Here is a 461,373-nt window from a genome sequence, read left to right on the forward strand (position 1 = left end):
CCAAAAAGCAGACAGAACGTAATCTGGAAGGTACGCCTCTGGGATGAAAAAGAAGAAGCCGGAGAGTGGAGCGAACCGGCAGTGTTTGAGATGGGACTGCTGGAGGAATCGGATTTTCATGCAAAATGGATAAACCCGGAACTGGAATGTGACCCGGCAGTGCACAAACCGGCAAGTTATTTAAGAACATCTTTTGAGGCGGATCAAGTGTCGGATGCAAGACTTTATATTACCTGTCATGGCCTTTATGAGGCATATTTAAATGGAGAAAGAGTGGGCAGTTTTGTTCTGGCGCCAGGGACAAGCTCCTACGATAAATCCCTGGCTTATCAAACATATGATGTGACACCACTTATAAAAAAGGGAAAGAATGAGGTCATGGTTATCCTGGGGGATGGCTGGTACCGAAGCTGTTCCGGTGTGGATGGAGACCGTAATTTATACGGGGAAGATGTGGCGCTGTATTTCCAACTGGAGGCAGAGGGTCAGGTGATCTGTATCTCAAATGAGAACTGGACAGCCTCCCAGAATGGCCCCCTCCGGGAAAATGATATGCAGCAGGGCGAGACTTATGATGCGATGCTGGAAGAAATAACGGAGTTTCATCCGGTTAAGACGGAAGCGTTTGGCCTGAAAAATCTTGTGTGCTCCAACAGTCTTCCAATTGCAGAACGAGAACGGTTTGAAGGGAAAATCATACAGACGCCAAATGGTGAAACCGTAATTGATTATGGACAAAATCTGGCCGGATATGTGGAATTTACGGTTTGGGCCCACGAAGGAGACAAGATTGTCCTGACCCATGGGGAAACGCTGGATGAAAACGGCAATTTTACAGCAGAAAATTTCCAGGACCGCAAGCGTCACAAAGAGGGCGGAACAGAGCAGAGGGTGACATATATCTGCAAAGAGGGAGAAAATCATTATAAATCCCGCTTTACTATCTGGGGATTCCGGTATGCAAAAGTTGAGACAGAGATAGATCTGGCAGAGGCCAGATTTACTTCCATCGCAGTTTATTCGGATATGGAGCAGACGGGGACATTTGAATGCTCTGATATCTATGTGAATCAATTGGTGCAGAACAGCATCTGGAGCCAAAAATCCAATTTCTGTGATGTGCCCACAGACTGCCCTACAAGAGAACGTGCAGCGTGGACAGGAGATATGGGAGTATTTGCGGAAACCGGCTTATTTCTGGAAGACTGTTATCCGGTGATTCGCAAATGGCTTGGGGAATGCCGTCTGAATCAGTATGAGGACGGAAAAGTCGCCAATATTGCGCCGAAAAACAATAAACCAAGTTTCTTTTCCGGAATGCTTGCAGGTTCTGTTGGCTGGGGAGATGCTTCTATTATCGTTCCTTATGTGATGTATAAGTGGACGGGTGATATCCGCATACTGGAAGAAAATTATGAGATGATGCAGAAATGGTATCAGTTCCTGGAAAACAGAGCAAAACAAAAACCGTTGAATCCTATTAAACGATTAAAAAAGAATCCATATAGAAATTATACCATCGAGACGGGTGTAGACTATGGGGAATGGTGCGAGCCGGATGTGGAGAGTACCATGGCCATGCGTACACCTCAGGAAAAAGTTTCAACTGCCTATTTTGCATATTCAGGAAAACTTCTTTCTGAAATCGCCGGGATACTGGGGAAAAATGTGGATGAAGAGAATTACCGCCAAATTGCTGAAAATGCAAAGAAAGCGTTCCGCTACATTGCCACAGAAGACGGAAAAATCAACTCCGTCAGACAGGCAGAATATGTACGCGCTATCGCATTTGATTTATTGAACCAGGAAGAAAAGGCTCAGGCGGCAGCAGAGCTTGATCAATTGGTTATCAATGATGGTTATCATCTGAACACAGGATTCTTATCCACACCTTCTCTCTGCCCCATTTTGGCGGAGTATGGATATCTGGAGACTGCATATAAGCTTCTGCTGCAGGACACCATGCCCAGCTGGCTGTATGCGGTCAAAAAGGGCGCAACAACAATCTGGGAGACCTGGGATGGAATTGATGAAAACGGGAAACCAAAAGCTTCTTTGAATCATTATTCCTATGGAGCAGTCTGCGGCTGGCTGTTCCAGGGGGTGTGCGGGATTCATTTGGAAGGAAACAAAATCACAATCAGACCAATGCCCTATAGACTGCTACAATATGCAAAAGCCTCATACCGATCACCGGTGGGAGAGATTGCAAGCGGATGGAAATATGAGGGGGACAAGCTGATCTTTGATGTAGAGATTCCTCCAAATACAGAGGCAGAGGTGATCTTGCCGGATGAAAGCACACGGATACTGGAACCAGGAAAACATAAGTTCAGTGTGAAGGCGTGAAAGATTTTACAGCCAGTGAAATAATGTTTGGATAGTTAGCGGTGTGAAAATTATGCCGGGGATTTCTGCTGGGAATAACTCAGTTATCGGTTCTGGTAGCATTGTGACAAAAAGTATTCCGGATAATAATAGAAAACGAAAAGGAGGGGCTGTCGGGAAATAGATAGCCTAAAACAGGGGAGGATGTGACCGTCATCGGTCACATCCTCCCCTTGAACTATACCATCTTGCAGGTTCTGAGAACTGGAGCTATTGACTATCACTCCATTGTAATGTCTGCTTCAGCAGATATGTCAGTTTAGGAAGCATATTCCCTCGGTGAAACCCCGTAATACTCCCGGAACGTTTTATAAAAATTACTGCTGTTACTGTATCCCAGCATCAGTGCAATTTCGCTGATTGTTAAATCCGTCCCACGTAAAAGAATCACCGCCCGTTCCATGCGCTGTGAAAGTAATATTTCAGAGAAAGACTTTCCCACCTCCCGGCGCAACAGGGTGGAAATGTAATTTGGATGATAGGAAAACTGCGCCGCGATGTCTTTCAGAGTTACCCTGTCCGAATGTTCACTCATGTACTGAACAATCCGGTCGGACAGATTGTCGGTGACTGGTTTTTGGCTGGCAGCGGCATACTGCCGGCATGGACAATGAGCGGACCGATGGACCGTGACCTGATCTTTAATGAGCAGTTGGAGCGCTGCGGAGTCAGCTATTTTGATTTCTATCTGCTGCATAGCCTGGAAGATGGAAATAATTATGATACATATGTAAAATATGACTGCTTTCGTTGGGGAATGCAAAAAAAGGAAGAGGGGAAGATCAGGCATTTTGGTTTTTCCTTTCATGGCACTCCGGAATTGCTGGAACAGGTGCTGAATGAGCACCTTGAGATTGATTTTGTGCAGATTCAGTTAAATTATGCAGATTGGAATAATCAGGTGGTACATTCGGGGAGACTATATGAAATACTGCATCAGCGTAACATCCCGATCATTGTAATGGAGCCGGTAAAGGGCGGAATGCTGGCAAATCTGCAGCCGGAACTGGAAGAGATGTTAAAAGCCGTTCATCCAGATGCTTCTACGGCTTCCTGGGCGCTGCGTTTTGTGGGGTCGCTGGAGGGCGTGGTGACGATCTTAAGCGGAATGTCCACAGAAGAACAGATGCGGGATAATCTGCAGACTTTCGGTGATTTTCAGCCACTTACAAAAGAGGAGTATCAGGTGATAGAGAAGGTGGTAAAAAAGATGCAGGATATGTCTTTGGTTCCATGTACTTCCTGCCGCTACTGCTGTGACGGATGTCCTTCTAAAATTCTGATTCCGGATATATTTCATGCTTTAAATACTGCAAGATTATATCCAACGGATAACAGGCCAAGAATGTTTTATAATAACCTGACAAGTAATTCATCCGTTAAAGCCAGCGACTGTATTGCATGTGGGCAATGTGAGAGTGTATGCCCGCAGCACCTGCCGATCATTGAGCTGCTGCAGGAGGCGGTATCAAGATTAGAATAAATCAAATGACTCTGCCTGCAAATAAAAAGCCAATAGGCTGGCCATGAGCGATTCTGGGATTTTACCCCATCGGGACACAGGTGACTATGTTCCGATGGGGTAAAATTTTGTAAAGGAGTTTGATTCTGGTCACATAATTGCTATAATAAAAACAGGGAAAAATGCGGGACTGTCTGTATTTACTCGGTAACATACCAAAATGTTGTTTAAACAACTGATTAAACTGCCCCCAATTAGAAAAATGAAGGATCTCCATCTAATTCATCCAGTTTTTCTCAGTGATCACCGCTTCATATCCATGGATTTGGATATGGTCCCCTACATGCAGCTTTCCTTTTTGGGCAAGAATATATCCGATATTGACGTCTTTCATGTAGGAATATACGAGTTTTGAAACCCGTCCTATTTCCTCCCCGCTCAGGTATACCGGTTCCCCGGGGCCGCCGTACTGTTTGGAACGGATATAGATGTCCGGTTCAGGAACCTCAAAGCCAAGCATCTCCCGTGTTGGCCCTTCCTCCCGTATTTCGAGAAGCGCTTCTTTGCCGATAAATTCCTTTTTCCAGTTGATATTTTTATCAAGCCCTGTCTCAAAAGGATTCGTGTGCGCCAGATCCCTCATATAATAATAATTTGCTTCTGTAGGCAGTGTCCATGCCATTACCTGGAATTCTGTCACTTCTTTGCCGCCCAGTTTTTCTGCTGCGGGTTTTATCAGTGCCTCCAGTGCATCGCGATTTTCCGGATGGATATAAATTTCATAGCCGAATTTTTCCCCGCTGAAACCACTTCGGTTAATCAGACAGGGCATTTGGTCTATTTCTGTATCCATATGGGCAAAAAATTTCAGATTGCTGACAGAATCCCTGACAAGACTTTCTACCAGATCCCTGGATTTAGGCCCCTGTACAGCATACATTTCCCATTCATCTGTAATCTCTCTCCACTCTACATTAAAATTTCCCTGGTGAAAATACCACCAGTCATCTGTTTTCGTTGCATAAAGTGTAGATACCCAATACCGTTCTTTATCCATTCTCATGATCACAACATCATCAATGATCTCGCCCTGTTCGTCCAGCATGGTTGTATAGCGGTCCCTTCCGACTGCGAGGGATGTGATATCATTCGGGTACATATAATCCAGAAAAGCAGTCACATCCGGACCTGAAATCTCCAGAAGCTGATGTGTCCAGAAGTACCAGCCAACTGTAGTTCTGACAGCCATATGCTCCGAACGTTTCATATCATCATATTTAAATATATTTTTGTACATCTTTGCTTCCCCCTTTCTACATGAATTTGTCAATTTTTTTTGCGATTTTAATGCGCATCTTTCTCTCCGGAGATTTTTCTTCCCATAAAGACCACTGTGCATTGACCAGGGTTTTCACCATCCCCTGCCACATCCACAGGTGGATTTCCGGCATGTCTTTTGTAGCGGTGATCTCCAGTCCGCTTCTCTCTATGATAAGGACCACTTCGTCTTTATTAAAAGATTCTACATCATATTCACATACCAGAGACTGCAGCAGCATTTCAATCAGGGCGCCCATCACACGGGCGTCTTCACCGAAAGAAGAAGGGACACCGAGCCAGTCCCTGCAGGCTTTGATGGCATAACGCTCGCCAAACATAGCTTTGCCGGCAGCTTCAAGTACGCACTTCAGGATATGATCCGCCTGATGCCTTGTCACATAACCGCGTTTAACGGTCTCAGCAATGGCCGGAAGGATATAAAGGGATGCCCCGGTACTCATATTGATCATTTGATTACTGGAATCCGTCTCATTATTTGTACCGTTTACAAAATGGTAATTGCATTCTTCCCGAAACATCATGGACTCATCTATACAATCCTTCTCCTCCGTATACTTTTTCATGTCATCTGTCACGGCAGGACCAAAACTTTCCCACAGCTTGTGCGGCAAAGCCGGATATTTTTCTCTTGATTCTGCTATGATACGGCAGTGCCGGTCTCCGCAGCCTTTTGCCTCCACCATCATATAATCTATTTCGGGTCCTTTTCTCCTACGTTCTGCAGATGCCTTTGCCTGTCCCTGTAAAGACATGGTAGTAGTCCTGCATAATTCAGAACCGCAGATATCCCAATCACAGACATCGAGTTCCTTCTCCGCACGATATGTACCAAAATCCTGGCATCTGCCGCACATCAGAAGAGCATCGTCACCCTTATCTCCGATCAGTGCCCCCGCATACTGCCCGCACATAAATGGATGGATTCCAAAACCGTCATCATCACCATAATATTTACCTGTTGTGTAAAGTCTTTCAAATGCCTCTTCACACATCATCTGGGCACGCTCTTCATAGTCCGGGACAATGATCCTGAGTGCCTGTATCGTAGCTGCACTCAGTACAGATTCAAACCTACTCGCATAATGAAGCGCCTCCTGATAGGAATAAATCTTATTCCATGGGGAGCGGATTCCATAATAATTCTTAAAATTTGCACCTTCACCGCTGTTTTGCGGAATTCTTTCATCTATTTTTTTACCCATAGCCATTTCCTTTCTGTAAATGTCAGTCAGTCACTTCCGGATATTGTTCAATAGCTGCCTGATATTTTACAATATTGTGGGACATACCGGCATCAGCTACCACGATTTCACCAGTCATGCCGTCAGACATGGGCGTGCTCATGGCATAAGCAACGATGGCAACTGTGTCAACCGGCTGAGTCCCGTCATTTTGCCATACCATCAGTTCATCATAAAACTCGTCCTGTTTTTCTTCGGAAAGTCCGTCCGCACACATGTTTGCAGATGCCCCTGAAGTCACCATACCACCCGGTGCTACTGCATTTACCATGATACCAAACCGCTTTAGTTCTTTGGCAGCCTCGATCGCCAGGGAATTCACACCGCCTTTTGATGCGGTATAATGTGGATATCCTCCGAATACCGGGTATGGAAGCCATGCCGCATTCGAGGAGATCAATGTAATCTTACCCTGAATTTTATGGCTGATCATATATTTGCTCACATGCTTGATCCCAAGGAAGGCGCCGCTGATATTCGTATCCACGACACGGCGGAACTCTTCTGCCGGAAGGTCGTAAATATGTGCATAGCTCCATACAGCTGCACTATTTACATAAATATCAATTGATCCAAATGTTTCGTCTGCTGTCCGGACCAGATTCTCCATATCTTCTTCAGCCGCTACGTTTGTCCTGCAGAATATCACACGGTCTGCATCGTATCCTGCCTCTGCCAGAATAGGAATGGTGTAATCTCCTTTTGTTTGAGAACTGCCGGCGATCACTACATTTGCTCCTCCCTGCAGAAGTCTCAAAGCAATATTAAAACCAAGACCTGAAGTTGCACCTGTCACTATAGCTACTTTTCCTTTTACGGAGAACATTTCTTCAAGCGGCCTTGCAATCTGAACATAATTTTTCAACATTTCGATATTCGCAGCATTCATATCAAAATCCATTGTAAAAACCCTACCTTTCTGTATGAGATTTTATCTTGCCATAGTTCCCGGGACAGGATTCTATAGAATTCATTATGGTAGATGGAGCCTATTTTTTAAATCCTGTCATTTGACCGTTTTTTTGATGCTATACCCATCATAAATAAGGGTGTCCTGTTGCTTCTTATATTTTTTAATGTATAATAAAAACAGAGAAAGAGGTGATATCTGTGAGGCTGAACGTTAATATGATCTATGAACGTTTGAAAAGAAAATATCCCGTTACCATGTATGGAGGTGAAGGGACGGAGATGGTATTGCAGTATCCGGAGCTTTTTATCGACAATACCATGCACCTTTATTCCGGCCACGTCTATCTGGCCACGGTGGAGCATCTCCCTCAAAGGCCGGTGATCGAAAAAGATGTTATTTTGATCTGCATTGGTGAAAATGTACGACTGTCCTATTATAAGGAACATGCTTCTGTACTTCTGATCAAAAAAAAGGTGGATTTTTTCCAGGTATATAAGTCTGTTCAGAATATTTATGAGTTGTTTTATGAATGGGAAAGTCGTTTGCTGGCACTTTTTATGGGATCATCAGATATTCAGGATGTTCTGGAGTGTTCTTACCCTGTCTTTGAATGCCCTATGTATGTCCTGGACGATTCTTTTCAATTTGCAGCATCCGTCTGTCCGACTAAGAACAGCAGACAAAACCTGGAAAATCAGACCAAAGAAACGTTGGAGTTTCAATTGTTTCTTGATTTTCTGAAAGAGAATGAGCCGGATATGGACAGCCATGGTGCCTTTCTGCTCAAATTCGATGCCGGAAATTTTCTTTGTGTCAATCTTTTTAACGCGAATGACCATTACATAGGCTGTCTTTATATTGACCAGAGTGATCACACTTATATAAATGGAGAAGACTGGCTTGCGGAATATCTTGCAAACATTATTCAGCGCGTAGCGGAAGCTGCGCCATCCCTTCTGCAGAATGAACACAGTTCGCTCAGAGAAATCCTGCAGCTTATAATGAATGAAATGCCCCTCAGTCAAAATCAGCGGATCCTTCTGAAATACTTCAATCATAAACGGAAGTATGTCAGTATTTCTATCCACAGTCTGAAGCATTTTTCGTCCCTTCCGGTGCGTTATATCTGTTCGGCGCTGGAGTCGGAACTTCCTGAAAGTATCTTGTTCGAGCAGGACAATACTATCTTTGGACTGATTCCTTTGGATATCTTTTCCATAGAAGATTCTGCCTCAAAAGAGCTGGATAGGATCATATCTCCTCTCATTTTGGAGATGCATCTGTGTGCAGGACAGAGCAATCCCTTCACGGATCTGTATATGTTGCGCACCTACTATTTACAGGCTGAGGCGGCCATTGAAAATGGAAGGCTTTATAAACCGGAACAAAATCTGTACTGTTTTTCTGAATTTACACTGCATGAGATGATTGCAAATTCGCTTGGCGGATTTCCAATCGAAGTATATTTTCCTCAGGGATTTGACAGTCTGCTGACACATGATTCCAACGGAGGCGTTTCTTATCTGGAGACACTGTCCGCCTTCCTGGAAGAGAACATGTCCTACGCAGCCACCGCTCGGAGGCTGTATATCCATCGTAGTACGCTGATCGAAAGGATTGGACGTATCGAAAGTGAGCTTTCTCTGAATTTGAACAACTCGGATCACAGGCTTCTGCTGCAGATCCTCTTAAAAGCACTCTGTCTTGAAAAATGGCTGGAAAAACAGCCTGTGTAATGACGTGAAAAGGGCATTTATTTCGTACCTTGCACAAAATAAATGCCCTTTTTTGCTGATCTACCTCGAACAGGCTTTCAGATCTGCATCAATTTCATCAGAATGCTTGGCTGTTTCCGCAGACTCCGGATAGCTGAGCAGTTTACGGTAGGTAAGCGCACCGACAAGTTTCATGCGGGGGTCCTTTGATGAACCCGGCGCCCATTTTTCCATTACTGCCTTTCCCTCTTCTGATCTCATAATATCCCTGATTTTTGAATCCAATGAAAGTGCCATAATATACCTCCTGAATAATATTTTTAAATTCTGTCCCAAGAACTTATTGGTATTATTATATCTGGAAACAGCTTCCGTTGAAACCCGACGAAAAACAGTTTTTTACTGCCTTAAAGCATCTCTTTTGTAGGGGAAAACGCCCAATATGACCATCACCCTGACAGCAGGCGGCCTGGCCGGATATGGTACTGTGTGGGGACTGCAAAAATTTGCGGGGCTGCGTATAGCACTTTCAGTTCCCGGCTATGGAGTACGGGTGATAAGAATGGATTTAATGAAGCAGAAATCCCCAATCAAAGCTACGGCTTCATTGGGGATTCTTTTATCGTTTTATCTTTGCACGCGGCCGCTTGCGTTGCCGCCTGCCAGAGAAGTGACTTCATCCACAGTGACCAGGTTAAAGTCATGCTCGATGGTATGTTTCATACAAGAGGCAGCCACCGCGTATTCTACGGCATCCTGAGAGGAGTACCCGGAGATCAGAGCGTAGATCAGCCCTCCGCCAAAGCTGTCACCGCCGCCGACGCGGTCTACGATATGGATAAATATTATACAGACGCTTCCACCCACTGTACTAACAGAGAAGTTGGGGCAAGATGCGGTTTTGTAGTGACCATGCGAGTAGGAGTTCCGGTTCCGGAATTTGAGGCACCCGACCGTTTTGAACTGCTTCGTTTGATTGATGCCAGCCCTAAGCCGGTCACACTGGTCATCCAGGTAGATGAACCGGAAGCAATGCACCTTTCAGACAGTAATTTTGGCGGACAGTATGGCCGTGTATGCAACATATGCGGAGTACAAAACGTTATCTGTGATGGGGCAGTCCGTGACGTGGAAGAATTGGAAGGATATGGAATTTAGCTTATGATCCCAGGGACCGTAGCATCAACTGCTCCCTCTATGATCTATGAATTGAATGGAAAAGTGGAAGTGGCCGGAATGGAAGTTGAGCCGGGTGAGTTGGTACATATGGACCGGGATGGCGCGGTAAAATTCAAAGCAGAAATGCTGGAAGAGCTTCTGGAAATTTGCAGAGCTGAGAAGTGGGCGGAAGACGAGACAAACAAAGTGATCGAAATGGCAGAGACAGTAGACGAATGTATCCATGCGTATGAGATTTGCCATTTAAGATGTAATCCTCAGAAAGAGGAAGATTAAAGAGAGGTTTTTCCTATGAAGCATGAGCCATATGCCTATACAAAAAAGAGCGATTTCCTGGCAGATGCAGCGCGGCTGAGACGGGGCCTGCTTTTTCTGGAAGATCGTTCCGTATTAAACAGGACGCTTGAGGTAAATGGAAAAACAATCCCTAACCGTCTGCTGGCACAGCCCATTGAGGGCGGGGATGCTCTGGTATCAGGAGCTCCCAGTGAGCGTACCGTAAAACGTTACTGTGAGCTTGCTGCAGGCGGAAGCGGTGTGATCTGGATGGAATCCATATCTGTCAATCAGGAAGGCAAATCCGTACCGCGTCAGATGTAGATGCGTCAGGAAACTGAAGATGCATTTTCCAAACTGGTCTCCAAAATCCATGAAACAAAGAAAGATACCTTTGTTATAGCCCAGCTGACGCATTCCGGGAGAAACAGTATCCGGATGGAAAAAAACTGCAGATCTGGATGAGCTGCTGGCAGAATCCGATGTCATTGCTCTTCACTGTCCCCTGTTTCCCACAACAGAGGGAATCATCAATCAGGTTAATATTGCGAAAATGAAGGACGGTGTGATCATCCTGAATAATTCCAGAGGACCGCTTGTTGTGGAGCAGGATCTGGCAGACGCGCTGAATTCCGGGAAGGTTGCGGCGGCAGGGCTGGATGTAGTATCCACAGAGCCGATCAAAGGGGATAATCCATTATTAAAAGCAAAGAACTGCTTTATCACGCCGCACATTTCATGGGCGCCAAAAGAATCAAGAAAACGTCTTTTAGACATTGCTGTTCATAATCTGAAAGCATTTGCAGAGGGAAATACTGTAAATGTGGTTAATAAGTAAATAGATATTCATCCGATAAAAGTGTTGGAGGGCTGCGTAATGATTGCTGCGCAGCCTTTCTTTTGCTTTGGGGTGTTGAATAGCGGATACATTATCATAATTTGTTTTTAAGGTGTTACGGCAATATAATCCGTGAAGGCACAGGGGAATATGCAAATCTCTGCTATAGATGTGTATTATTTATGAGTATCATTCCTGTAGTTATGTAGAAACTCTGATTCTTGAAATGGTAGGTATTGGTGCTGATGATATAAACACATCGTAAGGCGCCTGCAACCATCATTTGCGTAAATTCAAATGAAAAGCAGATTACTTTTTGTGACGGATTTTATAATACGACTGTGGTGGTTATATTGCAACTAAAGGTTTGGTTTTTACATATTTGATCTTTATGAAGATAAACGATAACAGATAATTATATTTTAGGTATGATATCCTAATAAAATGAGAGGTAGATATCCCGATTTTAGTGAAAAATGTTATACTATATTTGGTTTGTGGTAGTTTTTGGCACCCTATAGTTTATGAAATTTTGTAATATGCAGTTTTTAAGGCAAAAGATATGTTTGAAAATAGGGATTGGTTTCAAATATTGTATTGTTTGTTTTGCGATTACAGGTATTTCGTAAATATATGTTGGAAGGACTTCTTTGATGATCAGCTAAAAAAAGCTTTGTATTATTAGTAGATAAGTTCGGGCTTCAAGATGTAGAATTTTGTCGTAATTTATCCCCTGGGCTTTATGTAAGAAAAGTACAGCAGATTGTAAAAATCTGTCTGTGCTTTTTTTATTGGCAGAAAAGTTTTTATGATTCCAGAGCCCCTCCCTCTGATTTGAATTTCAAAAAAATTCAGATCGGAGGAAAGGGTTTTGGAAGATACGTTAAGAATATATTCATTTTATGAAAAACAACAGGATGGAGAAACGAAATACTATGTTTCTTTTAAGGACGGCCAGGGCATATACCAGGAAGCTGAGGTCACTGCAGAGGTTTTTGAAGAGATGCAGAATCTTATGCGGAAAGAACGGAATTACATACGTTCTGATGAGCGGCATCTGGAACAGTTAGAATTATCAGAAGAAATGAAGCACAGACGGGCGGTACATTCTGAGATCAGCATGGAAGAGCAGATATTGTCTAAGCTGCGGATGGAGGAACTTAAGGATGCCATAGATGGACTGCCGTCCATACAGAGAAGAAGATTTCTGCTTCGGTACGAGATGGATATGACGTATGAGCAGATCGCCAGGGTGGAAGGCTGTACAAGCCGTGCCGTACAGCACAGCGTGGACACTGCCAGAAAGAAAATACAAAAAAAATTAAAAAAGTTTGAAAAGTAGGCTTCGTTTTTGGCCTCTCAGTGTGGAAATAGGTAAGAGAGGGAAATCTCTTGCCTATTTTCCTTCAAGTAAAGGGATATTTTAAAGTGTCAGGTTTATAGAAGTGAAAAAATAGGATGTACCTTGAAAATTTAATATTCGTCCATCAATCACATTTCCATTGTCAATCTGTTAAATGTGAGCCGTTCTGAGACCACGCCAGGACTTGCCATTATATTTTAGTGAGAAGCTGTATTTCACTAAATATAGGTAAAGAGCGATAACCGGTATTCGGATATGATCAGGTGCAACCTGATAAGGCCATGACCAGCAATGGTGATAATGATACTCCTGTCCAGTCATAGTCCGAGCGTTAAGAGCGTCCCCGGCAATGAGGACGGCAGCCAGAGAACCTGGCTGGGGCCGAAAGACCCGTGGAGCTGATTCGCAGTCAGCCGATTGATGGATTATATTGAAAGTATGCATTGATAGCTTTAAAGTCAAGAAAAACAAAGCTGTTTCTTCATATTTACATACATATCAAAGGGGGAGATGACAATGGGGCAGATTAGGCGTGGTGATATTTTTTATGCCAATCTGGAGCCTGTAGTTGGTTCGGAACAAGGCGGCGTGAGACCGGTGGTTGTGATCCAAAATAATACAGGGAACCAATTCAGTTCTACAGTTATTGTGGCTGCCATTACAGCCAGAAAAAAAGTGAGAATGCCTACCCATGTGCAGGTTTATGGAATCGCATTGTTAAAACAAGATTCTGTTGTCCTTCTGGAACAAATCCGTACTTTAGATAGAAAACGGTTTTTAAAATATATTGGCAGGATTACACCAATGACACAGAGGAAAATAGACAAAGCACTTGCGATAAGTGTGGGAATTGGCTGCGCATGATGTAAATGTCAAGTATAGAATATTTTAAGCGGTAGATTTTACAAAAGAGGGGTTAAGGGATAAAGTGATGCTAAGCCCCTTAAAGGAGGGGGGATTTCCATGGAAAATTCAATATTTGTGACAGCAGATCAAGTTGCATCTGATTTGGGAGTTTCCAAGCCATATGCATACAAACTGATCAAACAGATGAATGATGAGCTAAGTAAAAAGGGATATCTCACAGTTGCTGGCAGGGTAAGCAGGAAATATTATGAAGAACGATTTTATGGTTTGAAATTGGGATGTTAGGAGGTACTTATGGCAGCCTATAAAGACACAGAAAGAAATACCTGGTATGTTGCATTTTATTATAGGGATTGGAAAGGAGTCAATAGAAAAAAGAAAAAGCGTGGGTTCAGGACAAAGAAAGAGGCACTTGAATGGGAACAAAAATTCAAACAACGACAGGCCCCTTCATTAGATATGCTTTTTTCTGACTTTATAGAGGTGTATGGTGAGGATATGAAACCCAGACTCAAATACAATACCTGGTTAACAAAAGAACATATCATCAAAACAAAATTGATACCTTATTTTGGACAGAAAAAAATGAATGAAATCAAAGCCACGGATATTATCAGATGGCAGAATACACTTATGGAATTTCGTGATGAAAATGGAATAGGATATTCAAAGCCTTATTTGAGAACGATACAGGCACAATTGAGTGCAATATTTAATCATGCTATCCGGTTATATGAATTACAGTCCAATCCTGTTCATAAAGCGGGAGGTATGGGAGGAGAGCGTCAGAAAAAAATCACTGTTTGGACGAAAGAAGAATATATGAAATTTTCTGAAGCAGTATGGGACAAGCCACAATCATTCTATGCATTTGAGATTCTGTATTGGGCAGGCCTGCGTGTAGGTGAATTATTAGCGCTGACGGCCAATGATATTGACTTTGAGCATAAAAGAATCAGTGTCAGCAAGTCATATCAACGTTTGCAGGGTGAAGACTATCTTACAGGACCAAAAACAGTAAGGGGTAATAGAATTGTTGATATCCCGGATTTTTTATGTGAGGAGTTACGTGAATATCTGGGGATGCTTTATGGTTATATGCCGGATCAGAGGATTTTCCAAATTACGAAAAGTTATCTTCATCATGAATTGGAACGTGGTGCGAAGTCGGCGGGGGTAAAGCGTATCAGAGTCCATGATCTGAGACATTCACATGTGTCAATGTTGATTGACATGGGTTTTACACCTGTTGCAATTGCAGAGAGAATGGGACATGAGAATATTGATATTACTATGCATTACGCTCATATGTTCCCAACAGCTCAGAAGGAAATGGCTGCAAAATTAAATCAGGAGAAGGTTGGATAAAATGTATAAGATACAGAAGAAAAAAGCAGTTAAGAAAAAGAAGAATGAACATAACCGCAAACGGGATATAATAGTCAACTTTCGGATGTCTCCAATGGAAAGGGCAGAGCTGGACGAAAGAGTGAGATTAAGCGGCAGAAAAAAACAGGATTATATGATACAAAGCAGTCTGTATCAGAAACTGGTAGTGGTCGGTGATCAACGAATGTTTCTAAGCCTTCAGGAGAGTTTGACAGAAATTGAAAAAGAGTTAAAAAGGGTAGTTTCTGCAGATTCCGTGGATATGGAAAAGATTGCTGCACTTAGGACGGTGGCTGAGATTATTCATGGGCTTTGTGTGTAGGTTGATTAGTAAGTGGATGAATAGATATTATTTGGATATTGATAATCATGAAGTGGCTTTATTGTTATAAGTGAATATGAGGTTTGGATTGGCAATTTTAAAAAGAAAACATAGCAGATACAGCCCTCTGTAAAATGCTTGTAAACTGCAAAAATGAGGAAAATTCGGGGGAATTTGATGGTATTTCATTGACTTTTTGCATATAATATTTTATACTAAAGACAAGAAAAGAATCACTAATTTTTGTGATAAAACGTAATATACAGGCTCACTAGCTGAGGGAATCGTAATGGCCGATCCGGGCACTCCCCTGTTAAAAAAATAATCGTGAACGATAGCCATTAGCAAAAGCTCCTGTTAAGGGGCTTTTGTTCATTACAGGAGAAAAAATGAATATAACTGACATACAAAGGTGTGCCCGCTATTATCAGAAGAACTATTTGGAGACATTTTACATAGTAAGCACATATCATGGAAAAAGTTTCATTTTAATCGGAGAGAAAGAAAATTTTCCACATTTAATGGGAATCTCGAAGTCAACGTATCGTTCTAATGGATACCGCTCACCTAATACTTTATATCGCGATATTATAGGAGGGCATGCTATTTCAACAAGAATTATTCCAAACAATATTTCCAGTACTTCAAAAATGTATCGGAAAGTAGAAAATTTTGAACATTCAACAGACATATTTTGGAATAACAGAGGCCCTTTAGCCATTAATTATAATGATACATTGAGTAGTAAGAGATTGAGTAATGTCGATATTTTGCTGTCGGATTTTAATTCAGGGTATATGCTTGGGTGGATATGCAATAAGAGCATACCTGTTAATGCAGAAATTCATCTGACAAAATATTGTATATCAAGTTGGATGGATGAGAGTACAGGTACTCAGCAGAAAAAGGAAAAATATATGCCCTCTCAGGATATAGATTTGATTAGACATGTTTTTGCATTTGATAAAAACTCAGATTTGATTAGGCAGAAAGAATATAAATATTCTACCAAAGATAAAAAAGAAATATTGAAAATTATTGAACGTAATAATAGTAATCTACTGGTAGACAAAAATAATGAGCGTTTTTACAAAAGTATTGCACAGGATGAAGGTATTCATTGCAAAATCAATGGAGTTCAATATTAAAAAATATAGTGCTTATATAAATTGTTTCTGTCGAAGAAGAAAAAATGGATAATAGGTGCATGGTACTATTTTGGTACTAAACCGGTTTAAGAAGTAATATAACATAGAAAAATCATATAATATGAATATCAAAACAAAAGGAAAATTGCTGAAATACCTCGATTGCAGATTTCCTTTGAGGAGTTTGAATAGTAAACAGAAAGCCGTGAGGCCGCATAAACAGCGGGTTTCACGGCTTTAACTATAGGTCGTGGTACTATTTTGGTACTATTATAATAATCAGAATATTTAGTGCTTTATTTTGTGAATAAAGAAATCATTTTTTATTGTATCATTTGATCGTGTCAATTATTTTTCGCAAATTAATTTTTGCCGTCTGGTTGCCGGTAGTTATCCGGCTATGATATCAGACCCTTCCTGGATATCCATTTCATACAGATGATCCATATTCATATAGCGTTTTACACCCCACTGGGTGCTTGCTACATGACGGAGTCTGGCACATACGAGCATTAAAGCACTCTGCCCATCCGGGAAGGCACCGATCGCTTTTGTTCGTCTCTTGATTTCACGGTTGAGACGCTCAATTGTATTATTGGTACGGATTCGACTCCAGTGCTGGCTGGGGAAATCCATATATGTAAGTGTTTCATCAATACCGTCTTCCAGTTTCTTGGCAGCGGCGGAAAGCTTCCTTTCACTGAGTTTTTGGGCTGTCTGAGCAGCTTTTTCACGGGCAGCTGATTTACATTCCTGTGAATGAATTGCCTTTAACATCATGGCTGCTTCCTTCATACATTTGCGTGGTGTTGCAGAGAAGATGTTGCGGTAGAAATGTACAGTACAACGCTGGTATTTTGCATCAGGAAACACTTCGGGTATTGTTTCAAGCATACCAAGGCATTTATCACCTATGATGAGGCGTACACCATTTAAACCACGCTCTTTGAGCCAGATAAAGAAGGAACGCCAACTCTTTTTATCTTCCTTCATGCCCTCGGCTGCGCCAATAATTTCACGGCAACCGTCCTGATTAACGCCGATTGCAACAAGGATGGAGACGTTTTGAACCTCACCGCCCCAGCTGCGTTTCAGGTATACACCATCCACATAAACATAGGGATATTCCCCTGTCAGTGGTCTTGTACGCCAAGTATCAATGTGTTCATAGGCCGTTTTGTCAAGGTTACTGATGGTTCCGGGAGACACTTTGGTTCCCCACAGAGCTTTTGTGATATCCTCAACATGGCGAACAGAAACACCGGCAAGGTACATCTCGCTAAGGGCTTCTTCAACAGAGCATTCTCTGCGGCGATACCGTTCGATAATAGCAGTTTCAAACTGAACACCTTTTAGTTTAGGAACATTTAGGGTGACATCCCCAGCAGTGGTCTGGAAGTTACGGTTGTAATGGCCGGAACGGTACCCCTTACGATTACCAGGACGCTCATACTTTTCAGCATTTACTAATTCTTCTGTTTCATGATCAGGCAGGGCATTGAGAGTTTCCTCAACACTGGAGCGGACTAAATCTCGTAAATCGTGCTTTATTAAATCCTCGTTGAGTTGTATAATGTTATCAGACATGTTTTATAGCCTCCTTTGTGAGATTTTTGTGTGGTAACTTAATTCTACCAAACGGCTATAGAACATGTCTATTTTTATAAAGAGGTTCTTCTTAGCGTTGCAACATATTTCCTTGCTAAATGTTTATTGTGTATGTCTTTGAAGGTCTCAGTTATTTCCCCGGCTTTGACAACCGCATTTAGATTTTGATGTACCCCTATTGCGGTGCTTAATAGGGCGATGGGGGTTAGATTGTCGCCGGCAATTTGGTGTATACCAAAGGCAGTTAGGTAAATTGAGCCAAGCATATTAAAACTCTGGTGACAAAAACGTACAAAGTCTTTTTGATAACTTAGTAAGTTTTCTAACGAATAGCCATAGTTCTTCTGTTCTTTAGCTTCAATTAGATTTTTAATTTCATTTGTATATGCAGTACGTAATTGGTTGAACCCCCTAGAAGATCTCAGTTTGATAAACTTATCAATAGAGATTTTACTAATATCACATGGAAGATTTAGTTCTATATTATTTATAGCATATTTCAGTTCTTTGCCAATAGTTTTACTTAATATTTTATTATTATTTAAAATTATTTTGTTATATTTAGAAATATCGGTTATTGTTTCCATTTCGTTTGCTTCAGAAATGACTTCAGCTAAAAAGCTCATATATACAAAAGCTAAGTCTTCATGGATTTTTATTCCCTCATCACAGGGATGGGCTATTCCTTCATCAATACAATAATAATAAAAATCAGTTGAGAATTTGCCAGTATATAAAATATAATTTTGTTGTGCTTTATTTCTCCATTTGTCAGGCAGATAGTTTGCGTGTCCATAAGAAGAATTAAATTGATTAGCATATATTTTAGGATTTTTTAAATAGTTATCAAAATATTCCATTGCTTTTAATGAAGCAATATTGCCCTCCTTATAATCAGGGCAATATTCTCTTATTAAATCAGTTGAATCCATTATCTTGAGAGTTAGAGAATCAAGATAATTCTCTCTGGTATATGGTATTTGGGGGATAATAGGACGCAGATCATCTAAGTACAAGAGGGCAAATTTCAACCAGTTTATATCTTTTACTTCAAATCCGGGATAATATAACATATAAATCTCCTTATCGTTCTCTTTAACTTCTGTACATGCCTTACGCCATTATTTGTAGGGCAAAGTTTTCCGCAATCATCACATGTAAAACACCAATTCAATTTCCGCTTTAAGACCTATAAAAGGTAAATTTTTAGCCTTCAATTCTTCTTTTCTTTTTAACCATTCTCTCATAAAAACATTAACGATTCCATAATTAAAATATATCCTAACTGGTGCATGAGCAGGCCGATTATCATTAACATTACAGCGAACCGCACTATCATCAGAAGCATTAGCCTTTCACGGATTGCTTACCAACTGAAAAAATTAATCATCTCCTGTTTTCTTCAGCCATCCAGAAAAAGTAAATATAATATCTTCCGAAAAATCCGGAGTTAATCCAGTAAAGTTTATCACATTCACTTCTAAAACCTCTGCAATCTGTACAAGCATGTCCTTTTTAGGAACTCTGTAATTCGTTTCATATTGAGCCATTCTATTATCGACCTGCTTTTTTGCCCATTATATATCATGAAATAAATATAGTAAATAAAGACTTTAATAAATTTGCAAATAAAACATTTGATATTATCAAATAGGTTATTTTATAATGCGAATGCAACTATAGATAGGCATAACCGTAAATGAAAAATGGAATTGAGTATTGTTTAAGTTTTTAATTCCTTCAAAAATAAGACCTTTTTCAGTACCCCGATTTTTTCATTAAGCAACCCTGTCAACAACAGAGGAGTGGAATGATAAAGAATACCAGATACTCCTCAGAAGAAATGTTGTTAAAGAAAACTATATATCAGTAATATACTGTAGAGTGCAAAAGTACTTCGTATTTTTTTCAAAATAATAGTAAAATAAGACATAGTATGATAAGATTTATTATAACAAGCAGCAAATCAGAGTTCTGCCATCTCAAGATATTGAATTAAAAGCAATGTAGTTTAGGCTGCCCCAATTGGTCGCAGCGGTAGATAAGAAGGGAATTATAATGGAAATAAATAATAGAAAAAATCATATATCCTGTATTATAGTCTCTTTCGTTACGATTCTTTTTGCCATATGTTTTACTATGAATGTATTCTTTGGTGGTGCTGATAACCTATGTAAATTATTGGATAAAACAACTGCAATTGAGACATGGGCAATTTCAAAAGATATCGCTGCCAATGAAGATGGTGATAATACTACATATCTTAACGCTTCATATTTGAACGAAAATAATTCTTTTAATGAAACTATAACGAAGCATATATGTACAATACCCACGATTGCAGTTATTCCCAAAGGGTTCAGCCTGCATCTGGTTCTTGTTATAGCTTTTCTCTTTTTCTTTTTAACCTTATTTAAGGCGTTATCGGATGAATGGACATTAGTTGATCAGAAGGTACGTTTGGACAATTGAATCAATTTCTTTCCCCTCGAACAAAGTATATATACTATCACAAGAATCCTTTACTGCAAGTGTGATAGTGTTCATAAGTCATTTTAAGATTCAAGGAATGGCTTTCTTTTTGTATGCAAACAGATGACCAATATAAATCGAATATTTATTGTGAGATTAAAGGAAAGCAGAGATTGAATTGGAGGAATGTAATTGAAAGAAAAATTATATAAATTATTTCTTGCCATAATGGTAAGCCTGTCCTTAACTTCAGGTCCCATAGCCCAAAATGAGATAGCTAAGATGCTTGAAGCTCTTTCGGGAACGAGCGATGCACAGGTCCGGGAATTGGATGAAGTAGGAAAAGAGTCCGAAGAAATAAAAAGAAGAAAATTCCAATACAAAATAATCTTCCGGTTTTTCCGTGGAAGATAAAGGAGAATCAGGTGAAGTCCAGGAACCAGGAAATTTTGGGTTCCCGGACTTTTTTATACACCATGACATTGGTATGCGATAAGCTTTTTTCATAAAGAGGTATATGATCATATGGGACGGTTCATCAGACAATCACATAAGTTGATAAAAAATGATAGAAATTTGATACAAAAGATATGTTTTATAAAGGCCTGAATTGTTATACTTAAAACATGATGCAGGAGACAAAAAGTGTTATGATTTTTTTATAAGTATAAAAGCAAACATTTTAACTCAGGCATAAAATAATTTAAAGGAGAAGGCAGCCATGAAAATTAAATATTTAGGTACCGCAGCAGCAGAGGGAATCCCGGCCTTATTTTGCAATTGTCCGATATGTACATATGCAAGAGAACACCGGAAGAGAGAAGTGAGAACGAGATCCCAGGCATTGATTGATGATAAGCTGCTCATTGATTTTCCGGCAGACAGTTATAAACATGCATTGGAAAATGAAATAGATTTGTCGGCAATTTCACATCTTTTGATAACCCATTCACATGATGATCATTTTTATCCTATGGATTTATTCATGCGTCATCCGGAATATGGAAAGAAATGGGGAGCTGAGCAGCTTCATATTTATGGAAACAGTGCGGTGATCTGTCTTTTAAAGGAGATGGCAGAAAGATTTTCCGTTGAAGATATATGGGAATATATTGTTCCCTACGAAATTAAACCATTTGACGTTCTGGAAATAGAAAATTACAGGATCACAGTATTGCCTGCCAGGCATATGCAGACAGAAGAGGCGTTATTGTTTTTAATTGAAAAAGAAGATACAGCCTTTTTATATGGCAATGATACCGGAATTCCGGGCGAGGAATTTTGGAAGGGATTAAAAGGCAAAAAGTTAAATGGTGCCAGTATGGATTGCACGATGGGGAAGGAAAAATCAAAATACCATGGACATATGGGTTTTGGGGATATACTGGAAGTAAAGGAAAGAATGGAAAAAGAAGGGGCTGCCGATCAGGAGACTGCATGGATAGTGACACATTTTTCACATAATGGCGGCTGGACATATGAAAGGATGACAGAAGACCTGAAAGATACTGTATTTCAGGCGGCTTTTGATGGTATGTGTATAGAAATAGGTAAGTAAAGCCAGGGTATTTCAGACAGGAAGTCTCAGATTTTATTCTGAGGCTTTCTGTCTGTAATGAATCAGGAATTATTACGAAAATGATTCGGAGAAACGCCGTACTGGGATTTGAATGCTCTTGAAAAATTAAACGCGTTTTCATACCCTACATTTGCTGCGATTTGCTGAATGGAGAGATTGGGATTCTTCAAAAACTCCAGTGCATGTTCCATACGGACCATACGCAGATATTCCTGAAACGGCATATGGAATGTCTTATGAAAAGACTTGCTCAAATAGGAATAACTCATAAAGAAACGGTCAGCTAAAGCGGAAAGCGTCAGTTCTTCCATGTAATGCGTATCCACATAATTCTTAACCATATCCAAAGAATTGGAAGACTCAGGATGCTGGGAAATTTGCTGTGAATACCTGATCAGTTTATTATGAAGGTAGTTTTCCAGACTCTCATAATCCGCAAAAGAAGAGAGAGGAGGACAGCGCTGGCTCAGTTCAAAATAGTTTAGTGTGGATAAGGCTGCACCCAGTACCTCGTTAAAGTAATGATAAAAAATGTTCAAATCTGGTATAGTGAGCTCTTCGATCTTTTTAAAAAAAGTAATGCGCTGTGCACTGTTGGCAATCAGGGAAGGTGTTTGGATAAACTGATTCATCATATGTTTAAGCTTTTGAGGAATACCCTGTTTTGCCATTGGCGTCATATCTGTAAAGAGATGTCCGTATCCCAGGGGAAGACGCAGACAAATATATTCCTGTGCCCTCTGAAAGTGCCGGGCAATACCGGAAATGTCGGAAGGAGACATCAGACACCCCACGCAGGAATCTTTGTTTGCATCAATAGTACCCAGAAGAAAATTTCTGAGGGATTCATAACTTTCGGCAGCGCAGATCATAACAATTTCAAACTGTGATAACGCATTGCATAAAACATGACCGATGGTATCATAAACCGCATTGATCTTATGATTCATTGCATCATAGGTCTGAGGGGAACAAAAAGCCAATATGGCAATACAGCAGTTATCTTCAATTCCTTCATTGGCAAGACCGTCAAGAAAAGATGCGGGAGGAGTGCCGTTAGCGGGAAGCTGTGTCAGCTTTTGCAAAAGGTTTTCCGAAAGATGAAAAAGATTTTCACGGAATTTGTGAGGTACATGAGGATAGCTTTGAAAAGCGGAGAAAGCTTTTGTGAGAACTTTGCACAGACTATCATTGAGAATCGGTTTTAGGAGATAGTCCATAGCCCCGTTTTGAAAAGCGCCTCTTACATAATCAAAATCATCATACCCACTGAGCACAATAAACTGAACGGGATGAAGTTTTTTGCTCAAAGCATGAATCAGACTGATACCATCCATGCCGTTCATTTTGATATCAGTAAATACAATCTGAGGTTTGTAAGTCCGGCAAATTTCCAGGGCATCTTCTCCGCTCAGGCAGGTTCGGATTTCGCCGGCTTCCGGAAAATTGAGCAGGCGAATCTTGTTATGCAGGCCCTCGCAGATATAATATTCGTCATCGACAATCAGGATATTGTACATAGTTCATTACTCCTCCTTTATTACGTCAGCCGGAATATGAATCATTATAGTAGTCCCATGGTGTTCCCGGCTTTCAATTGTAAGCTGAGCACGTTGGCTGTAAAAAAGTTTCAGTCGTCTATAGATGTTCTGCAGGCCGATAAAAGTACCGTTGGAAGAATCCAGTAAAGTTTCAGAAGGATGTTCCAGGCTGTATAATACCTCTGATAATCGGTCCGGTGACATGCCGTCTCCATCATCGCAAACCTTTATTTCCATAAAATCAGCCATTGGTTTAATGGAAATATGTATATGCAGCGAAGTGTTAGGCGATACCAATCCGTGCAGAATGGAATTTTCCAAAAGAGGCTGCAGTAAAAATTTAATAATCTGTATCTTTTGAACGGATTCAGGAACGTCCGTAGTCAAACGTAATTGATTAAAATAGCGGATATTGTACACGTTGATCAAAGAGACAGCGGTGCGAAGTTCAGATTCAATCGTCGCGTACAATCCATCATTTTTTATGTTGTATCGGAGGATCTGTCCAAAAGATGCAATGGATTCTGCAAGTATTTCCTGGCCATGCTGGGAAGCGTATCCGGAAAAAATACTCAGTGTGTTATAGATAAAATGCGGATTGATCTGATATTGCAGAGCTTTTAGCTGAGCCTGAGTCTGAGTGGTTTCTTTCTCTACGGTTTCCTGTATCAGGGAATTTATCTTATCCAGTAAAATATTGTATCTGTGGGCAATCATACCGATTTCATCAGAACGCGTTTCCGGTATCTTTTCTTTAAACCCATGGGCAATGATTGCATCCATCAGATTCAGATCAGTGTGAAGCTGATGAAAAGATTTTCGGATAAAAATTGTTAACAGTATAAACTGAAGTACAGCAAATGAAGCCAGTACCAGGGAAAGACTGAACACAGGGCGGTTACTGGAATAAAAAGTAAGCGGCTGCGTGTTCATGATCATAATGTCAAAATGCTCCATCATACAGCAGATGTATTGTTCTTTGCCGGAGTTTATGAAAAACGGAGCGGAATTTGCATCATCATTAAGAAGCTCCTCCAGGTTTTGGGGTGGTTCTGCCCCGTAACCTTTTTGCGAGTCCTGAAACCAGGCAAAATAATTTCCGTTTTGCGAAGGACGAAACAGAGTCGGAAATATTTTGGACGGGGAGCATTCAAAAACAATATATCCCATACAGGAACCCTGGTATTCTGTATTGATTTTTTGTATGACCAGGATGATATTTTTGTCTGCAGAACTTGTGGAGTATCCGCAGGTATCATGAAAAACTTCAGTTTGTTTCGTATCGAGATAAAAAAGGCCAAATTCGCTTTCTGCTTCCTGAAACTGTTGAAAAAAATCCAGATTTACAAGCCGGTCTGCAGACCAGAAATAGCTGCCTTCCTCCTCCAGAGGAGTTGTTGTAAAAATGTTGGCTGTGTTGACACCCAGATTTCTGTATTTTAAAGAATATTTGATGGAAGCAATGATTTCGCCCAGATATTTTTCAGACCATACAGGAAATTTATTCAGCCCCATACGATAATGTTTTCCGAGATAATTATTCAGGGGTTGTGAGTAGGCAATATCTCTTGAAAGGTCTGAAATAGAAGTAAGAATATTATCCAGTGTTTTCGTTGTCTGTTCGATCGCTATGCCCTGTTCATGAATCAACTGTGTGTGTAATTCCCGTGTTTGTTTTTTATACAGATAGAAGGAAAAAAACAGTGTGGGAATCGTCAAAAAGAGCAGGGATAATATACATATTTTTTGAACCAGTGTTCGTTTGGTGAAAAGGCTCATAGGCACCTCCAATATATTGGAATAATGTAATAAATGATATAATTACTTCTAATATGTGGACATTATAACATAAGGCTTTTAATTTGTATGCATATCTATACCAAATGAACAAAAGAAGATATTCAATAGCAAAAGATGATATGTAGATTAAGAAAGAGAGATGCTATACTTCAAATATAAACTTTAGAATATAAACAATTGCAGTTGGATGCGCAAAAGCTAAGTCCAATTGCACAAAAAAGGCGCAGGCCAAAACAGCAGCTGGGGGAAAGATATATGTTGGAAACATCGGTTAATACAGACTATAACAATGACTTGCATGATTGGGCAAGTATGGAACATCAGATATGTTGTCTGGCGGAGGCGGGTTTTACGCATACACAGTGGATCCATGACTGGTCGGATGAATATATGTACAGTAAAAGTGAAATGCTTCAGGCAGGAGCAGTTCTGAAACATTACGGAGTAAAGGGACATTCTGTTCATGCAACGGAGGGGGGAAGCCGAAAAGATTACACAAACGCAAATGAGTATTTGCGGCTGGCGGGAGCAGACCTTTTAAAAAACAGGATTGATCTGTGTACGCATATTGGAGCAAATGTAATGGTTTTACATATGCAGCTTCCATTTCGGGAATTTGAGAAAAATGAAAGTAATATGAAAGATTATTACCGGCAGGTGTACCGTTCCTTCGATGAGATACAGGGCTATGCGAAAGCGGCGGGGGTAAAAATTGCTCTGGAGAACCTTCTGCTGACGCCTATGAAGTACCAGATTGATAAGTATGAGAGAATATTTGACAGGTATGATGATGATTTTATAGGATTGTGTTATGACTCCGGTCATGCCAGTATTATGAGCCAGGATAACTATTATGTATTCCTGGAAAAATATTATGACCGTCTCTATGCGACACACCTTCAGGATACAGATTCCATTGCACCCGAAAAGTTGAATGACGAGCGGGCGGTGGTGATGGCAGATGCTCACAGAGTACCATTTACCGGAGTGCTGGATTGGAATCAGATTGCCCGCTGGGTGGCAAAAGCTCCAATAGATCTTCCTGCGGATTTTGAGGTAGGGCTGAAATATGGAGAAGCATTTGAGTCCCATGAGGAAGAGATAAGTCTGCTGAAAGACTGTCATGAGAGAGCTCTCAGATTTCATCAAATGGTACTGGATGCAAAAGCTTCGGAAAGTGTTTGTGATTGATAAGAGAATTTGAAGGGACGGCGGGAACTGTATTAAAAAAGCAGTTTCTGCCGCCCTTTTGTTTTGTGTCAATCGGATATGAATTGTATAAAAATGCCATATGGTATGGAGCGGGTCCCACATATGCCTGTACGAGATGAACAAAAGAAGACATTCATTGGCAAATAAAGATATGTAAATTGAATAATGCGGATGCTACAATTCAGATATGAATTTGAGTATGAACAGAAAAGGGAAAGGAAAGTGAAAATATGCAGAAAGAGGGAAAAAGAAAAGTAAAAGTGCATTATTCACGGAAAGAGAATCTCACTGGGGTTATGTTTGTGGTGCCGGCGTTGATTCCGCTGCTTATCTTTTGGGTAATACCGGTAGTATGGTCCGGTGGGCTCAGCTTTACGGACTGGGATATGATGTCCGAAAATATCAACTTCATGGGTCTTAAGAATTTTGCCAGTCTGTTGAGGGACCCTAAATTTGGGGACGTACTGTGGAATACACTGGTTTTTGCAGTGGGGAGCACCGTTCCGACGATTGTCTTAGGTTTATTGGTAGCATTGCTGATGAATGGTGCAAGAAAAGGAACCGGGGTGTATCGTACCGTGATCTTCGCACCATATATCACACCCATGGTTGCAGTCAGTGTTGTATGGTCCTGGATCTTTGAACCACGTGTGGGAATTTTGAACTATATTCTGGGTCTCTTTGGACTTCCCGGCAGTCAGTGGACACAAAGCAGCAGTACAGCGATGCTCAGTGTTTTGATCGTGACTGTATGGAAGGGTATCGGTTGGACCATGATTTTTTATATGGAAGCGCTTCGGAAGGTTCCGCAGAGTCTGAAGGAGGCAGCAGCCATTGATGGCGCCAATGGATTTCAGCAGTTTTGGAAAGTTACGCTTCCAATGATATCTCCTACAACATTTTTCCTGGTTATCATGTCCAGTATCAGTTCGCTTCAGGCGTATGACCAGATTCAGGTACTGACACAGGGAGGTCCGGCAGGTTCCACCCGTACACTGCTGTATTATTACTATCAGGAAGCGTTCAGAAATTTTGAAACCGGAAAAGCCTCAGCGGTGGCAGTGGTGCTGGTGCTTATAACTGTGGTTCTTTCCTGGGCTGAGACTGAAATTTCCAAGAAAACCGTATTCTATAACTAGGAGGTGACAACAGTGACGAGAAAAAAAGGAATAAAGAATAGTCTGGTTCATGTGATTCTGGTTTTGACAAGTTTTTTAATAGCATTTCCATTTCTATGGATGTTCACCAATTCCATAAAGACGAAAAATGAAATCTGGGAAGTCCCGCCAAAGGTTTTTCCTTCAGTGGCTCAGTGGATCAACTACGGAGATGCGCTGGCAGACGGAACATTTTTTAAATATATGTGGAATAGTGCTTACACAGCGGTTATTATTACAGCAGTGATCTTAATTAATTCAGCAATGTTTGCATATGCGCTGGTTCATATCCATTTTCGCGGGAAAAATATTTTGATCGCATTGATCATGATTACATACATTATGCCGGCCAGTACAACTTATGTGCCATCATATGTGATTTTATCAAAATTAGGATTGATGAATACCCATGCCGGCTATATTTTTTCCAGTTGTGCAAGTATTTTTAATATCTTTTTCTTAAGAACGGTATTTGCACAGATCAGTCCGGGTATTGTGGAAGCGGCACGTATTGACGGGGCAGGACATTGGAAGATTCTATGGAAGGTAGTTGCCCCCATGTCAGTTTCATCATTTGTTACCCTGGGATTACTTTCCTTCCTGGGAAGTTATAACAGTTTTATGTGGCCTTCCTTATTGATTCACGATAAAGAAAAATACCTGGTAAGCATGGGCCTGCAGGCATTCTTCACATCGGAGGGTGCTTATGGATTGAAGTGGGGAACTATTATGGCAGCATGTTGTGTGATCGTATTTCCATTGTTGTTACTGTTCTTTTTCGGACAACGTTGGATTTTAAACGGAATTACCAGTGATGCTGCGGTAAAAGAATAAAAAAGTTAAGGAGAAAACGAAAATGAAAAAACGAACAATTGCACTGACACTGGCAATGCTGACAATGGTATCAGCAGTCGGATGCGGAAAGAATGATTCCGGAAGTACAGCAAAGGGCGGAAACCAAAGCGCTTCAGGCCCGGTGGAAATTGAATTCTGGTACGGACTGGGGGGAACTCTGGGTGAGACTATGGAAGAGATGATTGTAGCCTTTAATGAGTCACAGGATGAAGTTGTTGTGAAAGGTGTGGTTCAGTCAAGCTATGAGGAGACCAGTAAGATGCTGCAGGCGGCGATTGCATCCGGAGAGGTTCCGGCCTGTTATTTGGGAAGCCACATAGATTCCACTACGTTTGCGGAAAAAGGGGTATTGGAATATATGGATGATTATATTGCTGCAGATCCTGAGTTTGACAAAGATGACATTATAGAAGCCTTCATGGATTATTGCCGTGACAGTGAAGGCCATGTGTACAGCCTTCCGGTATGGGGAACTACACAGGTAGTTTACTACAGAAAAGATATGTTTGAAGAAGTGGGCCTGGATCCGGATGAAGTATTTGCTACCTGGCAGAATGTTGCTGATGCAGCACGTACGCTGCAGGAACATTATAAAACAGAGGAACCCAATTTCTTCGGATTTGAGCCAATGTCCGGACCTGACTGTCTGGTTGACATTGCATGCAGTAATGCAGGAACCATTGTAAGTGAGGACGAGAAAACCGTTACCTTTAACAGTGACGCATTTGTGGAAGCAATGGAATCTGCCCGCAAATGGATCAATGAAGAGAAAATCATGGGAATCCACTTTGGCGGAGACGGCTGGGAATATTGGTATAAGACCATTGATGATGTAATGCAGGGAAGGGCCGGAGGATATATAGGTTCCAGCGGTGACCAGGGAGATCTGGATTTTAATATTATTGCGGCACATGTGCAGCCCGGATTTAACGACAACCCGCCAAAACCTTATGTAGACCCCATTACAGCGGCTATTGTGAAGAAAGCACCGGATGTTGAAAAACAGGCAGCTTTCAAATTCCTCACCTACCTTAATAAAGTGGGAACAAAAAACTTCTCTATGAGTGCAGGATATGTACCGGTACGCAGCTCAGTTAAAGAAGATGAAGAATATAAAGCATATTTGGAAAAGAATCCACAGGCACTTGTGCCGATCGAACAGGCTGAACTTGGACGCAGAAAGTGGCATGATATTACCGGTGGTGATGTAATGACCGCATTGTCAGATGCATGTGACCTGATCGAGATTGAAAATGTACCGGCAAAAGAAGCGCTGGATGACGCGGCAGTCATTGCACAGCAGGCATTGGATGAATACTGGGCAAATCAGGAATAAATTAAAATTATGAAAAATGCAGGAAAAAACAGTGCAGCAGCATTGGGTATGGTATGTTGGATCGTATATTTTTCTATCTATCTTGGACGTTTGAATTTTTCTGCAAGTATGGGTGATATGACTCAGACAGGATTGTGGGGGAAAACAGAGCTGGGAAGTGTTGCGGCGGCATTTTATCTGGCATACGGACTGGCTCAGATTCCCTGCGGCATTCTGGGAGACAAAATCTCGCCTAAGAAACTGGTTTCCATTGGTCTGATTGGGACTACAGCGGCCAATTTATTATTTCCGTTTGTTGACAGTGTTACAGGAATGCAGATTCTGTGGTTTCTAAATGGTGTATCTCAGGCCATGATCTGGCCGCCGGTGGTAAAGATGGTGATAAATCTGACTTACGGACAGCAGTCGGTAAATATTATCTTAATGTTGTCATTTACAGCTCCGGCGGGAATGCTGGCGGCATATCTTCTGGATGCAGTTATGCTAAAGGCAGCAAACTGGAGATACTGTTTCTGGAGTGCCGGGATCTGGCTTGCTGCAGTTGTTTTGTTGTGGCAGATTGCAATTCCGATCATTGAGAAAAAAATTGAAAAAGTTCAGAAGCCAATTCAGAATACACAGCCCGGCAAAAGGCAGGTAAATAAAAAGAAAATATCTCTGGCAGCTTCCGGGGTTTTGTGGATGCTTGCTGCTACGTTTATCCATGGCGTATTAAAAGATGGACTGACAACCTGGATACCTACTTATCTGATAGAAAGATTTACCATCAGTTCGTCATTATCGGTTATTATTTCTATGGTGATTCCCATAGTGAATCTGTCCGGTGTCTATATGGCAGGATATGGGAACCGGACGCTTTTTAAGAATGAAACCAAGACCGGAGCAGTTTTCTTTGGGGTTTCTGTTGTATGTATTGTTTTGATGATGACAGGACTTTCCCTTCCGGGAAGTATGGTGGTATTTGCAGTGGTTACCAGTATGATGACAGGAGTAAATACATTGTTTGTCAGTTTACTGCCCATGCATTTCCGTGGTGAAGGTAAAGTATCTACCGCAACCGGGGTTTTAAATGCCATTACCCACCTGGGAAGTGCAGCTGCCAGTATCCTGTTCGGCGTGCTGACAGAAAAGTTTGGTTGGGGCGGAACAGAATTTGCCTGGTGTCTGTGTGGAATTGCCGGGATGTTCTGCTGTATAATCCCTATAAAACGCTGGGGGATAAACAGAAAGAATATTTATACGGAATACTGATAACAGCCCGATTAAAATTATGAGGATTCAGGAATAAAAAATTAAGGTGTACAGATCTGTGATAAAAATCTGTACACCTTTTTATCGGTGCAAGAGAGGAATGGAAAAAGCCACATAATACGGAGATAAATATTAAAATTTACACATAAAATTCACAGAAACACAAGACAAAAAGGAAGTTTTTGTTTAAAGTATAAATAAAAGAGTTGAGATAAACGAAATTCTATAAGGAGGAACAACAGATGTTTTTGACACTGGACAAGTTTGAAAGAAGAGTAAGCGAACTGGGCCGGCGCAGATACTTTAGCCATCAGTGCATCGCGCCGTTCATATCTATGGAGGGAAATCTTCCAAAAGACGAGAGCTATTGCGGGCTGCCGGAGAAAATAGAGGGGCCGGAGTTCGGAATCAACGATTCCTTTGTGGGAAGAGACCGTTATCTGTGGATCGAAAAAGAAGTGAAATTGCCGGAAGAAAAAGAAGGCTGTGAAGTAGTTGGTTTATTTGACTTTGGTGAGACCGGAGGCGGATACAACAGCGGATTTGAGTCCCTGCTGTATGTGGATGGACATCCTTATCAGGGTGTGGACACCAACCACAATGAAGTTATTTTCCGGGGGGAAGAGGGAAAAGCGGTACGTCTCACATTCCTTCTCTGGACCGGATTGGAAGGGGGCGGCGCGCACCGCACCTTTTTCCATCAGTGTAAACAGGCGGATGTGGCGTATCTGCATAAGACCACAGATGAGCTGTATTATTTTGCAAAAGCCATCACCGGTACACTGCGGCTGATGCCGGAGGACAACGAGCAGTATGTGAAGCTGAAAGCCGCTCTGGACCGGGTGCTTCAGTTTATCAATTGGGATGAGGAATATTTCTATGAGACAGTGGAGACAGCCTATGAGGTTCTGATGACTGAGCTTGACCAGATGGAGAAACATACCGATGTGACAGTCAGCGTAGTAGGACATACCCATATTGACGTGGCATGGCTGTGGCGGCTGAAGCACACCAGAGAGAAAGCACAGCGATCTTTTTCTACTGTGCTCCGCCTGATGGAACTGTATGATGAGTTTATTTTCCTTCAGACCCAGCCTCAGCTTTACAAATATATCAAAGAGGACTGCCCGGAACTGTATGCCAAGATCAAAGAAAAAGTGGCGGAAGGCAAATGGGAACCCGACGGCGGCATGTGGGTGGAAGCTGACTGTAACATTTCCTCCGGTGAAGCACTGGTGCGCCAGTTCCTCCACGGGACCCGCTTTATGGAAAAGGAGTTTGGAAAAAAATGTGAGTATCTGTGGCTGCCTGACGTATTCGGTTACAGCTGGGCGCTGCCTCAGATTCTGAAACAGTGTGAGATAGATACATTTATGACTACCAAGATCAGTTGGAACCAGTTTAACAGCATTCCTGATGACTTGTTCCGATGGAGGGGGATTGACGGCAGCGAGGTGCTGACTTACTTTGTAAATACTCCCAGTGAGGGACAGGACTCAGACACCAGATATGCCACATATAACGGAATGGTGACACCTCATGCAGTGATTGGAAGCTGGAAGAAATTTAAGAACAAGGAACTGAGCAGCGAGACGCTGATCTCCTATGGTTACGGCGACGGAGGCGGCGGTGTTACCAGGGATATGCTGGAACTGAGAAGAGCCATGGACGTGATTCCTGGTCTGCCGAAAGTAAAGGCTGTACAGGCGAAAGATTTCTTCCGCAGGATGCATGAGAATGTGGACAAAACGGATCGCTACGTCCACACCTGGGATGGCGAACTGTATCTGGAATACCACAGAGGAACGTATACATCCCAGGCATACAATAAGAAAACAAACCGCCGTCTGGAAAACAAACTGGCCCGGACAGAATGGCTGTCCTCTCTGTCTTACATCCTGGGCGGAAATTACGCACAGCAGGAACTGAATAAAAGCTGGGAGTGCGTGCTGCTTCACCAGTTCCATGATATTATCCCGGGCTCTTCCATCCATGAAGTTTATGAGGACTCCCATGTCAACTATGGTATCGCGGAAGAGAGGGCAGACCGGATAACAGATGATGTGCTTAAAATTGTTACAAAACCGGAAGCGCATATGTACAGCGTATATACCACCAATAGCTTTGGCGGAAAAGAGCTGGTTCTGATTCCGGAAGAAGGGACAGGAAGATTTGTGGATGAAAAGGGACAAAAGCTGGAAGCCCAGAAGACTGCGGGCGGATACGAAGTTCTGGTAGAAGCGGAACCTTTTGGGGCGGCTGCCGTGAAGTTTGAGCCTGCCGAAGATGTGCATTTTGAAGCGGAAGATACTTCCGGCGACAGCTTTTCATTTGACGGAAATACACTGGAAACCCCAATCTACACCATTTCCTGGAATGAGGACGGACAGTTGACCGAGATTTTCGATAAAGAGGCGGACAGGTCTGTGCTGAAAGAGGGACAGCCCGGAAATGTACTGGAAATCTATGAGGATAAGCCCATTAATTACGATGCCTGGGATATTGATATTTTCTATACTCAGAAAAAAGAAACCGCAAAGCTGGCAGAAGCTGTAGAACTGGTGGAAAAGGGAGAGTTAAAAGCAGTGGTACGCTTTGTATTTAAGTACCACAAGTCCACCATCCGGCAGGATATGACAGTGTATAAAGATTCCCGAAGAATTGATTTTGTCACTCAGGCAGACTGGCAGGAGACCCAGAGACTGCTGAAAACTGCATTTTACACCAATATCCGTTCCACAAAGGCAGTCTATGATATCCAGTTCGGACATGCGGAGCGCCCCACCCACTGGAACACCAGCTGGGACTGGGCAAGATACGAAGTCTGCGGACATAAATGGGCAGACCTTTCAGAAAACGGATATGGTGTCAGCCTGTTGAATGATTGTAAATATGGATACAGCATCAAAGACAATGCTGTAAAGCTAAGCCTGTTGAAGAGCGCAGTTTATCCGGACACCACGGCGGATAAGGGGGTGCATGAATTTATTTATTCTCTGTATCCCCATATTGGAAATGTGACAGAAGGCGGGACCATCGAAGCTGCCAATCAGCTGAACCTGCCTGCACAGGTTGTTTCCGGTGTATTTACGGATTGGAGAAAGCTTGTGGAAGTGTCTTCGGACTGTGTGCAGATTGATGCAGTGAAGAAGGCGGAGGAGGAAGACTGCCTGATCGTAAGGCTGCATGAGTGCAGGGGCGGAAGAAGAAAAGTGACCCTTACTTCCCAGTTTGATGTAAAACGTATCGTGCCCTGTAATTTACTGGAGCATGACACCGGAGAGTCAGTGGAAGGCTCCAAAGTATCCTTTGAGGTTACGCCGTTTATGATCAAGACCTTTAAACTGTATCTGTAAAAGTGGAGAAAAAGGATTGTGAAAAACAATATATCTAACTATGAAAAGATGAAAAACCGTATGGCAGGCGTATTTTTGCAGTATGAACAGGAGAGAAGAAAAGGCAGATTATAATGAAGTCATGACCATATATGATGTGCTTTGTTATTCCAAGGAGAACTGTCATCTTGCGGATGAATGGGCAACAGTATTTTGACGGAAAAATAAATAAACTGGCCCGTGCCTGTGAGAAACTTGGGGGAAGAAAAATAAAAAAGGAAATGTAGGTTATGAACTTGCATTGTTTCCTTTTCTTCCCCTGTCCTTGTGTTTCTGGGAATCTGATGAGGACTTTCCCGTCAGTCTGCAGATTCTGACAGATAAGAATATCCTTGATTATATGCATTACGAAATGCTGATGTTTGCGATTACACATATGCTCAATTGCTGGAAAGAAGAATGTGAGCAGCATTTAATATAACAAAACATATAAAACTCTTGACAAAAATTGTAAACGCGTTTACAATCTAAATAAAAGTAAACACGTTCGCATTTTAAAAGAAAAACAATATTCCTTGACGCCCACCCCAAAGTAAGTTACTATTCATTATGAGTTAATGCGTTCACAATTTTAACTACAATGATATATCTGCAATTACAGAAAAATACATACGATATGGCTGTTTATGAAAAAGGTTATGAAACAAAGAGACGTTTGATCATGTCAATGTACAACAAATTAAAGGTACAGGATGCATCAGAAATTACTGTACGTGAGATCGCGAAGGAGAATCAATGTTCCCCGGCTGCGTTGTACCGGCATTTTGAAAGTCTGGAATATTTGATCATCCTTGGCTCCATGAGATTTTTTATCGACTACATGGTTGAATACGGTCATCTGATGGATTCCAACAATAATCTGATGGATTCCTACATTAAAGGATGGAAATTATTCAACAAGTATGCATTTGAGAGGCCCGATCTGTATTACCGTCTATTGTGGGGGCAGTATAACGCCATGTTTTCCGATGCGTTGGTGGAATACTTTGAGTTGTTTCCGGTGTCAGGTTCGGAACGGTATCCTGCGTATTTTTATACGCTGCTTTTTACTGAGGATATCATAGAGCGTGATTTTCTGATGCTGAGGCGGGCCGTGAATTATAATTTGTTATCTTATGAAGATGCTGTTTATTTCAGTAAATCCAATACACTGATCGTCAAGGGAATGCTTGAGATGTATATGGGGCGTGATTTGGAAAGCAGAAGGCAGGGAGAGCAGGAGTGCAATGAACTCCTTCTGAAAAATCTTGAAAAGGTTTATGTTCCATCTGAACATGGACTTTAAATGCAGGGAGGGATAAGAGTATTGATTTTAATTGCAGGCAGGTGAACGCATTGGCTATTTTTTTGAAATAAAAAGTGAACACATTTACAATTTGCGGCGAACTGAGAATATCCTGTATAAATATTCGGTTGAAATGTAATGGGGAATACAGGCTTTAGGGAAAAAGGAGGAGGTTTCTATGGTAATTACAGGTAAGAAACGATGGTTTGTGCTGGTGATAGTATCTCTGATGGCGGGTGTTATGGTGTACGTGCCGTTTTTGCGCTACAGTTATTATGATCAGATGGTTATGCTGTTTTCTGAATATAAATCGGTTGCGTCTGCAGCCAACGTAAATGAATTTATCGGTGATTTTAGTTTCTGGTTTGGCCTTGTCTGTACGATCGGATATCCGATAGGAGGGATTCTGGTAGATAAGTTTGGTGAAAAATGGCTGCTGATCATCGGTTCCGTCATGATGGGGGCATGTTCTTTCTGGTTTGGTCTGGTCCCGGATAAACTGTCTATTATAATTATCCATGTGTTATATGGTGTGGGCACCAGCTTCTTCATCTGGAATGCTTATCTGAAGACCACACGTAAGATGGGAAATGCGTCCGAGCAGGGGTCCATGTTCTCGACTTCTGAATTTGTCAGAGCGATCATGGGCATGCTCCTCGGTTTTCTGGGTGTTGCCCTGTTAAACCGAGCGATTATGCCGGGCAATGCAACAGACCTTCAGGTGCTGGGGGCACAGTGGAGAAATATGCTGTTTTTCAACGGCGCTCTGTTTTTAGTATTGGCTGTCATCGTATTTTTTGTGGTTCCCAATAACATTATTGGAGCAGAGGACGCGGAACTTGCCGCCTCCGGAAAAGCTGCGCTGACACAGGAGAAACTGACTGCGGCGTCTGTTCTCAAAGTGCTGAAAATGCCCGGTACATGGCTGTTGTCGCTGCTGATCTTTTTCTGCTTTTCTTTTACCTCAGCGGCAAACGGATACCTTGGTTCCTATACGGTAAATGTCCTCGGTATATCCCAGACACAGGCGAGTACATTTGCAGTTGTCCGAAACTACATCATCGCAGGTCTTGCAACTCTTGCCATCGGATTTATTGCGGATAAGATTGGGTCAAAAGTTAAAACACTGGGGTATTATCTTGCCATTGCGACTGTACTGACTGTGGCGGTTCTCGTTACCAAAAACACTGCATTTCTATGCATTGGAGTTACCTTTGTATTCGCCGTTGTTTATACGGGCATGCGCGGTATCTATTTTGCGACTCTTGGCGAAGTTGGAATACCGCTGTCTCTTACAGGGGTTGCAACCGGGGTAATCTCGCTGATCTGTTATCTGCCGGATGTGTACTTTGCTAAACTGGCCGGTATCTGGCTGGATAAATACGGGAAGTTTGGCTATGACCTGATTTGGTATTGGGTGATTGGCTGTGGAATCCTGGGTATTCTGGTTGCGTTTATTTCGGTTCGTTATTCTAAGAAGCTGAAAGCAGAAGGAAAGGTTCAGTAATTTGGAAAGCGTATATCAGGAAATCAATAAAGTAAACTCATGAAAGGACGATACTTATGAGTACGACGCAAATGATTTTAGCGGGAGCTTTGATCGTCATTGACCTTCTGGTCTGTATGACAATCGGTATAAAAACGAGGGGCAAGGCGAAAAACGCTGAGGATTACTTTATTGGCGGGAAGAGGACAGGTACTTTTTTGCTTTTTCTTACTGCATGGGCAAGTTTCAGCGGTGCCGGTAATTTTATAGGTCAGGCCGGAAGGGGAGCATTGGAGGGAATCAGCGCTTACTGGCTTTGGCTTGGCGAGGGGCTGATGGGCGGAATCATCATGGGGTATATTCTGGCGCCTTATCTGGCCAGATTTAAATATCTGTCCATGCCTCATTTTGTGTCCGGCTATCTCTTTGGCGGGGACCACTATATCCGCAGGGTGGGCGGCCTGGCGGCTCTGATGCCCAATGTGGTCTGGCCCGGCGCACAGATTATGGGAGTGTCCTATGTTCTGGAGCAGGTGTTTGGGATAGATTACCGGATCGCGGTTATCGTGTGCGGAATTGTCTTTATCTTTTACACGGTAAGCGGCGGTCTGGAAGCTGTTATTTATGCGGATGCACTCCATGGGACCATTCAGATGATCTTTGCTGTGGTCGTGATCTTCTTTGGTTTAAAGCTGTTTCATTTTGATTTCGGATATCTGCAGGATCAGATCATGCAGGTTGATCCTGCAAAATGGGATCTGTTCGCAGAGAAACCCACTGTTATTGTGACAGGATTTCTGACGGGTCTTGTGGGGGCTGTTTCCAATCCTATTTTCTGGAACCGTGCATTTGCTGCAAAAGATGTGCAGACGGCAAAACGCTCCTATGGGATTACTTTTTTTATGAATATCATTATGGTCTTTATTATGATCACCATTGGAATCGCTTCTCTCATGTATACCAATGCCGGAGACCAGGCACTTGTCTGGGTGATTTTAAATAAAATGCCGCCTGTCTGCGGTATCATTCTGGCGGAGAGTGTTCTGGCTGCCTGTATGTCCTGCGCAGATACACATTTGAACTGCGCGGCAGCAAATGTGGTCTCTGATATCATAGATCCGGACTCGAAACTGGACGGGGAAAAGAGTATTAAATATGCGAAGGCAGCCACATTGGCAGCGGGAATTGTGGCCATTTTATCGGGACTGTATGCACCGTTTATTTACGCTTTGGGTACCTACGGATACACAGTCTGCGGCGGGGTTTTGATTCCCCTGTTTGTGATGGGATTAATATTCCGGGACCGTAAATCAGAAGAATTCAGTTCCGGACTCAGCATTAAGGCTGCCAGGATCGGTGTCACTCTGGGGATTGCCGCGGCAGTTGCATTTGAGGTGATACCTCCTCTTGCTGCAGTATTCGGAGGCGGTGTGATACCTGCTATTGCAGCAACGGTACTGGGTACTTTGATACCCAATGCTTTTATAAAAGAATGAAGTGTATGATGATTTATGCAGAAACGGAGGTGTATGTCAAAAAAAGTGAACTTGTTTGCAATAATGTGGTTTAATAAGAAAATGTTTTGACAGATTCAGAACAAAGAATAAAAGGAGAGTGGAAATATGACTGACAGGAACAGACCTTTAAGACTGGGAATGCATACCTATACGCTTCATTTCTTCGGTCTGGGAGAAAGCTGGGGATTTGGAAAGGATTATTATTTTGAGCAGACAATGTCTCTGTATGAACTGATGGATAAAGCAGTGAAATGGGAACTGGACGGGCTTCAGATCACAAAAGTGGACCTTTTAACAACTGCTGAAAAAGACCCATTTGGAACTGAGAATCTGAAAAAGGTGGCGCAGGCAGCCAAAGAGCACGGGCTGTTTTTGGAATTTAATTCATCCTTTCAGGCAGGGAGTGATTCCCGAGTGAACTGTACGGCAGAGGAAGCTCTTCGGATAGGGCATGATCTTGACGCAGAGCTGGTAAAATTCAGTCTTGATATTATACGGCCAAGAGAACTTTACGGCTCCTGTATGCACCCGGATGTTATGCGCCAGATGACTGACCGGTACGATGAATTTAAAAGGACTATTCCCTTGATCGAAGAGTTCGGTATGCAGATCGCAATTGAAAATCATACGGATACCTTTGCAGACGAGATTCTATGGATCGTGGATAAGCTGAACCATCCGCTTATAGGTACCTGTGTAGATACCATGAATCCGCTCCAGGTTATAGAAAACCCGTATTATGCCATGGAACGTATGCTGCCCAAGGCATACTGCTGCCATTTCAGTGATGATATTATTGTCGTGGACCCATTGGGTGTACATGATATCGGGGCTGCGCACGGACAGGGCTCCATGGATTGTCCGAAGATGGTTTCCCAGATACGGGAGAAGTCACCAATGGATAAGATTATCTTTGAAAATGAGATTGCATTCAGGAGTATGGAGGAACCCATCGAGGAGGCCAGGGCAAGGGAACTGCAGGCCTGTGAGGAAAGCGTTCGGTACCTTCGGGATGTATTAAAACTGGGCGTAAGAAACAGATAAACATTCAATATAAAATATGGCGGGACAGAAGTTGTCCGTCAAAATTCAGGAGGAAATTATATGTCAAGAGAGCAGATGATACATGATGCGGCTATGGAAATTATGCGTGATGTGGGTGTGAGGATTCACAATCCGAAGGCAGTTGAAATCTTCAGGGAAAACGGAATCAGGGTGGAAGATAATACCGTATATTTTACAGAAGAACAGGTTATGCACTGGGTTAAAATGGCTCCGGAATCATTCACTCTTTATGCAAGAAATCCCAAATTCAACATGACAGTAGGCGGGAATCATATCAATCCGGCTCCCACATACGGATGTGCATTTATTGATGACTGGAGCGGCCAGCGCCGCAGAGGAACCATGGAGGACTATATCAAATGCTTAAAACTTGTCCAGGCAGAGGAGAGTTATTCCATTAACGGCGGTATTATGATTCAGCCCAGTGATGTGCAGGAGGAGACTGCAGCAATAGAAATGTTTTATGCAACGCTTATGTATTCTGACAAAGCGATCATGCTGCCCACTGGTTTTAAAAACGAGATGGAGCTCATATTTGAGGCAGCCTGTGAACTCTTTGGAAGCAAAGAAAACATGGTTGAAAAACCGGGAATGATCGCGCTGATCAACACCGTATCTCCTCTGTCTCTGGATGAGAGAATGCTGGACTGCCTGATGCTGTTGGCGGAGTACGGACAGCCTGCCATTCTCTGCCCTGCCACAATGCTGGGCGCAACAGGATCACTCTCCATGGCGGGGACTCTTGCCAGCGGAACAGCGGAAAATCTTGCCGGCATTGCCCTTGCGCAGATGATTCGTCCCGGCACACCGGTGGTCTTTGGAATCCAGTCGACAGCCGCGGACATGAGAGGCGGTATTACCTTTGCCTGTGCAGCTCCGGAGGGAACTCTTATGCAGGGATTCGGAGCAAATATGGCCAGATTTTACGGGCTGCCGTCCAGAGGCGGCGGATGCCAGACCGATGCCCCGGTTATCAACTGTCAGGCCGGATATGAATCCATGCTGACGTTTGTTTCCGCTTATCGCCACGGTATCAATCTGGTTATGGAGGCAGGTGGTGTTATGGACAGTGTCAACGCCACTTCCTTTGAAAAAATGGTGATTGATTTTGAGATAATCCGCCAGGTCAAAGCCTCCTTTGCACCTATTGAGGTGAATGAGGAGACGCTGAATCTCGAAGAGATCAAGGAGATCGGGCATGACGGCAGCTTTGTGACTTCAGATTATACGCTGGAAAACTACAGGGATCTGTACTCCCCCCGCATCGGAGAGCGCAATGCCAAGAACGCGGATTACTTTAAGGAGAGCATTGACAAAGAGATTGCCAGACTGCTGAAAACTTATGACGACAGCCGTCCGGAGGCAGACGCGGAGACTATGGATAGAGTGAGAGCAGTGCTGGAGAAGTCGGGGACAGATATGAGTTATTTTAAGAAATGACACCAGGCTGTACTGGACTTAAAAGTTTCAGTATGCTTAATTTAAGAGAATGGAATATATAGGAAAAGTGGCATAAACACTGGGTTTATGTCATTTTTCTTTTTACCATGGAAACTATATTAAATATCTTGCCCTTCTCGGCATAAATGTCTATAATATTCATCAAAGCCCCCCAAAACACTACAAAATACAAAGGAAATCAACAAAATGCCCATACAAAAAAAGTTCCATAAAATATCCTGGACAAGACGTATGATCATAGCCCTGATCGTTGCCACCGTCATGCCTGCAGTCATTATTTCCTCTATAATTTTTAATGTGGCGGCAAAGAATCTTGAAAAACAGGCCTACGAGCTGACTGATTATAAGATCACCCAGCGTGTCCGTTTTCTTGAACTGGACCTGCGGCAGGTGTTTGATCTGATTTACCAGACAGTAGTGGACCCTGCGGTGGCAGGAGCCATGGACAGCCTCAACCGTGGCAGAGAGCCGGTGGAGAGCAAAACAACCTTGCGCAGTAAGTTCATATCCTATGGCCAGATGCTGGAGGCAGTCCAGAGTATGACATACATAGATAACCAGGGAGAAAACTACTATACCTACGAGAAATTCAACAGTGTCTATGACAATAATATGTGGTCTGACAAAAAGCGGCGTCTGGGACTGTGCAGTCAGACAAAAGAATCGGAATCAGCCGTATTTTTGCCCACAATCCAGGAAGAACTTGCCGGGGGCAGGCAGATCGATCTGTTTTATATAGCCATACCTGTTCAGGATTATGTTGCTGACAGTAATGTGGGAGTGCTTGTCATGGGAATCGGCATGGAATTTTTTCAGAACCTGGATACCGGCGATGATGAAGAGTCCCAGTGGAACGATATGGTGGAAGTTATAGACCCCCGGGGAAGAATCATATATTCCCAGGAGAAAGACAGAATAGGAAAAATATCGGAAGGCATTGATAAATCGGACAAGAACCAGTTGATAAAGGAAAATCAGATTGAAAAATCAAACTGGACACTGCGGTCTTATGTAAACCTTAAAGAAATAAAACAAAATCTATACGGTTTCCGGCAGGTGACTATATTGATTGGTATTATTTTCATTGTACCGTTTGTCGCAGTGGTCTGGGCACTGAGCAAATACTTTACAAGGAATCTCAGCATGCTCTCCATGAACCTGAAGAAAATAGGGGAAGGGCAGGTGGGTATGCAGCTTGATGCCACCATTGAAGATGAGTTTTATCCCGTCATACAGCAATTTAACCAGATGTCAAAAAGTATTGAACGCCTGATAAAGCGGCTGAAACGGGAGCGCGCCCAGACAGAGGAGGCGGTGACGAGGCAGAAACAGGCAGAACTTCGCGCCCTGGAATCCCAGATCAACCCACATTTTCTCTATAATACTCTGGACAGTATTAACTGGAGGGCTATTGAAAATGAGGAATATGAAATCAGTGAGATGATTTCCTGCCTTGCGGATCTGCTCAGATACAGTATTACGGATATAGACGGGATGGTGCAGGTGAGAGAAGAAAAACAATGGCTGAACAAGTATCTTTTTCTGCAGCAGAAACGTTTTTCGGATAAATTCACCTTTATCATCCGTATACCCGAGGAGGCGGAAGATATCCTGATACATAAAATGCTGCTGCAGCCTATTATTGAAAATTGTGTGGTGCATGGCATTAATGAAATGAAAAAAGATGGAAAGATCACAGTTGAAGCAACCATGGAGGAGGGGAATCGGCTGCGGTTTGTTATTAAGGATAATGGAAAGGGAATAGGGGAAACGACGCTGGCAAGGCTTAACCGTAAGGACAGCAAAGGGGATATCGGCACGGATAATGTACGGGCAAGACTGGAGAGCTATTACGGGGGAGATGCGTTCATACGTTACTATAGTTCAGAGACGTCAGGAACAGTGGTAACTGTGGAAATACCTTATGGAGATGAAGTATATGCTAAAAGTAGTGATTGTGGAGGATGAATATATGGCCCAGACAGGACTGGGGCATCTGATTGAGAAGATCAATCCGGAATATCATATTGCAGGTTATGCAGATAACGGCTGTGACGGAATGGTCTTGGTTAAAGAGGTGAAACCTGACATCGTTATCACGGATATTAAGATGCCCAGGATGAATGGACTGGAAATGATTGAAAGCCTGAGGAAGATTCATATGGACTGTCTGTTCGTGATCCTGAGCGGTTATGCAGAATTTTCCTATGCGCAGCAGGGCATTTCTCTGGGTGTGACGGATTATCTGTTGAAGCCGGTGACTGTGCAGAAGATCAAAGATTTGATGGAGCGGCTGGAGAAAAAACTGAAGCCTGCCTGCCAGGAGACAAAAAAGGAGGAGGCGATTTATTCTCTTCTTGTCACAAAGGTGATCGGATATATACATGAACACTATCAGGATAAACTGACACTGGATGATCTGGCAGAGAAGTATAAGGTAACGCCTGAATATTTGAGCCGTATGTTTTCCAGGGAGGTTGGCCGTCCTTTTGTCAATTATCTGAAAGAGTACAGGATTGGCAAGGCCAAGGAAATGCTGCAGAAGGGAAACAGGAAAATTTATGAGATTGCTTTTGAAGCGGGATATTCGGATGTGAAATATTTCTGCAGGGTATTTAAAGAGGTTACGGGCGTATCCCCGAAAAAATATCTTCAGTATGGTGAAAACGGAGACAAAACAGAATGATTTGAAATTGGATAAAATGACCGGATATACATGGCGGGACGTGTATATTTGGTCATTTTTTTGTGCAAAAGAATCCACTTTTGTTAAAATCGTATAATTTTGCCTGAAAATGAAAACTGATATAATAAAATCATCTTAAAGAGAGCAGTAAAAATACCGGTATTTCAAAAAGTCAACAAGTTGTAACAAAAATACAGATTATTGGAGGAAAGAAATGAAAAAAAGATTTTTGGCGATGGCACTGACAGGAATAATGACAGCAGGTCTGCTGGCAGGCTGCGGAAGTTCAGGTGGTACCCAGGCGGACACAGCAAAAGACGCAAAGGATGAAAAAACAGCAGATACAGGAAAAGATTCTGACGGCGGGGGAAAAACGGAGGTTGTACTGTGGCATAGTATGGTATCTCCTGAGGTAGAGCCGTTCCAGGAGATGATAGATAATTTTAATGCACAGAGCGAAAAGGCAACTGTTGTGACAGAATGGGTTGCCAGGGATGAGCAGACAAAGCAGCTCACGATCGGCAATATGGCAGGTGAACTGCCGGATATGGTATTTGTGGATAACCCGGAAGTGATCAATTATGGAGAGATGGGGGTATTCCAGGATATCAAGAAACAGTTTGACGGATGGGATGAAAACCAGTTCCTGGACAGTATCACAAACTCCTGTGTATATGAAGGCAAAATGTACGGTGTTCCTTATATCGGCAACAATCTTGCCTTGTTTTATGATAAGGATATGCTGGCTGCCGCAGGCGTGGAAGCGCCGACTACCTGGGATGAACTGGTGGATGCAGCCCAAAAGACTACAAAAGATGGTGTCTACGGCCTGGGATTTTCAGCGATCAAAAATGCGGAGTGTACATTCCAGTTTATGCCGTTCCTCTGGTCAGCAGAGGGGGACTGGACGGATATGGGATCGGATGACAGCATAAAGGCCATGACTTATTACTCTGATTTCGTGAAAAACGGATTGGCCAATAAAGAAGTTTTAAACTGGTCACAGGCTGACGTGTGCAAACAATTTGCCTCCGGCAACTGTGCAATGATGGTAAACGGATCCTGGAACGTGGGGACACTCAGAAATGATGCGCCGGATAAGAACTGGGGAGTTGTACCCATTCCGCAGGACAAAGTACCTGCATCCTGTCTGGGAGGTGAAGCTCTTTGTATCACAAAAAATGCCGATGCTGACGCCTGCTTTGAGTTTATTGAATATCTTTGCGGAAAGGAAATTTCTGCTCCGTACGCAAAGAGTGTAGCAAAATTCTCTCCCCGTTCTGATGTGGATATTGATAAAGAGTTTGCAGATGATCCGGAGATGAAGGTATTTGCTGAACAGATGGAAAATACAAAACCACGCGGGCCATATCCAAAATGGACAGAGGTGGACAATGTTATCATTGAAGCCTGCCAGAGTGCGCTGACAGAGGCAAAGACGCCGGAACAGGCATGCAAGGATGCCGCCGCATCGATTGCGGATATTGAGGAATCGTTAAAAAAATAAAATGTTGCATTTGCCGGTAACAGGCAACTGACATTACCAGGAGTCTGCCGGGTTTTTCGGTCTTAAGAAATCCCGGCAGACTTTTTGACTCTAAATACCCTGAAAAGGAGCGGACATTATGGGCAGTAAATATTCCAGAAACAGCAGGCGGGAAATACGAAACGGATATGCATATATTATGCCGGCACTGATTTTCATGGTCGCCATGATCGGATTTCCCATTCTGTATAATTTTTATATCAGTTTTTTTGACATGACAGCACAAAGCGTAGGTATGGGCCATGCGGAATTCATCGGACTTAAGAACTATGAAGCGATTTTCAGTGACCCGACCATGTGGAAGGCTATTAAAAATACATTTTTCTATACGATTTTTTGTATTGTATTTCAGTTTATAATCGGATTTGCTTTTGCAATGTTTTTCAGCAAAAAATTTAAGGCCGCAAGGTATCTGAAGGGCCTTATGGTAATCAGCTATATGCTTCCCATGACAGTGGTAGGACTTATGTTTAAGTTCATGCTGAGCCCTACAAACGGTGTTATCAATGATATTCTTATGAATCTGCATCTTGTGAAAGCGCCCGTGGAATGGCTGCTGAACGAGAAAACAGTTATTTGGGGGCTTATCATAGCCAATACCTGGGTGGGAATTCCTTTTAATATGCTTCTGTTATCAACCGGTCTTGACAATGTCCCCCAGGACGTCTACGAGAGTGCATCTATTGACGGGGCAAATTCCGTACAGAGGTTTTTCTATATTACTGTGCCCATGATCAAGCAGTCTATTCTTTCTGTTTTGATATTGGGATTTGTATATACGTTTAAAGTCTTTGATTTGGTCTATGTAACTACAGGAGGTGGGCCGGTGGATGCCTCAGAGGTTCTTTCCACTTACTCGTACCGTCTTTCCTTTAAGACTTATTATTTCGGACAGGGGGCGGCTGTGGCAAATGTACTGTTCCTCTGTCTGTTTGTGGTGGCATTGGTATATTTGAAATTGATCGGAAAAGATGAGGTGAGTTGACTATGATGAAGCAGCGGACAAAAAATATAATCGATACCATAATAGCAGTTGTAATAGCGGCAATATTTCTTTTTCCCATGTATTGGATCATTATCAGTTCCCTGAAATCCGATACTGAGATTTTTGCGCAGGTGCAGACATGGTTTCCAAGGGAGATCCATTGGGAGAATTACATAGACCAGTTCCAGAATAAATCCAATACAGCTAACATTTTCGTCCAGTTTAAGAATAGCTGGATCATAGCCATAGGTTCCATGGTTCTCTCACTTGTCCTGTCTATTCCCGCCGGATATGGACTGTCAAGATTTAAGATTCCGGGGAAGAAACCGATTCTGATGATTTTTCTGACAACACAGATGCTTCCCTGTTCCCTGGTGCTGACGCCTCTGTTCCTGATCTATAACAAAGCGGGACTTTTGAATACATATCTTGCGCCTATCCTGGCTACAGCTACAATATCCATTCCATTTGTGATCATGGTGCTCAGGCCTATTTTCATGGAATGCCCCAAGGAGATAGAGGAGGCGGCAAGAATTGACGGGTGTAATTACTTTACGGCATTTCTCAGAGTTACACTGCCGATATGTAAGAGCGGTATCATAACGGCTGCGGCATTTTCTTTTATTTTTGCATGGAATGATTTGGTGTATTCCATAACCTTTAACAACAAAGGCGATCTGCTTCCCATGACATCCGGGATCTATCAGTTTCTCGATGCATACGGAACAAAATGGAATATGATCATGGCATATGGTGTGATCATTGTGCTGCCAATCGTGGTGTTGTTTGTATGCCTGCAGAAGTATATTGTGGGCGGACTCGTGGGCGGTGCCGTGAAGGGCTGATCGTTCAGGTGATTTTTGGAAAGGAGAGACACATCGGATGAAAGGTATTGTAAAAGGTGAACAGGAGCGCTTAAGCTGGCGGTATGATGATGAACTGCTGTACATTGAGGCATGGGGCAGGGACAGCCTGCGGGTCAGAAGTACACATTTGGAGAAAATGCCGGAAAAGGACTGGGCTTTGGAACCACAGGGTGAAGTGAAGCCCATCATTAAAATCTCAGAGGATTCTGCCAGTATAACAAATGGTAAAATATGCGCAAAAATCAATACATACGGTTATATTACTTTCTATAATGAGAAGAACGAGGAAATTCTGAAGGAACGCTGGGAAACCAGGGAGGTTCCGGTGGATATGATGGCTACGGAGAATTATGCACGCGTCCTGAAAGAGTGGGGCGGCACCGTACCGAAGGCGGTTATGACTTTTGAGTCAAATAAGAACGAAAAAATTTACGGCATGGGCCAATATCAGATGGAATATCTGGACTTAAAGGGATGTGAGCTTGAACTCTGCCATAAAAATTCTCAGACAAGCATTCCTTTTTACATTTCAAATAAAGGGTATGGCTTTTTATGGAACAATCCGGCAGTGGGAACTGTTAATTTCGCGAAGAACCTGACCCGATGGACAGCAGAGGCGTCCTGCGTAATTGATTATTGGATTACGGCAGGGGAGACACCAGCCGTAATTTTGGAAAATTATACGGCAGTTTCAGGGCGGCCGGGGGAATTTCCGAAGTGGGCGTCCGGCTTCTGGCAGAGTAAGCTGCGGTATCACAACCAGGAGGAGGTACTTGAAACTGCCAGGGAATATAAGAGAAGAGGACTTCCCTTATCTGTGATAGTTATAGATTTTTTTCACTGGAAACATCAGGGGGACTGGTCATTTGACCCGGAATATTTTCCTGATCCACAAGCAATGGTGGATGAGCTGAAAGAGATGGGCGTTGAACTCATGGTATCTGTATGGCCTACAGTGGAGCCGTACAGTGAGAATTATGCCAGGCTGAAGCAATTGGGATTTTTGACCAGGGCGGACCGGGGGGTGAGGACACAGTATCATTGTCTGGGCGCTCAGGTATTTTTTGATCCAACAACACAGGGAGCAAGGGAGTTTTTATATGAAAAGCTGAAAGAGAACTATGGGAAATACGGTATCCGCATTTTCTGGCTGGATGAGGCAGAACCCGAATATCAGCAGTTTGATTATGATATTTACCGTTACCAGGCTGGCTCTGCCAGAGAAATCGGCGGCATATATCCGCTTTGTTACGGTCAGGCCATCTATGACGGAATGAAAAAAGACGGGATTGAAGACCCCATGAATCTTACCCGAAGTGCATGGGCAGGCAGTCAGAAATTCGGGACACTTTTGTGGTCCGGTGATATATATTCCAGTTTCCGTTCCTTCCGTATGCAGATTCGGGCGGGGTTAAATGCCGGTATGGCCGGAATTGCATGGTGGACAAGTGATATCGGCGGTTTCTGGGGCGGAGATCCGGAGAGTGAAGAATTCCGTGAACTTCTTGTCAGATGGTTCCAGTTTGGCGTGTTCAGTCCAATATGCCGGCTTCACGGTCATCGCCGCCCCTCAGGAACCCTGCCGGAAGTTGTGGACAGCGGGATGTTCGACTTTAATACCTGCGGACCAAATGAGGTATGGAGTTACGGAGAGAAAAATTATGGGATTCTAAAAGAGCTGTTGATGCTGCGGGAGAGAATGCGTCCCTATGTGGAGGAAACAGCAGCCGAGGCCTCCGAAACAGGACTGCCCATGCTCAGAACCCTGTTCTTTAACTATCCGGAAGATGAAAACTGCTGGGAGACTGAAGATGAAATTATGTTGGGAAGGGATCTTCTGGCAGCACCGGTCACGTATCCGGGGATGACTTCCAGAGAGGTATATCTGCCAAAAGGAGACAGATGGATCGATTACTATAATGGGAAAGTGTATGAAGGCGGGCAGACATTGATGTACCCTACACCTCTGGAAGTGATACCGTTTTTTATCAGAGAGGGATCCGGGCAGTATGAGAAAATCAGGGGACAGGCAGAGGGAGGCTTATGCGGATGGGAAAATTAGATTCGCCAAAGCTGTCAGATGTGAAGATAGAGGACAGATTTTGGAGCAGATATATTAAACTGGTGCGGGAGAAGATGCTGCCGTATCAATGGGAAGTATTGAATGACAGGGTAAACGATGCGGCGAAAAGCCACTGTATTGAGAACTTTAAAATTGCAGCAAAGGAGAGTACAGGAAAGTATTACGGAATGGTTTTCCAGGATACGGATGTGGCAAAATGGCTGGAAGCCCTGGCCTACAGCCTGGAAGGGGAGAAGAACGGCGAACTGGAAAAAGAGGCTGATGAAGTTATAGATTTGATCGGAAGGGCCCAGCAGCAGGACGGATATCTGGACACATATTATACCATTCAGGAGCCTTTGGGAAGATGGAGCAATTTAAGGGAAGGACATGAATTATATACTGCCGGGCATATGATCGAGGCTGCAGCGGCATATTATCAGGCTACGGGGAAGGACAGTTTTTTAAAGATCGTATGCAGACTGGCAGACTGTATCTGTGATACCTTTGGCCCGGATGAAGGAAAGATCCACGGATGTCCCGGGCATCCTGAGATCGAGCTGGCACTTGTTAAGCTTTACCGTCTGACAAAAGATGAAAAGTATCTGAATATGGCAAAGTATTTCCTGGATATCAGGGGCAGTCAGAGTCCCAGCCACTTTGAGGAAGAGCAGAAGATGGACGGGTTCCACCACATTTTTCCTGAGTTTGAGCATCTGGGATATAATAATATACAGGCGCATAAGCCGATACGGAAGCAGAAGAAGGCGGACGGACATGCGGTCAGGGCTTTATATTTGTATTCAGCTATGGCTGATGTGGGATACGAATGCAGAGATGAGTCTTTATTGGATGCCTGCAGAATACTATTTGATAATATTACCGGCGCGCAGATGTTTATCACCGGCAGTGTAGGGGCAGCGGCTGACGGGGAATGTTTTACCTGTGATTATGACCTTCCTAACAATTATAACTATTCGGAGACGTGTGCTTCTGTAGCGCTTGCCATGTTCTCACTGAGAATGTTCCAGGTAGAGAGAGACGGAAAATACATGGATATCGCCGAGAGGGCGCTTTATAATACAGTTCTTGGCGGTATGTCGTTAAACGGGACAGAATTTTTTTACGTGAATCCTCTGGAAGTGGTACCGGAACAGTTAAAGGCAAACAGAACCCTTCATCATGTACTTCCCTCCCGGAGAAAGTGGCTTGGTGTTGCCTGCTGCCCTCCGAATATTGCCCGTACACTTACCGGCCTTGGGAATTATATTTATTCTGAAAATGAGGATACTCTGTTTGTCAATCTTTTTATCGCCGGAAAGTGCTCAGTAAAATTAAAGGAAGGCACCATATCTGTGTCTGTCCAGACAGATTATCCCTATGACGGCAAGGTGAAAATAACAGTGGAAAACCATGAAGGAATTCCGTTTTCCCTGGCAGTACGCGAGCCTGGATGGACAAAAGTAGAGCAGATGATCAGTAAGAGCGGAAAAGAAGTTTCAGTCAGACGGGAGAAGGGATATCTGTATACTGAAAAAACAGTTTGGGAGAGCCAAGCAGAGTTTATTTTTGAGATACCTTTAAAACCTGTCCTGATGTGTGCCCATCCCCGTGTTGCTTCGGATGCAGGGAAGGCAGCAATCGTACGGGGACCTTTGGTGTATTGTCTGGAGGAAGCCGATAACGGAAAAAATCTGGGAGCTGTCGTACTGGATGCCGGCGGCAGTATAGAACCGGTATTTCAGGAGGATTTACTGGGAGGGACTACCGCTGTTTTAGCGGATGCCTGGCGTGTTAGTGAAAAGGGATGGGAAGGGAAATTATATCAGCCTGTGACGGAGCGATTGGAGAAATGCAGGGTTAAGGCTGTGCCGTACTGTATGTGGAATAACAGGGGGGAGGGGGAAATGCGTGTGTGGCTGCGGGTACGTGAGTGACAAACCTGAAAGCCGGATGTGAGTATGTGCATTGAAAAAAGGATGGCGGACACCTATAGGGTATCTGTCATCTTTTTGTTACTGTTCACGGCCAATGTTCCGGGAGGTGTTTTCCCCAAGGGGATGCTGCGCGATGCGAAGCAAAATCCCGAGGCAGCCAGCGCGATATGGAGCGGAATGCTCCATATCTGTGCATCGCGAAGCGTGTTGCTGGGCACGCAGTGAACAGTAACATCCTTTTTACATCCATGAATAATAAGAAAAGGATATTATTGAAAGTTGAAAATTCAACTGATAAAATGTTATACTAATTGATACATGATAATCGTTATGACTTTTCAACATCAAAAAGGATAAGGTGATAAAAAAATGTACATCGCAGATTTACACATCCATTCCCGCTATTCCCGCGCCACCAGCAGGGACTGCACACCGGAATATCTGGATCTCTGGGCGCGCAGAAAGGGGATTCAGATAGTCGGCACAGGTGACTTCACACATCCTGCCTGGAGGGAGGAACTTCAGGAAAAGCTGGAACCGGCGGAGGATGGGCTGTATGTGCTGAAGGAAGAATACAGAATACAGGATTCCACAGCGGCCGCAGCTATGCAGCCGCGTTTTGTCATTACAGGGGAAATCAGCTCCATTTATAAGAAAAAGGATAAAGTCCGTAAAGTACACAGTCTGATTCTCCTGCCGGGACTGGAGGAGGCGGAAATTATATCCAAAAAGCTGGAAAGCATCGGCAATATCCATTCCGACGGACGTCCCATATTGGGATTAGACTGCAGGGACCTGCTGGAAATACTGTTGGAGCTGTGTCCAAATGCCGTCTATGTGCCGGCGCATATCTGGACACCTCATTTTTCTTTATTCGGGGCTTTTTCCGGTTTCGATACAGTGGAGGAATGCTTTGATGATTTATCACCATACATTCGGGCCATGGAGACAGGACTTTCCTCAGATCCGCCTATGAACTGGAGAATATCTGCCCTTGATAAATACCAGCTTATATCAAATTCCGACGCGCATTCTCCTGCAAAGCTGGGCAGGGAGGCCAATCTGCTGGACATAGAACTTTCCTATGAGGGGTTAAAAAATGCCATTCAGGAAGGAATCGGATTGGCAGGAACCATAGAGTTTTTCCCGGAAGAAGGAAAATATCACTTTGACGGACACAGAAAATGCCATCTCTGTTTAAGTCCGGCGGAGGCTGAGAAATACAATGGTAAATGCCCTGTCTGTGGAAGGAAACTCACGATCGGAGTGTCTCACAGAGTGGAACAGTTAGCTGACCGCCCGGAAGGATTTCTAAGAGCCGATGCGAAAGCCTTTGAAAGCCTTGTACCGCTGCCGGAAGTTATCGGCGCTTCTGTGGGCTATTCCTCGGCAAGCAGAAAAGTTGTAAGACAGTATGAGGAAATGCTCCGGAAACTGGGACCTGAATTTGAAATACTGCGGGTAATGCCGCTGGAAGAAATCAGAAACGTTTCCGGGCATTTGATCACTGAGGGAATCCAGAGGCTGCGGGAAGGAAAAGTGGAGAGAGTCCCCGGTTTTGACGGAGAGTATGGCACCATAAAATTATTTGAGCAGACAGAAATAGAAAACCTGGATGGACAGTTGAGCCTTTTTGACAACACGGGCAGCATCCAGAATACGAATAAAATATCAGGCAATACAGGAACTGTACAGAGAAATAGACAGCCAGATGATGTACAGGAAAACCCCCTTCCCCCTCTACCTGCCCCGCAGGCTCTGAACCCCAGGCAGCAGCAGGCCGTCCAGTCCATAGACCGGGCAGTGGCAGTCATAGCAGGTCCGGGTACCGGGAAGACTAAGACACTCATATCCCGTATCCTCTATCTTCTGGAAACCAGAAAGGTAAAGCCCTCGGAGATAACCGCAGTAACGTTCACGAATAAAGCTGCCGCCGAGATGCAGGAGCGACTGAAGCAGCAGCTGGGAAAAGGCAGATCAGCCAGGCTGATCCAGGTAGGAACCTTCCACTCCATCTGCCTTGATCTGCTGAAAAAACAAGGTATGCAGTTTACCCTTGCCGACGAGACGGAAACCCTGGATATCGCTGCAGATATAGTAAAGAGCAGGAATCTGGGAATAAAGCCCAGACAGTTCCTCCAGAAAGTATCCCGGATCAAAACAAACAGTGATGTGTTCTCAGACCTTTCAGACGACAGGAGTGAAGAGAAAGCTCCGTCAGACCATACACCGTTCATCGCCCTTGGCATAACAGAATCCGAATATGCCGCGTACATTGAATATTGTCAGATATTAAGATCCCTGCATATCCTTGACTTTGACGACCTGCTTACGGAAACTCTGAACCTCATAAAATCTGATCCAACCATTCCGGCACAGTGTTTCAGTTATCTACACGTGGACGAATTTCAGGATATCAGCCCAATCCAGTACCGGCTGATCATGGAGTGGACAAAGCAGGGCAGAGAGCTTTTTGTCATCGGTGACCCGGACCAGTCCATTTACGGCTTCCGCGGCTCGGATGACAAATGTTTTGAACATTTAAAAAATGATTTCACAGACCTGAGCATCATCCGCCTGACCGAAAATTACCGCTCAACACCTCAGGTGATATCCGGCGCGGTCAAGGTTATTTCCCAAAATCCCGGCATGGAGAGGGTTATCCATCCCAACCGGCCGGACAGCACACCTATCCGCCTCGTTACAGCCGGAAGTGAGATGGGGGAGGCTGTCTTTACCGCCAAAGAGATCAACCGCCTGATCGGCGGGATTGATATGCTGGATGTGCAGCAAACACAGGAAACGCAGAAAACGCATACAGAGCATAAGATAAGAAGCTTTGCCGATATTGCAGTCTTGTACCGAACACACCGCCAGGCTGAACTTTTAGAAAAATGTCTGCAGAGGGAAGGCATTCCATATGTGATCGCCGGACGCGAGGATTTTCTTGCGGAAAAGACCGTCCGGGGATGTCTCTGTTTTTTCCGCTGTCTGACAGATCAGACAGACACAGTGAACAGAGATATTTGCCTGAAATTACTGTGGGACCTGGAACCCAACCAGATAAGCGGCAGTATTTTTGAAACCATGCAGGAAAAATATATTCCATTCCTGAAAAAAGGAAAACCTCAGAAAATCCTGGCACAATGGATAGAAGATATGAATCTTACAGATGATATAGCTGTAAATAAGCTTCTCGGAATGGCCGTATTCTATAAATCCATGCAGGAATTCATGGATGCCGTCAGTCTTGGCGTGGAAAGTGATCTGAAACGCTGCGGCGGCAGGCAGTATACAGCCGACTGTGTCACACTTATGACACTCCACGGCTCAAAAGGCCTGGAATTTCCGGTGACGATCATCTATGGCGTCAGAAAAGGCGCTATACCCTTTGAGAGGGAATCCCATCCAAAGAAAGAAAACAGCTCTGGTATCGGGGAGACTTTCATCACGGACATAGAGGAAGAACGCCGGCTCTTCTACGTGGGAATGACCAGAGCAAAAGAGGAACTGATACTCACCACGTCCGGTGATCCCTCTGTCTTTCTGGAGGATCTGCCGGAGGAATCGCTGCTCAGGGAAAGCGCTGATAAAAGAAAGCAAAACGATGGGGGAGAGCAGTTAAACCTTTTCGACTTCCTGTAAAAGAAGCAGACTGAGAGGAAAAAGAATGGCACAAAAGAATTTAAAACATCTTACGCTCCTGCATTCCAATGACATGCACGGCGATTTTCTGGCAGAAGAAATTGATAATGAGCTGGTGGGAGGTGTCTCCCTGCTTTCGGGTTATGTAAACCAGGTCAGGAGAGATACCCCCAATACCCTTTACATGATCGCAGGGGACATGTTCAGAGGCTCTCTTATAGATACGGAATTCAAGGGAATCTCCACCATAGAGATCATGAATGTCCTGGGGCCTGATATTGTCTCCCTGGGAAACCACGAACTGGATTACGGCATTGCACATCTGCTCTTTTTGGAGCGCTGCTGCAAATTCCCCATTGTAAACGCCAATATCTACATCAGACCCACAGGCATGCGTCTGTTTCAGTCCCACAGGATTCTTCACGTGGACGGCATGAAGATCCTCGTCATGGGACTTTTGACGGAAGATATCATGAGCAAGGCAAAATCAGACATGCTTCTGGGGACTTTCGTGGATCTGTCCGACGCAGCCAGGGAAGTGGGGATTATCTGCAACAGCTATAAAAATGTGGACATTGACTTTACCATTCTTCTGACACACATCGGATTTGCAGAGGATTTAAAGCTTGCCGAACAGCTTGACCCCAAATGGGGGGTGGATGTTATCATCGGCGGCCACAGCCACACCTATTTGGATGAACCGGCAGAGGTGAACAATATCCTCATTGTACAGGCCGGAATCGGAACAGACCAGATTGGCCGCTTCGAGATAGAGGTGAACACAGATACCAATTCTGTGGACAGCTATACCTGGGAGACAGTCCCCATCGATGACGCACACTGTGAGAAAAATGAAGAACTGGAACACCTCATCTATGATTTTAAGAGAGTGACAGATGAAAAATACGGGGCGATCCTCACCAGCATGGTGAGAAAGGCGACACATCCCAGCCGCTATCAGTCAACAAGCGCAGGCAATCTGTTCTGCGATGCATTGAAAATGCAGTTCGAACTGGATATTGTCATGCTTGGCTCAGGAAGCCTGCGTGCGGAGGAAATCGGGCCGATCATCACCGTAGGGGATCTGCTCAACATGTATCCCTATGACGAGACCCTGGTACGCATTGAACTGACGGGAAAAGAACTGAAAAAGGGAATTCTCCACGCTATGAAAAAAAGTGTCAGCGTGGATGGCAGTGATTCGGAATATTACCAGTTCAGCAAAGGCGTCCGCATGGTCTATTCCACAGGCCGGCAGGTGCTGGCGGATGCAGTGTTTAACGGAGAGGAGATTCGGGACCAGGACGTATTTGCAGTGGGCCTGGAATTGTTCCATTACAATAACATTGACAGCTTTCTGGGGCTTGACCGGGAGATCATCGAACAGCGGAAACCATCCCGGACCGTAACGGGAAATATCCGCACAGCCATTGAGGAATACTTCAGGGAACACAACGCGCTGCGCCCTGTATATGAAAAAAGAACCATAACAACAGATTGAGAAAGGGAGACTATAAAATGCAGATAATCATAAGAAACGCACGGCCGGGGGAGGGAGAAACCCTGGCTCTCATTGAGGCGGCCTGCTTTCCGGCAGCGGAAGCAGCCAGCGCGGAGGCCATAAAAGAGCGCCTGAACGCATTTCCGGAGAAGTTTTTTGTAGCGGAAACAGAGGGAAAAGCAGTGGGATTTGTAAACGGAGGCGTGACAGACGAACCTCATCTGCCGGATGAAATGTATCACGATATAAGTTTACATAATCCAGACGGAGCCTACCAGACCGTATTCGGACTGAATGTTCTGCCTCAGTACAGAAGACAGGGAATCGCGGAAATGCTCATGAAAGCCCTGATCCAGTCTGCCCGGCAGGAGGGGAAAAAGGGAATGATCCTTACCTGTAAGGACCATATGATCCATTATTACGAAAAGTTTGGCTTTGTCTGCCACGGCAGAGCGGATTCCTGCCATGGCAATGCAGTCTGGAATGATATGCGGCTGATTTTTTGACAAGACTAAGCACGCTCAAACCCATGTATCCAGTCTGCTTTCTTATAATACAGCACAAATACCACGGAGCTTAAAAACCACGTCAGAGGATAAGCCCAGAAGATCACATTGATGGACGGTATGTATTTAACGATCACAGATATGTATGACACACGCACAATGCACCAGAACACCAGCATGACCAGCATAGGCACAGAGGCCCGTCCGGAACCGCGCAGGATAGCCGCAATGCAGTGGGAGAGCGCCAGAAGGAAGTAAAACAAAGTGACAGTCCGCGCCTGGGCGGTTCCGAACCGGATCACATGGGCTTCATTGTTGAAGGCGGCAATGAGAACCGGGGCAAAGGTATAGATGAGTACCCCGATGGCCTCGGCGATCAGCATGGAGCATAGCAGGCCGAACCTGGCCCCCTTTTTTGCCCTGTCATATTCCTTTGCCCCGAGATTCTGGCTGACAAATGTGGTCAGCGCCAGGGTAAAGCAGTTGATAGGCAGGAAGACAAACCCCTCAATCTTGGAGTAAGCGCCGCACCCGGCCACTGCCATTTTCCCGAAGGCATTGATGTTAGTCTGGACGATCACGTTGGCGAAGGCAATGATAGAATTTTGAAATCCGGCCGGAAGCCCGTTTTTGATAATACGGCTGAACATGGTTCTGTCGAATCGTATCTTATTTATGTAAACCCGATAGTCCTCCGGGCAGCGTCTGAGCTTTCCGAAACACAGCACAGCGCTTAAAAACTGGGAGATGATCGTGGCAAGAGCAGCGGAGCCTACCCCCATGTGCAGGATAAGGATAAAAAATAAATCCAGCACGACATTTACCACAGAGGAGATGATCAGGTAAACCAGCGGGTGCCTGCTGTCTCCCACAGACTGCAGGATTCCCACGAACACATTGTACATAACAAACCCCAGGGAACCGGCAAAATAGATGCGGAAATATGTGGTGGACTGGGGAAGTACATCCGCGGGTGTTCCCATCCAGATCAGGATCTGAGGGGCCAGCACAACTCCCGCAAGAGTGAGCACAGCGCTTGCGGCAAGGCCGAGGGCTATGGTGGTGTGGATAGCTTTTTGAAGGCTTTCAATATTTCTGGCGCCGTAATATCTGGCAATCACCACGCCGGCGCCCATGGCAATGCCGTTGAAGAAGCCCACCATGAGGAAAATGAGATTCCCCGAGGAGCTTACCGCGGCCAGTGCATTGCTGTCCAGAAAATTTCCCACGATCAGGGAGTCTGCAGTGTTGTAGAGCTGCTGAAAGAGATTCCCCAGAAAAAGCGGGAGAGCGAACAGTATGATTTTTTTCCATATGGGACCTGAGGTCATCAGGGTTTTGGATTCTGCTGTATTCATGATAAGATAACTCCATTTATATTCAGTAAGAAAGTAAGGCCCGATAAACGGCCCTTTCATTATTTTACTCCTCATGTGGAAAAAAGCAACCGGAAAAGCTATTGACAAACATACCGTTGGTATGTTAACGTAAAGATAATCCAATGAAAATATGGAGGTATATTATGGCACGGAATAAATATCCGGAAGAGACAGTGAATCTGATCCTGGAGACTGCAGGCCGTCTTTTTGTGGAGAAGGGATATGAGCGGACATCTATCCAGGATATCGTGGATAATCTGGGAGGACTCAGCAAAGGCGCTATTTACCACCACTTTAAGTCAAAGGAGGAAATTCTCTCGGCTGTGACAGACCGTATGACAGAGCATTCAGAGGTTCTGTTAAGTCGGATAAGAGATGATGAGACGCTCACGGGGAAGGAAAAGCTCAGGAAACTTTTCTATGAATCCCTCAACCGTCCGGAACAGAAGGATATGTTCCGTTCTGCACCGCGTCTCGGAGAGAATCCGCAGTTATTGGCCATGGTAATGCGGGAAACCATTGATATCACGGCACCTATTTATCTGACTCCGATCATGGAGCAGGGGATAAAGGACGGCACTATCCATACCAAGTATCCGAAAGAGTTGGGCGAAGTCCTGCTTCTGCTTGGAAATGTATGGCTGAATCCCATGACAATGGATTCCACACCGGAAGAGACATACAGGAAATGCCTGTGTTTTAAGGAAATCCTGGATGCCATGGGGCTTGATATTGTGGGAGAGGAAACTGTTGAGAAACTGCAGGAACTGACAGAGATTTATAATGACCATAAATGATTTTCGGCTGCCCGGCAGCATAGTCTGAACCGGCAGCCCATTTTTTTATCATTATACATACCTACGGTCGGTATTAAAAAGGAGAAAGATAATGTACGCAGTAATAGAAATCAGAGAAGTGTCAAAAAGCTTCCAGGGGCAGAGTGTGCTGGAGCGCTGTTCCCTGAATCTGCAAAAAGGAGAGATTTACGGTCTTCTGGGTGTCAATGGAGCAGGCAAGACCACACTGATGAAGATAACCGGAGGCTTTCAGCAGCCGGATGAAGGAGAGGCCCGGATAGACGGCAGGGACAGTTGGGAGCACAGGGAAAAGATCCAGAGCAGAATAGGTTCTCTGATCGAGACACCCATATTTTATGAACACTTGTCAGCCCGTGAGAATCTGGAGATCCATATGGCATATATGGGGCAGAACAGGGATATCACAGGCGCACTGGAACAGGTAGGGCTTTCCCGGACGGGCAGAAAGCCCGTGGCGAAATTCTCCATGGGAATGAAGCAGAGGCTGGGGATTGCAAGGGCCATGCTCCATAACCCGGACTGTCTGCTGCTGGATGAACCCATTAACGGCCTGGACCCTGTGGGGATACAGGAGGTGAGGGATATCCTGCTGGCCCTGGCAGAGAGAGGCACTGCAATCCTGATATCCAGCCATATTTTAAGCGAGATGGAACAGCTTGCACACAGAGTGGGAATCCTGGCACAGGGGAAAATCGTGGAAGAGTTCTCTCCCTCCATGATGAGAGCACAGTACGGAGAAGACTTTGAAAAGTATGTCATTGACATTATGAGGAGGAAACAGGTATGAAGCTGATCAAACTGGAATTAAAAAGAACGGATTTTAAGGGCTACCTTCTGGCAGCCGCGGGCATATCGGCCTTTTGTCTGATCATGGCCTTTGCCTTTCCCCTGATTCCCAAGATAGAAGAGAGAAGTGTGACCGGCGATGACGCGCTGCTGTTTGCCACGTGGAGAGGGCTGCTTCTTCCTGTCTCCGGTCTCATCATGTCCTGTTTTGCAGTCATGGGCGGAGCCATGGCAGCCAGAGTGGTGGTGACAGAATATACCGGAAAGAACGCACTTCTGCTGTTCTCCTATCCGGTGAAAAGAAAAGCTATTTTGAAGGCGAAATGTATTCTTATGTGGGGATTTGTCTTCACAGCGACCTTCTTATGTGAGACGGTCTCCTTCCTAGTGGTGGGAGTCGCTGCCAATCTGTTTCATTTCGTTCCCGAGACCTTTGGTATGGCGGAAATGGGAAGAGTGCTGGCAGCCGGCGCGGTTCTGGGAGTGATGGCAGCATCCATCGGGCAGATCTCCATGCGGGTCGGATTCTGGAAGAAATCACTGGTGGCGTCCGTGGTGGCTGCTGTCATTTTAATCTGCCCTGTGACGAACCTTTTTATGCTGGGGGCCGAAAGCGGGATGTGGGTCATGGTGGGAATCATGGTCATCACTCTGGCAGGCGGCATCGGATGTTACACGGGACTTGCAAATAAAATAGAAAATATGGAGGTATAAATAATGAAGAAAAACGGGTTTTCCAGAGATTTTACACTGGTAGTCATCGGGCAGATCATCTCTCTGTTCGGCAATGCGGTAGTCAGATTTGCCCTGCCGCTCCATCTGCTGAATATTTCCCAGTCCCCTGCTTTATACGGTCTGGTGTCAGCGCTGGCGTTTCTGCCGCTGCTTATCATGTCGCCGCTGGGCGGTGTGATCGCGGACCGGGTGAATAAGAGGAACATAATGGTGGTTCTGGATTTTACCACGGCGGGTATCATTCTCCTGTTTCTTCTGCTTTCCCGGCAGGTGAACCTTGTGGCTCTCATTCTTGTGACCCTGATTCTGCTGTTCAGTATATCCGGCCTCTATCAGCCGTCTGTACAGGCAAGTATGCCGTTCCTGGTGCCGGAGGAGAAGCTGGTGCAGGCAAATGCCATGATCAATACCGTGTCTTCCCTGGCCGGTCTGCTGGGACCTGTGCTGGGCGGCATTTTCTACAGTATGAAGGGGATTCATGTGGTGCTTGCGATCAGCATGGTCTGTTTTTTCCTCTCCGCTGTGATGGAGATCTTCATCAGAATCCCCTTTGTGAAAAGGGAGACAGACAGGGGCGCATTCCGCATTATCTTCGGAGACCTGAAGGAGAGTGTGCGTTTTATTGCCAAGAGCCAGAAAGTGATAGGCAAAGTTACGGTCATTATTGCGTTTGTAAACCTATTCATCTCGTCCCTGCTGATCATCGGGCTTCCGGTTCTCTGTACACAGGTGCTGGAATTTCGGGGGGCTGACCCGAATCAGATGTATGGATATCTGTCGGGGATCATGGCCTTCGGCGGCATAGCAGGGGGAATTTCTGCCGGTGTCCTTGGCAGCAGGATCAAGATCGGGGATACCTGGAAGCTCATTCTGGGGGTGGCCCTGCTCATGTTCCCTATGGGCGGAATCCTGTCTTCCGCGGTACCGGATATGGGTAAATATATGGTATTGGCAGCAGGCGCATTTCTGATGATGCTGTGTGCGACTCTGTTCACGGTGCAGACCATGTCCTTCATCCAGATAAAAACACCGGGACATTTGATCGGAAAGGTGATCTCCTGGGTCATGGCCATTGCTACCTGTTCTCAGCCTCTGGGCCAGGCCGTATACGGTGTGGTCTTTGAACAGGCCAGGGGACAGGAATGGGCGATTTTCGCAGCAGCCGGTATCGCCAGTATAATCGTCAGTCTGTATCTGAGAAAAGTATGGATTGCGGAAGAAATGCTGGACGGGGGAACAGAGGTCGTGTCCGGTGCATATAAATAAAGAAAAAAGCAGATTTCTCTATGTTCTATGTAAGATCCAATGACGGCACCAGAATTGCTGTCTATGAATGCAACAAGGGCTGTCCGAAAACCGTGTTTCTGGTTCACGGATGGCCCCTTTCACACAAGATTTATGAATATCAGATCGAACTGCTTACAAGGTGCGGGTATCATGTGGTGGCAGTTGATCTGAGAGGATTCGGCGAGTCTGACACACCGGCCTGTGGTTATGGGTATGACCAGATGGCAGCGGATATTTACCATGTGGTAAAATCCATGGGACTGAAAAAATTTATTCTCACAGGATTTTCCATGGGAGGGGCCATTGTGCTGCGCTATATGCGGCTGTTCTGCGGCTATGGCGTGGAGAAGCTGATTCTTCTGGCAGCGGCTGCACCGTCCTGGACACAGCGGGAGGGATATCCCTATGGTCTTACCAGGAAATATGTGGATAGCTTGATCTGTCTGGCTGAGACGGACAGACCGCAGCTTGCCTGTAACTTCAGCTATGAACAGCTCTTCGCTGCGCCTCACAGAGAACCGGTGAAACAATGGTTTCGGGATATAGCTCTCTCGGCATCCGGATTAGGTACTGTCAGAAGCGCAATGGCACTCAGGGATGAGGATGGGCGCTGTGACCTTCCCTGTGTCCATGTTCCCACATGGATCATCCACGGGGGAAAGGATGTGGTGGTATCCAATGACCTGGCCCGTATCCAGAAGGAGGGAATCCCCTGTTCCTGTCTGGTAACCCTTGAAAACAGCGGACACGGTATCATGTATGATGAGCTGGCCCTGTTTAACAGGATATTTTTGCGGGCAGTCAGAACCAATCCCCAGGAACGATAGAGAAACGTTCGCATGGTTTTTAACCGCATGTCAGAAATGGCATGCGGTTTGTGCGTTTATATGCTATAATAGCTAAAAAAGCGTGAGGCCGCTTCCGAGGGCGGCGTACAGTTGAGGAAAGGGGAAATTTTGTGCAGAAAATTTTTACCAGGTACATCAGCTATGTTGTCGCTGTGGCTCTTCTGGCTATTTTAGTATTGAACTGGGGGCTGCAGGGGCGAAATGCCAGGAGCCAGATGGTACAGAACTCTACGCTCAAACTGGGACAGATATCGCAGACCATTGACAATAATGAGGTGGAGCTGCTGAACCTGAAGGAGAGCCTCAGTGAGGATTATTTGACAAGAGCCTATGCTTTCGCCTATATTATAGAACAGAATCCCAGTGTACTGGACAGCCAGCAGGAACTGGAGCGGATCGCGGAGCTGCTCAATGTGGATGAGCTTCATGTGATCGATGAAAACGGGATTCTCTTTGCAGGCAGTATTCCGAAATATTTCGGCATGGACTTCCATACCACGGACCAGACAGAAGAATTTCTCAGTATTTTAGATGATCCGAGTTCCTATCTGGTGCAGGATATAAGACCGAACGGCTACGAACAGAAGGTGTTCCAGTATATCGGTGTGGCGCGCCAGGATAAGAAGGGGATCGTACAGGTGGGAATGGCGCCGACCAGGATGCTGGAGGCCCAGAAGAGAAACCAGCTCGACTACATATTCTCCAGAGTTCCTGTGGATGCAGGGGGTGTGCTTTTTGCCATAGATAAGGAGAGTGGTGAAGTGCTGGCCCATTCTGATGAGAGTATGGCCGGCAGCAGTATGAAGAATCTGGGATTGACGGAGGAAGAAATCGCAGACTGCAGAGACGGCGGATTTATCCATCAGGAGGGGAAAAAGATATTTTGTGTCAGCCTGGAGAAGGATAACCTGATACTGGTTTCAGGTGAAAATGAGAAGGAGCTTTATGAGGAACGGAATACGCAGACGATCCTTACTTTTTGTTATCTGGTTCTGGTGTATCTGGTGACCATTCTGGTCATTAACCGTCTTCTGAAGCATCAGATCGTGGACGGGATACATACCATCATGGATGATCTGCATGATATTACAGACGGTGATCTGGATACTGTGGTGAAGGTGGACAGCAATCCGGAATTCAGGCAGCTCAGCCAGGGAATCAATAAAATGGTGCAGGGAATTCTGGATGCCACGGTCAAGATCTCAAAGGTCATTGACACGCTGGACCTGCCCATAGGTGTGTTTGAATTCAATGAGGACAGCGAAAAGGTAATGGCCACAGAACGTTTCCGGCTTGTGCTTGACTGGACAGAGGAGGAGATGAACCGGGCCTGCCGGGACAGGAATATCTTCCGGGTCATGCTGGAGAAGACTCTGAGGGCAGCTTTTGACAAGAGAGGCAGTGATTTTAAGATCAGGGAAAATCCCGAGAAGTGGGTCCGTATCTTTACCACCACGGAAAACGGAAGCACTTTTGGAATCATCTCAGATGTGACGGGAGAGGTACAGGAAAAGAAACGGCTGGAGCACGAGAGGGACTACGACTCCCTTACCGGGCTATGCAATCTGGATACCTTCAGAAAAGAAGTGGAGAATATCCTTACGGGCCGTGACATTGGTGAGTGTGCCATGGTCATGATGGATCTTGACAGCTTCAAGGGGATCAATGACCATTTTGGACATGACTGGGGCGATGAATATCTGCGCGTCTGTGCAGGATTTTTGACAGAGTTCAACGGAGAAAAGGGAATCGCGGCCAGGCGTTCCGGGGATGAGTTCTGCCTCTTTCTGCATCACTATAAGACAAAGCAGGAGATTGCCAATGATATGGAGGAATTTTACAGCAGGCTGCAGCAGAACCCTGTGGTATTTCCGGATAAGAGCAGCAGAATGCTGGAGATATCTTCAGGTCTTGCCTGGTACGGCGGCGGTCTGAAGGAGTTCCAGACACTTTTAAAAGCAGCGGATTATGCCCTGTATGATGCAAAGAACAGCGGAAAGGGAATCATGAAACAGTATTCCCTGAACTGACACTAATCATAAAGAGAAAGAGAGGAGACAGACAACATGGATAAAGATACAACTGTGGCGGACTTAAAAAGCAGAGTATTCGATTTTTGCGAGGAGAGGCATTGGAACAAATCCCATAATCCTAAGGATTTGTCCATCGGTATTTCCACAGAGGCCAATGAACTGATGGATTTGTTCCGTTTCAAGTCAAATGACCAGATGAAAGAAATGATGAAAGATAAGAAGAAGAGGGAGCGCATAGGGGAGGAGCTGGCAGATACCCTGATTTTTTCCTTGCGTTTTGCCCAGATGTATGCGTTTGACATTGACGATATCATCCGTGATAAGATGGTGAAAAATGCGGTGAAATATCCTAAGCCTGAGAAATAACGGCGGGAAGGAGTACGGATGGAGATCAGATGTATTGCCCTTGATCTGGACAGGACGACCCTGGACGGGGACGGATATCTGCCGGAGGAAAACAGAAAGGCCCTGGAGGAAGTTATGGAAAAGGGCGTGCAGGTAGTGGTGGCCAGCGGAAGGGCCCTTTCCACGCTGCCGGCGGCGATCAGGGAGATGGAAGGGATACGGTATGCCATTACATCAAACGGAGCCGCAGTATATGAACTCCACACAGGAAAATGCCTGAAACAATATAAGATGACAGAGGAGTCAGTGCGCCGCATTTTGACGCTCACAAGGAATTTTCCTGTGACCTATGAAGCATTTGTGGATGGCGAGGCTTATGCACCCAGGGCTTATGTGGAAAGACCTGTGCAATTCGGCGCCAGTGTCCGGGCCATTCCTTATATCCAGGGAACCAGAAGGCCGGTGGAGGATATTCGGGCATTTATCTGTGACCATGCCTCTGTACTGGACGGCATGGACGTCATAACAGGGGACCGGGAGCTGAAGACCAGGCTGTGGCAGCTTCTGAACGCGGAGGTCCGGGATGTGTATATCACTTCTTCGGTGGCACAGCTTTTGGAAATTTCTTATAAAGATGCAGGGAAACATACAGGGGCAGCCTTTCTTCTGGACTATCTCGGACTGTGCAGGGAGGAGCTTGCGGCTTTCGGGGATGGAGATAACGATGCGGAACTTCTGGCGTTTGCGGGAATTGGGATCGCGATGGAGAATGCATCCGTAAAATGTAAGGAATCTGCAGACTGTATCACCCTGTCCAATGAGGCGTGCGGGGTTGCCCACGGCATCAGGAACATACTGAAATTATAAGAGAGGCAAAAAATATGATTCAAAATTGGAAACACAAGTTCAGATATATTGGCGGCATTCTGATACTGCTGCTCTGCCTGCTCACCGGATGCACCGGAACTGCGGACGGCACGGCAGGCCGGACAGAACAGGATTCTGCCCGGACAGTGCAGCAGGAGGAACAGGATGCAGAGGCATCGGCGCTGGAGGAATCGGGAACTTATACCTCGAAAGAGGATGTGGCGGCTTATATCCACCGGTTTGGCCATCTTCCGGATAATTTTATTACCAAGAAGGAAGCCAAGAACGCCGGATGGGTCAGCAGTAAGGGGAACCTGTCTGAAGCCGCCCCGGGCAAGAGCATCGGCGGAGACAGATTCGGCAACTATGAGGGAATCCTGCCGGAAAAAGAGGGACGGCAGTATTATGAATGTGACATTGACAGCGATGGAGGCTATCGAGGGGCAAAGCGGATCGTCTATTCCGATGACGGTCTTGTGTATTACACGGAGGACCACTACGAAACCTTTGAGCTTTTGTATGGAGAGGAGAATCCATGAGGATAGTCCTGGACGCGTTATGTATGGAAGAGAAGGAGACAGCACATACATATCTGAAAGAAAAACTGCGGCTGCCGGATTATTATGGGGGCAATCTGGACGCGTTGTACGACTGTCTTACAGATGAGGAAGAGATGGAGATAGAGGTGAAGAACAGAGAGCAGGCGGGGAAATATTTTCTGCGGATATGGAACGTTCTGCTGGAAGCCGCCGAAGAAAATGAAGGTCTTCAGTTGATTGGCTAGTAAAAACACAGGAGAAAGAGTATGGGTAAAATGCAGAAAGACAGCAAAAAAGCATCTAAGAAATGGATATGGATTCTTCTGGCAGTTATAGCCGTAATATTGGCAGCAGCAGTTGTGATCTTCATGAAGGGCAGAACAGAGAAAGAAGTATTTTCCGTTGACGGACAGCCGGTCTACAGGGAAGAAGTGGCATGTATCGTCAATAAGATCAAATTATACCAGAGAGAAAAAACAGCAGAGAAGGCCGGAATTGATGTGTCAGAATTTACCTGGGAGACAGAGGCCGATGGAAAGACGGGATATGAATACCTGGCTGATGCAGTGGTGGAGGAGCTTAAAGAAATTAAGACCATGCAGAAAGAGGCCATGGACAACGGCCTTGCAGATGCGATTGATTATCCGTCCCTGATGAAGGCAATGGAAAAAGAAAACAAGGACAGGGGAGAGAAAAAGGGGAACAATGAAACCGTATTCGGAGTGACCCGGTACACGGCGGACCAGTTCTATGATTACTTCAACGAAAATCTGTCCCTTCAGAATAAACGGGAGCTGACCAATAAAGATGTACTTACCGCATCCGATGAGGAGGCAAGGGCTGTTTATGATGCAGACCCGGAATACTTTGACAATGAGGATTATGAGAATGTAAAGACATCTGCCCAAAATCTTGTGTTAGAGAACAAGTATCAGGAGCATTTAAAAGAAATGGCGGAAGGGGCCAAAGTAGAGATACCGGATGAACAGGCACTGTTACAGGCTGTGAAGGACGCACTGGAAGGAAAATCGTAAAACAAAGGTGATCAATCACTGTGCATATACTGCGCTGACCGTAAGAAAACATTTAGCAGATAGATAAAAAGAGAGCTGTTTACACAGAAAGCTGGAAGTGTGAACAGCTCTTTTTTACCGGGAAAATGCCCCTAGTTTGTTTTATCTGTCATTTTTTTTGTATTATTAGTTTGCGATAAAATATAAATGGTCGAAAATGACGAAAAATAAGTAGAAATCGTAAAAATTTATGTATATATGTGGACTATAATAGAAGACACGGCAATGCAACACCTGTCAAAATGACGGAAGCGGATCAGCGCAGCGTGTTGAAGCTCATTGCGTAAATATTCTTTTGGAAGGAGAGCAATGTATGAAATCATGGAAGCGATGGAACAGGGCGTTTGGTGTTACTCTGGCGACGGCTCTTGTCTGTACTTCAGTTAATTTCCCGGTTTATGTGCAGGCAGCCACAGATAACCAGGGAAGTATACCTGAAGCAGCCACGGAGAGTATCCCGGAAGTATCCGGCACGGTCTACCATGTGGACAGCGAGAACGGCAGTGATGAGAATGGGGATGGATCGATCAGTAATCCGTTCAAAACCTTGGATAAGGTGAACACCATTGAATTACAGCCGGGAGACGGCATCAGCCTGAAGAAAGGCAGCATTTTTGACAACCAGCAGCTTGCACCGAAAGGCACCGGAACGGAGGAGAAACCCATTGTAATTGATACATATGGTGAGGGAAACATGCCTGTGATCAACGCAGGAGGATTCAGAAGAACCGGTGAAAAAAATGACGACGGCACACCTGAATATGCAGGCTACAAAGAAGCAGTCCTGATTCAGAACATGGAGTATACCTATGTGACTGGTCTGGAAGTTACAAATGACGACGCATTTAACGAGACAAGTGAAGCAAATGACCAGAACAACCTGAACTCCGGAAGTGATGATGTGATCCCGAGACGTCTCGGTATCCATGTTACCATTGACGAGAGAGAGACGGTTAACAAAACTCTGGAGGGTGACAGAGAATACAACACAGTTGTCATCGACGGCTGTTATGTACATGATGTGGACGGAAATGAGAACCGCGGTGTGAACAAAGTAGACGGCGGTATCGGCGTTGAGGTTATCTTCAGCTCAAAAGCAGGGGTATATCCTTACTTCAACGGCGTGACCATCCAGAACAACAGAATTGACCAGTGTGACCGTACAGGAATCAAGGCAATCCGCCTTTCTGACCTGGACAACTTCAGAAACAACACACCGGGTACTGACAATTATGACCCGAATAATGATGCGGATTATAATGGGGCCAATGATGGTGTGCGCCATGACAATATCCGTTATAAAGACCAGGCACAGAGAGGCCTTCATATTGTAGGAAACTATCTGAGCGATATCGGCGGTGACGGTATCCTTGTCTGCGAATCACAGGGCGCTTTGGTAGAGCACAATGTGGTGAACGGACAGGCCATGCGTGCGAAAGGCGCCAATGCAGGTATCTGGGCATGGAACTCTTTTGATACCTTATTCCGCTATAATGAGAGCTTTGACGGTCCTGCTTATAACCAGGATGGCTGCTCTTACGACAGTGATTACTGGTGTGCAGGTACTACCTTTGAGTACAACTACAGCCACGATACACCTATGGGCTTTATGCTTATGATGGGCAATAACAATACAGATATTATCCGTTATAATGTGAGCCAGAATGACGGCCTTGCATGGCGCCACGGGGCAGGAAATACCAGTTCAGAGAGCTACATTTATAATAATGTATTTTATTATGATGGTGCGGACTGGGTATTCAACCACAGCAACGGCGGCGGTTCTGCATTAGGTGATGCATACAACTGGTGTATGTATAACAACATTTACTATAACTACAATACAGAAGTTCCCAGTAAATGGGGCAGCGCTGAGACAACGGCTGAGAGCTGGAACAACTCTTACCTGAAACAGGCAGGAAACCTGGTATATGAAGCCAGCGGCATCCATGACCCGGGTGAGATTCCCAATGCCATCCAGGCAGATCCGCTCTTTGAAAATCCGGGCGGCGGCGAGAGTGCCACGATCAGTGAAGACGGAATGACAGCCACCTCCAACTGGGAATCTTTGAAGGCTTACGCCCTGAAAGAAGGTTCTGCAGCAATCGGTAATGGTGTGTATGTCAATGTCGTTCCTGCATCCAGTCCGGAAAATAAAGGACTCTGGGACTACACTTCAGACAGAAATGCCAAGACAGATTTCTTCGGCAATGCTCTTTACGACGGAGCACCTGATATCGGTATTATGGAGATGACAGGTGTGAAAGGTGCAGAATTTGCACTGGAGAGCAACGCGGCTTATAAAGTATACGATCCGGAATGCGGAGAATATCTTGCAAGCGGAGAAAACAGTCTGGAAGTAAATGCATCCGGAAGCCAGTTCGTAATGGAGAATGCAGGCGACGGATACAAAGTGAAAATCTGGGATACAGAGAACAATGCTTATCTGTACCTGAATGACGACGGCGACAGCGCGGTTCTGTCAGAGAAAGACACAACTGTATGGTCAGCCGTTGATATGAAGAACGGACTTCATCAGCTCAAATCAGGAGACAAATTCCTTGTCTGCAATAATGACGGAACGCTTTCTCTTGGCACAGCAGGTACTGACTGGCAGTTTGTCCTTCAGGAGCACTCCAAGTCCTATAATGTGGGCGGAGATGTCATCGACGGATTCAGCGCAGACCAAGCTTATGATGAAAATAAGAAATTATCCGGCTATGTTGGTGAGTACAGCAAGCTGACAGGAAGCGGCAGCGGTGTATACGCAACAGGTGTTACTGCCGACACGATTGAGTACAAGATTTATGCATCAGACGCTGCCCACAATCTGAAACTCTATGTTTCTGAGATGGAAAACGCTGCCGGACGTACATTTGACGTTCTGGTAAACGGTGAGGTGGCAAAAGAGAGATATACCTTAACAGGTGATACAGATGTGATTGAAATCGGTTCTGTATATCCGGCAGGTGGTGTCATTACTGTAAAACTGCAGAGTGCATACAGTGAGGAAGCCGGAACAATGACCAATCCGATTCTGAATGGTATTGCAGCAGACATGGCTGTTATGTCAGAAGTGAATATGAGACTGGATGCCGGTAATTCCGACACATCCAATATGGGCAACCATGACGGCCTGTTCGAGGATGCGGAATTTGAAGTTACAGGAAGCGGATGGTACGCAAACGGTGATACAGCCACTGAGGAGATCAACAGTTCTCTCGGCGGACAGAAACCGGTGCCGGATGCAGGCCTGGGAACCGCGCTGAAGAGCGGACGCGCAGGTGAGGACTTTGGCTATAAGTTCAAAGTTGCACCGGGACTTTACAGAGTGAAACTGTACTTCAATGACACAAGCGCAGATGATTTTACACCGGGAACATTTGATGTGAGTGTAAACGGTTCTGTAGTGGAAGAAGGATTTGCCATTCCGGAACAGAACAAAGCTTACGATATCACAGTTACCGCAGAGGCAAAAGACGGTCTGATCGATATCGGACTGAAAGCCACAGAGGGCAAAGCGATTGTCAATGCAGTTCTTGTTGAGCCTTATCAGGAGATCACAGGTGAGAATCTAGCACTGAATAAGACAACAGATACAAGCGGACAGGAAGCAGAGTCCATGGCAGCAAAATACGCAGTTGACGGCAGCCAGTCCACACGTTACAGCAGCGGTATGGGACAGAACCAGTGGATATCCGTAGATCTGGATAAGAAATACATGGTAGACACTGTAGCAGTTGACTGGACACCGGGTGCCTACGCTGCAGATTATGAAGTGCAGGTATCTGCAGACGGAGAGACATGGAATACTGTTAAAACGGTTAACAGTGCATATCCGGGACTTAACCTGGTTAAATTCGAGCCAGCCGAGGCACAGTTCGTAGCAATTGTTTCTATTAACAATGCAAACGAATGGGGAATGTCCATGACAGAACTGGGCGTATACGGTGAGGAGATCACAGGCAGCCCGGCAGCAACTGTCAATACTGAGGATAAAGGAAACCATAATTATCAGGTAAATGTAGGTCTTGAGAATATCTACAACAAGTACAGAAACACAGTTGTGGAGTATACCTATGACCCGTCTCAGATCACCTTGAACACAGACAGCGCAGCAGCAAATGAAGACGCACTTCTGAAGACTGTAGAGCCGACTGTGACAGATAATGAAGACGGAACACAGACCGTGCGTTTCACCTATGGAATCAAGAAACAGGATGCATTCAAGAAGACTGCGGAACTTATGAATGTAACCTTTACGGCAGAAGAGGGAGCAACAAGGAAACCGGTAACTGTCAATGTATCCTTCAGCAACGCAGAGGGACATGTGACGAATCTGGAAAAAGTGATCACCTATGTACCGAATAACTTTACATATGAAGATTTAGGCGCTTTGATTCAGGATGCAGAAGCACAGATGAATGCAGCAGTGGTAGGACCGAAACCGGGCGAATACACCCAGGAAGCAGTCGATACCTTCAAAGCTGCTGTTGACGAAGCAAAAGCAGTTCCGGAAGGAAAAGACGCGGCAGAATACGAAGCCGCATATGTAAAACTGGAAGCAGCGATGAAGGCCTTCACCGAGGCAGTCAATGTGGCCCAGTACAACACTTATTATGAAGATTTTGCAGCAGCAGAGGAGATGAACTTTGATCTCAGCAATGCGTCCGGACAGCTTACGCAGGACGGCCTGTTATTATCTGTAAATGCAGGCGGAATCGCTAAGGACATGAACGCTGCAGCAATCAGCCAGGGTGTTTTCCGCATCCGCTTCAGCACAGACAGCGTGGAAGATCAGACACTGTTTACCGTTGGTAACGGAATCATGTTCGGATATGATGCAGGCGGCGGAAACTGGTTCTACGATAAGACGGCAGACGGAGGCTGGGGCAACTTTACTTACGGCTATGAGCTGACAGCTAACGAAGAGCATGAGATTATCTTTAAGTTTATGCCGAGTGCCGGCAGGGCAGCAGGGGCATATGACCTGACCTTATGGTATGACGGAACAGAACTCGGTCATGCAGAGGGTGTTCCTTACAGTACAGAACCGGGCCAGTATACACTGCAGACCAGAAGGACCGCTCACAATATTACAGTAAAAGAAGTATACTACGGTGATGAGGTTCCGACACACACCGTAACAGTAACCGCCGGCGAAAACGGAACTGTCAGCCAGACAGGCGACGTATCTGTTTACAGCGAGACGAACAAAACATTTGTAATCAAACCGGATAAAGGCTATACTGTAGATACCGTAATGCTTGACGGTGCACCGGCAGTAGTCGAGAACAACAGAGTAACTCTTGAATATGTGATCGAAGACCATACACTGGACGTTACCTTCAAGAAGATCGAGACCTCCAGTCTGGAAGCACTCATCAATGAGATGAAGGAAATAACGGCTGACGGTTATACACCGGAAAGCTATCAGAAATTCCAGGATGCAATCGCGGCAGCGGAAGCTGTTATGGAAAATGCAACATCCCAGAAGGAGATCACCGATGCGATCGTAGCCCTGGGCAATGCAAAAGATGTTCTGGTTAAGATCCAGTTGGAAAGCATCACAGTCGATACAGAGAATGCCAAGAAGGAATATCTGTTAGGCGAAGAATTCAGCGCAGAAGGAATTCAGGTATTTGCTGTATACAATGACGGCAGCACCACAGAGCTGAGCACAGACGATTACACAATTACCGGATTTGATTCCAGTGTGATCGGACCAAAGGAGATCACAGTTACCTATACCGAAGGTGAGCTTGAGAAGACAGCAGTATTTACCGTACAGGTTAAGCTGACTGTAGATACTACAAGTCTGGAATTGGCCATCACAATGGCTGAAAAACTGGCAGACGGAAGCCAGTCCTTCTCACCGGAGAGCTGGGCAGCCGTGGAAGAGGCTCTGAACGAAGCAAACGCGCTTCTGACAACTCTTGAAACAACACAGGGACAGGTAGACGATGCGTTTACAAAACTCATCAATGCCATTGTTGACCTGAAACCGGGCGTACAGAAATACGGTCTGGAAGCGGCAATCGCGGGAGCAGAGGCAATCCTCGCAGATCCTGTGACAGAAGAACGCTATACGGAAGGCAGTGTGCAGGCAGTCAAAGATGCATTAGAGGCAGCCAAGACTGTATATGATACCGTGTACGGCGAAGATGAAGTAGAAGAAGGACAGAAAGCTGTCAATGAGGCAACCACAAACCTGCTTACTGCAGTATCCCAGATGTTAGATAAGGATTTTGCCCGTCTGCACGCGATCATTGCACAGGCAGAAGCAATCCTTCAGGATGCCGACAAGTACACAAGTGAGTCCGTGGAGAACCTTAAGACTGTACTAAGTGCAGCCAAAGAGACAGCAGCCAACACGGAACTGACAGGCCAGGAAGCAAGAGACGCCTATGCAGCTCTGGCAGAAGCCATTACAGGCCTTACATTCAAGGGAAATAAGGCGGAACTGGAATCTGTTATGGCAAAAGCACAGGAGATCCTGGATAATTCGGGCAGATATCTGGCAGCCAGCATTGACGGTCTGAAGGAAGCTCTTGACAGCGCAAAGGTAATTTACGACAAACCGGATGCAGTTCAGGATGAGATCAATGCAGCGATTGCTGCACTTGTGAAAGAATGTGAAGAAGTAAGGCTTCTGGGTGATGTGGACCTGAACGGCGTTGTGAATGCAGCCGACAGTGCACTGCTGCTGAAATACAGTGTAGGTCTCACAGAGCTGACAGAGGAGCAGATCCTGATCGGTGATGTGAATGTTGACAACCAGACCAACACAACTGACGCAACCAAGATCCTGCAGATGGCAGCAGAGAAGATCACCACATTTTAAATATCAGAGGAAAATCTAGGAGAACAGGCAGGTAACCTATATGAAAAAGAGAACCGGAAAAATTGCAATGTTATGTATGAGTGCACTTCTGTTTGTACAGGCAATGCCTGTCTGGGCCGCAGGTGAAACAGAAATAGCATTAAACCCAGGTAAGGCCCAGGAGGGCGGTCAGGTTCAGGTGGCCTGTGAGATCACGGACGGCCGGGAAGTGACCAATGGAAAGATCCGTATCCATTACGATGCATCTAAACTTACCCTCACTGCGGACAGCGCCGGAGGGGCGCTGTCCGGGGCCCTGTGTGAAGTCAACGACTGTCTGACAGGCAACAGGGAGGAAGGCGAGATTGTAGCGGCCTTTGCCTCATCATCACCACTTACGGAGGATGGCAGCCTGCTCGATATGACGTTCCAGCTTGCAGACGGTGTAAAAGCCGGCGATACAGCGGACATTCAGGTGGATATTGAGGAACTGGCAGGTGACAGCGGCGACATCGGTCACAATGAGACCCATTCAGCAGCTATCACAGTGGAAGCAAAGGGTGAGAATCCTAATCCGGGCGGAGACGACAAGGATCCGAACGGGGATGACAACAAAAAACCAGACGGAGATGACAATAAGACTCCGGGCGGCGACAAAAATGATGGCACGGATGGCGATGGTAATAAAGGAACCACACCAACCCCGACACCGGCCAAGAACAAGAAGTCCGGAACCACCACAACTTCAAAATCAGCAAAGACAGGCGATGATACGAATATGGTATTCCCGCTTCTCGGCGCCGGCGCAGCAGTGGCAGTGATCGCTGCAGTCACAGCTGCGAAAAAGAAAAAAGAATCATAACTGTAAGGGTAATGCCGGTCTGTATGAGAAATCATGCAGACCGGTTTTTTTGGTTATAATTAAAAATATGAAATCATTTTCCATATCCCGATACGTTATATAGAGTAGGGGACGCCCTGTAGGAGGAGTATCTTGACGCGTGAAGACAAACTGATAGAAAAACTGGAAAATGGAGATATGAGCGCCCTGGATGAGCTGATATCCCTGTATTACACAGACATTCTGCGGTACTGTATCTGCCACACAGCGGACAGGCAGACCGCGGAGGATGCCGTGCAGGAGACATTTCTGAAGACCGTGCGGTATCTGGACAGGTATATACACAAGGGGAAATTCCGCGCTTTTTTATACCAGGTGGCAGCGAATACGTGTGTGGACATGTGGAGAAAGAAACATCAGGAGGAGCAGATACCGGACACTCTGGAATGCCTGGAGCGGGGATTTCAAAGGGCTGAGACGGAGACAGACTTCATGCTGCTGGTCAGGGAACTTCCGGCAGAACAAAGGGAGATCATCTACCTGCGGTTTGCCCATGACCTGACGTTAAGGGAAATCGGGCAGATTTTGAACCAGCCGCTGAGGACAGTCCAGTCCAGGCTGCGGGCAGCACTGAAAACCATAAAAAAGGATTTGGAGAGAGGGGGGATTTCATCATATGAAGAAATCTGAGATAGAAAGCGGCCTCAGGAAGTGTTTTTCGGAGAATACCGTGCCGGATGCGGTCAGGGGAGGAAGAGAGAACCTGATTCTGGCAGCCAGGCAGACATACCGCACCGCTGTAAGAGAAAAAAGGATTTCCTTTTGGCAGTTTGTGTTATATCAGATCAAATTTACAGGCCGGAGTATATGGGGAACGCAGATCGCTGTGCTGGCAGCTATCTATCTGACACTCTATATTACTGTCAATGGGGATTTTGCTTACCTGTGGAACAGACGCCTTCCCGTGCTTTTATGTTTCAGCAGTGTGTTTCTTCTGTTGCCGGCCCTGCCCGCAATTGCAAGGTCTCTGCGTTATGGAATGGCAGAGCTGGAGCAGGCGTCCAGGTTTTCCTCGATCCATCTGCTGACTGCCCGGCTGGTGATCATCAGTGCCGGGGATATCCTGATGCTGGCTGTGCTGACTGCAGGCATTGTACTGGGAATGGGCCAGAGCCTGGGGGCCGTAGTCTTATACCTGCTGGTGCCCTTTTTTTTACTGGGCAGTATCTATATTACCATAGCTCTGCACGTGGATGTACAGCATGTACTTAAAATCTGTCTGGCTGTGGGAATGGGGGCAGCAGAAGTGCTGTTGTGAGGAGGAGTAAAATGGAGCTTATAATAGACGATTTATCAAAAAAATTTAAAGACAAGGAAGCCGTCAGCCATGTGAGCCTGAAACTGACACCGGGGGTCTGGGGACTTCTGGGAGCCAACGGTGCCGGCAAGACCACTCTTATGCGAATGCTGGGCGGAACACTGAAACCTACGGGAGGCAGGGTTCTGTACGACGGCATCTCTATCCAGGTACTGGGGGAGAAGTACAGGGATATCTTTGGATATCTGCCTCAGGAGTTTGGATTTTATCCTGAATTTACGGTCCGGGATTACCTGGAATATATGGCAGTGCTGAAAGGCCTGCCGAAAAGGAGAAGTAAGGAGAAGATAGAAGAACTTCTGGAGAGAATGACCCTTTCGGATGTGAGAAAGAAAAAGATTGCGAAGCTCTCAGGCGGAATGAAGCGCAGGGTGGGAATCGCCCAGGCCCTTCTCAATGAGCCGGAGGTGCTGATTCTGGATGAGCCTACCAGCGGTCTTGACCCGGGGGAGCGCGTCAGATTCCGTAATCTGCTCTCAGAGTTTGCATCACACGACAGGATCGTGCTCATATCCACCCATATTGTCTCAGATGTGGAGTACATTGCAACCTGCAATGCGGTGATGAAGGGCGGTAAGATCCAGGCTGTGGGGACAACGGAAGAGCTGGTCACCCTGGTGAATGGGAAAGTCTGGAGCGGTACGATTCCTGCCGGGCAGCTTGCTGAGTATGAGAACAGACTGCAGATCGTGAACCTGAGAAATGAGGCGGACGGCCGCATCTCTGTGCGGTATCTCGCCGAGAAACCCGGGATCGAGGATTCTGTACCTGCTGTGCCGAGACTGGAAGACCTTTATCTCTGGATGTTCCCGGAGAGCCGGTTTGATAAGGAGGCGGATTAAATGAGACTTTTAAAACTGGAATTTAAGAGAATCCTGAAAACAAGATCTACCTGGGTTTTTCTGGGGGCAGCACTGTTTTTATCTGTTCTCATGGCCTGTATTCCCAGGACATTTGTACAATATTCCTACATGGATGACAGCGGTAAACAGATCACCATAAGCGGCAGTAAGGCCATGGAGATCATAAATGAGAAACAGGCGCCCTATGCCGGAGAGGTGACACCGGATAAAGTGCAGACCGCTTTGGAGACATATCAGGCATGCATCGCGGAATACGGGCCGACCAACAGCGAGGATTTCCCTCTGAATGTATATAATGAAAAGATTCTGCCTATTCAGCCTTATATCCACCTTTTACGTGAAGTGTATGCGGACAGCAGAACAGGTACTGCGGCTGACCTCATGAAGCTTGGTCCTGAAGATGCCGGCCGTATCTATGAACAGTGCAGAGAGCATCTGGACAGCCTCATGAAAATGGAGCAGAAGGACTACCCGGATGCGCAGAATAAAGCGGCTGCTTACTTTGCAAAAGTGGAGCAGCCATATGAGTATTATCCCGGCTATAATAAGGACGCAACCGATTATCTGGTCCTTTATCTGCTTCTTCTGGAGTTCATCTGCGTGCTTCTGGCTGCTCCGGTCTTTTCCTCTGACTACCAGACAAAGGCGGATGATATTCAGCGCTGTACCAGGCATGGAAGAATCAGGCTGGCGGCTGTCAGGACAGCAGTTATGCTGATTCTGGCCTCTGTTATAGTGGCAGCGGGTTCCGGCATTTTTCTGCTTCTGACAAGGGCTTTGTTCGGGGAAGAGTGTATGGGAAGTTCCATGCAGATGCTCTATTCGGCAGTGAGCTTATCTGATCTGGATTTGTGGCACCTGCTTTTAGCCGGGGCGGGTACCGGGTTTCTGACCATAACCGCTGCGGTTCTGTGTACACTTATGATATCGTCCCGATGCAGAAGTGTCACTGTGACAGCGATTTTTGGCATGGTGCTGTGTCTGCTGCCTGTCATCATCGGACAGGTGGGCAGCGGGAATCTTGCCGGCTGGATTCGCTGTATCCTGCCGACAGGAGGGCTGGGGCTTGGAAACTGCTTCCTGTACGAACTGTTTGATTTTAAATTCCTTCATCTGGGAGGACGATCCTTTTGGGTGCCCCATGCGATGCTTGCGGCGCTGGCCGTGGAGATTCCTCTCTTTTGGGGACTGACGGTTTGTTTCTATAATAGACATATGGCAAAATAACAGATTGCGGAGAGTGTATGAATCAGGCGCTCTCTGCAGTTGTCTTATAGGTAAAATGCACAAGAAGTAAGAAAATTATAGAAGGAGAACACTTTTTTTTATAGGTATTTCCCACAGAGAATGCTACTATTAATCCATAATCTTAGTTCATATTAAATAACATAAGGAGGAAAGAATATGAAAAAAAGAATGATGAAACTGGCGGCAATCTCTATGTCTGTGCTTATGGCGGCTTCCCTTGGTGCGTGCGGCTCCGGCGGCGGGGATGACAAAAGCAGCGGAAGTGATGACAGCAAAAAAGAAGAGAGCACAGCATCCGCAGATGAGAGCAAAGGCGGGGATAAGGAAATTGTAATGTGGGCCAACGGTACAGAGGACCCTGACAAAAGTATCTGGAATTATGCCATTGACAAGTATAATGAAGGTAAGGGAAAAGAGACCGGCTATCAGGTAAGCTATGTTCCCACACAGAATGATACTTACAAAGAGAAGCTGGTGGTTGCTGTCAGCTCAGGGGAATGCCCGGATATCTATCAGACCTGGTCCGGAGGTCCTATGATCGAATACGTGGAGGCAGGATTCGGCCAGCCTCTTGACGAATATATTGATAAGTACAATCTGAAGGATGTGCTCATGGACGCGGCCCTGGAACAGGGTACCTACAACGGCAAGGTGTACGGCCTTCCCGTGCTGAATGTGGCAATCTCAGGTATTTACTATAACAAAGAGATGTTTGAACAGTATAATCTGGAAGTTCCCACGACCATAAGCGATCTGGAGAAAGTCTGCGATACATTAGTGGAGAACGGCATCACTCCGTTTGCGCTTGCCAATGCCTCCAAATGGACAGGTTCCATGTATTTCATGAACCTGGCTACCCGTTACGGCGGACTGGAGCCTTTCCAGAAGGCAGTTTCCGGGGAGGGTACTTTTGAGGATGAGAGCTTTGTCTATGCCGGAGAAAAGATTCAGGAATGGGTGAAAAAGGGCTATTTCCCGGAGGGCGTGAACTCTCTGAGTGAGGATGACGGACAGGGCAAACAGCTTCTGTACCAGGATAAGGCAGCCATGACCTGTATCGGCTCCTGGTATACAGGCACGATCAAACAGGACAGTGAAGAATTCTACAACAAATTAGGCTGGTTCCCATTCCCGGCAGTTGACGGTTCCTCCGCAGATGCTTCCATTATCATCGGAACCATCGGTGACGGATTCCTGACCTTCAATTGTACAGGCGAAAAGCTGGATGCTGCATTTGAGATGGCAAGCTACTATTTCGATGATGAAGAGCTGGATTTCATGGTAGAAAACGGCAAGATTCCTCCTGTTAAAAAAGCAAAAGAGATGATCACTGATCCGGTAAGCCAGCAGATTCTGGAAGCTGCAACGAATGCGTCCTCTGTACAGCTCTGGTACGATCAGTATCTGCCGCCGGTAGTATCTGAGGCACATAAAGATACCTGCCAGGAATTATTTGGCCTTACCATGACACCGGAGGAGGCAAATAAAGAACTGCAGAAGGCAATGGATGAATACAACAGCAGCCACAATGAAGAATGATCATTTTATCTCCAGGTAAGAAAATTATATCATGTGGACACTTTATTTTATGGTTATCAGACAGAAAAAAATATATGATATCAGGGATAAAGTAAAAGCATGTATATAATTTCAGGAGGAAAAGTATGAAAAAAAGGATGGCAAAACTGGTCGCTCTTTCCATGACAGCTCTCATGGCAGCGTCACTGGCCGCATGTGGCGGTGACAGCGGAAACGCAAGTTCAAGTGAAACCTCAGGAGAAGACAAATCAGCAAAAAAAGAAGCCGGTGATGATGGAAGCAAGGAAATTGTTTACTGGAACATCGGTACAGAAAGCCCGGACAAGGATGTTATTGCAAAGGCTGTTGACAAATTCAATTCCGAGACAGAATCAGGCTATACCGTTACGGTTGTGCCTACACAGAATGATACGTACAAAGAGAAACTGGTAGTTGCCATGAGTTCAGGCGAATGCCCGGATATGTATTCCAACTGGTCCGGCGGTCCTATGTACGAGTACATAGATTCCGGATTCGGCCAGCCCATTGATGATCTGTTCAATGCGTCTGAGATCAAGGACAAACTTATGGATGCAGCCGTTGCACAGGCTACATACAACGACCATGTATATGCGGTTCCTTATCAGAACGTTTCTCTTGCAGGTATATTCTACAACAAGGAAATGTTTGAGAAATACGGTCTCTCAGAGCCGAAGACACTTGCGGATCTGGAGAATATCTGTAAGACATTAAAGGACAACGGCATTACACCATTTGCCCTGGCAAACGGTTCCAAATGGACAGGTTCCATGTATTTCATGAGCCTTGCGGCACGCTACGGCGGACTGGAGCCATTCCAGAAAGCAGTTGCAGGCGAAGGCAAATTTACAGATGACTGCTTCATCAAAGCCGGTGAAAAAATCCAGGAATGGGTGAATGCAGGTTACTTCCCGGAGGGTGTAAACTCTCTGAGTGAGGATGACGGACAGGCAAAACAGCTCATGTATCAGGAGTCAGCAGGTATGCTTCTGTGTGGATCCTGGTATACAGGTACTTTCTCCTCTGACAGTGAAGAATTTTATCAGAAGATAGACTGGTTCCCATTCCCGGCTATCGAAGGTTCTGACGCAGATGCTTCTATCCAGATCGGTACCGTAGGTGACCAGTTCATCACATTCAACTGTGAAGGCGACAAGCTGGCAGCAGCGTTTGAGTGTGCAGAGGCACATCTCTCTGATGAAGTTATAGATTTTGAGATTGAAAAAGGCAAGATTCCGCCAGTCAAGGGAATCGAAGAGAAGATCACAGACCCGGTTGCCAAGAAGATCGTGGAGACCGCCAACAGTGCTCCGGAAATCCAGCTTTGGTATGACCAGTATCTGCCGCCGGCAGTTGCAACTGCTCACCTTGACGGATTACAGGAAGTGTTCGGTCTGACCATGACTCCTCAGGAGGCACAGGATTCCATGCAGGCAGCAATGGATGACTATTTAAGCACAAAGGCCGAGTAAGGATCACAGATGAAAATACGCTCTGTCCCCTGGGACAGGGCGTTTTTTTCTATATTTTTCTGCGCTTTAAAAGACAAATATTTATAGATAATGCGTAGATTGTTCTATGTCCTTTCAGAAGTCTGTTTGTTAGTATATATAATAAGAAAAGAAAGGATTCAGAAACAAAAAGGAGGGCTTCTATTATGAAGGAAAATGGTATTTCTCTTGCCCAGATGAGGCAGAGGAACACACGGAAAGTTGCGGCGCTTTTCCTGGCACCGGTCACTGTTTTAATGGTGATATTTATTTTCTATCCCATTGTGGATACATTTATCACAAGCGGCTATCAGTGGAACGGAATTTCCGCAGCTAAGAAATTTATCGGAATCGGCAACTGGAAAAAACTGATTGCTGACACCAATTTTTGGATCGCGTTTAAGAACAATGTTCTCATTATGATTCTGTCTATCTGTATTCAGATTCCCATCGGTCTTGCACTGGCAACATTCCTGGATTTCGGAGGAAAGAAACTGACACCTTTTAAGGTGGTCTGGTTTATTCCCCTGCTGATGTCATCTGTTGCGATTGGCTTCCTTTTTACATATGCGCTGGCAACAAACGGCGGCCTGGTCAGCACCATCTCAGGCTGGTTCGGAGGCGGCAACATCGACCTTCTGGGTAATCCGAAAACTGCCCTATTGACGGTTATCATGGTTATCTGCTGGCAGTTCACCCCGTTCTACATGGTGTACTTCATGGCGGCATTTACCAATATTCCTTACGATGTATTTGAAGCGGCGAGGATAGACGGTGCCACCAGAGGCCAGTATTTCTGGAGAATAGCACTTCCCCTTCTGGTTCCTTCCATGAAAAGCGCGGCAATCCTCTCCATGGTTGGTTCTCTGAAATACTTTGACTTGATCTATGTTATGACCGGCGGCGGTCCCGGAACATCTACGGAATTGATGGCAACCTACATGTACAAACAGTCCTTTAAGACATTCAACATGGGATATGGTTCTGCAGTGGCCGGCGGTATGTTTATCCTCATCAGTATGGTATCCCTGATCACCATGAAGCTGTTAAATGGAAAGAAGGAGGACTGAAATAATGGATAATTATAAGAAGAGTAAAGCAAAAAGCATCACAGCCTGGACCGTTGCCTTTATCCTGGCAATCTTCTGGCTGGTAGTATCCTTTATGCCTTTCGTATTTATGGTTCTGAACTCCTTTAAAGAGAAGTTTGAGATGCTGACAAAAGGCGTGTTCCAGCTTCCGGACAGTCTGAACTGGAACAACTACACAGAAGTGTTAAAAGGCGGATTCGGCACTTACTTCAAGAACAGTGTGATCGTTCTTGGCATCTCCCTGATACTTCTGCTGTTTATCGCTGCCTGCGCGTCTTATCCGCTGGCAAGATTTAAGTTTAAACTGGCGAACCCCATCTATGCGCTGATCGTGGCATGTATGTCCATACCGGTTCATATCACCTTGATCCCGGTGTTCAAGATGGCAAAAAGCACAGGTCTGTATGACAGTATCTGGGCATTGATTGGTCCTTATATTGCCTTTGCGGTACCGATTTCCGTGTTCATTCTGACCAGCTTCATGAAAGAGATTCCGCGGGAGATTGAAGAGTCTGCCGAGATAGATGGCTGCGGCAAGATTCAGATGTTTTTCTCCATGATCCTTCCTCTGGCAAAACCCGGCCTGGCCACACTGGCGATCTACAACGGTGTAAATATGTGGAATGAGTTCTCCTTTGCCTACACACTGACACAGTCATCCGCAAACCGTACCCTGCCTCTGGCAATCTGGGAATTCCAGGGCCAGTATTCCATGAATACGCCCATGATCATGGCAGTCCTGACGCTGACACTTCTTCCCATGATCATTATGTTCATTATCTTCCAGGATAAACTGGTAAAAGGTATGACAGCCGGAGCCGTAAAAGGCTGAGTTTGCGTCACCGTACAGCTTGTCTGAACAGTAACGGGGTTACTGTGATTTTAGAGCTGCTGCCGGATTTATATCCAGGCGGCAGCTTTTTCCAACTGATAAAAATTGCCGCACTGCTGCATGGCATGGTATGATAGAGAGCAGAAAACAGAAGAAGGGCGGGAACATTTATGAGAAAGTGGATGGAGAAAGTAAGCCGATGGAAGTTTGACAAAAAAATGCAGCTCCTTGTGACAGTGTCCATTATAGCCACCACCCTTATTGTGCTGGTGGTATCCACCATATCCTCTGTCACATCCATGAAGCAGCAGTCCATAGAGCTTCTGCAGGCACAGAACAGCACAACTGCGGAAAACTTTAAAAGCTCCCTGGACAATTACAAAACCCTTGCCATTGCTACGGTCATGGATACTTCCATACAACAGTACCTGAAGGCAGTCAATTATAACAAAGAGGCAGGCGGGCTGAAGAGCAGTGCCTTCAACATTCTGGCAAGCATATCCAACATGCATTCGGATATGAATTTCATCGCTGTTGTGGGAAAATCCCCGGATGACTACATATACAAGGGGCAGATCGCCATCTCAGCCGCACAGTTCTCCCAGGTATATACTTTTGATGCCCAGCAGTGCAAGACCGTGCAGGACAGCTCCATTAAGATGTGTTTTAACAATGCGTATTTCAACGGCAGCAAATACACCCTGAACATCTATTTCCCCATCTACGACACCAACCGTGTACTGGGGGAACTGGGGCTTCTCTGCATGAACTTTACGGACCCGAGCCTGCTGCAGATCCTGGAATACGACAGCTCCAATAAGCTGGAATCCATGGTAGTTGACACAGACGGCATGATGATTTCTGCCAGGGATAAGGATAAGATCGGAACCAATGTGGACTTTATTCCCAAGATGAAAGAAAAATCAGGCACCTTCAGCATGGGCGGCAGGCTGTACATTTACCAGAAGGTTTCTGACTGGCGGTTCTATGTGGTGAGCAGTGTGCCTATGATGGAGCTTTACAAATCCAGCATCCGGACGATCTTCCTCATGGCATTTATCCTGCTGTTTCTGCTCACCATCAGCCTTCTGGTGGTCAAGCGCATCATCAGCAAAGTCTACCGCCCTCTGGACAAGGTGGTGCGGAAGATGGATGATGTGGCTTCAGGTTCCCTGAAAACCCGCATCAACGTGGAACACATGGGAGAGGATTTCACAAAACTGGCAGTCGGTTTCAACTCCATGATGGAGGAGATCCTGGTGCTCATGGAGCAGGTGAAAATGGAACAGCATCAGATTGAGCAGATCCGTTTCAATGCCCTGCAGTCCCAGATACAGCCCCATTTTCTGTATAATACCCTGGAGTGTATCCACTGGCAGGCCATGGTGGACGGCAACGGGGAGATATCCACGCTTGTGAAGGCACTGGCCAAGTATTACCGCATCTGCCTCAGCGGCGGCCATGATGTGATTCCGCTGAAAATGGAGCTGGAACATGTGCGGAATTATCTGATCATCCAGAATATGCGGTACGATGACATTATCGGAAGTGAGTTTGACGTGGAGGAGGCAGCATCAGATGTAATGATTCCGAAGCTGACCCTGCAGCCCTTGGTGGAGAATTCCATCTACCACGGAATCAAGGTGAAGGAGGGTAAGACGGGAAGTCTGTTCCTGAAGGTGAGAAAGCGCAGCAGTGATGTTCTGATCACTCTGGCAGATACGGGAACCGGTATGAGCCAGCAGCAGATTGATGAGATGAACCAGCATCTCTCAGAGTACGACGATTCTTTTGGCTACGGTGTGAGGAATGTAAATAAGAGAATAGAGCTTCTCTACGGTGAGGAGTTCGGGCTTTATTACCTGAGAAATGAATCAGGCGGCGTAACCGTGGAGATACGCCTGCCTTACGTGACACAAGTGGAAGACGGTATCATACGGGGAGAGATGATTCATGTATAAAATATTGATTGTAGATGACGAGAAAATGATCCGCCTGGGCATGAAAAAAGTTCTGCCCTGGGAGAGTCTTGGAATCAGTGAAGTTTACGACGCGGCTTCAGGCAGGGAGGCGCTTGGGATCATCCGGGAGAAAAAGCCGGAGATCATGATCTCTGATATTCAGATGACAGAGATGACAGGCCTTGAACTCATTGAGGCGGCCCGGAAGATTGTGCCGGAACTCAGAGTCATTGTGCTGACCGGATACGATAATTTTGAGTATGCAAGGCAGAGCCTCCGTCTGCAGGTGCAGGACTTTTTTCTGAAGCCCATCGAGGAGGAGGAGCTTGCCCGGGCTGTGAGCAAGCAGGTGAATTACCTGGAGGAGCTGAAAGCGGAGGAAAAGAATCTGAGGCTTCTCCAGAGGACCCAGGGAACCGCGGAACAGACAGAGCTGGAGCATTATATGAGAAATCTGGTGCACAAGCGGGAGGACAAGGGACAGCTTTTGAGCAATCTGAAGGAGTATTACCACTTTGATATAGAGCGTGACTTAAAGCTCATGCTGATCGTGCCCACCCTGTACATGAACCAGCAGCCCACAGAGGAGAATTTTCAGGCCATGTCCGTGAAGAATGTGTGTATGAGCATGGTGGACGCCCAGGAGAGGGGGATCACCTTCTCCGATGATGACGGAACCATTGCCATTACCTGGTTCGAGGCAGAGACCGGGGATGTGGTGCTGGATGCCATTGAGGAGCTGTCTGATATTCTGAAAGATGAATTTGACGCAAAGCCCAAGATGGTGGTGGGAAGTACCGTGCACGGATTTTCCAATCTGTTTATCTCCTACAATGATGCCCGTTACCTGCTGGACAATGAAAAAGAGGGAATACGCGATATTGTACAGACCTTTGGTGCCCAGAACAAGGCGGATATTTTCCGCGACATCTATGCGGAGTTAAAGGGCATCATGTGTGCCAATGTGGGGAATACAGACTATGTCATGAAGGCGTTCAATACATTTTCAAAAGCTACGCAGTCCTATAATCTGTCCCCGGCCATGGTGCGCAGAAACTGCTTTGAGATCGCTTCAGCTCTCTATTTTTCCTATCTGGGAGATTCCGGGGAGGTGGAGTCCGGACGTCTTGATTCCCTTTCCAAAAGTCTGATCTGTGCGGACAGGGAGGAAGCGTGTGATGTAACACGCATGTTTATCTCTCAGCTTTTGGGCAGCGAGGAGGAGAATGTCCACGAGATCATTACAAAGGCGAAGCATTACATCGACGAACATCTGACGGAGGAGCTGTCTGTATCCAATATTGCGGCAAGCCTGTACATTACGCCAAACTACTTTTCCAGGCTTTTCAAGCGCGTGACAAAGGAAGGGTGCAACGAGTACATTGTGAGAAAGCGCATTGAGAAGGCGAAATCCCTGCTGGAGACCACCAGCATGAAGACCGGTAAGATCGCCATGATGGTGGGATATCGGGACACCAATTATTTCTCGCTGGCATTTAAGAAACATACAGGGAAATCCCCCACAAAATACAGGGAGGAGATACAGCATTCCGTATAAACAGCATTCCGGCATGCGGCTGTCACGGGATTTCCCTGTAATTGCATGGCACACCCCGCGGGACAGCAGAAAGCGGAATCGCAGCGTGACATTTACAAAAGGAAGAATTTTATAGAAGGAAGTAACTTTTTTTTATTACGGTTGGAATGCAGGTATGGTACACTATGCTTAAAGGTATAAGTACCATACCTTTTTGCTGTGGATCCGCAGGTAAAAACGCAAAAATTGAGGAGGAAACAGCAAGGAAATACATGCGCATCAGGCAGGTATGGTGTAAGATAAAAGCAGAAAACGGGAAACTGTGAAAACAGTTCCGGAAAATAGAAAATAAAAGGAGAAAAACGGATGAGAGACCACAAAAAAGAGAGGGCGGCAGCCAGAGAAAAAGCAAAAGAGCTGGTATCCAAAATGACACTGATGGAAAAGGCATCCCAGTTAAAATACGATGCATCTCCGGTAGAACGCCTGGATGTGCCGACTTATAATTACTGGAATGAAGCCCTGCACGGCGTGGCAAGGGCCGGTGTGGCTACCATGTTCCCCCAGGCTATCGGTATGGCTGCGGCTTTCGACGATGAGGAAATGAAAAAGGTGGGCGATATCATAGCCACAGAAGGCCGCGCAAAGTACAATGAGTATTCCAAACATGGAGACAGGGATATTTACAAAGGACTGACTTTCTGGTCTCCCAATGTGAATATTTTCCGTGACCCCCGCTGGGGAAGAGGCCATGAGACTTACGGTGAGGACCCGTATCTGACCTCCAGACTCGGTGTGAAATTCGTGGAGGGCATACAGGGTGACGGGGAAGTGATGAAAGCAGCGGCCTGCGCCAAACACTATGCTGTGCACAGCGGCCCGGAATCTATCCGTCACGAGTTCGACGCTGAGGTGACCATGAAGGATATGTGGGAGACATATCTGCCGGCTTTTGAGGCTTTGGTCACAGAGGCTGATGTGGAATCCGTCATGGGTGCCTACAACAGAACAAACGGAGAGCCATGCTGCGGCCATACCTATCTGATGGAGGAGGTCCTCAGAGGAAAATGGAACTTTGAAGGGCATTTTACCTCTGACTGCTGGGCAATCAAGGATTTCCATGAAAACCACAGGGTTACGAAAAATGCCAGGGAGTCCGCTGCCCTTGCCCTGAAAAAGGGATGTGACGTAAACTGCGGCAATACTTATCTGCACCTGCTGGGAGCCATTGAGGACGGCCTGATCACAGAGGAAGACATTACACTGGCGGCTGAGAGGCTGTTCACCACCCGTTTCCTGCTGGGCCTTTTTGACGGAAGCGAGTACGACAGCATTCCATACGAAGTGGTTGAGTGCAGGGAGCATGTGGAGAAAGCCCTGGATATGGCCAGAAAAGGCTGTGTCCTTTTAAAGAACGACGGTGTTCTGCCGCTTGACAAATCCAAATTGAAGACCATCGGTGTCATCGGACCCAACGCAGACAGCCGTGCTGCCCTGATCGGAAACTACCACGGAACCTCTTCCAGATATATTACGGTTCTGGAAGGCATCCAGGATGAGGTGGGAGAGGATGTGCGTGTGCTCTATTCCGAGGGCTGCCATCTGTATAAAGATAAAGTGGAAAGTCTGGCCTGGAACCAGGACAGAATCTCCGAAGCTGTCATCACGGCAGAGCACAGCGATGTGGTAGTTCTCTGCGTGGGCCTTGACGAGACGCTGGAAGGCGAAGAGGGAGATACGGGAAATAGTGACGCATCCGGTGATAAACACGACCTTCATCTGCCAAAAGCACAGGAAGAGCTCATTGAGAAGGTAGCTGCTGTGGGCAAACCCACCGTTGTGGTCCTCATGGCAGGCAGTGCCATTGACATGAACTATGCAGATGAAAACTGCAATGGAATCCTGCTCGCATGGTATCCGGGAGCAAGGGGAGGAAAAGCAGTGGCAGACCTGCTGTTCGGAAAGGTTTCACCTTCAGGAAAGCTTCCCATCACATTCTACAGGGATTTGGAGGGAATGCCTGCGTTTACAGATTACAGCATGAAGAACCGTACATACCGTTATATGGAAAAAGAGGCACTCTATCCCTTCGGCTACGGACTGACATACGGTGACGTGAAGGTCACAGATGCAGAGCTTACAGGCAAAGCAGATGCCCAGTCAGATTTGGAAGTGAAGGTCACAGTCAAAAATGAGGGCAGCGCAGCCACAGAGGATGTGGTAGAAATCTACATCAAGGACATGGAATCATCTCTGGCAGTGCGTAACTACAGCCTGTGTGCATTCAAACGTGTCTTCCTGGAAGCAGGGGAGAGTAAAACCATAACTATGACAGTCTCAAACGCAGCAATGTGTGTGGTGGACGAGGCAGGTGAGCGCCATATTGACAGCAGACATTTCAAACTGTTTGCAGGAACCTCCCAGCCGGATAGCAGAAGTGAGAAGCTGACAGGTGCAAAACCGGTGGAGCTGGATGTGATCTTATAAGACAGGAGAGATGAATATGAGGAAAATTTTACGGAAACTGATGCTTTTGGGTATTGTCACGTCCCTGACGGCCGGGGGGCTCTCCGGCTGCGGCCAGGAGACGAAAGCGGAGGCCGAATCCCAAGAAAAGATGGAAAAAGCAGAGACGGAAAAGGGAAAAAGTGAAGCAGAACCGGCGGAAGATAAACCGACAGCAGCAGTGACGGAACATCCTCAGTTCATCCCGGACGGTGTCCGCAGGCTTGTGCTGACAGAGGACGGCAGCGAGATCTTCGACCTGTCCAAAGAGCCTGCTGACTACAAGATGGATTTTGATTATTGGGAGATCTTAAACCCCTATGATGAGATCGTTACAGTCAATACAGAGACCATGTATACGCTGTTTGATATGCTGAAAGAAATGGATCTCACCACTCCGGCGGCAGTGGAGGACGGTGTTGATACAGGAGTGGCGGACACCACCACCACAATGACCATTGATTTTGTAAACACCCAGGATGCGGATACCGCAAAACAGACAAAGTATGCGGACAGTACGGCAACTCTTTTGATCGGCAGCGCCGACGGGCAGGGCAGCCGTTACGTGGCAGTCAAGGGATATGAGGATGCTGTGTACAAAATTCCCTCCGCTTTGCTGGACGCTGTTTACGGGCTGAATCCCTTTGACTATATTCTGAAAATCCCTGCTCTTATCAACATTGATACGGTTAAGAGCGTGGAGATCCAATCCGGTGGGAAGACATACACCATGGAGCCGGATGAGGACCGGTATAAAATGAATGGAAAGAAGGCGGAAAAAGAGGATTTCACCGCTGTCTACCAGGCGCTTTTAAATGTAATGCTGGATTCTGAGATAGAGGAAGGCAGCCTTCCGGAAGGTGACAGGGAGGAGAAACTGCGCGTTGTCTATAAGAGAAACACGGACGATGCCCCTGAGGTAGAGCTGGTATATTATCCTTATGACGATACCTATGACAGTGTTTCCATAAACGGCAGGGAGCGTTTCCTGGTGAAAGCAGCGGATGTGGATGCATTGACAGAACAGATACAGAAGGCATTTTAACAGAGAGGAAGGATCATACTGCAGACAGATGCGGTGTGGTCCTTTTTTGGTTACTGTTCACACACCCTTGTCCCGCGAAGCGTGTTACTGGGCACGCAGTGAACAGTAACCTTTTTGAACGGTCAAAGAAAAATAAACTTCGGATTTAAATTCTGTATAATAAAAGTAATCAGTATTTTCTAATATTAACAGGAGGGAGAAGGAGAATATGACGAAAGAACAGATGAGCCGGAAGCTATCCTATCTGCTTCGGCATGATGAACAGATGATCAATGAGTATGGATGGGCTGACGTATCAGAGATTATCAGGAAAATGCAGGAAGATGTTCCTGCGTTTGACCAAACGCTTCTTTCGGAGATTATAGCGGAAGACAAAAAAAAGAGATACAGTTACGGGGCCGATAAACGGACTATACGGGCAAATCAAGGGCATTCCGTGCCAGTGAAAGTGGAAATGAGGGAAGCCGCTCCGCCGGACTTTCTTTACCATGGAACCGCGCAGGGATTTCTGCCTCGGATTTTTACGGAAGGACTCACACCGCAGAAGCGCAACTTTGTACATTTATCAAAAGATATAAAAACTGCCGGGAGTGTAGGTGCACGTCATAAAAAAGAAGGGGATACAGTGATACTTCGGGTAGAAACAGGAAGTATGTACCGGGACGGGTTTAAATTCTGGATTTCTGAAAATGAAATCTGGCAGGTAAAACACGTGCCTCGTGAATATCTTTCCGTGGCATCCTGGCTTCTTTGACAAAGTATTTTCCTGTAATAACCCTGCAGCATGGGAAACTAAAAAATCCTGCTAAAAGTTAAATTTTTATTGTATAATAAATCTGACATACTCTAGACTTAAAAAAGAGGTGAACCGGAATGTGGGAAGAAAATATCTGCAGCAGTGAAACGGGTGAATTAAAACCCGGGACTATTTTAAATTTCAAATATATCATTAAAAAAACCATAGGCAGCGGAGGCTTTGGCATCACATACCAGGGGTGGGATACCATTCTCAACATGCCGGTGGCTGTAAAAGAATATAGATGTCAGATGTATACTTCAGAAAAAGAAAAACAAAATTTTTGGAATGAAGCCAGAACCATGGCTAAATTTTCAGGCAACGAAGGCATCGTAAATGTAAGGGATTTTTTTGAAGAAAATAAGACGGTGTATATCGTTATGGAATATCTGGAGGGTATTACCCTGAATCAATACATTGAAGCAAACGGAAAGCTGTCCCCATATGAAACATTTACCTATATGAAACCGGTTATGGAGGTATTGAGCAAAATACATAAAGAAGGATTCATACACCGGGATATCAGCCCTGACAATATTATGATGGTGAAAGAGGGGAAAATAAAGCTGCTGGATTTTGGAGCAGCGAGAGATGTCAAAAATACTGACGGGACGATTACCGTTATCTTAAAACAAGGATATGCGCCCGAAGAACAATATTGCAGGGAAAATAACCAGGGACCATGGACAGATGTCTATGCCGTCTGCGCCACTATATATAAATGCATAACAGGAAAAACGCCGGATATCAGTCTGCACCGCCTGAGCGTTGACAACCTCAAAAAGCCATCGGAAATGGGAATCCCCGTTTCGCAGGAGTTTGAGCAGGTATTGACGGCCGGACTGGAGGTGCACAGACAAAACCGTATTCAATCTATTGACGAACTCATAAGAAGAATGGAGTTTGCATTAGAATGGGGGAATGACGGATACCGGAGAACAGATAGCAGACATATAGTAAAAGAAGCTTTATTTCTCCGGGGCAGAAGTAAAGGAGTGACACCTCTGATTGGGAGAGATGAAGTGCTGCCGGCAGTGAAGAGGAAAGTTTTTACCACTACCGCCGATAATCAGAATTTTCTGGAATTCTGTGTGGTAAAAGAGACCGCTCCTTTTGCGTCGGAGTATCTTATGGTCAGAAAATTTCGAGTGTATGGAATAAGACCAAAGAAACGGGAAGTTCCCAGAATAGAAGTGACATTTTATATAGATGAGCAAAAACATCTCGAAGTAAAAGCCATGGATCTGGAAACCAACAGGCGTCTGTATATTCAGGATTTATTCCGCCGTGACAGGCCTCAAAATACAGGAAAGCATGCAAGCCGTACATTGTCCCTGGAGACAAGCGGTGGAATGGCTACACCTGTTATCAGAAAAGGAGAAGTGCTGCCTGCCGTTAAAAAGCAGATTTTTTCCACTGCAGTGGATAATCAAACAGCAGTTGATTTATGTATTTACCTGGGGGAAGGGGCTTATGTAAAAGAGAATGAACTTGCCGGACAATTCAGGCTGGATAAGATTTCGCCGGCAAAGGCAGGGGAGCCACAGATAGAGGTTCTGTTTGAAATGGACAGGGATGAAAAAATAAAAGTAAGCGCCAAAAACCTGGATAGCGGAGAGATGCAGAGTATAACTATAATAAAGTAATCAGCATTTTATAATATTGATGTGGGATACGGTGATGATTCGGACAGAAACAGAAAGATTTAACAAAAAATTTTCCTGTAATAACTCTGCAACATGGGGAGCTTATGCTGTAGCTGTAAAAGAGAAACGGCTGGCAGCTATTTGTGCCGGCAGCTTTCAGGAAGAGGAGGAACAGTTATGATGCGGAAAAAGTTAAAACAGCATAAGGCAGCAGCAGTGGCTGCTGCAGTTACTCTGTGTATCACCGCGGCAGCGGGAACCATGGCGGTTTACGGACAGAACGCAGCGGAGAAGCAGGTGAAGGAGGCAGCAGAGGAGAAGCTGTCCCGGGATGAGACGGTGTCCTACATGCCCTGGGATGAAGACACACTGTACAAAGAGGTGGTGGAAAATCAGGATATTGTAAAGCAGGTATGCGAAAAATACGGCCTGGATTACGACAGCGCTGCCATGAAAGATGTGACCCGGGAGATGAGAAATTATGAGGAGGCACTCTGGCTCCTTGACGAGATGGGGGATAAACCGCTTCTGTCTGCAAAGGGAGAGGGAATGGATTCTCTGGAAACGTATATCTGTGATATTTACGCCTTTGAAGGCGGTAAGCAGGTGATTGAGTCCTATTGCCGGGAACACGGAGTGGACGCGGGCAGTGCCAGCATAAAGGATTTGACAGCGGAGGATCTGACAGCTATAGGAGAGAATGCCTATCAAACCTCAGACCATCCGAAAAACTGACAGAAAGGCAGATACAAATGGCAGATATTTTGATAGTGGAAGATGAGCCGTCCATAAATGAATTGATGAAGAGAACCCTCACCATGACAGGTCACAGATGCTGTCAGGCATATACCGGCCGGGAGGCCCTGAGAGCGGCAAAGCAGGAAAGGCCCGACATCGTCCTTCTGGACATTAACCTTCCGGATATGGACGGATTTCAGGTGATGGCACAGATCGGTACGATACCGGTCATCTACGTGACAGCCAGGGATGAAGTGACTGACCGGGTAAGAGGCCTGAACAGCGGGGCAGAGGATTATATTGTGAAGCCCTTTGCCATGGAGGAGCTGGTTGCCAGGGTTCAGGTGGTGCTCAGAAGATTTCACAGGGAAGAGAAGATATTTGTCATTGACGACGTGAGAGTGGATGTGGAGAGACACCGGGTCACCAGAGCAGGGGAGGACGTGGAGCTTACCAACCGGGAGTTTGAGCTTCTGCGTGTGCTGCTGGTCAACCGGAATATAGCCCTTTCCAGAACCCAGCTTCTGGACCTGGCCTGGGGGATGGACTTCTTCGGGGATGACAGGACTGTGGATGTCCATATTCAGAGAATACGGAAGAAGCTGGGCCTGGAGAATTATATCAGAACCGTTTTCAAATACGGATACAGACTGGAGATATAGTATGCAGCTTTGGAAGAAAAATTATCTGGCAGCGTATATTCTGTTTCTGGTGATTCTCAACCTGTCTCTGCTTCTCTTGTCCACCATGGGATTTAAGAACGACCTGGAAACCCGTATGGATGAAGTGATAAAGAGGCAGCAGCAGTTAGCCTATACGGTGGAAGGCCTAAACGGCACAGAGGACGGGGAAGACAAGCTGCGTTATCTGGGACAGGGATATTACAGGAGCAGAATTTTCATCAATGTGAGCCATGGCGGCAAAACCATTGTGAATCACCTTCCGACAGGAGTGGGGATTTCCGGAAACGCGGATATCGTGAAGTATAAAGGGGAACGTTATGCTGCCGTTATCGGCCGGGCGGGGAACGGGGACGAGATATGCGAAGTGGTGTATATGGAGAATATCCAGGATCTGTACCGGGCACAGAACAGAAGACTTTTCTCCTTCTTGGCTACGGGCCTGCTCCTGGAGGCTGTGATCGGCACCATGCTTTATATGACCATGAAGAAGATATACATGCCGGTCAATAACATTGCCCATGAGCTGCGGAATCCTCTGACGGTACTGCAGGGATACGGCCAGTATATCCAGATGGGAAATATTACGGAGGAGGACCGTTTCTTCGCAGGGGAACAGATTGTAAAGGAAGCCGGGAGCCTGAGGGAGACTGTGGACAGGCTGCTGGTCATGGGAAATCTGAGAGAAGGAAATGTGAAATACCAGCGGTTAGATGTGCAGGAACTGTTTGCGGAGATGAAAAAATTATATCCCGGCATTCATGTGGAAAATCATATGGATGCCATAGAGGGAGATTTGTCTCTGGTCAGGTGCCTGTTTAAGAACCTGCTTGGCAATGCGGTGAAGGCAGGAAGCCATGTGACAGTGACAGCCTCTGACAACTGCGTGAGCATTTGGAATGACGGGAAATACATAGAGAAACAGAAACTGAACTATCTGAACCGGAACCATGAATTTCCCAGGGCGAAAGCAGAGCGGAACGGCTACGGGATTGGCCTCTGCTATGAGATCGTAAAGCTTCACGGATGGAAAATGGACTATGCGTCCTCTGAGGAGAAGGGTACAACCGTTAAAATAAGAATATGACAGGGTATTTTCATAAAAGGAACCGATCCGGCGTCTGTACAGGGCCGGATAGGTTCCTTTTTGTATGGTATAAACTATTCGTGCAGTTCCAGCGGAAGGCCGTCCGGGTCGAAGAAGAAGGTCATTTTCTTTCCGGTAAAATCATCGGTGCGTACAGGCTCCGTCTCGATTCCTTTTGCGCTCAGCCACGCAACAGCCTCTTCCATATTTTCAACTGTAAAGGCCAGATGGCGGAGTCCGCAGGCTTCCGGGCGGTTTACACGGGCCGGCGGGTTCTTTACTCCGAATATCTCCAGCTCACAGTCACCCAGCCGCAGGTCCAGCTTCCAGTCATCCCGCTCAGCCCGGTAATTTTCGCGGATGATCTCAAATCCCAATTGGTTTACATAAAAATCCTTGGATTTTTCATAGTCAGATACAATAACGGCTACGTGATGTATTTTATTAAGCTTCATGCAAAGGCTCCTCCTCAATGTTAAAGTGAAATACAGTCCGGTCCGGACTGATTTTCGCCGGACCTGATGCTGGAATTATACCATAGATGCAGAAACATTTGGAATTTTTAAATAATATCTTTATAATTTCTTTCGGAATTTTACAATTGCTTCTTATTTTTTCGTTGGTAAGATAAAGCCATAATAAAGAAGAGGAAAGAAAGAAGGAGGGGAAAGATATGGCTAGAGACATGGTGGTAAGGATTTCAGAAGGTGTGAGAAGACAGTTTGCGCAGGAAAGATACCTGGAAGCAGAATATGACAGGGCCTATTCCCTGACCAGTTTGATCTTATTTTTCTTTTCTGCATCAACCGTCGGATGGCTTTGGGAAGTATTTCTTCATATTTTTATGGACGGAGCACTCATCAACAGAGGTACCACATGGGGACCGTGGCTTCCCATTTACGGTGTGGGCGGTGTGATGACACTGGTTCTGCTCAGAAAGTTTGCCGACAAGCCGGCTCATGTGTTTGCATTTGCATATCTGGGAAGCGGTATCCTGGAATATACGACAGGCTGGGCACTGGAACAGTTCAGAGGTGTAAAATACTGGGATTACAGCGAAAGCCTGTTTAACATAAACGGCCGTGTATGTCTGGAAGTTCTGGCACTGTTTGCTGTGGGCGCATGCTTTATCCTTTACATAGCGGCACCTGCCATGGATAACCTGTACAGAAAAATCCCGCAGACAGCGAAAGTGGTTTTGTGTGTTGTATTGATCACTTTGTTTGCAGCGGATCTTGTTTTCTCTGCTTTATATCCTAAGATGGGGCCTGGTATTACCATGGATGTTTCGGAAACTACAAAATGGATATTTTAACGCCGGGGGCGTAGACTAATAGATTTGACAAAAGGAGAGGGCTTTCACCCTTGCGAAAATTCGGCATAGTTGGATAAATTCCGGCTGTGCCGATTTTTCTGTATATGTCCTGTCATGCCGTGTGTTGTGTGATTGTAAGTGCAATTAAAATCGTTTATAGTATGATACATAGGATGCGCAGCTTGCGGCGAAAACAGTCTGGATGAGCTGCGCTGTACAAATAAGTGCGGACTGTAAGGAGGAAATTATGTTTCATACGATCGATTACGAAAAGTGGGAGAGAAAAGAAATATTCGAACGTTTTGCAGGATATACCTATAATCTCACCGCAGAAGTTGATGTTACACAGTTTTTGGAAAGGATTCATGGAAATGGATATAAATTTTACCCGTCTGTCTGCTGGTGTATTGCCGATACGGTAAACAGTGATAGGGATTTCCGCTATGCAAAAGTGGACGGAGCCATAGGATATTATGAGAAGCTGAACCCCTGCTATACACTTATGCGGAAAGGGGAAGGGAATCTGTTCACTCATATGGTCACAGATTTCAGCAAAGATTTTGACTGCTTCTATAAGACTTTTCTGGAAGATAAGGAGAAAGCGGAAAACGGCAGCTCTCTGTATTATTACGGAAACCCTGTTCCGGGGTGTGTGGACATTACCATCCTGCCGAACACTGCATACCAGTCCATATGTTACGTGCGTCCGGCTTCTTTTGTAAATCCGGAATCGGGCAGCGAGAGCTACATACCCTTCATCACTGTGGGAAAATACCGGGAGATTGATGGAAGAATGAAAATGGCGGTGACAGGAAACTTTAACCATGCGGCAAATGACGGATATCATGCGGAAAAATTCTTCCGCCTGCTTCAGGAGAAGCTGGATGCATTTTCCGCATAATGACAGGAAAGGACTGTAAAAATAAAGAAATCAGGCCGGGGTGCAGATCAATGCGCCCCGGCCTGTGTCTTTGATAATATAAAACTATTCTCCCTGATACTGGAACCAGTCAAAGTCAGCGCAGCCGCTGCCTGCCTGGTGGTTGGAGCTGGCATACATTCCTATGTAGACGCCGGTAAAGCCGTTGTTTATAACAGAGCTTAGAAGTGAGGCATCCACACCGGACAGGAAAGGTATCATCTCAGATTCCCTGTATCCATAGTAAAAATCATAGTCCGTGGTATTCCCCTGAACACTTAAATAAAGGCGTCTGCAGTCCTTTATCTCTGTTTCCTTTACCAGAGTGCGGCATCCGTTCTCTGTTTTGTAGAACTGCAGGTAAGGTGTGCTGCCCTTTTTCCTCATGACCATCAGATAATGGAAGCGGTCATCTTGTACCAGCGCGATTCCGGCCTCCTCATAGTCTGCGGCCGGACAGAATTCCATGGCCGTTTTAGCCAGAAAACTCTTATGGCGCTGTCTGCGGCCCACGAAAGAAGGGGTACAAATCTCCTCCATGACCTGCGGCCTTGTCATAAGGCGCAGATATCCGGGACGCTCCGTGAGGGAATAGAAAGGCTCAACCGGCGGATGAATGGTGTTCCACTGCATCTGAAGCGTGTCATCCTCAAAGTTGTCCCATTCCGGCATGAGCGGATATATGGTGCGGGGCAGGTTCGGAAGGCGTTCTTCCTCCTGTACAAGCCCGGTCTCATTGTCGATCATCGGCCAGCCGTCCTCTGCCCATACAAATGGTACCATGAAGGTCTCACGGCCCAGGTTGTAGTGTCCCCCTTTATAAGGGCGCACTGCCAGCAGTACCATCCACCATTCTCCGTTCTGTGTCTCCACAATATCGGCGTGTCCGGTAACTGAAATGGGATTGAGAAGAGGCATATGCCTGTGCGTCACAATGGGATTTCTGGGGCATATCTCGTAATCCCCGTCAATGGTACGGCAGCGGGCCATCTGTACACTGTGGGTGACAAAGGTACCGCCCTCTGCCACTAACAGATAGTAATAACCGTCCTTTTTGTAAATGTGGGGTGCTTCGATCCACTTACTTCTTGTCTTCTTTCCGTCCCAGATGACAGTTCTGGGGCCTTTGAACTGCAGTGTTTCAGGGTCCAGCTCATTTAAGTAAATGCCATGGTGTCCTTCGTAGAGCTTCTCCTCACTGATAAAGTTACCCACGTACCATACAGAACCGTCGTCATCGAAAAACAGACTGGAGTCAATGCCGTCAGCGCCCTCCACAACTACAGGGTCACTCCACGGGCCGGCAGGATTTTTGGCTGTAATGATATAATTATCGCGTTTTGCTTCACGTCCTTCGGATACGAACGTATTAATAATATAAAAGGTCCCTTCATGGTAACGGATGCTGGGTGCCCACAGCCCCTCGCTGGTTTCGCAGTTTTTGTAGTTAAGCTGTCCGGGTCTGTGGATGCCGTGGCCAATCTGCTCCCAGTGAACCAGATCTCTGCTGTGGAACACGGGCAGTCCGGGATAATATACAAAAGATGAGGTTACCATGTAATAGTCATCTCCCACACGGCAGATAGATGGGTCCGGATAAAAACCGGGAAGAAGCGGATTGTGAAAAGTGTCTTTTGTCATATCATATTCTCCTTTACAAAATTTCTCCATTTTCTCCATTATAGGCAGAGGATCCGTATTGGTAAATAGAAAAAAACGCCTTTTCCCTGGAAAAAAACATGATAAAAACATTTTTACAAAACCTGCTCCGTATAGTATAATGGGCAATGCAATGAAAAGCACAACACAATACATAGGAACAGGAGAAAACTATGGATTTATTTACATTATTTACACTGGCGGTTGGCCTGTCCATGGATGCGTTTGCTGTCTCCATCTGCAAAGGGCTTTCCATGGAGAAGCTGAGTATAAAGAACATGGCAGTGGTAGGTCTCTGGTTTGGGGGATTCCAGGCTCTGATGCCGGTCATCGGCTATCTGCTGGGAGTACAGTTCAAGGATAAAATAACTGCAATTGACCACTGGATCGCATTCATCCTGCTGGGATTTATCGGTGTCAATATGATTCGGGAATCCCTGGATAAAGAGGAATCCTGCCCCGTGGCAGGAGTGGATGCAAAGACCATGTTTCCTCTGGCTGTGGCAACCAGCATTGATGCACTGGCGGTGGGGATCACCTTCGCCTTTTTGGATGTGGCGATTGTGCCGGCGGCCAGCTTCATCGGTATTGTCACATTTGTCTGTTCCGTCTTTGGGGTAAAGGCAGGAAATGTCTTCGGCATGAAGTACAAATCCAAAGCGGAACTTGCCGGTGGTATTATCCTGGTACTTCTGGGGCTCAAAATACTGCTGGAGCATCTGGGAATACTAGGGTAAACAAAAAAGGAAAAAGAGAGAGGAGAAATGAGATGAAAAAATTATTCAAAAGCCTTCCTGTGCGTCTGCTGATCGGAGTAGTCCTGGGTATGGTCATCGGCCTTATTGCCAATGAGGCTGTCATGAATGTGGTGGTAACTGTCAAATACATTCTGGGGCAGGTCATCACCTTCTGTGTACCGCTGATCATCATCGGATTTATTGCGCCTTCCATTACCAAGATGGGAAACAATGCCTCCAAAATGCTGGGGGTGGCACTGGCAATCGCCTATATTTCCTCCATCGGAGCCGCGTTTATGGCTATGGGAGCGGGATACGGGCTGATTCCCCATCTGTCCATACAGTCTGAGGTGGAAGGACTGAAGGATCTGCCCGGCGTGGTGTTTCAGCTTGATATCCCGCAGATCATGCCGGTTATGAGCGCGCTGGTGTTCTCCATTATGCTGGGACTGGCGGCAGCGTGGACGAAAGCCCGCTACACAACGGCCATTCTGGATGAATTCCAGAAGATCGTGCTGAAGATTGTAACCAAATTTATTATCCCCATTCTGCCGTTCTTCATCGCTTCAACCTTCTGCGGACTGGCATATGAAGGGACGATCACAAAACAGCTCCCTGTTTTCCTGAAGGTCATAGTCATCGTTATGGCAGGACATTACATCTGGCTTACACTGCTGTACGTCATAGCCGGTGCATATTCGGGAAAAAATCCGCTGGAAGTGCTGAAATATTACGGCCCCGCGTATCTGACTGCCGTAGGTACCATGTCAAGCGCAGCTACTCTTGCAGTAGCGCTTGAGGGTGCCAGAAAATCAAAGGTTCTCAGAAAAGATATGGTGAACTTCGGTATTCCGCTATTTGCCAATATCCATCTGTGCGGCTCTGTCCTGACCGAGGTGTTCTTTGTCATGACAGTGTCAAAAATACTCTACGGCGAGTTGCCGTCTGTGGGTATGATGGTTCTGTTCTGTATGCTTCTGGGCGTATTCGCCATCGGAGCACCGGGTGTGCCGGGCGGTACGGTTATGGCGTCCCTGGGACTGATCACAGGTGTCCTTCTCTTTGACGAGACAGGTACCGCGCTGATGCTCACCATCTTTGCTCTGCAGGACAGCTTCGGAACCGCCTGCAATGTAACAGGCGACGGTGCCCTGACCCTGTTTTTGACAGGATACGCTGAGAAACACCATGTGGAGGAGCAGGAGCTGAATATAGAATTCTGATAAGTATCTCCCCGGAAAAAATCCGGTTCTGCGCGCGGGCTGTATATCATGCAGTCCGGCGCATGAAACCCCGGAGAAAGCAGAAAGGACTGCAGTCGCCGCATAGTACATGCAGTTCAGGTACTGTACTGAAAAAAACACATAGAAACGGATGTCTTTTCAGAAAAAACACTTGTGTTTGCAGGGCGAATATGATAAAGTATAAAACGTTGTGAAAGCAACGGCTCTGGAGAGTCTCAGTAAGAGCGCCGAAGGTGTACAGCAGTTTCATCAGCTGCCAATCTCTCAGGCAAAAGGACAGAGTATACACAGATAATATCTTGTATATGTTTTGTCGTACTCTTATGGAGACTGTGGGAAGCCACAGTCTTTTTTTGTTTCGTTATAAACGGAAGAAAACAGAAAAAAAGAGAGGACGGAAGAAAAAATGTTACAGGTAATTTTGCAGGAATTGAATCGCTTTATCACTTGGTTTGATCAGGTAGTGTGGGGACCGCCACTGATCATTTTGATCCTCAGCACAGGTATCTATCTGTCTGTGAGGATGGGCTTTTTACAGATTCGCCATCTGGGAAAAGCACTGAAATTCATGGTTAAGAATGAGAATGGCGGAAACGGCGAGGTGACCAGTTTTGGTGCCCTCTGTACAGCCATGTCAGCCACTATCGGCACAGGAAATATTGTAGGAGTGGCAACAGCTCTTGCGGCAGGCGGGCCGGGGGCACTTTTCTGGATGGTACTGGCAGCCTTTTTCGGAATGGCAACCAAATACGCGGAGGGTGTGCTTGCCATCAAATACCGCACCATTGACGGGGACGGCCATGTGCTGGGCGGACCATTTTATTATATAGAAAACGGCATGGGAGTCAAATGGAGGTGGCTGGCCAAAATCTTCGCGTTCTTCGGAGCCGGCGTGGGCCTTCTGGGGATTGGTACCTTTACCCAGGTAAACGGTATATCCTCTGCTGTGTGCAACTTTTTTGACCCGGAGAAAACAAACACCATATCTGTATTCGGCGGCAGTTATTCCATAGCAACCGTCATTGCAGGGCTGATCCTGACCGTGTGCGTTGGTCTGGTGATCATCGGCGGGCTGAAAAGGATCGCGCAGGTTTCGCAGATTGTAGTGCCTTTTATGGCTGTATTGTATTTTGGATTTGCATTCATTATCCTTGTGACACATCTGGGAGCAATCCCGGCGGCGGTTGTGTCCATTGTGAAAAGCGCCTTTTCCGGCAGTGCGCTGGCAGGCGGAGCCATGGGTACCATGATCGTTGCCATGCAGAAGGGAATCGCCAGGGGTATCTTCTCCAACGAGGCAGGCCTCGGAAGCGCGCCTATAGCTGCAGCGGCAGCACAGACAAAATCACCGGTGCGCCAGGGTCTTGTATCCATGACAGGTACCTTTATTGACACCATTGTAATATGCACCATGACAGGTCTTTCCATCGTTGTGACCGGAACCTGGAACACCGGACTGGAAGGGGTGGCGATCACAACAGCGGCATTCCAGAAGGGGCTGCCGTTTCCGCCGGTTGTGGCGTCAGTGGTCCTCATGGTATGTCTGGTATTCTTTGCGTTTACCACCATCCTGGGCTGGAATTATTATGGGGAACGCTGTATTGAGTATCTCTTTAACAGAAACAGAAAAGTAGTCCGGGGATACCGCTGGCTGTATATCCTGGCAATCTTTATCGGGCCTTACATGACGGTGCAGGCTGTGTGGAATATTGCGGATATATTCAATGCCCTCATGGCCTTCCCGAATCTGATTGCGCTGGCGGCTCTGAGCCGTGTGGTGTTCGCGGAGACAAAGGCTTATTTCGGAAATGCAGATGATGTAAAAGAAGATTTGACGCCGGAGGTGCCGGCAGAATCATAACATAATCCGGAGGAAAAAACAGGTGCCCGCTGCTCAGGCAGGCATGATTTTTTTCCTCCGGACTTTTTATACAAAATAATTGGATAAAAATAGTAAAGATTAGGCTATGCAAACTCACAGAAATGTATTATAATAAGAACAAGATGATTTATCCGGTTTAAGGAAAATTAAGAGATTTGCTGTTGCAACTTGTCGAGAAAAAAGGTATCATGAAATGGAATATCTAGTGTAAGTGGAGATGGGAGTATAATGATGGAAGACGAAAGAGATCTGGAGTACGAGCGGCGGAGACAGGAACGCATGCGCAGACGAAGACTCGAAAAGAAACGGCAGATGCGCAGAAGAAGGATCATGCGCCTGGTAGCCATGGCAGCAGTGCTGGTGTTGGTGATCGGACTTGTGGGAACGGGCATACATAAGCTGATTTCGGGCAAGACAGGGGTACCGAAAGAGGGAACAGTGGAGGTGAAAGCCCAGACTACCACCCAGGAAGACACATCAGCGGCAACGAAACAGCCGGTCATGAGCGCGGCAGATTTGTCGAAGATGACATCCTCCGGTGTGATGGGCTGGCAGCAGGATGACAAGGGCTGGTGGTACCGCGACACGGACGGAACCTTTTTCAAGAACGGCTGGAAGGAGATTGACGGTTCCAAGTATTATTTTGATGAAAACGGCTACATGAAGACCGGATGGCTGGAACTTGACGGGGAAGACTACTTTTTTGATGACAGCGGAAAATACGACGAGACTAAGAAGCGTCCCATGGTGGCTCTGACTTTTGATGACGGTCCGGGGGAATATACGGAAGCCCTGCTGGATTGTCTCACAAAAAACAATGCGAAAGCTACCTTTTTCATGCTGGGGCCTCAGGCGCAGGCATATCCTGAGATTGTGAAGGATTTAAAGGATGCCGGAATGGAGCTGGGCAACCACACATGGAGCCATGAGAATCTGACTACCTTAGGCGCCAGCGGGGTAACAGAGGAAGTGACAAAGACCAATGAGGCAATCAAAAACGCAGCAGGAGAATCTGCAACGGTTATGCGTCCGCCGGGAGGCGCGTATAATGAGGAAGTCCAGGCTGCCATCGGAATGCCTCTTATCATGTGGAGCATAGATACAAAAGACTGGGCAACCAAGAGCGAGGACCAGACGTATCAGGTGACTGTGGACAATGTAAAGGACGGCTCTGTAGTCCTGATGCATGATATCCATGAATGGTCTGTGAACGCGGCAATCCGCGCGATTCCTGAACTGGTGGAACAGGGCTACAAGCTGGTGACCGTAAGCGAACTGGCAGAGGCCAAAGGCGTGAAACTGGAAAACGGTGCGGCTCATTACTTCTTTGGGGAAGGCGAGCAGCAGGTAGAGTGATACATAACCTCTCAGGCAGTAATGTCTGGGAGGTATTTTTTTCTCTTTTGACAAAACTGGTATGGTTAAAAATATTAAAACTGGCATTTGTAAAAAGGACAGATGGCGGCTATAATTCATAACAACATAAATTTACAAAAGGTTTTCCCGAAAAGCAGCATAAAAGGCTGTCAGGATACTCTGTGGGAAGACGGAAAGGGAGTTAAAAATGGAAGACAGATACCAGTTAAATAAGGAGCTTGCACAGATGCTGAAGGGCGGTGTCATCATGGATGTGACCACACCGGAGCAGGCAGAGATTGCGGAGAAGGCAGGGGCCTGTGCTGTCATGGCGCTGGAAAAGATACCTGCGGATATCAGAGCAGCAGGCGGTGTGGCAAGGATGAGTGATCCCAAGATGATCCGGGGAATCCAGGCCGCTGTATCCATACCGGTTATGGCAAAATGCAGAATCGGACATTTTGCGGAGGCACAGATCCTGGAGGCTATAGAGATTGACTACATAGATGAGAGTGAAGTCCTCTCCCCGGCAGATGATGTGTATCACATAGACAAGAGAAAGTTTAAGGTGCCTTTTGTGTGCGGGGCCAAGGATCTGGGTGAGGCACTGCGCAGAATCAATGAGGGCGCATCCATGATCCGCACCAAAGGAGAACCTGGCACAGGCGATATTATCCAGGCTGTGCGCCATATGCGCATGATGCAGTCGGAAATGCGCCGGATCACTTCCATGGAGGAGGATGAACTGTACGATAAGGCAAAGGAGCTGGCGGTTCCCTATGATCTGCTGATGTATGTGAGGGAGCATGGAAAACTGCCGGTAGTGAACTTCGCGGCAGGCGGCGTGGCAACTCCCGCGGATGCCGCACTGATGATGCAGCTCGGCGCAGAGGGGGTATTCGTAGGCTCCGGTATCTTCAAGTCCGGCAATCCCGAGAAAAGGGCAGCAGCCATTGTAAAGGCCGTCACAAATTATAAAGACGCAAAAATGATCGCAGAACTCTCCATGGATTTGGGTGAAGCCATGGTGGGAATCAATGAGCAGGAGATTGCGCTTCTCATGGCGGAGAGAGGCAAATGATGCGGGCAGGTATTCTGGCACTTCAGGGTGCCTTTGCAGAACATAGAAATATGCTGGAACGTCTCGGAGCAGACTGTGTGGAGATTCGGCAGCGGACTGACTTCCGTGAAAATCTGGATGCGCTGGTCCTTCCGGGAGGAGAGAGTACAGTCATGAAGAAACTGCTCACAGAGCTGGAGCTTCTGGAACCGATCAGGAAAAGCATAGAGGCTGGCATGCCTGTCATGGGGACCTGTGCCGGGCTGATTCTGTTGGCAGAAAACGTGGTGGGAGGGGAGCCCTGCTTCGGAACCATGCCGGTCACTGTCAGGCGGAACGCCTATGGCAGACAGTTGGGAAGCTTTCAGACAGTGGAGGAGATGAAGGGTGCAGGACAATTTCCCATGACCTTTATACGGGCGCCTTATATTGAAGAAGTCCGTAATGGTGTGGAGGTCCTTGCAGTCACAGGAGGTAAGATTGTGGCAGCCCGTTATGGCAGACAGTTAGGTCTGGCCTTTCATCCGGAACTTACCGACAACCCGGATATACACAGGTATTTTATAGAAGAGATCTGCAGAAAATAACATGCCTGCAGGGGAGTTTAGGAAGGGGAGGTCCGTTTGCGGACCTCCCTTGTAGATTCAGGATTTCTTATTCTCCGTAATAAGCCTTGAGATAGAGTTCTTTCATCTCAGACATCAGCGGATATCTGGGGTTGGCACCGGTACACTGGTCATTGAAGGCATCCTCTACCATCGCGTCCAGAGTAGCCAGGAAAGCTTTTTCTTCCACGCCGTATTCCCGGATCGTCCGTTTGATCCCGACTCTTTCTTTCAGCCGGGCAATAGCTTCGATGAAATTTTCAAACACTTCATCATCGTTTTTGCCCTTGATGCCGATGAAGCGGGCAACCTCGCAGTATCTCTCCTTTGCGTGAGGATAAGGATACTGGGAGAAGGTTCCCATCTTAACGGGAGCCGGGTCCGCGTTGTAGCGCATGACAAGCTCGATCAGCAGGGAGTTGGCGATGCCGTGCTGGATATGGTGGTAGGCACCAAGTTTATGCGCCATGGAGTGGCAGATGCCGAGAAACGCATTGGCAAAGGCCATACCTGCCAGGGTGGAGGCATTAGCCATCTTCTCCCTGGCCACCGGGTCGGCAGCGCCGTTCTCGTAAGCGGACGGCAGATAGTCAAATATGAGCTGGACAGCTTTCAGTGCAATACCGTCCGTATAATCTGTAGCCATGATGGACGCGTATGCTTCCAGGGCATGGGTCAGCGCGTCAATACCGGAGGAACTGGTCAGTCCCTTTGGCTGGCTCATCATGAAATCCACGTCTATGATCGCCATGTTGGGAAGAAGCTCATAGTCCGCGATGGGCCATTTGGTTCCGGTGGTCTTGTCTGTGATGATGGCAAAGGGGGTTACCTCTGAACCCGTACCTGAAGAGGTGGGGACAGACACCATCATTGCCTTTTCTCCCATTTTCGGGAATTCGTAGACTCTCTTGCGGATATCCATGAAATCCATAGCCAGATCCTCAAAGCTGCATTCCGGGTGTTCATACATAAGCCACATGATCTTGGCTGCGTCCATGGCAGAACCGCCGCCCAGGGCAATGATCACGTCAGGGCCGAAGGCATTTAACTGTTCCAGGCCTTTCTGGGCGCACTGCAGGGTGGGGTCAGGTGTTACATCGAAGAAGCAGCTGTAAGGAATGCCCATCTCATCCAGTTTGTCCGTAATGGGTTTTGTGTGGCCGTTCTGGTAGAGGAATGTATCAGTTACCAGGAAGGCTTTCTTTTTGCCGTATACATTCTTCAGCTCATCGAGAGCCACCGGCAGACAGCCTTTCTTGAAATATACCTTTTCCGGGACTCTGAACCAAAGCATGTTCTCTCTCCTTTCGGCAACGGTTTTGGTATTCAGCAGGTGCTTCACACCCACGTTTTCGGATACAGAGTTGCCGCCGTAGGAACCGCAGCCCAGGGTCAGGGACGGAGCCAGCTTGAAGTTGTAAAGGTCACCGATTCCTCCGTGTGAGGACGGGGTGTTGACCAGGATGCGGCAGGCCTTCATGCGGTCTGCGTGCTGTGCCATCTTCTCCGTCTGGGACGGATGGATGTACAGGGATGCAGTATGTCCATAGCCGCCGTCTTTGATCAGCTGGTCAGCCATGTCAAGTGCAGTATCAAAATCCTTTGCCTTATAGAGGGCAAGGACAGGTGATAATTTCTCATGTGCAAAAGGTTCTGAGACATCCACAGAAGTCACTTCGCCGATCAGGATCTTTGTCTCTTTCGGTACTGTGACACCTGCCATCTCAGCAATGACTGCCGCGGGCTGGCCCACAATCTTGGGGTTTACAGTCCCGGCTTCTGTCAGGATGATCTTGCGTACCTTGTCAAGGTCTGTCTTATTCAGTACATGGCAGCCTCTTTTAACAAATTCCTTCTTAACATCATCGTAAATGTCGGCAATCGCAGTGACAGACTGTTCGGATGCACAGATCATACCGTTGTCAAAGGTCTTGGAATGGATGACAGAATATACGGCAGTGGGGATGTCACAGGAGCTGTCCATGATGACAGGTACATTGCCCGGGCCTACGCCGATTGCCGGTTTCCCTGAGGAATAGGCAGCTTTCACCATTCCGGGTCCGCCTGTGGCCAGAATAACATCCACGGATTTCATCAGTTCATTGGAGAGTTCAATGGTAGGTTCTTCAACCCAGCCGATAATGCCTTCCGGTGCCCCTGCTTTTACAGCGGCATCCAGCACGATCCTGGCGGCTTCAATGGTACACTTTTTGGCTCTCGGGTGGGGACTGATGATGATGGCATTTCTGGTTTTCAGACAGATCAGACATTTGAAGATAGCTGTGGATGTGGGGTTCGTGGTGGGGATGACCGCGCCTACGATACCGACAGGTTCAGCAATCTTTTTAATGCCGTATGAGGTGTCCTGTTCCACCACGCCGCATGTCTTTACCCGCTTATAGGTGTTGTAGGTATACTCCGCTGCGTAATGGTTTTTGATGACTTTGTCCTCCACAATGCCCATTCCGGTCTCGGCAACAGCCAGCTTTGCCAGCGGGATACGCTGTTTGTTCGCTGCCATGGCTGCCTCAAAAAAGATTCTGTCAACCTGCTCTTGTGTGAAGGCGGAAAACTTTTTCTGTGCTTCTTTCATGGAAGCGATTCGCTGCTGCAGTGCTTCCACGCTGTTGATGGGTTCCGGGGCTTTGTTCTCTGGTTTTTTTGCCATAGAAATCCTCCTTAAAATATTTGGTTTTTGGTTTGAGCCCTTACTCATTTTGAAGTACGTGAAGTTTTATGTTCCGTCTTGTCGGTTTGTGTAGATTATTTTACCATGAAATGGAAGATAAGACAACAAAAAAGAATTAGTATTTTGCATAAATTAATAAAAGTCTGAATATTACAGAATATTCTGAATAATAAAGACAAAAAAACACCGCCAAAGCCCGTAAGGGAGATGGCGGTGTCTTCTGTTTTTATTTTTTATATCCTTCGCGTTTGCGCAGGCGGGAATCCAGGGTTTTCTTGCGGATTCTGAGGGACTTGGGCGTTACCTCAAGCAGTTCGTCTGTGTCAATGAACTCCAGAGCCTGCTCCAGACTCAGAACTTTGGGGGGAGTCAGCTTCAGGGCTTCGTCGGCGGAGGAGGAACGCGTGTTGGTCAGATGTTTCGTCTTACATACGTTCAGTTCGATATCCTCCGGTTTGGCGCTCTCACCGATTACCATACCGCTGTATACCTTCTCGCCGGCACCCACAAAAAGTGTACCTCTGTCCTGGGCGGAGAAGAGGCCGTAAGTAACGGTCTCGCCTGCCTCAAAGGCAATGAGGGAACCCAGCTTGCGGTAGAACATGTCGCCCTTATAAGGGGCATAGCCGTCGAAGGCAGTGTTCATGATTCCGGTGCCTTTTGTGGAGGTGAGGAAATCACCGCGGAAGCCGATCAGTCCTCTGGACGGGATATGGTATTCCAGACGGACGGTTCCGTCACTTGAGGGGCTCATGCCCTGCAGTTCACCTTTCCGTTCGTTTAATTTATTGATGATGGTTCCGGAGAATTCTTCGGGTACATCAATGTAGGCAATCTCGATAGGCTCCATCTTTTTGCCGCGCTCATCTTCATGGTAGATGACCTCTGCTTTGCTGACTGCGAATTCATAGCCCTCACGGCGCATGTTTTCAATCAGGACGGAGAGATGAAGCTCGCCTCGACCTGATACTTTAAAGCAGTCAGTGCTGTCGGTATCCTCCACACGAAGGCTCACGTCAGTGTTCAGCTCGCGCATCAGGCGCTCCCTTAAATGGCGGGAGGTGATGAATTTACCTTCCTGACCTGCCAGGGGGCTGTCATTTACCAGGAAGTTCATGGAGATGGTCGGCTCGGAAATCTTCTGGAACGGAATGGCCTCAGGGTTTTCCGGTGAGCAGAGCGTATCGCCGATATGGATATCCGCAATACCGGAAATGGCTACAATGGAACCGATACCGGCTTCTTTTACCTCTACCTTTCCGAGTCCGTCAAATTCATAGAGCTTGCTGATCTTTACTTTTTTCTTCTTGTCCGGGTCGTGGTGGTTTAAAAGGAGTACCTCCTGGTTCACGGAGATGGTACCGTTCTCCACCTTGCCCACGCCGATACGACCTACATATTCATTGTAATCAATGGTACTGATGAGTACCTGTGTGCCTGCGTCCGGGTCTCCGGTGGGAGCGGGGATGTATTTGAGAATCGTCTCAAATAACGGCTCCATATTCTCCGGTGAGTCGGATAAGTCCAGAACTGCATGGCCGGCTTTTGCGGAGGCATACAGGAACGGACAGTCGAGCTGGTCGTCTGAGGCATCCAAATCCATGAGAAGTTCCAGGACTTCATCAATGACTTCGTCAGGGCGTGCCTCCGGGCGGTCGATCTTATTGATACATACAATGACGTGCAGATCGAGCTCCAGAGCTTTTTTCAGTACGAATTTTGTCTGGGGCATGGCACCCTCGAAGGCATCCACCAGCAGGATAACGCCGTCCACCATTTTCAGGACACGCTCCACTTCGCCGCCGAAATCAGCATGGCCCGGTGTATCTATGATATTGATTTTTGTATCCTTATAGTAAATTGCTGTATTTTTAGAAAGTATCGTGATACCGCGCTCGCGTTCAATATCATTGGAGTCCATGACGCGATCCTGGACCTCCTGGTTTTCGCGGAAGACACCGCTCTGTTTCAGAAGCTGATCCACCAGCGTTGTTTTGCCGTGGTCAACATGGGCAATAATTGCTACATTTCTGATGTTTTCTCTTTTCGTTTTCATAAATAACCTCTTTTCTAAAGGAAAAACCGCTGATTTACGGCTAAATCCAGTCACATTTTATCACACTTATGAGTAAATACAAAGCAGAAATAAATATTTTTTCAAAAAAAATAAAAAAAGTTGTTCTAAAAAAAGTATAGCCAGAATAAATATGATATAGACAAAATACAAGTCAGAGGAAGGGGTAAATAATTCAATGGCAGATAAAATAATTGAAAACAATCAGGTATCCATCATGGGAGCCATCGCATCGGAGTTCGAGAAAAGTCACGAGGTATATGGGGAAGGATTTTACATGGTGGATGTGCTGGTCAAGCGTTTGAGCGGTTCCGAGGACAAAATACCGCTTATGGTTTCCGAGAGACTGGTGGATGTGACACAGAGCTATATCGGCGAGTACATACAGGTGCAGGGTCAGTTCCGCTCCTACAACAGGCATGAGGAGAAGAAAAACCGGCTGGTTCTCTCTGTGTTCGTGCGGGAACTGACCTTTGTGGAGGAAGAGGACGAATCCATAGAGACCAATCTCATCGAACTCAACGGATATATCTGTAAGCCTCCGGTCCACCGCATGACTCCGCTGGGTAGGGAAATTGCAGACATCCTGCTGGCTGTCAACCGGCCTTACGGAAAATCCGACTACATACCGTGTATCTGCTGGGGCAGAAACGCCAATTTCGCCAAATCCTTCGAGGTGGGCGGACGCCTGCATATCTGGGGCAGGATCCAGAGCAGGGAATATATTAAGAAGCTGAGTGAGACAGACACAGAAAAGCGGATTGCCTACGAGGTGTCCGTAAGCAAGCTGGAGTATGGGGAGACATACAGCTAAAACGGCAGAATGACTGCCTCCGAAATAAAAGAAGCCTGAGATTCCAATATTGCATTATTTGGCCATGTGTAGTAATATATACACAACTCTTAAATAAAGCGTCATAGAATCCGCAAGAGGTGTAATGTATGGAAAATGAAGGATTAGTGCAGATATACTGTGGACCCGGCAAGGGCAAAACCAGTGTGGCCATCGGGCAGGCAATACGCGCTGTCGGCCACGGGAAGACTGCCATTGTCATTCAGTGCCTGAAAGGAAGAGCAACTTCCGAACTGGATTACCTTTCTGTTCTGGAACCGAACGTAAGACTGTTCCGGTTTGAGAAGAAGGATAAGTATTACGAAGACCTGACCGACGAAGAGAAGCAGGAAGAGAACTGCAATATCAGGAATGGCCTTAACTATGCCAGAAAGGTATTGGTTACGCAGGAATGCGACATGCTGATTCTGGACGAAATTCTGGGAGCAGTGGAATTCGGTATTATAACCGAGGAAGAGGTGGAGGAACTGATCCGGACCAAGGATGAGGAGACAGAGCTGATCCTGACCGGAAATGTAGTTCCGGACCGTCTGAGGGAGGCAGCCGACAGGGTGGTTTCTCTGGAGGTTATAAAATAAAGGCTGCGCAGGCAGCCCAAAAGTTGCAGTTGACACAGGAAGAAAAAGCAGGAATGCAGACATAAGGAGGAGAAAAATGGCTATTTTTACAGGTGCAGGTGTGGCGATCGTTACACCTATGAAAGAAAATGGTGATGTAAATTTTGAAAAACTGGGAGAAATCCTGGAGGAACAGATTCAAGAGGGAACGGATTCCATTGTAATCTGCGGAACTACAGGAGAGTCATCCACACTCACCCATGAAGAACATCTGGAGACCATTAAATACACAATCGACAAAGTGAATAAGAGGATCCCGGTAATCGCAGGAACCGGCTCCAACTGTACGGAGACAGCGATCTACTTATCCACAGAAGCTGAAAAGTATGGTGCAGACGGAGTTCTTCTTGTAACTCCTTACTATAATAAGGCTACTCAGAAGGGCCTCATTGAACATTACACGAAAATTGCCAATTCTATCAAGATTCCGGTGATCCTCTACAATGTGCCGAGCCGTACCGGCATTAATATCCAGCCTAAGACGGTTGCATATCTGGTGGAACATGTGGAGAATATTGTAGGTATCAAGGAAGCTTCCGGTGACATCGCGCAGGTTGCTGAGATGGCTGCCCTGACAAGAGGAAAGCTTGATATCTATTCCGGAAACGACAACCAGATCGTACCGCTTCTTTCCCTGGGCGGAAAAGGTGTTATCTCTGTGCTTTCCAACGTTGCACCGAGATTCACACATGATATGGTAGCAAAATATTTGAACGGAGACATAAAGGAGAGCTGTGATATGCAGCTTGATGCCATGCCTTTGATCAACGCTCTGTTCTCGGAAGTTAACCCGATCCCTGTAAAAGCCGCCATGAATCTTATGGGCATGGAGGTAGGTCCGCTTCGCTCACCGCTGACTGAGATGGAGGAGGCCAACAAGGAAAAACTGAAAGAGGAAATGGTAAAGTTTGGTCTGAAGCTGGCATAAACCAAACCATATCCGATTCGTAAAAAGACGGTAACTGTGAAGACCTGTGAAATCATTACGAAAGAGGAATAAAAGATGATCAGAATAATTATGAGCGGCTGCAACGGCCATATGGGTCAGGTCATATCCGGACTTGTGAAGGATGACCCGGAGGCAGAGATTGTGGCAGGCATTGACCTTGTAGATAACCGTGACAACGGATATCCGGTGTTCACGAATATAAATGACTGTGATGTGCAGGCGGATGCCATGATCGATTTTTCTTCCGCCAAAGCCACGGAAGCTGTCCTGGCCTACTGTACGGCTAAGAAGCTGCCTCTGGTTCTGTGCACCACAGGGCTTAGCGAAGAGCAGCTTGCACAGGTGGCGAAGGCTTCCGAGAGCACAGCAGTGCTTCGCTCTGCCAATATGTCCCTGGGTATCAATACGCTTCTGAAGCTGGTGCAGGAGGCCGCAAAGGTTCTGGCCGGCGCCGGCTTTGATATGGAGATTGTAGAGAAGCATCACAACCAGAAGGTAGACGCGCCCAGCGGGACAGCGCTGGCACTGGCAGACAGCCTGAATGAGGCAATGGACAACCAGTACCACTATGTATATGACAGGAGCCAGACGCGCGAGAAGCGTGACGCTAAGGAAATCGGCCTGTCTGCTGTCCGCGGAGGCAGCATCGTGGGAGAACACGAGGTGATCTTCGCAGGTCCGGACGAGGTGATCGAATTCAAGCACACAGCCTATTCAAAAGCCGTATTCGGCAAAGGCGCTGTGGAGGCTGCCAAGTTCCTGAAGGGAAAAGGCCCGGGCATGTACAACATGAGCAATGTGATCAATGGATGATTTATAACGGCAGGTGTATACTGCCGCTGTTGTGGACGCATTTTTAAAATTAAATTTTGAACCGCCGTAAGACTGTACAGATGCAGTGTTGTTTTACGGCGGTTTTTCCATTTTCTCCGGTATATGCGCGCATACATAAATTCTCACGGAAACGCACATATTAATCGTGACAGTAAAAGGTGCGAGGTGCCTTTTATCGTTAAGTACAAAGAGGAAAAGGAGAAACAACCATGCGTAAGATGAAGAAACTTTTATTAAGTGTCCTTCTGGCAGGTGTACTGTGCATGACAGCCGGCTGCGGTGCCACAGACAATGGCGGCAGCAACGCAGCCACAGAGGACAGCAAAGCCGGTGACAACAAAGCCGGTGACAATAACGCCGGTGACAACAAAGCCGGTGACAACAAGGCAGGCGACAACAAGGCAGACGACAACAAGAACGGAAACAAGGACGCCAATACCAATGATAACGGCGCAGCCAATGACACAGGTACAGGAAGCGGAGAGGCCGGCACAGGCGACGGCATGGTAGGCGACCTGGGAGAAGACATCAAAGACGGTGTGGAAGACCTGGGCGATGATGTGAGAAACGGAGCAGAGGATGTAGGCGATGCAGTGGAAAATAACGCTGGCAATGCCACAGACAACAATACCGGAAATAATACCAACAATACGACCACAAACACTCCGTAATCTTTGTATGCGGCAGATACACCGGGAAACCGGGTATCTGCCACTACATATAGTATATGGAAAAGTAAGGAAACAATACTCTATACAAAAAACTTATAAAGGTTAAAATTTTCTAAAAACTGTTGAACAAACGCGGGAATATTGATATAATAAGAATACATTACAGGAGTAAAGGTCCTGTAAAATACACGTTAAAGGGGTTGGACATCATGAAGTTTATTATAAGCGGAAGAAACATCGATATTACGGACGGATTAAGAAGTGCGGTAGAGGACAAGCTTGGAAAGCTGGAAAAATTCTTCACAGATGACACCGAGATTCATGTAACACTGAGCGTAGAAAAAGAACGTCAGAAAATTGAGGTGACTATTCCAGTAAAAGGTAATATCATCCGCTCTGAACAGGTGAGCAACGATATGTATGTCTCCATCGACCTGGTAGAAGAAATCATCGAAAGACAGTTACGTAAATATAGGAAAAAAATCATCGACAAAAAACAAAACGCAGGAACCTTCCAGCAGGCATTTATCGAGAAGGATTTTGAAGATGAGAACACCAATGAGATTAAGATCATCCGTACCAAGAAATTCGGATTCAAACCCATGTATCCGGAAGACGCATGTGTACAGATGGAACTTCTGGGACACAACTTCTTCGTATTTTTGAATGCTGAGACGGAAGAAGTGAATGTTGTCTATAAGAGAAAAGGAAATACTTACGGACTGATCGAGCCGGATTTTAGTGAATGATCAGTAAGTAATAAAAAGGCTTCGGAGAAATCCGAAGCCTTTTTTGACGGAAACATTGGTAAGATTATTTTGAAATATTAAATTCAGCCGTCTCCTGAGCGGTCTTAAGTTCATCATCCAATGAAGCGTTCTCCTGTATGACATTTGAAAGAGCAGTGCACATGGCATCCCTGGCATCGTAGTAGAAGGGGCTGGTTACACTGGATGGGATCTCAGAGGAATATTCAACAATTTTTTTGTAAATAGCATCATTGCCAAAAAAGTCAACAGGCTGTTCATAAATTGATGATTCCCCGGCAGGCAGCCATGTAGACAGAGCGCCTTTGGACAGGATGTCATCGTAAAGTTCCTGACTTCCTGCAAAAGTAGATTTAAAGAAATCCTGAGCCAGTTTTTTGTTTTGACATTGGGAGGTGATCGCCCATGTTGAACCGCCGTTGCTGGAATAATTAGTTGCGTTTGGTGCGCTGTCAAGGCGCGGAAGGTTGGTTACAGCCCATTTTCCTGACTGGTCTTCTTTGGCTTCAACGGAAGCTATGATCCAGCAGCCATTCATGGCGCTTGCAACAGTGCCGTTGTTGATGGAGGCAATATACTGGTCCCAGCCGGGCATTTCTTCCAGGGTTTTGTCCTTTACCATCTGTACATAGATTGACATACATTCTTTTAGGACATCATTTTGATCCAGATTCGGGCTTCCATCTTCCAGGAAGAGCGAGGCTCCGCAGGACTGCAGCATCATCATAATGATATCAGGAGTTGCGGATTTTGCCGTAAGCATAGGCTGTCCTGTCTTCTCTTTTACTATTTTAGCTTTTTCCATATAATCAGACCATGTAATATCTGTAAAATCTTCCACTGTGAATCCGGCCTGTTCCAGATAATCCGTGCGTATGCAGTTAACAGCAGTTCCGCTGTCAAAAGGGATTCCCATATTTTTTCCGTTTACTATGGAGTAAGAGGTCTTGGCTGCGGAAAACTGGGAGAAATCAATATCTGAGTCTGTTAAATCGGTAAAAATTTCGGGATAATTCTGTGCGAATTTCTGAAAAGAGGCATCCTGAATCAGGAATATGTCCGGCAGAGCGTCCAGCTCCCCTGCGTTAGCAATAGTGGTAAGTTTTGTCTCAATATCCTGGGACTCAATTTCTGTAATATCCACATGAAAACCCTCGTGTCCGTCTGCTGCGTATAATTCGGCGGCTTTATTGATGGCGTAAATGTTAAAGTTGGGGTCCCATGTCCAGACTGTCAATGTATTGTCAGCAGAAATATCGGAAGACGTGTCTTCCGGGGTATCACTATTTGAAGTGTTTTCTTCCGGGGCGGATGACGGAGCCGGTTTTTTGCCGCAGGATGATGCTGAAAAAACCATAAGACCGGTGAGTATGACTGCGATTATTTTTCTTTTCATTGTAAAAACCTCCTATCTCTACAACAAATATTCGTTTTTAGTTATTCTGCCTCCATAACCTCTTCTAGGATCATGCACTGGCGGGGAGACATGGAAACCAGGCCTGACTTTCTGCATTCGCTTATGATGTCATAATAGAATCTATCCAGATTTACATTTACGGCTTCATTATTGTGATTCATGAGGAATGTATACTTTTTTCCTTCTTTGGCGCGGAAGGCTATTTCCACATTTTCAGGCAGGCTGTATTTTGGAATGTTCAGACTGCAGCAGATGTCTGTCAGCAGTTTCCGGATAAATGCATGCTCCGGACTTGTACCAATGTAATAGGCATGACCGTCACCATAAGCGTTGACGGTCACACATGGTGTGTCACGGTAAAAATCATCTCCGTAAAGACCAATAACGCTTGCCGTTTCCAGGCGGATGAGGTCACAGATTTCTCCGCATTCGTATCTGGAACCATCATTTAAAATGATACTGTTTTTCATATCAGGGTACATACCGTCTATCTCTTCAACCCAAAGACCAAGAATATCGCGGAAAGCACCCGGGTAGCCGCCCAGTATTACATTGTCCGTTCTGTCTGTAATACCGCTCAGGAAAGTGGTGATGAAGGTACCGCCTGTGTTTACATAGTCTTTTACTTTTTCGGAAAATGCAGGGGAACACATATAAAAACACGGTGCGGCGATCAGATCATATTTCTTGTCCATGCAGGTAGATTCACAGACGATATCTACGGATATACCCATTTCGTAAAACGCGCGGTAATATTTCAAAACCTGGTCATAATATTTCAGATGGCAGTTATGGATCGCTGACCCCTCGATGGCCCACCAGTTTTCCCAGTCAAACAGGATTGCAGCTCTGGCATCCGGCATAGCGCCCTCCACAGTATCTTTCAACCGTTCAAATTGTTCACCAAGACGAATCAGTTCGGCTCCCATTCTGGTGTCCAGTCTTCCGCTGTGGGGAACCATGGCGCCGTGAAACTTTTCTACACCACCTCTTGATTGTCTCCACTGGAAGAATAGGTTGCTGTCAGCGCCGTGGGCCGTACTCTGCCAGCAGATATCGGCAACTTCTCCGGGACGCTTCACAGGGCCGTAATCTTCCCAGGAGATATTACCCGGATTTTGTTCCATCATATAAAAGGGCTGTGATTTCATGGAGCGCATCAGGTCGTGGATAAAGGCTGGTTTATACATGGGAGTATGGATCGTGGGATAGTTATCCCAGGAAATTACATCAATCGCTTTGGAAACTTCCCAGTAATCATAAGTCTTTACCAAATCAGAAAAATTGTTGGTGACGGGGAGGCTGGAGTACTTCCGTATCTCTTTTTTCTCATTTTCAATACAGGAACGGACACTGCTGCTCATAAAACGCATGTAATCAATGTACTGTCCCTGGAAACAGGCCACATCCCGCCCTGCCAGCTGGTTCTTTTTAATATCTGTGAGATAGCTGGGGGGAAGTATTTGGGAAAAATCAGTATATGTATGTCCCCAAAATGCAGTATTCCATGCAGTGTTGACAGCATCAATGTCCTCATATTTCCTTTTAAGCCAGTTACGGAATTCCTCTGCGCAGGCCGGACAGTAGCAGTAAAAATGGTATTCGTTATTGATGTGCCACAGTTTTACGGCAGGGTGATGCCCATAACGTTTTGCTAATTCACCGGCGATCCTGGCAGAATATTTTCTGTATACGCTGCTGTTGGGACAGATCTTTTCACGGGATCCACCCTGGACTCTGCGTCCTTCAATATCCACATGCATAATATCAGGATATTTTTGTTCCAGCCAGTAAGGCATTGCTGTTGTGGGGGTTGCAAGAATAACATCAATATGTTCCTGGTATAATCTGTCAAGAATTCGATCCATCCATTCAAATTGAAATACACCGTCTTCCGGTTCCAGCTTCGGCCATGCAAAGACACCTAATGTAACGCAGTTTACATGCATTTCTTTCATGAAACGGATATCTTCCTCTATCGTTTCGGGTTCCCATTGTTCTGGATTATAGTCTCCTCCATACCACATAATTTTCTCCTCCTTTTTACGATTTAATATGATTCTTTGATGTACCATTTATTAATTGGTATACTAAAATGATAATACCAATGAGGATAAAAATCAACCAAATATTTATAAAATATGTACCAATAGTGTGGGCAAAAAATTGTTTAATTGTAACATATAACAGTCAAAACAGAATGTGCTGTTGCTTAATATGGTACATTATTGGTATAATACTAAATAAATGACCATGTTTTGGAAATGATAGATGGAAAATGAATAAGGAGACCTTAGATGATCGATAAAGATAAAAACAAACCAATTTATAAACAATTAGTGGATGAGATTCTGGAAGATATTAAACAGGGAAGATTAAATCCTGAGGATAAACTGCCTACAGAAAGGGAATTGGCCGAACGACTGGGGATTTCCAGGGGAACAGTTAAAAAAGCATATAAGGAACTGGCTGATAACGGAGTGATCGAAGTAATACAGGGAAGCGGCTCGTATATCCATAATAATACAATAATAACTGGGAATGAGAAAAGGATGGCCGCAATTGAGCTGCTGGATGACCTTCTTGATACACTGGAAGACTGGAATTTTTCAATTTCGGAAATCCTCAATCTGATGAATATAAGCCTAGCAAAGAGGGAGGGAGGAAACGGAGGACTGCGGGTGGCAGTGATTGACTGTAATGCGGAGTCACTGGAAATCTTCAAAAAGCAGCTTCTTTACATACCGGATATCAGCATATCGGCTTTTTTAGTGGAGACAATTCTGCTGGATGATAACCCGCAGGCACTGCTGTCCAGTTATGATTTGATTCTAACGACAACCACACATTATGAACAGGTGGCGGAGCACATTGGAGAACAGAAAAATATTCTGGTGAAGGTCGCCGTAGCACCCAGCAGAGATACCATCGTGAATATTTCCAGACTGGATCCTTCTTCATCCGTTGGTATTTTCTGCAGAACCAATAAGTTTGCACAGATTATTACAGATCAGCTTGCTTATTTCCTGCCAAAACTGAAATCTGTCAGCACCCACTTTGAGAACACCTTGTCCGTGGAGGCAGACGGCATGCTGCTGGGACAATATGATGCCATTGTCATTAATCCTGATTCCATATTGCTGGAACAGCGGATAACAGACGGGCTGCTGGAACAGTATATTGCGAAAGGCGGAAAGGTCATACCGTTCCACTATTTGATTGACAATGGCAGTCTGATTTATCTGGAGGAGCGGATAACGGCAGTCCTGAAAGAAAAGCATTTGGGCCGGGACATGGAGCAGTCCCATTGAGCACCCGCTTTTTTTTGTTGTTTTCAAAGAAAGAAAGTGTTACAATGTAAAGTAATGTGGAATAATATCCACGAAAATAGGTTTCCCTAATTTACGGAAAATCTGTTGCAGTCTGAAAATTGGAAAATTAGGAGCATAAAACATGAGTTTAGTTCAAAAAATGTTTGGAACCCACAGCGAGAGGGAATTAAAGCGTATTACTTCCACTGTGGACAAAATCGAAGCTCTGCGCCCCACCATGCAGGCGTTAAGTGACGACGAGCTGCGCGGTAAGACCAGAGAATATAAAAAACGTCTGGAAGAGGGAGAGACACTGGATGACCTGCTGCCGGAAGCATTTGCCACGGTGAGAGAAGCTGCAAAACGTGTGCTGAACATGGAGCACTACAGAGTGCAGCTTATCGGCGGTATCATCCTTCATCAGGGCCGTATAGCCGAGATGAAGACCGGTGAAGGTAAGACCCTTGTCTCCACACTTCCCGCATATTTAAATGCGCTGGAAGGCAAAGGCGTACACATTGTAACCGTCAACGATTACCTGGCACACCGTGATGCGGAGTGGATGGGCAAGGTGCATGAGTTCCTGGGACTGACCGTAGGTGTGGTTCTGAACTCCATGAAAAATGACGAGAGACGTACCCAGTATGCGTGCGATATCACGTATGTGACCAACAACGAGCTGGGATTTGACTACCTTCGTGACAATATGGTGATCTACAAAGAACAGCTTGTACAGAGAGACCTGCACTATGCTATCATCGATGAGGTTGACTCCGTACTGATTGATGAGGCCAGAACACCTCTTATTATTTCCGGACAGAGCGGAAAGTCTACCCGTCTCTACGAAGTCTGTGATATTCTGGCAAAACAGCTGGAGCGCGGTGAGGCCAGCGGGGAAATGACGAAGATGACAGCCATCATGGGCGAGGAGATCATCGAGACCGGAGACTTCATTGTCAATGAGAAGGACAAGATCGTCAACCTGACCGAGCAGGGTGTCCACAAAGTGGAGAAATTCTTCAGCATTGAAAACCTGGCTGACCCGGAGAACCTGGAGATCCAGCATAATATTATTCTTGCACTTCGTGCCCACAACCTTATGTTCCGCGACCAGGACTATGTGGTAAAAGATGACGAGGTCCTGATCGTAGATGAGTTCACAGGACGTATCATGCCGGGACGCCGTTATTCAGACGGTCTTCACCAGGCGATTGAAGCGAAAGAGCATGTGAAGGTGAGAAGAGAGAGCAAGACACTTGCCACTATTACCTTCCAGAACTTCTTTAATAAATACAACAAGAAATCCGGTATGACCGGTACTGCCCTCACGGAGGAAAAAGAGTTCCGTGACATTTACGGCATGGACGTTATTGAGATCCCCACCAACAGACCGGTGGCCCGTATCGACAATGACGATGCTGTTTATATGACTAAGAAAGAAAAATTCAATGCCGTTGTGGAGGCCATCAAGGAAGCCCATGCCAAAAAGCAGCCGGTGCTTGTGGGTACCATCACAATCGAGACCTCCGAGCTTTTAAGCCGCATGCTGAAACGCGAAGGCATCCAGCACCAGGTATTGAACGCCAAGTTCCATGAAATGGAGGCTGAGATCGTAGCCCATGCCGGTGAGGCGGGTACGGTTACCATTGCCACCAATATGGCCGGCCGTGGTACGGATATTAAGCTGGACGATGTGTCCAGAGAGGCAGGCGGTCTGAAGATCATCGGTACAGAGCGCCATGAGTCAAGACGAATTGACAACCAGTTACGAGGCCGTTCCGGACGTCAGGGAGACCCGGGTGAATCCCGCTTTTACATTTCCCTGGAAGATGATCTGATGCGTCTGTTCGGTTCCGAGAAGCTGATGTCTGTGTTCAAATCCCTGGGCGTTGCGGAAAATGAACAGATTGAGCACAAAATGCTCTCCAGTGCCATCGAGAAAGCACAGAAGAAGATTGAGGGCAACAACTACGGAATCCGTAAGAACCTGCTGGAATATGACCAGGTTAACAACGAGCAGCGTGAGATCATTTACAAAGAGAGACGCCGGGTTCTGGACGGAGAAAACATGAGGGAATCCATCTACAAGATGATCACCGATACCGTGGAACACGCGGTTGACATGTGTATCTCCGATGACCTGGATTCTGAAGAATGGGATCTGGGAGAACTGGACAGCGTTCTTCTTCCCACAATTCCGCTGGAGCCGATCACAAAAGAGAAAGTAAAAGGTCTGAAGAAGAACCAGTTAAAACAGAATCTCAAAGAAGAGGCAGTCAAGCTCTACGAGGAGAAAGAGGCAGAGTTCCCGGAACCGGAGCAGCTTCGTGAACTGGAGCGTGTCATCCTTCTGAAGGTGATCGACCAGAAATGGATGGACCACATTGATGATATGGACCAGCTCCGCCAGGGTATCGGCCTGCAGGCATACGGCCAGCGCGATCCAAAGGTAGAGTACAAGATGCAGGCTTATGAAATGTTTGACACCATGATTTCCGCTATTCAGGAGACCACCCTGCGTCTGCTGTATCACGTAAGGATCGAGCAGAAAGTGGAGAGAGAGCAGGTTGCCCAGGTGACAGGTACCAACAAGGACGAATCAGGTCCTAAGAAACCGGTGCAGCGCGCAGAGAAAAAGGTATATCCAAATGATCCCTGCCCCTGCGGAAGCGGTAAGAAATACAAACAGTGCTGCGGCAGAAAGCCGGTTTAAACAGTACGCACAAAAGACCACAGTAAGATACGGGGCTGTTACATCCGGAAATTATCCGGGCTGCAACGGCCCCGGTATATGTCAGCACGCGGGTATGTATGAAATACATCCTATGTGAGCAGGAAGGTGAGAAAATGGGACAGATGGTGGATTTCACCATGGAGCGCGAGGGTCTGGTAAAACCCGGCGACCGCGTAGAGCTGAAGGAAGACAGGGCCAGCACCATGTCGGGTATGATGTATTATTATACCATCAAGGATGCCATTGCCATGTCCAGCAATCTGAAACGGCCGCTCACAAAGCTTGCAGGCACTGTGCGCAGGGTCGAACAGCAGGTATCCATTTACATGGTGACTGTGGAGATCGACGAAGAATAAAATATAAAAAAATATTCACAGAAAGAGGTGAAGCTAAATGGTAGAATTAGACCAGTTCAAATATACTTTGAACAACTACACAGGACCATTAGTGGAAGTGAGGGATTCACTTTAACCTGGCTAATAAGGAAAAGCGGGTTGAAGAATTAGAGAGGGAAATGGAGGCACCGGATTTCTGGGATAACCCGGAGCGGTCCCAGAAGATGATGAAGGAGCTGAGCACCCTCAAAGAAGATATAGAGATTTATAACAAGCTCCAGAACCAGAAGGAAGAGATCGAGCTGATGATAGAGATGGGATACGAGGAGAACGATGCCTCTGTCATCCCTGATATCCAGGAAATGCTGGATGAATTTATCACAGATTTTGAAAATATCCGTGTGAAAACACTGCTGTCCGGAGAATATGACAAGGACAATGCTATTGTCACCCTTCACGCAGGTGCAGGCGGAACCGAGTCCTGTGACTGGGCCAGCATGCTGTACCGTATGTATATGAAGTGGGCTGACCGTCACGGTTTCAGTACAGAAGTGCTGGACTATTTGGACGGCGACGAGGCCGGGATCAAGTCCGTAACCTTCCAGGTCAACGGCGAAAATGCTTACGGTTATTTGAAGTCCGAGAAGGGCGTACACCGCCTTGTCCGTATCTCACCCTTCAATGCAGCAGGAAAACGGCAGACTTCCTTTGTGTCCTGCGATGTGATGCCGGATATTGAGGAGGATGTGGACGTTGAGATCAAGGATGATGATCTGAGGATAGACACCTACCGCTCCAGCGGTGCAGGCGGACAGCATATCAATAAGACCTCTTCCGCCATACGAATCACCCACCTTCCCACAGGAATCGTGGTGCAGTGCCAGAATGAGCGGTCACAGTTCCAGAATAAAGACAAGGCCATGCAGATGCTGAAAGCAAAGCTGTATCTCCTGAAGCAGCAGGAACAGGAACAGAAGCTCTCCGGCATCCAGGGTGAACTGTCTGATATCGGCTGGGGCAGCCAGATCCGTTCCTATGTCATGCAGCCGTACACCATGGTAAAAGACCACCGTACAAACGAGGAATCCGGCAATGTGGATGCGGTTATGAATGGTGCCATTGATAACTTTATCAATGCTTATTTGAAGTGGATTGCCTTGGGAAATAAGAAAAACAGTTGATAAAATTGCCTGAATGTGCTAATATCTTTTGGAGACATACAAATGTATTTCAAGAACAAACAAAGGGGAAGAAAATGTCGGACAATAAAAGGTATTTTGTAGTAACAGAAAAAGCAGTACCGGAAGTCCTCCTGAAAGTAGTGGAAGCCAAGAAACTACTGGAATCCAAGAGGTCTGTTACGGTGCAGGAAGCAGTGGAAGCTGTGGGTATCAGCAGAAGTTCCTTTTATAAATATAAGGATGATATCTTTCCTTTTAAAGAGAAAACCAAAGGACAGAACATTACATTCATACTTCAGATGGATGACGAACCCGGGCTGCTCTCTGCGGTCCTGAAGACCATTGCCCAGTATCACGGCAACATTCTGACCGTTCACCAGAGTATTCCGATCAACGGGATCGCCAGTCTGACCATCAGCGTGGAAATCCTGCCCACACAGGGGGATGCGGAGACCATGGTGGATGAAATAGAGCACATTGAGGGCGTACATTATCTGAAAATCTTAGGCAGGGAGTAGAAGCATGATACAGATAGCAGTATTAGGATACGGAACCGTAGGTTCAGGAGTAGTGGAAGTTATCAACACCAATCATGAGAGCATCAACAAAAAGGCCGGCGAGGAGATCAACATCAAATACGTGCTGGATCTCAGAGAATTCCCGGGGGACCCGGTGGAAGATGTTCTTGTGCATGATTATGAGACGATCATCAATGACCCGGAAGTACAGATCATCGTTGAGGTTATGGGAGGCGTGGAGCCTGCTTATACCTTTACAAAGCGTGCGCTGGAGGCAGGAAAATGTGTCTGCACCTCCAACAAGGAGCTGGTTGCAAGACACGGACTGGAGCTTTTGGAAATCGCCAGAGAAAAGGACATCAACTATTTGTTTGAGGCAAGCTGCGGCGGCGGGATCCCCATTATCCGTCCACTGAACTCTTCTCTGACAGCGGACGAGATTGACGAGATTTCCGGTATTTTAAATGGAACCACCAACTATATCCTCACCAAAATGGCAGAGGAGAATGCTGACTTTGAGGATGTGCTGAAAGAAGCGCAGGAGAAAGGCTATGCAGAGCGCAATCCGGAAGCGGATGTGGAAGGCTATGACGCCTGCAGGAAGATTGCGATTCTCTCCTCACTGGCATTCGGATGCCATGTGGATTACGAGGACATTTATACAGAGGGAATCACCAGAATCACTGTGGAGGATGTAAAATATGCCAAAGGTCTTGGTATGAGCATCAAGCTTCTGGCAACCAGCAAGAGGGAAGACGGCAGATTCTATGCCATGGTGAGCCCGGTGCTTGTAGGCCAGGACAGTCCGCTCTACAGCGTAAACGGTGTATTCAACGCTATCTTCATACACGGCAATGTGCTGGGTGACGCCATGTTCTACGGCAGCGGCGCAGGCAAGCTCCCCACTGCAAGTGCAGTGGTGGGCGATGTGGTTGACTGTGCAAAGCATCTGCACAGAAATATCATGATGAGCTGGAGCAGCAAACGTCTGGAACTGATGGACATCAAGGATGTGGAGCATCCCTTCTTTGTCCGCATCAAGGGCAGCATGACAGGCGATATCGGTAGCGTGGAAGAAGTATTCGGAAAAGTGAAGACCGTGGGCGTGCCTGACGTTGCAGGTGAATTCGGTTTTGTCACGGCTCCCATGAGCGAGGCGGAATTCGAAGAAAAGGCTGCCGGGCTTCCGGATATCATCACAAGAATCCGTATGCGTGCATAGAGGTGTTAAAAATGAAATACGTTTTAATATTAGGTGACGGTATGGCAGATGAGCCCCTGGAGGAACTGGGCGGCAGGACACCTCTGGCCTATGCCAATACTCCGGCAATGGATGAACTGGCATCCATGTCGGAGATCGGTATGGTGAAAACCGTACCGGAGGGCATGAATCCCGGAAGTGATACAGCTAACCTGTCAGTTCTGGGCTATGACCCGAAAGTATATTATTCAGGACGTTCTCCTCTGGAGGCGCTGAATATCGGTGTGGATATGAAGGACGGGGATGTTGCCATCCGTGCCAACATTGTCACGCTCTCCGAGGAAGAGGAGAACTACGAGGACAAGAGGATATTAGACCACAGCTCCGATGAGATCAGCACAGAGGATGCCGCAGTGTTACTGGAAGCGGTAAAAAAAGAACTGCAGAATGAGATTTTCCAGTTCTATGTGGGAACCAGCTACCGCCACTGCCTGATTTGGGCAAAAGGCGATGTGGTGCCTCTGACACCGCCCCATGATATCCGCGGAAAAGAGATTAAAGAGTACCTGCCCAAAGAGCAGCAGCTTCTGGATATGCAGAAAAAGAGTTACGAGATCCTGGCCCGTCACCCGCTCAATGAAGAGCGGAGGAAAAAAGGCCTGAATCCGGCAAACAGCCTGTGGTTCTGGGGTGCAGGAACAAAACCTGCTTTGTCTCCCTTTGAGGAGAAATTCCACAAAAAGGGCGCCATGATCTCTGCGGTTGACCTGCTGAAGGGAATCGCTGTGGGCACGGATATGTACAACATAACCGTGGAAGGTGCCAACGGCGGCCTGCATACCAATTATGAAGGAAAAGCCAAGGCGGCTGTGGACGCACTGCTGAAAGAGGGATATGATTTTGCATATATCCATGTGGAGGCTCCCGATGAGATGGGCCATCAGGGCAGTGTGGAAAAGAAAATAAAAGCAATCGAATACCTGGATGCAAGAGTGATCGCCCCGGTAAAAGCAGCGCTGGACGCTTCCGGCGAGGCTTACCGCATGTTGATCCTCCCGGACCATCCGACACCAATCTGTGTGAAGACACATACATCGAACCCGGTTCCTTATCTTCTGTATGACAGCCGGAGACAAGAGTCTCATGACTGGAAATATAATGAAGAGGAAGCCATGGCGGGGGGAAAACTGGTGGAAAAAGGGCATGAGCTGATGGGTTATTTGTTTGAATACTGATGAGAATATTTGGCGGAATTACGGCTGTTTAGTCGTGTTTCCGCCATTTTTAATATGTTGTTATTTATGGTGTCGATGCAGGAAAGATTAGATTGTGGATGAGAGAAAAATGAAGTATAATAAAGCAAATAAATGGGTAACTGTTGAGTGCATTTACAGTTTCGAGTATAAATCCATATAAAATCATATGAATTGGATAAAATAGAAATATCAATTATAAATTAGATATAGAAAATGGGAGGTGGCAGCAATGGATTTCATTTCGGGTGTCTATATAAGAAGCTTTAGAGGAATTAAGTCTTTGAAATTAGAAAATCTGGCACAAATTAATATATTGACTGGAGATAATAACTGTGGGAAAACCAGTGTTTTGGAAGTACTCAGAAGTTTTGAAGAACCTGGAAGCTTTCGGACCTGGCGTTCCATGATCAGGAAAGAGACAAGGTATCCTATTGGATGGGGAATATCATACTATGAGGGATTTTATGATTTGTTCGATATTAATTCATCAGAAAAAGCAGTAGATTATATAATTGAAACAGGAAGTGAGAGGGTAAATATTCAATTGACTGCAGTCGAGACAGAAGAAGAATTTACAGAGGAGGAATATAGTCAATTACAGGGACTTTCTGCATCTAAAGAATATAAAGAAGAAAATCTAACGGAAAATCTGCAGATTGTACCAAAATTGGAAATGAAGATAAAGATCAATGGTAAAGTAGCGGAACAGGATGTCCTGTATGAGGGACAAAGAAGATATATGCCTGTTAGAAAGAAGGATTCAGAAAACTATAGTGAACGCAGGAATATTGTATATATTGCTCCATTTAGTCATACGGACAGTATTATTTTTTTAGACCAGGTATTAAATAATCCCGAATTGTACGAAGAGATGCTGACAGTATTGAGAGAATTTGATGATAACATAGTAAGTATCAATTATAGTAATGATGACAGCAGAGGGGCTGCCAGAGGTGTATATAAAATATTGACAAAATCGCTGGAAAAGGCATTGCCGCTTAATATGTACGGGGATGGCATGAAAAAGGCAGTATTACTAATGAGTGCGGTGATCCGTGCGAAAAATGGTGTGTTATTGTTAGATGAATTTGAGACTGCGATTCATACCTCAGCCATGGATAAGGTATTTAAATGGATCCTGGAAAATTGTATGAAGTTAAATGTGCAGGTTTTTTTGACATCTCACAGTAAAGAGGCGATTGATAAAATGTTGAAATGCGCTCCGGACATAAGAAAGGATATGGCAGTGTATACGCTCTATAAAGAAGGTGCAGAGACATCAGTCCGAAGGTTGTCAGCAGAAAAAGCAATTGAAGTTCAGGATGAAATGGGGTTGGAGCTAAGATAAGATGAAGAGCATAATTTTGTGTGAGGGGTCTACGGATTTTGTCCTATTGCAATACTTTATGAGAAAAGTATATGGATGGGAAGATAAAAAGACGAATGAGCAGGCAAGAAGTAAATATATCAGATATATCCGCACTATGTTTAAAGATGCTGACAGTCTGAGTATCGGCGGATGTGGAGGTTCCAACAGGATACTGCCGGGGTTTGATCATATAATGGAATACAATAGCCTATCAGCAGAATCGGAGTCGTATGATAAGGTTGTTATAATTACAGACCGTGATGAATGTGAGACAGAAAGAGTCTTTATAGAAAAATTAGAAAAAATTCTGCAGGAAAGAAATATGAAAGCGCAGGAGTGTGTAAATAATAAATGGGTTGATTGTCTGTACAAAAATGGGCACGGTAAAGAATGCGTGTTTTCTTTATTGATTTTGGTAATCCCTTTTGAGGAAACCGGAGCAATGGAGACCTTTTTATTAAATGCAATTTCACAAAATAATAGCTATGATGCTGGTATAATAGGAAATTGTAACACCTTTGTAAGTAATATTGATAAAGAAAAAAGATATTTAACAAAACGCCGTTATATAACAAAGGCAAAGTTTGATGTTTATTTTTCAGTCAGGACTGCTGCGGAACAATTTATGGAACGTCAGAATATTTTGAAAAATATTGAATGGGAAAAATACATAAAGATACAGAAAGATTTTGAAAAATTAGGAGATTTGTAGGAAACATATATTTTTGTCAGCCATCCCAACTTTTATAGGAGTGGGATGGCTTTTATTATATTAGACCTATGGGGGTTAATCCCTCTCAAACCCATTCTGCCTGTAACACACCACAAATAACCCAACAGCCAGCACAGCCTCCACCACCATGATCACAACGCTCCCCGCCTGCAGCACACTGCCTTTATCAGCGGCAATATCCATGATCATATCCATAAGTATCCCGGTAAAGAAGAATTTGGAAATGGTGGACAGAATTTCAATAAAATTGGAGAACATGGGAACCATCATGAGTACCAGCAGGACCGGTGTGGTGATCGTACCCGCACTCACCTGGTTTTTGGCAAAAATACCAAGCAGCATACCGATGATACAACTGATCAGAGAAGATAAGATTGTCACCACGGAATACAGCACCAGGTTTTTACCGCTGATAATATAACCGCTGACCGGCATCAGCACATAGTTCAGAATGACGGTTGCCGCGAACACGGGCAGGATGCAGCCGATGAAATACTCCATTCCGTTTACAGAGGAGGTCATCAGGACCCGGAGTGTTTTCTTTTCCTTTTCCTCGGCCAGCAGCAGGCTGGTACAATATATGCCGCACATACCGATGTTCATAACCAGTCCCATGCTCAGCGCATAGGCATTCATGGAGTCGGCAGAGGAGCCTCCGTTTGCCATCTTTCCATAGAGGATACGCATCAGTAATGTGAAGCCCAGTGCGAATAACGGCATGATGATGCAGTTTTTTCCCATAAATGCCTTTGTCTTTACCTGGGCAATGGCCATGATCTTGTTCATATGTAAAGTTTTCATGATAACTCCCTCCCTGTGACATTTAAGAATACGCTTTCCAGTGTCGGCTCACAGGAGTGCAGTGTTTCCACCTGGTTCTCTGTCATCCAATTATGGATCCGGCCTATGTTCTCTTCGTTCTGTTCCAGCAGATGTTCCGTTCCGTCATGCAGCCGCACTGCGTATTTTTTGATTTTATTATGTTTGAGGCAGATGTCTTTCGGCGTGCCGTATTCTACGATAACGCCTTCGTTCAGCAGTGCCACATGGTCACACATTTTTGTGGCTTCCTCCATATTGTGGGTGGTCAGGAAAATAGCCATGCCCTGTCTTTTTAATTCCAGCAGCATTTTATGTATCTCTATGGCTGTGGACGGGTCCAGGCCTGAGGTGGGTTCATCCAGAAACAGTACCCTGGGGCTGTGCAGCACGGCTCTTGCCAGAACAAGACGCTGGGTCTGGCCTTTAGAAAGCTTGCCTGCAGGCTTGTTTTTCTGTTCGTACAGGCCAACCTGTCTGAGCACTTCGTCAATCCTATCCTTTTTTACTCTCAGTATTTTTGCGAAATACTCCAGATTTTTATAGACTGTCAGATATTCATAGATTCCGCTGTTGTCTGTGACGATTCCAATCTGTTCGTAAATGGTTTCATCGATGTCCCTGGAATTGATCCCCAGGATATAGGCTTCGCCGGAGGTCTGTTTTAACTGTCCGGTGATGATTTTTATGGTGGTGGTTTTGCCGGCACCGCTGGGTCCGAGAAATCCCAGGATTTCGCCTTCATGCAGCCTGGCATCAATGTTTTTCAGCACAGGTTCTGTTTTATACTTTTTTGAAATGTGTTCCAGTCTGATATATTCTCTACTCATATGGGTTCCTCCTTGTTTTCTGTTCCGAGAATATCATTTCCGGAGGAGGATTTGTCCTTTCCTTCCTAAATGGTATCCGCTGCTTCCCAAACGGCAGAACTGTGCTGATTCCGCAAAAAAAGAACGCACGATCAATTCATGCGTCCCAGTAATTTTGACTTTTCTTTTCTTGATACTGCGCAGATCTCTCCGCCCACTGTGACGGTATTGTGCCGCAGGTCTACCTTCTCGATTTTATCGATTGCCACCAGGTAAGAGCGGTGGATTTTCATAAACCGGTCATCCAGCTCTTTTTCAATATCGCTCAGACTTCCCAAAAACTCCATTCGTTCATGCTTTCCATGCAGAATCACAAAATGCGGTTTGGAGGAAGTTTCAAAGAAATAAATATCCTTAAGCGGAACATGCCGGATGGTATCGCCTGTCTTAAAGGTATAGTATTCCACCGGGTCAGCTTTTTCTTTTACAAGTCGGCTCTGGATGGAGGACAGGCAGCGGGCAATGGAGGCGGAAAGCCCGTCTGTCATGTCTTTTACAATATAGTCAAAGGCCTCCACATGATACTGAAAGGTCTTGTAAGCCAGATCACCGAAGCTTGTGATATAGATAATGGTGCCATTGGGGTCAAGCTCCCGAATCTTCTTTCCGAGAAGAAAACCGTCATATTCCGGATGCTTCAAATCCACATCTAGAAAGTAAATATTTCGTTTGTCCTGCATCTGTCTCAGTTCCTCCAGCAGGACAACCGGACTGTCGCAGCTTTGTGCTATCTGCATGTCATACTGCATGATGAGTATTTGGTTCTCAATATGTCTGGCTATCTCCTTACGGATTCTATCGTCATCATCGCATAACAATATCTGAATCATGAATGATATCCTCCAATTCTGATCTCCTGGTAAAAACGTCCGCTTTTGCAGAATGCGGCGCAGCTCACATTCTGATACTGCTGTGTGATCTCCTGATAACTGTAAAGTCCCAGTCCACGGCCTTTTCCTTTTGTGGAATATCCTTTTTGAGAAATACGGTTCATGTCAATCTCCCCGGATATTGGGTTGCTGATAAGGAAAACCACCTGGTGATTCTGGGCGGTGAGTATGATGTCAATGTCCCCGCGGGTTTCTTTCACCGCTTCTATGGCATTGTCAGTCAGAATGCCCACACAGCGCAGAAGATCCTGGAGTTTCATGTGGCAGCTTCTGACAGGATACAGAACCTCCACATGGCAGGGAATGTTAAGAGCGTGCATCTGGGAGATTTTTGTCATGAGCAGGCTTTTTAATTCTATGATTTCAATATTCATCATCTGGTTGGCAGACTGTATTTTGGCACCAATGCTCTGATCAAATTCGTCCAGCATGTTGTGCATATACCGCTCCAGCGCCTCTGTTTTTCCCTCTTTTATGTCAAGATACATGCCTGACATCATATTTTTAAAATCGTGGCGGTACAGGCGCACATCTTTCTGGATTTCCTCTAAGTTCTGAATATAGGCGGTCTGCTGGGCAATGATGCTCTGCTGTGCCTTTTCATTTTCATCATGAATGATGTTTTTGGTAAGATAGCGGAAAAATGCGGCGGACAAAAACAGCAGACCAAGTCCCACAACCGCCAGCGTGTTGTTATAATCCAGATGAAGGATTGAAAATATAAGAAGAATATGCGGCGAACCGGACAGAAGGAATCCGATCAGCGCTGCCATAACGCAGTACCGTTTCTTTTTCAGGCAGCGTTCAATGAAGGAACAGGCATCTATTTTCGTGATTATTTTTCCTATAAAATAGGTGAAGATAATCAGCAGTGTGATGGAGATGCACTGGTTTTCCAGGGAACCCAGTGCGTACTGCTTCGGAATGAAAAAGAAAGTGATCAGATACGTCTGGTAGTAAATAAAATATGCAAAGGTCCCGGCAATGGCCGTTTTCGCAATATTGCGCTCAATGACCAGATAAATGGAGATCAGATTGAACAGCAACGCTGTCATATCCAGGAAATAAGACAATATTGTGATCGGTATAAAAGTAAAGATCTGTCCGGCAGCCCCAAGATAAACCATGGGGGAAACAAGCAGGTCCAGGATGAGAGCAGCAAGCAGAAGCTTTGGCCAGGGGACTCTGCACCCGAGTATTCTGCAGCTCAGATAATGGATGACAACCTCCGTAAAATAGCTGGCTGCAGTGTAAATCATAATTGCGTATATCATATGTATGTTCCTTATATAATTATTTGCTTATCCAGATTCAAGTATATCTGTCAAGATTCAAAGCGTCAATATGTTTTTTATTCTGCTGTCTAGGCCCCTTCCCTGCCCATTTGCCAAACAGCGGATTTTGTTATATACAAACCTTGTGGTATACTATAAATATACATAACAAGACACGGAGGATAGCCATGAGATCCAAAATATTAGTTGTAGAAGACGAGGCGGCGATCAACGATTTGATCTGCCTGAGCCTGGAAACCGCGGGATATGAAACGGTATCCTTCCGGGATGGAGGGAAGGCCGGAGTGTTTCTGGAGGATTGCCATGCAGAAGACTGCGATCTGGCACTGCTGGATATCATGCTGCCGGGAAGGGATGGGTTTGAACTTCTGCCCCTCTGCAGACAGAGAAAAATACCGGTTATCTTTCTCACTGCCAAGGGGGAGATAAACAATAAAGTGAAGGGCCTGAGAGAAGGTGCCGAGGATTACATAGTAAAGCCCTTTGAAATCCTGGAACTGCTGGTGAGAATAGAAAAGATCCTGGAGCGCTGCCACAAGAAGGAGGATGAGATCCATATGGGCGGTGTGATCATCTATCCCAGGGAGCGCAGAGTGGTAAGGGACGGCGGGGAAGTAGTCTTAAAACCTATGGAGTTTGACTGTATGATGCTGTTTGTGAAAAATAAAAACATTGCGCTTACCAGGGATCAGATACTGAATGAGCTGTGGGGCATCCGTTTTGAAGGGGAGACCAGAACCGTGGATGTCCATGTGGCCAGAATCCGCAAAAAACTGGGGTGGCAGGATATCATCAGGACAGTTCCCAGAATCGGTTACCGGCTGGAGGTGACAGAGTGAAGATTCGGACAAAAATCTGTCTGGTCTGTGTGGCTGCCATGCTGGTTATGTCTCAGTGTTACTCTGCATTTATGCTCCATGTCTCTTTGAAGACTCAGCTTGCGCAGATTTATGCGTATGAGAGCAATACGTTTCATAACAAGCTGAAAGAACTGGATACCCGTATGCGAAATTTTGGTATTGCTGAGACGGACACTGAGATACAGGAGAAAATCATGCAGGATGGCATCAGGCACTATCTGGGACTGGAATATGCGGTTTACCGGGACGGAGAGGAAATATACAACCCCACGCCATATGATTTCGGGAAAAACGGCGACAGCTATCCCTCCTATTATGAAGTACAGATAGACGGGCGCTATCTTTTGATCATGGGCAGCACATACGATCCCGGTGGGGAAAATACCTACGACATTTGGCATTTTAATGATGTGACAGGCATCCATGAAAACAGTTGGAAAATGTTTCTGAAAGGACTGGCAGCCGCATTTCTTTTCACCGCTGTTATTGCGGCGGGCATGGTGTTGGTCATCCGTGTCATTCTGCATCCTCTGTACAGTCTGAGAGATTCGGCAAATGAAATCGCGGGAGGAAATTACGCGTTCCGTATACCAATAAAAAAGATGGATGAGGTGGGGGAGATCAGCGGGAATTTCAACCGCATGGCAGAGAAAATTGAGGAGCATGTGGAGACATTATCCGATACCAATGAGAAACAGAGGCAGCTTCTCGGCAGCCTGGCGCATGAGCTGAAGACGCCCATGACTGCAATCATCGGATATTCTGACATTCTCCTGAAAATGAGCCTTTCGGAACAACAGAAGGAAAAAGCCCTGCAGTATATCGGAAGTGAATCCAGACGTCTGTCCAGGCTCTCCGCCAAAATGCTGGAACTTACAGGTCTGTATGAGGAGGAGCCCGAAAGTCTGGAAATGAGGCATACATCTGTAAAAGTGCTGCTGGAACGGGCAGAAGCTCTCATATCCTTCCGCCTGCAGGAGAGGGGACAGGTATTGGAAATCCGCCTGGCAGATGATGCACTGTGTCATGATATGGATGAAGATCTGATGACCAGCCTTCTTCTGAATTTGCTGGACAATGCCTGCAAGGCATCTGATGAGGGACAGAAAATATATCTGGAAGCGGACAGCCGGGGAATCTATGTGAGTGACTGCGGTATCGGCATTCCCGAGGAGGAGCTGACAAAAGTAGAGGATGCCTTTTATATGGTGGACAAATCAAGAGCCAGGGCGTCAGGAGGTTCCGGCCTGGGACTTGCCCTCTGCAGAAGGATCGCAGAGCTGCACCATGCGGAAATGAGGATAGAGAGCAGGCAGGGAGAAGGGACAAAAGTCAGCATTTTGTGGAAATAAGCAGAGATTGTAACGATTCAGCCAGCTGAATCGTTACGGGTATTCGCCCATTAAAAATCGCTTCGCGATGGGGCGAATACCTGCCGCCACTACTCTTTTGCACGGTCAGCGCAGTAAATGCGCAGACCTGACTGAACAGTTACCAGAGATTTACAAATTGGTTACAAATCGGCGCGGTTTTTTTACATGAAGCAGGTTAATATGGAGTTAGGAAGCAGAGACAAGCAGGAGGAATGACAATGAAGAAATCTAAAGTCTGCATATTGACTGGTATAACAGCCGGGGCTTTGCTGCTGACCGGCTGTCGGGAAACACCCGATTCTGTGATCGTAAAACAAAAGGGCGAAAAGGCAATTGAGAAATACGAAGAAGAGAAAACAGATACATCTTCCGGCGAAGCATCCCGGAATATCAGGGAAAAACTGAGTGTGCCGGAAATCTTCAGTGAGGACATAACAGCGGAGGACGGAAAGATCATCATCCATACCGATGCTGCGGTGGAACTGCCGGACACCACAGGATTTTCCACTGTGGAAGTAAAGGCTGTGCCGCTGACACAGGAGTTCATGGATACCATTACAAACGGCCTGTTCCCTGAGAAGAAAATGTATGAACCGGAATACTATTACGGAATGACAAAAGAATACTACCAAAACAAGATCAATGAAGTGAGGGCCCTTATGGCGCAGGACAGCGCAGAGTCGGAATCCGGGGAGGCACTCACACAGGAAGATCTGCAGCAAATGCTGGAAGAATACGAAGCTGCATATGCGGAGGCACCTAAGAGCTTGGAAAAAAAGGAGACGGCCCCTCTGCTGACCGAGAACGGCACGGGAGACCCCAGGTTCAGCGGTGTTGCGGAGGATGAAAATGGACGGCCGTACAGTTATTTTGTCAAAGCCTCAGCGGACGAACCGGTCAGTGTACAGGTCAAATATCTTGGAGATACAGAAAACGCATCTGACCAGGCATTATGGAGCGATTATACACCTGCGTCTCAGTATGTCCCGGAGGAGCTGGGAACAGAGGAGAAAATAAAATCCGCTGTGGGTATTTCCTATGAGGAGGCAAAGAAGACCGCAGACGAAAAAGCTGCGTCCATAGGCATTTCGGATATGTCCGCTGACGCATGGGATTATGCCATATGCCGTGATATAGAAAGAAGTGACGAGGTTATCAAAACAGGGTTTGTATTTTATTATACAAGGAAGATAGACGGCTGCCCTGTTACCTATACAAGTGCGATTGGGGGAGGCCTTGAGGATATGGACAGCACCATTGAGCCCTGGACATATGAACATCTGAGTATTGTCATCTCTAAGGAGGGATTGGAGGAACTGTCATATGGCAGCCCCTATGAATTGGGGGAGGTGCAGGTGGAAAATGTAAAGCTGCTGGACTTTGAGGAGATTGCGCAGATCTACTCCCAGATGATGCAGTATAAATTATCAGGGGAACTGGAGGGCGGATACATAAAATCCTGTAAAGTGAATGTGAACAGGGTAACACTGGGATATTCCAGAATTTACAGCCCGACCCAGGATAACCGAAGCGGTGTGCTGGTCCCTGTGTGGGATTTCTTTGGCAATTATGAGAGGACACTGAATGAGGGGGAGGGCCCGGCAGATAAGGATACGGAGCGATACAACAGTCTTCTCACTATAAACGCTGTGGACGGTACTGTGATAGACAGGGGACTGGGGTACTGATGAGAGACTTGGGGAAAATAAAAGCAATGGTGCGTTTTCATTTTCTTGGTTTCTGGAAAAATCCACGGATTCTCATCACCTTTCTTTTAGCTGTGGTACTGTGTTTTTTGCTCAGTGACCGGGTACTTCGGGTGGCAGCGCATTTTGAGACAACCATGCAGGGAGCGGAGCCGTTCATATGGACGTTCGGAGACGGTACAAATGTACTTCTGGCCTCTCTGCTGCTGATTTTAATGTTTTCCGATGTTCCGAAGCTGAGCCCGGTGACTCCCTTCTATCTGTCCAGAATGAAACGGATGCAGTGGATGATATCCCAGTTTCTCTATATTGCAGCGGGAACTGCCCTGTATGTGGCATTCATTATGTTCGTAACCGTCATTCTGTGCCAGAAATACACCTATCCGGGAAATGTATGGAGTGAGACAGCAGTGAGAATCGCATATTCCGGGCTGGGAGATTCCCTGGGAATCCCTGCAAGCGTGAAGGCCATGGAGAGCATTACTCCATATGGATGTATGCTGCAGACTGTCTGTCTTATGCTCCTCTATTCCTGGACCCTCTGCTTTCTCATGCTGGCAGTCAATATAAGGTTCGGCAGATCACGGGGAATGTTTGCGGGAATATTCTACAGTCTGTACGGATTTCTTCTGGAACCGGAGAACATTGCGGGTATACTGGGGCTGGAGAAGCAGCAGCGCTACAAGGTCAATATTCTGGCAGGCTGGATAAGTCCCTTAAATCACGCGACCTATCCGGGGCATACGTTCGGCTATGATGATCTGCCCTCTGTCTTCCAGTCCGGTGCGCTGTTCCTGGCCTTTCTGGTCCTGTTATTTCTGCTGGCTGGCAGGGCGCTGAAAAGCTATAATTTTACTTTTATGGGGTACTGAGTATGGATGGGAAACGTATGATAGGGCGCAGAACCACCTGGCTGGCTGTGATCCTGGGCGTTATGGGACTGGTCATAGGGACGAAATTCCCTGAGTTTGACAGTCCTCTGACAGGTGGGAGCTGGTATAAAATGGTGGAGAAAGCCCTTACCTCTAAAACTGTGGTCTTTTTTGTGCCCATAGTGGCGGTTCTGCCGTATGGGGATGTATGGATTGGGGAGAAAACGTCAGGTTTTCTGCGGTTCTATGTGACCCGGAAAGGGAAAAAGGAATATACGGCTGACAGGCTGTTTACAACTATACTCAGCAGCTGTTTTGCATGGACATCAGCGATTGCTGTAACGCTGCTGTTTTATTTTGCGCTTTTTTATCCCATGGAGGTGAAATCTGAGTGGAAATGGGTGATGCTTCTTCCGCTTCTTCAGTCCGCGGCAAGACTGCTTCTGGTGACTGCTGTACTGGCGGATCTGAGCGGAATCATGGCGGTTGTGTCCGGCTCTGTGTATATGGCATATGGGATTCCGTTTGCAGGATATTACCTTCTGACGATTCTTCATGAACGTTATCTGGAAAGTGTCTATGTCATAGACCCACAGTCCTGGATCAAGGGGGCAGGGGATTGGGGAAAGGACAGTATGGGGATCTGGCTGTTTTTAATATTGCTGGTGTTTCTTACAGCGTCATTGTATGGAGGACTGTTATATGGCAGATGCAGAGAACTCTGATTATGTAGTGATAGACCGGGTGACAAAGAGATTCGGTGAGGAAATGGTTCTGAAGGAGACGACCATGGCTATGAAGCGGGGGAAGGTGTATGGGATCGTAGGAAATAACGGTTCCGGCAAGACCGTACTCATGAAATGTATCTGCGGCTTTCTGCCTGTCACATCGGGGAGCATTTGTGTGGGGCAGAAATATATAGGAAGAGATACGGATTTTCCCGAAAGTCTGGGTCTGATCATTGAGACACCCGGATTTCTGACAGAGTATACGGGGAGAAAGAATCTGGAAATTCTGGCTGATCTGAAACGCAAAGTCTCCGGAAAGGGCATTCGGGAGTGCCTGCAGAAGGTAGGGCTTGACCCGGATCTGAAAAAGCCTGTGTCGAAATATTCCCTGGGTATGCGGCAGAGACTGGGGATAGCACAGGCAATAATGGAAAATCCGGAATTTCTGATTCTGGATGAGCCGTTTAACGGTTTGGATAAAAAGGGGACGGCTGATATCAGGGCCATCCTGCTGGAGTTGAAAAAACAGGGCAAAACAATTTTGCTGGCAAGTCATAACAGTATGGATATTGATATTTTATGCGACGAAGTCTATGAGATGGATGCAGGTGTCCTCCGGCGTGTGCGGGGAGGAAAAGAGAAAAATGGGGAGGTGTGCGTATGTTAAAGAGAATACGGAAATCGGCAGTGTTTCTGCTCACTTTCTGTATGATGCTGCAGAACAGCCGGACAGCATACGCCGGGACGGATCAAACTGCGCCGGAGCCGGCGCGGCAAATAGAGCAGAAAGGACAATCAGGCTCGGACGGTCAGGAGAGCCAGTCATCCCAGGAGGACCGGTTATCCCAGGAGGGTCAATCATCCCAAGGGGGTCAATCATCCCAAGAGGGTCAGTCGTCCCAAGAGGGGCAGTCATCCCAGGAGGGTCAGTCGTCCCAGGAGAGTCAGTCATCCCAGCAAGGCCACCCGGCCCAACAGGTTCATCTGGGAATAGACAACACCCATGTATATGCAGGCATGGAACATTCATATGGCGAAGGATACGTCCCAACCGAAGCAGACAATAAAATAAGCCTTGTTGTTCCCTTCACTGCTGACGGTGCCCTCAAAGACAATACCCTGACAGTGACTGTCGGATTTAAAGAAACAAAAGAGACGCCATTTCAATTAAAGAATTATCAGGCAGATGTTAAACTGCAGACCGTCACCTTCAAAGAGGAACAGACAGATGTCTACCTCTACACAGTGGATTTATTCCTGCAGGAGGAACGGCATGCAGGCCAGTACCCTGTCAGTGTGCAGGCCCGGGGGATTGACGGTGAAGGAAATCAGGTCACTCTGGAATATGTGATATTTACGAATGTAACAGGAGCCGGAAGAAATCAGCAGGATAAAGAACATCCGGAAGATCCGGAAAACCAGGAGACTCCGGAGGCAGAAACCGGCGGAGAAGGCAAAATACTGCCGCCTGAAGCCGGTGGAGATACCATGGCACCTTCCGCAGGGAACGGAGAGGAATCTGTAGTACATCAGCCCAAATTCATCCTGGAAGAGAGCAGCCTTGACGGTATCGTTTTAGATGCCGGCAGCAGCCGGGACATGCAGGTTACTTTCCGCAACAAAAGCAGCGAATTTGCTGCCTGCAACGTGAAAGTTTCTCTGGCAGCCGAAGGGGAGGAAAGTAATCTGACCTTTGGCCGTACATCCGAATATTTTGAAAAAGTACAGCCCGGCAAAGCCATCACATTTACAGAGGAACTCCGGATACAGACAAATGCCCCCCAGGGAAATGTGCCGGTGAAGTTCTCTTTTGAGTATGAAGATGAAAAAGGAACTGCCTACATGGGTACGGAATCTCTTGTACTGCAGATAAGGCAGCCCGCCAGGGTGTCGCTGTCCAACTGCAGCATTCCCTCCAGTGTATATTCCACAGATACCATTTCTACGGACATGCAGATTCTGAACCTGGGAAAAGCTCCTGTATATAATGTAAGAGTTTCGGCAAAGGGGGCCGGGATTTTCGCGCTGCAGACGTTTTATGCAGGTACTCTGGAGGCAGGACAGAGCATACAGGGCAGCATGGAACTCTATGCAGGGGCAAAAAATATGGAATCCATCAACGATACACTCGCGGGAACAGATGAGGAAAAGTACGGGAAAGTAGACGGAGCCCTGGTCCTTGCGTACGAGGATGTATACGGCCAGACCTACAGCCAGGAGGTAAACTATAAAACAGAGATACAGCCGCCCAAAATTCTCAGCCTGAAACCGGAGAAAAAAGAACAGGAGACGAATCAATGGTGGGTATCTGTCCTTGTATTGGCCGGTGCGGGCCTGCTGGGCATTCTTTTGATTCAGACATTAAGGATCAGAGGGCTGAAAAAGAACAATCTCAATACACATTAGAAGGGCAGGGAATCCGGTGAAAAGCGGTAAATTACAGGGGAGTATTTTTAAAATAAAGATTCTGGCTTTTGCCGGCATTCTGCTGCTGATCTGGTGCGGATACCGGCTGATAAAGACAGGCTTGGAGGAGCAGCAGGATTATGAATTTCTTGCAGTCAGCGAAGAGCAGGAGATACCGCAGGAATTTTTAGAAGAGCTGGCAGAGAGAAGAGGCGTGACAGTTGTTTCCGCAGTGTTGGATGTGCCTGTCCGTTTAGAGATAGAGGGATACCGGATGGAGGTGACAGCAGAAGCCGTGGATATGGAGACGTTTCCGCTTCACATTGAGGAATGCCTGACCGGGCTGGAGACCGGAAGTAAAATACCTGTCTTTTTCACTGCCCGGAGTCTGGATAACCTGACGGACAGATATTCCTATGCCATTACAAAAAGCAGAAAAAAAGAACTGCAGAACCGTGCGCTTGGAATGACTGTCTGTATAGCCGGAGCCGCTGCCGGCCCGGTGAAAGATGCTGCTTCAGACAGCAGCGGTAATACCGAACAGAACCGGCAGGTCCCCGCAGGGACGGAAGGAATCCTGGCCGCCCGTGTCAGGGGAGAGGATGGGGAGATCTATCTTTCTTATGAGAGCGGCAGGAAGCTTCTGGAAGCGGAAGGGCAGAATGTCCAGGTGAAAAAGGTTTACATAAAACTACACGGAAAATCAGCGGCGGACGCCCTCAAAAACAGTCTGCTAAGTGCCGGACTCAGAATGTGACACACAGCCTGCCGAAAGCAGTTTTCAAACATTTTCCAATCTAAAAAAAGCGTGAGACCACAACCAGGATCTCACGCTTTTGTCCGTGTACCGAATATAACCATCCATGCAGACAACACTGCCTACAGGCAAAAATTGCTGTTCAGAGAATAAATTTGATAAATATTGCTATCTTCCGAAATCAGCGGTATGATATATACCATAAGCCCGCCTGTCTGCAGAGAGCCTAATAGCGCCCAAAAGGATTGCTGAAGCTGTCATTTGGCTGTGGGGCAGGTTCCGGTCTGGGAGCATCCAGTTCTCCGGTCACATCCATGTAGAATACAGTACCGGCGGCTCTCATATATGGTGTCAGCCACAGAAATCCCACATAGCAGGAGAGCACACACAGCAGCATAAGAGGAATGAAGCTTAAGTCCATGCAGAGAAGGCGTCCTTTGTTTCCCTTCATAAGCCGCAGGCTTTCCTTCATTGCCTCCATGGCACTCATCTCGGTGTTGTCCAGGAGCAGATAGTCTGCAAGGCCGAAGAACAGGCCCAGTATCATGTTCACAACCATATTCGCCAGACTGCCGAATAGCATAAGGAGCAGAACCCCGTTGTCAGACATATTCTTATTCAGATAATTCGGAAGGTCAAAGGGCAGGGCAAAGATAAACTGTATCACCAGAAGGATCAGATGTACGATGATAAAACGGTCAGGGTGATGGGAGAAGGCAAAGAACAGGTCCTTCACCGCGAACGGCTCCTGACGGCTGATATTGAGCATCAGCTTGGCATAACCCGCGCCCACAACCGCTACCAGCAGGGAGACCATATAGTTCAGGAGCTGTGTAGTCACGATCCCCAGAACGGTGGCAGTGCTCATGGTGTTCACGATCAGCATGGAAGGCAGAAGACTGCACAGAACCATCAGAAGCAGTGCAGCCATGGGAGTGCCGTATCTTCCGGAGAGATTTTCACGGGCGATAAGCTTTATAGCAGCAGAATTTCTTTTCATAAAATAAAATCTCCATTCTTTCGTATTTAAGGAAATGGCCGGCTGTTCCGGCACGTTGTCATGACTATTATAACATAACTAAACGAGGTTACAAGAGGGTAAAATGGAACCGCGAATGAGTAAAAAAGAAGAAAAAAGCCTCTATATCCTGGGATGGATGCTGTTCGCAGCAGCAGTACTTCTTCTGGGGATCACAAAGGGTTTACATATGCAGATGAAAATCGTTTCCCTTCCCTGCGTCTTTCGGGAGCTGACAGGTTACTGCTGTCCGGGCTGCGGGGGCACCAGAGCCTGTGCTGCCCTTCTGCAGGGAAAGATCGTGAAATCCTTTCTCTGCCATCCTGTGGTGCTGTACACGGCTGTCATCTATGGCTGGTACATGATCACACATACAATAGAATATCTGACCAGGGGAAAGCTGGCGGCGGGGATGCGGTACCGCGACCTGTATCTCTATTTAGCAGCCGCCATCATACTGATACAGTGGGTAGTGCGGAATCTCCTGAAACTGATATGGGGAATTGATATCCTGTAGTAACTGTGAAGGTACGGAACAGTTACATATTGTAAAAGCGTCCGGCATCGGAGCAGGCTCCGGTCAGACGCTTTTTCATGCAAACAATTTCATCAGATAAAATTATCACCCTCATCCGGTGCCGGATAATAGTGATCCTGGTCCCCGCCGGAATCAGGCAGGTCTTCTCCACCGTAGGGGGAAGTGCTGTTATCATAAGAACCGCCGCCCGGATTGGTGTTGCGGTACAGATAATCCTGCAGGAAGTTATAAATGTCATCCTCTGTATACTGCTCCGGATGAGTCAGTATATGCAGATACTGGCTGACAAAAGTGCGCCCTTCCACAGTGGAAAGCATGGTGGACGCAAAGAAAAGTATAATGGCAGCCACAATAGCAATTCCGGCGGAGGAAAGTGCCATACCGGCCTTCGCATTACCGGGACGTGCATACGTGCCCTTAGATATCACACCGAATAAAATGCCAAGTCCTCCGAACAGAAGTGCCAGAGGCGGAAAACAGCACATGGATACCAGGGAGAGGATTCCCATGGAGAGGGAGGCGGAGGCAAAACCGGGACTGCCTTGATAGATATGCTCTGCCGGCGGTTCCGGGTAGATGACCGGCCCCTGTGAGGGTTCCTGTCCGTATCCCATCTGCTGGTTATTTTCGTCATAAGGATTATTCATATAATCAAACCTCATTTCATGTATTTTCAATTGTATCATTACATTTTTCTCGTTTGTCAAACTACATTCTATCACGGATAGGAGAATTGGGCAAGACTGGGTTACTGTACACAGCTGCTGGAAAATATAAGCGGTAGTCACAAATAGGATATAAAAGGGCAGGATAAAACACTTTACAATTGAACATGGAACTATCCGATGCGCGATATGTAAAGTGAGGAATGGATGAACCATGAGCAGTGCTTATGATAAATTGTTAAATCGGTTGAATGCGTACAGGAAAATGCAGAACATGAGCCAGGAGAGCATGGGCAGTGTCATGGGAATTACGCAGAGTCATTACAGCAAGGTGGAGAACGGAAAGAAGATCATCTCCGGTGAGGAGCTACATAATCTGGATATGAACGGCATTGATGTAGATTACCTGGTCTCCGGTATAAAAAGTCCACGCACAGTCCTGGATGATTTGATGGAAGCCTGCGGCAGGGAGAAAAAGGCGGAGCTGCTTCAGCTTATCGTGTGGACCATACAGCAGGGAATGGAAAACGCACAGATCGGAGGAAGTGCGGCGGTGCGCTGCACCAGGGAAATTGAGCTTCTGAGGTATCAGGTCTTCCCCCATACTTCAGAACATACGGTTTGGTACAGAATCCGCATGGCAAATGAAATGACCCAGGGCGAGATGGCAGAGGCGCTGGATGTGAGCGTGAAGCGCTACAGGGAGATCGAAAAAGGAAATACCAGGGCAAGCGCCGAGGTGGTGGCTGCGCTCTATGAGAATCTGGGCTACCTGCCGTCCATCATACTGGAGGAGGACGTGGTCAACCTGTCCAGCCTGAACCTTATATGGGAAGAATTTGAAGAAGAACTGCAGAAGGAACTGGAGGCATTTATCCGGAAGGGATGCGGCCTGTGGGAGTGCAGACCGGGCGGGAGATCGAAATAGATCCTCCGCCTTTTTTATATGTTGCTGCTCCTTCCGTATCCGGAAGCGCATTTCGCCATGTTTCTTCTGATGAAGCAGATTTTCTTTCCATTTCGTATGACGCATGATATGATAAATAAAAGTAACGGTTCCGTATACCGGATAAAAATGGGAGGTTATAAATGGAATACTATTGCGGAATAGACCTGGGCACTTCCAGTGTAAAAGTCATGCTTCTGGGCGCCGACGGTACTGTGGCGGGCACAGAGTCGGCAGGATATGACATCAGGAAACACTCACCCTGTGAGGCAGAGCAGGATATGGAATATCTCTGGCAGCGGACAAGGCAGAGCATAGCGGCACTGCTTGGAAAATATCCGGAGGCCGCGGCTCATATCCGGGGTATCAGCTTTTCCGGGCAGATGCACGGCATGGTGGCAGTGGATAAGAACGGAAAGCCGGTGCGGGACGCCATTATCTGGGCAGACCAGCGCTCCGGGGATGCCATAGGGCATATCTGGGATACCATATCTGAGAAGGAGTGGAAGAGGACTACCTTAAACACACCCTGTACAGGATTTCTCATCGCATCCCTGCTCTGGATGAGGGAGAATGAGCCGCAGCGGTATGCGGAAACCGCCCGTGTCATGCTGCCAAAAGACTATATCCGGTTCCGCATGTGCGGTGAGATCGCCACAGATGTGACGGATGCCTCCTCCACAGGCATATTTGAGGTGGAAAAAAGACAGTGGGCCTGGGAGCTGATCGACAAACTGGGCCTGAGGCGGGAAATGTTTCCCTTCTGCGGGGAATCTTATGAGCAGGCAGGCCGCGTCAGCGGTTCCTGTTCCCGGGAAACGGGGCTTGCAGAGGGAACCCCTTTATTTTTAGGAGGCGGCGATTCCATGATGCAGCTCGCCGGAAACGGAATCATCAGGCCGGGGATACTCTCCTGTAATATCGGGACCGCAAGCCAGGTGGCCTGTGCCCTGGACAGACCCATACACGACACAGAATTCAGGACCAATACCTTCTGCCATGCAGGCAGCGGACTGTGGGAGATACAGGGTTCCTCCCTGACCGGAGGCGTGGCGCTGAAATGGCTTCGGGACAACATACTGCATATGTCAGACTTTGGGGAGATGGCAGACCTTGCCGGGACAGCACCTGCGGGAAGTGACGGGCTTCTTTTTCTTCCTTATCTCAGCGGGGAGCGCTGCCCCTATAATGATCCAAATGCGCGGGGAATCTATTTCGGCATGAGTCTGTATCACAGCCGGGAGCATCTGATACGGAGCACCATGGAGGGTGTGATCTTCGGGCTGAAGGAATCCCTGGAGATATTCAAAGGCATGGGCATCCGGTTTGACAGGGTGACAGCATCCGGAGGCGGTGCCAGGGGACGGCTTTTCAGAGAAATCCAGGCAGATGTATTTGAGGCGGAGATCCACACGGCAGGGGAGGCGGAACAGGCCTGTGTGGGCGCTGCCATGACCGCTGCTGTGGGCTGCGGCGCATTTTCCTCCTACGAGGAGGCGTGCCGTGCACTGCTGCGTCCGGGGACAGAGGTGACGGTTCCTGACAAGGAGCGTGTTAAAATATACCGGGAATGTTTTGCACGTTTTCAGGAGCTGTATCAGAAGAATGAAACGCTGTTTTCTTGACAAATCCCCTTCCTATTGATAAGGTGTTATAGTACCGGCCGGTAAGCGGTTCAATTGGCTGAACAGCTGCCGGGTTTGGATCAAGGAAAGTAACAGTTCAGTTTGTCTGAATTGTTGCCAAGGAAAAAAGGAGAAATACATGGATATCATTTTAGCATTGACAGAAGAACTGAAAGTGGAGAAGTGGCAGGTGGAAGCTGCCGTTAAACTGATAGATGAGGGAAACACCATACCGTTTATTTCCCGTTACCGTAAGGAGGCCACCGGCGCGCTGAATGACGAGGTGCTGAGAAATCTGTACGAACGCCTGAATTACCTGCGGAACCTGGAGGATAAGAAGACCCAGGTGCTCGCCAGCATTGAGGAGCAGGGCAAACTGACAGAGGAGCTGAAGAAGCAGATCCTGGCAGCCCAGACCCTGGTGGTCGTGGAAGACCTGTACCGCCCGTATCGTCCGAAGCGCCGCACAAGAGCCACCATTGCCAAGGAAAAAGGCCTGGAACCCCTGGCAAATATCATTCTGCTGCAGATGACAGACAAGTCCCTGGAAGAGGAAGCAAAGGCATTTTTATCCGAGGAAAAAGAGGTCAAAACCCCGCAGGATGCCATTGCAGGGGCAAAAGACATAGTGGCAGAGAGCATTTCCGATGAGGCGGACTACCGAATCCGCATCAGGGATATGACGGTGAAGAAGGGAAGGGTGGTTTCCGCTGCCAAGAACCCGAAAGAATCATCTGTCTATGAGATGTACTATGAGTATGAGGAGCCTATTGCAAAGGTGGCGGGCCACAGAGTCCTGGCCCTGAACCGCGGGGAGAAGGAAAAAATCCTCACCGTGAAAATTGAAGCTCCCACAGAGGATATCATCCGCTACCTGGAAAAACAGGTGATCACCCGCAGTAACCCCAACACCACACCTGTTTTAAGGGACGTGGTGGAGGACAGCTACAGCCGTCTGATCGGCCCTGCCATTGAGAGGGAGATTCGCAATGATATGACAGAGAAGGCAGAGGACGGAGCAATCAAGGTGTTCAAGAAGAACCTGGAACAGCTCCTCATGCAGCCTCCTATTGTAGGACAGGTCGTCCTTGGATGGGACCCGGCCTTCCGTACCGGCTGTAAGCTGGCAGTGGTAGACCCCACCGGAAAAGTGCTGGACACGGTAGTTGTCTATCCCACAGCCCCCACAACCCCGGCCAAAATCGCCGCGGCAAAAGAGACTGTGAAAAAACTCATCCGCAAATACAACATCACACTGATCTCCCTGGGCAACGGCACCGCTTCCAGAGAGTCTGAGCAGGTGATTGTGGAAATGCTGAAGGAGATAACCGAGAACGTGCACTATGTCATCACCAACGAGGCCGGAGCCTCCGTGTACTCTGCCAGCAAACTGGCTACAGAGGAATTCCCCAACTTCGATGTGGGACAGAGAAGTGCCGCATCCATTGCCAGACGCCTTCAGGACCCTCTGGCAGAGCTGGTGAAGATCGATCCGAAGTCCATCGGTGTAGGCCAGTATCAGCATGACATGAATCAGAAGAAGCTGGGCGAAGCCCTGTCCGGCGTTGTGGAGGACTGTGTAAATAAGGTGGGCGTGGATCTGAACACCGCCTCTGTATCGCTTTTGGAATACGTGTCCGGCGTCAGCAAAGCCATCGCGAAAAATATCGTGACCTACAGGGAGGAAAACGGCCGTTTTGAGGACAGAAAACAGCTTTTAAAAGTAGCCAAGCTGGGGCCGAAAGCCTTTGAGCAGTGTGCCGGCTTCCTGCGCATCACAGGCGGGAAGAATCCTCTGGATGCCACCAGTGTCCATCCCGAGAGCTATGAAGCAGCAGAAAAATTCCTGGACAGCATGGGAATGAAGCCTGCGGATATCTTTGGCGGCAATGCGGTATATTATGTGAAAGACTACAAAAAGATGGCGGAAAAGCTGGGCGTGGGTGAGATGACCCTGCGGGACATTGTAAAAGAGCTCACCAAGCCGGGACGTGATCCCCGTGAGGAGATGCCGAAACCTGTGCTGCGCACAGATGTCCTGGATATGAAGGACCTGAAAGAGGGCATGGTCCTCAAAGGAACGGTGAGAAACGTGATCGATTTCGGAGCATTTGTGGATATAGGTGTGCATCAGGACGGTCTGGTGCATATTTCCGAGATGACAGAGCGCTTTATCAAACATCCGCTTGAGGCAGTCAGCGTAGGTGACGTGGTGGATGTGAAAGTGCTCAGTGTGGACTTGAAAAAGAAGAGAATTTCCCTTACCATGAAAGGTATCTGAGAATTACTTCTTACACGTGGCTGTACTGCAGGACATGGAGTGAACAGTAAAATCTGAGGAAAACAGAAAGGAAGCGTCGAGAATGAATGCAAACAGAGTAAGGATTGAAAAGCTGCAGGAAGAAATGGCAGCAGCGGGCATGGACATGTATCTGGTATCCACCGCGGATTTTCACCAGTCTGAGTATGTGGGAGCATACTTTAAAGTGCGGGCCTGGCTGTCAGGATTCACCGGTTCCGCGGGAACCCTGGTGGTGACAAAGGACAGCGCGTATCTCTGGACAGACGGACGGTATTTTATCCAGGCGGGCAAAGAGCTGGAGGGCACCGGAGTGACCCTTATGAAGATGAGGGAGGAGGGCGTCCCCACAGTGGACGAGTTCCTGGAAAAAAATCTTCTGCAGGGCAGCTGCCTGGGATGTGACGGAAGGACCATCAGCGTCAGCCAGGGAAAGGCTTACGCGGAAATGATGGAAAAGAAACAGGGCCGTTTTCTGTGCCAGGATGACCTGGGAGGCAGAATCTGGAATGACAGACCGGAAATGTCAAAAGAGCAGGCATTTCTTGTGGATGTGAAATATGTGGGCAGATCCAGAGAAGAAAAACTGGCAGATGTCCGCAGCATCATGAGAGAAAACGGCGCTGACATCCATCTTCTCTCCAGTCTGGACGATATTGCATGGCTTCTGAATATCAGAGGTAATGATATTGAATGCAATCCCGTGATCCTCTCCTATGTGATCCTCACAGAGAAGGATGTATTCTTCTATGTGCAGGAGGAGGCTGTTTCCGCTGAGATCCGCAGTGAACTGGAGAAAGCGGGAATCACGATCCGTCCGTATTATCAGGTATATGAGGATGTGAAGAAGTTTGCTGAGGAAAATACCGTGCTGCTGGATGAGGCAGTTGTCAACTATACTCTCTTTGAAAACATTCCGTCCGGCGTTAAGACTGTGAACTGCATAAATCCATCCAAGCCCATGAAGGCCATGAAAAATCAGGTGGAGCAGGAAAATGTGCGCAAAGCCCATATCAAGGATGCAAAGGCCATGTGCAGATTCATTTACTGGCTGAAACAGAATGTGGGGAAAGAGGAGATCACAGAATACAGCGCGGCAGAAAAGAGCTACGAGCTGCGTGCCCAGGACCCTGATTTCCTGGATCTGAGCTTTGGCACCATCTGTGCCTACGGCCCTAATGCAGCCATGTGCCATTATGCGCCGACAAAAGATGCCTGCGCCAAAGTGGAGCCGGAAGGATTCTTCCTCATTGACTCCGGCGGACAGTACTGGCAGGGGACCACAGATATCACAAGGACCATTGCGGTTGGAGCGCTGACACAGGAGCAGAAGGAGCATTTCACACTGGTGCTCAAGGGAAATATCCGTCTTGCAACTGCAAAATTCATGTATGGAATGGGCGGTGCCCATCTGGACTGTCTGGCAAGAGGCCCTCTGTGGGAGAGAGGTCTTGACTTCAACCACGGCACAGGACACGGTGTGGGATTCCTGCTGAACGTACACGAGGGACCCCAGAACATCAACTGGAACAGCGCCATCCGTCCGGGCGGCTATGTACCACTGGAGGAGGGCGTCCTGATTTCCGACGAACCGGGACTGTACCTGGAAGGCAGATACGGCATCCGCTGTGAAAATCTGCTCATGTGCCGCAAGGGCGGGAAGAATGCCTACGGTCAGTTCATGGAATTCGAGGTCGTGACACTGGTTCCCTTTGAGCGGGAAGCCATTCTTCCGGAACTTCTCGGCCAGGAGGAACTGAAATGGCTGAATGCCTACCACAAACACGTGTATGAAACCATAGCGCCGCTTCTTGACAGTGAGGAGGAGCGTGAGTGGCTGAGGGAGGCTACGGCTGAGATTTAAGGGATTGAGGTGAGATTATGGGACCGGTAAAGGATATTGCACTTGGCATACAGGATTACCGCAAGATCAGGGAGTATAATTACTACTATGTAGACAAAACACGTATGATAAGCGAATTTTTAAGGCGTGGGGCAGAGGTCACTCTGATCACGCGTCCGCGCAGATTTGGAAAGACGCTGAATATGTCTATGCTGGCAGAATTTTTGGATATTACAAAAAGCTCAGAAGGGATTTTTGAAAATACAGAAATTATGCAGACCTGTTTTGCAAAGGAAATGAATCAGTATCCTGTGATTTTCTTATCCTTTAAGGATGCAAAAGGCAATAGAAAATTACTGGTAAAACAGGTAAAACTTGCACTGCTGGCTGAATACCAGAGGTTTTCCTGTATATTTACCCATCTTCCCCATATTGAACAGGTGATATATGAGAGGCCACTTCAGGAACTGCTGGATTATAATACGGGAAGTCTGTCAGGAATAGACAATGCACTGTATTTTCTATCAAAGACCGCCTGTAATTATTATGAGAGACCTGTGATCCTTCTGATCGATGAGTATGATACCCCGTTTTTGGAGGCGCATATTAACGGTTTTTATCAGGAGGTGCACAGTGAACTTGCAGTTATGCTGTCTTCTGCACTGAAGGGCAACGAGTACCTGCACCTGTCACTGCTCACAGGGATTCAGAGAGTGGCAAAAGAAAACATTTTCTCCGGTCTGAACAATCTTCTTGTTTGTACGGTCAAGGATCCTGAATTTGCTGATTGTTTTGGATTTACGACTGCGGAAACAGAATCTCTTCTGCATTATTACGGTCTGGAACTGGATGATGAAGTGAAGGCAATGTATAACGGATATTCCTTTTCCGGAGTAGATATCTATAATCCCTGGTCTGTTCTCAATTATGCACAGCGCAGGATACTGGAACCCTACTGGGTTAATACGAGCGAGAATAAAATGATCCGATCAGCAATGGAACAATGCGATAAACTGTTTTTCAGGAATTATGATAAGCTGATTGAGACAGGAACGCTGACAGCCTCGGTTCAGCCAGAGAATTCATTTTATGAAATGCCCGGTACATCCTCACTGTGGGGGCTTTTGCTGAATTCGGGAATGATCACGATCGTAAAACGGCTGGATCCGGGATATTATCAGATACGCATACCGAACAAAGAGGTAAGATCAGCTTTTATCGGCCTGACAGAATACGCATTGCAGATACAGGAAGGTTCTTTCAGCAATCTATTCGGTGCACTGCGCCAAGTACACAAAGGATGAATCCTGTGATCTGAAATGCCTGGCAGCGAAAGCTTTGGAGCAGATTGACCGGAGGCACTATACCTTTGGACTGGAGGGCAGTGTGCTGTGCATCGGACTGGCACACCGTGGAAAAAGTGTGGAAGCGATGTGGGAAATGAAGTAGAGCATAAAACGCTTATATCTGTATTTGGTTATGGATATAGGCGTTTTTTAAGAACCCTGTACCGCCGTTCAACCACCAAAACGGTACAGGTATGTGTCACCACCTGGAGGAAGAGATGAAAATACGAGAGTTACTTTTGATCACCCTGTCAGCAGGCCTTATCCTGCTTTCCGGGTGCGGCGCAGAGCAGAATCCTACAGTTACAGAAGAGGGAGAAGATTCCTATGCCAGAGCCTCCCTGTTCTGTGATGTGAATTTCTGGGAACCTCCTTCCTGGAGCACAGAGGAGGGAACCATCACCGGGGATATTACCGAAAAGACGGGCCTTGCCCTGGACATTACCGTACCACCCCAGAACGCGGATGCCCAGCTCAGCCTGATGCTTCTCAACGATGATCTGCCGGATATCATCTCCCTTACCAATGAGACCACGATCAGCCAGCTCATCACATCAGGGAAAGTCTGGGATCTGGAAGAGTTTTTAAAGCGTTACTGCCCGGAGTCCCATCTTCTGAAATCATTTCCGGAGGATATTAAGAGAGAGCTGATCAAACGGGACGGGGGCTGGTATGCCTATCCATCCCATATGAATTCCCAGGATTCCAGAAAGATCTGGAAGCCGAGTTCAAAGTTTTACGAGGACTGGACCAATTATAATGACAATAACGCAATCATCTGGAACAGGGAGCTTTTGGAGAAAGCAGGACTCACCGTGGAAGAGGTACAGACAGAGGAGCAGGTTCTGGCAGCCTGGGATAAAATGAAAAATATGCATCTGGATGTGGACGGAGAAGCGGTGATCCCTCTTCTGGTGGACGGAAAAGGCTACATTGATCCCACAGTGAAATTCCTGGAATATACCTTTGGCGCCGAACGGGTGGATGAAAATGGAAACTACCGGGATATCCTGCTGCAGCCTCAGGCAGAGCATGCACTGCTGTTTTTAAATGAAGCCATACGGAACGGCTATGCAGCCCCGGAACAGCTTACCTATGAAAATACCAAGATAAAGAGCCTGATGGCTGGCGGAAACGTGTTCTGTTTCATAGGAAATGTAGCCAACAGCGGGATTGATTTTACAAAATGGGTTTCCTCAGGCCCTGTCTTATCCTCCGGGGGGGAGACACCGGTGCTGGGCAAAAATCTGAGAGCACCTACAGGCTGGCTGAGCACATTTGTATCAAAAGACTGCAGAAACCCGGGACAGGTAGCGGCATGGATCGATTATATGACCAGCGATGAGGGACTGCTGTTCTGGAGCTTTGGATACGAAGGCAGCGATTACCGGCTGGATGATGACGGCTATGTGGTACAGAGTGAAAAAGGGGAAGCCGCGTCTCTTGATTACGGACAGACCGGGCAGGGAGCCTGGTGGATGTTCGATAATTTTTCCTGGGAGAGAAGCATACTGCCCGAACCGGAGGAGGACAGCAGTACGGCAGCGGAAAAAGAGGTATATACAGCCTTTGGCAGTCATGACAGGACCGTGTCCTATGATGAGTCCCTGCTCCCTTTAACCGCAGAAGATATTCCTCCGGAGAGTGACGAAGGGATATTGGATGCAAAGATCAGAGCCTATGAAAAAGAACAGATACCGCGTATTATCCTGGCAGGGAGCCGGGAGGAGGCAGCGGCCCGGTACAGCGAGATGACAGAGACCCTGAAGCGTATGGGGATTGAGACATTGGACGCCTATAAGAATGAGATATATCAGAAAAACTGCCGGGAATACGGCGGTAGAATAGAGAAAGTAAACGTGGAATGAGGGAGAGAACAGCAATGAGGAAGAGATTAAAGGACAGTCTGTGGCTTCAGCTTATCGCGTTCACTGCTCTTATTATGTTCTTTTTACTGGCAGCCTACGCGGTTACCGACAGCTATTCCGGCAAGATACTGCGGGACCGGACCATAGACCTGAATGATAAGATACTGCTCCAGGTAGAAGGAAAAATGGAGGATTTCCATGATACACTGAACCATGTGGCAACATCCATGGCCTATGCGCCCACAACATACGATTATTTTACCATGGACCCGGTGGCAAGAGTCATGGTCTCAGAGGATCTGTCAGAGATATTTTCCAACACGGTTTTACTGGAAAGTGACATAGCCGGGATCTATCTCTATGATACTTCTTTGAATCAGATTGCTGCCATGGGAAAGGCGGCAGATAACCCGGATTTTGTCCAATCGCTGAAGAAGCAGATGGAATTTGGCGATATATTTTATCTGAATCAGGCGGGGGTTCCCTTTTATACGGTTTATTTTCCCGTCTATGATCTGAACAACAGGCAGTACGGCATTCAGACCGGAATGTGTGTTATGATGATGCGGACAGATAATCTGTCCGGGCTTCTGGAGGATTCCCAGGCCACAGAGAATACACAGGTGTTTCTGCTTGACGGAAACAACCAGATCATAGCGTCCAGAGGGAACAACGGCCTGGAAGAACTGGACAGAAGTATGATGAGGAGCACGGACGAATTCTATGTAAAAGTGCGCAGTGTACGCATGGACGGGTGGAAAGTGGTCAGCCGCATACCGGAGAGTGAAATGAACAGCAGCATGGATGACGGCAAGAAATTCGTGACCATAGCCTATGTGCTGGCATTTGCGCTGCTGATACTGCTGGTATGGTTCTGTTATAAGCGGTTTGTGGGGCCTCTTCACCAGGTTGACCTGTTTATCCAGAAGATAGTAGACAGGCCGGAGCAGAGAATGGAGATCGGCAGGGAGGATGAGATCGGCACGGTGGTGCAAAGCCTGAACCATATGCTGGATGCCAGGCAGAAAATGAATCAGGAGATCCAGGAGTCCCAGAGGAGAATGTACGAGGCGGAGATCGCCAAAAAGCAGCTTCAGGTCCTGGCTTACCGCAATCAGATCAATCCTCATTTTCTGTATAATACCTTTGAATGCATCTGCTCTATGGCGCTTTACTATGAGGTGGATGACATTGCGGAGATCACCATGGCGCTGTCCAAGGTTTTCCGCTTTGCCGTAAAAGGAGAGAACATTGTCAGTGTGGAGGAGGAAGTCAGCTATATACGGGAGTATGCCAAGATCATAGATTACCGTTTCATGGGAAAGATTGATGTGGACATTGAGATGGAGGACGCGGTGAAGGAAAAGCGGGTGATCAAACTCATGCTGCAGCCTCTTGTGGAAAATGCAGTGTTCCACGGCCTGGAACAGAAGCTGGAGGATGGAGAGGTGAATGTATCCATACACATGCATGGAGAGGACCATATTATGTTTGTGGTGGAAGACAACGGCTGTGGGATTGAACCGGCAAGGCTTGTGTGGATGCGTGACAACCTGGACAGCAGACCCACGGGACAGAAGGGAATCGGGGTGGCCAATATCTATCAGAGGCTGAAACTGTTTTACGGGGATGATGTGGTCTTTCAGATCGAGAGCAGACAGGGAGAAGGAACCAGGATCACAATTATAATACCGGATGAGCTTGAGCCTGTTTGAAGAAAGGAGAAGGGAATATGTACAGGATTTATCTGGCAGATGATGAAACATGGGTAGTGATCGGTCTGAAAAAGCAGATTGAGAAATCAGGGCTGCCGTTTCAGGTGATCGGTGAGGCGAACAATGGGGTGGCGGCCATGGAGGAAATTTTGGAGAAAAAGCCTGACATTCTGATAACGGATATCCGCATGCCGGGACTGAACGGCCTGCAGTTACTGGAAAAGCTCAGGGAAAAAGGAATCGCTGTGAAGGTGATCTTCATCAGCGGCTATGCGGAGTTTGAGTACGCCCAGTCCGCGCTCAGAATGGGGTCTTTTGACTATCTGCTGAAGCCGGTGGAACAGGAGAAATTAAACCAGGTTCTGATAAGGCTGCTTGCCGCCTTCAGACGGGAGCGGGGAGAGGAGGAGGAGACGGCCCCGGAGGAACCCATCAACTCCTCAATGATGAATCAGATAATCCGGGAGATACAGGAGAGATATACGGAAAACATCACACTCTCCGGTCTGGCGGAAGCACACGGAATCAGTACAGGCTATCTGAGCAGCCAGTTAAAGGCAGAGCTTGGCCTCTCCTTCTCGGAATACATTACCTCAAAACGTATCCAGAAGGCAAAGGAACTGCTGGCGGATGAAAGTCTCTCCGTGGAGTCCATTGCAGAGCAGACGGGATACAACGATTACTTCTATTTTATTAAAGTGTTTAAGAAAAACACAGGAATCTCCCCCAGCAAATACAGGAAGAATCTGTAGGAATGGACAAATTATGACAATATTTTTACCGGGAACCAAAAAAAGTACCAAAATAAAAAAATATTTACATGTGCATATTGTGATTCACACTTTATAATATAGATAAATCGATTGGTGAATATGACAAAGCAGCAAGCGAAAAGATTTTTCTTGTAGAAATCGGTTTCATATATTATACTGAACATAATATGCCATGGCCCGAAAAGGTATCCGGCAGTTACCTATTAATAATATATGAACAGGTGAGACAATGGGAAAAGAAAGAGTAAGTATTTATCATATCGCAAAGGAAGCAGGAGTATCCCCGGCGACCGTTTCCAGGGTTTTGACAGGCAATGCCAATGTCAGCACAGAAAAGCGGATCAAGGTGGAGGCTCTGATCAAGAAGTATGATTTCCGGCCGAATGCCATGGCGCGCAGTCTGAGCAGTACAAAGACGAAGCTCATGGGTTTCCTGATCCCGGATATCAGAAATCCCTTTTATGCAACACTTGCCGTGGCCTGTGAGAGGGCTGCCAACGAGAGAGGATACAGTCTGATGCTCAGCAATTATCTGAATGATATGGAGCTTCAGGAGCAGAACCTGCAGAAGATGATCGAGATGCGGGTGGATGCACTGATCATGATCGGAGGCAAAGTGGACGAGATGGTATCAGACGAGGAATATGTGGAGAAGATCAACCAGATCACAGACACGATCCCCGTGGTGATCACAGGTAAACTGGACGGCAGTGACTGCTATCAGGTTAATATAGATCAGAAGAAGGCAATGGAGACCGCAGTGGATCATCTGATCTCATTGGGGCATGAGAAGATTGCCCTCATCGGAGGCCGCAGAGATGTAAATTCCACTTATACGAAACGGGTCACTTACAGAAGCTGTCTGAGAAAGCATGGAATCGAAGTTTTACAAGATGATATTGTGGAGACACCGGAGTATTCCGTAGAGTGCGGACTGCAGGTGATGGATGGGATTTTTGACAGCGGGAAGCCGCTTCCCACCGCAGTTATCGCGATCAACGACTTTATGGCAATGGGCATCATGCAGTCGGTCCGCCGCCATGGGCTTTTAATACCGGAAGATATCTCCATTCTGAGCTTTGACGACACCTTTATTGCAAAGGCCGAGACACCGCGTCTGACAAGTGTGGGATATAATTATGACAGATTCGCTAACACTCTGGTGGATACTGCCATTATGGCCATAGAGGGAAAGAATCCGCCGAAAATGCAGCTCATACCGCCTAAGCTGATGATCAGGGAGTCCACAGCAGAGAGATAGCAGATTAAGAGACAGCATAAGATATTCACCGGATACAGTGGTAAAATAATAATCTTATTGAAACGGGTTTCAATAAGAGGGGTGTGAGGTTCGTTGAGTTACATAAAAACATCTGCTGCAAAGGAGCAGTTATAATAAAAGATAACAAGAACAGGAGGAAATCTACGTGCGTTCAACCTAGAAAAAGCAGTAAATCAGCCATTTATTAAAACCGATTTCAAAAAGAGGAGGAGAATGATGTGAAAGCAACGAAAAATAAAACAGGAACAGCAGTTATGGCGGGCAGGAAAAAGCCTTTCTGGAAAAAGGTAAAAGATAACAGGACCCTGCTGCTGATGTGCCTTCCTGCCGTGGTGTTTTTTATAGTCTTTAATTACTGCCCCCTGCCGGGTGTATACATAGCATTTACGAACTATAATTTCCGTGATGGGATTTTCGGAAGTCCTTTTGTGGGGCTGAAGAACTTTGAATTCCTGATCCAGTCAGGAGAACTGTGGAAACTGACCAGAAATACCCTGCTTTATAATGTGGTATTTATTGTTCTGGGAAATGTGGTGCAGATCACACTGGCTGTTATGCTGAATGAAGTGCGCAATAAATATTTTAAGAAAGTATCCCAGACGATCATGTTCCTGCCGTACTTCATCTCCGTAGTATTGATCGGAGCCATTGCGTTTAACATCCTGAATTATGACACAGGTGCGCTGAACACCCTGCTCCGCGAGACGGGCGGTGATCCGGTCAAGATTTACAGTATGGCCGGTATATGGCCTTTCATCATTATCTTCTGCCAGATGTGGCAGCAGACAGGATACGGTTCCGTCGTCTATTTTGCAGCCATCTGCGGAATTGATTCCGGCATGATGGAAGCTGCCGAGGTGGATGGGGCAACAAGCTGGCAGAGAATCCGCTATATCATCCTGCCAAGCCTGAAACCTACCTTTATCATTCTTCTGCTCTTTGCCCTGGGCGGTATCATGAAGGGAAACTTCGGATTATTCTGGAACCTGGTGGGCAATAACTCACAGCTCTTCCAGTCAACGGATATTATCGAGACATTCGTTTACAGGACCATGACGACGCAGAACAACTTCTCAACATCATCTGCGGTGGGGCTGTACCAGTCCATTTTCGGATTTGCCCTTGTTATGTTCAGCAACTGGCTGGTAAAACGGATCGATCCGGATTACGCATTATTCTAGGAGGTGGGTTAAGTGCAGAATCAAAATAAGACAAAGATAAAACAGGACACCAGTACCCTGGTTGTGAAAATAATTTCGTATCTGGTGATCACAGCGTTTGCGCTGATATGCCTATTGCCGTTTATTCTGATCATATCGGCTTCACTGAGCACGGAGAGCGTCATTATGAAGGAAGGCTTTGGCCTGCTTCCGAAAGAGTTTACGCTGGATGCGTACACCTGGGTGTTCCGTTTCCCGAAAATGATACTGGGCTCTTACGCAGTCACCATTCTGCTTACAGTCTGCGGAACCCTGGTGGGGCTGTTCGTCATTGCCATGACCGGATATGCCCTGCAGAGAAAGGATTTTCCTTTTAGAAATGCGATATCCTTTTTTATCTACTTTACAACCCTGTTTTCCGCAGGTATGGCGCCCACTTTTATCTGGGTATCCAGGTACCTGCAGTTAAAGGGAACCTATTTTGCCGTGTTCTTCCAGCTTCTCATGACACCGTGGCTGATCATTCTGATGAAGAACTTTGCAAAATCAGTACCGTTTGAGATAACAGAGTCCGGCAAGATCGACGGAGCCGGGGATTTCAAGATCTTCATTTCCCTTGTTCTGCCCATGCTGAAACCGGCGCTGGCAACGGTTGGCCTGTTTCTGGCCCTGGGATACTGGAACGAGTGGTATCTCTCCTCCCTGTATCTGGGTTCAGAGGTGGATTTCAAACCGCTGCAGTATTATCTGTACAATATCATTAACCAGGCAGCCGCGCTTAAGAATTCCATGGCCGGCGCAGCCGTCACTGTTGCGGACCTTCCGTCCAATACGCTGAAAATGGCAACTGCAGTGGTGGCAACAGGCCCGATTGTATTTTTATATCCCTTTGTGCAGAAATATTTTATCTCCGGTATCACCGTAGGCGCTGTAAAAGGATGACAGTATTATATGTATGATATGAATTTCCCGTATAGGGATTTATATGAATCAATTATAATGAGTGGAGGATCAAAAATGAGAAAGAATACGACAGTAAAACGTACTCTGGCCCTGACAATGGCAGTATTGATGGGAGCAAGCCTGGCTGGCTGCGGAAGCAAAAGTGAGGGTGCAAGTTCCAAGGTAAAGGAGGACGGAACCATTGACACTTCCAGCCATGAGGTGATCAACATGCTGGTTCTGGGAAACAAGCCGTCCAACGGCAGATGCGAGGAAATGTTAAAGGAACTGAATAAAGTTCTGACCGACAAGGTAAATGCAGAGCTGGAGCTGACTTATGTAGAATGGGCTGACTGGCAGACACAGTATAATACCCAGCTTCTGAGCGGCGATGCCTCTCTTGATATCATCACAACCGCCACAGACTGGCTGTATGGATGGGAAAACGCACAGAAGGGAGCATTCCTGCCGCTGACAGATGACATGCTGAAGACCTATGCGCCCAAGACCTATGAGCAGGTAGAGGCAGACGGTGACTGGGATATCTGTAAATTAGACGGTGAGATCATGTTCATTCCGGAAGACAACTACACCCAGTACACAAACCATGGAATGATGTACCGCGGCGACTGGGCAAAAGAGGCCGGAATCCCGGATGGCACCATCACAAAATTCGATGAAATGACTACATATTTCAAATGGGTAAAAGAGAACAAACCGGATGTGGTTCCGTGGGATGCGGGAAAGAACAATCTGGGAAGCCTTCTGGAGCCTTATATCTTATCAAACACAAATTACCGCCAGCTTGTAGGATGTAATGCAGGTAACTATGAATTCTGGTTTACATCCAAAGAAGATCCTTATACTGTTTCATCTCCGTATATGGAGGATGACACCATCTATGAAGCAGCGGAGCTGATGAAAGAGTGGAATGAGATCGGCGTATGGCGTGAGGATGCCTTGAATTATGACGGGGATACCAGAGTAGAAATGTATGCAGGTACCTGTGCAGCAGACCAGCACCACAGCCAGACCTACTATACACAGGTAAAACCCAACATGGATGTAAAACAGCCGGGTTCTGATGTGAAGATGTATTACTGGGGACAGGAAAATAACAATGTGGCAAAACCCATCAAGACCCACGGTGCCGCAGCCATCAGCGCCAATTCCAAACATCCGGAGAGAGCTCTCATGGTTTACGATCTGCTCCGCAACGATGAGGAATGTTATCGCTACATCAATTATGGTGTGGAAGGAACCGACTATATTGTAACAGATGACGGCAAACTGTCATACCCGGAAGGATGGGATGAGGCCACAGACAAGCTGGACGCAAACTTCTGGTGCGGACGTAACGACGACCTGGAGCTGCCAAATGAGAGCTGGTGGGACGGAACTCAGGATATGATCGCCAATTACGACAAGATTGCATATGACTATGAATTTGAGAACCTGATCATTGACAAAAACGCCATCGAGACACAGCAGGCAGCCATCGCAAACGTATTGTCCGAATACCTTCCGCAGCTTGGATACGGAAAATATGAGGATCCTGCAAAGGCGATCGACGAGATGAGAGAAAAACTGAAAGCAGCCGGTTATGATGAAGTAAAAGCATCAATCCAGAAAAATATTGATGATTTCAAAGCAGAAAAGTGATAAAATCATAAGCAGGAAGTTTTTGTAAATAAGCATGGGAATACCAATACCGACGCAGCTGAGAGTGCCCGGCATTTGGCATTCCCATTTGCTGTATGAACAATGCAAAGTTCAGAAAGGAGCAGGAAGTGGAAAAATTTGAGATAAGGGAAGATTTTTATCTGGATGGAAAAAAGATCAAGATCATTTCCGGAGGAATGCATTATTTCCGTGTGGTACCTGAATATTGGAGGGACAGACTGGAAAAATTAAAAGCGCTGGGATGCAATACGGTGGAGACCTACATTCCCTGGAACCTGCATGAGAAGGAGAAGGGACAGTTTGATTTTGACGGTATTTTAGATATTACCCGCTATGTGAAGACAGCGCAGGAGCTGGGGCTGATGGTGATATTAAGGCCGTCCCCGTATATCTGCGCGGAGTGGGAGTTCGGCGGACTTCCCTATTGGCTTTTAAAAGAGGACAACATGCGTCTGCGCTGCATGTATGAACCGTATCTGAAGCATGTGAGGGAATACTACGAAAAGCTCTTCCGGGTCATCGCACCGCTGCAGATCACCCAGGGCGGACCGGTGATCATGATGCAGGTGGAGAACGAGTACGGTTACTATGGCGATGACAGGGAATACCTGGAGTACATGAAGAACCTTATGATCGACTGCGGATGTGAGGTACCCCTTGTCACATCAGACGGCCCGTGGGGGGATGCCTTTGACTGCGGAAAAGTCGAGGGCGTACTGCAGACCGGAAATTTTGGCTCAAAGGGAAAAGAGCAGTTCTCCATTATGCGGGAGAAAATAGGAGACAAGCCCCTTATGTGCATGGAATTCTGGGTGGGCTGGTTTGACAACTGGGGTGTGGAGTGCCACCAGACGGGAGATCTGGAGGAACATGTGAAGGATCTGGATGAAATCTTATCGGAGGGTCATGTCAATATCTACATGTTTGAGGGCGGCACCAATTTCGGTTTTACCAATGGCTCTAATTATTACGATGTACTGACCCCTGATGTAACCTCCTACGACTATGACGCACTGCTGACTGAGGATGGCAGGATCACGCCGAAATACCAGGCATTCCGCCAGGTGATCAGCAAATATGCAGAGGTTCCGGAAGTTGCTCTGAGCACAGAGATAAAAAGAAAAGATTACGGTACCCTGAAGGTATCCAGAAGGACAGGTCTCTTCGGAAATCTGAAAAATATTGCAGAACCTGCTGCAAGTGTATACCCCCGGTCCATGGAAAAACTGGGACAGGGATACGGATATATCATGTATGAAAGCCCTTTGAAATACGAGGGGCCAATCGAGAAGATACGTCTCTGGGGCGCAAACGACAGGGCAAATATGTTCGTGGATGAGAAGCCGGTACTGACACTGTATGACAGAGAGCTGCTGACAGAATATGAGTTTGAAAGCCCGATACAGAAGGGAGAAAAAATCTCTATTCTCATGGAAAATATGGGGCGTGTAAATTTCGGACCCGCGCTGGAACAGCAGCGCAAGGGGATTGACAGAAGTGTGCAGATCAATGGACACCAGCACTATTATTGGACAGAATACTGCCTGCCCATGGAGGATTTAAGCGGGCTGAACTTTGATGTTCCGGTAAACGAAGGAGAGCCGGGATTCTATGAGTTTACATTTGAGGCGGAGGAGACAGGGGATACCTTCCTTGATTTCTCAGGATGGGGAAAAGGCTGTGTTCTGGTCAATGGATTTAATATAGGCCGTTTCTGGGAGATCGGTCCGCAGAAGCGCTTATATATACCGGGACCGCTTTTGAAAAAGGGACAGAATACCATCCTTATTTTCGAGACAGAGGGGAAAGCGCCGGGCACGATCGCCCTTTGCGAAGAACCGGATCTTGGCTGACAAAAAGAGGTGCCTGCAGTAAATGTATTATGAGATCAACGCAAATATCCTGCCTCAGATTCGCCTGGTGGACACAGCGGTATTGGAACCGCCCTATGTGCACAGAAGGCGGCAGCCGGATGAATATATTCTTTATATCATGAAGCGGGGAGTGCTGTATCTAAAGGAAGACCAAAAGGAGTATGAGCTTCGGCAAGGAGACATACTCCTTTTAGATACAGACTTTGTGCATGAGGGGATTAAGGCCTCAGAATGCGAGTATTTTTATATCCATTTCCGCCATCCGCAGATATGCAGAAGGGATGAGGACCAGGAGTTTATGGAAAATCTTCTGGAAATCCGGGGCAGTTGTCTGCAGCAGGACAGCGGTTCCTACAAAAGGTACCGGGATGACTGCCTTTGGCTGCCGAAATTCGTCTCCCTGGGAAAAAAGAGCGGCTATCTGCGGGTGCTGCAGTTGATTCAGGAAGCCATGGAGCAGCACAGGAACCAGATGGAAAATTACAAGACAGCCTGTGAATGCAGGTTTATGGAGGCACTGGTGACAATCTCCAGGGAGGCATTGTCTTCCTGGACGGTCAGGCCCACTCATGGGATTCCATCCTCCTATCACAGAGTCCATGAGCTGCTGAATTATCTCAATGAAAATTACCACCGGCAGATATCCGGTGCAGGGATCGAGGAGGAATTTTCCTGTAATTTTGATTATCTGAACCGGGTGTTCAAAAAGAATATCGGAAAAACTATTTTCGTCTGCCTCAACGAGATACGGATACACCGCGCCATGGAACTGCTCGCAACCACATCCATGAAGATATCCGCTGTGGGATACCGGGTGGGATTCAGGGACGACGGGTATTTTTGCAAGGTGTTTAAAAAATATACGGGGATATCACCGGGGCAGTATGGGACTATGGCGGGGGTGCGGCAGTGTGTGGGGAAGAAGAAAGAGACAGCAGGAGATCGCTGATAAGGCGATGTCCTGCTGTTTATATAGGATTAGTTTTTAAGTTATTCAGCGAGCAGGAATAAGAACTTAACAATGGTATTAAATACGTTCCCAATCACCTAAGGGTTTATTGGCAGAGAAATTATATAATCGCCTATAAATTATATTATTGACTTTTTTATATTGATATCCAATAATATCTTTTTTAGGTAACACGGTACTATCAATTGATGACGCGGTATTTATTGAGAAATCATAAGAAGAATTATTAATGGCGGGGCAAATTGACAAGATAAACATAGAGCTTGTTAAACAAATAAGTATTCTTTTTTTCATTTAAAATCCCCTTTCTCATAAATAGGCAGGTCTTTAAAATCATTTGGAACTTGTGTTAAATCTTCTGTAGTATAAAAATATTCTCCATTAAGATATAAATCAAAAAAATTTCCATTTTTTAAGTAATAAGAGTTGTCCTTTTCTAAATAAAATACATCATCTCCATTCTGGTCGTATTCCGGTAAATTACGCGCTTCAAAAACGAAAGTGAAGGAAAATATGAAGAGTATTACTGCAAATGCAATAAAGGTATTTGACTTTTTTTTATGTTTCCATTTTTCTATATAATAAAATCTTTGCCGAAGGTTCTTTTTATTCGACAAATTACATAAGGCGTAATAAGAAGTTTGATCCATCACTTGTTTTCTGTTACTTTGGGCATGTCTCAATGTTTTTAATATACTGTTGGCGTAGTCAAGTCTGTTTTGGGTTGGAACTATAGCTTCCATTGAATGATCTACATATAATTCCTGAATTTGTTGTAACATGGATGGTAACAAAATGGATACACATACATTCCACCAGTGAATACAGGAAATAAAATCCATAATGACTTTTATCCCCCAGTCCCGATGTTTAATATGTATTAATTCATGTAATAAAACACAGTAAAGTTCCGTTTCTGTAAACTCAATGTTAGGTAGTAATATTACCGGATGAAAGAGGCCGAAAGCAGCAGGGGTGGATATCCCTTCCATTTTGATCACTTCAATGTTATGATTTTTACTTTTAAAAACATTTAGAAATGCTCTTTGATACACCTGGTTGATATTATTTGATGATAATCTGGGCATTTGAGAAATTTTTTGTTTTAAGCGATAATACCCAACGGATTTTTTGATAAATAAGAATGATCCTATAACAATCCACATGATGATTATTAAGTCCAAGACAGAAAAAGAATGATGGTTCTCATAAGTGACAGGGGTCATAATTATTTTCTGTATTGCCGGTATTATCACTAATGATTCATATGTCTTAGTTAGTCCGGGTTTATATATATCCAGTGGAAAACACCCTCTTATGATGGTTAAAATCATTAATATATAAACACTTAGAATCCCCACTTTTTTTAATAAATAGTTCCATCTTAATGCAATGTAAAGGATAATACTGAGAAGGGACATGGATATAGAACACGTTATTAATGCAGGTAACGATAACTCCATATTTTAGCTCTCCTTTGACTTAAGATTATCAAGTAGTCTTTCCATCTCATCTATAAACGCAGCATCTAAATGTTTGCCATTAGCTAGTGTAGAACAGTATTGTAAAATCCCATCTTGAGGGGTGGGACTTTCAATAATCATATGCATTAATTGTTTTTGTGCCTCATAATCTTCTTGTTGTATTATGGGTATATATCCCCTCCCTGTTCTTGTTGCTGTTTTAATAATAGAGTCTACCTTAATATACCCCTTTGATGTAAGTGTTTTTAAAACCTTTACAACCGTGTTTCTGTTCAATTCCGGATTAGTCTTTAAGATGTCAGAAATTACGCATGGGTGCCCTATACCCCAGATTGTATACATGACAGCTTCTTCTTTTTCAAAAAGTGATATCATATTATCCTCCTTTCCTTATAAGAATAAGATATATTGCATAAAGTGTCAATATAAAAATTGATAAAAATATACAAAGTTTATAAAGGTAATTTAATTACATTATATTAATATTGACGAGTTGCTATTAATATGGTATTGTCAATACATGATTATATGTAAAACGGATTATTTAATATATTCGAGAAAGAGGGGATTCCATTGTACAGTATATAGTATTTAAGTGAGTAACCAATATATATCTGATATCGTTTACGAAAGGAGATAGACATTATGAAGAATCGTGCCAAAAGAATCATAGCAATCGGGTTATTGCTTTCAACGGTATTTACATGTTCCATCCCCGTATATGCAGGCAAAGAATATTTTGCATTCACAACGAATGCTGTTGATAAAAGAACGGCGCCGGGGAAAAAGAGTGATTTGGAACAAGCAGCATATGTTACCACGACATATCATTCTACTAATAAATCCGTAGCGATTAATGTTGATAACGGCAGTATATATGGTGTGGCTACAGGCAGTTGGTCTTTTTCGTCTCCTACGAAATCAAAGAAATTAGGATATATGGGATATGCCAATATGAAGGATACGTTCTATATTCACTACGATCCCATGGGCGGTGTGGGCACAACGATCAGAGGACAGTATAATCCATGAGTAAGAAGAAGTTGATTTTAAGATTTATCATATTATATGCGATTTTGGGAGCGGGACTGATTTCTTGTGGCAGTAAGGAACAGCTCTCTTCAGTGGATTCAGAAAAAGAAGCAAAGACAAAAGCCAGTCAAGAGTCAAAAAGTGCATTCTTTGATTCATCGGTCACTGCATTCACAAGAAAAGAAGAAAACATCAGTATAGATGCTGATGTGGTGATTCCGGATGCAGTAAAGGAAAACACGGTTTACTGTGCATCGGGAGAACCTCTGCCTTTGAGTGAAATGAGTGAAGAGATAAGAAATGATCTGCTTCCGCCTGATATTTCCCTGCAGTTTGATCATGAAGACGACAGCGCCTTTTTTTCTCTGGAAAATTTAGAGGATATAGATAATGCATTTGTCCTTGCTTATAATAATTCCTGTGAATTTATAGTAAATTCCGGATTATATCAGCATTACTCCAACTGCATTGTCACAGAAACCTTTGCAGAAGAATATAATGCAGATTTATACCAGAAGAAAGAAAATCTGGATTTCATGAGCCAGGCAGATGCTGCAGATACTGTCCGCCGGCTGTTTAAAAAGTATGGCATCAATCTGGGCGAGGTGGTAACTGCTTATGTTATGGATCATGAGACCATGCAGCAGGAAGAGGATACAACAGATATCAGCGGAGAAGCAGACCCCTCCCTGAAAAAAGAATCCTGGTCTTCGGCAGATGATACCTATTATTTTTATTTTCGGCAGGAATATAACGGGATTCCTATTATCTATAATCTTTACACGGGTCAGGGATTTGAAGACGGGGAGGAGGCCACAGTTATGTTGAATCCCTCCGGCATAGTAGGAGCTGGTATTCAAGGATGTTATGCATGGACACAGACGGATGCGGTGGATTTAATATCACTTGATAAAGCGGCCGACACATTTTTTCAAAACTATAAGGGCCTTGTCGGTACCTCCTATGAGGTAAAACGGATTTCTTTTATGATGGATATAATTCCGGGGAAGGATTACACGGCAGAACTAAGGCCGGTATGGGTTTTTGACACGACAGTTTCGGGTGAGGATTATTCTTTTGAAAGTAAAATAGTTATCGATGCTGTGAATGGTCAGGAATTGACAGTTTAACCGGACTGCTCAGTTGGAGGTTGAGGCAGACAGCTCTGGCGGCTTTTGCACTCAACCTCCCGGGCATAGAAGAAATATTTAGAACTCTGAGTTTATATAAAACAGGAGAATTATATGGGAATTTTTCGAATGGATATGAAGAGGGCTTTTCTAAATAAGAGGTTTGTACTGATCGTTCTGGCAGCAGCGATTTTATGGTACTGGAACAGCCGGAGGTTTTTCCTGGAAATGGATGTTTTGGGGATATTCTTTGGAACAGTGGGGCGGAGTACAGTTGTATATATTACTATGGCAGTCTGTAATGGTGTTTATGGATTAAGCGTATGTGAAGATATGCAGGACCATGAAATTAAAAATATACTCTGCAGGGTTTCACTTCAAAAATATGTAATATCCAAAGTATTGGTCTGTGTTATTGGAACTATTGCAGTCTATTGCCTGGGAACTTTTTTGTACCTGGCTTTTGAATTGACCCAGTATCCGCTGGTATCAGACAGCGGCCTGGCTGTGGAAAATTTAAAAGAGATTACAACCTTTGGATTTATGCTTCCTGAGCACACAATGGGATTTATCTTTCTTCAAACGCTGGTGAATGGAATCTGCTGCAGTTGTATGGCGGCGGCATCTTTGGCTTTGTCTGCTTATATACGGGATGGATTCCTGGTATTGTGTGTACCGCCTGTCTTATTTTTTATCTTGATTTTTGTTTCCAATTATATAATAAAATTTTCTGCAGATGTGGAAAGTATGTTTTGGGTGGTCAGTACCAATCAGCCCTGTACTCTGTTCTTTCTGTATATTGCCATATTTGCACTCTGTTTTTACATAGGTTCCTGCATTTTGTTGTATTTTGGGATCAGGAGGTACGAGTATGAAGCATAGACATCGTATTCTGCGGATAACCAGATATCAGTTAATACAATTGATCCGCAATCCCAGACTATATATGATCGTTATCTGTAATTTCATATTTTTAAGTACATTGATGTCCTCCTTCCGCACATTTTTGGGAATGCATCAGTTGAAAGCAACTCCTTTTTTATTCAGCTTTTTATTTATCCATCCATCGGTTATTTTCTGTTTTCTGGCAGGGGTGGCTCTGTTGTTCAGCAATGCGCCGTTTTTTAACCGCTCCCAAATGTTTTTGACCATCAGAACCGGAAAAATCGTATGGGCAATGGGACAGATATGTTATATTGTTTTGGGCAGCGTGTTATATTTTCTTATGCTTTACCTTATGAGTTTGATTTTTCTGTTTCCCCATATTTCATTCAGAAATGAGTGGGGTAATGTTTGGAATACATTGGCACGGACAGATGCGGGACTTAACAGCGGAATCCCTTTGTTGGTGCCTGTAGATATCTTGAATCGGTTTAAGCCTATGGAGGCCCTGGGCTGGACCTGTCTGATGGGAATTTTAAATGCGGTTCTGATTGGATTGGTGTTGTTTTTCTGCAATCTGTTCCTGAGACGTGAGGCAGGGATTGCGGCGGCAATGCTGGTGCTCCTGGCTCCATACCGCCTTTCTTTTATGCCGACCCTTATTCATTATCTGGCAACCGCGGCCTGGCTGGACCCCTCGTATCTGTTTTACAGTCCCACTTACAGAGGCCCTGACGCCATACAGCAAATCCTTATTTTGGGTGTCTTGATCACCATATTGTTCCTGGGATGTATATACGGTATCCTGCACAAAGATCTTCCGGAGGTTGAAGAATGAACCATATCATAGAAGTGAAAAATGTTTACAAATCATTTAAAAATATTGAGGTTCTGCATGATGTCAGCTTGCAGGCAGATGCGGGGAGTATTTGCGGAATCATAGGAAGAAACGGCTCCGGGAAGACGGTGCTTTTTAAATGCATCTGTGGCTTTTTGCAGACAGACAGGGGTGAGATACAGATAGAAGGAAAAGCTGTGGGAAAGGACAAAAGTACCCTGTCAAATCTGGGAATCATCATAGAATCACCCGGATTTTTGAGGCATTACAGCGGTTACAAAAACCTGGAATTTTTAATGGGACTGAACGGTAAGGCTGACAGGGAAAAGATAAATGCTGTCTTAGACCTGGTGGGCCTTGCGGAGCAGAAGAATAAAAAAGTCGGCAAATATTCCATGGGGATGCGCCAGAGACTGGGAATTGCCCAGGCCATCATGGAGGAACAGAACATTTTAATTCTGGACGAGCCCATGAATGGCCTGGACAATCAGGGAGTAGAAGATATCCGTAAATTACTGCTGAAATTAAAAGAAAAAGGAACTGCCATACTGCTTGCCAGCCATAACCAGGAAGATATCCGGCAGTTGTGCGACTTCGTATACGAGATGGATTCGGGCCGTATACAGAGAAAATAGGAGAGCCGGCAAAACGGCTTTTTCAGACATGGACCGCGACTGTTTTCGTGGTCCATTTTCTTGATCTCCAGCGTATCAGATATGCGGTGCCCCGGAAAAATTCATCCATGGCAAAGGCAATCCAGCATCCCGTCAGCCCAAGCCCCATGCGGATTCCGAGAATGTAGGAAAATAGAATGCTCATGGTCCAGCAGGATATCATGGACACTGCCATGGGGTAGATCACATCACCGGCACCGCGCAGGGAATTTTCCTCCACATGGTTAAATCCTCTGCCTATCTCCACCAGTATATCGATGAGCATCAGATGCCTGCCCATGGAAATGATCTGCGGGTCTGAGGTAAAGCATCCAAGCAGTGGTTCCGCCAGCAGAAAGATCAGAAAGGACAGCATCACATTGGCGCTTATGGTCAGTTTCAGGTTCTGCAGGTTCAGACGGTATGCCTGTTCATACTTCCCCGCTCCGGCAAGCCAGCCGATCATCAGGGAGGTGGACAGCCCAAGACTCATGCCGAACACATATACATAAAAGACAATATTGGATACATAGATTTTGGTGGAAATGGCAGCAACCCCTAAAATGGCGATGATGGAGGTGGAAACCACCTGGGAGAGGTTGTAGGATATGCTGCTGATCCCGCCCGGAACTCCTACCTTCAGCATGGTCACGGCTATCTTCAGAGAGGCAGGGCTTTTCTGCCTGAAATGCAGCCCAAGAGGTATTTTCCGCAGGAAGGTAAGGATCAGGAGCAGTCCGAAAAGCTGGCTGCACACATAGGCGGCGGCAATACCGGTTACCCCTGAGACAGGAAGTTCTATAGGCCGGAAAATGACCAGATAAGCCAGTGCTGCATTCATGCCATTCATGGTCAGGGAGACACAGACAGATATCTTAGGCTTACCGTAGCTTCTGAAAATGCCGGAGATACTGGAGGTCACTGCCTGGAAAAAGGAAAACTGCACCGCGATCCGGAAATATGTGACCGCATAATCCAATACCTGTCCCTCCAGATGCATAAGGCCCAACAGGGGCTTGGCGGCCAGGGAGAGGCAGGTGCCGAGAACAAGGCTCAGGGAACCGCACAGGATAATGGAAGTGAGAGCTGCATCCGAAGCTTTTTCCGTATTTTCCGCGCCCAGATTGTGATTGATCACAATGGAGGCACCTGTGCCGATCACGGTATAAAAGGTGAGTATCATCCCCAGAAGCTGAGTGGCAGAGCCAACGGCAGCCACCGCGTTATCTGAGTAATGGGAGAGCATAAGGGTATTGATGGTGCCCATCATGTTGAGCAGCAGCATTTCTGTAAAAAACGGAACGAAAATGCGAGACAGGGTCATCGTACCCTGTGGCGTCTTCATAATGCTGAGTGTTTTGTCATAATGAAAGAATTTCATGGAATTTCCTTTCTGAAGGCCTTTGGCTGTCTGGCCGCGGGTAACGGCGCAGTCCTGTCTGTGCTCCTGTTTTTCCCTGTGTTATTTTAAGGGGGGAAGAGTCAGGACAGCCGTTTTTATATTTGCCTCCGCATCACCGGAAACGGTAATGGTCATTTCTTTTTCCTCATCTATATAGTTTACATAAATCAACAATCTGCCGTGATATACCCGTCTGAAGGCGGCGCAGTAATCTGTCACATCTGCCAGATCTCCATTTTCCAGACCCAGTATTCTGCCGTTTTCCGCATTCACATGTAAAAGTGAGGTGTCCGATAAAACAGGATTTCCCCAGGTGTCTTTCATGAGCACTTCAATCTGACGAAACGCCGGTTCCGTGGCGGAAGGAAGTGTATCCTCATAACAGTGCAGGGATATCTTACAGGCCGTGCCGGTGGTAGTCAGAGCATGGGATACTTCTGTACCGTCCGAAGCTTTTCCAAGGGCTTTCAGCGTACCGGGAACATAGGCAGTGGTGAGTATAATGGCGTCGCGGGCCGGGTCCTTTTGAAAAGTGCCCAGACATTTTTCATTCAGCCATATCTCAGCCTGAGGCAGATTCGTATAACATTTCACAAGCACTTCCTCTTCTTCCGGGTAGTTCCAGGTATCAGATACAGGAGTCCATTCCCCACGGTCTGCATCCGGACGGGCTGTGGACAGATGTACCATAGGTTTGGAGGACCAGAGGCTCTGTCTGCGGTAATAGCCCGGTTTTTCAAATCCTGCAAGGGTCAATAGCCCGGCACCGGAGCCGTGGATGGGCCAGCCTTTCGCTTCCCCCAGATAATCAATTCCGGTCCAGAGAAACTGTCCTGAGATATAGGGATTCTTTGTCACGGCTTCCCATGCTTCCAGGCTGTGTCCATTCTCGCTTCCGATGAAAGGTTTATCCGGAAACCTGCGGTGGCTTTCCTCGTAGAGATGCTCCTTGTAGTTGTATCCTGCCACATCCAGGGAATCCAGAAATCCCAGCCGGGAGGACAGTTCGGGAAAGGCAGCCGCCAGGGTGACAGGACGTGTCGTGTCAATCTCTTTTACGATTTTTGTGAGCCTCCCGGCCAGTACAGCCAGGCGTCCGGCATCCGGCCTTTTGGGATTATATTGCCGTTCCTCTGCCGGTTTATCCGCATCGTTGTTGCCGGTCATGGTGGTGAAGGAAGAGTGGCAGTAAGGGTCATTGGGGTAGTCGATCTCGTTGCCGATACTCCACATGATAATGGAAGGATGGCAGCGGTCCCGGCGTACCAGGTCCGTCAGGTCCTCTTTGTGCCACCTGGGGAAATCCAGGTAGTACCCCTGATGCTTTGGCGGATACACATTATGTCCTGTGCTCCACTTGTTTTTTGGCCCCTCCCATTCGTCGAAAGCCTCATCTATAACAAGAAATCCCATGGAATCACACAGGTCATAAAGCTCCGGCATATGGGGATTGTGGCTCATGCGGATGGCGTTGCAGCCCATATCTTTCAGTTTTTTCAGACGCCTTTCCCACACGGGTACGGGTACAGCGGCGCCCAGGCAGCCCGCGTCGTGGTGAACACAGACGCCTTTTATCAGCATGTTTTTGTCATTCAGGAAAAAGCCTGTATCCGGATCAAAACGGATGCTGCGGATGCCGACCCTGCGGCTGTCAGCCATGTACTCTTTGCCGCAGCAGGCTTCGCCGGAAACATCGTCTGCAGGGCAGAGCCGGGTTTCCAGGGTATATAGATCCGGTGAATCAGGGGACCACAGGGCGGGAGAAAGAACTTCACCTATGGCTTTGGCCCTGCATGCAGTACCGGCAGGGATGTGCATATTTACAGAGACTTCAGCCTGCATCTTATCGGCTGCGGAACTGCAGTTTTCTATAGCAGACTCTGTACTTTCAGTTTTTACCAGTCTGAACTTTGCTGTAATCTGTACATCCTGCTGTGTGTCATTTTTTATTTCACAGGAAGCGCGGAAATGAGCTTTTTGGGAAGAAACTTCAGGGGTTTCAAAGGCCATGCTCCCGGGGATCACATGTACGGGCTCCTGCACAAGGAGCTGTACTTTTCTGGTGATGCCGGAACCGGTGAACCAGCGGGAATCCGCAATATCCCTGTGGTCTGCGCAGACACAGATGACATTCTCCCGGTCAAAGCTGAACTGTTCCGTAATGTCATAAGTAAAGGAAATATATCCGTTGGGCCTGTTTCCCAGGTAATAGCTGTTGCACCAGACACGGCTGTTCTTGTAGACGCCGTCGAAGGCCAGATACAGGCGTCTGCCTTTCCAGGACTCCCGGGGCGTGATACGGAAACGGTACCATCCGATTCCTCCTGCCAGATACCCGGTCCCGCTGGAATATTCTCTGGAAAAGGGCAGGGTGACAGACCAGTCATGGGGAAGGGAAACACTCTCCCAGTCTGAATCATCATACCATGCCTGCCAGGCATCCGGGCAGTCTCCCAGGTGGAATCTGCAGTTTTTGTTTATGGGATAATATGTTGTATTCATGATAGAAATACCTCCTGATATATATTTTTGGCAACTGTTTTGTCCCCACACAGTGTCATCCTTTTGGTTCCATTTTTCTGCTAAAATATATTATAGGGAACCCGCCGGGGAAAACAATGGAATTAAGAGAGACTTATTGTAAATCAGCGACTTTTTTACGGAAAAGCATTGTAAAAATACGCGAGGTGTAGTAGAATGAAATAAATTTGAAACCGATTTCAAAAAATGGGAAAAGAGTACAGCTAAGGAGGAAAAAGCTGCATGGGGAATAGAAAAAGAGGTTATTTATTTGTACATTTCACAGGGGAATCCCCTGAGGGGGAGCAGGTGTATTTTGCACTCAGCAGGGACGGGCTGCACTGGCAGGATCTAAATGAACAAAATCCGGTGATCCGCTGGGAAGACGGGGAAAAAGGAGTCAGGGACCCGTTTATAGTAAGGTCTGTCATAGACGGAAAATTTTATATCATTGCAACGGATTTGAGGATAGCAAACGGCAAAGGCTGGACCGCGGCACAGATGGAGGGGAGTACAAAAATTGTGATCTGGTGTTCCAAGGATTTGGTACACTGGTCAGAACCTTGGACCTTTGAAACCGGTGTCCCCGGGGCAGGCTGTGCCTGGGCACCGGAGGCAGTATACGATCCGGAGAAGGAAGCCTATCTTGTGTTCTGGGCTTCCATGACAAAAGAGGCAGGCGATACCGCGCACAAACAGAGGATTTACAGCTCCTATACAAGAGATTTTAAAGTGTTCACATCACCGGAAAAATACATTGAGAGGGAGCATCATGTGATAGATACCACTATAGTGGAGGAGAATGGTGTTTTCTACCGTTTTTCAAAGGATGAGACTACGAAAAAAGTACGCATGGACAGAGGCACCAGTCTTCAGGGGGAATTTACAGAGATGGAGGCAGAGGCATTAAGTGCTTTGACGGGAGTGGAAGGCCCTGCGGCATTCCCCATGGAGGAAGAAGGAAAATGGTGCCTTATGGTGGATCAGTTTGCGGAGGGGCTGGGGTATCTTCCCCTTATCTGTACAAGTCTGGAAAAAGGCGACTTTAAGGTGGCAGAACCCGGGGACTGCCATATGGGAAATGTCTGCAAACGCCATGGTTCTGTCCTGGTTCTGGAGGAAGAAGAATATGAGCGCCTGCATACCTGTTTTGGAAACAGGGTATCTGACCGGGCAGTTACAGAATGAAACAGGGTAACTATTTGCCTGGCTGAAGGTTACAGGAAAGGAAGAATACAATATGCAGGTAAAGATTAATACAAGGGCAGAAAAGGCGGATATGCAGGACCTGTTCGGCATCTTTTTTGAGGATTTAAACCATGCGGCAGACGGAGGATTATACGCGGAACTGATCCAAAACCGGGCATTTGAATTTTGCTCTGTGGACAACCCGGACTATCACGGACTGACTGCCTGGGAGAAGATAGAAAAGGGAGGAAAGACAGAGCTTCGCGTGGAGAAGGAACATGGTCTTTTCCCCGAAAATCCGCACTATCTGGTGATGGAAATACTCGAAGAGGGAGAGGACACAGGTGTGTGTAATCACGGATTCCATCCGGGGATTTTCTATGAAAAGGGAGCATGTTATAACTTCTCCTGTTATGCCAGAAAGGAGCGGGGAGACTGTGATCGGTTAGTGATATCTCTGCGTTCCCGGACAGGGGACATATATACTTCCCAGGCCATTGATATTACGGATAAGTGGGAAAAATACCAGCTCACGTTCCGGGCTCCTTTTGATGACAGACAGGGGAGACTTGCTGTGACGGCAAAGGGCAGCGGGTGTGTGGAGCTTGATTTTGTATCCCTGTTTCCGGCACATACATATAAGAACAGAAAGAACGGTCTGCGCAGAGATCTGGTGCAGCTTTTGGAAGAAATGCATCCAAAATTTCTGCGTTTTCCGGGAGGCTGTCTGGTCCATGGCGGTTCCCTTCATGCAGGGGACAGAGATAGTCTGTACCGGTGGAAAAACACCATCGGTCCTGTGGAAAACCGTCCTTCCTGCAGAAATAACTGGGGATATAATCAGACCATGGGTCTGGGATATTATGAGTATTTTCTGCTGTGTGAGGATTTGGGCGCAAAGCCTGTTCCGGTGCTTCCGGGAGGTTATAATCCCCACACCCATGAGGCGGCTGTGGGAGATGAGCTGAAAGAATATATTCAGGATGCACTGGATCTCATTGAATTTGCCAACGGAGATGCGGAGTCATACTGGGGCAGCAGACGTGCGGCTATGGGTCATCCGGAACCGTTTCATATGGAATATATCGGCATTGGGAATGAGGAGGTGGGAGAACCGTTTTTTGAGCGGTATCCTCTTTTTCACAGGGCACTCAGGGAGAAATATCCTGAGATAAAGATCATCGGAACCAGCGGCCCGTTCGCGGCGGGAAAGGAATATGACAGAGGATGGCAGTCCGCAAGGGAGGTGGGGGCAGACCTGGTGGATGAACATTATTACCAGGCACCGGAGTGGTTTATTACGAATCACCACCGCTATGATGCATTTCCGGAAAACGGCCCCAAAGTATTTTTAGGGGAATATGCTTCTCAGGATAATACCTGGTTTCATGCATTGGCCGAAGCCTCTTATATGGTGGGGATGCAGAACGCCGCCCATGCGGTAAAAATGGCATGTTATGCGCCGCTTTTCTGCCATTTACATTATGAAAACTGGAGACCGGATATGATATGGCTGGACAACTGCACGGCAGTGCCATCGCCCAGTTATCATGTGCAGAAACTCTTCATGAACCATCACGGGGATGTGGTTCTTGCGCAGGAAATATATGAGAAAGGCCCTTCTGTAATGATGAGTCGATATCCTGACAGCCTTCCGGGCGATATTGTCCTGGAGGCCAATGAATCACGGGTGGCATTTGAGAATATTGTGATCACAGAGGAGGACACAGAAAAACAGCATACCTGCCGGGGAACCGTGCTGAGTCCTGAACGTTCCAGGGAAAAAATTACATCTGTTGACAGCCGGAATTATACCATCCGTCTCCGTGCCAGGGAGTTGAGCGGCAAAAAAGGCTTTACCATCAGTTTCGGACAACAGGATGAGAAAAACCGTGTGTTCTGGAGACTTGGCGGATGGGCCAATGAGGATTCTATAATCGGGGAGGATATAAACGGCAGGAATTCCTGTCTGGTCCAGCGCACGAGAAGCGTGGAAGCCGGAAGGAATTATGACCTGGAGATCCGTGTACGGGGCAGAAGGGTGGAGACCTATGTAGACGGCGCGGCAGAGCAGGAGACAGAGGTGTGTCCCATTGCTGCAGAGCCGGTCTATATCACCAGCAGCCGGGAGAGGGAATCAGGCGATATTATTGTAAAAATGGTAAATGTCCTGCCCCGAAAAGAGAAGGTGCAGATCTGTCTGGAGGGTGAGGAAAACAGCCGCTTTACAGGGCGTATATACAGGATAGAAGGATATCATAGGGATGACAGAAATACCTTTGAACACCCGGATCTGGTGAGACCTGATGCGGCGGAAGCTGCGTTTGACAGTCCCGTATTTGAAGTTGACATAAAACCGGAGTCTCTGTGTATTTTGAGACTTCACCGCAGACAAAACCCTGTACTTCCCGGACTTTATGCAGACCCGGATATGCTGAAATATCAAGATACCTACTATCTCTACCCCACAACAGATGGTTTTGCCAACTGGTCGGGAACACAGTTCCATGCCTTCTCATCCCGGGATATGAGGGAATGGAAAGATGAGGGCGTCATTCTGGATGCTGCCTCGGAGCAGGTTCCATGGTCGGCAGGCTCAGCATGGGCCCCGGCTGTCTTTGAAAGGGACGGTCTGTTTTACTTTTATTTCTGCGCGAAAAGGCCGGATGGAGTATCCTGTATCGGTGCTGCGATAAGCAGTTCTCCCGCATCCGGATACCGGGCACAGCCAAAACCTCTGCTGACTCCCGAAATGGTACAGGCAGCAGGTGTAAAGATGAGCCAGGTGATAGACCCATCCATTTATGAGGAGGATGGACAGGTGTACATGCTGTTCGGAAACGGCAGTCCGGCTGTTGTAAAATTAAGTGAAGACCTGCTTCATATCTGTCCGGAAACCATGAAGAATCTGGAAGGGGCAGAGGATTTCAGGGAGGCTGTGACAGTTCTGAAAAGAGGAGGCATCTATCATTTTACCTGGTCGTGTGACGATACGGGAAGTGAGGATTACCATGTAAATTACGGTATTTCCGACAGCCTTTACGGGCCTGTGAAATACCTGTATCCGGTACTGGAGAAAAGGCCGGGAGCCGGTGTGCTGGGAACAGGTCATCACTGCATTTTCAGGGAGCCGCAGGAGGATATTTATTATATGGCGTATCACCGTTTTGCCACTCCAGTCAGTGATTATCCTGAGGGCAAAGGGTATCACCGCGAGACATGTATTGACCGGGTGGAATTCGGAACGGACGGCAGAATGAAGCCGGTACAGGTACGGCCGTAGAGCTGATTTATAAGACCGGGAGATATTCAGACATACTGCTTTGACAGAATTATATTGCAGACAGCGGGCTGTAAAGAGACATGGAGGAAACAGAAGAATGCAGAAATTTTTATCAGAATCAGACTGTAAATGGCTGGAGGAGACCTTTGCAAAATTTGATATAAAGATAGAAAAGGAATGTGAAAGACTGGGAGATAAAATTCCCTACATTCCACAGAACGGACACTATGAGGAGGACTGGGGAGAAAGGGATATTGCCTGGTGGACCAACGGCTTCTGGGGCGGTATCCTGTGGCAGATGTATCACGCCACGGGGAAAGAAATCTACCGCCAAAAGGCTGAAAATGCGGAGAGACGGCTGGACCGGTCCCTGGCAGAATATGAGGGACTTTATCACGATGTGGGATTTATGTGGATGCACACAGCAGTGGCAGATTACAGGCTCACAGGGAATCATGCATCCTATATCAGAGGTCAGCATGCAGCTAATCTGCTGGCAGGAAGGTTCAATGTGCTGGGCAATTTTATCCGGGCCTGGAATGATGATAAAACCGGGTGGATGATCATAGACTGCCTGATGAATCTGTCCCTTCTCTACTGGGCTTCTGAGGAGTCAGGGGACCCTCGGTTTGAAGCTGTTGCCAGAAGACATGCGGACACGGCCATGGAGAAAATACTGCGTCCGGACGGCTCCTGTAATCACATAGCCATATTGGATCCGCTGACAGGAGAGCTTTTGGAGGCACCGGCAGGGCAGGGCTGCGCGGAGGGGTCTTCCTGGTCCAGAGGCCAGTCTTGGGCAGTCTATGGTTTTGCCATCAGCTATGCCCACACAAAGGAACAGAAATATCTGGATGCGGCAAAGCAGACAGCCCACTATTTTATTGCCAATGTCTCCCTTACGGAGTATCTTCCGCTGTGTGATTTCAGAGCGCCGGAAGAACCGCTGTATTACGATTCCACAGCAGGTGCCTGTGCGGCCTGTGGCCTTCTTGAGATAGCAAAACACGTGCCGGAGAATGAAAAAGCCCTGTATGAGAAGAGTGCTCTTCGGATTCTTAAGGCAATGGAGCAGCATTTCTGTAACTGGAATCCTGAGGAGGACGGAGTACTGGGCATGGGAAAAGTGGCGTATCATGACGAGGGAGAAAACCGTCAGGTGCCTATTATTTACGGTGATTATTTCTTTCTTGAGGCGGTGCTGCGGCTGATGGAAAAAGACTTCTGGATTTGGTAGGAGGAGAGTAATGGTAGAGAGAAAGCTGAACACAAGACAGGATTTTGCAGATCTGATGCTTACTATTTTAAAACCGCTGAAACCGTATTACAGTACAGGAAAGGCACGCCTGAACATTGGATGCACCAGTGCCCATTACCCGGATGAAAGTGCCTGGATGGAGGGATTTTCCCGCCCGCTCTGGGGACTGGCTGCTTTCTGGGCAGGGGGCGGAAGTGATGACGCATTTGAAAAAATATACAGAGAAGGTCTTGTATCCGGCACAGACCCTGCGTCTTCGGAATACTGGGAAAAATGCGGGGATTATGACCAGAAGCTGGTTGAGATGGCCGCCATTGCCTTTGCCATTTTATTTGCCCGTGAGAAAATATGGGAGCCGTTGACAGAAAAAGAGAAAAAACAGGTAAGTGTATGGCTCTGGGAGATCAACCGCAATAAATGCTGTGACTGTAACTGGCGTTTCTTTCATATTCTGGTGAATACGGCGCTTAAGAAAGTCGGAATGCCGTATGATAAGAAAGGGATGGAGGATAGCCTGGAGTTTATTGAATCCTGTTATATCGGCGGAGGATGGTATCTGGACGGTGAGAACGGGCAGGCGGATTATTATGTTCCTTTTGCCATGGAGTTTTACGGGATCGTGTATGCAATGGTCATGAAGGAGGAAGAACCGGAGCGGTGCAGGCGTTACCTGGAACGGGCAGAGGCGTTTGGAAAGGACTTTGTCTACTGGTTTGCAGAGGATGGCAGCGCCCTACCCTATGGACGTTCTCTGACCTACCGTTTTGCGCAGGCGGCTTTTTATTCCGCCTGTATCATGGCACACATTGAGCCGCTGCCGCTGCCGGTGATGAAGGGAATCATTGTCCGTCATCTGGAATACTGGATGAAACAGCCTATTTTTGACCATACAGGTCTTATGACTATCGGGTACTGTTATCCTAATCTGCAGATGACAGAGAGCTATAACTCCCCGCAGTCGCCCTATTGGGCCATGAAGATTTTTGCGTGTCTTGCCCTCCCTGAGGATGACCCCTTCTGGGCTTGTGAGGCAGCGCCGCTTCCGAAGCTGGAAGAAGAAAAATATCTGGAGAAGGCGGATATGATCATACAGAGAAGGGCGGACGGCAATGTTGTGGCACTTCCCGGGGGACGGACATTTGGGCATGTGCATGGACATACGGAGGAAAAGTATGCAAAGTTTGCTTACTCCACCAAATACGGATTCAGTGTCATGCGCTCCCCGGTAAATTTCCAGGAGGCTGCACCGGACAGTGTGCTGTCTTTTGAAGTGCTGGGGCACATATTTATTCGGGGGCAGGCCAAGAATTATGAGGTGACAAAAGAACATGTGGTTTCCGTCTGGTCCCCACTCCCGGGAATTCGTGTACAGTCTGAAATCCTTCCTGCCCGTGAGGGACATAAAAGGATACATGTGATTGAGAGTGAATATGAGTGCATAGCTTATGATGCCGGCTTTGCGCTGCCTCTGGGAGAAGAGGAGGGATGTGAGGTGCGCTGCCTGCTGGGTGGCGGAGAACCTATGCTGGTAAAGCCGGACCCGAATACGAATCTGATCCACAGTAAGACAGTGATCCCGGTTGTGAGATATGAGATTAAGAAAGGGATAAATAAGATAGAGACAGAAGTGTTGTATTAAGTTTTATTCCATAAAGCACAGCCGGGTGGTACTGACATTTCAGATGCCGGGCCTGACCATCAGATTTTCCGTGTGAACAGAAGGAGAGAAATGGATGGCCGGGCCCGGCTGCTTTATATTGGGGAGTGGGTTTGAGAAATTGTTTGGGATCTTATGTAAACTGAAAGGACAATCAGAGCATAAATTTCTGGGAATATATTTAACGACTAAAAAAGGAAAAGAAATTGTAGGTAAATGAAGAAGAAATCCATGCCAGAAACTTAGAAAAACAGATAAAGCGCAATTATTGGGAAGAAATTATAGGTAAATCAGGAAGAAGTCCAGGCTTGAAACTAAGCAAAAACAGATAAAATCCCATAACTTGAAAGAAATTATAGGTAAATCAGGAAGAAATGCAGACTTGAAACTAAGCAAAAACAGATAAAGAGCAATCACCAGGAAGAAATTATAGGTAAGTCAGGAAAAAATCCATGCCGGAAACTTAGAAAAGCAGATAAAGAGCAATCACTAGGAGGAAATTATAGGTAAACAGGAAAAAATCTATGCCGGAAACAATGAAAACACAGATAAGGCTCTACCAACCAGAAAAAATAAAATCTCATCAGCCGAAAGTACGTTTGAGTACCCCCAAAATTCAAGTCAGAATCTTAATGAAACAAATAATTTCAAAGACGGAAAGAAGTGCAGTCAAACAAAGTAGAAATCAAGGCATATGAAAAACAGGGCGGCAGCCAAACATAAAATTTAATTTTCACGTTTGACTGCTGTCCTGTTAAGCTTTAGTCTTACATAGAAACTTGATACACCGCACACCCGTGTTCAGGCAGCACAGCGTTTATTTCCTGATTTACACTCCTGCGGGTAGTTCCATCCCACAAATCGGTGAGATCCACGTCCCCATGAAATTCCTTTCCGATTTCATCCAGGCTGGCACAGACAGAAGCCTCCCTGTTGCCTAAATTAAACAGAGCAATATATAAAGTCCCTTCCTTTTCATCACAGGCAATCCAGACAGCCTTCTCTTCATCCAGACAAATTTGTCTGGGTCGGCAGGAGGGCGGCAGAAGTGCCAGAACTCTGCGGTTGGTGAGCAGGGACAGTGTCCAGTCATCCATTTTGGTCAGCTCTGCGCCCAACATGAGGGGCGAACCGAAGAGGCACCAGAGTGTCATCATGGTACGCTGCTCTTCTCTGGTGAAGTTTGTCATCCGTTCCTTTCCGAATCCTTTTCCGATCCGACCAAGGGGGAGCATGTCGCAGTCAGGATAACATCCCTCGGAAACCTGTGTCTGCCACAGTTCGCAGCGGCGGAACATATCCTTTAAGTATTTCCATTCATCCCAGAAATCATCTGTTATGCGCCACATATTGGCATATTTCTCATAATGCCATGCCCTGTCTATGAGAGCGGGGCCCGGGGAGAGGGAGAATACAATGGGGCGGCCGCAGTGTTTGATGGCATTTGCCAGCATCTCCACTTCATGGGCAGCATTATACTGGTTTTCCCGATGGGGGCTTTGGTTGCAGGTGTTGCAGATATCATCGCATTTGATAAAGTCCACCCCCCAGGAGGCATACAGTTCCAGCAGAGAATCATAGTAAGCCTGTCCTGCGGGAGAGTTATACAGTCCGTACATGTCGGGGTTCCAGGGACAGATGGAGGAGGGATTGGCAGCCATATCGGCGGTCACGTCACTCCCCTTTATTTTCATATGGTTCTGGGCTGCCATACGGGGGATTCCCCGCATGATATGAATGCCGAATTTCAGTCCCAGGCTGTGCATATATTCAGCCAGAGGGCCGAATCCCTTTCCGTCTGCAGAAGAGGGGAAACGCTCCGGGTCAGGCAGCAGGCGTGAATACTCGTCTATCTCCAGCTCCGAGAACGGGATATACTGGAACTGTTCCCTCATCGAACCGGCTTTGTGGGCATACCACTGGATATCAACCACAATATACTCCCAGCCGAAATCCTTCAGATGAGCAGCCATATAATCGGCATTGGCCTTTACCTGTTCCTCATTTACCGTTGTGTCATAATAGTCATAACTGTTCCAGCCCATAGGCGGAACCTTGGCGAAACTGTTTTTATTCATAAGAACCTCCTGATGTTGGTGATACGCGAAAACAGGTAGAAATTTGACTTCTATTGTTTCCTTTGACTTATCCTATATCAGTAATTATAATAAGAGTGTGCAAAAAACAAAAGAATAGAAATTTGATATGAAGAGGTAAATTTTTGATGGAGTACAACAGGGGTATCTTCGGTGTCCTGAATCAGGATGACATGGAAGAACAGCCGCTTGTCCTTCTGGACGGCGGTGTGGAGCGTCGGTGCGGGGAGGCATATGATTTTATAAATGACAGCAGGCCGGGGTACGAAGGCTTTCTTTTCCAGTACACGCTTTTGGGGGAGGGTGTGTATGAGAAAAACGGGTTCAGGCACACCGTAGGACGCGGCCGGGGATTTCTCATACAGTTCCCGGAAAAAAGCAGATACTTTCTGGAACATGACAGGGAAGAGCCGTGGGAGTTTCTGTATCTGCATTTTCAGGGAAACACGGCCCTGCCTTTTATAAGAAAAATAAAACACATATGTCCGGATATCATGTCCCTGGATGAGAACAGTCCCCCTGTCCGCATGGCCCTGCATTTGCAGAAGCGCCTGACAAGCGGGGAGCGTCTGCAAAAATACGAAGGCGGTGAGTTTCTGTACCGTTTTCTCTGCGCCCTTTTAAGGGAAACGGAGCATCCGGTTACGCAGAAGAAAAGCTCCTCTGTACAGAAGGCAGCGGAGATTATGGAGGAGGAGTACAGGAGGCTTGGCGGAATAGAGGAGCTGGCAGCCAGGCTGGATATCTCCCCGGCACATCTCTCAAGGGCATTCAGGGAAGAGATGGGGACAACACCTTTGGCTTATCTTACAGGGCTTCGCCTGCAGTCAGCTATGAATGACCTGCTGGGAACGGAGCACGGCATTGACAGCATTGCCAGAACAAACGGGTTTTCCAATGGGAATTACTTCGCCAAAATATTCAGAAAACATGTCGGCATAAGCCCCGGCAGTTACAGGGAGAGCAATGGCAGTAAATACAGCAGGAAAGGAATGGGAGAATGAAGAAAATGGGAATGATCTTCGGCAGTTTGATTTTTGTGCTGGCCGCCGTGCTGGCGGTCCTTGCCGTAACCGGTGCGCAGAAAAGCAGGTCACTTCAGCAGGAGATGAAGCGCATGGACAAACAGATAAGCAAAATACAGAAATCCTCCGAATCTATGGAAAAGGAGTTGGAGGAACTGAAAAAGGAAACCGAAAAGCGCGCGTTGGAGGCGGCTGAAGGAGATACCGCAGAAGCGGGCCAAAACGGGGAAACAAAAGAAGACAGCCTGTCGGCTGAAGCCGGAAAAAATGCCCGGGATGCCGATGATACAGCAGCGTTATCCGCCGCAGAACCGAGGAGTAACGGAAGAAAAGTAGCCATCGACCCCGGGCACCAGGGCCCCGGAGCAGATACAGGCGGTACAGAACCCCTTGGCCCGGGTTCTGAAGAGATGAAGGATAAATTCGCGTCAGGCACCCAGGGCGTCTACACCGGAGTTCCCGAATATGAGCTGACCCTGGCAGTCTCCAAACAGCTTCAGACAGAGCTTCAGAGCCGGGGATATGAGGTGATCATGACAAGGGAGGACAACGACACAGCCGTAAGCAATGTGGAGCGCGCGCAGATTGCCACGGAAAACGGAGCCCAGATTCTGGTCAGGATTCATGCGGACGGCAGCGAGGACAACAGCGCAAACGGTGCCATGACCATGATTCCATCTGCGGAGAACCCATATGTGGGGCAGCTTCATAAGGAGAGCAGCAGGCTGGGTGAAAATATCATCAATGCTTACTGCCAGGCAACGGGAATCAGGAACAACGGCGTAAGACTCTATGACAATATGACAGGGATCAACTGGAGCACAGTACCGGTCACCATTCTGGAGATGGGTTTCATGACCAACCAGAGCGATGACGAGAAAATGCAGGACCCTGATATGCAGAAAAATATGGTACAGGGGATTGCGGACGGTATCGATGCCTATTTCAGCCCATAACAGCAGTTTACGGCAAAGGGCTGGTACGGCCCACGGCATGAGATTTCCGAAACTGCGAGGGAGATACTTTAAAATGCTTTTTAAAGGCCCTGCTCAGATGGAATTCATCATAAAATCCAAAGTTGACGGCAGCCTCATGGAGAGTAGCCTCCGGCTGGTGCGTCAGGAAATGCCCAGCCATTTCCAGTCTGGTCTCCATCTGGTAAGCGTAGAACGTTTTTTGGCAGGCTTTCCGGAAGCGGTTGTTCAAGGTGCGGGCACAGATAAAATGCGCCTCCGCCATTTCCCCGGCAGTGTAAAAAGTCTGAGGATTTGACTGGATCTGCCTGCATACTTCCTCTACCAGCGGGTCAGAGGGCTGCCTGTCCCCGGAAACTGTATGCAGTTCTGCGATTTCACACAAAAGCAGGTTGAAAAGCAGGGAGAGGCGGCAGAGCTTTTCCGGGCTGTCTGACCAGAAGACAGATATGAGTTCCTCAAAATACATGCGGATATGCGGATGGTGCCGGCAGTGCAGCAGGGTATGGCATGGAAGAAACTTGGATGATTCCATTTCTTCCATGTCATTTTTTTCGCCTGTTTCAGCAGCCGTGGGAAGTACGTGAAAATACATGTGCCTGTTTCCGGGGTTACAGAGTTTTTCACCCCGGTGATGCCTTCCTGCGCTGAGAATCAGCAGGTCATCCCGGTGCATTTCATAGATATGCCCGTCTTCTATGATCTCCCATTCTCCATCCAGCATATAGAGAAAATCATGTTCTGCAAGAATACGGTCAGGGTGGACCATACCGTTTACAGATGTGATATAGTTGGCGCTGGTAATCCGGCGATGTGCCATTTTTTCTAAAAGCAGCATGGGACTCCCTCCTTTTTTGATGACGTTTTCCATATTATACATGTTATGTTCCTCATTGGCAATGGATATGGGAATGTAGTTTTGATACACTTACCATGACAAGAACAATACGGTACATTCCCGGGCGTGGCCAAAAATTTATTTGGGGGCCGCGCTTCCATGCCGGGATTCAAAAACAGAAACAGATGGAGGATGAATCACATGAACAGACAGGATTTCAGCAGACCGCTTTCCCTTAGAAGTGTACAGGTAACCGATGATTTTTGGAAAAAAGAGATGGAGCTGGTGAGGACCCAAATGCTTCCTTATCAGTGGGATGCCCTGAATGACCGGGTGGAGGGTGCGGCACCCAGCTACTGCATGAGAAATTTTAGAACAGCCGGAAAGAAAAATCTGGAAAGAAAAGAGATGGGGGATGCGTATCAGGAGCCGGCCTACACCTTCCGCGGTTTTGAGGCGCTTCCCGAGGACCCGGAGCATCTGGAAGATAAATTTTACGGATTTGTATTTCAGGACAGTGATTTTTATAAATGGATCGAGGCGGTGGGATATTCCCTCACCCAGAACCCGGACCCGGAGCTTGAAAAGACAGCGGACGCTGCCATTGACATTGTCTGCGCGGCCCAGCAGGAGGACGGCTACCTGGACACCTACTATATCCTGAACGGCAGGGATAAAATATTTACAAATCTGAAAGACCACCATGAGCTTTACTGTCTGGGACATTTAATAGAAGGGGCAGTGGCTTACTATCAGGCTACAGGAAAAGATAAGCTGCTGAGAGCGGCCATGGGATATGCGGACTATACCGCAGCACATTTCGGACCGGAGAAAGGAAAATGCAAGGGCTATCCGGGGCATGAAATAGCGGAGATGGCCCTTGTCCGTCTGTATGAGGCGACAGGAAATGAAAAATATCTCAACCTGGGACGTTTCTTTGTAGATGAAAGAGGAGCCAGACCATACTATTTCGATAAAGAGCATCCGGAGTGCGTCAAAAATTCTCCGGACGGCCTCCGCTATGCATACAATCAGGCACACATCCCGGTACGTGAGCAGGACGAAGCTGTGGGGCATGCGGTGCGCGCGGTTTATCTCTACGCAGGGATGACGGATATGGCAAGGATAACACAGGATGAAAGCCTTTATCACGCCTGTGAAAAATTATGGGACAGTATGGTGGAACGCAAGATGTATATTACGGGCGGCATAGGCGGCACACACATAGGGGAGGCGTTTTCCTTTAACTATGACCTGCCGAATGACACTGCATACGCGGAGACCTGCGCAGCCATTGGCCTTGTATTTCTGGCGAGAAGAATGCTGGAAATCAAGCCTGTTTCACAATATGCGGATGTGATGGAGCGCGCTCTGTACAACTGTGTGCTCAGCGGTATGGCTTTGGACGGCAGAAGCTTCTTCTATGTAAATCCGCTGGAAGTAAACCCGGAGGCCTGCCGCATGGATGAAAGAAAAGCCCATGTAAAGCCGGTGCGTCAGAAATGGTTCGGCTGTGCATGCTGCCCTCCCAACCTGGCAAGAATGCTGAGTTCCATAAGCTCTTACGCCTACACGGAGACAGAGGATACCCTGTTCGTGCACCTCTACATGGGAAGTATCATTAAAAAACAGGTAAACGGAAAAGAACTCACCATTACAGTATCCTCAAAGCTTCCCAAAAGCGGGCAGGTGGAAATAGAGGTGAGCGGGGGATCGGTACCATTTACCATAGCCCTCCGCATACCGGACTGGTGCGGGGAGGGAGATACCGGATTCTCTATCAAAGGGGTGAGGGACAGTGAGTGTACCAGAAAAGACGGATATCTGTATGTGACAAGATGCTGGCAGCCGAAAGAGCGCTTATCCCTTAAGTTTGCCATGGATGTGAAGATCATGGAGGCAGACCCGAGGGTCAGGGAGGATATCGGCAAAGTGGCTGTGACACGAGGCCCCATGGTATACTGTCTGGAGGAGGCTGACAATGGTACGGACCTGCACCTGCTGACGCTGGACTGCGGCAAAGAGGCAGAGACTGAGGAATTTACAGTTGCCGGGGAGCAGGTGATCGCTGTTGTCATGGATGGGTTCAGGCAGCAGGTACAGACTTCACGAAAGGGCCTGTACCATCCTCTGAAAACGGCTGTGAAGGAACCGGTTAAGCTGCGTTTCATACCATATTATGTCTGGGCAAACCGGGGAGAAAATGAAATGACCGTTTGGGTCAGACAGGAAAAATAGAAAAAAGGCGTAAAAAAGAAAAAAATATCACATAAAATCGAAAAATAATCCATTTTTTTTCAGGGATGATTCGATTATAATGTACTCAGTCAAAGAAAGAAGAAAAAACACGGATTATATAAAGATTAAAAAAAGGAGAATGATTTTATGTGTGTGCAGGTCTGTTTTAAAGAAATCGACGAAATTGTGAAGTTTGTCAACAAAGTATCTGAGGCGCCCTTCCAGATTGATGCCTGCTGTGGCAGCTATATGGTAGATGCCAAATCCATTATGGGAATGATGGCGATCGGTGCAGGAAAGAAAGTAGAACTGAAAATCTATTCAGATGAAGGAATTGGAAATCTGGAGCAGTTGATCCGTACGTATGCTGCGTAAATAGAGAGATTCCCCTTGTCCCGCAAAAGAAAATAACCCTGTCTGCATAGCAGTTTGATTGGCCCCTTGTCAAGTAGGCAAGGGGCTGACCCTTGCTGCTGCGCAGGCAGGGCTTTTTTACGCAGAAAACTGAGCGTATTTTTTCGGGGAAATACCCACTGCCTTTGTAAAAGATTTCAGGAAATTGCTGTAATCCCCGAAACCGCAGCGGATGCAGGCATCTGTGACGGAATACCCCTCAGATAGGTATGATTTGGCAAGAGTGATACGTTTGGCTGTGATGTATTTGTTGATAGTGGTACCCGTCTCACTTTTGAATATCCTGCACAGATAAGAGGTACTGATATAAAAATGTTTTGCCAGCCGCTCAATACTCAGATCCTCCGCAATATGCTGGTTAATGTAAGAAAGGATGGCGTCCATCTGTTCATGATGGCTTCCGGCAGGTTCATGCCTGGGCAGGTCATGGTCGCAGTTTTGCAAAAAAATACCGTTTAAAAAGCACATAAGCTGAAGAAAGACGGCATGGTCCAGGATATCCTGTCCATAGCCTTCGTTCTCCGACAGTTTATGTATGAAATACAGGAAACGTTTCTGTTCTTCCGGGGACAGGGATATCTTGTGTCCGAAGTTGGTATTTCTGCAGGTAAAGCAGTAATTCAGGTCTGTCTTTCCGGTACAGCATCGTTTCAGGTAATCGGGATAGATGGATACAATGATCCGTTCATGCTTCACATTGTCAACCTGGGACAGGTAATGGCTCTCATATTGGTTAATGAAAAAAATGTCTCCGGGATTAAAATTATAAAACCGGTTATCAATCAGAAACTGTTTTCCGCCGGAGACAGAATAATAGATTTCATAGCAGTCGTGGATGTGGATATCCATGGGCTTTTCATAGCTGTACAGATGCGCAGCGGAGAAGGTCTGCGTTTCAATACAGGAGCGGATGCCCTCCTTACAGGAACTGCAGAGTTTCATGACGGTTCCTCCTTTGATCATTAATATCTTCCAGTATAAGATATCAGTGTAAGATTTGCAAGATTTCTGAAAGAAAAACACAGGAAACAGAAAATCTGTCATGATAAGATGGGTATAAAGATTCAGAGCGTGTCTGAAAATCCATTCCGACGATCTGCACGCTCCAGGGAAAGCAAAAGAAAGGCAGGAATCACAATGGAACTCAGAACAGCAGCATCACCAAGAGATGTAAAACACTATACAACCCAGCGCCTCAGAGAAGAATTTTTAATACAGAATGTATTTGTACCCGATGAGATCAGACTGGTATACAGCCACATTGACAGGATCATCACAGGTTCCGCCACCCCGGCAGAAAAAGAACTGAAGCTGGTGGCAGGCCAGGAGTTAAGAGCGGAATATTTCCTTCAGAGACGTGAGATGGGCGTGATCAATATCGGAGGTCCGGGCCGCATCTGTGTTGACGGCAGAACCTTTGAAGTGGCACCGCGGGAAGGCATGTACATTGGCATGGGAAAAAGAGATATCACATTTTCCAGTACAGATAAGGAAAATCCCGCCAAGTTCTACATCAACAGTGCGCCTGCCCACACTTCTTATCCCACAGTGCTCATAAAGCGTGAGGGAACGCCGGAGGAAGACGTGGTAATCATAAAAGAGGAGAACAAGGTGGAATTGGGAAGTCTGGAGCAGTCCAACCACAGGACCATCTGCAAATATATTCTTCCGGGACAGGTGGAGAGCTGCCAGCTGGAAATGGGAATGACAAGCCTGGAACCGGGAAGTGTGTGGAACACCATGCCCTGCCACACCCATGACAGAAGGATGGAAGTGTATCTGTATTTTGATATGCCGGAGGATGCCTTTGTTATGCACTATATGGGAGAACCACAGGAGACAAGGCATATTGTCATGAGAAATGAGGAGGCTGTGATCTCCCCCAGCTGGTCTATCCATGCAGGTTCGGGCTCCAGGAATTATACATTTATCTGGGGAATGGTAGGCGAGAACCAGGATTTTGATGACATGGACGGTATCAGAAATGAGGACATTCTGTAACAGCAGGCTGAAAATACAGATAGGAAAGCAGACCGGAAAACAGAAAGGAGATTCCATATGGAAACAAATAAATTATTTTCTTTAGAGGGAAAAGTTGCCCTCGTGACAGGAGCAGCTTACGGCATAGGATTTGCCATTGCAGAGGCTTATGCGGCAGCCGGCGCCAAAATCGCGTTTAACTGCAGGGGCCGGGAGCACATGGATAAGGCGCTGGCGGACTATAAGGCAAAAGGCATTGAGGCCAGAGGCTATATCTGTGATGTGACAGATGAGGCACAGGTTGAAAATATGGTGGCTGACATTGAAAAAGAACTGGGCACCATTGACATTCTTGTGAACAATGCCGGTATCATCAAGAGGATTCCCATGACAGAGATGAAAGCAGAGGAGTTCCGCCAGGTGATTGACATTGACTTAAACGCCCCGTTTATTATGTCTAAGGCGGTGATTCCCGGTATGATCCGGAAGGGACACGGCAAGATCATCAACATCTGTTCCATGATGAGCGAGCTGGGCCGCGAGACAGTTTCCGCCTACGCTGCAGCAAAAGGCGGCCTGAAAATGCTGACCAAAAATATTGCATCCGAGTACGGCGAATACAATATCCAGTGCAACGGCATCGGCCCCGGTTATATTGCCACACCTCAGACAGCACCTTTAAGAGAGACACAGCCGGACGGAAGCAGACATCCCTTTGACCAGTTCATCCTTGCAAAGACACCGCAGGCACGCTGGGGAACCCCGGAGGACCTGATGGGACCTGCTATTTTCCTGGCTTCTGATGCGTCCGACTTTGTAAACGGCCATATTCTCTATGTGGACGGCGGCATTCTGGCATACATTGGAAAACAGCCGTGACAGAAAACAGATAAATTTCAATCGTTACGAACCATTCATCAAGTGAGGAGTAAAAAATCATGAAAATCGCATTAATAAATGAAAACAGCCAGGCAGCTAAAAACGGAATGATCTGCAGTGCGCTGAAAACAGTAGTGGAGCCAATGGGCCATGAAGTCCGTAACTACGGTATGTATACCGCAGAGGATGACTGCCAGCTCACCTATGTGCAGGTGGGAATCCTTGCGTCGGTTCTGTTAAATTCCGGCGCGGCTGATTATGTCATCACAGGCTGCGGCACAGGAGAGGGAGCCATGCTGGCCTGTAATTCCTTCCCGGGAGTCATCTGCGGCCATGTGGAGGACGCTCTGGACGCATACACCTTTGCCCAGATCAATGACGGCAATGCCATTGCCATTCCGTTTGCAAAGGGATTCGGATGGGGCGGTGACCTGAATCTCCAGTATATTTTTGAGAAGCTTTTTGTTGAGGAAAGCGGTCAGGGATACCCGAGAGAACGGGCAGTTCCGGAAAAACGCAACAAACAGATTTTGGACAAGGTAAAAGAAGTCACATACAGAGACCTTCCCGAAATTCTGGAGAATCTGGACCGGGAGCTTGTAAGAGGAGCCCTGGGTGGTGAGAAATTCCGGGAATATTTCTTTGCAGACTGCAAGTGTGACAAGATTGCAGATGCAGTAAAGAAGATACTGGACTGAACATAAAAAAGCAGAGGTATGAGATGTCAATAAGTTTAAAAGTACAGGATAAAAACGGCTTCACACTGGCAGTAGCCCGTGGGGAGAGGGAAGTAAACCTTCCCTACTCCGCCGAATACAGAGAAGGGGACCAGATCGTTGTGGAAGCGGCTGAACTGCCGGCCTTTTACTGGCTGTCCCTGGATGATGCAAGAGGGCACTCCCTGGTTTACCTGACAGGAAATATGTGGTATAAGATACCTTTTGGGGAAAAGCGTGTCAATATGTCACCCAAGACCTTTTCCGGCAGTAAACACCTGATCCACATCCGCAAAGCCTATTCCTTTGAGTATGAGGCATACAGGAACCTGGCTTTGAATATAAATGACTGCCACGGGGAGACGAACTGCTACCCCCACGCGTCAGCCAATGTGGAGACCAGAGGCGAGTCCGTCTTCGCTGCCATGAACGCCATTGACGGAATCACTGCAGCAGCCTGCCACGGAGAATGGCCGTATGAGTCCTGGGGAATCAACCAGCGTGCAGACGCAGCCATAAAATTGGAGTTTGGACGGACGGTGGAAGCTGACCGCATCATTCTTTACACAAGAGCGGACTATCCCCACGATAACTGGTGGAAAAAGGCCACAGTCACCTTTTCTGACGGCAGCACCATGGAACTGGAGCTGAAAAAGACAGGAGAAGCCCAGGAATTTACTTTTGAGAAAAAGAAAATAGAATGGCTGCAGATAGGAGAATTGATAAAATCAGAGGAACCATCCCCATTTCCGGCACTTGTTCAGCTGGAGGTGTATGGGACGGAGGCGTAGTTGGAAGGGGCTGTCTATTTCCCGACCAATGTCAATAAGTTAAGCCTACAGATATTGATTCAAGCCTCACTGATTAAATGGTCAAAAGTAGTTTTTAAGCTTTTGACCATTTTTTTGCACGACAAATAAAACAGATATCTCCTTAAATAAACGTATATTTAAGTGGCTTCGCCGCAAAATTTGAGTGATTTGTCAAGCTTTTTTTGAATTATTACAAAAAAAGAGCAGGTCATACATTGTATAATCTGCTCTTGAAGATGTTACTTTAACTTATTGACATTGATTTCCCGACAGCCCCTTTTTCCGTAACTGAATCATTATTATTTACTCATCTTCTTCACATAAGCCGAAGGCGTAAGCCCTGTACACTTCTTAAAAATCTTACTGAAATAATAAGGCGTATTCCCGCACCCCACAAGCTGCGCCACATTTTGAATCTGTTCATTATCCCGTGTGGACAAAATTTCCTTTGCCTTCTGCACCCGCAGTTTCATAAGAAATCCGGAAAACTTTTCCCCTGTCTCCTTTGTAAAGCACCGGCTTACATAATTTACATTCATATACAGATAATTCTCAGAGATCCATTTCAGCGTCAGATCAGGATTGGAATAATGCTCATAGATATAGTCAATCAGCCGCGAGATAAAGGGGCTGTACTGTTTGGTGTTAAAGGACTGCACTTCGGAGAGCTTATTGATATGATTAAGCACCGCGTCCGCTATGCTGACCGCGTCCTCCTCCTTGTGGAGCTGATACAGGAAATCCGTGATCTCCGGCAGCGTGTGGGAGGGAAGCTGTGTTCCCAGGGAAATAATAATATTGTCGCAGAGCTGCAGCAGAAAGTCCTTATTAGAGATGGCGGAGAGGATTTTCTTAAGCTCTGCCACGGTGTCTTCCCTGCCCATGGCATTTTTATCCGCCAGCACAGGCACCAGCCTGTTCACCCGGTCTACGATCTGTCCGTAGTTAAAATTGGGAACCGCGTCTGTGCCGTCTATAAAATAGAGAATGTCATACCGTTTCAGCTTTTTGATCAGCACGGTGAGCAGTGTTTTCAAGTCCGTGTATCTCATGCGGCTGTATTCCACGGATACGGTCTGGCCGGGAAAGTCCAGAGACTTGAAAAAGCTGTCAAGCTGCACATAAGAGGTTTCAAAATTAGGGAAAAAGACCAGGAGTACATTCTGTATATAGACAGCGTAGCGCTCCACCTCCGGCATATTTTTCCGGCAGTAATCATCAAAACGTTCCAGACACCTTGCCAGATTTTTCTCTTCCAGATAATAGACACTGCAGAACTGATAAGGCACATCTGTCAGGTTGATGTAATGCTCGTACAGATCGAAAAAGGTATCCGTCACCTGCGTGCCGGAGATTCCTTCCCGTATCATATTCCGAATCAGGGTTTTGTGCAGGTTATGAAAGGCCCGGCTGTCCTGCTCCGGTTTTAAGTCCCCTGCAAATGCGACCTTATAGTAATCTTTTGTGACCTCCTGAATACAGTCAATGATCTGCGTCTCCGTGCAGGGCTTCAGCAGATAGTGCTGGACGCCGCATTTCATAGCTCTTTTCGCATATTCAAATTCTCCGTATCCGGAGAGGATCACAAACTGTGTGCATAAATCCGTGCGGTTGATCCTCTCAATCAGTTCCAGGCCCGAGATACCGGGCATCCGGATATCTGTTATCACGATATCCGGGCATTCATCCAGAATGGTGTGATAGGCTTCCACACCATCGGTACAGGTTCCGACAAGCTGGATATTGTAAGATTTCCAGTCAATGATATTGGCGATGGCCTGGCAGATCATTTCCTCGTCGTCCACGATCAGTAATTTTAACATGGCTTGCTCTCCTCTTTCTGTGTACAGGGAATGCGTATCTCCGCTGCCGCGCATTCCTCGTAAGTCTCTTCGTCTTCTATCGTATATAAACGCAGTCCGTAGGCACTGCCGTAAGTCATCTGTATCCGCTTATGGATATTCAGGATTCCGATTCCGAATCCATGGGGCTGTATCTCTCCGTCCAGCAGCTTCTCCATGAAATTTTCCTCGAAGGAGGAGCCTGTATTCATGATCTTCAGAATCAATGTGCCGTCCTCTGTCCGTGAAGTGATGGTAATATAACAGGTTTCGGAGGATTCTTCCAGTCCGTAGCGTATGGCATTTTCAAGCAGCGGCTGCAGAGTAAATTTGGGAATGGGAATGTCCAGAAGGCTCTCAGGAATATCCACAGAGAAATCCAGCCGTTTCTGATAGCGTATTTTCTGTATGATAATATAATTGTCCACAAGGGTCAGTTCCCGGCGCAGTGTGAAATCCCTGGAATTGTTGCCAAGGGACAGGCGCAGCAGATTGCCGAGGGCTGTGGTGATCCGGGAAATCTCTTCTGATTTGATCATGCGTGCCCGCCAGTTGATGGAATCCAGGGTATTGTACAGAAAGTGGGGGTCCATCTGGCTCTCCATTGCCTTGATCTGCGCCTCTTTTTTCAGCAGTTCGTTGATGTAATTCTCATTGATCAGAGTATTGATCTTTTCCACCATGGTGTCGAAATTTTTGTAGAGAAGCCCTATCTCGTCCTGCCGGTATTCTATCGGGGGCACGGCAATCTCATATTTTCCTTCTCCGAACTGTTTCATATTCTCGATCAGCCGGTCAAAATGCCTGAATAGGGCAAAGACCAGTTTGGTGCTGAAAATTCCCACCAGTATCACAGCCAATACCATGATGAGGAAAAAGGACTGGCTGGAAAGGGTGATAGCCTGGTAGATGGAATTGTAGGAGACAGTACAGATGTAATTCCATCCATAGGTGGGGATCAGACCGCTTACCGCAAACAGTTTTTCATGTTTCAGGGTGACCACATCATAATCTCCCCGCAGTTTTTCATACAGCTCTGCGGATTCTTTGCGGGACAGCGCACTGTCGTTGAAGATGAGGCTGTTGTCATCGTACAGATAATAAGAAATATCCTCAAATTCCGTGCTGGCCTCCGTGGTTGCGGATATGAACGCATTCATATCTATATTTATAATAAGTACACCCAGAGTATCCAGGCTGAGCCCTTCTATTTTACGCAGTTCTTTCACTAAGAAAATACCGTGGTCAGGTCCGTAGTCCGTGACAGTCACCGTTGCGCCCTGGTTGTCATAGGCTGTCCGCTTCAGTTTACTGCGCACAGAATCCGGCACTGTCTGAAATTTCCGGTTGGAGGTACTGATAACGTCATCCCCCTGCATCACGGAAATATAAGAGATGGCGTCACTGTTGAAAATAAAGAAATAATCACACAGCGTGGAATACACCTGGTTGAAACAGAGTTGCTTTTCCGAATTCTGTGTGCTTTTGCCTGACCGGTCCAGGCTTTCCTGTATGGTCTGGTTGGCCAGTATGGAGTCTACGATCGTATCTATGTATTTTAACTGGTCAGAAATCTCCAGGGCGGAGTCTGTAAGGGAAGCCGCTATGGAATTATACAGTTTCTTTTCATAAGAATTGGATACAAACTCCAGACTGACAATACCTGCCAGAAACAGGACCAGAAATCCTGTCAGGATAACAGCCAGAATTTTATGTTTCAGGGACATGCTTTGTAATCTTCCCATTTTTTTCATGGTTTACGCCCTTCTTATATGTAATGATAAAAAAATTATATTAAAATAAAAGTAAAAGCGCAATTGATTTGCCCGGAAAAAATGCGGGAAGTCAATTTTTTACAGGTAAAGTAATTTTTTTGCGGACGCAGGTATGTTTTTTGAGCGTGGAAGTAAGTTTTATCAATTTTCATCCGGGGGAAACCATTATATAATGAGTTACATCAAGAGGGGCTTCTCAAAAGAAAATATGGAGGAAAAACAGGTGAAGAGGAAATTTTTAAAAAGAGCAGCAGCAGCGGCACTGGCATGTGCGCTGGCAGCAGTTTCCATGACAGCATGCGGATCAGATAAGGGCGGAAACGGAAGTAAAGAGGAAGCAGCGTCAGGGGAACTGACCATGGCCTGGTGGGGAAACCAGGTAAGAAATGAGCGTACACAGCAGGTGCTGGATAAATATAAAGAGGAAGAGGGAACCACAGTCAAAGGACAGTTCTTCCAGTGGGACGATTACTGGAGTAAAATGGCTACTTCAGCCGCAGGCAAAAAAATGCCGGACATCATTCAGATGGATATGTCATATCTGCAGCAGTACGTAGACAAGAGCCAGCTATTAGATCTGACACCATATATTGAAGACGGAACCCTGGATACCTCCAATCTGTCTGAGGACGCGATCAACATGGGCAAGGTAGGAGACAAGATTTACGGTGTTGCATCCGGAACCAGTTCTTCCTGTATGTTCTATAATAAAACACTGCTTGATGAACTGGGGATTACTGTAAAGGACAATATGACTCTGGATGAGTTCATTGAGATCGCGAAACAGGTTTATGAGAAATCAGGCTACCGTGCAAACCTGATCCACTACGGAATGTACATGGAAGTTTACGCAAGGGCAAATGATATCCAGGTGGTTGACAAGCTTGGCGGCAAGAGCGCAGAGGATTATGTGGATTACTTTAAAATCTCTGAGAACGGTGTAAAAGAAGGATGGCACATCTCCCCGAGTCAGGCTGCCGATACAGCCAGTGTGGAGGAGGACCCCATGGTATACGGCTCCAATCCTGATAACATGACATGGTGTACCATCAACGGCTCTGCCATGCTGACCGCTTACCAGACAGCAGCTCCGGAGGGAACCGATATAGCCATCACAACAATTCCTTCCACAGACCCGAAAAAATCAAACTATGTAAAACCCAGTATGTATTATTGTGTGAGTGCTGATACCAAGAACCCGGAAGAGGCAGTGAAGGTATTGAATTACTTTACAAACTCTTCAGAAGCTTACAAGATTCTTCTTGCAGAGAGAGGTATCCCGGTATCCAGCAAGATCGCTGAGGAGATCATGCCTCTGCTGAGCCAGGAAGACCAGGAAAATGCTGCATTCATCACAGATGTCATCACTCCGAATTCCAGTGCACTGCCTCCTCTGGCACCAGAGGGAACTAGTGAGGCCCAGGATTTGTTAAGGAAACTGGAAGAGAAGGTGAAATACGGGGAATATACTTCCGAGAAGGCTGCGGAGGAATATTTCAACAGCGCAAACGAAATTTACGCGGAACATCAATAAATAATCAGGGCTGCTGTAGTCTTTTGGACGGCGGCAGCCCTTTTTCTGCCTTTGGAAAGGAGAGAAGATTTTGAAACCTACTAGCAAAAGATTATATAAGTTTTTAAATAAGGAAAAGACAGCGGGAGTTGTGTTCTGTCTTCCTTTTATTATAGGATTTCTGGTGTTTTTGATCATACCTATGGGAATCTCTTTTTATTACTCGCTCTGTGACTACGACATTCTGTCACCGCCGGAGTTTGTGGGACTGAAAAATTACATAGATATGTTTACAAATGATGAAGTGTTCTGGCATTCCATCAAGGCTACCCTTTATTTCGCGCTGGTGTCTGTGCCGCTGAGGCTTATTTTTGCCCTTTTGGTGGCAATGATACTGGTGAAACCCACAAAGGCTACGGGATTTTACCGTGCAGCCTACTATCTGCCCTCCATCATCGGCGGTTCAGTGGCTGTAGCTATTTTATGGAAGAGAATGTTCGCACCCGACGGTGTTGTGAACAGCATTCTCGGAATATTCGGGATTGACACCAACTTTGCATGGCTCAGTGACACCAGAACAGCGATCTGGACACTGATCCTGCTGGCTGTCTGGCAGTTTGGTTCTTCCATGCTGATCTTCCTGTCCGCATTAAAACAGATTCCGAAATCTCTGTATGAGGCAGCAGACGTGGACGGCGCGGGCAAGGTGACAAAGTTCTTCCGTGTTACCCTGCCGCTTCTGACTCCCACAATCTTCTTCAATCTGGTTATGCAGATGATCAACGGATTCCTGGCATTTACACAGAGTTTGATCATCACACAGGGAAAACCAATGGATACCACTTTATTCTACGCGGTGTACATGTATCAGCAGTCCTTCTCCTTCAGCAAATCCGGTTATGCTTCCGCAATGGCATGGGTTATGCTGGGAATTATTGCAGTGATAACATTTGTGTTATTTAAGACCAAAAAATATTGGGTATATGAACAGGGGTGAGATTGTGAAAACGAAGAATATAAGAACAGTTGTCTATCATGTTTTAGTCTGCGGTTTCGGATTAGCCATGCTGTATCCGCTCTGCTGGATGTTCATGAGCTCTTTTAAAGAAACCAGTACCATATTTACAACAGCGGGAAGCCTGATCCCTGAGAAATTCACACTGGAGAATTATGCCAATGGCTGGAGAGGATTTGCAGGCGTATCCTTTGGCACATTTTTTAAAAACTCTCTTTTCATAGCAGTTGTGGGAACCATAGGAACCCTGGCATCTTCCGCATGTGTGGCATACGGATTTGCCAGATGTCAGTTCAGGGGCAAGAAGATCTTATTCGGCGCCATGCTGGCGTCTATGATGCTGCCGGGACAGATCCTTATGGTGCCCCAGTATCTGTGGTATGAAAAACTGGGCTGGGTCGGCAGTTTTTCTCCCCTTATCATTCCGTTTTTCTTTGCCATCCAGGGATTTTTTGTATATCTTATGATGAACTTTATAGAGGGTATCCCTACAGAGCTGGATGAGGCAGCCAAAATTGACGGCTGTTCCTATTACGGAATCTTCTTCCGTATTATTTTGCCGCTGATGGCTCCGTCACTGATCACAGGCGGTATCTTTTCCTTTATGTGGAGATGGGATGACTTTATGTCAGCGCTGCTCTATATCAATGATGCTGCCATGTATCCGGTTGCCCTGGCGCTGAAACTGTTCTGCGATCCTGGCTCCTCCTCGGACTATGGCGCAATGTTCGCAATGGCGACTCTCTCCATCGTGCCTATTGTGCTGATCTTCATTTTCTTCCAGAAATATCTGGCAGACGGAATTGCAACCTCCGGATTAAAGGGATGATAATATATGAAGAGCTACATATCCGAAACAGACAGCATGCATTATATATACGGCGATGACACAGAAGCCGTGCTGCGCACAATGGCGTACCGGTTTATGGGAAATCATCCGCCCATGCCCTTTCTTCTCAGGGCTTTCCATGAAAATGGGGCCAGAAGGAGAAAGAACGGGGACGCAGTCCTGGATTTTCAGCAGCAGTTTCCCGGGGCCCTTTTGGGGGACTGGGGGGCAGCAGCCGGTGAAATGTGGTGCCCGGAAGGGAAAAAGAGCCGTTTCCTGGTGAAGTGTGAGAGCCGGACATTAGTATATCTCAACCGGGAGCTGATACTTCTCTGTCCGGGAGCGGGAGAATATGAACTGACGGCCAAACTGCATGAAGGGATGAACCGGCTTTTCCTTGTTTCCAGAAAAGAAGCAGGATTTTGCTGTACGCTGACCAATAAAATGCCTCAGTGGGAGCCATGTTCTTATCTTATGCCCTTTGAGGAGAGGGGAGGAGAGGCTGGTTTTAACTTTACTTTGTTGAAAGCAGAGGAGGCGGATGAGAAAACAGCCGTGAATTTTTTTCTCAGGGAATCCTTCTGGGAAAAAACGGAGAAGGAGACAGAAAGAGTTTGGCTGCCGGCTGCAGACGTCCCCAGATTACCCTGGAAGGAAGCGGGCCAGATATGGTTTGCATGGACAGAGGTACGTGCTGTACCGGGTACGGACCTGAAAAAGGCGTGGGAAGAGCTGATACGCTTTTTGAGGGAGCAAAAAGAAAAGAATCCGTGTATCAGAGCAGTTATGATAGATGGATGCAGGATGGATGCGGATGATAAGGAATCGGGATGCTGCAGAAAACCATATCAGGAGCACTTCCGCGCTTGCTGCCAGATATCCTGGTTGATCCGCACAGAGGAACGAACATGCGGGATGACCTGTCCTGATTGGGAAAACAGCCGTTGGGAATGTCGTATTCCGGTGGAGGCAAAGGGAAACTGCGGTGATGTTCTCTTTCTGGGGCCTCTGGATTGCCGGGCGGAAGAGGCACTGATGACCTGGATCCCCGACAGACGGGAATTTCTTACAAAGCCCTTCCGGATATCTGATTCCGGTGTTTTCTGGAGAACTAAATATCCATCTGTTGTTATCCGTCCCTTTGCAGAGAGCTGTCTGTTCGGCCGCTGGACATATCCCCTGGGGGTGACTCTGTACGGAATGCTGCAGACAGGTCTGTATTATGAGATGCAGGAACTGATAAAATACGTGCGTGATTCCATAGAAATGGTGGTCATGGCTGACCGTTATGCAGTCTATGACCGGGAAAAATACGGATTTCCCGGTGTCAACCAGCAGCTTCTTTGGATGGACGCCCTGGATGACTGTGGGTCATTCGGTTCCTGTATGCTGGAATACCTTCTGAACTGCATGGAAGCATGTCAGAAAACTTTTCCGGACATACGGCGTGCGCCCCGCTGCGGCATAGGCAAAAGCAATGTTCAAACATACGCCGGGGAACAAGACAGATATTTTAAAGAAGAAGTACAGAGGATTGCCGGCAGAATCGGCAGATATATTTTAAAAGAACAGATCCGAAATGCGGACGGCTCTTTTAAGAGAAGAGACAACAGCATGTGGATTGATGATATGTATATGAGTGTTCCTTTTTTGATCAGGTACGCGGAAGTTTTTCATGATGACAATGCCATAGAGGAAGCCGTCAGACAACTACTCTTATATAAGAAGCATTTTTATTTCAAACCGCGTGCTGTGAAGGGAAGCGGGCACATTTTGTCCCACATGTATAAACTGGAATTTGAACATGCGAATATGATCCCATGGAGCAGGGGAAACGGCTGGGTAGTTTTTTCTCTCAGTGAACTGCTCATGAGGGAGAATCCGGATGTACCTATGCGGGAGGAACTTGTGTCTTATTTCCATGATCTGTGTGAAGGCTATCTGGAGCTCCAGGATGAGGACGGTCTTTGGCATCAGATTCTGGACGAGAGGGATACCTACCAGGAGACATCCGCTGCAGCCATGTTCATCTGCGCCATGTCCAGAGGGATTCGTTATGGGCTGCTGCCGGAAGAACGGACGGCAGATTTTGCTGAATCTGTGTTCAGGGCCTGGAACGGTCTGACGAAAAAGGCCATAGACAGAAAGGGAAATCTATACGGTGTCTGCCAGGGTTCAGGCTGGTCCTATGAACGGGAGTATTACAGAGCCCTGGAATGGAATTTCAACGATACTCATGGAATCGGTATCGTTATGCTGGCAGGCGTGGAGACAGACAGATTAAAACATTACCTCACAGAAGAGTGATTAGGAGGAAACTATGTGCAACTGGGAGCAGGCATGGCTTGCATATGAACCGATAGAAAATCAAAAAGATAAGAAGTATTTTGAATCTGTGTATACACAGCAGAACGGAGTGCTGGTTGAAAGCGCACTCAGAGAAATAAAGACAGCAGCCGAAAAACTGTTTTCTATCACAGTGAGAAGAGGAGAAAACAGAGAGGAAGCGGGGCTTATATTAGAGTTGAATCCGGCCCTGAATCTGGGAAAAGAAGGGTATCAGATCACAGAGGAAGAAGACAGGATCTATATACGCGCGGCAAAAGAAAACGGGCTTTTATACGGAACATTCCGCCTTCTTCTTATGGTATCCTCCGGAAAAGAGATCACCGGCATTTCTATTCGGGAGATACCGTCGAATCCTGTCAGGATGCTGAATCAGTGGGACAACATAGATGGAAGCATTGAGCGGGGATACGCAGGAAGATCCTTTTTTTATGAAAACGGGAAAGTCTGTGTGACTGAGCGGATCAGAGATTATGCCAGACTGCTCTGCTCTGTTGGAATCAACGGGATTTCTATTAATAATGTGAATGTGCGTAACGGTGCAGAATGGCTTATCTCAGAGAGGCATTATAAAGAACTGGAGCAGATTTCCCATATTTTTGCACAGTACGGAATTTCCATGTATCTCTGCATTGATTTTGCAGCACCCATGACTCTGGGCGGGCTTTCCTGCGCAGACCCATTGAAGGAAGAAGTAAAAGACTGGTGGGAGAAAAAATGCGGCGAAATTTTCGGACGGCTTCCCAATATGGGAGGCTTTCTTGTAAAAGCAGATTCCGAAGGACGTCCCGGACCCTTTGCCTACGGGAGGAACCATGCAGACGGTGCCAATATGCTGGCCCGCGCGGTTAAACCGTACGGAGGGACCATCATATGGAGATGTTTTGTGTACAACTGCCAGCAGGACTGGCGTGACCGCAGGACAGACCGGGCATGTGCCGGATACGACAACTTCATGCCTCTGGACGGAAAATTCGATGATAATGTCATTCTCCAGATTAAAAACGGACCCATTGATTTCCAGGTGAGAGAACCTGTCCATCCTCTTTTCGGGGGTCTGCAGCATACAAACCAGATGCTGGAAGTTCAGATCGCCCAGGAGTACACAGGACAGCAGATCGATGTGTGTTATCTGGTTCCCATGTGGAAAGAAGTGCTGGATTTCTCCACGGGATGTGGAAAACCGGAGGACACAGTGGCGGATATCATTTCCGGCAGGACATTCGGACAGCAAAGATGCGGTATGGCAGCAGTAGCCAACACAGGAAGGGATGCCAACTGGACAGGCCATGACCTGGCAGGCGCCAATCTGTACGGATTCGGACGTCTGGCCTTTGCTCCGCAGCTATCCGCAGAGGAGATCGCCAGCGAGTGGATTTCCCTGCAGATCAGCAGAGACAGCGACGTGAACAGGAGTATTTCAGATATCCTTCTTCGTTCCAGAGAGGTCTATGAAAAATACACTGCGCCTCTTGGAATCGGTTTTATGGTGAACCCCGCACATCATTACGGTCCCAATCCCGAGGGATACGAATATTCCAAATGGGGTACCTACCACAGAGCCGACCACCTGGCAGTGGGCGTTGACAGAAGCGCAGGGGGTACCGGATACAGCGAACAGTATTTTGAGAAAAATGCTGCCCTGTTCAGAGAAAAGGGAACCTGCCCGGAAAATCTGCTTTTGTTTTTCCACCGTGTTCCCTACACATACCGGCTGCATTCCGGAAAGACATTGATACAGCACATTTATGACAGTCATTTTGAGGGACACGAACAGGTCCTGCAGATGCAGAAAGACTGGGAACTTTTGGAGGGCAGAATCCCGCAGCACATTTTCTTAAGAGTTAAGGAACGGTTCACGCGCCAGGCTGAAAACAGCCGGGAATGGTGCGATGTGATCAACAGCTTCTTCTACAGAAAATCCATGATTCCCGACGAACAGGGAAGAGAAATCTTCTGATATATGCAAATCCTTTTGCCGGATAACAGAAATGTTTCCGGCAGAAGGATTTTTTAATTTATCTTGTGTACAGAGGATTGGGAGCTGCCAGCGTGATAAGGAGCAGAATGTTCCATATCTGTATATTGCAAAGCGTGCTTCCGGGCCCGGAGTGAACAGCAGATGCAGACAAGCTTTGGCCTATGTTTTAGGAAGTCAGATGTACAAAGTAGATGGAATGGGGTATAATAGACAGAAAGCCAAAATCAAAAAATAGTGAAAAATTTGCGGAATCAGGCATCATAAAGGAGATAAAAATGCTTACATCATTAATTATAGGAATCATATCAGGCTGGATAGCCGGAAGAATCATGGGCGTAAAAAAGGGAGGCTTCATAAAAACCATCGCAATTGGAATCGCAGGCTCCTTTGTCGGCGGAGGAATCATGTCGCTAGTGGGATTTTATGCGTACGGTTTTCTTGCCAATATTATGGTATCTGTTTTGGGGGCGTGCATTTTCTTATACATTGGGAAGAAGATTTTTAAATAGTGGAAAGGTTGATATAACATCTGCGAAAACGCTTGAAAACATAGTCAAATGAGGAGAAATCTGGATAAGCCTGTAGTTCAGCCCGGTTGGGTGTGGATTACAGGCTTTTTTTATTACTTTAAAAATCTTCAAAAACCCATTGAAATCAAGCCTTTAAAGGTTTATAATAATTCTCAGATAAAAGAAAATTCTTCGGGGCAGGGTGCAACTCCCTACCGGCGGTATAGTCCGCGACCCATGTAAATGGCTGAACCGGTGTGATTCCGGTACCGACAGTTAAAGTCTGGATGAGAGAAGAAAATGTATTTCATAATGCAGATTTCATCAATGCCCTGATTTTCAGGGCGTTTTTTCGTTTCAGCCGCGGAAGCGGCAGCGGAAAAAGAAGAATTTCCTTTTATGAAACCATCATAAAAAGGAGAGAATAAAAATGAGTAATGAAGCAATTGTAAACAAAAGACCTGCAGGTGCACAGAATCGTTCAAAAATCAGGACATTGGCACAGGTAGCCATGCTTGGAGCCGTGGCTACGGTATTGATGATGATTGAGTTTCCCATCCCGGTGATCGCACCGCCTTTCTATCAGATGGATTTCTCAGAAGTACCCGTGCTGGTTGGCGCGTTTGCTATGGGACCGGTGGCAGGTATTATGATCGAGCTTCTGAAGGTACTGCTGTATGCAGTCATCCACGGCTCCGCCACAGCGGGCGTGGGTGAAATCGCCAATTTCCTGATGGGATGCTCTTTTATCGTTCCGGCAGCATTTTTCTATAAATACCGCAGGAACAAAAAATTTGCAGTGATCGGAATGGTGATCGGAACCATTTGTATGGCTGTTGTGGGTTGTGTTGTGAATGCATTTATCCTGCTCCCCGCATACGGGGCAGCTTTCGGGATGCCGGTGAGCGCCTTTATTCAGATGGGTTCATCTATCAATGCAGGAATCAATAACCTGTTTACCTTTGTGGTGCTGGCAGTGGCGCCGTTTAACCTGGTGAAGGGATGTATCATCTCTGCCGTAACACTGCTTATTTATAAGAGAATCAGAGTATTACTGCGAGGAGAATAAAGATGCCGGATATAAAAAAGGTGACGCCGCTCACAGAGAATCCCCATGTAAATCTCTACCACCTGGATGTGGAGAGTAAGACAGGAAGAAAGGGACATTACTATGTGGCGTCACGGGCAAAGACTGAGAATGAACTGAAGATCAAAACAAGGAAAAACACCCCGGATGGAGTTATTATCTACAGCCTCTATGGGGAGAAGAAAGACAGGGTCGTGCTGGTACGTCAGTACCGTTATGCTATTGACAGCTATATCTATGAGTTCCCGGCAGGCCTGGTAGAGCCCGGTGAGGACTACAGAGAAGCCGCGATCAGAGAGATGAAAGAGGAAACCGGCCTGACGCTTACTCCTCTTGATGTGGACCCGGCATATGAGAAACCGTATTTTACTACCATTGGCATGACCGATGAATCCTGCGCCAGTGTATACGGTTATGCTTCCGGCCAGGTGTCCGGGGATGGACTGGAGGATTCCGAGGAGCTGGAGATTGTGCTGGCTGACAGGGAAGAGGTCAGAAGAATCCTGAGGGAAGAGAAAGCGGCGATCATGACGGCTTATATGCTGATGCATTTTCTGCATGATGATGAGCCGTTTGCTTTTCTGAAGGAAATCTAAGACACAGAATCAATTATAGATCAGAACCGTTCGCAAATTTTTCATAAAAAATTAACGGGATAGGCATTGTATCCCGGGCGGATGAGAGTATACTTAAGGTAGCCGGTGCAGGCAAAATCTGCCCCGGCTACTGTCAGATTGCGCAGACAGCAGTCAAAACAGGCAGGCATGGGAGATATTTATATATGAAGTGGAAGAAGTATGTAAAAGGTATTCTGGCGGCATTGTTTACAGTTTTAGGCGTTATACTGGTCATTGTTTTGGGACTTAAATTCCTCAGGTTTTTTATGCCTTTTGTCATCGGATGGATCATCGCCATGATCGCCAGCCCTCTGGTGCGCATGGTGGAAAAGAGGATGAAAATAGCCAGAAAGCACACATCCATGCTGATCATTATAGCAGTTTTAGCCGCCATAATCGGAGCAGGGTATTTTATAGGAACAAAAGCGGTGGAGGAGGCCAGTGACCTGATCAATCAGGCACCGGATATTTACAGTGGATTCCGGGAGGATTTTCGGGAGGTGGAGCACAATCTCAATAAATTCATGAAACAGCTTCCGGAAAATGTACAGACTTCCATCAATAATGTGCAGGACGATCTGGGAGAACGGATCGGAAAACTGGTGGGAAATATCAGCGAGTGGACCGTTGGCTACGCAGGTGATATGGCCAAGCATCTTCCGAGTGTGCTGATATCTATTATATTTACCATATTGTCCGCCTATTTTTTCATCGCGGACCGGGATGGAATCCTGGAGTTTGGGCGGAACAACACACCGCAGATCATCCAGGAAAAATGGAGACTTCTGGCAGACAGCTTTAAAAAGGTCTTCGGCGGTTATTTCAAAGCACAGTTTAAGATCATGGCTGTTATCTGGGCAATACTCTGTGTAGGGCTGCTGTTTCTGGAGGTGAGCTTTGCCGTGCTGGTGGCATTCCTCATTTCTTTTCTGGATATGCTTCCGTTCTTCGGAACAGGGACAGCCCTTATACCATGGGCTGTATTCAAGCTGTTGTCCGGTGATACAAAGTTTGCGGTTGGTCTGATCATCCTTTACCTGGTGACGCAGTTGGTGCGGAGGGTCATAGAGCCCAAGATGGTGGGGGATTCCATTGGCATGGACCCGCTCCTTACACTGATCTTTATGTATACAGGATACCGGGTCAGCAGTGTCATTGGCATGATACTTGCAGTGCCCATAGGGGCAGTTGTGATCAATTTCTATAAATCAGGTATGTTTGACAGACCGCTCCAGTCAGCAAAGGAAGCCATGGAGGATCTTTTGGAGTGGATCTGCCGCAACAATGGGGACGAAGAGCACATAGAGAATAAAGAATCATAGAACAGGACAAGATAGCATAAAGAGTAAAATCTTTATGCTATCTTAATGCGTCCTTAACATAGCTTTATGCCGTTTTAATATAAAAGAATTTAGAATATGTAGTTACAGGATAACACAGAAAGAGAATAAAAAGGGTGGAAGACTCTTATGTCAGGAATAAAAAAACATCACTGGACCACAACGAAACTTATTGTATTCGGTTATCTGGCAGTGATTACCACAGGTACGCTCCTGCTGATGCTGCCTGTGTCCAACCGGCAGATGACAGCAGCTCCGTTTATGGATGCCTGGTTTACCGCCACATCAGCAACGTGTGTCACCGGACTGGTGCTGCATGACACCTATACATTCTGGTCTGAATTTGGCCAGGGTGTCATCTTATTATTAATACAGATAGGCGGCATTGGATTTATGACGATCGCCATTTCCGCGCTCGCTATCACCAAGAGAAAGATTGGTTTGTCGCAGAGGCTTCTGATGCAGGAATCCGTGGCTGCACCCCAGGTGGGCGGAATTGTGCGCATGGCAAAGTTTGTGTTCGGCGGAACGGTATTATTCGAGGGGATCGGAGCCATTTTGCTGAGCTTTTATTTTGTTCCGAGACTGGGTACGGGAAAAGGTATATATTTTTCCGTATTTCACTCCATTTCTGCCTTTTGTAATGCGGGAATAGATCTGATGGGCTATTTTGATCCGGGAACTTCCCTCATGACCGCTTCAGGCAGCCCTCTGGTGAGTATCACCATTATGCTGCTGATCATAGTGGGCGGCCTGGGATTTCTTGTGTGGGCAGATGTCAGGGACCATAAATGGCATTATAAAAATTATAAGCTCCACACAAAGGTCGTGCTCATGGCAACAGCGATACTTATTCTCGGAGGGGCTGTCCTCATGTTTTTCTTTGAGCTGGGGAAACCTTCCATGGAGGGAAGAAGCTTTGGGGAACAGGTACTCTGCGCGTTCTTTCAGGCCGTAACGCCCAGAACAGCGGGGTTCAATACCGTGGATCTGACAACGCTATCGGGCTGCAGTAAAATCCTCATAGTAGGGCTTATGTTTATCGGCGGTTCTCCCGGTTCCACTGCGGGAGGTATTAAGACAACCACCATGTCCATCATGATCCTGAGTATATGGTCTGAATTCAGAAAACGGAAGGATATCGAGTGTTTCCGCAGAAGAATGGAGGAGAATGCCCTGCGCCACGCAAGCTGTGTAACCATGCTCTATGGGCTTCTGATCCTGGTGGGAACTGTGCTGATCGCCTCTGCAGATGGAACTGCGATCCAGGACGCTCTGTTTGAAGCGGCCTCCGCGATCGGAACCGTAGGACTGTCTCTGGGGATCACTGCGCAGCTTGGAACCGTTTCACATATTGTTCTGATACTGCTCATGTTTATCGGAAGGGTCGGAGGCATTACCATACTCATTGCTTTCGGCAACCGGATTGCCAACATACCATCAAAACTGCCTATGGAAAAGGTATCTGTAGGCTGATCAAGGAGGAAAAGTAGAAAATGAAATCGGTTCTTGTAGTGGGACTGGGCCGCTTTGGCCGCCATATGGCAGCGAAATTAATAGAGGAGGGCAATGAAGTCCTCGCAGTTGATATAAATGAGGAGCGTGTCAATGACGCGCTGGACCTGGTGACAAATGCGCAGATTGGAGATACCACCAATGAGCATTTCATTGCCTCTCTGGGAGTGGGTAATTTTGATCTCTGCGTTGTGGCCATCGGGGATAATTTTCAGAGCTCCCTGGAGACCACAGCGCTTCTCAAGGATTACGGGGCGCCTTTTGTCCTCTCAAGGGCAAACAGGGATGTGCACGCAAAGTTTCTTCTCAGAAACGGAGCGGACAAGATAGTCTACCCGGAACGGGAGATGGCAGAACGTCTGGCTGTCAAATTCGGCACAGATAATATTTTCGATTACATTGAATTAACCCCTGACTACTCCATTTATGAGATTCCGGTCCCGGCACCGTGGGTGGGCAAGTCCATTGTGGAAAAGGGAGTGCGGAATAAATATCATATCAGTATTCTGGCAGTCAAGGAGCAGGAGGAAATCTATCCTCTTCCCCGTCCGGAGTATATCTTTCGGGGAAGTGAGACCCTGATCATCATGGGACATTACAAAGATGTAAGAGCGCTGGCAAAGGCGAGATAGCCGGCGCTCTTTGCCTTTCTCCGCATAATTTATTTGATTCCCGTGGGAAATAGGCTATAATAAACCAAACAGCGCAGAAAGGGGGAGCCGGGATGGAGACGGATAAAAGCGGCAGGCTGAAGATCTTTTTCAGCTATGCGGAAGGAACAGGAAAGATAGGACAGATGCTGCGGGATGCAGCGGAGAGGAAAAAAGAGGGCTGCGATGTAGTGGTCGGATGTGTTCCCCTGGAGCTGGATTTGGGGGAGAAAATGGAAAAGCTTGCCCCCGTTTTTCATAATTATCAGGGGAATCTGTCCCCGGAGTTTGATCTGGACAGCGCGATCAGAAGAAGGCCCGGGCTTTTGGTCATAGACAGGCTGGCCCACGGGAATGCTCCGGGTTCCAGGCACAGAAAGCGTTATCAGGACATAGAGGAGCTTCTTCGGGCCGGGATTGATGTGTATACGACCCTGAATGTACAGCAGATAGAGAGTCTTTCGGATGTGATTTCCTCCCTGACCGGCAGACCGGCAGGGGAGCGCGTTCCGGATAAAGTATTCGATCAGGCAGACCAGGTGGAATTTGTGGACGCGGAACCGGAAAAGGTACGGGAGTGCCTTGGAAATAATGCTGCGGATACAGGTGTCCTCACTGCCCTGCGGGAGATGGCCCTCAGAAGAATGGCGGACAGGATCAATAAGATCGCGGAAAAGGGGGAGGATGTACAGGAGACCTCCTATCCGGGAGAACATATCCTGACCGGAATCTCCGCATCTCCCTCCAACGGCAGGGTGATCAGGACAGCGGCACGTATGGCGGATGCGTTCCACGGGGCGTTTACCGCTCTGTATGTGCAGACGTCCCACGATAAAAATCTGCCGGATGCAGATAAAAGGATATTAAAAGAGAATATGGAACTGGCGGAAAAACTGGGAGCCAGGGTCATCACCATGTACGGGGATGATGTGGTCCAGCAGATTGCAGAGTATGCCAGAATGGCAGGTGTATCAAAAATTGTGCTGGGCCGTACAAAATGGATTGGAGGCCTCTCTTTTTCCAGAGTCAGCTTTGCCGACAAACTGACAGCACTTGGCTCCAATCCCGATATTTATATTATCCCATCTATGGAGCAGAATACCGGTACTGCGGGATTTCGCATAAGGCACAGCAGAACCGGCTTCACCTTCAAGGATACCCTGAAGACAGTGGGCGTGCTGCTGGCCTCCACGGGGATTGGCGGATGGATGTACAGCCATGGGATTTCAGAGGTCAATATTATCATGCTGTATATTCTGGGGGTAGTTCTCACCGCCATGTGGACAGAGAGCAAGGCATACAGTCTGGTGAGCTCCTTTATCAGTGTATTTACCTTTAATTTTTTCTTTACACTCCCCAGATATTCGTTTAAAGCCTACGGGCCGGAATATCCTGTTACCTTTATCATTATGTTCCTGGTGGCATTCCTCATTTCCACCCTGACGACCAGAGTGAAGGAGCAGGCGCACCAGGCAGCGGAAAAGGCATACCGCACGGAAATTCTGCTGGAGACCAGCCAGAAGCTGCAGAAGGCCAGGGATGTGTCCCAGATCATCCGGGAGATCATGGTGCAGATGGAGAAAATGCTGGGCCGGACGGTTATCTTCTATATGCCCGATGAGAAGGGAAATCTGGTTCCCAGAATGGAAAAACAGGATATGTCGGATGCCGGGCAGTATCTCAATGAGAAGGAACAGGAAGTGGTATCCTGGGTGTATCAGAATAATAAGCATGCGGGTGCCACAACAGATACGCTGCCCGATGCAAAATGTCTGTACCTGGCTGTGAGAGGCAGGAAGGAAGCTCTGGCAGTGGCAGGTATTGTTATGGGGGCTGAGGAACTCACAGCTTTTGAGAGAAGCCTGCTGCTTGCCATGTTGAATGAATGTGCCCTGGCACTTGAAAAGCAGAAGCTGGATGAGGAGAAAAAGGAAGTGGAGATGAACGCCAGACAGGAGCGGCTGCGGGCCAATCTGCTGCGGGCTATTTCCCATGACCTGCGTACTCCGCTGACAGGTATTTCCGGAAATGCCAGTGTGCTTTTAAACGGCAGCGCCCAGATGGAGGAGAGCCAGAGGCATAAGATTTACGGGGATATTTATGACGATGCCATCTGGCTTATCAACCTGGTGGAGAATCTGCTCTCTGTCACAAGGATTGAGAATGGGACCATGAACCTGAAGCGGCAGACAGAACTTCTGGACGATGTGATCAACGAGGCCATGCACCACCTGGACAGAAAGAGCGGAGAACACAAGATCACAGTGAAGCAGGAGGACGAATTCCTGATGGCCAGGATGGATACCAGGCTGATCGTGCAGGTGTTTATCAATATCATAGACAATGCCATCAAATATACACCGGCCGGGTCAGAGATTAAGGTTCATGTGTTCCAGAAGGATGGATTTGTGTGGACGGAAATCGCGGACAACGGAAACGGGGTGGCGGATGCGGATAAAAATAAGCTGTTTCAGATGTTTTATACGGCAGAGAATCAGAAAGGGGATGGCAGGCGCGGGCTGGGACTTGGTCTTGCACTCTGTAAAGCCATTATAAATGCACACGGCGGAGAGATCGGGGTAAGGGACAACAGCCCCCGGGGAAGCGTTTTCTATTTCACATTGCCGGCAGAGGAGGTAGTGATACATGAATAAACCATTGATACTTATTGTGGAAGATGACAAGGCTGTCAGAAATCTGATGGGAACCACACTGGATATGCAGGAATACCGATACCATATGGCTAAAAACGGGGCACAGGCCCTGATGGAGGCGGTATCCCAGAGGCCGGATGTGATCATACTGGACCTGGGGCTGCCGGATATGGACGGTGTGGACCTGATAAAAAAAGTGCGGTCCTGGTCAAATGTACCAATCATCGTGGTAAGTGCCAGGAGCGAGGACGCGGATAAGGTAAGCGCACTGGATGCGGGGGCAGATGATTATCTGACGAAACCTTTCAGTGTGGAGGAGCTGCTGGCAAGGCTGCGGGCAAGCCTTCGCAGGGCTATGTATCAGAGCAGCGGGGGCGTGGAGGACAACGCGGTCTTCGTGAACGGGGATTTGAAGATCGATTATGCATCCGGTTGTGTGTTTATCAGGGATGAGGAAGTCCATCTGACGCCGATTGAGTATAAGCTGCTGTGTCTTCTGGCTAAAAATGTGGGGAGGGTGCTGACGCATAACTTTATACTGAATGAGGTATGGGGGAATGTGATGCAGAGTGATGTGCCTTCGTTGCGGGTGTTTATGGCGACGCTGAGGAAGAAGATTGAGGAGGAGCCATCGGAGCCCAAGTATATACAGACGCATATTGGGATTGGGTATCGGATGATTAAAAGGGAGTAGTGAGCATGAAAAACACCGCGGCCGGCAGTCCGGAGAGAAGACTGCCGGCCGCGGTGTTTTTCATGGGATTCAGGTTGTGGGGGAAAGAGGCTAGGGATGGCGTTGGAGAAAAAAGAAAAAAGAAGCCGCCCCGCGGCTTCAAAATTGGGAATATAGGAAGGGTGGGGCGGTGGAGAGGTTGGCGGTCATGAAGTAGAGGTAGAGGAGCATGAGGAGGATGTAGAAGGAGAGCACCTGGAGGAGGAAACGGGCTTTGCGGTTGGTTTTAAGGTTTTTTATAAAAGTTGTAAAGGCTTTCATTGATCAGAACCCATCCTTTCCGTCCTATGTGGACTTGATCTTCAAAGAAGTATTTGGTGTATTCATCTGTTGAGAAATCGGCAAGTTCGGCGTTGTAGGCGGAGGCAAGACTGCGGATGTTGGAGTAGTAGGTTTCCCGGGCAGTACGGGGAAAACCGGTGTAGTCGTAGTAATAGCCGTTAACAGGGAGAATGACCAGAAGAGGTTCGATGTCCATGTCGCGGCATACATCCAGGAAGCAGCGGAGGTCGTCGTATTCGGGGGAGGAGCCGTAGCCGTGTATCGCTTTTTTGTTGCGGCCTTTCTTTTTGGCCAGGTGGGGTTTCAGCTTTTTGTAGTTTTTGTCGTCTATGTAGAATTGGTTCTCCTGGTGGCGGGAGCCGTCTTCCTCGGCCTTGGCCAGCCATTTGGTCCAGTTTATGGATATGTCAGTGGCCGGCGGCGCTTTCTTTTTTGCGGTGAGGTCAAAGAGAAGAGGGACGGTGATCTTTTCTTTCTCGTTCAGAAAGTGCTGCCAGGCGCCGGCTATGAGGGTGTCCTCTGTGGTTGCGGTTTTGGTGACCCATACGCGCTCATATGTGCTTAAACGGTCTTTGGTTTTGGGGTCATCTTTCAGAAGCGTATGGGTGCGGTCTATGATGTATTGTTTTGTTTCCGGTGAGAGGTTTTCGTTCTGCAGCATGCCCAGATAGTTGTTCTCAGAGAAGCGGGAGGCAAAGGCCTGGGGCAGGATGCCGGGTTTTCTGAACCACTGGGGGGATAGGAAAAGGACGGCCTTTTTCTGGCCCTCCCCTACGGCGCTTAAAGCAATGGCATGGCTCAGGGACTGGTAATAGCCGGCACCTATGAGCATGGGCTCAAAGTCACTGTCCGCGAACATGGAGGAAGGATGGTACGGGGTGTCCTGCCCGTGCATAAACTCGGAGGAGCCGAATACCAGAAGGCTGTCCGGGCCAAGATTTTGTTTTATGGTTTCACGGGAACGTGTCTTTGTCTCGTTGGCCCAGGTGGAAAATGTCCGGGAGTCCGGAATCTTCCTGTCACGGACAGCCAGGTGGATGCCTGCCGCGGTGACAAGGAACAGCACAAAGGCCGTGAAAAATGCAGTCAGTCTCTTCATGTTTCTTACGCCTGCCTTTCTCTGGTCAGCATTTGGATTTTACAAGATTGAGGATTTTTTCCGGGGTATCCATTTCTTCCCTGGTGACCTCTGAGGGGGCTATGACGATGCTGCATTCCTCCTCAAGGCCGGCCAGAAATTCGGCAAATCCCAGGGAATCCAGAAGACCGGACTGGAAAAGCTCGGTTTTTAAGTCTTCTTTCACAATATCATCCTCACAGATCTCTGCTAATAAATCTAAAATTTTTTCTTCCATTTTGTTTTCTCCTTTTTCTTTTAAAATTGATTGGGGATATCAGGCGGTTAAAAGCTCCAGGAATTTTCCGGAGAAGATAAAGAAGCCGAATATCACCAGGTTTATGGTAAGCAGCCAGGAGACTGCCTTGTATAGTTTCCGGTTTTTATATTTTTTGTAGAAGCCTGATTTTTTCTGGTAAACTTCTGTGGCCGACAGCAGAATGCCGTGGTAGAGTCCGTATAGTATGTAGGATGGCGTGACGCCGTGCCACAGTCCCATAACGCCCATGTTGACAATAAATCCGGCACAGGCTCTGTTTAAACGGGTGGAGAACCATTTCTTCTTAGAGCATTTCATAATGAAACGGGTAAAGAGGAAATCGCGGAACCAGTGGGACAGGGTAATGTGCCAGCGGTCCCAGAACTCTTTTATATCCAGGCTCCGAAATGGAGCGCGGAAGTTGTCCGGCAGCCTGACACCCAGAATATAGGCGGTTCCCACTGCCATGAGGGAATAGCCTGCAAAATCAAAGAACAGGTAGAAGCCGTACAGCCAGGCGTAGCCTGCGGCGAAATACCAGGGGGCGTCCCGGCGTCCCATGGACTGCTCACATATAGTGAGAAGGGTGTAGAGCTGGGTGCCCAGCGCCAGCTTGTAGACCAGGCCCAGCAGTAGTTTGAAGATACCTTCTGCCAACATATCCAGATATTCTGCCCTTGGCAGGATGCGCATCCAGTCATCGTGAAACCGGCGGCTTCTGTCAATGGGACCGGAGCTGATGGAGGGAAAGAAAAGGAGGAATCCTGAAAATTCCAGGAGTGGGACCTCCAAAATGATTCCGTCGTAAATCTCTATGACCATCTGGATGCTGCGGAAACTCATATAGGAAATGCCGGTGAATCCGAATATGTTCATATGGAACAGCGGCGATAGTTTACATAATATAAGGGGCAGCAGCATGGCTGCCAGGAACAGGTAGTATTGTTTTTCATTCCTGCCGTTTTTGGCGCGGACAGCAGCGTAGCCGCACACCACCAGATAGGACCATCCGTAAAAGAGAAGCAGATAGAGGAACTGTCCGGGGCTGTGGCCGAAGACCAGTACTATGAAGACCAGGGATACGGCCAGGGTATAATGCCCCATCTTTTTTTCCATGATGCCCAGAATGACGGCAGGAATCAGGAATAAAAAGAGGCAGATAAAGAAGGAAAGCCCTTCATAAAAACTCAAAGAACTGCGCTCCCGAGGGCCTTTCTGTCAACCTTGCCATTTCCGGTCATGGGAAGCCTGTCCATGAAGATGAGTTTTTTCGGTATCATGTATTCCGGAAGGAAGGTGCGCAGACTCTCTTTCAGCATTTCCGCGTAAGTACGCTCCGGCGCCGTCATGCCGGGGCAGACCAGATAGGCACTGATGCTTTTGACACGCCCGTCTTTTATGTTGGGGAGTACGGCAGCTTTTTCTATCTGGGGGAGACGGAGAAGATTGTTCTCTATATCCTCCAGCTCGATTCTGTATCCGTGCAGCTTGATCTGCAGGTCTATGCGTCCGCAGTAATAGAGCATGCCGTCTTTCAGATATCCTTTGTCCCCTGTGCGGTATCCCTGCGCGGGGATTCCGTCTTCCATGTATGTGAAAAAGTGCTTTTCTGTCTGCATTGTGTTTTGATAATAGCCGGGGCTTACGGTATTGCCCAGTATAATGATTTCCCCTTTCTCTCCATCGGGGAGTATGCTGCCGTCGGGACTGCAGATCTGCAGTGTGGTGCCGGGTTTTGGCCTGCCCACAGGCAGAGGGGAAGTGCCGGCAGCCAGTTCAGGTGTGATTTCCACCTGAGTGACAGCCACGGTGGACTCCGTGGGACCGTAGGTGTTCATGACTTTTGCAGAGGGGAAACGCTCCAGAAGCCTGCGGGCTGTCCGGTTGGCAAGGGTTTCCCCGCAGAACAGAAACAGGCCAAGGTTTGGCAGAGCGGTCTGTGCAAAAGCCGGGTCTGACAGGCATACATCGGCAAAGGATGGTGTGGAAACCATAATTGCGGCATCCGATCGTTTCAGGGATTCCAGCAGTTTCTGGTAATCCTTCTGCACATCCTTTGTCAGACACCAGAGAGTTCCGCCCACCGCAAGGCATGTATACAGATCCATTACGGACAGATCAAAGGAAAAGGGGGCCTGATTCAGGAATACCTTTCCCTTTTTGGCATTGGTGGAGGTTCCCAGGGTGATGGACCAGTCCAGGAAATTGCTGAGATTCCTTTCCGTGATCGTGACGCCCTTTGGGGTTCCTGTGCTTCCGGAAGTAAATATGATATAAAAGATATCATCCCCGGAAACCGGTTCGGGTACGGTATCGCCCATGCTGTTATCCATGCCGGACAAATCTGTATGTACGATGACATCAATATCCTGCAGGGAAAGGATTCGTTTATCCCTGCAGTCTGCATGGAGAGGAGAGAGGGAGAGAAGAATCGGGGAATCCAGGGCATCCAGGATCATTTCCACCCGGGAGTCCGGCACTGAGGTGTCAATGGGGCAGTAAGCCCTGCCTGATTTGACACAGGCCAGAAATGCCGCAGGCATCAGGGGATGTTTGTGGCCGTATACAGCTATGGGGGCATAGTTCTGTCCGCATTGCTGCTCAATATGACGGGCCAGACGCTCAGAATATAACTCCAGCTCTCCGTAAGTAACAGACTGTCCGTCGCAGCAGATGGCTGTTCTTTCCGGGCAGATGGAGGCATATTCCCATATTTGGTTCAATATATTCATAAAATTCACCTCAATTTCGACGTTTTTCTTACCTTCTTAATTACACCATAGAATTTAAAAGAATTAGCAGGCTCAATTTTAAAGAAATTCTAAAGAAAACCTTTCGATTCATTAAGAATAATTCGTAACTATTCAGCCAGCTGAATCGTTACGGGTATTCGCCTATTAAAAATCGCTTCGCGATGGGGCGAATACCTGCCGCCACTACTCTTTTGCACGGTCAGCGCAGTAAATGCGCAGACCTGACTGAACAGTTACAATAATTCTACATATAATGTATTTTTTATGAATAATTGTGCCGCGGTACTTGCGTAAAGCAGGCAAAACGAATATAATTCACAGTAGAATAAAACGGACAAGGAGAACATATATGAACAAGAATTTTGACGTTATCGCGCTTGGTGAGCTTTTGATCGACTTTACGGAAAACGGAGTGAGCGGACAGGGCAACCCCATTTTTGAGGCAAATCCCGGCGGAGCGCCGTGTAATGTGCTGGCTATGCTCAATAATCTTGGAAAAAAGACATCTTTTCTGGGAGTTGTGGGCAAAGACCAGTTCGGTACATCCCTGAGAAATACGCTGAACAGCCTGGGAATCGATACCAGTCATTTGTATGAGGATCAGGAAGTCCACACAACACTGGCGTTTGTCCATACTTTTGAGGATGGGGACAGGGACTTTGCGTTTTACAGAAATCCCGGTGCGGACATGATGCTGAGCGTTGACCAGATAGACGAAGAATACATAAAATCAGCCAGAGCCTTTCATTTCGGCACCCTGTCCATGACCCATGAGGGTGTGCGCCGGGCGACTGCAAAGGCTATTGATATTGCTAGAGAAGCGGGACTTCTCATCTCTTTTGACCCGAACCTGCGCCCTCCGCTGTGGAGCAGCATGGAGCTTGCAAAAGAACAGATCGCATACGGTCTTTCAAAATGTGACCTCCTGAAGATTTCCGAGGAAGAGCTGGAATTCATGACCGGGACGAAAGATGTGAAGGAAGGCGCCCATATGCTGCTATCCCGGTATCCGAATCTGAAGCTGATGAACGTGACCATGGGAAAAGAGGGAAGCACAGCGTTCCATGAGGGCAGGGAAGTATTCCACGCACCGTTCCTGCAGGAGAATACTATTGAGACAACAGGAGCAGGCGATACCTTCGGTGCATGCGCACTGAATTATGTGCTGGAGCACGGAATTGAGGGTCTTACAGAGGACCAGCTCTATGAAATGCTGGAATTCTCCAACGGAGCTTCCTCTCTTATCACTACAAAGAAAGGGGCACTCCGTGTTATGCCCAAAAAAGAAGAAGTATTAACGTTTATCGCCGGAAAATAGAGTAAAATTGTCGAAATGTTGTTGTGAATTTTTAATATAATACAGCATTGACAGTAATCGGAAATTGTGATAAATTATAGACATAACAAAATAATAGTTTTGATTTCTGACGGATTACAATGTGGAGCACCACAGTGAAATCAAAATGTAAGTGAGAGCCGACCGTCTGGGCAACGTTTGTAATTGTGTAATTGACAAATGTTGCCCTTTTTTTTCAAAAGCATTCATATGCAGACATCGGCGGAATCATGCAGAAAACAAGACTATTGCCATGAAAAGGAGGGTATTAACATGGGATTCAAAACAGACATCGAAATCGCACAGGAGTGCACAATGGAGCCAATTACCAAGATTGCAGAAAAAGCAGGTATTGATGATAAATATCTGGAGCAGTACGGTAAGTACAAAGCTAAAATTGACTACAATCTGTTAAAAGAATCTGATAAACCGAACGGAAAACTGGTTCTGGTTACAGCTATCAACCCGACACCTGCCGGAGAAGGAAAGACAACCACAACCGTAGGTCTGGCTGATGGCCTTCAGAAATTAGGTAAAAATGTAATGGTAGCGCTCCGTGAGCCATCCCTGGGACCGGTATTCGGTGTAAAGGGCGGTGCTGCAGGCGGCGGTTATGCACAGGTAGTTCCAATGGAAGATATCAACCTGCATTTTACAGGTGACTTCCACGCAATCGGTGCGGCAAACAATCTGCTGGCAGCAATGCTGGATAATCATATTTATCAGGGCAACGACCTGAACATTGACCCAAGAAAGATTACCTGGAGAAGATGTGTTGACATGAATGACCGCCAGCTTCGTTTCGTAGTTGATGGTCTGGGCGGAAAGACAAACGGCTGTCCGAGAGAAGACGGATACGATATCACAGTTGCTTCCGAGATCATGGCTGTTCTGTGTCTGGCAAAAGACATTACAGACCTGAAGGAAAGACTGGGAAGAATCATCGTTGGTTATACATATGGTAAGGTTTCCGAGCAGAAACCTGTTACAGCTCATGACTTACATGCAGAAGGTGCTATGTGCGCACTGCTGAAAGACGCTCTGAAACCGAACCTGGTTCAGACTCTGGAGCATGTACCAGCAATCGTTCACGGCGGACCATTCGCTAATATCGCTCACGGATGTAACTCTGTGATCGCTACCAAGATGGCACTGAAATTAGGCGATTATGCTATCACAGAAGCAGGATTCGGTGCTGACTTAGGCGCAGAGAAATTCCTGGATATCAAATGCCGTATGGCTGGCCTGACACCGAGCGCAGTTGTTATCGTAGCTACTGTACGTGCCCTGAAATACAACGGCGGCGTGCCGAAAGCAGAACTGAACAACGAGAACCTGGAAGCACTGGAAAAAGGTCTCCCGAACTTACTGAAACATGTAAGCAATATCACAAACGTTTACAAACTGCCGTGTGTTGTTGCAATCAACGCATTCCCGACAGATACCAAGGCAGAGCTTGACCTGGTAGAAGCAAAATGTAAAGAACTGGGCGTTAATGTTGCACTTTCCGAAGTTTGGGCAAAAGGCGGCGAAGGCGGCGTTGCACTGGCTAAAGAAGTGGTACGTCTTGTGGAAGAACCGAATGACTTTACTTTCTCCTATGAACTGGAAGGAAGCATTGAGGACAAGTTAAACCAGATCGTTCAGAAGATCTACGGCGGCAAGAAAGCTGTTCTGACTGCAAATGCGCAGAAACAGGCTGCTCAGTTAGAAGCTCTTGGATATGGAAACTGCCCGATCTGTGTGGCTAAGACACAGTACAGCCTGACAGATGACCAGACAAAACTGGGCGCACCGAAAGACTTTGAAGTAACAGTTCGTAACCTGAAGATTTCCGCAGGTGCCGGCTTCATTGTTGCTCTTACCGGAGAGATCATGACCATGCCCGGTCTGCCGAAAGTTCCGGCTGCAGAGAGAATCGATGTTGACGAGACAGGAAAGATTTCCGGTCTGTTCTAAGCAAAATTCATATTGAAAACTAAATATAGGACAATTCAGGTACGGTTAAGCCGTACCTGAATTTTGTATACATAATTTAGCTAAAGAAGCGGGGGAAAATGTATGTATTTTGATGAATTCAATGCAGTCTGCAACGCGGCAAAAGGAAAGATAAACTTCATGGAGAACAATACCTTCGGATATATGGTATCTTCCATCACCGCAGGGCTTTTCATTGCCTTTGGAAGTTTTGTGACATTTACGCTGGGAACACCTCTGAATGCAGCAGGGTCACCAATGCTGAAAGCAGTGCAGGCTTTTGCATTTGCCGCAGCTTTGAGCCTTGTTATCATGGCGGGTGCCGAGCTGTTTACAGGCAACAATATGGTTCTCGGAAGTGCATCTTTCAATGGATGTATTCCCTGGGGCAAGACGGTCAAAGCATGGATATTGTGTTATGTGGGGAATATTCTCGGCTCTTTGCTGGGTGTAGCAGGATTCCAGCTCACCGGAGTGCCGAAAGGTGATATAGGTGCTTATTTCGCACAGGTAGCAGCTGCAAAGATGTCACTGACACCGGTACAGCTTCTGGTAAGGGGTATTTTCTGTAATATCCTGGTTTGTCTGGCTGTATGGTGCGCATTAAAGATGAAATCTGAATCAGGAAAGCTGATCATGGTATTCTGGTGTATCTTCGTATTTATGATTTGCGGATTTGAGCACAGCGTTGCCAATATGAGTATTCTGGCAGTTGGGCTTTTGAACGCAGGTGATGCGGCAGTCAGCATAGGAGGTTATTTCTACAACCTGTTATTCGTGACGATCGGAAATATGATAGGCGGTGTGTTCTTTGTGGCAGGCCCGTATCATGTTATGACCAAGACGAAATCACTTCAGGGTTAAATGTGATTCGGTCAGCGTAAGCCTGTTTGACCAAATATATGACAGCAGCCGAAATCTGTTTTATAAAAGACAGATTTCGGCTGCTTTTTTTGCATATAATGGAGAGATACAGCAAAAATCAGGAGTTGCCATGCAGGATCAGAAGCTGGAAAATCTTCTGAATCTGGCTCTGGATGCCACACCCCGGGAGAGGGAGAGATCTCTTGTGCTGGATGTGGGATTTGAGCCGGAGGAGCGGAGATGGGATTTGATCGTAAAATATTCAGGAAGTCTGCAGGGGGCACTGAATCCGGAGATTCGGGCAGTGGAACTGCTGGGTGGTTTTGCCATTCTCTCCGTGCCGGAAAGCCAGATTCAGGGTCTTACGGACTATCCTCAGATAGAGTTCATAGAAATGCCCAAAAGATTGTTTTTCGCAGTGGAGCAGGGGCGCGCTGCTTCCTGCATCAATCCGGTGCAGAGCGGATTTTCACCTCTCGGGCAGCCGCTTTTCGGTGCAGGCGTGCTTGTGGGCTGTGTGGATTCAGGGGTGGATTATGCACACCCGGATTTCCGCAATGAGGACGGAAGCAGCCGTATTCTGAGGCTGTGGGATCAGACTGTGCCCGGCAGCCCGCCCCAGGGCTATGTCATCGGAACCGAGTATACCAAGGAGCAGATCGATGAAGCGCTTCGCAGACCCGCGTCATCGGAGCGGTATTCTGTAGTCCCAAGCCGTGATCTGAGCGGACACGGCACCGGTGTTCTCGGTATCGCGGCCGGCAGCGGAAGGGCTTCCGGAGGACTTCACAGGGGTGTGGCTTCAGAGAGTCAGATCATTGTTGTGAAGCTGGGAACACCGCAGGAAGAGGGATTTCCCAGGACGACAGAGCTGATGCAGGGGGTTGACTACTGTATCCGTCAGTCCATTGCCATGGGGATGCCCCTTGCTCTGAATTTAAGCTTCGGAAATAATTACGGTTCCCACAGCGGTGAATCACTTATTGAGGCGTATCTGGACAATGTATCCAGTCTGGGACGGACCGTGATCTGCGTGGGAACGGGAAATGAGGGGAATAAGGCTGTGCACACCTCAGGAATCCTGGCACAGGGAGAGAGTCAGGTGGTTCCGCTTCAGATCGGCGGTTATGAGACGGGAATGAATCTGCAGATATGGAAGCAGTATGTGGACCGGATGGATATCTCCCTGCAGCATCCAAACGGACAGGTGGCAGGCCCGTTTCAGGAGATATTGGGGCCTCAGCGATTTAATCTGGGGACTACGCAGATTCTCATATACTACGGAAAACCAAGTCCTTTCAGCCTGTCGCAGGAGATTTTCATCGATTTTATCCCCCAGAACACCTATGTGGACAGCGGTGTGTGGAAAGTCAATCTGATTCCGGGAAGAATTGTGGATGGAAGGTACAATCTGTGGATGCCCGGGGGTGCTGCTCTGAACGAGGGGACACGTTTTCTGTTTCCTGTGCCGGAAATCACCCTTACCATTCCCTCCACGGCAGGGCGGGTAATCTCTGTGGGGGCCTATAATTCCAGATATCAGGCCTACGCGGATTTTTCCGGACGGGGGTTTACCAGAGTTACCAATATGGTAAAGCCGGACATAGCGGCTCCGGGCGTGGATATTACAACTGCTTCTCCAAACGGCGGATATACATCCAGAACGGGAACTTCCTTTGCCACGCCTTTTGTTACAGGCTCGGCAGCCCTTTTGATGGAGTGGGGAATCGTGAGAGGGAATGATCCCTTTCTCTATGGGGAGAAAGTAAAGGCGTATTTCCGCAGGGGTGCGCGTCATCTGCTGGGAGGGCCTTATCCAAATAACCAGACCGGGTATGGGGCGCTGTGCGTGCGGGACAGCTTTCCCATATAAAAGTTTGTTAAACAGGACATTGCCAAAAGCAGTGTCCTGTTTTATACTGGGATTATGATGCTAACCCACAACGACAAGAAGAAGAAAAGGAGAGACAAAAAGAGATGGGAAAAACACTGAAAAGACTGGTCAGCTATTATAAGCCCTATAAGGGTTTGTTTTTTTCTGACTTGTTTTTTGCTATTTTAGGAGCGGGGATCACCCTTGTGATACCGCTGATCGTACGCTATATTACCAGCACGGTGGTGAATCAGCCTGTGCAGGAAGCCACCGATCTGATCGTAAAGCTGGGAATCTTCATGGTGGCGCTGGTGCTGGTTGAGGCGTTCTGTAATTTTTATATTGCCTATTACGGGCATATCATGGGAGCAAGGATTGAGCGGGATATGAGGAATGAGATTTTCGGACATTACCAGAAGCTGTCTTTTGCCTTCTATGACAACCAGAAGGTGGGGCATCTGTTGTCCAGAATCACCTCTGACCTGTTTGATATCAGTGAACTGCTTCACCACGGGCCGGAGGATCTGGTGATCTCTATTATTAAATTTATCGGCGCGTTTATCATTCTCATGTTTATCAATACAAAGCTTGCGCTGTCAGCGTTTCTGTTTGTGCCGTTTCTTCTGGTCTATGCGTTTATTTACAACAGGAAAATGAAGTCAGCATTCAGAGAGAACAGAGCCAGGATCGCAGATATCAATACACAGATTGAGGACAGCCTTTCCGGAATCCGTGTGGTGAAATCCTTTGCCAACGAAAAGGAAGAAATGAAAAAATTCCAGAGGGGCAATGAGCGCTTTGTGGATTCCAAGAAGTGCAGCTATAAGTACATGGGTACTTACAATTCCGGTATGGGCGCATTTACAACCCTGATCACTATAACAGTGCTGCTGGTCGGTGCATTTTTTATGACCAGGGGGAAAATGCCTGTGGAGGATCTGGTGACAGTGCTTCTCTACATCAATAACTTTACAGACCCGGTGAAAAAGCTAATCACCTTTACAGAACAGTTCCAGAACGGATACAGCGGATATTCCCGGTTTCTGGAGATCATGGCGATCGCGCCGGATATCAAGGATGTGCCGGACGCGGTGGAGTTTGGAGATGTGAAGGGAGAAATTGCTTTTCGCGATGTTTCCTTCCGCTATGAGGAGAGCCAGGAGGAAGTGTTAAGCCATGTGGATCTGACCGTGAAGGCCGGGGAATATGTGGCCCTTGTGGGAAGCTCAGGTGCGGGTAAGACAACTCTTTGCAGCCTCATTCCCCGATTCTATGATGTGAGCAGCGGAAGCGTATGCCTGGACGGCACGGATGTGAGAAAGATCAAGCTGCAGAGTCTCAGGAACCATATAGGTATTGTACAGCAGGACGTGTATCTGTTTGCCGGGACAGTGATGGAGAACATCCGGTATGGAAAGCCGGACGCCACGGACGAAGAAGTGCTTCGCGCTGCCAAAGCAGCCAATGCCCATGAATTTATTATGGGACTGGAGGATGGCTATGACACGAATATTGGACAGAGGGGCGTAAAACTCTCAGGGGGTCAGAAACAGAGGCTGTCTATTGCCAGGGTGTTCCTGAAGAACCCGCCCATATTGATCTTCGATGAGGCCACATCCGCCCTTGACAATGAAAGCGAGAAGATCGTGCAGCAGTCCCTGGAGAGCCTGGCAAAGGACAGGACTACATTTGTCATTGCCCACAGACTGTCCACCATCCGCAAAGCCCAGAGAATCCTTGTACTGACAGATGACGGAATCGCAGAGGAGGGGACTCATGAGGAGCTGATGCAGAGGGATGGTCTCTACAGCAGCCTTTATAAACTGTCCTTTGTATAGAAAAAGAAATATTTTTTTGGTTTAATGTGTTAAAACGTTGATTTTGTCTGGTGGAAAATGGTATAATCTTAAGTATCCGAAATTGAGTATGACTGTGAAGCGCAGTCTGAAATATGTTCAGGAGAGCTGACTGTCCGGCCGGGACTGCGCATTTACTGCGCCGGCCGTACATAAGAGCAGCGGCATCAGGTATCACCCTGTTACAGAGTGGTCTTAAAGAGTGGATGCCGGTAACGCTTCGCCGGCTGAATAGCTGCCGGGAAAGATTACATAGAAAGGAAGAGTAGTAATATGATAGCAGATAAAATGGTGAATTTGGTAAAAAACAGTTCAGCTATACGTGCCATGTTTGAGGAAGGCAAGATTATGGCTGCAAAGTACGGAGCAGAGAATGTATATGATTTCAGTCTTGGAAATCCCAATGTTCCGGCACCGGCTGAGGTGAAGAAGGCAGTTTTTGAGGAATTGGAGAAGGAGGACCCGGTTGTACTGCACGGTTATATGAACAACAGCGGATATGAGGATGTAAGGGCAGCGATCGCGGATTCCATTAACAGAAAATTCCAGACTTCCTTTGGTGAGAAGAATATTATTATGACCGTGGGCGCAGCGGGAGGATTGAATGTGATCCTGAAAACTCTGCTGAATCCGGGAGATGAAGTGATCGTCATTGCCCCGTATTTCGGCGAGTACAACAGCTATGTGTCCAATTATGACGGGAAAATTGTGGTAGTAAGCCCGAATACAGAGACCTTCCAGCCGAATCTGGAAGAGCTGGAGCAGAAGATCACTGCCAGGACTAAAGCTGTGATCATCAACTCTCCCAACAACCCTACAGGTGTTGTCTATTCTGAGGATACCATCAAGAAGATGGCAGATATCCTCCGCAGCAGGGAAAAAGAGCTGGGTACAGATATCTACCTTATTTCAGATGAGCCTTACAGAGAGCTGGTTTACGATGGAATTGAGGTCCCCTATTTGACAAAATACTATGAAAATGCTATCATTGGTTATTCCTACAGCAAATCCCTGTCCCTTCCGGGTGAGCGTATCGGTTATCTGGTGATTCCGGACGAAGTGAGTGATGCTGAGGATGTCATTGCAGCAGCGAACGTGGCCACCCGTATTCTGGGCTATGTCAATGCCCCGTCCCTGATGCAGAAAGTTGTCGCAAAATGTCTGGATGCCAAAGTAGACGTACCGTTTTACAACCGCAACCGTGAGGCTTTATATAACGGACTGAAAGAACTGGGATTTGAGTGCATTAAGCCGGAAGGCGCGTTCTATCTGTTTGTAAAATCTCCGGTGGAGGACGAGAAAGTCTTCTGTGCGGCAGCAAAGAAATATCATATCCTGATCGTTCCGGGATCTTCCTTTGCCTGCCCGGGTTATGTGCGGATTGCCTACTGCGTATCCTACGAAACAATCATGAATTCTATGCCTGGCTTTAAAGCCCTTGCTGAGGAGTTTCAGGTGAAGTAACAGGAGGTTTTAATGGAATCCGTAGTACATTGGTTTGCTGAAAATATGCCGTCCTTTCTGACACCGGAGGCAGCGGTCTTCCTGATTTCCATGGTTCCCATTCTGGAACTGAGGGGCGGACTTTTACTGGCAACCGTATTGAAGATTCCCATGCTTCAGGCTGTCATTGCCTGCGTCATCGGGAATATCATCCCTATCCCGTTTATTCTGCTCTTTATCAGGCAGATATTTAAATGGCTGAAGAAGACAAAACTGTTCCGCCCTCTGATCGAGAAGCTGGAAAACAGAGCTATGGGAAAGAGTGACAAGATTAAAAAATATGAGTTCTGGGGACTTGTTCTCTTTGTGGGAATCCCGCTGCCGGGTACCGGCGCGTGGACAGGGGCTTTGATCGCGTCCCTTCTTGAAGTGGATCTGAAAAAATCCGTTCCTGCCATTCTGCTGGGACTCTGTATGGCCACGATCATCATGTGCTTTTTGGGATATGGAGCGCTTGGTTCCGTATTAAGTTAAAAGGAAGAATGCCCTGCCGGATGCTGTACATGCAGCGAAGGCAGGGTGTTTTTATTTTTTTAAGAAAAATTTTAATGAATTATCATTACTTTTTGGGAAAGATATGATAAGATGGCGATATAACAGGAAAGGATTTTAAGGCCATGAGCAAACGAGAATTTTTAGAGGTACTGCGGGAAACACTCTCAGAGGAGCTTTCTCAAAATGTTGTGAACGGACATATACAATATTACGACCAGTATATCAGTGACGAGATAAGAAAAGGTGCATCTGAGACAGAGGTGACAGGGCGTCTGGGAGATCCACGTCTGATTGCCCGCACGATTCTGGAAACTTCCGGTGCATCCGGCTCTTCCAGCCAGGACGGATATGGCAGCCAGTCTTCTTACAGTCAATCTTCCTATAGCCAGTCATCCTACAGCCAGGATGGTACAGGAAGTACAGGCGGCGGATTTCAACATGTGCAGGAAAAAATGCATAATAATCCCACGGTCCGTCTGGTTCTGGGAATCCTGATCGTGATGGGCGTGATTGCTCTCATTATCAGTATTGTCAGCGCACTTCTGCCGGTGGTACTGCCCATTGCTGCGGTTTTGATCCTGCTTTCTTTTCTGCGCAGGAAGATGTAGCAGAAAAGTGAAGATAGAAAGGCTCTGTATATTATGGAATAAGCGTTTATTATTTCATAATATACAGAGCCTTTTATGCGTTACAGAGTTTCCAGCTCCAGAAGCGTGAGGTGGCCGCTGAATATCTTGTCTGCAGCAAGGGCGACAGAGCCGATGAGAGGTGCATTTCCGCCGAAAGTGGAGTGGAGAATGGACAGCGGGTTGAATTTTGCCGTAAGGGTTTTTTTGGACAGCTTGTGATACAAGAGGTCCTCAATAATGGTATTGGTGCCATCCGAATCGTATCCCACGATTATGGTGGAGAGATTCAGAAGATTCAGGGTATTGGTCAGCGAATATGCGATGTATGAGCAGAATTCCTCCAAAACGGTGATCGCCAGCGGGTCCTGCTGATTACCTGCTGAAATAATATCCAGCCAGCTTGGTGTCTTGGGCGCAGATAAGGGGGAATTGGAGTAAAATGGGGCAAGCTCCTTTATCCGCTGCTGCAGGTTATCCAGATTCGCATACAGATCAAGGCATCCCCGGCTGCCGCAGGCACAGAGAGGGCCGTCGAAATTGATGGAAGTATGTCCGATCTCACCGCTCTGCCCGGAATCACCATCATACAGGGCATGGTTCAGGATAAATCCGGCTCCGATTCCATTCATAATATGAAGATAAGCAAAATTGGGTATGGAGGTGCCGGAGCCAAATAATTTTTCCGAAAACGCGCCTGCCGTTGCGTCATTGACCAGAAATACAGGCAGTCCTGTATTTTTACTGATGATAGAGACAATGGGCAGATTTTCGATACCGTAGAAATAGGGCGGATTTAAAATAATCCCCCGTGAGGAATCCAGCGGTCCGAGGGAGGCTATTCCAATTGCTGTGATACGCCGTTCTGTGCTCCCGGCACATTCGTTATAAGCCTTGAGGAGAATCTGCAGCAGATCCTCTGAACTGTCAAGGGTGTTATAGGGGGAATCCACCTGCTTAAATATCCTGCCCCCCAAATCAGAGAGAACGACCTGGCATAGTTTTCTTTTGATCAGCATACCGCAGATACAGGGAGAATTTTGGGCAAGTGTCAGCAAAATAGGTCTGCGCCCGTAATTGGCGGAAGTGTTGTTGGAGGCATTTGTAGTTTCTTCCGCAAGGCCGGAACTGAGAAGCTCCGTCACTATGTTGCCCACCGTCATTTTTGACAGCCCGGTGCTCCGGGCAATATCAACTCTTGAAATTCCACTGCCTGTTGCAATATGTTTTAGAACAAGCATTCTGTTTTTTGATTTCACATCCTGAATGTTGGAACCAGTTTTTTCCTGCATAAAATACCGCCTTTATATAATAAAATCGTGATTGTGCATCCTTAATACAAAGTAACTTTATTCGTTTAAATTCATTATAGTATAGATGTCAATAAAAGGCAATAGTACGGATGGTTTACTTTATGGTTGCATGAAGCGGAACTATAAGTGAAAAATGCACAAAAAAAATAGAATAAAAATGTGAAAAAGGTCGAATTGCACACTATATAGTAAAATGAATTGACTTTATAGTAAATTAATGTTACTATGTACTCATCACAAAGAAAGAACCAGTAAACTGGTTTTCAGTACAAAGGAGGAGGTATTTTTATGTTTAAGAAGAAAATTGCAGGACTGCTGGCAGCTATGATGTGTGTATCACTGATCGGATGCGGAGGCGGAGGTGACAAACCGGCAGACGAGACAAAAAAGGCGGAAACAGAAGAAACCGGCAGTACTTCCGCTGACTCTGACGTGATCAAAATGGCTGTGGGGGCAGACCGTGTTGATTTCTACAGAGGGCTGGCAGATGAATTTGAGAAACAGAATCCGGGAAAGAAAGTGGAGATCATTGAGATCGTCAATGGCTCTGATATGTACACTAAGATCACCATGATGATGCAGTCGAAAGAGACATCCCCGGACCTGATCACAGAGGACGGCTTCATGATCATGTCTGACGCCGAGGCGGGCTATCTGGAACCGCTGGATGAATTCATGAAGAACTGGGAGGATGCAGGCCAGTTTGAGCAGGCTATTCTGGACGGTGCCAAGGGAGCGGACGGAGTGCAGTACGGTGTTCCGTTCTCTACAGATACACAGTGTCTCTGGTATGATAAGAAACTGATGGAAGAAGCAGGCGTTTCTGTTCCTTTCCAGCCCAAGAACTGGGATGAGATCATTGAGGCCGGCAAGAAGCTGAAAGAAGTGGGAGGTGACGGATTCATTCCATTCTTCCTGTATGCGTCCAAGACCTCACCTGAGGAGACTTCCATGAGGACATTCCAGGAACTTTACTCAGGAACCGGCGGAACTCTCTATGATTTTGATACAAAGAAATGGGTTGTTGATAAAGAGAATTTACTGAAGGTCTACAATTTTGTAAACGACGTTTACAATGTGGAAAAAATCGGTGCGCCACTCAGCATCGTGTCACAGCAGAAAGTAGAAGACCTTTTTGTAAGTGATTATATGAAGAATGGCAAACTGGGTATGATCTTCACAGGAAGCTGGGTACCAGGCAACTGGGGCGAAGGCAGAACCTATGAATGGCCGGAAGGTCTGGATACCTGGGCAGTTGCGAAGATACCTACATATGATGGCAGCGGAGATGGTTTCAGCACCATGTCAGGCGGCTGGACCTGGGCAATTCCAAAGAATGCCAACAATAAAGCCGGCGGCGAAGAGCTTCTGAAATTTATTGCAGGAAAAGACTGTCAGCTTAAATATGCCATGTTCTCAGGAGACCTGGCAGTGCGTAAAGACGTAATGGAGGATGAGACTTACTTATCACAGAAGATGTCTGTAGTAAAAGAGGCCGGTGAAATGCTGCCCTACGCACATTTCAGACCTTCTGTAGAGGGATATTCCACCCTTACAACTATGTTCACAGAGGTAGTGGAGAGTATTGCTATGGGCAGCGCAAGTCCGGATGATGCGGCAGCTACCTTTGAGTCAGAGATGAAACGAATTGTGGGCGAGGAAAATGTGACTGTGAAATAAGGGATCTGCATTCAGCTTGGAGCATTGCTCCAAGCTGAATCTTTAAAGGAGAGACTGAGGATGGTTGGAACAAGAAATCAACAAAAACGAAAGATATGGAAAACGGCACTTTTTTTCTCCCCATCAATTTTACTGCTGGGCGTTTTCTTCATTGGCCCCATGATCATGACTGTCTTTTTTTCTTTTACAGACATTTCACTGACGGGGAGTTCTGCACAGGCAATGAAATTCGTAGGTTTCAGGAATTTTATTGAGATTTTCAAAGACCCTAAACTGCTTACCGTATTAAAGAATACAATGGTATTTCTGGTGTTTTCAGGTATTATCGGGCAGCAATGCCTGGGATTTCTGCTTGCGTCCCTCATGAGGGGGAAAAACAGGCTGGTTCGTAAATTTGTCGGCTTTACAGTAGTGGCAGGCTGGATCACTCCGGAGGTGATCGCAGCGTTTATGTTCAGCTCCTTTTTTGCCGATGCCGGTACATTGAATAAAATCATAGGCATTTTCGGGGCATCACCGGTTTCATGGCTTTTTACATTTCCGATGGCCTGTGTTGTCATAGCAAATATATGGAAGGGATCCGCATATTCCATGATGATGTTCCAGGCTTCCCTGGACAATATATCAGATGATATTGTGGAGGCTGCCAGGATAGACGGCGCAGGCGGACTCCAGATACTGCTCAGGATCACACTGCCCATGATAAAGAGCACCATGGCAACTACGTTTGTGATCGTTACACTGTCCACCTTGGGCGCTTTCGGCCTTGTGTTCGCCATGACAGGAGGCGGGCCGGCTATTATGACTACAACACTTTCTATTTTCATGTATCAGAAGGCCTTCATTGCATATCAGATAGGATACGGAATGGCAATTGCCCTCTTTATTCTGGCGATCGGTATTCTGCTGAGCCTTGTATATATCAGGCTGATACGTGCAAATGACGGCAATTAGGAGGGGATCATCATGAAGAAAAAAAAGAAAAACCTACAGAAAGTCATTCCCTATATGGTATTGCTCATCATTGCGGGAGCATTTTTACTTCCTCTTCTGTGGCTGGTGTTTGCGGCTTTTAATCCGGAAGCCAGCCAGGCCTTCGCAGTGCCAAAGTATATGAGTGTTGAGAATTTCAGGGTTATTCTCACAGATGCCAAAAACCAGAGAGGATTCCTGAACAGCCTATTCATCTCCGTGGTACAGACAGGCATAGTGCTGGTATGTTCCCTGCTGGCAGCGTATCCTCTGTCAAGATATGAGCTGAAGACGGGGCAGAAGATCACTATGGGAATGCTGTTTCTGACTTCTATTCCCATAACGGCGGTTATGGTGCCGGTCTATCAGATGTTTATCATGATGAAGCTGGTGGACTCTATAGGCGGAACCATTATTTTTCTTTCAGCTTCCGGTCTTCCTTACGGAATCTGGATGATGAAAAACTTTCTGGATGGAGTATCCGTGGATCTGGAGGAGGCGGCGTGGATAGACGGTGCGTCTGCCGTCAAGAGTGTGGTTCATGTGGTGCTTCCGCTGATGCTCCCCGGATTATTTACAGTTGCCATGTTCACCTTTGTGGGAAGCTGGGGAAACTTTTTTGTACCGCTCATTTTACTGCAGTCCACAGAGAAGATACCGGCTGCCGTAAATATTTACCGCTTCTTTGGGGAGCGCGGACAGGTCATCTACGGACAACTGGCGGCTTATTCCATTGTCTATATGCTTCCTGTGTTTGTTTTATATTTCTTCTCACAAAACTATATGTCAAAAGGATTTGCAATGACCGGAGCGTCAAAGGGCTGATTGCAAATGCACATCTTACTGAAATTGGGAGGTTACGTTTATGAAGAAAATGTATATGATCGGAAATGCACATCTTGACCCTGTATGGCTCTGGCCGTGGCAGGAGGGATTCCAGGAGAATAAAGCTACCTGTAAATCTGCGCTGGAGCGTTTGGGTGAATACGAGGATGTAATATTTACATCAAGCTCCGCACAGTTCTATGAGTGGATTGAAAAAAATGATCCGGAAATGTTTTCAGAGATCGAAAAGAGGATAAGAGAAGGGCGCTGGGTGATCTGCGGAGGCTGGTGGGTGCAGCCTGACTGTAATATCCCCTGCGGAGAATCTTTTGCCCGTCATGCCTTGATAGCCCAGAATTATTTTATGGAAAAATTCGGTGTAACAGCCAAAACAGGATACAATGTGGACAGCTTTGGTCACCAGGGAATGATGCCGCAGATCCTGCAGTTGTCCGGCATGGAGAATTATGTATTCATGCGGCCGGGTCCTCATGAAAAAGGCCTGCCGGCCAGGAATTTTATCTGGGAATCAGATGACGGTTCCAGGGTACATGCTTTTCGGCTGCCGTTTTCCTACTGCACATTCGGCAGGCTGGAGGATCACATGAGAGCCTGCAGAGAGGAATTTGACGCCGGTGTGGATGAGCTGATGTGTTTCTACGGTGTGGGCAACCACGGTGGAGGTCCTACAATCGAAAATATTGAAACTGTGAAAAAGCTGCAGAGAGAATGGGATGACGTGGAAATCATTTTTGCGGATCCTGACTTTTACTTCGAGAAACTTAAGGAGAGGGAATATGACCTGCCGGTAGTGCATGGGGATCTGCAGCATCATTCCAGCGGCTGTTACAGTGCGGAATCACAGGTGAAACGCTATAACCGCAAGGCGGAGAATGCGCTTCTGAGGGCAGAGAAGTTTTCTGTTCTGTCAGAGCTTGTGTCAGGGCATGGCTATACAGAGGGACTGACAGAGGGGTGGAAACGTGTTCTGTTTAACCAGTTCCATGACATCCTGGCAGGCTCCAGTATTCAGAAGGCATATGAGGATACCAGGAATGAATTAGGGGAAGCTCTGTCCATTGCGGCGAGAAATGAGAATAACAGTCTTCAGGCAGTTTCCTTCCATATCGGGATCGATCAGGAGGAGAATATGCTCCCCGCAGTGGTTTTCAATCCCCATGGCTGGGACGTAGAGGAATATGTAGAAGTGGAAACCGGAATGTTCGGTAATTCCTGCAGAGGGGAGTCTTATATCGTAAAGGACAGCAGCGGAAATGTGGTACCGTCCCAGAAAATATCTTCGGACGCGAAGGTAAACGGCAGAAACAGGATCGTCTTCAAGGCAGGCGTGCCGTCACTTGGTTACGCTGTATTCCGCATCTACGCAGTGGATCAGGAGCAGGAGGCAGAACACACATCGCAGGCCCTGGTATTAGAAAACGCTCTGGTCCGTGTGCAGTTTGAAGAGAAGACAGGAGCTGTTATTTCCATATGGGATAAGGAAAACAAGATTGAATACTGTGACGGAGCCTTTGGACGAGTTGTGGTGGTAAAGGATAACTCCGACACATGGAGCCACGGAGTCACGAGATTTCATGAGACAGAGGGATACTTTGAACCGAAATCCGTGAAAAAGACAGAGGATGGACCGGTAAGGAGCAGTATCCGTGTGATCAGCAAGTACAAAAGCTCTACCCTGGTCCAAATATATACATTATATAAGGAAGATAAATCCGTCAGAGTGTCTGCAAAGATCAACTGGCAGGAAAAATTCCGGTGTGTAAAAATCCAGTTCCCGGTTGCTCTGGATCAGTACAGAGGAATCTATGAAATTCCTTTTGGCTGTATAGAAAAAGCATGCAATGGGGAGGAAGAACCGGTTCAGCGCTGGATGGACCTGTCAGGTATGCAGGAGGCCAATAATAAAATAATCTGTGGTATCGGTATATTAAATGACTGCAAATACAGTGCCTGCATGGAAGGAAACTGTATGGAGCTGACAGTTCTTAGAAGTCCTGTATACGCCCACCACAATCCGTATATTCTGGATGAGGAGGAAGACGACTATCAGTTTACAGACCAGGGAATACAGAACTTCTCTTATACCATCGTACCACACCTGGGCAGCGGCAGAGAGGCGCATCTGGTGCAGCGTGCAGAAGAACTCAATCAGCCCTGTGTTACAGTGATCGAGACATACCATAAGGGCGAATATCCGCAGAAGGCGGAACTTTTGACGGTGAGCAGGAACAATGTGGTGCTGTCTGCCCTTAAAAAGGCAGAGAAGCAGGATGGATATATCCTCAGGCTTTATGAGACAGAGGGAAAGGAGTGTCAGGCAGATATCTGCATCCATTTCCTTGAAAAAACCATTCGCGCGGAATTTAAGCCGTTTGAGATTAAGACATTTTTCGTCAGCCGTTCCGTGGATTCTGAACCTGCAGAGGTGAATTTCATGGAATGGGAGAAGTGACGCGCTAAAAATGCCTGCGAGGAGATTGGGATATGAAAGACTATGTGATTGGTATTGATATAGGCGGCACAAAATGCGCAGTAGTGCTGGGTGAGGCAGGGGAAGCAGATGAGGACTGCCGAATATTTGACAGAGTATGCTTTGCTACAGAGGCCAGGAGAGGACCGGATTGCGTGATCCATGATCTGTTTGGAGCAGTCCGGGCACTTCTCGGGCGTAATGATATACAGACGGAAAGACTGCAGGCCATAGGGATAAGCTGCGGAGGGCCTTTGGACCATATAAAGGGAGTGGTTAAAAATCCGCCTAATTTATATGGCTGGGACAATATTCCCATTGTGGATATTATGGAAAAGGAATTCCGGGTGCCCACATACATACAGAATGACGCCAATGCCTGTGCACTGGCAGAATGGAAATTCGGAGCAGCCAGAGGCTGCCGGCATGTGATATTTCTCACCTACGGCACAGGGATGGGAGCCGGTCTTATATTGGACGGAAAGCTTTACAATGGTGCCAACAATATGGCAGGAGAAGTAGGTCATGTGAGAATGACAGAAAGCGGTCCTGTGGGATTCGGCAAGTCCGGCTCCTTTGAAGGATTCTGCAGCGGCGGAGGCATTGCCCAGATTGCCAGGATGAAGGTGTTGGAGAAGCTGCAGATCGGTGAACGTCCTTCTTTCTGCCAGAGCTTTGAACAGATAGAGGAGCTGTCAGCAAAGACCGTAGCTCTTGCCGCAAAAAGCGGGGACCCTCTGGCTCTTGACATCTATGAAACCAGCGGCTACTATCTGGGCCGGGGGCTGGCTATCCTTATAGATATACTGAATCCGGAGATTATTGTACTGGGCAGTGTCTATGAGAGAAGCGAAGAATTACTGTGGCCATGTGCGCAGCGGGTCATCGAGCAGGAAGCACTGGCTATTTCAAGAGAGGGATGCCGGATCGTGCCGGCTGAGCTGGGAAATAAGATTGGTGATTATGCGGCACTTTCCGTTGCGATTCAGGGAGGTAAAAATGGGCAGAGAAAATGCAGTCTATGAAAAATTCCGGAAGGATTATCCGGTTCTTAAGGAACAGCCTGTGTGGGAAGCTTTTGAGCTTCTTCTGAAAAGCTGCAGAAATGGAGGGAAAATCCTGGTCTGCGGCAACGGAGGCAGCGCCTCTGATTCAGAGCACATTGTAGGAGAGCTGATGAAAGGTTTCCTGCTGAAGCGCGAACTGCCGGACGAGGAGAAAGAAAAGTTCAGGAGTCTGGAAGGCGGAGAGGTATTATCCGAGCAGCTGCAGCAGGGGATCCCGGCCATCTCATTGAACAGTTACACTTCCCTCATGACTGCAGTGGGAAATGATACCTCCTTTGACATGATATTTGCCCAGCAGGTGTATGCTTACGGACAGCCGGGAGATGTGCTTATTGCAATGACTACATCTGGCAATTCCGCAAATATTGTGGAGGGAGCAAAGACTGCCAGAGTAAAGGGCATGAAGGTATTGGGGATAACTGGAGAAAAGGAGTCTGCTCTCTTAAAATACTGTGACGTCTGTTTCCGCATGCCGTCCACAGAGACATATCGTGTACAGGAGTATACACTGCCTCTGTACCACACGCTGTGTGCTATGCTGGAGGAGGCAGTTTTTGGATAACTCATAATAAGAAAATCCGCAGGGCTTTGTGAGAGGCCGCTGCGGATTTTTCACGTTTGTATCAAAAATGTATTTCTGGGCAGCCGGTGCTGCCCGGTATTCTTAAAAATAAAAAGAGAAACACCCTGTAGGGGAGCTACAGGGTGTTTCGAGGGGAGTATAAATAATTAAATAAGGGGTTATAATGTAAAAAAAATTTTTGAAGGGTAAATTCTTTTTACAACCCATATTATAATATAAAAGGAAAAAAAATGCAATCCTTTTTTGACGAGATACGCATGACAAAAAGGAATATTATTACTTTTTACGGATATATTGACGAAAACAAGAAGAATTGAACTGCGGCGAATATTTTGAGGCAGAAAAGACATAATAAGACTGTAAATAAAAAATGTACAACCAGGAGGTAAAGTCATGGCTAAAAATTATAGCAATGAATTAGGCAGCAACAAATCCACTAATGCAAACAACTCTCAGAATTCACAGAACTCCCAGAATTCACAGAACTCTCAGAATTCTCAGAATTCTCAGAACTCCCAGAACTCACAGAACTCCCAGAATTCTCAGAACTCTCAGAACTCACAGAACTCCCAGAATTCTCAGAACTCCCAGAATTCCCAGAACTCACAGAAGAATTCCTATTCAGGAAGTAAAAACGGAACAGAGAACTGTGGAACAAGAAACTCTCAGAATGCATCTTCTTCCAACAGCAAAAATTCACAGAACTCCAACTCCAACAGCAAAAATTCTTCTAAAAACAACACATCTTCTGAGTACGGTTATTAATTAGTATAAAAGAGGATACAGCCAGGGAGATTCCGGACACCAATCCGGAATCTCCCTGATTCATGTTAGGGAAACCACGCTCTGCGTGGTTTCTGTTATTTACGTCCTGGATTTGGAATGCATATAATAGAAGAAAAAGGTATTTCTTATGACTGGTATTGAAACAATTTCAGCCCATGATTTAGACAGATATCATGGTGACAGAAATGTTATGATTATAGATCTGCGTGACAGAGAAGAATATGAAGCGGGACATTTTGACGGAGCTGTAAATATTCCCTATGAAGAGCTGGATATTTATGAGGAGCTGCCTGCTGACAAGATCCTTGTGCTCTACTGCGACAGAGGAAGCGCCAGCCTTCTGGCAGCCAGAGAACTGATGCAGAGAGGCTTCCGTGTAAAATCTGTTGTGGGTGGATTCCACGCATATAAAGGAACGAACTTGTATTTTCCTTCAGAGCATAGTAAAATAAAGTAGATTAGACAGTTTAAGGAAAAACAGAGGAGAATATACTTATGAAATACATGTTTGCATCAGACATCCACGGTTCAGCTTATTACTGTAAAAAGATGTTGGAGGCATATAAGGCGGAGAAGGCAGACCGTCTGATTCTGTTGGGTGATCTGCTGTACCACGGCCCAAGAAACGATCTTCCAAAAGATTACGCACCGAAAGAAGTCATTGCCATGCTCAATGAACATAGAGATGATTTGTATGTGGTACGCGGCAACTGTGATGCGGAAGTGGACCAGATGGTGCTTCATTTTCCGATTATGGCGGATTACTGTATTATCATGGATGGTGAGCGCACTATTTATGCCAGCCATGGACACGTATATCATGAAGAGAATCTGCCGCCGCTGAAAAATGGAGATATTTTTATTCACGGCCACACACATGTGCTGCGTGCGGAAAAGAAAGAAAATTATACCATTCTGAATCCGGGTTCTGTTTCCATTCCCAAGGAAGGAAATATTCCCACCTATGCGGTACTGGAGGACGGTCTGTTCTCAATCCGCGGATTTGGCGGGGAGATTGTTAAGGAGTTAAAATTATAATGGAAAAATTTGAATTGATCGCACCATGCCATTTTGGTCTGGAGGCAGTGTTAAAAAGGGAAATACAGGATTTGGGATATGAGATCAGCGAGGTGGAGGACGGGAAAGTAACGTTTTTAGGTGATGCCGGGGCAATTGTCCGGGCAAATATGTTTCTGCGCACCACAGAACGGGTACTTTTAAAGGTGGCGAAAGTCAAAGCAGTCACTTTTGAAGAGTTATTTGAGAAGACAAAAGCCCTTCCCTGGGAAAAATATATTCCGCAGGACGGAAAATTCTGGGTTGCCAAAGCCAACTCTGTCAAAAGCAGGCTCTTCAGCCCCTCAGATATCCAGTCCATTATGAAAAAAGCTATGGTAGAGCGCCTGAAATCGGTGTATCATGTGGACTGGTTTGAGGAGGATGGTGCCAGTTTTCCTATCCGTGTCGCTTTTATGAAGGATGTTGCCACCATTGGTATTGACACGTCAGGGATTTCCCTGCACAAGAGAGGATACAGGCAGATGACAAGTAAGGCTCCCATAACAGAGACTCTGGCGGCAGCCCTGCTGATGCTGACTCCATGGAACAGGGACCGTATTTTAGTGGATCCCTTCTGCGGCAGCGGAACATTTCCTATTGAGGCAGCCATGATCGCCGCCAATATCGCACCGGGAATGAAACGGAATTTCCTCTGTGAGGACTGGAAACATCTCATATCAAGAAAGCATTGGTATGAGGTCAGGGAGGAAGCACAGGGGATGATAGATCTGTCCGTAGATACAGATATCCAGGGATACGACCTGGACCCCGAGATGGTGAAGGGAGCCAGGGAAAATGCGGAGCGGGCCGGCGTTGACAAGCTGATACATTTTCAGCAGAGGGATATCAAAGATTTGAGCCATCCTAAGAAATATGGTTTTATTGTCACGAATCCTCCTTATGGGGAGCGTCTGGAAGACAAAGAAAATCTGCCGTCTCTCTATGAAACGATTGGGGAGCGCTATCAGGCACTGGATTCCTGGTCCATGTATCTGATCACCGCTTATGAGGATGCAGAGCGATATATAGGAAGAAAAGCGGATAAAAACAGGAAGATATACAATGGTATGATCAAGACGTACTTTTATCAGTTCCTGGGTCCAAAGCCCCCGAAAAAGAAGAGGAGTTAACAAAAGATGAAAAGATTGATCTTTGCAACCGGCAATGAAAATAAAATGAAAGAGATACGGGAGATCATGGAAGGTCTGCCGGTTGAAATCCTGTCCATGAAAGAAGCCGGCATTGAGGCCGATATTGTGGAGGATGGACTGAGCTTTGAGGAGAATGCGCTGATCAAGGCGCGTGCAGTCTGCAGACTGGCGGGTGAGATGGTACTTGCTGATGATTCCGGGCTGGAGGTGGACTACCTCAACAAAGAGCCGGGAATCTATTCCGCACGCTACATGGGCGAGGATACTTCTTACAGGATCAAGAACCAAAATATCATGGACCGCCTGGAGGGTGTACCGGATGAAAAGCGTACCGCCAGGTTTGTGTGCGCCATAGCCGCCGTATTTCCGGACGGCAGGGAACTGGTGACGCGGGGTACGATAGAGGGTATCATCGGCTATGAGGAGAGAGGGGAAAATGGATTTGGATATGATCCCATCTTTTTCCTTCCTGAGAGGGGCTGCAGCACTGCAGAACTTCCGCCTGAGGAGAAAAACAACGTGAGCCACAGGGGAAATGCGCTGCGCAGTATGAAAGCTTTGCTGGAAAAGGAACATTTATTATAATAAATGGAAAGGACTTTCAAATATGAAGGTATTAATTGTCAGCGACACCCATGGTCACGAGGAGAATTTTGAAAAGGTTCTGGAAAAGGTGGGAAATATACAGCATCTGATCCATCTGGGAGATGTGGAAGGGCATGAGGATTATATAGAAGCGATCTCAGGCTGTCCGGTACATATTGTGGCGGGAAATAATGATTTCTTTTCAGACCTTCCCAGAGAGGAGGAACTGTGGCTGGAGGACTACCACGTACTGCTCACACATGGGCATTACTATGGCGTTTCCATGGGAACCAGCCGCCTTGAGGAGGAGGCGCGGGCCAGGGGCTTTGATATAGCCATGTATGGACATACCCACAGACCTGAACTGAAGATAGAAGATGACTTGACGGTATTAAATCCGGGGAGTATTTCTTATCCCAGACAGTGGGGACACGAGCCGAGTTTTATCCTCATGGAAATCGACAGGGATGGAGAAGCTCACTATACAATTAATTATCTGAAATAATGAAAAATGCTGGGATGGCAGTTTCAGTCCCGCTGAAGGATGCCATCCCGCAGTCATATATGATTTGACGGGAATTGCTAATGGATGAAGGGGAAACCGGGGCATTTTGTAAAAAAATGGAATAGAAATAAATATTCTAAAAAAAAGTGTTGACTTTTCACTTTCCCTATGGTATATTTTATCTTGCGTCAGGCAAGAGCACTTGCACAGGACGGTAAGATACCTTTCGGGGTGTGGCTCAGCTTGGCTAGAGCGCCTGGTTTGGGACCAGGAGGTCGCAGGTTCGAATCCTGTCACCCCGATGTTTCAACAAGTGCATGAAATGCCCGTGCGGGTGTAGTTCAGTGGTAGAACACCAGCCTTCCAAGCTGGATATGTGGGTTCGATTCCCATCACCCGCTTTCGGTTGCAAAACCGAGGATGTGTTTGTAGCTCAGCTGGATAGAGCAACGGCCTTCTAAGCCGTGGGTCGGGGGTTCGAATCCCTTCAAGCACGCTTGTGTGTTTTAGACGCACAATGGATTATGGTGGGTATAGCGCAGTTGGTTAGCGCGCCAGATTGTGGCTCTGGAGGCCGTGGGTTCGAATCCCACTATCCACCCTTGCCGTTACGGCGCTCTTGGGCTATCGCCAAGCGGTAAGGCACAGCACTTTGACTGCTGCATTCGCTGGTTCGAATCCAGCTAGCCCAGTTCAAAGTCTAATTATGGAGCATTAGCTCAGTTGGTAGAGCACTTGACTTTTAATCAAGTTGTCCGGGGTTCGAATCCCCGATGCTTCACTGGAACAAGCAAGTGCTTGTTCCTATTTTTTTTCTGATATGCGGATATGGCGGAATTGGCAGACGCGCCAGATTTAGGTTCTGGTGTCTACGACGTGCAGGTTCAAGTCCTGTTATCCGCAGGAATAAAATAAAAAAGGATTCCCTTCTCATTTTTACTGAGAGGAGAATCCTTTTTGTGTTCAGGCCTTTTATCTGCCTTCTGACTCTGCCACAATATCTTCCAGAACTTTGATCAAATCAGGCAGTGATTCTAATTGGACATTTCGTTCCAGAATACAGTTTTTCAGATCAATGGACAGAGTTTCAAATTTGTCCCGGATTGCCGGGGATATATAGGATGCCATAAAATCACCTCAGCAATAGGATGCGTATGCTTAGAATAAAATATGCGGGATATTGGAAAAACACCAGGATTCTGTCTGATAAAAGACTATAATCCTGGTGTTTCATTCCCGCTATTCTTTTGTATAATTGTCAAAATACCCCTGGATATAGATAATAGGCGTACCTTTATCTCCCGAACCGGAGGTCAGATCAGCCAGGGAGCCCAGCAAATCTGTCAGGCGTCTTGGTGTAGTACCCTGGGTTACCATGGTGCCTTTCAGGTTTTCTGCCTTCTCGTCCTTTTCCTGGATGTAATTCTTGATGGCAGCCTTTAACTCGTCTCCTGATAAGTCGGCGAAATCATTGTCCGCCAGGTATTTCAGCTTCACCTCATTGGGTGTTCCATTCAGGCCGTCTGTGTAGGCCGGAGAGACTACCGGGTCAGCCAGCTCCCAGATTTTGCCCACCGGATCTTTGAATGCGCCGTCACCGTAGATCATGACTTCCACATGTTTTCCTGTTTTTTCCAGAATGGAGCTGTGTATGGAATCAACCATTTCCTGGCAGTGGATCGGGAAAAGCTTTACCGTGTCTTCAGTGGCTTTGTTGGAGCCGAGAAGTCCGTATGTATCATTGTATCCGCTTCCGTCAATGCTCTGTGTCATGATATCATCCAGAGCGTATACTTTTTCCGCTCCGTTGGCATTCAGGATGCGCTTGGTGCGCTCTCTGCTGTGAATATCGCAGGTGAGTATGCTTTTTGTGTAGTCCAGGATCGCTTTGGGATTGTTGGCAAAAATGATCTCCACTTCTGCACCGCACTCACGGATCACATTTTTATAATAGTCCACATAGTCAACACCGGTAAATACGTGTTTTTCGTATCCGAACAATTCTCTGTATTTTTCTTCTGACAGTACGTCTGTCCATGGATTGACGCCTTTTTCGTCCATGACATCCAGATCCACAAGATGATTGCCTACTTCATCAGAAGGATAACTCAGCATGAGGACGATCTTTCTGCAGCCTTTTGCGATTCCCTTCAGACAGATGGAAAAGCGGTTACGGCTGAGAATCGGGAAGAGGACACCAACGGTGTCATCGCCGAATTTTTCATGTACATCTTTGGCAATCTGTTCCACACTGGCATAGTTGCCCTGGGCTCTGGCAACCACCGCCTCTGTGACAGCGATTACATCTTTATCGCGAATCTCAAAAGGTTCGCTCTTTGCGGCTTCCAGCACGCAGTCCACTACGATTTCGGACAGGTTGTCACCTTCACGGATGATCGGAGCGCGGACGCCGCGGGATATGGTACCTACCATTTTAGACATTATGATATTCCCCCATTTTTAAATTTGTGGACATTGCCACCATTACTATTCTACGGTTTGTTGCCGAAATAAGCAAGTAATTCCTGACATAAAGCGACAAAAAAATTGTATTTGGCCGGAATCGTTTTGGATTGACAATATCGTTATACGATATTATAATAAAAATAAGAAATATCGAGTATCGATATCAGGGACTCAGGAATCCGGATGTAATGGAATCCAAACCAGGGAAAAGTCAGGAAAAACCATCAAAGAGAAAAACATTTAAAAAGGAGGAAACGGGTATGCCCAGAGAACAGTTTCAGAGTTTGACGGAGCCCATGTACTATATTCTGATGTCGCTTCAGGATGAGTGCTGCGGAGTGGATATTATGGAAAAAGTAAGAGGTTTATCGGGCGGGCGTGTGCAGGTTGGTCCCGGAACTCTGTATGCGCTTCTGGCAAAATTCCAGGAGGGGGATATGATCGAAGAGACAAGGCAGGAAGGACGGAAAAAGTGGTATAGGATCACGGAAAAGGGAAATGACTCCCTGAAAAAGGAGTACCGCCGCATTTTAGCCATGGCCAGGGACGGGGCCGCCGGATTGGAGGGGGATAGGGATGCTGTATTGGAGATGGAAAAGCTTTGGGATTTTGGACGTTCCGGCAATGGAGTGCTTCTTTGAAAAAATGGCAGCGCGGGGATGGATGCTGAGAGACGCCCGGGGGAGTTTCTGGGGATTTGAGCGGCAGACTCCAAAGGATGTGAAATTTTCAGTTGCCATCCTGAAGGATGTTTCCATGTGGGAAGGCAGTGAGAATGAGGAATCGAGAAATTTTCAGTTCTATTGTGAGAGTGCAGGGTGGCATTTTGTGTGTGCTGAGAAGTGCAGGCAGATTTTGTGGAGCGATAACAGGGATATCGTTCCCATAGAGACAGATGAGGAAATGAAAATGGAAGCGGTGAAGACCCAGTATCGGAAACAGGCCGCATTTACGATGTTTGTGGGTGTGCTTTGGACCTTGATTTATTTTTGGCCTGTACTGGCAGGAGGTGCGGAACTGGGTGGGTATTTAATGAAGTCACTTCTGGAAAGTAATGCGGGGATTTTGGTGCTGTTCTGTATACTGTACCTGCTTTTGGGCGGTTTGGCCGGTATCGTTTCCTATCTGGTTTGGTGTCAGATGGCAAAGAGAAATTTATCACGGAAAATGCCGGTGCTGTACAGACCTTATTCTGTCTTTATGGTAAAAGACATTGCTGAGAAAGTTTTTTGCCTGCTGTTGGTTGTACTTTTCTATATCACTGTGGTGCGTGTGACTGTTCAGGAACGTGACTGGAGGACACTGACGAACCTGTTAATATTTTTTATTGTCTTTTGGAGTGTGAGTCTTTTTTCACAGAGCAGAAGGAAAAAAGGTTTTCGCTGGAGGTACCTAGCAGCCGGTATGGCTGCCGTAATGATTATGATGTTTGGGATGTATAAAATAGATACGATTTTCGATATGGAGTCGTCCGGGGAGGATACATGGATGACCGGAAATGGTCCGTTCCTGAAATGTTCTGAACTTTTTGCGGGGAATAAGAATGCGGAAGGTGAGGAAACGGAAAAGAAAGAAGCAGAAGATAGAGAGGAAGGGAGGTCAGTTCATACGAGAAACGCCAGTATTTTGCTGGAAAGTGAAAGCTACAACACATTCCCGAGTGAGATCTGCAGGGAGGACTTTTCCTATACTTTATACAAATCCAGATATAAAGCAGTCTTGAATTATATACGGAAATTGTCAGAGAACCGACCAGGTTATGAGGAAGACGGTGATTATTGGGACGGTTCTATCTATATCCGGCGCTACAGTGATCAGAGAGGTATTCCTACGGAACAGGAAACAGCAGACGGAGCTGCGGCAGGCGATGTGCCGGCTGAGGTGATTTACCGGATATCTGTTTTACGAAACGGTCCCTATATACTGGTGATCCGATACAAGGACCAGGGCCCGGGGTTAAGCAAGGAAATCGTTGACAGCCGTGCAGCTGATAAAATGAAGAGATTGCCGGGGATTTTATAAAGTGTCTGCATGGAGAATCGGGGACCCGGAGGACGGTGGAGCAGAGATAAAAAAACGGCGTATAGGGAATAGAATGTATTTTGGCTGTCTGCCGGGAGAACATTTCTATGACTATACGCCGTCTTTCTTTCAGTCCGGTATCTGCCGACCTTCATGGTCCATATGGTAATTTTCTTTGTAGATAAGCTGTGAGACAGGGACAAATTCATAGCCTTTGTCCTGCAGTGTGGTGATGAGAGTATCCAGCGCGTCTTTGGTATATTTGGCACCGTTATGGCAGAGGATAATGCTGCCGTTGCCCAGGTGGGAATCTTCGGTGACCCTTTTGATGATATCATCAGCGCCGTAATCCTTCCAGTCGAGAGAATCCACATCCCACTGTATGGGGTAGTAATGATTGGCACGGGCATTTTTTACCACATCATTGTCATAGTCTCCGTAAGGAGGGCGGAACAGGAACATGTCATAGCCGGTCAGCTCTTTGACCTTGTTGTGTACGGACATGAGTTCCTGCGTTTTCTCCTCATCGCTGAGCTTTGTCATATATTTGTGGTTTTCGCTGTGGTTGCCCAGATCATGTCCTGCCTCGTAAATCTTTTTTACATCATCAGGATAACTGGAAACCCAACCGCCGGTCATGAAAAAGGTGGCCTTTACCTGGTGTTTGGCCAGGATATCCAGAAGAGCGGCTGTATCCTGATTGCCCCAGGCAGCATCAAAACTGATGGCTATCTGGGGCTTGTCAGTTTGTACACAGTATATGGGGAGCTCACGGCTTCCCACTGTGCTGCTGACAGAGATGACACCGGGCAGATATGTGACGGCACAGAGGACGAGGGCACCGCAGAAGAGCAGTGTTATGGCTGTGTTGAGAAGTTTCTTTAACATGGCAGACCTCCGCAATAGATGTTGTTTACATCATATGCCGTCCGGGATAGAAAAAGAACGCGGCAGACAGGGAAAGGGCTGTGCGCAGCCTGAACCGCGCACAGCCCTGAAAGCAGGGGATTATTTCCGGTAGAAGTTTCTTCCGTAGGAATCATATTCCTCGGTGATCCAGCGTGCTTTTGCTTTGATCGCCTCGTCATCCGGTGCGCCGTATGTGCTGGCCCAGAATACAAAGCCGCCTCCCGGCGCAAAGTTATCAATACATTTGCGGACTTCAGCTCTGACAACCTCCTCGGAGGTGTCCGGCCAGCCTGCAGGGCCTGAGGAATCCCAGCAGCCTTCCAGTACCAGGCTGTTTCCGTATTTTTTCTTGATACCTGCCAGGTCATTCATGGTCTGGGCGGGATTCCAGGCACATACGCCGAAGTCACGCCAGTCTTCTATGAAATCCTCACATCGGCCGCAGTCGTGCATATCAATGGGGATTCCGGCCTCCTGCGCGAATTTTGCTTCGCTTGCATGGAAGGGTTTTATCATCTCCCGGTACATCTCCACAGAGATAAACGGATTGGTTGCAGTTGCCGTATCGTCTGTGATCGCCCATACATCCGGTTTGTAATAGTCCCTGACTTTGCTGCATATCTGGAGATAGAACTGATTCATATACTCAAACAGCGCCATGACTTCATCCGGTTCCTCCAGCATGGCGCAGAGGCCTTCTGTAAATCCCATAAAATTCATGAGCTGCTGGAAGTATCCAACATGTATGGTGGCAGTCACGGATGTCTGTGTTCTGTCAACACGCTCCAGATCCTTTTTCGCCATGGTTTCCCAGTCAATATGTGAAATATCAGGAGCCTTGATGACATCACGCCAGTGGCAGATGTCGTCCAGTATGAAGCGGCCCGGTTTAGGCAGGGACATATAGCCGGTTTCCTTTGTGGCAACGTATTCCACACCCCAGATATCAAAGCCGCCCATAGGCGTCTTGCGGGCGTTCAGGAATCCGGGCCCAACCCAGGCGGTAGCCGGAGCATGTCCCGGGGACGGAATCAGAAGCCTTGGTATCCATTCCGGGGTTTCACCGCGCAGAGTCATCAGATAGTTATCTTTTTCAGTTAACATAATATTACCTCCTTCTTATAGATGAAGCACAGAGAGTATCCGTTTGTTCAGGCCCGGGAAGTCTTCTTGTTGCCGCCGGTGACTACGATATAGATGGTGGCGCCAAGTACCAGACAAAGTGTGGAGACTGCGGTAATCCGCCATTCAGCCCTCAAAACATTCAGGTTCAGCAGATTTTTCACACCGTTGATGAGATAAGGGGAGAGGAACTGTCCGAGCCCCACACAGCTTGTATACACAGCGATCGCCTGGGAACCGAATTTGGGTTTTGCCGCTGTCCCTGCAATGAGCAGGTTGTAAGTGGGGTTGTAAAAGCCAAATCCCAGGCCGAAGATTGCTCCGCACATAATAAACAGGGCGAAATTCTGGGCAAAACAAAGAATCGCCAGCGCCAGTCCCACAAGCCCTGTGGAAATGACAGCCATATACCGCTGTGTCCTTTTGTGCAGACTTCCGAAGATCAGACCGGCTATAAATGCAAATATAGTATTGGTAGATGCAACCATAGAAACCTGGCCGGCACCTCCGATGCTCTCTCCGGTTATGACAAGTGACAGTTCCACATTAAATGACATCATACATGCGTTAAAAAATATGGCAAACAGGAGAACATAGAAGGTCTTTCTGGTATACTTTTTTTCTCCGGCATTTGCCGCGGTGCGTTCCTTTTTGATCGGTTCATTGGAGGGGCAGAAAAAGAGTACCAGGAGTGCAACCGGGATTGCAAACAGATAGCCCCAGAAGGCATGCCGCCATCCAAAGGAGGTCAGCCAGCCGCCCACCATAGTGACGGCAGCACCGAACAATGCACCGAACCCAGCTCGAAACCCCAGAAGCCGGGCCTTTTCTTCGCCCTCATACAACTGCTGAATGATCGCGTTGGCCAGCGGGAAAACCGTTCCTGACCCCATGCCGTAGATAACCCTCATAACAAGGATAGCCGGCAGATTAAATACGAAATAAGTTCCGAAACCTGCAGCAAACATAATACAGGCACAGCCGATCACAATTTTCTTAATAGGAAAAATCTGTATCAGCTTACCGGACATCAGAGAGCAGACGATCATCATAAGGGACGGGATGGTGGAGAACAGCTTTACGGTAGTGACATCATACTGCGGAAATTCCTTGACCATGTAGGCCAGAGATGACGCGTTGATGGTTGCCAGATATAACAGGGTACTGACAGACAACACGGCCACAGTATTCATTAAAGTGTATTTTTTCTTTTCTGCCATAGTGATTCCTCCCTTGTGGTCAGATGGAGAATAAGGGGCTGCTGTCAATTGCAGACTCTACGATCTGTGTCAAGATCTTTTTATCTATGAAGAGGGCAATGACTGCAGCATGTATTTTTATGGTTGGAGACAGAGCCTCCTTTTTCATTGCTTCCGTATCCGTGAGGGATATCATAATGACCTCACTGCGCTCCATGGATGCTTTGATATGGCCTATGATGCCGTTTTGTTCGGTGATATTCCGGGCAATGTTTTTAAAGAGCTGTTTCAGCAGGATCTCCGTCTGTTTTACATCCTCGCAGGAGCTCCATTCCAGAGAAATAACACTGGCCTCATCCTGTGTATAGGCGTTCAGAGTGATGATCGTGTTATTCCTGCGCAGAGATTGGGAGGCGTGTTCGTGATGCTCATGGGTGTGGCTGTGGTGGTCATGTCCGTGTGTAGCTTCGTGGGATATTTCATTCATAAGAATCACCCTCCAGTATAAAATCCCAAATACAGTGGGAAACAGGCTGGTTTGCAGAAGTCCGGAAAATCTTTGGAACCCTGCCCATATCCTGTATCTGCCGTTCGACTGCTTTCAGCGTATCCGGTGTGACCAGGTCCATCTTGTTGATCAGTACGGTATCCGCGTTTATAAGCTGGCCTGTGATCAGTTCATGAAGCGGTACAAGGAGACGTTCCCAGCGTGAAGCGTCAGCCACAATACAGATTCTGGAGGAGAGGGCCATGCTGTCAGCCAGGTTTTTTTGGATCAGATGGGGATAGGCCAGGCCGGTGGTCTCCAGGATCAGCCAGTCCGGCTGAAGTTCTTTTTCAATCTTACTGACGGTCGACAGCAATTCGCCGGACAAGGTGCAGCAGGCACATCCGGAAAACAGGTTTTCAACCTGATATCCGTTTCCCCGCAGCAGCTTGTCATCAATGCCTTCCTCCCCGACTTCATTTTCCAATATCACAACCTGATATTTTTTATCATTTAAGGCATGTCCGGTTATGTAATAGGCAAGCTGCAGCAGGAGCGAGGTCTTTCCGGAACCAAGGAATCCTCCAAGGATCAAAACTTTCATAATGATTCACCTCTTTCTATATTAGAAGCAGATGATTCGAGAGACTGTGCACACAGATTTCTGAATTAATTGAATTATAAAATGAATTGAAAGATAAAAATAGGAGATGAGCGCACAAAAAACAGAAAAAATAGAGGTCTCATTTGGTGTGATAAGCACAAATTAATTGTCTGTGTCGAATTATGTATTTTTTTGACGTTTTATGGTATGATTTACTTTAGTACTACAGCGTGTTTTATTACAAGGGGGGAACTTTATGAAGTTAAGTATGCACATGATCGCGAACAGGATATATTTTCTTGATATGGAGATAAATTTAAGTGACAGCGACCCGCCGGTCTTGAAAAGTGCCAGACTTGTGTACGCCACAGACTGTGCATATATCTATGCAGAGGGCAGTGATACCATATGCGCTGCGGAATCCGGCAGCATCAGGCTCCGGGATGTGAATCTGGCGGAGGGTTTTGATATCATCCAGAGTGTGTTTGACTTTTATGATGACTGGCAGCAGAATATTCTGGAGCTGGTGCTTCAGAGGTCATATCAGGACCTGGTGGATGCCTGTTTCCGTGTCTTCCACAATCCTATGATCATGTTTGATGCAGACTGCAAGGTTCTGGGGATGAGTTCCCAGTATGGGGAGAATGACGTGGACAGGGAGTGGGCCTATCTGTCACGCCACGGTTATTCCTCCATTCAGGCTCTGGAATATATGAAATCTTACTATCCTGACCACGATTTTGAGTATGAGAAAATACTGCCGTTTCATTTTAAAGGAACTATTTTAAACTGTGAAGGAATCACCGGTGCCCTTATAAACCAAAATGAATTTTTTCTGAGGATCAATGTGATAGAAAAAGAAAGACCGCTGAATTACGGGGATTATCAGATACTGGAGATGCTTCTGCACATTATGCATCAGCATTTGGAAAAGAAGGAGGGAGAAAAGGAGAAGAACGCTGAAAATTCTGTATTCTTCAGTCTTCTGAACCGGGATGCCGTGGATGATGAAAAGCTGGCAAGGAAACTTGATTATGCCGGCTGGAAGGTTTCAGACGAATACCAGATTGTCCTGGTGTGTCCAAAGAGAACGGAAATGTCGGCAAAGGCAGCAGAGGTCCTGCGGACTACGATTATGAATATATTTCCGGAGAGCAGGATCGTAGGCGGTGAGAATGCTTTTGTTCTCATATGGAATCTCAGTAAATGCGGCAGCTTTAAGAGGGAACGCGTACGGCTTCTGTTGGAGCAGACAGAGGCTGATGTGAGCATGAGTCTTTGGATGGAAGGGATTTATAACGTATGGCATTTATACAGACAGGCAAAATCTGCGCAGAATATGAAAACATGGTTTTCCGGGGAAACAGACCGTATTTTTGATTTTTATAAGGCGGCAGCAGACCATATCCTTCTGTCAGGCGATATGGAGGATATGGTGTATGCCTGCCATCCGGATGTGAGAAGACTGTGGTTAAGGGAACAGGAGGAGAAGGACGGCCTGTTTGCTACCTTTTCCTCTTATCTGAAACATGAGCGCTCCGTACTGAATACCTCACAGGATGTCTATATTCATAGAAATACCTTATTATACAGAATCAGGAAAATAAAAGAGTTTCTGGAATCCGATCTGGATGACGCCTATACCAGGAATTATATGCAGCTTTCTGTCATGGTATTGGAATTATATGAGATGCTGCATAAAAATCAGCCTTAATTTTAAAGATACTGCTTGTAAAACAGCGTGCAAAAGGATATAATAGAAAAAACGCGTGCTATATATTGGGAAAACGTGTGTTTTGCGTGCGAAATATTCTTATAAAAATTTCCGGAGGCGGATTATGGCGGGGACAATACAACAGATTGCGGAGCTGGCAGGGGTGTCACGGGGAACTGTGGACCGGGCTTTGAACAACCGGGGGAGGATCAACCCCGAAGTGGCTAAGAAAATAGAACAGATCGCAGATGAGATCGGATATGTGCCAAAACACAGGAAAAAGGCGGACAGCACAGGAAAACAGAGCGGCAGGGGAAAGCGTGTCGGAGTCGTGACACAGCTATCCCAGTCCTCCTTTATGCTCCAGGTCAACAAGGGAATCCGGGATGCGGCGAAAAAGCTGGCGGATCAGGGCGTGGAAGTGCTCATAAAAGAGAACGCTTCTGTGGATGAGGCAGAGCAGATGCGTGCGATCACAGAGCTGGAGGAGGAAGGCATGGACGCGCTGGCTGTGATGCCGGTGGACTGCGATAAGGTGAGGGTGAAGCTGAATGAGCTGACCGAGGAGAAGAACATACCGGTGGTCACTTTTAATTCCGATATTGTGGGAACAAAACGCTGCTGCTTTGTGGGCCTTGACAACTGGAAAAGCGGACAGACCGCAGCAGGACTCATGGGGATGATGATGCGCGGCAAGGGAAAGGTTCTGGTTATCACCGGATATTTTTCCAACAGCGCCGGCAGCCGCAGGGTGGACGGTTTTGTGGAGGAACTGAAGAAGAGTTTTCCGGAAATGGATCTGGTGGGGGTGCAGAGCAGTTTTGACCACACAGATGAAGTGGAGAAGATCATCGTAAACTCCATGTCGGCATTCCCGGATCTGGAGGGCATCTTTGTGGCCTCCGGCGGGCAGGCGGGAGTCAGAAAGGCATTTGACAAGCTGAGCCTGGAAAAGCGTCCGTATGTGATCATCTATGACCTGACACCAAAGAATGAGAAGGCGCTTCTGGAAGGCACCGTGGACTTTCTCATTGACCAGGAGGGATACGACCAGGGGTACCGGGCGCTTTCCATTCTGTCTGATATGCTGAGAAGAGGAAGAATGCCGGAAAAAGAATATATGTATACAGAGATCAATATAAAGACAAAATATAATCTGTAACAGGTCCGTGCTGCGGCAGGGACGGGAACGGGAGTCCGGGAAACCGGACTCTTTTTGCGTTACATAGGAAGATAAAACAGAGCAGCCATGGTATGCGCCTTGTCGGATATAACGCCTTATCGGATATAACGCCCTGCCGGATTTGCTGCCTAAAAAGCACACAATGAAAAGCACGCATATATTATTGTGAAAATGCTACAAAACCAACTCTTAAAATTGTGCACAAAATAGAAAGGTTGTGAAAATAAAAAAAGTGCTTGCACATTTAATGTGCGTGTGATACTATAAAAGCACAAAAGGAAAGCACGTAAAACGCACACATAAATAAAAAGCACGCAAACATGGATGAAAAAAACAGGAGGAAAGTTTTTATGAAGTATGTAGAATTTGATCAGAGCAGACCAATGGATTTGGTTTTACTGGGCCGTGTGGCAATCGACTTTAACCCGGCTTACAATGACCAGGTGAAAGAGGAGTTTAAACCTCTGAAAAAAGTGCATATGTTTGAGAAGTTCGTAGGCGGTTCACCGGCCAACATCGCTGTAGGTGTTACAAGACACGGCATGAAAGCAGGATTCCTGGGAAAGGTTTCCGATGACCAGTTTGGCGAGTATGTAGTGGATTATTTTGATGAGCAGGGTATTGATACCTCACACATCACAAAATGCACCGGCGGCGAGAAGCTGGGCCTGACATTTACCGAGATGCTGTCACCAAAGGAAAGCAGCATTCTGATGTACAGAAACTGCATCGCTGATTTACAGCTTCATGTGGATGACATTGATGAGGAATACATAAAACAGACAAAGGCAATCCTGATCTCCGGAACAGCGCTGGCTGAGAGTCCATCAAGAGAAGCAGCCATCAAAGCCGTTCTGCTGGCAAAGAAAAATAATACGAAGATCATCTTTGACATTGACTACAGAGAGTATAACTGGAAGAACAGTGATGAGATCGCAATCTACTATTCCATGGTAGCAAAAGAAGCAGACATCATCATGGGCTCAAGAGAAGAGTTTGACCTGACTGAGAAGCTGATCCAGCCGGGCATGACAGATGAAGAATCCGCAGCCCTGTGGCAGAGCTACAACGCCAAGATCGTTGTGATCAAACACGGCATGAAGGGCTCCACCGCTTACACCTGTGACGGACAGAAATACTCCATCAAACCGTTCCCGGTTGACGCAAGAAAAGGCTTCGGCGGCGGCGACGGATACGGTTCAGGCTTCTTATACGGACTGTATCAGGGATGGGAAGTGATCGACTGTCTGGAATTCGGTTCCGCAGAGGCTTCCATGATGGTCAGAAGCAACAACTGTTCCGATTCCCTTCCGGGACCGGATGCAGTGCACGCATTCATCAAAGAGGAAAAAGAAAAATTCGGCGAAATGATCGCAAGAGTATAATGGTTTTGACAGGTCTGCGCACTTACTGCGCTGACCGTACGGAAACGCAGCGTCATAGCGGTTACAGACAACCGTTGACATAGATACTAACATAAACACTGACTGCGGGGCGGGCCGGGAGTTTCCCCCCTCGCCCATGTGGCAGGCAGCGCCTGCCCGGTATATGAAAGGAGATTAATCATGGCAAAGACAACAAGAATGACGGTTGCACAGGCTATCGTTAAGTTTTTAGATAATCAGTATGTATCCATGGACGGTGTGGAAACAAAATTCGTGGAAGGTTTCTTCACCATTTTCGGACACGGCATTGCAGTAGGCCTGGGAGAGGCACTGGATACCAATCCGGGACAGTTAAGAGTTATGCAGGGAAGAAATGAGCAGGGTATGTGCCATGTGGCAACAGCATTTGCAAAACAGAACAACAGAAAGAGCATCATTCCCTGTGCTTCATCCGTAGGACCGGGAGCTGCCAATATGGTAACTGCCTGTGCCACAGCAACTGTAAATAATATTCCGCTTCTTGTATTTCCGGCAGATACATTTGCATCCAGACAGCCTGACCCGGTTCTGCAGCAGTTAGAGCAGAGCAGCAGCCTGGCTACCACAACAAACGATGCGTTCAAGCCGGTCTGCAAATACTGGGACAGAATCACCCGTCCGGAGCAGCTTATGACAGCGCTGATCAACGCAATGCGCGTGCTGACAGACCCGTCAGAGACAGGTGCATGCTGTATCGCACTTCCTCAGGATGTGGAAGGGGAATCTTATGATTACCCGGATTATTTCTTCGAGAAACGCGTACACAGGATCACCCGTCCGGTGGCTGTGGAAGAAGAGCTGGAAGATATAGCCGAAATCATTGCAAAAGCAAAGAGACCACTGCTTATCGTAGGCGGCGGTGTGAAATATTCAGAAGCCGGCGAGACCGTTGAAAAATTCTGTGAGGAGTTTCACATTCCCTTTGGCGAGAGCCAGGCAGGGAAAAGTGCGTGCCAGACCAGCAACCCTTACTGCCTGGGCGGTATCGGTGTGACAGGAACCCTGGCATCCAATGTCATTGCAAAAGACGCGGATGTGGTGATAGCAGTAGGCTCCAGACTTTCCGACTTCACAACAAGCTCCAAACATTTATTCAGAAATGAAGACGTGAAATTCGTGACCATCAACAACAACAGATACCATGCATACAAGATGGACGCTGTAAAAGCCATCGGTGACGCGAAAGTGACAGTGGAAGCTCTGGCAGAGAAGCTGCGTGCCAAAGGATATGTTTCTTCCTACAACGGAGAAATCGAAGCTGCCAAAGAAGCATGGGACAAAGAGTGGGACCGCCTGGCCGGAATCGAATACACAGGTGATGACTTTGAACCGATCATCAAGGCCAGAGACCCGAGAACCGTTCCTGAGTTCGTAAAACTCACAAATGGTAAGATCACACAGACTGCAGCACTGGCTGCTATCAATAAAACGATTGACAAGGACGCTACCATCATCACAGCAGGCGGTTCCCTGCCAAGCTGTATGCAGCGTATGTGGAAAACAGACAAGAGAGGCGGATATCATGCAGAGTACGGCTATTCCTGCATGGGCTACGAAGTGGCTGCCACTCTGGGCGTAAAATTTGCTGAGCCGGACAATGAAGTATACTGTGTGGTAGGAGACTCCAGTTTCCAGATGCTTCACAGCGAGATAATGACGATCATGCAGGAGAGAAAGAAAGTAAACATCCTGGTATTCGATAACTGCGGATTCGGCTGCATTAACAATCTGGAAATGAATCACGGTATCGGCAGTATTGCCACAGAGTTCCGTTATACAGATGGCAAGAAACCGACCGGGGACCTGATTCCTGTAGACTACGCAAAAATCGGCGAGGGCTATGGCCTGAAGACGTATACCTGCAGGACCATCGCTGAACTGGTTGCCGCTCTTGAGGATGCGAAGAAACAGGATATTGCCTGTCTCTTTGATCTGAAGGTAATTCCGAAAACCATGACAGACGGTTATGAATCCTGGTGGAATGTGGGTATTGCCACAACTTCTGACAAGGACAGTGTAAAGAAAGCATGCGAAGGCGTTATGACAGGACGTAATGAGTCCAGAGCTTATTAATTTTATATAAACACAGGATGCCGCACGGACCCATCCGCCCTTGGCACAGCCCTCCATTCCCTGAACGGAATGTCTGCGGCAGTGCAGGGAAATCGGGCCGGTGCGGCAAAACCAGATGCTGCAGCCGGTTATCCCGGCTATGGCAGGATAACAGCATACAAGACAAGGAGGATATTTAGATATGGGAAAAGTGTTCGGATACCCGGAATTTGACGCAAACGGTGAAAAGATTCTGACAACCTATGACAACGAATATAAAGACATGATGATGGACATCCGTGTTTACCGCATGAAAGCCGGTGAGACAAGATCATTCAAAAGGGACGGGGAGGAGCTGGCTGTACTTCTGCTCTCCGGAAACATCACCTATGCATGGGATGGAAACAAGGAGACTGTCAGCAGAAAAGATGTATTTACAGAAGGCCCCTGGTGCGTTCATGTGTGTACAGGAACAGAAGTCAGCGTAACTGCAGAGGCAGATTCCGAGATTTTAGTACAGTGTACAAAGAATGATACAGAGTTTGCAGCAAAATTATACAAACCGGAGGATGCTCCCTGGGGTTATTCCTGCAAGGGCAAATTCGGAAATGTTGCCAAGAGAAGAGTCAACACCATCTTTGACCATGATATCGCTCCCTGGTCTAACATGGTTCTGGGTGAGGTTCTCAATGACAGAGGAAACTGGTCAGGATATCTGCCTCACAGACATCCGCAGCCGGAGACTTATTACTTTATGTTCGACCGTCCGGAAGGCTTTGGTGCCAGCTTTGTGGGTGACCAGGTTTTCAAAAGCACAGACGGAAGCTTTTCAGCGATCCCGGGTGGTGAACTGCATCCCCAGGCAGTGGCTCCCGGCTTTCAGATGTACACCTGCTGGATGATCCGCCACATTGAGGGTAATCCGTGGCTGCAGACAGACCGCTGTGAAGACGAGCGGTATACCTGGCTGCACGACGCAGAATTTTAGTATTCAAACAGACATTTCATAAAATATAGAAAAGAAAAAGGAGAACACGATTATGGCAAGAGAATTTATCGTACCGGGTCAGATCATTTCCGGTTCAGGCGCATTAAATATGGCAGAGGAAGTATTAAAAGGACTTGGAAAAAAGGCCCTTATTGTTACAGATAAAGTGATGATTCAGTTGGGAAACTGCGCAAAAGTTGAGGCAGCCCTGAAAAACCAGGGAGTAGAATATGCCATTTACTCTGAGATCGTAGGCGAGCCCACAGATACCATGATTGAAAACGGCCTGAAATTATACAAAGAGGAAGGCTGTGACTTTTTAGTGGCTCTGGGCGGAGGAAGCCCCATTGACTCCATGAAAGCCATCGGTTCTCTGGTTATAAACGGCGGATGTATTTCCGATTACATGGGCAAAGTGATTGATGTGGAGATGCCTCCTATGGTAGCGATTCCGACCACAGCCGGAACAGGTTCCGAGGCAACACAGTTTACGATCATCACAGATACAAAGAAAAATATCAAAATGCTGTTAAAGGGCAAAGTCCTGATGCCAAGCCTGGCGATCATTGATCCGCAGTTCACCATGACGGCACCGCCTAAAATCACAGCAGCCACAGGTCTCGATGCTTTATGCCACGCAGTGGAGGCATACACATCCAGAAAAGCACAGACACTTTCCGATACATTTGCCATGTCAGCAGTAAAACGTATCTTCAAATATCTGCCGGCTGCATTCAAGGACGGCAGCAATGAGGAGGCCAGAGTACAGATGTCCGTAGCTGCTCTGGAGGCTGGTATTGCATTTAACAATGCATCTGTCACCATCATTCACGGAATGAGCCGTCCGATCGGCGCTCTGTTCCATGTAGCTCACGGCCTTTCCAATGCCATGCTGCTGAAAGAATGCCTGACCTTTGCTCTGGAAGGGGCATATGACCGCTTTGCAGACCTGGGACGCGCAGTGGGTGTTGCAGTGGATACAGATTCCGATAAAGAGGCAAGTGAGAAGTTCCTTGCAGCAGTGGAAGCTATTACAAAAGAGCTGGAGACACCTACATTGGGTGAATTTGGTATTGATAAGGATGAGTTCTTTAAGGTGATTGATAAGATGGCGTTCGATGCCATGGACAGTGGTAGTCCGCAGAATACGATGAGAGAAGTTACGGAGGATGATGTGAAACAGATTTATAGAAATCTGTGGTAATTTGATTCCGTAAGGTGGTGAAGCTCCGGGACCGATGGATTGTCGGTTCTGGGGTTTTTTTGTGTGAGATGAAGGTGGATCAGAAGGCGGACGGAAGTGGATGGAAGCGGCCCGGGGAAGGGATATGCCTGGGAGCGAAGCGTTCCGCTGCCGGGGAGCTAACCTGCTCCCATTTACTAAATTCATCGGCAATGGCCTCTTCATTAAGTAACTGGGGCAGGTGGATCTCCCCGGCGCTCCACTGAGACATCGCTCCCAGGCATATCCCTTCCCCGGCCCGCTTCCATCCACTTCCTGTTCTTCGGCGTCCCCGTTAGTTATAGTAGTTTTTAGTGCTAAAGTATTTGGAAAAGGTTGAAGTAGTTAAAACTTTGCGGTGTAGAAAAAGTTGATTCTTTTGTGAGAAAAGTGTGTCAGTGTTCCGTCAGGTCAGTGTATTTATTGGGCAGATTATGTATAAGCATAGCAGCGGCAGGTATTCGCCCAATCGTAAAGCGGTTGTTGATGGGCGGATACCCGTAATTATTCTGCTAGTTCAAGGGTTATAAGGTTTTTTTGTTTTCCGAAAGAGAATCAGTATAGGGAAAAGAGTTTTCTTTTCTGTTCTGAGAGCAAACAGTATCGGATAGAGGGATTTTTTCGCTATAGAATGTCAGGACTGGTGGAGCGGGCGGGGGTCTCCTGTGGAAGACATTGCGGTAGAGAGCCTGAAAATCCATCGCTTACTAAGACTTAGGCGCGAAGTCTTTACTGAGCGTCTTAGTCGCAGTTAGCGATTAGTTGAAGGGGAACGAAGCTGGCTTCCACAGGAGACCCCCGCCCGCTCCACCGGGCCGTCCCCATACCAGCTATCCCACCCCGCCCGCTCCATGAGGCTGTCCCCATACCAGCCACCCCACAAAAAACAAGCCACCATCCAAAAAACATTGCCATCTTGTAACTACTTGGCGAAAATGATAAACTGAAAACAAAACAATTATGAGGGAATGTGGAATGCGAAAGAGTATAACAAAGCTTTTTCTGGCAGCTCTCAGCCTTTTATGCATCAGCGGCTGTGCCGGCAGGGATGTGCGGGAACCGGAGCAGGAGTTCATTATCGGGGTCGTGACAAAATCCAGGAACAGCGAATACTGGATGTCTGTCAATGCAGGTATGGAGAAGGCTGCCAAAGAGAGGAACGTGAAGACAGTCATTTTGTCCCCGGATACGGAGACCGACAAAAAAATACAGAAAAAAATGATACAGGACCTGCTGAAAATGCAGGTGGATGCCCTGGCGGTATCCCCCATTGATTCTTACGATAATCAGGATTACTATGCCCAGGCCCTGGAAATGGGGATTCCGGTGTATGCCTATGACACCCCTATCGCGGATGTGGAGGTCCCCTACATAGGCATTGACAATGAGACGGTAGGGTATGAGCTTGCCAGAGTGCTGGCTGATAAGATGGAGCACAAGGGGAACATTGCCATCATTGCGGGCAGCAGGCAGCAGACATCCCATGAGAAACGGATCGCCGGATTTGAAAAATACATGGAGCAGGAACCGGATATCCATATAGAGGTGGAGAAGAGCGGATACAGCAACCTGCGCGTATCGGAGCAGGAGATGGAGGAGATCCAGGCCAATTATCCGAATCTGGATGGGATTATGACCACCAGTGCCGTCACTGCCCTGGGACTTGCGGAAGCTACCAGGGGGAGCGGCATTGCCATAGCTACCCTGGATGACCAGGAGGACGCGATCCGGGCAGTGGAGGAAGGGCGCATCACTGTGCTGGGAGCCCAGTCCGGCTATGAGATTGGATATGAGACCGTGAAATATATAGTGAATGATAAAAAAGGAATCAAACAGGACCGTGAAAAGATTTTGGATACACAAATTTTGACCCGGGAAAACGTGGAAGATTATCAGAACCTAAAAAAATGACACAAAAATCAAAAAATAATCCCTGTCTTCCGGTTGGCTGCTGATTTGTACCCAAAAATAGCAATATTTTTAGAATGCCACAGGAAAACACGTAAAAATAAAACTATGGAATCTAAAATTTCTATTACTAGGATTTTCCCTGCAAAAAGGTAAAATAAAATCATCAAAAGGATGATTCAAAGAAAGGCAGGGAAACAAAATGGGAAAAGAATTAGCACAGAAAATAACCGGAGGAAAGCTGTCGTGGGGAACCAGACTGTCTTATGCCAGCGGTGATGTGGCGTGCAACGTTGTGTTCGGAATGATCGGCACGCTGCTTACTCTGTTCTACACAGACTATGTGGGAATCAGCCCGGCTACTGTAGGCCTGATGATGCTGCTGTCAAGGCTTTTTGACGGTGTGTCTGACCTTATCATGGGTGTTATCGTAGAGCGTACCAATTCCAAATGGGGAAAATCAAGACCGTGGATCCTCTGGATGAGCGTACCCTTCGCATTGTCAGCAGTTCTGCTGTTTACAGTGCCGCATACCACAGGAATGCTTCAGTTCCTTTATCTGTTTGTAACTTATAATTTCTGTACAACTGTATGTTATACAGCCATCAATCTTCCTTACGGAAGCCTCTCAGCCATGATGACCAGGGTTTCTTCTGAGAGAGATATGCTGAGTGTTGTGAGAATGGGACTCTCTCCCATCGGTAAGATCATTGCAGCCACCTGTACACTTCCAATCGTTAAACTTTTCGGAGATGATCAGGCAGCATGGGTTAAGACCATGTCCATCTGGGCAGTGCTGGCACTGATTCTTCTTCTGGTATGCTTCTTCAAATGTGAAGAGACCGTAAGGATCGAGGCAAAGGAAAAAGCAGAGAAAGTACCCCTTGGAAAAGGATTTGCAGCACTTTTTAAAAACCAGTATTTCTGGGCAGTTCTGGTATTATGGATGGTACAGAGCGTTTCCTTCGGTATCTCAGGAACCATTTTACCGTACTACTGCAAATACATATTCGGAAATGATACATGGATGTACAGTGCTCTTTTTCTGACAGAGACACTGACACTGGTAGCAGGCATCTTCGCCTGTACACCGCTGATTCGTAAATTCGGAAAACGTAATATTGCTCTTGTGGGTTCACTGATCGCGCTGGCAGGACAGCTTCTGTTCTTCTTAAATCCATACAGCTTCCCGTGGATGGTAATGAGCTGTGTGGCACGTGCCATCGGCCTGGCTCCGCTGAATGCGGTTGTATTCGGTATGGTAGGTGATGTAGTGGAATTCGGACAGTGGAAAACACACATCAGACAGGAAAGCCTTATTTTTGCCGGCGGTTCTATCGGAACAAAGGTAGGCGCAGGTCTTGCATCTGCAGCTATGACAGGGCTTCTCTCCCTGGCAGGTTATGTAAGCTCCTCTGTGGGAACCGCAGCCCAGCCGGAAACAGCACTTAACATGATCGTAAATATTTATAAATTCGGACCGATTCTTATTGCAGCAGTGGCATTTATCACACTTGCTCTGTACAAATTAGATAGGATGTACCCGGATATTATGAAAGAGTTGATCGAACGTGAGTCAAGAGGGGAGTTATAAGATATGAAAGAACGTACATTGATTACCATCAGCCGTCAGTATGGCAGCGGCGGCAAGGAAATTGCAGAGCTGCTTGCAAAGAAAATGGAGACCCGCTGCTATGACAGACAGATTCTGTACCTGGCAGCAGAGAAGTTGGGCGATTCAGACATGGATATGGATACCATTTTGGATATGTCTTATAAAATGCCGGATAACAGCATGGGTTCCTTTATGGAGGGTGTGAATTCCCTGGGATATGAATCCATTCCTTCCTATAATAAAATGTATCGGGAACAGGCAAAAGTTATCCGCAGGATCGCGGAGAAGGAGAGCGCTGTATTTTTGGGAAGATGTGCGGACGTGGTTTTAAAAGAATTTCCGGAATGCTACAATTTCTTCATCTACGCAGATGAGGAATTCCGAAGAGAGCGGGCAAAGGAATTTTACGGGAACAAATCCATAAAGGAACTGGAAAAAGAGAATAAGACACGTGAGCGTTACTATAACTATTATACAGGACAGAAGTGGGGAGACCCTCTGAACTATGATCTGATGATCAACACAAGCAGATTTTCCGTACAGAAGGCAGCAGACCTGATTTGGGATTATGTGACAAGCTGTCAGTCTGAGTGATATATGTGTTGCTGTAAATTTCAATATAAATTTCAATTATTTAATTATCAAGAAAGAGGTAAAAACATGAAAAAAGTAAAAGTAGGTATCGCAGGTTTAGGAAGATTAGGTAAAGTACACGCAAACAACATCGCATTCAAGATTCCGAATGCAGAGCTGACAGCGGCCTGCTCCATCATGCCGGCAGAGCTGGAATATGCAAAGAAGGAACTGGGTGTCCAGGATGTTTACTCTGATTACCGTGAAATGCTGGAAAAGGCAGACATTGATGCTGTGGCTATCGTAACTACAAGCGGTGAGCACTGCTGGCAGATCGCGGCAGCTCTTGACGCAGGAAAGCACGTTTTCTCCGACAAACCCCTTGGTGTTACGGTGGAGGAATGTAAGCTGGCAGAGGAAGCTGTTGAGCGTCATCCGGAGCTGGCATTTTTCCTGGGATTTATGCGCCGCTTTGACCCATCCTATGCGTATGCAAAGAAGAAAATCGAGGAGGGCGCAATCGGAACTCCTTACATGGTAAAGGCAACAGGGATTGACCCGGAAGCACTGGTGGAGGGCGCCATCAAGTTCGCGGCTACCAGCGGCGGTATCTTCATTGACATGGCGATTCATGATATTGACCTGATGAGATGGTTCTTAGGTTCCGACCCTGTTGAAGTTTACGCTGCAGGCGCGACCTTCAAACATCCGGAATTCAAAGAAGCAGGGGATGACGAGACAGGTGTAGCTATGTACCGCTGTGAAAACGGCGCACTGGGATTTGTACATGTGGGACGTACTGCAGCTCATGGTTACCATGTTGAGACAGAGATCATCGGTACCGAAGGCTCCCTGCGTATCAGTCCGGTTCCGGAGAAGAATCTGTGCATGATCTACGACAAGAACGGTGCAGTGGTTGAATGTGTAAGCGGGTTCCCGGAGCGATTCGCAGAGTCCTACCAGCTTGAGATGCAGGAGTTTATCAACTGTGTAGAATCCGGAAGAAAACCGGAAGTGACTGTATACGACGGAACAAAATCTACCCAGATTGGTTTCGCTACCACAGAAGCATGGAAAAAAGGCGGTATTGTTAAAATCGAATATTGATCCGTATTCCTATATTGTTTACAGGAAGACCTCTATAGACCGGAAGTGTGCTGCTTTTTTAGCGGCACACTTCTGTTATTCTTTTGTTACTGTTCACACGCCACTGTCCCGCGAAGCGTGTTGCTGGGCACGCAGTGAACAGTAACATTCTTTACCGAAGTCTTCGGAGGCGTGATTTCTAATGGGTTCTATGTTATAATGTACGCATAAGTGACGTGCGTCAGAATGTATGAACGGCAAAGGAGAGAGTATGCTGCAAAGTATCAGAAGCAAGGTGCTGCTGGCAATTCTGGTGGTGACCATAGTGACCGCCTGTTCTATCACTGTGGTATTTTATTTTAAATCAGCAGGGATGATAGAGGAGAATTATTCCACGAACCTTTACGGCAGGGTAAAGCAGACGGTTACCTCCCTGGATGATTCCCTCCAGGAAATTTACTATATCAACGTAAAAGCAGCCAGCGATATAAATATGGTCCAATACATAAAAGAATACAGGTCATCACATAGCGGTGAAGCCCTGGATGGGATTGCAGAACTTCTGAGAAATTACCGCACAGAATACAAGGATTTAAGCTCGCTGTATTTCATTTTTCCGGATGAGAGGATCGCTGTCACCTCAGAGGACTATCCTGTGTGCAAAAGGGATATTCCGGAGGCGGAGATCGAGAAGATACGCCGGACGGAGACCGAGGAAGCAGTCCCCATAATGTTCGGGGATATGGTCCATGACACGGGAAAACAGCTTTCCTGCATTCAGGCTGTCACAGATGATGACGGCATCGTGCTGGGATATATGCTGGCAAACACAGAGGAGAGGACACTTTTTTACGAATATCTGGAACCTGTGTATGATGAGAAGGTGTCCAAGGCGCTGATTCTGGATAAAAACAGGGAGATCGTCACAAGCAAGGATTATGAGAGTGTGGGGCAGGTATATGAGGGCGTGGACCGACTGCCAAGTACCAGCGGTATTGAGAGTCAGGATGCCAGGGAGATCCGTATTTTCTATCAGGGGGCATTTTCCAAATGCGGTCTGTATATGGATATTCAGAAAAGTGAGGTTCTGCGGGATTTGAAGCAGATGCAGATATTTCTGGTGGCTATTTTTCTGCTGTTTCTCATGATCGGCGGCATTCTTGCCACATCCATTACCAGAGCCATGTATAAACCCATTAAAAATATGACAGATACCGTGGAAAAGGTCAGCAAAGGTGATCTGAGCCTTCGGGTGGATGTGACCACAGAGGATGAGATCGGAACCCTTTGCCGGGAATTTAACCACATGCTTGACAACCTGGAGGATCTGATCGCCAGGGTGATCGAGGAGGAGAGACTGAAAAAGGACGCGGAGCTTGAGGCGCTGCAGTATCAGATCACCCCTCATTTTATGTACAATACACTGAATTCTATCAAATACGCGGCCCTGATAAAGGGAGAGAAGGAGCTGGGCGGCCTCATCGGAGATTTTGTGGAGCTGCTGCAGGCCAGCGTTAATAAGAAGGGAACTTTTATATCCGTGGCGGATGAACTGCATATTTTAAAAAATTACATCCATCTGCAGGAATTTCGCTATCAGGGAAGTTTTGATGTGGAGTACGATATTGCGAAGGATGCTTATGGATGTTATATTCCCAGGCTGATCCTGCAGCCCCTGGTGGAGAATGCCATACTTCACGGAATTGATATGAAGGGCGGCAACGGGCGTCTTGTGATCAGAGGCAGAGTGGAGGGCACACGGCTGACGCTGTCTGTCATTGACAATGGGCGGGGAATGACAAAGGAGCAGATAGAGGAACTGCTCTCCAGCAAAGCCAAGAAGACAAACGGCCTGAGTGCCATCGGCGTGCCGAATGTGCGGGAACGTCTGGAACTCTATTATGAGGCGGAAGGCGGAATTACATATGAGAGCAGTGAAAACGGTACTACTGCCACCATCTTCCTGCCGGCAGACAGGGAAGTGAATATTTGACAGACAGATAAAATGTGACAAAGGGGATGAGGCCTATGTTTCGTACATTATTAGTGGATGATGATTTTTTAGTCAGGAGTTATTTGAAGACTCTGAATGCCTGGGAGAAAGCAGGATATGAGGTGGTAAAGGATGTACAGGACGGCGAGGAGGCCCTGCACGTTCTGGAGGAAGAGAAGATTGACGTGATCATCACAGACATCTCCATGCCGCTTATGGACGGCATTGAACTGATACGCCATATCAGGGAAGAGAAGGAAAATATATACATCATGGTTCTGAGTTGTCATGATGATTTTGAGTATGTCAAGGAGGCCATGCGCCTGGGAGCAGACGAGTATATCCTGAAAAATACTCTGGATGAGGATACACTTTTGGATATCCTGGAAAAGTCCAGGCACCAGATCGAGTCACGACTGGAGAAAAGCAGTGAGCAGGAACGGACCAGGAAACTGATTCGTATGGGAAGCCATACCCTGAAATACCACTTTTTCAACGGCATTCTCTCCGGCACCTTAAACGGGCAGGAGCGGGAGGCAAAGAGAGCAGAAGCCGGTATCCGCGGGCGGTTCCAGAACAGTGCGGTCATCAATATGTTCATGCACGAATGGAATGAGAAGAACCAGGTATGGAGTCCTTTGGAGGCGGAACAGTATTCCCAGAGCTTCCGCCATGGGCTGATGACAGAGATGGAGGACCTTCTGCAGGAGGACAGTGACTATGCGGAGATCATTTACCTGGGAGCCGGGATATTCTGCTGCTTTCTGGATATGTCATCCATGCGGAGAAGCTCTGTCATGCGCCAGCGCCTGACAAATGTGGCATCCGCCTGCTTCAGGTACTGCAAAAAGGAGCCGTATCATTTCGGGATTGGGGTGAGCAATATCTGTTTCGGCGAGGAGGGTATCCGTCAGGCATACCAACAGGCCAGAGAAATGATGAAGCTGAGTTTTTATGATGACAGCGATATCCTCTATTTTGACAATGGAAAAGAGATCAGTTCCAGGCTTCCGGAAGCCGCGGAAGAGCTGTATGAGCGGATTGAGATCTTGAAAAAGGGGAGGAAGCAGGAGGAACTTGCAGAAATGTGGAGGCGTGTCACGGATGCCTGTAAGCGTACGCATGTGGACAGCAAACTGGTTCTCCAGTGGCTCAGACGCCTGGATAAAAGGGCTGGTCTTGAACGGCCGGCGGAATTTTACAGCAATGTGCACAATATGGATGAGCTGTGCAGGATTGCCGAGAGTTACAGCCGGGAATTATTTGCTGATAAAAAAATAGCGGTACCCGCCGGCGTATCCGGGGCTGTGCGCCATGCCATTGAATTTATAAACGGTAATTATAAGAAACCCATCAGCCTGCAGGACGCTGCGGAAGCGGCGGGAGTGAATCCGGCTTACCTGAGTTATCTCTTTAAGCAGGAGATGGAGATCGGTTTTTCCAATTATCTGCAGGAGTGCAGAATGGAATGTGCCAAGGAACTTCTCTGCACCACCAATTACAAGATCAAGGATGTGGCATCTGAGGCGGGATTCAATGATTACCATTATTTTTCCAAGACATTTAAGAAGCTCAATGACTGCAGTCCCGCGGATTATCGCAGGGAACACAGCCAGTGACTATCCGGAAGAAGGGATTTCTAAAAAAAAGACACAAAAAAATTCCACATTCTCAGGAGACCGGAAAACAGCATATGAAATGATAACAAAGCTAAAAAAATTTCCGATTTAAGCCATGACTGAATTCTGGTATTCTTTATTCAAGAACAAAGGAACGGCACGCCGGAGGCACCGGCCCCGGACAAAAGACAGTGAATAAAGGAGAATGAACAATGTTTAATAAGGAAAAAGTAAAATTAGGAATCGCACCTATCGCATGGACTAATGATGACCTTCCGGACCTGGGAAAAGAGAATACCTTTGAGCAGTGCGTCAGCGAGATGGCACTGGCAGGCTTCACAGGTTCTGAGGTTGGAAATAAATACCCCAAAGACCCGGAAGTGCTGAGAGAAGCCCTGGAGCTTCGCGGCATGGAAATCTGCAATCAGTGGTTCTCCTCCTTTCTGATCACAAAGCCCTTTGAAGAAGTGGAGAAGGAGTTCCGAGCACAGCTTGCGTTCTTAAAGGCAATGGGCGCCAAGATCATCGGTGCATCCGAGCAGAGCCACAGCGTACAGGGCATGCAGGACACTCCCATTTTCGGCCACAAATACGTGATGAACGACCAGGAGTGGGAGACCTTCTGTACAGGTATGAACAGACTGGGTAAGATCGCAAAGGAAGAGTACGGGATCAGCCTGACCTTCCATCACCACATGGGAACCGTGGTGCAGAACCCGGACGAGGTGGAGAGAATGATGGAAAATACAGATCCGGAATATGTGAGTCTGTTATTTGATACCGGCCATTTTACCTACTGCGGCGCAGACCCTCTTGAGATGGTAAAGAAGTACGTGGGCAGGATCAAACACGTACATTTAAAGGATATCCGTCCGGAAGTGGTGGAGAAGGTAAAGAAAGAGAATTTAAGTTTTCTGGAAGGCGTGCGCCTGGGCGCGTTCACAGTACCGGGAGACGGATGCATAGACTTTGAGCCAATCTTCCAGGTGCTGGAAGAAGCGGGATATGAAGGATATATGCTGGTAGAGGCAGAGCAGGACCCTGCAAAAGCCAATCCGCTTAAGTATGCCATCAAGGCAAGAAAATTCATTGCTGAGAAGACAGGGCTTTAAAATATCTTTGAGACAGGTATGAACTGTCCTGCAGAAGATCGCAGCCTCCTGCATGTACAGCTTATATAATAAATGCCCCTCTAATTGAAAATTGTGGTAACTATTTATGCCGCAAAAAATACTGCCGTGGAACAGGACCTGTGAGGAAATGTTCTGCGGCAGTATCTTTGTATATCAGCTTAAAAATTTTACACCTACCATGAGCAGACCCAGAAGAGAGAGCACTACGCCGGTGACACGGTTCAGGGTTTTGGCCGGCGCCTTGTTGGCAAACAGAGCTGCGACTCTGGCACCCAGAAAAGTGAACAGGATGCAGAAGAAAAGTGCTCCCAGATCAGGCAGGGAACCGTCAATGAAGAAGTGGGAGGCAGCGCCTGTGAATGCGGTGAAAGCCATAATAAACACACTGGTGCCAACCGCAGTCTTCAGTTCGTATCCCAGTACACTTGTGAGGATGAGAAGCATCATCATACCGCCTCCGGCGCCTATGAATCCGCAGATAAAGCCAATCACCGCGCCGCACAGAAGGGACTGGATGATCTTTGTCCTCTCGCTTTTATTTTCCAGGGCGCTTTTTTCTGTCATGACAGGACGTATGATAAATTTGATGCCCAGAAGCAGTGTCATGAAGACGGAGAAGTTTCCCATAGTGGTGCCCGGCAGCAGGGATGCAATATAGCTTCCCACCAGGGTAAAGGCCAGGACAGAGAAGAGCATGATGACACCATGGCGTACATCCAGGTTTCCGTGTTTTTTATAGGTATAGGCAGAGACTGCCGATGCCAGTACATCAGACGCCAGGGCGATTCCCACAGCCTGATAGGGATCAAAGTGCAGGAAGGTGATCAGCATGGGAGATATTACGGCAGCAGCCGAGAGACCTGCAAGGCCTGTCCCGATTCCGGCCCCCATTCCTGCCAGCAGATAGACGATCAGTTTCAGTATCATTTTTCAAGTGCCTCCTTTATATTCTCAGTTATCTGGCGGAAAGCCAGGTTCACCTCTTTTTTTCTTTCTTCCGGTATCTTTTGTGTGATAAGAGCAAAGATTTCTTCCTGTGTTTTTCTTAAATCCGTAAGTGCAGCATTAGCTTCTTCCGTCAGCCGCAAATGTGTGATTCTCCGGTCCCTTCGGTCCACTGAGGTTGTCAGGTACTGCTTTTGGACCAGTATCTCTATGGATTTTGATACATATGATTTTGCGATTCCACGGATATTCACAATGTCTCTGGCTGTGTCAAAACCGGGATTATTACAGAGGAAGAGAAGAATATCCGCCTCTGTTTTGGAAACGCCATAACGGGACGCGCTTTCCCCTATTTTCCTGGAATAGAGCTGATGAAAAAGCCAGCTTGTTGTCAGAGCATCGCTCAGTGCGTTCATAACATCCTCCTTTTTGATAAAGTATATTCTGCTGCGGTTTTGCGGCAGAAATGCGTAGTAGATAGTTCTATATAAAACTGTTCCATATAGAACTATTATACAGAATGAAAGAGAGATGTCAATAGTTAAATGCACCACTGTACCGCCAGGTATTTTCAGGCCGAAGGCATGGAAATCCCCAGGCGGCCAGGACGATATGGAGCCGAATGCTTTATATCTGTGCATCGCGAAGCTTGTTGCTGAGTACGCAGTGAACAGTCACTGCCTGACAGATTCAAATGCAGCGGGGCAAAAATACTGTTGCGGTTAATTTCATGATATGTTAGAATTATGAAAAGCATATTTTCTATGTAACTTTTCTGGTTTTGGATCCAATCAGGATACAAAATATCTAAGAGCATTTCATAACAGCAGGTTTGCATCTTTGACCTGTCTTTTCGGAAAATTCGTGCTTTTCTCTCATTTTAGCAGGGGTTTTCTGAAGCGCTTAGAAACCTCCTGCAGTCATTCATTTATGATAATAGAAAATCAACGAAGCGTTTTTCTATTATGGAATAAGGAGGAGGTTTTATATGGAAAAACGGAGGACACATGTGCTGCAGTGGCATCCTGCCTTTTATGCCGATATTCAGATTGAGCTGGAAGCGGAGGCAGGTCTTCTGATTTTTGAAAATGAACATCAGTTGGGGACAAAACCAAAGGAGATTGACGTGCTGATCGTAAAAAAGGAACAGGAAGTGCCTGTACGAAAAAATATCGGAAGGATCTTTCGGAAATATAATATTGTAGAATATAAGAGTCCGACAGATTATTTGAGTATAGACGATTTCTATAAAGTTTATGGCTATGCCTGTTTTTACAAGGCGGATACATCCAGGGAAGACAGTATTAAAATTCAAGATATCACCATAACATTTGTATGTCACAGGTATCCGCGCAGTCTTATACGGCATCTGAAGGAGGAAAGGGGATATCAGATCACCAGAGTAGAGGATGGGATCTATTATATTATCGGAGATAAGATTCCCATACAGATGATTCTGACGAAAGAATTATCGGAGAAACACAATTTATGGCTGAAAAGTCTGACTGACGACCTGGAAGGGGCAGATACCGTAAGGCGTTTGATTGAGCAGTACGGAGAGCATAAAGAAAATAAACTGTATAAATCGGTGATGAATCTGATTGTCCGTGCGAATCAGGATAAATTCAAGGAGGTAAAGACAATGTGTGAAGCATTGGAAGAGTTAATGAAAGATGAGATGGATGCAAAAAAGGCAGAAGGAAAAATGGAAGGAAAAACAGAATCTGTTTTGGATCTGCTGCTTGATTTGGGAGAAGTGCCTGAAAAATTACAGGCGGAAATTATGGGGCAGAAGAACCCTGAGATTTTGAAGCAGTGGATAAAATATGCAGCCAGGGCTGAGACAGTCGAAGAGTTTGAACAGAAGATCAGGAAGATGGAATAACAGTATGAATACGTTACTTTTCACACCCCACTGTCCCGCCAGGTGTTTTCAGGCCAAAGGCATGGAAATGTTACTATGCACGGTCAATATCCCGGGAGGTGTTTTCCCCAAGGGGATGCTGCGCGATGCGAAGCAAAATCCCGAGGCAGCCAGTGCGAACGGATATCTCTTGCACATTTGACTAAGGGATTATATAATAGTCATAGACATTGCGTGCCCAGGAACGCACACAGGGGCGCGTCAGAAGGAGACAGTATGGGAGTGACAATACGGCAGATCGCAGAGGCGGCTGGAGTCTCACGGGGAACTGTGGACCGGGCCCTCAATAATCGGGGCAGAATTAAGCCGGAAGTGGCTGATCGGATCAGACAAATTGCGGAGGAGATGGGATATAAGCCCAACCAGCTTGGACGTGCCCTCTCTATGAGTAAAAATAACATTAAGATAGGGGTGATCCTCCAGGCAGCAGAGACCCCCTTTATGCAGTGCGTCCTGGAGGGGATTGAACGTGCAAAGGACGAGGTGGACAGCCTGGGCGGGACGGTCCTTCTCTGTAAAATCCCTCACATAAGCGGCAGAGACACCATAGACGCCATGGAGCACATGAGAAGTGAAGGTGTGAGCGCCATCGCCATGGTTCCCATTGAGGAGGAGGAGATAAAGGCGCATATCAATCTTTTTGTGGAGGAGTACCATATACCCATTGTGACTTTTAACTCCGATATGGAGGATACGAAGCGTCTCTGTTTTGTCGGCCAGAATGCCTTTCAGTGCGGACGCGCGGCGGCAGGCCTGATGGGGGAACTGGTGGGAGGCTGCGGAAAGGTGGCTGTTATTTCAGGATACAGTTCCAATCCGTCTCTGAGTAACCGTGTTCTCGGCTTCGGTTCGGAGCTGAAGGCAAAATACCCGGAGATTGAACTGGTGGGACCGGAATACTGTTTTGAGGATAATCATCTGGCAGGACAGGCTACAGAGAAGATTCTGAAAGAAAATCCTGATCTGAAAGGTATTTACATGACATCCCACGGTGAGGAAGGTGTATGCAGAATGCTGGCAAAATACGGCAGGGCAGGCACCGTTAAAATGATAGCCAATGATTTTATGGGTAAAAACTATGAGTTGATGCGGGAAGGAAGTATCCATTTTCTGATCGGACAGGATGCACAGATACAGGGATATGAACCGGTAATGATCTTGTTTCGCCTTCTCTTTAACGGGGAACAGCCCAAGGGAGAGCTGCAGTACACGGAGATATTTATCCGAAATGAATATACCATACCGGAGAATCTGTAAAATACAGTAACTATTCAGTAGGTCTGCGCATTTATTGCGCTGACCGTAAGAAAACGTTTAGCAGCCAAGCAAAAATCCCATCGCCAAAGGCGATTTTGCATGGATTTTTGCCTGTAACTGTGAGGGCACTGAACAGTTACAAAATACAGCAGATTTTCACAGAAATGCCCGGCCTGCCGGGACAGCGTCACTACACATAGGATGCTGCCCCGGCAGGTTTTTTTGGTAAAAATGAATAGAAATGTTATGGTAAAATTGTACAAAATTCAGGGTTGCGTTTTCGGGCACGCAATGATATTATAACATTATCAGATATGCGTGTTCGGGCACACATCAAAAGACACACGCAGAACCATAAAATCATAAAAATGAGTAAAAGGAGATCAGAAAATGGTAAAAGTAGGTATTATCGGAGCAGGCAGAATCGGAAGAGTACATATCACAAGTATCAGCACAAGAGTGAAGGACGCAGTGATCAAAACAGTTGCAGATCCGTTCTTAAATGATGAGACAGCAGCATGGGCAAAGAGCATGGGTGTGGAGCATACAACAAAAGATTACAAGGAGATCATCAACGATCCGGAAATCAACGCGGTATTGATCTGCTCATCCACAGACACACATTCTCCCATCTCTCTGGAAGCGATCAAAGCAGGAAAGCATGTTTTCTGTGAAAAACCGATTGACCATGATGTAGATAAGATCAAAGAAGTTATCGAAGCACTGGAAGGAACTGACATTAAATACCAGGTAGGATTCAACAGAAGATTTGACCACAACTTCGAGGCTGTGCAGCAGGCAGTTGCAGCAGGCAAAGTCGGCAAACCGGAGATCATTAAGATCACCTCCCGCGACCCGGAACCGCCAAGCATTGACTATGTGAAAGTTTCCGGCGGTATGTTCCTGGATATGACGATCCATGATTTCGATATGGTACGTTTCCTGGCTGGCTGTGATGCCACAGAGGTTTATGTACAGGGCGCTAACCTGGTTGATCCGGCTATCGGTGAGGCAGGTGACGTGGATACAGCAGTTATCACCTTACAGATGGAAAACGGCGCGATCGCAGTGATCGACAACTGCAGAAAAGCTGTTTACGGTTATGACCAGAGAGCTGAAGTATTCGGTTCTGAGGGAATGGTAGCAGTCAGCAATGACAGCCAGTCCTCCGCAGTTATCAGCAACGCAGACGGTGTGACAGGTGAAAAACCCATGTTCTTCTTCCTGGAGAGATATATGGAAGCATACGGAAAAGAGATCGCAGCGTTCATCGACGCAATCGAAAATGACAAGGAGACTCCTCTGAACGTTATGGATGGCCTGAAACCCGTACTTATGGGACTGGCTGCAAAGAAATCCTGCGAGGAACACAGACCGGTTAAAATTTCTGAAATCATGTAAGGAAAGGCAGACAGACTATGTTTAATAAAAATAAAGTAAAATTAGGAATCGCACCCATTGCATGGACCAATGATGACCTTCCGGACCTGGGAAAAGAAAATACCTTTGAGCAGTGCGTCAGCGAGATGGCACTGGCAGGCTTCACAGGTTCTGAGGTTGGAAATAAATACCCCAAAGACCCGGAAGTGCTGAGAGAAGCCCTGGAGCTTCGCGGTATGGAGATCTGCAACCAGTGGTTCTCCTCCTTTCTGATCACAAAGCCCTTTGAAGAGGTGGAGAAGGAATTCCGCGCACAGCTTGCGTTCTTAAAGGCAATGGGCGCTAAGATCATCGGTGCATCCGAACAGAGCCACAGCGTACAGGGCATGCAGGACACCCCCATTTTCGGTCACAAATACGTGATGAATGACCAGGAGTGGGAGACCTTCTGTACAGGTATGAACAGACTGGGTAAGATCGCGAAGGAAGAGTACGGGATCAGCCTGACCTTCCATCACCACATGGGAACCGTGGTGCAGAACCCGGACGAGGTGGAGAGAATGATGGAAAATACAGACCCGGAATATGTGAGCCTGTTATTTGATACCGGCCATTTCACCTACTGCGGGGCAGACCCTCTTGAGATGGTGAAAAAATATGTGGGCAGGATCAAACACGTACATTTAAAGGATATCCGTCCGGAAGTGGTGGAGAAGGTAAAGAAAGAGAATTTAAGTTTTCTGGAAGGCGTGCGCTTGGGCGCGTTCACAGTACCGGGAGACGGATGCATAGACTTTGAGCCAATCTTCCAGGTGCTGGAAGAGGCAGGATATGAAGGCTATATGCTGGTAGAGGCAGAGCAGGACCCTGCAAAAGCCAATCCGCTTAAGTATGCCATCAAGGCAAGAAAATTCATTGCTGAGAAGACAGGCTTATAAAATTGTTACCTCTATGGTATGTCAGCAGAGAAAATACAAAGCGTGTTCTCTGCTGCAGATAATTGAAAATATTGAAAACAGCCGAAGGTACCGGTTCCGGATGGAGCCTGTGCCTTCGGCTGTTTTGTATAAAAAAACACATTGCTTTTATGCCAGGTGGACAGAGATGTCGTATTCCCGGCAGTAATCCTCATATTCCTCCGCCAGCGGCCGGTCCGTGATAATATGCTGCACTTCGTTCAGACGGCAGTAAGTCATAAGTGCAAACTTGCCGAATTTGGTGTGGTCTGAGAGCAGGCAGCGTGTCTGGCTGTTCTGAATGACCGCTTTTTTAACCGCATACTCTTCCGCGGAGGCATTTGTCAGGCCGTTTTCAATGGTCACGCCTGTGGAGGCCATGAACGCTTTGGTTATATTGAAGGTACGCAGATATCCCGGAATCTCACTTCCTACAAAGGAGAGGGTGTCCCTGTTCAGGATTCCCGGCAGGGAAATAACCTGGAGATTGGGATAGGGGACTGCGCGGATATAAATCTGCAGGCTGTTTGTTATGATCGTGCAGTTTAAATGGGACAGGGAATCCACCATATTGAGGCAGGTAGTTCCCGTATCAATATAGATCACATCCCCGTTCTCCACAAAGGAGGCAGCTTTTTTTGATATGGCATCTTTTTCTGCGCTCAGCACAGTATGGCGCTGTTCATAGGGCAGCAGACGTGTATCTGAGGCCTGCTGCGTGCTGACCACGCCGCCGTATACCTTTTCTACAGTACCCTTTTTCACAAGGTCATCAATATCCCTTCGGATCGTGTTTTTAGATACATTAAATTTTTCGCACAGGGTATCCAGGGACACGGATTTTTCCTGTTCAATGAAAGTCTCTATTAAATCAATTCGTTTTGTACGCATAAAAATATCCTTTCCCGGAAGTCTGTAACCATTCAGACAAGCTGACCTGTCTGAGCGGTTACGGAGGTCTGGCATCGCGCGGCACAGGGCCTGCAGTAAGCGGTTTCCAATATGTTTTGGTATAAGTATAGTATATTTTGGGTAAATTGTGAAGGGCTTAATGAAATAAATACAAAAAATCATCAAAAACTATTGACTAAGTACCCAAAAGGTGATACTTTAAATGCAAAGAGATAACCAATATATAACAAAGAGTTTATCAAAAGAGGAAGGAAAGCTATCATGACAGGAAAAGCAAATTCTAAAACAAAATATCTGATACTGATATTTGGTGCCTTTGCAGTATTTTTTACAGGGTATCCCCATATCTGGTCCATTTACCAGCCCTACGCCATGGAACTGACAGGCTGGAGCCAGAGTCAGGCGTCCATGTGTTTCTACCTGTACTTTGTCACATTTGTGCTGGGTAATATTTTCGGAGGACGTATCCAGGATAAATACAGCCCCAGGATCGCGGTGATCTGCGGCGGAGGAATATTTACCGTGAGTGTTTTGTTATGCGCACTGGCGCTTCGTCCGTCACCTCTGATGATGTATTTTACATATGGAATTTTACAGGGATTCGGACAGGGTATGATCTATACGACCATTATCTCTACCGCGCAGAAATGGTTCCCGGGAAGAACCGGTTTTGCATCCGGGGTGATTGTTACAGCCAATGGATTGTTCGGATTTTTCATGGCACCGTTTTCAAGAGCGCTGCTTTCCAGCCAGGGAATCAAAGTTACCTTCCTTGTGATTGGTGTTATGATAGGAATCTCCTGGATCTTCGCAAGCATTTTCATTAAAAATCCGGAGAATGCCAATAAGGCCGGGGGGAATATAATTCACAGATATGATGGAAAACAATATTCCTCCATGGAAATGATCAAGACAAAGAAATTTTACTTTCTTCTGGCAACCATGCTGTTCGGGCTGATACCATACCTAATCTTGTCACCGCTGTCCCAGACAGTCCAGATGGACAGGGGAATCGCATCCACAGTGGCAGTAGCAGCAGTCATGGCAGGCTCTGTGTTCAATGCGGGAACTCGTCTGGCACTTCCCACAGCAGCGGATAAAGTGGGCAGGATCATCTGCCTGAAGGTGGTTTTAGTGGTGGCAGCAGCAGCTATGATTCTCCTGGTGATCGCACCGGCAGCAGTCACAACCGTCTGTGTGGTTCTCGTATACGCATGCTACGGCGGTATCATGGGAAGTTTCCCTTCACTGACCAGCAACATTTTCGGCATGGAGCATTCCGGTGAGAATTACGGCTATGTAATGCTGGGAATCGCGGTTGCCACTTTAGGGGCACCGGCGATCACAAACACAGTCCTGGGACGTGGATATGACATCAACGTGGTATTTACCATCGGAGCAGTATGCGCAGCGATTTCCTTCCTGTTCCTGCTTCTTCTGGAGAGAGAAATAAAAAGGGAAAAATGCAGCCAGTCAAAGATCACATCGCCAAAAGCGATCCAAGGAAATTGAACCGATAACTATTCAGCCAGCTGAATAGTTACGGGTATTCGCCCATTAAAAATCGCTTCGCGATGGGGCGAATACCTGCCGCCACTACTCTTTTGCACGGTCAGCGCAGTAAATGCGCAGACCTGACTGAACAGTTACCTGAACCGATACAAATAAAGAATGAGATAAAGGAGAAAAATCATTATGGCACTGGTAAAAATGAAAACATTACTGGAAAACGCAGCAAAAAACAACAGGGGATGCGGTGCATTCAGTGTAGGCAATATGGAAATGGTAAAAGGAGCCATCCGGGCAGCAGAGGAGCTTGATACTCCTATCATCTTACAGATTGCAGAAGTACGTCTGAAACATTCCCCCCTTGACCTGATGGGTCCTATGATGGTGCAGGCGGCAAAATCAGCTAAGGTGGATGTGGCAGTGCATCTGGACCACGGCCTTACTTTTGAGACGGTTCAGAGAGCGCTGGAGCTTGGTTTTACATCCGTAATGCTGGATGCCTCCACACTTCCTTTTGAAGAAAACATTGCAAATACCAGAAAAGTTGTGGAACTGGCAGCAGAGTACGGTGCTACAGTGGAGGCCGAACTGGGCCTGGTAGGCGGCAGTGAGGACGGAAGCTGTGACCATGGTATCCGCTGTACTGACCCGGATGACGCCAAAGTATTTGCAGAGAAGACAGGCATTGACGCCCTTGCCGTGGCGATCGGCAACGCGCATGGAAATTATCCGGTGGCTCCGAAGCTGGCCTTTGATGTGCTGGAGCAGATACATAATAAAGTGGATATTCCCCTGGTGCTTCACGGCGGCAGCGGCATCACGGATTCTGATTTCCAGAGAGCAATCTCCCTTGGTATCAGGAAAGTAAACATTGCGACTGCAAGCTTTAACTGCCTGACAAAGAAAGTGGAGGAGTACATTGCCTCAGAGGGAAAACACAATTACTTTGACCTGAACGAGGCTATGGTGCAGGGGACATATGAGAATGTAAAACGTCATATTCTGGTATTCAACACACCATACGAATGCCTGTCTGAAAATTCATTCCGGGCACAGTAAGAACAATGACCGGACAGCAGTGTACGCTGCTGTCCGGTATTTTAAAACAAAAATGGGGGAATAGTGGTTTACATAAAGCAGTAACAAAGGGAGCGAGGGAGAGATTATGAGAGAGAATAAAACCAGTGCAAAGACAAAATATCTGATACTGATCTTCGGTGCCTTTGCCATATTTTTTACAGGGTATCCGCATATATGGTCCATATACCAGCCCTACGCCATGGAGCTGACAGGCTGGAGCCAGAGTCAGGCCAGTATGGGATTCTATTTAAGCTTTCTGGCATTTGTACCGGGAAATATTATCGGGGGAAGGATTCAGGACAGATCAAACCCCAGGATCGTGGTGGCTGTGGGAGGCGGGATATTCGCGGCGGGGATTCTGCTGTCCGCTTTTTCCATGCGGCAGTCACCGGTTATGCTGTATCTGACATATGGGATCATGCAGGGATTTGGGCAGGGCATGATATATACCACCATTATATCCACAGCCCAGAAATGGTTTCCTGACAGGACAGGCTTTGCGTCAGGGGTTATCGTGACAGCAAACGGCCTCTGCGGATTTTTTCTGGCTCCGCTTTCCAGAGTGCTGCTGGCAGAGCGGGGCATTCAGTTTACCCTGCTGACGATCGGTTCCGTACTGGCGCTGGCCTGGATACTGGCAAGCATTTTTATCAGAAATCCGGAGAAACGGGATCTTGGATCTGGCGGAGGAAAAGAGTCTGCTGCTGCGCTCTATGAGGGACGCCAGTATTCATCAGGGGAGATGCTGCGGACAAAGAAATTCTATTATTTGCTGGCAGTCATGCTGTTTGGGCTGATCCCCTATCTGATCCTTTCACCTCTGTCCCAGACCGTCCAGATGGACAGGGGCATAGCTTCAGGCATAGCCGTCACTTCGGTCATGGCGGGTTCCGTCTGCAACGCAGCTGCCAGGCTTCTTCTGCCCACTGCCGCAGATAAGGTGGGGCGTACCATCTGTCTGAAAGGGGTATTGGCTTTCATAGTCCTTGCCATGGTCCTTCTGATCACAGCTCCGGCACCGATGACTACGGTGTGCGTGGTGCTGATGTATGCCTGCTACGGCGGCATTATGGGAAGTTTTCCCTCCCTGGCAAGTTCTATTTTCGGTATGAAGCATTCCGGGGAGAATTACGGGTATGTCATGTTTGGAATTATTGTGGCAACCTTAAGCGCCCCTGCCGTCACCAATTCCGTGCTGGGTGCAGGCATGGATATCAATGTGGTATTTGCCATAGGTGCGCTGTGCGGGGCTGCGGCTCTTGGATTTTTACTGCTTCTTGAGAGAGAGTTAAAGAAAGAGACAGCTGTGCAGATACAGCCGGAAATAGAATAAAGACAGAGTGAAAAAGGTCCGGTTTATATTCCGGGCCTTTTCTGTGTTCTGTATTCCTTGGGGGTCATGCCTGTATATTCCCGAAAGACCTTGTTAAAATAAGAGGGGGAGGAGAAACCCACAAATTCAGAAATTTTATTGATGCTCAGATTGGAGGTGATGAGCATCTTTTTTGCGTTGTCAATCCTGATCTGTATGATGGCCTTGTTTGGGGTGATTCCGTATTCCCTTTTCAGGCACCGTATGATATGTACCGGATGAAAATTAAAATAATCTGCTATACTTTCCAGGGTAAGCTGTGTGTGGAAATTCTGAAGGATGTATTCCATAATATTAGCAGCCAGAAGTTCTGAGGAGTTACGCTGGGGCTGAAACACCTGTACAAAGCTCAGAAGCCGGAAAAACAGCTCCTGGCATTCCAGAGGTGATAAAAGTGCCTGATCCTGGGTCTCTTTCTGCTGGTATTTGTCTATGTTGGCAGATATTAATTTCGAGAATATGGATGTAAATTCACTGCTCTCCAGCGGTGTCATTTTTTTATAAAGGGGGAGTGTAAGTGTGCTCTTCCGATCCGTATATGTACTCAGTGATTTCCGCTCTTCTTTCACCAGATGAAATTCTTCGGAGTAATGATATTCTCCCACACTTCTGAAATGAAGCCAGTCAAATTTTGTTTTTTCCGTCACCTTTTTGTGTCCGTAATGGGTGGAATCCGGTTTTAAAATAATCAGTTCGTTTTCCCTGAGATGATACGAGGCGTCTCCGTCTGTAATATAAAGTTCTCCGTATTCGATAAAGATCAGGTCAAAGATCCCAATGTTGCTGCGTCTCCCGTGTGCGTCCCCGGGGCGGTAGAGGGCAGACCCTGCAATGATGAAGTGCGGGTAAGGGGGAGTAGAAAAGTTCACATATTCCATGACGGCCTCCTGTCTTATATGTTTATATTTTAATATGATTATAAACGGATATTTGCTGTAAATCAACTAAAAATTAGAAAATATATTTCGTTATATGTTAAATTATTACAATTTTATGCTGTTAATATTTTACTATTTTAGGTAAAGAATATGAATTTACTTATAGAAAGAGCTTTTGTATAATATACCCAAGATATCGGCCCGATACCACGTAAAACATATCAAAATGCATAATGATGCAGAAGTTGAGGTCTGCGTCCAAGGAGGAAAATTATGAAAACAGGAAACATGAAGAAATGGGCAGCCCTTTCCATGACATCTCTTATGGCAGTTTCCATGCTGGCAGGCTGCGGCGGTGACAGGAATTCCGGTGAGAAAAAAGACAAGGAGACAGCTTCCGAAAAGTTGGAGATCGTTGTGTGGACACGTGATTCCACAGTAGCGGCTGTAAAAAGCGCTGCAGAAAAATACAATGAGCAGAACGAAAACGTGGAAGTGAAAGTAGTGGAGCAGCCCGCATCCCAGATGGCAGACCAGCTCTCCCTGGCGCTGTCCTCAGGCGAGGCGCCGGATATCGTCTCCCTGGACTGCACAAAGGTTCCCTACTTTGCATCTATAGGAGCCTTTGCTGATATTTCTGATAAGTACGAGGCTCTGGATTATAAGGATACCTTCAGTGAAGGTATGATAAAGTCAGGACAGCTTGAAGGCAAGACCTATGCAGTGCCCTTTGCGCCGGACGTTTCCGTACTTCTGTACAACAAAGACCATTATCAGGAGGCCGGTCTTGACCCGGAAACACCGCCCAAGACCTGGGATGAGCTGATCGCTGATTCCCAGAAACTGACCACAGCGGACCGATACGGCTATGTCTATGCCGGAGGTGACGCGGGGGGCCATATGTTTACCTTCATGCCCTATGTATGGAACAACGGAGGGGAAGTGCTCTCAGAAGACGGGAAGACATGTGAGCTGGATTCCGAAAATGCAGTCGCAGCCCTTTCCATGTTCAATGATCTGACAAATACCTATAAAGTAACGCCTCCCAGTGTTACCACATACTCCTGGAATGAGGCACAGGATGCATTCCTCACAGGAAAAGCCAGCCAGGTAGTGCTGGGCAGTGCAGCTATTTATTCTTTCATAAGCGGTGAACACGATGATATGAACTGGGGCGCCTGTCTTCTTCCAAAGGGACCGGAGGGCACAGAGTATGCGTCTTTCTCCGGCGGGGATTCCATCGGCATTACCTCCCAGTGCAAAGATGTGGACGCAGCCTGGGAATTCATACAGTTTGGCCTGTCAAAGGAAGTACAGGTGGACGAGCTGGCAAAAGGCGGTCTGCTCCCTGCAAGAAGCGATTTCTTTGACAACGAATATTTCAATGATACACCGGAATACCAGGTGCTGAAAGAGGCGCTGGAGGTAGGACATACCCCGGTATCTCTGAAATACGATGAGATGTATGTGCCCATTCTGGAGGCTATGCAGACCTGTCTGAACGGGGAGAAGACACCGGAACAGGCATTTGGGGATGCTGCGGAGGCTATCAATAAAATTATGCAGTGACAACAAGAGGGGGCCTGCCTGCAGGCGCCCCTCCATAAAGTAAGGAGAAACTGATGAAGAGAAGACATAAAAAGAAAATACCGCTGGTATCCTATTTGTTCATACTCCCGGCACTGATATTGAATCTCATGTTTTTTGTATTTCCATTTCTCCAGTCACTGCTCATGTCATTTTACGACTGGCCGGTGCTGGGGGAGAAAACGTTTGTCTTTCTGGATAATTATATAAAACTGTTTCAGGATGCCCAGTTTTGGAATTCATTGCTGTTCACCATGAAATACGCGGTCTTTGTGACCCCGTGCCTGTTTATTCTGGCTTTTATCCTGGCACTTCTGATCAATGGGGCATTTAAGGGTGTGAATTTGTTCCGTTCCCTGTATTTTGCTCCGGTGGTCATATCCATGACATGCTGCAGTATGGTATGGCTCTGGATCTACAATGATCTGTACGGTGTGCTGAATTACCTTCTCCAGACACTGGGAATCATACAGGACCCTATCCTGTGGATGAATTCGGCTAAGACATCCCTGCCCGCCGTGATATTTATGGTCACCTGGAAGATGGCGGGATTTTCCATGCTGATCATTCTGGCGGCATTCCAGTCCGTAGATGAACAGATCTACGAGGCTGCAAGTGTGGATGGGGCCAATAAAGTAAAGCAGTTTTTCAGGATCACTCTGCCGATCATCAAGCCGCATGCGGCTCTGGCACTGATTTTGTCGGTCATCGGCTCCGTACTGGCATTTGAGCAGTTCCTGATCATGACAAAAGGCGGTCCTGCGCAGGATACCACAACCATTGTCCATTACATATACAATACGTCATTTAAGTATTTTAAGATGGGATATGGATCTGCCATGACAATGATTCTGCTGCTTGTGCTCGGTGTTCTGAGTTATTTTGAAAATAAGGTCCTGCAGGACCCCACGAAATAGAGGAGAAAGTATGAAGAGAGTGACGAAAAAAACTTGGATGAATACAGTTCTGGCAGTCATCTTTTTCCTGCCGCTGTACTGGACGGTGGTGACGTCTCTGAAGGACAAGACAGAGATATACGGAACACCGCCCACATTGATTCCAAAGCATCCGACCTTGGCTAATTATATCAAGATATTTACCCTGGATGATGGTCTGTACAGAGGATATCTGCTGAATTCCTTTGTCATTACCGCGATCACGATTTTACTGGTGGTCTTTGTCAGCGTGCTGGCCGGGTATGGGTTCTCAAAGCTGCAGTTAAAGGGAAAGGGGCTTTTCATGGCCTGTATTCTGGCGGCGATCATGATCCCTTTCCAGGCACTGCTGAATCCGCTGTACTCCATCATGTCAAAGCTGCATCTTTTAAATACGATTCCGAGTATGGTGCTGATCTACGCCACCTTCCAGTCACCGTTCTGTATTTATATGATGAAAAACGCCTTTGACATGGTGCCGGACAGTCTGCTGGAGTCTGCAAAACTGGACGGTGCGGGGGCGTTCTCCGTGTTTTCCAACATATGTCTGCCGCTGACCTGGTCATCTGTGGCGACCATTGCCGTTTATGCGGCGTATACCACATGGAACGACTATCTGATCGCGCTGGTATTTGCCAACAGCAATTCCATTAAGACGTTTAATGTGGGACTTACCAATCTGGCGATCGGCCAGTACGGTACGGACTGGGGACTTCTGACATCCAGTTCCATTATAGGCCTGATGCCTATCCTGATCCTGTTCGTATTCCTGCAGAAATATTTTATCAAGGGAATGCTGAGCGGAGCACTAAAATAAAAGGCACCCTGGAGGAACTATTATGAGCAATAAAAATGAGAAAAGATTACATACATTTTCCATCCCGGAAGTGAAACCGGAGGGATGGCTGAAACGACAGCTGGAAATTCAGATGCAGGGACTTACGGGAAAACTGTTTGACATCTGGGACAGTGTGGGCAGTTATTCCGGCTGGCTGGGCGGTACAGGAGAAAATTGGGAGAGAGCGCCTTACTACCTGGACGGGCTTCTGCCGCTCTCCTGTTATCTGGAGGACAAAGAACACTGGGACATTGCCTGCAGGTTTGTGGAATGGACTCTGGGCAGCCAGGATGAGGAGGGAAACTTCGGTCCTGTAGCCAGTAAGGAGGACTACTGGTCCAGATTTGTCATGCTGAAGGTCCTGATCCAATACTATGAGATCAAAAAAGACAGCAGGGTACTTCCGTTTTTTGACAGGTATTTTCAGTATCTATATAAAAAGATACCCCAGGTGCCTATGAAACAGTGGTCAAGCGCCAGAATAGGGGATTTGCTGTACTGTATCCAGTGGTACTGCGAACGGGAAGAGAGAAGCTATATTCCGGCGCTTGTGGAAATGCTCAGGAAACAGGCTCTTGACTGGGTGGATATTTTTACTGATTTTCCTTTTACAAGGCCTGCGGGTTATTATTATGACTGGAATAAGGAATACAGCCATTTTTCATGGGAAGATTATCATGACACTATGAAATACCACGCAAACCATATCGTAAATGTGACCATGGGATTTAAATACCCTGCAATGCTGTCCTATTTCTTCGATGACCTGGACTATGAGGCAGTTTCACTGGCAGGGATGGAGAGTGCTGATAAATATCACGGGGTCGCAAGCGGTGCCGTCAACGGGGATGAGCATTTAAGCGGAAACAATCCCTCCCAGGGAGCAGAACTCTGCTCAATAGTGGAATATATGTTCAGCCTGCAGACCATGCTGGAGGCCTTCGGACTTCCCTGTTTTGCGGATAAAATGGAGCGTCTTGCCTACAATGCGCTGCCGGCTACCATTACAGAGGATTTCATGGCACATCAGTATGTGCAGCAGGCAAATCAGGTGCTTGTGAGCAAAGCAAAGCGGAACTGGTTCAATAACAATGAGGAATCCAATATGTTCGGTCTGGAACCGAATTTCGGCTGCTGTACAGCCAACATGCATCAGGGATGGCCGAAATTCGTGAAGAGCCTGTGGTACAGGGAAAGTGACTCGGAAGTGGTCTCTATGGTATTTGCCCCCTGCAGGCTGGAGACGGAGGCTGAGGGAAAGAAACTGTGTATCAGGGAGGAGACAGAGTATCCTTTTAAAGAAAAAATCACGTACCATGTGGAGGAGGCTTCCCATGACGGGCTGGAATTTAAGATCAGGATCCCGGGATGGTGCAGTGCCTGTAAAATATACAAGAACGGAATCTGTGTCAAAGAAGTGAAGAACAGAGAAAAGACAGGAGATGTGGCATCTGTCTGCAGAGGAATCCGTACAGGGGACAAGATCGAAGCGGAGTTTTCCATGGAGATTGAAACATCTCATTGGTTCCATAACAGCGTGGCAGTTGAGAGAGGCCCCCTGGTGTATGCGCTGGACATGAAGGAGAGATGGGAGGCAGTCAGAGAAGTGGCAGGTGTCAGAGATTATGAGGTCTACCCTGAAAGTGACTGGAATTATGCACTGGAAGAGAATCCTTCCTTTGAAATGCAGGCAGGCTGCGTGGGAGTGGTCCCGTTTTCCAAGGAGCACCCTCCAATCCGCCTGAAGACCAGGGGACGCAGACTTGACTCCTGGAAATTGGAGGATAACAGCGCAGGGACGCTTCCCGTCAGTCCGATCAGTCCGGACGGGACAGAGGAGGAAATCACCCTGATCCCTTATGGCTGTACCAAGCTGAGGGTCACACAATTTCCATGGTACAAAAAAGAGGATAAGTAAATGCACCTCAGAGAGAAACTGAAATTCTACGCAGAGAAATTTTCCGCCCGGGATGATGAGCCTCATGGACAGGAAATTGACAATAAACACGCCGCGGTCTGGATGGGGGAGCACATCCCCCTGCTGGACTGTCAGGACCCGGTCCTTGAGGAAATCTATTATTTCCGCTGGTGGGTCTACCGGAAACATATCAAAAAGACCCCGGAAGGCTATATCCTCACAGAATTTCTTCCCCAAGTCCCCTGGTCAGGGCCCTATAACGGCATATCCTGCGCGGCAGGCCATCATCTTATGGAAGGGCGCTGGCTACGGGGCAGTGATACATATCTGAGGGATTACTGTGTGTACTGGTTCCTGGGAAGCGGCAGGGAGCATGAACAGGATTACAGCAACTGGCTGATCCACGCTGTTTACCGGTTCACCAGGACAACCGGAAATTATGATCTGGCATCAGAGCTGTTTCCCTATATGGAAGACAGTTATAAAAGGTGGAAGATAAAAAGTCTGCACAGATGCGGATTGTTCTGGTCTTCAGACAACAGGGACGGTATGGAATATTCAGCAGGCGGGAACGGCATCCGGCTCACCTTAAATTCCTATATGGCAGCAGCAGCCTCTGCCCTCTCTCGGATAGCAGGGTGGAAGGGGAACAAATCCGCTGAGGAAAGATATCAGCGAGAGGCAGAATCCATCTGGCGCAGAATGCAGACCATGCTCTGGAGGCCGGAACTGAACTTCTACAGGGGAATCCGGGTGCAGGAGAAAACAGGGACGCCGGGAGAGATGGCGGAGATGGATGAGATAACCGGCTATCTCCCCTGGTATTTTGGGCTGCCTTTTCAGTTTGAGGGGGATGCGCAGGTAAAGCGCATGGGGGCGGCTTTTTCCAGGCTTTTTGACCGGGAATGCTTTTATGCACCCTATGGGCCGTCCACCTGCAGCCGGTATCCCGGATTCCTGGAAAAAAAGGCTGTGCATCCCTGTCTGTGGAATGGCTGGTCCTGGCCTTTTTCTACATCGCAGACTTTGACGGCAGCAGCGGAGTATCTGCAGAAGAACCGGGAGAAAAGAGGAAATACCGAATTTGGAAGAAGAGAATACGGGGAACTGCTCCTTTTGTATGCCGGTTCCCATTACAGAACAGACAGGTACGGAAGAAAGTCCTGCTGGATCGATGAAAATCTCCATCCCGACACCGGAGAGTGGGAGGCGCGCAGGTTTTTGAAGGAACAGGGATTTCCGCAGGAAGCAGGGGGATACGAGAGGGGAAAGGATTACAATCATTCAACCTTCTGTGACCTGATCATCAGCGGCGCGGCGGGGATCCATATGTATGAGGACGGAAGGCTTACGGTGACACCTCTTTTGGACCATAGATGGAAGTATTTCAAACTGGAGGATGTTCCGGCAGGCGGTCATCTTGTGACGGTCCAATATGATAAAACGGGGGAGCGATATGGCAGCGGGCCGGGGTTTCAGATATACGCGGACGGCAGACTGCAGGCGGGATTTGATTCTGTACCGGAATCTGTCACCTGCATTTTATAATAGAAAATAATGGAAGGAAAATAAGGCGGAAGGAACGCATCACCTGCGTTCCTTCCGCCTTATTTTTCCTCTTCTTCTCTCTCCATAAAATCTCTGTGTTCTTCCTCCAGCTCTTTTACAAGATGTGCGAATGTCCAGAAGCAGTTCTGGGATGTGAGGACTGCTTTTAAGGCAACGGATGGAAGTTCCCCGTTCTTCATCATGCGAAGAAGGTGGTTCAGGTTATCGTCAGTGAAATTGCACATAACCATAACATCCACAGGAATAGAAGGAAGGTTTTCCAGCACGGATATTTTCCGCTGCGGAAAGCCTTTGATTTTGGCCAGATATCCCACAGTCTGAAGCACATTCTGCGGGAGAATGGGAGTAAAGTCGAATCCCATTCGGCGTGCTGCTTTTTCCAACACTTTTCCTTTTTCCGTCTGCCCATTGTTATAGTATAAGATATTGGGTCTGCGAATCATAACAATCCCTCCAGGCAGTTTTCATATTTTCATCATATACTATAAGTTATGAATTTTCAACGGGGTTCTTACATCTTTTGTAAATATTAAGGAAGCAGATAAAAGGCTACGTTTGAGGGAATCATAAGGAGCAATTTACGAAAACATAAGAAGATGGTAGAATAAGAGGAGTAAAAAAAGAGGATGGAGAGATGCCAAATGAATGGACTGGAGAAGTATGAAAAAATCCTGAAACAGAGCTGTCTGTTCCGGCAAAAGGACGCAGAGGAGCTGCAGGAACTGGGCAGGCTTCTTGGGGGAAAGATACAGGATTACGGAAAAGGGCAGCAGTTACTGCATGAGGGAGACACGATCGGACAGCTCGGAATCGTGCTGGAGGGGGAAGTGCGGATCGTCCGGATCGATATGGATGGAAATGAAAGGCTTTTTCAGAAACTGATTCCCTCCTATATGCTGGGGGCTGATATTGTCTGCACGCCCAGCCGTCAAAGCCCATATTCCGCTTACTGCAGCCAGGATGCGAAAGTGTGGTTTTTTGACTGGATGCCGGGACATGAAAAATGGGAGGAGGAGCTGGAACGGAGACTGATGGAATTTATAGCCAACGAAAACGTCAGAAAATTTTACAGGATTGATATCCTCTCCACAAAAAGTGTGCGCAGAAGGGTACTGAAATACCTGCGCATACAATGCCGGAAGACAGGGAGTAATACGGTGGAGATTCCCTATTCCAGGGAGGAATTGGCAAATTATCTGTGTGTAAACCGCAGCGTGCTCTCCGACGAACTGGGCAGAATGCAGGAGGAGGGAATCATCACCTTCCGCAAAAACCGTTTTACACTCTGCAAAGGGGGATCGTGACGCCCGGTTAACGGAATCCCTGCCGCCGCTGCCTTTCGGCACGGTCGGCGCAGGAGTTTCTTCCTATAATAAGCAGGTGAGAAAGCAAACTGTGAAAATATATAAGAAACAGGGAAGAAATACGGCTGTATCCGTAAAAATGGCCGAGAAAAACCACATATAACAATTTTGCATGGTAAAGTAGTAACAAGAAAGAACTTTAAAATTCCATAATTTGGGGAAGTATTGACAGTTGTGTCTGCATTAGAGTATACTTAATACAATACATTTTGTTACTTTGGGACTGTAAATTGAGAATATGAGGGATAAATTGTGGCGAACATCAGTGTACATCTTTTGGGAAGACCTTATGTTGAGGTGGACGGAGAGCGTGTGAATTTTCCATACAAGAAAGCAGAGGGATTTTTCTATTATCTCTGTGTGAAGAAGACAGCTACAAGGGAAGAAATCATATACGTGCTCTGGGGGGCAGACAATGAAAATGTGGGAAGAAAGAACCTGAGGGAAGCAGTCTACCAGATCAAAAAGCTGCTTGGCAAGGAAATCCTGGTGACAGCAGGCCATACCAGCATCTCTCTGAATCCGGAGTGTATGCCGGATATTGACTGGGACCATATCAGTGAAGAGAATATTCTGGAGAACGAGGAAGAAGGATTTCTCTCCCATTTTATGATAAAGAACAGTTATGAATATGAAGAGTGGATCACCTCCATGCAGGAGCAGTATAACCAGGCATTTATCAAATGTGCCAGGGAAAAGCTGTACGACGCGGATGCCACAAAGGATGTGGATCTGATTCAGAAATACAGCAACATTCTGTTAAAGCATGATCCCTATAATGAGAAGCTCTACTATGAGATCATGGATATCTATGCGGTGAATGGAAACTATAATATGGCGATCAAGCTGTATTACGATTTGGAGAAGGTTCTGGCAGATGAGCTGGGCGTGGAGCCATCCCCGGAGATCAAGGAACTGTTTCACCGTATTTTCAATGTTAAGGGAAACACCACGGCGGAGTCTGCTGCCTGGAACGCGCCGTTTTTGGGCCGTACCGCTGAAATATACCAGGTCAGTGAGTGTATTGTGGGAACCGGCAAGAGCCGCCATCCCCAATGTGTGGCCATCAGCGGGGAGGACGGAGTAGGCAAATCAGCGCTTCTGGACAAGGCAAAACAGATGGTGCGGGGCTATCAGATGATTCCATTGTATGCTGCCTGCTACCGGGAGGAGTCGGAATTTTTCCTGCGTCCCTGGAATGACATATTCTGGGAGGTGGAGCAGTGTGTGGAGAACGGACTGCTGGAGCGCTCCATCACAGAGGAGGAGCAGGCACAGCTTGACCGTTTCTTTAAGGGAAGCATCCTGGGGGATGAGAAGCCGCTGGGCAGGCTGACATATCAGCTTATGGAAAAAGCCATCCTGGACATGTTCCGCAAAATCGTGGAAAAGCACAAGGTAGTGCTGTTCTTTGACGATATCCAGTGGATGAATGCCATGAGCTTCCAGCTTCTGAACAGGATTCTTTTGACGCTGGGCACAGAGAGGATCCTTCTCATGTGTACTTATAACCAGAACAATGATGTGGAGGTTATGGAATCCCTGGAGAAACTCATGAAGAAAGATTATCTCCATGTTATTTCTCTGAATCCCTTTACGGAGGAGGAGACCATGGAGCTGCTCCACAAATATCTGCCGGAGCTTAACGGGGATGAGCAGAAGCTCAGGAGTATATTCCAGATGACTGACGGAAATGCATTTTTCCTGATGGAGCTGGTGAATCTGATAAAGGAAAAGGGATATACCCTGGAAAAATCCCAGAAGACCAACAATGTGATCAAAGCAAGGCTTGCAGGCCTGCCGGAGACGGAAAATGAAGTGCTGGACTGCATGAGCATGTTTCCTGAGAAGATCAGCATTGAGGAGATAGAGCTGCTGCTTCCGAAGATGGACAGGCTGACCCTGGTCCGTATTCTTGAAAAGCTGCAGGAGCGTCATCTGATCAAGGAAATACTTGTCGGCTGGAATGTGTACTATAAATTTGAGCATCAGGTCTTCCGCCAGTTCATATACGAGCGCCAGAGTGAGGGAAAGAAGCGCATGTACCATCAGATGCTGGCAGAGTATTATGAGTCAAAGGCTGAGGGAAAGAAAAATTTTGGGTATCTTCCAATGACGATTCACCACTATGAGAAGTGCCATAACATGGTGAAAGCGTATCAATATAAGATTAAATATCTGAAAGAGTATTATACGATTGTCAATGAGAACTTTCCTGTACTTCATTGGGAGATGGAATATGGCGACGACAATTACGGAGTAACCTTTGAGGCCAATGAACTTCTTGAATTAGCTCAGAAGGTGATCCAGTTTGACGAGGATTCTCATCAGCTGCAGGAAATGAAAAAGGAAATGTACTATGTCAAGGGCCGTTTTGACATCGCTGTGGGAGATTACGCATCCGGTATCCGCAATATTGAGGAGAGCATGAAGCTGGCTGAGATGCTGGAGGATAAGAAATCTCTCCTGAATAATTTCAAGCAGATGATTTTCTACGGGATTCAAGTGGAAGACCTGGAGCTGGTGAAAAAATATGTGGACGAGGGCCTGTCCCTGATCAATGTGCAGGAACCGGACGAGAGAGGGGCTTTCATGAGGCTGAGAGGCTGGTATCTGCTCCATGAGGGCAGATATGAGGAGGCCCGCCAGACGCTCACAGAGGCCCGCCAGATATTTGAGGATTACAGCGGAAGAGATTCCCGCTATATTATGAGCATTGCGGCGTGTTATAATTATATCGGGGATGCCTGCCGTGCCACCGGTGATTACCAGTCAGCACTTTCCTACTATAAAATAGCCATCGAAAAGGGAACCGGCAAGGTGGTGACCAACGGACTTGGACAGTTCTATTCCAACGCGGGGCAGATCTATTACCTTCTCGGAAAGATCAAACTGGCCCAGGAGTATTTGGAACAGGCAGTGGCATGTTTTGAACGCCATGGATATTACTGGGGACTGGAACGTGCGGAAGCGTACATGGCTTTAGTCCTTTTGGAAAAGGGAGAGGCAGAGGAAGCCAGAAAGCATTATAAAAAGGGCGTACAGCTCTCAGAAAAAATGAATAATCCGACCACTGTGAAGGTTTTAAAGGAGATCAAGAATAAGGCGGGATTCTGAGAAAAGGTTCCCGCCTTAAAAAAATATTTTAATTTAGCCTGATAACACGAAAAAATATTGTTCGCCAATGACGGAACAATGACCGTGATACGAGGAATTTGACGATGAAAGATAATTGTCAGACAATTGTGTTTGTGGATTTTGACATTTATTGACGCTTTTTTGACACGGAGGTGTGTATAATTGCACTATAAAATATAAGGAAAAGAGGGTGCGATATGAGCAATATTGTAATTACTGGTAAAGACCTCACACTGGAACAGATTGCTTTAATTTGTCGTGAGAATGTAAAAATCGAGTTAGCCGAGGAGGCAAAACAGAACATTATCGAATCAAGAAAAGTGGTTGATGACCTTGTTGCGGAAGAGAAGGTCGTTTATGGAATCACAACAGGATTTGGTAAATTCAGCGACGTTGTAATTTCTCAGGACCAGTGCAAGGCTCTTCAGAAAAACCTGATCATCACTCATGCGGTAGGTGCTGGTGATCCGTTCCCCATTGATGTTGCAAGAGGTGTTATGCTGCTTAGGATCAACAACCTGGTAAAAGGATTTTCAGGCATTCGTCTGGAGACTGTTCAGACCATGATCGATATGCTGAATAAAGGTGTAACTGCGTTTATCCCGGAGAAAGGTTCCCTTGGAGCATCCGGAGACCTGGCACCGTTATCCCATATGGTTCTGCCGATGCTGGGCCTTGGTATGGCTTATTATGAAGGAGAACTCCTTCCGGGCGCAGAGGCTATGAAGCGTGCGGGAATTCCTACAATTGAACTGTCCGCAAAAGAAGGACTGGCTCTGAACAACGGAACACAGGCAATGACAAGCGCCGGCTCCCTGGCACTGTACGATGCGCTGCAGCTTCTGAAGGTTGCAGATATCGCTGACTCTCTGTGCTTTGAGGCGCAGAACGGTGTCGTGAGTGCGCTGGATCACCGTCTGCATGACGTGCGTCCTCATTCAGGACAGCTTGCAACAGCCAGAAACCTGTTAAGACTTCTGGAAGGCAGCAAGAACACTACGGTTCAGGGTGAAATCCGTGTACAGGATGCATATTCCCTGCGCTGTTCACCGCAGATTCACGGCGCCAGCAAGGATGCAGTGAATTATGTACTGGATCATGTAAATATTGAAATTAACTCTGTAACAGACAACCCGATCATCTTCAAAGAAGATAAGAATGGTATCTCCGGCGGCAACTTCCATGGACAGCCTATGGCACTGAGCTTTGACTTCCTGGGAATCGCAGTTTCCGAGCTGGCTAACGTATCTGAGAGACGTATTGAGCGTCTGGTCAACCCGGCATACAGTGACCTGCCTGCATTCCTGACACCGCACGGCGGCGTTTGCTCCGGATTCATGATCGTTCAGTATTCCGCAGCAGCATTAGTATCTGAGAACAAAGTTCTTGCACATCCGGCTTCTGTTGACAGTATCCCGTCATCCGCCGGTCAGGAAGACCACGTATCCATGGGTACCATCGCTGCCAGAAAAGCAGGAGAGATCGCTAAGAACGTAAGACGTGTTCTGGCTATGGAACTTATGGTTGCATGCCAGGGTATCGATATGCGCGGCAATAAAGGCCTGGGCAAAGGAACACAGGCTGCTTATGACTTAGTCCGCAAAGCAGTAGCCACATTAGATGAGGACCGCGAATTATACGGTGATATCAACTATTGTGAAGAAATTATTAAGGATGGCTCTCTCGTCAAAGCGGTAGAGGAGGCCCTTGGCGGAGCTATAGAAACAAAATAAATTCTTAAACTGTCCTGCAAAAAATAATTTGAGAAAAGAGGGGTAAGTCTTAATGGGAAAGAACGAAAAGAAAGAACGTACAGTTCGTCTTCCGAATTTTTTTGAAGCTATTATTCCAATTGTTGTCATGATGGCACTGATGCTTTATGGCTTCGTAGGAGGAAGCGGATACAGTGATGCCCACATGCCGTTATTGGTATCTATCGTAGTGGCCTGTATCATCGGCTGTCTCTGCGGACACAGCTTCTCCGACATGCTGGCTGGTATGTTGGACAGGCTGAATGCTACAATGGAAGCGATACTGATTCTTTGTACAGTCGGTATCCTCGTGGCATCTTTCATTATGTCCGGTACAATTCCGGCCCTGATCTATTACGGCCTGGATTTACTGACACCTAAGCTTTTCCTGCCAATCGGCTGTATTATGTGTGCGGTTGTTGGTCTGGCATGCGGTTCTTCCTGGACTGCTACTGCTACCATTGGTATCGCCTTTTTAGGTATCGGTGCCGGCCTGGGAATCAATCCTGCTATCACTGCAGGTATGATCATCTCCGGCGCTTATGTTGGTGATAAATTCTCACCGCTTTCCGATACTACAAACCTGGCGGCAGCAGTTTCCGAAACCGGCTTGTTTGACCACGTTACGGCAATGGTTTCCACCACAGGCCCAACGTTTGTGATTGCTTTGATCTTATACACGATCATGGGTCTGAATATTGATACATCAGGATTTGACGCCTCTGTGGCAACAGATTTACAGGCAGCTCTGGCAGAAGGCTTTAACTTAAGCCCGATTCTGCTGCTTCCGATCGTTGTTATCGTGGTGGTTTGTATTATGAAAGTACCGGGACTTGTCGGTATTTCAATCTCTGTGGGATGCGGCGTTCTCTTTGCCGCTGTTTTCCAGGGTATGCACAGCTTAGGAGAATTGTTCGACGTTCTGCATTATGGTACAACATTTGAATCCACTAATGATTTAGCAAATGACCTGCTGAGCCGAGGCGGTATGGACCACCAGATGTGGACCATTAACCTGATTCTGCTGGCAGTTGCCTACGGCGGTGCGCTGGAGCGCTGCGGATGTGTAGATACACTGTTCGGAGGCCTGAAGAAGAGACTCCACTCTGTGGGAAGTCTGATTCTGGCAACACTTCTGACATCCTTATTCTGCGATGCTACCATGTGTGACCAGTTCCTGGGAATTGGTGTACCGGCTCCGCTGTATGTTGACAAATATGACGAGATGGGTCTGGGACGTAATATGCTGTCCAGGACTTTGGAGGACTGCGGTACTCTGTGGGCAGTTATGTTCCCGTGGACGGGCTGCGGCGCTTACCAGATGGGTGTTCTGGGAGTGCATCCGTTCGTATACTTCCCATTTGCGTTCGTTAACCTGCTGAACCCGATCCTGGCTGCAATCCTTGCGTTCCTGGGTCGTAACATCTTCTGGGCTGACGGTGCTTATACGAATATTTTCGGCAAAACGACAATGCGTAAACCGGCCGCTGCTCCTGCAGACAAGCACGAGCTTGCAGTGAAGAATCTGGAAGCTATGCGCGCAGCCGGCAGGGCACCCAAAGCACAGGCATAAATTATCCGTTGTTGACTGAAAGGAGTATCATTTTGAGTGTTGAGCATCTTCCCTGGGACTCTTTAGAAGGACCGATTTATCATGCAAGGGAACTGAAACCCCGTAAGCAGTGGGTAACATACGGCTGCTGGATCTTGTCCGCAGCTCTGATCATTGGAGGTATTGTGACGCCTTACCGCGTAGCCGCCGTATTTGGTGTGCTGTACATACTGACGCTGTTGATGAAAAAGGATACAGTTATTACCGAGAGGGGACTGGAGATTTTTTATCAGATGAGGATTACCACACATTATGACTTCTGGAGCTGGAAGGAGATTGTTTCCGTGATTCGGGAAGACAGAAAGCATCCGGAACTGGTGGCGCTCCATTTTGGCAGGGGCAACAGAAGTAAACGCCTGTTTTTCACAAAGGCGGATGCGAAACAGATAATGGTGCTTGCAAGAAAGAAAAACTCCAGAGCCGTGGTGTCAGATGCTGATCCGCGGCAGATGGCCGGATACAAAAAGAAGAAGTAGGTAATTTGTGAATATGTCCAGGAAATCTGTTTTATCAACAGGTCTCCGAATTATAGGGAAGGGAAAGTAAACTCCTCTTACTTTCCCCGGACGAGAGGCTGCGCACTTATGAATAACGTAAGTGTGCAGTCTTTTTAAAAGAGATTTTTAACAAATTTTTTAAATTGGACAAAAAAAGACTAGATTTATAGGAGAATATGTGATAGAATCAGTGTAATTCAGGTGATAACTGGAGAAGCTATATACAGGAGGTATAAAATATTATGAAAAAATATGTATGCGAACCATGCGGATATGAATATGACCCTGAGGTAGGAGATCCGGAAAACGGAATTGCTCCGGGAACCTCATTTGATGACCTTCCGGAAGACTGGGTATGCCCAATCTGCGGTATGGGAAAAGATGTATTTATTGAGGCTTAATAAAAAAGGCTGCCGCGTATAACGGCAGCTTTTTTGCGGACTTAACTGTCCACCAGTTTTCCGCCGGGCAGCTTCCGGATCTCCTCCGCATCATTGTAGCTGCTCACGATCTCTTTCAGCCGGAGAATGGAGTCTGTCAGGTATTTGTCCTTGTGGTAGACAAAGGAGAAGTGCCGGTTCCATTCCTTGTGAGGACCTGTGAATACATACATCTCACCGTTCTGGATCTCCTTTTCCAGAAGGCGGATGGAGATGACTGCCATACAGTTGTTGATCTGTATGGCATTTTTTATGGAATCAGGGGTGCTCTCCTCAAATACGGTATGGATGTCAAGGCCATGGCGCACAATGAAATTCTCAAACAGTTCCCTGGTACCGCTGCCGGGTTCTCTTTTTACAAAGTCATGTCCGTTCAGTTCATTGATGAATAAAGTGTGGCGGCCGAAAAAGAGGTGGTTCTGTCCGCATACCAGCACAAGCATGTCGTCAATGAGGGGAATGGATACCAGATCCCGGCTCTTGACACGGCCTTCCACGATACCCACATCCAGCTCCATATTCAGAAGTTTTTGTTCTATGATCTGGGTATTGTTCATATAAGAATAGATATCAAGGTCGGGCTGCTCTGCGCGCAGGTCCCGCACCACCCTGGAGAGGATTCCGCTGCCAAGGGTAATCGTGCCGCCGATACGGAGCTTCTCCCGGCGGTTTTCCTTTTGCATGCTCTCTTCCAGGCTTTCAAACTGGGTGACGAGCTGTTTGGCAGTGACATAGAGCTTTTTTCCATCCTCTGTGATGTAGAGCTTTTTTGACAGGCGCTCAAAGAGCAGTGTCTGGTAGTGCTCCTCCAGTTCCCGGATCGCCTGGCTGACGGAGGGCTGGGTGATGAAGAGCTGTTCCGCTGCCAGGCTCATTTTACCGGATTCTGCCACGGCCAGAAATATTTTCAGATGTCTGATGGTCATAAGACGTCTCCTTTATCATAGGTAAATCCTATTAATTATATAAAATTATATTACTTTTCTTATACATGTGCAAGTGTTATACTAATCATAAACCAAAGAGAGCAAGTTGTAACTGTTCAAATCAGGTCTGTGTATTGACTGCGTTGACCGTGCATAAGAGTAGTTACGCAAATTTGAGAAAAGAAGGTATGGGCTATGAAAGTATTGGTTATCGGCGGCGTGGCCGCAGGCACAAAGGTTGCGGCAAAATTAAAAAGAGAGAGCAGAGAGACAGAGGTATTGATTCTTACCAAGAGTGAGGATATTTCTTATGCGGGCTGCGGACTTCCTTATTATGTAGGTGATGTGATTCATGAGAGAAGCCAGTTGATCGTCAACACACCTGAGAAATTTGCAAAACTGACCGGAGCGGAAGTTGAGACAGGTATTGAGGTGACGGGTCTTGACCGTGAAGGCAGAAAAGTGACTGCCAAAGACCTGAAATCAGGTGAGACAAAAGAATATACATATGATAAACTGGTAATAGCAACCGGTGCGTCTCCAGTTGTACCGCCCCTTCCGGGACTTGATATGAAGAATGTATTTATGATGAGAACACCTGATGACGCGGAGGCCCTCAGAAAAGCAGCGGAATCCGGCACGATCAAGCGTGCAGTGATCGCGGGCGGTGGATTTATCGGTCTGGAAGTTGCGGAGAATCTTCAGAGCCGCGGCATCCGCACCACAGTTCTGGATATGCTCCCGCACATTATGCCGGGATTTGATCCGGAGATGGCAGAGTTTGTGGAGGACCATCTGGCAGACCAGGGAATCATGACACTTCTGGATACGAAGCTGGAAGGTGTGGAAGGTGACGGGACTGTTGAGAAGGTTAAGACATCCAGAAGAGCGATCAAGGCAGATGCCCTGGTACTCTCCCTTGGTATCCGTGCAAATACAGCATTCCTGGCAGATACGGGAATTGAGCTTGCGCCAAACAGAACGGTTCTGGTAGATGACCATATGAGAACCAATGACGAGAATATTTATGCTCTTGGTGACTGCTCCATGATCACCAACCGTATGACACATGCAAGAGCATGGTCACCCATGGGTTCCTCTGCAAACATTGAAGGCAGGATCGCAGCACAGAATATTGCCGGCGCTGATGTTTCCTATCCGGGCGTTCTGGGAACAGGCGTGGTAAAACTGCCGGGACTGAACGCAGGCCGTACAGGACTTACAGAGCAGGTGGCTAAGGAAGCGGGACATGACGTGGTTTCCGTTGTGGCTGTTGTAGATGACAAGGCACATTATTATCCGGGTGCAGACTCCTTCCTGGTCAAGATGATCGCAGATAAAACGACCGGTGAATTCCTGGGAATCCAGGTATTGGGAAAGGGCGCTGTGGATAAGATGGTGGATATCGCTGTAGTGGCACTGAGCATGAAGGCCACTGTACAGCAGCTGGAGCATCTGGATTTTGCGTATGCGCCGCCGTTCTCAACAGCGATCCACCCCTTTGCGCACTGCATCAATATCCTTCTGAACAAAATGTCCGGTTCTTTAGATACCTTTACGCCGGTTGAGTTCGCAGAAGGCAAGGCAGAGGGCTACAAAGTGATTGACGCATCCCTGAAACCGACTCTGGAAGGTGTGGAATTTATGAATCTGGAGGAGATTGACGGTGAAGTGGAAGGTCATCCGAAGGATGAGAAGATGCTTCTTGTATGCGCAAAAGGTAAGAGGGCATATATGCTGCAGAACCGTCTGAGATATTACGGATACACCAATACCAAGGTTCTGGAGGGCGGAAGCACATTCAATGGAGAAGATCTGACAGAAGACTGAAGAATGATGTAAAACATAACAGCAGGAACGCACAAGACAGGCAAGACCAGAAAAGATAAAAAGTTGGAGGAAAGTAGAAATGGCAACATTAACAGTGAGCAAAGAAGATGAGAAAAGAGTAAAGGCCCTGGGCTTTTTGAACAACAAGGGAACGGATAATTTTTCCGCCAGGATCATAACCAAGAACGGAAAAATTACAGCAGAACAGCAGATATGTATTGGTGAGGCAGCAAAACTGTTCGGCAACGGCGGGGTGACATACACCACACGTCTTACCGTGGAAGTTCAGGGAGTCCCATATGAGAAAATTGATGAATTTCGTGCCTATATCCAGAAATGCGGGCTGGACACAGGCGGTACCGGTTCTAAAGTGCGCCCTGTAGTATCCTGTAAAGGAACCACCTGCCAGTATGGCCTTCTGGATTCCTTTGGACTTTCCGAAGAGATCCATGATGAGTTTTATGTAAACTGGCATGATGTAAAACTGCCTCACAAATTTAAAATCGCAGTGGGCGGATGTCCAAACAACTGTGTGAAACCGAACCTGAATGATCTGGGTATTGTCGGTCAGCTCATTCCAAACTTTGATCAGGATATGTGCAGCGGATGTAAGAAGTGCAGCGTTGTGAAAATCTGTCCCATTGATGCTGTGAAGCTTGTGGACGGGGTCATGGAGCTTGACCGGGAAAAATGTATAAACTGCGGACGTTGTATCGGCACCTGTCATTTTGACGCCATTGAGGACGGCACCTACGGATATAAGATCTATCTGGGCGGAAGATGGGGAAAGAAGATCGCCATCGGAAAGCCTATGAGCAAGATCTTTACAACCAAGGAAGAGCTTATGAGTGTAATTGAGAAAACCCTTCTTCTGTACAGGGAACAGGGAAAGACAGGAGAACGTTTCTCTGATACGATTGAGCGTCTTGGATTTGAGAATGTGGAGGCACAGCTTCTTTCCGATGAGATTCTGGAGAGGAAAGAGGAAATCCTGTCTGCCAAACTGCACGAGGTGGGCGGAGCTACCTGCTAAGATGCCTTACCGGCTGCATAATGACAGCTATGAAAAATGTCTTTCTGCATTGACAAAAGAATTATGGATTGCTATGATTAATAGCAAAGAAACGAAGAGGGTATCTTTTACAGACACCCTCTTTTTTCTCTGCGGGCAGGTGCGGGAATGCGCTGCCCGGGGAAAAGAAAATGAAGACACAGGATACAGAGCAAAGGAGGCAGCAGCGATGAAATTTACAAAGATGCAGGGAATCGGCAATGATTATGTGTATGTGAATTGTTTTCAGGAGACAGTGGAAAATCCGTCGGAAGCGGCAAAGAAGGTCAGTGACCGGCATTTCGGCATTGGATCTGACGGGCTGATCCTGATCAAACCCTCAGAGAAAGCGGATTTTGAGATGGAAATGTACAATGCGGACGGCAGCCAGGGCGCCATGTGCGGCAACGGCATCCGCTGTGTGGCAAAATATGTGTATGATTACGGCCTCACAGACAAGACAAGGATCAGTGTGGATACGAAAAGCGGCATCAAGTACCTGGATCTGACTGTGAAAAACGGCAGAGTGGCTCTGGTGAAAGTGAATATGGGAAAGCCGGAATTCCATACGGAGAACATTCCCATGAAGCACAGAAAAGAAAAGGTCATCCGTGAGCCGTTGGCTGTGAAGCAGCAGGTCTATGAGGTGACTGCAGTATCCATGGGAAACCCCCATGCGGTGGTGTTCATGGAGGATGTGAAAGGACTGGATATTAAGGAGATTGGTCCTTATTTTGAGAAACACGAGGCATTTCCGGAGGGTGTCAACACAGAATTTGTCCGTGTTTTAGATGAGAAGACTGTGGAGATGCGGGTCTGGGAAAGAGGCAGCGGGGAGACCCTGGCCTGCGGGACAGGAGCCTGTGCTGTGGCGGCAGCCTGCGTGATGAACGGATATACAGAGGAGGAGGTAACGGTAAAACTGCTGGGCGGTGACCTGAAGATTTTCTGGGACAGAAAAGAGGACACCATCTACATGACAGGTCCTGCGGAAGTGGTTTTTGACGGTACGATCGAACTATGAGATTTCGTATGACAACAGAGGACAAGCGCTTCTACGGAAATGTGATGCGGCTTGTCATGCCTATGGCACTTCAGAACCTGATCAACGTGGGGGTTACCTCCACGGACGTGATTATGCTGGGAAGAGTGGGAGAGACAGCGCTTTCCGGCGTTTCCCTGGCGAACCAGGTATATTTTATCCTGTCCCTGATCTTCTTCGGACTGACCTCAGGGGCCTGTGTGCTGACTGCCCAGTATTGGGGAAAGCAGGATACCCGGACCATTGAGAAGGTCATGGGCATGTCCTTCCGCATAGCGATCCTGTCCGCTGCGGTATTCACGGCGCTGGCGCTGTGCGTGCCGGATCTGCTGATGCGGATCTTCACCTCAGACGAGGCGATCATTGCGGAGGGTGTGAGCTATCTTCGGATCGTGGCGTTTTCCTACATACTTGCAGCGTTTACCAATGTATATCTGAATATTATCAGGAGTATTGAGCGTGTAGTGATCGCGACGGTGGTGTATGCCACATCCCTGTCCGTCAATATTATCCTCAATGCGGTTTTTATTTTCGGTCTTCTGGGCGCTCCCGCCCTGGGGGCTGCAGGTGCGGCTATCGGCACGCTGTGCGCGAGAGCTGTTGAGGTCATTATTGTCGTATATTATGCCCGGAAGAAAAATGATGTAGTGCGCATCCGCATAAAGGATATGTTCAAAAGATACAAATGGCTGGAAAAAGACTTTTTCGTGTATGCCTTCCCTGTGCTTCTCAATGAGTTTGCCTGGGGCGCAGGCATGGCTGCCATCTCGTCCATTGTGGGGCATCTGGGCAGCGCGTCTGTGGCTGCTCATTCCGTGGCACAGGTGTGCAGACAGTTATCCATGGTCATTGCATTCGGTATCTCCAACGCCACTGCCATCATGATAGGCAAGGCGATCGGGGAGAAGAAAGAGGCGCTTGCCAGGGATTACGGCAGCCGGTTTGCAAAGCTTTCCCTTCTGTTCGGAGCAGCGGGCGGTATCCTGATCCTTGTGATCTCGCCCTTTGTGTGCAATATGCTGAAACTGACGCCTCTGGCGAAATCCTATCTCCAGGTCATGATGGTGATCATGTCCTACTATGTGGTGGGACAGTCCTTCAACTCCACTTTGGTGGTAGGCGTGTTCAGAGCCGGGGGAGACACTATGTTCGGGCTGTTCCTGGACGTGGGAATCATGTGGCTGTGCTCCATTTTCGCTGCGGCTGTGGCGGCCTTTGTGATACACGTACCCATGCCATGGGTTTACATAATCCTGTGCAGCGATGAGGTGATCAAAGTGCCGTTTTCCTGGAAGCGATATAAAAGTTATAAATGGCTGAATAATATTACGAGATAAAAAATATTGAAGCCTCAAGGCTTTCGTGGGGATATTGGATTAAATTCATCTGGATTTTGTGCAATATTCCCACTTCCCTTTCAGAAAGAAACATGATATACTTTGTGATACAAAATCTGGTAATAACAAAAGAATAAAATAATAAGTGACACAAGATGTAGTGCTGCAATGAGGTGAAGGCAATGATTTATGTAATTAAGAAAGATGGAACAAAAGAAGAATTTGACGTTCAGAAAATAGTCAGGGCAGTCAATAAATCCGCGGAAAGGATCATGTACAGCTTTACGGAGAAGGAGATTGACTTCCTGTGCAGATATGCCACAGACAAGGCGGAGTCCCTGGGGAAGAAAGAAATTACGATCCAGGAAATGCACAATATTGTGGAGGGGGCTTTGGAGCAGGTAAACCCTGCGGTTGCCAAGAGTTACCGGGATTACAGAAATTATAAGCATGATTTTATCCACATGATGGACGAGGTCTATACCAAGAGCCAGTCTATCCGCTATATCGGGGACAAGAGCAATGCAAACACAGACAGTGCGCTGGTTGCAACCAAGAGAAGCCTGATATTCAATGAACTGAACAAGGAGCTTTACCGGAAATTCTTTATGAACCGCAATGAGCTGCAGGCATGCAAGGACGGCTATATTTATATTCATGACCAGTCTGCAAGGCTGGATACCATGAACTGCTGTCTCTTTGACGTGGCAAATGTGTTAAAGGGCGGATTTGAGATGGGCAATGTCTGGTACAACGAGCCGAAGACACTGGACACTGCATTTGACGTTATGGGGGATATTATCCTGAGCACCGCTGCCCAGCAGTACGGCGGTTTCACGGTGCCGGAGGTGGATAAGATTCTGGCCCCTTATGCAGAGAAAAGCTACAGAAAATATAAAGAAGAATTTTTGAAATATGTGGACCCGGAGTGGGAGCATGCACAGGACAGGGCTGAAAAGTACGCGTATGACAAGGTACACCGCGATTTTGACCAGGGCTGGCAGGGGATTGAGTACAAGCTCAATACCGTCGGTTCCTCCAGAGGAGATTATCCTTTCGTGACTGTGACGCTGGGGCTTGGAACAGAACGTTTTGAGAAGATGTGCAGCATTTCCCTCCTCAATGTGCATAAAGAGGGGCAGGGAAAAGCGGGACACAAAAAGCCGGTACTGTTTCCGAAAATTGTCTTTCTCTATGATGAGGAAATTCACGGAGAGGGCGGCGTAAGCGAGGATGTGTTTGAGGCCGGCATTGCGTGTTCGGCAAAGACCATGTATCCGGACTGGCTGTCTATGAGCGGGGACGGCTATATTTCCAGTATGTACAAAAAGTATAAAAGGGTGATCAGCCCCATGGGATGCCGTGCCTTTTTAAGCCCCTGGTATGAGCGCGGCGGCATGACACCTGCGGATGACAAGGATGTGCCTGTATTCGTGGGAAGGTTCAATGTGGGTGCAGTCAGCCTGCATCTGCCCATGATCCTGGCAAAGGCAAGAGCGGAGAACCGTGATTTTTACGAGGTGCTTGATTTCTATCTGGAAATGATACGCCAGCTTCATATCAGAACCTATGACTATCTGGGAGAGATGAAGGCATCCACCAATCCCCTGGCCTACTGTGAAGGCGGCTTTTACGGCGGGAATCTGAAACCTTCAGACAAGATCAAACCGCTTCTGAAGCCCATGACAGCTTCCTTCGGCATCACGGCCCTTAACGAGCTGCAGGAGCTGTACAACGGAAAATCCATTCGGGAGGACGGGGCCTTCGCCCTGGAAGTGCTTCAGTATATCAACAGCAAAGTGACGCAGTTTAAGGAGGAGGACGGAAATCTGTATGCCATCTACGGTACCCCGGCAGAGAGTCTCTGCGGTCTGCAGGTGGAGCAGTTCAGGAAAATGTACGGTATCGTGGAGGGTGTATCCGACCGTCCCTATGTAAGCAACAGTTTCCACTGTCATGTGACGGAGGAAATGACCCCGATTGAGAAGCAGGACTGTGAGGGCCGTTTCTGGGAACTGTGCAACGGCGGCAAGATCCAGTATGTGCGTTATCCCATAGGGTATAATACGGATGCAATCCGTGCTTTGGTGAGAAGGGCAATGGCGCTGGGATATTATGAGGGTGTGAATCTCTCTCTGGCCTACTGTGATGACTGCGGACATGAAGAGCTGGAGATGGATGTCTGCCCGGTCTGCGGTTCCACCAACCTGACGAAGATAGACAGGATGAACGGGTATCTGTCATACAGCCGCGTACATGGCGATACCAGACTGAACACTGCCAAGATGGCGGAAATTGCGGAGCGTAAATCCATGTAATGATGGCTGCCCTTTTTGGGGCAGCCTTTTTGCGCGGAATTTTGAGGTTTTGTGACGTTTTTCCATTTCCTTTTTTTTAGAATTGTGGTACGATTAATTGGATTTCGTTTTGTGCGGAAAACGGGAAAAGAGTAAGACACAGGGGAGAGAAAGGACGGAAAAACTATGAACTCTTATACTTATTTACTGGACCTGGCGCTTATACTGCTGAGCACCAAGGTCTTCGGACTGCTTACCAGAAAAGTGAGGATGCCCCAGGTGGTGGGTGCGCTGCTTGCGGGACTGCTGCTGGGACCGGCCTGTTTCGGGATACTGAAGCAGACAGAGTTTATCCATGAGGTGTCGGAGATCGGCGTGATCGTGCTGATGTTCTGCGCAGGCCTGGAGACAGATATTGATGAACTGAAAAGGAGCGGCAAGGCATCCTTTGTCATTGCGCTGTTAGGTGTGCTGGTACCGCTTGCGGGAGGTCTTGGAGTGGCCTGGTTCTTCAACAGGCCGGGCATGATAGAATCCAATGCTTCGGCAAGTATCATGCTGCAGAATATTTTTATCGGTGTTATCCTTACCGCTACCAGTGTGAGTATCTCAGTGGAGACCCTGAAAGAGATGGGCAAGCTGAACACCAAGGCCGGAAATGCCATTCTGGGTGCAGCCATTATTGACGATGTGCTGGGGATTATCGCGCTGACAATCATCACAAGCCTGGCGGATTCCAGTGTAAATGTGGTGGTTGTGTTTGCGAAGATCGTGGGATTTTTCGTGTTCGTCGGTGTGGGAGGCTATCTGCTTCACGTTATTTTTAAAAAGTGGGTGAAGGGTTACGAGAGGGATCTGCAGCGGTTTGTCATTATCTCATTTGTGATCTGTCTGCTCTTTTCCTATTGTGCAGAGAAGTTCTTCGGAGTTGCGGACATTACAGGTGCATTTTTCGCAGGTCTGATCATTACCAAGACAACGCATACCAATTATATTGCAAGGCGGTTTGGGATTTTATCCTATATTCTGCTGTCTCCGGTATTCTTTGCCAGCATCGGTATTCAGGTGGAGCTTCCGGATATGAGTCCCATGATCCTTGTCTTTGCAGTGGTTCTGGTCATCGTGGCAGTGCTCACGAAGATCGTGGGATGCGGAATAGGAGCCAAAGTCTGTCACTATAAGAACAAGGACTGTATCCGCATCGGTATGGGCATGGTGTCCAGGGGTGAGGTGGCGCTGATCGTGGCAGCAAAGGGCAACGCTGTGGGTCTGATGTCCTCCTCTCTTCTGGGGCCGGTTGTTGTGGTGGTGGTCATCACAACCATCATTTCACCTATTTTACTTAAGCTGAGCTTCAGTGAGAAGAGCGGCAAGGTGGAATATGAGCAAAATGAATATGCAAGGCTTATGGAAGAGGCTGAGGCGGCCGGAAAAAGTGATGCATCCCGTTATGTGGGCGGAAAGCAGCAGGCAAAATAGAGACGGAAGGAAGTACGACAGATGAAGCTGAATCAGGCGGATATATTGCAGAATTACCGCATAACCAGCGTTCAGGAACAGGAAAAAATCCAGCGGCGCCTGGAGGCGCTGGGAATCCTGGAGGGCACAAAGGTAGTGGTTCTGAACCGAAAGCGTAACGGTTCCACTATTATCAAGGTGAGAGGGAGCAGATGGGCGCTTGGCAATGAGATCGCGGAAGGGATAGAAGTGGAGGAGCTGAAAGGATGAAAGAGGAGATTCGTGTAGGCTTTGCAGGAAATCCTAACTGCGGCAAGACCACTTTGTTCAATGCATATACAGGCGCCAACCTGAAGGTAGCCAACTGGCCGGGTGTTACGGTGGAGAAAAAGGAAGGGGAGACATCCTATAAGGGGCAGAAGATGAGGCTCATCGACCTGCCCGGAATCTACAGCCTTACCTCTTATTCCATGGAGGAGATGGTATCCAGAAAGGTCATTCTGGGCGGAGAGGTGGATGTGATCGTAAATGTTGTGGATGCCTCAGCCCTGGAGAGGAACCTGTACCTCACGCTGCAGCTTCTGGAGCTTGGCAAACCGGTGATCCTGGCTCTTAACATGATGGATATTGTGGAGGAGCGGGGGATGGAGCTGGATCTCCACAGGCTTCCCGAGATGCTGGGCAATATTCCTGTGGTTCCGGTATCCGCCAGGAAGAGAAGCGGCCTGGATGTACTTCTCCATGCAGTAAAGCATCATTATGAGGAGCAGGTGGCTGACCCGGTTGTCACCTATAAACCGAATATTGAAATGAAGATCCAGGAGGTTTCCAGGCGTATCGCAGTGGAACATCCGGACAGCGAGAACATCCGCTGGCACAGTATTAAGATATTGGAAAATGATGAGCAGATATTTAAGGACCATCCCATTGATGTGTCCGATCTGCTTGACAGGGATTATGAAAAGCAGATCATCAATCAGAAGTATGAGTATATTGAGACTGTTTTAGAGGAGTGTGTCTTCTATAAAGGCAACAGGGAGTCCCTGACAGAGAAGGCAGACAGGGTCCTGACCCATCCCCTATGGGGTGTTCCCGTCTTCCTGGGAATCATGGCCATGGTGTTTTTCCTCACGTTTACCGTAGGGGACATAGTCAAGGGGCTGTTTGAATCCTGGATGGACCTGGCGTTTACGGTGGCGAGGAGTACATTGGTGAATCTGGGAACCGCAGACTGGCTGGTCTCCCTGATCGTGGATGGTATCATGACGGGTGTGGGCGGAATCCTGACTTTCCTGCCGAACATTTTCATATTGTTTCTGGCTCTTGCTTTTCTGGAGGACAGTGGTTATATGGCCCGCGTGGCCTATGTTATGGACGGGATCATGGGTAAGGTGGGATTGTCCGGCAAGGCGTTTCTTCCCATGGTGCTGGGATTTGGATGTACGGTTCCCGCTGTCATGGCGTCACGCACATTGGAAAACCAGGAGGACAGGAAGAAGACCATTCTTCTGACGCCGTTTATGTCGTGTTCCGCCAGGCTTCCCATTTACGTTCTGTTTGCAGATATGTTTTTTGGAAAGCACGCCATGATGGCGGCATTTTCCCTCTACGCGCTGGGACTTCTCATGGCTATAGCCATAGCACTTGTCATAGGAAAGTTGTGGAAAAGCAGTGAGAAGGCAACCCTGCTCATTGAGCTGCCTGATTATAAGGTGCCAAATGCCAGGACCATCAGGATTTATGTGTGGGAAAAGGTAAAGGATTACCTGACGAAAGCAGGTACTACGATCTTTGTGGCCTCCATTGTCATCTGGTTTATTTTAAACTATGGTATCCATGGCATGACCGCGGATGTGACGCAGAGCTTCGGCGCCCAGATCGGCAAAGTGCTGGCGCCCCTTTTAGTGCCTGCAGGACTGGGAACATGGCAGATCGTGGTGGCCCTGATCTCCGGTCTGTCGGCCAAGGAAGTGGTAATATCCAGCTTCTCCGTGCTCTATGGAGTCAACAATGTAAACTCTGTACAGGGCATGGCTGTGCTCAGTGCATCCCTGGGGTCTGTGGGATTCGGAGCCCTGAACGCCTATTCTCTGATGGTATTCTGCCTGCTGTATACACCGTGTGTGGCAACACTGGCGACCATTAAGAGAGAGACGCGTTCCTGGGGATGGACGCTGAAGATGGTATTCTTCCAGCTTCTTCTGGCCTATGCCGCCTCTGTGGTGGTTTTCCAGGCAGGAAGGCTGCTGTCCTGAAGTTTCCTAATGACAACTTTGTAAAAATAATATATAGTAGGGGTGCGGTACCGGGCTTCGCAGGAGGCTTAAGTGTGCGGCACCTCTTTTGGAACAGGAGGAAATATGGCAGTGACAATAATACTCGCCGCTGCGGTGGCAGTCTATGCCGGGTTTGTGATCCGGAAAAAAGTCAAAGATATAAAAAACGGGAAATTCTGCGGCTGCGGCGGAAACTGCAGGGAGTGCGGCAGGGGCTGCGGCGGGCAGAAGAAGAACGGAGATGAGAAATGAAGATTTTATTGATGGCAGTCAATGCCAAATATATACATTCCAATCTGGCTGTGTACAGCCTGCAGTCCTATGCTGCCCGGCATGGTATCCGGGCGGAGATTGCGGAGTATACCATCAATCAGCAGAAGGATGAGATCCTGCGTGGCGTGTACAGGCAGAAGCCGGAGGTGCTGTGTGTCTCCTGCTATATCTGGAATATCTCCTTTGTGGAAGACATTATGGGAGACATCAGGAAAATACTTCCGGAGACAGATATCTGGGTGGGCGGGCCTGAGGTCTCCTACGACGCGGAGGCATTTTTAGAGCGCTGTCCCTGGGCCTGCGGTGTCATGTGCGGGGAAGGGGAGGAGACCTTTCTGGAACTGGCCTCTTACTACGAAAAGAGAACAGAGAAGGAAAGCAGCGGGCCTGCTGCCATCCGGGGGCTTGTCTGCAGACAGGAAGGGCAGATCGTGCGAACGCCTTCCAGACCCATTATGGATATGGACAGGCTGGTATTTCCCTATGGGGATATGGCTCTGTTCTCACACAAGATCATTTACTATGAGAGCAGCAGAGGGTGTCCCTTTTCCTGCAGCTACTGCCTGTCATCCATTGACAAGAAACTGCGGTTCAGAAGCCTGGACCTGGTACTTGATGAGCTGCAGTTTTTCCTGGATGAAAAGGTGCCGCAGGTGAAGTTCGTGGACCGGACATTTAACTGCAAAAAAGAGCATGCAATGGCAATCTGGACATATATCAGGGACCATGACAACGGCGTGACGAATTTTCATTTTGAGATCGCCGCCGATTTATTGACGGAGGAGGAGATCAGCCTGATCGCCTCCATGCGGCCGGGTCTGATTCAGTTGGAAATCGGAGTGCAGTCTACCAATGAGAGAACAATCAGGGAGATCAGGAGAAAAACCAGCTTTGACAAGATAGCGGAAACGGTCAGGAAGGTGCAGAAGGGCGGAAATGTACACCAGCATCTGGACCTGATTGCAGGTCTTCCCTATGAAGATTACGAGAGCTTCCGCCGTTCCTTTGGGCAGGTCTACAGCCTCAGACCCCAGCAGCTTCAGCTTGGATTCCTGAAGGTGCTGAAAGGGTCTTATATGCATGAGATGGCAGAGGCCTATGGATGTGTCTACCAGGAGGCAGAACCCTATGAGGTCCTTAAGACAAACTGGATTTCCTACGGGGATGTGCTGAGGCTGAAGGGTGTGGAAGAGATGGTGGAGGTCTATTACAACAGCGGTCAGTTTATCCGCACGGTAAAAGCCATGGAAGAACTGTTTCCGGACGCATTTTCCATGTATGAAGCGCTGGCAGATTTTTACGATGAGAAGGGATACCAGGGAATCTCTCATACACGGATACGGAGGTATGAAATCCTGCTGGAATATCTGGAGGAGAGGCAGCAGGCGGATATGGAGTATTTCCGGGAACTGATGCTGTTTGATCTGTATGCAAGGGAGAATTTGAAGACCAGGCCGTCCTGGGCCTGTGATATGGCACCATATAAGAAGCGGCTGCAGGCGTTTTACAGAGAAGAGGAAGAAAATCCCGTGCTGCTTGCTGACTACAAGGGTTATCAGGCCAGGCAGACTATGAAAATGACACATTTGGAAGTGTTTCACTATGATATACTGGGCGGTGAAAAGAAGAGAGGGGAATTCCCGGTACTTTTTGACTACCGGAGACGGAACCCGCTGACGTATGACGCCGCCATATGTGCTGTGAATCTGGAATCAGGAATTGACTGTCAGGGAGAAGATTATGACAAAAAGGACAAAAGAGATACTTGATAAACTGGATGAAATCTATACAACAGAATATAAATGTTATCTGAACCATGAAAATCCGGGCCAGCTTCTGATCGCCACCATGCTCAGTGCCCAGTGCACAGATGCCAGGGTGAATATAGTGACCAGGGATTTATTTGTAAAATACCCCAATATGCAGGCGTTTGCCGATGCGGATCTGAAGGAACTGGAGCAGGATATTAAGCCTACGGGATTCTATCACAACAAGGCAAAGAATATTATAGGATGTGCGCAGATGATCTGTGGAAAGTATGGGGGAGAAGTGCCCAGTGCGCTGGAGGATCTGGTACAGCTTCCGGGAGTGGGGCGCAAGACGGCCAATGTGATCCGGGGAAATATTTTCCACGAACCCAGCGTAGTGGTGGATACTCATGTAAAACGTATTTCCAAACGTCTGGGATTCACAAAAGAGGAAGACCCGGAGAAGATTGAGATGGAGCTTATGAAGGTTCTGCCAAAGGACCACTGGATTCTCTACAATATACAGATCATCACCTTCGGACGGCAGATATGCTTTGCCAGGAATCCAAAGTGTGAGGAATGCTTTCTGACAGATTACTGCAGGGAATACAGGGAGCGGCAAAAAAAGAAAAGGAAATAGACGATATGGATGCATATATAGCTCTGGATTTGGAGACCACAGGCCTGTCCCCAAAATCGGACAGAATACTGGAAATAGGTGCCGCCAGGGTGGTAAACGGAGTGGTTGTGGACAGTTACAGCACCCTCATTGATCCGGAAAGGGTGATTCCCGGGAAGATCACAGAGCTGACCGGAATCACGCAGGATATGGTAAAGGGCATGCCGAAGATAAAGGACGCGGTCCCGGGGCTTGTGGCATTCTGCGGGGAGCTGCCGCTTCTGGGCCATAATATCATGTTTGACTACAGCTTTATAAAACACAGCGCAGTCAATAACGGATTTACTTTTGAAAAAGAGGGAATTGATACTCTGAAGATTTCCAGGGCGCTGCTTGCAGATCTTCCGAGCCGCAGTCTCCAAAGCCTCCGGCTCCACTATGAAATACCACAGGAAAATGCCCACAGGGCTCTGGATGACGCGCTGACGGCACATCTTCTCTACCGGAGACTGAAAAGCGAATACGGTGAGGAGAATTCGGAGCTTTTTGCGCCGAAAATACTGAATTATAAGGTGAAAAAGCAGGGGCCGGCCACACCGGCACAAAAACGCCACTTGCAGGAATTAGTAAAATATCATAGAATAGAGCTTAGCACAGAAGTGGAGAGCCTGACTAAAAATGAAGCCTCCCGACTGATAGATACCATTTTAGGGTCTTATGGAAAGATTATGAGGTGATATGACAATGATGAATATGAACAATAATAAGGTAAAGCGCGTGGTAGCAGGCATTGTGGCGGGAATTCTGGTTCTGGCTATGGTACTTCCCATGGCATTGTCCTTTTTAAGCTGACAGACAGAGAGGACAGGAAACATGAAGATAGGAAAATTACCGGAACCGGTGCTGATCCGTTCCGTTTTAAAAGAAGTACAACATAGAAGGCCGGAGGTCCTGGTTGGTCCTGCGGTTGGCCAGGACTGCGCAGTCCTGGAGCCGGCCAAAGGGGATGTGCTGGTATTCTCCTCCGACCCCATCACCGGTACCATCAAGGATATGGGCAGCCACAGCGTGCATGTCACAGCCAATGACCTGGCAGCTTCAGGGGCAGAGCCTCTGGGGATCATGGTGACCATTCTTCTGACTCCCGAGACAGAGGAGGCACAGTTAAAAGAGATGATGCGCGGCCTGGAGTCAGCCTGTGAAGAGCTGAATATTGAGGTTATGGGGGGACACACAGAGATCACGGATGTGGTGAAGCAGCCGCTCATTTCCATCACAGGTGTGGGCAGGATAAAAAAAGAGGAGGTTCTTACAACCTCCGCCGCCAAACCGGGACAGGATGTTGTCATAACGAAATGGATCGGTCTGGAGGGCACATCCATTGCGGCAAAAGAGAAAGAGAAGAAGCTGCTGGAGCGCTTTGCACCTTCTTTTGTGGAGACAGCAAAGAGGTTTGACCGGTATCTCTCCGTGGTACCGGAGGCAAAAATTGCTAAGGCATGGGGTGTATCAGCCATGCATGATATTACGGAGGGCGGCGTGTTCGGCGCACTCTGGGAGATGGGCAGCGGCTCAGGCACAGGTCTTGATATTGATCTGAAGAAGATACCCATCCGGCAGGAAACTGTGGAGGTGTGTGAGGTACTGGGTCTGAATCCCTATATACTCATGTCCAGCGGTTCTATGCTGATCACAACAGATGACGGATTCGGTCTGGTCAGAAAGCTGGAACAGGCGGGAATCCACGCTGCAGTTGTGGGAAAAGTCACAGACAGTAATGACAGGATCCTCCGAAACGGCGAGGATACCAGATACCTGGACAAACCCCAGAGCGATGAGCTCTATAAAATATATCTTGGATAAAATCCGCAGGCCGGCTGAAATGAAATAAGGTTCTGGAAAAAAGAGGCGTAATGATATGGCAAAATTAAACATTGTACTTTTTGAGCCGGAGATCCCGGCAAATACAGGGAATATCGGAAGAACCTGTGTGGCCACAGGCACCAGGCTGCATCTGATCGAGCCTTTGGGATTTAAATTGAATGAGAAGGCAATCAGACGTGCGGGAATGGATTACTGGAAGGACCTGGATGTGACCACTTATATTAACTATCAGGACTTTCTGGAGCGCAATCCCGGGGCGAAAATTTACATGGCTACAACAAAAGGCCCTCAGACGTATGTGGATGTCCGTTATGAGGAGGACTGTTACATTATGTTCGGCAAGGAAAGTGCCGGTATTCCGGAGGAGATTCTTCTGGACAACCAGGAGACAGCGATCCGTATCCCCATGATCGGTAATATCCGTTCCCTGAATCTGGCCAATTCTGTTGCCATTGTGCTGTATGAGGCGCTGCGGCAGAATCACTTTGATCATATGCAGTTAGAAGGGCATCTGACAAAGTATGACTGGAAGTAAATAGAATATTCCGTGAAAAACGGTGAGAAAACAGAAGACGGCAGACAGACGGTACCGGCCAAAAACCCGGTTCCGGCTGTCTGCCGTTTTTTAATTTTTATTTTCTGTCCCTTTGGAGAGGGTGAAGATAAATTCTGTACCCACACCTTCTGTGCTTATGACATTAATGTGCTGGTTGTGGGAGTTGATGATCTCCTTCACAATGGAGAGACCAAGACCGGTGCCTTTTCTGTCTTTTCCTCTTGAAGGATCTGTCTTGTAGAAACGGTCCCAGATTTTTGGGAGGCTGCTTTTGGGTATGCCGCAGCCTGAGTCCTTGACAGAAACAAATACGGTCTCATGCTTTATGGTGGTCTCCACCTTGATGATGGAATCCGGCGGGCTGAATTTGCTGGCATTGTCAATCAGGTTGTAGAGAACCTGCTGTATTTTACCCATATCCGCGGATACATACAGGGTCTGCCCGGTGAGCAGCAGTTCAATGGAAATGCGTTTTTCACGGCAGATGCCCTCAAAGGCGGCGGCGGTAGTCTTGATGGTATTGTTGATATCAAAGTTTGTATATTCCAGCATTCTGCCCTTTTCGTCCATGTCGTTCAGGGTGAGGAGGCTCTGGGTCAGTTTGTACAGGCGGTCTGTCTCGTACACCACGATGTTCAGATATTTATTCTGAAGCTCAGGCGGAATCGTGCCGTCCAGGATGGCTTCCGTGTAACCTTTGATGGAAGTCAGGGGGGAGCGGAAGTCATGGGATACATTGGAGACAAATTTTCGCTGGTATTCCCCTGTCTTGTCAAGTTCATCGGACATGTAATTCAGGGTCAGAGCCAGATAGCCCATCTCATCCCTTGTGTACACCGGGATATTGTGCTTCAGGTTACCGGAGGCAAACTGATCAGCTCCTGCGATGATCTTCTTCAGCGGGCGGTAGACCATGAAGGAAAATACAGCCAGCATGAGCAGCATGATCAGAAGTAGGATCAGGATCAGAAGATAGATAATATTCATCACATCGTTCTCCTGCTCCTGCAGAATGGACATGGGAAGATGCATGGCCACATATCCCTGAATGGACATTTTCCAGGTGACAGGTACCATGACACTCAGATGATCCTCTGCAAACTGGTCGTAAAAACAGCCGATCTGGTAGTAGGAGCCGCTGGAGTGCCCGGGATTAAAATGCTCTATGGTCCTGGTCTCATCCTCAGAAAAATCATCGGATGTACTCAGGAGAATCTCACCCTGGGGACTGATCAGCCAGATCTCCGCATCCTGATAGATGGACAGGGTTTTCAGGTTCATGGCAACGCTGTCCAGAGTCGCCTGTTCCTGATAGTATTTGGAGGCTCTGTTTTCTGCGATGGAGGAAGCCTCCCGGTATAAATCTCCGCTGTAGACATCCTCCAGATGGTTCTCCACCATGGAGGGGCCTATCATGGAAACTGTGAAGAAACCGATAAACCCCAGAATCAGGAAGAATGCCACAAACTTGATATAAAGCGATTTTTTCATCCGTTTTTGACCTCGAATTTATAGCCGATACCCCATACGGTGCTGATGGACCAGGCGGGGTGGTCCTTTATTTTTTCCCTCAGACGTTTGATATGTACGTCCACGGTTCTTGTGTCCCCGATATACTCATATCCCCAGATATGGTCCAGGAGCTGTTCCCTTGTAAAGACCTGATTGGGGGAGGCAGCCAGGAAATACAGAAGCTCCAGTTCTTTTGGCGGCATATCCACCTGTTTTCCGTAATATACAACAGAATAGTTGGTCAGGTTGATAGCCAGGTCAGGATACTCCACGTATTTGCCTGAGGGCTGGTTTCCCGGAGCCACAGTGGGCTGGTAGCGGCGGAGGACAGCCTTCACCCTTGCAACCAGTTCCTTGGAGTCAAAGGGTTTGATCATATAGTCATCCGCGCCCAGTTCCAGTCCCAGGACCTTGTCGAAAATCTCCCCTTTTGCGGAGAGCATAATGATAGGAACATTGGATTTGTGGCGGATTTCCCGGCAGACCTGATAGCCATCCATGCCGGGAAGCATTAAATCCAGTAAAATGAGGTTAGGGCCGAAGGAGGCAAATGCCTTCAGCGCCTCCTCACCGTCATTGACAATCATGGTGTCAAAGCATTCCTTGGTGAGGTACAGAGAGATAAGCTCTGCAATGTTGTTGTCGTCGTCAACGATCAGTATTTTCTGTTTCGCAGCCATGATATACCCCCTATGGTTTATTTCTTGAATTCTACGATGGTGACTCCGGCGTCCCCTTCGCCGAATTCAGCCAGATGATAGTCCTTTACATATTTCAGGCGTTTGAGGTAGTTGTGGATGCCTTTCCGCAGGGCGCCTGTGCCCTTGCCGTGGACAACGCGGACACTGTTTAAATGTGCCAGGTATGCGTCATCCAGGTATTTATCCAGTTCAGCCACAGCTTCGTCCACGGTCTTGCCAAGCAGATTGATCTCTGTGCTGACTGAGGCGGATTTGTTCATCTTTATCTTGCCAGCGCCTGTTCTCGAAAGTGCCGGGCCGGTGATGACCGGTTCGTCCAGAAGCTGCAGATCGGAAATGTGTACCCTGGAGCGCAGGATGCCCATCTGTACAAAGAGCATGCCCTTGGCATCGGGCTTGGAGCTTACGGTTCCCTTTACATTCATACTCAGAACCTTGACGGAATCGCCCAGGGACAGATCCTGGGGGCGGAGCGTGGATGCTTTTTTGGGAGGTGTCTTAAGCGCCACCTTTTTGCCTGCGGAATCCATTTTTTTACGCAGTTCGGAGCGTCTCTGTTCCAGTTCTTTTGCGGAGAGGGTTTCCTTTCCGGCTTTATTGAAGACTTTCATCGTCTGGTCAGCGTATTCCTTGGCTTCCCGAAGAACACGGTGTGCCTCCTCATTGGCCTCCGCCAGGATGCGCTCTTTCCGCTGTTCCAGTTTATCCTGTTTTTCCTCTAACTGGGCTTTGAGGGCCTTGATCTCCTTTTTGTAGGAGGCAATCTCTTCCCGCTCAGTCTCAATGGTGATGCGGCTCTGTTCCAGGCTGGTCAGTACATCCTCAAAGGATTCGTCCTCCTGGCTGATCTGTTCTCTGGCACGGTCAATGATATATTCCGGCAGTCCCAGCTTGCCTGAAATGGCAAATGCGTTGCTCTTTCCGGGAACACCTATGAGCAGGCGGTAAGTGGGACGCAGGGTCTCCACATCAAATTCACAGGAAGCATTCTCCACGCCGGGGGTGGAGAGGGCATAGACCTTTAATTCACTGTAGTGGGTGGTTGCCATAACGCGCACACCGCGGTCATGGAGGGAGGAGAGAATGGCAATTGCCAGAGCCGCGCCCTCTGTGGGGTCTGTGCCGGCACCCAGCTCATCAAAGAGCACCAGGGAATCTTTATCCGCTTTTTCAATAAAATGCACCACATTGGTCATATGGGAGGAGAAGGTGCTGAGGCTCTGCTCAATGCTCTGTTCATCCCCGATATCCGCGTAAACTTCCTTGAAAACGCTGAGACGGGAATTATCAAAGGCAGGTATATGGAGGCCTGACTGTCCCATCAGGGTCAATAATCCGACGGTCTTTAAGGAGACGGTTTTACCACCCGTGTTTGGACCTGTGACTACCAGCAGATCAAAGGATTCGCCCAGGCGCACATCGATGGGAACCACCTGATGCTTTTCGATAAGCGGGTGGCGGGCCTTCTTGATATCAATGATTCCCTCCCGGTTAAATACCGGTTCTGAGGCATTTTGGGATTTGGCCAGCAGGGCGCGGGCAAAGATGAAATCCAGTTCCACCATAATTTTCAGGTTGTCATCTATAAGTTCCAGATTCCCGGCAGCCAGTTCGCTTAAGTTTGACAGCACGATCTCAATTTCCTGCTGTTCTTTTATTTCCAGTTCCCTCAGGTCGTTGTTCAGCTTTACAACCGCCATGGGTTCCACGAAAATGGTGGAGCCGGTGGAGGACTGGTCATGGATCATGCCGGGGACCTGGCCTTTGTGCTCTGCCTTTACAGGAATACAGTAGCGGCCGTTGCGCATGGTGATCACCGCATCCTGGAGATAGGAGCGGGAACCGCCGTTTACAATGGAATTTAACTGGCTGTGAATCTTGTCATTGGTATTTTTCATGGAGCGGCGCACCTGGCGCAGTCCGGGACTTGCGTCATCAGCAATCTCCTCCTCGGAGAGAATACAGCGCCGGATTTCTGCAGACAGAGGAGTCAGGGGCTGTAAAACCTCAAACATGCCGTCCAGGGAGTCTGTGCGCTCGTCCTCATTCTCTTTTCTGGAGTAGGCTTTGGCACGGTTTGTATTTTCCAGAAGAGAGCAGATGGCCAGCAGTTCGCCGGCGCCTAAGGTACTTCCCACTTCCAGGCGTTTCAGAGAGCCGCGGACATCCTTCACTCCGCCGAAAGACAGGCTGCCCTTCTGATAGATACGGGCCAGAGCATCTGCGGTTTCCTGCTGCATGACCTCAATCTTACCGATCTCATCCAGAGGAGTCAGTTCCCGGCAGAGTGCCTTTCCCATGGAGCAGGTGGCAAAGCTCTCCAGCTGTTCTATGATTTTATAATATTCCAGAGTTCGTAATGCTTTTTCATTCATAAAATTCACCTTTTTAAGTATCTGATTAATATGTCCGGTTCTGTCACGGCATAATTTCGCCATGATACAGATACTCTTATTCTAACGCATATCGGGCGGAAAGAAAAGGGACTTTTTGAGGGCAGCAGGAAATAATTTTCGCCTTCTTCATAAATTGTTCACATATATCTGGTAAAATAATTAAAAGTTTATGGCATCTTTTACAGAGCGGCAGGAGATGTGTTATGGATGATGAAAAAAAAGAAGATTTAAGGCACGAGGATGAAAAGCAGGAACAGGACACCGGAGCAGATAATTACGAGTTCCTGAAAGAGACAATCAAAGAGCGCCCTATTGATAAAAAAAAGCTGGCCAGGCACGCCGGCTTTCTTGCAGCCGGAGGGGTTCTTTTCGGCCTTGCGGCTGCGCTGACCTTTGCCTATGTGGAACCCAAGATAGAGAAAAACGTACAGAGCAAAGAGGTTCCCTATGTAAACATTCCGGGAGACGAAGAGCCGGGAACCCAGGAGGAGCAGAATCCCCAGGACAATGGGCAGTCAGAGCAGCAGGCAGCAGATGAATCCGCTGAGGACAGCCAGGCAGCTCAGGCGGAATCCAGGGAGATCACACTGGATGATTACAAGAACCTGTACACAGAGATTCTGAAGCAGGCGGAAGAGCCAAAGAAGGCCATGGTGACGGTGATCGGCAGCAAGAAGGATGAGGACTGGTTTCAGACACCTTATGAAAACCAGATATCAGGTCTGATCGTTGCGGATAACGGGCAGGAGATGTTTATACTCACAGAGTACAGAATCGTGGAAAATGTGGACCGGATACAGGTGGTATTCTGCGATGGGAGCGTGGTGGATGCCAGGTTCCAGAAAGCGGATAAGAATACGGGATTTGCCATCCTGAAGGTTCCCGTGTCCGACATCTCAGCAGAGACAAAGGAAAAGATCATAACAGCGCCTCTGGGCAATTCATACGGATTAAATCAGGGAGAACCTGTTATTGCAATTGGAAGCCCGATGGGGTATAGTGATTCTATAGCTTATGGAGTGGTGACTTCGACCACCAATTCGGTGTCTAAAGTGGACGCGGAGTACGGCATTCTCACAACCGATATTGTGGGGAGCGGAGACGGAAGCGGGATTCTTGTGAATCTGAAAGGGGAAGTTGTGGGTGTGATAGCCCAGTCTTTCGCCAAGGCCGACACAAAGAATATCATCACCGGTCTGTCCATATCCCAGACAAAGGATCTGATTGAAAATCTGTCCAACAATAAGGATATCGTTTATATGGGAGTCACCGGGCAGACGATCACCTCAGAGATTTCCGAGAAGAAAGGCATCCCCAAAGGTGTCTTCGTAGAAGGTGTGGAGATAGATTCACCGGCCATGCAGGCCGATATCCGCAATGCGGATGTGATCGTGGAGGTCAACAAAGAAAAGGTGGAGACAGTAAAAGGCTATCAGCAGCAGCTAAAATCCTGCAAAGCCGGTTCTGTCATAGAAGTCAAGGCAATGCGCCAGGGAACCGAAGGCTATGTGGAAGTTACTTTTGAAGTGACTTTGGGGGCATTATAAAAAGAAAGGATTCTGTGTGAAACAGACACACAGAACCGGCAGCGGCATGCATTTTACCGCGCCGGTGGTTGAAATATGAGATTTATCAATGAACTGCACGAAGGCGAAAAGTTAGCGGGGATTTATCTGTGCAAACATAAGCAGCCGGCAGTCACAAAAAACGGAAAACCCTATGAAAATGTGATTTTACAGGACAAGACAGGCACCATAGACGCAAAGATCTGGGACCCTAATTCGCTGGGGATTGATGATTTTGATACCTTGGACTATGTGGATGTTGTGGGAGATGTGACCAGCTTCCAGGGATCTCTGCAGGTGAGCATCAAGCGGGCCCGCAAGGCATCTGAGGGAGAATACGAGCCGGGAAATTATCTTCCGGTCAGTGATAAAAGCGTGGAGGCCATGTATGGCGAGCTTCTGAATTTCGTAAGCCGGGTGAAGAATATTTATCTTTCCCGTCTTCTGCACAGCTTTTTTGCGGAAGATGAGGCGTTTATCAGGGCATTCAAGGGGAATTCCGCTGCAAAAACCGTGCATCATGGATTTATCGGTGGACTTTTGGAGCATACTCTGAGTGTAGTGAAGCTCTGCAGCTATTACTGCAGTACATATCCCATTCTCAATGAAGACCTGCTGATCACAGCAGCCATGCTTCATGATATCGGCAAGACCAAAGAACTCAGCCCGTTTCCCATGAATGATTATACGGATGACGGACAGCTTCTGGGACATATTATGATCGGAGCGGAGATGATCCATGATAAAGCCCGGGAAATCCCGGGATTTCCGGAGAAGCTGGAGAGCGAGCTGAAACACTGTATTCTGGCCCACCACGGCGAACTGGAATATGGATCACCGAAAAAACCTGCGCTTGCAGAGGCAGTGGCACTGAACCTTGCGGATAATACGGATGCCAAGATGGAGACATTGACGGAAATCTTCCGTGCAGCAGGGGAAAATAAGGAATGGCTGGGATATAATCGGCTGTTTGAGTCCAATTTGAGAAAAAGCGGCTGTGAAGAATAACAGGAACAGAATATTTAGGTAGAAAAAGGGGAGCGGCAGTCAGCCATAAGGCAGAAGCCACTCCCTTTTTGGACGAAAGCAGACAGTGAAAAGTTTTCGGATGGAAGGAAGATAGAGATGGAATTTAAGAAGAATGATATGGTCACAGTGAAAATAGAAGACATGAGCCATGACGGTTCCGGCATTGGAAAAGCGGACGGGTATACCCTTTTTATCAAAGACGCAGTGATCGGTGACGAGGTGGAAGCCAAGATCATGAAGACAAAAAAGAATTATGGATTTGCCCGCCTCATGAACGTCCTGGTCCCATCCCCTGACCGCACCGAACCAAAATGCCCGAAGGCCAGGGCATGCGGGGGATGTCAGCTTCAGTTTCTCAGCTATGAAAAACAGTTGGAATTCAAGAAAAACAAGGTGGAAGGCAACCTGCGCCGTATCGGAGGCTTCCGGGATTTTTCCATAGAAAAGGTAATGGGAATGGAGAATCCCTGGAGATATAGGAATAAGGCCCAGTTTCCCTTTGGAAAAGACAAAGACGGCAACATTGTGACAGGCTTCTACGCAGGCAGGACCCATGCGATTATTCCAAACAGAAACTGTTATCTGGGGGTGGAGGAAAATGAGGAGATATTAAACCTTATCATCGAATATATGGAAGAAAACCATGTGGAGCCCTACCATGAGGAGACCGGGAAAGGTCTTGTCCGCCATGCACTGATCCGTTATGGTTTTACCACAAAGGAGATCATGGTATGTCTGATCATCAACGGGGACAGCCTTCCGAAAAAGGACAGACTCATTGAGCGGCTTGTAAAAATTCCGGGAATGACCAGCATTACGGCCAATGTGAACAAGAAGCGCAGCAATGTGATCTTAGGGGAGAAGATACTTCCGCTGTGGGGACAGGGATATATTACGGACTACATCGGTAATGTAAAATATCAGATTTCCCCCCTCTCCTTTTACCAGGTCAATCCGGTGCAGACTGTGAAGCTGTATGAGACAGCGCTTGCATACGCAGGCCTTACGGGAAATGAGACAGTCTGGGATCTGTACTGCGGGATTGGGACCATTTCCCTTTTCCTTGCACAGAAGGCTAAGCAGGTGTACGGTGTGGAGATCGTTCCGGCGGCCATAGAGGATGCAGAGAAAAATGCAGAGCTGAACGGAATCGAAAATGCAGAGTTTTATGTGGGGAAAGCAGAGGAGGTTCTGCCTAGGGAATATAAAGAGAAGGGGATTTATGCGGATGTTATCGTGGTGGACCCTCCAAGGAAAGGCTGCGATGAGGAACTGCTGTCAACCATGCTGGCTATGAGACCGGAGCGGATCGTGTATGTGAGCTGCGATTCCTCTACACTGGCAAGGGATCTGAAGATTTTGTGCAGTGAGGAGTATCGGCTTGAGAGGGTGGCGGTTTGTGATATGTTTCCGGCTTCCGTGCATGTGGAAACCGTTTGTTTGCTTTCGCGGAAATCCAGCTGAATTAAAGGCTTTCGGCGTTTACCAGCAGATATATAATTGTGTTTTTCTGTTCGAATGGACAGATATATATTCCCTTGTATCGATCATCAGCCGCATCCGTAAAAAATTTGCTCTTATGCGCTCCGTAGGAATGTCGCAGAAGCAGCTTACAAGGATGATATGCTGCGAAGGACTGATCATTGTTGCGGCCGGATTGGTTTTATCCATTTTGGCAGGCGGTGGTATGGGATTTATTTTGTGCGGATTTTTGAAGCAGGAATTGATGACGTATTTAAAGTATCAATTTCCGGTTGGCATTCTTTTGATCTATTGTATCGTTGTCCTTTTATGCTCACTGGCAATCACTGAAGGAGTATTAAGACGCCAGAGGATATCCCCACAGATAGATCTTTTAAGAGGATGAGGGAGAGGGGCACCAGTTTACGGATGAACCACAGGCAATCTGGATAGTAAGACCAGCGCCGGTGTATTGGGACTGATTCAGAGAACAGGCCATAGGACACAGCAGTAAGGACAGAGTATAAAATAAATATTAAATATTCCCCATACCTTCTATTTGCATCACCTTTATGGTAAAATATAGATATTCCAAAAGAAAGAAGGTATGTCAATTATGGAAAAAGAAGTATTGGATTTTGTTGTTGGGAAAACACACGATTTAATGAATGCGGCATCATGCAGCAGTGAGGCAAAGACAGCAGCTCAGGCCTGGCTGGATGCACTGGGAACGGAAAATGAGGCAGAAGAAACGAAAAAATACATTGCTGAGCTGGAAGCCGATATTATGCCCATTGACGGCTTGATCGCTTTTGCAGAATCAGATGCCGGAGCACAGGTTTTCGGAGCTGATGCTGCGAAGAACGTTGCAGCACACGCGAAAGAGATCAAAGCAGCCGGAGCAAAATACTGTGACTGCCCGGCATGCGCAGCCGCTGAAGCGATTCTCAAAAAGAAGGACATGATGCTTTAAGCTGTGACCGCATTTTAGAGAATTACCGAGGACGGGTAAAACCATCGGGAACATCAGATTGACAGCCAATACATTTTTGACAGCCAATAATTTCAAAGAGCATCAGTCGGAGGCGATTGATGCTCGTTTTTTTTACATTTCTCTTGGAGCCATGCTTTTGTAAATGGACAATATCGTTTACAGGAGCATGGCTTTGTCTATATAAACATAAAAATACATTGACAAATATAACTGTAACAAATATAATTACATTAACAACATAAATTTATCTGACCTCAAAAGCAGCAGAGTGAGATTCATCCATTTGGGGAATAACAAAAAGGGGTGGAAAAATGGATCATAAAAAAGAACAGCAAAAGCAGCAGGCAGCCCGGGCTGCGGCTGATTACATCAAAGAGGGCATGACGATTGGGCTCGGTTCAGGGACGACCTCCCGTTATCTGATCCGGGAAGCAGGGAAAAGGTATGGGCAGGGACTTCACTTTTACGGAATCGCCACATCAAGGGATTCCGAGCAGCTGGCAGCGTCCCTTGGGATACCGCTTCTTGAACCGGAGCAGGCAGGGAAGATCCATCTGGCAATTGACGGCGTGGATGAGATAGACCGGGAGTTCAGAGCGGTCAAAGGAGGCGGCGGTGCTCTTTTGAGGGAGAAGATCATTGCCTCCTGGGCAGAGGAAGTCATCTGGATCATGGATGAGAGCAAGCTGGTGGAACGACTGGGAGCGTTTCCGTTTCCTGTGGAGACCGTTCCTTTTGGTATGCCCTTTGTAAAACGCAGAATCGCAGATATGGGAGCAGTCCCCATCCTGCGCATGGGAGATGGAAAATCGTATTTGACGGACAGCGGAAATTTTATACTGGATGTGCAGTTTGCCGAAAATACGGATATTTCCCAGGCGGCAGAGCAGATCCGCGATATGCCGGGAGTTGTGGAGACCGGGTACTTTGGACAGATGTGCAGCCGTATTGCGGCAGGTACTTCATCAGGGGTCAAAGTCATGGAAAACCCGCATAGAGCAGTTTAGGAAGAACAGCAGGTCAGGAGGCGGAAGACATGGGAATCACAAATGGATTTATAGGCACATATGCTTCTGAAAACAGCAGGGGCGTATACCGGTTTACATTCGACACAGACAGCGGGGCGTTAGGACAGCCGGAACTGTTCTATGAGGCAGGGGATGCGAAATGGGTTTCTCTGTACAAGAACACCATGGCAGTTCCCGTGGCAAAGGATAAGGCAGCAGGCACCTGTCTTTTAGACATATCAGAGGGGAAAGCGAAGGTTCTGGGAGAGGTTTTGGGGGAGACGCATACGCCCTGCTATATCCTTCAGGATGAAACTTACGTGTATACCGCAAACTATCATGAGGGTCTTGTCATGATATATGAAAAAAGGTTCGGGGAAAAGGATGCACTGTGTCCGGTAAAGAAGATTGCCATAGCACCCTTGGCAGGCTGCCATCAGATTTTATTTCATGGGCCGCTTATGCTTGTTCCCTGTCTGACACAAAACAGAATCCTGTACTTTGACAGAAAAAGGAATTTTGAAAAGGCCGGAGAGCTGCTTTTCCCGGAAAAGAGCGGACCCAGGCACGGGATATTTAACAGGACCCACAGTAGATTCTGGGTCGTCGGCGAGTGGAGCAATGAAGTATATTCCTTTGCGGTGAGGGAAGACAAGTTTCAGCTCCTGGAGGCGTTTCCCCTTCTTAAGAAGGAGGCAGGTGCGGCTGCGGCTGTCCGCTTATCTGGCGATGAACGTTTTCTGTATATCTCTCTGCGGAGAACCAATCAGATTGCTGTATTGTATGTGGGCGGGGAACGTATGGAACTGGTGGAGCGCGTTTCCAGCCAGGGAGAACATCCCCGGGATTTTATCCTCAGTGAGGACGGACAGTTTCTACTGGCAGTAAACAGGAACCGGGGTGGTCTTGTCAGTATGAAAAGGGACCTGAAAAGCGGAAAAATTGTAAAAATAACAGGACAGGCGGAAATTCCGGAAGGGGTTTCTGTAATACTGGAGGAAATATAAGGAGGCACACCATGCGGAAAACAGATATAGGAATCATAGGCCTGGCAGTGATGGGCAGAAGCCTGGCGCTGAACATGGCGGATCACGGCTTTCAAGTAGGAGGCTATAACAGAAGTAAAGAGGTGACAGAAGCTGTCATAAAGGAACATCCCCATAAAAATCTCATCCCATTTTATACTCTGGAAGATCTGGTGGGATCACAGGAACGCCCCAGAAAATTCATGATGATGGTAAAAGCGGGCAGACCTGTGGACGCAGTGATCGCCCAGTTGGAGCCTCTTCTGGAAGAAGGGGATATTCTCATTGACGGTGGAAATTCTTTTTTTGAAGACACCAGAAGACGAACAGAAGCACTTGGAAAAAAGGGCATCCACTATTTCGGCGTTGGTGTTTCCGGCGGGGAAAAGGGCGCGCGTTTCGGTCCGTCCATTATGCCGGGGGGGAATGCCCGGGCTTACCGGGAGATCGCGCCCATTCTGGAGGCGATTGCCGCAAAGGCCCAGGGTGAGCCCTGCTGCGCATACATGGGACCGGACGGTGCAGGCCATTATGTGAAAATGGTGCACAACGGAATCGAGTACGCGGATATGCAGCTCATCGCAGAGGCTTACCTGCTCTTAAAATACGCAGGCGGGTTTAACAATCAGGAGCTGGCAGAGGAATTTTCAAAATGGAATAAAGGAGAATTAAAAAGTTTCCTTATCGGCATTACAGCGGGCATCTTCGGGGAGGCAGACGATTTTTCAGAGGGACAGCTTGTGGATTACATTGTGGACAGTGCCGGGCAGAAAGGCACCGGAAGGTGGACAAGTCTGGAATCCCTGAAACAGGGCGTGAATGTGTCCATGATCACCGCGGCCTGCAATGCAAGGATTATGTCAAACCGGCTGGAACAGCGCGCCGAGGCGAAAAAAGTCATCCCGGGTCCCAAAATTACGGAGGCGGTGCCAAAAACAGACTCCCGCAAGGAGACATTTGCAAATCTGGTCAGGGAAGGGCTTTATGCGGCCAAGATCGTGGCCTATGCACAGGGATTTGATCTGCTCTTTCATGCCTCCGCGGAATACGGATGGAATCTGGATTTCGGAAGGATCGCGGCTATATTCCGTGCCGGCTGTATTATCCAGGCAGAGTTTTTAAATGACATCACAAGAGCATTTGAGAAGAATCCGAAACTTAACAACCTGATCCTGGATGAATTTTTCCTGGATAAGATTAGCAGAAACCAGGAGAGCCTGCGAAAAGTGCTTTCCTGCGGTATCCTGTCAGGCATTCCCATGCCGGCCATGAGCCAGGCCGCTGCTTATCTGGATGCATTCCGGGGAATGCCCGTGGGGGCCAATCTGATTCAGGCACAGAGGGACTGTTTTGGTGCCCATACCTATGAGCGGACTGACAGGGAAGGCACTTTCCACCATGAATGGGGGCAGGGATATGAATAAAAAACTTACGTTTACTATTTTCGGAGGGACCGGTGATCTGACGTTTCGAAAATTGCTTCCGGCACTCTACAATATGTCGGTTTCCAATAAAACAGAATCCGTGGGACAGGTGATCATCATCGGCAGAAGGGACTATACCAGTGAGCAGTACCGGATGATTGCCAGGGACTGGGTGGAAAAGTTTGCCCGCCTTCCCTACACGGAGCAGGATTATGACAGGCTGGCAGCAGGGATTTTCTACTATAAAATGGACTTTACAGATGAGGAGGCCTATGCACAGCTCAATGCATTTTATAAAGAGATGGAGGCAGGCAGCCATATTTTCTATTTTGCAGTAGCACCCAGATTTTTCTCTTCCATTGTGACAGGGCTTGTCCATGTGGAGCATGCCTGCCGGGGAAAAGTGGTGCTGGAGAAGCCCTTCGGTGAAAATCTGGCGGCAGCAAAAGAGCTGAACGAGAAAATGGAGCATTTCTTCCATCCGGATCATATTTACCGGATCGATCATTATCTGGGAAAGGAAATGGTGCGGAATATACAGACCATACGGTTTGCCAACCCTATCTTTTCAGGTGTGTGGGATGCAGAGCACATAGAATGCATACAGATTTCAGCCCTGGAGGAAGTGGGCGTGGAGACCAGGGGCGGATACTATGACCACAGCGGAGCCATGAAGGATATGGTGCAGAATCATCTGTTTCAGATACTTTCCATTGTAGCCATGGAACAGCCCGGGGAACTGATGCTGGCAGGAGAGGAGATGCACAGGGAACAGATCCGTGTGCTGTCCTCCCTGCATACGCCGGAAAATATCGAGGACAGTCTGGTCCTGGGGCAGTACAGGGGATACCGGGAAGAGAAAGCAGTGGCAGAGGATTCCGTGACCGAGACCTATGCTGCCCTGAAGGTCTTTCTGGATAATGACAGATGGAGGGGCATGCCTTTTTACATCCGTACCGGAAAGAAGCTGGGACATCGGGAGATGCAGGTCCTTGTGGTCTTTAAATCCGCCGCGCCTCAGGTGGAGTCTAATATTTTGAACATTAAGATACAGCCCACAGAGGGCGTTTATCTGCAGTTCAATATTAAAAAGCCCGGCGAGGAGGATGAGATTGCCCAGGCAAAAATGGATTTCTGCCAGAGCTGTTCCTTCATCAACCAGATGAACACACCGGAAGCATATGAGAGGCTGCTGGGTGCCTGTGTCAGAGGAGAGCGGTTCTGGTTCTCCCAGTGGGATCAGATCGAGGCGAGCTGGAAATATGTAGATGACATACGGAAGAGGTATCATGAAAAGAATCTTCCCGTCTATGAATATGAACCGGGGACTTATGGTCCTGGCGCAGCGGAAAAAATGCCGGAGATGTCAGGGGATTTCTGGCTGGATTGAGAAGTGTCTTTGGAAGCAGGTCTATCCAATATATGATTGGGATATTCATATGTAAAGGCGGCACCTAACTAAGGTGTCCGCCTTCAAATACAGGGGCATTTGTCCGCCCCGCGATCAGTTTTCTGTGAGCCTTTCGTATCTTTTCCTGATACATGGCCAAAAGTCCGGGAAATTCTTTCCACTTTTCCAAATCCGCGTTTTGAGATAATTTTTCTTCCAGCAGATAGGCCTGGATGACCAGATGGTAATAGAGCTGGGAGTCCATGGATTCGGAGCGGCATATTTTATCCAGAAGTTCCGTGACGGATTTATATTTATTCCATAACTGCCTCGTTGCTTTGGCGCGGCTGTAAGGGAGGATAATGCAGTTCAATATATAAGCCGCGGCTGCTCCTGCCAGAATGTAGCCAAGCCGGATCAGGAACATACTGCTCACAGCCTGAAAACCGAAACTGCCCATAAAGACAGCGCCTCCCAGGGCACCTATGGTGGAGCAGGCGAAGGTTTCCCTGTAATCCGTAAAATAAAAGGACAGGTATCCCGAGAGCATCATGGCAGCCGTCCGTCCGGCCGGGGACGGGATCAGAGAATAGATCACAACAGATAAGATACCGCCGGTTATGGTGGCGAGTATACGCTTTTTCATTTTGGCGGGAACATCGTCTGCGTAGGGCAGGGAGACAGAGGCCAGGGTAAACAGAAGCCATTTGCCGTGAGGCAGGCCAAGATACTGTACAAGCAGGGTGGCGCAGGACAAAACAAGCGCGGTACGGAAGGCATAGACGACTCTTACAGGGCTCAGATCAAGCGCTGCCTGCAGACGAACCTTAAAGGAGAGGGCGGTTTTCCTGTAATGTGTTTTGTTCAGCGGGTCAGTCATGTGCAGGAGTCTGTCCTGTGTATACTGCAGGGTGCTGCGGAACAGACGGTCTGTTTTACTGTCTCCGCTGTCAGGAAAATCAGAGAAAACGGGGAGCGTAAGTTTTACGGTATCCCTCTGCAGAAAGGCGCGGAAGGATTTAAGCTGGTCAGAGGTGTACAGCAGAATCGCCGTTTCCCGGTCAGACAGTTTCTCCGGCAGTTCATGGACCAGCATCAGCAGGTGTTCCAGTCCACGTCCCGCGGCGATCATGGAGAAGCTGGCGTCGGACACACACATGACTTTTTTCCTGCGCTCGTATACGGTTCTGCCAAGGCGGCAGAGCTTGCTGCGAATATCCGCAGGATTCGGTTCCTCCTCTGTCTCGCCCAGCCGATTGGCAATGAGTAGAGAGATGTCATCGATCATTTCAGTCAGCACATCTTTTGCAGTCTCCACCACTCTTTTTCTTCCCATGATCCACTGATACAGCATAATAGACACAGCGCCGGCTGCCATACCCAGCATTCTTTTCGGAAGCTGCGGTGCATTTACCGGAGAAATAAATATAAGGAATAAATAAGATAAAATATAAGGAAAATATATATGATTTGAATATTCATATGTAAAAGCATACAAAATTACCAATAATGTGATAAAATTAATGACAAAGGACAGAGGAGCGGGTAATGTGCTGACCCAGAATGCGGCAGCCGCCATCCAGACAAGTACCAGCGCCTGAATGAAAAGATGCCGGAAGGGTGTGGCAGTCAGGTCACGCACCATGGAGGCTGACATCATGATGGTAAAGATGACACCCACAATGGAGTTTTCGGGGCCGAATAAAATTTGAAATATGTTCACATAGAAAATGATGAAGATAAAACTCAGTGTGCTGAAACGAAAGTTATCTTTTATCACATTCGTTATGTTCCGTTTACTTTTTGACATATATGTCTGCGTCTCCTTTTCTGATTCTTTTAACGTGTAAAAACTGCTGTTACAAAATCAATATATATTGTAATGCAAATATGATAGTCATATTTTGTTTACTAATTTATTAGAATAGCACGATTCCATATATTTGTCAACGGGGAGAAAAAGGATGAAGACTGAAAAGATATCGGAACAATTTGTTCAAAATCTGCTGCTTGTGATGCCTAACTGGCATGCCAAGCTGATCAAACCATTTAAGGACACACTGAACCGGGAGATGAGCCTGGAAACCTATTACTGTCTGGAAACCGTGAAGAGGTGCGGTGCCATTACCATGACAAATCTGGCCCGGGAACTGAAGGTGCCCAAGCAGCAGGTCACCAAGCTGATCGACAAGCTGAGTGAATATCAGTTCGTGGAGCGTGTGAGCAATGAGAGGGACAGAAGGTCTGTCCGAATTCAGCTTACGCCGAAGGCCTCCGCTTATCTGGATGAGTATTATCTGAAAAACAGGGTCTTTATACAGATGCTGGAGGAGCAGCTTACAGAAGAGGAGCTGCAGCGGCTGAATGAAGCCGCCCGGGTTCTGAATGAGATACTTCCTAAGCTGAAATAACGGCATTTCCCCTAAATGCAACCGCCGGATGCGGGATTATACACAGGGATTGCTGGCACGCAACTGCCGTGTCTGTTATATTTGGGGAAAGAAAAAGGAGGAACAATAAATGGATATATCAGAAAAAATACTGCAGCTCAGAAAGGCAAAAGGCTTTACCCAGGAGGAACTGGCAGAGAAGCTCAATGTTTCCAGACAGTCCGTTTCCAAATGGGAATCAGGCCAGTCTGTGCCGGAACTGGAGAAACTTGTGACTCTTTGCGAAGTCTTCCAGGTGTCCGCAGATTACCTGTTGAAACCCTCAGAACTGGATCAGCTTTCCATAAAAACGGAGATGCTGGAAAAACAGCAGCAGGAGCTTGCCATGGCGAGCAGGAAAAGGAAAGAGAAACAGTTCTGTATCTGGAGCTGTGTGGGAATCTATCTTACGGCATTTGCACTTTTGGTACTTCTTCGGAATATTTCTTTAGAGAATGATTTTCTTTGGAATATCTTTCCCGGATTTACGCTGCCGTTTATGATACTGGCGGTGGCCACAGCCGCTGCGATCATGGTCTGTCTGCGCCACAGAAACAGGCACGGCGCCGATTCACGGCAGTGATCATTAAGGGATATTTTTACGGGCAGGTTCTGCGGTTCTAACCGAATCGGCAAAACCTGCCTTTTGTGATTTTTTGTAACCATTTTGGAAGAACAGGTACTAATTAGAAGAGGGGGTGGGAATATGCAGGAATTTCAGGAACTGTACGAAAAATATAGCCGGTATGTCTACCACTTTTTGCTGAAACTCACCAACTCCAATGCGGACCTGGCAGATGAACTGACCCAGGAGACCTTTTTTCAGGTATACCTTTCACTTCCGAAATACAAAGGAGATTCCGGTATTCTCACCTGGATCTGCGGAATTGCGAAAAATGTCTGCCGCAGATATTATAAGAAGAATCCTGTCACAGTGGAGTTTTCGGGGATTGAATCTGAGCTTTTAAAGGGTGGTGGATTTCCGGGCATGGAGGAGAAAGCGGAACAGAGGGAGCTGTATACCCGTGCGGTGCAGGAAATCATGGAAATGAAAGGAAAATACAGGGAGGTACTGATTTACCGCCTGTTTTTTGATATGTCCTTTCACGAGATTGCTGAGATCATGGGGATAAAGGAAAATTCAGCGAAAGTGATTTATCACCGGGGGAAAAATATGATCCGCGGTAGAATGGAGGAATATGGGGATGACAGATAAAAGTTTTTGTCCGGCGGTTAAGGATTTGCTGCCCCTCTATGAAGACGGGGCTTTGAGCCGGGAGACAGAGGAACTGGTCAGCGGACATTTGAGGCAGTGCGGGGCGTGCAGGGCGTATTATGAAGAGATGAAGGGAGTGGAGCCCGACCGGGAGGAGGAAACTGAAGAGAGGATGCGGTACCGAAAGATTGCAAAGCGCATCCATCACAGACGCTTAGGGGCCGCAGGTCTTGTCCTTTTGTTATGTATGGGTATTTTTATTGTAACAACCAGCATGTTTCAGAGAGCCATTGTCTCAGGGGACTGCATGGCGCCCACAGTCAGAGACCGGGAGACTTATATCATGAATAAATGGGCGTACAAAACGGGTGCACCATGCCGCAGGGATATCCTTGTATACGAGAGAGACGGAGTTTTCTATATCACCAGAGTAATCGGGCTTCCGGGAGAGCAGGTGGAGTTAAAACAGGGCAGCGTGTACATAGACGGCCGGTTATATGAGGAATCCGGAACGTATCCCGGGGACTGCTCCATGGAGCTGACAGAGCTTGGAGAAAATGAATATTTTGTGCTGGAGGATAATCGGCAGGCGGCAGACGGGAAAAATCATATAATCAGGAAAAGTGACATTGCCGGCAAAGTGATGGTCACACATTGAGGAGGGCAGATGAGAGAAATCATCAAATTGAATCAAATTTCAAAGGTATATAATCATAAACAGATCCTGGATCAGGTCGACCTGTCCATATACGAAGGGCAGTCCATTGCGTTTACGGGGCATAACGGCAGCGGAAAAAGCACCATGCTCAAAATTATCGCCGGGCTTGTAAGACCTTCCGGCGGGAAGGTGGTTTACAGGGAAAAACTGCTGTTTCACTACGTGCCGGAACGTTTTCCGAAGATAAATCTAACGGCATGGCAGTATCTGAAGAGAATGGGGGAGATAGACGGGATACCCGGGAAGGTTTTGGCGGACAGATGCGAAAAATTGTTTGCTGATTTTTTCCTGACCGAGATGGTACATACCCCCATGAAAGATCTGTCAAAGGGTACCTTGCAGAAGATTGGTGTAATACAGGCTCTTCTGCGGAGACCACAGGTGCTGCTGTTGGATGAGCCGCTGTCGGGACAGGATATGGACTCCCAGATGGTATTCATTCAGAAAATGAATGCCCTCAGAGCGGAAAAGGTAACGCTTCTCATGTCCTGCCATGAAAAATATCTGGTTGAAAGTCTGTCGGATACAGTAATGGCTGTGGGACACGGGCAGGTGAATGAGATTGACATAACTGCAGAACTTTGCGCCAAAGAATACATCCTGTGGTTTGAAAGACAGGAAAATGCTTCTTGGCCGGAAGAATACCGGCCGTATATCCAGATAGCGGGAAAGGGCTGCAGAGCAAGGATTCCGGAGCATGAGAGCAGCCGGATGATAGTGGAGATGATCCGGCATGGATGGAAACTGAGGGGGATGAGTGATGCGCAGGTTTAGCGGATTAGTAAAATATCAGATGCAGCAGTATTTCAGCACAAGCAGGTTTGCCATGCCCTTTGCTGTACTTATGATTTTACTGTACAGTATCTATTCCTCCAGACCTGTGGGGGTGGTGGACAGTCTGATGGTGTCCTGCGTATTTTTATTCCTGCTCATGGTGTGGATCGGGGTTACGGCCTGTGACATGGAACATGAGGTTTCAGAACAGATATTGATCCTGCGGGTACAGAGTGCCTGGAAATATTATAGCAGCCATGCATGTTTCCTGGTTCTGATTGGAATGATAAGCAGTGCCATAGCCGTTCTCTTTCCTGTGATCATGGATCTGTGCAGCCGGGGGCAGCTTTTTGAACGGCCGCTTAAGGCGGCTGACCTGCTGTACGGTTTCCCGCTTATGTCCGTAAGTGCCTTTTTGGGAGGCGCGCTGGGAGAAATCTCACATCCCGGATTGAACAGGAACAGGAAAACAGCCATCCTATTTACCTTCCTGCTGGCAGTCACAGCGGTAACAAAGGCAGCCATACTGAAAAATGTTCCGGTGCTGGCTGTTCTTTTATGGGTGGTTCCTCCCATATCGGATGTGACGGCAATGTTCGCGGGGGAATCTTGTTTTTCTGTAAATAAATGCAGTACGGCATTTATTATTCTGCTCATATCTGGTATGATTTGGACAGCAGTAAAAATCATGGGACTGAAGAAAAAAGGATTTTAGGCGGCAGAAAGGAGAGCACTTTGAGGAAAACAGTATTATATATTGCGGAAAGTCTTGATGGGTTCATCGCGGCGCCGGACGGAGGTGTGGGCTGGCTGACAGAGCAGCATCCGGACGGCCTGGAGGAGGGCAGTTACCCGGAATTTATCAGGACCGTGGACACGGTGCTCATGGGATATACAACGTATCACCAGATCGTTACTGAGCTTTCACCGGACAAATGGGCCTATGAGGGGATGCATACCTATGTGTTTACCCATAAGGAGATTCCGGATAAGCCGGGAATCTCTTTCACGGATGAAGCCCCGGAGGATCTTGTGGAGCGCCTGAAGGAGCAGCCGGGAAAGGATATCTGGATCTGCGGAGGAGCAGAGACAGCCGGTCAGTTGATTCGGAAGGACCGAATTGACTGTTACTGGATCACAGTGATTCCCGTGATTTTGGGAAAAGGCATCCGTCTGTTTGACGGGGAGAATCCGGAGCTGCAGCTTCGTCTTATTTCCGCTGAGAGTTATAACGGCATGACGGATCTGGTATACCAGAGGAGATAGGAAGAGGGCAAAAGAGGAGGATATAAGATGAAGGGATTTCAAAGGGAGGACAGGATGTTTTCCCTGTGCGGGCTGAACTGTATGCTGTGTCCGATGCAGATTGGCGGGTACTGCCCCGGCTGCGGAGGCGGCGAAGGAAATCAGTCCTGTGCCATTGCCAGATGCAGTCTGGAGCATGACAAAGTAGAATACTGTCACCAGTGCGGGGAATACCCCTGCAGCAGATATGCCGGGATTGACGAATACGACAGTTTTATCACACACCGCCACATGAAAAGAGATATGCAGAAGGCAGAGGAGGCGGGAAGCAGGGCATACGGGGAAGAGCAGGCAGAGAAAGCGGAGATTTTAAGATATCTTTTGGAGCATTATAATGACGGAAGAAAGAAAAATTTTTACTGTGTGGCAGTGAATCTTCTGGAACTGCAGGATATCAGAAATGTGATGAAGGAAATTGCAGGTATAGAAGGCCTGGATGAGCTTTCGGAAAAAGAGAGAGCTTCCTGTGCGGCAAAACTTTTCCAGGCAGCAGCCGCCAAACAGGGGATAGAATTGAAACTGAAGAAAAAGCCGGCAAAGAAGAAGTGAAAAGCCGGCTTTTTTCTATTTTCATTTATCGCATATTTTGATAAAATGGAACACAGAACACGGGTTTAGCCGGAAAGGGGCGGACAACGTGGAAGAAAGAGACAAGAGATAAGAAGGCAGGAAAAGAAAATGGAAGGAAAGAAAAAGAGAATTCTCCGTGCATTCCGCGCGGCATTTCCCTATACCATCCCTATTTTTGCAGGGTTTTGGTTTGTGGGGCTGACGTATGGTATTTATATGAATGTATCGGGGTTCAGTTTTTGGTACCCTATGATCATGAGCCTGACAATATTTGCAGGCTCCATAGAATTTGTGGTGGTCAACATGCTGCTTGGGGCGTTTAACCCGCTTCAGGCTCTTGTGATGACTCTTATGATAAATGCAAGGCATTTATTTTACGGCATTTCTATGCTGGACAAATACAGGAACACGGGCTGGAAAAAAGGATTTCTGATTTTCGGAATGTGTGACGAGAGCTTTACCATTAACTATACGGCAAAGATACCGGAGGATGTGGATGAGGGCTGGTTTATGTTCTTTGTGACGCTGTTGAATTATCTCTACTGGTTTTCCGGCGCCACTTTGGGAGGTATCTTCGGTTCCCTTCTGAAATTCAATACAGAAGGGCTTGATTTTGTTATGACGGCCATGTTTGTGGTCATCTTTATGGAGCAGTGGCTGAAGGAGAAGAACCATGTCAGTTCCCTTCTGGGGCTTGGCCTGTCTCTTCTGTGCCTGCTGGCGTTCGGGGCGGAGAATTTCATGATCCCTGCCATGCTGGCCATTATCAGCGTGCTGACGCTGCTTAGGAAACCCATTGAGAAAGAAAGCGAGGAAGTTTGCCAATGACTCTTACACAGCAGATCATAACCATAGCCATGGTGGTGCTTGGAACCGTACTCACACGTTTTCTGCCTTTTCTGCTCTTTCCGGCAGGAAAGCCTACCCCGAAATACATACAGTATCTTGGCAAAGTGCTGCCCGCTTCTGTTTTTGGGCTTCTGGTCATTTACTGTCTGAAAAATGTCAGCATTTTCACAGGCAGCCATGGGATACCGGAACTTCTGGCAATCCTGCTGGTGATCGCGCTGCATTTGTGGAAACGGCAGATGCTGTTGTCCATAGCGGGAGGCACTGTGTTTTATATGCTTTTGGTCCAGACTGTTTTTTGAGAAAACGTATTGACTCTCCCACACTGTTACACCCTATACTGTAAGTGAGCTCAGAAATTCACATATGTGAAAGGTGGAAACTATGTTAAAGATTGGAGATTTCTCAAAGCTGTCGAGAATCAGTATCCGCATGCTGCGGCATTACGATGAAACAGGCCTGTTAAAGCCGGGAAAGGTGGATGCGTTTACCGGATACCGGTACTATGAAGAATCCCAGCTTCTGGACGCAGAGCGTATTCAGGTGCTGAAGAATATGGGCTTTGGCCTGTCCGTGATCCGGGAGATCATGGGAAAGTATGCAGACGCGGAGGAGCTTAAGCATTTCCTGGAGATCAAGAGGCAGGAAACCGCGGAACAGGAGCAGATACTGAGGCAGCGGAAACATCTGATCGACAGTACCATTGAATGGATGAGAAAGGATGGAAGCATTATGGGATATGATGTAAGTCTGAAGACGCTGCCGAAACGGTATGTAGCCAGTGTACGTCAGGTCATTCCTGCCTATGAGGAGGAGGGAAGACTGTGGCATATCATGAGGGATGAGACGGCAGATATGGAGCTGCGCTTTGACAGCCCCTGCTATGACATGGCTGTCTTTTATGACGGGGATTATAAGGAGAGCGATGTGGATGTGGAGGTACAGCGGACGGTCATCGGCACATACCGGGATACCGAACATGTAAAATTTAAGACCATGCCCTCAGTGCAGTATGCAGGCGCGGTTTTTCAGGGACGGTATGAAAAGATCACCCGGGTAAACGAAGCTGTGGCCAGGTGGTGCGCGGATAACGGATATGAGTTTAACGGGGTGGGATTTAACATTTACCACGTGGGACCAAAGGATACAGAGAATCCGGAGGAATTTGTGACGGAGGTTTGTTATCCGGTAAAAAAGAAACAGTGACAGGTGATGCGGGAGCTTCCTTTTTGAGGAAGCTCCTTTTGCTTTCCATACAATGGCATTCCATATTAATAATTAATTAATATGCATTCATATTTCCTTATGTTATAATGAAATTGTTTTGAAATTATATAAAATTTAATTTTAATCCAATAGAGTAAGAAGCAGGAGGTAATCATGGCAGGTGGAAGAAAAGCCGTGGTTTTTTTGGCACTCTGTATTCTGATCTGCTGCGTGGGAGGCTGCCAAAATGACAGAAAAGACGTGGAAGTAAAAGTTTGTAAAACCAGTATTTTTTCATGGGAAGAGGAATACATGCTTCCGGGTGCGGAGGAAGAGGTGCAGAAGGCTATGGAAATGCTGGATTGTGAGGCCATATACCAGCAGGTTCCGGCAGATACGGATATGGATGTGATAAAAGATTATCTGAGACGCCGCAGAAAGGCAGGCCAGGATGTCTACTATCTGGCCGGGGACTCAAAGTGGGCAGTTCAGAAAAGCGGGGAGTCCATGCTTACGGCTGTTGATACTGTGGGCAGATGGAATGAAGAGGCGGAAGCGGACGGAGAATTCTGCGGCATTGTGTGGGATGTGGAACCCTATCTTTTGGAGCGGTGGGACACAGATCCGGTCACGGTAATGGCGCAGTTTGTGCAGAACGCCGCCAAAGCGTATGAGGCGGCAGAGAAGCGGAATCTGCTTGTGATCCTCTGCATCCCCAATTTTTACGATTCCATGGGTCTTGAACAGTCACTGGAGAAGCTGATCCGGACGGGCTGTGACGCTGTAGCTGTCATGAATTATGATAAAACAGATGAGGCGGGCCAGATATGGGGCGAAGCAGAGATCGCGGAAAAATACGGAAAGGGAATCATCCATATTACGGAAATGCAGAGGCCCGGCACCCATGATCTGGAACCCAAGAACACCTATTACGAAGACGGGATAGAAGCAGTTAAAGAGAGCTGGGAGCATCTCAGGGAGGAGATACCAAATGAGAATCTGGGATTTTCCTGGCACTATCTGAAACCGGTGCTGGAACTGCTGGAGTTGGACACATTCCAGGAGAAAGGGGAAAATACATGAGAGAAGTATTGCGTCAGGAGAAGAAGTATCTGATGTCATATGATCAGTTCAGAAGGCTGGACAACACATTTGAGAAAGTACTGCATCCGGATCCCCACAACGGGGTGAGCGGATATGCTGTCCGAAGCCTGTATTTTGATACACTGCAGGAAAGGGATTTTTACGAGAAGGAAGACGGGCTGGAGATCCGCAGAAAGATCCGTCTGCGGACCTATTCGCCCACCTCTGATTTTGCTATGCTGGAAATGAAGCAGAAGCAGGGGGATAATCAGAAAAAGAGGTCTCTGCGCGTATCCAGAGAAGATGCCATAGAACTGTCCCGGGGCAGGTACGGGTGTCTGCTTAAGTATGAGGACCCCTTTGCAAAGGAATGCTACGGGCTTATGAATATGATGCTGTACCGTCCGAAATCCATTGTGGAGTACCAGAGAAAAGCCTATATAGCAAGTGAAAATAAGACCCGCATCACCTTTGACTTTGATATCAAAGCCACGGAAAGTGACTTCCGCATTTTTGCGGCAGATCTGAACCAGAATCCTGTGATGGATAAATACCTGGTGGTGATGGAAGTAAAATACAGCGGTTTTATGCTGAGTTATATTAAACAGATGGTTAGCTTGGAGGGAAAAAGCCCACTTTCCGTGAGCAAATACAGTCTTTCCAGAAGCGCCAGCCTTCATTTTTTATTCTGACATACAGCAGCCGGGCTGCAGAAAGAGAGGAAAAAGCATAAATGAAAAATTATCTTTATTCTATGTTTGAGGAGACAGGTTCTCTGAATACAGAGCAGATCATTCTGAATATACTCGTAGCGGTGATTCTCGGAGGCGTTATTTACCTGTCCTATTATTTCACCCATGCAGGCGGAGTGTATTCCAAAAAATTCAATGTGTCCCTCATAACCCTTACGGTCTTAACCGCCACTGTCATGACGGTTATAGGCAACAACATTGCCCTGTCCCTCGGTATGGTAGGTGCGCTGTCCATTGTGAGATTCAGGACGGCGATCAAGGATTCCCGGGATACTACTTATATTTTCTGGACCATCATTGTGGGAATCTGCTGCGGTGTGGGCGATTATGTGGTGGCCTGTGTGGGCAGCGGTGTGGTGTTCCTGGTCCTGTTGGTTCTGGGAAGAGTGAAAAACGACAACAGGATCCTTCTCATCATCCGGGGCGCGAGGAATATGGAGCGCAGGATGGAAGCCATTGTATTTGACTATTTTGAGGCAAAGGCCATGCTGAGAGTCAAGAACACAAGCCGGGAATCCATTGAGCTTATATATGAGATGCCCAGAAAGATATATCTTCTCTCCAATAAAAAGGAGAAGAGTATTGCGGAGATGCTGTATGAACTGGAATCTATCGAATATGTCAATATTGTAACTCAGAATGATGAGATCAGCGGGTAACAACAATGAAAAGTAAATGGTTATACGTGGGAGCAGTTCTGCTGTCACTGCTTGCAGTGCTGGGAATAGCGAAATTCATAGAACCTGAGAATGTGAGGGTACAGCAGCATCTGTCTTACAATACAGAGGTGGAGGACACCAATCTGTCCATAGAACCGTCCTCCTTTTCCTCCCGCCTTCCGGTGGTCAGCATTGAGACAGGCGGGCAGGCCATACCGGGAAGACCGGAGGAGGGCCAGAAAGTAAGCCAGGTGAAGAATACCTTTATCCATGCAGAGATGAAAATCATGGAAAATAAAGGGGAGCTAAATACTCTGCAGGACACGCCCCAGGTGGAGTCAGATATACAGATTCGTGTCAGGGGAAATTCCTCCCGGCTGTTTGATAAGGCCGGGTATCTGTTTAAATTCACGGATGAGGACGGCATGGACAAGGGATATGAGGTTATGGGAATGGAAAAGGACAGTACCTGGGTACTGCACGGCCCTTATCTGGATAAGACCCTGATGCGGAATTATATGTGGTATAACCTCTCGGGCCAGATCATGGAATGGGCACCGGATGTGCGTTTTTGCGAGGTGTTCTTGAACGATAAATACCAGGGCGTATACGTGATGGCAGAACAGATCAGTGTAGGGGAAGGCAGAGTAGAGGTGACTGAGTATGACGGGAAATCCAATGCCTCCAGCTATATTGTCTGTGTGGACAGGGAGAGTGTCAATGATGTGGATTATCTGGATAACTTCACAGAGTACGCAAGGCGGATGACGAGCAAGGTGGAGGTTAAATATCCGGGTGCCAGAAAGCTGACACCGGAGATCACGGATTATATCAGCCGGGATTTTTCAGAGTTTGAGAAGTCCCTGTATTCGTATGATTATACATCCAGGCGCTATGGCTATCGGAACTTTATAGACGTAGATAATTTTGTGGATTATTTCATTATCAATGAGGTGACGCAGAATACAGATGCCGGTATTTTCTCCACCTATTTTTACAAGGATATATCGGGTAAGCTGAAGACAGCGGTCTGGGATTTTAACAATTGTTGTGATAACTACATGGAATACCAGCAGTCCATGGCAAGTTTTTTTATGCAGAACAGAACATGGTTTTTCATGCTTGCCAAGGATGAGGCGTTTACCGAAAAGGTGATCGACAGATACAGAGAACTCAGAAAAGGGATACTCAGCGATGACCATGTAAAGGTATATATGGAAGAGGTACAGGAATACCTGGGATGTGCTATAGACCGAAATTTCCAGGTATGGGGATATACCTTTGAACCGCAGAACGACCTTCTGAAAGGGGAAGGGCGGCAGATCAGCTCTTATGATGAGGCAGTGGAACAGTATGAAAAACGCCTTGTCAGCCGTATGGGCTGGATGGATAAGCATATAGATGCCCTGTACTCCTACAGCCACGAGTCTGTCAACAAAAAATTCAATGATTAGAATGCGTTGTAACGGAGGAAACATACTTTGAAGAAATTTTTGATCGGTGCTGTTTCGCTGATAATTCTGGTTCTCTTTTTGAACACGGCATATTACCGGTGGGGATTTTATATTGATTTTCGGCCGGACAAAGAACCGGATATTTTTACAACGGTCAGCGGTAAAGAAATCCTGGTGGATGAAGGAAAAGGGCCCGAGCCATTTGAGATAAAAGGGGTAGATCTGGGTGCCGGAATACCGGGACATTTTGCCACGGAGTATGCCATTGACAAGGAAACGTATCTGAGATGGTTCCGCATGATCCAGGATATGGGGGCAAATACCATCCGTGTGTATACCATTCTTTCCAGTGATTTTTATGAAGCTGTGTATGAATATAACAGGGATAACCCGGAGCCTCTTTACATTATCCACGGGGTATGGGTCAATGATTATATACAGAATTCACACGTGGATGCCTTTGATGATTCCTTTTTAAAAACTTTTAAGGAGGACTGCAGGACTTTGGTAGATATCATCCACGGCAGGAAGAAAATGAACCTGGGATACAGCACATCCAACGCCAGCGGTTCCTATACAAAGGATATCTCCCGGTGGGTGCTGGGATATATCATGGGTGTAGAGTGGGAGGATGTGACGGTTGCGTATACGGACCATATGCGCCGGGAGAACAGTTCCTACCGGGGGGAGTATATGTATACGACCGAAGATGCCACACCCTTTGAAGCCATGCTGGCAGAGGCCGGTGACCAGATCATCATGTATGAGAGTAAAAAATATAAAGAACAGCGCCTGGTGGCATTTTCCAACTGGCCTACAACGGACCCCATGGACTATCCGGAGGAGATCAACCAGTTGTTTATGAAATGTGCACAGGTGGATGTGGAGCATATTGCCTCCACAGATAAATTTCTTTCCGGTCAGTTTGCGTCCTACCATGTGTATTCCTATTATCCGGACTATCTGAGTCATTATGATTCCTGGAAAGAGGAGATACCTTATGCGAAGGACTATCTGCAGGAGGACGGCAGCTATAACACCTACGGAATCTATCTGGAAATGCTGAACCGCCATCATACCATGCCTGTGGTCATATCCGAGTTTGGCGTGCCCACGTCAAGAGGCAGGGCACAGCTTGATTTTCACACAGCCCGTTCCCAGGGATATATGTCGGAGAAAGAGCAGGGAAATGCCCTGGTGTCCAGCTATGAGGACATCAAAAAGGCGGGGTGCGCGGGGAGTATTATCTTCTCCTGGCAGGATGAGTGGTTCAAGAGAACTTGGAATACCATGGCAAATGTAGACCTGACCAAGACGGCCTACTGGAGTGATTTTCAGACAAATGAACAGTTTTTCGGACTGATGTCCTTTGACCCCGGGGAAGAGGAGAGCGTCTGCTATACGGACGGAGACACAGAGGAGTGGAGCGGGGACGATTTACTCTCAGAAAACGGAGATTACACCTTGTCCATGAAATACGATGAGAAGTTCATCTATTTCCGTATCCACAAGGAGAATCTGGATTTTGAAAATGAGAAAATCTATATTCCGCTGGATATCACGCCCAAGTCAGGGAGTTATTATGCGGAGGGCGAGGATGTAAAATTTGACCGGCAGGCTGATTTTCTGGTTGTATTGGACGGAAAAGAGAACAGCCGTGTTCTTGTACAGCAGCGCTATGATGTCTTCCGGGTGGTGTACAGTGAGGCATATGGGGAGGATAACCCGTATTTTGAAGTGCCGGATAAGGATACTCCTGTTTTTGACAAGATATATATGGCACTCCAGATCGGCAATGTGAATGCAGCGGACGAGGAGGATAGGATGTCAGAAAAGTTTGAGACGGGAAGACTTACCTATGGAAACGGAAATCCCTACGACCGGGATTACCATTCTGTGTCGGATTTTATTGCCGATGGGGATGATATTGAGATCCGGCTTCCATGGGATCTGCTGAATTTCTCCAATCCATCCCAGATGCAGGTCCATGATGATTATTATGAGAACTATGGAATCGAAAATCTGTCCGTGAAAGGGATATATGCCGGAATCGGAACAGAGGCGGGGAAGGATAACAGGATTAAAATGAACCGGAAGGAGCTGAAGGGGTGGGGGAAGGATCCCACGTACCATGAACGGCTGAAGCAGTCCTATTATATGATACAGGATATCTGGAACAGATAAAAAACACGAAGGAGGAGACAATGCACATACTTTCAATCAAACCGGAAGTGATTTTATATGTCTATATGGCAAGCTGTGTTGCTGTCCTTGTGTTTAATGTACTCTACATTTTTATTGACAAGTACAGGGGGCGGCGTCTGGAGCACCAAAGCCTGGAGATGGTAGATGAGATTACGGGACAGATACAGCAGATGGAAGCCGGCGTTGATGTCCGGGAGGAATATTTTACGGGGCTGATACGGAGGCTGAAAAAACTGGAAAAATTAAGAGCCTTTGAATTATCCATGGAGGAGATACGAAGACAGATGCCGGCCGGGCGAACGGAAAAGTATCTGGAACAAATGCGCCGGGTTTTTCTGGAATTAGTCCCTGTATATGAGAAAAGGGATGAAATTGAGCAGGCTTATTTTGCCAGTCTTGTAGAGAAGTTCGGCATAGACAAAGGTCACACGGCTTATGACGGCCTGATGGATTTTATGATCCGTATGGTAGTCCACAAGGGTGTCTTCGTCAGGGAGAACGCGCTGAGGGCTCTTTATATGATCGGGAACAAAGAGGCAGTGCTGGCCGCCTGGGAGAAAATGGAGGATAATGAGATCTGCCACAGCAAAAAGCTGCTGTCTGACGGGCTTCTTAAATTTACAGGTGACAGGGGAGAACTTGCCCGCCTGCTGTTTGAGCACAGGAGCAGGTTTGATACCCGGCTGGTACTTCCTGTCATGCAGTTCATCCGGTTTCTGGGTGAGGATTTCCGGAAAGAGTTCCTGGAACTTCTCTCCAAGGAGACCGTAGATAAGGAAATCCGTCTGGAGGCAGTCCGTTATTTCAGAAAATATCCGTATGAGCCGGTCCGTGCGCTGCTGCAGCGCTTTTTGCAGTACCATGAATATTTGGACTGGGAATATGCCGCGGTTGCGGCCCAGGCTCTGGAATCCTATCCCGGTCCTGATACAGTGGATTGTCTGAAAGAAGGGCTGAAGGCTGTCAACTGGTATGTGCGGCTGAACAGCGCGGAGACCCTGATCATGGGCCTTAAAATACCAAAGAAGGATTTATTCGATGTGTATAACGGACGTGACCGTTATGCCAGAGAGATCCTGAATTATGTCACAGAGAAAATAGAGATCAAAGGCCAGGAAATGGAGCTGAGGGAGACAGATGTTTGAATTTGTTAAGTGTTTTTATACAGTGGTGGGTGCCCTGTTTGTCATCTACCTGCTGGGCTATTCCACATTTCTTATCGCTTCTGTGATCGCCGGTTCTCTTGACCTGTACAAGGAGAGTAAAAAGAGACGATACCACAATGAGATCAGCCATGACTATTACGTTCCTGTGTCCATTGTAGTTCCCGCCTATAATGAGGAGGTCACAGTGGTTGACACGGTGAAGTCCCTGCTCATGATGGATTACAGGCTGTATGAGATCGTTGTCGTGGATGACGGATCAAAGGACGCGACTACCCAGGTACTGCTGGATGCCTTTCATCTGAAAAAGGTGATGCGGCCTATTAACCGGCAGATCAAATGCAGAAAGGAACAGAATGTATACGAGGCTGTGGTCAATGGGATCAATATCACTTTGGTCCAGAAGATAAACGGCGGTAAGGCGGATGCCCTGAATATGGGTATCAATGCGTCCAGATACCCGTATTTTATCTGTATGGATGCGGACAGTGTGCTGCAGAAGGATTCTCTGAAATATATTGTCCGCCCGGTGCTGGAGGATGACACCATTGTGGCGGTGGGCGGCCTGGTGAGGATATCCAACTGTGCGGTGCTGAGTGAGGGCGAGCTTGTGGACTATCACATGCCCTGGAACCCCATTGTAGGAATGCAGATACTGGAGTATGACCGTTCTTTCATGGCATCCAGAATCCTTATGGATAAATTTAACGGCAACCTGATCATATCCGGGGCGTTCGGACTTTTTAAGAAAGATATGGTCGCCAGCGTGGGCGGTTACGATGCCTCCACTATGGGAGAGGATATGGAGCTGGTCGTAAAACTTCATGCCTTCTGCCGTATCAATAAAATACCCTATGGGATACGATACATACCGGACGCGATCTGCTGGAGTCAGTGTCCTTCCAGTATCGGGGATTTAAAGAAACAGAGGAGAAGATGGTTCTTAGGACTCTTCCAGTGTCTGAACAAACACAGAAGAATGTTCCTGGCACCGGAATTCGGAGTGGTGGGATACATTTCATATCTGTATTATCTTCTGTATGAACTGCTGTCCCCGTTCATCGAGTTGTTTGGGCTTTTGACCATTGTGCTGGCATATATGGTGAATCTGATCAATGTTCCTTTTATGATCATGTTTTTCCTGATCTATGCGCTCTATGGAGCGGTTTTGACTATAACGGCGTTTTTTGCCAGGATTTACACGCAGAATATCAGACTGTCTGTCCTGGATGTGGTGAAGGCTGTCTATCTGTGCATTGCGGAGAGCGTATTTTTCCGGTTTATCCAGGCGTTTACAAGAATGACGGCATTTTTCGGATATAAGAAAAAGAAAAATGTTTGGGGACAGATCAAGAGACAGAAGATACAGCTTCATCAGACATCTGAAGAAAAGGGGAAAATGGGAGATGCGAAATAAGATTATCCGTTATCTGGCAGTGATTACAGCAGCCATGTTTATTTTCACACCCTCAGTGTGCCGGGCCGGAAATGAGGTGTATGTGGCCGGCATGCCGGATTCCTGGCCTTTTGAATTTTACGACGAGACAGCAGAGGATTACAGAGGCGTCCTGCCTGACCTTCTGAGGCAGGCAGGGGAAGCCGCAGATATTACCATAAAGTATATCAAGCCCTCTGATCAGGACAGGCGCCTGGCTTTGGCCGGGAATATACAGGCAGATGCGGTATGGACGCTGGGCCTTACAGAGGAGGAGATAAAAGACGCCGGGCTTGTAAAGGGCCGGGATTTGATCGTCTATGAGGAGGACAGAGAAGAGAAAAGCATAAGTCTGGCCTATACAAAGAGTATGGAAACGGCAGATATTGAGAAGCTGGAAAAAGCGTTTCAGAATATTGACACAGCGAAAATACAGGGGGCATATGCCGGCTATGCCGCCAAAGGGGATAACCCGGAAGGAAAGTCCGGCATTTATCTTAGGATCATTTTCGGCCTTATTCTGTTTTCCATTGCCATACTTGTATTTTTTCCTGTGTACTTTTGGCAAAAAAGGCGTCAGATGGAGCAGATGGCATATAAGGATGACGTTACCGGAAGGGACAATCTGACATCCTGGAAACAAAAGTTTTCCAAATGTATCGTTGAGGAGAACAGGAATCACTATGCGGTGCTCTTTTTATACGCCGGCATTGATGTGGTGAGTCATATATACGGATACAAGGAGGCGGAGAATGCACTGCGGCTTATCAGTGATACCTGTGAAGAGCTGGTCATGCACGAAAAAGAGGCGTTTGCCCGCTTTAATGAATATTATTATATTTTCTTTGTGGAGTATACCGGAATCAAAGGGCTGAAGAAGCGGATCCGGGATATGCAGGAAAATATAGTTGAGGAATTTAAAAAGAAAGAGAAGAAATATTTTCTGGAGCTGCACACAGGTATCTACAGAATGACCAATGTGGATGAAGATCCCCTGAAGACGATCCAGTTCAGTGAAGTGGCTATGGAATATGCCAAGATACATGTCTTGGATTACGCCCTCTATGACGAATATGTGGAGAGAGAGACCATATCCGGTTATGCAATGGAACATGAGGCAATCCACGGACTGATGCATGAAGAATTTCTCATGTATCTGCAGCCCATGGTAAGCCTGGACAGCGGCAGAATCTGCGGTGCCGAGGCACTGGTCCGGTGGCAGAACCCAAACAGGGGGCTTTTAAGGCCAAATGAATTTCTGGATGTCATGAAGCGCAAGCAGCTCACGGGTAAGATGAACATGGAGATCTACCGCCAGGGCTGCCAGTTTCTGAAGCAGGAGGCAGAGAAGGGGTGTTCTCTCAGGCTGCTGTTTAATTTTACCGTTGAGAATATTGGTGATGAACAGTTCGCAAACCATTTGTATGCCATAGCAGAACAGTATCATATTGACAGGAAGCAGATCATTGTCCAGCTAAATCAGATGGTGGAGATGAGCCAGTCGGAAATTTATGCGAAAACAATCAAACAGCTCAGGCAGTTCGGCTTTGATGTATATCTGGCGGGTCTGGAACTGGACCGTGTATTCTTTCATTATCTCTACTGCGGAATCAACGGCATTAAACTGAGGCAGGAAATGATCAGCGAGATCGACAAGCCGGAGGGGAAAGTGGTAGTGAAAAGCGTGGTGGAATTGTGCAGGAAGCTGAATCTGGAAGTGCTCAGCGTAGGGGTAGAAAATGAGGAGCAGGAAAGATTCCTGAGAGACCTTGGCTGTACCATGGTCAGCGGATTCCACTATTATTATCCCGTCAGTCAGGAGGTATTTGGTGAGCTTGAGAAATGATCACAGGCTGGCTGGACACTCTGTAGTATTGGGGATATCTCTTCGGGGATATCCCTTTTTATGTGGAAAAAAGCCTTCCGGGCGGGATATGTACTTCGCGTAGGAAGAAAACGACTGTGAGGGGCGTTTGGATACTTAGTATCAAAAAGGCATCTATAGCACTTTCAAGTGCGCTCTTGTGGAGCGGGAGAGCCCTGTTTTATAATAAAATAAAAGGGAAGACAGCATTTCATTTCCGGAAATTCAGAAGGGGGAAAGCAGTATGGAAACAGCAGAGATTCTCAGGATATTGAGAGAAGAGATACATTCCGCAGTGTTTGCGACTGTGGATGAACAGGGGCTTCCTGCAACGAGAGTGATTGATATTATGTTAACTGATGAGGACAGTCTTTATTTTATTACGGCAAAGGGAAAAGCCTTTTACCGACAGCTTACGGACAGAAAATACGCGGCTGTCAGCGGCATGACACAAGGGAAGGGTTCACTGGAGAGGAAAGCCGTATCCGTGAGAGGAAAGGTGGAGAATATAGGGAGCGGCAGACTTGCCCAGGTATTTGAAGCGAATCCTTATATGGCGGAGATTTATCCGGAGGAGGAAAGCCGTACTGCACTGGAGGTATTCCGCATGTATGAGGGGCAGGGCGAATATTTTGACCTCTCAGCAAAACCCGTGGTGCGGCATACTTTTTCCCTGGGCGGCGCACAGGAAAGACATCCTGTCAGCGGAGACTATTATATTGACGAGACCTGCAGCGGCTGCGGGGAATGTCTTAAAAAGTGCCCGCAGAAGTGTATTGATATGTCTGCAGTTCCATATGTGATCCTGCAGGAGCACTGCCTGCGCTGCGGAAACTGTCAGGAGGTATGTCCCTGCAAGGCAGTACATCGAAGATAGGAGGGAGGTTTATTGGGGCTGATGGAGGCTTTGAACGCTTTGAACAGAAAAGAGGAGAAGAAAGAGGAAAATCTGTACCGGGAACTGCGGGCAGCCGAGACTGTGGTGATCGGAGCCGGAGCCGGACTTTCCACTTCTGCCGGATTTGTATACACCGGGGAGAGGTTCCGGGAAAACTTCCGTGATTTTGAGGTGAAGTACGGGTTTCATGATATGTACAGCGGAGGTTTTTATCCCTATGAGACTCTGGAAGAATATTGGGCTTATTGGAGCAGATATATTTACCTGAACCGGTACCGGGAGGTGCCGAAGCCGGTCTATACGGATCTGCTTCAGTTAGTAAAGGATAAGGATTATTTTGTGCTGACCACAAATGTGGACCATTGTTTTCAGAGAGCCGGGTTTGACAAGAAGCGGCTTTTCTATACCCAGGGGGACTTTGGGCTGTGGCAGTGTTCCGTACCGTGCCATAAGAAAACCTATGATAATGAGGAGACCGTGCGCCGCATGATCGCCAAACAGAAGGATATGCGCATTCCGGGTGAACTGATTCCGCTTTGCCCTGTCTGCAAAAAGCCCATGACTATGAATCTGAGAGCAGACAGCACGTTTGTGGAGGATGAGGGATGGCACGAAGCCTGCGGGCGGTATGAGAATTTTTTGGAGACCCATAAAGGAAGCAGGGTCTTATTTCTGGAGCTGGGCTGCGGGATGAATACACCCGGTATCATCAAGTTCAGTTTTTGGCGCCTTACCAGCCAATGGCCGGAGGCGGTGTATGGGTGCATCAATCTGGGGGAAGCCTATGCGCCGCAGGAAATAGAGGGAAAGTCTGTCTGTATCAGTGAAGATATCGGCAGGATCCTGAGCGTTTGGAAGAGGAGAATGGAAGATGAGAGCTAAGGATATGACCCAGGAAGAGCGTTTGGATTATCTGATCCATTATTTATGTGAGGATTCCGTTCAGTACCGGGGCCTGCGGGTGGAAAAGGCAGAACGGCGCGCCACACTGCGTTCACTCATGAACATCCGTATGCCGGGTCACGTCTCGGCGGAATTTCTGGAAATACAGGATGCTTTTCTGCAGAAGGAGGCTTGGGAGAAGGGGATTGTGGATGTGGAGCACATTCCCACGATTCGTGAGGCATACGGCATAACCGGACAGAACAGTACCAGAATATCCCTGTGGCAGGGGGATATCACCAGATTATCCGTGGATGCCATTGTAAACGCTGCCAATTCCCGGATGCTGGGGTGCTTTGTTCCCTGCCACGGGTGCATCGATAATGCCATACACTCTGCGGCAGGTATAGAACTGCGGGAGGAATGCAGCAGGCTTATGGAGAGAAAGGGGCATGAGGAGGCCACCGGAGAGGCAGAGATCACAGGAGCATACAACCTGCCTTGTAAATATGTTCTGCATACAGTGGGCCCCATTGTCTATGAGAACCTTACAAAACACCACTGCCGGCAGCTCGCATCCTGCTACAAATCCTGTCTCAGTCTGGCTGAGGAGAAGGGCCTTAAAAGCGTAGCTTTCTGCTGTATATCCACCGGGGAATTTCATTTCCCAAACCATAAGGCCGCGGAGATCGCGGTGAGGACTGTGGGAGAGTGGCTTGGGCACAGCGGGATGGAGAGGGTGGTGTTTAATGTGTTTAAGGATGAGGATTTAAGGATATATGAAGAGATTTTGAAAACATTATAATTTCCAGCATGACGGAACCGTCTGCCTGATACAGGGCAGGCGGTTTTTGTGTGCGTGCATAAGATTTCATGCGATATAGGGGGAATTACTTAGTTGTCAAAAACTTCTATAAACTTTTTCTTACTATACGAAAGAAAGATTATATAATATAATTTTTTTAGATAAAAGATTTAACAATTTTTGATGCGCATCAGAATTATTAAATAATGAAATGGAAAAAAACTATACCAGGTACGAACAAGGAGAAAAGGTATGAAAAAAAGATTAAGTATGCTGCTTGCAGCCAGTGCAGCAGTCAGCCTTCTGTTGGCAGGATGCGGTGGGGATTCTGAACCATCCGAAGATAAAAATTCAGAAGAAAAAGTCAATACAGAGAGCAATGATACGCAGAAAAAAGAGGAGGAAGAAAAAGAATCAGGGGAGACAGCCAAAATTACGTTCTGGGATATGATGTGGGGAGAAGCTGGTGTGTACGATGTGGCCGCGGAAGCACTGGTGGACCAGTACAATCAGGAAAATCCCAATGTGAAAGTAGAATATCAGAGTGTGCCCTGGGATAACTACTATCAGACATTTTTGACGGCGATCACCAGCGGAACAGGGCCGGATGTAGCCACGGCAGGATCTCAGACTCCAATGCAGTTTGCGACCATGGGGGAAATCATGCCGCTTACCCCTATTGTAGAAAAATGGCAGAGCGAAAAGGATCCAATCCTGGATGATATGATGGAGGGGATACTGGAAACAAATAAGCTTGAAGACGAGTATATTGCGCTTCCCTGGCAGTGTGATACAAGGATTTTTACATATCGGACGGATATGTTCAAGGAGGCAGGAATTGAGAAACTTCCGTCTACATGGGAGGAATTACTGGATGTGCTTCGCACGCTGAAGGAGAAAAATCCAGATGTCTTTCCGCTTGTGACAGCCGGGGATTTGGGCGGAGCACAGAACATTATGATGTATCTGACCGTGGGAAATAATGTGGGTCCCGTAACAGCAGACGCCAAATCAGATTTTACTTCACCTAAGATGCAGGAATGTTTGGAGTTTGTTGCAGCCCTTATGGATGAAGAGCTGATTCCGGAAGCAACCATCAGCTACAAAGATGCAGATGCGCAGAAACTTTTCTATTCCGGTCAGGCTGCCATTTTTTATGGGGCACCTGTTATAGGATTTTTTGAGGATGAAAATCTGAAAGATAATCTGGACATTCTTGATCCCCTGCAGGGACCGTCAGCGGACAAACCGCAGACTGTGTACTGGGCAAACAGTATAGCGGCATATAACAAAGACTCTGAAAATGCGCAGGCAACCCTGGACTTTGTGGAGTGGTGGGTAAAAAATTCAAAGACATTGTTCACAGAGGGGAAATGCGGCAAAACGCCGGTGTTGAAATCTATCACAACAGATCCTTACTACGATAACGCAGTATTAGAAAAGCTTGTTAATGAAAAGATCATGCCTACCTTTGTACATGCGACAGAACCGATCCAGAATTTCTATCCTGCATTTGGACAGATCAACGGGGAACGTTATCTGGGAAATGCGGCACAAAAGGTTCTGAGCGGCAGACGGGATTATGAGGCAATCCTGGAAGAGGACAATGGAAATGTGGAAGCAGCGCTGGAGCTGCAGGCAGAATAGCAGACATTTTAGGGGCTGCCCACAGAAGATTTTCTGTAGGCAGCCTTTCGTAAAGGGAGTATAACTATGCAGAAAAAGAAAAAATCCAAACGCCTTGGTTATCTTATGCTTTTGCCCGCACTGGCAGTGATCCTGCTGATTCAGATCTATCCGTTTCTGGATGGTTTTAAGCTGAGCTTTACTAACAGCAATCTGTTAAGCCCGGGAAAAGAAAAATTCATAGGGGTGCAGAATTATATTGATATTCTCACAAAAGATAAAGAGTTCTACAGTTCACTGTCGTTCTCCTTTATCTACGCTATTTCTATTGTTGTATTCAGCTATGTCCTGGGAATGCTGATCGCAGCACTTTTGAATATGAATATGAAAGGGCGGGGAATTTACCGTGCAGTCATACTGATGCCCTGGGTCATCGCGCCTATGGTAATGGCTGCAAACTGGCTCTGGCTGTTAAATGACCAATTCGGCTTGATAAACCATGTGCTCATGGAGCTGAAGATAATTGAGAAACCCATTTTGTTTTTGACGACCAGGTATATGTCACGCTTTACAGTTACCATGATAGGGGTATGGAAAAACCTGCCCTTTATGACGATCACGCTGCTGGCAGGAATGCAGGGGATCCCGGGAGAATTATATGAGGCAGCCAGAATTGACGGCGGCGGGAAGATAAAAAGCTTTTTTTACATAACACTTCCGTCCCTTCGTTCCGTGTCAAAAGTGTCAGTCACCCTGCTGCTCATCTGGGCTTTTAATGGGTTTGAGAACATCTTTCTGCTCACAGAAGGGGGGCCTTCCGGCAATACTATGGTGCTTCCCATATACGCGTATAACACAGCATTTTTCAGATCAAAGATGGGGTACGCATCTGCGGCATCCGTATTAATGCTTCTGTGCATGATAGTGCTGTGTCTGATCAATCAAAAATTCAGCAGGAATAACGAATAGGAGGCGGCAGAATGAAAAGGGCAATTTCAAGGATGATCATGTATCTGGTAACATTTGCAGTGTGCTTTTTGCTGGCACTGCCTGTTATCTCCATGTTCGGGACTTCTCTGAAAACAAAGACAATGGCTATGAGTGATCTGGGGATGTTTCCCAAATTTCAGGACGTGTATCTGGGAAATTTCAGCAAGGTACTTCATGTGGAATCCTTTGTAAAAAGTATTTTCAACAGTATATTTGTATCGGTTGTGGCCATGATTTTCTGCGTATTGATCGCCGCGTTTGCGGGATATGCGATTTCAAGATTTAAGGGGAAGATTTTCAGTGGATTTATAGGGCTTCTTCTTGTACTGCAGATGCTGCCCATGATGCTGACACTGATACCAATGTTCATGATATACAAAGGACTGGGGCTGAATAATACCCATGCCGGGCTGATCGTGGCATATATCTCATTTTCACTGACATTTGCCATCTGGCTGCTGAAAGGGTTCTTTGATTCGGTGCCCATGGAATTGGAGGAATCCGGTCTGATTGACGGATGCAGCCAGTTTCAGGCATTTATCAGGATCATCCTGCCTATATCAAAGCCGGGATTGGCAACAGTAGCGATTTTTACGTTTGTCCGTTCCTGGAATGAGTATATGATGGCAAGGATACTGATCCAGACAGACGAACTGAAAACCATCAACCTGGCACTGCAGAAATTCGTACAGGAGAACCTGGTTGACTGGTCACTGCTTTCCGCCGGTGCAGTGATAGCCACAGTGCCGACTCTTTTATTTCTTCTGTTCGCACAGAAATATCTGGTACAGGGCCTGATGGCCGGGGCGGTTAAGGGATAAGGAGGACGCAGGGCAGAATGAAAGAGCATTGGAAAAAATTTGTCAACAGAATGATCAGAATAGTGCGCCGGCTGGGGCTGCAGAAACGATTTCTGCTGCTTGTGGTTTTTGCGGTCATATTTCCTCTGCTTTTTCTGGAAACAGCAACATTTTTTTCCGTGCGCAGAGTCTTTCAGTTGAGTAATTACGAGAATATGCAGCAGGAATTGGACTCTTATAATGTGCTGGTGAACAACCGTCTCAGGGAATACAGTTCTGTGGGAAATAAAATCGCAACCAGCCTGTATACCATCAAGATGCTGGAGAAAACATCAAGTGATAAACAATTGGATGATTTTATACAGACAAATGAGTATTACAAATTTTTGGACGAATGGGCCGGTGAGCTGGAAGATTATATAGCTGTGGAAGTTATAAATAAAAGAGGATTTATAGCCTACAAGCCATATCAGTTCACGGACAGCCGCCTGGAAGAGAGTGTGCTCTTTTCCCATATCATGAGTCTGGAGGAAAGGCAGGTGTGGCTCGGGGCATTCAAATGGGAGAATACGGATAAGTATTCCTCTCCTCCCAGCAGGAAAAACCTGCAGTACCCGCTGATCATATCCACCAAAGTAAAGGGCGCGTATTCCTCAGACTATCTGGGATGCGTAAATCTGTATATCGATCAGTTTCTGCTGTCAGATTTATTGTCAGAGGTTTTGAATTACAGAGAAAAAACAAGTTCACTGTTTTCGGAGGAAGAACTGTTTTTTATTGACAGAAGCGGCAAGATCGTTTCCCATAAAGATCCCGGACAGATTGGGACTTATATTGAAAAGGAGCTGAAAGAAAATTTAAAGCAGAATAAGATTGATCAACCGGAATCTAAAGTCGTGTTTCTGAATGGGGGCAGGGAGAAAAAACTTGTATTCTATTCGGAATCCAAATTAACCGGCATGCGCATGGTGGCTCTGGTGGATTATAAGGAGTTCTATCAGGTGATCAACCAGATATTTAAAATGATGGTATTTTTCAGTGTACTTGTACTGGTGGTAGCAGGGATTGTGTCCTGGCTGTATTTTATCAGTATTAAAAAACCGATCAATCAGATTGTTGCAGGTATGAAGCAGGTAGAGAAGAATAATTTTTCTGTTGTGGTGGAGGATGAGGGAAAAGACGAGTTAAATTATCTTACCCAGAGGTTTAATAAGATGGTAAACCGGACAGGAGAACTGATAGACCAGAAGATCAGCATGGAGACCGAGAAGAAAGATGCAGAACTGCGCGTATTGGAGGAACAGATCAATCCGCATTTTCTCTATAATACACTGGATATGATCAACTGGATCGCATTTGAGCGCAACGATGAAAAAACATGTCATATTATAGAATCCCTTTCTGAGTTCTACCGGACGGGGCTTAACTCCGGGGAACGGATATACACCGTCAGACAAGAAATCACACATGTAAGCGCTTATATTGAGATTCAGAAAGAACGTTATCAGGGAAAAATAAAATATCATTTCGATATTCAGGAAGAGACCTACCCATATGAAATGGTAAAAGTTGCGCTGCAGCCTCTTGTGGAAAATGCTATTGTCCACGGAATCATTCCCAAGGGAAGCAAGGGGAATATCTGGATCGCGGTGAAGATGGAAAACCATGAAATCCTTTTTCGGGTGGCCGATGACGGACAGGGACTTTCGGAAAAACAGACCATGGAAAAGAAAAGCGGAAGATCCAGTTATGGCCTGCGGAATGTAGATGCCAGAATCAAGATGTACTTTGGTGAGGATTATGGGGTCAGACTTGAACCGGGGGAAAATGGGAACGGCGCTGTATCCGTTATCAGGATTCCCGCAAGGATGGGAGGAGACGGAAATGAAGATCTTATTGGTGGATGATGAGTACTATATTCTGAACGGTTTATATCAGTTGATCCATGCACGTTTTCCCGAACTGGAGATTTTTACGGGAGACTATGTGACAAAAGCAAGAGAAATTCTGTACCGGGAAGAACCTGATATTTTGATCACGGATATCAGAATAGCGGAAGAGAACGGCCTTGATTTTATAAAAAGCATTAAGACAGATTTTCCCTATATGCATGTGTATATTATCAGCGGCTACAGTGAGTTTGAATATGCGAAAACGGCCATTGAGTTAAATGTGAGATATTATATTTTAAAGCCTATAAATCAAAAGAAAGTCGTCGAACTTGTGAGGCAGTCCATAGACCAGATCGCAGAGGAGAAAATCCGCAGGGAAGATGAAAGAAAGACACTGATGCTGGCAAAGAAAAAAGTGGTTTTGGACATGATCTTTGAGGGCGGCTGTTCCGCAGAACTGCAGGTGGAAATCCGGCGGCTTGGCCTGGCCTCACTGTTTGCCGGATACCGTGTGGTCAATATCAGCATAAAGGAATATTGGACGATTGCCACATACTCCCGTTCGGTACAGTTATCTAATCTGAAGATGTTTATACGCAGAAAGCTGGATGACATTTTAGGTGAGGCGGCAGGCAGCCGCTATCTGTGTATCGAAGATGAAACGGGAAATTACACACTGATCACAGGTATGCAGGATGAGCTGTTAGAAGCAGTTCTGGAACAGATTTATTCTGTGCTTTATGAGGATTTTAAGCTTTATACGGAATTTCAGATAAGCAGTTTATATGAGGGAGAATTGAGTTTTTATGCGGCTTACTGCGAATCCAGGGGAATAGGTACGAAGGCATCCAGAGTACTTTTTTACAGCGGCAGTGACAGCAGAATCGTCAAGGAGCTGGAAAAGATCAGATACAAGGCTGTAGATACTATGGAGCAGGAAAACTATATCCAGCTTGCCTCCCTGATAGAGCTTATGATAGTTCGTTTCAGCAGGGAATACGCAGAAAACCGAGTGGTGCAGAACTTTTCCAGAGAACTGTACAGGGATATTGTAAGTTATCTCAAAGCAAAAATGACAGAATCGGATATACAAATTAATGACGGGCCGGAAGACTTTATTACGGATAATGATGAAACAAAGCTTGTAAATGCATACACGGCATTGGCGGAATGTCTGCGGACATGCCAGCAGCAGATGAATACCCGGAAAAACCGGGAGATGATTAAAAAGGTGATCGCTTATATGGAGGGAGACATCAGTTGTGTATCCCTGGACAGTGCCGCGGAACATGTGAATACAACACCCATATACCTCAGCATTATATTTAAGGAAGTGGAGGGAATCCATTTCAAAGAATGTCTTATTCAAAAGAAAATAGAGAAGGCAAAAAGGCTTCTGGAAGATACGGAACTGCGTATCTATGAAATCGGTGCACTTGTGGGTTATGCGGATATAAAGTATTTCAGCAAAATGTTCAAACGTTATATCGGTATTACCCCTCAGGAGTACAGAAACCAATTTGATGAGAAAAAGGAGGATGAAAGCAGATGAAAACAGGGGTTTTTACAGTGAGTATGCCGGAATACAGTCCAAAGGAGGCTGTTAGGATATTAAAAGAACTGGGGTATGATGGAGTGGAGTGGCGGGTCGCGCCGTTACCGGACAAAAAGAAAGAAAATATTGCTTATGAGGACAGATACTGGCAGGATAATCAATGTACATTAGATTTAGAGACGATAGAGGAAACAGCAGAGATCATAAAACAGATATGTGCGGAGCAGCAAATCGCTGTATTTGGACTTACCACTTATTTGAAGCCCCATGAGCACAAACAGATAGAGAAGGTTCTGCGGGCTGCAGACATAATGGGGTGCAGGCAGGTTCGTGTATTTACACCGGATTATGATGAGACAAGGAACTATGAAGAGTTGTTTCAGGAGGCCAGGGAGAATGTTAAAATGCTGGAGACACTGGCACATAAATACAAGGTAAAGATTGTATTTGAAATCCATATGGACAATATTCTGGCCAGCGCAAGTGCAGCGCACCGGCTTCTGTGCGGATGCAGCCCTGAGGATATGGGGGTCATTTATGACCCGGGAAACCTGGTATATGAGGGGTATGAAAATTATAAGAAAGCATTTGAAATGCTGGGGGATTACATTGCCCATATACATATTAAAAACGGAATGCTGAAACCGGAAGGAACAAATGAAAACGGTGTGCGGCAGTGGAAAAGAAGCTGGACACCATTGAAAGAGGGGAGTGCGGACCTTAAGAAATTGTTTCGTGTGATGAAAGAGATGAATTATCAGGGAAACATATCCGTGGAGGACTTTTCAAATGAAGAAAGTACATACGATAAGCTGAGGCATAATCTGGAATACCTGCATTGGCTTATGGATGTAGAGAAGGACTGATATATGAAATATGAAAAAATTTCAGGGTTTACAGACGAAATCAGCAGTCATCTGGAACAGCAGCTTATAGAAGCCGGCAGGACAGGGATATCTTATCTGGCATTACGGAATATAGACGGGAAAAACATCTGCAGCTATACACCCGGGGAGATTAAAAGGACAGTGCTGCCATTACTGAAAAAATATAAGATGAGAGTTTCATCCCTGGGTTCCCCGCTTGGAAAAATACCAATCTGTGACGAGGAAGCGTTTGCAGAACAGATGCTGCAGGCGGAAAATGCGGCACATATAGCAGAGATATTGGAATGCAGTTATGTGAGGATATTCAGTTTTTACATTCCCACAGGAGATTCCCATTCCATGTGGAGTGAATGTGCTGCAGATAAGGTAGGCAGGCTGGCAGAGGTATTAGGCAGGTATGGAATCACAGCCCTGCATGAAAATGAAAAAGAAATATTCGGAGATACAAAAGAACATTGTCTGGAATTATTTGAAAAGGTGAACAGTCCTTTTTTGCAGGCAGCTTTTGACTTTGCCAATTTTGTGCAGTGTAAAGAGGAACCGTTAAAAGCATACCGGATGCTGGAACCATATGTGGCCTATTTCCATATCAAAGATGCATTGTCTGAAAATGGTGATACGGTTGTCTGCGGGCAGGGAGATGGCTGTATGGAAACGATTTTGGGGGATGCATTTGGGAAAGGGTACAACGGATTCCTTACATTGGAACCTCATCTTACAAGATTTGAAGGGCTGGAATTATTGGAGCGCAGAGCGGTAAAGGAAATAATCCGGGAAAACAGGGCAGAAGACGGAGCGGAAGCATTTCACATGCAGTATAATGCACTGAATCATATCCTGGAGAGAATTGACAGAAGGAAGAAGAACGGGGGAAAAGATTATGAAAGCTGATAAAATATGTGCTTATGAAAAGGGGAAAGTCAGGCTGGAGAGCTGTAAGGTGAAGCCCCCCGGTGAGAACGAAGTGCTCATTAAAACGTTGTTCAGCACGATCTCTCCGGGCACAGAGCTTGCATGGCTGAACCATATGGAAAATACGCCGGGCGAATATCCCTATTATCCCGGTTACAGCTGCTGCGGCCGTATAGAGGAAGCCGGCAGCGGTGTCCGCGGTCTGGCAGCAGGTGATTTGGTGGTGTGTAATCAAATACATTGTTCACGATTCACCGCCGACGCGCAAAAATGCACAAAAATACCGGAAAAGATAAATCCCCGGGAAGCGTCCGCATTCAGACTGGCCTCTATTTCCCTGCAGGGAATCAGAAAGGCAGATATTCAATTGGGGGATAAAGTGGCAGTTCTGGGCCTTGGGCCTATTGGAAATCTGGCGGCACAGCTTGGATTCTGTGCAGGGGCGGGCAGTGTGACAGGCTTTGATTTTGTGGAGTGGAGGCGTGTGCTGGCAAAGAAATGCGGGATTTTGAGGACAGAGGAAAATGGGGAGGACGAAGCATTCGACAGTGTTTTTGATGTTGTGATCGAAGCTACCGGAGTTCCCCAGGCTGTTAATACAGCACTTAAAATGGTGAAACCACTTGGACGTGTAGTCCTTCTGGGGTCCACAAGGGGAAATACGGACGGCGTCAATTTTTATCGTGATGTACACAGGAAAGGAATCGCTGTCATCGGAGCTCACGAAATGCATAGGGCACAGGATGAGAGGGATCAGTTCGGACATTTTAGAAGTCATCAGAGAGATGAGGAGACGATCATAGATCTTCTTGCACAGAGGAGAATTGTACTGGAACCGCTCATCAGCGAGAACGCTGCTCCTGAATGTGCGCAGACGATTTATGACAGACTGCTCAGTAAAAAAGAGCCGCTGATGCTGGCTGCATTTTGCTGGTGCAGGGAATAGGAGGTATCCATGGAGAAGCTTGGATTTGGTGTTATCGGGTGTGGGTTTATAGGGATGCTCCATGCAGGTGTGATTGCCGCATTGGATGGGGCTTATCTGGCAGCGGTGGCAGATAGTGATGCGGAAAAAACAGAGGAGGCAGTTAGAAAATGGGGCTGCAGAAGTTACAAGGACTACCATGAGATGTTACGGGACCCGGATGTCGCAGTGGTTTCTGTCTGTCTGCCTTCGGGGATGCACAGCAGTGTCACCATAGAGGCAGCCAGGGCCGGGAAACATGTCATCTGTGAAAAGCCCATAGATATTCATGTGGAACGAGCACAGGAGATGGTGGATACCTGCAGGGAATGCGGAGTAGAACTTGGGGTTATTATGCAGCATCGTTTTGATAAGCCCATAGTTTTACTCAAACAGGCGGCGGCAGAGGGAAAACTCGGCAAGCTGCTATGGGGAGCATCAAGAACAATCTGGTACAGAGACGAGGAATATTTTTCAAATCCATGGAGAGGCACCTGGGAATTTGACGGGGGAGGTTCTCTTATGAACCAGTCCATCCATTATATTGACCTGCTGCTTGATATTTTCGGGAAAGTGAAAAGTGTGAACGGAAAGTGCAGACGCCTGCTTCATCAGGAAATCGAGACAGAAGATGTGGGGATAGCTAATCTTGAATTTGCAAACGGCTGTCTTGGAACTGTGGAGGGAACGACAACTGCTTATCCGGGATTGTACGCGGAACTGGCTGTTTTTGCTGAAAAGGGCACAGTTATCATAAGGAACGATGAACTGTTGTTTTATCAGCTGAAAGACGGGGAAAGCAAGGCGTTCAGCTGTCTGCTGAATCCTGCAAAAGCAAATACACTGCATCAGGACGCAGCCATTTCCACAGATTCACACGAACGTCAGTACCGGGATTTTGTACAGGCTGTCACAGAGGGCAGAAAGCCTCTGGTAACAGGAGAGGATGCCCTGGAGAGCCTGAAATTGATAAAAGCCATCTATGAATCGTCAGAACAGGGCAGAGAAATTTATCTGTGACGGTAAAGGGACTGCAGGCACAGCCTGGTGCGTGATGCGGATGCCGATTGCAGCGCCAAAGTATATTTCAGGGGCACTATGGGCATTCTGTAAGGGAATTCCATTTACCGTTTATGCAGATCACCGCCAAAATAATCCTTTGATATCTGAATAAAATCCAGTGCATAGGAGGTCAGATAAGCCCCCTTCCGATATGCGATAATGGTACGTGTAAAGGCATCCGGATCATGAAGGGAAAAGCAGACCGGCGGTGTAGAAAACGTCATGTTCTTAATGTAAGTCTCCGGTGCGAAACAGATTCCTTCATTTTGCTGCACCAGCAGGAGTGCAGCCTGGGTATTCCGGGTATAGAACGGAACCTTAGGCTCAATGCCGTATTTTTTCAGAAGCTGTTCCGTTATGGCGCCTGTATTCTGCTCCGGAAAATGCAGTATGAATTTTTCGCTGCCGAGCTGTGACAAATCCACCTTGGGATAAGGGCCATCCTGACAGACTTTACATTTGGCCTCTTTCGCCAGAGGATGTCGGGGGGAAACTGCCAGCAGGATTTCTTCCCGGCCCAGAGTTTCATATTCCAGCTTGGGGTGCAGGTTTCCGTCGCTGAAAATTGCAAAGTCAATCCGGCTGTCAGTGAGAAGACGCTCCTGGATCGCATATGTCTCCTCCAGAAAATTCAGACGGATGTTGGGATGTATCCGGCGAAATACCGGCAGGATCCTGGGTATCATGCAGGAGCTGCGCATGAGGGGAAAGGCCACATTCAGTTCTCCGTCATTGAGAGAGCGCAGATCCGCAAGCTCCTTCTCCCAGTCATGAGTCAGTTCCAGTACGCCTGAGGCGTATTCCATATACCGCCTTCCCGCATAAGTGGGGATATAGCAGTTGTCAACTCTGCTGAACAGTTTGATGCCCAGTTCCCGCTCCAGCTTTCCCAGATGTTTGCTGAGGGTCGGCTGGGAAATAAAAAGCTCCTGGGCGGCTTTCGTCATATTCTGATGTTTGGCAATACAAAGCACATAGTTCAATTCGTGGATATTCATAGATTTCTCCTGACCTCTTCTCAGCGAATGGCTGGAATACCGGATGGTACAGCAAGGTACCGGGTCCTATGCCGGATATGGTTTTTGGGGGCACTATTCCACTTTGGAATAGAATTTATAGTTAAGATGAATTAGACTTCCGATTACGGTTATCATACAATGAAAATGGAAAAGAATCAAGGAGTTATACGATTGAGAAAGGCAGGAGAAAATCTATATGAAACAGTGGTTGGAAAAACAATTTAAATTATCAGAGTTTCATTCCAATGTCAGAACAGAGCTTCTGGCCGGTCTGACTACATTTGTGACCATGGCCTATGTTCTGGCAACAGTGCCCAACATGATGGAGTCCGCAGGACTGGACAAGCACGTAATGTTCACGGTGCTGATCTTACTGGTCATCCTTACAACCTGTGCGATGGCATTCTACACGAACCGGCCGTTTGCGCTTGCCCCGGGACTGGGCAGTGTGGGTATTGTGACAGCAATGATAGCTAACGACGGCATTGCGCCTGATGTGGCTTCCGGTGTTATTTTCTGGAGCGGCGTGCTGTTTATTGCAATCTCTTTTCTGGGACTCAGAGAAGCTGTAGTGAAAGTCATTCCCGTCAGTCTGAAACACGCGGTGAGTGCCGGCATCGGTCTGTTCATCGCGCTTTTAGGAGCGAAAAGCTGTGGTCTTATTATCGCAAATGAAGCGAAGAAAAGCCTGGGATTCGGTGACCTGACCGCTCCTACGGTTATTGTTGCAGTCATCGGTTTTGTGATCTTACTGGTACTTAAAACCAGAAACGTGCCGGGAGATATGATTCTGGCCATTGCCCTTACCACACTGGTGGGGATTCCCTTTGGCGTCACAAAAATGCCGGAAAGCCTGTTTACCATGCCGGCCAATATCAGCGGGCAGTTCCTGCATGTGGATTTCCTGGGCGCACTTAATTTTGCATATATTCCATTTTTGATCGCACTTTTTGTACCCGACTTTTTCTCTACTTTCGGAACCGTGCTGGGGGTTGGCGCAAAGGCGGGGTATCTGGATGAGGACGGCAATCTTCCGGGCATTGACAAATGCTTCAAGGTGGATGCAGTGGCTACCAGTTTCGGCGCTCTGTTCGGAATGCCCAGTATGACAACATACCTGGAGTCCTCTGCAGGCGTGGAGGCAGGAGGTAAGACAGGACTTTCCGTAGTGTTTACTTCTGTTTTCTTCGGGCTGGCCCTGTTCCTGGCTCCGATCGCGCTGATGATTCCCTCAGCAGCTACTGCGCCGGTGCTGATGTACATTGGAATCAATATGCTGGGAGCAATGAAAAACATCAAATTCCATGATTTTACAGAGGCATTTCCGTCCTTTGTATGTATTGCATTTACCATCTTCGGAAACAACATTGCCAACGGCATCTGCGCTGCCCTTCCCACCTATGTGGTGATGAAGATCTCAGCAGGAAAGATAAAAGAGATTCGTCCTGTCATGTGGGTGCTGGTGGCAGTCTGTCTGCTTTATTTCTACTCAATTGTGTAAGATGGGAGGTGCCCTGTGGAAAAGGCGGATTTACTCATAAAGAATACGAAAGTTTACAATTCCTACCTGAAATGCTTTATGCCGGCTGATGTATATGTGCAGGATGGAAGGATTTATTATGTGGATACCAGGCAGGAGAATGCGCTTTCTCCGGATGAGGTGCTGGACGGCAGCGGCTGTCTGATGCTGCCGGGGTTTATCGACATACACATGCATATTGAAAGCTCCATGATGACACCTGTTTCCTTTGGGGAACGGGCAGCCTCCTGCGGGGTTACCACGCTGGTGTCCGAGCCTCACGAGATTGCCAATGTCATGGGTGTGCAGGGAATCCATGAGATGATCAACGGGGCAAAAGATTCACCGATTGATATTTTCTACGGAATCCCCAGCAGTGTTCCCTCCACAAATGAAAGCCTGGAGACGACCGGAGGTGTCATCGGATTTGAGGAAATGAAGCACCTCATGAGGGAAGAAGGCGTTGTCTGTGTAGGGGAAATCATGAATTACCGCCAGATCGTCAAGGGGACTGAGATGGAGATCACAAAGTTTCTGGATTACCTTAGAGAGGAAGATCCGCAGGCTGTTATTGAGGGCCACTGCCCTTCTCTTATCGGCCTGGATCTGGCGAAGTTCCTGTTCAGGGGAATTGACGGTGACCATACAGAGCACACCCTTGAGGAGATCAGACAGCGTTTTGAAAACGGCATGTTCGTGGAACTGCAGGAGAAAATGCTGAAACCGGAGATTTTGGATTATATTATAAAAAATAACCTCTTTGAGCATTGTTGTTTTGTCACGGATGACACTATGGCAGATGCCCTTCTGGAAAAAGGCCAGCTCAATTATATTGTGAAAAAGGCAGTAGAGATGGGATTTCCCCTTGAGGAAGCTGTTTACTGCGCCTCCTATACCCCGGCAAGACGTATGAATCTCAGGGACAGAGGCGCTTTGGCACCGGGGAGAAAGGCAGATTTCCAGCTTATCAGGGAACAGGCAGTCTCTGCCTTTGAACCGGATCGCGTGTTCAAGGACGGTAAGGAGATCTTTTGCAAAGGGGAGACAAAAAGGCAGCTAAAACCCTATGGTTTTCCCACTGAATTTTATCACTCCGTGCACCTTGATAAGATCGAAGCAGAAGACCTGGAACCGAAAGTACCAAAAAGCCGGGGAACCGTTAAAGTCCGTGTCATAGAGGTAAGAGACGGACGCACCCAGACAAGGGAAAAGCAGGTTCGGATGGAAGTGGAAAACGGTCATTTAAAATGGCAAAAAAGCGGCTGCGTGCTGGCAGTTGTGCTGGAACGCCATGGCAAAAACGGTAATATAGGGTACGGATTCGTGACCGGAAACTGTCTGAAACGCGGTGCGGCGGCCACCACATATTACCATGACCATCACAATCTCATGGTGATTGGTGCTGATCCGGAGGATATGCTCATAGCAGCAAGACGGCTGATAGAGCTGCAGGGCGGCATCTGTACTGCCGAGAACGGGCAGATAACAGCAGAACTGCCTCTCCCTGTATGCGGCATTCTTTCAGAGCTTCCGGCGGATGATATCGGAAGAATGCTGGGTGATGTGAGAAGGAGCCTGGAGAATCTGGGATATGAACACTACAATCCAATTATGTCCCTGTGTACCCTGGGCCTGCCGGTCAGCCCGGCTCTGAAGCTGACAGACTGCGGTCTGATCGATGTGGAAAAAGGGGCAGTGGTGCCTCTGGTCATAGAGGAATCATGACAGTCAGAACTGCATGAAATACAACTGAAAAATACCTGTCCTGTCTGCAAACGGGGCGGGTATTTCTGCGTTCGGAAAATTTCCCAGCAGACAATTCGGCCCTCCGTAGTGACTTTTTTACTCCGCAATGTTATAGTGATAGAAACAGGTACAGGAGGAAAAATGAATGAATATATTAGTATTAAACGGCAGTCCCCGCAGAAAGGGAAATACAGAGATCATGGCAGATGCCTTCATAAAAGGAGCATTGGAACAGGGACATCAGGTGGAAAAAGTAAACCTCGGGCATATGAAAATTGCACCCTGTCTGGCCTGTGAATTCTGTTTTACACATAACGGAGTGTGTGTGCAGAAGGATGATATGGCAGAGATACTGGACAAAGTAGATAATGCGGATATGATTGTTTTTGCGTCCCCCATTTACTGGTTTTCCATCAGTGCACAGTTAAAGGCAGCCATAGACAGACTCTACGCCAGGGCCAAAAAAGGATTCAATATCCGCTATGCAGCGCTGCTTTTGGATTCCGCATCCGATGGTGTTTACCGCTCAGCAGTTGCGGCTTATGAGGATACCTGTTCCTATCTGCGCTGGGAAAATAAAGGGATTCTGACCGTTCCCGGGATGGATGCAAAAGGCGATATGGAACATTCCGACGGTGTGGAAAAGGCATACCGGTTAGGAAAATCCCTGGTGTCGGAATAGCGGAAAGGTGGGTGCTTTTACATATGGAAAAAGGAAAAGCTCTGGTTATCGGTATTGCCGGAGGCAGTGCGTCAGGCAAAACCACACTGTGTAATAAACTGGCAGAGATATTGGAAAAGGAAAGCCCAAAAGTCTTTCATATGGATGAGTATTTCAAACCGGAAGAGCTGCGGCCGAGGGTCCGTGCTCTGACCGGAGACAGAGAATATGTGGATGATAACCATCCGGATACCATGTATCTGCAGCAGCTATACGAGGATATCATAAGAGAAAGAGACTGCGGCAAAACAAGGATCATCCTGGTGGAAGGCCTGCTGACCCTCTATGATGATGCCATCTGCAGCCTGCTGGATCTGAAGCTTTTTGTGGACTGCCGGGCGGACGAACGGATTCTCAGGAGATTAAAACGCAATATGCAGAACGGCCTTTCCCGTGAAGAGATCACGGATGTATATCTGGATACAGTGCGATACCGCCATGACCAGTATGTAGAGCCGTCAAAATGGAGGGCGGATCTTATCTTGAACGGAGCCACTCCTTCTCGGACAGCGATGGATATGATCGTTGATTACATAAGAAAATATGTATAATGAAGACTGCCTTCTGAATGTGGAGTTTAGATATGCTCATTTCAGAAGGCAGTTTTTTTATTCGGAAATACGGTCAGGAAGAGAGATTTTTCCGTCAAATATCCCTTTGAATATCAAAGAAGCCGACCCGATCAGAGGGGCGTTTTCACCGAATGAAGAGGGGTAGAGGCGGATATTCTGAAAGCCGTGGTGAAACATATTGGTATTCATATGAGACTCCATTTCATCCAGATAGATAGGAGCCAGTTTCGGTGGGATTTCACCGAATATTATGACCTCGGGATCATAGAGGTTGGCAATGGTGATAAGCAGGGTTTTAAGTGCGTACCGGCACTCTTCCAGCCGGAGTTTCCCCTTCTCATTCAGTCTTTTATCATGTATCATCTGCCATAGATTCGTGACAGAATCTGTTCCCATATCATCCAAAAGCCTGGACACACTGGTATAGGTTTCGATACAGCCTTTTTGTCCGCAGGAACACGGAGGACCCTGCGGATTGATGGAAATATGACCGATTTCACCGGCGAATCCTGCGCTTCCATGCAGAAGTTTACCGTGTATCATGATCCCGGCACCGACGCCGGAGCCGAAACCTACATAGGCAAGTGTGTCTGCTGTTTTGCCTACCCCATAGAACTGTTCTGCAATGGCGCTTGCGTTCATATCATTATCGAGATAAACAGGAAGCCGGAACCTTTCTTCCAGCAGTTCACCGATATACAAATTACCGATACTGCAGAAATTCGGCGGATATAGGATCCTTTTTTGTGTGATGTCGAGCGGTCCGATGGACGCGATTCCGATACCCGCTATGAAGCAGTCTCCATGGGAATGCAGCGCTTTTTCCACAAGAGAAACTAGGATCTCTGAGAGGGAGGCATTGTCCGCATCCATGGGAAGTGCACAAAAATTGTGATAGAGAATATTTCCCTGTATCTCCGCGATCATACAATGCACTTCGTACCGTTTCAGCAGTATCCCGATGGCATTGATCCTTCTGGGGACAATGGAAAGAGCGGAGGGCTTTCTCCCGCTGGCATCCCCTGTGTACCAGGTAGAATCCCGGAAGGGAGAATATTTTCTGTCCTCCACATAACCGTCAGCAACCAGGTCGTTGATCAGTCCGCTGATTGCCATTTTAGACAAACCAAGGTGGGAGGAGAGTTCCACACGGTTGGAGGCTTCTCCCAGCGCCAGTGCTTTGATGATGGCAGCCCGGTTGCTGGTTCTTAAAAACTGCATATTCTTTGTGGTTCCCATAAAAACACCCCTATCTCGGCTTTGCCGTACTTTTTCGTATGATCAGGTGTGGTTCAAAGCTTATCGTTTGCTTCTCAGCTTCGGGGCTGGTGATCTCAAGCAGCGCACGCTTGGCAGCTTCCCGTCCGATTTCGTAAGTGGGCTGGTTTACTGTAGTCAGCGGCACCTCCAGCATATCAGAAAAGTCAATATTGTCAAATCCCACGATAGACATATCCTCAGGAATGGAAAGGCCTTCCTGCCGCAGACAGTGATAGGCTCCTAATGCCATCAGGTCATTGAATGCAAAAACAGCAGTGGCTTTCGTTTCCTGCAGGATTTGTTTCATAGCTTCATTTCCGCTTTGTTTCAGATAGTCGCCATGAAATACATACTTTTCAGGAAGAGAGACTCCGGCATCACGGTAAGCCCATTCATAACCGGCAAGCCGTTCCTGGGTACTGTCAGAATTGGCAGGGCCTGTAATGCACACGATGTTTTTATGTCCAAGTGACAGCAGATAACTGACTGCATTATAGGCTCCCTTTTTGTTGTTTAGCTTTAAGGCACTGCAGTTAAAGGCAGGATTACAGCGGTCCACGGTAATGATTGGAATCGGTGAAGTATCTATGATGTCTTTGTAGGAACGTATATGAGTCTGGTCAACATTGGATGCCATGGCAAGGATGATAGCGTCTACGCCGCGGGATTTCAGCACCTGGATACTCTTCAGATCCCGTTCCGGGCGGTCATTTGTATTGCTTAATATAATATTCCTGTCATGTTTCAGCATTTCATCATCTATTCCCAGAGCCAGATTTGCAAAAAAGTGATTGCTGATATCAGGGATGATAAGTCCAATGGTCTTAGTCTCCTGTTTTACCAGACCCACGGCAAGCTGGTTAGGATAGTAGTGCAATTTTTCCGCTGTTTTGAGAATCAGACTGCGGGTGCTGTCGGATACACGGCATTCTTTTTGGTTCAGAACCAGTGATACGGTGGTTACAGATAAATTCGTTTCTCTTGCGATGTCTTTTAAAGTTACTCGCATATATTCACCTCATAAATACTGATACAGCACCCTGTCGTTTTCCACGCAGTGCTGACCAGTGTGCTGTCTGTCTGTTGACTATAGCAACAGTACACTAGATATTGTATTGCATCCTGATTTTATCATGGGTAAATACTGAATGCAATGTATTGTTCCGTATATTGTAATTATTTGAAAAAGTGATAAAGCGTTTTAACATGTATGGGGGAGCTATGCCCTTATTATAGCGGCAAAATGATAGGAAAACAATAGTAAAAAAAGTTTATAAAAAATTAAAGTGCACAAAATAAATAGATAAAATATCGAAAAAGTGTTGACAATGTAGAAAAAGCGTATATAATGAAATTCATAAATCATGATAAAACGTTTTATCAAATAGCGAAAGGAATATGGCTTATGGAGATAGGTTATACGGTTTGGGAATGGGGACTGGAATCAGAAGATGACCTGAAGACAGCGCTGAATGATATGAAAAATCTGGGCTATCACAATTTTGAGAACTTCATCGGCATGGCTGACCTGTATGAAGGCAGGGAAGAGGAATTTAACCGGCTGGTGAAAGAGTACGGACTGAAGTTTACAGCCCTGTACCACTACATACGCGATATGGATGCGGACAATGTGGAGGGTACAAGAAAATATCTGGAGTTCTGTAAAAAGACCGGTGCCGGAATCATGAATATCCAGGCCCCGGCCAGAGACGGAAAGCCGTCAGAAGAACATCTGCTGAAATTATCGGAAACACTGGATAAGATAGGCAGGATGGCCCGTGATTATGATGTGACGTTATGCCTGCATCCTCATTTCCAGATGACAGTGGAGCAGGAGGATGAGATTGATTTCGTGGCGGAACATACAGATCCTGCGTATGTAAAGTTTTGTTTTGATACTGCACATACTGTACTTGCCGGAATTGACTTTGAAAAGCTGTTTGAGAAATACAAGGGAAGAATCGGTTACATACATCTGAAGGATCAGGATACAGCGGTGGATGCAGAGGACTACAGACAGAAATGGATTCATGAATGGGACAGGCATCAGAGATTTTATGAACTGGGAACAAAGGGGATTGATTTCCCGAAGGTCCTGGAACTATTAAAACGAACAGGATATGACGGATACCTGGTGATTGAAAATGACACACCCACAGTCAGCAATTATGAGGGAGCAAAGACGAACCGGGAATACGCCAGGCGCGTACTTGGTATGTGAGGAGCAGGGGGAGTGAAACGTGCGAAAGGAAGGTATTTTGAACACGGATATCTGTTATGCCATATCATCGCTTGGGCATACAGATTATCTGGTGATAGCAGACCCGGGACTTCCTATACCGGAGAATGTAACAGTAATTGACATATCGCTGGTGAAAGGGATTCCTGGATTTACGGAAGTTTTTGATGCAGTAACAGATGAACTGGTCATAGATTCTTATATCTATGCTGAGGAGATGGAGACAGCCAGTACAGAATTGCTGCAGTATGTACAGAGCAGGCTGTCCGGTGTGCCGGGACAGAAGCTGTCTCATGAAGAACTCAAGCACATACTTCCAAAAGCGAAGGTGATCATAAGGACCGGTGAGTGTACGCCATATGCGAATGTTATTCTGGAAGGCGGCGTTAATTTTTAGGAGGAGGAAAATATATGGAAAAAATGTTGGCAGCAGTTTTTGAGGATGTGGGTAAACTGGAACTGAAAATGGTTCCCGTTCCGCAGATTCAGAGAGAGGACCAGGTACTGGTAGAAGTGGAGGCGGTGAGCATCTGCGGCACAGACGTACATATCACTGCAGTGCCTCCCGGATACGAAGCCACTCCGGGAACCATTCTCGGACATGAACTTGTTGGGAAAATTATAGAGAAAGGAGAAGCTGTGGAACATCTGCAGGTAGGAGACCGCGTTGTGGTGAATCCCAATGATTACTGCGGAGTATGCCAATACTGTAGAAAAAATCTTCCCAACGAATGTGAGAATATCATTCCACTTGGAATTGACTACGACGGAGCGTTTGCAAAATACTGTCTGATCTCAGGCAAAGTCGCATATAAGATCTCAGAAAAGGTATCGTCTGAGGCTGCTGCATGTACAGAACCACTGGCCTGTGCGATCAATGGATTTCATAAGGTGAGTATACTTCCGGGAGAGAGCGCAGTGATCATCGGATGCGGTCCCATCGGACTTATGATCGCCATGCTGGCCAAAGCCTCCGGAATCGGAAAACTTTACCTGCTGGAAGCTGCGCCTTACAGAATCCAGTTCGCAAAGCAGCTTGGGCTGGGAGAAGTCATAGATGTCAAAAGTCAAAATGCAAAGAACATTATCCTGGAACAGACAGGGATCGGACCGGATTACGTCTTTGATGTAACCGGCTCCCAAGTAGTGCAGGCTGTGGACCTGGTGAGAAAAGGCGGACGCGTTGTCCTTTTCGGAGTAAATAAAAAATCTGTCAGTCAGGTGGCGCAGTGTGAGATCACCACAAAAGAGATAACCGTTCACGGCACCTGGCTTGCCAATGCAACGTTTCCGGAAGCGATCCGCGTGCTGGAAGAGCATATGGTAGATATGGAAAAGCTTGTTACAGACGTTATCCCTCTTCAGGAAGTGAAGGCCGGAATTGAGAAACTTGCAAGAGGAGAAGCAGTAAAAGTTGTAGTGAAACCTTAACAGTGAAATCAGAACGATCATGAAGAAGAAACGGAGGAAAAACAATGAAGAAGAAACTTTTAGCAGCACTTATGGCGGTAACACTGGCGGCATCTATGACCGCATGCGGCGCACCTCAGGCAGTGGACGATGACAAGGACAGCAAGGATACAGCCCAGACAGAAGAGAAAAAAGAACAGGACAGCGGCGAAGCGTCAGAGGAAAGTACAGACAGTAAGACAACCATCACCGTGATCTGCCATCAATCCAGAAGCAACATCGGTGAGGGCGGCTTCACCACAGGTTTCTTTGATGCACTTGATACATGGCAGGAAGAACACCCGGATGTGGAAGTGAAAGTAGAGGAAATGGATCAGACTGCGTACCAGACAAAGATCAATTCCCTGGGCGCGTCAGGCGATATGCCGGACCTGTTCATGATGAAAGGCTCCTGGACAAAGACATTTGTGGAAAACGGATGGGTTTCAGATATTACCGCAGAGCTGGATGCCGATCAGGAATGGAAAAATGCTTATATTAAAGGTGGATTTGATGCGGCAACAAGAGATGACAAAATATACGGAGTGCCTCAGGAAAGTATGTCCACAGGTATGGTGTATTACAACTCTGATATGTGGAAGGAAATCGGATATGAGACTTTCCCGGAAACATGGGATGAACTGCTGGATGCAGTGGATAAATTCAAGGAAAAAGGAATCACCCCGTTTGTTATGGGAAATAAACCGAACTGGCCTGCAGAGTCCTGCTGGTTAAGCACCCTGGGAGACCGTTTTACCGGACCGGACTGGACACAGTCCATACTGGAGGGCTCAGGGGCAAAATTTACAGACGAGGCGTTTGTTAAGGCACTGACCGCTTTTCAGGAACTGGCACAGAGGGGCGCATTCAACGAAGACATCAACTCTATTGATGATACAGAGCAGAATACAGTATATTTCAACAAGAAAGCAGCAGCGATCGTAAACGGTACCTGGTTTATTCCCACTATTGACAATTCCGCACCGGAAGATGTAAAAGCAGCTACAAAGCTCGCCATCCTTCCTTCTGTGGAAGGTGGTGCCGAAAACCAGAAGACAGTATCCGGCGGACCGGCCTGGTTTATGTCTCTCAGCAGTAAAGTGACCGACCCGGCAAAACGTGAGCTGGCTATGGATTTACTGAAAGCCTTGACAGACGAGCGCCAGGCAAATGTAACAGCTTCCATGGGCGGAGTTACCGCATGGGCGAACCCGGAATATGATACAGCGAAAGTGCCGGCATTATTTAATGAATACAATGCCATGATCAAAGACATTACAGCAGTGCCGATCTATGATGCATGCATGGATGCGTCTGTTATTGAAACTATGAATGTTGGTCTTCAGTCCCTGCTGATTGGGGAAAAGGCACCTGAAGAACTGGCAGATGAGATCCAGATGGAACAGGAACTTGCTCAGTAAAGACAAGTGTAAACTCGCGGGGGTGAAAATCCCCGCGATATTAGAAAAGGGGGTACTGGCTTGAGAAAATCCACGCTGAAGCCCAAGACAAGAATGGCAATTATCGTATGCCTGCTGCCGGCACTCATTATATATACCTATGTGGTTATCCTGCCGATCATCAATGCTTTCAATTACAGTTTTTATAATTGGTCCGGAGGCCCGCAGGCAAAATATGTGGGATGGAAAAACTATCAGATTCTGTTAAAAGATACATCTTTCTGGCATGCGTTCAGCAACAATATCTGGATCGCGGTTCTGTGTATTGCGGGGCAGATCGGAATCGCCTTTGTTTTTTCAGCACTGCTGACATCCAGGTTTGTCAGGTTTAAAAAGCTCCACCGCGTAGTGGCATATTTTCCTGCTACCATATCAGCAGTCGTAGTTGGTTTTACATGGTCATTTATCTTTAATTATGACTATGGTCTTGTAAACGTTATATTAAGGGCCCTGCACCTGGGGAATCTTGCAAAGCCCTGGCTGGATAATCCGAATACGATCATCAGCGTTGTCAGTATTCCTCTGATCTGGCAGTACATTGGTTACTATATGGTGATCATCATGGCAGCCATGACATCCATTGATCCGAGTATATATGAGATGGCAGAGCTTGACGGGGCAACAGGAGTGCAGAAGGCAGTGAAGATAACACTTCCGCTGATCAAAGGTTCCATTGCTGTGGCTGTTATGCTGTGCATAGCAGGAAATATGAAAATATTTGACCATATATACGTTATGACAAACGGAGGTCCGGGCACCAGTTCCATGGTAATGGCACTTCAGGTGTATAAGACAACATTTATTAAGAATCAGTTCGGGTATGCCAGCGCCATGTCCATCGGTATTTTAGTGCTGAGTCTGGGGCTTGTGGGTATCAGCAGGCTGATCATTACCAGGCCGTGGAGAAAGGAGAGTGATTACTGATCATGGCAGAATTGAAAAAGAATGCGGTTCCAGCAAAAAAGGTTGGGAAAAGTATCGGGAAAGTCATCTGTAATGCAGTTCTCCTGTTGTTTTCTTTTTCCTGTATCTTCCCGATGGTATGGATCTTTTATTCCTCTTTCAAGACACAGGCTGAATTTACCCAGAGTTCAACAGCGCTTCCCCAGGCATTGAACCTGAAAAACTACATATCTGTATTTACGCAGACAAAACTGGGGATGTATATGCTGAACAGTGCAAGAAATACAATTTTATCGGTATTGATCATCATTGTATTCTCCTTCCTGGCCGGGTATGTTCTCTCCAGATACCGTTTCAGAGGGAGAAGCCTCATATATAACTATTTCATTATGGGTATGCTGATTCCTGTACATGCACTGCTGGTTCCCATGTATGTACAGCTCAGGCAGAGCGGGCTTACAAACCACTGGTATACACTGCTGTTTCCCTATGTGGCTTTTGGACTTCCCATATCCATTATGCTCATAGAGAGTTATATTGCATCAATTCCCAAAGAACTGGAGGAGGCAGCATCCATAGACGGCTGCGGCTTTTTCAGATGTTTGTTTCAGATTGTATTTCCGCTTGCCATGCCTATATTGTCCACTGTGGCGATCATACAGTTCTTTGCAGTGTGGAATGAATTTTCATTCTCATTGATTTTGGTAAACAGTGACACTCTGCGGACAGTTCCGGTGGGACTTACGATGTTTAAGTCAGCGTACACGGTAGACTATCCCAGATTAATGGCAGGCATTATGACAACAACACTTCCGGTTATGATCCTGTACTTTGTTTTCAGCAAGAGGATCATAGAAGGTATGGTAGCAGGAGCAGTGAAAGGATAAGTTTGGAGGTATAGCTATGTATAAGACATTGGCACCGGATTGTATCGGACATCGGGTCGGGCTGGAAGAATCCGCACCTTTGGCGGAGAAATACGGATTTAAAGGAATCTGGTTTAATATAGAGCGGGAGGCCCGGATCCCTGTAGAAAAGACAAAGGAAATTCTTAATAAACACCACTTAAAAGCAGCGGGTTTTGGACTTCCTGTGGAGTACAGAAAAGACGAGGAGACCTTCAGGAAGGATATGGAGAAGCTGGAGGAGTACGCGGCATATGCCAGGGACTGCGGGATGCACCGCTGTATCACCTGGATCATTCCGGCCAGCGATGAACTGACTTATGAAGAAAATTTCAATCTGCACAGGGAAAGGCTGGGGGAGGCTGCGCGCATCCTGAAAAAATACGGTATTTCCCTGGGACTGGAGTTTTTAGGGCCGCCCAAACTGCGGGAGGGGAAGAAGTATGAATTTATACATACCCTGGATCAGATGCTGGATCTGTGCCGCGCGATCGGTACCGGAAACATGGGCATACTGATGGATGTCTGGCATTGGGATATGGCAGGGCAGACCTTTGAGGATTTCGCAAAATTTCCGGATGAATCCTGGGTTGTCTGTGCCCATATTATGGATGCACCCGCAGGGATTCCAAGGGAGGAACAGGTGGATGTGATACGGGCACTTCCGGGAAGTACGGGAATCCTGAGAATCGATGAGTTTTTTGAGGGCTTAAAAAATATGGGATATACCGGCCCGGTTCTGGCAGAGCCTTTTGTGGAGGAGCTGGGAAAGATGAAATTTGAAGAAGCTGTGGCTGCCGTGAGTGAGGCAGTCAATAAAGTCTGGCCGAAAGAGGCATAAGGAGGAAGAAGATGAAATCATTAGTTCTTGGAAATAATCGGGCTTACCTGGAGGACGTGCCGGATCCGGTCCCGCATGGAGAGTGGGTAGTGGTGAAAGTGGAATCCACACCAATCTGCGGAAGTGACAGGAAGGCTTTTGTTTCACCTACACCCGTGCGTGATGCCGGTCATGAAGGTGCCGGTGTTGTTGTGGCTGCCAATGGTTCCAATTTGCTGAAGGAAGGGGACAGAGTCATTTTAAATCCGCTTTCCGGCTGCGGGCACTGTTCTCTGTGCCGCTCGGGAAATTATATTTACTGTACAGATAAACCACAGTATTTCAGCCACTTTGCGGAATATGTACTGGTGCAGGATTTTGTCTGCACAAAGCTTCCCGATGATATTACCTTTGACCAGGGCTCACTTGGCTGCTGTGCCTTAGGACCTGCGTTCAGTTCTATTAAAAGGCTGAATGTGAAAGGGTATGATACGATTCTGATCACCGGGCTGGGTCCGGTGGGGATGGGGGCGATTGCCGTATCCAAGTTTTTAGGCGCCAGGGTAATTGCCCTGGACAGTGTACCCTTCCGAAAAAACATGGCAAAAGAGATGGGCGCTGATGTGGTTTTGGACCCCACAGACCCTGATGTAAAAGAAAAGATCAGGGAGGCTAAAAAGGATGCACCGCTGATTAAAGCAGTAGACGCTTCAGGCAACGGCAATGCGGAGAGACTGTGCATTGATATGATGGAGCCAAGAGGAAGTGTGGCCTTTATAGGCGAAAACCACAATACCGTTCCTATCTGTCCGAGCGATGATTTTATCAGAAAAGGACTTACCCTGATCGGTTCCTGGCATTACAACATGGACGACAGGGAGGAGATGTTTGCCATACTCAGGCGTTCTCCCGTGGTACATAAGATCATTACGGATGTATACGGATTTTCTGATGTACAGGGAGCTTTTGAGAAGTTTATGGGGCAGGATACCTGTAAAGTGATCCTGAAACCCTGGGAGTAGGAATGCAGAGGCATTTAAGGACAGATAGAATGGGGGAATGAGCAAATGTTTCGATTAGAGATGAATGAAAACTGGAAGCTCCACGAAAGCCTTTTAAGTGTGGAGAAAGATCAGTGGGCATATGTGCATGGCCTGGAAGATGGGTGGTACCACTGCAGCCTTCCTGCGGATGTGAGAATGCCGCTGATAGCGGCAGGGGTTATAAAGGACCCGGTGTTGGCTGACTACTGCAGGGAATCTGAGTGGATAGAAAAGAGAGCATGGTGGTTTGAACATACATTTGACAGCAGTGATGTGGACCTGGAGGAAGATATCATTGAACTTATCCTGGAAGGCCTGGACTCCAGAAGTGATATTTTCATCAATGGACAATACATCGGAAGCCATTACAGTGTACATTATCCCTTTGTGTATGATATAAAAGATAAAATCAGGGATGGCGGCAATGTGATCACAGTCAGAGTGAGCAGCGGGCTGGAAGCAGTTTCAGACCAGGATCTGTCTGAACTGAATTACGCAGTATGCCTGGAAACAGACAACGGAGGAAAGTACCGGGGGGATGCCAGAAGAGCGTTCGTCAGAAGACCACAGTACACCGTGGGATGGGACTGGGGACCCAAGGTCATCACCTGCGGGATCACAGGCGGTGCCAGGCTGGAAGGGCATAAGAAGATCGCAGTCAGGGAAGTCAGCCTTCACACCGAGGAGGCAGGAGAACAGGCAAAACTGAAATTGATGCTGAATGTGGAGAATCTGGGATTTATAAGCTCCAGGGACGGGACATACAAAGTCAGAATAAGCTATAAAGGGAAAACAGTCTTTGAGCAGCTCTATAAGGACAGGCTTTTTACATCCGGATACAATTACTTCGAGGAGGAAATCCTGATTCCGGATGCAAAACTCTGGTGGCCGAACGGTTACGGCAGCCAGCCTCTGTATGATGTGGAGGTGGAAGCTGCATGCGAGGATGTGACAGAGAAATATCCGGCATTCCGCATAGGAATCAGAAAATTGGAGCTTAATACCGATGTATTGAAAGGAAAAGACAGGAAATTCCAGTTTGTGATCAACGGAAAGCCCATTTACTGCAAAGGCGGAAACTGGATTCCAAATGACTTTATTTATGCCAGAGTGACAGATGAGAAATACCGGGTTCTTATTGACGAAGCAGCGGAGGCAAATTTCAATATGCTGAGAATCTGGGGCGGGGGCCTGTATGAGCGCGACCTTTTCTATGACCTCTGCGACGAGAAGGGGATTTTGATCTGGCATGATTTTATGTTCGCATGTTCCACGTATCCGGATCATCACCAGTGGTTCCGTGAAGAAATGCGCAGAGAATTTGATTACCAGACGAAACGTCTGCGCAGCCACTGCAGTCTGGGCTTATTCTGCGGTACAAATGAGGTACACTGGCTGTTCAATTCCACGGATAATCCCAAATGGGGAATTGAATTTACCTATGAACATCAGTACGGCATGTACATTGCAAACATTTTGTCAAAAGAGATCATGCATGCAAATTGTCCTTATATTCCATACTGGAACAGTTCACCGTATGGAGGGGAACTGCCCAATGACGATACCGTGGGCGACATCCATCACTGGCAGCAGGCGTATATGAGCAAAAAAATGGAGGAGCGCATTGAGGCCAAGGACTATGACAAGATCAAGGCCAAATTTGTGAGCGAATATGGCTATGTAGGCCCATGCTGTATGGAAACGATTTTGGAATATATGGACGGACAGCCTATTGACAGAACCAGCGAAGTTTGGCAGATGCACAATAATGTCTTTGAAAAAGATACGGTAAATACAGCGATTGAAAAAAATTATGTGGACCACGCGGATAAGCTGTCCCTGGAGGACTACATTACTTATGCCGGCATGGTACACGGCATGATGTACGGATACTCCCTGGAAGCCATGCGGTTTAAAGAACAATGCTACGGCGGCCTGTTCTGGATGTATAATGATGCATGGGGAGAAGTGGGATGGACCATCATTGACTATTATCTGAGAAGAAAAATTGCTTATTATGGAGTAAAACGTGCTCTGGCCCATCAGAAATTTACTATGCGCCTTGTGGATGGCAGCGTTGTATTACAGGGTGTCAATGATACCCCGGAACCATTGGCGGTAAAAGCGGAATTCGGCTATGTCTCCTTTGACGGAACGATTCGGGATACCAGGGAGATCAGTCTGGAAACAGCGCCGGGAGAGCGTACATACCTGCTGAAGGAAGCTCTGCCGGACAGGGATTACAAAAAAGGAACCATAATGCTGTATGTACACGACGAGAAGATTGACAATATCTGGCTCCGGTTGGATGATATGCGGAATCTGGAGTTTGATACATGCAGGGCTTCCTGTATCGATGACCGTCAGGAGGGCAGTGGCCGAATCCTCACCGTTCATTCGGAGGCGTTTGCCCACGGCGTACATGTAAAAGGAAACTACAGATGTTCTGATAATTATTTCGATCTGCTGCCGGGCGAGACGAAGACGATCATCATCAGGGATGCCAAAGATGCAGCTCTGCAGCTTACATCTGTGAGATAGGAGAACACCATGAAAAAGACAGAATACGACCGGAAGAAGGCACAGGTGCTGGAGTACTTTGAAAAGGCACATATAGCGCTTACAGATGAAGAAAAGGAAAACATAGAGATTGCTGATTTTGGACTTGATGATATAGAACATATTGGTCTTCAGCTTGTCACTTATATTAATACGGACAGATGCTGCGCAAAGGAAATGGTTCTTTTTCCAGGGCAGACATGCCCGGAGCACAGCCATGCACCCATCGCTTCTATCGGCTATGAGGGAAAAGAAGAGACCTTCCGGTGCCGGTACGGAACCGTTTATCTCTATGTGGAAGGGGATGCTGATGAGAACAGGAGCGGCAGAATACCGGCAGGCTATGAAGACACGTACACAGTTCTTCATGAAATCATCCTTCATCCGGGAGACCAGCATACAATCTATCCCAATACCAGACATTGGTTCCAGGCAGGACCGGAAGGGGCTGTGATTTCCGAATTCAGTACCACAAGCAAAGACGAATATGATGTTTTCACAGACAAAAACATAAAAAGACAGCCAGCAATAGAACCCTGACAACTTTCTTCCTAATATAAACGGGGATGCCGCACAACAGAGATTTCGTGCGGCATCCCCATTTTATCTTCCGCCTTCCCCAATCTTCAGCATCTCAAACCCTTCCCCATGCACCTCATTGGATTCCAGAACAATGATAAAGGCATCCGGGTCTGTCTCCTTCACTGCTTTCTGTACAAAATACATCTGCTTATTGTTACAGGCACACATCACCACCTGTTTTTCGTCCATCCGGTAGCCGCCGACGCCTTTCAGGATGGTGCTGCCTCTGCCGCAGCACTCGTCAATGACCTCCGTAACCTTCTGTCCGTGCTCAGTCACGATCAGAGTCATTTTACCGGCATTGATTCCATAGACCACTTTATCCACAACAATAGCAAACAGAAAGTTGATGATCATTCCATAAATGATCCCATCCATATCCCGGAAAATAATACCGCCCAGGAGAATGATTACCACATCAGATAAAAAGGCGATTTTTCCAAGGGACAGATAAGGCTTCAATGCCTTTACAGCCATGATAATAAAATCCGTGCCTCCTGTGGAGGAATTCTGCATATAAATAATGGCATAGCCAAGACCGCCCAGCACACCGGTGCAGATGGCTGACAGCATCCGGCTTCCTTCATAGACGGGCAGCAGCGGCGCCAGATAGTCGATCATCACCGAAGAGATGATCATGGCACGCAGGGAACGGAGAAAAAACTGCCGCCCCAAAAGCCGGAAGCAGAGAATCGCCACCGGAATATTCAGAACAATAATGGATATACCGATGGGAAGCTGAAACAGGCGGTTTAATATCAACGCAATACCGGAAAATCCTGTCATGGGAAAGTGTGAGGCTACGGCAAAGTTGTAGATGCCAACGGCAATAAAGACACTTCCCAGCAGTTCCATTCCAATATTTTTTGCCAGTGCTTTATAATTGTTTTTCATAAATAGAACCTTCCTTTCTGCCTGCCAGAGTGTGTCTGAAAATCACTTTCGGCAGGCTGTGTGTCACACTTTGCCGGAACACATTTTCAAACAGGCTCCGGGCAAGTTATGATCAGTTACCCGTAAAACAACAAAAAAAGAGCTTATGCAAACGATTATTATAATCCGCATAAGCTCTTTTATAGAATCCAGTATAGCAGAGAGAAAATCAGATTTCAAGTTCCTTTCTAAAAAAAATTACCGTTGATTTCTTCCATTACTCGTAAAGCCTGATTTCAAATCCCAGTTCCTCCGCAAGCTGCCGGTCCTCACGGACAGCGATTCCTCCAGTGGTCAGCATATTCTGTGTGATAGCTCCGTTTGCGCCGGACCGGAATACGCGGCGTCCCTGGTCTTCCATGAGCCCCCGGCCGCCTGCCATGCGCAGGATGCTGTCCGGCAGAAGAAATCGGAAAATGGCAGCAGTCCGGCAGACTTCGTCCTCGGGCAGAGGCGCATTATGCTCCAGAGGGGTGCCGGGGATAGGGTTCAGAACATTGATGGGGACAGAGCGGATCTGCAGATCCCGCAGGGTGAGCGCCATATCAATTCTGTCCTCCATGGTTTCGCCAAGCCCGATGATTCCGCCGCTGCATACCGTGAGGCCGGATTCCCTGGCGTCCCGGATTGCCTGTATTTTATCTTCATATGTATGAGTGGTGCAGATATGAGGAAAAAAGCGGCGGGATGTTTCCAGATTGTTGTGGTAACGGACCACACCGGCAGATTTCAGCATTTTAAACTGTTTTTGGGAGAGCAGACCCATGGAAGCGCACAGGGAGATTCCACAGGTTTCCCTGATCTTCCGGAAACTGTCACAGACCTGTTCCACTTCCTGATCACTCAGTCGTTTCCCGGAGGTGACAATGGAGAAGCGGAGGATGCCGTCAGCCGCGTTTGCCTTTGCTTCCCGCAGGATCTCATCCGTGCTTAGGAGGGGATAAACGGCTGTATCAGCAGAATAATGGGAGGACTGGGCACAGTATTTGCAGTCTTCCGGACATTTTCCGCTTTTGCCGTTGATAATGGAACACATATCAAAAGCGTTCCCGCAGAAATGCCTGCGTATCTGATCCGCTGCTTCGCACAGAGGTTCCAATTGGGCAGAAGACAGAAGGATTGCCTCCTCCCTGGAAAGAGTACCGCCGTTTATAACTTTTTTCTGCAATGTAGTTATCATTTTTCATACCTCATCTTTCGGGCTTTTTAAGTATTTCAGATGTATCCGTAAAAAGAACCTATGAGAATAACTATAAAATATCAGAAGAATATTGTCAACTTATAAAAATAATAAAGTTTACAATCAGCAGCAGCATTTTTCGGAAATGCTTGACAAATATAACTGCAACAATTATAATTACAGTATAAACTGTAACATAATTAATCACAGAATGTATAATCTGCCGGAAATAGCAGAATCCTATCAAGTTTTATGGACTTACCGGCAGAGGAAAGGAAAACGTATGAAGAGAAAGAAGAAATGGCTTCAGACTGTTATAGCGGCGGGAGTCATAGCAGCCGCACTGGCCGCATGCGGAGAAAATAAGAACGGCCAGGATACAAATGCAGCACAGGAGGACACAGTGAAAACAGAGTATAAAAAGATCACAGCAGAGGAGGCAAAAGAGCGCATGGACAAGGATGATAAGATTGTGATCCTGGATGTCCGTACAGAAGAGGAATACAAGGAAGGCCATGTGCCCGGGGCACTGGTGATCCCCAATGAGACCATCGGCAGTGAGCCCTTGGAGGAACTGCCTGACCCGGATCAGGAGATACTGGTCTACTGCAGAAGCGGTAACCGCAGCGCGCAGGCTGCAAAAAAACTCATAGAGGCGGGTTACACCCAGGTGTATGACTTCGGCGGGATCATGGACTGGCCCTATGATACAGAAAAATAAAAACAGCGCATCATGGAAGATAATATCCATGGTGCGCTGTTCTTTTACACATCTTTGTTCAGCTTAATGAAATGATAACTTTCCAGTACCTGAAAGAATTTTGCCAGCCTCTCATAGAGAGGAGCAGCCTCTTCCCCGAAGTGTGCGTCCACCTCTTTGCCCAGTTCAATGATGTTCTTTTTGCCGTCGATCAAAGGCCAGACGAAACTTCCCAGCTTGTCCAGATGGACATGGGTGTATTTCGGGCGGTTGAAGCATTTCTGAGCGAGCCGGTTAAAGAAACCGGTATTCTCAACATCCAGGGTCACAATGCCCTTTTTGTCCGTTTTCCAGGCGAGAAGTGAATTTCTCTCAGGGATAAACTCCAGATAGTTTTTATCAATTACATTTTCTTTTTTTTTCATTATTTGTTCTCTTTACGTTTTCTCCAGAGAGAAAATTTAAGCAGACTCAGGATTACAAGTGCGAATACTACAAGGCTTCCGATATTGGAAACAGATGCAGGCAGATTCAATCTGCTGGAAAGGTCAATGGCCTTATCCACATGGAATACGGCAAAGACTGCCAGAAGGATACCGATCAGACCTTCACCTGCGATCATACCGGAACAGTAGAGTACACCGTCATTGATGATGGCGTCTTTTTTCTTCTTGTCTTTCATGTTCATCTTGTCAAATGCCAGACGAACCAGTCCGCCTACCATAATGCAGGCATTTAACTGTACCGGAAGATATACACCGATTGCGAACGGAAGTACCGGAATCCCCACGATCTCCACTGCGATTGCCAGGAATACACCGATAAATACCAGTGTCCACGGCAGGTTGTTTTCCATAACACCCTCTACGATCATCTTCATCAGCATGGCCTGAGGTGCGCCCAGTTCCTCGGAACCGAATCCCCAAGCTGCGTTCAGCAGATATAAAACACCGCCGATGGCAAGAGCAGCTGCGAATACACCGATGAACTCACCAATCTGCTGTTTTTTAGGTGTGGAGCCCAGAAGGTATCCTGTTTTCAAATCCTGTGAAGTATCGCCTGCGATAGCAGCTACGATACAGATAATGGAACCGATGGCAATAGCGCCCTGCATCCCGTGGATTCCGCTGTCGCCTGTTGCCTTCAGCAGGATAGTAGCGATCAGCAGTGTTGCGATTGCCATACCGGAAACAGGGTTGTTGCTGCTTCCCACCAGACCTACCATCCTGGAAGATACAGTGGCGAAGAAGAAGCCGAAGATCACTACGATAATGGCACCCAGGAAGGTAACCGGAATCGGAGGAGCCAGCCAGATGGCAATTGTGATAAGTAGAACACCGCCCAGAATGACACCCATGTTGATGTCCTGTCCTGTTCTGGTTGTATTGGTGTTTGTATTGCCTTTCAGGCTCTTCATGGCATCACTGAATGTACGGATGATCAGAGGCAGGGATTTTGCCAGGCTGATGATACCGCCGGCAGCCAGAGCACCTGCACCGATATAGCGGATGTAGCTGCCCCAGATAGCGCTTGCGCCGCCTTCTGCGAACATCTGTCCAATGGGGGCAGTTCCCGGATACAGAGTCAGATCAGCACCGAAAAGTACAACAGCCGGAATCAGAACCATCCAGCTCACCAGACCGCCGGCGAACATGTAGGATGAAATACGTGGTCCGCAGATATAACCAACACTCATAACAGCCGGATAGATCTGTGTTCCGATTTCACCTGCAAAGCCCTTTACTCTCAGGGAAACTTCACTGGGAACCAGTTTAAAACCGTCGATAACGAATTTGAAGATTGCTGCAAATCCCATACCGGCGAATACTGTGGAGGCATTTGCGCCGCCCTCTTCACCTGCCAGAAGGACTTCCGCACACGCGGTTCCTTCCGGATAAGGAAGAATACCATGCTCTTTTACGATCAGGGCATTTCTCAGAGGTACCATGAAAAGTACACCCAGAAGACCGCCCAGCAGAGCAATCAGAGTGATTTCCAGAATACTCGGGGTTTCCATTTTGCCATCAGCGGCCCATAAGAAGAGGGCAGGTAATGTAAAGATGGCACCAGCAGCAAGGGACTCACCGGCAGAACCGATGGTCTGTACAATGTTACTCTCCAGGATGGAATTTTTGCGCATGATAACGCGGATTACACCCATGGCGAGAACGGCTGCGGGAATGGACGCGGAGATTGTCATACCTACACGAAGTCCAAGGTAAGCATTGGCGGCGCCGAATACGACGGCCAGAATGATACCCATAACAATGGAGGTGACAGTTAATTCCGGCGTTACGCGCTCGGCCGGAATATAAGGCTTGAATTCTTTTTGTTCATTCATAGTCTTTCTCTCCCTTATTTTTTATGCTCTCCTATTATATCGAAAAATATAAAAAACTGCAATAAAGAAAAGAGTTCTCAGAGTAAATACCAGTAAATCACGGATAAATATGACAAATAATGACACAATTCTACAAATATAATGTATAATAATAAAAAAGGCAAACGCATATTTGCAATATAAAAAGCAGGAGAAGAAAAAGTGGGGCGGAAAAAGAAGCGTTATGTAGAGGACCATATTTTCAGAATATATCCGGATTATCCGTTGCTGGTACTGGATAAGATCGCGTGGGCGAAGGCAGGGGCTAATGACCCACTTCATTTTCATTATTATCTGGAGATTGGTTATTGTTATGAAGGACAGGGGACGATCATCAGCGAGGGGGAGGAAGCGGCATTTTGTCAGGGAAGTATCAGTCTTGTGGCGCCAAATCTTCTGCATGCTACCAGAAATGAGAATGGCATGTACAACATGTGGGGATATTTGTTTGTGGACCTGGAAGATTTTGTGAAGCTGTTTTCCTTTATTGATGAGAGAATGCATATGAAAATATGCAGGCAGCTTTTTTATGGAGTCCGCATTTTAGATGAGAGAAAATACGAACAGCTTACATTTCTTTTAAAGCAGATTTTCCGGACGGCGGGAGAGAAAAAAGGGACATATAAAATGCAGGTGATGAGCCTTCTGTGTTCTTTTTTGTTTATGCTTTATGATGTACTGGAACACAGGGTGGGGGAGGAGGCTGTGAGTCTGCCGCTTCTGCCGGCTATTGACTACATTTATGACCATTATATGGAGCAGATAAAAGTGGGGCAGCTGGCTGACATGTGTCATTTCAGTGAGAGCCATTTCCGCAAGGTTTTCCAGAAGATGAAGGGGCTTGGACCGGTGGATTACATTAACTGCATAAGAGTCAGGGAGGCGTGCCGGATGCTGCAGAATACCATGGAGCCAATAAGGATAGTCGGAGAAAAGTGCGGCTATCTCTCCATATCATCCTTTGAACGGAATTTTAAAAAACGTATGGGGGTACTTCCCGCAAAATGGAGGGAAGAGCGGCGGCTGTACAGGAAAAAAGAGAGGGGGGAATATGAAATAAAACAGATACTGGTGGAAGAACGCACCGGGGACGGTGAAGAGAATCATTTTTGATTGTTTAAGAAGCGAATCTGCTTACTGTGAAGAATGCTTATCCTGTATTTTAAATGTATAAAACTGACAATATGACGGAAATGCAGAGGGGGGGAATGCAGTTCATATGTCAAGATGTACAGGAGGAGCTTTTATGAAGAGAAAAATTGTGACAATTTTGCTGACATTGTCTATGGTTTTGGGCAGTGTTCTTTCGCCGCTGGAGATCAAGGCGAAGACTGAAGTGTCTGACAGGCAGAGTGTGGAGTGGAACGGGAATACCTGCGGGTATCAGGTCGTGCTGCCCGAGGGCTATGATCCGGATGGGGGAATGCGCTATCCGGTTATGTATCTGCTTCCGGATGATGGATTGGGGGAATATCCGGAAGGAATGGAGGACATGCTGGGGGAAACTATGTCCGGTGAAAAAGGGATTGACATGATTCTGGTAAAACCGGCATTTACTCTGGATATGGATGTGCGGCAGGTCATGGAGCTTGTTGCGGCAGATGTGGATGCAAAATATAATACCATTCCGGGTGCTGGAAACAGGGCGGTAGTCGGAACCGGAGCAGGAGGATATCTCGCCTATATTCTTGGACTGACAGAGACGAAACAGGCAGATGACCAGGAACCGGCAGAAGATGCAAAGGCTCCGGAAGAATCTTCGGATACAAAGACATGGCGGGAAGACCTGGATAAGACAGCCGGAGAAATACCGGACACAGATTCGGATACGCCGCAGGAGACGTTGGATTCCGGGGATGTAGAGGAAGCGTTGGATACGGAAAAAGGATCAGATGCAGAGCGTTCGGATGCTGGGGATGCGGAAAAAGAATCGAATACGGACTGCTTGGATGTCCGAGATGCGGAAAAAGGATCAGATGCAGAACGTTCGGATGCTGGGGATGCGGAAAAAGAATCGAATGTGAACCGCTCGGATGTCCGGGATGCGGAAAAAGAAACAGATGTGAACCGTCCGGATGTTCAGGATAATGAAAAAGAATTGGATGCGCGTCAGTTAGAGGCCGGGAAAGAATCAGATGCAGAGCAGAAGCCGGACGCGAGTCAGGCAGAATTACAGTCACCTGCAAAAGATTCGGATGCAGATACTGTGGATTTTGATAAAGATTCAGTTACGGATATGCCGAAACAGCAGGATTCAGAAAAGAATGCAGAAGCAGATGCTGATATGCCGAAGCCTCTGGAAGCGGACAGCAAAGCGATAGACAGCGTTCCCCTTACAGCACCCGGGACATTTGGCATGATTGCAAGTATTCGGGGCGATTTCGTCAGCAGTGACAACCCCTGGTATGAGATATACGGTGATGTGTATGATTACTTGGTACAGTGCCACGAGGCAGATCCGAATTTTTATACCAGATTCTATACTTATATGGACGCCCCTGCAGGCGATGCATGGACAAATATGGCCCATTCCACCAGTGATATGGGAGCTCTGTTTATCAGCTGGGAGAAATCTATTTCCTTTGATTACCATGAATTTACAGTCAGGACAGGCTCTTACAGCACAGATTATCTGCAGGAATCCCTGGAAAGAGTGGTTAGCCGTATGACAAACCGCTTTATCTCAGGCTTGGCATCCGGGTCTGTTTCCCTGAAAAAAGCAGCGCTTACGGGAAACGACAAGACAGCAGAGGTCAGCTATTCCATAGAGATTGGGGAAAAATATGCGGATTTTTTCCAGGGCGGGAACAGCAAAATGGATATAACAGTTGCAGTTCTTGATCCGAATACAAAGGAAGTTCTGTACGATACAACAATTTCTCAGAATATAAACGGTCCCGGCACTTACGAGGGCGGTGTCAAGGTTCCGAATAAGGTAAATAAGACTTCCTCCACGATTCAGATGTATGTGAATCTTCTTGGTGTCCGTATGGATCTCGATACAGCCACATTGATTCGCATTCAGGATACCGGGGACGCTGAGGATGAACAGCAGATCGATCTGATGGGAGACTGGTATTTTAATTATGTAGGATTATCAGATCCGTTTAAGGCAGATACCTTGACTTCAGAGGAATATGAATCCTGGTCAGTGGTTCAGCCTGCCCTTGGAAACTGGGAGCAGGGATTTGGAAATATTACTAAGATATGGTATATGAATACAGGCTGGGGCTGGTATGCCAGAACCTTTGAACTGCCGGAAGATTTCACAAAAGAAAATCTGACTCTCTTGATTGGGTACATGGATGACAGAGGGGAAGTTTTTGTCAACGGTAAGAGAGTTGGAGGAACAGGCGTCAATGAGGATGGCAGCAGTACCAAGGAGACGACCTGGGCTGTGCTCAGCAAGTTCTCCATAGATTCCAGCATCTTAAATTACGGCGGTACGAATACCGTATACGTTCATGTGTACAATGATCCTCCGTATGGCGGCGGCGGTTGGTACAGCGGACCTGTAGGTCTTTACAGCCAGGCAGCCTACAACAAACTGCAGGGCCTGCCCTCCAGAGTGCCGGAAAAGGAAATAAAAGAATCTGTGGCAGCGGCAGCGGCATATCAGAATACCTGTCTGAAAGAGAGCAGATTAGAAGAATATGCAGGAACTATTGCGGAAGATTATTTTTCATCAGGAAATAAGAAAGAAGACAGAGTAAAGGAAGCAGAAGAACTGATACATGACAAAGGGATTACAGAGATAGAGGATATAGGCATCACAATCTTTGAGACAGAGGATAAAGATGGCACTGCTTCTTATTTATACAGTGCAGAAAGAAAGATCACATTTACGGACGGCAGTGTACAGGAGATAAAATTCCAGGATACCTATATCAGCAGAAATGACAGGATTTATATGTATGGAAATCATTCCAGGTTCTTTGAGACATCTTATGATTCGGCTTATGCGGCATCGGCAACGGAGAAAGAGGGAACCGCAGAGGAAAAATATCTGGTATATCTGCCGGAGGGGTATTTTGAATCTGACAGAAATTATCCCACCACTTATCTGCTGCATCAGTTTAACAGCGACCATACTTCATACATGACAGACAATGTGGACCGCCTTTTAGATGAAGCGATTGAGGAAGGCCTCATAGACGAAATGATAGTTGTCATACCAAACAGTGAGGAGGATAGCTGGTGGAGAGATGACTGGGAGAAAATGGTCACAGATGAGATGGTGCCTATGATGGATGCCCGTTACAGGACGATCAGGGACGCAAGATATCGTCTGACAGCAGGTGCGTCTATGGGCGGACAGGGGGCATACGGCCTGGCCCTGCGCAATCCTGATATATTCTCAGGAGCGGTAAGCTTCTTCGGCGCTTTCAGTATGGGCGGCGCATACAGTCCGAATGAGATTGTAAAAGAGGTGTCAACCGAGTACCTGCAGTATTTTTCTATGTATTTTATGTGCGGAAATCAAGACCTCTATGGTTTTGGAGTCCCGGCAATCCAGTTGGATGCAGCCCTCACAGAGCGGGGTGTTGACCACTGCTTCTTTATAGAGAATGGAGATCACAACAGTGAATTTTATATTCCGTATTTCAAATCCGCGTTTTCATATGTGAGAGGTCATATGTATCAGGCGGACGATGAGGTCACAGAACAGATCAGCGGCACTGCCGTGCTGGAAAATAAAGATGGAAAAACAGTGGTAAACACAAGTATAAAAATTGAGGATGGAATCAGCAGTTATATGAACCGGATTCCTGCGTCTGTTTATACAAAAAATGAGAATCCGTCTCTCTCCGTCCCTGTTATGCTTGAGGTCACACAGGGAGGAAAAACTGTGTATACTGCATCACAGCGTGATTATATGACGGACGGTGCAGCAGACGAAAGCTTTTCCTTTGATATCACTGACAGCATTGACCCGGACGAAGCGTACCAGGTGAGTCTGAAAGCGGCTGTTTTTGACAAGACTGTGGAATTGGCACAGACGAGCGCAGAGAAAAAGGATGACGGCAAAGACCCGGGTGATGATGGCAAAGACCCGAGTGATGACAGCAAAGACCCGGGTGATGACGGGAATAAGGGAACAGATGATGGAAAGAATGACGGAACAGGCGGCGATGATAAAAAGCCCGGTACCAAACCTTCCGGTCAGGGAAATGACACGGGAAGCGGAAGTAAAGGCACAAAGACGACCGGTGCCGGCAATGCAAAGACAGGGGATGAGACTCCGGTTGTACTGTATCTGACCCTGACTGCTGCAGCTTTTGGAGGAGTCATTCTTATACTGAAAAAGAAAAAACAGATCCGTAAATCATAAAATCAGGAGTTCTGTTAATATTATATAAGAAGACAGCTCTCTAAATGGCTTATTTTTTGCCAAAATTTTCGATAAAACCTGTTGACATGCCCGGATAAGTGTAATATAATATCTCAATGTGACGTAGTGCGAAAATACCTAGCCAAAAGCCCCGGTATGGTATTTTTCATTATAAATTTATGAATTTGAATATTACTGTATATGCTGAAAATTAGGAGGTAAAACCATGAACACTTATATGGCTAATCCGGATAAGATTGAAAGAAAATGGTATGTAGTGGACGCTGAAGGCAAAACCTTAGGCCGCCTTGCATCTGAAGTAGCTAAAGTTTTAAGAGGAAAAAACAAACCAGTTTTTACTCCTCATGTCGATACAGGTGATTATGTAATCATCGTTAATGCTGAGAAAGTCAGCGTAACTGGTAAAAAATTAGACCAGAAGATTTACTATCATCACTCTGACTATGTTGGCGGAATGAAAGAAACCACACTGAGAGAGATGATGGCTAAAAAACCGGAGAAGGTTCTTGAACTCGCTGTTAAAGGAATGCTTCCGAAAGGACCTTTAGGAAGATCCATGATCAAAAAGCTGCACGTATACGCAGGACCGGAACACAACCATGCAGCTCAGAAGCCAGAAGTATTAACATTTTAATAGGAGGTAGAGAACATTGGCTAGTACAAAATTCTATGGAACAGGAAGAAGAAAATCATCTGTAGCTCGTGTTTACTTAGTACCGGGAACAGGTAAAATCACTATCAATAAAAGAGATATTGATGAATATTTTGGATTAGAGACACTGAAAGTTGTTGTTCGTCAGCCGTTAATGGCAACAGAGACAGCAGACAAATTTGACGTGTTAGTAAACGTTCATGGCGGTGGATTCACAGGACAGGCCGGCGCTATCCGTCACGGAATCTCCAGAGCATTACTGGAGGCAGACGCTGAGTACAGACCTGTATTAAAATCCGCAGGTTACCTGACTCGTGACCCGAGAATGAAAGAGAGAAAGAAATACGGTCTCAAAGCAGCTCGTCGTGCACCGCAGTTCAGCAAACGATAATCAATTGCATATTGCAATGTATGGAAAACCCACAAATGTCAAGTTTGTGGGTTTTTTTGAATTGAATATTGGAAGCAGATCTCAAAACCAGAAAGGAGCAATAAATATGTTATGTATGGAATGCGGAGCTAAGGCTGAAAAAGGATTGACAACAGACATGACAGATTTGGGGAGCTGCTTAGTAATTGTCAGAAATGTTCCTTGCTATAAATGCATAGAATGCAATGAAGTTATTTATACAGCGGACGTTGTGAAACAATTGGAAAATATTATAGAACAGGCAAAGAAAGTAATGCAGGAGATTTCAATTGTTGACTATAGTAAAGTGGCATAGTTTGAAGAGTATTAAAATCCTTGAAAATTCAGTGTTTTCAAGGATTTTAATACTCTTCAAAGGTATCGCGGGAAAGCTTCAGAAGTTATCTAAACACATGCATAACTGACAATCAATACTATATTTTTCAACAATATCATCGACACCCCCATCACCAGGCAAAACAGCCTCCACACACATCTTTTTTAAATCAGAAGAATATGCAACTCCCATTTTAGATTTGAGAGGCAACGATTCCATACCACCTATATTTAATCACCTATTCTTTTAAAGTTTTACAACCGATCTGATATTTATCTGCCGGAAAGCGATATGAGTCTAGTATGTTAAGATATTCTTGAGAAACCATTACTCTGAACTCTGGCGTATCTGGTGATTTGGACATGAAAATACCTCCTAAGTAGATTTTGGTTATTTGCCTTGTCTGCTTAAAAGGTATCATATCAGAGCAGGATGGTTTTATTCTTTCTTTCGTGTTAAGAAAATCCCTATGATTGCACCAACAAGGATAATCGGGGCTGCTCTGACAAACAGCCATTCAAATGAGTGAAACGCCACTCCAAGAACAGCAGTCTCAGGATGACTATAATCCCATCCAAAATAAGGGCTTTCTGATACGAATAAAACTGCAAAAATTGCTGCTATGACTACACACAATGAGATAAATAGCCAGTGAAGAATTTTTCTCCTCATGGTCTTTCTTTGTGCCAGTTGCAAGTTTATTACCTCCAATTTTTCTGAAATTGCTTTTAAGGTATCAACCTCCGTTTCAATAACAGTTTCTCCCAACAACATGCTTACAGGTGTTTCAAGCAGTTCTGATATGGAGATTAACATCTCGGAATCGGGAACTGACAGTCCCTGCTCCCATTTAGAAACTGTTTGCCGCACAACGTTTAGCTTGACAGCAAGCTCTTGCTGCGAAAGTCCTTTTGATTTTCTGATTTCTTTTATATTTTCGTTGAGCATTAGGGATAGCCTCCTTTCTTTTTATCGTTACCATTATTTTAGACAAAACTGCCCGTTGCCACAAGCAACGCATTTTAACATTCAGGCAAAATAGCAAATTCTTTAGGTCAGAAGTTGCTTTCAAGCTGCCATTAATCCAATTTTAATACACCTGCCGTTTCCCTTATGCGCATTTAGGGCAGGACGTGATAATATCAGTTACAGCCTGAAAGATAAAGGAGGGACCTGAAATGATGGACTTGGCTATGGTGGTTATACTGTTTGCCTGCTTCGGACTGATGGTGCTGTTTGCAGGATGGTGCAGCAGACAGGTAGATACAGACAGCACAGAAGATAAGGCGTAGAGCCTGTTAGAAAATTCATTCCGACAATCTGCACGCCCCACTTTGCGGCATATTTGCCCACAATTCAGTCAGCGTAGCCCGCTACGCCTCCTTCATCGGGGTTAAATCTCCCACAAATTGTGACGCACAGCTTGCCGAAAGTAATTTTCAAACACACTCTAGGAAAAAATCAAAACATAGATTAAGGACAGGAGGAGATCACATGATATTGCTGGGAATCGTGATTTTACTGATAGCGGCATATTTATTCTATGCCCTGGTATATCCCGAGAAATTATAGACAACAAGATCAGCAACGGGAATTTAGAAAATGACAGGAGGAGATAAAAGTCATGTTACAGATAGCGCTGACTTTGGCAATTTTTGTTTTGGCGGTCATTCCCATGGGGAGATACATGTATCACATTGCGGCCAAAAAGAAAACATTTGCGGACCCTTTTTTTGACAGGGTGGACAACGGGATATACAGAATCTGCCGGATTGACAGAAAAGGTATGAATTGGAAAACATATGCACTGAACCTTCTCATGGCAAATGCAGTTATGGTTTTTGCGGGATATCTGGTATTGAGACTGCAGTATGTACTGTTTCTGAATCCAAACGGGATAGAGGCAATGGAGCCGACCCTTTCCTTCAATACGATCATAAGCTTTATGACAAACACAAACCTGCAGCATTATTCCGGTGAATCCGGGCTTTCTTATTTGAGCCAGATGCTGGTGATCATTTTTATGATGTTCACCTCCGCGGCATCCGGATATGCGGCCTGTATGGCATTCTGCAGGGGACTTGCGGGAAAGAGTATGGACCTGGGAAATTTCTATGAGGATATGGTGCGTATCACCACACGTATCCTGATTCCCTGGTCTCTCATCTTTGGCCTTGTGCTGATCTGGCAGGGATGCCCGGAGACTTTTGGCTCCAACATTACAGTGGAGACCATTCACGGAAAACTACAGGACTTTGCCATGGGACCCATAGCGGCCCTTGAGATCATCAAACATCTGGGGACAAACGGAGGTGGTTTTCTGGGAGCCAACTCTTCCACCCCATTTGAGAACCCGACAGTGATCACGGATATTGTGGAGCTGATCTCCATGATGATCCTTCCGGGTGCCTGTGTACTTACCTTTGGAAAGATGTGTCAGGATAGGAAGAGGAAGGAAAAAGAACCTGTCTTCGGCAAACAGGGAAGGACTATATTCGCGGCAATGTCTGTCATATTCCTCATCGGTCTGACTCTGTGCTTTGTATCTGAGAAGGCCGGCAATCCGGTTCTTGAGACAGCCGGCATCAGCCAGGAAATGGGGAGCATGGAGGGCAAGGAGGTCCGGTTTGGAGTTGACCAGTCCGCTCTGTTTACAACTGTGACAACTTCCTTCACCACAGGTACTGTCAACAACATGCATGATACACTGACGCCTCTTGGCGGAATGGTACCGCTTCTGCATATGATGCTCAATTGTGTATTCGGAGGAAAAGGCGTGGGCCTTATGAACATGCTGATGTATGCCATTTTAGCTGTATTCATCTGCGGTCTGATGGTTGGCCGTACTCCCGAGTATCTGGGCAAGAAGATCGAAGGAAGAGAGATGAAGCTGGTTGCCCTGGTTCTGATCGTCCATCCGCTGCTGATCCTGGGATTCTCGGCGCTTGCCGTATCCACGCAGGCCGGTCTGGAAGGTATCAGCAATCCCGGTTTTCACGGCCTGTCCCAGGTGCTGTATGAATACGCCTCAGCATCGGCAAACAATGGCTCCGGTTTTGAAGGACTGTCCGACAACAGTTACTTCTGGAATATCACAACAGGACTTGCGATGTTCTTCGGCCGTTACATAGCCATTATAGCCCAGCTTGCCATTGCCGGCTCACTGCTTGCAAAGAAGAGCACAAGGGTTTCCATCGGTACCATGCGTACAGATAATACGGTATTTACCATTTTGCTTGTATTTATTGTATATATTTTCGCTGCTCTGACCTTTTTCCCGGCACTGGCATTGGGACCGGTCGCAGAGCATCTGACCTTGTGGTTTTCATAAAATTTAAGAAAGGGATGTTAGAGGAATGTCTAAAAAACAACAGCAAACAAAGTTCGTGACAAAGGACATTTTAAAGAGTTCCATTATCGGTGCGTTTCAGAAACTGAGTCCGAAATATATGGTGAAGAACCCGGTCATGTTTGTGGTGGAGGTGGGATTTGTGCTCACGCTGCTTATGACTATTGTTCCCACTATCTTTGGGGACGACGCATCACTTGGATATCTGAGGATTTATAATGGAATCGTCTGCGCTGTACTTTTTATAACCGTATTATTTGCAAATTTTGCAGAGTCTGTAGCGGAGGGACGTGGTAAGGCGCAGGCGGCGACCTTGAAAAAGACAAAGCAGGATACAAAATCACGTCTTCTCGGCAGAGACGGTACGGAAACTATTGTAAACGCATCTGAACTGAAAAAGGATGATGTGGTACTTGTAAAGGCTGGGGAGACGATTCCGAATGACGGAGAAGTAATAGAAGGGATCGCGTCTGTGGATGAATCTGCTATTACAGGGGAATCCGCACCTGTCACCCGTGAGGCGGGAACTGATTTTTCATCTGTTACGGGGGGAACCACCGTGGTCAGTGACTGGCTGAAAATCAGGATCACATCAAAGCCGGGTGAGTCGTTTCTGGACAAAATGATTGCCCTGGTGGAGGGGGCATCCCGCCAGAAGACTCCCAATGAGATCGCATTAAATACCCTGCTGGTGGGCCTCACGATTATTTTTCTGATCGTGGTTGTGTGTCTGTATCCTTTTGCGACTTATTCGGGAGTGCAGATACCCGTATCTACAATGATTGCCCTGCTGGTCTGCCTGATTCCGACCACGATTGGCGGTCTGCTGTCAGCGATCGGAATCGCGGGTATGGACAGAGTTACCAGATTCAATGTGATTGCCATGTCAGGAAAGGCTGTGGAAGCCTGCGGGGATGTGGATACCATGATTCTTGATAAGACAGGTACCATAACCTTTGGAAACCGTCTGGCAGCAGAGTTCTATCCGGTTGCCGGGAAAAGCAGGGAGGACCTGATAGACTATGCCGCACTTGCCTCCCTCTGTGACCCCACACCGGAAGGAAAATCAACGGCAGAGCTGGCTAAGAGCATGGGAACAAGAATTGACGACAGCGCAGCAAAACAGATGGAATTTATTGAATTTACAGCCCAGTCCAAAATGTCAGGTGTAAATCTGGACAGCGGTTCTCAAATCAGAAAAGGTGCCGCAGATGCCATCAAAGAAAGAGTTCTCAAAAACGGGGGCAGTATACCGGGAGATCTGGACGCGATAGTGGAACAGATCGCGGGGCTTGGCGGAACGCCCCTGGTTGTGGAGGCAGACGCTGTGATCTACGGTGTTATTTATCTGAAAGATACTGTGAAACCGGGTCTGATCGAGCGGTTCGCAAGACTTCGTGAAATCGGGATCAAGACGATTATGTGCACAGGCGACAATCCGCTGACTGCCGCGACCATTGCGAAAGAGGCCGGTGTGGATGGATTTATTGCCGAATGCAGGCCTGAGGATAAAATACAGGCGATTAAGAAGGAACAGGCAGAGGGAAAACTGGTAGCCATGACAGGTGACGGAACCAATGACGCCCCTGCTCTTGCCCAGGCAGATGTAGGGCTGGCCATGAATTCAGGCACAGCGGCGGCAAAAGAGGCGGCAAATATGGTGGACCTGGATTCTGACCCCACCAAAATTCTGGAAGTGGTGGAAATAGGAAAACAGCTTCTTATTACAAGAGGCTCCCTCACCACATTCAGTATAGCAAACGATGTGGCAAAGTATTTTGCCATTATACCGGCCATGTTCACTATGGTGATACCGCAGATGCAGATATTAAATATCATGAAGCTGGCAACACCTATGTCAGCTATCTTATCAGCACTCATTTTCAATGCGGTCATTATACCGTGTTTGATTCCCATTGCCATGCGGGGTGTCAAGTACAAACCCATGAGCGCGGAGCGCATGCTTTTGAAAAATATGGGTATTTACGGCCTGGGTGGTATCGTCGTACCGTTTGCCGGAATTAAGATCATAGACTGTCTGGTGGCTCCGCTGCTTGCAGTGCTGGGAATGTAGGGAGGAAGATGCTATGAGATCATTTTTAAAATATTTTAGGAGCGCTCTGGTTCTGACGGTTTTCATGTTGGTTCTCTGCGGATTTGCCTATCCCGCTGCACTGACCGGGCTGGGGCAGCTTATGTTTCCGCATCAGGCGAACGGAAGCCTGATCACGGCAGAGGGAGAGAAAACCGATGACCCGGAAAAAGCAGTGGGCTCAGCTATTGTGGGGCAGGATTTTTCCGGAGATCCCAGGTATTTTCAATGCCGTGTATCCGGGGTGGATTACAACACTTATACAGAAGAAGAAAAAGAGGACGGCAGCTACACAGGGGTGGGTTCCGGCGGTTCTAACCTGGCTCCATCCAATGAAGAACTGAAGAAGCGCGCGGAGAAATCAGTAGAGGAATTTCTGGAGAAGAACCCGGATGTGGAGAAGGGTGACATTCCTGCTGATCTGCTCACAGCCTCCGGTTCCGGCCTGGATCCGAACATCACACCGGAATCCGCCAGGATCCAGATTCCTTCCATTGCTGAAAAGACCGGGCTTAAAGAGGAAGAACTCAGAAAGATCGTGGAGGAGAATACGGATGGCAGGACCCTTGGTGTCTTCGGACATGAGCGGGTGAATGTCCTGAAATGTAATCTGGAAATCGCGAAGGCCATAGGAGAAATATAGGCAGGGAGATGCCATGGACACAATGGAAAGACCAAGTTCTGAAAAGATGCTGGAAAAGATCCGGGCAGAGGAAGCTCAGGTCCGTAAAAAAGAGATGGGACAGCTTAAGATCTTTTTGGGTTACGCAGCCGGAACAGGCAAGACGTACGCTATGCTGGAAGCTGCAAGAGAACTGAAAAAGCAGCAGGTGGATGTGATCGCCGGATATGTGGAGCCCCACGCAAGACCGGAGACTGCCGCACTTCTGGAGGGACTGGAGCAGCTTCCCTTTCTGATGGTGGACTATAAAGGGGTCAAAATCAGGGAATTTGACTTGGACGCTGCTCTAAAACGCCGTCCCAAAGTGATTCTGGTGGATGAACTGGCACATTCCAACATCCGCGGCTGCCGTCACAGGAAACGCTATCAGGATATCGAGGAGCTGCTGGAGCACGGGATCAATGTGTATACAACCGTAAATATCCAGCATCTGGAGAGTCTGAATGACAATGTGACCGGGATTACCTCCGTTATGGTGAGAGAGACCATTCCGGACCGCGTGTTTGACAGGGCGGACCAGGTAAAACTTGTGGATATTGAGCCGGAAGAGCTGATCCAGCGCATGAAGGAAGGAAAGATATACCGGGAGATTCAGGCACAGAGGGCTTTACAGAACTTTTTTACGAGAGATAAGCTGATCGCCCTCCGTGAGATTGCCCTGCGCCGTATGGCCGACAGAGTGAACCATCTGGCGGAGGAGGAGAAGAAGCTGTTTGGAACCGGGGAATACTCCACCGGGGAACATGTTCTTACCTGCATCTCCCCGGCGCCTTCCAACGCAAAGGTCATCCGCACAGCAGCCCGCCTGGCCTATGCCTTTCACGCGGAATTTACGGCTCTCTATGTGGAGACCAGATATCTGCAGAACGCAGATGAAAAAGTGAAAAGACGAAGGGACGAAAATATGCGTCTTGCCAGAAGCCTGGGCGCAAAGATTGCCACGGTAAACGGAGAGGACGTGTCAAGGCAGATCGCCGAATACGCAAAAGTCAGCAATGTGACGAAAATCGTTATGGGCAGAACTGCGCACAGGGTTCTGTTCGGACAGACCAGAAAAACCCTGGTCGAAAGCTTGAATCAATATGCCCCCAGCCTTGACGTATACATCATCCCGGATCTGCAGAGCGGAATCGGTCAGCGGTCTTATACTGTGGTAAAGACCGGAAAATTCCTGCAGGGGCTGAAAGGAACGGATTTCTGGATCATGCTGGGCATGATGACAGTCAGTACAGCCGGCGGTTTTCTGCTCTCGCATTTTCAGATGACAGAAGCCAATATCATTATGTCATATCTGCTGGGAGTGATGCTGACCGCCATCTTTACCCAGGGGTATGTGTGCTCTGTGCTTGCCTCAGTTCTAAGTGTGATTCTGTTCAATTATTTTTTTACCATGCCGGTTCACAGCCTTCAGGCGTATGATGCCAGCTATCCGGTGACATTTGCCATGATGTTCACAGTCAGCCTTCTCACATCCTGGAATATGTCAAAGATTCAGAAGCAGAACGAAGAAAACGCAAAGCGCGCATACCGCACGGAAATTCTGCTGGTAAACAGCAAAAAATTAAGACGGGCAAAGACCAGGCAGCAGGTCAGCGATGAGCTGGCCGGCCAGATCCAAAAACTGATGCAGTTTACTGTGTTAATATATATGAAGAAACACGGTGTGATCCAGGTCCCCTCTGTTTATCTTCGCAGCGGGATAGAAGAGGAAGAGGAGGAAATCCTGAGGGCAGGCTATACCTCCCGGGCGGAGCAGGCCGTGGTCAAATGGGTATTTGAAAACGGACACAGAGCCGGCTGCACTACCCATACACTTCCAAACGCAAAGGCGATTTATCTTCCGGTTATGGAGGATGACAAGGTTTCTGCTGTGGTCGGCATGGTACTTGAGGAGAAAAGAGAGATTGCTGTATTTGAATACAATCTCATATCTGCCATGCTGGATGAAGCAGCCCTTGTACTGGAGCGGATCCAGAAGATGGAGGATTTGGCAGAGTCCACAGCAAAATAACGCCTCAAGCCGGGTATGGATATCATTTACGCGTTTACCATCACTGAGCTCTCTTCGCGTGTAAGATTGTTCAGCCAGAGGTATTTTTTATATCGGGGGTACAGCCAGGGGATTTTCACGATCTCATCTGCGCACATCAGGATATATACCACGATGACCGGCCAGTGAAATACGAAAGTTCCGAGCAGTGCCAGCGGCAGTGCAAAGCACCAGGAGGCGAAGAAAACGCTGAGCGCATCGTACCCCGCATCACCGCCTGCAGGGAAAATACCGCAGACAATAACTGTATTGATGGAATAGGCGAATACATAGAACGCACTGAAGACCAGCATGATGACCAGGTAGTGCTTTGCGGTTTCCGATAACACGAAGAACTCCGCCACGATGGGACCGAGGATACAGAGCAGTGCCATATGGACAATACCTGCCCAGATTGAAATATGGCAGAATTTTTTTCCGTATTCTTTGGCCTTGTCAAACAGATTCTGTCCAAGGAGTTTACCGACCATAATTCCCGCGCCCACAGAAATACCCTTGCAGACACAGGTTATAAGCTCCTGTGCTACGGACGCGATGGATGCAGCTGCAGTGGCATCGGATCCCAGGTGTCCCATGATCAGTGAGTGCATGGAAAATCCGAATCCCCACGCAAGAGAACTGCCCAGCATGGGAAGCGCGATTTTGAACAGATCTTTGGTTATATCGATGGAAAACCATTGAAACCCCTGCAGGTCGGGACGAATGCTTTCTCCACGGTGAGATTCCGCGATACACCAGATGAGCGCCACCAGTTCTACAACAACAGTGGAATAAGCGGAACCGTTTGCCCCCAGTTTAGGTACCCCCGCGAAACCGTAGATCAGGAAAAAGTCAAGCACAACGTCGGTTATGAGGGTGACAACGGAAATCAAAACGCTCTTAGGCGCCTTACCTTCCAGTTTCATTATCAGATAGTAACACTGTGTAACGCCGGTGAACAGATAAGAAAGGCTCACCGCACGGAGATAGGAGGCTCCGATTTTGATCAGGGCAGTGTCCGGTGTATAAATCCGCATTAATAGCTCCGGTGCGAACATTGCCAGGGCAAAGAAAACGAAGGAGATGCCAAATGCCCATTTTATGAGCATACAGAACAGGTTTTTAACCATGGTCCAATCGCCTTTACCCCAGTATTGGGCGATCAGAGCACCGCCGCCGCCGACCACAGCGCCGCTGAACAGGCTCATGATAAATGCAATCTGGTTTGCCAGGGAAACCGCGGAAACAGCATCCTGTGTCAGCCGTCCCAGCATCAGCGCATCGGACGCGCCGATCAGGGCAACAAGCAGGTTCTGCATTCCGATTGGAATCGCAAGGGAGAACAGTTCCTTATAAAAATCTTTCTTTTCCACAAGTTCCGTTGAACGTCTTGCTTTCATATGTAATACCTCCGGATGCGGTCATTTTATGGATCCGCATGATGCAGTCTGTAGATTTTCCGATTTTGTATTGCTATATCGGAATGCCATGGATATAATTATATTATAAAAAATGTATGCTTTTCTATGGATATATTCTCAAAAAATATAATTGTATTGCTGCGAGGAGGAGATTTACAATGGAGAAACGCCAGGTGCCGATCGATCAGGAGATGAACGCCCTTGTTGCTTATGATGACTCTTTTCGTTTTATTCTTTCACGGGATGACCTCAGTGAATATAACAAGGGATTTGTAAACTGGCACAAGCAGCCTACGATTGAAATTTCCGTGATCTGCGAAGGGGCAGTAAATGTATATGTGTTGGAACACGAACAGACAGTAGCGGCGGGGGACGGTTTTTTTATTATGCCGGGATTTCTGCACTCCATCCGTCCGGCGCCGGGATATAAGACTGCAAAGTATTTTACGCTGATTTTCCATCCTGAGATTCTGTACGGCAGCCATGGCAGTTATTACGAGGAAGCATACTATCGTCCTATAGTTGATTGTAATACGCCGTACTTTGTATTCCGTGGCCGTGATGCATGGACAAAGGAGATATTTCCGAAGCTTATGTGGGTAGGCGATCACTGTCCGGATACCTCTCCTGCATTCCGTTTGAAAACCCAGCATATCCTTCAGGATGTCTGGGCTTTGTTTGCAGCAAATCTGCTTGACCAGACGAAGCCCAGCTTGGCAGCCCGTGATACCCGGAAGATTCTGAACCTGATCGCCTATCTTCATGAACATTATCAGGAAAAGTTTTCTCTGGCTGCGCTGGCAGATCATGTGTCCATGAGCCGAAATGAATGCTGCCGTTATTTTAAGCAGATGATGAATATGACCATCACGGAGTATCTGCTGGAATACCGCCTGTCCAAAGCAGCGGCGTTACTGGAGACCTCGGGTTTGAGTATCACAGAAATTGCTGAACAGACAGGTTTTTGTGATGTCAGCTATTTCATTAAAATGTTCCGGCGCAAAACCGGGATCACACCTAAGGCATATGCAAAAAGGAATCATGTTTGACTCCTGATTCTATAGTATTTGCTGTCAAAAAAGACAATTCTACTGCCGGTCGATTGCCAAATCGTGCCTTTTATTATAAGCTTTTGAGTTAGAAAGCAGGAGGCAGATAACATGTTTGAGATTGACAAAGAACGATTCGGCGCATTCCTTTTGGAACTGCGGAAAGAAAAGGGATATACACAGAAACAGCTTGCAGAAAAATTATTTGTATCAGACAAGGCAGTCAGCAAGTGGGAACGGGGGTTGAGTCTGCCGGATATTACACTCCTGGGCCCGCTGGCGGAGATTCTGGGTGTAACGGTGACAGAGCTTTTGCAGGCTCAGCGAATCAGTGAGGAAAAAACACTGACAAAGCCGGAGGTAGATGCTCTCGTTTCAGGTTCCCTTCGTTTATCGGCGGAGGAACAGGAAGAAAAAAGGTTAAAACAGAGAAAGAATATGATTCGCTACTTGCTGTGTATGGCTCTTGCCGGGGTGGAAATATGGCTTTTGCTATATGCAGAGGTTGGGAAAGAGATATTTTTCACTGGTTTCTTTACCATAGAAGGACTGAGTTTTTTATTTGGGGCATGGTTTTTGCTGTTTGCAAGAGAGACTCTGCCGGCCTTCTATGATGAGAATAAGATTAATTATTACAGTCAGGGACCGTTTCGGATTCATATTGCAGGGGTATATTTTAATAACAGAAACTGGCCCCATGTCCTGCGAGCTGGACGGATATCTATGTTGGGAATTGCTGTTATAAATCCACTACTTAATTTTTTGCTGTTAAAAGCAACGGGGGAGGTATTATGGAGGAGATATGAGGGATATGTATGCCTGGCAGTAGTGTTGTGTACAGTATTTATCCCTATTGTGGCGGTGGCAAAGAAAAACGAATAGAACGGTTTTAGGAACAGAGAATTTACTGCAGTTCCTGTAGCCTTTATATGATAACCATTCCACCGCTGTATGGCTGCTGTGATCTTGTCGGTTAACATGAGCCTGTTTATGCGATGATACTTATCGACTTACACCCCTTTCTGTGATATGATAAGCACTGTATTATATATCACAGAAAGGGGTATTTTCATGGAAAATACATCCGAAAAGAGAGAGAATAAATCGTTTTATAAAACGTCAAAACATATGAGTGTGGGTCTGTTGGCCCACGTGGATGCCGGCAAGACAACACTGGCTGAGAGTATCCTGTATCTGACGGGCAGTATCAGAAAACCAGGGCGTGTGGACCATCAGGATGCATTTCTGGACACCTATGACCTGGAACGGGAGCGGGGAATCACAATCTTTTCCAAACAGGCTGAGGTAAAACTGGGAGAAAAGGAAGTGACACTTCTGGATACCCCGGGGCATGTGGACTTTTCGGCGGAGATGGAAAGGACCCTGCAGATACTGGATTACGCGGTCCTGGTCATCAGCGGCGCTGATGGCGTACAGGGACATGTGCAGACATTGTGGAGGCTTCTGACCCGATACGAGATTCCTGTGTTCTTGTTTATCAATAAAATGGACCAGGAGGGAACTGACAGGCAGAAGCTGCTGGAAGAACTGCAGAAACGCCTGGATGAAAGGTGTATAGCCTTTGAGGAGGAACAGGAGGCCTTTTATGAGAATCTGGCTATGAGTGATGAGGCCGTACTGGAAAAATATCTGTCTGACGGCACTGTGGAGCAGGGAGAAATCGTCCGGCTGATAGCGGAGCGGAAAGTATTTCCCTGCTATTTCGGCTCTGCCCTGAAAATAGAAGGAGTGGAGGAGTTTCTGCAGGGTCTGGAAACCTATACGGCCTGTCCGAAATACCCGGAGGATTTCGGCGCCAGGATATACAAAATAGCCAGGGACGCCCAGGGGACCCGTCTGACTTATATGAAAATCACGGGCGGAACTCTGAAGGTGAAAGGAATGCTGACAAACCGCCGTGATGAACAGGCGGATAGTGATGAGATCTGGGAGGAAAAAGCGGACCAGCTCCGTATCTATTCCGGAGCCGGTTTCCGTGCTGTGAGCGAGGCACCTGCAGGGACAGTGTGCGCGGTGACAGGGCTGTCCAGGACATACTGCGGAGAGGGGCTGGGCGCTGAGACTGAGTCGGAGCTGCCGCTTCTTGAGCCTGTTCTCACCTATCAGATCCAGCTTCCGCCGGAATGTGATGTGCACCAGATGTATCTGAAGCTCCGCCAGCTGGAGGAGGAAGAACCGGAACTGCACATTGTCTGGGAAGAGCAGTCCAATGAAATCCATGCACAGGTTATGGGAGAGGTGCAGATAGAAATTCTGAAACGGCTGATCGGGGAACGATTTGGCACGGAAGTGGAATTTGGAGCGGGAAGTATCGTGTACAAAGAAACCATCACAGAGCCGGTGGAAGGGGTAGGGCATTTTGAACCTCTCCGCCACTATGCGGAGGTGCATCTTCTCATGGAGCCGGGAGAGCGGGGCAGCGGCCTGCAGTTCGAGACAGCCTGCAGTGAGGATATCCTGGAACGAAACTGGCAGCGTCTGGTGCTGACACATCTGGAAGAAAAACGCCACAGAGGTGTGCTGACAGGTTCCGAGATCACGGATATGAAGATCACACTGGTGACAGGACGAGCACATTTAAAGCATACAGAAGGCGGAGATTTCCGGCAGGCTACTTATCGTGCCGTGCGCCACGGACTGAAATGTACAACCAGTCTGCTGCTGGAACCTGTCTACGAATACCGGCTGGAAATCCCCTCCGACAAGGTGGGAAGGGCGCTCTCAGACATCCAGAAAATGTACGGTACATTTTCCGAACCGATCATAGAGGGGGATATGACCATACTGACAGGTACTGCCCCTGTATCCGCCATGCGGGATTACCAGACAGAGGTGATCGCCTATACCAAAGGCCACGGACGTCTTTCCTGCACACTGAAGGGATACGAACCCTGCCACAATGCGGAGGAGGTCATCGCTGAAAAAGGCTATGATTCCGAGAAGGATACGGAAAATCCCACAGGCTCTGTTTTCTGTTCCCATGGTGCCGGTTTTGTGGTGAGTTATGATAAAGTACGGGATTACATGCATCTGGACAGCGGCCTTAGTCTGGAGAAAAAAGAGAAGCCGGTTCAGGAATCATCCGCTCAGATATCACCTTCCTCTTACACGGGCGGCGGTCTGGCAGATGAAAAAGAGCTGGAAGAAATCTTTGCCCGCACATACGGAACTGCCAAAAAGGAAAGAAATCCATTCAACAGAAAACGTACCGTAAGCGCAGAGTCATCTTCCTCCAGGCAATACAGGCCTGCAAAGCAGGTGACAGAGGAGGAATACCTGCTGGTAGACGGCTATAATATTATATTTGCATGGGAAGAGTTAAAAGATCTTGCCAATGCCAGCATTGAGGCCGCCAGAAATAAGCTCATGGACATCCTCAGCAATTATCAGGGATATAAGAAGAACACACTGATCCTCGTATATGATGCCTATAAAGTGGAGGGCAATACGGGAGAAGTAATGAAATACCACAATATCTATGTAGTTTATACAAAAGAGGCGGAAACAGCGGACCAGTACATTGAGAAAACGGTCCATGAGATTGGAAGAAAACACCGGGTTACCGTGGCAACCTCTGACGCACTGGAGCAGATCATCATTCTGGGACAGGGCGCGAGCCGCCTCTCAGCCGCCGGCCTGAAAGAGGAGATTCAGGCTGCAGACATAGAGATCCGAAGCAATTATCTGAACCAGGGGCAAAATGGAAAAAATTATTTGTTTGACCATATGTCTGATGAACTCCAGGCGCTGATGGAGGATGTCAGGATGGGGAGGAAGAAGCTGTAAATTAACGGAAAGGGCTTCGAGAAATAAAGAATAAGACATTTTCAACACAATTTATTGATGTTGCAAAAGTTCGCTTAATTTTTTAGCTGCAACACTGAGCGGGCGCTCCGTATCCTGAATCAGGCATATGGAGCGCTTCGGCGGTTCTATATGCAGTGGAATTCTGAAAATTTCATTTTTCTCCAAAGCATCCCCGGCAAATTCTTCGGGAAGAAATCCGATTCCAAGCCCGTTTTTCACCATCATCAGAACCTGGTCCATGGTAGCAGCCTCCAAATCCGGTTCCAAGGTTAAGCCGTGTTCCAGGAAAAAGTCCCCATACAATTCATAACTTCTTGATCTTTTATCCATACACACAAAGGAGAACTGTTTCAGTTCCCCGAGATGCCATGTTTTTTCGGAAAACCCGGAAAACTGCGGCCCGCCTACAAGGATTTCCCTGAAATATTTCAGCGGAATTTCTTTTAATGGCCTGGTGATGCCCGATGGATTTGTGATAACGGCAAAATCTACGGTACCGTTTTTCAAAGCCTGTATGGCCTGAGGCGTGGTCTGATTAGAAATCCGTATCCTTACTCCCGGGTATTTCCTGTGAAATTCCCCGAGTTTATGCAGAAGCAGCCCATGCAGTGCCGTTTCGCTGGCTCCGATGGAAACCTGCCCGTTTTGCAGAGACTGCGCTGACCGCAGTTCTTCCTCTCCGGCCTGAATCTGTTCCACAGCCAGGGATACATGCCGGAAGAGCATTTCCCCCTCCGGTGTTAGCTTTACGCCCCTGTTGGAGCGCACCAAAAGTCTGCATCCCAGCTCGTGCTCCAGATTATTCATGGATCTGGTAATATTGGGCTGACTGTTCATCAGAACAGAGGCCGCCTTTGTAAAGCTGTGATATTTCGCTACGAAATAAAAAATTTTATAATAATCATATGTTATATTCATTAAAGTTACTCTGCCTTTCCTTTGGGCGCTGCAATCTCTGTGGCAATCGTTTGCTCTTCGCTATCAATTTCCTTCTTTTTTGGCTGTAATAAATAATAACCGCTGTCTGATATATTATTATGATATAAAAGCGATACGAAATATATATTTTACATCTTGCTTCACAAAAGTATAATATATAAAAGAATAAAAAACAACCCAAACCGACAGCGGTCAACAGGAGGAATCATGAAACCAGAAATTAAAAAAAAGCAAATGTCAGAGTCCATGCCTCTTGCCATATTTCTAACTCTGGCCGGCGGTTTTCAGGACGCCTATTCCTATAACTGCCGCGGCAAAGTCTTTGCCAATGCACAAACCGGTAATATTGTTCTGCTCGGTCAAAATCTGGCCCAGGGCCAATGGAAGACAGCGCTTCATTATCTCATTCCCCTCGCCGCTTTTTTCCTGGGCGTTTATATTACGGAGCGGGTACATTGCCTTTTCAGGGAAAATGACAAAATCCACTGGAGGCAGATTATTCTTCTGATAGAATCTTTTTTACTGATCATCACCGGTTTTCTCCCTCAATCCCTGAATATAAGTGCCAATGCCCTGATGTCCTTTGCCTGTGCCATGCAGGTCAACAGCTTCCGAAAATTTCATGGTCTTCCATGTGCTACTACCATGTGTATCGGCAACATCCGAAGTGCCACGGAAATGCTCTGCAGATATCATATAACCAAAGATAAAACGCTTAGGCGGAAGAGTGCCCACTATTATTTTATCATCCTGGTTTTCGCCATAGGCGCAACTACCGGGGCACTGGTTACTGCACATTTGGGCAGTCAGGCTATCTGGGGATCTTCCTTGCTGCTGCTGGCTGGTTTTATCCTCATGTTTATCAAAGAGCAGCCGGTTTTATGCTGAGGATTGGCTGTGTGCCCTGTGCCCGGCAATATATTTCGCGATGCACGGATAAGAACATTTTTCTTTATATTGCGCTGGCTGCGTAACGGTTCAGCTTGTCTGAACTATTACGGAACATTAAGGGATGCCTATAATTTTAAGATGTTGAATTGAAATAGTAGGTAAAGCAGAAAGAAAATTTGGCCAGAAACTTAAGAAATACCTATAATTTTAAAATCTTAGATTGAAATATAGGTAAAGCAAGAAGGAAAATTAGTCAGAAACTTAAGAAATACCTATAATTCTAAAATGTTAGAAATGAATAGTAGGTAAAGCAGGAAGAAAAATTGGCCAGAAACTTAAGAAATACCTATAATTCTAAAATGTTAGAAATGAATAGTAGGTAAAGCAGGAAGAAAAATTGGCCAGAAACTTAAGAAATACCTATAATTCTAAAATATTAGAGTTGAATAGTAGGTAAAGCACGATGAGAATCTGATCAGAATCGCCAGAAATGCCTATAATTCTAAGATATTGGAACGGAATAGCAGGTAATCTTTCATAGACTAAGTCAGACTCACTGGAAGTGTCAGGGCTTTCTGGATTTTTGCACTTCCTCAAATCTCTTTCGCTCATGTCATCTCAAATGGCACGGAAAAATCATGCAGGAAAAGGAGGAGGTTCTTCTTATATTTTACCAGCCTGTTGAGCAGGGTCTACTCTTTTTGCAGCAAAAGGAGCTGAAAAGCGAATGTTCCAACGGGGCCTTTCAATTTGACTGTGGAAAACTATGAGAAAATGGGCCGGAAGGTCCCGTTAAGGTGGCAAGTTATCCACAATAGCCGGGATTTCCATTTGCCATGGCAGATAAAGGCATGACTTGGTGGATAAGTCATGCCCGGAAAAAATAAATTTTGTCCTTGCATTTCGTGACCAAATATGATATTGTATTTCCACAACAACAGGCAAAGTTCTTGCCTCTCTAAAATATCTAATTATATCTTTTAAACAAAATCAGGCGTTTCGCCAAATTTACCAAATCATTTTATTCCATATCTAAAGGAGGTTTTTTATGGTACAAAAAAACATTGTGTGTGAAGGTTTAAGATGCTGTGTGCATTCTAAGGCGGCATTTATTAACTGGTGTATGGAATCCTCAAAAGAATCCCGGAATATGCTGATTCAGGCTATGATGAATGCAGATGGCAGAGAAGGATTTTTCGAGTCATCGCAAATGGGCAGTGTTGTGAAAAAGAGCATACTGTGGAACCAGGAACAGAAGGAGCATGTATTTGATGCCATTATCAGGAGAAAATTGTTAAAACGCGGACAGGAAGAACTTCCCCAGTTACTTGCAGCAGCAGTAGGCCCTGCGCTGAATATGGATCACGAGGAGGTACAGGTGGAAAGTATTCTTTTTCTGGCATATGCAATCGTCAGAAATGAGACGTGCAGAGAAGCCATAATGGAATATGCGGAAAAGGAAGGCGAAACATGTTACGATGCATATAAAAATTCCAGCTACAAAGATTCGGACTTTTTATCCTGGTTTCTCGTGGCTGACAGGCTTCCGGCAAGCATGGCAGTGGGTTTGATTGAACGGATACGCCTGGAAGAAGAAGCTGCAGAGGACAGTGATGCAGATGAGCACAGGCGATACAAAGACTTTACAGAAATTCTGGAAAAGGGTTACCGGAATCTTAAGAACCAGTTAAAAAAAGCAGAATACATAGATGGCTCCATGTTCCAAAAGATAGTTCAGGACAGCAATGATATGGTACATGCCGCGTCGGAGATGATGGTTCTTTTGGTAATAGCTGAAGAATTGGAAATTCCGGTACATGAGGATTATGATTTTTATTTGGGGCTTCAGATTCTTCAATCATATGAAGAGGATCTGGAAACATTGCCGGAGCCGGAAATTACAGAAAACGGAGGCAGAAGACTGCACAGAAATCTGCAGAAGGGTCATCCGCGGATGGAATCCTATTATACCTGCTATTATCTGGATGGGACAGAAACAGAGAGAACTGTGCCTGATCCCGGGACAGTATTTGAATATTTTCATTTGAACCTGCGTATGCTTGCAGGAATTGAGCTGGAGCAGAAAGATATAGACTTTATCTGTTCCCTGTCAGAGGGAATGAAATGGCAGGAGTATAAACAGACATTACTCATAGCAAGCTTGTGTAAATATATCCATAGTCTGCAGCAGTTATGTGAAAAGAATGATCCGGAGGAATACCGCTACCGTCAGCGAAGAGCTGAGAAGGATAGGAAGGAATTCCTCAATAAAATAGAGAACCTGCAGAGCAGGACAGCGTATCTGGAACAAAAGAAAAGGGAATTGGAAAATTGCCTGGAGCAATGTGAAAAAGAGAAAGAAAAGCTGAAGGTGAAGATTCAAAATACGGAGGAAAAAAATGCGCTGGAGCGGGAGGAATTGATCAGCCTGCGGAATTATGTTTTCCCGTTTACACAGACAGGAGGTAAAGGCGCAGGTGTCATACAAACAGAATCTGCAAAAACAGGATGTGAATGGATAGGATGTGTTCAGACAGAAAACGCTCGGACAGAATCCCAGACAGGATGCGCTCAGACAGAAAACGCTCGGACAAAAAGCGCTCAGACAGAATACATCCAGACAGAAAATCCTTCGACAGAAAGCGCTCGGACAGAACGCGTCCGGACAGAATGCACTCGGACAGAACGCGTTCGGACAGAATGCGCCCAGATAGGATGCGCCCGGGCAGAACGTGCACAAGCAGAAAGTGCTCAGACAGAACACGCACAAGCAGAATGCGTACTGCAAGAACGTGCCCGGACTGAATGTGCACAGAAAGTACATTTAAAAACAGTGGATTCACAGGCAAAAGCATATCAAAACCACGAAGAATCCCACCGCACAGAAGACCATGCAGCGCTGATGAAAGGCGAAAAAATGCTCATAATCGGCGGGCATATAAACTGGCAGAGAAAGATGAAACAATACCTGCCGCGCAGCCAGTTCCTTTCATCAGACAACCTGCATTTTGACAATTCTGTATTACACTGCAAGAGATATATTATCTTCAACACAGATGTGCTGAAACACGGACTGTATTATAAAATAATAGGCCAGAGGAAAAAGGAACAAAAAATTCTATACGTCCATGGCAATAACATAGATAAAATCCTGCAGGATATCAATCGTCAGATCTCATCATAGTATCATTCTGTTCTCGGCACCCGGATAACAACCCGGAATCCGCCGGCTTTTCCATGTGAGACCTCCATGTCTCCGCCATGCACTTCTGCAATTTGCCTGACCAGCATCAGCCCAAGCCCGTGCCTCTGGTTTCCTGTCTCTCTGTCGCAGACCATATAATGGGGGGCTTTCCGGATTTTCTCAAGCTCTTCATCGGTGATTCCGGTGCCATTGTCCTCCACCACGATTCTGCACATCTTTTCTGTTCTCCCCACAGACATGAACAATGTACAGCCATCCGGATTATGCACCTGACTGTTTGTGATCAGGTTAGAAACCGCCCGTTTTAAAAGCCCCTTATCCGCTTTTGCACAGCAGTTCTGCATATCCTCCCCTGCGACCCATTCGATTGGATATTTTCCCTCCAGGTCCAGATTCAGGAAATCCACAGCGGTCTGTCTGACCAGGGAAACTAAATTTACAGTATCCATATGAAGAGGCTGCACATTATACTCCAGTTTTGACGCCAGATTCAGATCATTGACCAGATTCTTCATCCGCAGGCTTTGCTGCCGGATGATCCGTGCTTTCTTTCGCTCCCTTTCCGGCAAATCCCTGTTCTCCTCAATCTGGCTTGCATATCCCAGAACCATAGAGAGCGGCGTTCGGATATCATGGGATACTCCGGCGATCCAGTTTGCACGGGCAGTCTCCTTTTTCTGAAGCTGATAATCCTGATTCCGGAGTTTTTCCGCAGCTTTATTGATGGAAACCGCCAGGTCTGACAGCAGTCCCTTTTCTTTGACATAGACGTCTCTTTCAGCAGGAAGTGCCTCAATTCCCTGTATGACCGGCTTTACAGAACGCAGAACCCCGGAGGTAACGACCATATAGACGAAAAATATAAGGATGAGATTACAGCTTAAAAACAGCAGCACCGTTTTAGGAAAGTTTCTGATGAAATCATAGTCAAAGGTATTGGATATTAATTTCCAGTAAGATTTCTTCGGAAAACCAAGCATGATCAAATCATCCCCGTACCCGCTGGTAGTGATGGGATAATCATTGATATACCCTCTGACCGCCATGGCAATGCTGGCTGCTGAATACTGTGTGGGAATCCCCTCCGGAAGATTGCTGCTGTTCCAGAGAATATATCCGGTTTCATTATCCACTAAGATAGCCCAGGCATTTGTCCTGGAAAGGATATCCTCTCCCTGGGCGGACAACCGGTATGTTCCATCCCCGTTCTCAGTAAGGGCAGAGGCCACAGTATCTGCAGATGACCATGCTCCGTGGTTTGCTGCCTGCTTATATGAGATAAGGAGCAGGAGAAAAAAATTAAGGAAAAGCAGCAGCACAAGGGAAAACAGCATGGTTACAATAAACCGTTTGATCAGTTTCAGAATACTTTTCATCGTACGTCCTCCATGAGCAGTTTATATCCCAGTCCCTTGACAGTCAGAAGGGATTCCGGTCTGGATGGGTTTTCCTCAATTTTTTCCCTTATCCGCCGGATATGCGCCATAAGAGAGTTTTCATAGCCAAACGGATTGTCACCCCAAACTGCCTCACAGAGCATATCAATCGTCACGATCCTGCCGGCATTCCGGCTGAGAACCTGCAGCAGTTCAAATTCCTTGGCAGTCAGGGCAATATGTTCCCCGTTCCGTATAATTTCTGCCCGGTCAAAATCCAGGGCACAGGCTTTCAGATACACGAGATTTGATTCATTCCGATAGCTTCTCTTTAATATAACATGAACCCGCAGGATCAGTTCTCTGGGCAGAAACGGTTTTACCATATAATCATCAGCACCCAGGCCAAGTCCTGTAAATTTGTCCTCATCCTCTCCGCGTGCGGTTAAAAAAAGGATGGGAAAGTCAGAAAACTCCCGGACCTTTTGAAACAGGGAGAAACCATCGCCATCCGGCAGCATAACATCAAAAATGCTAAACTCAGGATTCCACTCACGGCAGGCAGCCAGTGCCTCCGCCGTATTTTTTGCGGTTTTTATCTGTAAATATCCCTCTTCCTGTAAAATAGAGACAACCATATCAAGCAGCTCCGGTTCATCGTCTACAAGAAGTATTCTTTTTCTTTTCAAACGATCATTTGCCATTGTCTGTACCTCCCTGCAAATATATTTTCCGTATTTGTATCTATTCATCCGGCTGAGTAGCTCCCCGTATCCTTATTATATCAGCAAATCCGCCTGCCCGTGGGAATAATACCGAAATGTAAGGTAAATGTAAGGTTATCAGAATGCAGATGTAAGGTTGGCTTTCTATAATAAAGACAGAAACAAAGAAAAAGAATCCGGAAGGGAGACATGAAAATGAATATTATAGAAACATACCATCTGACAAAAGAATACGCTGACTTTACGGCTGTCGCTGACCTGAACATGCATATACGAAAGGGCAGTGTTTACGGATTTCTGGGACCGAATGGGGCTGGTAAATCCACTACTATGAAAATGTTTTTGGGACTGACAAAGCCTACAAAAGGCCGTTTTACCATTAACAGCAATACCTTCCCCAGAGACAGGATGAAGATTCTCAGGGAAGTGGGGTCTTTCATAGAAGCACCCGCTTTTTACGGCAACCTGACAGGGGAAGAGAATCTGGAGATTATAAGAAAAATCCTGGGTCTTCCGAAATCCAGCGTATCGGATGCTCTGGAGCTTGTAGGGCTGACCCAGTACCGGAAACGCCTTGCCAGAAAGTATTCCCTCGGTATGAAACAGAGGCTGGGGCTGGCCTCTGCGCTTATCGGACGCCCGCCTATTTTATTCCTGGACGAACCGACCAATGGTCTTGACCCGGTGGGAATCCATGAGATCAGGACTCTGATCCGTTCCCTGCCGAAGAAATACGACTGCACAGTCCTTGTGTCCTCCCACCTGCTTCCTGAGGTAGAGCTCATGGCGGATGATATCGGAATCCTGAATCATGGCCGTCTCCTCTTTGAAGGGAATCTGCAGGAACTGCGGCAGATGGCTGACTTTGAAGGATATCCCTCTGACAATCTGGAAGATACATTTCTGGCAATGGTGGAGGAGGATAACAGAAAGAGAGGTGCAGGAAAATGACATCTGCATTGGAGTGGAATAAGCTGAAGCGGACCGGATTCTTTCCCGCATTTCTGGCTGGCGGACTTCTGGCAGCGGCAGCCCCGGTGGTAAATATCGGAGCCCGCCCGGAGAGCTTTGTAAACAAACAGGATTCCCCGGCAGTTATTTTAATGGGAGCCAACTGGCAGCTCATGTCTATGCTGCTGTCTTTTCTCCTTATTATCGGCGCATGTATTATGTACCATACAGAATTTGCAGACAATGCCATGCAGCGCATGGATACCCTTCCAAAGCGTCCGGAGAGTCTGTTTTTCGGAAAATGCAGTGTGCTGTTGGTTTTGACAGCCGGGGCGCTTGTACTGGGAGGTGCAGCTCTTTGGTTCTGCGGATGGAAGTGGTTTTCTGCAGACCGCATCTTTACGACAGAAATCTGGAAGAGCATGGGATTTTCTTTTGCCATGTTCCTTCCGCTGCTCCTCTGTATGACTGCAGTTTCTTCCATCTGTAAAAATATGTGGATATCGCTGGGAATCGGCACGATCTGTCTGTTTATGACTTCCATTCTCCAAAATGGAGGCGGGATACTCTCTTATCTGCCATTTATGATGCCCATGAAGGTATATCCGAATCTTAATGGGGCGCAGGCAGTTAGATGCCTGATTATATCCTGCGGGGAAACGGCAGGTTTCGGACTGCTGGAAATCATCTATTTTAAAATAAGGAGGCATTTCACATGAGTTTTTTATCATTAGCAGGAGTAGAACTGAAAAAGACACGTCGCTCCGGCATCCTCTGGATTTTAGTGATTCCCGTATTTCTCATATGGCTGACTGCTGTGATCAATGCGGATATTAACTTTACCATAGGAAATGAAGGGATATCCCCGGAAAATAACTTTTTCATACAGAGCTTTATGGGATATGCCTGGTTCATGTTTCCTGCAAGTATTGTGATCAGTACCGTGATGCTGGTGCAGACAGAACGGAAGAATAAAGGAATACTGAAGATGCTGGCTCTGCCTGTATCTGCGGCCCGCCTCTGCCTGGTGAAATTTTCTATCCTTCTTTTGCTGGCAGCAGTGCAGATGTTTTTTATGACCCTGGCATATTTTCCAAGTGCGGCGATCGCATCCCGAATCCAGGATTATAACTTCATGCTGCCGGTTATGGATATACTGAGAGAAGCGGGGATCATTTACATTTCCTCCATTCCCATGGCCGCGTTTTTCTGGATGCTTGCTGTCAGTATTCAGACTCCCATTTTTTCCATGGGTGTGGGAATGGCATCTATTGTGCCGTCCGTCCTTCTTATTAACACAAAAATATGGTTTGCGTACCCCATGTGCTACCCGTTTCTCATGGCTGCATCCAGGATGCATGAGCTGGCATCCAATATGGGGACCTTTGCTTTTGAACTGATGCCGTTCATACCTGTGGCAGTGGGTTGCACGGTGGTGTGTCTGTTTGCAGCCTGTATCCGTTTCGGACAGGCAGAGAGGAGATAGATGATGAAAGAAAAACTGTTTACTGCGATAAGTACTGTTTTAATATTTTTCCCGTTTACAATTTTTCCGATACGATGGAATCCGTGGGCATTGGAGTCACCTGCGGCTGAGATCATTATCCTGGTGTATATTGCGGTGATGCTTGTCGGGGGTATTTTCACGATTACCGCTTACACAAAAGGGAAGGTTAAGAACAATCTGATGAAAATATGCCTGGTAGTGCACGGCGTCTACATAGCCGGAGGCGTGGCTATGCTCGCTATGATGGGAGCAACAAAATTTTCATAAACGAATGGCGGTGCTTTACAAAGAAAATGATTTCGGATAAGATAAAAGAAATCCTGTAACTGTTCCACCGGACAGACAGTTACAAAATCTAATTAGATGGAGAGCAGCTAAATGAGAATAGCAGTCTTATCCGATACCCACGGGCTTCTGCGTCCTGAGGTGATGGAAATTGTAAATACCTGTGACGCGGTTCTTCACGGCGGAGATATTAACACCCAAAGAATCGTGGATGAACTTTCAAAAGATAAACCTCTCTACATTGTCAGAGGAAATAATGACAAAGAATGGGCGGAACAGATACCGGTATCCCTTTGGTTTGAGCTGGACGGTATTACCTTCTATATGGTGCATAACAAAAAAGAGATCCCCCGAAATCTGACCGGTGTGGATGTGGTCGTATTCGGTCATTCCCACAAATATCTGGAGGAACGAAGGGACGGACATCTCTTCCTCAATCCGGGGAGCTGCGGAAAACGCCGCTTTAACCAGGATATAACCATGGCAGTTCTGGAGACCGGGAACGGAGAGATACAGGTAAAACGCATAGACATTCCCCACACGGATACCCCCGTAAAAGTTCCGGTGGGAACCGATACCCGAAAAGCAGTGGAGAATATCAGCCGGGGAATGAAAAAAGGGGAGAATATAAAAGATATGGCAAAAAAATACGGCTGTTCCCCGGAATTTACCGAACAGGTCTGCCGTATCATTGCCACACATCCCGGTGTGACGGCGGAGGGAATCCTGAATAAGATGGAAGTCAACCGGATACAAAATCCCTCTTGCAAAAATCCTTCCGCTGATATACAATAGCATGAGCAACCGTCTGCCACCGGGTAGACGGAAAATGCCTGAATACATTCCGGTAGGTCATGGAAGGAATGTATTTGGGCATTTTTTTTAAAATCGCAAGGAGACTGGCTTATGCAGAAACAAATGAACAGAGAATTTTACAAATACATATCCTTAAATGTTCTGGGAATGCTGGGGTTGTCCTGTTATATTTTGGCGGACACTTTCTTCATCTCTAAGCGTCTGGGGGCAGACGGCCTGACAGCGCTGAATCTGGCTATTTCTGTCTACAGTATCATTAACGGACTGGGGCTGATGCTGGGAATCGGTGGTGCCACACGTTTTGCTATCTGTCGGGCACAGAAAGAGGTGCAGAAGGGAAATCAGGTGTTCACCGCTTCAGCGGCGGCAGGGATTACGGTGGGGCTGGTTCTTCTGTTCCTTGGTTTTACCGCATCCGATGCTGTGGCAAAAATCCTGGGAGCTGAGGGTGTCATACAGGAGATGACAGGGAGTTATCTGAAGACCATACTGGGATTTGCTCCGTTTTTCATTGTGAACAACATACTCATTGCATTTGTCCGAAACGACGGCAGCCCCCGTCTTTCCATGGCGGCTATGCTGACCGGGAGTTTTTCTAATATATTGCTTGATTATGTATTCTTATTCCCCTTGAATATGGGAATCTTCGGGGCGGCTCTTGCCACCGGGTTTGCTCCGGTCATCAGTATAGGACTCTTGTCTCTGCATTTTATCAGAGGGAAAAACCGGTTTACCTGGAGCTTTGATCAAAGAGCGCTTGGGCGGCGGGTATTGGATATCTGCAGTCTTGGTATATCCGCATTTATCAATGAGCTGTCTTCCGCAGTTGTGCTCATTGTGTTTAATCTGCTGATTCTGCGTCTGGCGGGCAATACAGGGGTGGCGGCTTACGGGATTGTGGCGAATCTGGCCCTGGTAGCTGTATCTGTATTTACCGGTATTTCGCAGGGAAGCCAGCCTCTGATCAGCCGTTTTTACGGGGAAGGCAGGAAAAAGGAAAGTACCGCGGTGCTTTTAAGAGCGGTTCTGCTGGCTGCGGCTGTGGGGATTCTGTTCAGTGCGGCTGCGTTTGCATTTACTCAGAATCTGATTGGGATTTTTAACAGTGAGGGGAATCAGGAACTTGCGGATATTGCCTTTTGTGGACTGCGGCTGTATTTTCTGGGCTTTTGTCCGGCTGGGATCAACATTGTGGCAGCGGCTTTTATGGGAGCGGTGGAGCGTGGAAGGGATTCTTTTGCCATTGCTTTTGCAAGAGGTGTTGCTGCCATCCTGTTTTTCGCCTTTGTGCTGTCTTTTATCTGGAAAATGGATGGTATCTGGCTGGCTTTTCCGGCTGCTGAGGTTTCGACCCTGCTGCTGACGGCAGGACTTTGGAGAAGATATAAAAGAGGGACTCTACCGGCAGTTGAAAAATGAGATGAAATTCAAATATTCCGTTATTGTCCAAAGCGTGGTGCAGGGGTATGATTAAGGCATAAAGACGAGGAGGAAAAGCCATGCTTGACAGCGTAAAAATAGGAGGTTTTATTTCAGGAAAAAGAAGAGAACTGGGAATGACGCAGCAGCAGCTTGCAGACAGGCTGAATATTTCTTTTCAGGCTGTATCCAAATGGGAAAAGGGCAGTACATTTCCCAATGTGGAGCTGCTGCCGGAGCTTTCCGCGGTCATGGAGGTGACTGTGGATGAACTGCTTTCGGGCTGTGAGAAGGACGGTGAGGAATTGTCCTACAGTAAAGCAGGAGTGGATATTGCCTACACAGACACGATCAAAAAGGAGATGGCAAAGCACCTGGAGACAGGAGATAAAAGGGTTCTGAACGGACTCGGGCCGTTTGCTTCTCTCTACGATATTTCTTTTCCGGAGATAAAGAACCCTGTGCTGGTTCTGAAGTCAGAGGAGCCGGGGTCAAAACAGAAGCTTGCCATGGAGTATGGCTACACGGACTCCATCTGCCATGATATGATAAATCATCTGGTCAATGACATTGCTGTCATGGGGGCAAAACCGCTTGCCGTGCTGGATACGATCGTGTGCGGAAATGCGGAGAAAGACACCATCAGTGCTCTGGTCAAAGGGGTATCGGATGCCTGCCGGGAGAATGAATGTTCCCTGGTGGGAGGGGAGACAAGCGTACAGCCTGCCGTGGTGGAAAAGGGGGTATATGTGCTCACCTCCAGCATTGCCGGCATTGTGGAGAAGGACAGGATCATTGACGGCTCCGCCATGGAAGAGGGGGACACGGTGCTGGCCCTTGCATCTAACGGGCTGCACACCAACGGCTATTCCCTTGTCCGTATGCTCATGGACCGGATGCCGGAGATCAAACTGGAAAAGGTGGAGGGTATGACATTTATAGAACAGATCATGAAGCCCCACACGCCTTACTATAAAGCGCTGAAAGGCATAATGGGAAACAGCGGTGTTCACGGCATGGCCCATATTACAGGAGGCGGAATAGAAGGGAACCTGTGCCGGGTGATTCCGGACGGCTTAAGCGCTGTGATAGAGCTTGACAGGATAAAGACACTGCCTGTCTTCCGCTTTATCAGACAGTGCGGAAATATCAGTGACAGGGAAATGCTCTCCACGTTCAACTGTGGTGTGGGATTTATACTGGTGGTGCAGCGGGAGGCAGCAGACCGGATAGAAGCGCATCTGAGCAGATATTATGACTGTTACGAAATCGGCTGTATTCGGGCCGAAAAGCAGAAGATCATAATGGAAAATAAGATAAACTGGCAGTGACAATACAAGGCGGACGGTATCTTCCGAAGGGGTTAGGAAGGCCGTCCGCCTTTTCAAATGGTAAGAGTATGTCATTTTAAAACAGAATACCGTGGCTTTTCTTTTTCATCCAGGCAATTGTATCTGCAATAGTCTGGAACAGATCTCTTGGCTTAAAACCCAGCTCAGCAGTGGCTTTTGTGTGGTCAAACCGGTCATTGCTCTGCAGGGTATACAGGGAATAGCGGGTGTACAGAGGACGGTGTTTTTTTATGCGGCAGATTCCCCCAATGAGAGGCGCCGCCATCTTTGCCATCCACATGGGTAGAACCGGCAGGCGTCTGCCGCCGCTCTGCATTTTTACCATTTTCAGAACATCTTTTATCTCATAATGGCGGTTTGAGAGAATATAGCATTCACCTTTCCGTCCGCGCTCTAAGGCAGCCAGACAGCCGGAAGCCACATCGCGGACATCCACAAAATCATAGCCGCCGTTTACACAGGCCGGAAGACGTCCCTCTATATAATCAGTTACCATCTGTACCAGGTGATTGCCCGAGGTGTCAAAGGGACCTAAAATTCCTGAAGGATGGACAACCACAGCGTCAAGTCCCTTTGGCACAGCTTCCAGTACCGCTCTGGTTGCCTCCGCTTTAGTCTTGGCATAGGCGCCGACCACCAGGTCAGGGGAGAATTTGGTTGTCTCATGCAGGACTTTCAGTTTATTCTGCTCCGGGATCGCATGTACGGAGCTTACATAGAGAAGCCTTTTTACCTTGTACTGCAGACACATGGCAATTATGTTTTTCGTTCCGTTTACATTGACGTCGTATAACTCCGGGGTCACATCCTCAGCGATAGAGATCATGCCGGCAGCGTGTATGACGGCCAGACTGCTGTGTCCGGTATTTTCAAAGAAGGGTCTTAAGCTTTCCGGTTTCCGTATGTCTCCGTGGAAATACCGGACACCGCGGATATCCGGCTCTGCTTTTCCGGGGAGAAGCAGTCCTCTTACAGGAAGATTTTGTTTTTTCAGCAGACGAACAATGGTGCTGCCCAGGTGGCCGTCTGCTCCCGTAACAAGATATAGTGTTTTCATAAGGAAACATCTCCTTTTTGACACAAATATTTGATGCGCATTCCGGGGGCGGAATATAAACTCAGTTGATTCTTTTTCTATTATTTATTATAATGAGAGTATAACAGGAAAACAATCGGCAGATTTGAGCCATTTGGATGGTTTTTGAACAGTTCAGGCAAAAAGTGTCGGGCATTTGAGAAAGGAGGCCGTCCTATGGGAAAATCAGGCGACCAGAGAACCAGAATGACAAAACAGCTTATCAGAAAAGCATTTATGGAACTGCTTCGCGAAAAACCCATACACAGCATCTCCATAAGAGAGCTGTGCGGTCTTGCAGGTATCAACAGAGGGACTTTCTATGCACATTATAAAGACATTTACGACTTGCTGGAACAGATAGAGGAGGAGATGACCAGGGATATTGAAAGAGCGCTGGAGCCCCTCCTGTCAGTGGAGAACAGGGAATTGACTCCGCTGAAGATCACCACGGAGATATTCCGGTGTCTGAAGGAAAACGCGGATCTCTGTACCGTGACGCTGGGTGATTACGGGGATAAAAACTTTGCTGTACGGCTTCTGAGCCTCGGACGGGAAAAATGTGTGGAAGCGTACTCCCGGTTCTTTGCCATGGCGTCTCCGAAGGAAATAGAATATTTCTATGCGTTTGCCAGTGCGGGATGCATTGGCCTTTTGGAAGAGTGGCTGAGAGAGGGCATGGTGACAGGGGCGGAGGAGATTGCGGCCATGGCTGAGGATATGATGATGTATGGGGTCGGGTGTTTGAAAAAGTAGAGAAATACATGGGAGAGATTGTACATGGTGCAGTCTCTTTTTTGTATGTATTACAGTACAATTTTACAACTGTCTTGTCAGATGTAAAGGAAAGTTGTATAATGTTAAAAATTCGTAAAATCGAGGAGGAGAAACCGTGGATTCCATTTATCGGGAAATCGAGGAACTGAAGAAAGAAAAGGATGCAGTGATTCTTGCCCACTACTATGTGCCGGGTGAGGTGCAGGCATGTGCGGATTATATTGGAGATTCTTTTTATCTGAGCAAGATTGCCACAAAGCTGGAAGCCAGTACCCTGGTCTTTGCGGGGGTAACTTTCATGGGAGAGAGTGCAAAAATCCTGAACCCTGAAAAAACCGTACTCATGCCGGACACCACAGCGGATTGTCCTATGGCCCATATGGCGGCTGCCGGTAAGATCGAAAAAATGAGAGAAGAGTATGAGGACCTGGCAGTTGTCTGCTATATCAATTCCAGTGCTGCACTGAAGACATACGCAGACGTATGTGTGACTTCCTCAAACGCGGTTGAGATAGTAAGGAAACTTCCCAATAAGAATATCTTTTTTATTCCGGATGAAAACCTGGGCAGCTATGTGGCGAAACAGGTCCCGGAGAAAAATGTGATTCTCAATGACGGTTACTGTTATGTACATAAAGAAGTAAATAAAGAGCAGGTGGAAGAAATAAAACGCTGCCATCCAGGTGTGGAGTTTCTGGTGCATCCGGAGTGCACAAAGGAAGTACTGGAGCTTGCTGATTATGTGGGCAGCACATCGGGCATCATTGATCATGCCACAAAAAGTGATAAAAAAGAATTTATTATCGGAACAGAAAACGGTGTGCTGTACGAACTGCAGCAGAAAAATCCGGACAAAAAATTCTATACACTGCCCGGCGGACAGACCTGTACATCCATGAAAAAGATAACCCTGGAAAAGGTGCGCGACTGTCTGAAATACAATAAAGGAGAGGTAAGTGTGGACGACAGCCTCTGCAGAAAGGCCAATGTGCCTCTGAACCGGATGCTCGAGACCGCAAAGTAGTGTAACCCGCACTGCCTTTGTGAAACGGCAGGCTGCGGATGGAAAGAAGGTTTAGGAGAAAATGAAAAGAGAAAAAACAGATATCGTGATCGTGGGAACAGGTGTTGCGGGGCTTTTTGCAGCTCTTCACCTGCCTAGAGAGAAACAGGTTCTGATGCTGACAAAGGATGACCTGGAGAACAGTGATTCTTTTCTGGCTCAGGGAGGCATCTGTGTGCTGCGGGATGAAGAGGATTATGATGCATTCATGGAGGACACCCTGAAAGCCGGACACTATGAGAACAGGAAAGAATCCGTGGATATGATGATCCGTTCCTCCAGAGAAGTGATAGAGGAGCTGATCGCCTGTGGTGTGGATTTTAACCGCAGAGATGGGGAACTGGCTTATACCAGGGAAGGTGCCCATTCCAGGCCGAGAATCCTGTTTCACAAAGATATCACAGGAAAAGAGATCACAAGCAGGCTGCTGGAAACAGTCCAGAAACTTCCCAATGTAAAAATTTTGACAAGGACAACCATGATTGATATACTGGAGGAGAATAACCGGTGTTACGGTATTGTGGCACGCCGGGAGGACGGCAGTACATTTGGAATCACAGCCCGGGATACAATCTGGGCCTGCGGCGGAATCGGCGGGCTTTATGAGCATTCCACCAATTTTCCTCATCTGACAGGAGATGCCCTTGCTATTGCGCTGAAGCACGGCGTTGAGCTGGAGCATCCGGATTACGTACAGATTCACCCTACAACCTTATATTCCAAGAAACCGGGCCGCAGATTCCTTATATCGGAGTCCGTGCGCGGGGAGGGTGCGAAATTATACAATGCCAATATGGAGCGTTTTGCCAATGAGGTGCTTCCCCGGGATATTCTTGCAGACGCCATCCACAGGCAGATGGAGATAGACCACAAACCCTATGTGTGGCTGGATATGCGCCCCCTTGGGGAGGAAGAGATCATGTCTCATTTCCCCAATATTTTTGAGCGATGTCTGGAGGAAGGGTATGATGTGAGAAAGGAATGTATTCCTGTTGTGCCTGCCCAGCATTATTTTATGGGCGGTGTAAAAGTGGATTTAGACAGCAGGACTACAATGGAAAATCTTTACGCGGCAGGAGAGACAAGCTGCAACGGCGTTCACGGCGCAAACCGCCTGGCAAGTAATTCCCTGCTGGAGAGTCTGGTGTTTGCAAAGCGTGCGGCTTTGCGGATCTCAGAGCGTGAGCAGCAGGAGAATGGAGAAATATGCCGGGAAAAGGCAGCCATGCTTCTGACGAAAGCGGAGAGAGAAGGCTTTCCGAGGCAGGAAGAGCTTCAGAGGATGTACGGAGAGAGCGTTTTGAAAGAAATCGAAAGGGTGAAAAAAGCGGTATGAATCAGATTACAATGAAATTAAATGCAGACCATTTGATCATGCAGGCTCTGCAGGAAGATATAACCAGTGAGGATATTACCACCAATGCGGTAATGCGCGGGGCATGCCCCGGCGAGGTGCAGTTGATCTGTAAGCAGGATGGTGTGATAGCCGGACTTGATGTTTTTAAAAGAGTCTTTGAACTTCTGGATGAAAAGACAGAGGTGGAGTTTTATGTAAATGACGGTGACCGGGTGAAAAACGGTCAGCTTATGGCAACGCTTCACGGAGATATCCGGGTACTTCTCTCCGGTGAGCGTGTTGCTTTGAACTATCTGCAGAGAATGAGCGGGATCGCCAGCTATACAAGGCAGATCGCGGATCTGCTTGCAGGCAGCAAGACAAAACTTCTGGATACCAGAAAGACAACGCCGAATATGCGTGTTTTTGAGAAATACGCAGTAAAAGTGGGCGGCGGATATAATCACAGATATAATCTGTCGGATGGTATTTTATTAAAAGACAATCATATAGGGGCAGCAGGAAGTGTGACAAAGGCTGTGGAAATGGCAAAAGAATATGCACCTTTTGTGCGTAAGATTGAAATAGAAGCAGAAAATCTTGATATGGTGAAGGAGGCCGTGGAAGCAGGGGCTGATATCATCATGCTGGACAATATGACACCGGAGATGATGAAGGAGGCCATCCGAATCATTGACGGAAGGGCTGAGACGGAGTGTTCCGGCAATGTGACCAGGGAGAATGTGGAAAGGCTTGTATCTATCGGCGTGGATTATATTTCCAGCGGGGCGCTGACGCATTCCTCACCGATTCTTGATATTTCCCTGAAAAATCTGCATCCCGTGTCCTGTTAGCGGCAGGTGCAGCGGGCCGGCTTTGGGAGTATGAAAGGAAGCACCGCAAAAGGACAGCGAGAAAGGAATAAGTGAGGATGAACGGCGAAAAACGCAGACAGGAAATTTTAGAATATATCAGGCGCAGCCCGGAACCTGTTTCCGGTACGAAGCTGGCACAGCGGTTCCAGGTCAGCCGCCAGGTGATTGTGCAGGATATTGCACTTTTGCGGGCGCAGAAACAGGATATTCTTTCCACGCACCGGGGGTATGTGTTTCATGCCCCGGTGTTTGCGAGCCGTGTGTTCTACGTGTGCCATAAGGACAGTGAGATTCTGGAGGAGCTGAATCTGATCGTTGACTGCGGAGGCAAAGTGGAGGACGTGTTCATACGTCATGAGGTTTATGGACAGCTCAGGGCAGATCTGTCTGTTGATTCCAGAAAGAAGGCTGCTGAGTTTGTGAGAGGCATACAGGGAGGACAATCAAGTCCTCTGAAGAATATCACTTCGGGTTATCACTACCATACGGTTCTTGCAGACAGCGAGCAGACCCTGGATGAGATAGCGGAAGAGCTTTTTAAACGTGGTTTTCTGGCCGAGGCGGGAACCAAGATATCGTAACCGGAAATATCAGGAAAAGAGGCAGAGAGAAATGCGCGAACAGCTGACAGAGAATGACGTAAAGAAAATCCAGGAGGAAATCGAATACCGGAAGCTGGTGGTCAGAAAAGAAGCCATAGAGGCTGTCAAGGAGGCCAGGGCACAGGGGGATCTGAGCGAAAACTTTGAGTATTATGCGGCTAAGAAGGATAAGAACAAGAACGAGAGCCGTATCCGGTATCTGGAGAGAATGCTGAAGACTGCCGCCATTGTAAAAGATAATTCAAAGAGTGATGAAGTGGGAATCAACAATGTGGTAGAAATTTACTATGAAGAGGATGATGAGACCGAGACTTACAAGCTGGTAACGTCCATCCGAGGCAACTCTCTTGACAATAAGATCAGTATCGAATCTCCCCTTGGAAAGGCCATCCGCGGACACCGGGAGGGTGACCGGGTTATGGTGAAAGTAAATGATACGGTGAGTTATCCGGTTGTGATAAAAGCCATTGTAAAAACAACAGAAGATGAGGATGATCAGATTAGGAGTTTTTGAGGACATGGAGACATGCCCTCTTTTTTTGAATGAAAAAAGGGTTTAGTCCTTTTTCTGTAATGGGAAATGCTTTATAATGTTAGGTATGCAGATGTGTGTCCGGGAAAGGGCAGTCTGTGAGAGCATTTGCGGCAGATTGGGAAAGAGAGGAATGTAAGTATGAATCAGGCGGAAGAAAAATTATTCAGGTGTTTGGAAAGTGTGAAAAAGAGAACGGATTTTAAACCGGAGGTGGCTCTGGTACTGGGGTCCGGACTGGGGGATTATGCGGACGGGATCCGGATTGAGGATACTGTAGATTATAAGGATATTGAGGGATTTCCGACCTCCACTGTGGAAGGGCATAAGGGGCGGTTTGTATTTGGCTATGTGGGGAAGGTGCCTGTGGTGATCATGCAAGGGCGTGTCCATTATTATGAAGGATATCCCATGACAGATGTTGTGCTGCCGGTGAGGCTTATGGGACTTTTGGGAGCGAAAAAGCTGATTCTGACCAATGCGGCAGGAGGAGTAAACTTTGATTTTGATCCGGGAGACTTTATGCTGATCCGGGATCATATCACCACCGCTGTGCCGAGTCCTTTGATTGGGCCGAATATGGATAAGCTGGGGCCCAGGTTCCCGGATATGAGTGAGGTTTACAGTGTAAGGATGCGTAATGTGGTGAAGGATGCGGCGGAAAAGCTGGGTATTACACTGAAAGAAGGCGTATATATGCAGTTTAGCGGACCGAATTATGAGACACCCGCGGAGATTCGGATGTGCAGAGTGTGGGGCGCTGATGCGGCTGGTATGAGTACAGCCTGCGAGGCTATGGCTGCACGGCATATGGGAATGGAAGTCTGCGGGATTTCCTGTATTACGAATCAGGCTGCAGGGATGGGTGAGAAGCTGGATCATAAGGAGGTGCAGGAGACGGCGGACAGGGTTTCGCGGAAGTTTGCGGGGTTGGTGACGGAGGTTATTGAGAGAGTTTAGCAGCGGTATATGGTAGTGGCATTGTGGCATTTGGCGGACGGCAAAAGAAACGGCGCGGCAGGAGCGGGAGGGGGAGATACAGCCTGGCTCCTGGCTGCGCTCCCCTCAGCTAACTTGCTCCCGGCTGCTAAATTCGTCAGCAAGGGCGTCCTCATTAATCAGCTGGGGCAAGTGGGGAGAAAACAGGGTAACGCAGTGGGGAACTGCAGGGTTAGGGGAGTATTGGGGGGAGAGTCAGGGTGGTTTGGGTGCCTTTTGGGGTGCTGGTAATTTGGAGGCCATAGGCGGGGCCGTAGTGGAGGCGGATGCGTTGGCTGCAGTTTTGGAGGCCGTAGCCCGTGGTGGGGACCAGGGTTTGGGAGGCCAGCAGGCGGTTCAGTTCTTTCAGGCGGTCCGGAGGAATTCCGGGGCCGTTGTCTTTTAGGATTATCTTGATCGATTCTTTGTATTCCACGGTTATTGTGATTGACAGGGGTGTAGGTGATGAGGCGAAATCTCCGTGTATGATGGAGTTTTCTACTATGGGCTGCAGTGTGAATTTAGGGATTCCGAAGGAGGATGCCTGGCCGCTGCAGCTTATTTTCCATGTGATCTTTCCGTCATAGCCGGCCTGTTCGATTTGGAGATAGGCTTCTATCATACGGAGTTCCTGTTCGATGGTAATGATGTCTTTTCCTTTGCTCAGAGAGATGCGGTAAAATTGGGACAGGGACTGGATCAGACGGCAGGCAGTCTCTTTTTTGTCCATGAGCATGCATATGCGTATGGTATCCAGGGAGTTATATAGAAAATGCGGATTGATCTGCTCCTGAAGTATGGTGAATTTTGATTTTTCAATTTCCAGCTCATGCTGTCTTATGGCAGTGTTGAGCTGTGTGTTTTTCTTGAATAAGTTGCTGAATGTTATGATTATGGAGTCTATTTCATCACCGGGGGTGTTGTTATTTACAAGGGTATCCAGGATGGCTTCAGCGGCGCTGGCGGATGCAAGGTCTTTATCAGGGATGTTATTGATGGTACTGGAAAAGTATTTTATGCGTTTGGACAGGGTGATGGGGAATATGATGACGGCAATGATGCATAAAAGTACAGTCAGTGAAAAGACCAGCAGATAGCCAGCCAGAAGGGCCTGGTTTACTATTTTGGTGCTGCCCTTTGATGATTCAAAAAGATAATACCAGTCAGTAAATCTGCTTTTCTTTAAGATTTGGAAACGGGCGTCTTCGGAGGAGAATACTTTGTTTTGTTCGCAGATGTCTGGCGGATCGGAAAGGGTCAGGTTTTCAGTGCTGCTGTATAAAGGAGTGGATGCAGAGTCCAAAAGAGTGAGGGCTGTTGTATCCGCGTTGGGAGACAGGATGCTTTTCATGGTGTTGGGCAAGTCTATATCGATATAGTAAACAGCAATGATGGTTCCGTTTATATTTTTGATCGCTTTGTAAAAGCTGGCTGTGCCGGCGGAGGAAACGTCGGCCGGGGACACTGTTTTCAGGCGGTTGACACCGGAGGACTCAGATGCGATTTGATTAAGGGCAGTGGTATCCAGGTCTGCGAGAGGGAAAAAATGAAAACTGTCCCCGTCGGTGAATGGAAAATAGTCAGAGTATATTCTGATTTTCTTTACATTATAGACATACTCCAGGCTGGTGACATTGGCGCGCAGAGATTCAAAACGCGACAGTGCCAGAGAGGAGATATCTTTTGAGGCGTTATCGGGAGTCAGTGAGGAGGAGAACAGGGAAGAGAGCGCATTCTGCATGTCAATGATCTGACCAAGACGTGCTTCTATCTGCTGCGCTTCCAGGCTGGCGTCTGAGATAAGCTGGTTTATGGTTTCTTTTTTCAGATAGCTGTTGATGATAAACATGGCTATAGTGATGGAGAGGAGCAGGGGGATCATGGATGTTAAAATAAAGGCAGCAGTCAGCTTGGATCGAAAGGTAGAAAAATGTTTATGAAAGGATTTTTTGAATTTATTCATAATAGCCTCCGGTTGTTTTTCTATTGGCAATATTATAGCAAAATTTAAAAGGAATAAAAATGATTTATGTTAAAATGGATATGATATCTTAAAAAATAGATAATAAATTGTATGATTTTCCTAAATGGATGTGATATCTTAATATTAGCTGAACAAGCGGTACTAATTACAGATTCTTTTGCGCAGGAGATTCTAAGAGCTGAAAAAGGAGTATGGTATGAAGAAAAGAAATTGGAGAAGAAAGATGACAGCAGGGACTGCTGTGCTTATGACGGGGACTATGCTTTTGTCAGGATGTACTTCCGCAGAAGAGGATGCCGGTGCAGGCAAAAAGGAAGCAAAACAGGAGGAAACAACCCAGGAGACGGAGATAACAGTTTATACTGCAGCCATCAATGAGGATGAGTATGGACAGGCATTTAAAAAACTGGTGGAGGAAAATCTGGATTTTAAAGTCAACTTTGAGGCAGAGCCTCTGCTGTATGCGGATACGGTAAATAAAGCAACTACCATGCTGGCATCGGGAGATGACTCTGTGGATGTGTACTTTATTGATGAGATTATGCAGTTATCATTTATGAGCGCTGACTTTTTGGAGCCTATAGATGATGTGATAACAGAAGAAGATTTAAATAAATTTATGGATGGATATGCAGATAAATTTTTAAAGAAGGACGGTCATGTATACGGAGTACCGGCTGATTTTGGGGGAATTCTTTTCTTTGTCAATAAGAAAATGTTTGATGAAGCCGGGATTGCCATACCTACGAATCAGGAAGAGTTTATTGAAGCTGCAAAAGCTCTTACAAAAGACGGAAAGTACGGACTGCTGGAGGCCTGGGACAAGGCTTCGCATCTGCAGGATAATCTGAACCGCTGGTGTCTCATGTTTGGCGGTAATTTCTATGACTGGACGCTGGACGGGACAAAGGAAGCCATTAAATTCATGTATGATCTGGTCCACACCTATGGGGTGACGAGCATTGATAATCTTAGCGTGGATTTTGAGACAGGCAACCAGAAGTTCACCGATGGCAGTGCGGCTATGTATTTTCAGTGGTCATCTGCCTCCTCCTCTTTTTCGGAAGCAGGAAAATATGGTGATGAGATTATTTGTGCACCTATGCCCACCTTTGTGACCAATAAGGCACCCATGAGTTCCTGGATGTGGGTGGTGAACAAAAATTCCTCTAAAAAGGAAGCTGCAAAGGAATATATTAAATTTATGGCAACACCAGAGGCGCAGGCAGCGTATGTGAAAGCATGCGGTAGATTTTCACCGACAGCGAATCTGAGTGTATGGGATGATCCGGAACTGACAAAAGATCTTCTGACTGTGGAAGAGCATAAGTCCTATGTGGAGGACAATGCTTTTGAGGCCAGGACGTTAAGTGAGAGACACAGTGAATATATGGACACAGTGACCGGAACCCTTCAGGAATATCTTATGGATGAGATCAGTTATGAGGAATGCCTGGAAAAAGGACAGCAGCAGATTGATGAGCTATTAGGCAAAAACTAAGGCGGATGGAGGCTGTAGTATCTGCAGCCTCCGTTTTGAAAATATTTGGAAGAGGGGAATGTAATGTTGAAAAAACTGACGCTCACAAAGCGGAAAATTTTATTTGCATGGATCTGCATTCTTCCGGTTCTGTTGATTCGGGCATGGACAACCATATATCCGGTCGTGACGATGTTTTACTATAGTCTGCTGGACTATGATCTGATTCGGAGAACAAAAAAGTTTGCAGGTCTGCTGAATTTTAAGAAACTTACCACAAATAAACAGTTTTTAGAGTCTTTGTCTTTTACACTGGTTTTTACTGTGGTTTCCTTACTGGCGATCATTGTACTGGGAATCGGACTTGCCCTTTTGCTGAAACAGAATTTCGGCGGAAGAAAGCTGATAAGGACTATCGCTTTGATTCCATGGGGGCTGTCTATGATCGTTGTATCTATAGCTGCTCTTTGGGCTTTTGATGATACTTATGGGATTATAAATGATTTGATAAGAAGAATAGGGTTTGCAGGGTATCACTTTAACTGGCTCTCAGATAGATCGGGAGCGCAGATATCCGTTATTATGGTGAATATATGGAAGAATGTATCCTTCTTTGGAATTATCATGCTGGCAGCATTTCAGGGAATACCGGGAGAACTGTTTGAGTCAGCTAAGATTGACGGGGCTAATGACTGGAAGATATTGTTTCATGTATCGCTGCCCTATGTTATGAGAACTTTTATTATAATGATTATTTTCATCGGTGTTTCTCAGATCAACAGCTTTGAGATTGTATATGCAATGACAAAGGGAGGGCCGGGAACATCCACATCCCTTTTGGCTTACAGGCTCTATATGGAAGCAACAAAAAATATGAATTACGGAATGGCGTCAGCGATCACTGTGGTCATGTTTTTAGCGACAGCGGTTTATGGAGTCGTGGGATTATCGATTTACAGAAAAGTGGACTATTAAGGGGGGATGAGTATGAAAATGTCCGGGAAGAAGAAAATGTTCCTATGGGTTTTGACTATCATTGTGGGATTTATTATTATGTGGCCTGTTTACTGGATCATAAAATCCTCTTTTACACAGCAGGTGGATTTGTTTAAATCGCCTATAGAGTACAAGCCGATTCATCTGACGCTTGATAATTACAGGCAGTTGTTCCAGGCGGCAGGACTTACGGAATATCTGAAAGGGACGCTTATCATTACAGCGGTCTCCCTGGTTCTATCCGTTTTTCTATGTGCGTTAGCCGGTTATGGATTTTCAAGATGTCAGACGAAAGGGTTAAATGCGGCATTTGCCTTTATCATGTTTTCTACCATGATACCAGGCACGGTAACGGTTATCCCTCTTATGACATTATGGCGTCATCTGGGGCTGAGTGATACATTTGCAGGACTGGTGGTTTTGTATTTTTCCATTTTGATCCCGTTTTCAACCATCATGTATTCCGGTTTCATCAGTCAGATACCGTCTTCTTTGGAGGAGGCAGCCAGAATTGACGGGGCGACTATGGCAGGAGCATTTGTGCGGATCATACTTCCCCTGCTGAAACCGATCATGGCAACCCTGTGTATTATTAATTTTATCACATGTCTGAATGAATTTTTTACACCGCTGATGTTTACTACTAAAAATGTGAAGGTGATGAGCATGTTAATGTCATCAATTCCAAAGATGAATCAGTACCAGATGCCATGGGGAGCGATCAGCGCTGCGGGATGTATGATGCTGCTTCCGGCAATTTTGTTTATTGTCTGCTTTGAAAAAAATATTATGGGCGGCCTCATGATGGGAAGTATAAAGCAGTAAAGGATGGAAAGTCATGATAAATGTAATGGTGATTGAAGATCGTATCTTAACATTGAATGCTCTGAAAACGCAGGTGAGATGGGAAGAATATGGACTGAACCCGGTGGGGTTCTATTCCAACTGCCAGGAAGCCATGAGAAGCCTGGATGAATCAAAGCCTGATGTGATAATATCGGATATTGTTATGCCCGGGATGGACGGCCTTAGTTTCTGCGAGTACATTAACGGATTGGGCCGAAATATAAAAATAATCATTATCAGTGCATACAGTAAATTCGAGTATGCAAAGAAAGGTATTCAGCTTGGGGTATATGATTTTTTGGAAAAGCCTGTGGATTATGAATTCCTGAGCCAGCGTATTTTGCAGGCCGGCAAAGAAAAGCATCACGAGGAGCAGGTACAGCATGTTTATGAGAACAATCACGGCATTTATCGGGAAGCCTTTTTTCAAAAGCTTTTGAAGGACAGTAAAGAGAGCAGTAAACTGGACCGGGTAGAACTGGAAGAGATTCTGGAATCCGATCTGCGGAAAATGCAGTTTAACTGTATTATGGCGGCAGTGGAAACAGGAAAAAGTGATATCACAGGGGAAGCAATCTGTGCTGAAATCTGCCGAAACCTGTCTCAGTATTATCAGACCCAGGAATTTTGGGGACCGTTTTTAATGGAGACGGATGTTTTCTGCATTGTATTTGGAGAAAAAGAAAACTTTCTTATGAACACATTGGTACATCTGCTGAAAAAGTATATCCGGGATTTGGCAGAAAAAGGTACAGGTGTGGATATCAACGTCGGAATCGGATACTGGGTGGACGATATCAGAAAGCTGCAGTATGCCGCGGATGCTGCTGCGCAGGCACTGGAATATCGTTTTGTTCTGGGGAAAAACCAGGTTTTTCATATTCATGATTATGCAGATAAAGAATTATCGGATTATACGCGCTTTGATTATTTTGAAAAAAAGCTGACGGACGGTCTGACAAGCGGTGATTTCGGAGAAATTGATAAAGTGTGTACTGAGATACGGAATTATATGGAAAAGCATCGGATCAAAAGGTCGTATCTGCTTTTCTTTGTCACTACATTTTTAAGTACGCAGGTCTGCGGTCTTCTTCCGGAGGAAAAGGTGAAGGATTTAATAAGTCTGCAGAAACTAAACGCCATGGTCTATGCCTCTGATATTCTTGAATATTTAGAGAAAATTCTTATAGCTTCATGCCGTGAGATCAGGAATTATACTGCTAAGGATACGACGCAGACAGTTTCTAAGATCAAGAGGTATGTCGAGGAAAATTACAGGGAAGAGGATTTGAGTCTGGGACAGATCGCAAAGGTTTTCAGTATGAGTCCTAATTATATCTGCCGTATTTTTAAAGAACAGACAGGCAGTACCCTGGTGAATTATATCAGCAGTCTCAGAATCCTCCAGGCAAAAAAACTATTGGTAGAGACAGATAAAAAAATAGGAGAGATCAGCAGCGAACTGGGTTATTCCAGTCAATATTATTTTAGTATGGGATTTAAGAAGGCAACCGGATATTCTCCAAAGGAATACCGGAAAATACAGGAATAAAGGAGAATCAGAATGAATAGTAAAAAGATAAAGGTGGGGATTGTAGGGCTTGTTTTCGGAGGCGCTTTTCCGACTATTTATAGAGATCATCCGGATGTGGAGGAGGTGGTCATCTGTGATAAAAATGAGGAACTGCTCAGGGATTTTTCGAGAAAGTTTGGGTTTAGCAAGTGCTGCAGGGATTATCAGGAACTGCTGGACAGTGATGTGGATGCTGTGCATATTTTAACCAATATTCATACACATGCGGATTTGGCCGTGCAGGCATTAAATGCGGGAAAACACTGCGCTGTGACTGTACCCATGGCGACAACGCTGGATGAGATCAGGAATATCATAGAGGCAAAGAAAAAGAGCGGAAAAAACTATATGATGATGGAGACAAGTGTTTATACATATCAGTGCCTGTATGTTAAATCTTTGATCGATCAGGGGAAGCTGGGCCGGATTCAATATCTGAGAGGAACGCATTTTCAGGATATGGAAGGGTGGCCTGATTACTGGAAAGGCCTTCCGCCGCTGCATTATGCAACGCATGCGGTGTCGCCGCTGTTGTTTTTAAGCGGACAGAGAGCAGCGAAGGTACACTGTTTCGGAAGCGGAACCATGCGGGATGAGCTGGTTCAGAAATATGGAAATCCTTATCCGGTGGAGACAGCGGTCTTTCAGTTGGAGGATGGGAAGACTTCCGCAGATGTCACACGTTCTTTGTTTGAGACGGCCCATGAGTATGTGGAGGGATTCAGTGTCTTTGGGGATAAGATGTCTTTTGAGTGGAATTTTGAGGAAGAAGATCCTTATGTATATGCTTTTGAGGAGGGAATGGCAGAGACGAATATTGGCAGCAGGGGAAGAGTAATTAGCAGGCAGGAGGTGCATTGTCCGAATAGGGCGGAGATTCTGCCTGAGGAGATCAGAAAGTATACTACGGAATTTGCCATTCTGGACCCGGATAATCCTGATATGTATATGAAGCAGGGGGGCGGTCATCATGGATCTCATCCGCATTTGGTGAATGAATTTGTCAGGAGTATTGTGGAGGAGAGGGAGCCGATGATCGATGTGTATACGGCTGCTGATTGGACGGCTGCGGGGATTTGCGGGCATGAGTCGGCCATGAGGAATGGGGAGGGGGTTGTGATTCCGGAGTTTAGGTGAAAATGAGGGGATATGGCATTTGGCGGACGGCGAAAGAAACGGCGCGGCAGGAGCGGGAGGGGGAGATACAGCCTGGCTCCTGGCTGCGCTCCCCTCAGCTAAACACACGCCAGCCTGTATCTCCCCCTCCCGCTCCTGCCGTACCGTCTCTTTCGCCTGGTGGTGGAATGCGGGAAGGAAATCCGTGCGGGGTGGGGACTTGTTTTTTGTCTATCTGTTTAGTAGTTTCCAGGTATCATTTTCTATGAGGATTGCCTGATTGTCGGTGATTATTTTCAAATCTAATGTGGTTGCGTATTTTTGGATTATTTTTTCTGCAGCTTTTCCTAATTCCCAGTTTTTGTAGTGGGGAACTACATAGAATTCAATTAAATCAAGGCCGGTGTAGTCTTTTAAATCAGGGGCTTTTTCCGGTTTGTCCATTTCAGCGCTGTAGCGGATATCAGGAGCCACTGCGATCGCGCCGGCGGATTCGCCGATGTATAGCTTTCCATTGTTTATTTCCTTGATGAGCAGTTTGTCTGCGCCGGTTCTTTTTAATTCCTGAAGAAGGAAAAAGGTGTTGCCGCCTGATATATATTATATCGTTTTTCTCCAGTTTACTTTTTATTGTTTCATAAGATGAACTGGAGATTTCTAATTCTTCTACTTTAAGTCCCATCCTTTTCAGACGCCATTTGCCTATTTTTACAAAGAAACCTAATTTTTCTGCAAGACTTGCGGTGGGGATAAAGGTTACGGTCTTATTTTTCAGATTTGGTTCAATTGTTTTTAATATATCCCCAACATTTTGAAACATGGAGACTAAAAGCATTCTTTTCATATGGCATCCTCCTGCAGTGTAGTATAAGTCTGAGTATACTACAGCCGGGGAAGGCTGACAATGTCTTTAACATAATGAGGGAATAAATATGACATACTATGTCATGTTTTTTATAGTATACTGTTTATAATCAAATGAAAAAAAGAGGTTACTTTATTTAACCGGGGAATAATTGTTAATAAAGAGGGTTCAGATGACAGGCAGCCGTTTATTAGCTTAATAAACTATGGCAGTCTATGACGGTCCTGATCCGGTCCAAAAATGAACGGGCAATATAGATCATATTTAAGAAGAGGAGAGAAATGAAATGGACGTAATTACTTTGACAAAGGAAAATCTTGAAAAAGAGCATATCTGCTGTGCAATTTCCAATAATAAGGACTGTCAGGTGGCAGCCAAGAAAGCGTGGATCGCCCGGCAGTTAGATGCAGGACTGATGTTCAAAAAATGTGATGTCCGGGGAAAATGTTTTATCGAATATATTCCCGCGGAGGAGGCATGGGCTCCCATATTAGCGGAAGGCTATATGTACATTGACTGCCTGTGGGTTTCCGGAAAATTCAAAGGGCAGGGATATTCCACCCTGCTTCTGGACGAGTGCATCAAAGACAGCAGGGCCAAGGGCAAAAAAGGTCTGGCAGTTCTTTCATCACCCAAAAAAAGGCCCTATCTCTCTGACCCGGACTTCCTCAGATATAAAGGCTTCCAATTGGCAGATACAGCAATGCCGTACTACGAACTACTATACCTGCCTTTCGATAAAACTTCCGGGAAACCGCAGTTCAGAGAGCAGGTAAAAACACCACAATCAGAGCAGAAGGGCTTTGTTCTCTATTACAGCCACCAATGTCCGTTTACGGCGAAATACGTTCCTCTCATCGAGAATCTGGCCAAAGACAAAGGCGTACCCTTCCAAGCAATACGCTTTGAATCAAAGGACCAGGCGCAAAATGCCCCATCCCCATTTACCACATACAGTCTCTTTTACAACGGAACCTTTCTGACAAACGAAATACTATCCGAAAAGAAATTTGAAAAAATTCTCTCAGAACAAAATCTATAACTCTACTCTCACAAGCCGCTGCCGGGAAAACCGTAAGCGGCTTCTTTACCCAAAATACTTTATGCTTTCGGCAAATTAAAAACTCTAACCAAAATCATCTCAAAACTAAATAATTAATAATTCTATCAATAACAAACACAAATACTAAAAAATAAAATCAATTAATATTACTATAAATATCAACACTTATATTACTATTATTATTTCAACAATACATTTAAAATCTCCAACCTTAAAAATACCGCTCAAAAATAAACCCATAAAACCCACAAAGCACGAAACCACGACATCAGACTTACCAGACAAATATCCTGTACAACCATGTTATCAGACAACAATTCCCCTGTCGTCACTAAACCGCACAGTTCAAGAACATCCGCCCTGTATATTCCGCATTATATCCCAGGTGAAGGAGGGGCATAGGGAAAGGGATTCAGTAGGTTTAGTGGAGCGGCGGGCAGATCCACCTGCGGCAGTCACTTAATGAGGAGGCCTCATCCGACGAATTTAGTGAATGCCAGCAGGTTAGCTGCCCACCAGCGGAACGTCGGATGAATCCCTTTCCCTATGCCCCTCCTTCGCCGTCCGCATATGCCAAAATCCCTCCCCCCATATTCTATTCTCTCTTAAATAATGAAAATTTTACACAGATTTTACAAAACCCCAATAAAAGATTTTACATACCTCCCCTACAATAAGGAAAGAATAAAAGGTAATAAGTATGCCTTGCTACAAAAGGAAAAGGAGAAAAAGTATGGATTTCTTTAGTATTTTGACCTTAATCGGCGGTCTGGCTTTGTTTTTATATGGAATGAATGTCATGGGTGACGGTCTGGCCAAGGTATCAGGCGGCAAAATGGAGAGGATTTTGGAGACACTGACCTCAAATCCCCTGAAAGCCGTAGGCCTGGGCGCTGCCGTAACCGCAGTCATCCAGTCATCATCAGCAACCACCGTAATGGTAGTTGGCTTCGTCAATTCAGGCATCATGAAACTCTCTCAGGCAGTTGGCGTTATCATGGGTGCCAATATCGGTACAACAATTACATCCTGGATTCTGAGTCTTTCCGGAATCGAAAGTGACAATTTTTTCATACAGCTTTTTAAACCCTCCACATTCTCACCCGTCCTGGCCATTGTTGGCGTTGCCTTCCTTATGTTTGCCAAAAGTGAGAAGAAAAAAGACATCGGCATGATATTTATCGGATTTGCCGTTCTCATGTTCGGTATGGACAGTATGAGCAGCGCAGTGAAGCCGCTGGCGGATGTACCTGAATTTACAGGGATTCTGACACAGTTTTCCAACCCGATTCTCGGTATGATCGCCGGTACCATTCTGACGGCAGTGATCCAGAGTTCCTCCGCATCAGTGGGTATCCTGCAGGCCCTCTGCGTAACCGGTGCAGTCAGCTTTGACGTTGCCATTCCCATTATCATGGGCCAGAACATCGGTACCTGCGTAACAGCACTTCTCTCCGCTGTAGGAGCCAAGAAAAATGCAAAGCGTGCTGCCATGGTGCATTTATACTTTAACGTGATCGGTACAGTTATCTTCATGATTCTGTTCTACACCCTGAATTCCTTCATCCATTTTGGATTTATGGGACATGCGGCAAACGCGGCAGGCATTGCAGTGGTACACACAACATTTAACGTATTTGCAACTGTGCTTCTGCTTCCTTTCTCCAGAGGCCTGGAGAAGCTGGCAAAACTCACGATCCGCGACAAGGAGGAGGAGACAAAACCGGCTGTACAGGATGTGCAGACCCAGCTTCTGGATGTGCGATTCCTGGATAAACCGGCATTTGCCATGGAGCAGAGCCGTCATGTAGTGGATAAAATGGCAAAAGAGGCCCAGGATTCTCTGCACACTGCGCTGTCACTCATTGACAGATATGATGAGATGAAAGCGGAAGAGGTGGTGACCCTGGAGGACCATGTGGACCGCTATGAGGATGCCCTCGGAACCTATCTGGTGAAACTGAGCCAGAAGGATTTGAATCAGAAGGACAGCCACGACTTGTCCATTATGCTCCACTGCATCGGGGACTTTGAACGAATCTCTGACCATGCGGTAAATATTATGCAGTCCGCAAAAGAAATGTATTCAAAAAATATGAAATTCTCCGATAAGGCACTGCAGGAACTGCATGTGATCGCCAAAGCGGTTGAGGATATCTTTGACTCCGCATACAAAGTATTTGCTGGGCAGGATCAGGAGATGGCCAAAAGTGTGGAACCTCTGGAACAGGTGATCGATGAATTGAATATGGAGCTGAAAAGCCGCCATATCCGCAGGCTGAGAGAAGGTAAATGTACCATAGAACAGGGATTTGTCCTCTCGGATATAACCACCAGTCTGGAGAGAATAGCAGATCACTGCTCCAACATTGCAGTCTGTATCACCCAGGTGCCTGAGGATACCTTTGACACTCACAGCTACCTGGAACATATGAAGCGTGAAGACAACTCGGAATTCCAGAGAGTGATGGAACTCTCCCGCAGCCGTTACCAGCTTCCATAAATTTTTCTTGTGCGCTCCCGAAAAAATGCGTATACTGTCTATAGAATGAGATGGGCAGAGAAGGGAGCGCATATGATTTATTGTGTGGAAGATGAAAGAAATATTCGGGAACTTCTTGTATATACATTAGGCACCACCGGATTTCAGGCCAAAGGACTGAGTGACGGAAAAGAGCTCTTCACAGCATTGGAGGATGAAATTCCGGAACTGATTCTTCTGGATATTATGCTTCCCGGTGACGACGGATATGCTATATTAGAAAAATTGAAAAAGGAGCACAGGACCAGGGATATTCCCATAATCATGGTGACAGCCAAGGAGGCGGAATATGACAAGGTGCGGGGACTGGACGGAGGGGCTGATGATTATATTACAAAGCCCTTTGGCATGATGGAATTCATCTCCCGGGTCCGGGCTGTGCTGAGAAGAAGCAGTAGGCAGACACAGGACAAGATCCTGCGCTGTGAAAATCTCTCCGTAAATGTGGACCGCCACGAGGTAATGGACGGACAGCGGAGAGTGGAACTGACATTGAAAGAATTTGAAATGCTCCGCTATCTGATGGAGAATCAGGGAATCGTGCTGAGCCGCGACAGGCTGCTGGAACATATCTGGGGATATGACTTTGACGGTGAGACCAGGACAGTAGATGTACATATCCGGACACTGCGGCAGAAACTGGGCGACTGCGGCAACCTGATTGAGACCATCCGGGGAGTGGGATATCGGATTGGAGATGGAAGATGAAACAACGTATACTGAACCACGTGGGAATTATGGTGGTTCTTTCCGTGATACTGACCTTTATTGCGGCAAGCGCTGTTATGTACGGAAAATATAATCATTATATGAAGCAGGATGTGAGGAATGAGGCCGAGTACATCCGCTACGCGGTGGAGAATACGGGGAAGGAATATCTGAACAAAACAACAGGTGACCTGACTACCAGCCGCATTACCCTGGCAAAGCCTGACGGAACGATCCTCTATGACTCAGAGAAGGACGCATCAGACCTGGAAAATCATAAGGACAGGCCTGAGATCATTGAGGCCATGAAGGAGGGAACCGGTGAGGTCGTGCGTTTTTCCCAGACTCTTTCAAAGCAGACTTTTTATTATGCGGTCAAATTAAATGGCGGCAATATTCTGCGGGTAGCTAAGACGACGGACAGTGTTCTTTCCACCATGCTTTCCAGCTTTACGCTTCTGGGACTTCTGCTGATCGCAATACTGGCATTGGCATTTTTTGTAGTGGAGAAGCAGACGCGGAGGCTGATCGCGCCAATCAATGAGCTGGATCTGGAGCATCCACTGGAACACGTGGCTTATGAGGAGCTGCGGCCTCTTTTAAACAGGGTGGATGAACAGAATGTGCAGATCGCCAAGCAGGTGGAAGAGCTGAAGCAGGCTGAGATGGTGCGCAGGGAATTTTCTGCCAATGTGTCCCATGAGCTGAAGACACCGCTCATGTCCATATCCGGTTACGCGGAGATCATGCGGGACGGGCTGGTACAGCCCCAGGATGTACCGGAGTTTGCAGGCAGGATATATGATGAGGCCAGCAGGCTGACCAGCCTTGTGCAGGATATCATTGAGATATCCAAGCTGGATGAGAGTAAAAATATGCCGTTTGAGGACGTGGATCTGTATGAGATGACGCAGGATATCTGCCAGACACTCATGCTTCCCGCAAAGAAGAAGCGTGTGACTGTGCTCATGGAAGGAAAGAGTGTATCCATACAGGGAGTCCGGCATGTTCTGTATGAAATGCTGTATAATCTTGTGGATAACGCCATCAAATATAATAAAGAAGGTGGATATGTGAAGGTTTTGCTGGCACGGGAAAAGGACGGTGTGCGGTGGAGCGTAGAGGATAACGGGATAGGGATCGCAAAAGAAGAGCAGGAGAGAATATTTGAGAGGTTTTACCGGGTGGATAAGAGCCATTCGAGGAAGACCGGAGGGACCGGGCTTGGGCTTTCTATTGTGAAGCACGGGGCAGCGCTGCATCATGCTAAGATTGTGCTGAATAGTGAGCCTGGGAAGGGAACGAAGATTGTGCTGAGGTTTTAGCAGCGGCGAGGAGGCCGGGGAGACCTGCGGGGTGTGAGTATCCTGCAGGCCTCCCCGGTTTCGCTTTTGGAGCAGCACTTTGATGGTGTAAAGAAAAAATTATTGGTTTTTCCTGACAGTGATGTCACCGCTGGTGGTTTCAATGCGGAAGTGGTTTTGTCCGGACTCGTAGGTTAAATGGGAGTCGGAACCGGTGGCGGGAAAGTCGGTGTGGATGTCGCCGCTTACGGTGTCGTAGTCAAGGGTGAACCCGGGATTGTCCGGGATATTGATAAGTATACTGCCGCTGGTGGTGTCTGCCTGAATCTTCTGAGGACAGATATCGGAGAGGACACGGAGATCTCCGGAGACGCTGTCATGCTGAATATCGTTTATGGTGCCTTCCAGATTTACACTGCCGCTGGTGGTGTTGGTGACAGCAGAGGTGGTAACGATCAGGGCAGTGGAATCCAGAGAGCCGCTGGTGGTGTCTGCAGTCAGGGTGTCAGTTTTTATGTTTTTCAGAGTGATGTCTCCGGATACACTGTCCAGGTACAGTTTTTCCGCTTTCAGATTTTCCAGGCTGAGGTCCGATGAGACACCGTCTACCACAATCTCCCTGAAGGAGGCGGCATATTTTTTCGGAATCTGGATCTCCAGTTTTTTGGAGAGGCCGTTACTGAAGGTAGAGATCAGATTTTTGGTGGCACCGCGGTATTGGATCAGGAGAGTGTCATCTTTTAAATAATAATGGAGTTGTTTGTCTGTGCTTAATTTCTGGCGGCTGGTTTCATTAACGGTCAGTTTGTCAGTGTCTGCGGTGGTGAGGGTGACGCTGCCGTCAAGCCAGTCTACATTTATATTCTTGATTTTATCTGCGGGAAGTTTTGCGGGGCCGGCTGTGTATTTACTGCTTTCCGGGTAGCTCCAGCCGCCGGTTTGAAAGGGTGTGAAGTGCCATCTTTTGTTGAGGCCAAGTATGAGTACAGCTATCAGAGCCACAGCAATGATGGACCAGCAGATTATGCGGATGACCGCGGATGTTTTTCTATTCATGGCTTACCTACTTTCTCAGCTCAAAAGCTGCTCGGATGATGGACTGAACCGCAGCGGCGATCAAAAAGATGATCCAGGTCACATTCCAGCGCATGGTGCTGAAGCTGATGATCAGGTAGAGGACTGTGGCAAGAGTCCAGACAGCACTGTTGACAGCGCGGAAGGTCTGACGGCTGCCGCTGTTGTATTCCTGCCATTCTCTGAAATCACCTATAATGGTCCCGTCATTGGCTGCATAGCGGGGACGTGTCATGTGGTTATAGATAAGAAGCCCCGTGGCAGTGGCGATCATAAGGAACATCAGGCATACGCCGATGATGTCATAGCCCACGCTGTCGGCAATAATGACAGGTAATACACATAAAATATAAAGCATTATGGATGTGGAAAACAAAAGGGCAGATTTCCGTTTTTGCTTTATATAGGTTTCCTGGTCCTGGCAGGGGTGTGGAGTATAGCCTGCAGTCAGTCCGGACAGCAGTTCATCCACGTCGCCTACACTGGCTACGGAAATATTGAAGGCCGCTTCCGGGCTTTTGCCTTCCGCCAGAAGGTCATGATATTTGTCTATGAGGTTCTGCAGAATCTCTTCTTTCAGTTCCACTGCCTGTTTGGTAGGGGGGATTTCTCCGAATAAATCATCCATATATTCTCTGAGTCTATTTTCCATCTGCTGCATCCTCCTTTTTTGATTGGATCAGGATATCAATTAATTGTTTCGCTGTATTCCACTCCTCTTTCAGACGTTCATAAGTCCGTTCTCCCTCCGGGGTGATGGAGTAGTAACGCCGGCGGGCTCCGGTCAGTTCATTGCCCCAGTAGGAAGAAATACAGCCGGCTTCCTCCAGACGCCGGAAAGCAGTATAGAGGGTGGCTTCTTTAAGTTCATACTGTTGACTGGTCTTTCTCTGTATCTCTTTATTGATCTTGTATCCGTAGCTGTCGCCTTCCAGCAGATGCGCCAGTATAATCGTATCGGTATGGCCGCGAATCAAATCAGAAGCGATTGACATATAGCATACCTCCTTTTCTTAGCTACATTAAAGCATATATATACCTCGCCTGTCAAGGTATATTTAAAATTGAAAAAACTACCTTTGTGAAATGCTTTTTTTCTGCGCATACTATCATTGCAGAGAAAAATTTGATGGATTTTGTCAAAGAATGTCTTTGTTTATGAAAGGAGACGATGATATGGAACAGCAGCATTTGGCAATTGCCTCCGTTCCCATGCAGAACTGGGAGACACTTTATGACTGGGATCAGGCACTGGCAACAGGAACTATTTTTCCGGGACTGAATAAGCCATTTTTCGTGCTGGAAGAAAACTCTTTCGAGACTGAGTTTAAGCCGGACGAAAATGCGTCACCCGAGCAGCAGGAAAGAGAACGTCTGATGAAGGAAATCAGTGCGCTGAGTTTTGCACTGGACGACACCGTCCTGTATCTGGATACCCATCCGGAATCCGCTGAGGCCATGGACCTGAGGAAAAATCTCATTGAACAGAGAAAAGGACTTCTGAAAGAATTCGATGAGAAATTTTATGCTTTAACAAAGGATTGTATTGGCTGCTGGGGCGAAGGTCCCATGCCATGGGAAGGAGCGTGTATCTGATGTGGACTTATGAAAAAAGACTGCAGTTTCCGGTAAAGATCACGAAAACATGTCCAAAAACTGCACAGCTTATTATCAGCCAGTACGGTGGTCCGGATGGAGAGCTGTCGGCTTCCATGCGGTATCTCTCACAGCGTTATACCATGCCGATTAAGACCGTTGGCGGGCTTTTGACAGATATCGGTACGGAGGAGCTGGCTCATATGGAAATTATATGTGCCATGGTTTATCAGCTTACCAGGGATCTGACTGTGGAACAGGCACAGGCGGCAGGCTTTGATGCCTACTATATAGACCATACCAAAGCATTGTGGCCTCAGGCAGCAGCAGGTGTTCCGTTTACTTCGCTGGAGTTCCAGTCAAAAGGGGATGCCATTGCGGATCTGACAGAGGATTTGGCTGCAGAGCAGAAGGCAAGAGTGGTTTATGACAATCTTTTGAGAATGATAACAGACCCTGAAGTGAGAGAACCGCTGAAATTTTTAAGAACAAGAGAAATTGTGCATTTCCAGCGTTTCGGAGAGGCACTGGAGAAGACAAAAGAGAGACTGGATTCCAATAATTACTATTATTTCAATCCGGAATTTGATAAAAAATTTCTTCAGAATTAGTCCGGTGCATATGGTTGGGAGTACACTGCACGCCAGGACCAATCTAAAAAACAGCCGTTATCTGAAAAACAGCAGCTTTTCAGATAACGGCATTTTTATGCAGCCGGGCAGCAGGTATCTGTCCGGTTTAGAATTTTTTCCAGGTATCCCTGGTGAAGAGCAGAAGGATCGGGAATAATTCCAGTCTTCCTGCAAGCATATCGAAAATCAGAATTAATTTGGCGCCCCCCGAAAAGATAGAGAAGTTCTGGGTAGGCCCAACCAGTTCCAGACCGGGCCCGATATTGTTCAGGGTCGCCGCCACACTGGTGAAGTTCGTTATCAGGTCATGATTGTCAAAGCTTATGAACAGTGCAGAGAATGCAAACACCAGCACATAGGCGATCATGAATACATTGGTGGAACGGACAACTTCATGCTCCACCAGTTTTTCATCCATTTTGATCTTTTTAATGCTGCGCGGGTGGAGATACTGGCGCAGTTCCTTTTGAATGGTCTTCATCAGGATGACAAAACGTGACACCTTGACGCCGCCGCCGGTACTGCCTGCACAGGCACCGACAAACATGAGGATGACCAGGATCGTTCTGGACATTTCCGGCCATGTGTTAAAGTCCGTGGTAGCAAATCCCGTTGTAGTGATGATGGATGCCACCTGGAAGGATACCTGCTGCAGTGATTCAGCGATACTTCCGTAAATATGATACACATTTATTGTGATGGTGATTATGGCAATGGCAATAATAGCCAGATACCAGCGAATCTCCTCAATATGCAGGGCCTGTTTCAGCTTGCCGCTGATGATCAGGAAATAAGCACTGAAGTTTACACCGAATAAAATCATAAATACTGTGACAACCACCTGGATATAGGTGGAATAGCCGGCAATACTGTCATTTTTAATACCGAATCCGCCGGTACCGGCAGTACCGAAGGAGGTAGTCAGCGCGTCAAACACAGGCATACCGCCGCAGAGCAGGAAAAGAATCTCAAGCAGAGTCAGTGCCAGATAAATGCCGTACAGGATTTTGGCCGTAGACTGCACTTTCGGTACCAGTTTGCTCACAGAAGGCCCCGGGCTTTCCGCTTTCATCAGGTTCATATGATAACCGCCGCCTGTCAGCGGAAGCAGGGAGAGCAGAAAGACAAGGACACCCATACCTCCGATCCAGTGGGTAAAACTACGCCAGAACAGGATACAGTGGGAAAGTGACTCCACCTCCGGCAGAACACTGGCACCGGTGGTGGTAAAACCCGACACCGTTTCGAAAACAGCGTCGATCACGTTTGGAATGGAGCCGCTGAATATAAACGGCAGCGCTCCCATGATACTGAGCACGATCCAGCTCAGCGCCACAGTGACAAACCCTTCTTTTGTATAAAAAATTTTGTTCTTTGGCTTTCTCTGAGTCAGAGGTATGCCGATGAGGAGGCACAGAAGCATGGCGAGCACAAAAGCCCATCCGCTGGATTCCTTGTATATCACGGCGACAATACAGGGAAGGAGCATAAAAAGTGCCTCAAAATTTAAGATCCATCCTATGATGTAGGAAATAATTGAGTAATTCATTTCATCCCTCGTAAATTATTTATTTTTCAGTATATCTTTAATGTCGTGCAGCCCCTTTACAGTGGTGACCACGATCACTGTGTCTCCGAGCTGAATGCTGTCCTGTCCCCGTGGAATGGTGATTTTTCCTTTCCGGTTAATGCAGGTAACGAGAAGATTGTCCCTGATATTCAGCTCTGCCAGAGGGGTGTCCAGAAATGGGCAGTCCTCGTGTACGGAGAACTCCAGGGCCTCTGCCTTGTTGTCCAGAATCTGGTAGAGGGTTTCCACATTGCTGCCGATGCTGTTCTGCATGGCACGCACGTACTGCAGGATATAGTCAGCAGTCAGGTATTTGGGATATACAACGCTGCCCACGTCCAGGCCTTCTATGATATCATCAAAGGCAATACGGTTTACCTTTGACACCAGTTTTGCATTGCTGTTCTTTTTGGCGAACAGAGCCAGTAGAATATTCTCCTCGTCCAGATTGGTGAGTGTTACAAAGGATTCCACACGTGTCAGGCCCTCTTCAAGAAGCAGATTCTTATCCGTGCCGTCACCGTTGATGATCGTAGCATCAGGCAGAAGCTCACTTAACTGTTCGCAGCGGTCCTTATTGGCTTCCACGATCAGTACCCGGATCTTCATGGCGAGCAGAAGCTTGGCCAGATAATAGGAAAGGGTACCTCCTCCCACGATCATGGTGCTCTTGACCTGGTGTGTGTGGATTCCGATTCTCTTGAAGAAAAGTGCGGAATTGACAGGGGAGGCAATGATAGAGATAATGTCGTTGTCTCTCAATACAAAATTACCGGAGGGAATACTTACCTCGTCTCCGCGCTCTACGGCACATATGAGGATATTGTTCTTGTAGCGTTCCGCTACTTCCATGACGGTCATCTGGTCTAAGTGAAATTCAGGTTTTACTTTGAATTTCAAAAGCTCTACCCTGCCCTTTGCAAATGTATCGATTTTGATGGCAGAGGGAAAACGCAGCAGCCTGGATATTTCAATAGCGGCGGCATGTTCGGGATTGATGATCATGGAAATGCCCAGACGCTCTTTGATAAACCCGATTTCCTTGCTGTACACAGGGTTTCGGACCCTGGCAATGGTGTGACATTTGCTGACTTTTTTTGCAATCAGGCAGCAGAGAAGATTCAGTTCGTCAGAACCAGTCACAGCGATCAGGATATCGGCAGTCTCAATGCCGGCATCCAGCAGGGTGTTGATACTGGATGCATTGCCCAGCACGCCCATGATATCTGCGTCTTCTGTAATGTCCTGGACCTTTTTGGCGATGATATCGACCATAACTATATTGTGTCCTTCGTTGCTGAGTTGTTCGGCAAGGGTACGGCCCACTTTACCACTGCCTAAAATGATGATTTTCATAACTTCCTCCAGAGATTAAAATTGTATAAAAAAAATATACCTGACATAAAGATTTTATAAAGGGATATCGTCCAATCATTATAACACCACTTGCAGTATTTTTAAATCATAGAATCATAAATTTTTCTGTAATTTATAGGAAAAATATAGTGAAATTTGACAAAAAGAAAAGATTCTGCTATACCTAACTCAAAAGAGATGGAAAGGGAGCGGAAAATGGGGAAAAAGAAAACAGCCAACTGTGAGTATTGCAGCAATTACGTCTATGACGAAGAATACGGATATTACACCTGTGATGTGGACCTGGATGAGGACGAGATGGGCAGGTTCATGACGAACACATTCCAGAACTGTCCTTACTTCCAGATGAATGATGAATATAAAATCGTGAGAAAGCAGATGTAAAAGAGAGGCTGTGCTCCGCTGAATATTCAGACGGAACACAGCCTCTCTTTTGGCAGAAAATCTGCCAACGCATATCACAGATTTTTTCTGTAAAGAATGCGGATAGAATTTAATACACACAGGATTGCCACACCGGTGTCGGCAAAGACTGCCATCCACATGGAGGCAAATCCGAAAAGGCCAAGTATCATGACCAGAACCTTGATCACCAGGGCGAAAATTACATTCTGCCAGGATATACGGCTGGTGGCTCTTGCGATAGACAGTGCCTGGGGAACGGCCTCCATGGAAGAATTCATAAATACCACGTCGGCGGCCTCTATGGCGGCATCCGCACCGCTTCCCATGGCAGCACCTACATCCGCACCGGCCAGTACGGGAGCATCGTTGATTCCGTCACCTACAAACATGACGGAGCCGTATGTGCTGCGCAGGCGCGTCAGTTCGTTCAGCTTATCCTGAGGCAGGAGACGGGCGCGTACTTCGTCGATACCAGCTGCTCTGGCAACAGCCTCAGCGGTTTCCCGGGCATCGCCGGTGAGCATGGCAGGTGTGATGCCCATATCCTTTATTTTTTTGACTGCGGATTTGGCGTCCCCTTTCAGGGTGTCGGCGATGATAAGACAGCCGATGTAAGTGCCGTCCTTAGCTGCAAATACTTCTGCACCGAGGCCGTCTGTTGTAATGTTTTCCATAGAAACATGGAATTTTTCCATCAATCTGCGGTTTCCGCAGAGTACTTGGGAACCGTTTATGACTGCGTGTATGCCGCAGCCTGCGATCTCCTCCACGGTATCAGGCCGTATGACTGTCATTCCTTTTCCCTGTGCTGCTGAGACGATACTGTGCGCAATGGGATGGGTGGAGGTGGATTCACAGGCTGCACAGAGTTCCAGCAGGGTATCTGCGTTTACAGAGTCTGCGGGAAGAACCGTCTGCAGGACGAAGTTACCCTCCGTCAGGGTTCCTGTTTTATCCATAATAACTGCATTTACATTGCGCATGGCTTCCAGGGAGATACCGCCTTTGAATAGGATGCCTCGCTTGGAGCCGGCTCCGATACCGGAGAAAAATGCAAGAGGAACGCTTAAAACCAGGGCGCAGGGACAACTGATCACCAGGAAGGTGAGTGCTGTGTATACCCAGTGGTTCCAGTCCCCTGTTATCAGGGATGGTATGACAGCGGTTGCCAGTGCAAGAAATACTACAAAAGGTGTGTATACCCTTGCAAAACGTGTGATAAAACGGTCAATTTTAGGTTTGCTGGCAGCAGCATTTTCCACGGAATCCAAAATGCGTGTTACCATGGATTCCTCCAGCACTTTTTCAACACGTACCTTTAAAAGTCCGGAGGTATTGACACAGCCGGAAGTCAGTTCATCTCCGAATCCTGCTTTGACAGGTACCGGTTCTCCGGTCACCGGGGAAGTGTCAATGCGGCTTTCTCCTTCAATGACCACGCTGTCCAGAGGAATCCGGTCGCCGGGGCGGATCAGGATAATATCCCCCACCTCAGCATCCTGGGCGGCTATGGTCTTTGTGTCATCACCGATTACCAGGGTGACTGTCTCGGGTCTCATATCCACCGCATCCATGATCTGGGAGCGGCTTCTCTCAACTGCTTTGTGCTCGAAATATTCTCCGATGCGGTAAAACAGCATAACGCCCACGGCTTCCGGATATTCTTGGATGACAATAGCGCCGATGGTAGCGGCACTCATCAGGAAATTTTCATCGAATACGTGGCCTTTTGTCAGGTTGCGGAGTGCAGTCAGCACGATTCTTCCGCCAAGCAGGACATAGGCAGCAAGAAGTACCACGAGGGAAGGCAGCTCCATCCCCATATGCTCCAGCACTTCCCCTGCAATGAAAAGGACAGCGCCGATGCAGAGGGCCAGAATGGTTTTGGTATCCTGTGAGAGCACTCTTGCGGCGGGCACGACATCCTGAATGGGAAGCGTGTCTGCGCTTTTCGGAGTGGTGTCTTTTGGCTTGATGGTCACACCATTCTCAATATCTGTACAGATTTTCCGGATCCGGTCCAGCAGAAGGTCGGGATCTCGTCTGGCGGTAATGCGGAGCTGGCGTGTGGCAAATGTCAGAGTGGCACTTGACACTTCAGGGAGGGCGTTTATCTTTTCCTCCATTTTGGATGCGCAGTGGGCGCAGCCCAGATTGTCGATCAGGTATGTTTTCGTGGTAAAAGAACCGGGCATTTTAAAACGGGGTACCACTTCAACCTGGGATTCTATGGAAGTACAGATTTCCCGGATACGCGGCAGCAGAGCGGCGTGGTCTCTGGCTGATAGTCTGAGCTGACTGGTGGCAAATGTAATGGAGGCGTATTCCACACCGGGAAGCTCTTTGATTTTGGCCTCCATTTTGGCAGCACAGTTTGCGCAGCCCAGATTTTTTAAAATATAAACTTTCTTTTCACAGTCGGCATCAGGCATATGGCACCTGCAGTTGGCAAGGCTTTCGCCGCAGATATCGCAGTATTCCTCATGTGGATGGCAGAGTTCACACTGGCAGTCCGCCGGATGCCCGGGGGTGTGATGTGAGCCCGCATGTCCGTGAGAGTGGCCGCCGTGGTCATGGTCGCAGCCGCAGTCGCGATGTTCGCCATGGTCATGGTCACAGCCACAATCGCAAAGCTCGCCATGCGTATGCTCATGTGCATGTTCGTGAGAATGACCGCCATGGTCATGGTCACAGCCACAATCGCAAAGCTCGCCATGCGTATGCTCATGTGTATGTTCGTGAGAATGACCGCCATGGTCATGGTCACAGCCACAATCGCAAAGCTCGCCATGCGCATGCTCGTGTGTATGTTCATGAGAATGACCGCCATGGTCATGGTCACAGCCACAATCGCAAAGCTCGCCATGCGCATGCTCATGTGTATGTTCATGAGAATGACCGTCATGGCCGTGTTCACAGCCACAGCCGCAATGCTCATCATGCATCTGCTGATGAACATTCTCACCTTCAGGCTTCCGCAGTTCACCGGAAGAGGCTTTCTTTTCCTGCTTCATATTCAGTCCCTCCAAATCTATTTTTCTATCTATGTAACTATAGTATATTAAACATATGAATATCTGTTCATATATTAATATGAATAGACCAAAAAGTCAATATAAATAAAGAAAAAAGTAAAAGAAATCAAAAATACCCCCTCCTGTTGAAAAACCTGATTGCGGCCCGGTCAAAATGGAGATATAATGGGAAATAACATCTGGCCCCAGGGCCGGAGTGTGCTTAACGGCAGTGGTGCCTAACGGCAGAGGCGTTTTTATTTAGAATGCAGGAAGGATAGAAGCATGTCATTTATAGAATTCCAACATGTGAAAAAAATATACGGCAGTAAAAATGAAGTGGAGATCAGAGCTCTGGATGACGCCAGTTTTTCTGTGGAAAAAGGCGAGCTGGCGGTGATTTTGGGTGCATCGGGAGCAGGGAAGACCACAGCTCTTAATATTCTGGGCGGTATGGACAGTGCCACCGAGGGAGAGGTCATTGTGGACGGCAGACATGTAAATGAATATAAAGCAAAGGATCTGGTCACATACAGACGCAATGACGTGGGCTTTGTATTTCAGTTCTATAACCTTGTTCCAAACTTAACTGCCCTTGAAAATGTAGAGCTGGCTGTACAGATATGCAAAGATTCCCTGGACCCGGCCACTGTTTTGGGAAAAGTAGGGCTTGCGGAGCGGACATCTAATTTTCCGGCACAGCTCTCCGGCGGTGAGCAGCAGAGGGTAGCCATTGCCAGGGCGATCGCCAAGAACCCCAAGCTTTTACTTTGTGATGAACCCACAGGTGCCCTGGACTATAATACAGGCAAACAGATTCTGCAGCTTTTGCAGGACACCTGCCGCAAGGAACATATGACTGTTATTATCATTACCCACAACTCTGCGCTGGCCCCCATGGCTGACCGTGTGATCCGATTCAGGAGCGGTAAAGTGACAGAGATAACAAAAAATGACCACCCCATACCGGTGGAGAAAATCGAATGGTAACAGAGAGCAAAACAGAACAGGAGGATAGACCTATGAATATAAAAGAAGCAACCAGAAAAATGAAACAGGACAGTTTCCGCATGGCAGCCCTCAGCGGGGAGCAGAGAAATGCCGCTTTAGAGGCAGTAAGAATCGCTCTTCTTGCTAACCGGGAAGCCATATTCAAAGCCAATCATGAGGATATGGAAGCGGCTGAAAAGGCAGGGATCGCGGCAGCTGTGATGAAAAGACTGAAATTCGATGAGCATAAGCTGCAGGATGTAACCGCCGGAATCGCTGAACTCATCAAACTGCCGGACCCGCTCTCAAAGGTGCAGCTTGCCAGGGAACTGGATAAAGGTCTGGAACTTTACCGGGTGACGTGTCCCATCGGTGTGATCGGCATCATATTTGAAGCCAGGCCGGACGCGCTGGTACAGATTTCTTCCCTCTGTTTAAAGAGTGGGAACTGTGCCATCTTAAAAGGCGGCAAAGAGACAGCGAGGACCAACAAAGTTCTGTTTGAGATCATCTATCAGGCAGCCGTGCATGCAGGCGTGCCGGAAGGGTGTATGCTGCAGGCCGAGCTTCATAATGAGATCGACGAACTGCTGTCCTGCCATGAGACAGTAGATCTGCTCATTCCCAGAGGTTCCAATCAGTTTGTACAGTATATTATGAACAATACGAAAATACCGGTTATGGGTCATGCCGACGGGGTGTGCCATATTTATGTGGATGCATGTTACGATAAGGAAAAGGCAGTCCCCATTATCATAGATGCCAAGACACAGTATACAGCAGCCTGCAACGCTGTGGAAACGCTGCTTGTAAACAGAGAGGCAGCAGAGGAGTTTCTGCCGGTCATAAGCAAAGCTCTGGGAGAGAACCATGTAAAAGTGAGAGGAACCCGTGAAGTGGCAGAAATCATTCCCTGTGAAATCATGGAGGAGGACGCATTTGATACAGAGTATCTGGATCTGGTGTTATCTGTGAAACTGGTGGACAGTGTACAGGAAGCAGTGGAACACATTAACCGGTTCGGCTCCCATCACACAGACTGCATTATCACAGAGAACAGGGACACTGCGCTGACCTTTATGCAGCTTGTGGATTCTGCCGGTGTATATCAGAACTGCTCCACGCGGTTTGCTGACGGTTTCCGCTACGGATTCGGCGCGGAAGTGGGAATCAGTACCGGTAAAATCCATGCCCGGGGTCCCGTGGGACTGGAGGGGCTTGTGACATATAAATATAAACTGTTCGGCAGCGGACAGATTGTGGGGGACTATGCGGGCGGCAAAAAGCAGTTCCATTTTAAAGACCTGGAGGCATAACAAGGAATGATAGAAAAAGCAAAGACACTGCTGCTGAGTCTGACACCCATTGCCCTTATGTATATCATTCAGATTGCCGCGGCATTGGGCGGACAGGTTCTTATACTTTTGACAGGCCAATTTATGACCGCGATCCATGTGTACCAGTCGCCGGTCATGGATTATGTGGTGAACCAGTATGTGTATATTGTCAGTGCTGCCTCCTACGGGATCTTTCTGCTGGCGGGATATTTCTGGTACCGCAGGGTGATGGCTGACAGACGTGCCGCTTATCTGGAGAGAGGCCACAAGGCCGCTCTTAACTCAGGCGCAATTCTGGGAATCTTTTTTGTGGCCCTGTTCATCCAGTTTGCGGTCACCAGCCTTCTCAATATACTTGCAGTGGTGGCACCAAATCTGATGGGGCATTATATGGAAGTGATGAAAGGGCTGGGCATGGCGGAGCCATCCATACTGTCTATGTTCTATGTGGTCGTGATGGCACCCCTGGCGGAAGAGCTTCTCATGCGCGGGCTCTGTCTGAAAATACTGGAGAGAAGCTTTCCTTTCTGGGCGGCGAATTTCCTCCAGGCGTTGTTTTTCGGCCTTTACCATATGAATCTGATACAGGGCTGTTATGCCTTTTTAATGGGTCTGATCCTGGGCAGACTGGTTAAGAAATACGGTACCCTGAAGGCATCCATGCTCTGCCATTTTATCATTAACTTCAGCGGACAGGTGATATCTGTAATTAATTTCAGTGTGTTGGGAATCTTTCTCGGTACCCTGGTATGTGCAGGTGTCCTGGTGGTTTTGTATATATGGGAAAAACGGAAAAACGAGGATTATCTGTATCGATAACCAGGTATCAATGAAATAAAACAGTGCGAAACGGTGATCACGCTGCTGGGCTTCTGCCATATAACAGCGGCATCACCGTTTTTTTATATATTCGGTTGACAACTATCTTTGTCAGGTGCTATAATCAATGACAAGAAAAGTTGTCAAAATGACAAAGGATTTTGTCATAAAGGAGGGGTGGGAATGTCGTTGCACAACCGCCTGAAAGAATACAGGGCAAAACTGGATATCAACCAGCAGGAAATGGGGCGGCGTGTCGGAGCATCCCGGCAGACCATCAGCCTGATCGAGCGTGGAGATTACTCTCCGTCTGTTACGCTGGCGCTTAAAATAGCCAAAGAATGCGGAGCGTCTGTGGAGGATATTTTTTGGTATGTGGAGGACGGGAATGAATAGGAATAGAAAAGAGAAAAAAGGATATCTGGAATTTATGATAATCATTCTGGTCAGTGGTCTCTTCGGCGGTGTCGGAGCTTTAGTCATCGGCGATCACGGCAGGGATGTGGAGGAACTGGGCAGGTTTTTGGAAAGTGTCATTGGCAGGGGCGCCTTTTATCTGATCGTGCTTATGTCCATTTTGGGCAGTATTGCCAATATATATATGGTTATGAGTGTCAGAAAGAAATGCCGGGACTGGGATGGAGAGGATGACGAGATAGCGGAACAGATAGAAAAGTACAACAACCGCTGTCAGGGAATCATAACATGCTGTGCTACCATCACAATGGTGCTGAGCGGCGTTAACATTGTCTATGCGTTTCACAGAGCACAGAGTCTGCCCAACATTGTAGTCATGTCAACGCTGTTTGTACTGTACAGTCTGTGGTGTGCTTTTTCAGAGCATCTGCTGGTGGAGCAGACCAAGAAAATGAACCCTGAGAAAAAAGGAAATGCCCTTTCCCTTCATTTTAACCGGGATTGGGTCGGAAGCTGTGATGAACAGGAAAAGGCCAGGATGTATGAAGCGGCCTATATTGTCTACAAAAATTCCTTTGTTCTGTACACAGGAATCTTTATTTTTATGCTGATGCTGACTGTTGCGGTAGACATTGGCGTACTGCCATTTCTTATACTGGGAATTATCTGGACGTTCCAGAATGTTCTATATATGTGCAGCTATGAAAAGAAACGTTAAGAGGTATGAAACAAGGAGGAGTATATGAGTTTAGTAGTGGAAAATCTGACGAAGCGGTTCGGAGAAAAAAACGCGGTTGACCACCTGTCTTTTTCCATGGAGACACCGGGGGTATTTGGCCTTCTGGGAACCAATGGAGCCGGTAAGACCACAACGATCCGGACAATACTGGGTATCATGGAAGCTGATGAGGGGAAAGCCCAGTGGAACGGCAGGAAAATCAACAGGGAGACGCTGGCTTTCGGTTATCTGCCGGAGGAGCGCGGCATCTATATGAAGACAAAGGTTCTGGAACAGCTTGTCTATTTCGGCATGCTCCGGGGCATGAAGCGGGAAGCAGCGAAGAAGGCGGCTCTTGGCTATATGGAACGCCTTGAGGTCATGGAGTATAAAAACATGCCGGCGGAAAAGCTCTCAAAAGGAAACCAGCAGAAGATCCAGCTCATCTCTGCGATCATCCACAACCCAAGGCTTGTTTTTCTGGATGAACCATTCTCGGGTCTGGACCCGGTGAACGGAAAGATGCTCAGGGATCTGGTGTCTGAGCTTGTGGACGAAGGGAAATACATTATCCTGAGCACCCACCAGATGGAGACTGTGGAGGAATATTGTAAGAATCTTCTGATCCTGAACCGTGGCAGAACAATCCTGCAGGGTAATTTAAAAGAGATAAAGTCAGCCTTTGGGCATACAAATCTATGCGTCACAGTCAATGCAGATGTGGATGGAATGGCACAGGAGGAAGGCCTTCAGGTCTTTGAAAAACGTGCCGCTGAGACAGAGTATAAAATTGACGGAGATGAGATGGCACACAGATTTCTGAAGAGAATGTTGGACGCGGGAATCTATCCCGACAAATTTGAGATCAGGGAACCATCTCTACAGGAGATTTTTGTCAGAAAGGCAGGGGAGACAGAATGAGACAGATAACAACCGTATTTGCATATACCTTAAAAGAGGCTGCCAGAAAGAAAGCCTTCATTGTATCTACCGTGATCATTATGATCATGGTGCTGGCCCTGTGTCTGGCCCCCCGTATTATTTCCGCAGTGAAGGGCAGCGGGGAGGAAGAACAGACCGGTACGGAAAATTCCGCAGAACAGGCGGCTGTAAGCGATGACGCGGCCATCTGCTATCTGGTTGACCAGACAGGGATTTTTGAGAAGAATCTGGATACCCTGAAAAGTGTATATCCGGACAGGAATTTTAAGACAGCGGAAAAGGAAGAGGAGGAAGGTATCCGCAGCGATATCAGGGAGAATGAGAACAATTCTCTGATCTCCATTGAGGAGAAGGACGGTCTACCCTATATCCGTGTGGTGAATGCCAATTTCATGAAGGGCATAAGCTCCCAGAAAATATCGGATATCTGTAATAAAATATGGCAGAAGAATATCCTGGAGGAGAGCGGTGTTGACGGTGAAACCATAGCCAGGTCTACCATTTCCCTGCCATACACGGAGGAAGCAGCAGGTGATATGGACATTACCGGTTATATTCTGGGGCTTGCTGTGGTATTTATCATGTTTTTCGCAGTATATTATTATGGATACGGCGTGGCTATGTCCGTGGCGTCTGAGAAGACATCACGTGTTATGGAGACCCTGGTCGTCTCTGCAAAGCCGTCCAGGATCCTGATTGGAAAATGTCTGGCAATGGGTGTACTGGGACTTCTTCAGATGGTGGGGATCATTGCCTTTGCCCTTATATGTTATACCGCTTTTGTTCCTTCCAATTTTAACATAGGCGGAGTGCCCATTGATTTTTCAAGTATTACGCCGTTCACCCTGTTGATCTTACTGGTTTATTTTGTCCTCGGATATTCCCTGTACGCAGTGATGAACTCTGTGTGCGGCGCGGCTGTGAGCAAAGTGGAAGATTTGAATTCTGCCATGATGCCTGTGATGTTCATCAGCCTTGGAAGCTTTTATCTGGGGTATTTCACAGCTATTGCAGGAGGCGGAAGCAGCGGACTTACCAAGTTTGCCATGTACCTGCCGTTTTCCTCCCCCTTCTCTGTGCCGTTCACTCTTCTGACCGGAGGGATGAAAGCCGGGGATCTGGCAGTCTCCATGGGACTTCTGCTCATCTTTATCCTTGTGATCGCAGCAGTGTCCATAAGAGTGTACAGCGCCTCCGTTCTGCATTATGGGAACAAGCTGAAAATGAAAGAACTTTTGAAAATGAGATAAAAGGATATGATAAAAAAGAGGGAGCAGTCAAGATGGCTGTTCCCTCTTTTAAAATAAAAGAGATGGTCAAAGATTATTGTAACTATTCAGCCAGCTGAATAGTTACGGGTATTCGCCCATTAAAAATCGCTTCGCGATGGGGCGAATACCTGCCGCCACTACTCTTTTGCACGGTCAGCGCAGTAAATGCGCTGACCTGACTGAACAGTTACAGATTATTTTACTTTGGAAAGTGCTGCATTGTCGGCAACGATGGTCACATCCGGGTGAAGCTGCAGAATGGATGCAGGAACCTGGGGTGTGATAGGTCCATTGATGATCTTGTTCAGGATTTCCGCTTTGTCCTCACCGCTTACCACAACAAGGATCTTCTTTGCGCTCATGATGGTGCCGATTCCCATGGTGTAAGCCTGTCTCGGTACGTCGGATTCTTTTTCAAAGAAACGCTTGTTGGCCTGGATGGTGCTCTCTGTCAGGTCAACACAATGTGTGATCTTCGGGAAGTCCTCTGCTGGCTCGTTGAAGCCGATGTGTCCGTTGTGGCCAAGGCCCAGAAGCTGCAGGTCAATACCGCCTAAGTCACGGATGATCTGCTCATACATCTGGCAGGCCTGGTCACTGTTCTCCTGCAGTCCGTCCGGCACGAAGGTGTGGTCCTTGCGGATATTTACATGGTCGAACAGGTTTGTGTTCATGAAGTAACGGTAGCTCTGGTCATTTTCCGGGCTTAAGCCTCTGTATTCATCGAGATTGCAGGAGGAAAGTGTGGAGAAGTCCAAATCTCCGTTTTTATACCATTCCACCAGGTTCTTATATGTGCCCACCGGTGTTGATCCGGTAGCCAGACCGAGAACGCAGTCAGGTTTTAATACAATCTGAGCAGCAATGATGTGTGCTGCCTTTTTGCTCATTTCATCGTAGTCTTTTGTTCTGTAGATTTTCATAACACATTCTCCTTTATTGCGAGCCCCCATTGAACCGTGCTCTTTTTCTTCATTATAATATGAATAGTCTTGTAAAACAATGATAAAATTCTGAAAGAAGTTTCAGAATTATGGCCTTTCGGCAAGCAGCTTGATGGATGAGGCATATTCGGAAGGGGTCATGCCTGCAAGCTTTTTAAACTGCCTGGAAAAATAATGGATGGAAGTATAGCCGAGAAAGTCTGATATCTGGGTGAAATTGTGATGGTTCTCCCGTATGAGCTGTTTGGCCAGCTCGATTTTAAGCCGTGAGAAATATTCAATGACACCGCACTGGTTCTGCTCCCGGAAAAGTTTTTGAAGCTGGGAACGCCCGATGAGGTTTGCCCTGCAGATCTCGTCAATGGTCAGATGTTCGCGGATATGTTCTTCCAGGTAAGTGGTGATCCGCTTATAAATGATGGCATCGTTTTTCTGCTTGATGGATTTGACAACAGCAGGCGCTGTGCTGCGGCCTTTCATCTGCTCTCTCACAAGGTGTATGAGGAGCTGCTCCAGATAAAGCTTGATGAGCTGTTCTGAACCGAATGCAGCTTCCGGGAGCCGCTCCATATGTGTGGTATACGGGTCATCAAGAGGTGTGGCGATGCATCGTCTTGCCTCATAGATGATCTGGGCCATGAGATAGCGGGCTGTCTCACTGATATCTGTGATCAGCTCCTCAAAATACTGCATAGCCGGAGAGTTACATTCAAATGAAATGACCACCAGATTTGGCGCGATCCGGCCATTGGCCTTCAGACTGTGGAATTCATTTGGTTTGTGGAAAGCGATCTGTCCCCTTTTCAGTGTGTGGGGCCGGTCACCTGCCATGATATCTACCTCTCCCTTGTCAACGCAGAGAAA

The 461,373-nt window shown here is 47.0% G+C and carries 392 protein-coding genes, 7 tRNA genes, 5 pseudogenes and 3 riboswitches (2 of these 407 cut by a window edge); of the genes and pseudogenes, 324 read left to right on the top strand and 80 right to left on the bottom strand.

Annotated elements, in window-relative coordinates:
• A protein-coding gene (locus tag MUB35_RS01385) for an alpha-L-rhamnosidase (protein ID WP_103731060.1) crosses the window boundary here: on the top strand, nt 1-2,349 show its 3' portion. Its footprint begins 198 nt before the window's first position; the window shows 2,349 of its 2,547 coding nt (coding positions 199-2,547); its start codon lies beyond the left edge, outside the window; the stop codon is at nt 2,347-2,349.
• A gap of 298 nt (nt 2,350-2,647) precedes the next feature.
• Here MUB35_RS01385 and MUB35_RS30755 read toward each other — a convergent pair whose 3' ends face one another.
• On the bottom strand, nt 2,648-2,923 hold the full coding sequence (locus MUB35_RS30755) for a helix-turn-helix transcriptional regulator (protein ID WP_103731061.1): 276 nt from the start codon (nt 2,921-2,923) through the stop codon (nt 2,648-2,650).
• Here MUB35_RS30755 and MUB35_RS01395 point away from each other — a divergent pair.
• On the top strand, nt 2,864-3,871 hold the full coding sequence (locus tag MUB35_RS01395; protein WP_103731062.1) for an aldo/keto reductase: 1,008 nt from the start codon (nt 2,864-2,866) through the stop codon (nt 3,869-3,871). The two genes, MUB35_RS30755 and MUB35_RS01395, sit on opposite strands and share 60 nt — an antisense overlap.
• Before the next feature lie 256 nt (nt 3,872-4,127).
• Here the strand turns inward: MUB35_RS01395 and MUB35_RS01400 are convergent, their stop codons facing one another.
• The 3 genes from MUB35_RS01400 to MUB35_RS01410 are packed head-to-tail and all read right to left on the bottom strand — an operon-like array spanning nt 4,128 to nt 7,333.
• The gene (locus MUB35_RS01400; protein ID WP_158587256.1) at nt 4,128-5,147 is read right to left on the bottom strand and encodes an aminomethyltransferase family protein; all 1,020 of its coding nucleotides are present in this window, start codon (nt 5,145-5,147) and stop codon (nt 4,128-4,130) included.
• Nucleotides 5,148-5,163: 16 nt separating this feature from the next.
• Complete coding sequence (locus MUB35_RS01405; RefSeq protein WP_103731064.1) at nt 5,164-6,393, bottom strand: hypothetical protein; 1,230 nt, start codon at nt 6,391-6,393, stop codon at nt 5,164-5,166.
• Between the two features lie 22 nt (nt 6,394-6,415).
• Nucleotides 6,416-7,333, bottom strand: coding sequence for an SDR family NAD(P)-dependent oxidoreductase (locus MUB35_RS01410; RefSeq protein ID WP_054350600.1), 918 nt, complete (start codon nt 7,331-7,333; stop codon nt 6,416-6,418).
• Nucleotides 7,334-7,542: 209 nt separating this feature from the next.
• Between MUB35_RS01410 and MUB35_RS01415 the strand changes: the two genes are divergently transcribed.
• Nucleotides 7,543-9,081 (top strand): PucR family transcriptional regulator, encoded by a 1,539-nt coding sequence (locus MUB35_RS01415; protein ID WP_118593875.1) that lies wholly within the window; start codon nt 7,543-7,545, stop codon nt 9,079-9,081.
• Between the two features lie 60 nt (nt 9,082-9,141).
• Here MUB35_RS01415 and MUB35_RS01420 read toward each other — a convergent pair whose 3' ends face one another.
• Nucleotides 9,142-9,357, bottom strand: coding sequence for a hypothetical protein (locus MUB35_RS01420; protein ID WP_054350603.1), 216 nt, complete (start codon nt 9,355-9,357; stop codon nt 9,142-9,144).
• Nucleotides 9,358-9,687: 330 nt separating this feature from the next.
• Nucleotides 9,688-9,900, bottom strand: a pseudogene (locus MUB35_RS30760) (PfkB family carbohydrate kinase); the annotation flags it as partial.
• Here MUB35_RS30760 and MUB35_RS01430 point away from each other — a divergent pair.
• The 10 genes and pseudogenes from MUB35_RS01430 (at nt 9,895) to MUB35_RS01475 (ending at nt 16,442) form a co-directional block, all read left to right on the top strand.
• Nucleotides 9,895-10,218 carry a hypothetical protein gene (locus MUB35_RS01430; protein WP_054350605.1) on the top strand — a complete coding sequence of 108 codons (324 nt, stop codon included), beginning with the start codon at nt 9,895-9,897 and terminating at the stop codon, nt 10,216-10,218. The pseudogene MUB35_RS30760 and the gene MUB35_RS01430 sit on opposite strands and share 6 nt — an antisense overlap.
• A gap of 3 nt (nt 10,219-10,221) precedes the next feature.
• Nucleotides 10,222-10,515, top strand: coding sequence for a hypothetical protein (locus MUB35_RS01435; protein WP_103733161.1), 294 nt, complete (start codon nt 10,222-10,224; stop codon nt 10,513-10,515).
• A gap of 15 nt (nt 10,516-10,530) precedes the next feature.
• On the top strand, nt 10,531-10,839 hold the full coding sequence (locus tag MUB35_RS01440) for a hypothetical protein (RefSeq protein ID WP_054350607.1): 309 nt from the start codon (nt 10,531-10,533) through the stop codon (nt 10,837-10,839).
• A gap of 127 nt (nt 10,840-10,966) precedes the next feature.
• Nucleotides 10,967-11,353: pseudogene (locus MUB35_RS01445) on the top strand (NAD(P)-dependent oxidoreductase); the annotation flags it as partial.
• Nucleotides 11,354-12,224: 871 nt separating this feature from the next.
• Nucleotides 12,225-12,695, top strand: coding sequence for an RNA polymerase sigma factor (locus MUB35_RS01450; RefSeq protein WP_118593874.1), 471 nt, complete (start codon nt 12,225-12,227; stop codon nt 12,693-12,695).
• Between the two features lie 537 nt (nt 12,696-13,232).
• Nucleotides 13,233-13,580: a type II toxin-antitoxin system PemK/MazF family toxin gene (locus tag MUB35_RS01455; protein ID WP_330425186.1), complete on the top strand. Its 348-nt coding sequence runs from the start codon at nt 13,233-13,235 to the stop codon at nt 13,578-13,580.
• Nucleotides 13,581-13,679: 99 nt separating this feature from the next.
• Nucleotides 13,680-13,868: a hypothetical protein gene (locus MUB35_RS01460; RefSeq protein WP_054350611.1), complete on the top strand. Its 189-nt coding sequence runs from the start codon at nt 13,680-13,682 to the stop codon at nt 13,866-13,868.
• A 9-nt stretch (nt 13,869-13,877) separates the two neighbouring features.
• On the top strand, nt 13,878-14,951 hold the full coding sequence (locus MUB35_RS01465; RefSeq protein ID WP_054350612.1) for a site-specific integrase: 1,074 nt from the start codon (nt 13,878-13,880) through the stop codon (nt 14,949-14,951).
• Nucleotide 14,952: 1 nt separating this feature from the next.
• Nucleotides 14,953-15,294, top strand: a complete 342-nt coding sequence (locus tag MUB35_RS01470) for a plasmid mobilization protein (protein WP_103733203.1) — start codon at nt 14,953-14,955, stop codon at nt 15,292-15,294.
• A 389-nt stretch (nt 15,295-15,683) separates the two neighbouring features.
• Nucleotides 15,684-16,442 carry a PBECR4 domain-containing protein gene (locus MUB35_RS01475; RefSeq protein WP_054350614.1) on the top strand — a complete coding sequence of 253 codons (759 nt, stop codon included), beginning with the start codon at nt 15,684-15,686 and terminating at the stop codon, nt 16,440-16,442.
• Between the two features lie 390 nt (nt 16,443-16,832).
• Here MUB35_RS01475 and MUB35_RS01480 read toward each other — a convergent pair whose 3' ends face one another.
• The 3 genes from MUB35_RS01480 to MUB35_RS01490 all read right to left on the bottom strand — a co-directional run bounded on the left by MUB35_RS01480 (nt 16,833) and on the right by MUB35_RS01490 (nt 19,600).
• Nucleotides 16,833-18,029: an IS256 family transposase gene (locus MUB35_RS01480; protein ID WP_244805689.1), complete on the bottom strand. Its 1,197-nt coding sequence runs from the start codon at nt 18,027-18,029 to the stop codon at nt 16,833-16,835.
• 74 nt (nt 18,030-18,103) lie between these two features.
• Complete coding sequence (locus MUB35_RS01485) at nt 18,104-19,123, bottom strand: hypothetical protein (protein WP_244805690.1); 1,020 nt, start codon at nt 19,121-19,123, stop codon at nt 18,104-18,106.
• Between the two features lie 309 nt (nt 19,124-19,432).
• On the bottom strand, nt 19,433-19,600 hold the full coding sequence (locus tag MUB35_RS01490; RefSeq protein WP_158588542.1) for a hypothetical protein: 168 nt from the start codon (nt 19,598-19,600) through the stop codon (nt 19,433-19,435).
• A gap of 508 nt (nt 19,601-20,108) precedes the next feature.
• Between MUB35_RS01490 and MUB35_RS01495 the strand changes: the two genes are divergently transcribed.
• The 3 genes from MUB35_RS01495 to MUB35_RS01505 all read left to right on the top strand — a co-directional run bounded on the left by MUB35_RS01495 (nt 20,109) and on the right by MUB35_RS01505 (nt 22,080).
• Nucleotides 20,109-20,522, top strand: a complete 414-nt coding sequence (locus tag MUB35_RS01495) for a hypothetical protein (protein WP_118743369.1) — start codon at nt 20,109-20,111, stop codon at nt 20,520-20,522.
• Nucleotides 20,523-20,714: 192 nt separating this feature from the next.
• Nucleotides 20,715-20,936: a hypothetical protein gene (locus MUB35_RS01500; RefSeq protein WP_118743370.1), complete on the top strand. Its 222-nt coding sequence runs from the start codon at nt 20,715-20,717 to the stop codon at nt 20,934-20,936.
• A 307-nt stretch (nt 20,937-21,243) separates the two neighbouring features.
• Entirely contained in the window at nt 21,244-22,080 is an 837-nt protein-coding gene (locus MUB35_RS01505; protein WP_118743371.1) for an MBL fold metallo-hydrolase, read from the top strand.
• Between the two features lie 62 nt (nt 22,081-22,142).
• Here MUB35_RS01505 and MUB35_RS01510 read toward each other — a convergent pair whose 3' ends face one another.
• Nucleotides 22,143-23,621 carry a helix-turn-helix domain-containing protein gene (locus MUB35_RS01510; RefSeq protein ID WP_033139143.1) on the bottom strand — a complete coding sequence of 493 codons (1,479 nt, stop codon included), beginning with the start codon at nt 23,619-23,621 and terminating at the stop codon, nt 22,143-22,145.
• A gap of 6 nt (nt 23,622-23,627) precedes the next feature.
• Entirely contained in the window at nt 23,628-25,421 is a 1,794-nt protein-coding gene (locus MUB35_RS01515) for a sensor histidine kinase (RefSeq protein ID WP_033139142.1), read from the bottom strand.
• Nucleotides 25,422-25,697: 276 nt separating this feature from the next.
• Between MUB35_RS01515 and MUB35_RS01520 the strand changes: the two genes are divergently transcribed.
• From MUB35_RS01520 to MUB35_RS01620, 22 genes and pseudogenes are all read left to right on the top strand, one after another.
• On the top strand, nt 25,698-26,633 hold the full coding sequence (locus tag MUB35_RS01520; RefSeq protein ID WP_033139141.1) for a sugar phosphate isomerase/epimerase family protein: 936 nt from the start codon (nt 25,698-25,700) through the stop codon (nt 26,631-26,633).
• 251 nt (nt 26,634-26,884) lie between these two features.
• Nucleotides 26,885-27,793: a carbohydrate ABC transporter permease gene (locus MUB35_RS01525; protein ID WP_052098771.1), complete on the top strand. Its 909-nt coding sequence runs from the start codon at nt 26,885-26,887 to the stop codon at nt 27,791-27,793.
• Between the two features lie 12 nt (nt 27,794-27,805).
• Nucleotides 27,806-28,645, top strand: a complete 840-nt coding sequence (locus MUB35_RS01530; RefSeq protein ID WP_033139140.1) for a carbohydrate ABC transporter permease — start codon at nt 27,806-27,808, stop codon at nt 28,643-28,645.
• A gap of 22 nt (nt 28,646-28,667) precedes the next feature.
• On the top strand, nt 28,668-30,002 hold the full coding sequence (locus MUB35_RS01535; RefSeq protein ID WP_118743372.1) for an ABC transporter substrate-binding protein: 1,335 nt from the start codon (nt 28,668-28,670) through the stop codon (nt 30,000-30,002).
• A gap of 9 nt (nt 30,003-30,011) precedes the next feature.
• Nucleotides 30,012-31,253, top strand: coding sequence for an MFS transporter (locus MUB35_RS01540; RefSeq protein WP_033139138.1), 1,242 nt, complete (start codon nt 30,012-30,014; stop codon nt 31,251-31,253).
• Between the two features lie 242 nt (nt 31,254-31,495).
• Nucleotides 31,496-34,609, top strand: a complete 3,114-nt coding sequence (locus MUB35_RS01545) for an alpha-mannosidase (RefSeq protein ID WP_118743373.1) — start codon at nt 31,496-31,498, stop codon at nt 34,607-34,609.
• Nucleotides 34,610-34,859: 250 nt separating this feature from the next.
• Nucleotides 34,860-35,069, top strand: a pseudogene (locus MUB35_RS30975) (DUF3786 domain-containing protein); the annotation flags it as partial.
• A gap of 240 nt (nt 35,070-35,309) precedes the next feature.
• The gene (locus tag MUB35_RS01550; RefSeq protein ID WP_158587253.1) at nt 35,310-35,933 is read left to right on the top strand and encodes a TetR/AcrR family transcriptional regulator; all 624 of its coding nucleotides are present in this window, start codon (nt 35,310-35,312) and stop codon (nt 35,931-35,933) included.
• Nucleotides 35,934-36,111: 178 nt separating this feature from the next.
• A complete protein-coding gene (locus MUB35_RS01555; protein WP_033139134.1) occupies nt 36,112-37,440 on the top strand; it encodes an MFS transporter in 1,329 nt (442 codons plus the stop codon).
• Between the two features lie 56 nt (nt 37,441-37,496).
• Nucleotides 37,497-38,915 (top strand): sodium:solute symporter family protein, encoded by a 1,419-nt coding sequence (locus MUB35_RS01560; RefSeq protein ID WP_103732114.1) that lies wholly within the window; start codon nt 37,497-37,499, stop codon nt 38,913-38,915.
• 126 nt (nt 38,916-39,041) lie between these two features.
• Entirely contained in the window at nt 39,042-39,980 is a 939-nt protein-coding gene (locus MUB35_RS01565) for a sugar phosphate isomerase/epimerase family protein (RefSeq protein WP_118743374.1), read from the top strand.
• Between the two features lie 60 nt (nt 39,981-40,040).
• Nucleotides 40,041-41,441, top strand: coding sequence for a trimethylamine methyltransferase family protein (locus MUB35_RS01570; RefSeq protein WP_118743375.1), 1,401 nt, complete (start codon nt 40,041-40,043; stop codon nt 41,439-41,441).
• Nucleotides 41,442-41,648: 207 nt separating this feature from the next.
• Complete coding sequence (locus MUB35_RS01575; protein WP_118743376.1) at nt 41,649-43,430, top strand: sensor histidine kinase; 1,782 nt, start codon at nt 41,649-41,651, stop codon at nt 43,428-43,430.
• Nucleotides 43,402-44,148, top strand: a complete 747-nt coding sequence (locus MUB35_RS01580; RefSeq protein ID WP_054350640.1) for a response regulator transcription factor — start codon at nt 43,402-43,404, stop codon at nt 44,146-44,148. Before MUB35_RS01575 ends, MUB35_RS01580 begins: the two co-directional genes overlap by 29 nt.
• A 214-nt stretch (nt 44,149-44,362) precedes the next feature.
• A complete protein-coding gene (locus tag MUB35_RS01585; protein ID WP_118743377.1) occupies nt 44,363-45,655 on the top strand; it encodes a sugar ABC transporter substrate-binding protein in 1,293 nt (430 codons plus the stop codon).
• Between the two features lie 118 nt (nt 45,656-45,773).
• On the top strand, nt 45,774-46,679 hold the full coding sequence (locus MUB35_RS01590; RefSeq protein ID WP_033139129.1) for a carbohydrate ABC transporter permease: 906 nt from the start codon (nt 45,774-45,776) through the stop codon (nt 46,677-46,679).
• A gap of 2 nt (nt 46,680-46,681) precedes the next feature.
• The gene (locus MUB35_RS01595; RefSeq protein WP_033139128.1) at nt 46,682-47,524 is read left to right on the top strand and encodes a carbohydrate ABC transporter permease; all 843 of its coding nucleotides are present in this window, start codon (nt 46,682-46,684) and stop codon (nt 47,522-47,524) included.
• Between the two features lie 37 nt (nt 47,525-47,561).
• Nucleotides 47,562-49,607: a glycoside hydrolase family 31 protein gene (locus MUB35_RS01600; RefSeq protein WP_118743378.1), complete on the top strand. Its 2,046-nt coding sequence runs from the start codon at nt 47,562-47,564 to the stop codon at nt 49,605-49,607.
• Nucleotides 49,595-51,544: a glycoside hydrolase family 127 protein gene (locus MUB35_RS01605; RefSeq protein ID WP_330426575.1), complete on the top strand. Its 1,950-nt coding sequence runs from the start codon at nt 49,595-49,597 to the stop codon at nt 51,542-51,544. The genes MUB35_RS01600 and MUB35_RS01605 overlap by 13 nt, the downstream gene beginning before the upstream one ends.
• A gap of 369 nt (nt 51,545-51,913) precedes the next feature.
• A complete protein-coding gene (locus MUB35_RS01610; protein WP_118743380.1) occupies nt 51,914-55,189 on the top strand; it encodes a UvrD-helicase domain-containing protein in 3,276 nt (1,091 codons plus the stop codon).
• A 25-nt stretch (nt 55,190-55,214) separates the two neighbouring features.
• The gene (locus MUB35_RS01615; RefSeq protein WP_118743381.1) at nt 55,215-56,690 is read left to right on the top strand and encodes a bifunctional metallophosphatase/5'-nucleotidase; all 1,476 of its coding nucleotides are present in this window, start codon (nt 55,215-55,217) and stop codon (nt 56,688-56,690) included.
• 17 nt (nt 56,691-56,707) lie between these two features.
• Nucleotides 56,708-57,196, top strand: coding sequence for a GNAT family N-acetyltransferase (locus MUB35_RS01620; RefSeq protein ID WP_118743382.1), 489 nt, complete (start codon nt 56,708-56,710; stop codon nt 57,194-57,196).
• Between the two features lie 5 nt (nt 57,197-57,201).
• Here the strand turns inward: MUB35_RS01620 and MUB35_RS01625 are convergent, their stop codons facing one another.
• Nucleotides 57,202-58,554 carry an MATE family efflux transporter gene (locus MUB35_RS01625; protein WP_033139179.1) on the bottom strand — a complete coding sequence of 451 codons (1,353 nt, stop codon included), beginning with the start codon at nt 58,552-58,554 and terminating at the stop codon, nt 57,202-57,204.
• 164 nt (nt 58,555-58,718) lie between these two features.
• Here MUB35_RS01625 and MUB35_RS01630 point away from each other — a divergent pair, with 164 nt between their 5' ends.
• The 31 genes from MUB35_RS01630 (at nt 58,719) to MUB35_RS01780 (ending at nt 96,024) form a co-directional block, all read left to right on the top strand.
• Nucleotides 58,719-59,372, top strand: a complete 654-nt coding sequence (locus MUB35_RS01630) for a TetR/AcrR family transcriptional regulator (protein ID WP_118743383.1) — start codon at nt 58,719-58,721, stop codon at nt 59,370-59,372.
• A 91-nt stretch (nt 59,373-59,463) separates the two neighbouring features.
• Nucleotides 59,464-60,180, top strand: a complete 717-nt coding sequence (locus MUB35_RS01635) for an ABC transporter ATP-binding protein (RefSeq protein ID WP_118743384.1) — start codon at nt 59,464-59,466, stop codon at nt 60,178-60,180.
• Nucleotides 60,177-60,893 carry an ABC transporter permease gene (locus tag MUB35_RS01640; RefSeq protein ID WP_118743385.1) on the top strand — a complete coding sequence of 239 codons (717 nt, stop codon included), beginning with the start codon at nt 60,177-60,179 and terminating at the stop codon, nt 60,891-60,893. Before MUB35_RS01635 ends, MUB35_RS01640 begins: the two co-directional genes overlap by 4 nt.
• A gap of 3 nt (nt 60,894-60,896) precedes the next feature.
• A complete protein-coding gene (locus MUB35_RS01645) occupies nt 60,897-62,180 on the top strand; it encodes an MFS transporter (protein WP_118743386.1) in 1,284 nt (427 codons plus the stop codon).
• Nucleotides 62,181-62,200: 20 nt separating this feature from the next.
• Nucleotides 62,201-63,028, top strand: coding sequence for an alpha/beta fold hydrolase (locus tag MUB35_RS01650; protein ID WP_118743387.1), 828 nt, complete (start codon nt 62,201-62,203; stop codon nt 63,026-63,028).
• Between the two features lie 131 nt (nt 63,029-63,159).
• Nucleotides 63,160-65,079 (top strand): sensor domain-containing diguanylate cyclase, encoded by a 1,920-nt coding sequence (locus tag MUB35_RS30615; protein WP_118743388.1) that lies wholly within the window; start codon nt 63,160-63,162, stop codon nt 65,077-65,079.
• Nucleotides 65,080-65,115: 36 nt separating this feature from the next.
• Nucleotides 65,116-65,448 (top strand): nucleotide pyrophosphohydrolase, encoded by a 333-nt coding sequence (locus MUB35_RS01660; protein WP_033139117.1) that lies wholly within the window; start codon nt 65,116-65,118, stop codon nt 65,446-65,448.
• 18 nt (nt 65,449-65,466) lie between these two features.
• On the top strand, nt 65,467-66,294 hold the full coding sequence (locus MUB35_RS01665) for an HAD-IIB family hydrolase (RefSeq protein WP_054350651.1): 828 nt from the start codon (nt 65,467-65,469) through the stop codon (nt 66,292-66,294).
• A 14-nt stretch (nt 66,295-66,308) separates the two neighbouring features.
• Nucleotides 66,309-66,833: a ribonuclease domain-containing protein gene (locus tag MUB35_RS01670; protein WP_033139115.1), complete on the top strand. Its 525-nt coding sequence runs from the start codon at nt 66,309-66,311 to the stop codon at nt 66,831-66,833.
• The gene (locus MUB35_RS01675; protein WP_118743389.1) at nt 66,830-67,078 is read left to right on the top strand and encodes a barstar family protein; all 249 of its coding nucleotides are present in this window, start codon (nt 66,830-66,832) and stop codon (nt 67,076-67,078) included. The genes MUB35_RS01670 and MUB35_RS01675 overlap by 4 nt, the downstream gene beginning before the upstream one ends.
• 21 nt (nt 67,079-67,099) lie before the next feature.
• Nucleotides 67,100-67,867 carry a hypothetical protein gene (locus MUB35_RS01680; RefSeq protein ID WP_033139113.1) on the top strand — a complete coding sequence of 256 codons (768 nt, stop codon included), beginning with the start codon at nt 67,100-67,102 and terminating at the stop codon, nt 67,865-67,867.
• A 352-nt stretch (nt 67,868-68,219) separates the two neighbouring features.
• Nucleotides 68,220-74,750 carry a discoidin domain-containing protein gene (locus tag MUB35_RS01685; protein WP_118743390.1) on the top strand — a complete coding sequence of 2,177 codons (6,531 nt, stop codon included), beginning with the start codon at nt 68,220-68,222 and terminating at the stop codon, nt 74,748-74,750.
• A gap of 40 nt (nt 74,751-74,790) precedes the next feature.
• Nucleotides 74,791-75,591: an LPXTG cell wall anchor domain-containing protein gene (locus MUB35_RS01690; protein WP_118743391.1), complete on the top strand. Its 801-nt coding sequence runs from the start codon at nt 74,791-74,793 to the stop codon at nt 75,589-75,591.
• 132 nt (nt 75,592-75,723) lie between these two features.
• Complete coding sequence (locus MUB35_RS01695; RefSeq protein WP_054350661.1) at nt 75,724-76,260, top strand: RNA polymerase sigma factor; 537 nt, start codon at nt 75,724-75,726, stop codon at nt 76,258-76,260.
• Nucleotides 76,247-76,888 carry a hypothetical protein gene (locus MUB35_RS01700; protein ID WP_244805691.1) on the top strand — a complete coding sequence of 214 codons (642 nt, stop codon included), beginning with the start codon at nt 76,247-76,249 and terminating at the stop codon, nt 76,886-76,888. The genes MUB35_RS01695 and MUB35_RS01700 overlap by 14 nt, the downstream gene beginning before the upstream one ends.
• Before the next feature lie 11 nt (nt 76,889-76,899).
• Nucleotides 76,900-77,790 carry an ABC transporter ATP-binding protein gene (locus MUB35_RS01705; RefSeq protein WP_118743393.1) on the top strand — a complete coding sequence of 297 codons (891 nt, stop codon included), beginning with the start codon at nt 76,900-76,902 and terminating at the stop codon, nt 77,788-77,790.
• Entirely contained in the window at nt 77,791-79,038 is a 1,248-nt protein-coding gene (locus MUB35_RS01710; RefSeq protein ID WP_118743394.1) for an ABC transporter permease, read from the top strand.
• 177 nt (nt 79,039-79,215) lie between these two features.
• Entirely contained in the window at nt 79,216-80,598 is a 1,383-nt protein-coding gene (locus MUB35_RS01715; RefSeq protein ID WP_103731841.1) for an extracellular solute-binding protein, read from the top strand.
• 125 nt (nt 80,599-80,723) lie between these two features.
• Nucleotides 80,724-82,088 carry an extracellular solute-binding protein gene (locus tag MUB35_RS01720; protein ID WP_033139105.1) on the top strand — a complete coding sequence of 455 codons (1,365 nt, stop codon included), beginning with the start codon at nt 80,724-80,726 and terminating at the stop codon, nt 82,086-82,088.
• Between the two features lie 185 nt (nt 82,089-82,273).
• The gene (locus tag MUB35_RS01725; protein WP_033139104.1) at nt 82,274-83,176 is read left to right on the top strand and encodes a carbohydrate ABC transporter permease; all 903 of its coding nucleotides are present in this window, start codon (nt 82,274-82,276) and stop codon (nt 83,174-83,176) included.
• A gap of 4 nt (nt 83,177-83,180) precedes the next feature.
• Nucleotides 83,181-84,029, top strand: a complete 849-nt coding sequence (locus MUB35_RS01730) for a carbohydrate ABC transporter permease (RefSeq protein ID WP_033139103.1) — start codon at nt 83,181-83,183, stop codon at nt 84,027-84,029.
• A gap of 170 nt (nt 84,030-84,199) precedes the next feature.
• On the top strand, nt 84,200-85,990 hold the full coding sequence (locus MUB35_RS01735; RefSeq protein ID WP_054350665.1) for a sensor histidine kinase: 1,791 nt from the start codon (nt 84,200-84,202) through the stop codon (nt 85,988-85,990).
• On the top strand, nt 85,983-87,548 hold the full coding sequence (locus MUB35_RS01740) for a response regulator transcription factor (RefSeq protein ID WP_033139101.1): 1,566 nt from the start codon (nt 85,983-85,985) through the stop codon (nt 87,546-87,548). The genes MUB35_RS01735 and MUB35_RS01740 overlap by 8 nt, the downstream gene beginning before the upstream one ends.
• Before the next feature lie 345 nt (nt 87,549-87,893).
• Nucleotides 87,894-90,014: a glycoside hydrolase family 3 C-terminal domain-containing protein gene (locus MUB35_RS01745; RefSeq protein ID WP_244805692.1), complete on the top strand. Its 2,121-nt coding sequence runs from the start codon at nt 87,894-87,896 to the stop codon at nt 90,012-90,014.
• Between the two features lie 16 nt (nt 90,015-90,030).
• Complete coding sequence (locus MUB35_RS01750) at nt 90,031-91,077, top strand: DUF4340 domain-containing protein (protein WP_103731843.1); 1,047 nt, start codon at nt 90,031-90,033, stop codon at nt 91,075-91,077.
• 208 nt (nt 91,078-91,285) lie between these two features.
• Nucleotides 91,286-91,831: an RNA 2'-phosphotransferase gene (locus MUB35_RS01755; RefSeq protein WP_054350670.1), complete on the top strand. Its 546-nt coding sequence runs from the start codon at nt 91,286-91,288 to the stop codon at nt 91,829-91,831.
• A 119-nt stretch (nt 91,832-91,950) separates the two neighbouring features.
• Nucleotides 91,951-93,519, top strand: a complete 1,569-nt coding sequence (locus tag MUB35_RS01760) for a protein kinase domain-containing protein (protein WP_118593868.1) — start codon at nt 91,951-91,953, stop codon at nt 93,517-93,519.
• Nucleotides 93,520-93,553: 34 nt separating this feature from the next.
• On the top strand, nt 93,554-93,700 hold the full coding sequence (locus tag MUB35_RS01765; protein WP_158587252.1) for a hypothetical protein: 147 nt from the start codon (nt 93,554-93,556) through the stop codon (nt 93,698-93,700).
• Complete coding sequence (locus MUB35_RS01770; protein WP_033139097.1) at nt 93,697-94,254, top strand: hypothetical protein; 558 nt, start codon at nt 93,697-93,699, stop codon at nt 94,252-94,254. The genes MUB35_RS01765 and MUB35_RS01770 overlap by 4 nt, the downstream gene beginning before the upstream one ends.
• 17 nt (nt 94,255-94,271) lie before the next feature.
• Entirely contained in the window at nt 94,272-94,919 is a 648-nt protein-coding gene (locus tag MUB35_RS01775; RefSeq protein ID WP_103732955.1) for a response regulator transcription factor, read from the top strand.
• Nucleotide 94,920: 1 nt separating this feature from the next.
• Nucleotides 94,921-96,024, top strand: a complete 1,104-nt coding sequence (locus MUB35_RS01780) for a sensor histidine kinase (protein ID WP_158587251.1) — start codon at nt 94,921-94,923, stop codon at nt 96,022-96,024.
• 74 nt (nt 96,025-96,098) lie between these two features.
• On the opposite strand, the gene gloA2 is transcribed toward MUB35_RS01780, so the two are convergent.
• Nucleotides 96,099-96,479 (bottom strand): SMU1112c/YaeR family gloxylase I-like metalloprotein, encoded by a 381-nt coding sequence (gloA2, locus tag MUB35_RS01785; RefSeq protein WP_033139094.1) that lies wholly within the window; start codon nt 96,477-96,479, stop codon nt 96,099-96,101.
• A 218-nt stretch (nt 96,480-96,697) separates the two neighbouring features.
• Between gloA2 and MUB35_RS01790 the strand changes: the two genes are divergently transcribed.
• Nucleotides 96,698-97,339, top strand: a complete 642-nt coding sequence (locus tag MUB35_RS01790; protein WP_081960097.1) for a putative ABC transporter permease — start codon at nt 96,698-96,700, stop codon at nt 97,337-97,339.
• A gap of 247 nt (nt 97,340-97,586) precedes the next feature.
• On the top strand, nt 97,587-98,240 hold the full coding sequence (locus MUB35_RS01795) for a CatA-like O-acetyltransferase (protein ID WP_033139093.1): 654 nt from the start codon (nt 97,587-97,589) through the stop codon (nt 98,238-98,240).
• A gap of 84 nt (nt 98,241-98,324) precedes the next feature.
• Here MUB35_RS01795 and MUB35_RS01800 read toward each other — a convergent pair whose 3' ends face one another.
• Nucleotides 98,325-99,899, bottom strand: coding sequence for a glycoside hydrolase family 43 protein (locus MUB35_RS01800; RefSeq protein WP_103733029.1), 1,575 nt, complete (start codon nt 99,897-99,899; stop codon nt 98,325-98,327).
• A 191-nt stretch (nt 99,900-100,090) separates the two neighbouring features.
• Here MUB35_RS01800 and MUB35_RS01805 point away from each other — a divergent pair, with 191 nt between their 5' ends.
• The 6 genes from MUB35_RS01805 (at nt 100,091) to pdxT (ending at nt 106,783) form a co-directional block, all read left to right on the top strand.
• Nucleotides 100,091-100,654, top strand: coding sequence for a manganese efflux pump MntP (locus tag MUB35_RS01805; RefSeq protein ID WP_033139092.1), 564 nt, complete (start codon nt 100,091-100,093; stop codon nt 100,652-100,654).
• 32 nt (nt 100,655-100,686) lie between these two features.
• Nucleotides 100,687-101,877, top strand: a complete 1,191-nt coding sequence (locus tag MUB35_RS01810) for a dicarboxylate/amino acid:cation symporter (RefSeq protein WP_033139091.1) — start codon at nt 100,687-100,689, stop codon at nt 101,875-101,877.
• Between the two features lie 216 nt (nt 101,878-102,093).
• A riboswitch (glycine riboswitch) is annotated at nt 102,094-102,188 on the top strand.
• Between the two features lie 116 nt (nt 102,189-102,304).
• Nucleotides 102,305-103,759: an alanine/glycine:cation symporter family protein gene (locus MUB35_RS01815; RefSeq protein ID WP_033139175.1), complete on the top strand. Its 1,455-nt coding sequence runs from the start codon at nt 102,305-102,307 to the stop codon at nt 103,757-103,759.
• Between the two features lie 249 nt (nt 103,760-104,008).
• On the top strand, nt 104,009-105,136 hold the full coding sequence (locus tag MUB35_RS01820) for a polysaccharide deacetylase family protein (RefSeq protein WP_033139090.1): 1,128 nt from the start codon (nt 104,009-104,011) through the stop codon (nt 105,134-105,136).
• A gap of 208 nt (nt 105,137-105,344) precedes the next feature.
• Nucleotides 105,345-106,217: a pyridoxal 5'-phosphate synthase lyase subunit PdxS gene (gene pdxS / locus MUB35_RS01825; RefSeq protein ID WP_033139089.1), complete on the top strand. Its 873-nt coding sequence runs from the start codon at nt 105,345-105,347 to the stop codon at nt 106,215-106,217.
• Nucleotides 106,217-106,783 (top strand): pyridoxal 5'-phosphate synthase glutaminase subunit PdxT, encoded by a 567-nt coding sequence (gene pdxT / locus MUB35_RS01830; protein ID WP_118743463.1) that lies wholly within the window; start codon nt 106,217-106,219, stop codon nt 106,781-106,783. The genes pdxS and pdxT overlap by 1 nt, the downstream gene beginning before the upstream one ends.
• Before the next feature lie 67 nt (nt 106,784-106,850).
• On the opposite strand, the gene adhE is transcribed toward pdxT, so the two are convergent.
• On the bottom strand, nt 106,851-109,469 hold the full coding sequence (gene adhE, locus MUB35_RS01835) for a bifunctional acetaldehyde-CoA/alcohol dehydrogenase (protein ID WP_103732501.1): 2,619 nt from the start codon (nt 109,467-109,469) through the stop codon (nt 106,851-106,853).
• A 247-nt stretch (nt 109,470-109,716) separates the two neighbouring features.
• Complete coding sequence (gene typA, locus MUB35_RS01840) at nt 109,717-111,546, bottom strand: translational GTPase TypA (protein ID WP_033139087.1); 1,830 nt, start codon at nt 111,544-111,546, stop codon at nt 109,717-109,719.
• Nucleotides 111,547-111,742: 196 nt separating this feature from the next.
• On the opposite strand from typA, the gene MUB35_RS01845 reads away from it, so the two are divergent.
• From MUB35_RS01845 to hpf, 6 genes are all read left to right on the top strand, one after another.
• A complete protein-coding gene (locus tag MUB35_RS01845) occupies nt 111,743-112,378 on the top strand; it encodes a single-stranded DNA-binding protein (RefSeq protein ID WP_033139086.1) in 636 nt (211 codons plus the stop codon).
• Nucleotides 112,379-112,506: 128 nt separating this feature from the next.
• Complete coding sequence (locus MUB35_RS01850) at nt 112,507-112,995, top strand: cob(I)yrinic acid a,c-diamide adenosyltransferase (protein ID WP_033139085.1); 489 nt, start codon at nt 112,507-112,509, stop codon at nt 112,993-112,995.
• Between the two features lie 76 nt (nt 112,996-113,071).
• Nucleotides 113,072-113,962 (top strand): 4-hydroxy-tetrahydrodipicolinate synthase, encoded by an 891-nt coding sequence (gene dapA / locus MUB35_RS01855; protein ID WP_033139084.1) that lies wholly within the window; start codon nt 113,072-113,074, stop codon nt 113,960-113,962.
• A gap of 75 nt (nt 113,963-114,037) precedes the next feature.
• A complete protein-coding gene (gene dapB / locus MUB35_RS01860) occupies nt 114,038-114,796 on the top strand; it encodes a 4-hydroxy-tetrahydrodipicolinate reductase (RefSeq protein WP_033139083.1) in 759 nt (252 codons plus the stop codon).
• A 230-nt stretch (nt 114,797-115,026) separates the two neighbouring features.
• A complete protein-coding gene (locus MUB35_RS01865) occupies nt 115,027-115,488 on the top strand; it encodes a hypothetical protein (RefSeq protein WP_052098831.1) in 462 nt (153 codons plus the stop codon).
• Nucleotides 115,489-115,697: 209 nt separating this feature from the next.
• The gene (gene hpf / locus MUB35_RS01870; protein ID WP_033139286.1) at nt 115,698-116,237 is read left to right on the top strand and encodes a ribosome hibernation-promoting factor, HPF/YfiA family; all 540 of its coding nucleotides are present in this window, start codon (nt 115,698-115,700) and stop codon (nt 116,235-116,237) included.
• A 64-nt stretch (nt 116,238-116,301) separates the two neighbouring features.
• Here the strand turns inward: hpf and MUB35_RS01875 are convergent, their stop codons facing one another.
• On the bottom strand, nt 116,302-117,651 hold the full coding sequence (locus MUB35_RS01875) for an ABC transporter substrate-binding protein (RefSeq protein ID WP_118743395.1): 1,350 nt from the start codon (nt 117,649-117,651) through the stop codon (nt 116,302-116,304).
• Between the two features lie 41 nt (nt 117,652-117,692).
• The gene (locus tag MUB35_RS01880; RefSeq protein WP_033139284.1) at nt 117,693-119,699 is read right to left on the bottom strand and encodes a beta-galactosidase; all 2,007 of its coding nucleotides are present in this window, start codon (nt 119,697-119,699) and stop codon (nt 117,693-117,695) included.
• Between the two features lie 270 nt (nt 119,700-119,969).
• Between MUB35_RS01880 and MUB35_RS01885 the strand changes: the two genes are divergently transcribed.
• From MUB35_RS01885 to MUB35_RS01925, 9 genes are all read left to right on the top strand, one after another.
• Entirely contained in the window at nt 119,970-120,983 is a 1,014-nt protein-coding gene (locus MUB35_RS01885) for a GntR family transcriptional regulator (protein WP_118743397.1), read from the top strand.
• A 142-nt stretch (nt 120,984-121,125) separates the two neighbouring features.
• Nucleotides 121,126-123,696, top strand: a complete 2,571-nt coding sequence (gene secA, locus MUB35_RS01890; RefSeq protein WP_103731365.1) for a preprotein translocase subunit SecA — start codon at nt 121,126-121,128, stop codon at nt 123,694-123,696.
• Nucleotides 123,697-123,830: 134 nt separating this feature from the next.
• Nucleotides 123,831-124,073, top strand: coding sequence for a hypothetical protein (locus MUB35_RS01895; protein WP_033139281.1), 243 nt, complete (start codon nt 123,831-123,833; stop codon nt 124,071-124,073).
• 37 nt (nt 124,074-124,110) lie between these two features.
• A protein-coding gene (prfB, locus tag MUB35_RS01900; protein WP_103731364.1) for a peptide chain release factor 2 occupies nt 124,111-125,233 on the top strand; the annotation gives its coding sequence in 2 pieces (ribosomal slippage) (nt 124,111-124,185 and nt 124,187-125,233; 1,122 coding nt in all).
• Nucleotides 125,234-125,307: 74 nt separating this feature from the next.
• Complete coding sequence (locus MUB35_RS01905) at nt 125,308-125,751, top strand: ACT domain-containing protein (protein ID WP_033139279.1); 444 nt, start codon at nt 125,308-125,310, stop codon at nt 125,749-125,751.
• A gap of 4 nt (nt 125,752-125,755) precedes the next feature.
• Complete coding sequence (locus MUB35_RS01910; protein WP_033139278.1) at nt 125,756-126,973, top strand: homoserine dehydrogenase; 1,218 nt, start codon at nt 125,756-125,758, stop codon at nt 126,971-126,973.
• An 11-nt stretch (nt 126,974-126,984) separates the two neighbouring features.
• On the top strand, nt 126,985-128,187 hold the full coding sequence (locus MUB35_RS01915; RefSeq protein WP_118743398.1) for a cofactor-independent phosphoglycerate mutase: 1,203 nt from the start codon (nt 126,985-126,987) through the stop codon (nt 128,185-128,187).
• Nucleotides 128,188-128,437: 250 nt separating this feature from the next.
• Entirely contained in the window at nt 128,438-129,556 is a 1,119-nt protein-coding gene (locus MUB35_RS01920; protein WP_118743399.1) for an AAA family ATPase, read from the top strand.
• Nucleotide 129,557: 1 nt separating this feature from the next.
• Entirely contained in the window at nt 129,558-130,289 is a 732-nt protein-coding gene (locus MUB35_RS01925; RefSeq protein ID WP_118743400.1) for a DUF3226 domain-containing protein, read from the top strand.
• A 75-nt stretch (nt 130,290-130,364) separates the two neighbouring features.
• Here the strand turns inward: MUB35_RS01925 and MUB35_RS01930 are convergent, their stop codons facing one another.
• From MUB35_RS01930 to MUB35_RS01945, 4 genes are all read right to left on the bottom strand, one after another.
• The gene (locus tag MUB35_RS01930) at nt 130,365-131,111 is read right to left on the bottom strand and encodes an ABC transporter permease (RefSeq protein ID WP_118743401.1); all 747 of its coding nucleotides are present in this window, start codon (nt 131,109-131,111) and stop codon (nt 130,365-130,367) included.
• Nucleotides 131,108-131,959 carry an ABC transporter ATP-binding protein gene (locus tag MUB35_RS01935; protein WP_033139274.1) on the bottom strand — a complete coding sequence of 284 codons (852 nt, stop codon included), beginning with the start codon at nt 131,957-131,959 and terminating at the stop codon, nt 131,108-131,110. Before MUB35_RS01935 ends, MUB35_RS01930 begins: the two co-directional genes overlap by 4 nt.
• Before the next feature lie 131 nt (nt 131,960-132,090).
• Entirely contained in the window at nt 132,091-132,828 is a 738-nt protein-coding gene (locus MUB35_RS01940; RefSeq protein WP_033139273.1) for a LytR/AlgR family response regulator transcription factor, read from the bottom strand.
• Entirely contained in the window at nt 132,825-134,162 is a 1,338-nt protein-coding gene (locus MUB35_RS01945) for a sensor histidine kinase (RefSeq protein ID WP_118743402.1), read from the bottom strand. The genes MUB35_RS01940 and MUB35_RS01945 overlap by 4 nt, the downstream gene beginning before the upstream one ends.
• 188 nt (nt 134,163-134,350) lie before the next feature.
• Here MUB35_RS01945 and MUB35_RS01950 point away from each other — a divergent pair, with 188 nt between their 5' ends.
• From MUB35_RS01950 to MUB35_RS01985, 8 genes are all read left to right on the top strand, one after another.
• Nucleotides 134,351-135,022 carry a response regulator transcription factor gene (locus MUB35_RS01950; RefSeq protein WP_033139272.1) on the top strand — a complete coding sequence of 224 codons (672 nt, stop codon included), beginning with the start codon at nt 134,351-134,353 and terminating at the stop codon, nt 135,020-135,022.
• Nucleotides 135,019-136,395 carry a sensor histidine kinase gene (locus tag MUB35_RS30620; protein ID WP_118743403.1) on the top strand — a complete coding sequence of 459 codons (1,377 nt, stop codon included), beginning with the start codon at nt 135,019-135,021 and terminating at the stop codon, nt 136,393-136,395. The genes MUB35_RS01950 and MUB35_RS30620 overlap by 4 nt, the downstream gene beginning before the upstream one ends.
• Before the next feature lie 239 nt (nt 136,396-136,634).
• The gene (locus MUB35_RS01960) at nt 136,635-138,104 is read left to right on the top strand and encodes a DUF6034 family protein (protein ID WP_118743404.1); all 1,470 of its coding nucleotides are present in this window, start codon (nt 136,635-136,637) and stop codon (nt 138,102-138,104) included.
• Nucleotides 138,104-138,994, top strand: coding sequence for a hypothetical protein (locus MUB35_RS01965; protein WP_118743405.1), 891 nt, complete (start codon nt 138,104-138,106; stop codon nt 138,992-138,994). Before MUB35_RS01960 ends, MUB35_RS01965 begins: the two co-directional genes overlap by 1 nt.
• Nucleotides 138,995-138,996: 2 nt before the next feature.
• Complete coding sequence (locus tag MUB35_RS01970; RefSeq protein WP_118743406.1) at nt 138,997-139,719, top strand: hypothetical protein; 723 nt, start codon at nt 138,997-138,999, stop codon at nt 139,717-139,719.
• Nucleotides 139,697-140,389: an ATP-binding cassette domain-containing protein gene (locus MUB35_RS01975; RefSeq protein WP_118743407.1), complete on the top strand. Its 693-nt coding sequence runs from the start codon at nt 139,697-139,699 to the stop codon at nt 140,387-140,389. The genes MUB35_RS01970 and MUB35_RS01975 overlap by 23 nt, the downstream gene beginning before the upstream one ends.
• Nucleotides 140,383-142,128: a hypothetical protein gene (locus MUB35_RS01980; RefSeq protein WP_118743408.1), complete on the top strand. Its 1,746-nt coding sequence runs from the start codon at nt 140,383-140,385 to the stop codon at nt 142,126-142,128. Before MUB35_RS01975 ends, MUB35_RS01980 begins: the two co-directional genes overlap by 7 nt.
• 16 nt (nt 142,129-142,144) lie before the next feature.
• Nucleotides 142,145-142,885, top strand: a complete 741-nt coding sequence (locus tag MUB35_RS01985; RefSeq protein ID WP_118743409.1) for a hypothetical protein — start codon at nt 142,145-142,147, stop codon at nt 142,883-142,885.
• Between the two features lie 226 nt (nt 142,886-143,111).
• Here the strand turns inward: MUB35_RS01985 and MUB35_RS01990 are convergent, their stop codons facing one another.
• Nucleotides 143,112-143,885, bottom strand: a complete 774-nt coding sequence (locus MUB35_RS01990; protein ID WP_103731185.1) for a DUF975 family protein — start codon at nt 143,883-143,885, stop codon at nt 143,112-143,114.
• A 103-nt stretch (nt 143,886-143,988) separates the two neighbouring features.
• On the opposite strand from MUB35_RS01990, the gene MUB35_RS01995 reads away from it, so the two are divergent.
• Complete coding sequence (locus MUB35_RS01995) at nt 143,989-144,420, top strand: DUF2752 domain-containing protein (RefSeq protein ID WP_118743410.1); 432 nt, start codon at nt 143,989-143,991, stop codon at nt 144,418-144,420.
• A 92-nt stretch (nt 144,421-144,512) separates the two neighbouring features.
• Here the strand turns inward: MUB35_RS01995 and MUB35_RS02000 are convergent, their stop codons facing one another.
• Nucleotides 144,513-145,088 (bottom strand): DUF4190 domain-containing protein, encoded by a 576-nt coding sequence (locus MUB35_RS02000; protein ID WP_052099484.1) that lies wholly within the window; start codon nt 145,086-145,088, stop codon nt 144,513-144,515.
• Between the two features lie 232 nt (nt 145,089-145,320).
• Here MUB35_RS02000 and MUB35_RS02005 point away from each other — a divergent pair, with 232 nt between their 5' ends.
• The 15 genes from MUB35_RS02005 to MUB35_RS02075 all read left to right on the top strand — a co-directional run bounded on the left by MUB35_RS02005 (nt 145,321) and on the right by MUB35_RS02075 (nt 165,411).
• Nucleotides 145,321-146,034, top strand: a complete 714-nt coding sequence (locus MUB35_RS02005; RefSeq protein WP_081960352.1) for a helix-turn-helix domain-containing protein — start codon at nt 145,321-145,323, stop codon at nt 146,032-146,034.
• Between the two features lie 161 nt (nt 146,035-146,195).
• Nucleotides 146,196-147,677, top strand: coding sequence for a xylulokinase (xylB, locus tag MUB35_RS02010; protein ID WP_118743411.1), 1,482 nt, complete (start codon nt 146,196-146,198; stop codon nt 147,675-147,677).
• 139 nt (nt 147,678-147,816) lie between these two features.
• Nucleotides 147,817-149,958, top strand: a complete 2,142-nt coding sequence (locus MUB35_RS02015; RefSeq protein ID WP_118743412.1) for a Tex family protein — start codon at nt 147,817-147,819, stop codon at nt 149,956-149,958.
• An 82-nt stretch (nt 149,959-150,040) separates the two neighbouring features.
• Complete coding sequence (locus tag MUB35_RS02020) at nt 150,041-151,840, top strand: aminopeptidase P family protein (RefSeq protein WP_103731188.1); 1,800 nt, start codon at nt 150,041-150,043, stop codon at nt 151,838-151,840.
• Nucleotides 151,841-151,857: 17 nt separating this feature from the next.
• Nucleotides 151,858-153,123 (top strand): AAA family ATPase, encoded by a 1,266-nt coding sequence (locus MUB35_RS02025; protein ID WP_244805693.1) that lies wholly within the window; start codon nt 151,858-151,860, stop codon nt 153,121-153,123.
• Nucleotides 153,095-153,268: a hypothetical protein gene (locus MUB35_RS02030; RefSeq protein WP_156120853.1), complete on the top strand. Its 174-nt coding sequence runs from the start codon at nt 153,095-153,097 to the stop codon at nt 153,266-153,268. The genes MUB35_RS02025 and MUB35_RS02030 overlap by 29 nt, the downstream gene beginning before the upstream one ends.
• A gap of 115 nt (nt 153,269-153,383) precedes the next feature.
• Nucleotides 153,384-155,033 (top strand): extracellular solute-binding protein, encoded by a 1,650-nt coding sequence (locus tag MUB35_RS02035; RefSeq protein ID WP_244805694.1) that lies wholly within the window; start codon nt 153,384-153,386, stop codon nt 155,031-155,033.
• Between the two features lie 14 nt (nt 155,034-155,047).
• Nucleotides 155,048-156,748 (top strand): sensor histidine kinase, encoded by a 1,701-nt coding sequence (locus MUB35_RS02040; protein WP_244805695.1) that lies wholly within the window; start codon nt 155,048-155,050, stop codon nt 156,746-156,748.
• Nucleotides 156,749-156,765: 17 nt separating this feature from the next.
• Nucleotides 156,766-157,500: a response regulator transcription factor gene (locus MUB35_RS02045; RefSeq protein ID WP_054350702.1), complete on the top strand. Its 735-nt coding sequence runs from the start codon at nt 156,766-156,768 to the stop codon at nt 157,498-157,500.
• 250 nt (nt 157,501-157,750) lie between these two features.
• Complete coding sequence (locus MUB35_RS02050; RefSeq protein ID WP_244805696.1) at nt 157,751-158,782, top strand: LacI family DNA-binding transcriptional regulator; 1,032 nt, start codon at nt 157,751-157,753, stop codon at nt 158,780-158,782.
• Nucleotides 158,783-159,021: 239 nt separating this feature from the next.
• Entirely contained in the window at nt 159,022-159,984 is a 963-nt protein-coding gene (locus tag MUB35_RS02055; protein ID WP_225305252.1) for an ABC transporter permease, read from the top strand.
• Nucleotides 159,985-159,996: 12 nt separating this feature from the next.
• A complete protein-coding gene (locus tag MUB35_RS02060; protein ID WP_244805697.1) occupies nt 159,997-160,905 on the top strand; it encodes a carbohydrate ABC transporter permease in 909 nt (302 codons plus the stop codon).
• 75 nt (nt 160,906-160,980) lie between these two features.
• The gene (locus MUB35_RS02065) at nt 160,981-162,567 is read left to right on the top strand and encodes an extracellular solute-binding protein (RefSeq protein WP_033141524.1); all 1,587 of its coding nucleotides are present in this window, start codon (nt 160,981-160,983) and stop codon (nt 162,565-162,567) included.
• Between the two features lie 128 nt (nt 162,568-162,695).
• Complete coding sequence (locus MUB35_RS02070) at nt 162,696-164,441, top strand: glycoside hydrolase family 35 protein (RefSeq protein WP_033141544.1); 1,746 nt, start codon at nt 162,696-162,698, stop codon at nt 164,439-164,441.
• Nucleotides 164,442-164,463: 22 nt separating this feature from the next.
• Nucleotides 164,464-165,411 (top strand): AraC family transcriptional regulator, encoded by a 948-nt coding sequence (locus MUB35_RS02075; RefSeq protein WP_033141523.1) that lies wholly within the window; start codon nt 164,464-164,466, stop codon nt 165,409-165,411.
• A 78-nt stretch (nt 165,412-165,489) separates the two neighbouring features.
• Here the strand turns inward: MUB35_RS02075 and MUB35_RS02080 are convergent, their stop codons facing one another.
• From MUB35_RS02080 to MUB35_RS02090, 3 genes are read right to left on the bottom strand one after another with little or no spacing between them, the layout of a single operon-like run.
• Complete coding sequence (locus MUB35_RS02080) at nt 165,490-165,726, bottom strand: hypothetical protein (protein WP_147398939.1); 237 nt, start codon at nt 165,724-165,726, stop codon at nt 165,490-165,492.
• On the bottom strand, nt 165,723-166,895 hold the full coding sequence (locus MUB35_RS02085) for a M56 family metallopeptidase (protein WP_033141522.1): 1,173 nt from the start codon (nt 166,893-166,895) through the stop codon (nt 165,723-165,725). Before MUB35_RS02085 ends, MUB35_RS02080 begins: the two co-directional genes overlap by 4 nt.
• Nucleotides 166,896-166,898: 3 nt before the next feature.
• Nucleotides 166,899-167,291: a BlaI/MecI/CopY family transcriptional regulator gene (locus MUB35_RS02090; protein ID WP_033141521.1), complete on the bottom strand. Its 393-nt coding sequence runs from the start codon at nt 167,289-167,291 to the stop codon at nt 166,899-166,901.
• A gap of 270 nt (nt 167,292-167,561) precedes the next feature.
• Here MUB35_RS02090 and MUB35_RS02095 point away from each other — a divergent pair, with 270 nt between their 5' ends.
• From MUB35_RS02095 to MUB35_RS02115, 5 genes are all read left to right on the top strand, one after another.
• On the top strand, nt 167,562-167,948 hold the full coding sequence (locus MUB35_RS02095) for a hypothetical protein (protein WP_033141520.1): 387 nt from the start codon (nt 167,562-167,564) through the stop codon (nt 167,946-167,948).
• Nucleotides 167,945-169,078, top strand: coding sequence for a hypothetical protein (locus MUB35_RS02100; protein WP_033141519.1), 1,134 nt, complete (start codon nt 167,945-167,947; stop codon nt 169,076-169,078). Before MUB35_RS02095 ends, MUB35_RS02100 begins: the two co-directional genes overlap by 4 nt.
• Nucleotides 169,079-169,192: 114 nt before the next feature.
• Nucleotides 169,193-169,960, top strand: coding sequence for a hypothetical protein (locus MUB35_RS02105; protein WP_033141518.1), 768 nt, complete (start codon nt 169,193-169,195; stop codon nt 169,958-169,960).
• Nucleotides 169,950-170,798, top strand: a complete 849-nt coding sequence (locus tag MUB35_RS02110) for a hypothetical protein (protein ID WP_244805698.1) — start codon at nt 169,950-169,952, stop codon at nt 170,796-170,798. The genes MUB35_RS02105 and MUB35_RS02110 overlap by 11 nt, the downstream gene beginning before the upstream one ends.
• Complete coding sequence (locus tag MUB35_RS02115; RefSeq protein WP_244805699.1) at nt 170,795-171,433, top strand: ABC transporter ATP-binding protein; 639 nt, start codon at nt 170,795-170,797, stop codon at nt 171,431-171,433. Before MUB35_RS02110 ends, MUB35_RS02115 begins: the two co-directional genes overlap by 4 nt.
• A gap of 22 nt (nt 171,434-171,455) precedes the next feature.
• On the opposite strand, the gene MUB35_RS02120 is transcribed toward MUB35_RS02115, so the two are convergent.
• Nucleotides 171,456-172,832 (bottom strand): MATE family efflux transporter, encoded by a 1,377-nt coding sequence (locus tag MUB35_RS02120; RefSeq protein WP_244805700.1) that lies wholly within the window; start codon nt 172,830-172,832, stop codon nt 171,456-171,458.
• Between the two features lie 81 nt (nt 172,833-172,913).
• Complete coding sequence (locus MUB35_RS02125) at nt 172,914-175,355, bottom strand: glycoside hydrolase family 2 TIM barrel-domain containing protein (protein WP_244805701.1); 2,442 nt, start codon at nt 175,353-175,355, stop codon at nt 172,914-172,916.
• 261 nt (nt 175,356-175,616) lie between these two features.
• Between MUB35_RS02125 and MUB35_RS02130 the strand changes: the two genes are divergently transcribed.
• The 4 genes from MUB35_RS02130 to MUB35_RS02145 all read left to right on the top strand — a co-directional run bounded on the left by MUB35_RS02130 (nt 175,617) and on the right by MUB35_RS02145 (nt 182,741).
• Complete coding sequence (locus MUB35_RS02130) at nt 175,617-176,561, top strand: glycoside hydrolase family 43 protein (RefSeq protein ID WP_033141513.1); 945 nt, start codon at nt 175,617-175,619, stop codon at nt 176,559-176,561.
• A gap of 52 nt (nt 176,562-176,613) precedes the next feature.
• On the top strand, nt 176,614-179,844 hold the full coding sequence (locus tag MUB35_RS02135) for a family 43 glycosylhydrolase (protein WP_244805702.1): 3,231 nt from the start codon (nt 176,614-176,616) through the stop codon (nt 179,842-179,844).
• A 97-nt stretch (nt 179,845-179,941) separates the two neighbouring features.
• Entirely contained in the window at nt 179,942-181,081 is a 1,140-nt protein-coding gene (locus tag MUB35_RS02140; RefSeq protein WP_244805703.1) for a glycoside hydrolase family 88 protein, read from the top strand.
• 10 nt (nt 181,082-181,091) lie between these two features.
• Nucleotides 181,092-182,741, top strand: a complete 1,650-nt coding sequence (locus MUB35_RS02145; protein ID WP_033141510.1) for a DUF2264 domain-containing protein — start codon at nt 181,092-181,094, stop codon at nt 182,739-182,741.
• A gap of 785 nt (nt 182,742-183,526) precedes the next feature.
• Here MUB35_RS02145 and MUB35_RS02150 read toward each other — a convergent pair.
• The gene (locus MUB35_RS02150) at nt 183,527-184,837 is read right to left on the bottom strand and encodes a glycoside hydrolase family 27 protein (protein ID WP_244805704.1); all 1,311 of its coding nucleotides are present in this window, start codon (nt 184,835-184,837) and stop codon (nt 183,527-183,529) included.
• Nucleotides 184,838-184,983: 146 nt separating this feature from the next.
• Between MUB35_RS02150 and MUB35_RS02155 the strand changes: the two genes are divergently transcribed.
• Both MUB35_RS02155 and MUB35_RS02160 read left to right on the top strand, forming a co-directional pair.
• Nucleotides 184,984-185,859, top strand: coding sequence for an AraC family transcriptional regulator (locus tag MUB35_RS02155; RefSeq protein WP_103730964.1), 876 nt, complete (start codon nt 184,984-184,986; stop codon nt 185,857-185,859).
• Nucleotides 185,856-186,836, top strand: a complete 981-nt coding sequence (locus tag MUB35_RS02160; protein WP_103730963.1) for an N-acetylmuramoyl-L-alanine amidase family protein — start codon at nt 185,856-185,858, stop codon at nt 186,834-186,836. The genes MUB35_RS02155 and MUB35_RS02160 overlap by 4 nt, the downstream gene beginning before the upstream one ends.
• A gap of 7 nt (nt 186,837-186,843) precedes the next feature.
• On the opposite strand, the gene MUB35_RS02165 is transcribed toward MUB35_RS02160, so the two are convergent.
• Entirely contained in the window at nt 186,844-187,692 is an 849-nt protein-coding gene (locus tag MUB35_RS02165) for a helix-turn-helix domain-containing protein (protein ID WP_158587250.1), read from the bottom strand.
• Nucleotides 187,693-187,893: 201 nt separating this feature from the next.
• On the opposite strand from MUB35_RS02165, the gene MUB35_RS02170 reads away from it, so the two are divergent.
• Both MUB35_RS02170 and MUB35_RS02175 read left to right on the top strand, forming a co-directional pair.
• Nucleotides 187,894-189,930: a glycoside hydrolase family 127 protein gene (locus MUB35_RS02170; protein ID WP_244805705.1), complete on the top strand. Its 2,037-nt coding sequence runs from the start codon at nt 187,894-187,896 to the stop codon at nt 189,928-189,930.
• A gap of 147 nt (nt 189,931-190,077) precedes the next feature.
• Entirely contained in the window at nt 190,078-190,305 is a 228-nt protein-coding gene (locus MUB35_RS02175; protein WP_033141505.1) for an HPr family phosphocarrier protein, read from the top strand.
• A 117-nt stretch (nt 190,306-190,422) separates the two neighbouring features.
• Here MUB35_RS02175 and MUB35_RS02180 read toward each other — a convergent pair whose 3' ends face one another.
• A complete protein-coding gene (locus tag MUB35_RS02180; RefSeq protein WP_244805706.1) occupies nt 190,423-191,286 on the bottom strand; it encodes an AraC family transcriptional regulator in 864 nt (287 codons plus the stop codon).
• Between the two features lie 195 nt (nt 191,287-191,481).
• On the opposite strand from MUB35_RS02180, the gene kduI reads away from it, so the two are divergent.
• The 4 genes from kduI to MUB35_RS02200 are packed head-to-tail and all read left to right on the top strand — an operon-like array spanning nt 191,482 to nt 194,710.
• On the top strand, nt 191,482-192,345 hold the full coding sequence (gene kduI, locus MUB35_RS02185; protein WP_244805707.1) for a 5-dehydro-4-deoxy-D-glucuronate isomerase: 864 nt from the start codon (nt 191,482-191,484) through the stop codon (nt 192,343-192,345).
• Nucleotides 192,346-192,402: 57 nt separating this feature from the next.
• On the top strand, nt 192,403-193,203 hold the full coding sequence (locus MUB35_RS02190; protein ID WP_244805708.1) for a gluconate 5-dehydrogenase: 801 nt from the start codon (nt 192,403-192,405) through the stop codon (nt 193,201-193,203).
• 59 nt (nt 193,204-193,262) lie between these two features.
• Entirely contained in the window at nt 193,263-193,901 is a 639-nt protein-coding gene (locus MUB35_RS02195; RefSeq protein WP_244805709.1) for an RpiB/LacA/LacB family sugar-phosphate isomerase, read from the top strand.
• A 23-nt stretch (nt 193,902-193,924) separates the two neighbouring features.
• Nucleotides 193,925-194,710: a DUF7402 domain-containing protein gene (locus MUB35_RS02200; protein WP_033141501.1), complete on the top strand. Its 786-nt coding sequence runs from the start codon at nt 193,925-193,927 to the stop codon at nt 194,708-194,710.
• 320 nt (nt 194,711-195,030) lie between these two features.
• Here the strand turns inward: MUB35_RS02200 and MUB35_RS02205 are convergent, their stop codons facing one another.
• On the bottom strand, nt 195,031-196,554 hold the full coding sequence (locus tag MUB35_RS02205) for a response regulator transcription factor (RefSeq protein ID WP_227210948.1): 1,524 nt from the start codon (nt 196,552-196,554) through the stop codon (nt 195,031-195,033).
• Nucleotides 196,548-198,326, bottom strand: a complete 1,779-nt coding sequence (locus MUB35_RS02210; RefSeq protein ID WP_103730960.1) for a sensor histidine kinase — start codon at nt 198,324-198,326, stop codon at nt 196,548-196,550. Before MUB35_RS02210 ends, MUB35_RS02205 begins: the two co-directional genes overlap by 7 nt.
• A gap of 193 nt (nt 198,327-198,519) precedes the next feature.
• Here MUB35_RS02210 and MUB35_RS02215 point away from each other — a divergent pair, with 193 nt between their 5' ends.
• From MUB35_RS02215 to MUB35_RS02280, 14 genes are all read left to right on the top strand, one after another.
• Nucleotides 198,520-199,881 carry an ABC transporter substrate-binding protein gene (locus MUB35_RS02215; RefSeq protein WP_244805710.1) on the top strand — a complete coding sequence of 454 codons (1,362 nt, stop codon included), beginning with the start codon at nt 198,520-198,522 and terminating at the stop codon, nt 199,879-199,881.
• A gap of 70 nt (nt 199,882-199,951) precedes the next feature.
• Nucleotides 199,952-200,857, top strand: a complete 906-nt coding sequence (locus tag MUB35_RS02220) for a carbohydrate ABC transporter permease (RefSeq protein ID WP_033141498.1) — start codon at nt 199,952-199,954, stop codon at nt 200,855-200,857.
• Nucleotides 200,844-201,704 (top strand): carbohydrate ABC transporter permease, encoded by an 861-nt coding sequence (locus MUB35_RS02225; RefSeq protein WP_255785541.1) that lies wholly within the window; start codon nt 200,844-200,846, stop codon nt 201,702-201,704. The genes MUB35_RS02220 and MUB35_RS02225 overlap by 14 nt, the downstream gene beginning before the upstream one ends.
• A gap of 6 nt (nt 201,705-201,710) precedes the next feature.
• Nucleotides 201,711-204,011, top strand: coding sequence for a glycoside hydrolase family 88/105 protein (locus MUB35_RS02230; RefSeq protein ID WP_244805711.1), 2,301 nt, complete (start codon nt 201,711-201,713; stop codon nt 204,009-204,011).
• A 13-nt stretch (nt 204,012-204,024) separates the two neighbouring features.
• Nucleotides 204,025-206,010, top strand: a complete 1,986-nt coding sequence (locus tag MUB35_RS02235) for an alpha-glucuronidase family glycosyl hydrolase (RefSeq protein WP_244805712.1) — start codon at nt 204,025-204,027, stop codon at nt 206,008-206,010.
• A gap of 296 nt (nt 206,011-206,306) precedes the next feature.
• Entirely contained in the window at nt 206,307-206,540 is a 234-nt protein-coding gene (locus MUB35_RS02240) for a GlsB/YeaQ/YmgE family stress response membrane protein (protein ID WP_244805713.1), read from the top strand.
• A 184-nt stretch (nt 206,541-206,724) separates the two neighbouring features.
• A riboswitch (FMN riboswitch) is annotated at nt 206,725-206,843 on the top strand.
• A 127-nt stretch (nt 206,844-206,970) separates the two neighbouring features.
• A complete protein-coding gene (locus tag MUB35_RS02245) occupies nt 206,971-207,609 on the top strand; it encodes an ECF transporter S component (protein ID WP_244805714.1) in 639 nt (212 codons plus the stop codon).
• 2 nt (nt 207,610-207,611) lie between these two features.
• Nucleotides 207,612-208,223 carry an NUDIX hydrolase gene (locus MUB35_RS02250; protein WP_033142882.1) on the top strand — a complete coding sequence of 204 codons (612 nt, stop codon included), beginning with the start codon at nt 207,612-207,614 and terminating at the stop codon, nt 208,221-208,223.
• Between the two features lie 185 nt (nt 208,224-208,408).
• A complete protein-coding gene (ytvI, locus tag MUB35_RS02255) occupies nt 208,409-209,566 on the top strand; it encodes a sporulation integral membrane protein YtvI (RefSeq protein WP_033142881.1) in 1,158 nt (385 codons plus the stop codon).
• 147 nt (nt 209,567-209,713) lie between these two features.
• The gene (locus tag MUB35_RS02260) at nt 209,714-211,060 is read left to right on the top strand and encodes a TrkH family potassium uptake protein (protein WP_052099641.1); all 1,347 of its coding nucleotides are present in this window, start codon (nt 209,714-209,716) and stop codon (nt 211,058-211,060) included.
• Between the two features lie 20 nt (nt 211,061-211,080).
• Nucleotides 211,081-211,731, top strand: coding sequence for a potassium channel family protein (locus MUB35_RS02265; protein ID WP_054350752.1), 651 nt, complete (start codon nt 211,081-211,083; stop codon nt 211,729-211,731).
• A gap of 92 nt (nt 211,732-211,823) precedes the next feature.
• Nucleotides 211,824-214,403: a sensor histidine kinase gene (locus tag MUB35_RS02270; protein ID WP_244805715.1), complete on the top strand. Its 2,580-nt coding sequence runs from the start codon at nt 211,824-211,826 to the stop codon at nt 214,401-214,403.
• Nucleotides 214,396-215,097 carry a response regulator gene (locus tag MUB35_RS02275; protein ID WP_103732523.1) on the top strand — a complete coding sequence of 234 codons (702 nt, stop codon included), beginning with the start codon at nt 214,396-214,398 and terminating at the stop codon, nt 215,095-215,097. Before MUB35_RS02270 ends, MUB35_RS02275 begins: the two co-directional genes overlap by 8 nt.
• A gap of 5 nt (nt 215,098-215,102) precedes the next feature.
• The gene (locus MUB35_RS02280; protein WP_033144195.1) at nt 215,103-215,288 is read left to right on the top strand and encodes a hypothetical protein; all 186 of its coding nucleotides are present in this window, start codon (nt 215,103-215,105) and stop codon (nt 215,286-215,288) included.
• A gap of 74 nt (nt 215,289-215,362) precedes the next feature.
• Here MUB35_RS02280 and dltD read toward each other — a convergent pair whose 3' ends face one another.
• The 4 genes from dltD to dltA are packed head-to-tail and all read right to left on the bottom strand — an operon-like array spanning nt 215,363 to nt 219,526.
• On the bottom strand, nt 215,363-216,517 hold the full coding sequence (dltD, locus tag MUB35_RS02285; RefSeq protein WP_244805716.1) for a D-alanyl-lipoteichoic acid biosynthesis protein DltD: 1,155 nt from the start codon (nt 216,515-216,517) through the stop codon (nt 215,363-215,365).
• A gap of 25 nt (nt 216,518-216,542) precedes the next feature.
• The gene (gene dltC, locus MUB35_RS02290) at nt 216,543-216,773 is read right to left on the bottom strand and encodes a D-alanine--poly(phosphoribitol) ligase subunit DltC (RefSeq protein WP_033144197.1); all 231 of its coding nucleotides are present in this window, start codon (nt 216,771-216,773) and stop codon (nt 216,543-216,545) included.
• A gap of 39 nt (nt 216,774-216,812) precedes the next feature.
• The gene (dltB, locus tag MUB35_RS02295) at nt 216,813-217,985 is read right to left on the bottom strand and encodes a D-alanyl-lipoteichoic acid biosynthesis protein DltB (RefSeq protein WP_244805717.1); all 1,173 of its coding nucleotides are present in this window, start codon (nt 217,983-217,985) and stop codon (nt 216,813-216,815) included.
• A complete protein-coding gene (gene dltA, locus MUB35_RS02300) occupies nt 217,982-219,526 on the bottom strand; it encodes a D-alanine--poly(phosphoribitol) ligase subunit DltA (protein ID WP_244805718.1) in 1,545 nt (514 codons plus the stop codon). Before dltA ends, dltB begins: the two co-directional genes overlap by 4 nt.
• A 370-nt stretch (nt 219,527-219,896) precedes the next feature.
• On the opposite strand from dltA, the gene MUB35_RS02305 reads away from it, so the two are divergent.
• From MUB35_RS02305 to MUB35_RS02340, 8 genes are all read left to right on the top strand, one after another.
• Entirely contained in the window at nt 219,897-220,865 is a 969-nt protein-coding gene (locus tag MUB35_RS02305) for a carbohydrate kinase family protein (protein ID WP_033144233.1), read from the top strand.
• A 92-nt stretch (nt 220,866-220,957) separates the two neighbouring features.
• Nucleotides 220,958-221,044, top strand: a riboswitch (ZMP/ZTP riboswitch).
• A gap of 112 nt (nt 221,045-221,156) precedes the next feature.
• The gene (locus MUB35_RS02310; protein WP_103732397.1) at nt 221,157-222,842 is read left to right on the top strand and encodes a formate--tetrahydrofolate ligase; all 1,686 of its coding nucleotides are present in this window, start codon (nt 221,157-221,159) and stop codon (nt 222,840-222,842) included.
• Nucleotides 222,843-222,944: 102 nt separating this feature from the next.
• Entirely contained in the window at nt 222,945-223,724 is a 780-nt protein-coding gene (locus tag MUB35_RS02315; protein WP_033141881.1) for a formate/nitrite transporter family protein, read from the top strand.
• A 130-nt stretch (nt 223,725-223,854) separates the two neighbouring features.
• A complete protein-coding gene (locus tag MUB35_RS02320) occupies nt 223,855-225,597 on the top strand; it encodes a S8 family peptidase (protein ID WP_033141880.1) in 1,743 nt (580 codons plus the stop codon).
• 104 nt (nt 225,598-225,701) lie between these two features.
• Nucleotides 225,702-227,435 carry an ABC transporter ATP-binding protein gene (locus MUB35_RS02325; protein WP_244805719.1) on the top strand — a complete coding sequence of 578 codons (1,734 nt, stop codon included), beginning with the start codon at nt 225,702-225,704 and terminating at the stop codon, nt 227,433-227,435.
• A 291-nt stretch (nt 227,436-227,726) separates the two neighbouring features.
• Nucleotides 227,727-228,917, top strand: coding sequence for a pyridoxal phosphate-dependent aminotransferase (locus MUB35_RS02330; RefSeq protein ID WP_103732396.1), 1,191 nt, complete (start codon nt 227,727-227,729; stop codon nt 228,915-228,917).
• Nucleotides 228,918-228,929: 12 nt separating this feature from the next.
• Complete coding sequence (locus tag MUB35_RS02335; RefSeq protein ID WP_033141877.1) at nt 228,930-229,430, top strand: COG2426 family protein; 501 nt, start codon at nt 228,930-228,932, stop codon at nt 229,428-229,430.
• A gap of 143 nt (nt 229,431-229,573) precedes the next feature.
• The gene (locus tag MUB35_RS02340) at nt 229,574-230,059 is read left to right on the top strand and encodes a DUF1700 domain-containing protein (RefSeq protein ID WP_033141876.1); all 486 of its coding nucleotides are present in this window, start codon (nt 229,574-229,576) and stop codon (nt 230,057-230,059) included.
• Between the two features lie 80 nt (nt 230,060-230,139).
• On the opposite strand, the gene MUB35_RS02345 is transcribed toward MUB35_RS02340, so the two are convergent.
• Entirely contained in the window at nt 230,140-231,369 is a 1,230-nt protein-coding gene (locus MUB35_RS02345; RefSeq protein WP_244805720.1) for an ROK family transcriptional regulator, read from the bottom strand.
• A gap of 309 nt (nt 231,370-231,678) precedes the next feature.
• Between MUB35_RS02345 and MUB35_RS02350 the strand changes: the two genes are divergently transcribed.
• The 18 genes from MUB35_RS02350 to MUB35_RS02435 all read left to right on the top strand — a co-directional run bounded on the left by MUB35_RS02350 (nt 231,679) and on the right by MUB35_RS02435 (nt 243,997).
• Entirely contained in the window at nt 231,679-233,070 is a 1,392-nt protein-coding gene (locus tag MUB35_RS02350) for an extracellular solute-binding protein (RefSeq protein WP_052099525.1), read from the top strand.
• Nucleotides 233,071-233,130: 60 nt separating this feature from the next.
• A complete protein-coding gene (locus MUB35_RS02355) occupies nt 233,131-234,024 on the top strand; it encodes a carbohydrate ABC transporter permease (RefSeq protein ID WP_033141874.1) in 894 nt (297 codons plus the stop codon).
• 12 nt (nt 234,025-234,036) lie between these two features.
• Complete coding sequence (locus MUB35_RS02360) at nt 234,037-234,867, top strand: carbohydrate ABC transporter permease (RefSeq protein ID WP_118593865.1); 831 nt, start codon at nt 234,037-234,039, stop codon at nt 234,865-234,867.
• Between the two features lie 40 nt (nt 234,868-234,907).
• Nucleotides 234,908-237,340, top strand: a complete 2,433-nt coding sequence (locus MUB35_RS02365; RefSeq protein ID WP_103732918.1) for an alpha-mannosidase — start codon at nt 234,908-234,910, stop codon at nt 237,338-237,340.
• Nucleotides 237,341-237,372: 32 nt separating this feature from the next.
• On the top strand, nt 237,373-238,383 hold the full coding sequence (locus MUB35_RS02370) for an ROK family protein (protein ID WP_033141871.1): 1,011 nt from the start codon (nt 237,373-237,375) through the stop codon (nt 238,381-238,383).
• Nucleotides 238,358-238,987 (top strand): D-sedoheptulose-7-phosphate isomerase, encoded by a 630-nt coding sequence (locus MUB35_RS02375; protein ID WP_054353270.1) that lies wholly within the window; start codon nt 238,358-238,360, stop codon nt 238,985-238,987. The genes MUB35_RS02370 and MUB35_RS02375 overlap by 26 nt, the downstream gene beginning before the upstream one ends.
• 934 nt (nt 238,988-239,921) lie before the next feature.
• Complete coding sequence (locus MUB35_RS02380) at nt 239,922-240,251, top strand: rhodanese-like domain-containing protein (protein ID WP_033141869.1); 330 nt, start codon at nt 239,922-239,924, stop codon at nt 240,249-240,251.
• 38 nt (nt 240,252-240,289) lie between these two features.
• Entirely contained in the window at nt 240,290-240,832 is a 543-nt protein-coding gene (gene yfcE / locus MUB35_RS02385) for a phosphodiesterase (protein ID WP_033141868.1), read from the top strand.
• Nucleotides 240,832-241,983 (top strand): THUMP domain-containing class I SAM-dependent RNA methyltransferase, encoded by a 1,152-nt coding sequence (locus MUB35_RS02390; RefSeq protein ID WP_103733000.1) that lies wholly within the window; start codon nt 240,832-240,834, stop codon nt 241,981-241,983. Before yfcE ends, MUB35_RS02390 begins: the two co-directional genes overlap by 1 nt.
• Before the next feature lie 6 nt (nt 241,984-241,989).
• Entirely contained in the window at nt 241,990-242,589 is a 600-nt protein-coding gene (locus MUB35_RS02395; protein WP_033141866.1) for an XTP/dITP diphosphatase, read from the top strand.
• A 22-nt stretch (nt 242,590-242,611) separates the two neighbouring features.
• On the top strand, nt 242,612-243,094 hold the full coding sequence (locus tag MUB35_RS02400; RefSeq protein WP_033141865.1) for a metallophosphoesterase: 483 nt from the start codon (nt 242,612-242,614) through the stop codon (nt 243,092-243,094).
• Between the two features lie 227 nt (nt 243,095-243,321).
• A tRNA-Pro gene (locus tag MUB35_RS02405) sits at nt 243,322-243,396 on the top strand.
• A 28-nt stretch (nt 243,397-243,424) separates the two neighbouring features.
• A tRNA-Gly gene (locus tag MUB35_RS02410) sits at nt 243,425-243,495 on the top strand.
• A gap of 21 nt (nt 243,496-243,516) precedes the next feature.
• Nucleotides 243,517-243,590 (top strand) — tRNA-Arg (locus MUB35_RS02415).
• Between the two features lie 31 nt (nt 243,591-243,621).
• Nucleotides 243,622-243,695 (top strand) — tRNA-His (locus tag MUB35_RS02420).
• 19 nt (nt 243,696-243,714) lie between these two features.
• Nucleotides 243,715-243,786 (top strand) — tRNA-Gln (locus tag MUB35_RS02425).
• 16 nt (nt 243,787-243,802) lie between these two features.
• Nucleotides 243,803-243,875: transfer RNA gene (locus tag MUB35_RS02430), tRNA-Lys, on the top strand.
• A gap of 41 nt (nt 243,876-243,916) precedes the next feature.
• A tRNA-Leu gene (locus tag MUB35_RS02435) sits at nt 243,917-243,997 on the top strand.
• Between the two features lie 69 nt (nt 243,998-244,066).
• Here the strand turns inward: MUB35_RS02435 and MUB35_RS02440 are convergent.
• Nucleotides 244,067-244,222: a hypothetical protein gene (locus MUB35_RS02440; protein ID WP_033143009.1), complete on the bottom strand. Its 156-nt coding sequence runs from the start codon at nt 244,220-244,222 to the stop codon at nt 244,067-244,069.
• A gap of 111 nt (nt 244,223-244,333) precedes the next feature.
• On the bottom strand, nt 244,334-245,536 hold the full coding sequence (locus MUB35_RS02445) for a coenzyme F420-0:L-glutamate ligase (RefSeq protein ID WP_033143010.1): 1,203 nt from the start codon (nt 245,534-245,536) through the stop codon (nt 244,334-244,336).
• A 284-nt stretch (nt 245,537-245,820) separates the two neighbouring features.
• Between MUB35_RS02445 and MUB35_RS02450 the strand changes: the two genes are divergently transcribed.
• Complete coding sequence (locus MUB35_RS02450; protein WP_052099652.1) at nt 245,821-246,201, top strand: PadR family transcriptional regulator; 381 nt, start codon at nt 245,821-245,823, stop codon at nt 246,199-246,201.
• Entirely contained in the window at nt 246,137-247,582 is a 1,446-nt protein-coding gene (locus tag MUB35_RS02455) for a DUF2812 domain-containing protein (RefSeq protein ID WP_244805721.1), read from the top strand. Before MUB35_RS02450 ends, MUB35_RS02455 begins: the two co-directional genes overlap by 65 nt.
• A 129-nt stretch (nt 247,583-247,711) precedes the next feature.
• Here the strand turns inward: MUB35_RS02455 and MUB35_RS02460 are convergent, their stop codons facing one another.
• From MUB35_RS02460 to MUB35_RS02480, 5 genes are all read right to left on the bottom strand, one after another.
• Nucleotides 247,712-248,470, bottom strand: coding sequence for a polysaccharide deacetylase family protein (locus MUB35_RS02460; RefSeq protein WP_033143013.1), 759 nt, complete (start codon nt 248,468-248,470; stop codon nt 247,712-247,714).
• Nucleotides 248,471-248,590: 120 nt separating this feature from the next.
• Nucleotides 248,591-249,595 (bottom strand): uroporphyrinogen decarboxylase family protein, encoded by a 1,005-nt coding sequence (locus MUB35_RS02465; protein ID WP_052099651.1) that lies wholly within the window; start codon nt 249,593-249,595, stop codon nt 248,591-248,593.
• A gap of 47 nt (nt 249,596-249,642) precedes the next feature.
• Nucleotides 249,643-250,833: an MFS transporter gene (locus MUB35_RS02470; protein WP_033143014.1), complete on the bottom strand. Its 1,191-nt coding sequence runs from the start codon at nt 250,831-250,833 to the stop codon at nt 249,643-249,645.
• 19 nt (nt 250,834-250,852) lie between these two features.
• Complete coding sequence (locus tag MUB35_RS02475) at nt 250,853-251,299, bottom strand: hypothetical protein (RefSeq protein WP_054353260.1); 447 nt, start codon at nt 251,297-251,299, stop codon at nt 250,853-250,855.
• Complete coding sequence (locus MUB35_RS02480) at nt 251,292-251,903, bottom strand: GTP-binding protein (protein ID WP_033143016.1); 612 nt, start codon at nt 251,901-251,903, stop codon at nt 251,292-251,294. The genes MUB35_RS02475 and MUB35_RS02480 overlap by 8 nt, the downstream gene beginning before the upstream one ends.
• Nucleotides 251,904-252,159: 256 nt before the next feature.
• Here MUB35_RS02480 and MUB35_RS02485 point away from each other — a divergent pair, with 256 nt between their 5' ends.
• The 13 genes from MUB35_RS02485 (at nt 252,160) to iolE (MUB35_RS02545) (ending at nt 270,392) form a co-directional block, all read left to right on the top strand.
• The gene (locus tag MUB35_RS02485; protein WP_244805722.1) at nt 252,160-253,617 is read left to right on the top strand and encodes a PucR family transcriptional regulator; all 1,458 of its coding nucleotides are present in this window, start codon (nt 252,160-252,162) and stop codon (nt 253,615-253,617) included.
• Nucleotides 253,618-253,741: 124 nt separating this feature from the next.
• Nucleotides 253,742-254,779 carry a LacI family DNA-binding transcriptional regulator gene (locus tag MUB35_RS02490; protein WP_033143018.1) on the top strand — a complete coding sequence of 346 codons (1,038 nt, stop codon included), beginning with the start codon at nt 253,742-253,744 and terminating at the stop codon, nt 254,777-254,779.
• A gap of 371 nt (nt 254,780-255,150) precedes the next feature.
• On the top strand, nt 255,151-256,185 hold the full coding sequence (gene iolC, locus MUB35_RS02495; protein WP_033143019.1) for a 5-dehydro-2-deoxygluconokinase: 1,035 nt from the start codon (nt 255,151-255,153) through the stop codon (nt 256,183-256,185).
• A gap of 180 nt (nt 256,186-256,365) precedes the next feature.
• On the top strand, nt 256,366-258,297 hold the full coding sequence (iolD, locus tag MUB35_RS02500; RefSeq protein ID WP_103732583.1) for a 3D-(3,5/4)-trihydroxycyclohexane-1,2-dione acylhydrolase (decyclizing): 1,932 nt from the start codon (nt 256,366-256,368) through the stop codon (nt 258,295-258,297).
• A 181-nt stretch (nt 258,298-258,478) separates the two neighbouring features.
• The gene (locus MUB35_RS02505; protein ID WP_054353254.1) at nt 258,479-259,264 is read left to right on the top strand and encodes a 5-deoxy-glucuronate isomerase; all 786 of its coding nucleotides are present in this window, start codon (nt 258,479-258,481) and stop codon (nt 259,262-259,264) included.
• Between the two features lie 52 nt (nt 259,265-259,316).
• Nucleotides 259,317-260,468, top strand: a complete 1,152-nt coding sequence (locus MUB35_RS02510; RefSeq protein ID WP_033143022.1) for an iron-containing alcohol dehydrogenase — start codon at nt 259,317-259,319, stop codon at nt 260,466-260,468.
• A gap of 993 nt (nt 260,469-261,461) precedes the next feature.
• Nucleotides 261,462-262,397: a substrate-binding domain-containing protein gene (locus tag MUB35_RS02515; protein WP_033144224.1), complete on the top strand. Its 936-nt coding sequence runs from the start codon at nt 261,462-261,464 to the stop codon at nt 262,395-262,397.
• Nucleotides 262,398-262,596: 199 nt separating this feature from the next.
• Nucleotides 262,597-263,988, top strand: coding sequence for an MFS transporter (locus tag MUB35_RS02520; RefSeq protein WP_033144225.1), 1,392 nt, complete (start codon nt 262,597-262,599; stop codon nt 263,986-263,988).
• 3 nt (nt 263,989-263,991) lie between these two features.
• A complete protein-coding gene (locus MUB35_RS02525) occupies nt 263,992-264,603 on the top strand; it encodes a cytidylate kinase-like family protein (protein ID WP_033144226.1) in 612 nt (203 codons plus the stop codon).
• A 66-nt stretch (nt 264,604-264,669) separates the two neighbouring features.
• On the top strand, nt 264,670-265,689 hold the full coding sequence (locus MUB35_RS02530) for a Gfo/Idh/MocA family protein (RefSeq protein WP_033144227.1): 1,020 nt from the start codon (nt 264,670-264,672) through the stop codon (nt 265,687-265,689).
• A gap of 250 nt (nt 265,690-265,939) precedes the next feature.
• Entirely contained in the window at nt 265,940-267,661 is a 1,722-nt protein-coding gene (locus MUB35_RS02535) for a cache domain-containing sensor histidine kinase (protein ID WP_033144159.1), read from the top strand.
• Nucleotides 267,662-267,696: 35 nt separating this feature from the next.
• A complete protein-coding gene (locus MUB35_RS02540; RefSeq protein WP_118593860.1) occupies nt 267,697-269,280 on the top strand; it encodes a response regulator in 1,584 nt (527 codons plus the stop codon).
• Between the two features lie 212 nt (nt 269,281-269,492).
• Nucleotides 269,493-270,392 (top strand): myo-inosose-2 dehydratase, encoded by a 900-nt coding sequence (gene iolE / locus MUB35_RS02545; protein ID WP_148392405.1) that lies wholly within the window; start codon nt 269,493-269,495, stop codon nt 270,390-270,392.
• 174 nt (nt 270,393-270,566) lie between these two features.
• Here the strand turns inward: iolE (MUB35_RS02545) and MUB35_RS02550 are convergent, their stop codons facing one another.
• Together MUB35_RS02550 and MUB35_RS02555 are read right to left on the bottom strand one after the other, a co-directional pair.
• Nucleotides 270,567-271,340, bottom strand: a complete 774-nt coding sequence (locus MUB35_RS02550) for a sulfite exporter TauE/SafE family protein (protein ID WP_033143665.1) — start codon at nt 271,338-271,340, stop codon at nt 270,567-270,569.
• On the bottom strand, nt 271,337-271,774 hold the full coding sequence (locus tag MUB35_RS02555) for a MarR family winged helix-turn-helix transcriptional regulator (RefSeq protein ID WP_158587381.1): 438 nt from the start codon (nt 271,772-271,774) through the stop codon (nt 271,337-271,339). The genes MUB35_RS02550 and MUB35_RS02555 overlap by 4 nt, the downstream gene beginning before the upstream one ends.
• 572 nt (nt 271,775-272,346) lie before the next feature.
• Here MUB35_RS02555 and MUB35_RS02560 point away from each other — a divergent pair.
• The 4 genes from MUB35_RS02560 to iolE (MUB35_RS02575) all read left to right on the top strand — a co-directional run bounded on the left by MUB35_RS02560 (nt 272,347) and on the right by iolE (MUB35_RS02575) (nt 276,857).
• Nucleotides 272,347-273,243: a 3-isopropylmalate dehydrogenase gene (locus tag MUB35_RS02560; protein WP_118594227.1), complete on the top strand. Its 897-nt coding sequence runs from the start codon at nt 272,347-272,349 to the stop codon at nt 273,241-273,243.
• A 255-nt stretch (nt 273,244-273,498) separates the two neighbouring features.
• Nucleotides 273,499-274,539 (top strand): LacI family DNA-binding transcriptional regulator, encoded by a 1,041-nt coding sequence (locus tag MUB35_RS02565; protein ID WP_033143669.1) that lies wholly within the window; start codon nt 273,499-273,501, stop codon nt 274,537-274,539.
• A gap of 390 nt (nt 274,540-274,929) precedes the next feature.
• A complete protein-coding gene (gene iolG, locus MUB35_RS02570) occupies nt 274,930-275,940 on the top strand; it encodes an inositol 2-dehydrogenase (protein ID WP_244805723.1) in 1,011 nt (336 codons plus the stop codon).
• A 17-nt stretch (nt 275,941-275,957) separates the two neighbouring features.
• Entirely contained in the window at nt 275,958-276,857 is a 900-nt protein-coding gene (gene iolE / locus MUB35_RS02575) for a myo-inosose-2 dehydratase (RefSeq protein ID WP_244805724.1), read from the top strand.
• Between the two features lie 147 nt (nt 276,858-277,004).
• Here iolE (MUB35_RS02575) and MUB35_RS02580 read toward each other — a convergent pair whose 3' ends face one another.
• A complete protein-coding gene (locus tag MUB35_RS02580; protein WP_033144203.1) occupies nt 277,005-277,766 on the bottom strand; it encodes a DeoR/GlpR family DNA-binding transcription regulator in 762 nt (253 codons plus the stop codon).
• A gap of 282 nt (nt 277,767-278,048) precedes the next feature.
• Here MUB35_RS02580 and MUB35_RS02585 point away from each other — a divergent pair, with 282 nt between their 5' ends.
• From MUB35_RS02585 to MUB35_RS02595, 3 genes are all read left to right on the top strand, one after another.
• Nucleotides 278,049-279,299, top strand: a complete 1,251-nt coding sequence (locus MUB35_RS02585; RefSeq protein ID WP_243128804.1) for an MFS transporter — start codon at nt 278,049-278,051, stop codon at nt 279,297-279,299.
• Between the two features lie 183 nt (nt 279,300-279,482).
• Nucleotides 279,483-280,355 carry a class II fructose-bisphosphate aldolase gene (locus MUB35_RS02590; RefSeq protein WP_033143087.1) on the top strand — a complete coding sequence of 291 codons (873 nt, stop codon included), beginning with the start codon at nt 279,483-279,485 and terminating at the stop codon, nt 280,353-280,355.
• Nucleotides 280,356-280,461: 106 nt separating this feature from the next.
• Complete coding sequence (locus tag MUB35_RS02595; RefSeq protein ID WP_033143088.1) at nt 280,462-281,709, top strand: MFS transporter; 1,248 nt, start codon at nt 280,462-280,464, stop codon at nt 281,707-281,709.
• A 23-nt stretch (nt 281,710-281,732) separates the two neighbouring features.
• Here the strand turns inward: MUB35_RS02595 and MUB35_RS02600 are convergent, their stop codons facing one another.
• Nucleotides 281,733-282,626, bottom strand: coding sequence for an AraC family transcriptional regulator (locus MUB35_RS02600; RefSeq protein WP_033143089.1), 894 nt, complete (start codon nt 282,624-282,626; stop codon nt 281,733-281,735).
• A 273-nt stretch (nt 282,627-282,899) separates the two neighbouring features.
• Between MUB35_RS02600 and MUB35_RS02605 the strand changes: the two genes are divergently transcribed.
• From MUB35_RS02605 to MUB35_RS02625, 5 genes are read left to right on the top strand one after another with little or no spacing between them, the layout of a single operon-like run.
• Complete coding sequence (locus tag MUB35_RS02605; protein ID WP_244805725.1) at nt 282,900-284,195, top strand: ABC transporter substrate-binding protein; 1,296 nt, start codon at nt 282,900-282,902, stop codon at nt 284,193-284,195.
• A 53-nt stretch (nt 284,196-284,248) separates the two neighbouring features.
• The gene (locus MUB35_RS02610; protein WP_033143091.1) at nt 284,249-285,130 is read left to right on the top strand and encodes a carbohydrate ABC transporter permease; all 882 of its coding nucleotides are present in this window, start codon (nt 284,249-284,251) and stop codon (nt 285,128-285,130) included.
• A gap of 10 nt (nt 285,131-285,140) precedes the next feature.
• Nucleotides 285,141-285,965 carry a carbohydrate ABC transporter permease gene (locus tag MUB35_RS02615; RefSeq protein ID WP_103731813.1) on the top strand — a complete coding sequence of 275 codons (825 nt, stop codon included), beginning with the start codon at nt 285,141-285,143 and terminating at the stop codon, nt 285,963-285,965.
• Between the two features lie 22 nt (nt 285,966-285,987).
• A complete protein-coding gene (locus tag MUB35_RS02620) occupies nt 285,988-287,904 on the top strand; it encodes a beta-L-arabinofuranosidase domain-containing protein (protein WP_054352802.1) in 1,917 nt (638 codons plus the stop codon).
• Nucleotides 287,905-289,452: an MGH1-like glycoside hydrolase domain-containing protein gene (locus MUB35_RS02625; protein WP_244805726.1), complete on the top strand. Its 1,548-nt coding sequence runs from the start codon at nt 287,905-287,907 to the stop codon at nt 289,450-289,452.
• 59 nt (nt 289,453-289,511) lie between these two features.
• Here the strand turns inward: MUB35_RS02625 and MUB35_RS02630 are convergent, their stop codons facing one another.
• Complete coding sequence (locus MUB35_RS02630; RefSeq protein WP_052099662.1) at nt 289,512-289,916, bottom strand: DUF3783 domain-containing protein; 405 nt, start codon at nt 289,914-289,916, stop codon at nt 289,512-289,514.
• Between the two features lie 198 nt (nt 289,917-290,114).
• Here MUB35_RS02630 and MUB35_RS02635 point away from each other — a divergent pair, with 198 nt between their 5' ends.
• The 6 genes from MUB35_RS02635 (at nt 290,115) to rd (ending at nt 298,236) form a co-directional block, all read left to right on the top strand.
• Entirely contained in the window at nt 290,115-290,777 is a 663-nt protein-coding gene (locus tag MUB35_RS02635; protein ID WP_227244936.1) for a Crp/Fnr family transcriptional regulator, read from the top strand.
• A 312-nt stretch (nt 290,778-291,089) separates the two neighbouring features.
• The gene (locus MUB35_RS02640) at nt 291,090-293,954 is read left to right on the top strand and encodes a tetratricopeptide repeat protein (protein ID WP_244805727.1); all 2,865 of its coding nucleotides are present in this window, start codon (nt 291,090-291,092) and stop codon (nt 293,952-293,954) included.
• Between the two features lie 218 nt (nt 293,955-294,172).
• Complete coding sequence (hutH, locus tag MUB35_RS02645) at nt 294,173-295,708, top strand: histidine ammonia-lyase (protein ID WP_033143094.1); 1,536 nt, start codon at nt 294,173-294,175, stop codon at nt 295,706-295,708.
• A 52-nt stretch (nt 295,709-295,760) separates the two neighbouring features.
• Entirely contained in the window at nt 295,761-297,299 is a 1,539-nt protein-coding gene (nhaC, locus tag MUB35_RS02650; protein ID WP_244805728.1) for a Na+/H+ antiporter NhaC, read from the top strand.
• 32 nt (nt 297,300-297,331) lie between these two features.
• Nucleotides 297,332-297,814 carry a hypothetical protein gene (locus MUB35_RS02655; protein ID WP_033143096.1) on the top strand — a complete coding sequence of 161 codons (483 nt, stop codon included), beginning with the start codon at nt 297,332-297,334 and terminating at the stop codon, nt 297,812-297,814.
• 263 nt (nt 297,815-298,077) lie between these two features.
• Nucleotides 298,078-298,236 (top strand): rubredoxin, encoded by a 159-nt coding sequence (gene rd / locus MUB35_RS02660; protein ID WP_148392389.1) that lies wholly within the window; start codon nt 298,078-298,080, stop codon nt 298,234-298,236.
• A 41-nt stretch (nt 298,237-298,277) separates the two neighbouring features.
• Here rd and MUB35_RS02665 read toward each other — a convergent pair whose 3' ends face one another.
• Nucleotides 298,278-299,201 (bottom strand): LysR family transcriptional regulator, encoded by a 924-nt coding sequence (locus tag MUB35_RS02665; protein WP_244805729.1) that lies wholly within the window; start codon nt 299,199-299,201, stop codon nt 298,278-298,280.
• A gap of 195 nt (nt 299,202-299,396) precedes the next feature.
• Between MUB35_RS02665 and MUB35_RS02670 the strand changes: the two genes are divergently transcribed.
• The 14 genes from MUB35_RS02670 (at nt 299,397) to MUB35_RS02735 (ending at nt 315,551) form a co-directional block, all read left to right on the top strand.
• Complete coding sequence (locus MUB35_RS02670) at nt 299,397-301,031, top strand: FAD-dependent oxidoreductase (RefSeq protein WP_148392388.1); 1,635 nt, start codon at nt 299,397-299,399, stop codon at nt 301,029-301,031.
• A gap of 79 nt (nt 301,032-301,110) precedes the next feature.
• Nucleotides 301,111-302,064, top strand: coding sequence for a 4Fe-4S binding protein (locus MUB35_RS02675; RefSeq protein ID WP_033143100.1), 954 nt, complete (start codon nt 301,111-301,113; stop codon nt 302,062-302,064).
• A gap of 208 nt (nt 302,065-302,272) precedes the next feature.
• On the top strand, nt 302,273-303,106 hold the full coding sequence (gene dapF / locus MUB35_RS02680; protein ID WP_033143121.1) for a diaminopimelate epimerase: 834 nt from the start codon (nt 302,273-302,275) through the stop codon (nt 303,104-303,106).
• A complete protein-coding gene (locus tag MUB35_RS02685; protein ID WP_033143101.1) occupies nt 303,103-304,461 on the top strand; it encodes an MATE family efflux transporter in 1,359 nt (452 codons plus the stop codon). Before dapF ends, MUB35_RS02685 begins: the two co-directional genes overlap by 4 nt.
• A 182-nt stretch (nt 304,462-304,643) precedes the next feature.
• The gene (nrdD, locus tag MUB35_RS02690) at nt 304,644-306,779 is read left to right on the top strand and encodes an anaerobic ribonucleoside-triphosphate reductase (RefSeq protein ID WP_103731633.1); all 2,136 of its coding nucleotides are present in this window, start codon (nt 304,644-304,646) and stop codon (nt 306,777-306,779) included.
• A 165-nt stretch (nt 306,780-306,944) separates the two neighbouring features.
• A complete protein-coding gene (locus MUB35_RS02695; protein ID WP_227211836.1) occupies nt 306,945-308,237 on the top strand; it encodes a cation:proton antiporter in 1,293 nt (430 codons plus the stop codon).
• Nucleotides 308,238-308,258: 21 nt separating this feature from the next.
• On the top strand, nt 308,259-308,486 hold the full coding sequence (locus MUB35_RS02700) for a FeoA family protein (protein ID WP_033143104.1): 228 nt from the start codon (nt 308,259-308,261) through the stop codon (nt 308,484-308,486).
• On the top strand, nt 308,483-310,471 hold the full coding sequence (gene feoB / locus MUB35_RS02705; RefSeq protein ID WP_103731632.1) for a ferrous iron transport protein B: 1,989 nt from the start codon (nt 308,483-308,485) through the stop codon (nt 310,469-310,471). Before MUB35_RS02700 ends, feoB begins: the two co-directional genes overlap by 4 nt.
• A 105-nt stretch (nt 310,472-310,576) precedes the next feature.
• Entirely contained in the window at nt 310,577-310,744 is a 168-nt protein-coding gene (locus MUB35_RS02710) for a FeoB-associated Cys-rich membrane protein (RefSeq protein ID WP_103731636.1), read from the top strand.
• Nucleotides 310,741-312,534, top strand: a complete 1,794-nt coding sequence (locus MUB35_RS02715; RefSeq protein ID WP_244805730.1) for a B12-binding domain-containing radical SAM protein — start codon at nt 310,741-310,743, stop codon at nt 312,532-312,534. Before MUB35_RS02710 ends, MUB35_RS02715 begins: the two co-directional genes overlap by 4 nt.
• Nucleotides 312,506-313,153, top strand: coding sequence for an endonuclease III (gene nth / locus MUB35_RS02720; protein ID WP_244805731.1), 648 nt, complete (start codon nt 312,506-312,508; stop codon nt 313,151-313,153). Before MUB35_RS02715 ends, nth begins: the two co-directional genes overlap by 29 nt.
• Nucleotides 313,154-313,158: 5 nt before the next feature.
• The gene (locus MUB35_RS02725; RefSeq protein WP_244805732.1) at nt 313,159-313,869 is read left to right on the top strand and encodes a 3'-5' exonuclease; all 711 of its coding nucleotides are present in this window, start codon (nt 313,159-313,161) and stop codon (nt 313,867-313,869) included.
• A 136-nt stretch (nt 313,870-314,005) separates the two neighbouring features.
• The gene (locus MUB35_RS02730; RefSeq protein WP_033143109.1) at nt 314,006-314,995 is read left to right on the top strand and encodes an AIR synthase family protein; all 990 of its coding nucleotides are present in this window, start codon (nt 314,006-314,008) and stop codon (nt 314,993-314,995) included.
• 55 nt (nt 314,996-315,050) lie between these two features.
• Complete coding sequence (locus MUB35_RS02735; protein WP_033143110.1) at nt 315,051-315,551, top strand: tRNA (cytidine(34)-2'-O)-methyltransferase; 501 nt, start codon at nt 315,051-315,053, stop codon at nt 315,549-315,551.
• 90 nt (nt 315,552-315,641) lie between these two features.
• Here the strand turns inward: MUB35_RS02735 and MUB35_RS02740 are convergent, their stop codons facing one another.
• The 3 genes from MUB35_RS02740 to MUB35_RS02750 are packed head-to-tail and all read right to left on the bottom strand — an operon-like array spanning nt 315,642 to nt 320,160.
• Nucleotides 315,642-317,063 carry a sensor histidine kinase gene (locus tag MUB35_RS02740; protein WP_103732984.1) on the bottom strand — a complete coding sequence of 474 codons (1,422 nt, stop codon included), beginning with the start codon at nt 317,061-317,063 and terminating at the stop codon, nt 315,642-315,644.
• The gene (locus tag MUB35_RS02745; protein WP_018592951.1) at nt 317,060-317,764 is read right to left on the bottom strand and encodes a response regulator transcription factor; all 705 of its coding nucleotides are present in this window, start codon (nt 317,762-317,764) and stop codon (nt 317,060-317,062) included. Before MUB35_RS02745 ends, MUB35_RS02740 begins: the two co-directional genes overlap by 4 nt.
• 17 nt (nt 317,765-317,781) lie before the next feature.
• Nucleotides 317,782-320,160 carry an endonuclease MutS2 gene (locus MUB35_RS02750; RefSeq protein ID WP_227211834.1) on the bottom strand — a complete coding sequence of 793 codons (2,379 nt, stop codon included), beginning with the start codon at nt 320,158-320,160 and terminating at the stop codon, nt 317,782-317,784.
• Nucleotides 320,161-320,384: 224 nt separating this feature from the next.
• Here MUB35_RS02750 and MUB35_RS02755 point away from each other — a divergent pair, with 224 nt between their 5' ends.
• From MUB35_RS02755 to zwf, 9 genes are all read left to right on the top strand, one after another.
• Nucleotides 320,385-321,728, top strand: a complete 1,344-nt coding sequence (locus MUB35_RS02755) for a S1C family serine protease (protein ID WP_033143112.1) — start codon at nt 320,385-320,387, stop codon at nt 321,726-321,728.
• Nucleotides 321,729-321,803: 75 nt separating this feature from the next.
• Nucleotides 321,804-322,754: a 3'-5' exoribonuclease YhaM family protein gene (locus MUB35_RS02760; protein ID WP_103732993.1), complete on the top strand. Its 951-nt coding sequence runs from the start codon at nt 321,804-321,806 to the stop codon at nt 322,752-322,754.
• Nucleotides 322,755-322,871: 117 nt separating this feature from the next.
• Entirely contained in the window at nt 322,872-324,239 is a 1,368-nt protein-coding gene (gene rlmD, locus MUB35_RS02765; RefSeq protein ID WP_148392378.1) for a 23S rRNA (uracil(1939)-C(5))-methyltransferase RlmD, read from the top strand.
• Nucleotides 324,199-324,642 carry an FtsX-like permease family protein gene (locus MUB35_RS30980; protein WP_412241364.1) on the top strand — a complete coding sequence of 148 codons (444 nt, stop codon included), beginning with the start codon at nt 324,199-324,201 and terminating at the stop codon, nt 324,640-324,642. The genes rlmD and MUB35_RS30980 overlap by 41 nt, the downstream gene beginning before the upstream one ends.
• 210 nt (nt 324,643-324,852) lie before the next feature.
• Nucleotides 324,853-325,209, top strand: coding sequence for a molecular chaperone Hsp90 (locus MUB35_RS02770; protein ID WP_244805733.1), 357 nt, complete (start codon nt 324,853-324,855; stop codon nt 325,207-325,209).
• Between the two features lie 332 nt (nt 325,210-325,541).
• Nucleotides 325,542-326,237, top strand: a complete 696-nt coding sequence (gene rpiA, locus MUB35_RS02775; protein WP_148392372.1) for a ribose-5-phosphate isomerase RpiA — start codon at nt 325,542-325,544, stop codon at nt 326,235-326,237.
• Between the two features lie 29 nt (nt 326,238-326,266).
• The gene (locus MUB35_RS02780) at nt 326,267-327,244 is read left to right on the top strand and encodes a beta-propeller fold lactonase family protein (RefSeq protein ID WP_244805734.1); all 978 of its coding nucleotides are present in this window, start codon (nt 326,267-326,269) and stop codon (nt 327,242-327,244) included.
• 11 nt (nt 327,245-327,255) lie between these two features.
• Entirely contained in the window at nt 327,256-328,686 is a 1,431-nt protein-coding gene (gene gndA / locus MUB35_RS02785; RefSeq protein WP_244805735.1) for an NADP-dependent phosphogluconate dehydrogenase, read from the top strand.
• Complete coding sequence (zwf, locus tag MUB35_RS02790; protein ID WP_244805809.1) at nt 328,679-330,076, top strand: glucose-6-phosphate dehydrogenase; 1,398 nt, start codon at nt 328,679-328,681, stop codon at nt 330,074-330,076. Before gndA ends, zwf begins: the two co-directional genes overlap by 8 nt.
• Before the next feature lie 64 nt (nt 330,077-330,140).
• Here the strand turns inward: zwf and MUB35_RS02795 are convergent, their stop codons facing one another.
• Nucleotides 330,141-331,886, bottom strand: coding sequence for an FUSC family protein (locus tag MUB35_RS02795; protein WP_244805736.1), 1,746 nt, complete (start codon nt 331,884-331,886; stop codon nt 330,141-330,143).
• A gap of 154 nt (nt 331,887-332,040) precedes the next feature.
• Between MUB35_RS02795 and MUB35_RS02800 the strand changes: the two genes are divergently transcribed.
• The 31 genes from MUB35_RS02800 (at nt 332,041) to MUB35_RS02950 (ending at nt 362,989) form a co-directional block, all read left to right on the top strand.
• Nucleotides 332,041-332,487, top strand: a complete 447-nt coding sequence (locus MUB35_RS02800; protein WP_033140747.1) for a MarR family winged helix-turn-helix transcriptional regulator — start codon at nt 332,041-332,043, stop codon at nt 332,485-332,487.
• A gap of 109 nt (nt 332,488-332,596) precedes the next feature.
• Nucleotides 332,597-333,088: a helix-turn-helix domain-containing protein gene (locus tag MUB35_RS02805; protein ID WP_244805737.1), complete on the top strand. Its 492-nt coding sequence runs from the start codon at nt 332,597-332,599 to the stop codon at nt 333,086-333,088.
• A 123-nt stretch (nt 333,089-333,211) separates the two neighbouring features.
• A complete protein-coding gene (locus MUB35_RS02810; RefSeq protein ID WP_033140749.1) occupies nt 333,212-333,721 on the top strand; it encodes an RNA polymerase sigma factor in 510 nt (169 codons plus the stop codon).
• Nucleotides 333,711-334,379 carry a signal peptidase I gene (gene lepB, locus MUB35_RS02815; protein WP_187370572.1) on the top strand — a complete coding sequence of 223 codons (669 nt, stop codon included), beginning with the start codon at nt 333,711-333,713 and terminating at the stop codon, nt 334,377-334,379. Before MUB35_RS02810 ends, lepB begins: the two co-directional genes overlap by 11 nt.
• Before the next feature lie 9 nt (nt 334,380-334,388).
• Nucleotides 334,389-335,213 carry an ATP-binding cassette domain-containing protein gene (locus MUB35_RS02820; RefSeq protein WP_244805738.1) on the top strand — a complete coding sequence of 275 codons (825 nt, stop codon included), beginning with the start codon at nt 334,389-334,391 and terminating at the stop codon, nt 335,211-335,213.
• Complete coding sequence (locus MUB35_RS02825; protein WP_244805739.1) at nt 335,200-335,928, top strand: hypothetical protein; 729 nt, start codon at nt 335,200-335,202, stop codon at nt 335,926-335,928. The genes MUB35_RS02820 and MUB35_RS02825 overlap by 14 nt, the downstream gene beginning before the upstream one ends.
• Before the next feature lie 20 nt (nt 335,929-335,948).
• The gene (locus MUB35_RS02830; RefSeq protein WP_033140752.1) at nt 335,949-336,479 is read left to right on the top strand and encodes a dihydrofolate reductase family protein; all 531 of its coding nucleotides are present in this window, start codon (nt 335,949-335,951) and stop codon (nt 336,477-336,479) included.
• 27 nt (nt 336,480-336,506) lie between these two features.
• Nucleotides 336,507-337,067, top strand: coding sequence for a DUF3795 domain-containing protein (locus MUB35_RS02835; protein ID WP_244805740.1), 561 nt, complete (start codon nt 336,507-336,509; stop codon nt 337,065-337,067).
• Between the two features lie 129 nt (nt 337,068-337,196).
• Nucleotides 337,197-337,916, top strand: coding sequence for an azaleucine resistance protein AzlC (gene azlC / locus MUB35_RS02840; protein WP_103732631.1), 720 nt, complete (start codon nt 337,197-337,199; stop codon nt 337,914-337,916).
• Nucleotides 337,913-338,239 (top strand): branched-chain amino acid transporter permease, encoded by a 327-nt coding sequence (locus MUB35_RS02845; protein ID WP_278247695.1) that lies wholly within the window; start codon nt 337,913-337,915, stop codon nt 338,237-338,239. The genes azlC and MUB35_RS02845 overlap by 4 nt, the downstream gene beginning before the upstream one ends.
• A gap of 82 nt (nt 338,240-338,321) precedes the next feature.
• The gene (locus MUB35_RS02850) at nt 338,322-339,143 is read left to right on the top strand and encodes a MerR family transcriptional regulator (protein ID WP_244805741.1); all 822 of its coding nucleotides are present in this window, start codon (nt 338,322-338,324) and stop codon (nt 339,141-339,143) included.
• A 174-nt stretch (nt 339,144-339,317) separates the two neighbouring features.
• On the top strand, nt 339,318-340,226 hold the full coding sequence (locus MUB35_RS02855) for a hypothetical protein (protein WP_103732997.1): 909 nt from the start codon (nt 339,318-339,320) through the stop codon (nt 340,224-340,226).
• Nucleotides 340,223-340,918, top strand: a complete 696-nt coding sequence (locus MUB35_RS02860) for a polyphosphate polymerase domain-containing protein (protein ID WP_033140758.1) — start codon at nt 340,223-340,225, stop codon at nt 340,916-340,918. The genes MUB35_RS02855 and MUB35_RS02860 overlap by 4 nt, the downstream gene beginning before the upstream one ends.
• A 41-nt stretch (nt 340,919-340,959) precedes the next feature.
• Nucleotides 340,960-341,637: a DUF4956 domain-containing protein gene (locus tag MUB35_RS02865; protein ID WP_033140759.1), complete on the top strand. Its 678-nt coding sequence runs from the start codon at nt 340,960-340,962 to the stop codon at nt 341,635-341,637.
• A 5-nt stretch (nt 341,638-341,642) separates the two neighbouring features.
• Entirely contained in the window at nt 341,643-343,091 is a 1,449-nt protein-coding gene (locus MUB35_RS02870) for a CotH kinase family protein (RefSeq protein WP_244805742.1), read from the top strand.
• Between the two features lie 27 nt (nt 343,092-343,118).
• A complete protein-coding gene (locus MUB35_RS02875; protein ID WP_244805743.1) occupies nt 343,119-345,275 on the top strand; it encodes a hypothetical protein in 2,157 nt (718 codons plus the stop codon).
• Nucleotides 345,276-345,295: 20 nt separating this feature from the next.
• A complete protein-coding gene (locus MUB35_RS02880; protein ID WP_054352825.1) occupies nt 345,296-346,441 on the top strand; it encodes a HEAT repeat domain-containing protein in 1,146 nt (381 codons plus the stop codon).
• Nucleotides 346,434-347,876 (top strand): glycosyltransferase family 2 protein, encoded by a 1,443-nt coding sequence (locus MUB35_RS02885; protein WP_033140763.1) that lies wholly within the window; start codon nt 346,434-346,436, stop codon nt 347,874-347,876. Before MUB35_RS02880 ends, MUB35_RS02885 begins: the two co-directional genes overlap by 8 nt.
• Nucleotides 347,866-349,740, top strand: a complete 1,875-nt coding sequence (locus MUB35_RS02890) for an EAL domain-containing protein (protein ID WP_244805744.1) — start codon at nt 347,866-347,868, stop codon at nt 349,738-349,740. Before MUB35_RS02885 ends, MUB35_RS02890 begins: the two co-directional genes overlap by 11 nt.
• 262 nt (nt 349,741-350,002) lie before the next feature.
• On the top strand, nt 350,003-350,635 hold the full coding sequence (locus MUB35_RS02895; RefSeq protein WP_244805745.1) for a pyridoxamine 5'-phosphate oxidase family protein: 633 nt from the start codon (nt 350,003-350,005) through the stop codon (nt 350,633-350,635).
• 21 nt (nt 350,636-350,656) lie between these two features.
• A complete protein-coding gene (locus MUB35_RS02900) occupies nt 350,657-351,538 on the top strand; it encodes an SIR2 family NAD-dependent protein deacylase (protein ID WP_244805810.1) in 882 nt (293 codons plus the stop codon).
• 4 nt (nt 351,539-351,542) lie between these two features.
• Nucleotides 351,543-352,343: a protein-ADP-ribose hydrolase gene (locus MUB35_RS02905; protein ID WP_334303718.1), complete on the top strand. Its 801-nt coding sequence runs from the start codon at nt 351,543-351,545 to the stop codon at nt 352,341-352,343.
• Nucleotides 352,344-352,595: 252 nt separating this feature from the next.
• Nucleotides 352,596-353,990 (top strand): ABC transporter substrate-binding protein, encoded by a 1,395-nt coding sequence (locus tag MUB35_RS02910; RefSeq protein ID WP_227211256.1) that lies wholly within the window; start codon nt 352,596-352,598, stop codon nt 353,988-353,990.
• A 66-nt stretch (nt 353,991-354,056) separates the two neighbouring features.
• Nucleotides 354,057-354,938 (top strand): carbohydrate ABC transporter permease, encoded by an 882-nt coding sequence (locus tag MUB35_RS02915; RefSeq protein WP_225305258.1) that lies wholly within the window; start codon nt 354,057-354,059, stop codon nt 354,936-354,938.
• A gap of 11 nt (nt 354,939-354,949) precedes the next feature.
• Entirely contained in the window at nt 354,950-355,780 is an 831-nt protein-coding gene (locus MUB35_RS02920) for a carbohydrate ABC transporter permease (protein ID WP_033140768.1), read from the top strand.
• Between the two features lie 17 nt (nt 355,781-355,797).
• A complete protein-coding gene (locus tag MUB35_RS02925) occupies nt 355,798-357,666 on the top strand; it encodes a cache domain-containing sensor histidine kinase (protein WP_033140769.1) in 1,869 nt (622 codons plus the stop codon).
• The gene (locus tag MUB35_RS02930) at nt 357,644-359,203 is read left to right on the top strand and encodes a response regulator transcription factor (protein WP_244805747.1); all 1,560 of its coding nucleotides are present in this window, start codon (nt 357,644-357,646) and stop codon (nt 359,201-359,203) included. The genes MUB35_RS02925 and MUB35_RS02930 overlap by 23 nt, the downstream gene beginning before the upstream one ends.
• Nucleotides 359,200-360,072 (top strand): sugar phosphate isomerase/epimerase family protein, encoded by an 873-nt coding sequence (locus tag MUB35_RS02935; protein ID WP_244805748.1) that lies wholly within the window; start codon nt 359,200-359,202, stop codon nt 360,070-360,072. Before MUB35_RS02930 ends, MUB35_RS02935 begins: the two co-directional genes overlap by 4 nt.
• Nucleotides 360,073-360,075: 3 nt before the next feature.
• Nucleotides 360,076-360,984, top strand: a complete 909-nt coding sequence (locus tag MUB35_RS02940) for a sugar phosphate isomerase/epimerase family protein (protein ID WP_227211253.1) — start codon at nt 360,076-360,078, stop codon at nt 360,982-360,984.
• Nucleotides 360,974-361,951 (top strand): zinc-dependent alcohol dehydrogenase, encoded by a 978-nt coding sequence (locus MUB35_RS02945; protein WP_244805749.1) that lies wholly within the window; start codon nt 360,974-360,976, stop codon nt 361,949-361,951. Before MUB35_RS02940 ends, MUB35_RS02945 begins: the two co-directional genes overlap by 11 nt.
• Before the next feature lie 9 nt (nt 361,952-361,960).
• Nucleotides 361,961-362,989, top strand: coding sequence for a Gfo/Idh/MocA family protein (locus MUB35_RS02950; RefSeq protein WP_244805750.1), 1,029 nt, complete (start codon nt 361,961-361,963; stop codon nt 362,987-362,989).
• Between the two features lie 104 nt (nt 362,990-363,093).
• On the opposite strand, the gene MUB35_RS02955 is transcribed toward MUB35_RS02950, so the two are convergent.
• The gene (locus MUB35_RS02955; protein ID WP_244805751.1) at nt 363,094-364,029 is read right to left on the bottom strand and encodes a LysR family transcriptional regulator; all 936 of its coding nucleotides are present in this window, start codon (nt 364,027-364,029) and stop codon (nt 363,094-363,096) included.
• A gap of 217 nt (nt 364,030-364,246) precedes the next feature.
• Between MUB35_RS02955 and MUB35_RS02960 the strand changes: the two genes are divergently transcribed.
• From MUB35_RS02960 to MUB35_RS02975, 4 genes are all read left to right on the top strand, one after another.
• Nucleotides 364,247-365,551, top strand: coding sequence for an NCS2 family permease (locus tag MUB35_RS02960; protein WP_033140776.1), 1,305 nt, complete (start codon nt 364,247-364,249; stop codon nt 365,549-365,551).
• 15 nt (nt 365,552-365,566) lie between these two features.
• Nucleotides 365,567-367,294, top strand: a complete 1,728-nt coding sequence (locus tag MUB35_RS02965; protein ID WP_244805752.1) for an adenine deaminase — start codon at nt 365,567-365,569, stop codon at nt 367,292-367,294.
• A 166-nt stretch (nt 367,295-367,460) separates the two neighbouring features.
• Entirely contained in the window at nt 367,461-367,997 is a 537-nt protein-coding gene (locus tag MUB35_RS02970) for a flavodoxin family protein (protein ID WP_244805753.1), read from the top strand.
• A 23-nt stretch (nt 367,998-368,020) separates the two neighbouring features.
• Nucleotides 368,021-368,587 carry a uridine kinase family protein gene (locus tag MUB35_RS02975; RefSeq protein ID WP_033140779.1) on the top strand — a complete coding sequence of 189 codons (567 nt, stop codon included), beginning with the start codon at nt 368,021-368,023 and terminating at the stop codon, nt 368,585-368,587.
• A gap of 57 nt (nt 368,588-368,644) precedes the next feature.
• Here the strand turns inward: MUB35_RS02975 and MUB35_RS02980 are convergent, their stop codons facing one another.
• Both MUB35_RS02980 and MUB35_RS02985 read right to left on the bottom strand, forming a co-directional pair.
• A complete protein-coding gene (locus tag MUB35_RS02980; RefSeq protein WP_244805754.1) occupies nt 368,645-369,847 on the bottom strand; it encodes an ROK family transcriptional regulator in 1,203 nt (400 codons plus the stop codon).
• Nucleotides 369,848-369,857: 10 nt separating this feature from the next.
• Nucleotides 369,858-370,877: a LacI family DNA-binding transcriptional regulator gene (locus MUB35_RS02985; protein ID WP_033140781.1), complete on the bottom strand. Its 1,020-nt coding sequence runs from the start codon at nt 370,875-370,877 to the stop codon at nt 369,858-369,860.
• Nucleotides 370,878-371,273: 396 nt separating this feature from the next.
• Between MUB35_RS02985 and MUB35_RS02990 the strand changes: the two genes are divergently transcribed.
• Genes MUB35_RS02990 through MUB35_RS03035 form a run of 10 tightly spaced genes read left to right on the top strand, consistent with a single transcriptional unit; the run spans nt 371,274 to nt 381,786 of the window.
• Nucleotides 371,274-372,089, top strand: coding sequence for a sugar phosphate isomerase/epimerase family protein (locus MUB35_RS02990; RefSeq protein WP_033140782.1), 816 nt, complete (start codon nt 371,274-371,276; stop codon nt 372,087-372,089).
• Between the two features lie 19 nt (nt 372,090-372,108).
• Complete coding sequence (rbsD, locus tag MUB35_RS02995; RefSeq protein WP_033140783.1) at nt 372,109-372,504, top strand: D-ribose pyranase; 396 nt, start codon at nt 372,109-372,111, stop codon at nt 372,502-372,504.
• 14 nt (nt 372,505-372,518) lie between these two features.
• Entirely contained in the window at nt 372,519-373,538 is a 1,020-nt protein-coding gene (locus MUB35_RS03000; protein WP_052099355.1) for a zinc-dependent alcohol dehydrogenase, read from the top strand.
• Between the two features lie 44 nt (nt 373,539-373,582).
• On the top strand, nt 373,583-374,977 hold the full coding sequence (locus MUB35_RS03005; RefSeq protein WP_244805755.1) for an ABC transporter substrate-binding protein: 1,395 nt from the start codon (nt 373,583-373,585) through the stop codon (nt 374,975-374,977).
• 60 nt (nt 374,978-375,037) lie between these two features.
• Nucleotides 375,038-375,940, top strand: a complete 903-nt coding sequence (locus tag MUB35_RS03010; RefSeq protein ID WP_081960264.1) for a carbohydrate ABC transporter permease — start codon at nt 375,038-375,040, stop codon at nt 375,938-375,940.
• Nucleotides 375,941-375,942: 2 nt separating this feature from the next.
• Nucleotides 375,943-376,806 (top strand): carbohydrate ABC transporter permease, encoded by an 864-nt coding sequence (locus MUB35_RS03015; protein ID WP_033140785.1) that lies wholly within the window; start codon nt 375,943-375,945, stop codon nt 376,804-376,806.
• A gap of 16 nt (nt 376,807-376,822) precedes the next feature.
• The gene (locus MUB35_RS03020) at nt 376,823-377,665 is read left to right on the top strand and encodes a sugar phosphate isomerase/epimerase family protein (RefSeq protein ID WP_033140786.1); all 843 of its coding nucleotides are present in this window, start codon (nt 376,823-376,825) and stop codon (nt 377,663-377,665) included.
• An 11-nt stretch (nt 377,666-377,676) separates the two neighbouring features.
• Nucleotides 377,677-378,666: a zinc-dependent alcohol dehydrogenase gene (locus tag MUB35_RS03025; protein ID WP_033140787.1), complete on the top strand. Its 990-nt coding sequence runs from the start codon at nt 377,677-377,679 to the stop codon at nt 378,664-378,666.
• A gap of 45 nt (nt 378,667-378,711) precedes the next feature.
• Nucleotides 378,712-381,228, top strand: a complete 2,517-nt coding sequence (locus tag MUB35_RS03030) for a beta-mannosidase (RefSeq protein WP_244805756.1) — start codon at nt 378,712-378,714, stop codon at nt 381,226-381,228.
• A gap of 9 nt (nt 381,229-381,237) precedes the next feature.
• A complete protein-coding gene (locus tag MUB35_RS03035) occupies nt 381,238-381,786 on the top strand; it encodes a D-lyxose/D-mannose family sugar isomerase (protein WP_033140789.1) in 549 nt (182 codons plus the stop codon).
• A gap of 63 nt (nt 381,787-381,849) precedes the next feature.
• Here MUB35_RS03035 and MUB35_RS03040 read toward each other — a convergent pair whose 3' ends face one another.
• From MUB35_RS03040 to bioB, 3 genes and pseudogenes are all read right to left on the bottom strand, one after another.
• Complete coding sequence (locus MUB35_RS03040; protein WP_033140790.1) at nt 381,850-382,722, bottom strand: YitT family protein; 873 nt, start codon at nt 382,720-382,722, stop codon at nt 381,850-381,852.
• Nucleotides 382,719-382,793 (bottom strand): annotated as a pseudogene (locus MUB35_RS30985) (hypothetical protein); the annotation flags it as partial. The pseudogene MUB35_RS30985 and the gene MUB35_RS03040, both read right to left, overlap by 4 nt.
• A 185-nt stretch (nt 382,794-382,978) precedes the next feature.
• Nucleotides 382,979-383,941, bottom strand: a complete 963-nt coding sequence (gene bioB, locus MUB35_RS03045; RefSeq protein WP_033140791.1) for a biotin synthase BioB — start codon at nt 383,939-383,941, stop codon at nt 382,979-382,981.
• A 283-nt stretch (nt 383,942-384,224) separates the two neighbouring features.
• Here bioB and MUB35_RS03050 point away from each other — a divergent pair, with 283 nt between their 5' ends.
• A complete protein-coding gene (locus MUB35_RS03050; RefSeq protein WP_033140851.1) occupies nt 384,225-384,662 on the top strand; it encodes a rhodanese-like domain-containing protein in 438 nt (145 codons plus the stop codon).
• Between the two features lie 44 nt (nt 384,663-384,706).
• On the opposite strand, the gene MUB35_RS03055 is transcribed toward MUB35_RS03050, so the two are convergent.
• Together MUB35_RS03055 and MUB35_RS03060 are read right to left on the bottom strand one after the other, a co-directional pair.
• A complete protein-coding gene (locus MUB35_RS03055) occupies nt 384,707-385,066 on the bottom strand; it encodes a PqqD family protein (protein WP_227211239.1) in 360 nt (119 codons plus the stop codon).
• The gene (locus MUB35_RS03060) at nt 385,066-386,982 is read right to left on the bottom strand and encodes an OPT family oligopeptide transporter (protein WP_227211238.1); all 1,917 of its coding nucleotides are present in this window, start codon (nt 386,980-386,982) and stop codon (nt 385,066-385,068) included. The genes MUB35_RS03055 and MUB35_RS03060 overlap by 1 nt, the downstream gene beginning before the upstream one ends.
• A 201-nt stretch (nt 386,983-387,183) precedes the next feature.
• Between MUB35_RS03060 and MUB35_RS03065 the strand changes: the two genes are divergently transcribed.
• The 5 genes from MUB35_RS03065 to MUB35_RS03085 all read left to right on the top strand — a co-directional run bounded on the left by MUB35_RS03065 (nt 387,184) and on the right by MUB35_RS03085 (nt 393,751).
• Nucleotides 387,184-388,134 carry an AraC family transcriptional regulator gene (locus MUB35_RS03065; RefSeq protein WP_244805757.1) on the top strand — a complete coding sequence of 317 codons (951 nt, stop codon included), beginning with the start codon at nt 387,184-387,186 and terminating at the stop codon, nt 388,132-388,134.
• A 133-nt stretch (nt 388,135-388,267) separates the two neighbouring features.
• Nucleotides 388,268-392,353, top strand: a complete 4,086-nt coding sequence (locus tag MUB35_RS03070; RefSeq protein WP_244805758.1) for an alpha/beta hydrolase-fold protein — start codon at nt 388,268-388,270, stop codon at nt 392,351-392,353.
• 226 nt (nt 392,354-392,579) lie between these two features.
• The gene (gene rplM, locus MUB35_RS03075) at nt 392,580-393,008 is read left to right on the top strand and encodes a 50S ribosomal protein L13 (protein WP_033140796.1); all 429 of its coding nucleotides are present in this window, start codon (nt 392,580-392,582) and stop codon (nt 393,006-393,008) included.
• Between the two features lie 16 nt (nt 393,009-393,024).
• Nucleotides 393,025-393,417 (top strand): 30S ribosomal protein S9, encoded by a 393-nt coding sequence (gene rpsI / locus MUB35_RS03080; protein ID WP_033140797.1) that lies wholly within the window; start codon nt 393,025-393,027, stop codon nt 393,415-393,417.
• A gap of 4 nt (nt 393,418-393,421) precedes the next feature.
• Nucleotides 393,422-393,751, top strand: a complete 330-nt coding sequence (locus MUB35_RS03085) for a type II toxin-antitoxin system MqsA family antitoxin (protein ID WP_244805759.1) — start codon at nt 393,422-393,424, stop codon at nt 393,749-393,751.
• 459 nt (nt 393,752-394,210) lie between these two features.
• Here the strand turns inward: MUB35_RS03085 and MUB35_RS03090 are convergent, their stop codons facing one another.
• Nucleotides 394,211-394,720 (bottom strand): helix-turn-helix domain-containing protein, encoded by a 510-nt coding sequence (locus MUB35_RS03090; RefSeq protein WP_244805760.1) that lies wholly within the window; start codon nt 394,718-394,720, stop codon nt 394,211-394,213.
• 357 nt (nt 394,721-395,077) lie between these two features.
• Between MUB35_RS03090 and MUB35_RS30765 the strand changes: the two genes are divergently transcribed.
• Genes MUB35_RS30765 through MUB35_RS03110 form a run of 5 tightly spaced genes read left to right on the top strand, consistent with a single transcriptional unit; the run spans nt 395,078 to nt 401,906 of the window.
• Nucleotides 395,078-395,344, top strand: coding sequence for a DUF6783 domain-containing protein (locus MUB35_RS30765; RefSeq protein WP_334303719.1), 267 nt, complete (start codon nt 395,078-395,080; stop codon nt 395,342-395,344).
• 52 nt (nt 395,345-395,396) lie between these two features.
• The gene (gene kdpA / locus MUB35_RS03095; RefSeq protein ID WP_244805761.1) at nt 395,397-397,103 is read left to right on the top strand and encodes a potassium-transporting ATPase subunit KdpA; all 1,707 of its coding nucleotides are present in this window, start codon (nt 395,397-395,399) and stop codon (nt 397,101-397,103) included.
• A 25-nt stretch (nt 397,104-397,128) separates the two neighbouring features.
• Nucleotides 397,129-399,195 (top strand): potassium-transporting ATPase subunit KdpB, encoded by a 2,067-nt coding sequence (kdpB, locus tag MUB35_RS03100; RefSeq protein ID WP_033140800.1) that lies wholly within the window; start codon nt 397,129-397,131, stop codon nt 399,193-399,195.
• A gap of 13 nt (nt 399,196-399,208) precedes the next feature.
• Nucleotides 399,209-399,856, top strand: a complete 648-nt coding sequence (gene kdpC / locus MUB35_RS03105; protein ID WP_148393508.1) for a potassium-transporting ATPase subunit KdpC — start codon at nt 399,209-399,211, stop codon at nt 399,854-399,856.
• Between the two features lie 13 nt (nt 399,857-399,869).
• Nucleotides 399,870-401,906 (top strand): DUF4118 domain-containing protein, encoded by a 2,037-nt coding sequence (locus MUB35_RS03110; protein WP_244805762.1) that lies wholly within the window; start codon nt 399,870-399,872, stop codon nt 401,904-401,906.
• 26 nt (nt 401,907-401,932) lie between these two features.
• On the opposite strand, the gene MUB35_RS03115 is transcribed toward MUB35_RS03110, so the two are convergent.
• Entirely contained in the window at nt 401,933-403,324 is a 1,392-nt protein-coding gene (locus MUB35_RS03115) for an MATE family efflux transporter (RefSeq protein ID WP_244805763.1), read from the bottom strand.
• A 179-nt stretch (nt 403,325-403,503) separates the two neighbouring features.
• Here MUB35_RS03115 and MUB35_RS03120 point away from each other — a divergent pair, with 179 nt between their 5' ends.
• From MUB35_RS03120 to MUB35_RS03130, 3 genes are all read left to right on the top strand, one after another.
• Nucleotides 403,504-404,394: a helix-turn-helix domain-containing protein gene (locus tag MUB35_RS03120; RefSeq protein WP_227211733.1), complete on the top strand. Its 891-nt coding sequence runs from the start codon at nt 403,504-403,506 to the stop codon at nt 404,392-404,394.
• Nucleotides 404,395-404,505: 111 nt separating this feature from the next.
• Complete coding sequence (locus tag MUB35_RS03125) at nt 404,506-405,276, top strand: helix-turn-helix domain-containing protein (protein WP_033140805.1); 771 nt, start codon at nt 404,506-404,508, stop codon at nt 405,274-405,276.
• 189 nt (nt 405,277-405,465) lie between these two features.
• Entirely contained in the window at nt 405,466-408,201 is a 2,736-nt protein-coding gene (locus MUB35_RS03130; protein ID WP_033140807.1) for a translation factor GTPase family protein, read from the top strand.
• A gap of 51 nt (nt 408,202-408,252) precedes the next feature.
• On the opposite strand, the gene MUB35_RS03135 is transcribed toward MUB35_RS03130, so the two are convergent.
• Nucleotides 408,253-409,140, bottom strand: a complete 888-nt coding sequence (locus tag MUB35_RS03135) for a LysR family transcriptional regulator (RefSeq protein ID WP_227245037.1) — start codon at nt 409,138-409,140, stop codon at nt 408,253-408,255.
• 228 nt (nt 409,141-409,368) lie between these two features.
• Between MUB35_RS03135 and MUB35_RS03140 the strand changes: the two genes are divergently transcribed.
• Nucleotides 409,369-410,049 carry a YoaK family protein gene (locus MUB35_RS03140; RefSeq protein ID WP_033140809.1) on the top strand — a complete coding sequence of 227 codons (681 nt, stop codon included), beginning with the start codon at nt 409,369-409,371 and terminating at the stop codon, nt 410,047-410,049.
• Nucleotides 410,050-411,100: 1,051 nt separating this feature from the next.
• Nucleotides 411,101-413,236: a hypothetical protein gene (locus MUB35_RS03145; RefSeq protein WP_244805764.1), complete on the top strand. Its 2,136-nt coding sequence runs from the start codon at nt 411,101-411,103 to the stop codon at nt 413,234-413,236.
• Nucleotides 413,237-413,238: 2 nt separating this feature from the next.
• Here MUB35_RS03145 and MUB35_RS03150 read toward each other — a convergent pair whose 3' ends face one another.
• Together MUB35_RS03150 and MUB35_RS03155 are read right to left on the bottom strand one after the other, a co-directional pair.
• Nucleotides 413,239-414,633, bottom strand: a complete 1,395-nt coding sequence (locus MUB35_RS03150) for a sensor histidine kinase (protein WP_244805765.1) — start codon at nt 414,631-414,633, stop codon at nt 413,239-413,241.
• Nucleotides 414,630-415,337 (bottom strand): response regulator transcription factor, encoded by a 708-nt coding sequence (locus MUB35_RS03155; protein ID WP_244805766.1) that lies wholly within the window; start codon nt 415,335-415,337, stop codon nt 414,630-414,632. The genes MUB35_RS03150 and MUB35_RS03155 overlap by 4 nt, the downstream gene beginning before the upstream one ends.
• Before the next feature lie 216 nt (nt 415,338-415,553).
• Between MUB35_RS03155 and MUB35_RS03160 the strand changes: the two genes are divergently transcribed.
• From MUB35_RS03160 to purM, 7 genes are all read left to right on the top strand, one after another.
• Nucleotides 415,554-416,309: an ABC transporter ATP-binding protein gene (locus MUB35_RS03160; RefSeq protein WP_033140812.1), complete on the top strand. Its 756-nt coding sequence runs from the start codon at nt 415,554-415,556 to the stop codon at nt 416,307-416,309.
• A complete protein-coding gene (locus tag MUB35_RS03165; protein WP_148393517.1) occupies nt 416,306-417,028 on the top strand; it encodes an ABC transporter permease in 723 nt (240 codons plus the stop codon). The genes MUB35_RS03160 and MUB35_RS03165 overlap by 4 nt, the downstream gene beginning before the upstream one ends.
• Nucleotides 417,025-417,795: an ABC transporter permease gene (locus MUB35_RS03170; RefSeq protein ID WP_148393518.1), complete on the top strand. Its 771-nt coding sequence runs from the start codon at nt 417,025-417,027 to the stop codon at nt 417,793-417,795. Before MUB35_RS03165 ends, MUB35_RS03170 begins: the two co-directional genes overlap by 4 nt.
• Nucleotides 417,796-418,083: a hypothetical protein gene (locus MUB35_RS03175; RefSeq protein ID WP_243128855.1), complete on the top strand. Its 288-nt coding sequence runs from the start codon at nt 417,796-417,798 to the stop codon at nt 418,081-418,083.
• A gap of 111 nt (nt 418,084-418,194) precedes the next feature.
• On the top strand, nt 418,195-418,896 hold the full coding sequence (locus MUB35_RS30625; RefSeq protein ID WP_331477396.1) for a metallophosphoesterase family protein: 702 nt from the start codon (nt 418,195-418,197) through the stop codon (nt 418,894-418,896).
• Between the two features lie 111 nt (nt 418,897-419,007).
• Nucleotides 419,008-420,336 carry an MATE family efflux transporter gene (locus MUB35_RS03185; protein WP_244805767.1) on the top strand — a complete coding sequence of 443 codons (1,329 nt, stop codon included), beginning with the start codon at nt 419,008-419,010 and terminating at the stop codon, nt 420,334-420,336.
• An 80-nt stretch (nt 420,337-420,416) separates the two neighbouring features.
• Nucleotides 420,417-421,667, top strand: a complete 1,251-nt coding sequence (gene purM / locus MUB35_RS03190; protein ID WP_244805768.1) for a phosphoribosylformylglycinamidine cyclo-ligase — start codon at nt 420,417-420,419, stop codon at nt 421,665-421,667.
• A 76-nt stretch (nt 421,668-421,743) separates the two neighbouring features.
• Here purM and MUB35_RS03195 read toward each other — a convergent pair whose 3' ends face one another.
• Entirely contained in the window at nt 421,744-422,745 is a 1,002-nt protein-coding gene (locus tag MUB35_RS03195) for an NAD-dependent epimerase/dehydratase family protein (RefSeq protein WP_033140818.1), read from the bottom strand.
• A gap of 195 nt (nt 422,746-422,940) precedes the next feature.
• Between MUB35_RS03195 and MUB35_RS03200 the strand changes: the two genes are divergently transcribed.
• The 7 genes from MUB35_RS03200 (at nt 422,941) to MUB35_RS03230 (ending at nt 428,908) form a co-directional block, all read left to right on the top strand.
• Complete coding sequence (locus MUB35_RS03200) at nt 422,941-423,519, top strand: TetR/AcrR family transcriptional regulator (protein WP_033140819.1); 579 nt, start codon at nt 422,941-422,943, stop codon at nt 423,517-423,519.
• Between the two features lie 136 nt (nt 423,520-423,655).
• Nucleotides 423,656-424,564, top strand: coding sequence for a quinolinate synthase NadA (gene nadA, locus MUB35_RS03205; protein WP_244805769.1), 909 nt, complete (start codon nt 423,656-423,658; stop codon nt 424,562-424,564).
• 61 nt (nt 424,565-424,625) lie between these two features.
• The gene (locus tag MUB35_RS03210) at nt 424,626-425,939 is read left to right on the top strand and encodes an L-aspartate oxidase (protein WP_033140821.1); all 1,314 of its coding nucleotides are present in this window, start codon (nt 424,626-424,628) and stop codon (nt 425,937-425,939) included.
• Nucleotides 425,936-426,793, top strand: coding sequence for a carboxylating nicotinate-nucleotide diphosphorylase (gene nadC, locus MUB35_RS03215; protein ID WP_033140822.1), 858 nt, complete (start codon nt 425,936-425,938; stop codon nt 426,791-426,793). The genes MUB35_RS03210 and nadC overlap by 4 nt, the downstream gene beginning before the upstream one ends.
• 77 nt (nt 426,794-426,870) lie before the next feature.
• Nucleotides 426,871-427,395 carry a transcription repressor NadR gene (locus MUB35_RS03220; RefSeq protein WP_033140823.1) on the top strand — a complete coding sequence of 175 codons (525 nt, stop codon included), beginning with the start codon at nt 426,871-426,873 and terminating at the stop codon, nt 427,393-427,395.
• A gap of 31 nt (nt 427,396-427,426) precedes the next feature.
• A complete protein-coding gene (gene greA, locus MUB35_RS03225) occupies nt 427,427-427,930 on the top strand; it encodes a transcription elongation factor GreA (protein WP_033140824.1) in 504 nt (167 codons plus the stop codon).
• Nucleotides 427,931-428,089: 159 nt separating this feature from the next.
• Complete coding sequence (locus MUB35_RS03230) at nt 428,090-428,908, top strand: purine-nucleoside phosphorylase (protein ID WP_244805770.1); 819 nt, start codon at nt 428,090-428,092, stop codon at nt 428,906-428,908.
• 211 nt (nt 428,909-429,119) lie between these two features.
• On the opposite strand, the gene MUB35_RS03235 is transcribed toward MUB35_RS03230, so the two are convergent.
• Complete coding sequence (locus MUB35_RS03235; RefSeq protein WP_033140826.1) at nt 429,120-430,889, bottom strand: sensor histidine kinase; 1,770 nt, start codon at nt 430,887-430,889, stop codon at nt 429,120-429,122.
• A gap of 217 nt (nt 430,890-431,106) precedes the next feature.
• On the opposite strand from MUB35_RS03235, the gene MUB35_RS03240 reads away from it, so the two are divergent.
• From MUB35_RS03240 to MUB35_RS03260, 5 genes are all read left to right on the top strand, one after another.
• The gene (locus MUB35_RS03240) at nt 431,107-432,411 is read left to right on the top strand and encodes an ABC transporter substrate-binding protein (protein ID WP_244805771.1); all 1,305 of its coding nucleotides are present in this window, start codon (nt 431,107-431,109) and stop codon (nt 432,409-432,411) included.
• A gap of 63 nt (nt 432,412-432,474) precedes the next feature.
• The gene (locus MUB35_RS03245; RefSeq protein ID WP_052099360.1) at nt 432,475-433,365 is read left to right on the top strand and encodes a carbohydrate ABC transporter permease; all 891 of its coding nucleotides are present in this window, start codon (nt 432,475-432,477) and stop codon (nt 433,363-433,365) included.
• Nucleotides 433,366-433,377: 12 nt separating this feature from the next.
• Complete coding sequence (locus MUB35_RS03250) at nt 433,378-434,211, top strand: carbohydrate ABC transporter permease (protein ID WP_052099365.1); 834 nt, start codon at nt 433,378-433,380, stop codon at nt 434,209-434,211.
• 13 nt (nt 434,212-434,224) lie between these two features.
• Nucleotides 434,225-435,784 (top strand): response regulator transcription factor, encoded by a 1,560-nt coding sequence (locus tag MUB35_RS03255; RefSeq protein ID WP_033140829.1) that lies wholly within the window; start codon nt 434,225-434,227, stop codon nt 435,782-435,784.
• A gap of 12 nt (nt 435,785-435,796) precedes the next feature.
• Nucleotides 435,797-436,942: a Gfo/Idh/MocA family protein gene (locus MUB35_RS03260; RefSeq protein WP_244805772.1), complete on the top strand. Its 1,146-nt coding sequence runs from the start codon at nt 435,797-435,799 to the stop codon at nt 436,940-436,942.
• A 210-nt stretch (nt 436,943-437,152) separates the two neighbouring features.
• On the opposite strand, the pseudogene MUB35_RS30990 reads toward MUB35_RS03260, so the two are convergent.
• Nucleotides 437,153-437,765, bottom strand: a pseudogene (locus MUB35_RS30990) (Type 1 glutamine amidotransferase-like domain-containing protein).
• A gap of 307 nt (nt 437,766-438,072) precedes the next feature.
• Between MUB35_RS30990 and MUB35_RS03275 the strand changes: the two are divergent.
• From MUB35_RS03275 to MUB35_RS03290, 4 genes are all read left to right on the top strand, one after another.
• A complete protein-coding gene (locus MUB35_RS03275) occupies nt 438,073-438,828 on the top strand; it encodes an N-acetyltransferase (RefSeq protein WP_227211722.1) in 756 nt (251 codons plus the stop codon).
• Between the two features lie 754 nt (nt 438,829-439,582).
• Nucleotides 439,583-441,352 carry a Na/Pi cotransporter family protein gene (locus MUB35_RS03280; RefSeq protein ID WP_033140833.1) on the top strand — a complete coding sequence of 590 codons (1,770 nt, stop codon included), beginning with the start codon at nt 439,583-439,585 and terminating at the stop codon, nt 441,350-441,352.
• Nucleotides 441,353-441,424: 72 nt separating this feature from the next.
• The gene (locus MUB35_RS03285) at nt 441,425-442,099 is read left to right on the top strand and encodes a winged helix-turn-helix domain-containing protein (protein ID WP_033140834.1); all 675 of its coding nucleotides are present in this window, start codon (nt 441,425-441,427) and stop codon (nt 442,097-442,099) included.
• The gene (locus MUB35_RS03290) at nt 442,096-443,424 is read left to right on the top strand and encodes a sensor histidine kinase (protein ID WP_244805774.1); all 1,329 of its coding nucleotides are present in this window, start codon (nt 442,096-442,098) and stop codon (nt 443,422-443,424) included. Before MUB35_RS03285 ends, MUB35_RS03290 begins: the two co-directional genes overlap by 4 nt.
• Nucleotides 443,425-443,523: 99 nt before the next feature.
• On the opposite strand, the gene MUB35_RS03295 is transcribed toward MUB35_RS03290, so the two are convergent.
• From MUB35_RS03295 to MUB35_RS03305, 3 genes are read right to left on the bottom strand one after another with little or no spacing between them, the layout of a single operon-like run.
• On the bottom strand, nt 443,524-444,459 hold the full coding sequence (locus tag MUB35_RS03295; RefSeq protein ID WP_244805775.1) for a DUF4097 family beta strand repeat-containing protein: 936 nt from the start codon (nt 444,457-444,459) through the stop codon (nt 443,524-443,526).
• 7 nt (nt 444,460-444,466) lie between these two features.
• Nucleotides 444,467-445,129: a permease prefix domain 1-containing protein gene (locus MUB35_RS03300; RefSeq protein WP_033140837.1), complete on the bottom strand. Its 663-nt coding sequence runs from the start codon at nt 445,127-445,129 to the stop codon at nt 444,467-444,469.
• On the bottom strand, nt 445,119-445,472 hold the full coding sequence (locus tag MUB35_RS03305; protein ID WP_033140838.1) for a PadR family transcriptional regulator: 354 nt from the start codon (nt 445,470-445,472) through the stop codon (nt 445,119-445,121). Before MUB35_RS03305 ends, MUB35_RS03300 begins: the two co-directional genes overlap by 11 nt.
• A 181-nt stretch (nt 445,473-445,653) precedes the next feature.
• Between MUB35_RS03305 and MUB35_RS03310 the strand changes: the two genes are divergently transcribed.
• The gene (locus tag MUB35_RS03310) at nt 445,654-446,073 is read left to right on the top strand and encodes a spore coat protein CotJB (protein ID WP_054353525.1); all 420 of its coding nucleotides are present in this window, start codon (nt 445,654-445,656) and stop codon (nt 446,071-446,073) included.
• Nucleotides 446,073-446,684, top strand: a complete 612-nt coding sequence (locus MUB35_RS03315; protein WP_244805776.1) for a manganese catalase family protein — start codon at nt 446,073-446,075, stop codon at nt 446,682-446,684. The genes MUB35_RS03310 and MUB35_RS03315 overlap by 1 nt, the downstream gene beginning before the upstream one ends.
• Nucleotides 446,685-446,811: 127 nt before the next feature.
• Here MUB35_RS03315 and MUB35_RS03320 read toward each other — a convergent pair whose 3' ends face one another.
• Nucleotides 446,812-448,254, bottom strand: coding sequence for a TrkH family potassium uptake protein (locus MUB35_RS03320; RefSeq protein ID WP_033140841.1), 1,443 nt, complete (start codon nt 448,252-448,254; stop codon nt 446,812-446,814).
• A 15-nt stretch (nt 448,255-448,269) separates the two neighbouring features.
• A complete protein-coding gene (gene trkA, locus MUB35_RS03325; protein ID WP_033140842.1) occupies nt 448,270-449,631 on the bottom strand; it encodes a Trk system potassium transporter TrkA in 1,362 nt (453 codons plus the stop codon).
• 216 nt (nt 449,632-449,847) lie between these two features.
• Here trkA and MUB35_RS03330 point away from each other — a divergent pair, with 216 nt between their 5' ends.
• Nucleotides 449,848-450,036 (top strand): DUF6472 family protein, encoded by a 189-nt coding sequence (locus MUB35_RS03330; RefSeq protein ID WP_033140856.1) that lies wholly within the window; start codon nt 449,848-449,850, stop codon nt 450,034-450,036.
• Between the two features lie 74 nt (nt 450,037-450,110).
• On the opposite strand, the gene MUB35_RS03335 is transcribed toward MUB35_RS03330, so the two are convergent.
• Nucleotides 450,111-452,489 carry a heavy metal translocating P-type ATPase gene (locus MUB35_RS03335; protein ID WP_244805777.1) on the bottom strand — a complete coding sequence of 793 codons (2,379 nt, stop codon included), beginning with the start codon at nt 452,487-452,489 and terminating at the stop codon, nt 450,111-450,113.
• 114 nt (nt 452,490-452,603) lie between these two features.
• Here MUB35_RS03335 and MUB35_RS03340 point away from each other — a divergent pair, with 114 nt between their 5' ends.
• The 8 genes from MUB35_RS03340 (at nt 452,604) to MUB35_RS03375 (ending at nt 459,544) form a co-directional block, all read left to right on the top strand.
• Nucleotides 452,604-453,122 carry a hypothetical protein gene (locus tag MUB35_RS03340; RefSeq protein ID WP_244805778.1) on the top strand — a complete coding sequence of 173 codons (519 nt, stop codon included), beginning with the start codon at nt 452,604-452,606 and terminating at the stop codon, nt 453,120-453,122.
• A gap of 234 nt (nt 453,123-453,356) precedes the next feature.
• Entirely contained in the window at nt 453,357-454,061 is a 705-nt protein-coding gene (locus MUB35_RS03345; protein WP_033140735.1) for an ABC transporter ATP-binding protein, read from the top strand.
• A 32-nt stretch (nt 454,062-454,093) separates the two neighbouring features.
• Entirely contained in the window at nt 454,094-455,377 is a 1,284-nt protein-coding gene (locus tag MUB35_RS03350) for a glutamate-5-semialdehyde dehydrogenase (RefSeq protein WP_148393532.1), read from the top strand.
• Between the two features lie 6 nt (nt 455,378-455,383).
• Nucleotides 455,384-456,217, top strand: coding sequence for a CPBP family intramembrane glutamic endopeptidase (locus tag MUB35_RS03355; protein ID WP_148393533.1), 834 nt, complete (start codon nt 455,384-455,386; stop codon nt 456,215-456,217).
• A gap of 183 nt (nt 456,218-456,400) precedes the next feature.
• Nucleotides 456,401-456,613: a helix-turn-helix transcriptional regulator gene (locus MUB35_RS03360; RefSeq protein ID WP_033140734.1), complete on the top strand. Its 213-nt coding sequence runs from the start codon at nt 456,401-456,403 to the stop codon at nt 456,611-456,613.
• Complete coding sequence (locus tag MUB35_RS03365; protein WP_033140733.1) at nt 456,606-457,352, top strand: DUF3169 family protein; 747 nt, start codon at nt 456,606-456,608, stop codon at nt 457,350-457,352. Before MUB35_RS03360 ends, MUB35_RS03365 begins: the two co-directional genes overlap by 8 nt.
• 24 nt (nt 457,353-457,376) lie before the next feature.
• On the top strand, nt 457,377-458,273 hold the full coding sequence (locus MUB35_RS03370; RefSeq protein WP_244805779.1) for an ABC transporter ATP-binding protein: 897 nt from the start codon (nt 457,377-457,379) through the stop codon (nt 458,271-458,273).
• Nucleotides 458,270-459,544, top strand: coding sequence for an ABC transporter permease (locus MUB35_RS03375; protein WP_244805780.1), 1,275 nt, complete (start codon nt 458,270-458,272; stop codon nt 459,542-459,544). Before MUB35_RS03370 ends, MUB35_RS03375 begins: the two co-directional genes overlap by 4 nt.
• Before the next feature lie 215 nt (nt 459,545-459,759).
• Here MUB35_RS03375 and nagB read toward each other — a convergent pair whose 3' ends face one another.
• Together nagB and MUB35_RS03385 are read right to left on the bottom strand one after the other, a co-directional pair.
• Entirely contained in the window at nt 459,760-460,488 is a 729-nt protein-coding gene (nagB, locus tag MUB35_RS03380) for a glucosamine-6-phosphate deaminase (RefSeq protein WP_033140730.1), read from the bottom strand.
• Between the two features lie 108 nt (nt 460,489-460,596).
• Nucleotides 460,597-461,373, bottom strand: the 3' portion of a protein-coding gene (locus MUB35_RS03385; RefSeq protein ID WP_033140729.1) for a helix-turn-helix transcriptional regulator. Its footprint extends 120 nt past the window's final position; only the last 777 of its 897 coding nucleotides appear in the window; its start codon lies off the right edge, out of view — the gene reads right to left on this strand; its stop codon occupies nt 460,597-460,599.

The organism is Blautia sp. NSJ-175, assembly GCF_022867815.1.
In the GTDB taxonomy this organism is placed as follows: domain Bacteria; phylum Bacillota; class Clostridia; order Lachnospirales; family Lachnospiraceae; genus Blautia; species Blautia celeris.

Bases quoted from the DNA above. Each gene is read 5' to 3' on its own strand.
- MUB35_RS02750 (WP_227211834.1), bottom strand. From the start codon at position 320,160: ATGAATGAAAAAGCATTACGAACTCTGGAATATTATAAAATCATAGAA.
- typA (WP_033139087.1), bottom strand. From the start codon at position 111,546: ATGAAAACGAAAAGAGAAAACATCAGAAATGTAGCAATTATTGCCCAT.
- MUB35_RS01585 (WP_118743377.1), top strand. From the start codon at position 44,363: ATGAAAAAAAGATTTTTGGCGATGGCACTGACAGGAATAATGACAGCA.
- MUB35_RS01575 (WP_118743376.1), top strand. From the start codon at position 41,649: ATGCCCATACAAAAAAAGTTCCATAAAATATCCTGGACAAGACGTATG.
- MUB35_RS02350 (WP_052099525.1), top strand. From the start codon at position 231,679: ATGTTTAAGAAGAAAATTGCAGGACTGCTGGCAGCTATGATGTGTGTA.
- MUB35_RS02590 (WP_033143087.1), top strand. From the start codon at position 279,483: ATGGCACTGGTAAAAATGAAAACATTACTGGAAAACGCAGCAAAAAAC.
- MUB35_RS02035 (WP_244805694.1), top strand. From the start codon at position 153,384: ATGAAAATACGAGAGTTACTTTTGATCACCCTGTCAGCAGGCCTTATC.
- MUB35_RS02275 (WP_103732523.1), top strand. From the start codon at position 214,396: ATGAATAAACCATTGATACTTATTGTGGAAGATGACAAGGCTGTCAGA.
- MUB35_RS03165 (WP_148393517.1), top strand. From the start codon at position 416,306: ATGACATCTGCATTGGAGTGGAATAAGCTGAAGCGGACCGGATTCTTT.
- MUB35_RS02735 (WP_033143110.1), top strand. From the start codon at position 315,051: ATGGCAAAATTAAACATTGTACTTTTTGAGCCGGAGATCCCGGCAAAT.
- adhE (WP_103732501.1), bottom strand. From the start codon at position 109,469: ATGGCAAAAAAACCAGAGAACAAAGCCCCGGAACCCATCAACAGCGTG.
- MUB35_RS02480 (WP_033143016.1), bottom strand. From the start codon at position 251,903: ATGAAAGTTTTGATCCTTGGAGGATTCCTTGGTTCCGGAAAGACCTCG.
- dltC (WP_033144197.1), bottom strand. From the start codon at position 216,773: ATGGAAGAAAAAATTTTAGATTTATTAGCAGAGATCTGTGAGGATGAT.
- MUB35_RS02550 (WP_033143665.1), bottom strand. From the start codon at position 271,340: ATGATACTGAAACTGATCGTCTATCTGCTGGCAGGAATGGGGGCCGGA.
- MUB35_RS02710 (WP_103731636.1), top strand. From the start codon at position 310,577: ATGGCAGTGACAATAATACTCGCCGCTGCGGTGGCAGTCTATGCCGGG.
- MUB35_RS02360 (WP_118593865.1), top strand. From the start codon at position 234,037: ATGAAGAAAAAAAAGAAAAACCTACAGAAAGTCATTCCCTATATGGTA.
- MUB35_RS02000 (WP_052099484.1), bottom strand. From the start codon at position 145,088: ATGAATAATCCTTATGACGAAAATAACCAGCAGATGGGATACGGACAG.
- MUB35_RS02250 (WP_033142882.1), top strand. From the start codon at position 207,612: ATGCCGGATATAAAAAAGGTGACGCCGCTCACAGAGAATCCCCATGTA.
- MUB35_RS03200 (WP_033140819.1), top strand. From the start codon at position 422,941: ATGGGAAAATCAGGCGACCAGAGAACCAGAATGACAAAACAGCTTATC.
- MUB35_RS01810 (WP_033139091.1), top strand. From the start codon at position 100,687: ATGAAAAAATTATTCAAAAGCCTTCCTGTGCGTCTGCTGATCGGAGTA.
- MUB35_RS03345 (WP_033140735.1), top strand. From the start codon at position 453,357: ATGTCATTTATAGAATTCCAACATGTGAAAAAAATATACGGCAGTAAA.
- MUB35_RS01485 (WP_244805690.1), bottom strand. From the start codon at position 19,123: ATGTTATATTATCCCGGATTTGAAGTAAAAGATATAAACTGGTTGAAA.
- lepB (WP_187370572.1), top strand. From the start codon at position 333,711: ATGACAGATAAAAGTTTTTGTCCGGCGGTTAAGGATTTGCTGCCCCTC.
- MUB35_RS01690 (WP_118743391.1), top strand. From the start codon at position 74,791: ATGAAAAAGAGAACCGGAAAAATTGCAATGTTATGTATGAGTGCACTT.
- nhaC (WP_244805728.1), top strand. From the start codon at position 295,761: ATGGGAAAGAACGAAAAGAAAGAACGTACAGTTCGTCTTCCGAATTTT.
- MUB35_RS02945 (WP_244805749.1), top strand. From the start codon at position 360,974: ATGAAAGCTGATAAAATATGTGCTTATGAAAAGGGGAAAGTCAGGCTG.
- MUB35_RS02145 (WP_033141510.1), top strand. From the start codon at position 181,092: ATGGTAGAGAGAAAGCTGAACACAAGACAGGATTTTGCAGATCTGATG.
- MUB35_RS02400 (WP_033141865.1), top strand. From the start codon at position 242,612: ATGAAGGTATTAATTGTCAGCGACACCCATGGTCACGAGGAGAATTTT.
- MUB35_RS02955 (WP_244805751.1), bottom strand. From the start codon at position 364,029: ATGAATATCCACGAATTGAACTATGTGCTTTGTATTGCCAAACATCAG.
- MUB35_RS03020 (WP_033140786.1), top strand. From the start codon at position 376,823: ATGTATAAGACATTGGCACCGGATTGTATCGGACATCGGGTCGGGCTG.
- MUB35_RS02345 (WP_244805720.1), bottom strand. From the start codon at position 231,369: ATGCAGGAAAAAACTGGTTCCAACATTCAGGATGTGAAATCAAAAAAC.
- MUB35_RS02605 (WP_244805725.1), top strand. From the start codon at position 282,900: ATGAAAACAGGAAACATGAAGAAATGGGCAGCCCTTTCCATGACATCT.
- MUB35_RS01770 (WP_033139097.1), top strand. From the start codon at position 93,697: ATGATGCGGAAAAAGTTAAAACAGCATAAGGCAGCAGCAGTGGCTGCT.
- MUB35_RS03370 (WP_244805779.1), top strand. From the start codon at position 457,377: ATGAGTTTAGTAGTGGAAAATCTGACGAAGCGGTTCGGAGAAAAAAAC.
- MUB35_RS02870 (WP_244805742.1), top strand. From the start codon at position 341,643: ATGAAAAGTAAATGGTTATACGTGGGAGCAGTTCTGCTGTCACTGCTT.
- MUB35_RS01630 (WP_118743383.1), top strand. From the start codon at position 58,719: ATGGCACGGAATAAATATCCGGAAGAGACAGTGAATCTGATCCTGGAG.
- MUB35_RS02040 (WP_244805695.1), top strand. From the start codon at position 155,048: ATGAGGAAGAGATTAAAGGACAGTCTGTGGCTTCAGCTTATCGCGTTC.
- MUB35_RS01710 (WP_118743394.1), top strand. From the start codon at position 77,791: ATGAGACTTTTAAAACTGGAATTTAAGAGAATCCTGAAAACAAGATCT.
- MUB35_RS01510 (WP_033139143.1), bottom strand. From the start codon at position 23,621: ATGTACAATATCCTGATTGTCGATGACGAATATTATATCTGCGAGGGC.
- MUB35_RS02215 (WP_244805710.1), top strand. From the start codon at position 198,520: ATGAGTTACATCAAGAGGGGCTTCTCAAAAGAAAATATGGAGGAAAAA.
- MUB35_RS02150 (WP_244805704.1), bottom strand. From the start codon at position 184,837: ATGAATAAAAACAGTTTCGCCAAGGTTCCGCCTATGGGCTGGAACAGT.
- MUB35_RS02135 (WP_244805702.1), top strand. From the start codon at position 176,614: ATGCAGGTAAAGATTAATACAAGGGCAGAAAAGGCGGATATGCAGGAC.
- MUB35_RS01600 (WP_118743378.1), top strand. From the start codon at position 47,562: ATGAAAGGTATTGTAAAAGGTGAACAGGAGCGCTTAAGCTGGCGGTAT.
- MUB35_RS01455 (WP_330425186.1), top strand. From the start codon at position 13,233: ATGGGGCAGATTAGGCGTGGTGATATTTTTTATGCCAATCTGGAGCCT.
- MUB35_RS02020 (WP_103731188.1), top strand. From the start codon at position 150,041: ATGAATGCAAACAGAGTAAGGATTGAAAAGCTGCAGGAAGAAATGGCA.
- MUB35_RS03310 (WP_054353525.1), top strand. From the start codon at position 445,654: ATGGAACAGCAGCATTTGGCAATTGCCTCCGTTCCCATGCAGAACTGG.
- MUB35_RS01745 (WP_244805692.1), top strand. From the start codon at position 87,894: ATGAGAGACCACAAAAAAGAGAGGGCGGCAGCCAGAGAAAAAGCAAAA.
- MUB35_RS02585 (WP_243128804.1), top strand. From the start codon at position 278,049: ATGACAGGAAAAGCAAATTCTAAAACAAAATATCTGATACTGATATTT.
- MUB35_RS02005 (WP_081960352.1), top strand. From the start codon at position 145,321: ATGAGCAGTGCTTATGATAAATTGTTAAATCGGTTGAATGCGTACAGG.
- MUB35_RS02460 (WP_033143013.1), bottom strand. From the start codon at position 248,470: ATGTTAAAGAAACTTCTCAACACAGCCATAACACTGCTCTTCTGCGGT.
- MUB35_RS01910 (WP_033139278.1), top strand. From the start codon at position 125,756: ATGATACAGATAGCAGTATTAGGATACGGAACCGTAGGTTCAGGAGTA.
- MUB35_RS01795 (WP_033139093.1), top strand. From the start codon at position 97,587: ATGTTTCATACGATCGATTACGAAAAGTGGGAGAGAAAAGAAATATTC.
- MUB35_RS03280 (WP_033140833.1), top strand. From the start codon at position 439,583: ATGGATTTCTTTAGTATTTTGACCTTAATCGGCGGTCTGGCTTTGTTT.
- MUB35_RS01615 (WP_118743381.1), top strand. From the start codon at position 55,215: ATGGCACAAAAGAATTTAAAACATCTTACGCTCCTGCATTCCAATGAC.
- MUB35_RS02265 (WP_054350752.1), top strand. From the start codon at position 211,081: ATGAAATCGGTTCTTGTAGTGGGACTGGGCCGCTTTGGCCGCCATATG.
- MUB35_RS03250 (WP_052099365.1), top strand. From the start codon at position 433,378: ATGAAAATGTCCGGGAAGAAGAAAATGTTCCTATGGGTTTTGACTATC.
- MUB35_RS02810 (WP_033140749.1), top strand. From the start codon at position 333,212: ATGCAGGAATTTCAGGAACTGTACGAAAAATATAGCCGGTATGTCTAC.
- MUB35_RS03365 (WP_033140733.1), top strand. From the start codon at position 456,606: ATGAATAGGAATAGAAAAGAGAAAAAAGGATATCTGGAATTTATGATA.
- MUB35_RS02620 (WP_054352802.1), top strand. From the start codon at position 285,988: ATGAGCAATAAAAATGAGAAAAGATTACATACATTTTCCATCCCGGAA.
- MUB35_RS03035 (WP_033140789.1), top strand. From the start codon at position 381,238: ATGAAAAAGACAGAATACGACCGGAAGAAGGCACAGGTGCTGGAGTAC.
- MUB35_RS03305 (WP_033140838.1), bottom strand. From the start codon at position 445,472: ATGTCAATCGCTTCTGATTTGATTCGCGGCCATACCGATACGATTATA.
- dapF (WP_033143121.1), top strand. From the start codon at position 302,273: ATGAAATTTACAAAGATGCAGGGAATCGGCAATGATTATGTGTATGTG.
- MUB35_RS03030 (WP_244805756.1), top strand. From the start codon at position 378,712: ATGTTTCGATTAGAGATGAATGAAAACTGGAAGCTCCACGAAAGCCTT.
- MUB35_RS01815 (WP_033139175.1), top strand. From the start codon at position 102,305: ATGTTACAGGTAATTTTGCAGGAATTGAATCGCTTTATCACTTGGTTT.
- MUB35_RS02555 (WP_158587381.1), bottom strand. From the start codon at position 271,774: ATGAACGCACTGAGCGATGCTCTGACAACAAGCTGGCTTTTTCATCAG.
- MUB35_RS01675 (WP_118743389.1), top strand. From the start codon at position 66,830: ATGAGGATAGTCCTGGACGCGTTATGTATGGAAGAGAAGGAGACAGCA.
- MUB35_RS01760 (WP_118593868.1), top strand. From the start codon at position 91,951: ATGTGGGAAGAAAATATCTGCAGCAGTGAAACGGGTGAATTAAAACCC.
- MUB35_RS03315 (WP_244805776.1), top strand. From the start codon at position 446,073: ATGTGGACTTATGAAAAAAGACTGCAGTTTCCGGTAAAGATCACGAAA.
- nadC (WP_033140822.1), top strand. From the start codon at position 425,936: ATGAATCAGATTACAATGAAATTAAATGCAGACCATTTGATCATGCAG.
- MUB35_RS02180 (WP_244805706.1), bottom strand. From the start codon at position 191,286: ATGAAACTCTGCAGTTCCTGTAAGGAGGGCATCCGCTCCTGTATTGAA.
- MUB35_RS02715 (WP_244805730.1), top strand. From the start codon at position 310,741: ATGAAGATTTTATTGATGGCAGTCAATGCCAAATATATACATTCCAAT.
- MUB35_RS02210 (WP_103730960.1), bottom strand. From the start codon at position 198,326: ATGAAAAAAATGGGAAGATTACAAAGCATGTCCCTGAAACATAAAATT.
- greA (WP_033140824.1), top strand. From the start codon at position 427,427: ATGCGCGAACAGCTGACAGAGAATGACGTAAAGAAAATCCAGGAGGAA.
- MUB35_RS02240 (WP_244805713.1), top strand. From the start codon at position 206,307: ATGCTTACATCATTAATTATAGGAATCATATCAGGCTGGATAGCCGGA.
- MUB35_RS03040 (WP_033140790.1), bottom strand. From the start codon at position 382,722: ATGAAAAACAATTATAAAGCACTGGCAAAAAATATTGGAATGGAACTG.
- kduI (WP_244805707.1), top strand. From the start codon at position 191,482: ATGGAACTCAGAACAGCAGCATCACCAAGAGATGTAAAACACTATACA.
- MUB35_RS02485 (WP_244805722.1), top strand. From the start codon at position 252,160: ATGAAGTTAAGTATGCACATGATCGCGAACAGGATATATTTTCTTGAT.
- MUB35_RS02205 (WP_227210948.1), bottom strand. From the start codon at position 196,554: ATGTTAAAATTACTGATCGTGGACGACGAGGAAATGATCTGCCAGGCC.
- MUB35_RS01405 (WP_103731064.1), bottom strand. From the start codon at position 6,393: ATGGGTAAAAAAATAGATGAAAGAATTCCGCAAAACAGCGGTGAAGGT.
- MUB35_RS01440 (WP_054350607.1), top strand. From the start codon at position 10,531: ATGAAGCATGAGCCATATGCCTATACAAAAAAGAGCGATTTCCTGGCA.
- MUB35_RS01700 (WP_244805691.1), top strand. From the start codon at position 76,247: ATGAAGAAATCTGAGATAGAAAGCGGCCTCAGGAAGTGTTTTTCGGAG.
- MUB35_RS03360 (WP_033140734.1), top strand. From the start codon at position 456,401: ATGTCGTTGCACAACCGCCTGAAAGAATACAGGGCAAAACTGGATATC.
- dltD (WP_244805716.1), bottom strand. From the start codon at position 216,517: ATGAAGAGACTGACTGCATTTTTCACGGCCTTTGTGCTGTTCCTTGTC.
- MUB35_RS03300 (WP_033140837.1), bottom strand. From the start codon at position 445,129: ATGGAAAATAGACTCAGAGAATATATGGATGATTTATTCGGAGAAATC.
- MUB35_RS02380 (WP_033141869.1), top strand. From the start codon at position 239,922: ATGACTGGTATTGAAACAATTTCAGCCCATGATTTAGACAGATATCAT.
- MUB35_RS01505 (WP_118743371.1), top strand. From the start codon at position 21,244: ATGAAAATTAAATATTTAGGTACCGCAGCAGCAGAGGGAATCCCGGCC.
- MUB35_RS02930 (WP_244805747.1), top strand. From the start codon at position 357,644: ATGAAGATCTTATTGGTGGATGATGAGTACTATATTCTGAACGGTTTA.
- MUB35_RS02465 (WP_052099651.1), bottom strand. From the start codon at position 249,595: ATGTTAACTGAAAAAGATAACTATCTGATGACTCTGCGCGGTGAAACC.
- MUB35_RS01435 (WP_103733161.1), top strand. From the start codon at position 10,222: ATGATCCCAGGGACCGTAGCATCAACTGCTCCCTCTATGATCTATGAA.
- MUB35_RS01645 (WP_118743386.1), top strand. From the start codon at position 60,897: ATGAAGAAAAACGGGTTTTCCAGAGATTTTACACTGGTAGTCATCGGG.
- MUB35_RS02940 (WP_227211253.1), top strand. From the start codon at position 360,076: ATGAAATATGAAAAAATTTCAGGGTTTACAGACGAAATCAGCAGTCAT.
- MUB35_RS02535 (WP_033144159.1), top strand. From the start codon at position 265,940: ATGCTGCAAAGTATCAGAAGCAAGGTGCTGCTGGCAATTCTGGTGGTG.
- MUB35_RS01940 (WP_033139273.1), bottom strand. From the start codon at position 132,828: ATGATTCAGATATTGTTATGCGATGATGACGATAGAATCCGTAAGGAG.
- MUB35_RS02900 (WP_244805810.1), top strand. From the start codon at position 350,657: ATGGAGGCTTTGAACGCTTTGAACAGAAAAGAGGAGAAGAAAGAGGAA.
- MUB35_RS01715 (WP_103731841.1), top strand. From the start codon at position 79,216: ATGAAAAAAAGAATGATGAAACTGGCGGCAATCTCTATGTCTGTGCTT.
- MUB35_RS02025 (WP_244805693.1), top strand. From the start codon at position 151,858: ATGGGACCGGTAAAGGATATTGCACTTGGCATACAGGATTACCGCAAG.
- MUB35_RS01965 (WP_118743405.1), top strand. From the start codon at position 138,104: ATGAGAGACTTGGGGAAAATAAAAGCAATGGTGCGTTTTCATTTTCTT.
- MUB35_RS02665 (WP_244805729.1), bottom strand. From the start codon at position 299,201: ATGACCATCAGACATCTGAAAATATTTCTGGCCGTGGCAGAATCCGGT.
- MUB35_RS02195 (WP_244805709.1), top strand. From the start codon at position 193,263: ATGAAAATCGCATTAATAAATGAAAACAGCCAGGCAGCTAAAAACGGA.
- MUB35_RS02320 (WP_033141880.1), top strand. From the start codon at position 223,855: ATGCAGGATCAGAAGCTGGAAAATCTTCTGAATCTGGCTCTGGATGCC.
- MUB35_RS01420 (WP_054350603.1), bottom strand. From the start codon at position 9,357: ATGGCACTTTCATTGGATTCAAAAATCAGGGATATTATGAGATCAGAA.
- MUB35_RS01590 (WP_033139129.1), top strand. From the start codon at position 45,774: ATGGGCAGTAAATATTCCAGAAACAGCAGGCGGGAAATACGAAACGGA.
- MUB35_RS02475 (WP_054353260.1), bottom strand. From the start codon at position 251,299: ATGAATGAAATATCCCACGAAGCTACACACGGACATGACCACCACAGC.
- MUB35_RS02630 (WP_052099662.1), bottom strand. From the start codon at position 289,916: ATGATTCGCAGACCCAATATCTTATACTATAACAATGGGCAGACGGAA.
- MUB35_RS02610 (WP_033143091.1), top strand. From the start codon at position 284,249: ATGAAGAGAAGACATAAAAAGAAAATACCGCTGGTATCCTATTTGTTC.
- MUB35_RS02595 (WP_033143088.1), top strand. From the start codon at position 280,462: ATGAGAGAGAATAAAACCAGTGCAAAGACAAAATATCTGATACTGATC.
- MUB35_RS01915 (WP_118743398.1), top strand. From the start codon at position 126,985: ATGAAATACGTTTTAATATTAGGTGACGGTATGGCAGATGAGCCCCTG.
- MUB35_RS03255 (WP_033140829.1), top strand. From the start codon at position 434,225: ATGATAAATGTAATGGTGATTGAAGATCGTATCTTAACATTGAATGCT.
- MUB35_RS02390 (WP_103733000.1), top strand. From the start codon at position 240,832: ATGGAAAAATTTGAATTGATCGCACCATGCCATTTTGGTCTGGAGGCA.
- pdxS (WP_033139089.1), top strand. From the start codon at position 105,345: ATGGAAGACAGATACCAGTTAAATAAGGAGCTTGCACAGATGCTGAAG.
- iolD (WP_103732583.1), top strand. From the start codon at position 256,366: ATGGCAAAGACAACAAGAATGACGGTTGCACAGGCTATCGTTAAGTTT.
- MUB35_RS02935 (WP_244805748.1), top strand. From the start codon at position 359,200: ATGAAAACAGGGGTTTTTACAGTGAGTATGCCGGAATACAGTCCAAAG.
- MUB35_RS01520 (WP_033139141.1), top strand. From the start codon at position 25,698: ATGTTGGAAACATCGGTTAATACAGACTATAACAATGACTTGCATGAT.
- MUB35_RS02850 (WP_244805741.1), top strand. From the start codon at position 338,322: ATGTTAAAGATTGGAGATTTCTCAAAGCTGTCGAGAATCAGTATCCGC.
- MUB35_RS03135 (WP_227245037.1), bottom strand. From the start codon at position 409,140: ATGAATATAACATATGATTATTATAAAATTTTTTATTTCGTAGCGAAA.
- MUB35_RS02960 (WP_033140776.1), top strand. From the start codon at position 364,247: ATGAAACAGTGGTTGGAAAAACAATTTAAATTATCAGAGTTTCATTCC.
- MUB35_RS02615 (WP_103731813.1), top strand. From the start codon at position 285,141: ATGAAGAGAGTGACGAAAAAAACTTGGATGAATACAGTTCTGGCAGTC.
- MUB35_RS02885 (WP_033140763.1), top strand. From the start codon at position 346,434: ATGTTTGAATTTGTTAAGTGTTTTTATACAGTGGTGGGTGCCCTGTTT.
- MUB35_RS03175 (WP_243128855.1), top strand. From the start codon at position 417,796: ATGATGAAAGAAAAACTGTTTACTGCGATAAGTACTGTTTTAATATTT.
- MUB35_RS02110 (WP_244805698.1), top strand. From the start codon at position 169,950: ATGAAGCATAGACATCGTATTCTGCGGATAACCAGATATCAGTTAATA.
- MUB35_RS02825 (WP_244805739.1), top strand. From the start codon at position 335,200: ATGCGCAGGTTTAGCGGATTAGTAAAATATCAGATGCAGCAGTATTTC.
- MUB35_RS02800 (WP_033140747.1), top strand. From the start codon at position 332,041: ATGAAGACTGAAAAGATATCGGAACAATTTGTTCAAAATCTGCTGCTT.
- MUB35_RS02445 (WP_033143010.1), bottom strand. From the start codon at position 245,536: ATGTCTAAAATGGTAGGTACCATATCCCGCGGCGTCCGCGCTCCGATC.
- MUB35_RS02125 (WP_244805701.1), bottom strand. From the start codon at position 175,355: ATGAATACAACATATTATCCCATAAACAAAAACTGCAGATTCCACCTG.
- MUB35_RS01990 (WP_103731185.1), bottom strand. From the start codon at position 143,885: ATGAAAAGAAATTCTGCTGCTATAAAGCTTATCGCCCGTGAAAATCTC.
- MUB35_RS01545 (WP_118743373.1), top strand. From the start codon at position 31,496: ATGTTTTTGACACTGGACAAGTTTGAAAGAAGAGTAAGCGAACTGGGC.
- MUB35_RS01880 (WP_033139284.1), bottom strand. From the start codon at position 119,699: ATGTGGTATGGAGGAGACTATAATCCAGAACAATGGGAACCCGAAACG.
- MUB35_RS02805 (WP_244805737.1), top strand. From the start codon at position 332,597: ATGGATATATCAGAAAAAATACTGCAGCTCAGAAAGGCAAAAGGCTTT.
- MUB35_RS02330 (WP_103732396.1), top strand. From the start codon at position 227,727: ATGATAGCAGATAAAATGGTGAATTTGGTAAAAAACAGTTCAGCTATA.
- MUB35_RS01565 (WP_118743374.1), top strand. From the start codon at position 39,042: ATGACTGACAGGAACAGACCTTTAAGACTGGGAATGCATACCTATACG.
- MUB35_RS02635 (WP_227244936.1), top strand. From the start codon at position 290,115: ATGAATGGACTGGAGAAGTATGAAAAAATCCTGAAACAGAGCTGTCTG.
- MUB35_RS02975 (WP_033140779.1), top strand. From the start codon at position 368,021: ATGGAAAAAGGAAAAGCTCTGGTTATCGGTATTGCCGGAGGCAGTGCG.
- MUB35_RS01670 (WP_033139115.1), top strand. From the start codon at position 66,309: ATGATTCAAAATTGGAAACACAAGTTCAGATATATTGGCGGCATTCTG.
- MUB35_RS01625 (WP_033139179.1), bottom strand. From the start codon at position 58,554: ATGAATACAGCAGAATCCAAAACCCTGATGACCTCAGGTCCCATATGG.
- MUB35_RS02370 (WP_033141871.1), top strand. From the start codon at position 237,373: ATGAAAGACTATGTGATTGGTATTGATATAGGCGGCACAAAATGCGCA.
- MUB35_RS03375 (WP_244805780.1), top strand. From the start codon at position 458,270: ATGAGACAGATAACAACCGTATTTGCATATACCTTAAAAGAGGCTGCC.
- MUB35_RS03115 (WP_244805763.1), bottom strand. From the start codon at position 403,324: ATGAAAGCAAGACGTTCAACGGAACTTGTGGAAAAGAAAGATTTTTAT.
- iolC (WP_033143019.1), top strand. From the start codon at position 255,151: ATGAAGTATGTAGAATTTGATCAGAGCAGACCAATGGATTTGGTTTTA.
- MUB35_RS02755 (WP_033143112.1), top strand. From the start codon at position 320,385: ATGGATGATGAAAAAAAAGAAGATTTAAGGCACGAGGATGAAAAGCAG.
- trkA (WP_033140842.1), bottom strand. From the start codon at position 449,631: ATGAAAATCATCATTTTAGGCAGTGGTAAAGTGGGCCGTACCCTTGCC.
- MUB35_RS03025 (WP_033140787.1), top strand. From the start codon at position 377,677: ATGAAATCATTAGTTCTTGGAAATAATCGGGCTTACCTGGAGGACGTG.
- MUB35_RS02670 (WP_148392388.1), top strand. From the start codon at position 299,397: ATGAAAGTATTGGTTATCGGCGGCGTGGCCGCAGGCACAAAGGTTGCG.
- MUB35_RS01995 (WP_118743410.1), top strand. From the start codon at position 143,989: ATGGAACCGCGAATGAGTAAAAAAGAAGAAAAAAGCCTCTATATCCTG.
- MUB35_RS02780 (WP_244805734.1), top strand. From the start codon at position 326,267: ATGGGAATCACAAATGGATTTATAGGCACATATGCTTCTGAAAACAGC.
- MUB35_RS01780 (WP_158587251.1), top strand. From the start codon at position 94,921: ATGCAGCTTTGGAAGAAAAATTATCTGGCAGCGTATATTCTGTTTCTG.
- MUB35_RS02105 (WP_033141518.1), top strand. From the start codon at position 169,193: ATGGGAATTTTTCGAATGGATATGAAGAGGGCTTTTCTAAATAAGAGG.
- MUB35_RS02200 (WP_033141501.1), top strand. From the start codon at position 193,925: ATGTCAATAAGTTTAAAAGTACAGGATAAAAACGGCTTCACACTGGCA.
- MUB35_RS02490 (WP_033143018.1), top strand. From the start codon at position 253,742: ATGGCGGGGACAATACAACAGATTGCGGAGCTGGCAGGGGTGTCACGG.
- MUB35_RS01800 (WP_103733029.1), bottom strand. From the start codon at position 99,899: ATGACAAAAGACACTTTTCACAATCCGCTTCTTCCCGGTTTTTATCCG.
- MUB35_RS01535 (WP_118743372.1), top strand. From the start codon at position 28,668: ATGAAAAAACGAACAATTGCACTGACACTGGCAATGCTGACAATGGTA.
- MUB35_RS01400 (WP_158587256.1), bottom strand. From the start codon at position 5,147: ATGTACAAAAATATATTTAAATATGATGATATGAAACGTTCGGAGCAT.
- MUB35_RS03155 (WP_244805766.1), bottom strand. From the start codon at position 415,337: ATGGCAAATGATCGTTTGAAAAGAAAAAGAATACTTCTTGTAGACGAT.
- purM (WP_244805768.1), top strand. From the start codon at position 420,417: ATGCTTGACAGCGTAAAAATAGGAGGTTTTATTTCAGGAAAAAGAAGA.
- MUB35_RS01525 (WP_052098771.1), top strand. From the start codon at position 26,885: ATGCAGAAAGAGGGAAAAAGAAAAGTAAAAGTGCATTATTCACGGAAA.
- MUB35_RS30755 (WP_103731061.1), bottom strand. From the start codon at position 2,923: ATGAGTGAACATTCGGACAGGGTAACTCTGAAAGACATCGCGGCGCAG.
- MUB35_RS02540 (WP_118593860.1), top strand. From the start codon at position 267,697: ATGTTTCGTACATTATTAGTGGATGATGATTTTTTAGTCAGGAGTTAT.
- MUB35_RS02795 (WP_244805736.1), bottom strand. From the start codon at position 331,886: ATGTCAAAAAGTAAACGGAACATAACGAATGTGATAAAAGATAACTTT.
- MUB35_RS02820 (WP_244805738.1), top strand. From the start codon at position 334,389: ATGAGAGAAATCATCAAATTGAATCAAATTTCAAAGGTATATAATCAT.
- MUB35_RS03005 (WP_244805755.1), top strand. From the start codon at position 373,583: ATGAAGAAGAAACTTTTAGCAGCACTTATGGCGGTAACACTGGCGGCA.
- MUB35_RS01650 (WP_118743387.1), top strand. From the start codon at position 62,201: ATGTTCTATGTAAGATCCAATGACGGCACCAGAATTGCTGTCTATGAA.
- MUB35_RS02865 (WP_033140759.1), top strand. From the start codon at position 340,960: ATGAAAAATTATCTTTATTCTATGTTTGAGGAGACAGGTTCTCTGAAT.
- MUB35_RS01750 (WP_103731843.1), top strand. From the start codon at position 90,031: ATGAGGAAAATTTTACGGAAACTGATGCTTTTGGGTATTGTCACGTCC.
- MUB35_RS02925 (WP_033140769.1), top strand. From the start codon at position 355,798: ATGAAAGAGCATTGGAAAAAATTTGTCAACAGAATGATCAGAATAGTG.
- MUB35_RS02890 (WP_244805744.1), top strand. From the start codon at position 347,866: ATGCGAAATAAGATTATCCGTTATCTGGCAGTGATTACAGCAGCCATG.
- MUB35_RS03330 (WP_033140856.1), top strand. From the start codon at position 449,848: ATGGGGAAAAAGAAAACAGCCAACTGTGAGTATTGCAGCAATTACGTC.
- MUB35_RS03145 (WP_244805764.1), top strand. From the start codon at position 411,101: ATGGTACAAAAAAACATTGTGTGTGAAGGTTTAAGATGCTGTGTGCAT.
- MUB35_RS02470 (WP_033143014.1), bottom strand. From the start codon at position 250,833: ATGGCAGAAAAGAAAAAATACACTTTAATGAATACTGTGGCCGTGTTG.
- MUB35_RS01950 (WP_033139272.1), top strand. From the start codon at position 134,351: ATGAGATCCAAAATATTAGTTGTAGAAGACGAGGCGGCGATCAACGAT.
- MUB35_RS01755 (WP_054350670.1), top strand. From the start codon at position 91,286: ATGACGAAAGAACAGATGAGCCGGAAGCTATCCTATCTGCTTCGGCAT.
- MUB35_RS01515 (WP_033139142.1), bottom strand. From the start codon at position 25,421: ATGAGCCTTTTCACCAAACGAACACTGGTTCAAAAAATATGTATATTA.
- MUB35_RS02355 (WP_033141874.1), top strand. From the start codon at position 233,131: ATGGTTGGAACAAGAAATCAACAAAAACGAAAGATATGGAAAACGGCA.
- MUB35_RS01665 (WP_054350651.1), top strand. From the start codon at position 65,467: ATGGAGATCAGATGTATTGCCCTTGATCTGGACAGGACGACCCTGGAC.
- MUB35_RS02980 (WP_244805754.1), bottom strand. From the start codon at position 369,847: ATGGGAACCACAAAGAATATGCAGTTTTTAAGAACCAGCAACCGGGCT.
- hutH (WP_033143094.1), top strand. From the start codon at position 294,173: ATGAGCAATATTGTAATTACTGGTAAAGACCTCACACTGGAACAGATT.
- MUB35_RS01720 (WP_033139105.1), top strand. From the start codon at position 80,724: ATGAAAAAAAGGATGGCAAAACTGGTCGCTCTTTCCATGACAGCTCTC.
- zwf (WP_244805809.1), top strand. From the start codon at position 328,679: ATGAATAAAAAACTTACGTTTACTATTTTCGGAGGGACCGGTGATCTG.
- MUB35_RS02050 (WP_244805696.1), top strand. From the start codon at position 157,751: ATGGGAAAAGAAAGAGTAAGTATTTATCATATCGCAAAGGAAGCAGGA.
- MUB35_RS03320 (WP_033140841.1), bottom strand. From the start codon at position 448,254: ATGAATTACTCAATTATTTCCTACATCATAGGATGGATCTTAAATTTT.
- bioB (WP_033140791.1), bottom strand. From the start codon at position 383,941: ATGATAACTACATTGCAGAAAAAAGTTATAAACGGCGGTACTCTTTCC.
- MUB35_RS30625 (WP_331477396.1), top strand. From the start codon at position 418,195: ATGAGAATAGCAGTCTTATCCGATACCCACGGGCTTCTGCGTCCTGAG.
- MUB35_RS01730 (WP_033139103.1), top strand. From the start codon at position 83,181: ATGGATAATTATAAGAAGAGTAAAGCAAAAAGCATCACAGCCTGGACC.
- kdpC (WP_148393508.1), top strand. From the start codon at position 399,209: ATGAGATCATTTTTAAAATATTTTAGGAGCGCTCTGGTTCTGACGGTT.
- MUB35_RS01980 (WP_118743408.1), top strand. From the start codon at position 140,383: ATGTTAAAGAGAATACGGAAATCGGCAGTGTTTCTGCTCACTTTCTGT.
- MUB35_RS01470 (WP_103733203.1), top strand. From the start codon at position 14,953: ATGTATAAGATACAGAAGAAAAAAGCAGTTAAGAAAAAGAAGAATGAA.
- iolE (WP_244805724.1), top strand. From the start codon at position 275,958: ATGTTTAATAAAAATAAAGTAAAATTAGGAATCGCACCCATTGCATGG.
- MUB35_RS01970 (WP_118743406.1), top strand. From the start codon at position 138,997: ATGGATGGGAAACGTATGATAGGGCGCAGAACCACCTGGCTGGCTGTG.
- MUB35_RS03055 (WP_227211239.1), bottom strand. From the start codon at position 385,066: ATGAAAAAAAAAGAAAATGTAATTGATAAAAACTATCTGGAGTTTATC.
- MUB35_RS01395 (WP_103731062.1), top strand. From the start codon at position 2,864: ATGATAGGAAAACTGCGCCGCGATGTCTTTCAGAGTTACCCTGTCCGA.
- MUB35_RS02175 (WP_033141505.1), top strand. From the start codon at position 190,078: ATGTGTGTGCAGGTCTGTTTTAAAGAAATCGACGAAATTGTGAAGTTT.
- MUB35_RS02915 (WP_225305258.1), top strand. From the start codon at position 354,057: ATGCAGAAAAAGAAAAAATCCAAACGCCTTGGTTATCTTATGCTTTTG.
- MUB35_RS03245 (WP_052099360.1), top strand. From the start codon at position 432,475: ATGTTGAAAAAACTGACGCTCACAAAGCGGAAAATTTTATTTGCATGG.
- MUB35_RS02730 (WP_033143109.1), top strand. From the start codon at position 314,006: ATGAAGATAGGAAAATTACCGGAACCGGTGCTGATCCGTTCCGTTTTA.
- MUB35_RS02115 (WP_244805699.1), top strand. From the start codon at position 170,795: ATGAACCATATCATAGAAGTGAAAAATGTTTACAAATCATTTAAAAAT.
- MUB35_RS02985 (WP_033140781.1), bottom strand. From the start codon at position 370,877: ATGCGAGTAACTTTAAAAGACATCGCAAGAGAAACGAATTTATCTGTA.
- MUB35_RS03240 (WP_244805771.1), top strand. From the start codon at position 431,107: ATGAAGAAAAGAAATTGGAGAAGAAAGATGACAGCAGGGACTGCTGTG.
- MUB35_RS02190 (WP_244805708.1), top strand. From the start codon at position 192,403: ATGGAAACAAATAAATTATTTTCTTTAGAGGGAAAAGTTGCCCTCGTG.
- MUB35_RS02375 (WP_054353270.1), top strand. From the start codon at position 238,358: ATGGGCAGAGAAAATGCAGTCTATGAAAAATTCCGGAAGGATTATCCG.
- rplM (WP_033140796.1), top strand. From the start codon at position 392,580: ATGAACACTTATATGGCTAATCCGGATAAGATTGAAAGAAAATGGTAT.
- MUB35_RS30980 (WP_412241364.1), top strand. From the start codon at position 324,199: ATGTGGAAACCGTTTGTTTGCTTTCGCGGAAATCCAGCTGAATTAAAG.
- MUB35_RS01410 (WP_054350600.1), bottom strand. From the start codon at position 7,333: ATGGATTTTGATATGAATGCTGCGAATATCGAAATGTTGAAAAATTAT.
- azlC (WP_103732631.1), top strand. From the start codon at position 337,197: ATGGAAGGAAAGAAAAAGAGAATTCTCCGTGCATTCCGCGCGGCATTT.
- MUB35_RS01480 (WP_244805689.1), bottom strand. From the start codon at position 18,029: ATGTCTGATAACATTATACAACTCAACGAGGATTTAATAAAGCACGAT.
- MUB35_RS01925 (WP_118743400.1), top strand. From the start codon at position 129,558: ATGAAGAGCATAATTTTGTGTGAGGGGTCTACGGATTTTGTCCTATTG.
- MUB35_RS03070 (WP_244805758.1), top strand. From the start codon at position 388,268: ATGAAGAGAAAAATTGTGACAATTTTGCTGACATTGTCTATGGTTTTG.
- MUB35_RS01660 (WP_033139117.1), top strand. From the start codon at position 65,116: ATGGATAAAGATACAACTGTGGCGGACTTAAAAAGCAGAGTATTCGAT.
- MUB35_RS03285 (WP_033140834.1), top strand. From the start codon at position 441,425: ATGATTTATTGTGTGGAAGATGAAAGAAATATTCGGGAACTTCTTGTA.
- MUB35_RS01960 (WP_118743404.1), top strand. From the start codon at position 136,635: ATGAAGAAATCTAAAGTCTGCATATTGACTGGTATAACAGCCGGGGCT.
- MUB35_RS01935 (WP_033139274.1), bottom strand. From the start codon at position 131,959: ATGAGTAGAGAATATATCAGACTGGAACACATTTCAAAAAAGTATAAA.
- MUB35_RS01875 (WP_118743395.1), bottom strand. From the start codon at position 117,651: ATGAAAAGAAAAATAATCGCAGTCATACTCACCGGTCTTATGGTTTTT.
- MUB35_RS02625 (WP_244805726.1), top strand. From the start codon at position 287,905: ATGCACCTCAGAGAGAAACTGAAATTCTACGCAGAGAAATTTTCCGCC.
- MUB35_RS03140 (WP_033140809.1), top strand. From the start codon at position 409,369: ATGAAACCAGAAATTAAAAAAAAGCAAATGTCAGAGTCCATGCCTCTT.
- MUB35_RS01895 (WP_033139281.1), top strand. From the start codon at position 123,831: ATGGGACAGATGGTGGATTTCACCATGGAGCGCGAGGGTCTGGTAAAA.
- MUB35_RS01765 (WP_158587252.1), top strand. From the start codon at position 93,554: ATGATTCGGACAGAAACAGAAAGATTTAACAAAAAATTTTCCTGTAAT.
- MUB35_RS02310 (WP_103732397.1), top strand. From the start codon at position 221,157: ATGGGATTCAAAACAGACATCGAAATCGCACAGGAGTGCACAATGGAG.
- MUB35_RS01905 (WP_033139279.1), top strand. From the start codon at position 125,308: ATGTCGGACAATAAAAGGTATTTTGTAGTAACAGAAAAAGCAGTACCG.
- MUB35_RS02085 (WP_033141522.1), bottom strand. From the start codon at position 166,895: ATGGAGTTATCGTTACCTGCATTAATAACGTGTTCTATATCCATGTCC.
- MUB35_RS02075 (WP_033141523.1), top strand. From the start codon at position 164,464: ATGTATTATGAGATCAACGCAAATATCCTGCCTCAGATTCGCCTGGTG.
- MUB35_RS03350 (WP_148393532.1), top strand. From the start codon at position 454,094: ATGAATATAAAAGAAGCAACCAGAAAAATGAAACAGGACAGTTTCCGC.
- dltA (WP_244805718.1), bottom strand. From the start codon at position 219,526: ATGAATATATTGAACCAAATATGGGAATATGCCTCCATCTGCCCGGAA.
- MUB35_RS01805 (WP_033139092.1), top strand. From the start codon at position 100,091: ATGGATTTATTTACATTATTTACACTGGCGGTTGGCCTGTCCATGGAT.
- MUB35_RS02990 (WP_033140782.1), top strand. From the start codon at position 371,274: ATGGAGATAGGTTATACGGTTTGGGAATGGGGACTGGAATCAGAAGAT.
- MUB35_RS02910 (WP_227211256.1), top strand. From the start codon at position 352,596: ATGAAAAAAAGATTAAGTATGCTGCTTGCAGCCAGTGCAGCAGTCAGC.
- MUB35_RS01635 (WP_118743384.1), top strand. From the start codon at position 59,464: ATGTACGCAGTAATAGAAATCAGAGAAGTGTCAAAAAGCTTCCAGGGG.
- MUB35_RS01555 (WP_033139134.1), top strand. From the start codon at position 36,112: ATGGTAATTACAGGTAAGAAACGATGGTTTGTGCTGGTGATAGTATCT.
- MUB35_RS01430 (WP_054350605.1), top strand. From the start codon at position 9,895: ATGGATAAATATTATACAGACGCTTCCACCCACTGTACTAACAGAGAA.
- MUB35_RS02140 (WP_244805703.1), top strand. From the start codon at position 179,942: ATGCAGAAATTTTTATCAGAATCAGACTGTAAATGGCTGGAGGAGACC.
- dapA (WP_033139084.1), top strand. From the start codon at position 113,072: ATGGCTATTTTTACAGGTGCAGGTGTGGCGATCGTTACACCTATGAAA.
- MUB35_RS02165 (WP_158587250.1), bottom strand. From the start codon at position 187,692: ATGCTGCTTTTAGAAAAAATGGCACATCGCCGGATTACCAGCGCCAAC.
- MUB35_RS03120 (WP_227211733.1), top strand. From the start codon at position 403,504: ATGGAGAAACGCCAGGTGCCGATCGATCAGGAGATGAACGCCCTTGTT.
- MUB35_RS02845 (WP_278247695.1), top strand. From the start codon at position 337,913: ATGACTCTTACACAGCAGATCATAACCATAGCCATGGTGGTGCTTGGA.
- MUB35_RS02950 (WP_244805750.1), top strand. From the start codon at position 361,961: ATGGAGAAGCTTGGATTTGGTGTTATCGGGTGTGGGTTTATAGGGATG.
- yfcE (WP_033141868.1), top strand. From the start codon at position 240,290: ATGAAATACATGTTTGCATCAGACATCCACGGTTCAGCTTATTACTGT.
- secA (WP_103731365.1), top strand. From the start codon at position 121,126: ATGAGTTTAGTTCAAAAAATGTTTGGAACCCACAGCGAGAGGGAATTA.
- MUB35_RS02695 (WP_227211836.1), top strand. From the start codon at position 306,945: ATGAACTCTTATACTTATTTACTGGACCTGGCGCTTATACTGCTGAGC.
- MUB35_RS02905 (WP_334303718.1), top strand. From the start codon at position 351,543: ATGACCCAGGAAGAGCGTTTGGATTATCTGATCCATTATTTATGTGAG.
- iolE (WP_148392405.1), top strand. From the start codon at position 269,493: ATGTTTAATAAGGAAAAAGTAAAATTAGGAATCGCACCTATCGCATGG.
- MUB35_RS02565 (WP_033143669.1), top strand. From the start codon at position 273,499: ATGGGAGTGACAATACGGCAGATCGCAGAGGCGGCTGGAGTCTCACGG.
- nth (WP_244805731.1), top strand. From the start codon at position 312,506: ATGACAAAAAGGACAAAAGAGATACTTGATAAACTGGATGAAATCTAT.
- gloA2 (WP_033139094.1), bottom strand. From the start codon at position 96,479: ATGAAGCTTAATAAAATACATCACGTAGCCGTTATTGTATCTGACTAT.
- MUB35_RS01920 (WP_118743399.1), top strand. From the start codon at position 128,438: ATGGATTTCATTTCGGGTGTCTATATAAGAAGCTTTAGAGGAATTAAG.
- MUB35_RS01790 (WP_081960097.1), top strand. From the start codon at position 96,698: ATGGCTAGAGACATGGTGGTAAGGATTTCAGAAGGTGTGAGAAGACAG.
- kdpB (WP_033140800.1), top strand. From the start codon at position 397,129: ATGTCTAAAAAACAACAGCAAACAAAGTTCGTGACAAAGGACATTTTA.
- MUB35_RS01475 (WP_054350614.1), top strand. From the start codon at position 15,684: ATGAATATAACTGACATACAAAGGTGTGCCCGCTATTATCAGAAGAAC.
- MUB35_RS02530 (WP_033144227.1), top strand. From the start codon at position 264,670: ATGAAAAAAGTAAAAGTAGGTATCGCAGGTTTAGGAAGATTAGGTAAA.
- MUB35_RS03235 (WP_033140826.1), bottom strand. From the start codon at position 430,889: ATGAATAAATTCAAAAAATCCTTTCATAAACATTTTTCTACCTTTCGA.
- MUB35_RS01495 (WP_118743369.1), top strand. From the start codon at position 20,109: ATGGAAATAAATAATAGAAAAAATCATATATCCTGTATTATAGTCTCT.
- hpf (WP_033139286.1), top strand. From the start codon at position 115,698: ATGAAGTTTATTATAAGCGGAAGAAACATCGATATTACGGACGGATTA.
- MUB35_RS02280 (WP_033144195.1), top strand. From the start codon at position 215,103: ATGAAAAACACCGCGGCCGGCAGTCCGGAGAGAAGACTGCCGGCCGCG.
- MUB35_RS01685 (WP_118743390.1), top strand. From the start codon at position 68,220: ATGAAATCATGGAAGCGATGGAACAGGGCGTTTGGTGTTACTCTGGCG.
- MUB35_RS02170 (WP_244805705.1), top strand. From the start codon at position 187,894: ATGAACAGACAGGATTTCAGCAGACCGCTTTCCCTTAGAAGTGTACAG.
- MUB35_RS01465 (WP_054350612.1), top strand. From the start codon at position 13,878: ATGGCAGCCTATAAAGACACAGAAAGAAATACCTGGTATGTTGCATTT.
- MUB35_RS03150 (WP_244805765.1), bottom strand. From the start codon at position 414,633: ATGAAAAGTATTCTGAAACTGATCAAACGGTTTATTGTAACCATGCTG.
- MUB35_RS02090 (WP_033141521.1), bottom strand. From the start codon at position 167,291: ATGATATCACTTTTTGAAAAAGAAGAAGCTGTCATGTATACAATCTGG.
- MUB35_RS01640 (WP_118743385.1), top strand. From the start codon at position 60,177: ATGAAGCTGATCAAACTGGAATTAAAAAGAACGGATTTTAAGGGCTAC.
- MUB35_RS02335 (WP_033141877.1), top strand. From the start codon at position 228,930: ATGGAATCCGTAGTACATTGGTTTGCTGAAAATATGCCGTCCTTTCTG.
- MUB35_RS02440 (WP_033143009.1), bottom strand. From the start codon at position 244,222: ATGGCATCCTATATATCCCCGGCAATCCGGGACAAATTTGAAACTCTG.
- MUB35_RS02725 (WP_244805732.1), top strand. From the start codon at position 313,159: ATGGATGCATATATAGCTCTGGATTTGGAGACCACAGGCCTGTCCCCA.
- MUB35_RS03355 (WP_148393533.1), top strand. From the start codon at position 455,384: ATGATAGAAAAAGCAAAGACACTGCTGCTGAGTCTGACACCCATTGCC.
- MUB35_RS02230 (WP_244805711.1), top strand. From the start codon at position 201,711: ATGAAGAGCTACATATCCGAAACAGACAGCATGCATTATATATACGGC.
- nagB (WP_033140730.1), bottom strand. From the start codon at position 460,488: ATGAAAATCTACAGAACAAAAGACTACGATGAAATGAGCAAAAAGGCA.
- rlmD (WP_148392378.1), top strand. From the start codon at position 322,872: ATGGAATTTAAGAAGAATGATATGGTCACAGTGAAAATAGAAGACATG.
- MUB35_RS03015 (WP_033140785.1), top strand. From the start codon at position 375,943: ATGGCAGAATTGAAAAAGAATGCGGTTCCAGCAAAAAAGGTTGGGAAA.
- MUB35_RS03185 (WP_244805767.1), top strand. From the start codon at position 419,008: ATGCAGAAACAAATGAACAGAGAATTTTACAAATACATATCCTTAAAT.
- MUB35_RS02120 (WP_244805700.1), bottom strand. From the start codon at position 172,832: ATGAAATTCTTTCATTATGACAAAACACTCAGCATTATGAAGACGCCA.
- MUB35_RS01725 (WP_033139104.1), top strand. From the start codon at position 82,274: ATGAAGGAAAATGGTATTTCTCTTGCCCAGATGAGGCAGAGGAACACA.
- MUB35_RS03110 (WP_244805762.1), top strand. From the start codon at position 399,870: ATGGACACAATGGAAAGACCAAGTTCTGAAAAGATGCTGGAAAAGATC.
- iolG (WP_244805723.1), top strand. From the start codon at position 274,930: ATGGTAAAAGTAGGTATTATCGGAGCAGGCAGAATCGGAAGAGTACAT.
- rpiA (WP_148392372.1), top strand. From the start codon at position 325,542: ATGGATCATAAAAAAGAACAGCAAAAGCAGCAGGCAGCCCGGGCTGCG.
- nrdD (WP_103731633.1), top strand. From the start codon at position 304,644: ATGATTTATGTAATTAAGAAAGATGGAACAAAAGAAGAATTTGACGTT.
- MUB35_RS01945 (WP_118743402.1), bottom strand. From the start codon at position 134,162: ATGATATACGCAATTATGATTTACACTGCAGCCAGCTATTTTACGGAG.
- MUB35_RS01735 (WP_054350665.1), top strand. From the start codon at position 84,200: ATGAGAAAGTGGATGGAGAAAGTAAGCCGATGGAAGTTTGACAAAAAA.
- MUB35_RS03195 (WP_033140818.1), bottom strand. From the start codon at position 422,745: ATGAAAACACTATATCTTGTTACGGGAGCAGACGGCCACCTGGGCAGC.
- MUB35_RS02245 (WP_244805714.1), top strand. From the start codon at position 206,971: ATGAGTAATGAAGCAATTGTAAACAAAAGACCTGCAGGTGCACAGAAT.
- MUB35_RS03220 (WP_033140823.1), top strand. From the start codon at position 426,871: ATGAACGGCGAAAAACGCAGACAGGAAATTTTAGAATATATCAGGCGC.
- MUB35_RS02225 (WP_255785541.1), top strand. From the start codon at position 200,844: ATGAACAGGGGTGAGATTGTGAAAACGAAGAATATAAGAACAGTTGTC.
- MUB35_RS01580 (WP_054350640.1), top strand. From the start codon at position 43,402: ATGCTAAAAGTAGTGATTGTGGAGGATGAATATATGGCCCAGACAGGA.
- MUB35_RS02675 (WP_033143100.1), top strand. From the start codon at position 301,111: ATGGCAACATTAACAGTGAGCAAAGAAGATGAGAAAAGAGTAAAGGCC.
- MUB35_RS02560 (WP_118594227.1), top strand. From the start codon at position 272,347: ATGGAAAAACGGAGGACACATGTGCTGCAGTGGCATCCTGCCTTTTAT.
- MUB35_RS01680 (WP_033139113.1), top strand. From the start codon at position 67,100: ATGGGTAAAATGCAGAAAGACAGCAAAAAAGCATCTAAGAAATGGATA.
- MUB35_RS01740 (WP_033139101.1), top strand. From the start codon at position 85,983: ATGTATAAAATATTGATTGTAGATGACGAGAAAATGATCCGCCTGGGC.
- ytvI (WP_033142881.1), top strand. From the start codon at position 208,409: ATGAAGTGGAAGAAGTATGTAAAAGGTATTCTGGCGGCATTGTTTACA.
- MUB35_RS03210 (WP_033140821.1), top strand. From the start codon at position 424,626: ATGAAAAGAGAAAAAACAGATATCGTGATCGTGGGAACAGGTGTTGCG.
- MUB35_RS02080 (WP_147398939.1), bottom strand. From the start codon at position 165,726: ATGAAAAAAAGAATACTTATTTGTTTAACAAGCTCTATGTTTATCTTG.
- MUB35_RS01975 (WP_118743407.1), top strand. From the start codon at position 139,697: ATGGCAGATGCAGAGAACTCTGATTATGTAGTGATAGACCGGGTGACA.
- MUB35_RS03125 (WP_033140805.1), top strand. From the start codon at position 404,506: ATGTTTGAGATTGACAAAGAACGATTCGGCGCATTCCTTTTGGAACTG.
- MUB35_RS02505 (WP_054353254.1), top strand. From the start codon at position 258,479: ATGGGAAAAGTGTTCGGATACCCGGAATTTGACGCAAACGGTGAAAAG.
- MUB35_RS01845 (WP_033139086.1), top strand. From the start codon at position 111,743: ATGGCAGATAAAATAATTGAAAACAATCAGGTATCCATCATGGGAGCC.
- MUB35_RS02770 (WP_244805733.1), top strand. From the start codon at position 324,853: ATGGAAAAAGAAGTATTGGATTTTGTTGTTGGGAAAACACACGATTTA.
- MUB35_RS02920 (WP_033140768.1), top strand. From the start codon at position 354,950: ATGAAAAGGGCAATTTCAAGGATGATCATGTATCTGGTAACATTTGCA.
- MUB35_RS03060 (WP_227211238.1), bottom strand. From the start codon at position 386,982: ATGAATGAACAAAAAGAATTCAAGCCTTATATTCCGGCCGAGCGCGTA.
- MUB35_RS02895 (WP_244805745.1), top strand. From the start codon at position 350,003: ATGGAAACAGCAGAGATTCTCAGGATATTGAGAGAAGAGATACATTCC.
- MUB35_RS02860 (WP_033140758.1), top strand. From the start codon at position 340,223: ATGAGAGAAGTATTGCGTCAGGAGAAGAAGTATCTGATGTCATATGAT.
- MUB35_RS03160 (WP_033140812.1), top strand. From the start codon at position 415,554: ATGAATATTATAGAAACATACCATCTGACAAAAGAATACGCTGACTTT.
- MUB35_RS02315 (WP_033141881.1), top strand. From the start codon at position 222,945: ATGTATTTTGATGAATTCAATGCAGTCTGCAACGCGGCAAAAGGAAAG.
- MUB35_RS02100 (WP_033141519.1), top strand. From the start codon at position 167,945: ATGAGTAAGAAGAAGTTGATTTTAAGATTTATCATATTATATGCGATT.
- MUB35_RS02235 (WP_244805712.1), top strand. From the start codon at position 204,025: ATGTGCAACTGGGAGCAGGCATGGCTTGCATATGAACCGATAGAAAAT.
- MUB35_RS01930 (WP_118743401.1), bottom strand. From the start codon at position 131,111: ATGAAAACTTTACATATGAACAAGATCATGGCCATTGCCCAGGTAAAG.
- MUB35_RS02700 (WP_033143104.1), top strand. From the start codon at position 308,259: ATGAAGCTGAATCAGGCGGATATATTGCAGAATTACCGCATAACCAGC.
- MUB35_RS02855 (WP_103732997.1), top strand. From the start codon at position 339,318: ATGGCAGGTGGAAGAAAAGCCGTGGTTTTTTTGGCACTCTGTATTCTG.
- MUB35_RS02740 (WP_103732984.1), bottom strand. From the start codon at position 317,063: ATGAAAAAATCGCTTTATATCAAGTTTGTGGCATTCTTCCTGATTCTG.
- MUB35_RS01550 (WP_158587253.1), top strand. From the start codon at position 35,310: ATGTCAATGTACAACAAATTAAAGGTACAGGATGCATCAGAAATTACT.
- MUB35_RS02325 (WP_244805719.1), top strand. From the start codon at position 225,702: ATGGGAAAAACACTGAAAAGACTGGTCAGCTATTATAAGCCCTATAAG.
- MUB35_RS01490 (WP_158588542.1), bottom strand. From the start codon at position 19,600: ATGGCTCAATATGAAACGAATTACAGAGTTCCTAAAAAGGACATGCTT.
- kdpA (WP_244805761.1), top strand. From the start codon at position 395,397: ATGTTACAGATAGCGCTGACTTTGGCAATTTTTGTTTTGGCGGTCATT.
- MUB35_RS01605 (WP_330426575.1), top strand. From the start codon at position 49,595: ATGGGAAAATTAGATTCGCCAAAGCTGTCAGATGTGAAGATAGAGGAC.
- MUB35_RS02065 (WP_033141524.1), top strand. From the start codon at position 160,981: ATGAGAAAGAATACGACAGTAAAACGTACTCTGGCCCTGACAATGGCA.
- MUB35_RS02395 (WP_033141866.1), top strand. From the start codon at position 241,990: ATGAAAAGATTGATCTTTGCAACCGGCAATGAAAATAAAATGAAAGAG.
- MUB35_RS01820 (WP_033139090.1), top strand. From the start codon at position 104,009: ATGATGGAAGACGAAAGAGATCTGGAGTACGAGCGGCGGAGACAGGAA.
- MUB35_RS03050 (WP_033140851.1), top strand. From the start codon at position 384,225: ATGAAGAGAAAGAAGAAATGGCTTCAGACTGTTATAGCGGCGGGAGTC.
- MUB35_RS02970 (WP_244805753.1), top strand. From the start codon at position 367,461: ATGAATATATTAGTATTAAACGGCAGTCCCCGCAGAAAGGGAAATACA.
- MUB35_RS02015 (WP_118743412.1), top strand. From the start codon at position 147,817: ATGGATATCATTTTAGCATTGACAGAAGAACTGAAAGTGGAGAAGTGG.
- MUB35_RS02745 (WP_018592951.1), bottom strand. From the start codon at position 317,764: ATGGCTGCGAAACAGAAAATACTGATCGTTGACGACGACAACAACATT.
- MUB35_RS02880 (WP_054352825.1), top strand. From the start codon at position 345,296: ATGCACATACTTTCAATCAAACCGGAAGTGATTTTATATGTCTATATG.
- feoB (WP_103731632.1), top strand. From the start codon at position 308,483: ATGAAAGAGGAGATTCGTGTAGGCTTTGCAGGAAATCCTAACTGCGGC.
- rd (WP_148392389.1), top strand. From the start codon at position 298,078: ATGAAAAAATATGTATGCGAACCATGCGGATATGAATATGACCCTGAG.
- MUB35_RS03230 (WP_244805770.1), top strand. From the start codon at position 428,090: ATGAATCAGGCGGAAGAAAAATTATTCAGGTGTTTGGAAAGTGTGAAA.
- MUB35_RS02305 (WP_033144233.1), top strand. From the start codon at position 219,897: ATGAACAAGAATTTTGACGTTATCGCGCTTGGTGAGCTTTTGATCGAC.
- MUB35_RS01610 (WP_118743380.1), top strand. From the start codon at position 51,914: ATGTACATCGCAGATTTACACATCCATTCCCGCTATTCCCGCGCCACC.
- MUB35_RS02835 (WP_244805740.1), top strand. From the start codon at position 336,507: ATGAAGGGATTTCAAAGGGAGGACAGGATGTTTTCCCTGTGCGGGCTG.
- MUB35_RS01865 (WP_052098831.1), top strand. From the start codon at position 115,027: ATGCGTAAGATGAAGAAACTTTTATTAAGTGTCCTTCTGGCAGGTGTA.
- pdxT (WP_118743463.1), top strand. From the start codon at position 106,217: ATGCGGGCAGGTATTCTGGCACTTCAGGGTGCCTTTGCAGAACATAGA.
- MUB35_RS02270 (WP_244805715.1), top strand. From the start codon at position 211,824: ATGGAGACGGATAAAAGCGGCAGGCTGAAGATCTTTTTCAGCTATGCG.
- dapB (WP_033139083.1), top strand. From the start codon at position 114,038: ATGATCAGAATAATTATGAGCGGCTGCAACGGCCATATGGGTCAGGTC.
- MUB35_RS01850 (WP_033139085.1), top strand. From the start codon at position 112,507: ATGGAAAATGAAGGATTAGTGCAGATATACTGTGGACCCGGCAAGGGC.
- MUB35_RS03170 (WP_148393518.1), top strand. From the start codon at position 417,025: ATGAGTTTTTTATCATTAGCAGGAGTAGAACTGAAAAAGACACGTCGC.
- MUB35_RS02160 (WP_103730963.1), top strand. From the start codon at position 185,856: ATGAAGAAAATGGGAATGATCTTCGGCAGTTTGATTTTTGTGCTGGCC.
- MUB35_RS02525 (WP_033144226.1), top strand. From the start codon at position 263,992: ATGAAAGAACGTACATTGATTACCATCAGCCGTCAGTATGGCAGCGGC.
- MUB35_RS03340 (WP_244805778.1), top strand. From the start codon at position 452,604: ATGTCCGTGAGAGTGGCCGCCGTGGTCATGGTCGCAGCCGCAGTCGCG.
- MUB35_RS01570 (WP_118743375.1), top strand. From the start codon at position 40,041: ATGTCAAGAGAGCAGATGATACATGATGCGGCTATGGAAATTATGCGT.
- MUB35_RS02365 (WP_103732918.1), top strand. From the start codon at position 234,908: ATGAAGAAAATGTATATGATCGGAAATGCACATCTTGACCCTGTATGG.
- MUB35_RS03295 (WP_244805775.1), bottom strand. From the start codon at position 444,459: ATGAATAGAAAAACATCCGCGGTCATCCGCATAATCTGCTGGTCCATC.
- MUB35_RS03000 (WP_052099355.1), top strand. From the start codon at position 372,519: ATGGAAAAAATGTTGGCAGCAGTTTTTGAGGATGTGGGTAAACTGGAA.
- MUB35_RS01775 (WP_103732955.1), top strand. From the start codon at position 94,272: ATGGCAGATATTTTGATAGTGGAAGATGAGCCGTCCATAAATGAATTG.
- MUB35_RS02455 (WP_244805721.1), top strand. From the start codon at position 246,137: ATGCTGTATTGGAGATGGAAAAGCTTTGGGATTTTGGACGTTCCGGCA.
- MUB35_RS02340 (WP_033141876.1), top strand. From the start codon at position 229,574: ATGAGCAAACGAGAATTTTTAGAGGTACTGCGGGAAACACTCTCAGAG.
- MUB35_RS01540 (WP_033139138.1), top strand. From the start codon at position 30,012: ATGAAAAATGCAGGAAAAAACAGTGCAGCAGCATTGGGTATGGTATGT.
- MUB35_RS01620 (WP_118743382.1), top strand. From the start codon at position 56,708: ATGCAGATAATCATAAGAAACGCACGGCCGGGGGAGGGAGAAACCCTG.
- MUB35_RS01560 (WP_103732114.1), top strand. From the start codon at position 37,497: ATGAGTACGACGCAAATGATTTTAGCGGGAGCTTTGATCGTCATTGAC.
- MUB35_RS03335 (WP_244805777.1), bottom strand. From the start codon at position 452,489: ATGCCTGATGCCGACTGTGAAAAGAAAGTTTATATTTTAAAAAATCTG.
- MUB35_RS02510 (WP_033143022.1), top strand. From the start codon at position 259,317: ATGGCAAGAGAATTTATCGTACCGGGTCAGATCATTTCCGGTTCAGGC.
- MUB35_RS02580 (WP_033144203.1), bottom strand. From the start codon at position 277,766: ATGCGTACAAAACGAATTGATTTAATAGAGACTTTCATTGAACAGGAA.
- MUB35_RS03260 (WP_244805772.1), top strand. From the start codon at position 435,797: ATGAATAGTAAAAAGATAAAGGTGGGGATTGTAGGGCTTGTTTTCGGA.
- MUB35_RS02155 (WP_103730964.1), top strand. From the start codon at position 184,984: ATGGAGTACAACAGGGGTATCTTCGGTGTCCTGAATCAGGATGACATG.
- MUB35_RS02515 (WP_033144224.1), top strand. From the start codon at position 261,462: ATGCGAAAGAGTATAACAAAGCTTTTTCTGGCAGCTCTCAGCCTTTTA.
- MUB35_RS02760 (WP_103732993.1), top strand. From the start codon at position 321,804: ATGAGATTTATCAATGAACTGCACGAAGGCGAAAAGTTAGCGGGGATT.
- MUB35_RS02095 (WP_033141520.1), top strand. From the start codon at position 167,562: ATGAAGAATCGTGCCAAAAGAATCATAGCAATCGGGTTATTGCTTTCA.
- MUB35_RS01595 (WP_033139128.1), top strand. From the start codon at position 46,682: ATGATGAAGCAGCGGACAAAAAATATAATCGATACCATAATAGCAGTT.
- MUB35_RS01705 (WP_118743393.1), top strand. From the start codon at position 76,900: ATGGAGCTTATAATAGACGATTTATCAAAAAAATTTAAAGACAAGGAA.
- MUB35_RS02130 (WP_033141513.1), top strand. From the start codon at position 175,617: ATGGGGAATAGAAAAAGAGGTTATTTATTTGTACATTTCACAGGGGAA.
- MUB35_RS03130 (WP_033140807.1), top strand. From the start codon at position 405,466: ATGGAAAATACATCCGAAAAGAGAGAGAATAAATCGTTTTATAAAACG.
- MUB35_RS03090 (WP_244805760.1), bottom strand. From the start codon at position 394,720: ATGCTCAACGAAAATATAAAAGAAATCAGAAAATCAAAAGGACTTTCG.
- gndA (WP_244805735.1), top strand. From the start codon at position 327,256: ATGCGGAAAACAGATATAGGAATCATAGGCCTGGCAGTGATGGGCAGA.
- MUB35_RS01885 (WP_118743397.1), top strand. From the start codon at position 119,970: ATGATCGATAAAGATAAAAACAAACCAATTTATAAACAATTAGTGGAT.
- MUB35_RS02600 (WP_033143089.1), bottom strand. From the start codon at position 282,626: ATGGAATATGTGAACTTTTCTACTCCCCCTTACCCGCACTTCATCATT.
- MUB35_RS01460 (WP_054350611.1), top strand. From the start codon at position 13,680: ATGGAAAATTCAATATTTGTGACAGCAGATCAAGTTGCATCTGATTTG.
- MUB35_RS02520 (WP_033144225.1), top strand. From the start codon at position 262,597: ATGGGAAAAGAATTAGCACAGAAAATAACCGGAGGAAAGCTGTCGTGG.
- MUB35_RS02685 (WP_033143101.1), top strand. From the start codon at position 303,103: ATGAGATTTCGTATGACAACAGAGGACAAGCGCTTCTACGGAAATGTG.
- MUB35_RS02045 (WP_054350702.1), top strand. From the start codon at position 156,766: ATGTACAGGATTTATCTGGCAGATGATGAAACATGGGTAGTGATCGGT.
- MUB35_RS02260 (WP_052099641.1), top strand. From the start codon at position 209,714: ATGTCAGGAATAAAAAAACATCACTGGACCACAACGAAACTTATTGTA.
- MUB35_RS03290 (WP_244805774.1), top strand. From the start codon at position 442,096: ATGAAACAACGTATACTGAACCACGTGGGAATTATGGTGGTTCTTTCC.
- MUB35_RS02450 (WP_052099652.1), top strand. From the start codon at position 245,821: ATGCCCAGAGAACAGTTTCAGAGTTTGACGGAGCCCATGTACTATATT.
- MUB35_RS03275 (WP_227211722.1), top strand. From the start codon at position 438,073: ATGGACGTAATTACTTTGACAAAGGAAAATCTTGAAAAAGAGCATATC.
- xylB (WP_118743411.1), top strand. From the start codon at position 146,196: ATGGAATACTATTGCGGAATAGACCTGGGCACTTCCAGTGTAAAAGTC.